The organism is Chloroflexus sp. MS-CIW-1 (assembly GCF_030444705.1).
Lineage (GTDB): Bacteria > Chloroflexota > Chloroflexia > Chloroflexales > Chloroflexaceae > Chloroflexus.
This window is the reverse complement of sequence record NZ_JAUBWR010000001.1, coordinates 2,085,344-2,546,716: the sequence shown is the minus strand read 5'-3', so window position 1 is coordinate 2,546,716 and position 461,373 is coordinate 2,085,344. Positions and strand designations below refer to the sequence as shown.

Below are 461,373 nucleotides of genomic sequence, written 5' to 3'. Positions count from 1 at the left end.
ATCATGCTGGCGCGCTATGTGTTGCAGGGGCCGGCAACGATGCTGGTTGGCACGGGCGCCGAGGAGTTTGCGGCAACGGTTGGCATTCCCCTTTGCGAGAATGCCGAGCTGATTGTGGAACGTGAACGGCGCTTGTGGCTCGAATGGAAAGAAAAGGGCGCTCTGCCACCCCCTCCTACCAGTGGTCACGATACTGTCGGCGCGATTGCCCTTGACCGCGAAGGAAATCTGGTGGCGGCTAATTCAACCGGTGGCACGCCGTTTAAGCTGCCGGGTCGGGTCGGCGATACTCCCCTGGTTGGGTGTGGATTGTACGCAACTCCTGTTGGTGCAGCAGTATGTACCGGTTGGGGCGAGTCGATCACACGAGTGGCCCTGGCGCGAAGAGTGGTTGAGCTACTTGAAGATGGTTTGCCGCCGCAGGTGGCTGCCGAGCGCGGGATTCATCTGTTAGCCGAACTAGTTGCCGGTGGTCGTGGGGGCGTTATTGTCTTGACACCGAATGGTGAGGTTGGTCTGGCGTGGAATACGTCACGAATGGCGTATGCCTACATAACCAGCCACGGTGCGGCTCAGGCTGGCGTGTAAAGGTAGAACCCGACAGGGGAGACTCCTCGCCGTGATGGGGGCACTAGAGCGTGGTAGTGCTATGCTACCACGGAATGTATGATCCATCAGGCATTAGTGGGTTGACAGATCGATAGATAGTACCCGAGGGCCGACGAGTAGAGACACGGCAGCGCCGTATCCCTACAGAATCGAACGGCATAGGTGATGATGAACCACCTGCATTGCCGATCTGTGCATCCGATACCCATCGTCTAGTAGGGGGCGTTGCGGAAACTGCCCCTCTATTGGTTTGATCCGAAACACCCTTCTGGAGTGAGCGGTAAGAAATACCAGTTTCGCTCCAGTAGGGAGACTCAGTTTCCGATTTTCGGATAGGCACTGCGAGCATGATCAATAACCCGGTTTTTTGATCACATTTGAACATCGCAAAAAGACATCTTGAGCAGTTGTATCATGGGTTTATCGAGCTGCGATTGCTCAACCATGTGCGGATTAAATCCGCAAAGTGAGCCAGATCGTCTAGTTTTGCTAGACTCGCGTACACCTCATTCCAATCCACGGTGAGATACTCGTGAACCAGGATATTCCGCAAACCTGCAATTGGTGCAAGACGCCTGGCGAATGCTGGAGATACTATCCCTAGTTCTCCCATCCGAAGAATTGCCTCATAATAGCTACTCGGTTTCTGGGCGCCTTCCAGTGCGATAATCCGGTGACAGATGTCGATACAGCATTGCGCTGCTACCTCTAAATTGCGCTCCACAATGTCGCGCAAGTATGGATCACTCATAAACTCAGTTTGTGGTCGACTGCGTAGCGGTGTCAGACGAGCCAAGCGCTCGTAGAGTTCGTCCAAGCGCCTCTCGATACCGCTGAACTCGACGCTCATTGCCTGTCCCTTTCACGATCTCCTGGCGCTGTGCTCGCAAAAAAGGGAGATAATCTCCGTAACGACTCATAACCTCTGCTTCATACTCGATTCGTTCGGCAATTGAGTGTTGGTACACGATCTTGCCTTGCGCAATGACAGCATAGGCTAATTCGATTGGTGCCTGATTAAGAATAATTACATCTATCTTCTTCCCGTCCAGTAGTTGCGAAAAGAGATATTCGAGCTGTGATATTGTTTGTATTACTGACACTCCGTGCCTGAGCAGAACCGCCAGATCAACGTCACTCAGCGGTCCGGTCTCACCGCTTACCTGCGACCCGAAGAGGTAGACAAGACGAATATCTGGTTGAGTGTGAATCATTGCTTCGATCTGCTGCTGCAAATGCTGAATATCTAGCGCTGGCATGAGCGTTTCCTTACTTCCTCACTGCACCCACTGCCTGACACCGTGCAAAAATGACAGTAAAGGAATAATACGTGGTGCAGATGGATTCGTCGGTCTGAATGTCGAAGGCGAGCACGACGTTCTTTTGGAAAGTATATCATCGTTATTGCGCATTATACATAGCGGTAAGGGGAAGATACGATGAACGAATAGGCGTGGCACTGTCACACGCTTACGGTATACGTCCCTGCGCTACCACTCCCCTACGCTGTGCACCAGCGCTCTATAGCCGCATGCCAATCAGCTTCGGCAGCCTCCCAATCACGCCAACCACCTAGTCGCGGCCAATCGGCCAAACGGTAATTGCCGGTGCGCCAGGCTGTTGTCATATTCGTGATAGCTGTTGGTCGTTCGGTTAGCAGAAAATAGACCAGCGCCCACGCTGCCGGATAATCGAACGTTCCGTATTGATCGTAACCTTCACGACGTGCCACCAGATCGGCCAACACTGGTTTCAGGGATAAGCCACAGATGGTAGCGAGGTGGCGCGGATGCGGTTGTAATTTGCTAGCGTGCTGTGATTGGATGGCAAGAACTTCGGCAAATCCTTCGTCGAACCAGCCTTTAGGTTCCTGGTGATAACCAGGACTACGCCAATGACCAGGAAAGACATAAGCGGCGGTCACTGCATGACTCGTCTCATGCCGCAGTGTTTCAGATAGTGAGTTCGCAGTCTGGCCGACACCGCGTCGATAACTGTAGAGCACGCCTTGGGCAGCATCGTAGATGCCATCGACATCGACTGTGAAAGGGGTGAAGGCTCGCATATAGTCGCGGTACGCTGCCTGTGAGGGGAAGATCAAGACCTGTAGCGGTTGTTGTTCCTCACCAGGAATAGGAGTTTCCCCGACTGTCCCAAGCAGTTGCCGCGCCAGTGTATAGGTCTGAGCGACGATGGTTAGCAGCTCTGTGCTGTCGGTGGTGTCGGCTGGGCCGGTGCGTAGCTTGACGGTTGTCGTGGCAACTTCAACCGGTAGGGCCAGTTGTTCATAAGTGGTTTTCAATGCATGCCAACGGGGTGCGGTTGCCCATTCACCGGCCAGTCTATCGGCGGCGCGGGCCAGTGCTGCGTGTGCAGTCAGCGGTGTTGGGCTGCTCTCCAGGAAGGTGAAAAGTGCTTTTCCTCGCGGATCGCCCTCATCTTGGGCGACCGCGAGTGGTGGTGCGGTAGCTATCACACCGGCTACTAGTTGCTGCCAGGGTTCGAGGGTGCCGAGTTGATCACCGCGGAGAAAGCTAAGCGCTTCGGCGGCAGCAGTGCGGACGCCGGGATCGGCACTGTGAAGGGCATCGATCAGAAACTGTCGTGATGCTGTGCTTATCAGACCGCGCTCGGCGGCGATCAGGCGGGCGCGGGCGCGAGCGGCCCGATAGCGCAGTGCTGGCGCATAGGTGTCGCTAAGCGCGATGTGAGTCAGTGCCGGTGCAGCTTGCCAGCTCGGATAGTAGATGCTGTCGAGTAACCATACAGCATCTTGTAAGAGAAAGTTATCGTACTCGCGCTCGAGCAGCTCTATCGCCACCGTCTGAGTCTGCGACGCACGAAACTGTTTCATAAGTTCTGCAGCGCGTGTTGCTCGTTGGCTCTCTGCCAGACGCCCCAAAATGCGAAGGGCATTACGACGGGTGCGAGTATCAAAGGTGCTGCTGGTGGCAATATCCAACAATCGGTCAACATCATCCAGATTGATGCGCGGTCGCAGCGCAATCGTGATTTGCTCGGTACAATCGTAATTAGCCTGTGGCAATACCGCCAGCAGATCAGCGGTATCGGCGTAGGTTGCTTGCGGACATGCCGGCGTGCGGATTGGCGGTGGCTGAGCAGGAGCAATTGCCAGCTCTAGCCGTGATCCAGGTATGACAAGGAAAATCGTTGTCAATATGATAGCAAGCCACAAGCGCATACATGATGCTCAGATAATGATCGCTCACCGATCCAGGATACAAACTTCTCGCCGATAATCGAGCGTAACCCGACGAAACCGACTCAAGAACCGGTTTCCTATGTTCGCTCGGCCCTGTCGCCCAAGGTCGCCGTGATTTGTTACCGGTACATCAACCTCGACATCAGATAGGCGAAACGGTCCCACCTGAATCTCAACCGTTGTTCCGCAGAGCACGGGTGTTGCGGCAGCGAAACCGTGTCCGGTAGTTGCATGGACCGGTCGTTCGTTGAGGTGAAGACGGGCAGCAAGATCAGGGCTAAGTGTCAGCGCACTGTTTGAACCGGTGTCTATTGTAAGCAATACATCGAGAGCTGTACCGGTATCGGGGGACATAATCTGTGCGGTTAGAGCCGGAAAGTGCTCGAAGAAGTGTAGTGGTAACGTCGCACCGTTCGCTGTCGGTGGTGATGGCGCCAGGTCGGGGTGACAGAGCCGAGCTGTTTGTTTCACATAGTCAATGGTCAGATTGAGCCGGTGAAGGACATTGTAACCCAATACCAGATCAACCGGGAACGGCGCCGATTGCAGATCGACTGCCATGAGGTAGAGGTTGCGCAGCGTCAACTCACCGAGGCGCAGCCACGGCAGAACCGTCTCGGTGAACGGTACCGCGTCGGAAGTTGCATCAGAGCCGAGGGCAAAATCACCAAGGCGCAAATCAAGCCGACGTGCCAGCGCTAAGTCGATGGCCGAAGGATCAGTACCGGTGTCAAGTAAGACGAGGAGTGGCCGCCCGCCGAGGCCGGCAGCTCGACAGCGTATCACCTGCGGCTCCCAGATCAGCGGTATCTCGGTCATTCCACTGGCCGGAAAATGGAGTTGAGTCAGATCGTCAAGCATATCGTTCTGCCGATGGATTATCGTGCGTTACTGCCCGATAGAGTTCAAGCGCACGTTTGCGCTGGGTCGCATGATCAACGATTGGCGCCGGATAGTCACGTCCGATCTGCACACCGGCTCTTATCTGCTCGGCGAGCGGCATGGTATGTGGCTCGTGAATGTAACGCGCTGGGACACGAGCCAGTTCCGGTACATAACGTCGGACATACGCACCGTCGGGATCAAACTTTTGCCCCTGACTAACCGGATTAAAGATGCGAAAGTAGGGTTGGGCATCGGTACCAGTACCGGCAGCCCACTGCCAGCCACCATTATTAGCTGCCGGATCGCCATCAAGCAGCAGGTGCATGAAGTGGCGTTCGCCCCAACGCCAATCAACGAGCAGGTCTTTGGTCAGAAAAGAGGCGACGATCATGCGAGCGCGATTGTGCATCCAGCCTTCACGTTGCAATTGCCGCATCGCTGCATCAACGATAGGGTAGCCGGTCTGACCTTGTTGCCAAGCCGCAAAGAGGGTTGGATCATTCGGCCAGGCAATGCGATCATACACCGGTTTGAAGCTCCCACGGAGTGCGTGAGGAAAGTGATAGAGCACCTGTATGTAGAAATCACGCCAGATCAGTTCACCGATCCAACTCTCTGGGCCTGGCCCTGGTGGCGCATTCAATGCTGCCGAAAGACACTGCCGTGGTGACAAGATACCCATACGCAGGTAAGGTGACAGACGTGATGTACCGGCTGCGGCGAGCCGATCACGGCCCTGAGCATAGTCGATCAGCGGGCCGCGCACAAAGTGATCAAGAGCAGCAAGCGCTACAGCTTCACCAGCCGGAAACCGCGGCAGTTCCGCTGGAGCATCTGGAAACAGTTCGGTGAGTCGAGGGATCGGTTTACTGGGCGGTAAAGGAATGGTAGCTAACCCTGACATCTCTTGCACGCGCACCGGTTCTGTTGCCAAACGTGCTCGCCAGCGCTTTGCGTATGGTGTATAGACCGTATACGGTCGACCTTCAGCCGTCACCACTTCATCCATCTCAAAGATGACCAAATCCTTGTAGCTGTGCGTGCTGTAACCGGCAGCACGTAGTGACTGCTTAATCGCACGATCCCGACGGATAGCGTATGGGGTATAATCGCGGTTCCAGGTCACACCCGTTGCACCGGTTTCGCGTAGCAGGGCGATTAGCTCAGACAACGGTTCCCCGCGCCGTACCACCAGATACAGCCCAAGTGTGCGTAGCTCGGCATCGAGCGCAGCCAGACAATCGAGGAGGAACTGAGTACGTGCCGGACTGGCAAAGCGTCCATTCAAGATTGCATCATCGAAGATAAACACCGGCACGACTGCCCCACCAGCGGCGTGTGCAGCAGCTATCAGTGCAGTGTTATCACGTAACCGTAAATCGCGCCGAAACCAATGAATTAACATACAGCTCCAATTGCAAGATATGTGCTAGCATTCTTACATTATACGGCGACTAGTTGGTATAGTCTGATGTTACCCGCTGTAATAGACGACTCATCTTTTCCAGAAGGTCTTGCGAGCGGTACGGTTTGGGGATGAAGTCAGTATACAGATCGAGCGGGAGGCTATCATCGGTTACTTGCCCGGGATTACCACTCATCAGCAAAACCGGTAGTTTGGGATAGCGTTGGCGAATTGCTGCCAGCAACTCAAGCCCGTTTATACCCGGCATCGCCAGATCAACCAGAACAATATCAATCCCAAGTGCTGTTTCGGTCAACAGAGTCAATGCACCGTGACCGTTCGCTGCCTCTATGGTTACCATACCGGCTCGTTCGAGAATGCGGTTCAGTGTCGTTCGGATTGCCGCTTCGTCATCGACAATGAGTGCAGTTCCGCGCAGAATAATAGGCATGCTTTGAGGTTTGGCGGCAGGTGATATGGCCTTGCGCGTTGCGGGTAAGTAAACGGTAAACGTTGAACCAAGCCCCGGCGTACTATTGACCTGAATGGCGCCTTGATGTCGGCGAACAATTCCCTGAACAGCAGCCAGTCCTAACCCATGGCCCTTCGGTTTCGTGCTAAAGAAAGGATCAAAAATACGTCGTTGTGTAGCTTCATCCATACCGATACCGGTATCGCATACGGTAAGGGTGACATATTCACCCGGTTGAATGGTCGGCATCAGATTCAAGCGACGGAGATCGGCAGCCGTGAGGATGACCGCACCAGTACGGACCGTGACCGTTCCACCTCGCTCTCCGATCGCTTCAATTGCATTTGTGAGCAAATTTAACACTATCTGCCGGATTTGGCTGGCTTCTACCACAACTGGCGGGAGATTGCTGTCAAGCTCGTAGTGAATGGTGATCTGACCACTACTACTCCGATTGGTTGGCAATCGCAAAATATCACTCATCTCACGCACCAGCGTTGAGAGATCGACCATCTCTAACGAGCGTTGTCCACGTCCGGCATACACCAATAATTGGTTACACAGCTCAGCCGCCCGTTGTGCCGCCTGGTCGATGGCAGTCAGATGGGGCTGCAGCTGGTGATTTGGTGGTAAATCGAGTAAAGCCAGGCCGATATGTCCGATGATGCCAGTCAGCAAATTATTGAAATCGTGAGCAATACCACCTGCCAGTAAGCCAAGACTCTCAAGTTTCTGCGTTTGGAGCATCTGACTTTCGATGCGACGTCGTTCCTGTTCGGTGTAAAAGCGTTCAATAGCGACGGCTAACACTGTTGCCACACTTTGCAAAAAGAAGATCGCGCCGGTATCAAGCGGTGCAGGTGCATACACGATAAGCGCGCCGAAGCGCCGTTCTTGCCCACGAATAAAGATCACCGCGCCGTGCAGAGGTGTCTCTGGCGCACAGCGTTCGGCCAGGACAGAGGGTAATTGGCGCCAACCAGGATGGTCAGCGGGTAAATGACGGAAGAAATCATCTGGGAACGGCTGGTCAGGTACCTGACCCCATCGCTGACGTACCGTAGCAAGACCATCGGGATCGATGTCGATCAACGCAATCCCGCTGAGATGGAGTGTCTGCGCAGTCTGACTCATTGCAGCCGAAAAGAGTGTGTCGAGATCCGTATGAGCCAATGCTTCACGAGCCAGGGTCGCCAACTGTTCCTGTTGGGCAGCCAGCTCGGCCAGTCGTTCATTCGCACGGCGGAGTGGCGTAACATCTTGAAACGCAATGACCGCGCATAACCCTTCCGGCAACTCAACGATCTCGGCGGCCAACTGCACAAAATGCGTTGTTCCATCTTGACGGCAAAAACTGAACTCCACGTCCCTGATCGTTCCCTGCTGATGCAATGTGTTGACAATGGTTGACCATTGTGCAGGTAATTGAGACCAATCGAGTTCATCGATCCGCTGCTTGATAAGCTGATCGCTGCTTAGTTCAAAAAATTCACGACAGGTCGCGTTTGCGTTCAGAATCAGGTTATCGGCGAGACGTACTATCAGCGTCGCAAACGGTGTGGAATCGAACAGGCGGGCAAGTTTTTCTTCCGAGATACGTAACCGTTGCTCAACAATTTCACGTTCGTTTAGTTCTCTTTGCGCCTCCCGAATTGATCGGGAGAAATGACTGATGACATGCGTGATAGTACGGGCCGCCAGGAGAAAGTAGAAGATGTAGGTAACGAACCAAAACAGCGCTGATGATGAAGCAGGATGGGGTGGAAGAAGATCGTCAGCATAGACAAACACTGCACTAACCGCAATAGAGAGAACTGTTATCAGCCAGGCGCCACGCTGACCAAGCAAGATACCGGAAATAATCACAACTAATGGTAAAGCGACAAAGGCTGGTGATTGCAGCCCACCACCAATGAACGCTGCGACGATCAACGTTAGCCAGAGGGCGCCGACAGCCAGGATACCCGCAGCACGTAGAGAATTGTTTTGTAACAATCGTAATGAACTAAGAAGTACAACCAGAAGTGGAACAACGATGAGCAGACGTAATGGGATCAGCGTTGGATCGATAGGTACGAGAATCGTATAGCTGAACACCATCAACAGGAGTAGCCCGATCAGCTCACGTAAAAGTTGATACCTATGCTGGTGTAGATAGTCTTTCGTTGCGGAAGGGGGATCGGGAAAAGCAGTCATGCATCTTTCTCCCTGAGAACTGATGACTATCGCGTCGCAGACTGCCCCCGATCTAGGAAGGTGAAAGAGTGGGCTATTCACCCTGATCGGGTGCGGCGCCGATGCTATGGGCTACGGTTACCCCACTTAACTGGATAATCGCTTCACGCACTTCATCAGCAGCAGTCTGCCAGGTTGCACGCAGCTTGGGATGCGCCTTCAGGTATAACGGTTCGCCAAACCGAACGGTTACGCGATAAGGACGAGGAATCACTTTTCCTTTCGGCATGACCCGATGAGTCCCTCCGACATAGGTCGGAATCACTGGTGTACCGGGAAATTCGGCAATGAGACGACCAATACCACTCCGAAATGGGCCAATTTCACCGGTTTTGCTGCGGGTACCTTCAGGAAACAGCAACAACGCATATCCTTCACGCAGAGCACGAGCCGCATGACGGAGTGGGTCTTGTCCACCACGGCGATCACGGGCTATGGGAATAGCGTTAAATAGGATACGTGAGAGAAACTGCATGATTCCACCCTGGAAGAAGTAATCTTGAGCGGCAGCGGCTACAAAGCGGGCACGTACTTCACGGGGTAGCACCGAATAAATAACCGCTGTGTCTGCATGGCTGGTATGATTGGCTGCGATGATGCATGCGCCTTCCAGGGGAACGTGCTCAATCCCTTCAACTCGTGGTCGCACGTATAGGCGCACAAACATTCTAAACAGCGTCGGCACAAAACGGGCCGCAATGTGGCGGCTGCGGTAGAGACTCATAGCCCCTTCCCTATACCTCTCGTACTCTCATCCTCTTCATCAGACGACGAGAAATGCCGGTACTAAATAAAATGCGCAGATATCACTAGATATTATACTACCCGCTATCATTCCTGGCGAGAGTATTGTTTCTGCAAATCGCAAGGGCATCTTATCCCAGGAAACGTTTGGTATTTCGTCGCTATCTTGTATCTTGCAAAATGGTAAGCCACTATGGGGCGGACTCCAGATCCGCCCCTGTTATACAGTCGCAATCATTCGCTTTGCAGGCGAGCAATCGCAGCAGCATCATACCGCAAAATCGGTTGACGAGCAGCACGTACTTCGTCGAGACGTCGCACTGGCGCTTTCGTGGGTGCGGCATGCAATACTTCGGGTGTCTCGACCGCTTCGCCGGCAATTTTACGCATTGTCGCGATAAAGCGATCGAGCGTCTGTTTACTCTCGGTCTCGGTTGGTTCGATCATCAACGCTTCTGGGACGATCAGCGGGAAGTAGATCGTCGGCGGATGGAATCCGTAATCGATCAACCGCTTGGCAATGTCGAGCGTTCGTACATCTTTAGGCGCACCGGCGATCTGGCCGCGCAGCACCACTTCGTGCATACAGATGCGATCAATCGCCTGTGGATAAATATCTTTGAGCATCACCCGTACATAGTTTGCATTGAGCACCGCAGTTTCACTGACTGCCCGCAAACCGGTGGCACCCATCGAACGGATATAAGCCCAGGCCCGTACCAACATGCCAAAGTTGCCGTGAAAGGCCTTCATCCGGCCAATGCTCTTTTCAGGGGTAAAGAACTCGTAGCGGCCATCATCCCGCTGCCGTACTCGCGGGCCGGGAAGGAAGGGGGCCAGTTCAGCAGTACAACCAACAGCGCCTGAACCAGGGCCGCCACCGCCGTGAGGAGTCGTGAAGGTTTTGTGCAGGTTATAGTGCATGAAGTCAAAACCTAGTTCGCCTGGCTTGGCGATGCCTAGAATCGCATTAAAGTTCGCACCATCGCCATACATCAACCCGCCAGCCTCGTGAACCAGACGGCAAATCTCGACAATATGCTCTTCAAACAGGCCGAGGGTATTGGGATTGGTAAGCATCATCCCGGCGGTACGCGGTGATAGTTTGGCTTTCAGATCGTCGAGATCGACGTTGCCACGTGCATCACTTTTCAGCTCAACAACCTTCAACCCAGCCATTGCCGCCGTGGCAGGGTTAGTACCGTGAGCCGAGTCAGGCACCAGGATTTCAGTACGCTGCGTATCGCCACGGTCGAGGTGGTAGGCACGAAAGACCAGAATACCGGTCAGCTCTCCCTGAGCACCAGCGGCTGGTTGTAGACTGACCGCAGCAAACCCACTGATCTCGGCAAGATAATTTTGCAATTCGTACATCAATTGCAGGGCACCCTGACTGAGTTCTTCATCTTGCAGCGGATGCGCGGCGGCGAAGCCAGGCAGCCGAGCCGCTTCTTCGTGCAGTTTGGGGTTGTATTTCATCGTGCACGAACCAAGCGGATAGAACCCAGTGTCAATCGCATAGTTGCGCTGGCTCATCCGGGTGAAATGGCGAATGACTTCTGGTTCAGTTAGTTCGGGAAAACCCGCCAGATCATCCTGGCGGAGCAGATGTTCAGGGATGGGAGCCAGTTCCACACCGACTGCTGGCAGATTGACGCCAATCTTTCCCGGCTGCGAATAGGTAAAGATTGGTGGTTCTTCGTTATTCATAGCTGTTTGCTCCATTCTCATCAGGCGTCGCTACGATTGGCGGCGACTGAACTGCATCAAGGCCGGTGGCAATGTGCAGGGCCAGTTCCACCGCATCACGCTCAAGCAAGATTATGATGCGGTACGGAAGGATGGCAAACTCGCGTACCTGATCATAGCGACGATCCGTTGTGTCGTTGTACGTAGTGCCATAGCCGACCCGCAGACCAAAATAGTCGGGATCGGCAAAATTGATCTGAAGTGTTGCGTGATCCCATCCTGGTCGCCAGGTCTGGGCGAAACCCCAACCAACCACCCCCACTAATCGCCAGTCTCGTTCACGTCGACGGACAATGAGGCGGCGCGGATGCAGATCTCCGTGGACAAGGCATGCCGGTCGGGCAGTTGTGGTGAGCCACTCGGCGAGACGGCGCATCAGCCAATCGCGCTGTTCGGTTGTCATCAGGTTCTGGTCAACTGCTGCGCTGGCCGCCAATGCAACCCGTTGCTGAAGATAGGTGATGTCGGCGCCAGGAACAGGTGATTGGGTCGTCGGGGTAGGGAGAGCATCGGGCTGTAATGGACCGTAGTATGGCGCCTGGTAGCTGTGAACCCGCGCCATGACCATTGCCAGCGCCTGACCGATGGCAAAGCGCGATTCCTCGTCGATGGCAGTGATTATCTCTGATAGGGGAGTGCCGGACAGGTAGCTTAAGGCTAATGCTGGTGGATCATCGCCAACTGCCGGGGTTTCCCCTAAAACCGAAGGCAGTGGTAGATCGATCTCAGCCTGTAACGTGCGCAGGGCGAGGGCTTCGGTCTGGAGCGCTTCACCGGCCCAGCGATCGACGCCAGCCGGCAATCGCAGCACAAACTGACGGTCACTTGCCGTAACCAGCAGGCTGCGCGTACCAAGCGGCGCAACGTCACGTATCCGCGTTCCCGGTAGGGCGCGGGAAACGATCCGTTCGATTTGGAGCAATGAAACGTCTTCGATCATACCCCTAACCATAGGCCGGCAGACCGTCAAGCGGCTGCGGCCAGTGCTGCGACGAAGCGATCTATCTCCACCGGTGTATTCATTTCGGTCACTGCTACTAGCATCGCGTTCCCCAGTTGTGGTTCATCGTTGCTCAAATCATAGCCACCGATGATACCCTGTTCACGCAATGCAGCGTTGATCTCGGCTACCGGACGAGGGCATTGCACTACAAATTCGCGGAAGAACGGCTGATCGGTAAGCACACGGTAATCAGGCAGATCGGCAATGCGGCGTGCTGCGTAATGAGCACGGTGATACGTGATCTCGGCCACCTTGCGCATACCGCGTTTCCCCATGAGCGACATATACACCGCTGAGGCCAGCGCCATCAAGCCCTGATTCGTGCAGATATTGCTGGTCGCCCGCTCGCGGCGAATATCTTGCTCACGTGCTCGCAGGGTGAGCACATAAGCCATTCGGCCATCGACATCCTTCGTGACGCCTACAATCCGACCCGCGATCTTGTGTACATATTTCTGGCGCGTGGTAAAGATACCGAGATACGGCCCGCCAAATGCCAATCCCAACCCTAGCGGCTGTCCCTCGCCGGTAGCAATATCGGCGCCAGCTTCGGCAGGGGTTTGGAACAATCCCAATGCGATGGGATCAAAATGCACGGCTAGCAGTGCTCCTCGCGCCTGTACCTGCGCTCCCAGGCCACGTAAGTCGTGCAATCTTCCCAAGAAATCGGGGTTCTGTACGATCAGTAGTGCCGTCTGCTCATCGACCTGCGCAACAGCGTCGGCGATGGTCGCGTTAGGGTTCTCATCACCGACAATCGTCACATCCAGACCTTGCAGGTAGGTGCGTAGCACGGCGCGATACTGGGGATGGACACCACGGGCAACCACAATCTTACGTCGGTTTCGTACCACGTTGAGGGCCATGATGGCCGACTCAGCCAGCGCTGTTGCGCCATCATAGTGCGAAGCGTTGGCGATTTCCATCCCGGTCAGGGCACAGATCAAACTCTGATACTCAAAGATCGCCTGCAATGTCCCCTGACTGATCTCTGGTTGGTATGGTGTGTAGGCTGTGTAATACTCGCCACGGCGCAGAATCTGGTCGACGGCGGCTGGTACAAAGTGGTTGTATGCGCCAGCGCCAAGGAAGATGCTGTAGCGACGGGTATGGGCATTTGTTTCACTCAGCCGGTTGAGTTCAGCCATCAGTTCGGGTTCTGATAATGGTGGCGGTAACTCAAGCGGTGGAAAGCGATAATCAGCCGGTACATCGGTAAAGAGGTCTTCTATCTTCTCAACACCGATTGCCCGCAACATCTCTTGACGATCAGCATCAGTGATCGGAATATAGTGAGTCATACGACATTCCATCTAGTTTCTAATGTTCGATTTCAGCAACAAATGCTGCATACTCTTCAGCATCAAGCAATTCTACACTCTCACCACTCGGACGCACGCGCAACATCCAGCCCGCACCATACGGATCGCTGTTGATCGGTGCTTGATCGCTCTCCAGGGCAGTATTCACTGCCACGACCTCACCACTGACCGGTGCATACAAATCGGAACTCGCCTTCACCGACTCAACAATACCGAAGCTCTCGCCGGCAGTGATAGTCGAGCCAACGGCTGGCAATTCGATGTACACCACGTCACCGAGTGCGTGTTGGGCGTAATCAGTAATCCCAATCACAACCTCTTCCCCCTCTTGCCGAACCCACTCATGAGTTTTTGCATACCGTAAATCGGCTGGAGTTTTGTAAGCCATGGTGAACTCCTCTAGCGCTTGTAGCGCGGCTTATAGAAAGGCATCTTGACGACACGTGCCCGTACTGGACGTTCACGGACGATAATATCAAATTCGCTTCCTTCACTGCTGAGATCAGTTGGAACGTATGCTATACCCAGGGGACGCCCCAATGTCGGCGAGGGCATACCGCTAGTAACAAAACCAACCGGCTCACCGTTTAGCCGTTGTACCTGGTAACCGGCGCGGGCGATCCCTTTCCCAACCATCTCAAACCCGACCAGACGTCGGCTTACGCCCGTCTGCTTGATAGCCTGCAACGCCTCGCGACCGATAAAATCACCTTTGTCAAGTTTGACCACCCAGCCCAGGCGTGCTTCATACGGGTTCGTCGTCTCGTCGATCTCGTGTCCATAGAGGGCAAGACAGGCTTCAAAGCGTAGACTATCACGCGCACCGAGACCACAAGCCTGTACAGCGTTTCCGCCGAGGGCCAATAGGCCATACCAGAAACGTTCAGCGTGGGTGGCTTCAAAAAAGATTTCAAAACCATCTTCACCAGTATAACCGGTACGGGCGATCAAAGCATTCTGCCCGAAGATCGTCGTCATTGCTACTCCGTGAAACGGCAGCGAGCCAATATCGGCGGTTGTTGAGTCCTCTGCTCCTGCCAACAGATGTTCAGCCTGTGGTCCCTGGAGCGCCAGCATCGCCCATCGGTCGGAACGATCTTCAATTTCCACCTCAAACCCGGTCGTATGTTGCTGGAGCCAGTCCCAGTCTTTGGTGCGATTAGCAGCATTGACCACGACCATAAACTCGTCGGGCAAGTGATAGAGAAAGACATCATCGATGATACCACCATCAGGGCGACAAAGCAGACCATAACTTGCCTGGCCAAGTGGAATTGCGTGTACATCGCAGGTAACCATTCGCTGCAAGAAGTGTTCGGCTTGTGGCCCACGTACCATAAACCGGCCCATATGACTGATGTCGAACAATCCGGCCTGGTTACGAACGGCGTGGTGTTCTTCGATGATGCCACGGTATTGTACCGGCATCTCCCAACCACCAAATTCGACCATGCGCGCACCCATAGCTATGTGCGCGTTGTAGAGCGGAGTTCGTTTCAACATACCTGTTCCCGTCGATTATGAACGGTCTTCTTCCAATCCGGTGCGCACACGGCGCAGTAGTTCACGGCAAGCTATCGCGTGGCGGGCCAACTCTTCATCGCCACCGGCTTTTGCTTCCGCTGCAAATTCCCAAAGGGCATGTTCAGCAGTTTCACTCAGCAGGACGGGGTAATCATCCAGGACTTGGGCAATCGTCTCTTCATCTTCAGCGACCAGCAGAGCTTCAATTGCTGCTTCCAGGTCAGTTTCAGATTCTGAAGCAGGAGTGTTGCGCAGCGCCGCCAGCATTGCTCGGCGTGTTTCCAACATCTGGGCGAGCCGTTCGGCATCAGCAGCCAGTGCCGCTTCAATCTCCTCTGCCAGCAACTGATCAACTTCGGGGCGCAGCAGAAGCGGATGGCGAGCAACCACCTGTTCGAGTTCGGTATCGCTGTGGGCATTCAGCAACTCTTGCAGCGCGGCTGGCGGAATCGTCGTTAATCGCTCGGCTACCTCGTAATGACTCATCCGCGCCAGGATGTCACGAGCCTGGCGTAAGCTCTGGGCAATGACTCGTTCACCCTGAGCAACCGCTACCTCGGCCAACTGGTTCAGCGTTGCTAATGCCGCCGGATCGAGCAATTCGGGGTGCTGTGCCAGCACTTGTTCGAGTTCGGTATCGGAATCGGCAGCCAGCAGGGCCTCTATTGCTGTCATCAGTGGTGAACGCTCCCCCGGTGGCAGCGGAGGTGGTGCTGAGGGCGGTTGCGGCGACCGGCGGGCGTCAAGACGGCGCAGCAGCAGCGCCAAACCACTCATATCTTGGGCAATATCGACATCGGCCAGATAGGGGCGTCGCTGTTCGGGTTCTATCGAACCAACCAGCAGGGCATGTAGATCGCGAGCCTGTTCGCGAATCTCGTAATCGCTTGAACCCGGAGCAGGTGCAAACATCACCCGTCGGGCCTGCGCATCGTGGTACAGCAGCGGTGCTCCAGCAGGACCTTGCTTGCCACAGTGGGGGCATGCAACGAGATTCAGTTCTTCCCGCCGCAGAGCAGCGGCAGCTTCTGGCTCTTCAGCAGCATCAATAATCAGCCAGACCTCGGCTTCAAAATCAGCACCACAGTGCGGACACGTCAATTGGGCCTGCTCGCGGTACGAGATGGGCATAGTGCTTTACACCTTTGCCGATCAGTTATTCCTTACCACTGTATTGTACCATCAGTCACGCTGTGGTATTGCGTGGAGAGGTGTAGCAGGAGCTAAAGATGGTCGAATACACCGTTGAAAGCGTTGTAGTCTTAACTCGCCTGTTGGGTCAACCTGTAAAGGACACGACGGCCCGTGTCAGTCGCTGATTACCACAATGGGGGCTACAGTGACGCTGCGTTCTATCCAGGTCGCGACCAGCGGGTCTCGTGCGCGCAACCTCATGGGTTAGCGAGCGGAATGCGGTAAACAGATTGGAGCGGTGCGGTACGCAGACGCCATGATACTTGCTTTCTCGCGCCAGAAGTGGTATGCAGAACACTGATCACAACTGCTCTAAATATGCTCGTAACCAGACCAGACTATCAGGATTGACATAATGGCAGACCGCCGCCCCATCATCATACGTCTCTATCAACCCGGCGTCACGTAAGACGCGCAGATGTTGCGAGATGGTTGATTGGGCATGGGGGCCATCATCGGGCATGTGAAGCAGAATCTGGTTGCCGATACAACCGGGGTGTCGGAGGATGTAGCGGAGAATCTGAATACGCGCAGGATGGCTAAGCGCCTTACAGAGCAACGCTAAGCGACGGTCATCTGGTTCAAGAGCACGTTGTTGTGCCATGGCCATCGTCGGCCTCCTTTCCGCGTGTGTTTTACTGTACGACGAAAAACGGGGTGCTGTCAAGAGGTATCTAGCGGTTTCACCTCCAATCTACCCAGCTCGTGGTGAGGGGCTTTGCGAGTGATAGTGTGCTGATGCGCCAACCGATGGGTTCCTGTCAGGCACTACGCGACAAGAGCTAGCGGTCAGCGCATCCAGGAAAGGGGGGTATTGATACCGGTGCTGGCGGTTTATACTCTTGCCGCTAACTCCACTGCTGTGCGATTGCGTCAATCACGCGCTGAATTGCCAGCCCGTCACGAAACGTTGCTGCCGGTGCAACAGCGTCACATTCTCCGGCTAACGCAGCGCGGAGCGCATGCCCAAGATAGACGGTTCCCTGTGGAAATTCACCGCTTAGCGTTGGTGGGATATCAATCGTGTGCGGCGGAGTCAGGTCTTCAAAAGAGTCGTTCTTCCCAATCGTGAGTCGACCGTTGCCAAAACGTAATGTCCCATCGCTCCCGTATAAAGTTACCGTCAGCGGTTCGTTGATCCGCACGACAACGGTCGCCGTAAGTGTAGCGACAGTACCGCGGGCAAACCGTAATGTCGCAGTTGTGTAGTCGTCGCTTGTGACGGCTCGCAAGGCGCCGGTTGTGTCTGGACGCTGGGTGATAAACGTTTGCACCAGACCCTGTGCGCTCACTACTTCATCGTTCAACATATAACGTAATAGATCGATCTGATGTGAACCAATCGCACCGAGCACGCCACCACCGGCAGAACGATCGCTCCACCAATCCCACAAGCGCTGCGGATCAGCGCGGCTGCTGGCAAAGAAGCGTACCTCTGCCGCCCGTACCTCACCGATGTCACCAGCAGCAACTCGTGCGCGTGCAGCCTGGATAGCCGGTAAAAAGCGTAGCTCGTGATCAATTAGGGCCAACTGTTCCCGATGTTGTTGTGCTGCATTCAGCATCGATTCCGCCTCTGCCGCATGAAGTGCGGTTGGTTTTTCACACAAGACATGCTTTCCGGCTGCGAGCGCCGCTTCAGCCATTTCGCGATGCAGGTACGGTGGTGTAACAATACTAACCAGTCGGACGTCATCACGTTGCAGAAGTTCGCGCCAGTTGGCTGTTGCAAATGGAACTGACAGCTCTTGGGCAATTCGTCTCGTTTTTTCAAGCTGACTACCGGCTAATGCTGTGATCGTCAGCCCAGCAGCGCGAAATGCCGGTACCTGTACTCGTGCTCCCCAGCCGGTACCGATAATGCCAATCATCACGTCCTCCGCTACAAATGGATTACCACAGAGGTTTGGGAAAGAATCTCTGCGTGCTCGGTGTGCTCCGCAGTGTGTTTTTATTTACCACCGAGAGCACAGAGGTTTGGGGAAGAATCTCTGCGTGCTCTGTGGTCTCGGTGGTGCATGTTAATATTTCGGCACCGACGGATCAACCTCATCAGCCCAGCGCAGGATACCACCGACAAGATTTTTCACCTTGCGAAACCCGACTGATTTGAGCAATTCTACTGCGCGCCCGCTGCGTGCCCCACTACGGCAATAGACGACCATTTCACGTGATGGGTCAAGCTCGTTGATCCGTTCGGGCAACTGATCAATCGGGATCAGCTTATCGGTGCCGGGAATCGAGGCAATCGCCACCTCATACGGGTTGCGTACATCGAGCAAGAAAGGCCGGTCTGGTCGTTCAAGCCATTCTGCCAGTTCGCGGGGTGTGATTTCAAACTGGTTCGACAATGTTTGCTCCTCTGGCACAATACCACAAAACTGTTCGTAATCGATGAGCGCAGTGATCGTCGGATGATCGCCGCAGACCGGGCAAGACGGGTTGCGACGCAATTTCAACTCACGGAAGCGCATGCTTAGCGCATCGTAGAGTAGCAGGCGTCCGATCAACGGCTCACCGATACCTATCAGTAATTTTATCACTTCTGTGGCCTGAATAGTGCCAATCACCCCGGGAAGAACACCCAAAACGCCACCTTCGGCGCAGCTCGGCACCAGCCCCGGTGGTGGAGGTTCAGGGTAGAGGCAGCGGTAGCACGGTCCGCCATCACGAGTTGAAAAGACGGTTGCCTGCCCTTCAAAGCGGAAAATGCTGCCGTATACGTTTGGTTTCCCGAGCAAGACACAGGCATCGTTGGTGAGATAGCGGGTTGGAAAATTGTCGGTGCCGTCAACGATCACGTCGTATGGGCGCATCAGATCAAGCGCATTTTGTGAGGTTATTCTTGTTTCATAAGTGGTGATTTCAATGTACGGGTTGAGGTCTTGCAGCCGTCGTTTGGCTGACTCGGTTTTCGCTACCCCCATCGTACTCGTGCCATGGACAATCTGACGCTGGAGATTAGAGGCATCCACAACATCGAAATCAACCAGGCCAATATGCCCGACACCGGCTGCGGCCAGGTAGAGGGCCAGCGGTGAACCGAGACCACCGGTACCGATTAACAGCACACTCCCCTGTTTGAGCCGTCGTTGTCCGGCCATCCCTACTTCGGGCATAATTAAGTGACGTGAATAGCGGGCGATCTCTTCATTTGAGAGCGTTACCTCACTCATCGCCGCCCTCCTCCAGCAATTGCCGGAATAATGCTGACGGTATCACCATCTCGCAGGGGAGTTGCTTCACCATCGAGATAGCGAATATCCTCATCACCAACGTAAAGATTTACAAAACTGCGTAGCCGTCCCTGTTCATCGAGCAAATGGCGGCCCAACGCCGGATACAGCTCGACCAGGCCACGAATAAGTCCACCCACATCGTTCGCCTCAAGGCTGACACTGGCGTTACCGCCAGTGTATTGGCGTAATGCTGTTGGAATAGTGATTGTCACTGCCATAGCTGATGCTCCTTGCCAACATCTTACTTACCGGCGGCAACAGTCAAAACGTGTACCTCTTCAGGAATGAATTGCATTCCTTCGCTTACTAACAACCACGAACGCAGCTCAGCGGCTGTACCTGCCTGAACCGACTGGATCACAAATGAGAACCCAGAACCCCCAATAGCCTGAGCACCAATCCGATCGCGTTCAGAGGGGATTGCCGCCGCATCAGGATGGGAGTGGTAGCAACCGATAATTTCGTACCCACCAGAGCGGGCTTCACGATCAACTCGTAGATAGTCACGTGGATCGAGGTAAAAACGGTCGCGTCGGGAATGGGGATCATCCGTCGCGGCTAGTTGTACCTGACCGTGCCAGCGATTCTCAAGCGTGACGACGTATAATGCAGTTTTCTGGTCGCCGTGGAGTGTTCCCACCAGCAGACCGACACATTCATCAGGGTAAGTCGACTCTGCGTGCGCAGCAATAGAAGCTGCTACTTTAGCCGGAATGATAAGGGTCATAGGTACCTGTCTCTATATCCCGAGTGCTATCTGATACGTCGCGCCTAGATACCGGCACCTTCAGCAAAGCCTGGCTCTTCCCAGAAACGTTCACTGAGATACCGGTTAGCGCTATCACAGAGAATAGTGACAATAACACCATGCTCAATCTGGCGGGCGACCTGCACTGCGGCCACCACATTAGCTGCTGCTGAAATGCCAACGAGCAGGCCTGCCCGTCGTGCCAGCCGCCGTGCCATCGCAAAGGCTTCTTCACTTCGCACCTCGATCATCGCATCGGCCTGTTCGGGGCGATAGATCGCCGGCACAAAGCGGGTTGAAGCCATATGCTTCACTCCTTCCAATGCATGGTATGGACTATCAGGCTGAACGGCAATCAAGCGAATCGCCCGATTGTACTCGCGTAATCGCTGCCCGGTGCCCATAAAAGTGCCACTGGTTCCTAGAGCGGCAACGAAGTGTGTCACCCGTCCCCCGGTCTGCTGCCAGATTTCAGGACCGGTGGTCTCGTAATGCGCACGGGGATTAGCCGGATTGCTGTACTGATCAGGGTAGAAGTAACGGTCGGGATGTTCAGCAACCAGAGCGCGGATGGTGGCGATAGCTGCATCCATACCCTCAGCCGGATCGGTCAGGATTAGCTCAGCACCGAGCGCACGCAGAATCCGGCGGCGCTCAGGGCTAGCATTTGCTGGCATTGCCAGCGTTACCCCATACCCAAGCGCTGCGCCAATAGTGGCATAAGCGATACCGGTGTTGCCACTGGTAGCATCAGCAATCCGCACCCCTGGCCGTAGGAGACCGCGCCGCTCACCATCGCGAATCATCCAGAGTGCAGGACGGTCTTTTACCGAGCCACCAAGGTTGTACCATTCCGCTTTGCCGTACAGCTCGATACCGGCCGGTAGATCGAGCACAGGATGGAGTGGGAGTAACGGTGTATGACCGATCAGATCGAGGATGTGCGTTGTCATGTGATATTGCCTTGTAAGCCTGTATCAGGCAGATTTACGATTGCCGATCAACCAGTCGTGCGGCTGCCTTGAGCGTTCTGAAAATCAGTGTAGCGCACTGTGGTCGGGCTCGAAAAATTTCCTGACCGACAATATTCAACGCTGAGACTTCATCGAGTGCCAGCAGATCGGTGATAGTCGCTCCTTGTAACCGTTCAATCAGGATCGACGCCGTCCCAATGCTGACACTACACCCCTGCCCGGTAAATTGCAGATTGGTCAACCGACCATCTGGTGCAACCTGGAGATATACGGTGATCGTATCACCACAATCGGGTACACCACCGCTATACGTTACCGCATCGGCCAATTCACCATAATGGCGAGGCTGGCGGTAATGGTCGAGCAATCGCTCGATGGCATCCTGGTGTGAAATTGGCTCAGACACAGATCGTCGTTCCTTCATACGGGGCGATGCGATCATCGCCCCATCCGCGATACGTGATCTTTCCCCTACACATTCTTCTCAATCGGCAACCCGACACTGTTGCCCCACTCTGTCCAGCTTCCGTCATAGTTGCGCACCTTCGGATAGCCGAGCAGGTAGGTCAGAACAAACCAGGTGTGGCTGCTCCGCTCACCAATCCGGCAGTACGCGATAACTTCCTTGTCGGGAGTGACACCCTGAGCAGCGTACAGCTCACGCAGTTCATCCGCACTCTTGAAGGTACTGTCTTCATTGACAGCTCTGGCCCAGGGAATGTTGACTGCCGTGGGGATATGTCCGCCGCGCAGCGTCCCTTCTTGCGGGTAGTCGGGCATGTGGGTACGCTCGCCAGTGTATTCTTGCGGGCTGCGGACATCGACCAGGACTCCCTTGCGTTGACGGACAAAATCCAGCACTTGATCGCGGAAAGCCCGAATCTGCGAGTCGTCACGCGGTGGGGCGACATAGTTTCCTTCTGGATACGAGGGTACTTCCCGCGTTAGTGGGCGCCCTTCAGCGATCCATTTGGCCCGGCCACCGTTCATAATCCGAACATCGCGATGTCCGAAGAGTTTGAACACCCAGAAGGCGTAGGTGGCCCACCAGTTGTGTTTGTCGCCGTAGAGGACAACAGTTGTGTCGTTACTGATGCCTTTGGCGCGCATCAACGCCGCAAACCGCTCTGAGTCAAGATAATCGCGAATAACCGGATCGTTGAGGTCTTGTACCCAATCGATCTTGACGGCGCCGGGAATGTGGCCGGTATCGTACAACAACAAATCTTCATCGCTCTCGACGATGCGAACCTTGGGATCGTGCAGATGGTCGGCGACCCATTGGGTCTCGACGAGCACTTCAGGATGGGCATAACCACTCATAACAATCCTCCACCTGACAAAGGTAGTTGGCGATAGACCGATGCCTGCATTGTAGCGTGTTTTGGTATATTAGTCAAGTTGTTAATCAGAAAACTCAACAAATACTCGCTCATCGCGCACAACGGTACGATAAGTGGCAACCGGTGCAAAAGCCGGTAAGGTTTTTGGCTGCCCGGTGCGCAAATCGAACAGAGAACCGTGCATCGGGCATTCTACGCACAGCGATTCGGAATCAAGCTCGCCTTCGCTCAGTGAGGCTTCGTCGTGTGAACAGAGATCGTCGAGGGCGTAGATGTCGGTCTCCGACACCCGGAAGATTGCAATCCGACGATCTCCGACCGTAAATGCCCGCCCGCTCCCTACCGGTACGTCATCGAGTGAACAGACCTCAATCAGTTGCATGGTGTACTCCTGTGCAGTTTCAAAGCAGTGACTTTCGGCAAGATATTTCTTAGCAGTATCATCAGTTTGCGCGTGGCTGAGAAATACTTCTGTTCCCCTGGGAGCGCGGGCCTCCGGCCCGCATCTTCCCCTGGGAGCACAGACCTCCGGCCCGTCTCTTCCCCTTGGAGCGCGAGCCTCCGGCCCGCATCTTCCCCTGGGAGCACAGACCTCCGGCTCGTCTCTTCCCCTGGGAGCGCGGGCCTCCGGCCCGCATTTTCCCCTGTGTGAATGAACGATGGTGCATTCTGTCAGCTACCCCACTCCCCTTCTCCCACGCTTGCAGGGGGAACCAGCACCGTCGGCAGGATGATACACGGTTTGCACAGACAGGATTGGTATTAGAGCCAGTACCGTGCATCTGCGACCATGGTGTTCGTGGACTAACGTTCTGTTCCGCCATCCGCCGCACGTTCCCCTTACCGGTCAGGCAGCGCCAGGCGCTATGCATGACGGGTTAGGTGAGCGACGTTCACCCCGCGCTGCACGTTTCCCCTTCCTCTCCCCCACGAGGAGAGGAAGAGGGCCAGGGGGAAGGGGAGAGCCGCCAGGCGTGCTCCGCAGCACGGATACCGGACACGTTGGACACCCCTTCCGTCACTGCGAGCTGCCGGCCTGCATCACCTGCCAACGGTCGATGTGGACATCCGCCTGCGCTTCTAAATTGTACATTCAGTGTCTTGCGACGGGCTACAAACAATCTGAGCGCTCCCACACCTTGGGAGCGCCCCTCGTCACCCTTCCAAGCCAGAGACTAACCTACTGACCCTTCCATCTCAAGCTGGATGAGCCGGTTCAATTCAACGGCATACTCCATTGGCAGCTCACGAGTGAACGGCTCCATGAAACCCAGCACAATCATTGAGAGTGCGTCCGACTCAGAAATGCCGCGACTCATCAGATAGAAGAGCTGTTCGGCGCCAATACGACCCACGGTCGCTTCGTGTGCCAGTGTACACCGATCCTCCTCGATCTCGATATACGGAATAGTATCCGAGGCCGAATGCTCATCGAGGATCAGTGCGTCACAGTTGACGTTAATCTTCGCACCATAAGCCCCCGGTGCCACCTTAGCTAGACCACGGTAGGTCGTCTTGCCACCATCTTTGCTCACCGATTTGTTGGTGATCCGTGATGTTGTTTCGGGGGCGAGGTGGATCATCTTTGCACCGGCATCCTGGTGTTGGCCGCGACCGGCGTAGGCAACCGAGAGCACCTCACCACGCGCCTTACGACCCATCAGGTAGACCGAAGGATACTTCATTGTCAGCTTCGAGCCGATATTGCCATCGACCCACTCCATGCTGGCCTCTTCGTAGGCCACTGCCCGCTTGGTAACCAGGTTAAAGATGTTGTTTGCCCAGTTCTGAATCGTGGTATAGCGGAACTTACCACCCTTCTTGACAATCACTTCAACCACCGCCGAGTGGAGGGAATTGGTGCTGTAGATCGGCGCGGTGCAGCCCTCGATGTAGTGAGCTTCCGCACCCTCATCGATGATGATCAGCGTCCGCTCAAACTGACCCATTCGCTCGGCGTTAATGCGGAAGTAGGCTTGCAGCGGAATATCGACCTTTACCCCTTTCGGTACATACACAAACGAGCCGCCTGACCAGACAGCAGTGTTGAGAGCGGCATACTTGTTGTCAGCAGCCGGCACAATCGTCCCAAAATACTCTTTGAAGAACTCAGGGTATTCCTTCAAAGCCGTGTCGGTATCGAGGAAAATAACCCCTTGTTTTGCCCACTCTTCGCGCAGCGAGTGGTACACTACCTCTGATTCATACTGCGCACCAACACCGGCCAGAAACTTCCGTTCGGCTTCGGGAATACCCAGCCGCTCGAAGGTGTTCTTGATCTCCGGCGGTACAGCGTCCCAATCGGTTTGTGGGCGCTCATTTGCACGCACGAAGTAGTGAATATCATCGTAATTGAGTTCGGCCAGTTCTGGGTTCGCCCACATACCGACCAGTGGTGTCGGCTTCTTGTTGAAAATCTCGAGTGCTCGCAAACGCCGCTTGAGCATCCATTCCGGCTCACCCTTCATGCCGGACAGTTCGCGGACAATCCGTTCATTCAGGCCTTTCGGTGCTTTATAGATATAGCGCTCCTCTTGGCGAAAGCCATAGCGCGAATAATCAAATTGTAGATTGATAGCTTCAGCAACCACGGTAATTCTCCCTTTCTAGTGATGCTTATATATCCTCATCCTCGTGATCCACTCCGTACAATCCGGCTTTCAATGCCTTGAGTGAAAGCAGGGCACATTTAAGCCGGGTTGGGTTGTGAGCCAGCGGAATCCCAATGAGTTCAAGCAGGTCATCTTTGCTAAATTGTTTAGCTTCCGCGACCGGCTTCCCTTTAATCGCCTCAGTCAGCAGCGATGCGCTGGCCTGACTGATTGCACAGCCGCGACCGGTAAAACGTACATCGGTGATCACATCGTCGCTAATGGCCAGTTCGAGCCGAATCTGATCGCCACAGAGTGGATTGCGCTCTTCGCGCACAACCGTCGGCGCCGGTAAATGACCGAAATTTCGCGGATGACGGGCATGGTCGAGGATTTGTTCACGATAAATGTCATCCATGTTGCTACTCCATCAGCCAAAAATTTTCCTGGCCTTATGCAAACCGGCAACCAGCCGATCAATTTCCTCTGGCAGATTGTAGAGGTAGAAACTGGCTCGTGTCGTAGCCGGAACGCCAAGAACCCGGTGTAACGGCTGTGTACAATGATGCCCGGCGCGTACTGCAACCCCTTCCTGATCGAGAATGGCTGCAACATCGTGGGGATGAACGCCTTCAAGACTGAAACTTACCGCACCACCGCGATCAGGACCGGCAGGTGGCCCATAGATGGTAAGCCCTGGCACTGTTGATAGCCGTTCGAGGGCATACGCAGTTAGCTCCTGTTCGTGCTGATGAATGGCTGCCAGTCCCACCTCTTGCAGATAATCGGCGGCTTCACCGAGCGCAATCGCCTCACCGATTGCCGGTGTACCGGCTTCAAACCGTGCCGGTATGGCGGCAAACGTGCTGTGGTCCAGTTCGACCACATCAATCATTGAACCACCACCGAGAAACGGCGGCATCGCGCTCAACAGTTCACGCCGACCCCAGAGCACCCCAATTCCGGTCGGGCCACACATCTTGTGGCCGCTAAAGGCCAGAAAATCAACACCCAGCGCCTGTACATCGACTGGCATATGCGGCACACTCTGCGCCGCATCGAGCAGGACGTGTGCCCCAACCGCTCGTGCACGGGCGACAATCGGCGCAACCGGATTAATCGTTCCAAAGACGTTTGATTGATGCGTAAAGGCAACCAGCTTTACTCGTTCATCGAGCAAACGGTCGAGATCATCGAGAACCAATCGTCCCTGACCATCGAACGGCAGGTAGATCAGTTCGGCACCGGTTCGTTGAGCCAACAACTGCCAGGGCACAATATTCGAGTGATGTTCCATCATCGTTAGCAAAATGCGGTCACCGGCCCGAATATTGGCTCCTCCCCAGGCATACGCGACCAGATTAATAGCTTCGGTCGTGTTACGCACAAAGATGACCTCGCGCTGGCTCGGCGCATTGATCAACCGTGCCAGTTTCCCGCGTGCCCGCTCGTAGGCAAACGTTGCCTCTTCACTCAGCCGGTAGACACCACGATGGACGTTGGCGTTATAGCGCCGGTAATAATCTTCCAGCGCTTCGATCACCCGTCTTGGCTTTTGTGATGAGGCTGCGCTATCGAGAAAGGCCAGCGGTTTCCCATGCATCTGCTGTTGCAAGATGGGAAACTCGCGTCGCAGCGAAAGTACATCAAATTGGGATAGAATAGCCATATCGATGACCTTACCTGCCACCGATAGGTATCGGCGTCAGTCTATGTGGCACAACACCTTGTTATCAGGGCTGCCGATCAGGGGGTGCCGCAGACCAAAAGAATGCCTGCGGCGCCGAACCGTCAAATCTTGGCCGCAATCTCGGCAGTCAGCTCTGCCCGCAGCTCTTCCAACGGGATTGTCTCAAGGGCTGGCTCGAAGAAGCCCATGACAATCATGCGCTGTGCTTCTGCACGTGGAATCCCACGTGTCTGCATATAGAAGAGCTGCTCTTCATCAATATCACCGCTGGTTGAAGCATGACCACCCTTAAGCACATCGTTGGTACTAATCATCAGACCAGGAATGCTATCATTACGCGCTTTTGGACTGAGATGTAGGGCGTGCTCTTCCAAACGGGTGCTGGTTCCCGCGGATTCGTGCTCGATCTTGATCATCCCGTCGAACACACTGTAGGCAGTATCATTCACTACCGTCTTGAACTGCATAAAGCTCTCACAGTTGTGCCCAACGTGACGCATCCATGGTGCAATCACCAGATTCTGGCTATCAGACGCAAATGTTGCCCCTAACCAATTTAGTCGGGAACCATTCCCTACCAGCGTGGTTTCAGCTTCAATATGTTGTACCTGACTACCGAGGTTTATTGACGTCCATTCCAGATTGGCATCACGCTGTAATATCGCACGCTGTCCGGCCAGGTGGTAAACCCCAGCACCCCAATGCTGGATACTGATAAACCGGACGCTGGCACCATCACCGACAAAGATCTCGGTAATCGGGCCGGCAAACGAACCGGCACGCAGGTCAGGTGAGGTAAACTCCTCGATCAGCGTCACACTCGCTTGTGGTTCGATAATGACCAGGGTGCGCGGGAAGATCGCGACTCCATCGGCGCCGAGAGTGTAAATCAGGCGCAGTGGCATCTCAATCGCCACACCCTTTGGTACGTAGAGCAGCGCACCATCTTGCCAGAGTGCAGCGCGGAGTGCGCTAAATTTATGCTTCAACGGGTCCACAGCCATATCAATATAACGTTGAATCAGCGCCTCGTGGGTATGGAGAGCGGCAGCCAGCGTTGTAAAGACGACACCCTGCGCGCTTAAAGCAGGATCCCATTGAATGGCTGTCGCGTGCGCACCATCAGAGGGTGCAATCGTCGTTGGATCGAGTTTGCTCAGGTCGGTACGTCGCCACTCTGGTGGACTCATCTGGGCAAACGTGATCCATGCCTCACGCCGACGTTCCGTGAGCCAAACCGGCTCACCGGCTGCTTGCGAACGGGCAACAACAAAATCGGCGCTGATCTCATTCAGGGTAGGCAGTGTAGTTGTCATGCACGTCTCCCTTATGCCGCACCGGTCAGCTCTTCACGGAGCCAGTCGTACCCCTTCTCTTCCAGCTCTAGCGCCAGCTCGGGGCCACCCTGGCGAACAATCCGTCCATCTATCATGACCGACACCACGTCGGGTTTGATATAATTCAGCAAGCGTTGGTAGTGAGTGATGACCAATACACCCATATCTGGGCCGGCCATCCGATTCACCCCATTCGCGACAATCCGCAGTGCATCAATGTCAAGCCCTGAGTCGGTTTCATCGAGCACGGCCAGTGATGGCTTCAACAGCATCATCTGCAAAATCTCAAGCCGCTTCTTTTCGCCACCACTAAAACCATCGTTCAGATAACGACGAGCAAAGCTCTCGTCCATTTCAAGCATATTCAGCCCTTCGCGCAACAATTTGCGGAACTCGGCTGCCGAAATAGCCGTCTCTTTCGGGTCTTTTCCCTCTTCAGCGCGGTGCGCGTTGATTGCCGAGCGCAAGAAATTTGCGACTGTCACTCCCGGAACGGCCACCGGATACTGAAATGCGAGGAATACCCCTAATCGGCTTCGCTCATCCGGTTCAAGTTCGAGCAGGTTATGACCTTTGTACCAGATTTCGCCACCGGTCACCTCATAAGCGGGATGCCCGGCAATAATGTACGACAACGTGCTTTTACCGCTGCCGTTCGGCCCCATAATGGCGTGGATCGTGCCCTGACGAACCGTCAGATTGACACCGCGTAAAATCTCTTTATCGCCGATACGGGCATAGAGGTCTTTGATAACTAGATCGTTGCTCATGGACTCCTCATCATACAGAAAACGAAACTACACGTTAGACCCTGAATCAGCGGCCGCTGGTTCCGTCATTAACGGAATATCCTGCGGACGCAGCACGAAGCGGCAGTTATGCGCGCCGGACCGAATGGTATCTTCGAGCACCAGCTTCTCGCCTAACACATACTCGATCATCCGCCGCTCCATTGAGCACACTTCTGGGTAATCGGCTGCAACATCGTAGTACGGGCATGCGAACAGGCGTAACACATCGCCTTCCGGATCAATCTCGGCCGGTACCCCGCGCTGTTCGAGTAATGCCCGCAGCTCGTTCAGCCGTGCAGCCACATCGGCACCGGCCATACGGTCGGCATACTCACTCGCCAGACGCTGACTGACCCGGTCGAGGAGTTGCTCAACTTTTCCTTCCCCTTCCAGCTCGATCAACTCGCGCAGCAATGTGCTGATTAGGCGGTCGTACTGTTTAGGAAAGGATTTCTGAGCTTTTTCAGACAGACTATACACTAACCGCGGACGCCCCGGCCCATTACGCTCACTGGAAACCTCAACCATGCCTTCAGCCTGCAAATGCACGAGATGATCGCGCACTGCGGTCGTACTAACACCGAGCAAATCGGCCAACTCTTTGACCGTGGCCCGCGCATGGCGTTGCAAGTGGCGTAAGATGATGCCGGCTGGACTGTCGGGCGAATAACGTGTGGTATCCATAGTCGCACTACTCCGAACTACTACTGTACAGTCTACCAGGATTTCAGGCTATTGTCAATAAAAAAACTAAAAACCTTTTTTATTTGTCTATCGGCGGGAGATAATGAGCCGCCAATCGGACGGCTTGTCGGTACCGTTCATCTGTTTCCATTGGTTATTTCCCGGTGCAACGTATTCTGATCGTGATCGCACGAGCTGGTTGTTCCAGGGGTGATCCGTTTAGTTTCTACCTGATACCGCTCTCGTCGAGGAAGACGACGCCCCTTCCGTAGGTTGGTTCACCAACTGCGCCTGCTCCTGCAACAGGATATTTCGGATTGGCTCTCACAAGTGACTGTTGAAAGAGTCATGCTCGGACATTTTGCAAAATTGTAATTGTGTAATTGACATTACGCGAAATTTGTCCTACACTACAAGTGTGCCCAACAAACCGGGACAAACGATAGCGATGGGTGACCGGCGCCAAGGTCACCCGCCGCTCTACAACAAACAAAGGAGTAGATAGTATGCGCTGGGAGTACAAGGTAGTGTTTGTCGAAGCATGGCAGCGTGTTTCGGTCGAGGGCAAAGAGAGCTATCCAGAGGCGGGTGAGCGGAATACCGGATTTGCCCGTCGCTTTCTCAACGGGTTAGGTGCTGAAGGCTGGGAAGTGTGTGGTGTGCAGCCAGTGATGCCAGGGCGCAGCTATATTATGCTCAAGCGACCGCTTGCCGAAGGTGCTGAACCCGACTTGTCGGTGGCGCGTCGCCCAAACCCTAACGCACCGTGATCGTGATGAGATGGTCTGATTGCTTGTAGAAGGGCGCACATAGTGCGCTCTTTTCTATGCCGTGTTGCCGATCAAGTGCATACCGCGCATGCGGTCAATCGCGTCGGGGTGCCCATGCATCGACTTGTCACCACCGTTCGATATGGGGGCATTCTGTAATACCCAGCCAGCGATAGGAACGATGGATTTTTGATCAACCCTTACCGTTCACCAAACAGCGGATCGCGACGTGGAGTTACACGAGGGCCGCGTGTGGTAAAGATACCACCCTCAGCGGCGTTGCTCCGTTCGTGCGTCAGACTCACACTAGGTGGCTGCGGGCCATCACTCTGCCCAACCGCAAGCCGTTGTAATTCGCGTTGGCGTAACTCCTCTGCCCGCTCGATCAATTCCGGTGCTTCGGCATAGTAAAACTGAAGGGCCTGACCATGCTGATCAATGCCGGTGTAGCGTAGCTCAACAAGGCTACCGGCTGGAATGCCTCCTGAAGCAAGTAAGTCGGCCAGCGGGGCTTCAATGTCTTTTAAAATACGCTGACGCAGCGGACGAGCGCCAAAACGTGAATCGAACCCTTTGTTGAGCAGATACTCTTTGGCTTCGGGGGTTACCCGTAATTGGATTGCATAGCGGATATACTGCTGGTTACATTCAGCAATCATCCGATCAAAGACCTGGCTGAGCGTGTCGGCGGAAAGGGGACGAAAGGCGATAATCTCATCAAGCCGGTTAATCCATTCCGGCTGAAACACTTTCTGTAATGCTTCAAACCCAATCTGGTAGATTTCGCGACCGGTTGCTTCAACGTCCTTGTGCGGAGTACGGAACCCGATGGTTCGCCGATCAAGAAAATCAACCATCTCTTTGGCGCCAACATTGGTGGTGAAGATAACAATGCTCTGTTGAAAGCTCACCCGACGGCCACCATTGAGCAGCAGAATCTCGCCGTCTTCCATCACTTGCAAGAGGAGATTCCACAGTTCTGGCTGACCCTTCTCAATTTCATCAAATAAGACTACACTGTTCTCTTGTTCGATGATGTCAGGGTTGAGAAGAGGTTTCTGATCACGCCCGACATAGCTTGGTGGCGCGCCGACCAGAGCACTTACTTCGTGGCCCTGACTGAAGAGCGAACAGTCAATCTTGAGAAATGCACTACCGTCCGGCCGTAGGAGTTCGGCCAGTGCACGTGCAGTTGCCGTCTTCCCGACACCGGTGGGGCCGAGAAAAAGCAGGGTAGCGCGCGGACGGCGGGCATTTCCCGCCGAAAAGCCGAACCGGGAACGGTTTAGGACGCGAATAACACTTTCAATTGCCCGTTCCTGCCCGAAAATCTGCTCACGTAGCCGTTTTTCGATCACATCGAGAGGGTTTTTGTCGCCACGAACTGCCAATTTCATTGGGTGCTCTTCGCTCATAACGCCTCCCCTTACAGCTTCCGGCGCATCAGACTGCGCCGCTACCGGTGCCGGGTGAAGCGCTGCATTGTTGCGGCGCAGTGTGGCGTAGCTCTCTCACCCGTGCAGGGCCGTTTCGGCATCCTAAACGATTATTGATGCCTCTATTGTATCACTACCTGCCGGATGATTGGTGATGATAAACAAACTGTTATCAACGCAGCCAGGCTAGCGCAGTCGTGACGACGATGATCGAATAGAAGAGGAGTGCGAGTGGGAATCCACCTAGCAAAATAATCAGCCCAATGTACGGTAGTGACCCACAGGCATAAGCCACACTCACGACGATCATCAGCATGCGCCCCCGTTTACGCCCGGTCGCCCAGTCGATCAACCGTGAAAGGGCATTGCCGGTCATTGGCCCGAGCAGGAAGGCCACAATGAAGCCGAAAAATCCTGCCCAACCAATAACAACCCCTGCCACAAAGGTCACTATCAGGGCATAGATAAGTGCGACCACTCCGGCAATTAGGAGTTGAGTTGGCCCAACCTGATAGTTTACCGGTGTGCGTTCACGCGCACATTCCGGGCAGATGTGCCCCACAGGTGTGGCGCGGGCGCATTCCGTGCAAATTGGCCGACTACAACTGGTGCAACGCAGCCCGGTTTCACGCTGTGGATGGCGGTAGCAGACCAGGCTTTCTGCGGTTGTCTCGCTTAGCGGTTGTGGCGGTTCTTCAGCGGCAATTGCCTCATCGCGCTCGCGAACCTGAACACCGGTCGGAGCGAGCAATTCGCCGGCAGCCAGCCGCTCCTCGACATAGGCGAGGGTTGCGCTGGCTTCGGGATGATCAGGATCAATCGCCAGAACACGCAATAAATACTCGCGTTTATCGCGGTACGGCCGTACTGCCGCAGCCATACCGAGCAGAGCTTCTATGTAGTTGGGGTCTAGCTCAAGCGCCTCGCGAAACCGTAACCGCGCCGTCACCGTATCACCGGCAATCAGCGCTGCTTTTCCGGCTGCGGTCAGCTCGGCGGCAGTGATTGTTGACTCAGTCATGGCGCCTCCGCAGAACGAAGAAATAGCAGGGGCCATCTTCCGGTGCTGGCGCTTCGTAAATGCGACGTAGAATCGGCTCCCACAACAGGTTAGGCGTAAATGGTGGGGCCAGCAACCAGCGCCCGGTCAAGGCACGAGTTATCAAACTCGGTGCACCGTAATAATGGCTCACATCAAACAGCTTTAACGCGGCATCGGTCAGGTACGGGCGACAGACTTCGACGGTAAAGCCGGCTCGATCAAACCGTTTGCTCCACTCGGCGCGGCTCAGGGTATTATAATGGTACGAGATGCGATTAAACCAGCGTCCATATATGTTCCCATCTAACCCCAACCGATGTAGCAACCAGGTACCTAACAAGGCATTTGGGAAACGATCTCCCACGACCGATGCGACAAAGAGGCTGCCTGGCCGCACGACTCGTGCAATTTCACGTAATGTCTGATCGAGTGGCACGACATGTTCGAGCACACAATTCGAGATCGCTGCGGCAAACGATTGATCAGGAAACGGGAGCGCCGCGCCGTTGGCAACACAGAGACCGGTATAAACGCCGCGCCGAGCCGCTTCGTGGGTGTCAGCCTTACGCGGATCAATACCGACAATCCGTTTGTTGGGTAATGCAATTTGAACGAACGTCCCATCACCCGAACCAATATCAATGATCGGTTCCGGTAGATCGGGTGCCAGTTCGGCAAAAAGACGGGCTTCTATCGACCGGATCATTGCCCGGTGGATTGGGAGTGTCAGTAAATGTGGTCGTAAATAATCGGGCATACTTTACATCGCGCTGTTCAATGTCTTCTGAGGGTATTGTACCGCGTTCATGCTCAACTGGCGACTCCGAGCTGGCGAAAGAGTCGCTCATATTCGATAACAGTGCGTTCAGTGCTGAATAATGCTGCAATGTCCGCACGCGGACGCACATAGTGCGCACGATGGGCAATGATTTCCAAAATAGCATCAGCCAGCGCCACCGCATCACCAACCGGAACCACCTTCCCCATTCCGGTCATGAGAGGTGGCTGGCGTACTCCTGGCAGATTGCTGGCGACGGTGGGGGTTCCACAAAGCATCGCTTCCACCTGCACCAGACCAAACGTTTCGGTTGAATTCAATGATGGAACGACCAGTACATCAAGGTTGGGAAAGAAGGCTGCCATCTCTTTAGGGCTAAGGATACCGAGAAACGTCCAGTGATCGCGAAATCGATCAAGCAGCGGGGCAAGTCGGCGGGCGTATTCTTCTTCACCCAAAACGTGCTCGTGTTGACCGGCAAAGAGCACTCTTGCCGTTGGGTAGACCGCTAGAATCCGTGGCAATGCCTCAAGGAGCACCTCCACTCCCTTTTCGGCTGCTAGCCGGGCGGCCATCCCAATCACCGGTCCCTGCAAGTTCCAGCGTCGGCGGAACGCTTGAATTTCCGTTTCTGGAATATCGGCCACTTCGACCGGTGGGGGAATGATGGTTACTTTGTGCTGCCATCGCCGCAGATAGGGTGAAGAGTCGGCGAAATCCTGGGTGTAGGCAACAATTCGCGTTGCTAGGGCTGCGGCGATCTGATTGGTAACGTTGACAACCCGATTCGCGATCTGGTTCAGCAGACCCGGTGGTAATTTCAAGTCGCTATGGTAGGTTAGCACAACTGGTTGTTTGAGGATACGTCCGCGCAGAGCCAGACCAGGGGCATCGAATTGCGGTAGATGCAGGCTCATTGCATCGTGCTCCAGTGCGAGCCGTGTGGCCAGCCAGCCGAAGGTGGGCATGATCACACCTTTGCTGACCCGAGCGAGGACTGGCGCCCGCATGATACGCACCCCATCAATCCATTCCAGCTTTGGTAAGCTCGGATCGTATTGAGAGGTCAGAACCGTCACATGATGACCGCGACGGACTAATCCGCGGGCCAGTCGCTCAACGTAGATGGTAAGACCACTGGTATAAGGACGGTAATAGGTCAGGGCACAGAGAATGCGCATATTTGGGTTTTGAAACAAAGAACGAGAGGTAAGAAACCTCTCGTTAGCAGAACAACCTGGAGGCGACGGCGGGAATCGAACCCGCGAATGGCGGTTTTGCAGACCGCTGCATTACCACTTTGCTACGTCGCCAGCACCCATATTTTAGCACAGCACGGCCAACCTCGCAACTGTGGTGGTGATCGATCTACCTTTCACCCATGGGGATACTTGATGGGCTGCTCGTCTCGCTCACTCTTCACTCTTCGCTACTCGCTTTGTTGCCACGGTCATGGAGGTAAGGAACGTTGCAAACTTCTCCATGGCGGAGAGCGATCGCCGCAGTTGTGGCATCTACGACCTTCACCAGATCGGTTGGCGCCAGACCGATCATGGTACCACGTTGACCGGCATTGACATAAATACGCGAATGATCCAGCGCCGACTCGTCGAGGTACGATGCCCAACGTTTTGTCGTTAACGCCAAAGCTCCAATTCCACCGATTCGTAGGCCGGTGAGTCGTTCGACCACTTCACGCGGAACCAGGTCGAGGTGTTTAACCCCGATGAGTGATGCCAGTCGTTTGAGATGAAGCTGACAATCTGCCGGGATCATTGCCAGCAGTGGGCGCGTTCCAGGACCACTGACAACCAGGGTTTTGAAGACATGCGCTGCCGGCACGTCAAGAGCTGCGGCTACTGCTACTGCATCTGGCGCGGATGGATCATATTTGTGGATGGTATAAGGAATGCTATAACGTTCGAGTAAACGCATTGAATTGAGCTTCTCGGCCATAGGTTACATTGTTTCTGTCTCGATAAGGGGAATAGTGATAAAAAAGGTTGTCCCTTGTCCTGGCTGGCTTTTCACCGCAATCAGTCCTCCCATACGATGACAAAGTTGTCTGGCAATGGCCAGTCCAATACCTACGCCGCCGGAGCGTTGGGTGAGCGGTTCTTCAAACCGCGTGAATGGCTCAAACAAGCGATCAAGCTGGGCCGCACTCATTCCAATGCCGGTATCGCTCACGCTAAGGTTCAACATTGCCGAGCCATCGGCATGCTCTTGAACAGCGACGGTCAGTTTGATTTCACCGCGATGCGTGAATTTTACGGCATTCTGCAACAGATTCAACAAAATCCGTCGCACTTTGTCGCGATCGATGATAATAATCTTGCGTGGATCAACCTTCAGGTCAACAATCAGGGAATTCTGCTGAGCCTGTGCCAGCGGAGTTATTGTGTTTTGTACCTCATCAACCAGTAAGCTAATCGGCCATCGTCCGGGCACAATTGTAACATCACCGGCTTCCAGCCTGGCCAGCTCGATCATATCATTGATCAGATGCAATAGTTGTTCGGCTGCTCCACGCATTCTGGTCAGTTGATCTTTCGCCCGCTCCGGAGATAACGTACCTTCTCGAACATCTTCATAGAGCAGCTCACAGTATCCTAGAATAGTTGTTAACGGTGTGCGCAATTCGTGACTGATATTGGTGAGAAACGCGCTCTTGGCGCGAGCCGCTGCCGAGGCTGCCGTTTGCGCTTCGAGCAGTACCCGTTCCAATTCTTTGCACTGCTGCACCTGAGCGGCTTCGTCATGATGATCTGCATGATTCGGCTGAAGTTCGGTCATGCCCGCCAGAATGAACTATCCTTCCCATTCGATGTCATCTGAATACCGAATTACTGCCTATAAGAGAGAAGGATTGCTGCGATAAAAACAAGACAAACATGTAACGCCAATGGCATATTGGCGCTGCCTGGGAATTTCAGCCGTAGTAACGGGTTGCACAAAAAATCACCGTCCAGTATGTTTGCCAGCCAGCTTTCATTATACGCTGTCAGATAGTATTTTTACAAGGGGAAAGAGAGTAAAAGTTTTGTTAATATAACATCTATTCTTTCATCAACTGTTCAAGGAAATCACGAATCAGCACACTCTGTGCTGTTGTATCGGTCAAGAACGCATCGTGTCCGGCATCGGTTGTGATCAAGTGAGTGGTGAATGATCGACCGACACTCTGGGCTGCGGCTGCCATCCGGTACGTTTCGGTTGGGGGGTAGAGCCAATCACTACTGTAAGCCAGTGCCAGGAAGCGAGCACGCGCCAGATCGAAAGCCGCTTCCAGGGAACCGTAGCGTGCGGCCAGATCCCAGCTATCCATAGCACGGGTGATCACCAGATACGAATTAGCGTCAAACCGGTCGTTAAAACGAGCTGCTTGATGTTCGAGATAGTGCTCGATGGCGAAGCATGGTCCAAGGTCGAGAATCTCACTATCAACCCGACGGCCAAAGCGCTGTTCGAGCTTTTCCTCACATAGGTAGGTGATATGCCCAAGCATACGCGCCACAGCCAAACCATCACGCGGTGGTTCGCCATCGTAGTAATCGCCGCCTCGCCAGCGGGGATCGGCCATAATGGCCCGTCGTCCAATATAATTCCAGGCGACCGTCTGTGGGCTAGAGCGGGCACTGGTCGCGAGCAAGATCGCACCGCGTACCCGTTCCGGGTACTCCACTGCCCAGGCCAGGGCTTGAAACCCTCCCATCGAGCCTCCTGCAACCGCCAGGAGGGTATCTATCCCCAACGCATCGATCAGACGTTGTTGGGCACGCACCATGTCTTCAATCGTAATAATGGGAAAGCGCGAGCCATAAGGCTTTCCATCCGCCGGGTGTGGACTCGAGGGGCCGGTTGAACCACGACAACCGCCGATCACGTTCGAGCAGATAACAAAGTAGCGATTCGTATCAAACGCACGTCCCGGCCCGATCATCGCATCCCACCAACCCGGTTTGCGGTCGGTAGGATGATGGTAACCGGCAGCGTGGGCATCACCGGACAGTGCATGCAAGATCAAAATTGCATTTGAGCGATCAGGTGCTAACTCACCGTATGTTTCGTAGGCTAACGTTAGTGGACCCAGTGTGGCGCCACTAGTCAGCTTCAGCGGGGTGGTCCAATACATGCGTTGAGTACGTACAATACCAACCCCTTCTGAGATTGGCGCATGGCTCAGTGCTTCCATCCAGATACTCCTTGCCGGACAGATCGCAGTGACACCATTGTCAGTGCGATCTGTCGCGGCCCCTATGAAGGTGTTCCGGCCAGTGCCTGATCGAGATCGGCAAGAATGTCGTCAATCGTCTCCAATCCAACCGAAAGCCGCACATAATCGTCGGTGACACCGGTTAATCGTTGCTCTTCCGGTGTTAACTGGCTATGCGTCGTTGTAGCTGGATGGATTGCGAGGCTCTTCGCATCGCCGATGTTCGCCAGATGCGAGAACAGACGAAGCCGCTCGATAAAGATACGACCGGCAGTGCGGCCTCCTTTCAGCCCAAAACCGACGATCCCACTCTGGCCGCGCGGTAAGTACTTCTGAGCAAGGGCGTAGCTCGGATGGCTGGGCAGACCAGGATAGTTGACCCACGCCACTTTGGGATGTTCGCTCAGGTAGCGAGCCACTGCCAGGGCATTTTTACTGTGCCGTTCCATCCGCAGGGGCAGGGTTTCCAAACCTTGCAAGAAGAGGAAGCTGTTGAACGGACTAAGCGCTGCGCCAATATCGCGCAAACCTTGCACGCGAGCTTTGATGATGTAGGCCAGATTGCCAAAAGCCTGAGTGTAGATCAAACCGTGATAGCTTGGATCGGGACTGGTGAATTCGGGAAACCGTCCGCTGGCAGCCCAATCGAACTTTCCGCTATCAACAATGATCCCACCGATGGCGGTACCGTGACCGCCAATATACTTAGTCGCTGAATGAATAACGATGTCAGCCCCGTGTTGAATCGGCTGCCATAGATACGGTGTCACGGTGGTTGCATCAACAATCACCGGCACACCCTGGGCATGCGCAATCGCAGCAATTCGCTCTAGGTCAAGCACATCGAGGCGCGGATTCCCCACCAGCTCGAGGAAAAAGGCTTTAGTACGACTATCAATTGCCGCCGCAAAACCGTCATAGTCACGCGCATCCACAAAGCGAGTCGTGATTCCCAATCGTGGCAGCGTATGGCGGAAGAGGTTGTACGTGCCACCGTAGAGGTCCGACGAGGCAACAATATTATCACCACTACCGGCCAAATTGAGGATCGCCAGCGTTTCGGCAGCCTGACCCGACGATAATGCTAGCGCTCCCACACCGCCCTCCAGGGCCGCCATCCGCTGCTCGAAGACATCGGTGGTTGGATTCATGATTCGGGTGTAGATGTTGCCGAACTCTTGCAGGTTGAACAGACGAGCAGCGTGATCGGTGTCCTTGAATTGATACGATGTTGTGGCGTAGATGGGTACTGCCCGCGAGCCAGTCGTTGGATCGGGAATTTGCCCGGCGTGGAGGGCAAGTGTCTCAAAACCGGTAAAGCGTGGAGCATCGGACATGACAACCTCCTCAGAATAGCTAAGCCAAATTGCAGGCAACAAAAACGCCCTCAACTTACGATGAGGGCGTGAAATCATTGCACAGGGCCATTCTTCCACGTCGCTCATCTTCCAGAACACTTCTGCCGGACTTAGCACCGTTCGTATGCGGCGACGCATACGAGGGTTGCTGCGGTTTCAACGGGCCGGTCCCTCCACCGCTCTGGATGAGTGCGTGTACGTTGTTGAGGTACAGTTATGGTGTCGCCTGCACCATACAGTATCGGTAATATAAACTATGCGACGCGGATTTGTCAAGTATCTTTGCAGCGTTTTCACTCCATCCGACAGTGATGAGCTGAGAGAGGGAGAGAGAAACTCCCAAACCGGCCGACGCAGGTGCAGAGGGGCGCAGCTTTCGCTTCCGACGGTGGCCTAGGCTGGTAGGACTTCTTGACTACGGCGCAGCAATCGGCCAATGAAACCAGGCGACGAAGAGATCACCGTGTGGACGGGCGCCAACATAGCCGCCGCCAATTGCCGCCGGGCCGTTGGGCAAGCCATACGCATTGGCGACCAGCTCGGCGCAAATGGCTAATCCGAACCCGTGCCCGCTGCTGCCGTCGCTACTGAAGGTAAACCCACCGTAAAACAGATCGCTCCATTGCAGACCGAACCGTTGCTCAAGCGCCGTGCGTTGTAGCAGATCAATGCGATTAGCAACGACAATCCGTAGTGAGGGTGTTTCACATTCAAAGATAGGGAAAATGCCAACCATTACCCGCCGGTCAGCGCTGTGGCGTGTAGCATTGTTGATCAGGTTGTAAAACACGCGATCAAGCGCCGAAAACTCAACACAACGGTCAGCAACCACACCATTATAACGGGCATCAACCGTGATACTGGCCTGACCATCGGGTAAACGGTAATCAGCGTGTTGCCACTTTTCAAGCAGCAGATCGACCCCGTGTGCACGTAACTCAATGTCGCGGGCAGTACGTACCGGATCAAGATCGGGTAAACAGTTGCGCATGATCTTCAGATGATCGCGAATCAGTAGATATATGCGCTCGATGTCATCTGGTCGTACCTGACCAAGTTCGATAAGCTGCAATTGCAGAGCTAGCGCCTGGAGCGAACCACCACGTAAGTCGTGGAGAACCTGGCCGAGATGGGCATCAGCCTGATGCAGTGAAAGATTGCGCAGTTCGTGCATCAAATCATGCCAATGCGTTTCTTGCAGTAATTGCTGCAAACGATGGAGATCAATCTGCCGTTGTTGATCAAATTCGGCAAAGATCGTGAGGAGGGTCTGATACAATTCCCGTACTGTTCTCTGTATGGTTTCAGGCAACTCGTGAATACTGGCGCTACTGCGGCTGCGCGTAAAAGGATCGTGGCGAAGGAAGGGCAGGTTACATGGCGCGAGAGCCTTGACAGTTTCATCGCTAAGTGGAAATGCGCCAGACATTTTAAACTCCTGGGTTGTGTCATCAGTACAACACTTCTTATCTCATAGTGTTGAACGGTATTATAACCGATTTTAGATGTTCACTGACAAGACATATAATTGTAAATATGTACATCCTGTCACACAGTATGTCACGTTAGTGATTATCACGAAGAAATGCGGCACAGGCTTCAGGAATACTGGGATTAATAAAAATGCCGCTCCCCAGCTCGAAACCGGCCATGTACGAGAGACGCGGTACCACAGCGAGATACCAGTGAAAATAGCCATTTTCAGGTTCTTTAGCTGGTGTTGAACGGAGCACCAGATTAAAATCAGGATCGTTCAACCGGTGGTATAGCCGAGAGAAGACTTCACGAATTGCATCGGCCAAACCATCCAGCTCTGGCTCGGTGATATGGAAGAAACTGGCTCGATGTCTGCGTGGTAAAATCCACATATGAAATGGTGAAGAAGCTGCGTAGAGGACAAAAGCAACAAACGCATCATTCTGGTAAACGATACGCTCACGCTGGGTCAGTTCATCGTCTAACATCGCGCAGAAGACACACTGACCAGTATCATCAAAAAAACGACGTGCTTCTTCAATACGATGACGAATATCGCCCGGTACAACCGGTACCGCCATAAGCTGGCTGTGCGGATGTTGGAGCGATGCCCCTGCTCGTTCACCGTGATTCTTGAAAATGACAACTTGCTCGATGCGCGGATCACTGCTCATCGCCAGACCACGGTTCAGATAGGTTGCCAGTATCAAACGTATCTCGGCGTGACTCATCAAACCAAGCGTAGTATTGTGCTGCGGATGTTCGATCAACACTTCGTGGTAGCCATAACCGCTTAACGTGCGTCGTACCCCCTCAAAGTGACGAACAACCGGCCCGTGTTCGTGCAGCGCCGGGTACTTATTACGCACAATGCGTACCTGCCATGGACCGGTAGGCGGGTAACGATCAACTTCCAAGTCGAGTTCCTCGTTCCCTATACAAAAGGGGCACTGCGGGTCGTGAGGTGGACGTTCAGCAGTCGGCGGTTGATGACGAGTCTCGGTAAAGGTATTGGGACGACGCGCACGTTCGCTGGCGATGATGACCCATTCGCGGGTTGCGATATTTTGCCGTAATTCGGACATGCAATCTGCTCCACAGCGGACTTTAGGCCGCAGCATCGCACTGTAGGATGTGATGTATTGTAGCGATGATAGGCTGTATCGGCAAGTGATACCGCGGTAACGGTGTATCACGCTATCGTTACAATACAGCAATCGACGAAAGGCAAAATGACGGTATACCAGGGCTGTTCAAAGTTCTTCTGACCATCGTTCGTTGAAAGGGGTCGATCCGATCCTTCGTACTGTGATGATAGGTCGGAAAACACCCTCTCGCTCATTCCTCATGTTATACCTTCAGGCAATTGACAGTTCGAGAGCCTGAGCCACGCGCTCGCCGACGCAAAGGCGCCTCATTCCTCACTATACCTTCAGGCAATTGACAGCCTACTCTGATACGCATACAATGAAACATCAGATGATATGATCTTTTAAAGACATCCAAACTGTCGTTTAACCAACAACCTTCATCGTTCCGCACATCCCGCGTGATGAAGGAGATTGTACGCGGGAGTATGCAGACAAACTGCTTAGGAGATGATAATGTCGATCAAGCATCAACGATTGGTCGAACAGGTCATTGACCACTTACGACAACAAATACAGACAAATGTTTATCCGGTCGGGAGCAGGTTACCACCAGAACCACAGCTCATGACCCAACTTGGTGTCGGACGTTCGACCATTCGGGAAGCGATTCGCGCCCTGGCTCACGAAGGTCTGCTTGAGGTCCGGCAAGGTGATGGTACCTATGTGCGCACCGTAACAACGACCGCACCATTGGCTGTGCGATTACGGCAAGCCAGAGTCCAGGAAGTCCACGAAGTACGACGTGCGCTTGAGCTGGAGGTAGTGGCCCTGGCTGCCGGTCGGCGTAGCGATCACGACCTGGACATGATGCGACAGTGGTTGGCAGCTCGCACGGCAGCGCTGAAAGATGGCGATGTTGCCACCGCTCTTGCCGCAGATATTGAACTGCACTGCGCTATTGCTAGAGCTACTCAAAATGAAATATTGAGCGATCTCTACCGGGTATTTGCCGTTACCTTGCGTGACGCGCTTGGCGTTCTGTGGGATGTTACGACTCCATCGAGTGATGATCATTCCCATGCTGATCTCGTTGCCGCGATAGAATCCGGTGATTCAGAACGAGCAGTAGCAGTCGCACGCCAGATTCTGGTCTACCACGAAGCAACGATCTATCGATCCATGACTCCACTGCAAAAAGGTGATCTTTCCACCACAGAGACCACGGAGATCGCAGAGACTAAAGATAATTTTATCTTTCATTGAAAATAGGGTTGTGAACATTTTTCTTCCATGCGCCCAATGGCCAAAAATGATCCTTTTATTCATAAACCTTCCACGCTCTGTGTCCTCTGTGTGCTCCGTGGTGAGTTTTTGCAGTGCACTCATCCATGAATTAAGAATAAAAGTTCTGAACGGCACGTGATCCCTTATAGCTTACATTGAAACATCAGATCATCAGATGAAATGAGAGGCACGTACAATGGAATTGCTTGATTTCGGTCTAATTTTTGGTGCAGCACTCCTCGCCGGTGCGCTCAACGCAATTGCCGGAGGCGGCAGTTTCATTTCATTTCCTGCCCTGCTTGTCGCTGGTGTGCCACCCATCATTGCAAACGCTACAAATGCATTCGCTCTCTGGCCAGGAACATTGGCCAGCACCAGGGCATATCGGCAAGAATTACAAGGTCAGCGGCGAGACATCGTACTCTTCAGTGGGCTAAGCCTGATCGGTGGTCTGATCGGCGCACTTCTCCTCCGCTACACTGATGAACGGCGTTTTACCGCTCTGATCCCCTACCTCTTGCTCTTTGCAACCCTAGTTTTTACCTTTAGTCCACAGATTACCCGCCTGGCTCAGCGGATAGTGGGCACGAGCGGAAACTATCAACGCAGGCTCGTTGCCGTTGTATATATAGCTATTGCGATTTATGGTGGTTTCTTTGGTGCAGGGCTAGGAATTCTGACTTTGGCGGCGCTCGCGTTACTCGGCTACGACAACATCCACCAGATGAATGCCTTGAAAACGTTGCAGGCATCGCTCATCAATGGCATCGCCGTTATCACGTTTGTCGTAACAGGTCTTATTGCCTGGACGCCAGCGCTCGTCATGACGGTCGGTGCAATGATCGGCGGTTACGGTGGAGCAGCGATTGCCCGTCGTATTCATGCCGGACGAATCCGTACCATAGTTGTCTGGCTAAGCATTGGCTTAACGATCTGGTTTTTTGTCCGTAGCTGATCAGGATATCTGATACTGTACTTAACTCTAGCGCAATATTTCTTCCGCAAAAAACTGACTACAATGGTGGCAGAGGACTGCAAACTGAGCGGACTTGAAGCCTGTCTTCTCTACACTAATTGAGGTCCCCATTCCTGAGGAACGCTACAGAAAAAATGGACAGACAGAGCGACTTGAAGTATACTTCGCCTCTGAAATCACACAACTCTTGCCAGGTTAGGTGAAGGTGTTGTCTTCACCTACACCTATCTGATGAGATAGAACCTGCAAGCGCTTATCTGAGAGGGGGATACGGGTTGTTTCCATTTGGCATCCACGAGATTGGATAATGTTCCTCATCAAAAGACATACTCTGAGCTTACCTCTCGCTGCTGGCCTGAGAGTAATGCTATAACATTTGGCTAAAAGCGTCTATATGCCTTATCTAGACCGCATCAAAATGTTGGGAACTATACATTTACGTATCGGTGAGACTCCTGTGACTATTCCACTTTCGCTCCTCAGGACATTTGCTCTTCGCTATCTTTCAGTCGTATTTGCTGTATTCACACTGTTCATTATCGGCTCCCCGGTACATTATAGGATACCATTCAGTATTCCGATAGAACTCTATTCGCGTGGTGTTGGAGAAACTGAGTTTGGTGGTGGCAAGACATTTCGCTGGTTCGCAACAGATTCATCCATTACTTTTTCAGGTCTAGATCGAGCATCACACATCTTAGTAATGAATCTGCATGACGGAATTTTACAGCGACAATTAACAATTAGGCTAAACGAAATAACTATTGCTCACTATGATGTACGGCCATCCTGGCAGAAAGTATATCTTTTGGTTCCAGAAACACAGATCACATCTTACATTGATACACTTGCATTGAGCATTCCTCCTCTGGATCCGGGTAAAGACACGTATTTTGGTATTGCTGTGTCCAGCTTGTCAATTCATCAAATTGACAAAGGGACTCCCTCTCTTTTTGTTATTTTGGCTTTGATCGGAATTGCACTTAGTATAGACTTCCTTGGATACCTGACGAGGCTTAATACAGCAGATCGCACCTGGGCTGTATGGTTAGGGGTATTCCTTTGCGGTTATACCCTCGCCAACTGGCGTCTGCAAACAATGGCGCTGTTCCCGATCTGGTCGAACATGACTCTGCTTGCAATCTTCATTGCCGGTCTCCTGCGAGCGTATGTGATTCGCCGGCAAATATCGTCACCCTGGTTCGCAAGGGTACTAATGCTTTCCCTCATGCTTTTCGTGCTTCACGCCACGACCCTGAATGCACCTGCTTTCGTTGACATTGATCATCGGGCCAGGGCAAATCATGTCTTACAGATCGCAGCCGGAAATGCTGCTGCTGTTCAAGCCAGATTGTCGAATCAGTACGAATGGGGTATAAGCTCTGTACCTTACTCATTGCTAAGCTACTATTTTTTTGTTCCTCTTGCAACATTCCTGCCATCAACACTGTCAATGACTACTGGATTGAAAATAGTGGTGAGTCTCATCAATGCGACCATTCCCTCCTTGCTTTACGGTCTTATGGTCAATGCTAGTTATAGTCAACGAGCAGGTTTTTTGGCAAGTGCGCTCTGCATTGGTTTACCGGTGCAACATATCTACTTCCATGATGGTAGCTACCCGACGATTATAGGTTTGTGGTTTACCGTACTGACCATTTTCGTGATTCAGGTGTTTGAACGACGGTCGGCCTGGTCGTGGATTGGATTCCTGATAGTAACTGCACTTATCGTCATTTCATTATTGATCTACGTCATGCATATTGTATTCTTACCCGTGGTGTTAGGGGTAGCTGCCCTGATCGCATATGCACACCCAGCACTGCGCCCAACAAGTTATCGATTATTCTCAGTAGTCGGCATTAGTATCATCATCGCAATCCTTCTCTATTACGGACAATTTATCCTCCCTACCGTTTCAGCAGTTATCGATCGCCTTCAAGCGAGTACGCGAGTCGGTCACGATTCGCTTCCATCGCCTCTTGTTGGTTCTTTTCTCGAACAAGTATGGGGTCACACCCGCTTACTGCCAGTTGTATTATTGCCGATAGGACTATTCCTGATGTTTCGGAAGGGAGCAACTATACATCTGGCAATGATGAGTGGTTATGTGGTACTCTTGATCATTAGCTGCCTGGTCGACACACAGTTCAGCCTGTGGAATAAGCACTGGTATTTCTGTCTGCCGGCGCTTGCGATCTTGCCAGCAATCGTCCTGGATTCTTTCGTCCAACGAGGCTTTGCCGGGCGAGTGATGACAGCAATACTCGTAGCTTTTTTAATCTGGGAAAGCACCCTGGCCTGGTTACTGCGGGCGATGATCTACGAATGGTCACTGCGAACGCTGTGAAAGTTATAACTGGAACTCAGGCTGTGCAAGTCCCTGCCGGGCGATGAATGGGTTTTCTGAAACAAACATTCTTCACCGCACTATTTTTGCGTGCTGGCGTCCATCCGTTCCGAAATCACCATTCATCGCGCAGAGAAGTTTCCGTATGCGTAGAACGGGTATTTGTCCGCAACCTGTACTGAGAAACCTAACGTGACCTTATCGCGTGGCGATGAACATTCCACAGCAGGAAGAGGACGACCGCCACACTTGTTACCTCACCAGGTCACACTCATCATCGAACAATTGAGACCAGAACCAATACCAAGCAGACCTACATGATCACCCGGCCGCAGCCGTCCTGCCTCTGCGGCTTGGGCCAGTGAGATTGGCAGAGCTGCCGGTCCGATGTTACCGAGTGTCGGAAAGTTAAGGAAGAGTTTCGCAGGCGTGATGTTTAACGCTTTCGTTACGGCCGCCATGTGGCGGGCGCCAACCTGATGCGGTGCGTAGAGCGCGATCTGGCGATCACTCCAATTGGGCAAGGTCTCTTGAGCCAGACGCCAGGTTGCCGAAGCCAATTCAACCCCAGCGTGCATCAGTGCGCTGGCATCGGTTTTCATATAATCGGCCTGGCCTAAACAGAGATGATTGTACTGAGTTGCCGCTAGCGTAACAACCCCGTTCAGGCGATGCCCACTATGCGAAAAACGTTCGTGGGTGAGCAACATAGCCGCCCCACCCGACCCCAGCGTGAGCGTGGCAAAATTGTCGCGCAGGTCTTGTTTCGTCGTTTCTGGCCGACGCAAGCGGCGAATCGTCGCCATTACCGCGTCTTGCGAACCTTCCCCGTCAACGATCAACGCATAGTCAATGGTACCGGCATCAATCATCATACCGGCAATGCTCATCCCAGTAAGAAAACCGAGACAGGCGTTGCGCACATCGTAGTTGATCGCCCTTGGTGAAAGGCACAGATTGCGGTGAACGAAGCAAGCGGTTGAGGGTTCGAGGTAGTCCTGACAAACTGAAGTATTAATCAACAGACCAATGCGTTCGCGATCAATCTCAACTCGCTGTAAAAGCTGTTCGGCTGCCATCGTGGCCACGGTGCTAGGCAAGGTTCCCTCATCCCAGAATCGCCGTTCGCGAATGCCCGATAGCGCCTCTAGCTTTCCCCTTGGAAACCGTAACCGTTCCATTGTTTCGGCAATCTGATCTTCAATCCAATCGGAGGTGATCCGATGCGGGGCTAACACATAACTGATCGCTTCAATCATGACATGCTTGAATAACACCTAAGCCTCCCTACCATTTCTCATCAGTCTTTCTTCGAATTGTTTCGCGTTTGTCGCAGTCGGCGATCCACATATCCAAAGTCACGCACGCTACACAGTGTTTGTATATACATTTATACCTCAGCTATACCTCAGCGAATTGTGCAAATGTGCGTTGTAAACCTTCTTCGATACTGATACGCGGCACGTAGCCAAAATCATGGCTGGCCGCTTCATGGCTAAACCAATGCGAATGGCTAAGTTCGTGCACCATCAGGCGCGTGAGCGGTGGTTCACCGCGTAGACGCAACGCAGTGTAAACGAACTCCAGCACGGTTGCCAGCCGGTACGCAAGAGCAGCAGAAACTTTGCCCCGTATCGGTGGGCAGCCGGCATGACTAAGGATGATCCCGATAAACTCCCAGAGATTGACCGGTCGCTCCTGACCGATAAAGTAGGCGCGTCCGCGCAGAGGCGAACGCTCACTCAGCGCTGCCGCTGCTAACACATGGGCTTCAGCTACATTTTCGACATAGCTGACATCAACCAGATTCATACCTTCACCGATTTGAAAGAGCATCCGTCTCCGTGCTCGACGGAGCAGGCGCGGGATGATGTGCGGGTCGCGTGGTCCCCAGATCAGATGGGGCCGGAGTGCAACTGTTGCGATTTCGGTTTGGCCGAGCACATACCGTTCGGCAATCGCCTTCGTTTGCGGATAAGGGGCAAGGTAACGTGTAGGATACGGCAGACGTTCATCACCGCCGTGGATGTCGTCGTCGCCGATGACAACAGACGGAGTCGAGGTGTATACCAGTTTGGGCACTCCGGCCCGGATCGCTGCTTTCACAATGCGCTGAGTCGCGCTGACATTTGCCCGGTAAAAGTCATCGTAACGCCCCCATAAACCGGCTTTCGCCGCCACGTGAAACACTGTTGTGACACCCCGCATAGCCCGCGCCAGCACTGCCGCTGCTTCAGGCAACGATAGATCGGCCTGGAAGGTTTCAACCCCCTGTGCCTGCAATTCTGGATAGGTTCCACGACCGATAACCCGGACATGATCGCCACGGGCCAGCAGATGTTCGACAATATAACGCCCGACAAAACCATTTCCACCGGTTACTAATGCGATCATAGCTCGTTATTCAGCGACGCCCAAACGACGTGCTGCCCATTGTGCTAATTGCTCACGAAAAATCTTTGCGTTATGGCGGATATCAACCGGGAACGAGGGATGGATCAGAAAGTTCTGGATTTGTGCAGTCGTATCGCTCGTTGCCGCTAGTTGACGTAATTCAGCTATCAGTCGCGAGGGCGACATCGTTACTGCGCGGTTGCGTTCAACCACGACAACCGGCATCTGAGCACCGGGTGAACCAACGCCAACCAGTGCCGAGCGGGCAACGGCCGGATGCTGGTTGAAGAAACGTTCAATCGGTTCGGTGAACAGTGTCCCACTGGCAGTGATCACACGTTGACTCTTCCGTCCGTAAAACCACAATCGCCCCTGTTCATCGAAGTAACCCAAATCTCCCATTCGATGCCAGACGTGCTCGCCATCAGTGATCTTAGCCAACGCAGTGGCTCGTGGTCGTCCGACGTAAGTGCGAGTCACCGTCGGGCCGCGCACGCAAATCTCGCCAATCACTTCTGCCGGTAAGCGTTGGACATCACGCCAATCGGCGATTGGCTCATCACTGATTGGGATGATTGCCACTTCCATACCCGGAACCGGATAGCCAATACACGTACCGGCCAGTGGTGACGGCCGCTCGGTGTGGGCCTTCAGGATGTCGCGACCACTGATCGAGCTGACCGGTAGTGCTTCAGTAGCGCCATAAGGCGTGTAGCTATCGGCTGGCGGTACCAGAATCCGGTGCAGACGCTCGTGCAGGTGGAGTGGCACCGGCGCACCAGCCATCAAGACGCGCCGTAACGACGGTAGTTGAATATCATGCGCCAGACAGTAGGTAGTCACCTTCTCCCAAATTGCCGGTGAGCCAAATGTTGAGGTCACACCCAGGTCGCGAATAAACTCAACCACTGCTGCCGGATCGCACTGTGCTGGACGGGTTGGGTCAATGGGCGGAATTGCCGACGTGACTCCTAATGCCACGTTGAACAGCGCGAACAGTGGAAAAGCCGGCATCTCGATCTCGCCTGGCGCAATTCCAAATAGGTCGCGCAAGATATGAATCTGCGCCTCAAACATACCATGCGTGTAGAGAACACCCTTCGGGACGCCGGTACTCCCACTGGTAAAGACAACCGCCGCTGGATCATCAGCCGTCGTCTCGACCAGGGGGAACGGCGTTCGCATTGGGAGATCGAGTTCGCGGAGGGCAGCCGCACCGGGGATGGCTGGCCCCACTGAAACTGCATATCTGATTGTCGCGCAGGCACGAGGAAAGATCAAACGCAGGAGATGGGCACGTGGTACCCCGATCAAGGCCTCTGGTGCGGCTTCAGCAATACATTGCGCAAGATTTCGTCGTCCCATTGCCGGATCAATCAAGATCGGTACACAACCGGCTTTCAACAGCGCAAACGTCAGCCGAATCAACGGCTCTCCCGCCGGAACCATCAGCAATACCCGCATTGCCCGCTTCAGACCGTAGGCTGTCAGCCCCCAGGCCAGCCGATCACTGGCCGCATGCAATGCGGCAAAACTCTGCCGCCGATAGATAACCTTACCCGCCCGATCTCGCCCGATCCCGCTAATGACGGCGGTCTGTTCGGGGTGTTCCTGCGCCATCCACGACAGGTAGCGGGCAACATTTGTTCCCGTTGGCGCTGAACGCAGCGCATGCTGCGCTACCGATAGCGTGTTGACCATTGGTGCCCTCTCGTCACACTACTGTTCGATACCCAGGGCGGTCAGGATGAAAGCATATTCCCAGGCAAACTCTTCAAGACGGGCGAACCGACCCGAATGACCGCTATGCCCGGCTTGCAAATTGGTGCGCAGCAGAAGCATAGTGTCGTTGGTCTTCATCGTGCGCAGTTTTGCTACCCACTTCGCCGGATCCCAGTACGGTACCTGTAAGTCGTATAGCCCGGCAGTAACTAGGATGTGAGGATACGGTCCTGATTTGAGGTTCAGGTAGGGATCGTAAGCTCGCATGACAAGATACTCGGCCTCAATTACCGGATTCCCCCATTGCTCCCACTCGGTAACTGTCAGTGGCAGATCGGGCTTGAGCATCGCAATAATCACATTCGTGAACGGAACTCCGGCGACTACGGCCTGAAACAGATCGGGACGGGCATTGACAACGGCTGCCATCAGCAGACCACCAGCACTCCGCCCATTGATCGCCAGTTGTGATGGCGAGGTGTAGCCTTCCGCAATCAAGTGTTCGGCGCAGGCGATAAAATCGCTGAACGTATTTGGCTTGTGCCGCAGCCGACCTTGTTCGTACCATTGCCGTCCCAGCTCCTGACCACCACGGACATGCGCGATCGCGACGGCAAACCCCCGATCAAGCAGACTCAGTCGCTTACTGTCGAACACCGGATCATAGCTGTAGCCATACGCCCCGTACCCGCATAACAGACAGGGGCCACCCTGACGCGGTCGATCACGGCGATAAACGATAGAAATCGGGATGTGTGCACCATCGGGTGCAGTTGCGGTCAATCGCTCACTCACATAGAGCGACGGATCGTAGCCAGAGGGAATCTCTTCTTGCTTTAGCACCTGCCACGTGCCATACCGCATGTCGTAGCTGATCACCGATGGCGGTGTTACCAGTGAGCTATACAGCAACCGAAGTTGATCGGTAGCAAATTCTACATTTTCGTCTGCCCAACAGGTATAAACCGGTTCGGGGAAGTCAATGTAGCGCGGGTGATTCCCATCTGGATCACTAATCCGAATCTGCCGCAAACCGGCCCGTCGCTCGTAGACGACCAGATAATCGGCAAAGCAATCAATGCGATCAAGCAGGGTATCGTCACGTCCTGGCAAGATTTCAACCGTGTTCGTTGGATCGCTCACCGGGGCGCGCAGAAGCCGAAAATTCTCGGCGCCGTCATTCGTTCTGATGTAGAAGTGATCGCCGTGGTGATCGACAAAGTATTCAATCTGCGGACGACGTGGATAGATCACCTGCCATTCGGCAAAAGGAGTTGCCGTTGGGAGATAATGCACTTCAGTGCCGTTGTGGCTATAACAGGTGAGCAGCAAGTACGTACCGGAGCGACTTCGCCGCAAGCTGAGATGGAAACGCTCATCGGTCTCTTCGTAGATCAAGACATCATCGGCAGGTGAGGTACCGAGCACGTGGCGATACAGGCGATACGAACGATGCGCATCATCGTACACTGTGTAAAAGAGGGTTTGATCATCGGCCCACTGCGCGTCATCAACACGTTCAATCGGGGCATCCAGCACTGTACCGCTTGCCAAATCCTTGATAAACAGGGTAAAAATGATGGAACCGGTTGTATCGAGACCATACGCCAGCCGCTGCTGATCAGGTGACGGCTCATACGGGCCAAGACGGCAAAAGGCATGCCCAGTAGCCAGGGCATTCAGGTCAAGTAAAACCTCTTCGGGACCATCATCACCGACTTTCCGGCACATCAACGGGTACTCAGCACCCTGTTCGGTGCGGGTGTAGTAGCGGTAACGACCGCGAGGAACCGGTACCGAACAATCATCTTCCTTGATACGACCACGCATCTCGTGGTAAAGCCGCTCGCGCAAAGCTGCTGTCGGTGCCATAACTGCCTCGGCATACGCATTTTCCGCTTCGAGATAGGCAATCACTGCCGGATCGTTCCGATCCTCAAGCCAGGCAAAGTCATCAACAATCTCGTCGCCGTGTAAGCGAATAATCACCGGTTTCCGCATTGCAACCGGCGGCTGAATAGTCTCACGGTACATAGATAATGCTCCTCATTCTGCCAGCAACCACTGTGCCAAGTATGCAATCATCGTATCAGAGGCGTCTTCCAATACGTAATGCCCGGCATCATCAAGGCGGGTCACATACGCGGTCGGGAAACGGGTCAACCATCCGGCCAGAAAGCGATCGTCGAAACACCAATCGCGTCCGCCCCAAAAAATGCGCACCGCTTTGTGACGAAGCACCACTAGATCGCGATCAATAGCATCAACAACCGGCCAGGTTCGGTGTCCTGGATGGAGTGGAATATCTTGCACAAAACGGGCAATTGCCACCCGATCAGCCGGCGTCTGATATGGCCAGAGATAACCGGCCCGCACTGCCGGATCTAACGGTCGTGTGACGGCCATCACTGTAGCGGCAAGGGCAAAGGCATTCACGTGCCGGATGGCCCATTCGCCGATCCACGGCAACTTCCCTACCGCAATACGCCACGGCACATACGGCGAGAGAAATGCCGCCGTATTCAGCAATACGATCCGCCGCACCAGTTCAGGATGGCGAACAGCCCATCCCATTCCGATGGCACCACCCCAATCATGAACCACCAGATCAACCGGCCCCAGGTTGAGCCAGGCCAACAGTTGTTCAAGATGACGAATATGGTTGGCGAGGCAATACGGGTAGTGTAGTGGTTTGTCTGATAACCCACAGCCAAGATGGTCAGGCGCGATCACCCGCCGTCGGTCACGGAGTGCCACAATCAGGCGTCGGTAAAAGAAAGACCAGGTTGGATTCCCATGAAGCATCACAACCGGTATTCCTGTGCCTTCGTCGACATAGCGAATAACGCCAGTACCGCCGGGTAGAGCGTACTCGCCAACCCGAAAGGGAAAAAGGGCTTGCAGCGCAGCCGGTAGAGTGAGGTGTGTCAGCATGCGTGAAATGTTCTCCGCTACACATACAACAGTCCAATCTGAGTATACACCGACTGGCAACTGTACGCACTAGCGAACAATGGATTGTCCGCCAATCCCACTGCTAGGAAGAATGCAGACATTACATCATTGCTCGTTGCAGGAACTGACTTGCTTCTTCGGTTGGCAATGGTTGACCGAGCAAATATCCCTGACCATAATCGCATCCTACCATACGCATCCGTTCAACCTGCTCAACAGTTTCCAGACCTTCGGCAACCACTTCCAGATGAAGTCCACGCGCTAAATTGACAATAGCATTCACAATCGCTTGCGAATGATGATTCTGATCGATTTGAATAATAAAGTTCCGATCAATTTTAATCTGATCGATTGGCAATTGTATCAAATAACTCAATGACGAATAACCAACCCCAAAATCATCAAGCACGATCTGGATACCATAATTGCGAAGTTGCGCTAACACTGCTGCCGCCTCTTGACTGTATTCCATCAAGGTGTTTTCGGTAAGTTCTAGTTTAATTGATTGCGGTGGTATGTTGTACTGTTCTAATACCTGCACGAGTCGCGCATAGAGATCGGGCACCATAAACTGGCGTGCCGAAAGGTTTACGTGAATTGACAGATCGTTGGCCGATAACGTTTGTCGCCATTCGGCCAGTTGCTGGCAGACAAGTTCTACGACCTGCCAACCAATCGCGGTTCCCAAACCGATCTCTTCGGCAATGTTTAGAAAAGCTGCTGGTGAGAGCAGTCCGTGCACCGGGTGTTGCCAGCGCACCAACGCCTCAAACCCGATCAATTTCCCCGAATGAATGTTAACAATTGGCTGGTAGTAGACGACAAACTCGCGCAATGTTACTGCCCGTCGCAAATCATGTTCAAGCGCCAGCCGGGCCTGCGCTGCTTCGCGCATAGCTGGTTGAAAGACAACGTAGCGTGATTTCCCAGCTGCTTTTGCCCGGTACATTGCAATATCGGCGTCACGTAATACTTCAGCAGGATCGTTATATTCTGCCGAGCCGAACACGATGCCCATACTGGCAGAGGAATGGAGGAGATGACCGCTAACCTCAAGCGGACGATCTAACTGCTGTAAGATACGCTCGGCAACGCTTACCGCCTGTTCAACGGAAGCTATATCATCAAGCAGGATAACAAACTCATCACCACCCATGCGCGCACACGTGTCAATAGCGCGCAGACACCGGTACAATCGTGTCGCAACTGCCACCAAGTATCGATCGCCAACCGGATGACCAAAACTGTCATTGATAAACTTGAAACGGTCGAGATCAAGGAAGATCACGGCAAAGTGGTAGTCAGGATGACGTTGGCTCCGTTTGATCGCCTGAGATAACCGATCACTCAAAAGCAGACGGTTTGGCAAACCGGTGAGTGCGTCGTGCAAAACTCCGTGTTGCAGGCGCAACTCCATCAATTTTCGTTCGGTCACATCGCGGTAGTTAACGATGACCCCCTCTACCGCCGGATCATCGAGCCAGTTAGACGCAGTTGCTTCGATCCAGCGCCAGCCACCACCAGCCCGAAGCACACGAAACTCGGTGATCGTCGAGGCGCCAGATTGTCGAACTAAATCAAAAAAGGTATGTTTGACCCGTTCACGATCAGCCGGATGAATAAAGGTGAAGCTAGAAACTGGTTGTGACAGAAAGCCCTCTACCTGATAGCCGAGCAGATGATGAGTCGAGGGACTGGCATAGCGAACCAACCCATGCCGATCGACAATTAAAACTGCATCACTGCTGCGTTCGATCATTGCGCGAAAGAGACGTTCGTTCCGCTGTAAGGCCTGTAAAGCCTCTTGTCGTTCGATGAATAACCGGCGCTCACGCAACGCGCGTTCGGCGATCCGCGGAAGTTCGAGAAGAGTTGCTGGCGTCTTTACCACATAATCCAATGCCCCCGCCTTAAGTGCTGCTACCGCAGTTTGTTCATCACCATGGCCGGTCATTAAAACGACCGGTAAGGGTACATCTGCATCCGTGATGATCAGCAATTCATCACTACGACCATCAGGCATGTACAAATCGCAAATAATCAGGTCGAAGGAGTGTGTTGCTAAGAGTTGTCGGGCTTCGTGGAGCGATGATGTAGCCGTGATCTGTACTGCACTGTGTTCAAATGCCCGTTGGATAAGCGCAACATGATCGAGATTGTCTTCAACTAACAAAATGTGTGGTTTCACTGCAAACTACCCGCCAATCTAAATGCAGACTCGGAAGCGTGTGCCTGGTACCTCATCATGCTCGTTTCATGCATGAAGTACCTGATTCCATTCCAGCCAGTAATCACCCAAATCGTTCATCATCCGGATAAACTGCTCAAAATCGACCGGCTTGACCAGATAACTGTTGGCATGAAACTGATACGCCAGGCGAATATCGCTCTCCATCCGCGATGTTGTCACGATTACCACCGGAAGATGCCGGAACGTAGGGTCAGTTTTGATCGCTTGCAACACCTCAAGACCGCCCAAGCGTGGGAGTTGCAAATCAAGCAACACGATATGAGGGGATGGATTAGTTTCCGGATCGGTGTATGGTGCTTGCCGTCGCAGATAATGAAGTGCCGCTTCACCATCTGCAACGTGAATAATGCGGTTAGGAATCCGATGATCGTTCAGCACACGAGTGATCAGTTCAGTGTGATCAGGGTTATCTTCCACCAGTAGAATCACGACTGGATCGATACTGCCCGACATGATTGTACTCCTTACCATAACTTACTCTGATACAGGTGGCTGTGGCAATGTGAGATAAAACGTTGCACCTTTTCCCAAGCCTTCTGATTCCACCCATATCTTACCACCGTGCGCTTCGACAATGCGGCGTGCCAGCGCCAGACCGATACCGGTGCCCTCAATCTGCATATTGAGACGCTCGAAGAGACCGAATATGCGCTGCGCGTGACGTGGTTCGATGCCGATCCCATTATCACGAACACTAACGAGAACAAAACCGGGTTGATCGGCAGGTCGGGCTTCGATCCAAATCTGCGGTGACGGCTGGTCACCCATAAATTTCGCTGCGTTATCGATCAGATTCTGAAACACTTCACGCAACCGTGTCCGATCACCGTAAATTTCCGGCAGGTTTGGTGGCAGATTGAGGTAGACATTCCGTTCGGCTAGTCGGCTACTCACACTGGCTGCTGCCTCACTGATCAATAGTCCCAGACCGATCCGGCTGGGCTGGCTGAGTTTCCTACCCGCCCGTGACAGATTGAGCAGATCTTCGAGGAGCTGGTACATACGGTCGGCAGCGGCGATGATTCGTTGCAGATCGGCAGGAATCCGCTCTAAATTACCCGCTTCCAGGTCGCGTTGAATATAACTGGCAAAGCCTTTAATCGTAATGAGTGGACTTTTGAGATCGTGCGAGACCGTGTACGCAAATTGTTCCAGTTCTGTGTTGCGCGCAGTCAGTTCATTCAGCAAACGTTCACGTTCAATTTCGGCCTTCTTTCGTTCAGTAACATCAATTCCCAGCGCCTGATACTCTATCGGTACGCCGTTATCATCTAACAGTAGACGATTGATCCAGTGTTGCCAGCCGATTGTGCCATCGGGTTGCAACACCTCATGCTCATGTTCCATGGTCGGCTGCTCAGGGGTAAGCTGACGAATATCAGCGGCAACCTGTGCCCGTCGTTCGGGGGGAATTAGCTCATAGAAATTGAAACCGATAAGTTCCTCGCGTGAACGCTGGAATGTCTGGCAGTAGCGATCATTCACAAACGTCAGTGTTCCATCGGCCAGGAAACGACAGATCAAGGCCGGCATATCTTCGACCAGACCACGGTAGTAGAGTTGGCTACGTTGCAGCTCGGTTTCAATCGTTTTCTGTGCGGTAATATCAATTTGAAGTCCGTACATGCCCTGCAACACGCCTTGTGCATCTACGACCGGCTGACCGATGCCACGCAACCAGCGGATTGTGCCATCGGGTAAGATCACCCGAAAATCAACGGTCAATTCCTGAATGTTGCTGATAGCACGGTCAACTGCTGCCCGAACAGTAGCCTGATCATCGGGATGAATACGCGCCAGCCAGGTGAGGAAAGTAAGTTTTTCGCGGGTGGGTTCGATGGCAAGCAGAGGATAATTTTCTGGCGACCAACGAATGGTTCGGGCCTGGGCATCCCACTCCCAGGCCCCGGCGCGCGCTGCCAGCAGTGCCTGCCGCAGCCATTGCTCGGCTCGTTTACGTTCGGTAGCCTCCTGACGACTCTGGCGTAGGGCAGCGGAAAGTTGCGCATCAACGATGAAAATAATGATACCGGTTAGGAGTAGGATCACCGAGATCAGAATGGTATAGACGAGCGATGTCTCTAATAACTGCGTCGTCTGTGGTAGCCAGCCAGTCAATTCGAGAAGCCATAGCCCCAACATCGTGGCGCTACTTACCAGCGCAGCACCTGATGCTCCGTAGCGACCAAATCCAATACCGGTCAGTAACACAACAAGAACGTAGTGCAGCACTGCCGAGCTACGCACACCACCGCTGAAAAGAGCTGTAACGGTAATGACGAACCAGAGGACGCCGCATACCAGACCGGTGCCTGTGTAGACCGCTCCACGGCGTACCATCCAGGCCCCTCCTGTAAACGTAATGGTCATTACTGCCGACGCCAGCAGTGGGATTGCTGGTTGGGCGTAGAGAAATGGGCTGACAATGCTAAACAGACCGGCAATAAGCGCCAGAGTGCTAAAAATCGGCCACAAGATCACTGCGCCGTACTGCTGTCGGTTGGCAAACGGAATTTTCAAGGGGAATATATGGGTAAAGAAGGCTGTGAGTAGATGATCTGAATTCATATATTCATACAATGTTTCAGTATACAGAAGATCACTATTCCGTGTTAACCATATTATATTATGATTCAATCATCGAACAGATGTCGTATACTAACAACCGGTGCTTCTTTTTACCATTAACATATCAGATTGTTATTACCAAAACCGTTTCACTTGGCTTTAAAGTGAGCTTATTTGCAACAAGATTGATACTGCTATGCGCTATCGTTTGTTCATCGTGCTACTGGCTGGACTGATCGCCTGTAGTACCACGACCTCACTGCCCACCCCATCACCAACCGCAGCAGTGGTACGTCCAACACCGGACATCCCACTGTTACCGGCGCCATTGTACGTACTCGACCGTGGACAGATTGCGCGTATCGAACGTGATGGCGCGACACGTCGCCAATTAACCCGTGAACGAATTGAATACGCCGGTATTCCGCCAATCAGTGATATGGATATTCACCCTACCGCCGGGATGGTTTACGTGGTGGGTGCGGCTGCTGGTGACCGACTGGTACGCACGGATCTTGACGGCAATAATCCCCAGATCATTTACGAGGAAGCCGGGCATCAGCTCAGTGCGGTACGCTGGTCACCTGACGGCGCGCTGATCTATCTCCGGTTTCAAAACAACCGTGAAATCCGTGATCTCCCTGACGGTCTCTATCGGATCGCGGCGAGTGGAGGGGCGCTCGAATTAGTTCTTGCCGATGATCCTGTTGATAATCCAACGAATCCGTCTCGCTCAGTACGCAGGTATTATCCATTCCTCTGGGATTCAACAGGGAACACATTGATAGTCGAGTCGTCGGCCACATTTTACGACGATTGCGAGCTGGTGTTCTGGCAAGCGCAACGCCAGGAACTGCGTCGCCCGACTCTGCCGGAGGACATGCAGAGTCTGTGTGGCGAAGCTTTTTGGCTTAGTGATGGCAATGCCGCGCTCTTCCTCATCGGCCCACCCACCGGTCCTGGTATCTGGCAGGTAGACGTGCAAACCTTGCAAGCGCAGCCACGCACCGCTGATGGTGTCCTGGCCCGAGCCCCCTTTCTCAAAGGTGATGATCTGCTCTTTGTGGCTGTAGATCGTGTCAATGACGGGTTTACCTTTACGCTCACCCGGCAGTCACCTGATGGCGCGTTAACCAGGCTGCGACCACCGTTTCGCGAAACTCCCCTCCTCATTCGCTGGGCGCCCGACGGGAGCGGCATTGCTGCGGTCGTTCAAACTGCGCGTGGTACAGCATTACGCTGGTATCCGATTGGTGATTTGCCAGCGGTCGAATTACCCCAAACAGAAAATGGAGTTTCATGGTTGATTTGGGGATCGATTCCTGATCGCAGTTGAGCGGTACCGGGTTACCAATCTTGCCTCTTCCCCAGGCGATGTCGTGTTCCTTGCCTTCCGTTTGCGGAGCAATGGTTATACTGCTGCGCCAGCCGATGGGGTTCCAGTTGTGGCACGATGCGAGTTACCGGTCTGCACATCTCGCGCCACTGATGACCGTTACCATCCTGGCAGAGCGAGTTCCAAACCCTCCCACTCATGTGTTCTTCTCGCGCACCTCTACCTCTATTCGGCCATTGCCAGCAGACGTTGCCACTGTTCGGCGGTAACCGGTACCACCGAAAGGCGCCCCTGGCGCACCAGCGCAAAATCGGCAAAAAAGGGATCGGCCTTAATCGCTTGCAACGTGACAGGGCGTGCCAACCATCGTAATGGAACAACATCCACGACCAACAGACGAGGATCACTCTGCTTGGGGTCAGGGTATGGATCGCTCACGACCTGAGCGAGACCAACTGCCTGACGCTCATCACCCGTGTGGTAGATCAATGCCTCATCACCACAACGTATGTCGCGTATGTGCTTGAGCGCCACATTGTTGGTCACTCCATCCCATACTGTGCGTCCTTCTCGCAGCAGATCGGCAAAACTGTAGACGGTTGGTTCAGTCTTGAGTAACCAATAGTTCGGCATAGCGTCCTCTACACTCGCTAGGGTCAGCTTTCGTTGCTGCCTATACATCATTCGCGAGACGATCATACCAGATTTGCTATAATATCCGGCGTGAAAGGGGGCTACGTGAACGACGACTTTGAACAGCTTGACGACTACACTATCTTGGGTATTAAGCCTGGCGCAACACCGGCTGAGATAAAACAGGCTTATCTCAAACAGATCGGAATCTATCATCCTGATCGCTTCGCAGGTGCTTCGCCTGAACAACAGGCCTATGCTGCCCGCCGTGCTCGCCGTATCAACCAGGCCTACCAGAATCTCCGCCGCCGCCGTTCAGTTTCTGTACCGGTCACGACAACGCAGCGTGATTATCAAGCTGAACTGTACGCGCAGGCGCAAGAGCATCTGTCCGCCGGTAGACGGTTACAGGCGTTAGCCACATTACGCGAATTGCAACGCATCAATCCCTGGTACCGCGATTGCGCCACGCTGATTGCAACCCTTGAGTCAGAACAGCGATCTGCGGTCGTGACCCCGCGCACCGTCTCACGGCGTACCGTGCTCGTTGCAATGGCAAGTGGTGTTGGGCTAAGTTTGCTGGGTTGGTTGGGTTGGCAGCAGTTGCAGGGCGCGACCGCGTCACAACAGTATCCGCCAGCGATGCTTCCAACGACGATCTCAGAGCCAACGACTCCGCCATCACCTACTGTTGCTCCCTCACCGACGACTCCGCCATCACCCACTGTTGCCCCTTCACCGACGGCGGTGCCATCACCTGCTGTCACACCATCACCTACTGTCGCCCCATCACCCACTGTTATCACTAGCGGCCCAGTAGTTTATCAAGCCAACTTCGGAGCCAACAGCGATTGGCCGACCACCAGTGGTAACGGCTGGAGTGTCGGTGCTGATAACGGTCGGTATCTGATCCAGGCTAACGCCGGGCTGGGCGACATCTGGGCATTTCGGACTTCACCGATTGGGAGCGATTTTGTTGTGGACGTAGAAGTGCAGGTTACCGGCGATTGGGCTGGTCTCATGCTACGATTCAACGATCCGAAACATTACCTGAGTTTTCTGATCAATCCGGTGCAGGGGCAGTATCGCTGCGACGAACGGAATGGTGATCAACGAATCGTGCTCGCCACAGGTCAGGTGGAAGTGCGAGATGCTACCCGACTCGGCGCCCGACTTGAGAACCAAGGCATAACACTCTTTGTAGACGACCAGATTGTAGAAATGTTGACCGCCTCCTCACCTCCCCCCGATCCACGGTACGGTCTCATCGTGCGCGCTGAACGCAATCCAACGACAGCGGTCTTCCGTAACCTCACCATCCGTGCCCTCAATTAAGGACGTTGTGGCAGCCACATCGCCAGCACACCGTCGCTGCGGCGAGTGGCAATGCCCCGGTTGATGTCTAGTACGTGAACGCCGTCATTAGTGCCATACGCCAATGCCCGCCCATCGCTTGACCATAGATCGAAAGAGAGCGTGTACGCATCGAAAAAGTTAATCTGGGCGAGAAACTCCTGGCTGGGAACAAACGTGTTCAGAGTTCGCGAGGAAGTGCCATTCCGACCAACCAATTGCCAGCGCAGTTGTGGTGAACCACTGCTCGAACGGCCCGCAGGGGTAAGGTAGGCAATCTGTTCCCCATTTGGTGACCAGAAAAAGGCAACAACATCGTCATCAGTCGCCGAAAGTGTCTGCACCGAACCATCGAGCGTTACCAGCTTCAACGGGCCGAAACCTTCAGGTCCGACGGTTGTATACGCAATCTCATCACTCTTTGGCGAACGACTGAAGATGATGGCTGCCATTGGTTCACGTGCCAGTACTTGTGGTTGCATTTCGCCAACCTTGACTCGGGTCAAGACGCTCTCAACCTTTTCAACCGTTGGTGGGCCTTCAATTGGCGGTTGCGCTACGTAAAAGAAACTTTCGCCATCAATACTCCAGGCAGGAACCTGAAAAAACCCGGGATCGTCAATTTCGTACAACGGTTGTTTCCGACCGAGTTGTACCGAGATGACCCGCCCGTCCTCGAAGATAGAGCCTCCGATATGTACCAACACCGACGAGCTATCAGGTTGCCAGGCCAGATACAACGAACTCGGCGAAACACTCACTAATTCAGCCTCGCGCGAGCCATCTGCTGGCACAATATGCATTCCTAACCCGCCGGTGCTACGGTTTGACAAGAACGAGAGATGCTGACCGTCAGGCGACCAGACCATATAGAGCGGTGGATTGGTTGTCGAGCGATACAATTCGGTACGTGTCCCACTACGTAAATCAATAACTTGCAGGATACTGACATTGCCCTTCCGGCTAATGTAGGCAACGCGACTTCCGTCAGGTGCCAACGCCGGATAGCGAAACAACTCTGTACTGAGATCATCGGCCAGTACCTGGGCGTTCCCCTGGCGATCAACAATTGCCAGTCGTTGTCCCGGACCAACGACCAGTAATTTCTGATCAACCGGGCGATTCGTAATGAGCAGGAAAGCCACTACGCCTGCGCTCAGACTGCCGATGAGAATCACTATGCTTAACAGCCCAATAATCGTCAATAAGATTCGGCGGGCAGCCATACATCGCTCCTTTCCGGTGAGGGGTGTATGTTAAGTAGTATAACAAGGTTTCGGTGTAAAAAGAAAAATTTTTTCACGCCGTGGACTGTTCGCTTATTCTGCCGATGCTTTGCCGCGCCTTCGGGATGATCGTCCCTGAAGCGTGATACCGGGCAAGCATTGTCCTTCTCGCTACGCCACGTAAGGACGTGTTCACCTTTCGCTCCTAGCAGCAGCGGGAGGGAATGAGAACTGCCGGCTATGTGCAGGCTAGAAGACTGCCATCCAGGAAAGAGGAGTATCGCTCTAACAACATCCCGCAAGTGTTTGGAATGGCGATCTAGTAAAGAACGCCAACAACAAAACCGTTTCTTTATGCTACAACTTGATAAATCGGTACAGTTTTTCCCAATTTTCACGCTTGTGTGCTATGATTGCGAAGAATTGATCAAGAACTTGCTCAACCACACTTACGAAATCACGATACTCTGTTTCGGTAATCTGACGAAAGCCGTGGTCCAGAATGCTCTTATTGCGCACACTCACGCGGTTTTGAATATCGGCTAGATTGACCGACTGGACGAGTGGATCTTGAAGCGCTTTTAACAACATATACCCGTTGAGTAAAGTGATAGGGTTGTATCGACCATCACGATTCGGTTGCAGACCTCGTTCACGAAAACCCAATGATCGCTCAACAGCGCGGTATTCATTCTCAAGCTGTGGTTGCCGCTGTTTGAGCCGATCAATATCAGGATGTTCAGCCAACACACCATGCGTTGCCAGGCGATGCTGGCTCATCAATTCCAGACTACGGTAGTGTAACAGTGCGGCCGTGTCATATCGTCGTTGTGCTTCACGACGCAGTGCATTGGCGTGAAGTGAGCCGAGGAGCGGTAAGATCGCATCAGCATCAGCCAAAGTAGACAAGTCCGTATTAGAATAGCGCATTGCCTGCGTCGTCCTGAGCAGACGACTGATCGCGTCACGTTGGGCTGCTAGCAGACGTTGCTGTACCCGCAGTTCGGTGATCAATGACTGAGCCAGGAGTTGAGCCATTGTCTCGGCAGCAGCCGCAAGACCGAAAGTATCCCATTGTGCGTAAGCCCGCGCTAACAGGGCTAGTTGCTCATAACCTTTATTTTCTTTTACCCGTTGGGCCAGATCGCGATAAATCCGCTCAGAGTTTACATAATCGTGAGCGTTAAACAAGCGTCTAGCTTGGGCAGCCTCCAGATCACCGAAGACTTCATACGGATCGGATGGATCGATCAGCCGTTGCGAGCCGGGCACAACCTGATTTTGTTCATAATCACTTTCGATGTAGATGGTTCCAAGACCAAGGACGTAAGCCGCCTTTGCTAGTCCTACCGTCATCGGTTTGGTACCGGCAGTGAGGTCGACCAGAATCTGGTCACGGTCGAGATCACACCACTATTCGATCACAGCGCGTAATTCGCGGTATACCTGGTTGACATCAGTATAATGGGCTATTCGCTTGATCCACGTTGGATCAGGTTCCCGATCTAGCTTTGCAGCCACCTTTTCTAAAAAATCATGGGTTTCCGGAGTAAGTAAAAACGCGACTCGCTTCGGTTGGAGTGCGCCGATCAGAAGGGCAGCCGTGTCTTCCTGACGACTACCGGCGAGGATCAACGCAACTGCCTGCCGGTTACCGACCCGCTCGCGAAATTGTTGTAACTGTGTGCTAAAATCCACGTTCATGCTCCTGTTTACAGTCAAGCCAATCGGATACTCCATCATCGTACCAAACGAATCATTTCCGGGTATGCTAAACGATTCCTTCATCTCTTGGCTTTGCGTACAATCGAACCTACAATAACAATACATCTACACACGGCTCTCCGCGAAAGGTGCATCGCTTATGCGCGAACTCTTAAGCATTATTGCCCTGTTCCCCAGCAATCCCCACTTTGCGCTTCGCAAGCTGCGGGCTTGGATCGGTCAGGAACGCGGTGCACTGGCCTGGGTATGGTTATTGCGCTTCGGTAGTCTGATCTGTCTTACGGTGTGGGTAGTGTTTCGGTCTAGAGGAAATATTGAACCATATTTCAATGGTTTCCTGATCGTAGGATTCATGTACGTCTTTCAAATTGCAACCGCAATTGGTGGAAGCTGGCGACCACAACTCTGGCAAAATCAGCGGATCAAGTTGTATCAAAATTTGATTGAAATTGTATTACTTAGTCTGGCTATTGTTCATTTTGGCTCGGCAGATGGGGTCTTATGGACATTCTATCTGATCCCAATGCTAAGCGCGATTCGCTTTTTACACAATCCATATCGAACTATTTCTATCATCTTGACAATATTAATTTCAACGTTCGCCGGTTGGCTCGTATACAAACATTCTGAATGGGGGCTATTTATTCCGCTAACCATCAATCTCCTAGGGTTGAGTATTCTTTTTGTTGCCCGCCGAACCAGTGTAAACCCTGGCGCTTTTGCCGATCAACGCTCAGAGGTCGCCCGGATTCTTGATCACTATCGCTCAGGAATCTGCATTATCGACCACGAACGACGAGTCCAGTTTGTTAATGCTGGCCTGCAACGATATTTTGGCAGATTAACGCCTGGTATAAAGTGTTACCAATACCTTGGCTGCATTGGTGAAAATTGCACTGCCTGCATGATTCCCGAACATGCCGTTCGGAACACCTTTCGCCACACGATGCTTGCACCGAGTGGGCGCAAGCACGAGTTCGAGGTAACGGTACACCCTCTCGCTGAAGATAACCATATTCTGCTGTTCCTCGACCCACCGCGTACTATTCAGCTCGAACTGTATGAACACCTCCTTGATACCATTGTTGACAACGACGAAGTGCATTTCAACAATGCCCTCAAACAACTATTGCAGTCAATCCGCGAGCAATTTTGTGCCGAAACGGCGGCTATCTTCTGGTTCAAAGAGGGCAAGCTCGAACGGGTGCTTGATAGTGGCCCTGAACTTCCCTTTGCCGAGAGCTATGAACCGGGTCAGGGGGTCACCGGACTCACGCTCATCACCACCTCCTATTTACGCTTTGGCCGTCCCGTTCGTGTCAACAATCTTGACGAGAAGCCAGAGGTGCTCCAAACCAACGTTGCCAGGTATCGTCAGGCATTACCTAGCGGAAAAGTACGCCATCTGCTGGCTGTACCTATCAACGGGCGTCGTCACGTCATTGGTGTGATCCGTCTGGTCAATCGTCTGCTTGATCCCAACTCGCATCACCTTGACCCGCACGGCTTCCATAGCGTGCACGAAATTGATCTGCGCATGATCGCCGAACGGCTGGCTCGCGCTATCGAATATCGCCAGTTGACACGTGAGAAAGAGCAGCAACTGGCCGAAACGCAGCGTTTCTACCGTATCTATGCCGCTAGTACTGCAGAGCGGAATGTTTTTGAGACGATTACTGAAGAGGCGATGGCAGCTTTTCCCGAGGCAAGTAAATGTGAAATTCGGCGTCTAAACCGCTCAAATCGAACACTGGAATATGTCTGTGCTCGGCACCGGCGGGGTTTTGACTATGGTTCCGAGCCGATTGCATTGGGAGGTATTGCTGGTCGTGCGCTGCGGGAAGAACGAATCCAGGTTGTTCCAGACACCAGTCAGGATGCTGACTTTGTTGCCGGTAAAGTCACCATTGGCGCTATGATGGTCGCCCCATTAATCGGCCAATTAGGTGTCGTCGGCACGCTTTCGCTCGATTACCCGGCCCCGCACACCTTCAGCGATGAAGAGCAACGTCGGTTTACCGCTCTGGCCATGCACGCAGCATTGGCAGCCGAAATGTTTTGGCGCAGAATGCAGAATGAGCAGCTTCGTGACTATATTCAGCGAATTAATGAAGATATTAGTCGCGGTGTTGAAAGTGTGTACAAGAATGTCTTAGCCGCACTGCGTGAGTTGATTGGTTACGATAGCGCATCGATCCAGCTTCGTTACGGCAATTATTTGAAGATTGTAGCGCATGATGGCTTTGTCGATCCAGATGCGCTTGAATTCATTTCATTTGACATTCATGATCAGCGTCTACCGAACTTTTACGTTATGCGAGACGGAATGCTGTTGATTGTTGCTGATGTTCGCCAGGATTACCCCCACTTCGAGACGGAAGCCGAACGCTATCAAAGTAAAGAGATTCGGAGTATTTTGTATATCCCTATGTTCTATCGACAGAAAATTATTGGGATGATTGCTCTCGACAGCCATGTTGTCAACTTCTATCGGTTTGGTGACGGCATTATTGGTACGCTGCTGGCAAGTGCGGCTGCGTCTGCAATTGATAATGCTCGTCTTGTTGAAGCCCAAGAGCGCCAGCAAGAAAGTTTACGCCGTTTGCTCAAGAGTAGCACCGATATTATCGGGATTAACGATGAGCAGGAACTTATTGATTCATATGCTCAACTAGGTATTCAGCTTTTTTTCTGCGAACATTGTGCGATCTTTATTACACACGCGCAGGGAGCGCAGGGAGTAGAAAAATTTGACTTCATAAGCTCATCGTTACGTCAGGAGTTTTCTGATAATTACGTTGAACTTGCCAAACGTATTTTTGCTAAAAGCGAAATTATGCGGTTGAGTGGCGAAGAACTCAGCCAGTATTGCGAAAATTATGGACTATCTGATGATGATTTTTATCATCTGTTAAGTGGTCGTAGTCGCTCACTCCTGGCCGCTTTCATGAGCGACCAGCAGCACCATACACGTGGAATAGTCTTGTTAGAGAATCATTGGGATGAAAATGGGTTCCCAGCGACCGCTGAAGAACTCCTTACGCTCTTTTGTTATCAGCTTGTTCACAGTCTCAGCGTCATCAACCTGCGCCGCAGCATTCGTGAGCAGTTAGGTATTGATGTCCATGACTTAGCAAACCTCTTGCAGGGAACAGTTATCTTTCGCATCAATAAACTTATTCGTCAATCAGAATATGGTAATATCGTTGATCAACTGAAAGAAAAACTACAATCAATCAACCGAGCGACAAAATATATCTATCAAGAACTGCACCGTGTTCAAGATGACTTACGCGGCAGAATAGACCTTGAGCAACCATTTGCTGAGGCATTAGAAGAATATATTGAACTTGTGCGAGAACGGATTGGCGACCAGGTGCAAATTCATAAGAATCTGCCAGATCACGTCAATATGCCGCCGGAGGTGTTGGCGATTCTCTTTCGTATTTGTCGGGAATCACTCGCGAATATTGCCAAACATGCTGGATTTACCAATTCGCCCGATGAGCGCATTGATATTAGCCTTAACATTGAACAAGCGAAATTTGTGCTTTGTATTGCTGATAATGGAAAAGGTCTTCCCACCGATAAGAATCTTGACCATCTCGAGAATGGATATGGTATTCACAGCATTAAAGAGTGGGCCAGGCGAATCGGCGCCAGCGCCACTATCAAGAATCGTGTTGGCGGAGGTGTTGTTGTTGAAGTACAAGGTAGCATAGTGTAGGAGTATTTATGGCTGAAACATTACGAGTGATAATTGCCGACGACATCCTTCCGTTTGTCAAAGGGCTGAAAGAGATGCTAAGCGAACTACCCGATGTCGAACTGGTCGGAGAGGCATTTACCGCCGCTGAAGCTGTGACGATGGCGCTCTCCCATCGCCCTGACGTCGTGATGATTGACGTAAGCTGGAAAGATGCCCGTACCAGTGGGTTAAGTGCTCGTCAACACCATGAAGCAGGTTTGATAGCAATTGAACGTATTAAGCGTCAGGCTCCTGAGGTGGCAATTCTGGCGATGACAGCCTACACCGAATTGGCAGAACTGGCCCGTCAACGTGGTGCCGATCTTGCGGTGCCAAAGGAGTTGCTTAACGACTTTGAACAACTTCATCAGCTTCTACGCAAAGCTGTCGATGCAGTCCGTGCTCCGCGTATACGCAAGGAATACGAAAGCCTTACCAAACGCGAACAGCAGATATTGGAAATGATGGCAAAGGGATTGACCGATCAAGAGATTGCCGGTGCCCTGGCATGGGGGATTGGGGTTATCAAGCGTGATGTCCAGACCATCTATGAAAAGCTCGATGCACGCAATAGAGCACACGCGATAGCTCGCGGTTACGATCTCGGCTTGCTGCCAAAAGGATGCAGTTTTCGCGCCGATGATACGTAATATTGTGTGGTAGGGTGGGTTTGCAACCCACCCGCATGTTGACAAATCGTGACAGAATTATCTTAGGTTGCCGCGTTTAACGAGTGACAACTGGAATAGAGACGCTAAACAGTCGTCCAACATTACCAAGGAGTGGAATGTCATTGGCGATCCCAAATGCGATGACCAGTTCGGCATCGCCGCCATTGCGTGCAGTGTCGCAGCAGAAGTGATTCACCGAAGGCCGATAGACGCATGGCTCGTGGCGACCATTCCTATCGAGATCACCTAGCAACGGAATATCGCCGGAAACACCGAACATCAGTGTAAATTCAGCATCACCACCATCACGAGCTGTATCGCAGTAGAATCGAGTTACTGCTACTCGGTAGGTGCATAGGTCATTATTGGGGAGTAGTGCAGTTGACGTATGAGGGTGAGTGAGCGTGATAGCTTCACTTGAGCTGAAAGACCAACCGAACGGTAAGATGAGCAGAAGGATTGAGACAAGAACTCGTAATTTCATGCGTATCCTTGACACCTATCGACATCCATGCGCAATCGCACACTAACGGTCATCGTTAGGAGGAGTTATATGGACATCACGGAGTGGCTTTCTTCCCGACCGTCTCCACAGCGGAGATGCGCCCCCTCCTGATTTCACTCCCGACAGTCCGTTTAGGGGGAGGAGGCAGCTCTCTTCCCGACTGCCCCCGTTGGGGTGCGCCCCCTCCTAACCTCCAACGGGGGAGGTTCCCCCACCGATGGACAGGCGCAGCGGCGTTTCGCCCGTCTATAGGAGCCATTGACCGGAAGGTATCTTCAATACAAGAATACAAGGTGTTGCCAATGAGACTGCTTCAAGAGCGACAACCGTTGCGCGTCGTGAACGTGTACACAACGTTGGTCGGTGTCTCAAACAAGACTGCGCAATCGGCGACTTTGTCAAACTCTTTGCGCTCGTAGCCTCTGACGACGGTTGTGGCAAATTATGGTATACTTCACTCCACAAACGGGAAAAGTTCCATCTTGATACCTTATATGCAGGCGTAAACGTTGACTTTCGTAACGCAATGTTTTGCGTGATACGCATTGTTGCCCGATATTGCCAGGTATCACGAACTGATAGTTAGCCTCGCTTGACAACATCCATTGCGTCCATCGTAAGGAAGCAGGGAGTGCTGCAATGGAAGCAGCTACAATTCTCGTTGTTGATGACGAGCAACCGATTGTCGATCTAGTTAGTAGCTACCTGACCAAGGAGGGTTTTGTCGTCCATCGTGCATATGATGGCCCGACAGCCTTAGCATTGGCACGCAGTGTTAAACCCGATCTGGTTATTCTTGATGTCATGCTGCCTGGCCTTGATGGCATTGAGGTCTGCCGACAGTTACACCGCGATACGTCGGTGTTTGTGTTGATGCTGACTGCCCGTGCTGATGAGATCGATAAGTTAATCGGTTTATCGGTAGGCGCCGACGATTATCTGACGAAACCGTTTAGTCCTCGTGAATTAGTTGCACGAGTGAAGGCTATTCTTCGGCGTAATCGTGTTGTGCGGGCTACTGAAATCAACCAGCGCCCAGTATTGCAGTTCGAGGGGTTGTTAATCGATCCTGAACGACGCGAAGTGGAACGTAACGGGGTGCGGGTTGATCTAACCCCCCGCGAGTTTGATTTACTCTACGCACTTGCCAGCTATCCAGGACGTGTCTTTACCCGTGAAGAGCTGCTCCAACGGGTCTGGGGTCCTGATTTTGCCGGCATTGACCGCGTGGTTGACGTTCATATTGGCACATTACGCCGAAAATTAGACGATGATCAGCATGGCACACCGCTCGTGCAGACAGTGCGTGGCGTTGGATATAAATTTGTCGGCGGTACACGATGATGAAATGGCTGCATCAGCTCCGATGGAAATTATTTGTCTCTCATTTTATCATTGTGCTGATGGCGTATGTTGTCTTACTAGCAGCAGCAAATGTTCTGACAAGCTTGGGTTGGACGAGTTTTGCCCCTTTGACGCTAGGAGCAGCAGCAGCAGAGACCGGTCAGATACATAGCGGTGTAACAAACGAAGCCGTCGCCTTACAAGAGCAATTCCAGTCGGTTGTTCAGCAGGCATTACTGATCAGTGGCTTTGCCGCGCTGACTGCTGCTGTTCTCGTGAGCCTCTTTGTTTCACGCCGAATTGTAGAACCGATTCAGACCCTCTCGAATGTGAGCCGACGATTAGCTCAGGGTCTTTACCGCGAGCGTATCTATCTTCAGGCTGATGATGAAATTGCCCAGTTGGCGCAGAGTGTGAATCAGTTGGCCGAGGCCCTTGATCAGACCGAGCGTCGGCGGTTAGCATTGTTGGCCGATGTAACCCATGAATTGCGTACACCGCTGGCAACAATCGGTGGCTACATGGAAGGCCTGGTTGATGGCGTCGTCTCAGCGAATCCGGCCACTTTTAACCTCATTTTGCGTGAAACCCGTCGTCTTCAACGCTTGATCGAAGATTTAGAACTGCTGTCGCGTGTGGAAGCCGGTCAGTTGCCGGTTGTGGCTCGTGCAATCGATTTACGTTCGGTACTGGAAGCCCAAATCGCGCAGTTTGAGCCACTCTTCAGCAGTAATCAGGTAACGTTATCACTCGATGCTCCTGAACAATTGCCGCAGGTCTGGGCCGATCCGGATCGCGTCGCACAGGTGCTGATAAATATTCTCGCCAACGCCTATCGATATACGCCAGCCGGCGGACAGGTGACGGTACAGGTCAGTACTGATGATCAGGAGGTGCGTGTAGCAGTGATCGATAGTGGCATTGGGATTGCAGCCGAACATCTCCCTCATCTGTTTGAACGTTTCTATCGGGTTGATAAATCGCGTGCCCGGAATAGTGGCGGAAGTGGCATCGGTCTGGCGATAGCCCGCCATCTGATCTATGCGCAGGGAGGTGAAATCTGGGCCGAAAGTGATGGGATCGGGAAAGGTGCTCGATTCATCTTCACGTTACCACTTGCACCACAAATGGCGACAATCCGGCTTGAGCCGATTGCGTCGGTTGATACGGTTGAGGCCTCATGAGCACGAGTCTCTGGATCGGTTTATTTCAATTATTTCTCGTTGTCGGTGGTGCGCTGGCTGTGTCGTTGTTTATCATTGACCGCCTCTTTCCGCCGATGCGTCATATCCATGGGCCACTTGATCCTGACTCCCTCCAACTGTTATCAAGGCGAACCACTACTATTCCCCCACCGCCATTACGCTGGCCGCTCGCACCGACCTGGTTACCTCACTACTGGCAGGAGAATATACGCCTCGTCGGGCCATTGCTGGTTATCTGGTTGCTCAGCGTTGTCTTGCCGGTCATTTTGGCCGTGCCGCTCAACCAGATCAGCATTTTAACCGGCTTTCCTCTTGGTTATTTCTTGAATGCGCAAGGGACACTGATCTGTTTCGTCACTCTGATCATTGTCTATAACTGGCGTATGTGGCTGCTTGATCGTCGTTATGGCCTGGAATTTCCTGAATCACCGGAGGAGCGGCAGCTACGGTGGCGTTACTCGTGGCGTTACCTTGGGTTTGTCATCGGACTTCTCCTATTACTGGCATTATTCATCGGGTTGGAAACCTGGTTTAACATTCCTTCATTCCTGATTGACTGGAGTTTCCTGGCACTGGCGATTGGTCTGTACGCTGTTATTGGCATTCGTTCGCGTGCCGACACCCTCGATGCCTACTACGTTGCCGACCGTAAAGTCCCAGCTATCCTTAATGGTCTGGCTACTGGCTCAGACTGGATGAGCGCAGCTTCGTTTATCAGTATGGCTGGTGCGCTCTATCTGTTAGGCTTTGAAGGGCTGGCCTACATTACCGGTTGGACGGGTGGTTACGTCTTGTTAGTGCTCCTACTTGCGCCATATTTGCGCAAATTCGGTCAGTATACGCTAGTGGATTTTGTCGGTGCCCGTTATCCGGGGGCGGGGGCACGGGTAATTGCCGCTATTCTGAGCATTATTATTTCTTTTACATATGTAACAGCCCAAGTGACCGGGATCGGTATCATTATGAGCCGCTTTCTCGGTCTGAACTATATGGTTGGCGTAATCGTTGGTTTGGCAGCGGTACTCCTCTGCTCGTTCCTCGGCGGAATGAAGGCTATTACCTGGACGCAAGGGGTGCAGGGGATCATTCTGGTCTTTGCTTACCTGGTACCGGTCACATGGCTGGCATTGAAATTGACCGGTGTCCCCTTTCCCCAGCTTATGTATGGTGAGGCGCTCTCCAACATCGAGCAGCTCGAACAATCGCAGGGCTTGACCAGCTATGTCGAACCGTTTAACAACTGGTCTATCTGGAATTATCTGGCACTTTCCCTGTGTTTGATGTTGGGCACCGCCGGAATGCCACACATTCTGGTACGCTTCTATACCGTACCTACGGTACAAGATAGTCGTAAAAGTGTTGCCTGGGCACTGGTGTGGATCTGTGTGCTCTATTTAACGGCCCCGGCTTATGCCGCTTTTGCGCGCTGGGAGATTCTAAACTCAGTAGTTGGGCAGCCAATTCTCGAACTGCCTGAATGGACGAAGCGTTGGGCAGATACCGGCTTGTTGATGATTGCCGATGATCCGGATCAAGGCGGTAATGGCGATGGTATTTTGCAATATCGTGAATTGCAGATCGATCAAGACCTGATCGTGTTATCAACGCCAGAAATTGCCGAGTTGCCGACAACCGTTGTCGCATTGGTGGCCGCCGGGGGCATGGCAGCCGCGCTCAGCACTGCCGATGGCCTCTTGATGGTGATCGCTTCGGCAGCAGCCCATGACATCTATCATCGTACACTGAATCCACGGGCCAGTTCACGCGAGCGTTTGTTGCTGGGACGGTTGTCGATCCTGGTTGTGGCTATTCTAGCGGCGTTGACTGCTCTGCAACGACTGGCGATTATCGTTCAGCTTGTGGCATGGGCTTTTTCTTTTGCAGCAGCTACGATTTTTCCGGTATTGGTGCTGGGTATTTTTTGGAAGCGTACCAATAGCCGGGGTGCTGTTGCCGGAATGATCTGTGGTTTCCTGGTAACTGCTGGCTACATGGCAATTACGTATTTTGCACCTGAGTGGACGGTTCTAGGTATTTCAAGCTCTGCTGCCGGTATTTTTGGCTTACCGGTCAATTTTCTGGTAACCTGGCTGGTTAGTCGGTATGGGCCACCTCCCGATCCAGAGGTGATGGCGCTAGTGGACTATGTGCGCTACCCGTGAGGTTGGTATCCCTTTCCCCGACCGAATAGCTCGAAAACACCAACGAATATCACGTACTTGCTGACAATGACACCCGACTCACGCTATTTCTTAGGGTACGTGCCGCCAGCCCACATTATGCAGACATCGTGTCATCCACAGCCTTCAAGTGATGTTGATGGGGCACCTGGGAGACCTGGAAGCGCAGGCCTCCAGCCCGCGTTGTGCGATGTGCGCCTGGAAACCATCGGTTGGCACATCAGCACACCATTCCATTATCTCCTCACTCCCCTGCAAGCGGTGTTCCAGGGCATGGAACTCGTCTCTATGATGCCGTGATATGCACGATCGGCGAGCCAGAGGGGGCTAACCATCGTTCCGTCCATGCCTTGCGGGATGCGGGCTGGAGGCCTGCATATAAGGTCGCACGGTATGGATTCCGAGCTTGTCGTGCGGGTGTAAACGGCGTTCATCGGTGAACCCGACAAAAACGGTGAACTCTGAAAACCCCGTTCGTAGTCCGATTATGTTGCGTCTTTCAAAAAGATCGATCATAATTGGAAGCATGTAATTCCACGCTGCTACTATCACGGATCTGAGTCCGTTCAATCTTTCTCAATAAGGGGCATTATTTGCGAGACGTGATCACGCCTTTGCACTGTCATGACCCGATTGTTTATCGCCCTCTAATACCAGACGGAGGCCAAAAATGACTACCACACCAAAGTTGTTGTGGGAACCACCGGCAGAGTTGCAGGCTAACTGTACGATGCGCACCTTTATGCGCTGGTTAGCGCAACGCTACGGCTTACATTTCGAAGATTATCACACACTGTACCGCTGGTCGGTTGATGAGATCGAAACATTTTGGGCGGCATTGTGGGAATATTATCAGATCAAAGCCTACACCCCGTATACGTCAGTTCTATCGAGTCGTGAGATGCCGGGTGCGCGCTGGTTTACCGGTGCTCACCTAAACTATGCTGAACACGCTTTCCGCCACGCAACGCCAGATCGACCGGCGGTGATCGTGGCCTCCGAACGGCAGGCGCCGACGCCCCTGAGCTGGGATGACTTACGTGCACAAACGGCTGCTCTTGCCCAGACTCTGCGTGACGCGGGTGTAAAGCCGGGTGATCGCGTGGTCGCCTATGTACCGAATACGCCTCACGCATTGATCGGTTGTCTGGCTACAGCCAGTCTCGGCGCAATCTGGTCGAGTTGCTCACCTGACTTCGGAAGTCCAAGTGTGATTGACCGCTTTAGTCAGATCGCTCCCAAGGTGTTGATCGCCGTTGATGGCTATCAATATGGCGGTAAGGCATTTGATCGGCGAGCTGAAGTTGCAGCGATTCAGGCTGCCTTACCAGACCTGGAACTGACAATCTTTGTTCCATATCTCGATCCGGCGGCGGATACAAGTGGCCTCCGCGGGCGAGTCATCTTGTGGGAAGAGGCAATGCGACAAGCTGCCGAGTTGCACTTTACACCCGTTGAGTTCAATTCGCCACTTTGGGTGCTCTACTCCTCGGGGACGACCGGTTTACCAAAACCCATTGTTCATAGTCAGGGTGGTATCCTGCTCGAACATATTAAATCGCTCGACCTCCACTTCGATATGCGACCGGGTGATACCTTTTTCTGGTACACCACAACCGGTTGGATGATGTGGAACTTTCTGATCGGCGGTCTCCTGGTTGGTGCCATCCCCATCCTCTACGATGGCAGCCCGGCGTATCCTGATATGGGTGTATTGTGGCGTCTGGCCGAGCAGACGCAGATGCGCTATTTCGGTACCAGTGCCGGATACATCACTGCTTTAATGAAGAGTGGCATTGAACCGGCTGCGCAGTTTGATTTGCATACCATTAAGTCAATCGGTTCAACTGGATCACCACTGCCACCGGAAGGGTTCGAGTGGGTTTACGATCACGTGAAGCGTGATGTCTGGCTAGTTTCGTACAGTGGTGGCACCGACGTGTGTAGTGGCTTTGTCGGTGGCTGTCCGCTTTTGCCGGTTTACAGTGGTGAGATACAGTGTCGCATTCTTGGCTGTCGGGCTGAAGCCTACGATACTGATGGACACAGTGTTACCGGTGTGATGGGCGAGTTAGTGATTACAGCCCCCATGCCATCAATGCCGATCTACTTCTGGAACGATCCGGATTATGCCCGCTACAAAGCCAGCTATTTTGAGCAATACCCAGGTGTCTGGCGTCACGGCGATTGGATCGTGATCAATGAGCGTGGCGGGATCATCATCTATGGGCGTTCGGACAGCACTATCAATCGCCAGGGAGTGCGGATGGGTACGAGTGAGATTTACCGTGCTGTGGAAAATATTCCAGAAGTGCTCGATAGCCTGGTGATCGATCTTGAGGGGCTGGGTGGTCGTTCGTATATGCCGCTCTTTGTGGTCTTGCGCGAGGGGGTAACACTCGATGATAATCTTCGGCAGCGGATTAAGCAGGTCATTCGTAATACCCTCTCACCACGCCACGTTCCTGATGACATCTTCCAGATTCCAGCAGTGCCATTGACACTGAGCGGTAAGAAACTTGAGGTGCCGGTGAAGAAGATTTTGATGGGGGTACCGGTTGAAAGAGCGGCTAATCCCGACTCGTTACGAAACCCTGAGTCACTCCAGTTCTTTGTCGATCTGGCCCAGAAACTGGCAGCTAGCAGCCCGAATGCTCCGTAATTGCTCACAGGATACTCCGGCGCGCACAGGTCGATTAGGGACTTGCGCGCGTCGGTGCGGTAACAACCGTTATGGCCGCGCCTCTCACTTTCCGCCAGGTGCGCGCAGCGTCGCGGGCAGGTTAGGAAGCTGCCCTTCCCGGTGCAGTGCGATGCGCGGTGCATGCACCTTTCGTTCACACCCGACATTAGTTTATGCGTAGAGTTGCTCAATCGCTGATAGTGGACAGGTACAGCACTGCTGCGCCCAGACTATCGGTAAACGACTCGCTCACAATAGGTGAGACCATCGGTGGTGATGACGGAAGGGAGCATCCCCCCAGCGGAGTAAGGTCAGTAATAAGTCTGCTCCTTCTCACTCCTCACTTTTAAATTCCGGATCAGCGTCATGGAGTATGGTATAGTACAGGAAATGGGTAACAGCCTACATTGAGTGCTGCTCGCCAGGAAGGAGTACCGCTCATGAGTGATGATCCTCGCGAAACGCTATTGCGTCGCGTTAAAGCAGATAATGTCGCTTTTGTGAATTTGCAGTTCACCGATGTCCTGGGGATCGGGAAGACGGTAACGATACCGGTTGAGGAGTTGCCGGATGCTCTCGATCACGGCGTTTGGTTTGATGGCTCTTCGATAGAGGGTTTTGCCCGACTGGTCGAGAGCGATATGTACCTCGTGCCCGACATCTCGACCTACGCAATAATTCCGTGGGATCAAGAGCATGGCTTGATTACTGCCCGCCTGATCTGCTCGGTCTATACCCCTGATGGCAAACCGTTTGCCGGTGATCCGCGCAACGTGCTTCGTCGCATGCTCGATCAGGCTGCTGCTATCGGCTACCGGTTTATGGTTGCTCCTGAACTGGAGTTCTTTCTCTTCAAGACTGATCAGAATGGTCAGATTCTTGAACCGCACGACAAAGCCGGTTATTTCGACGTATCAACCGATCTGGCAACTCATATCCGTCGTCAGATGGCCCGTACTTTACAGGCCATGGGAATTACGGTTGAGGCGGTACATCACGAAGTAGCTCCCGGACAGCACGAGATCGATTTACGCTACGCTGATGCGCTCAGTTCAGCCGATCATCTGATAACAGCGCGGGTAGCGCTGAAGGCAGTTGCCCAACGTAACGGTCTCCATGCCACATTTATGCCTAAGCCACTGGCTGGCGTGAATGGAAGCGGCATGCATGTGCATCAGAGCCTCGTGGATCGCGAAACCGGCAAGAACCTCTTTGCCGATCCAGAAGACCCTTATGGTCTTTCGCCACTGGCCCGACACTTTATCGCCGGTTTGCTGGCGCACGCACGTGGGATGTGCGTGTTGCTGGCGCCGCTGGTCAATTCATACAAACGACTGATTCCTGGTTTTGAAGCGCCAGTACATATCTCGTGGGGTCGTACTAATCGTTCTGCTCTGGTGCGCGTACCGCGTATTACAGCGGGTAGGCACCAGTCAACCCGCATTGAGCTGCGTTGCCCCGATCCGGCCTGTAATCCCTATCTGGCCTACACGGCAATGCTTGCAGCCGGACTAGACGGGATACGACGCAAATTACCACTGCGCGATGCGGCAGAAGAAGATTTGTTCCATGTCGATCCACGTGCTCGTGGTCTGGCGATGCTCCCTACCTCGCTCGGTTCGGCTCTCGATGCACTCCGCGAAGATGAGGTAATCCTCGAAGCGATTGGGCCATCGGTTGCCGAACGCTTCCTCGATGCCAAGCAGCAAGAATGGGAGAGCTACCGGGCTTACGTATCGCAGTGGGAGATTGATCGGTATCTGGCAATTTTCTAAGGTGGTGCAAGGGGCAGGTAAGAGCGTATCTGAAAATGCTCCGATGGCCCGTGCGCAGGGGCAGAACGATCCTCGCTGCATCAACACGATCAGGGTTGGGTTCACGACCCAACCCTATTGCTTGTCGTGCCTATCCGAATAACCACGGTGTCATGGAGGCAACCCATCGATAGATGGACGGGCGCAGCGCCGCTGTGCCCCTACCTGCTGCAACAGGATAGGTTGGATCGGCGCTACGTGACCATCGTCGTGTATCCCCCTGTAGGGGAGAGGCGGTGCCTCGCCCCTCCTCATGAATCTCGTGCATCGCAAGGTGAGGGGAACCAACCTCCCCCCCCCTCTCCCGCGCTGCGGGCGAGGAAGGGGGGCTAGGGGGAAGGTGAGGGGGAGCCACCTCCCCCTTCCTCGCCCCCTGCGTGGGCGAGAAAGGGACTAGGGGGAAGGTGAGGGGAACCAACCATCCCCCTTCCTCGCCCTGCGTGGGCGAGAAAGGGACTAGGGGGAAGGTGAGGGGGGGGCCAACTTCCCCCTTCCTCGCCCTGTGTGGGAGAGGAAGGGGGGCTAGGGGGAAGGTGAGGGGGGCCAACCTCCCCCCTCCTCGCCCTGTGTGGGAGAGGAAGGGGGCTAGGGGGAAGGTGAGGGGAACCAACCATCCCCCTTTCCTCGCCCTACGTGGGCGAGAAAGGGACTAGGGGGAAGGTGAGGGGAACCAACCCCCCTCCTCGCCCGCAGCGCGGGAGAGGAAGGGGGCTAGGGGGAAGGTGAGGGGGAGCCAACCCCCCCCTTCCTCGCCCTGCGTGGGCGAGAAAGGGACTAGGGGGAAGGTGAGGGGGTGCCAACCCCCCCTCCTCGCCCTGTGTGGGAGAGGAAGGGGGGCTAGGGGGAAGGTGAGGGGGAGCCAACCTCCCCCCTTCCTCGCCCTGCGTGGGCGAGAAAGGGACTAGGGGGGAAGGTGAGGGGAACCAACCATCCCCCCTTCCTCGCCCTGCGTGGGCGAGAAAGGGACTAGGGGGGAAGGTGAGGGGGGGGCCAACTTCCCCCCTTCCTCGCCCTGTGTGGGAGAGGAAGGGGGGCTAGGGGGGAAGGTGAGGGAGTCCGGATATACTCTTAAAAGACAACCAACGCTACCGCGATAAAATGAAACAGGCTGCCGAGGAGCACGAAGCCGTGCCAGATAGCGTGCATGTAACGTCGCTGTGATAACATGTAAAATGGCGTTCCGGCGGTGTAGGCCACACCACCGGCAACCAATAGCCCAATCGTTAGTGGGCTGAGGGTCTGTAACACCTGATCGGCAGCAATAACTACCAGCCATCCCAATCCGATGTAGATCAACGTCGAAAGTAAACGAAACCGACCAGTGAGAAAAAGTTTCATTACCACACCGGCTAGAGCCAAACCCCAAACCAGACCAAACAACGTCCAGCCCAGTGTACCGCGCAGGCTGATCAGGGTAAACGGAGTATACGTACCGGCGATCAGCAGAAAGATAGCACTATGATCGAAGACCTCGAGTATGGCCCGTCGGCGACGGCTACGACTGGCGTGATAAAGGGTTGAGGCTAGGTAGAGGAGGGTAAGCGTCACACAAAAGGTTGTGGCACCGGCAATCTGCCAACCATCACCACGCTGCCAGACCATGCCAAGCAAGATGGCACCGGCCAGTGCGCTGATAAGTGCGCCTAAACCATGGGTGATCACATTGATGCGTTCCTCAGCGGGTAAAAAATGTTCCGGCTGGTGATCGGGTATAGTGGTATCTGTCTTGTTTCTCATATTTTTATCAGAGCGTGATGAGACTTTCTCAGGACCTTTATGCTCCTTTATGCTGTAGTATGCGGTTTTCTTGCTGCGGCTGTCTAGTGTCTCCGGTCACGACTCGCGAATGACGTGCGTCATTCCAATTGGTGTCCATCTAAAAGTGTCACATGCCAAGATCCACGCCTCGTTTGAGCACCGATAAGCATTATAAGCCTCTCACCATTCGGCCAGCGTCGGGTTACACCTGTGGGGGAACGGCGCTACCCTACTCTTGACGTATAGCACAAGCACTCGCGCGAGAACGGTCGGCGAGATTTATCGCCCTAATAACTCATTTCCTAACAAGCCCAATAATACTTGTCCATCAGGATGCAACTCGAAGCGTGCCCGTTCAAACCATTGTACAATCACAATCGTTCCCGGTTGGGTTTCTTCCACTCGTGGCGTTGAGAGCGGAAGTCCGAACAGAGCTAGACTTTCTGCATAACTCTTACCGGGACGTCCATCAAACTCCAAACCATTGCGCTGCCAGTAACTCAAAAATGGTTCACACACCGACTGATTCGTCTCGGCAAAGTAGCGGCAACCAGAAATTGGCCCACTCTGTTCAAAGGTCATCCAGTCGCGCCCTTGCCGACGCAGAATATCATCACCGATCCGGGAAAGAAGAACATTGTACGGCGGGGCATTTTCTGGTCGCCATTCAAACCGGTGACGCTCGAAGTATTGGACGGTCACTGGCCGACCATCGCTACTGATCTCAGTAAACTCTTCGCTGATCGGAAATCCAAAGATCGGTAAGCCACCGTTCTGTTCCCAGTATACCCGAAAGCCGCCACCTAGTGTATGTCCGGTTTCAGGGAAATAGATACGGCCATCAGTTGGTGCATCAACACGCGCAAAAGGGTCGAAGCTAACCGCACTCCCGCCAACAGGTGTTCCAAGTGGACAACCGCCATAGGTTGTCGCCGTTTGGAGCGCTGTCAAAACGTTCAGGCGTCCGTACCCGTATTCGCTATCACGACCAGGTGCTCCGCGATCATCGGCGCTAATCGCCAGCACACAGCGTACATCGCTGTTGCTCAGATCGGGTCGTAACGTCATAATCAGTGCTGCGGCACCGCTCACGAACGGGCTGGCAAATGATGTACCGGTTGCCAGCGCATAGCCATTGCCCGGTATCGTAGTGGCAATATCAATGCCTGGTGCAACTAGATCAATAAAGTCGCCGGTATTAGAAAAGCCAGTCACTTCATCGCTATACCCGGTTGCCCCGACTGCCAGGGCCTCTGCGTAGGCTGCCGGATAGTTTGGGGTGTTTCCTTCAGCTCGTTCGTTACCACTCGCTGCAACAATCAGTACACCTCGTTCATTGGCATAGCGTACCGCTTCCTGGAGCGCCGGCGAAGGTGATGATCCGCCCAGACTGAGATTGATAATCCGTGCACCGTTATCGGTTGCCCAGCGAATGGCACTAATGACGCTGGAGTCGCGACAACGACCATTTCTCAAACAGGCCTTGATTGGTAAGATGACACATCCCCAGCATAGCCCAGCAATGCCTTCACCATTATCGCCGCTGGCAGCGATGATGCCAGCTACCGCAGTGCCATGACCATTATCGTCGCCGGAATTGGAACTACCGGTAATGGCATTAAATCCACCCAGGACACGACCTGCCAGCTCAGGATGATTTGCGTCAACTCCCGTATCAATAACTGCGATCACGACTGGCCCACCGGTTGTAATGTCCCACGCATCGTAAGCGGCAATCGTCCCCAATGCCCACTGCTGATCCCGTAGTGGATCGTTAGAGGTACGGCTTATGGTGCGCTCATAGTCTGGTACGGCGTAGATCACGCCGTTGAGGGATCGAATGTGGGCAAGGGCCAGTTCAGAAGGCATACCGGCAGGTAAGCGAATGAGATAGGTTTGTCCTCCGAGAGGCTCGCTGCGTTGCGCACGAATTGCCCTCGTGACCATTGTTATCGTCTGTGGATTTGCGACTTTCACAATGAGGTCAGTCGTATGGGCTGCTTGCAGCGGAGTGACCGGAATCGTTGCTACCAATACGGAGAGGAAGAGTAGACCGAACAGGGTGAGACGGATCGACATAGATGTCCTCGCGCTGGTAACCAATTTCTTCCAGTATTGTACTCGATAGTCACCGGTTCTGCACCTGCTTTCACCCAGAACAATCTCCCTCCTATGCTATAATTGAGCCGCTATGGGACAAAAAGCTGCTACAACCTCCTTGCGCGCCGGATTGCGCAAATCGATTTTGACCTCGCTCATCATCGGCCTGGCAGTTGTGATCGCGATCAGTTTGTTTAGCGATCTTCGTGCTGTCGGGAATGATCTGCTGACGTTTGATTGGGTGCTGCTCCCCCTTATTTTGATCGGCACCGTTATCAATTACTGGTTGCGCTGGCTGAAATGGGATTACTACCTCCGCTATTTGAAGCTGGATCGCGATATTGATCGATCAACCAGCGGTCTCATTTTTACTGCCGGTCTGGTGATGTCAGTAACGCCAGGAAAAATGGGTGAGGTGCTGAAATCGTTCCTGTTGCGGCAGCGCAACGGCACGCCGATCAGTCGGTCGGCGCCGATTGTATTGGCCGAACGATTAACCGATGGCATCGCAATGCTGCTGCTAATGGGGTTGGGGCTGACGCTCTACCCGCCAGCACGACCGCTTTTCGTGATACTGGTACTTTTAACGATCATTGGGATTATGATTGTGCAGCGGCAAACGCTGGCCCTCGCGATCATCAGAATGATCGCACGTCTGCCGTTGGGTCAACGACTTGCGCCACGGCTTGAGACAATCTATACCACAACGGCCCAGTTACTCCATTGGCGGATTCTGTTGATCTCGACGATGATAAGCGTTATTTCCTGGGGTTTTGAGTGTCTGGCCTTCTTTTGGGTATTAATGGGGGTTGGCAGTATACCATCGTGGTTGTTGTTGTTGCAGGCCACCTTTATTTTTGCTGCCAGTACTCTGTTTGGTCTGGTTTCGTTTCTTCCCGGTGGGTTAGGCGCATCGGAGGTAAGCAGTGTTGGTTTGTTGTTGGCACTGGTCGGTCTAAGTGCCAGTGCGGCGACGACTGCCACTATTGTGATCCGTTTTTGTACCCTCTGGTTTGGGGTCCTGCTGGGCGTAGTTGCGCTGGCATGGCTCAACCGTTATCCTGGTACACTCAGAGAACAAGAAGACCTCGCTTCGCTAAGTGACGCTTCGGAGGTGTTATGACATCGGTCTTTACTCGAATCGTGCGCGGTGAAATTCCTGCCTTCAAGCTGTACGAAGATGATTTAACCCTCTCGTTTCTTGACATTAATCCGGCAGCCCGTGGTCATGCGCTGGTGATTGCCAAACCTGAATTGCCGGGTCTCCTCGATTTGCCGCCTGAGCTGGTATCAGCAGTCGCCCTCACGACACAACGGGTTGCCAGGGCTATCGTTAACGCTCTGAAGCCCGATGGGTTCAATGTGATTCAGAATAACGGTGCGGCTGCTGGGCAAGTCGTATTTCACTATCATGTCCACATTATCCCTCGCTGGGAAGGTGACCGTTCGGTGAAGTTGTGGCGTCCGGGAACGGCCAGCATGGATGAACTACGGGCTGTGGCTGATGAGATTCTCGCTCATATACAGGAGTGATCGATGAGCGAACTCCAAACCAGGTTTCACCACAGGATACTGCCAATCCGAATGGTGCGCAACCAACCACAACTGCGCCGATTCCAGATCCGGCTACAACGAAGCCTCTCCGCCAGCGACCGGCTCGTAACAATCGGCTACGTGTTGGTATGGTGGTAGCGTTAGGCGTTCTGGTGTTAATCATCCTGGCGCTTATTATCATCGGAATTAGTGGTATTGGTCGTCCTACTGCCAGAGCAAATCGCCTCGCACCGCGTGATTTGATTTTACAAGCGTCAACAAACGTTGCCACTGCTGAATATCGAGCTGGGGTTGCTCCCACCGTAATAGAGGTTGCGCCAAGGTTTGCTGCTGCCTACGAACAACTCGGCGGTCTCCGTCGGCTTGGGTTGCCGATTAGCCCAGCGTTGTTCTTAAATGGACGTGAGGTGCAGTGGTTTGAACGCGCCAGGGTCGAACACTGGCCCGAACTGGCCGGTACGCCCTACGAGTTTCAGATCGGTCTGGTGGGGGTTGAGTATGTGGCCGGACGCACCTTTCTACGACCTGAACCCTTTGAGTCGCGTCCGGGCTTGCGTTATTTTCCCGAAACGGGTTTCGGCGTAGGTGGACTGTTTCTCCAGTTTTGGGAAGAGAATGGTGGTCTGATGTCATTCGGCTACCCGATTAGCGCCGAATTTGATGAAGTACAACCTGATGGACGTGCTTTTCGGGTACAGTATTTTGAGCGTGCTCGTTTTGAGCTACACCCTGAAGCTGCTGGCACTCCCTACGTTGTGCAACTTGGTCTACTTGGGTCGGCACTCTATTTTGGTGAACCACGGCCACAGACCGTACAACCGCGTCCTACACCGGTACCATAAGGAAGGTATGCGTAGAAACGGAGTGGATATGGCCTCAGACCAACGCGATCTGGCTATGCTTGCTGCTGTGGTACGCCAGGCCGGTGGTGAAATTGCTCAGGTTACCTATGCCTTAGCAAAGTTTCACCAACGGCTGATCGCTGATGGTCAACAACCGGCTCGAATACTGTATGTCTATCGCACGAACCGACCGGTAGACGCGACGATGGCTGCATCCGGTGACACCCCAAGGCCAGGGTTACGCCCTCGTCTACTGCTCGCGTTTCTCAGTGCTGATGCTGCCGTCAGCTTTGCCCAACGTACCGGTCTGGCGCGTTCACCACGGCTGCTTACCCTTTCACCGGCGCGGGCGCTAGCCATATTCCTTCAACAACCAGGGTTGAGCGCGCTGCACATTGCGTATGATGATCTCGCTGCTCCTGATGGTTTGCCGGTAGGCTGGCGCCTATCACGTGCCGAAGTACTGGCGATGTTTGCAATTGATTCGCGTGTTGTTTAAGCAATACCTCATACTAAGGAGGAAGGAATGGGAAGCCGCTTCGATGAGATGCGGATCTTTGCTGGGAATGGCAATCTGCCACTCGCTCGTGCGATCAGCGAACGTCTCGGTGTGCCACTAGGTGATATTACGATTGTCAAGTTTAGTAACGAAAATATCTTTGTCAAGCTCAACGAGAGTGTGCGTGAAAAGGATGTCTTTGTCATTCAATCGCTCTCCATGCCCGATCTCAGTGATCGGATTATGGAATTGTTGATTATGCTTGATGCTTGTAAGCGCGCTTCTGCCGGTCGGATCACTGCCGTGATCCCTTATTATGCTTACGGGCGAACAGACAAGAAAGATCAGCCTCGAGTACCGATTACGGCACGGTTGCTAGCCGATATGATCCAGGTTGCTGGTGCTCATCAGGTGATGACTATCGATCTGCACGCCGGTCAGATTCAGGGATTCTTCTCAATCCCAATGGATGAATTGACCGCGATGAATCTGCTGGTGCGCTATTTTGCCGATAAGGGCTGGAACGATCTCATCGTGGTTTCACCGGATGTTGGTTTTGCGAAACGTGCCCGTAATTTCGCCGAAGCACTCAATGCGCCGTTGGCAATTGCCGAGAAACGCCGATTACAGCACTTTGATCGTAAAGATGGTTCGCTCACCGTTCCCGAAATCCTCAATCTCATCGGTGATGTACGCGGGAAACGCTGCCTGATCGTTGACGATGAGATTGCCACCGGTAGTTCTATTCTCGAAGTGGTGCAACTCCTCGAAAAGGAAGGCGCCAGCGAGATTTATGCCTGCTGTGTGCATGCCGTCTTCGCCGGGAATGCGATTGAACGGCTCCGCGCCAGTTCGCTGCGGGAAGTTGTCGTGACCGATACACTCCCGATCCTGCCTGAACGTCGTTGGCCTGGTCTGACAATCCTCTCGGTCAGTACGCTGATCGCTGAAGTCATTCAGCGTATCCATAGTGGCGTGAGTGTCGATACTATCTTCCAACATCGACGCCATCCGGCGTTGAGTTAACCTGTTGTATCGCGGCCATCGTCTTGTTGTAAAGGAAGCCTGAATGGCGCGAGGTACTTGCTCGCGCCATCACCGAGGCGCCGTTCATTACCGCTCACTCAAAACCCAGTCCGCGCTCGCGGAGACTGACGTACTGCCCACGACCGATAATCAAGTGATCGAGCAGCTCTATATCGAGCAGGCGACCGGCTGCCACCAACTGTCGGGTAACCTCGATGTCGTCTATCGAAGGAGTCGCCTCGCCCGATGGATGATTATGTACCACGATAATGCCCGCACTGTTGCGCCGTACTGCCTCTTTGAAAACCTCTCCAACTCGAATAGTAGCCGAATTAAGACTGCCAATATACACTGTATTGATTTGCTGGACGCGATTTTTCGTGTCGAGCAAGACGGTACGGAGATGCTCTTGATCGAGATGACTCATTTCGACCATCAAGAGCGTTGCCACATCGGCAGGTGAGCGGATCGGGAACCGCTCATCAATCCCACTACGGGCCAGACGCCGTCCGATTTCGAGTGCCGCCTTGATGCTGGCCGCCTTACTCGTACCAATGCCATGGCGCTGACAGAGATCGTTGAAATCGAGGAGTTGTAACCCCGCCCAGCCACCGCATTCGGCAAGCAACTGGTAAGCCAGTTGCAAGACATTGGTGCCGTTGGTACCGACACGCAGCAAGATTGCTAGCAGTTCGGCATCGCTCAAGGCTCCCGCTCCCAATCGGGCCAGTCGTTCTCGTGGTTGATCATACGCGGGTAGTTCGTGCATGCGGAGTGAAATCATGTTGCCCTCACCCTACAATGTTGTTCGGTTCCATATATATAACCGTTTGTGAGGGCAAAACGATTCGGTGATTTTGCCGACAGATGATGGACAACCTTCCTACTTGCGTGCCAGGTTAGCCGCTACCAGAATTGGATCCCAGACCGGTGCGAAAGGTGGAGCATAGCTCGCATCCAACTCTGCCAATTCGTCAATGGTCCAACCAGCCTGTAATGCTGCCGCAATAGTGTCGATTCGCTTGGCCACACCTTCATGACCAACCATCTGCCCGCCCAGCAGGCGTCGGCTCGTTTCATCAAACACAAGTGAGACGGTAATTGGCTGATGTCCCGGCATGTAGTGCGCACGTGAATTTGCCGTCGCACTGATTGCTCTGGCCGCAAAACCTTCGGCCTGCGCACGTGCCAGGGACAGACCACTCATCGCTGCTTCCAGATCAAAAACCTTTACTGCTACCGTACCAACAATTCCGCCAAATCGTGCGTCACCACCGGCCAGATTCTCGCCTGCAACTCGCCCCTGTTTGTTTGCCGTTGTCCCCAGTGGCACCCAGACCGGTTTCCCCGTCACCCGATGTAAGGCTTCGGCCACGTCACCTGCCGCCCATACTTGAGGAACATTCGTACGCTGATGATCATCGACCGCTACCGCACCGGTTGTTCCAAGCGCGATACCAGCCGAACGGGCAAGCGCAACTCCTGGTCGTACACCAACGGCAAGGATGACTATTTCAGCCGGAATTGATTGCCCATCGATAAGTACTTCACGTACCCGTTCATCACCGACTATTGCCTGAACAGTCTGACCCAGACGAACATCGACTTGGTGCTGCCGTAATTCGGCCTCAACCTGAGCCGCCAGTTCATTATCGAAACTCGGTAGTACTTGCGATAGCCGCTCGATCAGCGTTAATTGTACGCCATGTGCAGCCAGCGCTTCGGCCATCTCTAAACCAATATAACCACCACCAATAATGACCCCAGTTCGGGGTTGTTGTTCATGCAGCCAGTGCTGGATCGCCCGTGCATCCTCAACGTTCCGCAATGTAAAAACACCAGGTAAATCGACGCCAGGGAGAGGGGGACGAACCGGTTGACCACCGGTGGTAAGCACTAACTCATCCCAATGGTCAACAAACTCATGTCCACCGGTCAAATCACGTACTCGTACCGTTTGCCGTTCAGTATCAATTGCCAACACTTCGTGATGAATGAGCGCTTGAATGCCCTGTCGGGCAAACTGTTCAGGTGTGCGTACAATCACATCTTCAATTCGGGCAATCTCACCCTTGATAACGTAGGGAAAACCACAAGCACCATAGCTCACAAAACCGGATCGCTCGTACACGACAATATCAAGCTCGGCATCAGTTCGTCGTGCTTTGGCTGCCGCACTCATGCCGGCTGCACCGCCACCAATGATCACCACTCGTCGTTTCATGAAGTTGCTCCATGTGCTGCTTATGCTTTCGTTGATTAAGATGAGTCAAACCTGGGCAACGTTACGTTTTTCCACCATGAAGAGGGCAAGTACTCCGACCGCCAGCAGACCAATCAGCGAGCATACCATACCGTTGTACCCGATCCGTTCTACCAGCAGTCCGGTAACGATCGGTGCTACAGTCCGAGCAACGGTGAGAATGATATTCTGAATACCACTAATAACTCCATAGTTTACCGATCCATACTCTTCAGCAATGAGTGCTGCTCGCATGATGGTTTGTGTTCCAGCACCTGCACCGAAGAGTGCGATGTATATCAGTGCGGCAAAAGGATGTGTAGAAAACATCAAAACTGTCAGCCCGATGATCTGCATCCCAAACAGACCAATCGTCACCAATCGGCGTGACCATCGTTCGCCGAAGGGGCCGAGGAACAAGCGACCGAGCAATGACATAAAACCATGCACTCCGGCGATGGCAGCGGCAAATACCAGGGTTTCGCCGCGGCTCAGGAGGTAGGGGATAAGCTGGATCGTCATGGTTACTGTCGCAAACCCACTCATTGCGAACGCAATACTCAGTAACCAAAAACGTAAGTCCCTGATTGCCACTCCCACTCGCACGGAGGGTTCAGGAAAAATCGTAAGGTCTGTTGCCGATAACACACCATCAGGTGTCAACCCTAGATCGGCTGGGCATCGTCGCAGCACCAGTGCATGGGGCGGGATGGTGAGTGCCATGATTGCCGCCAGTACCAGTAACGCTAAGCGCCAGCCTATCAGATCGACCAGCCAACCGGCCAGCGGAATGAAGATAAAGCTGGCCCAGGCCCCGAAGAAGGTTAATACTTGCAGTGCCCGACCGCGCTCGCGACGAAACCAGGTGGCAATAATTGCAAACGCCGGTTCGTACAGAACGGCAGCGCTGGCAATACCAACCCCGGCCATTACCAGGTAGAGCTGTAGCGGTGTGGTGATCTGCGACCAGAGTATGAGCAACCCGCAGCCTGCGAGTGAACCTGCCGTCATTAGTCCACGGCTACCGTAGCGATCAAGCCACCAACCAATCAATGGTGCTGCCAGCCCATTGGTCAGCAGTGTCACTGAATAACCGGTAGTTATAGTGAGTTGACCGACTCCCAGATCGGTGGTCATCGGTGAGATGAACACACTGTAGGCATAGTACAAAATGCCCCACGAAATGACTTCGGTGACCGAGACGGTCAACAGCATCACCCAGCCGTAATACAGGCGACCAGACCATAGTTGCTTTAACAACATGAGTGTGGCACCGATTGTAACTCAATTGTCGCGGAAAACGTGGTTATTGCAGACGTACAACACTGATTATCATAACCACCTGGTCCGCTACAGACCCCTGTCTCCGGTAGTTTCAGCTCCACCCGACGAGCAGCTTCCCAATCGCCACACAATGCCGCCGTTACCGAACGCACCTGTTCATAGCCGGTCAAGAGCAAAAACGTAGGTGCTCGACCGTAACTTTTCATTCCCACAATGAAGACATCTGGTTCAGGATGGTGCAATTCGGTAAAACCATGTGGTGGAACTGTACCGCAACTATGCAGATTGGGGTCGATCAGCGGGGCCAGAGCCACCGGTGCCTCAACAACGGGATCCAGCGCCAGGCGCAATTCGCGCATGATTGTCAGATCAGGCCGAAAACCGGTACAGACAATAATCTCGTCAACCGGAGGGAGGCTTCGCTCACCGTCACTGACTACCAGGCCGTCATCTGTCTGTCGCACCTGATCGGTTTGCCAGCCGGTCACCATTGTCACTCGTCCCTCTGCAATGAGTGACCGTATTTGCATTCCTAGTCGACCACGTGCGACCAGAGCATCGGCTTCGCCACCACCAAACATACGCTCAAGATTGGTGGCATCGCGTCGTACTAGCCAGATGATCTGCGTTGCCGGTTCAGTTGCACGCAGAGTTACCAGATCGAGCAAGGCATTGAACGCCGAATGACCACTGCCGGCAACCAACACCCGACGGTTGGCGTAGCGTGAGCGGAGGCGGCCTAAAATGTCAGGAATACCGTAGAAGATATGATCGGCTACTCTGCGTTCGCCAATGGCCGGAACTCCGGCTGCTCCCAGCGGATTGGGTGAAAGGTACGTGCCAGAAGCGTCGATAACTGCACGTGCCAATAAGAGCGACTCCTGACCTGCATCATCAACCAGGGTCAATTGAAACGGTACCGCCTGCCGATCACGGCCACGTTGCCGGTCATGACCACGGCGTGCAACCGCCACAACTCGCTGGCGATAACGTATGGAAGAGGCCAGCTCAGGTAGGGCAGCCAAAGGTGCAAGATAATGGGTAACGAGTTCGGCGCCGGTCGGAAATGTATCGGATGGCGGCATCTGCCAGCCAGCAGCCGACAATAAACGATGAGCTGCTGTATCAACACAATAGCGCCACGGGGTAAACATCTGCACATGGCCCCAGCGTAAGACGGCTGCACCAGCCTCAGCACCAGCTTCCAGCACCACAAATGGCTCGCTTCGTTCGGCAAGATGGGCCGCAGCGGCTAACCCGACCGGTCCGGCGCCGATGATTGCGATAGGGTATGGCATACCTGCTCCTTTCAGGATTATATTGAAGAATATCAATATACTGACAATAAAAAAACACCCTCCTCAACTCGACTCACGCCTCGCCAAGCTGATCGAAGAAAGTATGAATCATCGCCCGAACACGAGCTAGCGCCTCGCGGTGAATTGCGTAATAGATCCACTGTCCACGCCGTTCACCCTCGATCAATCCACCGTCGCGTAATAAACGCAGGTGATGAGAAACGGTCGGCTGTTTTACGGGGAGCGCTGCTTCGAGATCACAAACGCAGACGTGACCGGCATGACGTGCCAGAATAGCAAGGATGCGCAGACGTATCGGATGAGCAAGTAAGGATAAGGTCTCGGCAAGGTGGGTTACCTCACTCTCGGTCAGTGGTTCATCGATGAATGGCGTGCAGCATCCTACCCTGAGCTTCACACTATCCTGATCGGTGTTTTGTGCAACCATTTGTCCTCCCGTGATAAGCGATCCTGCCGGTGAATGTAGCAGATATATTGAAGTTTGTCAATATATGAAGTGCCACGAATAGGGAGTTTCAGATTTCTCAACTTGCCCTGAAAGAGGGGAAGAAGCGAGAAAAGAACAATGATACCAACGCTCCAGTGTAACTGTAGGGGTTGGTTCTCCCCTGGTCACCCTTACTGGGAGCGATAGTGTGTTGATGTGCCAAACAATAGTTGCCATGCGCCTGGTTAACTGCGATGCGTCATTGGGAGGTTGATTACGCGCTCAATAACCGTTTGTGAAGCCTGTTCCTCAAGCCTTCAAGGACGCTTAATATTTTCTTAACCAACGACGATCAGTCAAAGTGTTACAATAGTCAGGGTTATGCAATTGCGCTTTGCCGATTAATTGCAAGACATCTGTGACAACACATGCGGTATCTGCGCTTGCTTATCTACAGTTTTATTGTCTTATCACTCGCTGCGTGTGGTTCAATGCCCGCCGCACAACCGACGAACATCTCTTTGCCAACACCAACGCCTACACCACAGTTGACTCGGTCAACAGCAATTTCACTCCCGGCGATTGATTTCGGTCAGCTTCGTGGTGAAATTAAAATCGATGGCTCCAGTACTGTCTTTCCAATTACTGAGCAGGTCGCTGTAGCCTTTAGCCAGCTTGCCCCTGATGTAGCCGTACGCTTAGGGGTCAGTGGCACCGGTGGCGGCTTTACTCGTTTTTGTGCTGGCGAGACCGATATTTCCAATGCTTCCCGTCCGATCAAGCAGAGCGAGATGGACGCATGTGCCGCACAGGGCATCGCCTTTATCGAGCTACCAATAGCATTCGATGGATTGACGGTTGTGGTTAATCCTCAGAATGATTGGGCGCAGTGTTTGACTGTAGCCGAGCTTCAGCGTATGTGGGCGCCAGAAGCGCAGGGTACAATCACGCGCTGGAATCAGATACGCTCCGATTGGCCCGATGAACCGTTGCATCTGTACGGCGCTGGCGTTGACTCCGGAACGTATGATTATTTTACCTCGGCAATTGTTGGTGCGGAAGGTGTGAGCCGTAGCGATTACACGGCCAGCGAGGACGATTATCTTCTGGCTCAGGATGTTGCAGCAGACCGGTTAGGATTGGGATTTTTTGGTTATGCCTACTACGTTGAATATTCCCAGCAGCTACGAGCTGTGGCAATCGATAATGGAAATGACTGCGTTGCACCAACACTAGAAACGATAACAGATGGTCGTTATCAGCCACTGTCTCGGCCGCTGTTTATTTATGTGCGCGCCGATAGGGCGAGTCGGCCGCACGTGCAGGCCTTCGTCCAAATGTATCTACAAAACGGCGCCGTGTTTGCGCAACAGGCGTTGTACACGCCTTTACCTGAGGCCGTATACCAACTGGCCTTACGTCGGTTTGAACGGCGGATAACCGGTTCGGTATTTACCGGCGGATCGCAGGTTGGCCTGTCGATAGAGCAATTGTTGCAGTTAGAGGATCGTTAGCGATGCGTTTTCCGATCCGAGCTAAATTGCTAGGCGCTCTAGCCATCGACTTGATCTTGATGATGGTCCTCGGCTATTTTGCCGTTCATCAGATGGCTACGATGAACGAACGGGCTGTCTTTATTGAACGCCATACAATCCCGTCGCTCGATACGGTGGGCGATATGACAACCGCCATTAACCGTTATCGCGCTCGCCAACTGGAATTTCTCATCTACACTAACAGTGGTGATCGTAACCGTATTCTCGACCAGATGCGAGCGATAGAATCTGAGATGAGCGGTTATTTCCTGACGTATCGCTCATTGATCGGCTCTCCACGTGAACAAGAGCAATTAGATGCGGTTGAAGCGGCCTGGAGCGAGGTGGTCAAGGCGAATCACGAGCGCTTCATTCCAGCCGTTCGTCTGGTGAGTGATGGTAGCGTTCAACCATTTTATTCACGGATGAATCCGGCGTATGATGCGCTCGATCAGGCGATGGCCGGGTTAGTACAAGAGAATCAGCGGCAGGCGCGCGCATCCCTCGACGTAGTTGCTGCAAGTTATGATACAGCGCGTACATTTATTATGTTCGATACCGTCGTTGCGATTATTATTTCGGCTGCAATTGGGTTGGTTCTCTCGGCGCGTATTGCCCGTCGTCTACGACGCCTGGTGGAAGCAACAAATCGGGTTTCAGCCGGTAACTTCGTAGGTTCTATTAATGAGCAGATCCGTGACGAGATCGGCGACCTGGCGCGGGCATTTGATCAGATGCTTGCAAGCCTTCGTCACCAGCGTAGTGAACTAGAAGATCGCAACCGCGCTTTGCAAGAAAGTCTTGCCCGACAGTCTCAATTGATGGAAGAGATTGTCCGCGGCAAGCAGGCTGAAGCCGAAGCAGAACGTGCTCGTGCCGCAGCAGAAGCGGCCAGTCAGGCCAAGAGTGCTTTTCTGGCAACGATGAGCCACGAACTGCGGACACCTCTTAACGCGATCCTCGGTTATGCCCAGCTATTGCACCTCAGCAAATCGGTAACTGAACCACATGCGCAGTACCTGGAACGTATCCTGGTTTCTGGGCGACATTTACTGACACTGATCAGTGATGTTCTCGATTTTGCCAAAATTGAACAGGGTGCGCTTGAACTGGAGTACAGTCAGGTGCATATCCCAACGCTGGTTGATGAACTGGTTGCGATGACACTGCCGCTGGCGCAGCGTCATCATAACCAGGTTCAGGCATATTGTCCTGCCGAAATTGACACTATCGAGACAGATGGTCGTCGTTTACGTCAGGTTTTAATCAATTTGCTCGGCAATGCTGCCAAGTTTACCGAAAACGGAACGATCCGACTCGAAGTAACATCTGTACAGCACGGCGATGTGGCCGGTATTCAGTTCGCGGTGATCGATACCGGGATCGGTATTCCACGCGATAAACAAGACAAACTTTTTCAACCGTTCAGCCAGATCGACTCATCGGTTACCCGGCGCTATGAGGGTACTGGTCTTGGTCTGGCATTGAGCAAGCAGATTGTGCAGGCTCTTGGTGGCACTATCGCAGTGGAAAGTGATGTGGGTGTTGGATCAACATTTACCGTCTGGATCCCAACCAGGCCTGTTTCTGCGGTTAACTCCTCATCGTTGGCATCGAAACTACCTCTTGTTGGAGAACCGGCATGAGCTTCATTCTCGTCGTTGATGATAATCTGGACAATCGCAATATTATCGGTCAGATGTTAAGCTTCAGCGGTTTCAAGGTCGAACTCGCTGCCGATGCATACACCGCAATCAAACTCGCCAAACAGCATCGGCCAGCGCTGATCCTGATGGACCTGTCGATGCCTGGCCTCGATGGCTGGACAGCGACTGAATATATCAAACGTGATCCCGAACTTGCCCGGATTCCGGTAGTTGCAGTGAGTGGTCACGTGACACGAAACGATATTGAACGTGCGCGTCAGTCGGGTTGTGCCGAGTTCCTGTCTAAACCAATCGAGTATGAACATTTGATTGCGGTCGCTCGTCGGTATGTACAGTGATACCGTAACGTCGTTGTGGTATCATGGTGGTATGGAGGCTAGACTGCTCCCATTCATAACCTGTCCCTACCACCCTACGGCGACGTTAGAGGTAGCGCAAATTGATCAAATGACCGATAGTACGATCATTACCGGTCATCTGCGTTGTTCGTTCTGTGACGTGGTGTATCCAATAATAAACGGCATTCTCGATGTGATTGGGAAACGCCAACCAGCAAGTATAGCCCAGATAGTGAATGACTTACCGCCAGCAGCCTGGGCTTACGAACGAACCTGGCGACCGCTGTCACTGAGTTTGCTCACCGGGGAGTACTTCCCGCTTAACCGTGAACTCCACCTCATCACCGGTCTGGCCGGTGCCGAACGGGGTGGGCTGATGATTGATGTTGGCTGCAGCAATGGCCTGTACGCACGTGCTTTAGAACAGGTACGTCGTCAAAGCAATGCGAGTGGCTTCGTTGTCGGGGTTGATCTGAGCATGGCCATGCTCGACGAAGCACAACGGCGGGCCCGTTGTGATGGGTTATCGATAAGCTTTGTGCGGGCCAGCGCTCAATCCTTACCCTTTGCTGATGCTACTGTCGATGTGCTGGTCATGGGAGGTACGCTCAACGAAATCGGCGATATACCGGCTGCACTGACCGAATGGCGACGCCTGCTCCGTTCTGGTGGTCGAGGCGTCATGATGAGTCTGGTGCGGGCAACCACGCGACCCGGACAGATACTGCAACAGCTCCTGGCAACGGGAGGTCTCCAATTTCCAAGTCTAGCCGAACTCAATCAGTACTTTGCTGCTGCCGGTCTTCAGCTCCGCGCTCAGTGGCAGTATGGCGTTGTAGTGTTCAGTGTGCTGCAATAGAAGCGAGGGTCTTGCAACGTTGTTTTTGTCTGGTAGTGAAATGGAGAAGTGAGAGGGTATAGATTCGGTTAGGAACTGCCTCTTTCCGCATTTGACGAGATGGCGTGGTTGTGATATATTCTTCAGTGCCGCATGGTGCCTGTAGCTCAATGGCAGAGCGCCTGACTGTGGATCAGGAAGTTGTGGGTTCGAGCCCCATCAGGCACCCCACACGATTGGAAAGCCGGGGATAGACCCGGCTTTTATCGTGTTTAGGGTATGGAACGTAAAACCGTCATTTCGCTTGTCTATGGTAGAGTCGTCTTGATGGACTCTATCTCATACCTTACTCCAGAGGAGACAGGGGCTTGTGTAGTGAGTGGTTCACACGGTGGCCTCAGCTCGGCGCGTTATGCCCTTACCGTCACACTGGCTGGCGTGGTCTTCAACGATGCCGGTAAAGGGAAAGATGATGCCGGTATTACCGGGTTATACTTGCTCGATACAGTGCATATGCCCGCTATTGCCGTTGCCCACACGAGTGCTCGGATCGGAGACGCTGCCGACACCTGGGACCATGGAATTGTCAGTGCCATCAACCAGGCAGCAGCCGCACGCGGAGTACGGATAGCCATGTCGGTACAAGAAGCTGTCATGCACTTGTTGCGCCCCCCTGTATAATAGGAGTATCGCACTGTACTATGATACACATCTCTGACAAAGTTTTTACTGTATACGAGTTGCAGAGCTGCTGTTCGTGCGCTATACTCAGCAATAGTCAGGTAAATTGTACGTAGAGCTATGGCGACAGATAGGTGGAACGTGGATCTCGTTCGTGCTCATGTCTTTATCTCCGGTCGCGTACAGGGCGTTAGCTTTCGAGCGTATACGCGCGATCGAGCGCGTGAGGCGCAGGTCAAAGGATGGGTACGCAACCTGAGCGATGGTCGCGTGGAGGCAGTCTTTGAAGGACCACGACCAGCCGTTCAAAAGCTTATTAGCTGGTGCTACAGCGGCCCCAGTCAAGCGCAAGTCGAGCGAGTTGAGGTTCACTGGGAAGAACCAACCGGCAAAGAGGGCGTATTCTCCATCGTTTGGTAAAGCCCGACGTCGTAGGACGACGCATAGACCGCCTGCTAAACGCATGCGTCGGCGCCAACACACGCTCGACCCTACTTCTGCAAACTCAACAGCAACAGTTTTACGGCACGAAAGGACACCTATGGGCGTTAAACCATGGAAACTGATTACCAGCGCCCTCATCAGTATTGGCATTATCATACTGGCTATTCTCAACCGCCACTGGATCGTTGAAGCGTTCAGTCTTCTCAATGAAGCAAAGCACGGTTGGCTATTTGCGGCTTTGGTGCTGATTGCGCTTAGCTATCTGATGAGTGCGCAGGTCTTTAATGTTGTCCTCCGTTCGCTCGGTTACCGCATGAATCTCCTCCGTCTGTGGGCAACAGCCTTGACGGCCATTATTATCAGTCAGTCGGTGCCTGCCGGTGGGGTTGGAAGCTATGCGTTTCTCATAAGTAATTTTAACCGGCGTGGTATTCGGGCCGGTGAGTCGGCACTATTGGCTTCACTCGAAACCCTCAGTTATGTGATGGCAATGCTGCTAATCTTTTCGTTTAGCCTGGGCTACTTTGCATGGCGTGGGCTTGAAGCAACTGGTGCCAGTTATATTGCTGGATTCGTTGGTCTTTCCGTCATTGGTATCGCAATCTTTGTTTTGACCCGCAGTGAGCAAACATTGCACCAATGGCTTTACGGCCTACAGCAGGGAATAGGACGTCTGTTTGGCCGTCGGTGGAGCAGCACCTGGATTGATCGGATTGTCGATGACCTGTCGCGTGGTCGAAGCCTCTTGATCCATCGTCGCCGTGATGTATTCTTGCTGGTGCTGATCCAGTTGACTGCGCTTAGTGGTCACAGTCTAGCGATGCTGCTGGTCTTGCACGCCCTAGGTACCGATGTCAGCTTCGCGGTCGTCTTGTCTGCCTTTGGTGTGGCATTGGTTACATCAACGTTCAATGTACTCCCAGGCGGTGGTGGCACGGTTGAAGCTGCCTTGGTAGCCGTGTTGAGCCAGATGGGAGTAGGTCCAGCCGCAGTGCCGGCTGCTATTATTTTTCGACTTTTTAATTACTGGCTGGCTGCACCACTTGCGGCTGTCTGCTATCACTGGTTAATGCACGAACCGGTAACTCCCCTAGTGAGTAGCAAAGTACGCACCGGCTCACTGAACGCACCGTCGCATGATTAGAACGCTGCTCCCAGTGAGGCACAATTTGGTGGGGGAAATATGAATAAGGGCGTTGTCGAAAATCTACGACGGGTTGAACTGTTCAGCGGTCTGAGCGACGAGGAATTGTTGCAGATTGCTACAATCTGTAAGGTACGCCGCATCGGTGCTGAGCAAGCGGTCTTCCGCGAAGGAGATGACGGCGACGAGCTGTTTATCATTCACGAGGGCTGTGTACGGATTATGATCAATACCCGTACATCGGAGGGGAGGTTCGCGCCTTCAACGATTAATCTGCTCTACAAAGGGCAGAGTTTTGGTGAGATGGTACTGCTCGGCGGTGCTACCCGCTCGGCAACGGTTGTTTGCGTTGATCCATGTGTTTTACTGGTGATCAACGAGCGTGATTTCGCTACGTTGTGTGAACGAAACCCTCGCATTGGCTATCTGGTCATGCGCAATATGGCGGCCGATCTCGCTTACAAACTTCGCTCATCGAACTTGCTACTACGCGGGAATATCCGCTGGCAACAGGGTGAATTAGGAAAACACTGACTCGCCAGCGTTATGCCATTGGCTTGCGGAGTGATAACCAGATGCGCTGCAAGCCGTGTTGCGCAGCATAACGCCATAATGCCTGTTGGAGCATTCGACGATCAGCTTCCGCTGGTACCCGAACGGCTACGCCGCGACGATAGCGCTCGGTGGTGTAAGCAGTTGCGATACCACGTATCGTTGCGGCATGTTCAGGCAAGATACCCGCTAGACGTTGGGCATATTCTTGTGGCGTTTCCGACAGTTGCTGCTCTAGTCCGGCCAGTCGGGCCAGCCATGCCATTTCGGCGTATGCTGCGGCTGCCAGACGAAGACCCCGCAATTCATGCCTGAGCCACCACTGCCACCCAAACAATATCAAACTAATACTCAGCGGGATCGCTAGCATCACTAGGAGCCAACCGACCGGTGTTCCACCAGAACGGGCTGGTGGGTTGTTCAGCGATGATGAAGTAGCAGATCCACCGATTGCACTACTGGCAATCGAGTTATCATCAAGCTCCTCAAACCGACCCGGATCGAGGCCAGCCCCCCCGACACTACTCGCAACCCCTTCGTCTTCGGCGCCAAAGATTGGCTGTAGTGGACGCTGCGGAAGTGACGTATAACTGGCTGCCGTTGGCTCGAATCGCTCCCAGCCGATACCAGGAAAGTACACTTCTGGCCAGCTGTGAGCGACATTTTCGCGCACAATATACACCCCCTGATCAGGATCAAAATCACCGCTAGCGTAACCGCGTACCCAACGTGCCGGCACACCGATTGAACGCAACATAACAACCATTGCCGAGGCAAAATAGTCGCAGTAACCGGACCGTTGCTCGAAGAGGAACCAGTCTACCAGATCAACATTCGCTGGCGGGGGTGGAATGTCCTCGCTGTAGGTCAGCCGACGCAAATAATCTTGAATAGCGACAGCCTGATCGTATGGTGCTTCAGCATCGGCAGCGGCAATGACTCGCGCAGCCTCTGCCCGTACCCGTGCCGGCAGCGTATCGGGTAATTGCAGATAGCGTTCGCGAACCCATGTTGGGTAATCTCGACCGGCCTGACGCAGACTCTGCACATCGGCCACTGAAGCCAGGACGGTCACGGTATAGGTTGTCTCGGCCCACAATGGTGTCAACGCAGTAATGAGTGACACATCGTCATAAACCGGCGCTACTCTACCGTTTTCATCACGAACAACAAGGTGTTCAACTCGCGTCGGCAGACTCAACTGTAATGGCGCCCCTCCAAATACTATCAGGTCATCATTCCGTTCTTGTGCCAGCGTGATCGTCTGGGTAATGAGCTGCCGTGCCCGCCGCTCAGTGAGTGGTAGGGTCTCACCGGCAGCAAGCGGTGTACGTGCCTGTTCGGCAGTAGCAACACCCAATGCTGAACGAGCTAGCTCACCGGTCGTGTTCGACCAACCCGATCCATCGTACCGATCAAATGCAACTGCTCGCCAATATTCAGGACGTGACGAGCGCACCGTCATAACGAGATCGAAACCCGGTGCCCGTGAACCACCAAGAGGTGCGACTCTGGCCGTAAACGAAATGCTTCCGGCTCCGGGCGGAGCGTTGATCGTGCTGAAGGCATCTTCCCATGCGGCCCGTGCAATGCGAAACGGCGACCGCAGCATCTCCCATGTCTGTGCTGCCCGATCAGTGGGAATATCGGCAGGTAAGAGTGCAGTACACGCAATCAAGACCACACCAACGACCGTCGCTGCCCACATCGCACGCAAAGGTAACAGGTCAGGATAACTCATCTGCCGGGTTTCCCAAACCAACCGGCGCTGCATCACATGGTGATACACCAGCAATAGTAACGCGCTGGCGATCAAAACGAGAGCCTCTGTATCGGGTTTGGGCAACACATATGTGTAATTAACGAGAAATACTGCGGCGTTGGCAACAATCAGTAGCCACGGTCGCTGCTGGCGAAACACGGCCCAAACGGTTGCGTAGACCAGCCACCAGCAGAGAAAGGCTAATGCAACCACAAACAAAACGATGTCTTCACCACGACCACCACTGGCGAGCACGCGAACCCAGCCGCTGATCCGAATAATCAGTTCAACGGCGCGGTCACGCCAACTGACGAGTCGTTCATCGAGCAGTGGGCCGACCTGCTGGACGATCCAGACCCAGGCGAAAACCAGCGCTACGATATGAGCACTCCAGCTCGGTAAGCGTTGCCAGCTTACCAGCACCAACCCAACCACTAGGGCAAATGCACCTATCGACGGTAAAATCGATAACCCACCAGCCCAGCCAGATATAGCCAGACTACGGATGACAGCACCAGTCAGGAGTACAATCAAGCCGACGCCCGGCAACATCCACCAGACACGAGTGAGACTAATTAAAGTTGGCGGAGCTGGTTGGTTCATCCTACCCTAATGTCTCAGCCATTCGCGGAAACGCACGTAGCGTATTCTGCCAGAGCTGTGGTGCCAATTCTGCTAACGACAGACCGCGCAGATCGGCCAGTTTCTGCGCAATATATACCAGCCGACTCGGTTCATTCCGCTGCCCTCGATGCGGATGCGGGCTAAGGTATGGACTGTCAGTCTCAATCAACAGACGCTCTAGCGGTGCTTGTTGCACGACCTCATGAAGCGCTGCTGATTTTGGAAACGTGAGAGGTCCTGAGAATGAAAGGTAGAAACCCAGTTCCAGGCACTCCTGAGCCGCGGTCCAGTCTCCTGAGAATGAGTGCATCACGCCCGGACCACGTGCAGCATCGCGTAAGACCGCAATAGTTTCGGGCATTGCCTCACGTGAGTGAATCACAACCGGCAACCCTAGCTCAGCGGCCAGGGCTAGTTGCGCCCGAAACGCCTTCTCTTGTTCACTGGGTGGCGATTTCATCCAGTAGTAATCAAGACCAATCTCGCCAATTGCCACGACTTTTGGATGGGTAGCGAGCCTGCGAATCTGGTCGATCCAGTCTGACGGTAAATCATGCAGATGATTAGGCTGAATCCCAACGACTGCAAAAATGGCCGGATGCGCATTCGCCAGCGCTACGGCTGCATGACTCGAGGCTAAATCGTAGCCGATCTCAACCATAGCGGCGATACCGGCTTCAATAGCCCGTTCAATCACCGCTCTGCGGTCTTCATTAAACTGCTCTGAAGCAAGATGGAGATGTGTGTCAATTAAAGGTTGTGTTGATTTCATAGGCATTCCACACCATTGTAGCATACATGCCCATTTGTCGTCAGAACTATTATAACGGTAGGGAGGATTTTTAGTGTATAGGTTTCGGGTCATCTTTGATGTTAGAATGGTACGAACGAACATCACGCACCCGCTTCCAACGATTCCTGACTCATGAATTCACCTGCTCGTGCAGGTCTCCTGGTTCGAGAAAGAGAAACGCAGAAGGAACGGATTCTTTCTCGCTCTCTAGTGGGAGAGTAAGGGCGTTAGGAGAAGGTGAGGGGGTTTCCTGCTAAGAGTGCTACGTTCCACGTAAACCGGTCGGTTGGCGCGTCTCCCCATTTCCTCTCGACGTCACGGGGGAAAAGGGAAGAGTCTCTGGTCATTCAGGACCGTCCGAGAGTTCTTGTCGCGGGTTGTACGACATGGATGCCCAACATTGTTGCTCCACTCACTCTTGTGATATGTATCACAATTTTTTGAACCATTCTGAACCTTCTACATTTTTACTGACCCTTCTACATTGAATGATACCTGCAAAAAGCCGAACCTTCAGCGGTTGACAAAAAAACAGAATCGGGCTATAACAATAAGCGTGGTGCAAACGTGAGGTTTATCACAAACAGGGTGACAATACGGGTGTAACCTCGGCTAAAACAGGTAGAACAACATATCGCTTCGATAAATCATACATCTACCGGAAACCATGGTATCATTCTATTAACACCATAATCTTCACTCCTGACGAAGTCGTCACCGACGGTTAAGCTAAGAAAGCTTTAGTTCAGCGGCACCAAATGGGTGTCGTGTTGTCGTGTGGTTATTGTTTAATTCAAATGAAAGAAGGTCTGGCGCTTATGAACCTGCTTGGCCTACCCATCCTGTCACTGTTGCTCTGGCTACCGGCGCTTGGTGCCCTAGTAATTTTGTTGCAACCGCGAGGACGTTCTACGCTGCATCGCTGGACAGCAATGAGTGCAGCGTTAGCAACCCTTGTCGTTGCCGGAACCGTTATTGTCCTGTTTTATACCGGTCCTTATGGACCTGCATCCGGTGTCGTTGTTGGCCCTCCGTTGCAATTTGTCGACTCGGTGGCCTGGTTGCCTGCATTTGGTGCCAATTACTTGATAGGTGTTGATGGTATTAATCTGTGGCTGGTCGGTCTGACTGCGTTCCTGGCCCCATTTGCTGTAGCCGCAACCTGGCAACGTCAGACACGTAGCCTGCGCTTGCTGCTCGTGTTACTCCTGTTGGCAGAAACTACTTTCCTGGGGGTATTCCTCGCCCAGGATATGCTGCTCTTCTACGTCTTTTATGAACTGGCATTAATCCCGATTGTTTTCCTCGTCGGAGTGTGGGGTAGCCATGGTCGAGCTGCGGCCGCATTGAAGCTGTTCCTGTATACGTTCGGCGGATCGTTGTTAATGCTGCTGGCTATTATCGGTCTGCACCTCTTGCATCGTAATGCAGTAGCCGTCATCGATCCGACCTACACCGGTACATTTGCCCTCAACCAAATTGTGGCCGATATGCGTTCGGGCCTCTTTACGCTCGATCCGCTGGTCGCACGGCTCCTGTTCGGTGCGTTTTTCCTCGCCTTTGCCATTAAGTTGGCACTCTGGCCATTCCACACCTGGCTGCCTGATGCGTATAGCGTTGCGCCAACACCGGTAGCAATTATGCTGGCCGGGTTGATGGCGAAATTCGGTGTGTATGGCTTTATCCGCTTTAATATAACGCTTTTCCCAGAGGTTGCCTCTTGGGCAGCGCCAGGGATTGCGGTTCTGGCCGTTATCGGCATTGTGTACGGAGCGCTCATCGCCTTTACCCAGCGCGACTTGCAACGCATGATTGCGTATGCCTCGATTAGTCATATGAACTTTATCGTGTTGGGCATACTGGCTTTGAATACCATTGCGATGAATGGTGCTCTGCTCCAGATGGTATCGCACGGTATCGTCACCGCAGCACTGCTGATCATCGTCGCTGTTATCGAGGAGCGCCGCGAGAGTCGTGAACTTGGTTCATTTGGCGGTCTATGGCAGGTGACACCCATCTACGCCGGTTTTACCTTGCTTGCACTTCTGGCAATGGCCGGTCTGCCTGGTTTAAGCGGCTTTGTCGGTGAGTTTACGATGTTGCAGGGTATCTTTACCTCACCACTGCTCGGTTGGCCTTTTGCGGTGGGTGCGGTGATTGGCATAATCCTGGCAGCAGTGTATGCTCTGCGCGTATTCCGCGTAGCCTTCATGGGTGAAGTGCGTAATACGGTGAACTTTGATTTGCCAGATTTGCAACGTCGCGAACTGATAACACTGGGTGGGTTGACGCTGGTTATCATTGCCCTGGGATTGTTCCCGAATGTCTTGCTGAGTGGAACTTCCGGTTCAGTGCAAGGGCTAGTTGAAGCGATAACACCAGCCGTCCAGGCAGCAGCTCGATTCAATGGCTGGTAGAGCGAGCGAGAACGCCGCTTACGAGGGCAACTTGCTGAAAGAGCGGGTTGCCCTCGTTGTGTTTCCAGCGCTGTTCAAGGCTATTCCTGGACGGCAGCGGCAGTAGGCAGAGTGAGGCGGGCAAGGGATGGGTAGGTTCCTAACCCGTCTGTGGTGCGCGTTCTGTTGTCTCCCATACTACCTGAAGCGGCCCGGCGGCTTGCGTACCCAGGGGGGGCAGGCCCGAGGCGGGCCGAAGGCTTGCGTACCCAGGGGGGCAGGCCCGAGGCGGGCCGGAGGCCCGCGTACCCAGGGGGCAGGCCCGAGGCGGGCCGGAGGCCCGCGTACCCAGGGGAGCAGGCCCGAGGCGGGCCGGAGGCTTGCGTACCTAGGGGGGCAGGCATGAGGCAGGCCGGCGGCCCGCGTACCCAGGGGGGCAGGCCCGAGGCGGTCGGGAGGCCCGCGTACCCAGGGGGGCAGGCCCGAGGCGGTCGGGAGGCCCGCGTACCCAGGGGGGCAGGCCCGAGGCGGGCCGGAGGCCCGCGCACCCAGGGGGCAGGTGCAAGGCGGGCCGGAGGCCCGTGTACCCAGGGGAGCAGGTCCGAGGCGGGCCGGAGGCCCGCGTACCCAGGGGGCAGGCCCGAGGCGGGCCGGAGGCTTGCGTACCCAGGGGGGCAGGTGCAAGGCGGGCCGGAGGCCCGCGTACCCAGGGGGGCAGGCATGAGGCAGGCCGGAGGCCCGCGCACCCAGGGGGGCAGGCCCGAGGCGGGCCGGAGGCCCGCGCACCCAGGGGGGCAGGCCCGAGGCGGGCCGGAGGCTTGCGTACCCAGGGGAGCAGGCCCGAGGCGGGCCGGAGGCCCGCGTACCCAGGGGGGCAGGCATGAGGCAGGCCGGCGGCCCGCGTACCCAGGGGGGCAGGCATGAGGCAGGCCGGTGGCCCACGTACCCAGGGGGGCAGGCCCGAGGCGGGCCGGAGGCCCACGTACCCAGAGGGGCAGGCCCGAGGCGGGCCGAAGGCTTGCGTACCCAGGGGGGCAGGCCCGAGGCGGGCCGGCGGCCCGCGTACCCAGGGGGGCAGGCCCGAGGCGGGCCGGAGGCCCGCGTACCCAGGGGGCAGGTGCAAGGCGGGCCGGAGGCCCGCGCACCCAGGGGGCAGGTGCAAGGCGGGCCGGGGGCTTGCGTACCATTCATAGGTTCCGTTGAACGAAATGCGTGTTCAATGGTACCATGATACTCGTCGCAACAACCGCCGTTGTTCAGATAGAACCCTTATGGACGAATCAACCAATAGCCGCATGGTGGCAGCACTGCACGACTTTCAACGACTGCGCTGGCGGGCTGATATTGAACATCTCTTGGCGCGCCTACGGGGTCAGTCAGATGATTTGCTGCCGTTTGAGGAAGTTCGCCAACGAGTCCGTGCCAGTGTAGCTGGCGAACGTCAGTTGCGTGAAATTCCGCTCGACGCAATCGTAGGCAGTGTTGGCCGGTACCATGACTTCAACCGCAATTTCTTACCTCGCCGCGACGATGACTGGCAGCGTTGGTCACGAGTGATGGCTGCGGTTGAAAGCTGGCATGGCTGGCCTCCGATTGAGGTGTATCAGATCGGCGATGCTTACTTTGTGATCGACGGCAATCATCGCGTATCGGTAGCACGTCAAATGGGGATGGATCACATCCAGGCGTATGTCATCCCGCTGCAATCGCGAGTGCCGATTGATCCGTCAATGACACTAGAGGAGGTGATCATCGCTGGTGAATATGCTGGTTTTCTCGAAGCCACCCGGCTTGACACGCTGCGGCCCGGTTGTGATTTACGAGTAACTGTTGCCGGACAATATGAGAAGCTGCGTCAACAGATCGAGCATCTTCAACAACGATTGACCACAGCCGATACTGCGTCATCGTTCGTGGAAGCGGCCTGCATCTGGTACGATCAGGTGTATCGTCCGATTGCCGATCTGATTCAGGAGCGGGGGCTGTTACGCGATTTTCCGCAACGAACGACGACCGATCTCTATCTCTGGCTCTGTGATCACCGTGACGAGCTAAGCAAACGATTGAGCTGGGAAATCAGTCTGACCCAGGCTATTGATGATCTGGCAGAAGCACCTGGTCGGGCTGAACAACTCCTTGAGCGGATGATCCCCGACAACCTCGAACCAGCGACACCGGCCGGTGTCTGGCGTCGCCATCGTCGGCTTGATCCGGCATTCTGGTTGTTTCGCGAGGTGCTGGTGCCGGTGAGTAGTCAGCCTGACCAATGGCAGGTTCTCGATCAGTTATTGCAATGGGCTGAACGTGAGCCGATCCGACTACTCGGTCTCCACGTTGTGCGTAGTGCTCGTCAGCGTGATTCGGCTGCTGCTCGATCAGTCGTGCAGACGTTTATAGATCGCTGCGCTACCGCTGGTGTGCGCGGTGAGTGTGCCATCGAGGTTGGCGCCATCGGGCGGGCAATTCGCGAGCGGGCACGTCTGGTCGATCTGATCGCGGTTCAGGTAAACCATCCACCCGGTTCATCACCGCTGGCGCGTTTGGCCTCTGGCTTGCGCACAATTCTGCGTTGTTCAGTACGTCCGGTGTTAGCAGTACCCCAAACGGTTACGCAGGTCGAGCGGTTACTGTTGGCTTACGATGGTAGTCGTAAAGCTGAAGAGGCGCTCTATCTGGCGACATACCTCGCCGCACGCTGGCACCTGGCGCTCAACGTTGTCACCGTGCTCGAAGGAAACGCTAGTGCCGAACAGGTACGGTTACGCGCATTTCGTTATCTCGAACAGTATCAGATTGCTGCCGGGTATATCATCGAACGCGGTGAACCGGCTTCGGCAATCATCCACGCAGCCGCGCAGACTCGCGCCGATCTGTTGGTAATGGGCGGCTATGGCCACCGCGATCCGTTAAGCGATCTGGTTATTGGTTCGACAACTGAAGCATTGTTGCGTGCCCGTCAGTTACCGATTTTGGTCGTTTAGACGGTATGAGTATAGAAGTGAGCGTATGTCTAATGATTCTTTGCCCAGTATGGGTGATGGTTAGCACGTTGCAAAGTGCTCTGTTTTCACCTCATCCGACATAGGGACGGAGGGTAGAAGAAGAGAGGATCAAGGTACAGATAGATTCCGACCCGTCCGTAGCGCATGTGGAGGCCCGTTGCTTTCCGCTCAGATGAACGTTTATGGTACCTCTGGTTGGCTCGCCGATTATGCACGTCAGCAAAGCGGTGTTCGTTCACCTCACTTTCAATGCGGGCCAGAGGCCCGCGTACCCAGACCCGGGCGACCGCGCAGGTCAATGACATTTATGGTACCTCTGGTTGGCTCGCCGATGATGCACGTCAGCAAAGCGGTGTTCGTTCACCTCACGTTCAATGCGGGCCAGAGGTCCGCGTACCCAGACCCGAGCGACCGCGTAGGTCAATGACGTTTATGGTACCTCTGGTTGGCTCGCCGATTATGCATGTCAGCAGAGCGGTGTTCGTTCACTTCACTTTCAATGCGGGCCAGAGGTCCGCGTACCCAGACCCGGGCGACCGCGCAGGTCAATGACGTTTTAAGCGCCTGAATGGTATTCATCGTTGTATCCCTCCGTCCGGTTACAGCGCATTGGTTCTCGTAAGACCAAAAGACATCCCCCCAACACTCCCCCACATTTTCGCAAGACGCGATATAATACAGGATACCGGTACAAAAACGTTTTTCATCATCAGTGAGGAGTGCGCGGTGAGCGTGTATAATCCCAACGATGCCGATTTTGCGTTCACAATCGGGATCGAAGAAGAGTACCAGATCGTCGATCCTGAAACTCGTGAGTTACGCAGCTACATCACTCAAATCCTTGAGCCAGGTCGTACCATTTTACGCGAACAAATCAAACCAGAGATGCATCAGAGCATCGTTGAAGTAGGTACTCGTCCTTGTCGCACGATAAGCGAGGCCCGAGCCGAGATTACCCGGCTACGCAGTACAATCGCCGGCCTGGCAGCCCGTCACAACCTACGGATCGTGGCCGCAGGTACCCATCCCTTCTCATCGTGGATGCAGCAAGAGATCACACCCGATGAACGGTACCGCATGGTTGTCGGTGAAATGCAGGAGGCCGCGCTCCAACTCCTCATCTTCGGCATGCATTGCCACATTGGGATGCCCAACAACGAGGTCGCGATTGAGCTAATGAATGTCGCACGCTATATCTGTCCGCATTTATTGGCGCTCAGTACCTCTTCACCGTTCTGGATGGGACGCAATACCGGTTTCAAGTCGTACCGTAGCGTCATTTTCAGTACGTTTCCGCGTACCGGTATTCCGCCAACCTTTCATTCGGCCAGTGAATTCGAGCGTTACGTACAGTTGTTAATCAATACCGGCTGTATTGATAATGGCAAAAAGATCTGGTGGGATTTGCGTCCTCACCCCTTCTTCGGTACACTTGAGTTTCGCGTCTGCGATATTGCTACCAAAGTCGAAGAGTGTCTGGCGTTGGCCGCCACTATGCAGGCGCTCATCGTGAAGTTTTACACCCTGTTCGAGGAAAATATGACCTTCCGCGTCTATCGCCGTGCTTTGATCAACGAGAACAAGTGGCGGGCCCAACGCTGGGGGCTTGATGGTAAACTCATCGATTTCGGTAAACGGAAAGAAGTGGAGGCGAAGGCGCTGGTGTATGAGATCGTTGAACTGGTAGACGATGTTGTTGATATGCTTGGCTCACGACATGAGGTAGAATATCTGCTCAAGATTGTCGAGCATGGAACGAGCGCCGACCGCCAGTTGCGCGTGTTTGCCGAAACAAACGACCTGAAAGCTGTGGTAGACCATCTGATGACCGAGACGATGGAAGGCGTGCCGGTCATGGCATTTGATCCGGCAATCCATACTCATTGAGCAGCAGTACTAGAGAGGATTCCCTGTATGGATTTTGAATTGACACCCGAACAGCAGTTTATTCGACAGACCGTTCGTGAATTTGCCGAGAAGGAAATTGCACCGAAGGCCCGCTACGTCGATGAACACAGTGCGTTTCCGAGTGAGACTTTTGCAAAAATGGCTCAGCTCGGTCTGATGGGTTTGCCCTTCCCTGAAGAGTATGGTGGCGCCGGTGCTGATAGTGTGAGTACAGCAATTGCAATTGAAGAGGTGGCCCGCTGCTGTGGCAGTACAGCACTGGCATACGCTGCCCACATTGGCCTGGGTAGCGCGCCGATTGCGATGTTCGGCACCGAAGAACAGAAGCGTCGCTTCCTGGCGCCGGCCGCTCGAGGCGAATATCTAGCCGCTTTTGGTCTCACCGAACCACACGCCGGTTCTGACGCTGGCGCGACTCGTACTACGGCTCGCTTGGTGGGTGATGAATGGGTGATCAACGGGCAAAAAATGTGGATCACCAACGCGCCTATTGCCGGTCATATCATCGTTACCGCTGTTACCGACCCCGAACTCGGCAAGAAGGGCATCTCGTCATTCATCATTCCGCGCGGAACACCGGGACTGAGCTTCGGTAAACACGAACCGAAAATGGGTTTACGCGGCTCAATCAGTACCGCCGTGATGCTCGATAATGTGCGCGTCCCACGTGAAAACCTGCTCGGTGAGCGTGGTCGTGGTTTTATCCAATTCCTGCAAGTTCTGGATGGTGGTCGAATTGGCATCGGAGCGATGGCCATTGGTCTTGCCCAGGCTGCATACGAGGCCGCAGTGGCATACGCTCGCGAGCGCACGGCCTTCGGCAAACCGATTGGCGCTCATCAATCGGTGGCAAATATGATTGCAAATATGGCCGTTGATCTGGCAGCCGCCCGTGCTCTCGTCTATGGCGCCGCGCGCTTGAAAGACGCCGGTCGCCCCTATACCCGCGAGGCGGCTATTGCCAAGCTCTTCGCTTCTGAAGCGTCAGAGCGTATTTGTCGCGATGCCATTCAAGTATTTGGCGGCTACGGTTATAGCCAAGAGTATCCGGTTGAACGCCTCTACCGGGATACACGTCTGCTAACCATTGGTGAAGGAACGTCGGAAATCTTACGTGGGGTCATCGCTCATTCTGTTCTCGGCCTGCGCGGGTAACAGCTTGTGCTACAATAAAAGACGCACGATAGCCAGTGCTTATGAGGTCTCAGACGAGGAAGTACTATGACGCAAAGCCAGCCCGAGACCGACCGCGCCGGTCCTGCGATCAATCCGGCTGATTTGCAGGCGCTCATTGCGCAGGGACGGCAACGAGGCTTCGTCACATTCGAGGATATTCAACGGTTGATCCCTAACCCAGATGAGTCGATCGAACAGATCGACAGCATCTATGCTACACTAGCCGAGGCCGGTATCCCTGTGCAAGACGGCGATGAAGTGGTTCTGGAAGATGAGCCATCATCGCTGTCTGCAATGGATATTGATCTCGACGATGAGTTGTCAGACGCGTTGCTGAGCGATAGCGTGCGGCTCTATCTGCGCGAGATCGGGCAGGTGCCGCTGCTCACGGCTGAACAAGAAAAGCGCCTGGCGCAATTGATTGAACGGGGTCAGGAGGCGGAACGGAAATTAGCTACCCTCCCGCCCGATAGCCCTGAAGCGGCACGCTTACGGCAGGTTAAAGCGCAGGGTGATGAGGCCCGTCAGCAAATGGCGGCAGCAAATTTACGTCTGGTGGTCAGTATTGCCAAGCGTTATCGCGACCGTGGCTTGCCGCTACTCGATCTGATTCAAGAAGGAAGTCTGGGTTTGCTGCGGGCAATCGAAAAGTTTGATTACAAGAAAGGCTATAAGTTCAGTACCTACGCGACTTGGTGGATCAAACAAGCGCTTTCGCGCGCCCTGGCCGATCAATCGCGTTTGGTACGACTGCCGGTTCATCTGGGCGAGACACTCAATCGCATTCAGACAGCCCGTCGTCAACTTACCCAGACGCTCGGTCGCGAGCCAACCGATACCGAGCTGGCAAATCATCTCGGCATGAACGAGGAGAAGCTGCGTGAGTTGCGACGTACTGCGCAAGACCCGGTATCGCTGGCAACCCCAGTCGGGGAAGAGGCCGATAGCACGTTGGCCGATTTTATTCCCGATCCCCATACGCTTGATGCAGATGACGCAGCGGCAAGTGGTATGCTCCGTCAGCAGATTGCTGCCGCCCTCGATCAGCTTAGCGAGCGCGAACGACGTGTGCTGGAGCTGCGCTACGGCTTAACCGATGGTCAGCCGCGCACGCTGGAAGAGGTGGGAAAGGCATTTGGTGTGACGCGCGAGCGAGTGCGTCAGATCGAGGTCAAAGCATTGCGCAAATTGCGCCATCCACGATTAGGGAAGCTGCTGAAGGATTTCCTTGATCAAGCTTGAGGTGCTGTACGCCAGAATGTCGGCAGGGGTACGGCGCAAACGTGCCCCTTTCTGGTGATCGTAAGTAATTGTTTTGCTGCTGGGGCAAGGCAATGCCTTGCCCCTACAGTTGTTCGGTTGTACGATATGGAATGGCGACGATCCGTTACGGTGTTTCATATTTTGTAAAAAATGGCATCCATTATTCCTATTATTTCGTATAATCTTGTAACAAGCCAGAAGATTATGACTGACGAGGTTATTCCATGTCGGTAAATACCACTATCGCTACTGCTATTCTGCTTATTGTCCTTGGGGTTGGCGGTGTCTTTTCTACCGGTGCAATAACGGCTACTATTCCTGCCCTGTTTGGAATCGTTCTCCTCGGCCTGGGAGTCGCAATTGAACGCAGCGGTAACCCACGTCTCTTTGAACGACTGGCCGCGCTCGTAGCACTGCTGGGCGTCCTTGCCCCAATTGGGAATCTTGTACGCATTATTGGTCAGAATGGCCTGATTATCAACGCCGCAGTGTTCGCCAATCTTACTCTGCTCGGCATCTGCGGATTGTTCCTGGTCGTCTGGTTGTGGGAACAGATCAGCGGTGAGCGGATTAAAATTAAATAGCAGAACAGGGGTACAACAAAAGATACCCCTGTTCTGCCAGATGTGTTTAATCGCGGTGCTGCCCAACTTCAATACCGGCCAGACGTTCAAGCGCCTTAATCAACGCATGATTACCCTCATTCCCCAAACCGGCGGCTTGCAGGGTACGGTAGAGATGAAAGGCGGTAGAAGTGGTTAGCATCGGCGCCCCGACCGCATCAGCCGCCGCTAAAACCAACCGCAAGTCTTTCTGCTGAAGATCAATAGTAAAACCGGGCCGCCAATCGCGCCGAATGACCTGTGGACCGCGATTTGTGAGCATCCAGCTTCCCGCAGCACCGCCACTGACCGCTGCCAGTGTCTTTTCGAGATCAACGCCACTCGCCTGCGCAAAGACAAGCGCTTCGCTGATAGCGAGCATTGTTCCAACCACCAGAATCTGATTAACCAACTTCACCGTCTGTCCGGCGCCATGGTCGCCGACATGGGTGATGGTTTTGCCCATTGCCTGCAAAACCGGCATCGCTCGTTCGACCAGATCAGCCGGACCGCCAACCATAATACTCAACGTCCCGTGCGCAGCTCCTTCACTGCCCCCACTTACCGGCGCATCGAGAAAGCCAATGCCGCGCTCTGCAAGGCGAGCAGCAAACTGCTGTGCTCCTTGCGGGCTGATCGTGCTCATGTCAATAACCAGCGTTCCGGCCTGTGCGCCCTCTACAACACCGTGCGGCCCGAATAGCACCGCTTCAACATCAGGTGTATCACTCACACAACTGATCACAATATCACTGTGTGCCGCAAGATCGGCTGGCGAAGTCGCCAGCCGTGCTCCGGCTGCTACTAACTCATCGGCTCGCCCCAGTGTCCGATTCCAGACGGTTAGCGGAAAGCCAGCACGGAGAATATTGGCTGCCATTCCGCGCCCCATAATGCCCAGACCAATAAAACCGATCCGTTCATGCATAGTCGACTCCTCAACACTTTGTCTGAACGTCCCTGACATCGGGGAATGGTATCATAAGCCGGGATACTACGTTACACGCAGGAGGCAGCATAAGGAGTAGTTATAACAAAGAGTGTTAGCTGCCGGTAGAGGATTATGGTTTCAGCCCACCGTACAATGCACTGTACGAAAATTAACCGGTTGGCTATCATACGGCTCAGAAATACTCTTGTTCGTGGCTGTTTGGATTGCACTTTCTAGCCCTGTTTGTATCTGAAAAAGGTGTGTTTATGACTAGTGCTTTATCCGATCTGCTCATTCTCGATTTTAGTCGGGTCCTCGCCGGCCCTTACGCTACCATGGTTCTCGCCGATCTGGGTGCGCGTGTGATCAAGATCGAACAACCTGGTCTTGGTGATGAAACGCGCCAGTGGGGACCACCCTTCACCGAGGATGGACGCAGTGCGTATTTCATTGCCGTTAACCGCAACAAACAGAGTGTGACGCTCAACCTCAAGCATCCAGACGGTCAGGCCATTGCCCGCACTCTCGCCCAACGGGCCGATGTTCTGATCGAGAATTTCTTACCGGGGACAATGGCGCGGCTAGGACTGAGTTATGACGATCTGCGAATCGTCAATCCGAGACTGATCTACTGTAGCATTACCGGCTATGGTCAGTACGGTCCTGATGCGCACCGACCCGGCTACGACACCGTCATTCAGGCTGAAGGCGGATTGATGAGCATTACCGGTGATCCAGACGGTCCACCGATGAAGACTGGGGTTGCTATCGCCGATATTACAACCGGTCTCTACGCTACGACCAGTATTCTGGCCGCACTTCATTATCGAACGCTAAGTGGCGAAGGCCAATACATCGATCTCGCTCTCTTCGACGTCCAACTCAGTTGGTTGGCAAATGTCGCCTCGGCATACCTGATTTCTGGTCAACCACCACGACGGTACGGTAATGCCCATGCTACGATTGTACCTTACCAGCCCTTCGCCGCTGCCGATGGTTACATCATGATTGCCGTCGGGAATGACCGACAATTTGCCCGTTTCTGTCAGGTGCTCGACCGTCCTGAGTGGGTGACCGATGAACGGTTTGCCACGAATCCGGCTCGGGTCATCAATCGTGAACGTTTAATCGCAGCTATTGCCGAGATCATTGCCCGTGAACCGGTTGCGGTTTGGGTAGAAAAGTTGCATGCTGCTGACGTGCCGTGCGGGCCGGTCAACGACATCCCTACCGCGCTTCATAGTCGCCAGGCCCAGGCTAGAGCAATGGTACAGCAGATTGATGGCATACGGATGGTTGGCCCGGCGCCTGTCTTCAGCGCTACCCCTGCGACCATTCGCTCGGCGCCGCCTGTGCTTGGCGCTGACACAGAGGCTGTACTGGCAGAATTTGGCTATTCTGCCGAACAGATTCGTCGCTTCCGTGCAGAGGGCATTGTATAGGGGCGAGGTTCCAGACTCGCCCCTTCTTTGCACATCACCACAACGCAAACACCCGGCTCGGCCCGCCGGAGCCAGCGGCAATCTTCGGTGCACCGACCACTAATGTTGCCCCGCTGGGCGGAATAGACTCCAGATTCGCCAGATTCTCTAATCCCCAACGATTGGTTGGCAACAACGTATAGTGAACAGCAAACGTCGTTGACGGGCCATGGTCAAGGCTTAGCGTATCAACTCCAATTCCACTGATGTTACGCTCGGTAAGTAGAAAATCAATTGCATCCTTCCCAAAACCGGGAAAATGCATCACCCCACTCGAATCAGTGTTACGGAACAGCTCCACCGAATGAGCACGTGCGCCCCAACCACTGGCCATCAGTACTGCTGCATTATTGGGAATTCGACCGTACCGTCGCTCCCAGGCCCGAATATCATCCGGGGTAACCACCGTATCGGGATCACGTGCAGCGCGTTCGGTAATGTTGATCACGACCGCCGGGACGACCAGTGATCGCACCGGAATTTGATCGACGAAGAGGCCGTTGGGCGCAAAGTGCACCGGCGCATCCATATGGGTGCCCGAATGCTCCCAATAATTCAAGATGCTGCCGTAATAGCCGTCGCGGTCGTGGAAGACCACCGGTGTAATCTGAAACGGCGCCGCACCGGGGAAGAGAGGAAATTGGGTTCCTAACAAATGGGTCAGATCGGCAACATTCTGAAAACTTACCCGCGTGCTGGTGGCTGCTTCAGCCGTAAACGGCGCGGCTACGGCTGTAACCGCTGCCCCTAAGCCAAATTTGAGGAGACTGCGCCGACTGATTTCGGGTGACTGGATCGACTCGATGAAGCGCGGTGGACACATACAACCTCTCCTTTTCAGATACTTTCTGCAAATCACACCGTCAACGTATCAGCAGAAGCGAGTTTTCAATCCACCTTTTGCAACCAATACTTACCGAGAGGGGCATCGGGCAGAGAATGCGATCGCCTCTTCTGACCATCGCTCCCAGAGCTTCAAGCCTCAATCCGCTCTACCTGTCCGTGGAGTGATTGTGGTTGCAACACCGCCAGCAAGACCGGACAAAGGCGTTCGAGATCGGATTGAAGGGCTTTCATCTCGGCATCACTGACATCACCGCGATACCGGATCGTATATTGCAGATCAGTGGGTGCCACCGGCACATCAGTGCTGACGGCCAGCGCACCGCGATAATCGATCTGACCACTGACTTCAACCTGTAAATCATCGATTGCCAGTTCACGATCAGCGGCAATTGCTAGCGCAGAATGCGCAATGCAACTGGCCATTGCTGCCAGCAATAGCTCAGGCGCATTTGGACCAAGATCATAACCACCGAGGGCTGGCCCCGAATCGCTCAACACCGTATGATCGCGTATCCGCACCGGACGTAAACCTGTGCCTGCTGCAACTGTAACAGCGGCGCTCAACCTGACCGGTGTCACTTGCTGATCCCGTAACCGATCACGAAACGCAGCCAGCGCCTGCCGCTTACGGACTAAAAACTCTCGTAAACTCCAAATCGGAGCCATAGATGCCTCATCGCAGTGCTACTTGTTGAGAACCCAGGGATTGGTAATATTATGACCGAGAGCAATCTTTCTGTCAAATTAACGACTCCGTGAAGGCTATTTCCGGCTACAATGATGGTGAAACACAAGGGTGCGTAATCTTTTTGGCGCCAATCTCTTCAGACGCACCGGGGGTAAAGGAATGGTGTTCAACCTCAACATAACAATTGTTCTGCTGTGCATCGTCTGCCTTGTTGCAGGAGGCGTAGCTGTTTATCTCTGGCCACGCCGTAGCAGACCGGGCGGGGTTGCATTTTTGCTTATGTTAGCTGCCGTCATTATATGGGCTGGCGCGGATGCACTGGAATTAGCATCAGCTACGCTGGAACAGAAATTGTTCTGGCGCGTAGCCCAACAATTCGGCATCGTCTTTCTACCGCCAAGCTGGCTGTTATTTGCCTTTAGCTATCTCGACTTTCAGCCCTGGAACCGATCACGGGCACGTTGGTTGCTGTTTCTCATACCTGGTATTACCCTCGGTGTTGCACTTACCAATCCCTGGCACCGTCTCTTCTACAATGAAGTATTGTTGAGTGCCGAGATACCACCTCAACTCAGGGTGATTCCTGGATACTGGTACTGGTTTCATATCGGCTATTCATACCTGTACCTGACCAGTGGTCTGGCTCTGATCGCCGGCGCGTTTTGGCACGCTTCACCGCTCTTTCGGCGCCAGATGTTATTACTGGGCATTGGGTTCCTTTTCCCGTTTTTATCAAACTGGACATACCTCAGTCAGGTCACTTATCTTGGCGTTGATCTGACACCGATTTCGCTCCTACTTTCAGCGCCTTTCATCTTGTCTGGACTATACCGGTATCAATTCTTGAACCTAACCCCCATTGCTCGCAACCGTCTCATCGAGGTCATGTCTGATGCGATGATCGTTATCGACGAACAACAGCGCATCGTCGATCTGAATCCTGCTGCCCAACAACTCTTCGGCTCTTCAATGGCAATCAACAATCGTCTAGAAACTGCCCTCAAATGGCCATCGTTACTAAAAGCAGTTGGTTCAGCCGAGCCAGTACGGCTCGAACTCGATTATCCTCCCCACCCTGAACGGTTCTTCGACGTGATAATCAACCCTATCGAAGGGTATCAAGGGAAGTCGAGTGGTCACGTGTTGCTGTTTCGCGAGACCACTGCCCGTAAGAAAGCCGAGCAAAGCCTGCAAGAGGCTCTGCGTCGTTTTACCGATATTATCGAACAGACACCACTGGTTGCCATCCAACGTGTTGATCGTCACGGTGTGATACTAGAATGGAACCGGGTATGTGAGCAATTTTACGGCTACACGGCAGCCGAAGCTTGTGGTCAACGTTTGCAAGATTTGATCCTGACCGGTCAGGAGATAAGCGAATTTGAACATTACATCGAACAGATTTGGCAAAGCGGTCAGGCTCTTCCCCCACGAACCTGGCAAATCCGTACCAAAACCGGTGATGTGCGTTGGATGTATTCAGCGATGTTCCCACTCTTCTTTCAAGGGCAGGTCAGCGATATTGTCCGTATGGAAGTTGATATTACCGATATTCGGCGGGCAGAAGAGAGCGTCCGTCGCCAACGAGATCAACTCGCTGCCCTTCACCGACTTACCCTCGATTGGCTACACTGCCGTGAGATAGATGACCTCTTGCAGGCAATTACCGATAGCGCTTACAAGTTGCTCAAAGTGAGCTACGCCGAGTTCCTGTTAGTTGAGGATGAGCAAACGCTTGTCATCCATGCATGTACACCTCCGTCATCGGCATGGACATCACGTCGTGAAACTCCTTCTACTGCTGTCTTGTCATGGCGTGCATATCATACCCGCGAACCGGCTATCGTTCTCAATTACGCTGAGTGGCCGGAACGCTCATCTGCGTATGAGTCGTTCCATTTTGGACCAGCAATGACCATTCCGATCATCGTTGAAGATGTATGTTTGGGTGTTCTGGGTGTGGCCCGCAATCAACACAGCTCGCCCTTCACGACGGAGGAGATTCAATTTGCGATGTTGTTATGCCAACTGGCTGCACTGATCCTCGACAATTCCAAACTGTACGCTGCTGCTCAGCGTGAAATTGCCGAACGTCAACAGGCCGAGCGTGAACAGGCAAGATTGCAGGCCCAATTGCTTCAGGCACAAAAGATGGAGGCTATCGGTCAATTGGCCGGTGGGATCGCTCACGATTTCAATAATCTTCTGACCGTCATTACCGGCAATGTAGAGTTAGCTTTGTTAGAAATAACCCCCGATCACCCAATCTATCCCGAACTTGAATCGATACGACAGAGTACAGTTCGGGCCAGTGAGCTGATACGGCAACTATTGACGTTTGCCCGCCGCCAGCCAGGTCAACCGCAAGTGATCGACATCAATCGCCAGATTCGTAACACGATGAGCATGATGAAGCGTCTGATAGGCGAACACATTGATTTACAACTCGAATTGAGTGATGCAGTAGAAAAGGTAAAGATTGATCCGAACCAGTTTGAGCAGGTACTGATTAATCTGGTAGTGAATGCCCGTGATGCAATGCCAGATGGCGGTCAATTAACGATTCGCACGACCAATCAGTATATCTCTGCTGATGATATTCCGCCACTCAGTCAGGCTCAGGCTGGCCGATATGTTTTACTATCAGTATGTGATACCGGCACTGGCATCGATGAATCCATTCGCGAACATATTTTTGAACCATACTTCACGACCAAACCGATGGGTAAGGGAAGTGGGCTGGGATTAGCTATTTGTAGTGGTATTGTGACCCAGCACGGAGGTTTTTTCAACGTTGATAGTCAGCCAGGTGTTGGAAGTTGCTTTACCGTTGCCCTACCGGTAGTGTCTGCCGATAGTATAGATGTCAATACTGACGTAATTGACAGTGAGAACCCGTGTGAGAACATTGATCGTGAAACGATCTTACTGGTTGAAGATGAACCTGGAGTACGACAGATGGCAGCTCGTCTGCTCCGCGAACATGGGTATACTGTTATAGAAGCAACTAATGCGCAGGAGGCAATAGCCATTGCGCAACAACACGAAGTCCATGTGTTGATAACCGATGTCGTATTACCACACGGTGATGGGATCACACTAGCCCATCATCTTCAGGCGTCTTTCCCGCAGATACGGGTGCTCTTAATGTCAGGATACATGCAACATATCATGCCAAACGGCAACGCACCACCATTTCCGGTGTTGAGTAAACCCTTCACCCGTCATCAGCTTCTGGCCATGATTCGGCAAACCGCAAGACCGACATGCTGAGAGGTGCCCTATGGAACAGATCGGTGGAATCCTGATTGCGGTCGTCACGACCGTTCTTCTCGGACTGATCGGATTTGCCGCCTGGCGGTATTGGCGCGAGCAGGTGAACATTTCACCAGAAGATGAAGAGCATCTCCGTGAGATTGCCGAACTCAACGAACGACAGGCCCACCGGATCAGCGATCAACAATTGCGTACAATGATAGACCCGGACAAAGCATGGCAGATCATGGTGCAACGAGGTCGTAAAAATACTCGTCGTCGCTCACAATCGTAGGGGGCAACCACTTAGGTTGCCCCTGGTGCCGGCCCATCATACGTGCGCTGGCGCCTCATTTCCGGCCTCGGCTGCTGCTTTGCGCACGTTAACGAACAGCAGTAAGAGAAATCCACTAACAAAGAAGATAATCAGTGAGACAATCGCAATGCGATAGCTTGTGGTAAGCTGGTACGCTATCCCGAACAGTAGTGGTGCCAGCCAGCTTGTACCACGCTCGCCAACCTCGTATAGGCTAAAGTATTCTGCCTCCTGGCCTTTGGGTATCATCAACGAGAAGAGCGAACGGCTGATCGCCTGGCTTCCCCCCAATACGAGTGCGATTGCCGCACCCAGGGCAACGAACTGTGCTTCGTTATTAGCTGGCATAACGTAAGCATAACTGACCACCAGCGTCCAGATTACCAGACTACCTAACAGGACACGCTTTGATCCGAGCCGGGTCGCCAGTGCACCAAAGATCAACGCACCAACAAAAGCCACAAACTGCACCATCAAGATGGTGGCAATGCGGGTAGACTCCCCAATGCCGAGTTCTTCGGCGCCAAACTGAGCGGCCAGGGCAATAACAGCCTGAATACCGTCGTTGTAGAGCAGATAGGCAGCCAGAAATAGCAACGTCTGTGGATAACCGCGCATCTGGCGAAAGGTATGTGCCAACTGACGAAAACCGACTGTCAAATAGTTTTCGCCTGGCGGCAACTGGCGAACCGCACCCCGATTCTGAAGTGTCCACATCGGAATCAGGGTAAAGATCGCCCACCACATCCCTGCCGACACCAGACTGATGCGTACTGCCATCGCACTCTCTACGCCAAACGACTCGGCATTGAGGAAGAAGACCAGATTGGCAGCCAGGAGCAATCCACCACCGAGATACCCAAGGGCCCATCCTTGTGAAGAAACCGCGTCACGCCGTTCGGCACTGGCAATATCTGGCAAGAAGGCATTGTAAAAGACAATCGAGGCGCCGAAGGTGAGATTGGCAATCAGAAACAAGATTCCACCTAACAAATAGTTTGTACCCTCGAGAAAGTAGAGGCCCATTGTCGCAAACGCACCTGTATAAGCAAAGATAGCCAGCATTTGCTTACGGGCGTTGGAATAATCGGCGATAGCGCCGAGAATAGGGAGAAAAAAGACCTGTAACAAAACCGAGAGCGACACAACATAGGGGAAGAACGATCCGGCTGCCACCGGAATCCCAAAGGGGTAGACAAATCCATTCACATCAGCCGCATTGCGGGCAATTGAGGTCAGGTATGGCCCTAAGAAGACAGTTACAACTGTGGTCGAAAATGCTGAATTCGCCCAATCGTAGAAGTACCAACCGATCTGTTCCCGACGATTGTCAACTACGGATGCTACCACTGCCATGCAAGCTCCTTCACATCACTGTTGCTCCAGGTGAGCAGGCACGAACTCACTCGCCAAGAGCATCTATAAACACTTCAGTCCACCCGGCGTTGCTATTGTACCACGGTAGTAGTGAGGACAATGAGGGGAGGGTGGGTAATGTTGCCAACGGATGCTGCAATAGTGCCTGACGATTTCTGTAAGTGCGTGAGTTTCCGTCTTCGTTAGGTAGGTAAGAATTGCGCCTGACACGGTTGAACAAGGGTGTATCCTGTCTCAACCACCTCACATCGGTGTATAAACGATTACATACCTTGTTAGCGCACGCAGTATTTACTGAAAGCTGTCGATGGTCTGGTGTACGGCGTAATCTTCCAACGACTCAAAAAGTCCATAATGTAGAAAGGGTCGGGCAGGTTATCGCTTTTCTGAAAATTCGCTTCTTTGGGTGTGGGAATGATATTCCAGAGTAAATTGTGTGCCACAAAACATCACGGGAGCAAGTAGCTGGGCGAAACACTGTCTTTCTGGAGTAACTGACCGGAGTAAATGTAGGCGAAATTCTTCTTATAGACAAATTTTTAAGACAAGTGTCCTGGGAGAGAGTCTTTTGTCTGTGATTCAAAGAGTTTTTCAGCAATACTCGGAACGTTTGGGTTATTCTTCTGCAAATAATTGGTCAAATGACGCAGGCAAAACTTAGTTAGAACGCTTCGATGTCGTTGAAGGTAGAGCTGCCAGCCAGGGTGAATTTCAATAGCAGGAGCAGGAATATTCACAAATCTGTAGAGACAGGGCTGAGGGCTAGTAAATGACCAATCAGCAAGATCACGAATTCGACGGTTGCATTCCTGATCTTTGAGACCACGCAAAGCTTGATCAAAAAATGGACGAATGAAGCGGTAAGGAACATATCTTTCAAGGGAGCGGATTTTTCGTCCGATGTTGTCTTCTTGCTGGAGATGAGTGAGGACGGTCTGAATGATACAATCACGGGAACTATCGATGTCCAGGCTTGAATTCTTTATTAGGAGATCGATCAATTTTTTTAGCTGGTCATTATCACCCAATGAAAGTCTTAGGTCATTGACTACATACCAGGCGTGGGCGATCATGCGTGCCAGCAGCGAATCTATCTCGAAAACTCGCTCGTCGTTTTCATTTACACTTTCCAGTAATGCCAGAAACCAGTAAAACTTGTACGAAGTAGTAACGTGCTCGAAACTGTTTGCCAAAGCGGCAATGGGAAGTGATGGCGACGGAGTTATCGAAATCATAAGCTGATTTTTATGGTCTTATGGTTTCATTACCACTTCTGAAACAATTTCTCTGCCGTCATCCGATTGTGCTCTGGCACTTGTCCAAGAAGTGACTGTTTCGGCGAAAGCCTCATGATACGCACTTATGATGTCGTATGAAGTATTATACCACCTTGTTCGGTGATTGACCAGGAGACCTGTAAACATTTAAGTCTTTTCAACGTTCTTTTCTTATCCAATAACGATGATGAAGAAAACCAGATACGAGCTTAGGCAAGAGAAGTGAAACGAAGAAGCGAGTTCCTTTCTTTGTTCCACTTGCGAAAGACCTTGGCGATTATACTGGCTTCACCGTGTATTTCAGATATTCACCTTGTGGCTTGTTCTTCATCGAAACAACCACCTTGTTGCAGCATCTGCATTGCCAAACCCTTCAGGGTGCAGTACAGGCGTGTGATACGTTTCCTGGCGGTATACAAAACGGAAGATAGCCACCTGCCGTTCAGGAATATGTGGTACGATACCCGTATTACGGTGCGTCAATTGTGGGCACCTGCTTTGTGGTTTAGAAGGAGTTTTTTGTGAGTATGAACTGGTCGCTTCGGCATACGGTATGGATCGGATTAGTCGTGAGTCTGATGCTAACTGCCTGTAGTGCACCATCAGGCCCAACCGTTGCCGGTTCATCAACGACGAACATTCCTCCGGCGTCATCGACGCCGACCCGATCATCTTCGGCGCCGGCGGATGCGATTGCACGAGTGGGGGATGCCTTTATTTTGCGGCGTGATTTTGATCGGTTTTATCTGCCGAATAGTGATGTTAAGGCGATCCTCGATCAGATGATCGATGTTGAACTGGTTGTGCAGGCTGCTCTAGCCGAGGGCGCGACGATTGATGAGTCGGTCATTGATGGCCAGGTTGAGCAGTTGCGGCTGGCGCAGGCGGGGGGTGATGATGCCCAATTTCAAGCCTTCTTGCAAGAGAATAAGATTGCCGATGTGCAAGAGTTGCGCCGTCTCTTGGGTCGTGATCAGTTGATCGAGCAGATGTTACTGAAACACACGACGGCTACACAGGTGCGCGCTCGCCATATTTTGGTTGCCGCAGCGCCTAACGAGGCTGAGAGTCGGAAGGCAGCCGCAGAAGCTATTTTAGCCGAATTACAGGGAGGAGCCGATTTCGCGGCGCTTGCGCGTACACGTTCTGATGATCCAGGATCGGCGGCGCAAGGTGGGGATCTGGGCTGGGCACCACGTGGAGTCTATGTAGCGCCGTTTGATGAGGCGGTCTTTAGTATGGCGCCAGGTGAGTTGCGCCTTGTGCAGACTGATTTTGGCTGGCATATCATTGAAGTTATTGAAGGGCCACAGGTACGCTCGTTTGATGATCGGGCATTTCTGGAGACGCCTGCTGGCCAAGAGGCGTTTAGTACGACGTTTCTGCCGTGGGTTGCTGAGTTGCGGAAGGCGGCTGAGGCTGCAGGTAAGATCGAGATTTTGGTTGATGTGACCACGCTTGCCCAGCAGTAAGGTTCAGTGTATTGGCGGGCGATAGCGGTTACGCCATGGCGATCCGCTTCTGTGTGCTACAGCGCTTTTCGTCGTTCTTTCTTTCCCTGCTATGGTGATGACAGAGAAGGGGAGGAGCGTGATCGCGGTTTCCCAATCTGCCTCCTTCCGCTCTCTCACAGAAAGGAAGGAGGCCGGGATGAAGCAGCACTTTCTTTGAACGGTGTGAAACTCCTTGGGTTCTCACCTCATGCCTCTCCGTGCGATGGCGGTTATGATTGGTGCGCAACTCATTGGCGGTGTGCGCACGTAGCCGCGTTTCATTCTCGCCCGATGATGCGCGGGAACCGGTTTCAGGCCGCGTTCGTCATGATAGAGACAGGTATTTTGAGCAGAGGGAGTGTCTCATGCTGCGCCATCTTTGGGTGTTGTTTCTGTCATTATTGGCTGGATGCGCAACGGCTATATCGCCTACTCCAATACCATCACCCTCTTTACCTTCCGCTTCGCCAACAGTTACCGAACCTATGGCAACTCGTGTGGTACCAACGGCGGTACCAACACCTTCACCGACAATAGTGCCAACAACTGAACCAACACTCGTTGCACAACCCAACCTCATTGCTCCAGCATATCCCGCTGAGATACTGTTTTTACGTGAGAGAACGTTAGTAGCGTTTGATCTGGTTAGCGGTCGAGAGCGCACTTTGGCGTCTGAGGTGCTTGATTGGGCAGTCGATGTTAGTGGTCGACAGATTGCCGTTGTGACCGATCAAGGTATCAGTATTGTTGATCGGGCGAGCGGTGCTGTGCGTGGGTTGATCGATGGTCGCATTGCATATAGCTTGAGCTGGACTCCAGATGGCCTGGCGCTCGCGTATGCTGCTGCGTCTCAGGAACCAATCCTGCCATTCGATTGGGAACGGTGGAGTCGCTGGTGTACTGTGGCGACTGTCTATATTTTTGATGTGCCGACAGCGACTGAGCGTGCACTCGGGCCGGGATGTGATCCCAGTTTCGCATCGGATGGCCGTCGTCTGGCTTTCGCAACGCCTCCAACAGCTCAGCCGTCGTTCTTATCTTTTGTTGGCGAGCGGAACGCTATTCGTTTGATCAATCGTGCTGGTGCGAACGAGTGGATTTTTGCTATTGCCGATGGTTCGCCCGAAACGGGTCTCGTTGTCTATGCACCGGTGTGGTCGCCCAATGCGCGAGAAGTGGCGTATCAACGTTTTTTGGGTTATCAGGCCCTCGTGGACATCAACCTGACGATGATTGCCGATAGTAGTGCCGGTGGTGGTGTACCGACGCTGGCCGGAGCCGGCTGGCATCGTCCGCCAGCTTTTTCGCCTGATGGAAAACAACTGGCGCTGGTGGAGTATAACTTTAGCGATGCACGAGGCTTTACCGGCTATGATGTATGGAAGCTGTACCTGATTGAAATGCTCGGAGAACGTAGTGAGGCTTTACCAAATGGGAATCTGAGGCTGCGTGGTCAATTGACGATCAGGTTGCCGCGAGTCACGGCTGCGACCTGGGCGCCTGATGGGAGTGCATTGGCAGTGATAGTACCGTCAGCGTGGAACCCGAATGCCGATCCGAATGCTCCGCTGTATACCGATATGGGAACGGGCGAAATCTGGCAGGTGTCACCGTTGGGTGAACCACAGCGACGGTTGGTGACGGGCGTTGATTATGCCAGTCGCCTGGTCTGGGCGCCGGCGGGTCTGGTGACTGCTCAGACTATCGCCGGGGCAATTATGTTTCCTGGCGATTGGGAATTATTGCCGACAACCCAGGCAACCGATTTGGCAGCAACCTATCGAGGGCTGTTTCTCGGTCGGCGAAGCGTTACCGACCCAACTCTCCTCAGTGCTGACCGATGGGCACAAACGGTTGTCGATTGGGTAACAGTTATCGAGAGTGAAGCGCCTTATCAACTTCCTGATGGAAGTCAACTTGTAACGTTTCGTGGTCAGCGTGCTGATGGCACTTCTGTTGCCGGTGTAGCTCGCCTTTCCGGCACCGTGATTGTAATCAGTATTGCGCCGCAAGCTGAGTGGCCGGTGTATCGTGCACAGGGGATTGCGCTCGCAATGGCGGCCCGGTAGCAGAAATGACCTGCCGGAGTCGGGGCGTCCTACCGCTTTCGAGATTGCCACAGCACGCCTCAGTGTTTGTACAGTGCGCAGAGCTATCGCCAGGAGATACAAACTGCTGAAAAATGTCATTGTCCAAGGAGATTGCGTAAATCGGGAAACGTACTCGACTGACGTGGCCGAGTGATCTGTTCGACATAGGTACTGAGATCGCATATGTGCTGTATTACGCGCTGTAGTTCCTCTTCGTCTGTCAGATCGTTCAGCCGCTCTCTGTAACGATGTATCCGCGCCATCACCTGGGCTTTGCGAAGCATGCGTGCGCATTGCTCAGCCTCATGACGATACCGCACGTCGTCGGGGCGGCGGGCGAGGATCGTCAGGAGTTTGCTAGCTTCACTGCTCAGCGGCTCACCTAGCGTCGTGATCCAAGCCTGCAAACTGTCGGGGTCGGTGGGTCGTAATTCAAGCGGCGTTGCCAGATAGGCCTGCCAGATGGCCTGGTGGATCGGTTCTTCGAGCAGATCTTCTATGCCAGCACCGAAGATGTCGCCTATCGCAGTGCAGCGCTCGGCATAGCTTTCCAGGAGACGTTCAATCGCCATATCAACAGAAGGGTAACGAAGAGCCAGTGCCAGGAGATAGGCTTCAGTATCACGTCGATGTTCATCGATTGGTGGCGGTGCGGTTGGCGGTGGTGCCGGTGGCGGCGATGAAGATCGAATACCGCGATGCCGCTCGTTTCGCCGGGGCGGTTGGATTCTGGCCCGTAGCAGATCAACGATCAACTCACTACGTACACCGGTGAGTTGTTCAACGCGAGCTACGTACACGCGCTGCGCAGCACCGTCAAGTTCACTCAGCAAGGGAATAATCCGCTCGAGCGCGAGGCGCTGTTGGGCCGGATCATGCAGGTCAAGACCGGCAGTGTACGCTTCCAGATAAAAATCCATCACTGGTGTGGCATTGTCAACTAACTCTTTCCAGAGCTGTGGATCGGCAGCGATGACCTCATCGGGATCGCGCCCGGCAGGTAAGCGAATGATACGGATGGTTACATCATTTTCCAATCGGACAATCCCCTGCGCGGTGGTGACAAGCCGACCTTCACCTTCCTCTTCGGTGGTTGTGCGGATGGTTTCCAGCCCACGGAGGGTTGCTTTCTGCCCGGCAGCGTCGGCATCCAGGGCAAGGTAAACCTGATCGGTGAGCCGTTTGAGCTGGTTGATATGTGCCTTGCTCAATGCTGTACCGAGCGGTGCCACTACATTGCGAAAGCCGTATTGATGGGCAGTGATGACATCGACGTACCCTTCAACGATAATGACCCGGTTAGCAGATCGAATGGCATCACGCGCCAGGTCTAACCCATAAAGTACCTCGCTCTTTTTGAAAAGCGGTGTTTCTGGGGTATTGAGATATTTGGGCTGAGCATCACCTAATGCTCGCCCGCCAAAGCCAATCACCTCACCACGTATATTGCGGATCGGGAAGATGATACGGTTGCGAAAGCGATCATACGGCCCGCGTTCACTGGGAATTGCCAGACCTGCGGCAATAATGTCTTCAACGCTATAACCTTTCTTCTCGTGCAGATAGGTAAAGAGATGAAGCCAGTCATCGAGACTGTACCCGATTTGAAAAGCGTCAATAGCGTCGCGATTGATCCCACGTTTGGCGATGTACTCACGGCCAGGCTCACCACGGCCGAGGTTCAGAAGCACGTAGTTAAAGTAGCGTGTCGCAACACCGTTGATCTCGAGTAGACGTGCCCGACGGGCATCTTCTTGCCGTTGGATATCGTTTTTCGGTTCGAGCCGAATCCCTGCCCGCTCGGCTAGCAACTCCAAGGCGCCTTTGAAATCCAGCCCCTGTTTCCGCATCACAAAGTCAAACACCGTGCCTGATGCATGACAGCCAAAGCAGTAGAAACTCTGCGTGTCGGGGTAGACGTGAAACGCCGGGGTACGGGTGTTGGGATGGAACGGACAAAAGCCGACAAAACTACGTCCGCTGCGGCGTAGTCCAACACCCATCGAGTTGATCAGATCAACGATGTCAACATTGGCTTTAATATCGTCGATCACGCTCATAGCGCCTCTCGTTGCTACGCCCAACGTAGCGTGCGGTCGTCAGCTTTCGGCGTCACCAGGCTCTCGGCCCCTCTCACCATCGCGAGACGAAGGAAGTACCGCAACCTGATCATACGTCTGACCTGCTTCCCTTGTCGCGGGAAGGCCGCTATCTTTCGGTTCCGCCGGCATCCTTCCGTTCCCGTCAGCGGGAGGCGCAGCAGGCACCGAACGAATACGGGGCGACATGTACAGACAGAGACTACGGTGTCGCTCCCCAAGTACGCGGCACGAAGATTTGCTTGAACACTGCCAGCGCATAGCGATCAGTCATCCCTGCAATGTAATCAACGACAGCCTGCTCAATTGGTTCCCCCCGTCGCTCGACAATTGTCCGTAGTTCGATGGGAATTGCCTCCGGGTGGCTGAGAAAGTATCGATACAAGGTTTCGATGACGAATGCAACTTTCTCATTTTCCTCCGTTGCCTCCGGTCGCCAATAAACGTGTTGATAGAGAAAGTCACGCAATTTGTTGGTAGCCGCCAGGATTGGCGGACTCATTGTCAGGACAGGTGGATCGGGTGGTATTCCCTCGCCAGTAGCCCACCAGTTATGATAGATCAGATCGCTCACCATGGTTGTCAGTAGTTCGCTTGAGCTGTTGCCTAGCACGTCGGTACACTCAGGCGGTAAATCTTCCCTGCGTAGAATACCGGCGCGGATCGCGTCGTCAATGTCGTGGTTGATGTAGGCAATACTGTCGCACAACTTGATAAGCTGCCCTTCCAGGGTTTTGGCCGTCCCCCATGCCGTAGCGGTAATGTCACGACGTGCTTTTGAATGAAGATGAATCCCCTCGCGAACGGCATACGTTAGATTGAGACCGGCCCCATCTCGTTCGAGCACTTCGACAATTCGGCGTGATTGCTCGTTGTGGCGAAAGTGACCAGGACAGATACGGCTTAATGCTACTTCTCCAGCATGACCGAACGGGGCGTGACCGAGGTCGTGACCAAGCCCGATTGCTTCGGTCAGGTCTTCATTCAAGCGTAAGGCACGGGCAACGGTTCGGGCAACCTGTGTCACTTCCAACGTGTGCGTAAGTCGGGTACGGTAGTGGTCGCCAAGTGGCGCGATGAAAACTTGTGTCTTGTGTTTAAGCCGTCGGAATGACTTGGAATGTAAGATACGATCACGGTCGCGTTGGTACGCCGTGCGAATCGGGCATGGAGGTTCGAGGGTGTCGCGTACAGCATCAACACTTCTGGCAGCGTATGGTGAGAGGATTTGATCTTCGAGCGCTTCGCGCATTTCACGAACAGAAGGACGAGTCATAACTTTACTCCACCGAGCGAGTTGGCTACTGCCATTGTACTCGATCAGGGTTCTGGGCTGGACTAGGGATGGTGGAGGATACCGGAACATGCCATGCGTGTTTGACCCGGTTCCTCACCGTTTGGATCATTGTCTCTCTGTCCATCCTTATTCCAAATGTAGAAAAGGAAGGGGTAGCACTACTGGCAAGAGCGCTGGAAATCATCCCTACGACACTGTTCCGCCTTGGGAAGCAGAACGTTCCCGTAACTGCGTAGATGAAATATCGCGGCGGAAGAGGTCTTCGGGAATCGGGGTGAAGAGCTGTGCATAGGCGACCGGTAGCGTAAGATCGGCGAGGGTGTAAAATCGTCCGTCGATTTGACGACCGGCGACAAAAAAGCGACAGTTGGCGGCAGCAATGGCTGCAAACGCAGCCAGCATTGCGGCTTCGCTCCCGTAGTAGGCTGGCGTAACGAGCCGTAGAGCTGTGTCGTAGCCCATAACGAAAGCACGACCAGGGTAAAGACGAGCCTTCTGCACGAAGAGTGGTGCCGCGGCCAGAATGACGGTATGGCGCCCTGCAAATTGAGCGACGCGGCGATTGATTTCCAACAGCGATAGCTCACCTTTGTCGGCGTTACGTACCGTTAGCTCGAAATGTACCGGCTGGCCGGTCATGACGACGACGGCGCGTTGCATCCCAAGATGCCCTTCGTGCAGGGGGTTGAAACTGCCGGGTAGAATCGCACCTGGTGGTGGATCATCAATTCGCACGTCACCGGTAGGCGTAATGGTGAGCGAACCGATCCGTCCGCTTAGAAGCCCGCTCAATTCAGTAGCACTAATCATATTCCTGCTCCCACATACCCGGCAACACGCAGCGAAACGACACGTGATGCGCTATCATCACCCATACTCACGCCGTAGAGGGTATCCGCTACTTCGATCGTACCACGATTGTGGGTAATGACGATGAACTGAGTGCGGTCACTGAGGCGTCGCAACATCTCGCGGAAGCGCCCGATGTTGCTCTCATCGAGGGCTGCATCGGTTTCGTCGAGAATGCAGAATGGGCTAGGGTTAACTTTCAGAATAGCAAAGAGGAGTGCCACGGCGGTCAGTGTTCGTTCACCGCCGGAAAGCAGGGCAATGTTTTGCGGACGTTTTCCTGGTGGCCGGGCAACAATTTCGACCCCTGTAACCGACCGTCGGCCATTGTTTTCTTCGCCATCGGTCGTTTCGACCAGTTCAAGGCGTGCGCTGCCCCCTCCAAACAATTCCTGGAAAACGGTACTAAACTCGGTGGCAACGGCATGGAAGGTGTGTTGGAAGCGTTCGTTCATGGTGCTGTCAAGTTCATTAATGAGTTGATGGAGCGTTGCACTGGCCGCTCGCAGATCGGCAGCTTGGGAGGTTAGGAAGGTGTGACGGTTGGCCGCCTCTTCATACTCCTCGAGCGCCAGCGGGTTCACGACACCGAGCCGCAATATTCGAGTGCGCAGCGTCTCGATAGCTGCCGGTAGATCATCTATTGGCGGACTATCGTCGGAGGGTGGTGTCTGCGTCAGATCGATACCATCGGCTGCGGCTCGCTCGAAGAGGGTATCGAGCCGATCGGCTGCGCGTTGGGCTTCGCGAACCAGGCGACTATATTCGGCTTCGGCGGCCCGCAGATCAGCGGTGGCTTGTGCTTCGGAGGTTTCCAGTTGAGCCAGTTCGACCTCTGCTGCATGAATTTCGGCTTCGGTTGGTTCGATCTGAGCACGCACCATGTGTAGCTCGGCCAAAATTTGCTCGTGGCGCGTCAGCATTGAGCGGTAGGCCGCTTCACGTTCGGTACGTTGGGGATGGAGCGCATCGAGAGTAGATTCAAGTTCGCGGTACTGATGATCGAGGTCGGCTAAAGTACGCTGATGACCGGCGAGTAGTTCAGCGAGCATCTGCCGTCGGCTTTCGGCAGCCGATAGCTCAGCCCGCAGGTGAGCTAGCCGCTCTTGAACAGCCCGGTCGTGGTGCGACTGTTGCTCTTGCTGTTCACGCAGTGCTGCCAGATCGGTCTCGGCAGCAATCCGCTCGTTGTGCACATCGTGCCGACGTTGTTGCAGGATTGTCATTTGTTCTGCCAGGGTGTGGAGTTCCTGGGTGAGCCGCTCCTGCTGCGTTACAAGCCATTGATGTTCCTGTTCGAGTTGTCGCACACGACGTTGGGCATGTTCGACACCGTTGCGTGCCGCATCAAGTCGGCGTTGTGCTTCACGTTCAGCCTGTTCGGCGCTACGTAACCGCGAGACAGCCGCTTGCAATTCCTGATCAAGCGCCGAACGTCGTTCATCAATTGCCGACAACGTGGCCCGTGCCTGTGCTACCAATTCTGGTAATTCGCGTAATTCACGTTCACGGCGCAGTACACCACTCTCTTTCGTCGGTGCGCCACCGGTCACAGCCCCGCTACCCTGCACCTGTTCACCGGCCAGGGTGACGATAGTCCAACCTGGTGGAAGATGACGCAATTCGTTGCGCGCAGTCTCCAGATCGGCCACCACCAGAATGCGGCCGAGCAATTGTTCGACGACGACCGTATAATGGGGATCATACGTGACGAGCTCGGCTGCAACACCGATAACGTGGGGCGAGGCAGGAGGCCGACGAGTATCAGGCGGACGGCGTAGCGTATCAAGGGGTAGAAATGTTGCACGCCCGGCACCGGTACGGCGCAGTTCAGCGATGGCCTCTTCAGCATCGCGCCATTCCTCAACCACGATGTGTTGCAAGCGGGCACCGAGTGCAACCTCAATAGCTGTCTCTAGCTCAGGGGGGACACGGATAATCTGCTGAACTAACAAAAAGCCACGCCGCCGGTTTCGTTCCGCCCATTCGAGTGCTGCTCGTACACCAGCAAATGTTCCGGCATGCGAACGTGCTAGTCGACTTAAGGCTTCCAGACGTGCCTCACGTTCAGCCAATGTATGGCGACAGGCAGCCCGCTCCTCATCCACTGCAGCACGTGCCTGACGCAAACGATCAATCTCCTTTCGGGTGTGTTGAACCGTCGCGTGACTGTTTTGATACGCCTGCTCGGTGGCAGCCAGAGTCTTTTGCGCTTCTTCAAGCGCAACCTGGGCAGCAACCATTGCTTCAGAAGCCTGCTGCAAAGCCGTTTTCACGCGCTCGATCTCGGTCTGCAAGCGGCGCTGTTGTGCTGAAAGCTGATCGATCTGACTGAGCACGGTAGCTTCAGTGCGCGCAGCCTGTAATGCGCGTTCCTGCGCAGCTTTGATCTGAGAAGTGAGGATGGCCCATGCTTGTTCATCAGTTTGTTGTTTATGCTCTGCCTGCGCAAGCTGGTGACGAAGCGCCGTCAATTCTTGTTCAACTTGTGTCAACTGTGTAGCAACTCGCTCACATTCCTGGGCAGTTGTGTGTTGGTGGTCGGCCAATGTCGTTAATTGTCGTTCAATCTCTTCACTGCGCCGCGACAGCGCAGCCAGTCGTTCGTTTTCAACAGCCAGATCGCGTTGTAATGCCTCGGCTTGCTGATGAAGCTGAGCAGCTTGATGATGTAATGCGCTTAGCACTGCGCGTCGTTCACGTAAAGCAGTCCGATGCACGTGAAGCGCGGCTGTGGCTTCACTCTGCACAATACGCAGACGGGCGAGAGTATCTTCTGCCTGTTGCACCTGATGTTGGGCCTGCTGTGCCTGAGCCTGGGCTGCCTGCCATCCGGTGTAGTGCCAGCGTGTGAGCAGCTTCTGTAGTTCGGCTTGCCATTCGCGATACTGACGCGCCTGGCCGGCCTGGCGGCGCAGCGTGCGCAGCCGTGGTTCAAGATCGGCCAGCAGGTCAGATACCCGCTGTAAATTCGCCTCGCTCTCGCGTAGTCGTCGCAGAGCCTCGGCTTTACGTAACTCGAATCCGCCGATCTCGGCGGCATCTTCAAACAACCGGCGTCGTTCAGTGGGTCGTAACGTCAGCGCTGCATCAACCAAGCCCTGGTTGATAATCGTGTACGAACCACCGAGCGGTTCAACGGTGGCCAGCAGATCACGGAGCCGTACACGGGCACGGTTGATGAAATACTCATTTTCGCCGGTGCGGGTTACCCGGCGCGTGATAGTGACCTCATCGAAATCGATTGGCAACAGACGATCGCTATTGTCAATCGTCAGTGCTACTTCGGCTAGCCCGGCGGGTGGTCGTTTACCACCACCGGCAAAGAGAAGTTCGCTGGCCTGCTTACAGCGCAGCGCCACCATACTCTGTTCACCGAGTACCCAGCGCACGGCGTCAGCCAGATTCGACTTCCCACTCCCATTCGGCCCGACGATTGCCGTAATTCCCGGCTGAAACTCGAATACAGTACGGGTTGCAAATGTCTTAAAACCCTGAATTTCCAGTCGTTTGAGGTACATTGATCCCTATATCGCTTGTCAGCACTATGCACCTGAAGTTTTTCAACGTTTTAATTTTGGGTGCATCCAACGACCGATCCGCAAGAAGAACGGAGCGACGGTAACCAGCGCCCCTCTCTTCCCTGTCCTTCTTCCAACATCCACGAGCGGAAAGAGGAATGACGGTCAAGTAGGTACCTGTTTCTCATTCGCCCCTATCTCCCATCATTGTCGGGTAGGGAAAAACGTTGAAAATCCCTGCTTACACCAGCCGGATATTGTACTCTAGGCCGACAACGTGGTAAAGTAGATGCTTGATCGGCCTTCGTTGAGCGGCTATAATGAGGCGAGAATATTGCACTGATCATAAACAGATAAACGAAGGCAATCAACCGATTTATTCTGCGGGAATGTGTTCAGGTGTGATAGCAAACTCATCATACTTGATCTCGATACCTGCACAAGGCGCATCGCCGGTCCAGTCCGACGGGGCGCGATAGCGATACGTTTCATGCGCGAGCGAGTCTATCGCAACGAAGCCATTATTCTTCGTCGTACCGATTTTGCTGAGGCCGATCGTCTGCTCCTGATTGCTACTCCTGCTGGGAAGCGATGGGTTATTGCTAAAGGTACACGCAAAATGAAGAGTCGGCTGGCCGGTCACATTGAACTCTTCACACACGTGCAGATGATGCTAGCTGTCGGGCGTCATCTTGATATTGTGACCCAGAGCCAGATTGTGAGTTCCTTTCCCGTGTTGCGAAGTGATCTGACCCGTCTCGGTTGTGGCTTTTATGTTGCCGAATTGTACGACCGTCTGACGGCTGAGGCAGAAGAGAATCCCCCTCTCTTTCGGCTGCTGGTTGAAACGTTCCAATCCCTTAATCGCAGTCCAACTCCTGAACTGACCCTGCGCAGCTTTGAACTTCACCTTCTGCATATTCTCGGTTATCGGCCTCAGTTGCACTATTGTGTTGTTTGCAACGAGCTGCTCACGCCAGATGCTGATCGATATAGCCCAAGTCTGGGCGGCGTGCTCTGTCCAAACCATCGGACGGCTGATCCGCATGCTTTACCCCTGAGCGAGGCGACGTTTCGATTACTACGCTATCTTCAGGCCCAATCGGTGGCTGCCGGTGAAACGCTGCGCATTTCGTCGGCAACCCGTCAGCAAGCAGCAGACCTCTTACGGGCCAGTATACGCCATCTCCTGGAACGGGATCTCAAATCGGCAGAGTTTCTCAATCATCTGTTATCATCACAGTAGGAAACGTATGACGACTACATTGCCTGAAATAAAGGAGGGCGGGCCATGAGTTATGTGGAAAGCCTGCTCGGGCGGGGAGAGCAGATTTTGTACGTCGCCCGTCAGCACATTTTTGTGTTGATTATGAACATCTTGACCGAACTGACGCTGATTGGAATTCTGGTTGCGGCCGGGGTTGCCTCGAATCTGGCATTCCGGAACAATTCAACGGCAATGATCGGTGGTATCAGTATCAGTGATCTGATTCTGCTGATCTGTCTTGTGATCAGCATCATCGTGCTGATCAGCGGTTTTCTCGATTTTCTGCGCTGGAATTCGGAACAGATCGTTATTACAGATCGCCGTGTGTTACAAGTACGTGGTGTCTTCAATAAGCGCGTGATTGACTCGTCGTTAGAGAAGATCAATGATATTGAGCTGCGCCAGAGCATCATAGGGCGGATCTTCAATTTCGGTACTATCGAGATTTTAACCGCTTCAGGTGCTGAAGGCGCCAACGTAATGGATCGGATCGAGGCTCCGCTCGAGTTCAAACGGGCATTGCTTGAGGCGAAACATAATCTTGAACGTGGGTATGGCTATCTGGAAGCAGAAGGGTATATCCCCAGTCGCCCGGTAAGTAGCGTCACGGAAATTCAGCGTACCCTAGAGGAGCTAGCCCGGTTGCGTGATCGCGGGATTCTTTCTCCTGAAGAGTTTGAGGCTAAAAAACGTGATTTATTGAGTAGAATTTAAACAATCATTCCTGCACGCAGGCCTTTTGGATTAGTGGTCTGTGCTCAAATCAGCACAGACAGTTGATGCCGTGTCTTAAAATAGAGTAGGTGCTGAATGTTTAACGACATCGAGCAAGCGCGTACTGCAATTATCCCGCGCTTACGCCACATCCCTCGCGTTGGTCTAATCCTTGGCTCAGGGTTAGGGGCACTGGCCGACGAGATCGAAGATGCTGTTGTCATTCCTTACCGCGATATTCCCGGTTTTCACCAGCCAAAAGTGGCCGGACATCGCGGTGAACTGGCGATTGGGTTGTTGGCCGGTCAACCGGTAGCCGTGATGCGGGGGCGTTTTCATTTTTACGAAGGTTACAGTATGCAAGAGGTAACCTTCCCGGTGCGCGTCTTACATGCGATCGGTTGTGAAACGCTCATCGTGACCAACGCTGCCGGTGGGTTACGTCCAGACTGGCAGGTTGGCGATATTATGCGGATCAATGACCAGATTTTCTTGCCTGGTATGGCTGGCCATCATCCGCTCCGTGGCCCTAACGACGAACGCCTGGGACCACGTTTTCCGGCAATGGTTGGTGTGTTCGATAACGATCTGGTACCGCTGGCCCGTACTGTAGCATCTGAACTCGGTATTCCACTGCGCGAGGGCGTGTATTGTATGTTGAGTGGTCCAACTTTCGAGAGTGCAGCCGAACTGCGGATGCTCAGAGTGTGGGGCGCCGATGCGGTAGGAATGTCAACGGCGCCAGAAATTGTTGTTGCTGTCCATTGTGGAATGCGTGTGCTTGGTTTTTCACTCATTACGAATCTGGCTTTGCCCGACGCGCCACCAGCCAACCACGAAGAGGTGATGGCAGCCGGCGAAGCTGCCAAACCGAAATTCGCTGCACTCCTTTGTGGCATTCTGTCCCGTATAAGGTAGACATAACATTGACATCGATCATTCGCCGTCCCAGGGCTACCGTTAGTATAAGATAGGAAGATGTGCCATGCGCACGCTCACACCATTAACCGCAGTATCCGCGATTGATGAAACAACCCGAACGACACTGGCTGCATACTGGATCACCAGTGTGGAAGAATTTGTTGCAACAGCCCGTTCCGGTAACACAGGGTTAGGAAGTGGATTGGCGGCGCTGGCCCGTGTCTTGGGGCGGAGCGAAGATGATGTGCGGGCGATGGTGATGGCGGCGCTGGAGGTTGTACCTGACGCCAGCTCGTTCAGTGTTGATGTGGCAATGGAGCCGGTTGGCACCGGGGCTATTTTCGATGATCTTCCTGAAGTGGATGCGACTTCGTTTAGTCCGCCGGTCGGTTTGCCGCCAGAAGTGCCGCCACTATTCACGCTACCGCCGCCGGTGAGTCAGGGGCCGCGCAATACTTGCGTCGCCTTCAGTATTGCTGCCATGGTCCAGATACTCAGTAAAGACCCGACCGATCTCTCCGAACAATTTATCTACTGGATCAGCAAGGATCGTGATCGAATTCCTGGCGACGTTGGTACCAACCCATTGGTAGCTATGCGCGCTGTTGCGGAGCTAGGAGTTTGTCGAGAAGAGACGTGGCCCTACCGGCCAGAACCGGTTGATCATCAACAGCCAGGCCACGAGCGACCGAGCGATGCGGCATTTCGTGAAGCCAAACAGCGTCGCATCGCTGATGTGGAACTATTACCAGCACGTGATGTTCATCAGATAAAGGCTGCCCTGGCTGCCGGTCGCCCGGTGTTAATCGGTTTAATGATCGGCGAACATTGGACGAACAGCGGCCAGGTGCGACGAATTGGACGGGTACGACGGGCATTGCCCGGTGAGCAACGCTTGGGCGGTCACGCGATGTGTGCGCTGGGCTATCGCGATGATCTAGACGCACCCGGCGGCGGTTACTTTATTGTGCGCAATTCGTGGGGGAGCGATTGGGCGAACGAAAATCCTGATGGTCCTGGGCATTGTTATGTACCGTACCAGTTGATCTTCGAGGAAGGCATGGCGGCATTGATCGCGACCGGTTTGATCATAGAACGGCCGGCAACGGTACCATCGGCATTGGGCACATCGCCAGCCAACGATCTGGCTTTCATTCTGGCCGAAATGCAAGCTTTGCGTAGTCGACTCGATGCGCTCATTGAACGGGTGCAGATGTTGATTGGGTCATCACCCTCCGTAGTTGCACCGGCGCCAACGATAATAACTCCAGCCAAACTCGCTGAACCACCGCCAGTTGTCGGCTATCAAGGCCCGTTGATCTTGATCGCTGACGCGCAGGATGCAGAGGAACTATATCCAAACGGTATTGATGGTCGGCGAGGCGAGCCGCTTTTACGGATCGATACGATACGTGCGAGTGAACTTGCTCAGCGGAGCGAAGACTCTAAGGAGCTGCAAACGTTACATAAAACCCGCAATGACGCTGAAGAGAAACATTTTGGCGTTGTTGCTGATGTCGATCAAGAAGACCTGGCTCAGGCACGTTGGGCAGTGGTGGTTAGTGCAACTGATGATGTAAGCTTAATCGAGGCACTCTGGCCGCTGATTGAGCACCGAGCCGAACAACAGGGCATCACTTTGCCGCCCGTCGCGTTTCGTGCTGGCGAGACATGCGCCGAATGGGCAGCTCGCTATGCCGATCTCAAACAGCCATGGGAACAGCGCGCACCGGTCTTGATCCATCGCCCTGGTGAAAGGGTGAATGGCTGGTTAGCACGTCACGGGACGATAGCCGGGCCGGTTAAGCCGAGTCAGGGTGTTCCGTTCTACCTCTTAATTGCGGCGCGCCCAGGACCACTGACACCTGATGATCGATCCTTTATCAGTTTCAACTTTCAATACGAACTAGACATCTTCTGGGGAGTTGGTCGGCTCTGCTTTACCGATGAACGAGGTCAACACCGCTATGCCGATTACCGCATGTATGCGCAACGTCTGGTTGAGTATGAGCGGCGAGCGGCACGTGATTTTCGACTCCGACGTGAGATCGTCTATTTTGGTACCCGCCATGATCTTGATAAATCAACTGAACGCAGTGCCGTTGAGTTGGTAATGCCGTTGGCAGCCTGGCACGAACACGGGTTACCCCAAAAACGGGGCTTCGCCAGACGGCTTCTCCTGGCCGGTGATGCCACTCGCAGTAATCTGGAACAAGCATTGCGCGATGGGAATCAGCCACCGGCTATTTTCTTTAGTGCTACCCATGGTCTGGGCCTGCCGGCCAATGATCGGGAACTTATGATGTATCAGGGTGCACTGGTAACGCAAGACTGGAGCGGGTTTGGCGGGATTAAGCGCGAGCACTGGTTTGCGGCTGAAGATTTGCCGACCAATCTCTCGTTGGAGGGTATGGTAGCCTTACTCTTTGCCTGTTATGGCGCCGGATGTCCGCAACGCGATGAGTTCATTTTTGATCCAGAGAAAGGTCGTCCACTGATTGCCCCCTTTACCTTTGTGGCGCAACTGCCACAGCAGATGTTATTACGGGGTGCGCTTGGTGTGGTTGGACATGTTGAACGGGCATGGACATACAGCTTTAGTCTGGATGGAGCGCGTGGTCAGACGCAGAGTTTTGAAGACGTGATTGGGCGATTGGTAAGTGGTAAACGGTTGGGGAGTGCAACCGACCAGTTCAACATTATTCAGGCAGCACGTTCGTTGACGCTGTCTGAAGAGCTAGAGAACATTAAATTCGGGAAGCAACCCGAACCACATGAACTGGCAACACTCTGGATGGCGCGGAATGATGCCCGCAACTATATGCTGCTGGGTGATCCGGCAGCACGCCTGGCGGTAGATTGTGAGACGTAAGGTAGGGATGGTGGGAGAAAGGCAGAAAATGGTTCCCAATCTGTCTCAACTTCCCTGCGTGGGCGAGCTGAGCAAGCACAGCACTGCTGCGCTCCGACCGATGCACCAAGACAGGTAAGGAATGGTACTGCTTCATTCGCTAAGACCCCGTTTATGCAGTAATATATGTAGGTAAGGTCACTGTCTACTCATTAACGTGCTAGCCGTATGGATCTACGTACTCGTCTCATCTTATCACTCTCACCGCTGGTAATTGCCCTCGTTCTCTTTGGGGTGCTCGCCATTGTGACGCAACAGCGTGTCGCTCAGGCTATCAAGAAGGTCGATCAGGTGGCGAACGATCTGGTTGAAGTTGCTCAAAGCGAGTCGCTGATTCTCCTTGAACAGTACCACGTGAGCGAGATTATTGCCGGACGTCAGAGTGATCGCACAATCCTTGAAACACAGCGGGCAATGGTGCGTTCCTTTCTCGAGGAATCCATGCCACAGGAAGGTGGTAGTTTCGTTGAAATAGAGCTGGCTGCGCGCTTTAATGTGATGGTTTCTCAACACGATGCAGCGCTCGCCGTTTTGGATCGTGGTAACCGTGAACAAGCCAAGGCAATGATCAGCACCGCTGATTATCACCGCAACGTGCGTGCCATCCACAGTCTGGTCGTCGGTGCCCAGCGAGAGTATGAAGTGCAGTATCTGCAAGCGATCGACGCTCTGGAACGTATCGTTAATGAAGGTTTCTGGTATGCCGCGTTTGCTGTTGCTCTTGCAACTGTCCTTGCGATAACTATGGCGGTTACGTTAAACTGGCAGGTAGCGAAGTACGTTGATCGACTCACGACTGATGCCGAATACTTTGCCCAAACCGAAACCCATGGTCAACTTAGTCCGATTGGTTCGATCAAACAGCTCCAACGCTTGCGCGATGCGTTTCAGCGTTTGCTAGAGGCAAACCAGCAACGGCAACACCAGTTAGCAACCGCATTGCAGGCGCAACAGGCGCAACTTGCTCGCGAACGAGAATTGCAGGCAACGATCAGGGCTTTGAGCCTACCTGTGACCGCATTAGGACCGCACACGCTCTTCTTACCGCTTGTAGGTCATCTTGATGCAGAACGGAGCAAGCAACTTGAACAGACCTTATTGCAGGCTATTCAGCAGCGACGGGCACGGGCAGTTGTGATTGATGTGAATGGCATGGCAACATTCGATGAACTGATCATGCAGACCCTGATTCGGGTTGGGCAAGGCGCACGGTTACTCGGCGCCAAGGTGACGCTAGTTGGTGTACGTGCTGATCTAGCTTTACAACTTGCACAATTGCCTTCTGGCTTGTTCCAATACGCTCGCGATATTCCGGCTGCCTTGCACATCAATACGTGAAGGCAATCCTCTGTTATAATGCAGTGCGTTATCGCTTTGTGGTACGAAGGAGGCCATCATGCACATTGTTGTGTGTTTGAAGCAGGTCCCCCGCGACAATTCGGTTAAGATTCGACCGGATTTGACCATCGACGCCGAGGGGATCGAGAAGATTATCAACCTCTTCGACGAATACGCGCTCGAAGAGGGTATTCGTTGGAATGAACAGCACGGCGGTAAGGTAACGGCACTCTCTATTGGCACCTCTGACTGGGTCGAGCAGTTGCGGCGGGCGTTGGCAATGGGCGCAACTGATGCACTGTTGCTCAGCGATCCAGCATTTACTCAGCTTGATCCGATTACAGCCGCTCGTGTGGCTGCGGCTGCCGTTCGTAAGCTGGGAGATGTTGATCTGGTTATCACCGGCCGCAACAGTACCGACGATGAGAGTGGTGCTTTTGCACCTGCGCTGGCGCGCTTGCTGGGCTGGCCACAGGTAACATATGTTGGCAAGGTGTTGGAACTGCAACCCGGCGGAATGCTTAAAGTTGAACGTCATCTAGAGAGTGTGATTGAGACAGTTGCCTGTCGCCTGCCAGCAGTGATGTCGGTGATCAAAGATATTAACGAACCACGCTATCCCTCGCTCCTCAAAATCAAGCGTGTGGCAAAGGTTGAGCCACCAGTGTGGACAGCCGCCGATCTGGGGTTGAATGCCACCGACCTTACCCCAACCGCCCAACTTGTCGAGCGCGTACCACCGCCACCTCGTCCCAAGGGCGAGATCATCGACGGGCCGGACGCGGCCACCAAAGTTCGCAAGCTGGTCGATAAGCTGTTGGAGTATCAAGTGATTTAAGCGCGGAAAGGAGCAGATCATGAATGGCGTACTGGTTGTTCTAGAAGCAGTTGGCGATGATCTGGCCGCCATTTCGCGCGAGTTGCTCGGCAAGGGGCGGCAACTGGCAGATGCTTTAGGTGGTTCGCTGGCAGCACTGGCAATTGGGCCGACAAAAGCCATTGCGGCACGTGCTGGTAATTTTGGCGCCGATCAGGTCTATACGATTGATGCACCGGCACTACGTCAATACACAACCGACGGTTATGTTGCAGCAGCGATTGCAGCAGTCAAGGCGTTTCAGCCGGCGCTGATTCTTGCCGGAGCCAGCTTCCAGATGCGCGATTTTGGCGCAGCGCTGGCAACCGATCTTGGTGCTGGTCTGGTGGTCGATGCAACCAATATTCAAGTGGTTGACGGTGCTCTTCAGGTCACACGACCGTCGCATGGTGGCAATGTCATTAATACCTATCGCTTCGCCGCAGGGACGACGGTCGTGGCATTGGTGCGTAAGCAGAGCTTCCCAGAAGCTGCTGCCCAACCCGACCGTAGCGCACCAATTACCGAGCTAACGGTAGCCGAACTTACCCCACGTACTGAAGTACTGTCGGTGGCGCCCAAGGCTGGTGCAGTCAACCTGACTGACGCTGCAATTATCGTGACCGGTGGCCGGGGCTTGGGCAATAAAGAGAACTACTATCGCCTGATTCCACCATTGGCTGAGGCTCTGGGTGGTGCTTACGGTGCTTCACGAGCGATTGTTGACGATGGCTGGGTTCCCTATGAGCACCAGGTTGGTCAGACCGGAAAGACGGTCAGTCCTAAACTCTATATCGCTGCCGGTGTCAGTGGCGCGATCCAGCATCTGGCCGGAATGCGAACTAGCCGCACCATTGTGGCCATCAATAAAGACCCGGAAGCACCTATTTTCCGCATTGCGACGCTCGGTGTTGTTGGTGATGTAAACGAGATTTTGCCGCTGCTGACAGAAGAGATCAAAGCGCGTCTCAACCGGTAAGTTTTTCTGGCCGGTGAAAGCGGTGTATTGTACTGAGGACAATACACCGCTTGGCAAAAGTGCGGGTCAAGAATGAAACGGCACACATTACTGATTGTGTTCGTCGTATTGATTGTCGGTGGGGTGGGGCTGGCCCAGGCAGCTTATCGTTTATTCTTGCCCTTTGTCGAGCACCGAGCGCTCATTCCGTCTGACGACGAAGTCAGCACTCGCTTACAGGTTGCTGAAGGATACGCTGTGCGTCTCTACGCACACGGTCTTAACCGGCCTCGCCTGATGGCAATCGGCCCCGACAGTCAACTCTATGTTGCCGAGCGTGGTGCCAATCGTATTGTACGTCTATCAGATAAGAACAGTGACGGGAGATCGGATGAGACAACGGTCGTTGTAGCGAATCTGACCGGTGTTCATAGCCTGGAATGGTACGGTCAAGATTTATACGCTGCCGGCAATGCGACTGTCTGGCGATTGCACGACAGCAATGCTGATGGAGTGTTTGACCGTTCGGAAACGAGCGTGGTTGTTGACGGGTTGCCAAACGATGGTGGTCATTCAACCCGAACGGCACGTATCGGGCCTGATGGCATGCTCTACGTCGCGGTCGGTTCAAAATGCAATATTACTGTCGGTTGTAGTGAAGGCGATCCACGACGGGCTGCCATTTTACGCTACACATTAGAGGGGGATATTCCAGCCGACAACCCGTTTGTCAATGATCCCGACCTCCGTCGGCGGGCCGTCTGGGCCGAGGGATTACGGAACAGCGTTGATTTTATCTTCTTGCCCGATAGAAGACTCTGGGCAACTCATAACGGCAGTGATGGTCTTGGGAACGACCTGCCACCGGAAGAGGTCATTATTGAGGTTGAGGCTGGAAAACATTACGGCTGGCCATACTGCTATACGGCGGTGGTTGGTCCTGTTCCGAACGATGCCAGAGAAGTGCGTGACGAGCGTGTACCGCTCGATGCTACCTTCAACACGTGTGACCTGGCGACACCGGCTCGTTTCACCGATCTAGCCCATTACTCCCCTCTCGGTATTGCGCGTCTTGCCGATGGTGATATCCTGATTGCGTACCACGGCTCCTGGAATGCCGACCAGACGCACCGTGATTGTCGGGTACAGCGCATTCAGGTCAGCAATGGAATGCCGGTCAGTGCCGATCCGTTTCTAACCGGATTTCGTGATCATCCGCAACAGGAATGTGGTGGGGCTTGGGGACGACCAGCGGGAATCACTATCGCGGCAGATGGTACGATCTTTGTCTCCGACGACCATAATGGCAATATTTATCGCATTGTTTCCTTACCTGGATAGGTTGTCGTATTCGCAGAAGAAGAGGGTACCGGCAGTAATGCAAATCGGTACTGCAATCAGGTTGAAGAACGGTATACTTACCAATCCGAGGCATATCAGACCAAATCCGGCGCTGGCCGGCAGATGACGGCGAATAAAGCTCAGTTTGCCACGAAACGAAAGTCGGCGCCGTTCAAGAGGTGGATCAAAGAAGTCGAGACAAGTGATGGTCACACCGAGGGTCACACTGGCGCCAGTCGCCAGCAGGGTTCCCACGACAGGAATCAGGTTTAGCAAGAGAGCTGGGGTACCGATCAGCAGAATCAGTAGAAACTTCTTCAACTCAAACAGAAGTGCGCACAACACATCGTGCATGACGGATGCCGAAGTTGGTGGTGGCGCGGTTCTGACGACGCCGCGCAAACGTTCTTCAATCAATTCTGACAGGCGTCCATAAAAAGGAGAGCCGAGAACCACCCCGAAGCGCACCAGTATATATCCAAGCCCCAAAAAAAGGGCAATAACCAGCAGCCCTCGTACAAACCACTCGATCCATACCGGCCAGCCGACAAGAAAAGTCTCAGTTGCCTGAAAACCAGCCCACAACAAGGTGGTGTAGAGTGCCAAGCCCACAATGATATTCAGTACAATTGGCATCACAATATAACGCCAGAGCACCGGTTGCCCGACGATGAACCGTATCGCACGCAATGGATAGCTGAAACCGTCAATGAGTGAACGCATATGAGAGTGGTAACATCGTAGCAAAACAGGTTTAGGTGCTCTTGCGACGTGTAAAATCTGGGGAAGGTGTGTTGTACCACAGTATGCTCACGATGCCAGAGGCTTCTGAACGAATTCGTCTTTGCTGGTACAAGAGAAGCCAGGGCCAACAAAACATATATAGTGCAACTCGCCGGTCACCCCTTTCCCGTCAAGACGTAAGTATAGCTGCTGGACTGATCGCGGCTTCCAATCGTGGTGCAATGCGTGTCCAATCGTAATTGGCACACACAAAGGTACGCCCAGCCAGACCCAATTGTTGCGCAAATGCACGATCGGTTATCAGACGTGAGACGGCCTGAGCAAATGTAGTCGGGGTATCTGCCAGCAGCAGATGTTCGCCGTTGTGCAAACCGGCGACACCTTCAGCGCCAAAAGACGTACTGACAACGGGCGTAGCCATTGCTAACGCTTCTAACAATTTCAGCCGTGAGCCACCACCTATTCGCATCGGAATTACAACAACCGCAGCTTCCATCAGTGCCGGACGTGTATCGGCAACCTCGCCGGTTACTATGATATGCCGATCATCGTGTAGAGCGAGCACTTTCGGATGTGGGCGTCGTCCGATCAGTCGTAGCCGCAACGTAGGATGCATTTGCTTGATTAGGGGGAACACCGCATCAACAAACCACAGCACAGCATCAACATTTGGCCGATAGTCGAGCGTGCCGACAAAGACCAGATCATTGGTCGGGGGAGGTGCCTTGGTTGGAGGGGCAAAATACGTGCAGTCTACGCCGTTTGGTACGATATGGAGTTTCGCATGAGGTGCCAGTCGGCGTAGCGCCAGTTCATCTTCGGCTGAAACAACAATTACCCGATCAACAACCTGAAGAACATACCGTTCAAAGGCTGCTAGTTTCAGCCACTGAATAAGTGAATAGATACCACCGATCAACGCTTTCGGCGCCGGGAAACGGCGTAAATCGGTAAGAGCCGCACGGCGTTGGAGGAGATATTCGGCATTGAACTCATCGAGGATCGTGTATAGACCTGCCTTACGAACCTGGAGGAGGTAGGGCGCCATCTCGATACTTTCGGCCAACACCACATCAAATTGCTGATCGGTCAGCAGCTTGTGCAATGCCGTAGTATACGCCATACTCGCATTGCGCAATGCCATATCGGGTTGCGGGCTAAACACGGTGGTCAACGCACGTTGGAATAATGAACGTGGAGACGGACCGATGACGACCTGCAAGTGCATCAGGTTTTGCAACGAAGCAAGCGCCTGTGCAGCCGATTCGTCGGGGGCGAAGCTCAGCAGCGTAACGGTGTGTTGTTTGGCCAGAGCACGTAACAGATGAAACATCCGCAGTGCTCCTCCGCTGCGCGGCGGGTATGCTGGATACGGAGCCAGAACAAGAATACGCATAGCCAATTCACACCCATGCGTCAGCGAGACCGGGTTGCGGACGAGGCCAGTCAGGCGGATAGATCAGGTAAACAGTACCGTTTGAACTGGCTTGCCAGGCAGCTGCTAACTGCCTTTGAGGGTACGCCCGCAGTAATCGGTTACGTCCGGCAGGCTCGGCGATCAAAGCATGTGTCTCGGTAAAACCACGCACGATCGTGAGATGTCCAGCAGTACGATCGGGGGCATCGTCAATCTGACCGGTTTCCCAGGCTAGACTGATAACTACCGGTACGCCAGCAGCCGTCCACCGACCAATCTGCTCTAGGGTATCGAGCCGAGTCACGTAGGCGCGCAGACCAAAACGAGCAGCAAATGCAGTATTAAACGACCAGTTACCGGTTCCATCCCAGCCCGGATCGAAGATACCGGCCACCGTCAATTCGGGGAGCGTCTCGCGTTGCGCAAAAGGAGCCAAACGTGGATCGGCTAATTGTGCATACCAGTATGCCAACACCATATGAACTGCGGTTGGACTGCACCATCCCTCACCACCGGCATAGTCGTACTGACAGAGCAAGAGCGGTAACCCAATTGCCGAGAGTGCCGGTGGAGAGGCAAAACCCGCTGGTTTTGCCGTCGTTGTGACGCAGAGAGCGAGTGCAGTAAGCTCAGGCATATCTGCTCCAGGCAAGCCGCAGAGTAACACACGCACCTGCACAGCCTGAGCTGGTGTCTTCAGGAGAAGGGTATCAGTAGCAACCGAGCCAAACTCATTCGTCTGCGACGAAAAACTGCTTCGCCGCGTTCCATCGCTATCCCATGCTGCGATACGAAACCAACCGCTCCAGATGCCCTGCTGTTGTACTCGTAATTGCAACTCAATCCAGCTTGCTGGCGGCGTATCGGCAGCCCAACTCGGAATAATTGCCAACGCAGAGGGAGTCTGGAACGGTGGACTGATCATTGCAATCCGAGCAGGCACATCATCGGCAGATAATGGTGACGCTCGTTCCCACGTATCAAGTGCAGCCGTATCCCAATAATGGAAGAGATGGTGGAGCATCAAAAACTATCCTTCACTATCAAGAATCCACTCGGCAGGGCCAAGCAGCTCAAGATCGGGGTTGGCCGCGACCTCTGGCAAGAGAGCTTCACTCACCAACAACTCTTCCAGATGGAGCGTATCAGGAATACGTACCAACCGCACCGCAGCCGGATCAGGTTGCCCACACGTCTTGACAGCCATTGCTACGGCATCACGCTCGGTCGGCAGGGTAATCGGCAAGCCACCCTTACACAAACCGACCAAACCAGCGGTTAAAACATTCACATATGTCGCATGAAAATCGATCTTAGCAGCCAGACGGGCAGTCGTAATGTCGGCCAGCCCGATACCGTTTGCGTTACCGTGCGTTTCGGGGGTCAAATCAAGCACCACGATCACGTTGATCACCGGTCGGTCAGGAGGTGGTTCACCAGGGATAGGCAACCGCCCGATCACATTCGTATCCATACCGGTGCCGCTGATATTCTTACCGATCCGATCAACAACCAGCACATCAAGGCGGTCGAAGGGCAGCCGGGCCATCATCTCTTTGCTCCGGAGCAACAGCTCTGCCTCACCAGCACCACCAATTTCGTCAGGGGGAAGAGCAACAATAGCAGCAGTCTGATCACGTGCATCTTCGAGAATTGCCAGCCCGGCCAGCACACGCCCTCGCTCAACGATCATGCGCGCCATGGGCACAATCTGCTCTTTCAGACCGTACACCGCAGTGCGATGGACAATTTCGGCGCCGTGTCGCTTTCCTAAGCCAACTGCGCACATCTTTGCTAATCCACTCTCTATCGGCGCCTTAAAAGAGGTGTGGGTCTTAATCCGATTAATCACCAGCACACCATCGGCCTCGGCAGCAAACCGATCCATATAGACGGGCGTACCATCGGCAATTCGACCCAATTCAACCACGTCCATTGTAGCCCGGATCGGACAGCCAACCGTTTGCTCGGTAATCCCAAGTGAAGCAAGGAGCGCTACTTGCCCTTCGTCCGTTGCACCGCCATGACTACCCATAGCTGGTACAACGAAAGGCAGTGCCCCGTGATCACGCAGCCAACCAACTGCTGCGGCCGTAATCTGCACAATATTGGTAATCCCGCGACTACCGGCAGTCACTGCGATCTGCATCCCTGGGCGAATACGTGCCGCCAGACCCAGGCGGTCAAGTTCAGCCCGCACTGTAGCCGTGACATCGGTCAAAGGCATAGTTTGCCAGCGTTGGCGAACACGAAAAATTGGTGGCAGAGGAGTATCAGCCCGGATTTGCTCAATATTCAGCGTGATCTGCATCGGTCACCCTCACCGAGGTCATCTATATACTTCTCGCATTGTACCACAGGCTAGAGAAAGGCGAGAAAGCGTAAAGGCAAGAGAGCGATGTACTAGTAATGTGTGCAAATGAAGCCCATTGGCCTACCAAACACAACCGAAACGGCAACTTTGTAATTCCTATTCCTGGCATTTACCGACGCACTCCACGATTCGTACTTTTCTTTTCTATGAAATGATCTACCATCTGCTCAGACTCAGGATACAGTCATGAGCCATCAGTTCCATCGCCGGCACAAGACAACCGCTTTTCCCCCAGCTCACTGAAGCCATCCACCGCACATAACGATGATCCGCTTCGCAACCGAGCAACGCCAAACCGCCAACCGCATTGTCCATTTTGCACAATCTCCCCGCCAACCAGCGTAACTTTCAGGCTAGGAAAACGTTTTTATTGATGATCCCCCATATATTCAGAACTAGGAGGCGACCATGAACCGTCAGTCCCATCGTTTGCGCAAGACAACTACCCTCCCCACAACCCCACCTCCAGCCAGTCCACCTCCAGACCCATCTAACCTACCCATCCCTTCACCGGACGAACTCGATGATCAAGAAAGCCGCTCATCATCGTCTCTACCATTCTGGCATCCCAAAGCGATTTGTCACGTCATCCGTGCGTTAGTCGCTTAAAACTCAAACGCCTGATGACAATAGCACGAAAAGGCTGATAGTGATCAAGACTCTTCTTGAATGACACGCTCAACACAAACGGGGCGGCTTACTAAACCGCCCCATTTTCGCTGTGTAAAGGCATTCTGATACGTCTTGGATTTAGCACATGTCACCGGTTTCAGTGCTCTACCGTGAGCCGAAATTGTTGAAAGACGCGACTGGTGGGGGGGGGCGCATTCACGACCTCGAGTTTCAGTGCTCTACCGTGAGCCGAAATTGTTGAAAGCACGCACACCTCCCCAACCGCCCATGCTAGTAACATCGTTTCAGTGCTCTACCGTGAGCCGAAATTGTTGAAAGTCCGCCTGCGTTCCGCCCGTCGCTCGCGAAACCGAGAGTTTCAGTGCTCTACCGTGAGCCGAAATTGTTGAAAGCATATGACCTGTGTACCTCACCCCGTAGGACATGCCGTTTCAGTGCTCTACCGTGAGCCGAAATTGTTGAAAGGTGGTACCGGCATATTCCGCCCCCGCCACAACCTCAGTTTCAGTGCTCTACCGTGAGCCGAAATTGTTGAAAGGAGCGCCAACGACCGGCTCGATCAATTTGATGAGTTGTTTCAGTGCTCTACCGTGAGCCGAAATTGTTGAAAGCCAACGGCGGATTGTTGAGGCGATTGCGACAATCAACGGTTTCAGTGCTCTACCGTGAGCCGAAATTGTTGAAAGTAGACATCGCGACACAGTACGAGTTCAATGTATGATGCGTTTCAGTGCTCTACCGTGAGCCGAAATTGTTGAAAGGCAACAAGCGCTGGAGGCGATGACGGAATTAGCGAAGTTTCAGTGCTCTACCGTGAGCCGAAATTGTTGAAAGAGTTTATTCAAACTGCGATTAGTGCGCTAACTACAGGTTTCAGTGCTCTACCGTGAGCCGAAATTGTTGAAAGGAGCCGGAAGGTGCGTACCTTCCAGCAACCGAGCATCAACGTTTCAGTGCTCTACCGTGAGCCGAAATTGTTGAAAGTGGTAACGGTACGCGCCCCGGCCATCCGGCAGTACACACGTTTCAGTGCTCTACCGTGAGCCGAAATTGTTGAAAGAGCTTGACGAATCCGACGGCGGCTATTGAGTACTGCGTTTCAGTGCTCTACCGTGAGCCGAAATTGTTGAAAGCGCAACGCGGTTGTGATCCAGGCCGCGCTCGGCGTTAGTTTCAGTGCTCTACCGTGAGCCGAAATTGTTGAAAGGAAATGTGTCTTCGTTCGCCCACCGCGACCAATCCACGGTTTCAGTGCTCTACCGTGAGCCGAAATTGTTGAAAGTGTGGTATATTGGAGTTCGGTGAGGAAAAAGGAGTAAGTTTCAGTGCTCTACCGTGAGCCGAAATTGTTGAAAGGCTCGAGTTCGCTTCTCTTGAAGACGCGATCAAAGCGTTTCAGTGCTCTACCGTGAGCCGAAATTGTTGAAAGGGGATGGTACACAAGTTGGGTACATCGCAACGTATGCGTTTCAGTGCTCTACCGTGAGCCGAAATTGTTGAAAGGTTTAAATTTCGCAACGAGGATTGGGCGCGGGCGGCGGTTTCAGTGCTCTACCGTGAGCCGAAATTGTTGAAAGAAGTACAATTGCAGTCGCAACTGCTGTCCGCGCAACGCGTTTCAGTGCTCTACCGTGAGCCGAAATTGTTGAAAGGTTCGTGCAGTTTGTGGCTTCGTTCGTTGCGCAGATTGTTTCAGTGCTCTACCGTGAGCCGAAATTGTTGAAAGGGTGACATATGTTGTCACAACGCTCCCGGATCCGCTCGTTTCAGTGCTCTACCGTGAGCCGAAATTGTTGAAAGGCTTCCCTCAGCTTATGTGGGCGGTCTATCTGATCGCGTTTCAGTGCTCTACCGTGAGCCGAAATTGTTGAAAGGGGTGGTTCCGGCACGTTCGAGATCCGTGCGGGCGAATGTTTCAGTGCTCTACCGTGAGCCGAAATTGTTGAAAGGATGAGCGGGAACGTTGTCCAGACGGCGTTGAATGTGAGGTTTCAGTGCTCTACCGTGAGCCGAAATTGTTGAAAGGATGACCGCGCCCGCGACAACGATGATGCCGATGGTCGGTTTCAGTGCTCTACCGTGAGCCGAAATTGTTGAAAGGAGGAGCGTGTCGGGGGCGCTACGATCGAGGTTCGTTCGTTTCAGTGCTCTACCGTGAGCCGAAATTGTTGAAAGACGAAGAGGAAGAGGAGGAAGAAGGTGAGAAGGAAGGTTTCAGTGCTCTACCGTGAGCCGAAATTGTTGAAAGAGCAGCTCGACGCTGATGATCGAAGCGCGCTGATCGACCGTTTCAGTGCTCTACCGTGAGCCGAAATTGTTGAAAGGTCAACATCATCGCGGTCACCGTCGTCGCAATGACCGTTTCAGTGCTCTACCGTGAGCCGAAATTGTTGAAAGCCGACGGGCCGGGCTGCGAGTCGCGGGTGGGGGAGCGTTTCAGTGCTCTACCGTGAGCCGAAATTGTTGAAAGGGCGAAGGTCGTGAGCGCTTTGTGCACGCTCATGACCGAGTTTCAGTGCTCTACCGTGAGCCGAAATTGTTGAAAGGCGAGACCGCACCGGTTCGCGATGCAACTTTTGATCTAGTTTCAGTGCTCTACCGTGAGCCGAAATTGTTGAAAGTGCGAACGGACGTGCGCTCATTCGCATTCTGGTTGACGGTTTCAGTGCTCTACCGTGAGCCGAAATTGTTGAAAGAATCATACAGTGTGTTGAGAAAGAAAACCGTCTCGGGTTTCAGTGCTCTACCGTGAGCCGAAATTGTTGAAAGCCGGCTGGAGCCACATCCTCGAAAGTGAGCGGGTTCGTGTTTCAGTGCTCTACCGTGAGCCGAAATTGTTGAAAGGGCGGGATCGTCAACATCTCTCCAGTAACCCAACTCCGTTTCAGTGCTCTACCGTGAGCCGAAATTGTTGAAAGGCATCAAGCGCGTAGAGCATCTGTACGACTCGCTGGTTTCAGTGCTCTACCGTGAGCCGAAATTGTTGAAAGGGTTTCGCCGGAAGGGTTTTTGCTGTGTGAAGACGAGGTTTCAGTGCTCTACCGTGAGCCGAAATTGTTGAAAGATTTGGGAGCCGTCCGTTCGCAGTGAAGTTGAGCCGTTTCAGTGCTCTACCGTGAGCCGAAATTGTTGAAAGAAACTTACTTTGGCCGCGCCGGAACGCGGGCCGTGGTTTCAGTGCTCTACCGTGAGCCGAAATTGTTGAAAGGGTAAAATGACATTAAAACAGATTTTCCGTTACCCAGGGTTTCAGTGCTCTACCGTGAGCCGAAATTGTTGAAATTCTATACTATACCGCGTCCGCGCCAATTTGTCAAGCGTTTCAGTGCTCTACCGTGAGCCGAAATTGTTGAAAGCAATTGCGAATCTTAACGCTTCTATTAATATTAGTTCGGTTTCAGTGCTCTACCGTGAGCCGAAATTGTTGAAAGGCCCGCTTCCCGCGTGCGCGGATCGCGCAACGCGGCGGTTTCAGTGCTCTACCGTGAGCCGAAATTGTTGAAAGGATATTAAACGCGCCTCGCAGCGCCGGAAGCCCGAACGGTTTCAGTGCTCTACCGTGAGCCGAAATTGTTGAAAGGGATTTTGTCAATTTTAGAGCGTTGGCGCGCTGATCGGTTTCAGTGCTCTACCGTGAGCCGAAATTGTTGAAAGGCTGCGCTGCCAGCGCTGCCAGCGGATCGCTAGAAGAAGTTTCAGTGCTCTACCGTGAGCCGAAATTGTTGAAAGGGCGGTACGCTGGTAGCGTTCGATGCCGAGCGGCTGGCGTTTCAGTGCTCTACCGTGAGCCGAAATTGTTGAAAGGGGCATCATTCGCAATATTGAAATCGATCTATGTCTGTAGTTTCAGTGCTCTACCGTGAGCCGAAATTGTTGAAAGGGGGATGTCGTAGATGTCACCATCTCCGACACCCGCGAGTTTCAGTGCTCTACCGTGAGCCGAAATTGTTGAAAGGATTGATGTTTTCATCTATTCCCCGTCAGTCGGCACGTTTCAGTGCTCTACCGTGAGCCGAAATTGTTGAAAGGACCGCCGCGCTTGCAAGCGCGACTTGTGCCGCGCTGTTTCAGTGCTCTACCGTGAGCCGAAATTGTTGAAAGGCTAATACCTACATCTTTAGTATATCGCGCAACAGCGGTTTCAGTGCTCTACCGTGAGCCGAAATTGTTGAAAGCGCATCCCAAGCAGTCGGTATGATGTAGCCTTCAACGTTTCAGTGCTCTACCGTGAGCCGAAATTGTTGAAAGTCAATTCGCTGTGTTTGCGGCAACAGCTTGCGCAACGGTTTCAGTGCTCTACCGTGAGCCGAAATTGTTGAAAGCGACGCTTTGTCGCTGTTAAGGAGGTTATAAAATGGTTTCAGTGCTCTACCGTGAGCCGAAATTGTTGAAAGGGGTTTTGGTTGATTTTGAGACGGTGAGACGGGGACGTTTCAGTGCTCTACCGTGAGCCGAAATTGTTGAAAGCTTGCTGATCGCACTTGTCAGCAAAGCGCGGGCGTTGTTTCAGTGCTCTACCGTGAGCCGAAATTGTTGAAAGGCCCGTGACACAACAAATAAAACCCCTACACCAGCTGTTTCAGTGCTCTACCGTGAGCCGAAATTGTTGAAAGGTACACCGGTGGCAAACTCAATGAGCGTCGGAACGAGTTTCAGTGCTCTACCGTGAGCCGAAATTGTTGAAAGTCAAGCGCGCATTTCAACAGTTGCGACAGATGATGTTAGAGTTTCAGTGCTCTACCGTGAGCCGAAATTGTTGAAAGGGCGACCGCACCACTCCACGCGGTAATCGCGGGTCTCGGTTTCAGTGCTCTACCGTGAGCCGAAATTGTTGAAAGGGCGCTTGTTCCCAGACTGGCAACATTAATTTGTACGTGTTTCAGTGCTCTACCGTGAGCCGAAATTGTTGAAAGGGCGTAGCTGAGCACCTCGACAAAATCCGTTGCGCTACCGGTTTCAGTGCTCTACCGTGAGCCGAAATTGTTGAAAGGCCGTCCCCCTTTCCCTCTCCCCCCCTCACCACGAGTTTCAGTGCTCTACCGTGAGCCGAAATTGTTGAAAGGAGCACGGATGATCAAGTAGAGCGTGAAACCTGCTATTGTTTCAGTGCTCTACCGTGAGCCGAAATTGTTGAAAGGGTCTTGGATGGTGGTGGGTGTGTGTTGAGTATGAAGTTTCAGTGCTCTACCGTGAGCCGAAATTGTTGAAAGGGGGGTAGAGATGGTGTATCTCGTCGGGACGGTTGTGAGTTTCAGTGCTCTACCGTGAGCCGAAATTGTTGAAAGGCCAACCCGCTCGCGGGTTGGGGCGCGGGCTGGATCATGTTTCAGTGCTCTACCGTGAGCCGAAATTGTTGAAAGGGCGACCGGCGACACGCGACGATTGTACGAAGTATACGAGTTTCAGTGCTCTACCGTGAGCCGAAATTGTTGAAAGAAATTGATGATCTGCTGTTGGTGCGCGACGTTGGGAGTTTCAGTGCTCTACCGTGAGCCGAAATTGTTGAAAGCTTGTCGCTTGAGAAAACGAGCGTGTTCACTGAAGGCGAGTTTCAGTGCTCTACCGTGAGCCGAAATTGTTGAAAGATCCGCGTAGAGACGCGGATTATTCCCGTCAAACGAGTTTCAGTGCTCTACCGTGAGCCGAAATTGTTGAAAGGTTGATCTTCAACAGCCCGGCCAGCTCCTCAGCCGCCGTTTCAGTGCTCTACCGTGAGCCGAAATTGTTGAAAGATCCGCGTAGAGACGCGGATTATTCCCGTCAAACGAGTTTCAGTGCTCTACCGTGAGCCGAAATTGTTGAAAGGTTTTTAGACTGTTTAAGTATAAATCTGCAAGTGTTGTTTCAGTGCTCTACCGTGAGCCGAAATTGTTGAAAGGGCCCAGCCGCCGCAGCAGTGCCGAGACAAACAACATGTTTCAGTGCTCTACCGTGAGCCGAAATTGTTGAAAGGTGCGGCGGTTGGATTCGTTAACGAAACGAACAACTGTTTCAGTGCTCTACCGTGAGCCGAAATTGTTGAAAGGCGGATGGCTGAGTATCGCGATGTTGTACTGCGAAGGTTTCAGTGCTCTACCGTGAGCCGAAATTGTTGAAAGGAAAGGAGAACGAAGATGAAAACCTGGCAACTCTGGAGTTTCAGTGCTCTACCGTGAGCCGAAATTGTTGAAAGCCAGCGGGCTTTGTTCTACGACGCGCCGGTTAGTCGCGTTTCAGTGCTCTACCGTGAGCCGAAATTGTTGAAAGGAACGTTTGCGAAACGTCAATAATTCCGGCTATCGCGTTTCAGTGCTCTACCGTGAGCCGAAATTGTTGAAAGGACTTATACCAAAACCCTCACACCTTAAAAATGTGAGTTTCAGTGCTCTACCGTGAGCCGAAATTGTTGAAAGGAACTGTTGAAATGCGCGTTTGAGGTCGCGGTAGAGCGTTTCAGTGCTCTACCGTGAGCCGAAATTGTTGAAAGGCCGTACAGCGGGGTTCGCGTATTTCAATCAACATTGCGTTTCAGTGCTCTACCGTGAGCCGAAATTGTTGAAAGGGCGTCGCGGCTGAGGAGGTCGGCGTTCCGCTCGGCCAAGTTTCAGTGCTCTACCGTGAGCCGAAATTGTTGAAAGGCCCGCTTGTTTCCACAAATATCGTTCCCAGTTTTGGTTTCAGTGCTCTACCGTGAGCCGAAATTGTTGAAAGACGATCTTGACTTCCGCAGCGCGTTTATCGCACCGGAGTTTCAGTGCTCTACCGTGAGCCGAAATTGTTGAAAGGTGGCGCGATACCCGACGACGCGGTCACACCACTCCACGGTTTCAGTGCTCTACCGTGAGCCGAAATTGTTGAAAGCTCATCCCCGCCGGTGCGGGGGAGTTTGTGAAGGAGTTTCAGTGCTCTACCGTGAGCCGAAATTGTTGAAAGTGAGTGATAACGAGTTGGAATTTTGGGCGCACAGCGTTGTTTCAGTGCTCTACCGTGAGCCGAAATTGTTGAAAGGGGCGTGAGCCGGTCGGCAAAGCGACGTTTATCAAACGCGTTTCAGTGCTCTACCGTGAGCCGAAATTGTTGAAAGCCCCTTGACAAGGGTGGTTCATCGCCTGCCGCTGGAGTTTCAGTGCTCTACCGTGAGCCGAAATTGTTGAAAGGGGAAACGGATGATTAGACAAACCAAACACCCGTTCGGTTTCAGTGCTCTACCGTGAGCCGAAATTGTTGAAAGGGTTTTCGAGTACGATACGTTAACCGATGCGGCCAACGAGTTTCAGTGCTCTACCGTGAGCCGAAATTGTTGAAAGCTGTTTGGTAGCGTACAAAACCTCTTCGTTCGTTATGTTTCAGTGCTCTACCGTGAGCCGAAATTGTTGAAAGCGAGTTTGTCGAGACTGTGAATTGTAGTCGCGGTGCGGTTTCAGTGCTCTACCGTGAGCCGAAATTGTTGAAAGCACACTTTGCCGCGTACAATCAAGTGTTGCGTTGTAACGGTTTCAGTGCTCTACCGTGAGCCGAAATTGTTGAAAGTGATCAGCGCTGCGCCGAGCTGACCCGCGCCGGTGAGTTTCAGTGCTCTACCGTGAGCCGAAATTGTTGAAAGTGCACAATGTCGTTTGGGACGAGGACGAGGGCTACTTATGTTTCAGTGCTCTACCGTGAGCCGAAATTGTTGAAAGAAATCGTCGAAGACACATTAGCACAGGAGGGGTAGCAGTTTCAGTGCTCTACCGTGAGCCGAAATTGTTGAAAGGCGGCTTATCGAACTCGCATCGATCTACACAAAGCAGTTTCAGTGCTCTACCGTGAGCCGAAATTGTTGAAAGATCGTCGGTCGGCCATCACGCTCGAACACGAACGACCCCGTTTCAGTGCTCTACCGTGAGCCGAAATTGTTGAAAGGGCACTGTAAGGGAAATCGTCGAAGACACATTAGCACGTTTCAGTGCTCTACCGTGAGCCGAAATTGTTGAAAGTCATACGTCACGCCGCGATTCCCCCCATCATCACGAGTTTCAGTGCTCTACCGTGAGCCGAAATTGTTGAAAGGATTTTCATTGTCGGCACCTCTCTGATTCATGACAACGTTTCAGTGCTCTACCGTGAGCCGAAATTGTTGAAAGGTGTGGAAGATTGCCCAGAGGAACGCAAAGGCAATGATGTTTCAGTGCTCTACCGTGAGCCGAAATTGTTGAAAGGCGGTGTTGTACTGCCTAGAGGCATGGTCAATAGGTAGAGTTTCAGTGCTCTACCGTGAGCCGAAATTGTTGAAAGGGAAGGCTGGCAGTATTTAGGACTTGACGCTACACCGAGTTTCAGTGCTCTACCGTGAGCCGAAATTGTTGAAAGGGCTGTGCGTGCAGACGAGGATGACTCCTGTAGCGAGGTTTCAGTGCTCTACCGTGAGCCGAAATTGTTGAAAGGACCCGTCCGATACTGCGATCTACACCATGCTGGATGTTTCAGTGCTCTACCGTGAGCCGAAATTGTTGAAAGCGGTGACATCCCAGTGCCAGCGCGGCGACAGCATCAGTTTCAGTGCTCTACCGTGAGCCGAAATTGTTGAAAGATCATGCAACGGTTCGTCTCCATCACCGATCGCTCGCTGGTTTCAGTGCTCTACCGTGAGCCGAAATTGTTGAAAGTTCGCGTGTGTGCGAACGGGCATTGTTGTGTGTGAGGAGTTTCAGTGCTCTACCGTGAGCCGAAATTGTTGAAAGGAGAGACATTTCGCATCGTTTTGGAACGCGCGAAAAGTCGTTTCAGTGCTCTACCGTGAGCCGAAATTGTTGAAAGGGTTTACGAGTCGATTCGGATTATTCCCATCACTCGAGTTTCAGTGCTCTACCGTGAGCCGAAATTGTTGAAAGGCAGATTCAGTAAAATACGTAACACAATTTTTCATCGGTTTCAGTGCTCTACCGTGAGCCGAAATTGTTGAAAGGCGAACTACTCAGTGTTGTCTACTGTCAGCGCTGGAGTTTCAGTGCTCTACCGTGAGCCGAAATTGTTGAAAGGTTTGACAAACGTTTGTGCGATATGCTATGATAGAAGGTTTCAGTGCTCTACCGTGAGCCGAAATTGTTGAAAGTGGAACGCAGATCGCGGGATCGCGTTAGCGTTTTTCGGTTTCAGTGCTCTACCGTGAGCCGAAATTGTTGAAAGGCAGATTCAGTAAAATACGTAACACAATTTTTCATCGGTTTCAGTGCTCTACCGTGAGCCGAAATTGTTGAAAGGTCCTTCCCTCTTCATCCCCGTCGATAGATGTAGAAAGTTTCAGTGCTCTACCGTGAGCCGAAATTGTTGAAAGTTTTGCGAAAATTAGAGTCGGATTTTCGCGTTTCGCGTTTCAGTGCTCTACCGTGAGCCGAAATTGTTGAAAGAAAGCTATAAAGCGAACTTGCTAGATCGCCGACATCGGGTTTCAGTGCTCTACCGTGAGCCGAAATTGTTGAAAGGGGAACCTGGCGCGTGGGGTGTTGTTGACGGGAAATTAACGTTGTTTCAGTGCTCTACCGTGAGCCGAAATTGTTGAAAGGGAAACGTAGCAGAATATTTGAACGCGCTCGCGGTAGTTTCAGTGCTCTACCGTGAGCCGAAATTGTTGAAAGGGGTTGGGCAAATAGATGTGCGAATTGATGCTTTTACGTTTCAGTGCTCTACCGTGAGCCGAAATTGTTGAAAGGATGAATTACTGTTTTAACGTTGTCAGCGTCGGGCTGGGTTTCAGTGCTCTACCGTGAGCCGAAATTGTTGAAAGGGTTTTTCACCGTTCGCGACAGCCCAGCGCGCTGCGGTTTCAGTGCTCTACCGTGAGCCGAAATTGTTGAAAGGCCAGAATGCGACATATAGTACCTCCCTTACGCCGAGTTTCAGTGCTCTACCGTGAGCCGAAATTGTTGAAAGCACTGCCGGCGTACCTCATCCCGTGGGTGGGTGATGGTTTCAGTGCTCTACCGTGAGCCGAAATTGTTGAAAGTCTGGCAGGAGTTTTGTGTGCGCCGGGATCGTGCTCAAGTTTCAGTGCTCTACCGTGAGCCGAAATTGTTGAAAGGGGGCTTGTTGCGCATGAGGGAGGTGCGACAATGTGGTTTCAGTGCTCTACCGTGAGCCGAAATTGTTGAAAGGTTCCACGCTACGACGCGGAAGAGCACAGTGTTGAGTTGTTTCAGTGCTCTACCGTGAGCCGAAATTGTTGAAAGGCTCCTTTTTTGTATTGGGAAATAGGGTTGATTAGTGTTTCAGTGCTCTACCGTGAGCCGAAATTGTTGAAAGGAGCAATACCGAAAGCAGCGCAAACAAAACGCGCTCCGGGTTTCAGTGCTCTACCGTGAGCCGAAATTGTTGAAAGGGCAGCGTCGCGGATCGTCAGCGCGCTGCGGTCAACGGTTTCAGTGCTCTACCGTGAGCCGAAATTGTTGAAAGGATGTTGGCGCGGACGGTAAATAAACTTCAAAAAAGGTTTCAGTGCTCTACCGTGAGCCGAAATTGTTGAAAGGCGTATCTTAAACGACAATCCGACACTTTTTAATGCGTTTCAGTGCTCTACCGTGAGCCGAAATTGTTGAAAGGTTGCTGGGAAGGGTGGAAGCGGCAAGACGACCGGCAGTTTCAGTGCTCTACCGTGAGCCGAAATTGTTGAAAGGGCGGGTTGGCTGCCGCAGCAGCAACGCGAATGTATTGTTTCAGTGCTCTACCGTGAGCCGAAATTGTTGAAAGACTGCGTTTTTGCCGGTCGCGGTCGTATCATACGACTGTTTCAGTGCTCTACCGTGAGCCGAAATTGTTGAAAGCGCTGGTTGCGGTAGTGAAGGTTGTCTGGTCTAATTTGTTTCAGTGCTCTACCGTGAGCCGAAATTGTTGAAAGTACTTGAACGCACCTGATCCGCCAGCGCCGCAATGCGTTTCAGTGCTCTACCGTGAGCCGAAATTGTTGAAAGGTTGTTCCAGCAAATGGGTAATTTGCGCCAATTGCTGTTTCAGTGCTCTACCGTGAGCCGAAATTGTTGAAAGATAATCTGGATTAGCGCCCAGCCGCGCAACCAATTCGTTTCAGTGCTCTACCGTGAGCCGAAATTGTTGAAAGGAGTGGTGTGGTATAGTAGAGACACAGTACGTAATCAAGTTTCAGTGCTCTACCGTGAGCCGAAATTGTTGAAAGGTTGTGCATGATAAACGAGGCGAGGGAGGGGAAGTTGTTTCAGTGCTCTACCGTGAGCCGAAATTGTTGAAAGGCGATTGACCGCCACACTGCCCTCACGATTAAGAGTAGTTTCAGTGCTCTACCGTGAGCCGAAATTGTTGAAAGTGGCAACCCGTGCCGGTTGTGATACTATACGAGTGTAGTTTCAGTGCTCTACCGTGAGCCGAAATTGTTGAAAGTTGCGCGCAATAACAAGTTTGCGCGATAGCATCTCGTGTTTCAGTGCTCTACCGTGAGCCGAAATTGTTGAAAGGATCGCGGCAATCAACGCAGAAGCAAAGCGTCGATTGTTTCAGTGCTCTACCGTGAGCCGAAATTGTTGAAAGGTCCGGCCAGCTCCACAGCCGCCTGACGTTCGCGCCGCTGTTTCAGTGCTCTACCGTGAGCCGAAATTGTTGAAAGGGTGGCATAGTTGCTGGCGTTGCTGAACACAAGCGACATGTTTCAGTGCTCTACCGTGAGCCGAAATTGTTGAAAGATTGGCCGGCGCGGCAGCGTTTCTCGCGACGTTTGATGTTTCAGTGCTCTACCGTGAGCCGAAATTGTTGAAAGCTCTCACCAGCGCGGTGAGAGGGGTTGGGGTTGGTGTTTCAGTGCTCTACCGTGAGCCGAAATTGTTGAAAGGTCGCAGCGCTGCAGCGGGTAGGGATTAGCCGCGAGGTTTCAGTGCTCTACCGTGAGCCGAAATTGTTGAAAGCGCGGCGCTGACGCAGCAGCAGTACGCGGCTGCGCGGGTTTCAGTGCTCTACCGTGAGCCGAAATTGTTGAAAGCAACATCGATGATGTCAGTCGCGAGTACGATTAAGAGCGTTTCAGTGCTCTACCGTGAGCCGAAATTGTTGAAAGAAAGCCCCCACCTCCTTGCTGCGTATAGTCGCACCAGTTTCAGTGCTCTACCGTGAGCCGAAATTGTTGAAAGTCAGTAGCGATGAGTGTAGAATCTTTCACTCTCAACGTTTCAGTGCTCTACCGTGAGCCGAAATTGTTGAAAGGCTTTCCTTCACAAACTCCCCCGCATTGACGGGAATGGTTTCAGTGCTCTACCGTGAGCCGAAATTGTTGAAAGGTTGTCCGCGCCCGCGCGCGGTCAACGTTAACGAGAGTTTCAGTGCTCTACCGTGAGCCGAAATTGTTGAAAGAACCCAACCGAAACAATTTCCCGTTGTAGAAACGAAGTTTCAGTGCTCTACCGTGAGCCGAAATTGTTGAAAGACGCAGCGATCAAGTCCATTTCAACGCAAGAACGAAAAGTTTCAGTGCTCTACCGTGAGCCGAAATTGTTGAAAGGGCTCGCCTCTCTTTTTCGTCCCCCTCGCTGTGTTGACCCTCGTACCTCTTCCCTGACGCCTCATAAGCCTTTCTGTACATTCATTATATCGTTCTTTGAACACTGCGCAAGTGGGGGAATTGCTCCACTGTCGCAACTCGTTGTTTGCGTGAAATTGCTACCGAGTTGCGAGATGCTTTTTGATCCTTTTCTGATGCTTTAAATCTGCGATCAGGCGATCTTTGTATTCGGCATCAAAGGTCTTTATACGAGACCTTTGATGCCTGAGTTGCGAGTCGACCGTTTATACGGGCAGTTTTAGAGCCGACTCTATACAACGTCGTTGCAGAAGCGGCGGAATTCACAGTTGACGCACATTGCGCGACTGGTCGGCGGCGCCGGTAGGGCCTCGGTTTGAATGGCTTTCTGCACCGCCGCGATGGTTTCAAGGACGTTTTGACGTAGTTGCGGGCTGATCGGGACTTTTTCGGCTTTGCGTAATGGTATGTGGTAGATCCAGCCGGTTTCTACCGGTAGTCCCCAGGCGTCTTCGATCAGGAGTGCGTAGGCGCCAACTTGCAGTTTGAAGTGTGGACCAGCTTTCTGTTCGCTATCTTTGTAGTCAACAACGACAACTTTTGCTGCCGGGTCTGATCGGTTGGGTATTGCAATCGCTAGATCAAGGATGCCGCGAACGCCAAGGCGCTCTGATCGCAAATAGACGTGGAAGAAGCGCTCGCCACTTTTCAATCCATATGTGCGGAGCGAACGGCGCTCTTCCCGATCTTCCTCGGCACGGTGACTGGCAGCACCTTGACGCATGAGATCGGTCTTCGGTCGGATGGATGGCAGACAATAGGTATACCAGACAACTCTTGGACAGTATCGCCATTGCTTAATGTCACTCACTTCGATGGTGTCGAGATCAGGCATCATCATACTGTTGCTCCAGAGTTCGCCGTTCGCTCCACGTTTTAGCATCAAAGACGAACAGTAGCACGTTTGCGGTGTGGCCCTTCAGCCGCCGGGTGATTTCACCGAAGAGCGCCCGTTGATGGGCTCGGCTGAGATTACCGGCAAATGCGCTGTACTGTATCCGCTGCAAACCATAATCGAGGCAGGCATCAGCTACACGCTGCCGTGCGCGATCGTTGGGGATGTCGTAGATAACGAGACAGTGCATTGCTGACCTCCGTTACCACCCCATAATGAACGGTGTGTAGGTCTCGCGCTCGCCACGGACGAAGGTGGCGATGTGGCGGGCCTGGCATTGGAGAATGTGTCGCAGCGGCTGTCGTTTACCTTCGTATGGCTCAGTCGAATTGAGGCGCTCTAGGACTTTGGTAGCAATGCGCTCACGAGTCGGTTGGTCGAGCCGTCCATCTTCTTCGCGACCGATCTGCCAGCCACGAGTGACCTGGCCGAGGAGCGGGCGATCAACCACGGCCTGTCGGAATTCCTCGATCAGGTCGAGGACAAGGCTCGGTTTGCCCGGTCGGTCGGCATGCAACAGGCCAGCATACGGGTCTAGACCGGCTAAGACAATGGCATGTTCAATCTGTCTGTAGAGAACACCGTAGCCATAGTTTAATGCCTGATTGAATGGATCACTGGCACCTCGTGTTTCACGTCCCGGCCAGTTGAGTTCTGGCGGTATGAGTGCACCTATGGCTTGCCAGTAACGAGCTGCATAACGACCTTCGATGCCCATGAGTTCTTCACGAATGTCGTCTACGGTGTCGGCCTGTAAACGCTCGACAGCAATCTGGTAATCGGTAACTTCTGCCGCCGTTGTCATGAGCAGTTCGTACACTTCGGGCGCCTGTTCTTTGCGATTTTTCGCTGCATAACGCAGCAGGTTCGCCTGATTGCCTAGCTTCCCTAATGTGAAACTGCGCGCCAGGGCGACGCCGGTTGGGCCGTCATAAGCGCGGAGCTGGGCGCGGCGAGTGAGTACTGTACCAGTGAGACCGGCACTGTACAGGCTGGCATACGGGGTGCCATTTGTGCTGATGAAGTGAATAGGTATGCCCTCTTCACTACATGCACGTATTGCATCACTGCTGATCCCAACACCACTCCCGCAGATGATGACCTGCCGCAGATGCATGATTGGGACCTCTTTCACCGATTCGTTGTCTTTTGTGACCCGTAGACGGCCCTGATGTTTGCCAATGAAGCTGCCTCGTTCGTCAACGATGAGTTCCATGGTAGAGTCTCCTTTTGCTACGATGGCAATCAACCGACGTCACCCACAATCTTCTATTGTTAAGGTGCGGAAGCAATACACGCAGCACGCATCGGGTGCGATGCAAGATTGTGCTAATTAGCGTGCTGGCGACGAAATGTTCACACATACTCTAACGAGAGAATACGCTGGTGTCAAATCCCGGAAATGAGGGCATGCCCTCCAGTGTGTACCATCCGTCTCCCTTGACTGCGTTGCGCCCGACGTGGATCAGGCTCCCCCAGACAATCAGTTCGCGCAGGGGTTCCAGTGGGCCTGCAAAGGTGGCACTGCCGATCAGACCACCGACAGGTGTTCGTCGTTGCTGGCGTGATGAGACGCTCACAACGTCGATCCAGCGTGTTTGGTCAGTTGTGACTGTTACTTGTTCAGCGATTTCTAGCAGGCCGCGAAAATCAATGGTGAGCGGACCATCACCATACGCCCGCGAGAGATCGTCAAGGCGCCTCATCAGGCGCTGAATAAGCGGCCGTAAGGCAATGTTTTTCACCAGCCGATCCTGATCGATGAGTCGCAGTGGCGTGTGGAAGGTGAAGGTGATCTGATCGGTCGGCAACCGCGCCGCGTAATCGGCTACTGTCGTTGAATCTATCGGTAATCCAGGGAAATTAACGGTTCTCCCGGGTTGTGGGTAGAGAGTTTGCCGTGTTGCGGTGAGTGGATTGTACGCTTCGATGGCCTGGAGCGCGAAGCGTCCGCGACGACTCCCCAATTCAGGTAGCTTTATGCCGATGCCGTCCCGTTCTAGTTCGTGAACAGCCATCACGAGGTACGGAAAGAAGATCTCGGCTTTGCCAAAGAGGGCCAGTCCAAACTGAAAGGTTTCACCTGGTTGGTATCGCCGCCCGCTATCAAGCGGTGGACGAACAACGTATGGACGCGGTCGTTGTTCACTGCCTTTTTCGTCTTCGCTGCGCATCGGCGCCACCAGTGCAGCGACCGGGCAGTGTTGGTACACTATGCAGCCAGCACAGGTGATCGCCTCTTTATTGGCGCAGAATCGTTCCCATAGTGAATTGGCAATCGCTCCCCGTACCGCCGGCCCACTTTGCGCGGCCAGCATAATCGGGGTCGCGGCGGTAACGGTGAAGACGAGATGATGTACGGTAAGGGTCATAGTTAGCTCCAATCTGGATCACTGACAATATCACCAAACGAAAGGCCGTTCCGTGAGTCGTAAGGAGTTTGGGCAATCCAGATGTGCCGTTGCCCTCCCGATTCTGCTGGCTGGAGTTTGCCCTGGCTGCGTAAGATGGCAAAGCGCTGTTTGCTGATACTGACCAGATAGTCGTTCGCCTCGATGAAGTGTTCGTTCATCAGCAGATCGATGTAGACTCGTTCAAAGCATTGGGGTACCACATCGACACCATCGAACATCTTATCGAATTCCTCCTCGCGCTGGTCATCACTCTTAAATGGGCAGAGACCGTTGATGATGAGGTCAACCTGTTGCTGCATACGCTCGAATGCCTCTCGCCATTGCTGATCAAGCAGGGGATCGGCGTAGATACGGTCGAGCCACTCCTGGACGGTAGCTTCATCAATGACCTCACCATCGTGACGCTCAAGTTCGGTTAAAGTGACCCGAACAATGTGGCCAGCCTGGGTTGGATCACGGTGACGACCATATACTCCCTGACCATCGGTCGGTTGGCGGAAGACGTAAACAGGGGCGATTCCTTTCGTGCCACGCCGGTTGACTCGTCCAAATCGCTGTAAGAGTGCTTCCAGCGGCGCCGGATCGGTGTAGATAGTGTCGAGGTCAATATCGAGACTGACTTCAACGACTTGCGTAGCAACGAGTGCTAACGGCGCACGTTGGCCACTGCCATGCGCACAGCGATCCCGAATAGTCTGTTCGATCCGGTTGCGATCACCATAGGTAAACCGACTGTGGAGAAGGATAAGCTGTTCTTCTTTCAGAGCAGCCTGAGCCAGGAGATCACGAAGCATCTGCGCACGTGCGACGGTGTTCGCACACACCAACACTTGCTGACCAGCCTGGACACGGTTAGCAATCTCTTGAATGGTCTCCGGATCGATCAATTCACCATCGCGCAGGTGTAGCTTATGACGACGGAAACGGGCAAAGATGTCCGGCGTCGCCTGAACCATCGCTGGTTTACCAAGGGCATGGGTCAGTCGGTCAATGATGAGTGAGGGAAATGTTGCCGACATCACAAGGAAACGGGCGTTCAGATACTGGCGGAGATAGCGCATCAGGCCGGTGATCAGCGCTAGTCGCTCTGGTTCGTAAGCGTGAATCTCATCGAAGATAAACGCTGCTTGCGTGTAGTCGGTTAGCATGGCTTCAAAGCCGCGCAGTTGGAACAGTGCTTTGAGCAGTTGGTATGGGCTGAGAACTTTAAGAGGACGGGCGTGCAACAGGTTGAGGTTCTTCTCCCATTGTATGCGCCGTGCAATGCTCGCCGACCACTCTTCACCATCACGGAACCGGGCATAAAGAGCTTGCGCTGCCCGTCCGTGTTGGAGACCAACTGCCTGATCGCCAAAGAGATGGCGCAGACGGTCATACATCGCATTCATGCTGGCCTGGTACGGCAGAACGTAGAAGATTCGTGCGGCTGCCTGCGTTCCATCCCCCAGTGCCCAGGCCAGCGCCGCTTCGGTTTTACCACTGCCGGTTGGTGCCATAAGGAAGGTTGTACGTCCCGACTGTTTTGCACTGTCCTGTTGGTGAGGATAGACCTTCTTGCCGGTGAAAAGCGATTCCCAGGAACACCGGATCGGCGCCGGCATACTATGCAGATGGGCCGAAGCCCGATGGTCGGCAGTGGTGATCAAACCGCGCAAGAGGATACCGGGGAGACGATCAGTCTTTGCCGTGTGCGAACTGGCGAGCTGATCAACCCAACGCTGATATTCTCCCAGCCAGTGTCGTACCCGTTCGGGATTGACACGACAGGGTTGCGGAGTAATCGCGGCTACTACCTGCCCTATCCCCAATTGGTCACACCAGGGATTGGCACAGGTATCTAACCAGGTGAGCAAACCTTGCGCCGTTTGCTCTGGCAGGTCGTTGCACAGCTCAATAAGCGGGTCTTTACGCAATCCAGGCGGATACAGTTCGGCGATTTCAGCAGCATCGCGATGGTGAGACACAATCGCCGCCACCAGCCAACGCTGTTCTTCTTCACTGAAGTCGTGGGCAATTGCATCAACAAAGCCCAACGAGAGTACCTCGTGACGATGCGGCCAGGGTGGGCCACCTTTCAACCGCCGTTGAAAGCCATGCGCTGCTTTGCCAAAGTCGTGCAGAAAAGCAGCCCAGTAGAGACAGTGCCACTGCCGGTCGGGAAGCAGACTCGGGCGCAGGCGGTAGAGATCGGCTAACCGACAGAGCACATCCCAGGTATGTGCGGCCAGAGTCTCACCACCGTGCTGCTGGCTCTTTGCCAGCAAATCATCGATGTGGTCAGGCCAGGGAGAAGGCTTCATCAGATACTCCTACAAAGGTATGAAACCACAAACCCAACATCAAACCATCAACAGTCGGTGCTGTTGGATCACTCCAATAGCTTGTGGTCTGTTCGCCGAATTTCAGCATTTGTTTGGTCGTTACCCGTTCGGTGAGCATCAGATAGCGTTCAAAGCTGGGCTTCCGGCGGTTATGATAGTCTATCCAGCGCGGCATTAATGTCACAATACCGGCCGGTATTTGGGCAGCCATGCGGTATGGGAGCAGGGTGTGCTCAAAGTAGACCTGATCAGTTCGCTGAAGTTCAATAGTTTCCACTTGCGTATACGCAGCCAAATCCTGCGAACGGCCCAAGATGACCGGATAACGCGGGAAACGGAAAGCATCGATCCAGTCGGGTCGGTTGATGTAGAGCGTCAAGCGTGGGAAGAGGAGGATATGGCGCTTGAAGGGATTAATGTTCCCTTCAAGCACCTTGGGTTCGCCACCGGGTAATTTCCCTGATGCAGCCGAGAGCACGTGGATATGCTCAAGGTCGTACTCTGCACCGGCAACGGTAAAATGGTATGCAAACCTTACACCTTCTGGATCGATCCAGTCACCCAGGGCACTGCAAATGTGCCCATAGATGGTCGCGGGTGGCGGCAATGGAAAGCTCGGCTGTTCTCCCAACATAAAGTGGGGATACCGGAACGAAGTTGATATGCCTTCGAGCACGATCTTGAGCACCTTCATATCTATCTCCTAGTCCAGCCATTCAGGATGCTGATCGCAATCTTGAACGAAGGTGGTGAATGCTTCACGGGGATGGCTCAGCCGAATTTGGGGCAGGTTCTGAGCAGAGGCATGCGCATTATAATCGGCAATGAACTGCTCAAAACTGGCCCGCGCCTCGTCGAGATAACCTTTTACCCAGCCTACGTACACCGGTGAGAGGATACCGTCGGCGAAAACTCGCAATGCGTCACGCAAGGCCTCGATCTTGATCTCCGGCAATCCGACCCGATTGGCGCCAACGGTATGGTGGAAGATATGGTTTCCGCCCTTAGTGACGGCAAAGATCACCAGCGCCGGACTGACATCGGTATAGTGCAACGTCTGCTTTGCCCCACCTTCCAGTTGCGCCATGCCGGTAAAGAGGGCCTTCACCCGTGCCAGCCGCTCGGCTTTCGGCAACCGATACGATTTCTCGTTTTCGAGGTGTTCAACCCCAGGCACATCACCAATCAGGCGAACCCGTTCTTCGTCAAGATTGCGGAAACCGGTGCGATTGCGGTACGAGAAGGTGCCGCAAGCCCACAGATCAAGTGAAAACAGCCCTTTTAACGTTGTCCGGTAAAATTGATGCTCATGCGGCACCGGATTCCCCTCGTGGCGAGCCATGACACCGAAATCACTGGTCGGATTGACAGGAGCAATCGAAACCAGCGTACTAACACGGAATGGTGAGGCGCGAGTAACCGTATCCTTCACCGGTGTTGATTCTTCAAGCGAACTGATTTGCTCACGACTCCGTTTGGCAGTGTCAGCTTTGCCGGGCGCCCGCATGTACCCGAAAAGGTCATCGTCCCAATACCGGATCGGGTTGGCGTCGGTGTAGGCAATCTTCTCTTCGCGGAAAATGGGCGAAGCTTTCCACTCCGGAACCCGTTGTTCGAGCGTCATCCGAAGCCAGTAGCGAAATGCCTGCGCCGAAACGTAGGGGAAATTACCGGCTTTGGTGGAGATCACTTTCACACCTACCGTATTTTCTTCCCGTTCACCGGGATTGCCCAAATTGTTGAGGGCCGATGCTGGAGCATCAATCAGCAGTAAACCGGTCACGAATGCCATCGTTCGTTGCTCTCCTTTCTAGTCGTTTACCACAACCTCTTCCTCGGTCGGAATCGCATCCTCATTTGCAGCAATCCAATCACGTAATTGCTCGACCATGCGGATCAACACCAGATCGCGCATCAGTCGCCAGTCACTCCGTAATACCTCTTCGCCCTCCATAAAAACGGCTAAAAAACTATCGAGATCCAACAGGGTATCTGTACCACGCTTGTAACGGGTGTATTCAATGTTGGTCTTGCTAAGCAACGTTAGAAAGTCATTGCTACGTTGCGTCGTAAAGAACTGGCGGAAGAAGCGCTTGCCGCCCTGGTGACGGGTGTAATCGGCCAACTTATCGCCCAGCTCTTTCAGTATCGCTACCCGGTCATCAGTCATAAGCATTACCTCCTGTACAAAAAGTTCAACCAACGGCCAGGAAATCAGCTCAGCCTCTCGCAAAGTTGAATAGCCGTGACGTGGGTCATCAGCCGACCGCCTGAGATCAGGTTTGCGGAGAAAATAGGTCCGCACAAAACGCGCAGCCTGTTCCGGCAGCGTAAACAGGTCTTCGTAGAGATAGTTCGAGCGTGGTTCAGATGGTTCGGCGGCTTTGTTCCGTTTTCTCGTTGCCGCAACGACCTGCCAGCTCCGCTTTACCAACTCATTCCACAGTTGCCGGTAGGTTGGGGTCTGCACGGCCAGCAGAAAGCCGGTAATCTGCAATGGGAGATGGTATATTTCCAGGAACGGTGACTGACCGTTGTTAAAGTAATATGCGGTGATCGCCGGTCGGCGTTGCGAATACCGACTCTGGCGATTCAGAATATCGGTTAGTGTCTCGATCAGGAGTGTTTTCAAGCTCCGTGGCGAACCGGGTAACTTATCTTCACCAGCAGCCTGCGCTTTGGCAACATCGCTCAGATTACGTTGCAGAAATTGATTTGCAAAGCCAATTGTCAGCTGCTCATCATCACAATGCACGGCCAGCAACCCGCCACCAACCTTGGCGCAGCCAAGCGGCATCGTCTGTAGAGCCAGGATTGCCTCCGGTGCCATCGGCAAACCGGGATCACCGTTAATAAAGAAGTTGATCGCATCATCACCTTGAAGCAATGGCATTTGCGCCCGCCCTACCCGACCTGGTTGCAATTTCTGCGACAACTCAAGTCCGGCCGCCGGTAAACCGGTAAAGAGGCAGGGTTCAGTGTTGGCAATAGCAAGCGCCCACTGTCGCAAATGGCGCTCAGCCCAGTGTTGGCGCTTCTGCTGCGCTTCAGCCCGTTGCTCAGGCGATAGTCCAGGTCGGTCAGGGTTGAAGGCTGATTGGGCAAACCATGCATTACTGGTAAAGGCAACCGTTAAGAAGCTACGTAACGGCTGTCGTACATAATTCGCTTCGATGTACCTTGCGATCTTCTCCAAATCCTGTGTGTCGAGATCGGCAAACCGCTGTTTGCCAACGAAGGCCGTCATGGTAGCAAAACCAACATCAATAAATGGATGGCCGGTATAGGTTATCTTGTTCATTCTTCCGTCCTCTCATTGCGTACCTCAGGCTCGCACATGAATGCGGGAGTGTGCGAAACGCTGTGTTCGTAAGCGAGGGAGTTCCCAGCCCGTTTCTGCCGTGCTAATGCCAACAGACGGTACAGTCAACAGTAGGAAAGAGAGTAAAACCGACACCTTATTCCTTCTCCTGTGCTACATCTCACCCTCCTCTGTGCAGTGTAGCATCCTACCCTGCAACATAGTTGCAGTCTGCGCGTAATTTGCTGATGCTTGCTGCAACTCAGCGGCAACCATCTGCACTAACTCAGGTGGCGCCAGCACAAGAGCATGTGACCCATACCCCAACACCCAGCGCTTCACCTCGTCGAGCGCACCGCTCTGAAAACGCAACACCAGGCCACTGTCGGCCTGCTCCTCGATCTGCTGTGTGGGATGCCACTGCCGCTCACGAATATACGGCGCCTGGAATCGATCAAACGCAATCACAATCTCGACCGAATACATGCTCCCCTGACCAAGAAAACCGTTGCGTAAATAGGTGTTTACATCGAAGTTGGGATCACGCACAAAACGGTTTTGCCGCCGCACCTGCCAGTGCCTGATCCGGTAGAGCGCAAATTGCCGTATCTCTCCCCGCCGATGATCGAAAGCGATGACCTGAAGGTCACCACGGGCTAGAAAGAGGTGATATGGCTCAATCAGGCGCTGCGTTACCTCCTGACGACTGGCCGTGAAATAGGTGATCTCGATAGGGTGATACTCACGGATACACTCGTTGATGACCTGCACCAGGTCAGGATCAACGTGAGCCAGCGCTCCGGGTTGGAATGTCAAATGATCGAGCAATGCTTCAGGATGGACACTCATCTGGTCGGTCAAGTAGCGTCCGATCCGTTGTATAAAACTCCGAAGCGGCGCGGCAAATGAGGTACCCAGGTAGCGTCGGCTAAGCTCGGTACTGATCAAAAACGCCAGTAATTCCCCCTCGCTGACGTGCAGCACCGGCATCACCCATGTTGAATCGCGGTAGAAGTAGCCACCGTGCCGCCGACTGTAAACCAGTGGTGCGCCTATCCGATCACGCAGATACGCTAGATCGTCGTAAATGGCCCGCTCGCTCACTTCAAAACGCCGACAAAAATCGGCGACCGATGGATACGTCTTGGTCCTAATCATCTGGTCAATCGTAATGAGCCGTTCCAACCGCGACATAGGGTCTCCCTCGAGCGCCGGTTAGTAGCATACCCACGTTCTACGCTTTATTCCTGATGTGAGTTATAGCATGCAACTGCTCGAAAAATGGCAACAGCACAGATGTTTGTTGCAAAGAAACTTACCACCAACGCTGAAACAGATGTAACCTCCCTTCCTGATCTTCGGTTAGCAGCAAGCCACGTTCTTCAAGCAGCGGTAGATCACGGATCACAGTCGAACGCGGCACCCCTAACCGGTACGCTAATTCGGCTGCGGTCAATGGTTCCTCGGCCAATAGTTCGGCATACCGCTCAAGTCGTTGCTGCTTGCTCTGCTTGCTCCCAAACATTGCTACCCTCCGGTAACGTCAATCTCTAGGTGCGACGACCGGAGTGTCGCATGCCGATGTTGCCAGTACTGCAACATCACTGCAACTATCATAGCAAGATAATCGTTCACATATGTGGATAGTGATCTTAAATTTTCAAAGCATTTCAGAGAATTGGCCCGATACCTGAGACCGATGAGAGGCGGTGCTGTTTTCCAGCGCTGATGAGGATCGCTATCCGAAATCCTTGCGTCAGGTTACGACGGAAGGCTTCTATCGATAGATATGGCTCCCGCCGAACGCCGATGGGATGACCTGGCGGGCGCAATGTCGTTCACAGAGGCTTGGCGCCGCCGTGCCTCTTCACCTCCCATTATCGGCGAAGAGGAGATGGGTGCGTCGCATAGTGATGAGGCGCTTTGATCGTGGTAGACGGCAACCGTCACGGTGGCGCTACGGAGACGACGGACACCGATTGGTCGCTCTCGTCGCCGGATGGTGCGGAATGAATGGCCCCGTCGGACGATCTGCTGGATGCCGACGGGGATGACCTGCGGGTGTGACGTCATCCGCAGGGGCACGGCGCTGCCGTGTCCCTCGGTACATATACGGTGTAACAGATACTTACACCGTCAATTGGTAAGCGGTTCCGTTCACGATAACTGTATACTGGCCGGGGGTAAACGAACCTTCAAGCATAACCGATTGATCCAGCATTGGGGCAATTGCCGGACACATTTCGGCACCGCTATGTATTGCTTTAACTGTAATCGTGATTACATGACCTTCGCGCTGCTGGCTGATTCCGGTAAGCGTTGTACAGCCATCACCAAGGTAGCCGGTAATGTGGGCTTGCACCTGCAATGGATACGACTCGAGGACTACGAATTCAACTCGTTCAATCGTCACCACACCGCTACGCGGGGTGGGAGTCGAGGTTGTCATAGTGCAGGACGTTAACAGAAAGACCAATCCGACAATAAGTAATAACATGCCACGGCGTAACATCATCTTTACTCCTTACTATGCAGTGTTTGTCGGTTTTAGGACGTTCTGACATGCACGTTCGTTCCCCGATACTCTGCGTCGTCGTTGTTTTCATTTCCTGTCAACGTGGTACAATGCATCATGCTATGGAGCAACGCAGTCTGTATGATTACACTCTAACTGAATTGACCGCACTCTTGCAAAGCTGGGGCGAGCCGGCATTCCGTGCCCGTCAGCTTTACCGGCATCTGTATGTCAATTTAGTCCAACATCCAGAACAAATGACCGATCTGCCGCTCGCATTGCGCCGTCGTCTGGCCGAGATTCCACTCTCAACGTTACACCGCGAGCACGTGCAGATCGGTGACAACGGGATGACGCGCAAGGCGCTCTTCCGACTGCCGGATGGTGCAGTGGTTGAGACGGTTCTGATGGTCTACCCCGACCGCTCAACGGTCTGTGTCTCGACCCAGGCCGGTTGTGGGATGGGCTGTGTTTTTTGCGCTACCGGCCAATTGGGGTTGTTACGCAATCTCAGTAGTGGCGAGATCGTGGCGCAGGCAATTTGGGCGTCGCAAGAACTACGTGCAATGGGTATGGCTGGGCAAAGCGGGCGTGTTAGCAACCTAGTCTTCATGGGGATGGGCGAACCCTTTGCCAATTACGACCGCTGGTGGCAAGCGGTTGAGCGGCTCCATGATCCACAGGGCTTCAACCTTGGCGCCCGGAGTATGACGGTCTCTACGGTGGGATTGGTGAAGGGGATCGAGCGCCTGGCCGAAGAGCGTTTACCAATCAATCTGGCGATCTCGTTGCATGCTCCCGACGATGCGCTGCGTAGCGAACTAATGCCGATTAATCGGCGTTATCCAATTGCTGACTTGATGGCAGCAACTCGCAACTACATTGTCAAAACCCGTCGGCGTGTCTCGTTTGAATATGTGCTGCTCCAAGGAAAAAATGACCACCCGCATCAGGCGATTGCCCTCGCCCGCCTGCTCCGACGCTCGGCGCCGCGCGGCCCACTGCTGTTCCACGTCAACCTGATCCCCTGGAATCCAGTTCCCGGTACTCCTCTTGGACGATCCGAATGGGAACGAGTCACTACCTTCCAGCAGATTTTGACCGATTATGGTATTCCCTGTACGGTGCGAGTTGAACGTGGTGTAGAAATTGCTGCGGCTTGTGGTCAGTTGGCCGGGCGTCAGTTCATACCGGTCAATGCTGTTGGCAACGAATCGTGAATGATGATAACAAAGTGTGCGAGCTATCGCTAGATGTACATGAGAGACCGTATGGCGCCAATTCAAAATGTGAAAGGAATGCGCGATCATCTGCCGGCAGATATGATGCTGCGGCAATATATCGTCAATACGTTAACGCGCATTAGTGAAAATCATGGTTTTGAACCCCTACAAACGCCAATTATCGAATACGCCGAGACGCTGGAAGGCAAGTTAGGAGACGATGAAAAGCTGATTTATCGCTTCGAGGATCATGGCGGGCGGCGACTCGCGTTGCGCTACGATCAGACGGTCCCACTGGCACGAGTGACAGCTCAGTACGCCGGTCAATTATCGTTCCCGTGGCGGCGTTATGCGTATGGACCGAGTTATCGCGGCGAACGGCCAGCGCGTGGACGTTATCGCGAGTTTTATCAGTTCGATCTCGATATTGTTGGGAGTTCTTCTCCACTTGCCGACGCCGAGATCATTGCAATCCTCTGTGAAGCACTGACTGCGCTTGGTTTCCCTGGTTTCGTGACCTTGCTGAATCATCGCCAGATTATCGGCGGTATTGCCCGCGTCAGTGGACTATCAGAAGAGGCTGCGGGTGGTGTCTATCGGGCCATCGACAAATTTGATAAGATCGGCCCGGATGGGGTACGCACCGAATTGCTCAAATCGGGTATTACCCCTGCGGCTGCCGACCACATCCTGGAGCTGGTACAAATCGATGGTACACCAGATGAGGTACTGAATGCGCTGAGCCAACAACTGGCCAACGACGAGCGGGCCACAGTGGCTATTGCCAACCTGCGCGCTGTGTTGGCCGGTCTGACAGCAATGGGAGTTCCTCCTGATCAGTATCGCGTTGCCCCTCGTCTAGCGCGTGGTCTTTCGTACTACACTGGCGTTGTCTTTGAAGCAATCACACCGCACTGGCCTGAAGGTTCACTCCTCGGCGGTGGCCGTTACGACGATCTAATCGGTCTGTTCGCCGGTCGACAGATTCCGACGGTTGGGCTTGCCTTCGGCATTGACCGGCTCTACGATGTGATGCTCGAGCTAAATCTCGGCCCGCGTCCGCGCACAACTGCGCTCGCATTTGTCACGTTGTTCGGGGTCGATCAGGTTGCCGATAGTCTGGCCCTGGCAGCAGAACTACGCGCTGCCGGGATTAATACGGTCATTGCCCTTGAACCAGGGAACATCGGCAAGCAGTTCAAGGAAGCTGACCGCCGTGGGGTACGCTTTGCACTGGTGCTTGGCCCCGACGAGCTGGCGCGTGGTGAGGTTGTAGTGAAAGATCTCCAGCGCGGTGAACAACGTTCACTACCGCGTGCTGCTGCCATTAGTCTGCTTGCCGAGGCGTTGAACGAAGGGAAGTAATACCGGGCGTGTGTTCACCAAAGATGGGCGGGTTCTTATGACCCGCCCTTTTCTGTTACAGTTGAGAACCCATTCCAAAAAGCCCTTGCCGCAATCTGCCAGCATTGCCCAAACGCGATATAATGTAGATTTACTCTCTATCGGCAATAACCACTCGTTGATGGTGCGCAGAGGTATGAACAGCCAAAAGCCAATCTACGGTGTAGGCGCGGTGGTGTATCGCGTTCAGGCCGATCATACAATTGAGATTTTACTCATCCGCAAACATAAAGGTTTTTGGTCACTTCCGAAAGGAAAGATCAAGGGCAGGGAATCTGCGATTGATGCTATTGTGCGTGAAGTACGTGAAGAGACCCATGTCACTGCTGAAGTTGTTGATATGCTTGGTAGTATCGACTACATCATTCATGGGCCGCGTGGCGAACAGCGCAAAATCGTTGACTACTACTTACTCCACGCAATCAAAGGTCGTGCACGACCGATGGGTGGCCGAGAGCAGATTGTTGCCGTGGAATGGGTACCACTCGCCGAAGCGCTTGAGCGACTGCAACGCCCTCGGTTACGGGCAATTGTGCGTATAGCACAAACACTGTTTAGCCGCTAGGGTAGTCGGCTACAAACCCGGACGTACTTAAATCACCATAGTTAAAGGGTGATCAGAAACCTGGGCTGTTGATGAGACTTGACAGTGGTACGCAATGTCTTGTTTCGGGCAACGCATGCGTCCCTTCGCTGCGATAGAAACGATGGCGCCGAGTTCAGCGCCGGTGCTGCAACGCACACCTGACGCCCCTGCTCTTCCCACAGCCCCTTCCTCCCTCCGTAGAAGAAAGGAAGGGGGAAGGTGGGCTGAGAGAAAGGATGCTGGAAACCCCTCACGCAATAGTTGCACGGGCACGGTACATGCCTAAGGAAACGCTTCTGATCAGGCTCTTGAATCCAGGGAGTCCACACCGCTGTAATCTCGCACCAGAAATGCCCACACAACTCAGGATAGATGCACAAGTAATGTTTGTCCATAGCGTGCTATAATCAACATACATAGCACAGAGGTGGGAATGTATGGATGAGATTGCTGCCAACCAACTGGCACGTCGGGTTGAGGAACACCGGCAGACCTTCGCCTATCGGGTAGCCGTTAGGCTATTGCGCGCTTTTCCAGAACTCACCCATACCCTGCGCCTCGAAGAAAATTACGCTCCGGCCGAACGAATGGCGGAGGTAGCGGTACGCCCGTTCATCAATCTGGTGCACGCCATCTTATTGTTTAACACATTCGATATTGCTGAAACCGAGTTACGCTGGGCACGTGGTGTCTTACCCCGTTGGGGCGTAGCCTATGAACATACGGCCACAATGATCCGCTGGTATTTTGAAGAACTGAGCCACTTGCCCCTCTCACCAGCCGAGCGGCTGGTCGTTGCTGAACTCGAACAGTCACTGCTCAGTCTCATGGATCGAATTTACCACTCAAACGAACAACGTCCGCGTCTGGCAAACGTATAACCAACTTGTAAGAGCCTATCCATATCATCGTCTCACGGTAAGGCAGATGAGACCTAGTAGATGTACGGGCACAGCGGCGCTGTGCATGAACCGATTTTCTTCTGCGACAGGGTGTCCCGGATAGGCTCTAAAAGCCTGATCAGAAACCCAGATTTCTCATTGCCCCGTGTGGGCGCAGAAGTTGGGCAAGGAGTGGGAGAAGGTGAGGGTCTCCAGGCGTGCTCCGCAGCAATGATGCTGAACTCGGCGCCATCGTTTCTATCGCAGCGAAGGGACGCATGCCTTGCCCGCCACCGTTCACTGCACTATTCTGGCGATGTCCCATGGTCGTGCCTCATCAAAAACCCAGGTTTTTGATCACCCTCTAAAAAAACCCAGAGAAAACAAGAAGCGGGGTGTGTTGATTGCACACCCCGCACCTTCTATATGTAGGAGCCTAGGCAATATTCGTTGGTTCGTCACTCTGTAGAAGCAATAAACTACCTCGCAGCGCAATCAACTCATCGTCAGACAAGGTAGTCAACACTGGGTCGCTAGGAGAGATCGCACCATTAAGCAGCAAAAGTGCTTTAAGTGCCAATGGCCAGGTAGCATCTCCTGTCTCAGCCAATAGTGGCTGGGTACCGGGCAATGGTGGTTGTGGTAATACGTGAGGTACACGATGGGTGGCTGTCATGGGTTCTCCTCTCTGTGTGTATTGCGTGTAGTGTAGCTGGAAATCTCATGCTCGTCAAGGTTTTCAGGCCAGTGACAGGATGTTTTCAGCGTTCGCCCAGGTGTACGGGCCTCCGGCCCGCATGAGCGGTATACAGACCTGGGTGCGCGGGCCTCCGGCCCGCATATGTGGTGTACGGACCTGAGTACGCGGGCCTCCGGCCCGCATGGGCAGTATACAGACCTGGGAGCGCGGGCCTCCAGCCCGCATGGGCGGTATACAGACCTGGGTGCGCCGGCCTCCGGCCCGCATGAGCGGTATACAGACCTGAGTGCGCGGGCCTCCGGCCCGCATATGTGGTGTACGGACCTGGGTACGCGGGCCTCCGGCCCGCATAGGCGGTGTACAGACCTGGGTGCGCGGGCCTCTGGCCCGCATGAGCGGCGGACGAGTTGTGACCCACACCAACCATACGCTGACGACTTGATCGATGAGAGATACGTGGCGCGGGGAGACCGCTGGCAGAATGGGAATCAGAGCACCGCTGCGCGTACTGTGGAGAAGTCAGGGACCCGCCTCTGCTGCTCTCGTTTCTCGCTCCTCTCTCTTCGCTCCTCACTACTGCCAAGTAATTTGGGAAGTTTTATGAGGCACTATGCGAGCCAGAGTCCCGCGCACCCAGGTAGGTGGTGCATCGTTGCAGGCTCTGTATTAAGCTGTAACCACTGTTGAACTGGTTCCGTCGTATAATACAACGGCTAATGTTACTAGACGTTGGAAATGAGGGGCACCATGGCAAAAATCTTGCAACACCTGCCGGTTGGTGAAAAGATCGGTATCGCTTTCTCGGGTGGCCTTGACACGAGTGCAGCTATTCACTGGATGCGCGCAAAGGGCGCTATTCCCTACGCTTACACAGCGAACCTTGGTCAACCCGATGAACCCGATTACGAAGATATTCCACGACGTGCCTTATTGTATGGCGCAGAGGCAGCCCGCCTGATCGATTGCCGTCATCAGCTCGTTGCCGAGGGGTTGGTGGCGCTCCAATGTGGCGCATTTCATATTTCCACTGCCGGGCTACCGTATTTCAACACAACTCCTCTTGGTCGGGCAGTGACCGGCACGATGTTGGTCGCTGCCATGCGCGAAGATGGGGTCAATATCTGGGGTGATGGCAGTACCTACAAGGGGAATGACATCGAACGTTTCTACCGCTACGGTTTACTGGTCAACCCCGATCTGCGCATCTACAAACCCTGGCTTGACCAGGCATTCATCGATGAACTGGGTGGTCGGGCCGAAATGTCGGCCTACCTGAGTCGCGCCGGTCTCGATTACCGAATGCCAGCAGAAAAGGCCTATTCAACGGACTCAAATATCTTAGGCGCCACCCACGAGGCGAAAGATTTGGAGTTTCTGGATCGCAATATCACGATTGTCAATCCTATTATGGGAGTGGCATTCTGGCGGCCAGAGGTGCAGATTGAATACGAAGAGGTGCGTATCACATTTGAAGAAGGATTCCCGGTTGCAATTAATGGCATGACCTTCCCCGATCACGTGGCGCTGATGACCGAAGCAAATCGGATTGGCGGAAGGCACGGTCTTGGTATGAGTGATCAAATTGAAAATCGGATCATCGAGGCCAAAAGCCGTGGTATTTACGAAGCGCCAGGGATGGCACTGCTCTTCATCGCTTATGAACGACTGGTTACCGGTATCCACAACGAGGATACTATCGACCAGTATCGGGAATATGGTCGTAAGTTAGGTCGCTTACTGTACGCCGGGCGCTGGTTTGATCCGCAGGCTATGATGTTGCGTGAGTCGATCCAACGCTGGGTGGCTCGTCTGATTACCGGTGAAGTAACGATTGGTCTACGTCGGGGGAATGACTATTCGATACTTGATACCAGCTCACCGAACCTGACGTATGATCCGAGCCGCCTGACGATGGAGAAAGGTGAGGCCAGCTTTACGCCGCAAGATCGGATCGGTCAACTGCACATGCGCAATAACGACATTGCCGACACGCGCAAGAAACTTCTGGTTTATCTGCGCACCGGTCTTCTCGGCGAGAGCGGTGTTTTACCGCAATTAACGTCATCTACGAGCGGAACCGATCCGTCAGCCACAGAGTAGGGGGCGCTATCATACGCTAGGGACGTGTCATGCGTCCCTAGCGTTTTTCACTATTCAACGCGGCTTGCAGGGTGCTAAAAGTACGAATGCCACGCAAGTCAATACCAAGCGTGACCAGGGTCTGCGCGACTTCCGGGCGAATGCCGACCAGCGTGACGTGCGTGCCCATCAAGCGTGCTGCCTCGACGAGCTGGATCACGCCTTTGGCGACCTGGGTATCGATCACGGGGACGCCGGTCACATCAATGAGCAGTTCACGGGCGCCGGTGTGTTCAATCTGGGCCAACGCCTGCCGTTGCATATCGGCCAACCGTGCCGTATCGAGCGCACCGATGAGTGGCATCACCAGCGTGGTGGTGCGTACCGGCAGTACCGGAACGCTCAACTCGCGAATGACCTGGCGCTGTTGTTCATTTTCGGCCAGCAGGCGGGCCTGTTCAGCGGCGCGCTGTTCGAGGTCACGGAGCGCTTGCTGCAATGCTGCCGTGCGTTGAGCAACCTGCGCTTCGAGCGTGGCATTAAGTGCAGCCAGTTGGTTGGCGCTCTGGCGCGCCTCTTCCCGAAGCCGACGCGCCTCGCGCAAGGCGGCGTTGGTGACGCTTCCCCCAACGAACGTGAACAAGGCTGACCCAACTTGCAGAAACAGGGCAGCGATCTGTAATGTGCCTTCGGGTTGTTTAAAAAACAATAACTGACCGGTCGTCCACCATCCGGCTAACAGACCGGTTGTATTAAGGAACAATGCGAACCAAGTCCAGGCTGGTGGGAGGATCATTCCTGTAATGAGGATTGTGAAGACGAGAAAGAAGGGTGTTGCATAACGGGTAGGATCATCTCTCTCAGCCAGAAATAGAATGGTCATCGTCAGTGTAGTCACGGTGATGATGAAGAGCAGACCACCCGCTTGCACCCAACCGGTTCGGCAGAGAACGATCACGATAGTATAGACAAGAACTCCGGTCACATTGATCAGCAGTAGGGTGAACGCTAATTGTGGTGTCACTGCAAACACTAGTGGGATGGATAAGAGGGCCAACCCACTCATCAGGAGTGCCAGGACAATGATGATCCGACCACGTCGTTGATCGTCTTCGTTAGAGTCTGGAATGCGGAGTAGCCAGAGCTGCAATTGCTGCATGAACTTCTCCTTAACCTTTACCCCTCCTGTTCCGAAAGCGGAAAGAGGACTGCATTCTGCAAGGTTAGGACGTTGAGGGGAAGTTGAGTTCTGAGCCGCGAATGATGCGATGATGAATAAGGTTCTCTTCATTATACCCCTGGCATTGCCTCCTTCGCTTCGTCATATGTTGGGTCGTGCTGGGGTGTGTTTGCGGTTGAAAACCCGTTCTAACCGATGCTGTAGCGGTTATGATCGCTGAGCAATACTGTCGATCCGCAACAATATTTTGTCACCATAGTACAAGAATCCTATGCTTTGTCGTTAAACGCTAGTCATACCAGTACCAGCACAACAGGACTCTTTCGCCCCTCGCCAGTGGCAGCATTGTCAGCTACATTGAGGATGTGAGAACGGCTTTGCGCTCTTTGTTCATTGTAGCCAATGCGAGGCCGCTATGCGTAACAATATTCTCTCAATTCTGCTCATCTGTGTTATCGCAGCGCCGTTCACCCTCTATGCCGCACCTGCTGGTCAACCAGAACTCCCCTTACCTGAAGATGATGTTCTGATTGCTCCCGCATCAGCAAGGTTATCATTTGCGGTTGATGATGTTGAACCGCGTTTACCAAGTCAGTATCTGGCCGGAAGAGTAGCCGTACAACTTATATTGCCAGAAAGTACCGGCGCTGTTGATCCTTCGATGGAGGATTGGACTAGCGCCCAGATCGAGCAGATCGTTGCTGAGGCTCAGGCGGCACTTGATTGGTGGCGTGATCGGTTACCAGATGCCCGGCTGGAGTTTGATTTGAGTGTCCGCGTTGTGCCAACAATGTACGAGCCAATCCGCTACGATCTAGCCCAGGAAAGGCGCTGGATCGGTGATGTCCTGAGCGAATTGGGCTACGTTGGCGCAAGCCATTTCGAGCAGGCGTTCAGAATGCTCTTCGATCTCCGTGAGCAACGACACGCAGATTGGGCGACGATCTTCTTTATTGTGAATAGTGCGAGTGATGACGGCTACTTTGCCGATGGCCGCTTCGCTTACGCATATCTCCACGGGCCGTATAGTGTGATTACTTCCGATGGTGGTCCATATCAGACCCAGTGGCTACGTGCGGTGATCGCGCATGAGTTTGCACATCTCTTTGGTGCACTCGACCAGTATAGTGCTGCTCGTGTTTCGTGTGATCAGCGGAGCGGGTATCTGTTCACACCGACGACAAATAGTATGTTTAATAACTGTGGTACCAACGAACCGAGTATTATGCGCGAATTGATCTATAGCTTCACGATCGGCGCTGTTGACACGTCGGCGCGCCACCAGCTTGGCTACCGTGATAGTGATGCCGATGGTGTGATAGATGTGCTTGACACAACGCCAGTTATATCACTAACGGCGACACTTCAGGAAACAGGTCGACGGCCGGTTGTCGAATTGAATGCTCGTGATATTCCTTACCCTTCACCGGTGCAACCTGATGCGAGTATCAATCGGATAAGCGCCATTGAGTATCGAGTTGAGGGTAGTGATTGGCAACTAGCAATACCAGTTGATGGTCACTTCGACAGTCCACGTGAGATCGCACAGGTTGAGTTACCGTTGTACGATGGTGACTATGTAGTTGAGTTTCGGGCAGTTAATACGGTTGGTAATGTCTCAGCCCCAATGACCCAGACTTTTTCCATCAATGGCGTAGGGTCAAGTCCTGAATACCGTATTCCTGAACCGGCCCAGATCGACGAGGCAGGGTTAGTTATCCACTTGCAGGCGCCAGCAGATACCCAAGCGATTGAAGTGAGCTTCTGGCGTGATTTTCGTGAGGCAATTCGTGTACCTTACAGACCCGAAGTGATTCTTCCACTTAACATTGTACCGTCCTTGACGAATATACAGACGATACCGACGATCTACGTCCGTTTTATTGATAGTGCTGATCGACTATCGCTGTCATACGCGCTTCCTGTAGCAATTCCTGAACCACCACAATATGCTGTTATGCTCCCGCTAATCTTGCGTTAGTTATTCCCCCGCGTATATGTGGAAGCTTTCCTTTACTCTGAACCCGTTTTCTTCCCTAACAGCGAAAGGGTGAACTGAAGGGAGATTGGGAACCTGCGCCTCCCTTCCCTCTCTTTCCTGACCAGCAGAATGGAGGGAAACAACCGGTTGTCGTTATCAGCATGAAAAAATCGCGCCAAACTTTTACCGTTTTGGTTTCACTCACCATTTATACTAATATTGTCTTGGTCTCATCTTCATAGAGGGAGTACTGTTGTATGCGTTTTGCCCGTTATCTCAGTCTGCTGGTATGTATCGGTGTGTTCTTGAGCCTTTGGCCGATGGACGTAACGCGCACGCAATCGGCCAGCCCCTCGGTATTTGGAGCTAATACTCACATTGCAACCACTTACCCCTTTCCCGACTCATTGCACCAACCGGCTGAGGTTGTGGCGCAGAGTGGACTAGGTTGGGCACGTGAAGAGTTTCAGTGGGGACGGATCGAGCCGCGTCCAGGTCAATACGACTGGACATTTACCGATCGAGCTGTTGATGAGCTAGTAAAGCGCGGCGTCAACATTCTCGGTCTTTTTAATCCGGCTGTCGGTTGGGGCACGCCAAATCCGGCTGATGATGCCATCCCACCTGATCGAGGGAGCTTTTACCCACCAGAGCCGCAACTTTTTGCGAATTTTGTTGCGACGGTTGTGAACCGCTATAAGGATCGCATCCGTTACTGGCAGATATGGAACGAGCCAGACAATCCGGTATACTGGCGGCCAGCACCCGATCCGGCTGCCTATGCAAACCTTCTCCGTACCGTTTACCCGGCAATTAAAGCGGTTGATCCGGGTGCGGTCGTTTTAGCCGCCGGGATTGTCTCGCCCGAACCGGCGGGATCGTTTTTGCAGGCAATTGCTGATAATGGCGCCTGGAATTCGTTCGATGTCATCGCCCTCCATCCCTACACCGATCCGCTCGGCCCTGAAGCCGGATCGATTGACACAGTAGGGATCGGTGCAATTCAGACGCTGGCCGCTCGCTTAGGACCGAAACCGATCTGGGTTACAGAATTTGGCTGGGCAGATAGTCCGAGTGATCGCACGGGTGAGCGGGCGGTCGATGTTGAGACGCAAGCGAACTATCTGATTCGGGCAATGGCCCTGTTGCGGCAGGCTGGTGTCGAACGGATCATTATGTTCCGCTTCAAAGATATGCAACTGCGTAATGGTGTGCCGTTCAATGCATATGGACTATACCGTTATGGCAAAGGTCAGGAGGATTATAGTCAGCCCAAACCAGCCCTAGCAGCGTTTCGCACCTTGAACCAGTACGTTGGTGGGCGGCAGCCGCTTGGGTTGCGGCGTTTAAGTGAAGCGAGAATCGCCTTCGATTTCGAGCGGAGTATTGGCTGGCAAACGTTTCCGGCTGGAAATGGCTCAATCGCACAGAGTAGTGCTCGAGTGCGCAGTGGGGGCGGGGCAGTGGAGGTTCGTTACCGCTTTTCTACCGGCGGTAATGACTATGTAAGTTTTACCCCTCGCGAAGCAATCACGTTTCCAGCCGGAACGACCCAGATTGGGATGTGGGTGTATGGTGATGGAAGCAGTTTTGATCTGAAAGTTCAGCTTCGCGACACGCAGGGTGAGATTCTGCAATACCGCCTGGGCAAGATCGGGCCTCCGGGCTGGCAACAGCTTGTTGCTGCAATCAATGGCCCGGTTGAGCCAGGGAACCGGATTCGGTTTGTCGATGGCAAACTCGATGGTGACATCACACTTCAGGCTATTGTGATCGACGATGATCCAGATACTCGTACTGGTGAGGGTGTAGTCTATCTCGATGATCTAACCGGCTACAGTGGGCCAGAGGCATACGCTGCCCGTTTTGCTGCTGAACGTGGTGTCGTTGAGGTGATCTGGGCAGTGGATAGTGGTCGGGTGCGTGTTCCTAGCGCCGATGCCGAAGTTACCATCATCGACCGCGATGGTGGTCAGCGTCGCTTGGCCGCAGCAGGCGGGATGGTGACCCTCGATGTTGGGCCACGTCCGATCTACCTTCTCTATCAGCCGGGCAGCGAGCAGTCTGCGTCACCGCCGCCTCCACCTCCGCCACCCTCGTCCGGTAGTGGCTTTGTTCCACCCAACGGTGCCTTCGCCGACGATGCTATGCGAAATGTGTGGCAGCGCACCGATCAGCCGGTAGCCAGTGGTGCGCCGAAGTTACGTCCACGTTCGTGGATTTGGGGACCACAGCCGATCAGCGGTGCGATGCGTGAACCGTATGCCCAAAGTCCAGGCGGCAGCCGGTTGGTACAGTATTTCGATAAGAGCCGAATGGAGATCAACAACCCGAATGCCCCCCGCAATCAGTGGTATGTGACCAACGGCTTGCTTGTGGTTGAGATGCTGACCGGCCGCGTTCAGATCGGTGACGCGCAATTTGAGAATCGTACACCGGCAACTGAAGCGGTAGCTGGCGATCCAGCAGCAGTTAACCCTAATGCTCCCACTTACGCTACCTTGCGTAGTGTTGCCTTCCCGGTTAATCAAAATCGAGCTGCGGATCGTACCGGCCAGGTCGTCACTGCGTTTCTCAATCGTGACGGTAGTGTCAGTGAACGTCCTGACCTGGCCCGTTACGATATACGTATTGGCAGTTACGAAGCGACGCTTGGGCACAACATCCCGCAAGTCTTCCTCGACTATTTTGCTCAACAGGGTGTAGTGCTGGAAAATGGCCGCTACGTCAATCGTCAAATTATCGATTGGGTCTTTGTAATGGGTTTGCCGATTAGCGAACCCTACTGGGCACGAGTGCGGGTTGGCGGTGTAGAGAAAGACGTGCTGATGCAGGCCTTTGAGCGACGTGTGCTGACATATACTCCCGATAACGATCCAAATTGGCGAGTTGAGATGGGGAACGTTGGTCAGCATTACTTGCGCTGGCGGTACGGGCAGTAGTGGGTAAAGCGCTCGTGCATTGACTGAACAGCGTTCACCGCTGTCGCAGTACCACAGTGCATGTTTGCAAAACGATCAATTCCTGACGGGGCGCAGTGTCACTGCGCCCTGTAATTGTCAAGACCAGAATTCGCAATCCAGTGCCAGGTTTCCTCCGTTGTGTCATCGCAGGTAGGGTGAGTTCTCAACCCGCCCGTTGTAGTGTTATCGCCGAACATACCCACCTGTCCCTCGCATTGGCTGAGGAGGTGCCCCCATTCTGTTCCCCGTGTAAAAGGGTGAGAAAATAAGGCGCATCAGGTGCATGGTAACGCATCGGCTGGCGCATGTGCAGTCTGATAACGCTGACGAGACTTCTTGACAGAGATACGGCCTGCACGAATGTGACCAGGCTGGTATAATCGAGCAAGTACGTGCTCTATAGCGTAACTCACAACTTTTATGGTAACCCTACGAGTATTCCAACGTCAGCAGGTTGAGGCATTGACCGATCTCGATCAGATCAGTGAGCTGTTGATGCAACCGCGCACCCTGATCTGGCTCGATCTCGAACAGCCAACCGCCACCGAAGTGGCGTTACTGCACAATGAATTTGGATTTCATCCACTTGCCATCGAAGATGCAATCCAGACCCACGAACGACCGAAAATTGAGACCTATCCTGGCTACTATCTGATCATTTTTTACAGCATCGAGTACGATGCCGACAAACGGGCTTTGCATTTTCTCCCAATCACACTCTTTGTCGGGGCAAATTACCTGGTCAGCATCCGTACTGGCCCGGTTCGCCATGTACAGCAAACATTGGCGCGCTGGCAGGGTAACGGTTATGTGCCAGGTTACCAGATAAGCAGTATTCTCTATGCCCTGATTGATGGGATTGTTGATGATTATTTCGTTGTGCTCGATATGATCGGCGAACAGATTGATGATGTGGAAGATGCTATCTTCCAGCGCGGTCGTCAGGAGATTGCCGGTGAAATATTCACCTTAAAGAAGGACCTCTTGTTGTTACGACGAATCGTTGCTCCCGAACGCGATATTCTCAATGTCTTGTTGCGCCAGGAAGTGCGGATCTTTCAACCACGCGAGTTGACCTATGTGCGTGATGTTTACGATCACCTGGTGCGAATCACCGAATCGATAGATCTGTACCGTGATCTGCTTTCCAGCGCATTGGATAGCTATCTTTCGCTGCAAGGAAATCAGCTTAATCAGTTGGTGAAAGTTTTAACACTATGGTCAATTATTCTGATGGCTTGTTCGCTAGTTGCTGGTATTTACGGTATGAACTTTGTGCTGATGCCCGAACTTGAACAACCGTGGGGCTATCCATTTGCGCTTAGCTTGATGGTCGTCATTGCAGTCAGTCTGGCGATCTACTTTAAACGGAGACGCTGGTGGTAGATGATGTGGTGTTGTTCATCGACGGTCAACCGGCAGCTTCGACGGTCGTCATCGAACGAAAGGTCGTCGAGTGGTCATGTGCAGTGCCTGTCGATGCCACAGCGCAACTGGTGGTTGATGGCGTTCTTCTCGAACCATTTCTGCGTCCGGGCGAGGCGATTTGGCGTTGGCGCTGGCAGGCGCCAGCCGTAGCCGGTGAATACGAGGCTCATATCACAATTCAATCATCGACAGAGCGTACTGAATGGCGTGAAGTTGTGCGTGTTGTTCCTTCACTGCTCGACGCTCAGCGCTACACGCAGTTACTGGCCGATCTGGCTCAACTGATACCGACCCTGGTTCACGCCTTGAGGGGTGGACGCCAACCGGCCGGTGATATGGAGGCCGGACGATCAGATGTGGCAGCACTGCTGGCCTTGCTAACCGGATCGGCAACTGCACGCTTGATTGCAGCGCTAGAGCGATTAACCCGACGTCAGGCGAATCGTCGGCTTCTTCTTGATCGCCCACGTGAGCTAGGCGAGTGGCGCGAGCGCCCTGATCCATCGCGCTGGCGTATCACTCCTGATGCAATGCCGTTATCGGAAACTCGCTGGCCTGATCGCATTCAGCCACTGGTACCACGGCACGATCCATCTGAGCGATGCCTTCAGGTTGTAGCGGCGCTGCTTGATCAAGTGATCGGCGCCGCGCAATGGTTATTGCTTGCCGAACTACCGGCTGACAAACGGATGTCGTTAATCACCGTCGTTGGTCGTCTGCGGGCAATACGATCCCGCATCGTTGTCTCTGCGCCTGCATCAATGTCTCCAACTTCCTGGCAGCCGCGTACTCGCGATGAGCGAATCGTTCAGGCGTACCGCCGTCTCTTTCGGCGACGGCTGGGTGTTGGATGGGCATCTGATCTTCTTTCTATTCCAGTTCGTGAGGTGGCGCGGTTGTACGAAGTTTGGTGTACAGCACAGGTTGCACTCAGCCTCATTCAATTCCCTGGCTGGCACATTGTCGAGCAATCGCTCGTGAGTGAAGATTTTCATCTTCACATTGAACACCAATACCCGCTGTTGGTGCTGGTGAATGCTGATGGGGCGATGGTGAAACTGCGCTATCAGCCACGCTATGCCCCCGACAGTCAGCCGTTCTGTTCACTTGACGACCGGGTACGGATTCCTGACATAGCATTAGAGATAACCCCGACCCGAGCCGAACCATGCCTGATTCTGCTTGACGCCAAATACCGTCACGAAGCCGGTAAACTACCGGCAGGTGCACTTGATGAAGGGTATAGCTATCTGGCCGGTATTGGTGATTGGTCTGGTCAGCGTGTGGTAAAGGCTCTTGCGCTCCTCTTTCCTGCTGATAACGTGCCCAAAACCTATTCCAGTGGTCTGACGGTACTGCCACTCCTGCCCGGTGAGTCGGTCGTCTTCTTACACACTTGGTTAGAAGCGCAGTTGCGAGGAGTGTTAGAAGATCAGTAACCCATGTGCTGTTCGGGGTGAATGGGTATGCGCGCTACGGGAATACACAGTCGTTTCAGCATAGCACTCGCTCTATCAACAATGTCTGGCTTGTTGCTCGGTGCGGCGATGCCAACCGTTCTGGATTGGGGTCTCCTCGGCTGGGTCAGCTTCATCCCCCTTTTGCTCGGGTTACATACGCAACCGTCACGTCACTATGTCCTTTTGGCACTGCCCTGCGGCATCATCTGGTCGGCATTTACCCATCTCTGGTATCCGGCCCTGTTCGGGATGGTCGGTGGTATTTTCCTCATCCTGGCTTCTGGAACCTTCTACGCCGGCCTCATTCATACTGGTATGACGCTGCAACAGCGGTTGCCGGAACCGTTTCGTTTGCTGGGATTGCCGGTCGCCTGGTCGGCGCTGGAATTTCTCCGTTTTGTAGCCCCCGTCGTTAGCGAATGGTGGATTGAGGTATTGGCAAAAAGTCAATGGCGTTTCCCTCCAGCACTTCAGATTCTCACCATAACCGGTTTCCCTGGTCTCAGTTTTCTAATAATGCTGGTAAACGTTGCTCTGACGATGATCATACTGGAATGGTGGCAAAAGCGCTGCTGGCATCTGCCTGCCTTGATCGGGTTATTGTTCGCGCTGCTTGTGGTTGGATGGGGGGCATTCACGATACCCGATGCGGTGGCACCAGTCTTTCGTATTGCCGGGACAGTTGATCTTGTTAATCAAGACCCTGCCGTTCAGAGACTGAGCAATCTTCCCCGTGATCAAGAGGGATACTATGCCGACACTCCAGTAATGTCGCAGGCCATTTTTCGCATCAATGAAACCTTAACCCGCAGCATTGCTGATATTCAACCGGCGTTTGTGGTGTGGCCGGAGAACGAATTTGCCGATGCCGATGATCCGGCAGTTGTCGCACAGCTTGGGAGGTTGGCGCGTGAGTTAAATACGTATCTGGTGGTCGATATGGTTTGGCATGCAGAGGCCGGTATGCACGACGCGGCAGTGATGATTGGCCCTGATGGCCGAGAAGTTGGTCGGCGGGCCAAGATCAATCTCACCGGTGGCGAGCAGGCATTCGGTTTTGTCGCGGGTTCAGCCACGTTTTCCGTCTTTGCAACACCATACGGCAACGTCGGCCTGGGGGTGTGCTGGGATCGTCATCCGACCTGGATTGTTCGCGAATTAGCCCGCCATGGCGCGCAGATTGTGCTCATGCCGGTAGATGATGACTTTGCCGCTAATCCCTGGTTTCCTCGACTACATGCTGCCGATTCGGTCTTGCGAGCAGTTGAGAATCGCGTTACCTTCGCCACCGGTGCGACGAGCGGGATAGCAATGGTGATCGACCCTTACGGGCGAATAACCGCCGAGAGTGCAATCAATCAGCGTAGTGTTGTCGTCGGCGAAGCGTTTACTCTCTCAGAGCGCACCTTCTATACGTATACTGGCGACTGGTTTGGCTGGGTAATGTGTGGTAGTACGTTGATCGGATTGCTGTGGCGACGGCGGTTGCCATCGCTGGGGAGAGAGCGATGAGGCTTGCCTGATATAGGCGCCTTATCACTCCATGCTGTCAAATCAGGATCGTCTAATTCCATGGGCTGCAATTGCAGCGAGCGGATTAGAACACACCATCTGACAAGTTACTGAAAATGCATGTACTATTCGCTCCCAGAGAATTCTATCTTCTCGCCGCTTTTCCTACTGCGGGAGGAGAAACTAGATCTTACCTAGTGAGGCGTGCTAGTTCCCGCTCCCTTACCCGAGATCACGAAGAGATGTCCTCCCCCTCTTGTACCTGCCGAATCGCTTGAAAAACAATCTCATCGCGCATTGGTAGCTCATAGATGCGCGCGCCGGTCGCATCACGGATGGCGTTCGCGATAGCCGCTGCGCCGGCGGTGATCGGTGGCTCACCCACGCCTCGTGCACCAAAGGGGCCGTTGGGTGCCGGATTAGTTACGAGAACGGCCTCAATCGAGGGCACGTCGGCTGCACGGGGTAGGGTATAGTCCATCAAACTGGCTGTGAGCAATTCACCGCGCTCGTCGTAGCGCAGGGCTTCGTGTAGTGCCCAACCAATCCCTTGCACCGCACCACCGTGGATCTGTCCTTCTACCATCAGTGGGTTGAGTGGGAAGCCAACATCCTGAATAGCAACATACCGTAACGGCTGTACCCGACCGGTTTCCTGATCAACTGCCACCTGAACAATATGTGCAACAAAACCCGGTGCATTTTCGGCCGGTGCTGCCCGACCTTCACCGACAATCGGCCCTGGTCCACCCGGTTGTTCTTGGGCACGGCGGGCTACCTCGCCGATAGGTAGCGAACGCCCGGGAACGCCACGGACCAGAACCTCTCCCTCTCGGATATCCAGGTCATCAATCCGAGCTTCAAGCATATCAGCGGCGATCTCCAGCAGTTGACGACGTGCCTCGCGGGCTGCCGCAGCAACTGCCCCGGCGACGCTATACGTGATCTGACTACCGCCGCTCGGTCCGGCGAACGGTCCGCTGCGGGTATCGCCGGCGACAATTTCAACCTGTTCCGGTGGTACTCCCAAAATCTCAGCCGCTACCAACACAAAGCTACTATTGACACCCGAAATGTCTACTGATCCGACGTGAACCCGTACTATTCCATCGGTATCAACCCGACAGACCGCTGCGGCTGGCGACATTCCACACGGCCAGCCGCCAATAGCCATCCCAACACCACTCCCTGGCGTGCGGTTACGCCAGAGCGGATGTGCAGCAGCGACTTCCAATACCTTTGTAAGACCCATCGACGGCCAGGGATCGTTATTCCCCATCGGATCACCAGTGGTCGCTGCATTGCGCATTCGCAACTCGAGCGGATCAAGCCCTAAGCGATGGGCCAGCTCGTCAATGCTCGATTCGAGCGCAAACGTGACTTGTGGCGCGCCCGGCGCACGATAAGCGCCAGCCTGTGGTTTATGGGTTAGCACTTCCACAACATCAATCTGTACGTTCGGACAACGATAGTACCCACCCAGCAGCGTGCTCATGATACCGCCGAGGGTAAATGGGTACACACCATTGTCGATCACGATTTCGGCAACCAGTGCGGTAAGGATGCCTTCGCGGGTAGCCCCCAGCTTGAGCGTGATCGTGCTTGCCGGCGATGGCGTCGTAGTGAGAAAATCTTCGCTCCGATCAAGAACGATGCGTACCGGACGTCCAACAGCCATCGCCGCCGCCGCAGCCAATGGTTCGAGAATGCCGTACTTGGCGCCAAAACCGCCGCCTACCGTCATCGGTACAACGGTAACCTGACTCGGCCGCAGCCCCAACAGACGGGCAACCTCATCACGTACCCCGAATTGTCCTTGCGTACTGGTATACAACATAATCTGACGACGTAGCGGGTCAATATCGGCCACAACAGCGTGTGGTTCCAGATACCCCTGATGGACGATTGAGGTTCGGTATGTGCCTGTTACAACCACATCGGCTGCGGTTAAGGCAGTCATCGCATCACCGCGACTAAACCGCTTCCGCTCGTGTACATTTGAGACCGTATGCCCGTTCTGTTCTTCGCCACGGGCAACGGCCGCATGCGTTGCCGTAAGATCAGAATCAGCCTGCGGCGCACCTTGAGGCCAGATAACCGGTGCTGCTGGATCGAGTGCTGCTTCTACGGTGGCGACGGCAGGAAGTGGTTCGTAGTCTATCTGTAATGCAGCGACCGCATCTTCAGCCGCTGCCAGGTGTGTCGCTAACACCAGTGCAACCGGTTCACCACGATAGCGAACCACATCTCGGGCTAGTGTGGTCGTTTGCCGCGATGAAGGCTGCTGCTGTCGAACCGGCAAGTCGTGCGCGGTCAACACCGCAACCACACCGGGAATAGCTTTTGCTGCGGCGGTATCGATCCTCACAATCCGCGCATGGGCGTACATGCTCAGGGCTAGCTTTCCGTGAAGCATGCCGGGAAGGTACACATCACCGGCATAGCGCGCACGTCCGGTCACTTTTTCCATCCCATCAACCGATTTTCGTGCCTTGCCTAGGTAGCGATGCGGAGGTTGTTGAGTCATCAGTGTTACTCCTCTTTCAAGTGACTCCCTATCTATCGTACCATTTTTCATCTACCTGTGAGCAGTGAGGTAAAGAGAGAGAAGAGGCATGATGCGAGAGAGGAGTTCCCACAGCACCTGTATCAACAGAGGTCTGCAACCAGCTATCTCGCCGGTGCGTTGATCCATCCCCATCGGCGTATGGTAGGGCAACTCCCTCATCTTCCACCTGACCCAAACGGAAAGGGGAGGTGTATTCGCCAATGAACACACCTGACGACACGGTAAAGGCGACGTATGTGTCGCCCTTACCCAATGATCCCCTACACACAAGATACGCCTGATTTTTAAGGCGTAATGCTCAAGAGAAGTGTGCCACGTGCCACACCACGATCATTGATCCCAACGGTACCACTCGTTGTCAGTGCTTGAAATGGGGACAGTCGTCGATCGAGTTCTGGATCGACATCGTTACCAAGCCGCTTGCTTAGATCGCGGACAGACTTTAAGTTTACATAAATAACACCGGCGTTTGGTGACGGCATGGCCTTGAGTGCATCGGTGTAGGTAGCAACACTCGCCAGTTTCTTTTCGGCCCCAAATGCAGCCTCCATCGCCGAACGACCCACGGCAATGACCAGATCACGACCGTTAAAGCCGTAACCGATAAAGAAATCTCCCTCGGTGATTGCCTGTACCTGTGTTCGTCCAATTGAAACGTCCTCGAACGAGACCCCGATCAAGTCTTCGATGAGGGTTGTCAGCGTTCGCATCCCATCTTGAGCTGCCGACTGATCGGCTACCTGTAAAGCAAAGTAGCCACCAACCGGCAAGTCAGTGCTATCGTTAGGGAGAATGGTAATAACTCCTTCACCGTGAAACCAACGAAACAGATCACGTTCCAGGTCGATATTGAGGCTACGTTCGAGATTGCGTAAGGTGTTGGCAGTGTCGGGTGAAGCAGCCAGTTGATCGCGCAGTTGCTGACCCCAATCGGCGGGAATAGCAAAACTGATCACACCTACCGCATCACTGCTGACGTTACCGGCGCGTTCTGGTGATACCGCCGGTCGGAATGTTTTGAGGCGTTCGCGTAACTCACCACCTAAGCGCGCCTGATCCAGAACTGCCGTTGCATCGAAGCGTAATCCATCTTCGGTCACCGCCATTGTTAGCCCAACACCGTGCATAGCCTGTCCGATTGTCACAGCATCGCGTACAAACGATGCCGTGTTGCTCAGATTGAACGCATCGATAGCGGTTTGTGACACCTGTGCAATCGTGTTCCCGGCGATGTAGATCGTACCAATGCGGTCATTTGGTAAACTTTGGACGGTGGCTTGAAACGACGTATTTCGAGCCAGTGAGGTATCTGCCGGTTGCTGAATCAAGGTTGCAATTCCATCGGGCTTGTTGGCAAAGACAACCATATCGCGGGCGAGGGCAAACGCAGCAAACGCACTGTCTGGCGTATCACTCGCATAAATGGTAATGCCATTGGTTGTACTGCTGGTAAAGCGTTCACCCTTGCTCTCACGGAAGGTACGCTGTTTATCGAGAAAAGCCTGTGCTGCGCGCTGATCGCGTATACTTACAATGAGCAGGATGTTCCCTTCGCTGATCGCATCATCATTCACGGATGTTGGTGGTGTTGGGAGACCAAACGGCGAGTCCAGGTTTCCTACATTGGGATCAACAATGCGTTCAACCGGTATGCCGTATACCGCGAGGGCCATTTCAGCACCGATCCACGGCGCAATATCTTCGTTGAATGAAACCCCAAATTGCTCAGCAAGCAGATCGGATGTGGTCTGGTCGTTCTGGTAATCGAATGTTTCAGGGAAGGCACGGCGCAGGCGGTCAATGTTGGGTAAGTCGCTTAGATTGGGGGTGATCGCAGCAAAGATTTGGGTCTCGGCTGGCAGCAATTCCGGAATCCTGCTTGCACGCTGAGTAAGCAAATTAAACAGGAGAGCGCCTGCTCCAATGGCGATCAGTAATACCCCGACCGATATACCGGCAATAAGTAAGGGGAGATTACTGCGTCGTGATGACTGAGGGGTTACGGGTGGTAGCGAAAATGGATCGACCGTCATTGAATGCCTCCTCTTCGAACATGATGATCTGTGACACTATGTACGCAGGAGCGGTGTGCTAGGTTGCACGGTTGCCATCGTGATCGATGGCGAATCGTCAGGCAGCGCTCTCATTTGACATAAAAATTAAGCGAGGGTTGCCTGCCCTCGCTTTGCCAATGCGCTTGTTACCCACTCGCTGTTAAATATCTAACTCGACAACCTCGTTCGCATGGGTTTGAATAAATCGTCGTCGCGGCGGCACCAGATCACCCATTAGCATCGTGAAAGTCTCATCGGCACGGGCTGCATCTTCTAAGGTAACCTGGAGAATCACCCGATTTTGCGGGTTCATCGTCGTTTCCCAAAGCTGCTCGGCATTCATTTCACCCAAACCTTTGTAACGCTGAATCTCCACTTTTGTCCCGGGTGGCAGCTTACTCAAGTACGCATCCCGCTCGGCATCAGAATAGGTATACACCTGTTCACGGCCATGCCTGATCCGGTACAGTGGCGGCTGGGCGATAAAAAGATGTCCGTTCGTTATCAGTGGACGCATATGTCGGAAGAAGAAGGTCAGCAAGAGCGTCCGAATGTGGCTACCATCAACATCAGCATCAGTCATCAGAAAGATACGATGGTAGCGCAGCTTACTCAGGTCAAACTGATCGCCAATCGAGGTTCCGATAGCCGTAATCAACGCTCGTACTTCCGTATTCGACAGCATGCGGTCGAGCCGACTCTTTTCGACATTCAAAATCTTGCCCCGCAACGGCAGAATTGCCTGGAAACGACGGTCACGTCCCTGTTTGGCAGTGCCACCTGCGCTATCTCCCTCAACGATGTACAGCTCGCAGCGGGCCGGGTTCGGATCAGAGCAATCGGCCAGCTTTCCAGGCAATGAAAATCCTTCCATTGCACTCTTGCGAGCCGTCTCGCGCACCTTCTGCACTGCGAGCCGGGTTCGTGCAGCCGAAATAGCCTTCTCGATGATCCGGCGCGCTTCTGTGGGGTTTTCATCGAGCCAGGCACTGAACGCATCGCTAAAGACGGTAGCAACGGCACTCGCAGCTTCCGGACTCACCAACTTCTCTTTGGTTTGCGACGAAAACTGGGGGTCTTTCAGCTTAACGCTGATCACTGCCGTTAATCCCTCGCGCACATCATCGCCGGTGAGATTGCTCTCATTTTCTTTCAGTAATCCCTTCGCCCGTGCGTAATTATTGATAACGCGCGTCAGTGCGGTACGAAACCCCGACAGATGCGAACCACCGTCAACATTATTAATGTTATTGGCAAAGGTATAGACATTATCGGTGTCAAACGAGTCGGTATATTGCAATGCGATCTCCACCATCACATCGTCTACCATTCGCTCGACATAAAACGGCTGACGGTGGAGAACCGTCTTATCTTTGTTGAGGTGGCGCACATACGAAACGATCCCACCTTCAAAGTAAAAGTTAAGTTCGCGATTGGTTCGTTCATCAACGAACTTAAAGCGCAGACCCTTGTTCAGATAACTCATCTCGCGGAAGCGCTGCGCTAGCGTATCAAAATTGTAGTCGAGCGTCTGAATGATCGTGGTATCGGGCAAAAAGCGTGTGGTGGTGCCGTGGCGGTCAGTTGGTTCGAGATCAATAACATCGGTTACCGGCACGCCGGCACGATACTCCTGGTAGTAGTGACGACCATTGCGGTAGACATCAACCCGCATGTAGGCTGAAAGCGCATTTACTGCCGAGACACCAACGCCATGCAGACCAGACGAGACCTTATAGCCACCACTACCAAACTTTCCACCGGCGTGGAGTCGAGTCATAACAAGGGTGAGCGTACTGATTCCCTCTTTCGGATGGATCCCGACCGGAATCCCCGACCCATCATCGCTGACCGTCACCGAACCATCGCGGTGGATGGTCACGCTCACGCTGGTTGCCCGTCCGGCCATGACTTCATCAACCGAATTATCAACGACCTCGCGCACCATCGTGTGTAGGCCGTTAATATCGGTTGGGCCAATGTACATCCCAGGCCGCTTGCGGACAGCTTCCATGCCCTCAAGCACCTGAATCTGACTCTCATCGTAGGTTGTTGGTCGTTCACTCGTCATAGTCTGTGTACCTCGTCGTCCAACACGTTTGTGCCGCCGACTACGACAAAGCAACTGTCGCAGCGTGGGCGCGATAAAATTGCAGGCGAGCGGCACGGAGACCGCTACCGATGTAGGCGTTCCCAATAATGGCCAGCGCCAGCCAACCCGGCTGTGTTGCCAGTGCATGCCAGATTTGGGCAAATCCGACCTCGACAACGGCACAGACGGCTAGAAAGGTAGCGATTGCAAACCAGCGCTGGCGAGCAAGTTGCCAGCTTTTGCGCAGTGCCGCGACCGGTCGTTCATTGTGTAAGGTGATAATCTCTGGTGTCAGACCAAATCCTATCAGGCCAAAAATGCCCAGCAAAATCCATCCATTATAGATGAACGGTATTGTTGCAGGAATATAGAACCCGATCAACACACTTAATCCTAACAGTGGCCCAAGTACACCACCGACAATCCCGAAAAGGCCTGCCAGACGGTAGGCAACCGTCAGGCTACGTATCAGCGTAATCTTCCACGCAGGCCGTTCATTTAGCAGCATCTGGCGCAAGAGAACCATGAAACTGCTACTTAAGCTTAGTGCTATCAGATTAAGAATAACAACCGCACTAACAAATTGGGCAACCGGGAGATAGATCGGTGGCGGCAGCATAGCTGCCGGCCCTGGCGCCAGAAAAGGGATCATATTGGTAATAAGCAATAATGTCCGTGCATCTATCGCGTGGAGGGTACCGAGCCATTGGGCGACGATACCCTGCACATCATTGGGTGGCAATGCTAGCCCAATTGCACGACCGAGCCAGAGATAGACGCTCAACCCAATCGAGAAGAGCAAAATGAAAGGCTGACGGTGGATTGCAGTATAGCCGACAGCCAATGCATCAGTTACATACAACGGTTGGCGCATGCGTTTGCTCATTCGCTCGCCGCTCATCTGCTCATTATACCACATCTTCGTGATGAACGACGTGACGATACAAACATTCGTTCGATCAGGCAGCGAAAATTCGTTCAAGAAACGTTTGCAAAAGCAGATCAGAGGTGATATACTTGACTTGTGGAGTAAGGTTGCATGAACCGTGGGTATGTGCAACCGCCTGCTTGACACTCGCTGCTGTCGAGATGAGCGACAGTCTCATCAGGCCGTTCAGGGAAGCGCGATGAACCGTCTGTGAGTACCGCTAATAAGCCGCTTCCGCTGTCGATAGGCAGTGGTTTGGCGCAGCAGTCTGCGTTGTTCGGGTGGAAAGTGGGTCATACCCACTTTTCTTATTGTCAGGCGAGTTATAGCGATGAAAAGCGATTTTTACGCAGCGATTGCTCAAATTGCATCTGAGCGCGGTATTCCAAAAGAAGCCATTATTGAGGTGATGGAGAAAGCGCTGGTAAGCGCCTACCGGCGCTTGTTAGGCCCCAATCCGCCGGCCGTTGAGGTCGTTGTGAAGCTAGATCCGATCAGTGGTGTGGCACGGGTGTACGCTGAAAAACAGGTCGTCGATGAGGTCTATGATGAGCGATTTGAGATTGATCTCGAATCGGCTCGGCGCATTAAGCCCGATGCTCAAATCGGTGAAGCGGTCTTGGTCGAGACAACGCCACGCGATTTTGGTCGAATTGCTGCGCAAACGGCCAAACAAGTTGTGTTGCAAGGAATCAAAGAGATCGAGCGCAACTACATCTATAGCGAGTTTGAAGATCGCGAAGGTGAGTTGTTGACGGCCACGGTGCAGCGGAACAACGGTCCGCGCGGCAATGTCATCCTCGAATTGGGGAAGGCCGAGGCAATTATTCCACCTAAAGAGCAGGTTGCCAACGATCGATATTATCACGGGCAGCGCCTGAAGGTCTACCTGATGGAGGTTAAAAAAGATGAACGTGGTCCACGCTTGATCGCCTCACGGGCGCACAAGAATCTGATCCTCCGTCTGTTCGAGATGGAGGTGCCCGAAATTTACAACGGCGTCGTTGAGATCAAGTCCATTGCTCGCGAGCCGGGTTTGCGCACGAAGGTCGCTGTTGTTGCTCGACAAGAGGGGATTGATCCGGTCGGTTCGTGTGTTGGCATGCGTGGCATTCGCATTCAGAACATCGTGAATGAGCTGAATGGCGAGAAGATCGATGTGGTGCAATGGTCATCTGATCCACGAGAATACATTGCCAACGCCCTCTCACCGGCACAGGTGGTTGAAGTGCATCTGAACGATCACGAACACACTGCCCTGGTTATTGTGCCCGATAAGCAGTTGTCGCTCGCAATCGGTAAGGAAGGGCAGAATGTGCGTCTGGCAGCTAAGTTGACGGGCTGGAAGATCGATATCAAGAGTGCTTCCGCCTTGCTCGAAGAGGAACGGGCGGCGGCTGAGGCACGGGCCGAAGCTGAAGCTGAACAGATGGCGATTGAGGCTGAACTGGCGATGGCTCCGGTTGAAACACGGATTGTGCAACCAGACGGCACTATTCGCTATCGTGGTCATCGCTACGGCCCGCTCGGAAATGATCTGATTGGTGAAACGGTGCACGTGCGCGCTACATCGCAGATGATTTTTATTTACTACAATGATCGCCTGTTCGCTTCTTATATCTTGCAGGAAGGTGGACAGGCATCGCCCGATGAGGAGTAAGCTCATGGCGGCCAACCTCAAGACCGGTGGGCCACGTCCACGGCACGTACCACAACGGATGTGTATCGTCTGCCGACAAAGTGATGCCAAGCGAGCATTGATTCGTCTGGTGCGTCGTGCTGATGGGCGTGTTTCTATCGATCCAACTGGCAAGCAGCCCGGACGTGGTGCATATTTGTGCCACAATCCTGCCTGCTGGAGTCAGGCCTTGCGCCGCAATGCGATTGAGCGGGCGTTGAAGATTGCGGCGTTGCATCCCGAGGATCGGGCAGCAATCGAAGCAAGAGGACAGCAGTTCCTTCAGGAGAGGGAGTCAACGGTAGCCGAGTAGCCTGTCGCCCATGCACGTTAGCGATGGCTCGCTGTACGTAATAGACCATCAGCAATGTAATTGACCGATGTCGGTCTGCAACTGGCTCAATTGCTGCTATCGGCGCCGTTGACGTACCTGTACCTGAATAGTGAGGGAGATCAATCTTTCCAGGTTGCTCTCCTCAGAAAGGATGATGACGATGAGCGATAAACCACGACGTGATACAGGAAGTACGGGAACGGGTACCGGACGCAGCACCGGCCAGGCAGGCAATAATCGTGTCGCTACCGGCTCACCTAATACCAGTACCGGACGCAATCCGAATGCGTCGTCAGGTACCGGTCGTTCGGCAGGGAATCAGTCTACCGGAAGTGGCCGGCCTGCGACATCTGGTCGTAATCAAACCACGCCAGCAGCTCAGCGCAGTACACCGGCTACCGGCGCCGGAAAAACCGGTGGAGCGGCGAATGCCCGTAACACAACGACACCACCTGCTCGCGGTGCTCCAACCCCAGCGGCTGGACGCGGGAGCAACAATGCCCGTGGCCGTAATCAGAATGCACAGTCGGCCCGTGGCCGTCAACAACCTGAAGAACGTGAGCGCGATCATGTGTTGCGCCGTCCACCAACGCCAGCAACACCGCGACCGGTGGTTCGTCCTCGTGGGCCAGTAGCTTTACCACCCGTGATGACGGTACGTGAACTCTCTGAAGCCACTGGGATTGGTGCTGCCGATATTCTGAAGGCGATGCTCAAAGGAGGAATACTGGCCAATATCAACCAGCAGATCGACTACGAGACGGCGGCGCTGATCATGGCCGATTTTGGAGTTGAGACGACTGAAATTGTACCCGAACGAATGGCGGGTATTGTTGAAAACATCAAAGAAGTTTTGAAAGCGCAACCCCCCGAAGAGATGCGTCCGCGACCGCCGGTAGTGACGATTATGGGTCACGTTGACCACGGCAAGACAAAGCTGCTCGATGCGATTCGCTCGACACGGGTGGCTGAAGGTGAGGCCGGTGGCATTACACAGCATATCGGTGCGTACCAGGTTGAGGTTAATCATCGGAAGATCACCTTTCTCGATACACCAGGACACGAGGCGTTTACCGCTATGCGTGCTCGTGGCGCCCAGGTGACTGATATTGTGGTGCTGGTGGTTGCGGCTGATGATGGCGTAAAACCGCAGACCGAAGAGGCGATTGCCCACGTGAAAGCCGCCGGGGTGCCTATGATCGTAGCGATTAATAAAATTGATCTACCGACGGCTAACCCTGATCGGATCAAGCAGCAGTTGGCAAATGTTGGTGTGATTGTTGAAGAGTACGGTGGAAATGTGCCTTGCGTGCATGTTTCGGCACGCCAGAAAATCAATATCGATGGCCTGTTGGAGATGATCTTGCTGGTAGCCGATCTTGAAGACCTGCGCGCTAATCCGAATGCTCCGGCAGTCGGCACTATCATCGAAGCAAAGCTTGACAAGAGCCGTGGGCCGGTCGCAACGGTGCTGATCCAGAACGGAACCCTTCATCTTGAGGATAATGTGCTGGTCGGGTGTGTCGCCGGTAAGATTAAGTCGATGTTTAGCGATAGCGGCAAACGCCTCCGCAATGCTGAACCTTCAACACCGGTGGAAATTGTTGGCCTGGAAGGTGTACCGCAGGCCGGTGACATTTTGCAGGTGATGGACGATCTGGTCGTGGCACGTGAAATTGCCTTGCAGCGTCAGCGGCAGCAGCGAGCTGAAGCGATGGCCGCGACGGTTCGTGGCACCAGCCTCGAAGAGCTGTTTGGTAAGGTGAAACAGGGACAGGTGAAAGAACTGAACTTGATCCTGAAAGCTGATGTGCAAGGATCGCTTGATGCTATTGCACACCTGATCGAGCAGTTGAACCAGTCTCAGCAGGCGGTGCAGACCCGGATCATCCACCGTGGGGTTGGCGCTATTACCGAGGGAGATGTCAATCTTGCCCTGGCCAGTCATGCGATCATCATCGGTTTCAATGCCCGCCCCGATCCGGCCGCCCGTCGTCATGCCGAGCAGCATGGGGTTGATATTCGCTTCTACAACATCATCTATCAGTTGCAAGATGATTTGAAGAAGGCAATGGCCGGTATGCTGGCGCCAACCGTTAAAGAGGTGGTTGAAGGCTATGCCGAGGTGCGCAATACGTTCCGATTACCAACCCGCGAGGTCGTGGCCGGTGTCTATGTGACCGATGGTAAAGTGACACGCACCGGTCAGAATGTGCGCGTCTTGCGCCGTGGTGTGGTGATCCACGATGGTAAGATTTCGTCACTGAAACGCTTTAAGGACGATGTGCGTGAGGTGACGGCTGGCTATGAGTGTGGTCTGATTGTTGAAGGCTTTAACGATATTGAGATCGGTGATGCGCTGGAGTTCTATCGTCAGGAGACGGTCGCAGCGTCACTCTAAGCTCTGGTACGACTGTTGTGCGTTTAACGTTGTGCCTGTACTCTGAACGTTGCATACCCCGTCTGGGTTGGTTTGTAAACCTGCCCTGCGGGGTGTGCAACGATGTTGCGAGTCCTTGATTACCTCCTTTCTCTTCACATCAGGCGTTGACGCCTGTTTCACAGGTCATAAAGTAAAGAAAGCGAGTAACCCTATGGCAAAACAACGATTACAACAAGTTGCCGATACGATGCAACGTATTCTCGGCGAAGTGATACAGAAAGAATTGAAAGATCCGCGCGTTGGTTTTGCCACAGTGACCGGAGTCGAAGTGAGTGCCGATCTTCAGCACGCAAAGGTTCGTATTTCGGTGATGGGTTCGCCGGAAGAACGTGAGGCGACAATGGCAGTTTTACAGCGAGCACGTGGCTTTTTGCGGAAGCGAATTGCTGAAGAGATGGGATATATGCGGTTTATTCCCGAACTTCACCTCATTCAGGATACGTCGCTCGATTACACCATGCATATTGATGAAGTGTTCCGTGCAATTCAGCAAGAACGGCTGATCAATCCACCAAAGATTGATGATGAACAGCAATGACGCTCCCTTCGATCCGTATTACAAGAAGCGGATTACGTATACACTGCGCGGTCAGCAGTTTCTATTCGATGTTGGGCATACGATCTTTTCATCGTTTCAGGTCGATGAAGGTACCGATCTCCTTTTGCGTCTGATTGAACCGTCATCGCCTGATCCACAGCGGATTCTCGATCTCGGTTGTGGCTGTGGTGTGATCGGCATCTGCCTGGCCCGTCGTTTTCCGCAAGCGGAAGTGACGCTGGTTGATAAAGATCTGCTGGCAGTACGATACGCTCGCCACAATGCAGTTCTGAACGCAACATCGAATGTTACAGTCCTTGGGAGCGTTGGCCTGAGCGATGCCCCTCCTGGCCCTTACGACTTGATCGTCTCGAACATTCCGGCTAAAATCGGCGACTACGCCATCGAACACGAATTTGTTCTGGCACCATTACGTCATCTGCGACCTGGTGGGGAATACTGGTTTGTCGTCGTAAGCGGTCTCAATCATCTGATCCCTCGTCTTGGCCCGCGACATAATCTACGTCTCAAAGAGATAAAGAAGCGCGCTGGTCATTCTGTCTATCGAATTGTGCTGCCAGCCGCTCCCATTGCGACAGGAGGACTATGATTTTGACTCAGCCTCTGCAAGCGGTTGAACCGATCCGCAGCATAGTGGCCCAGGCGCAACGGATTCTTGTCTTGAGCCATGTTAACCCAGATGGTGACGCCATCGGGTCAATGCTGGCTACCGTGCATGTGTTGCGTGAACTTGGCAAAGATGTTATCGCTCTGGCTCCCTCTGCGCCAATTGATTATTGTACGGTCTTACCCGGCTTTGCCGATCTTCAGGTTTACCAGTCAGGTTCACCACTTCCGGAGTGTGATCTGATTTGGATGGTCGATGTAGCTCATCTCTCACGTGCTGGCTTGATTTATGATGAGCATGAGGCGTTCCTCCGTTCCAAACCGCTCATTATCGTCGATCACCACGCAACAAATGATGGCGGCGGTGCGGTGAGTGTCATCCAGCCACAAGCTGCTGCGTGTGCAGAGGTGTTATTTGATCTGTTCACCGCTCTCGCCTGGCCTGTTTCGCCTGCAGCGGCAACCTGTTTGTATCTGGGCATCCTTACCGATACGCAGGGATTTCAAATTCCAAGTGTAGCGCCGGCGACATTCCGCCGTGCGGCTGCGCTGCTCGAAGCAGGTGCCGATAAGCAGCGTGTGGTCGATGCCGTTTTTTTCTCGATCCCGCCTTCGACATTGCGCTTAACCGGTATGGCGATGTCGCAGTTGCAGCATGAAGATGGTATCTTCTGGACGATCGTTTCGCAAGAGATGTTACGTGCAGCACAAGCCGATGAGTCGGCAACGGATGATACAATCTCCCGTTTGCAGCGAGTGGCCGGGATGCGGGCCTGTGTGCTCTTTCGCGAACGCCCCGATGGTACGGTAAAGATTAGTCTGCGTTCGGTTCCCAGTATTGATGTCGCCGCCGTTGCTCAACGCTGGGGAGGGGGTGGTCATCGTCAGGCGGCAGGGGCAACGCTGGCGATGAGTCTCGAAGCAGCAGTAGCTGAAGTCTTACCGGTATTACGCCAGGCTGTGCAGAGCAATCTATGACGGAGTTGGTTGGATTTCTGGTTATCGATAAGCCCGCAGGTTTCACGTCGCACGATGTAGTAGCGCACATCCGGCGACTGGTCGGCAAAACGGTGAAGGTTGGTCATGCCGGCACACTCGATCCATCGGCAACAGGTGTGCTTCCGATTGCCCTTAGCAGTGCGACGCGCCTGATCGATCAGTTGGTCGATGCCAGGAAAGGGTACCTTGGTGTGGTGCGGCTGGGCGTGCAAACGACTACCGATGATCGTGAAGGTGAGCCAATGGTCACCAGACCGGTACCGGACATCACCGTCGCCGAGCTTGAGGCCGTGTTGGCCCAATTCCGTGGCACGATTGTTCAACAACCACCGGTCTTTTCGGCGCTCCACGTAGACGGACAGCGGGCATACACCTTAGCTCGGGCCGGTGCTGAGATCACGTTAGCGGCGCGACCGGTACGCATTGATCAGCTTACGCTCGTGTCGTACAATCCACCTGATCTCGTAATCGCAGTGGAATGTGGTAAAGGAGTCTACATTCGTGCGCTGGCTCGCGATATTGGAACCGCGCTGGGTTGTGGTGGACATCTCGCGGCGTTGCAGCGTACTTTCGTGGGACCATTTCGGCTCGAACAGGCCATTCCACTTGCAGAGTTGACCGATCGTGCATCGGTGATCAGACATCTCGTTCCGCCTGACATTGTATTATCAGATTGGCCTCTGCTCCAACTCAGCGCAGCGGAAGCGAGCAGAGTACGCAACGGGATGGCTATTCCGGCTGGCAACCTCGACGCAACGCGGGCGCGGGCCCACGATCCCACCGGCAAACTTATTGCATTACTCCACCGTGACGGTGCGTACTGGCGACCGGTTAAGGTATTTACCTGAGATATACGCTTATCAACCGATAGTCACCTATGGACACTACCACTCGCCTATACTACGATGACTCTTACCTGACGACATTTACTGCACAGGTGATTGCCAGTTCTGAATACAACGGACGTCCGGCAGTAGCACTTGACCGTAGCGCCTTCTACCCGGCAGGTGGTGGACAACCGGCTGATCAGGGTTGGATCGAAGCTGCCTCGGCGCCTGATCGTCGTTGGCCGGTTGTCGATGTGCAGAGTGACAATGGTGTCGTCTGGCATATTCTCTCTGCAAGTGAACCGCTCCCCGCTCTTGGTACAACTGTTACCGGTCAGATCAACTGGGCACGCCGCTTCGATCATATGCAGCAACACTGTGGGCAACATATTTTGACGGCGGCGTTTATTGCCACCTGTCAAGCAGCAACGGTTTCATTCCATCTGAGCGAGCGGAGCGTTACCATCGATCTCGATGTCACCAACCTGAATGAAGATCAGGTTCAGGCTGCCGAAGCCTGGGCCAATCAAGCTGTCTGGGCTAATCTGCCCATCTATGCTCGCTTCGTTAGCCCGACTGAGCTGACACAGATTCCACTACGCAAACCGCCGACGGTCAGTGACTCTGTGCGTGTCGTTAGCATTGGTAACATCGACCATTCGGCTTGTGGCGGAACACACCCGGCGCGCACTGGTGAGGTTGGGGCGATTGTTGTGACAGGTTGGTCACGACACCGTGGGATGACTAGGGTTGAATTTGTGTGCGGTGGCCGGGTGATCACTGCTCTGCACGAGCGCGATCGAGCGATCCGGTCTGCCGCGTCGGCTCTGAGTGTGGGATGGGCTGAATTACCGGCGGCAGTCAGTCGTCTACAAGAGACACTCCAAGGGCTACAACGCGAATTGACCCAAACTCGTCGTGAACTTGATGCGTTACGGGCTGCGCAGTGGTATGCTCAGACACCACCTGTCAATGGACGGCGCGTGGTAACAGCGACGCTGCCCGATGCTGACCTTGAACGGCTACGTACCATTGCCGGCTTCATCGCGGAACTGCCGGGTGGCATTGCCATTGTTGCCGGCGGCACCGAACGCGCTCAGGTAGTAGTGGCTTGTGCCAGTGATACTGCTGTCGATGCTCGTGAAATTCTGGCAGTAGGAATGAAAGTGCTGGGTGGACGTGGTGGTGGTCATGCCCGCATGGCACAAGGCGGGGGTGGTCAGATGTCACTCCTTGCCACCGCCATAGCGGCGATGATGGAACGGGCAGCTTTATGAATAGGAGGGGCGGGTTTCTGGCCCGCCCTACGATAGCTGGTTGTTGCTGAACTTACGTTGATCGACTAAACCCCTCACCCAGAACCTCTTCAACCTCACCGATAATCACAAATGCCGCGGGGTCAATCGTATTGACCAGGTTTTTCAATGCACCGATTTCAGTTCGAGCAACTGCGCAGAGCAGCACGGCTCGTGTGGCTCCGGTATAACCACCGATGGCTTCGAGTTGGGTGATCCCTCGTCCAAGCTGGTGCAAGACAGCCTGTCGGATCGGATCGGGTGACGAAGTAATAATCAGGGCTTGACGTGCTCCCTTCCCGGCTGCCAACACGGTATCGATTGCTCGACTCGCGGTAAATGCTACCAGAAGCGCATACATGATCTTCTCGGGGCCGTAGCTAAAGAGTGCTGCGGTAAAGACCAGCGTATCGAAACCGAGCAGACTACGTCCGGGTTGTACGCCAAAGCGCCGTTCGATCAGGCGCGCCAGAATATCACTGCCGCCGGTCGTCCCGCGTGCCCGCAAAACCAGCCCGATCCCGACTCCGTCAATGACCCCGCCGTATAGACTATAGAGAAGCGGGTCGTTAGTGATTGGCCGGGCGAATGATGCCAGAGCATCAATGGCGAGTGACATCACTGTGACGGTGTAGAAGGTTCGGATGCCAAAGACAGTCCCTCCCAAATAGCGCCAGCCCGCGATCAAGAGCGGAATGTTCAGAATCAGCACCACAATGCCAACTGGTGTACCAACAAAGGTGTTGAGCAGTTGCGCAACACCTGTGACTCCGCCGGTCACAACTTGATTGGGCACCAAAAAAAAGCGCACCGCCGTTGCGCTTAGCAAAGCACCAATGGTGAGTAGAGCATAGTCAGCGAAAACGTGCACAACCCGTCGCATATCGTTAGCTCCAGTGTCTAGAAGGTCAGATGTGTGAACGTAATGCTCTGTAATAGTATCGATTACTGGGCATGAGTTCAAGATGTAGTTTATAGCACATTAATAGGGGCGGGTTTATGTCCCGCCCCTATGCGCTGGATCGTCTCATCCCCATTATAAACCGGCGGCACGACGCAGCTCTTCCACCCGATTGGTACGCTCCCAGGGCAGATCAATATCAGTACGGCCAAAATGACCACCGGCTGCCGTCTTACGGTAAATCGGACGACGCAAGTCGAGATCGCGGATGATGGCACCTGGACGAAGATCAAACACCTCGTTCACCGCTTTCAGAATGACCTCATCTGGTACGGTAGCGGTGCCAAAGGTCTCGACGCTAAGTGACAATGGACGGGCAACGCCAATAGCGTAGCTGACTTGCAGCTCGACCCGACGGGCAAGACCGGCAGCAACAATGTTCTTTGCCACCCAGCGGCAGGCGTAGGCCGCACTACGGTCGACCTTTGATGGGTCTTTCCCGCTGAATGCACCACCACCGTGACGGGCAACCCCACCGTAAGTATCAACGATAATCTTGCGTCCGGTCAGACCACTATCACCCATTGGCCCACCGATCACAAACCGTCCGGTCGGATTAATGAATATCTTGGTTTGTGCGTCAAGCCAGTTCTCAGGAATCTCGGTCTTGATCACGTGCTCAATCAGATCGGCGCGAATTTGCTCTTGTGTCACATCCGGTGCGTGCTGACTACTGATCAGAACAGTGTCGACGCGCACCGGTTTGCCATAGCTGTACTCGACAGTAACCTGCGACTTTGCATCAGGCCGCAGATACGGCAGTGTGCCGTCTTTACGTACTCGTTCGAGACGCCGGATCAGGCGATGGGCCAGCGCGATACTGGCCGGCATGAGTTCGGGGGTTTCATCACAGGCAAATCCGAACATCATGCCTTGATCGCCAGCACCGACTGCTTCGACATCATCGTTCATTGCTCCGATCTTAGCTTCGAGCGCTTTATCGACCCCCATGGCGATGTCAGGAGATTGGCCATGGATCGCAACCATCACACCGCATGTATCTGCATCAAATCCATAGTCGGCGCTGGTGTAACCGATCTCTTTAACCGTGCGTCGGACGATCTCCTCAATTGGGATGTAACCACGTTCGTAAGTGACTTCACCTAATACCACGATCAAACCCGTCGTTGTCGCCGTCTCTACTGCAACTCGTGCCTTCGGATCGTGGCTCAGAAAGGCATCAAGAATAGCGTCACTGATCTGATCGCACATTTTGTCAGGGTGGCCTTCGCTCACACTTTCGCTGGTGAAGTAGAAGCGCGGCGAGTTCATGAAGGTGCTTGACATAGTCAACCTCTGTCATTGTCTAAAACTTGCCCAAATCGGTTCGTAAATCGTTGATACGCCGTTGGCTCCGCACCTGTGAGCATGGACAGGTGGCGTGATGATCAAACGTTTCACGCCACCTGCTACGTGAGTACTACGTACCTTCTTGCCACGAGTTGAGATACGCTTCCTGTTCAGGGGTCAGTGTATCGATGCGGATTCCCATCGCGGCCAGTTTCAGCGACGCGATCTCGCGATCCAACTCTTTTGGCAGTGCATGCACGCCAACCGGCAATTTTCCACGATTACGCAGCAGGAATTCGCTGGCCAGTGCCTGATTGGCAAAACTCATATCCATAACCGCGCTCGGATGCCCTTCGGCGCTGGCCAGATTGATTAGACGGCCTTCGCCAAGCAAGTTGATCGCTCGTCCATCGCGCAGAATGTATTGCTCGACGAACGCACGTGGCTGACGTTTCTCAACACTCATTGCCTCTAGCGCCGGGATGTTGATTTCGACATTGAAATGACCGCTATTCGCGATCACGCAGCCATCTTTCATAACAGCGAAGGCGTTGCTGTCGATCACATGTTTGTTTCCGGTTGCGGTAACGATGAAATCAGCCTGTCGCGCTGCCTCTTCCATCGGCATCACGCGGAATCCATCCATAACCGCTTCCAGGGCCTTCACCGGATCAATCTCGGTAACAATAACGTTTGCGCCCAGGCCACGTGCGCGTTCGGCGATTCCCCGTGAGCACCAACCGTAGCCGGCCACAACGAACGTCTTTCCGGCGAGCAAGATATTGGTAGCGCGGATGATGCCATCGAGCGTGCTCTGGCCCGTGCCGTAGCGATTATCAAACATGTGCTTGGTATCGCTATCGTTTACGGCGATCACCGGAAAGGGAAGAACACCCTCGCGTGCCATGGCCTTCAGCCGAATAACACCGGTCGTTGTCTCTTCAGTACTACCAACCATGTGAGGAATCAGATCAGGCCGATCTTTTAGTACACCGGTCACGAGATCGGCGCCGTCGTCCATCGTCAGTTGTGGATTGTGATCGAGTGCCGCCCGGATGTGGCGGTAGTACACGTCGTTGCTCTCGCCTTTGATCGCAAAGACCGGAATCTCTTCGTAGGCTACTAATGCGGCGGCCACGTCATCCTGTGTGCTGAGCGGATTGGATGCAACCAGGACGACATCGGCTCCGCCGGCAGCCAGGGTACGCATCAGATTGGCAGTTTCAGTGGTTACGTGCAGACAGGCGCTGATGCGCAAGCCGGCCAGGGGCCGTTCGCGCGCAAACCGTTCGCGGATCAAGCGCAGAACTGGCATCTCCTTTTCTGCCCATTCGATCCGCTTGCGACCCTGTTCGGCCAGGTTAATATCTTTGATGTCGTAGCTTACGGTCATAGCGGGTATTCTCTCCTTTTTCTAATGAACAAGCGACATTCCCACCGGCCATTCCGGCGTGATCGTCGGCTTGTGGATCACCGTATGAGATGCAGTAACAGCGCTCGTCAGTAGCGCTTCCATTGTAGCCAGGTTATCGAGTGATTCGGTTAACGGCATCGCACCGACCGAAGGAATGGGGACTGTACTGTTTGCTAGAGCAGCGAACCCTTCTGCTTCGAGGCGAAATTGATCGGCTGGCGGGATCGTCAATGTTTCTACTAATACATGCCTGCGACCACGCGCAACCGTAACCGTGGTTGCCAGATCGGGGGTCGGGTTAAACGGACGGTCAAGGTGAATCCAACCGGCATCACCGATGATCTCCACCCGCTGATTCCATGCGTTCTGGAAACTACACGTCACCACTGCACCATGATCGGCAGCAAAGCGGAGCAGGCCGCTCACACTCAGGTCAACCGTTTCACCGGCAACGAAGGCCGTAGCTTGCTGTGGGCAAACGCCAAACGCCATTCGTGCATAACTCAGCGGATAGCAACCTATATCGTACAGAGCACCGCCACCCAATTCAGCATTCAGGCGGATATTTGTGGCATCATCAAGCAGAAAGGCAAAACTCCCTCGCACCTGTTTCACTTCCCCAATAACACCATCGGCCAACAATTGTTGGACGGTGATCGTTTGGGGATGGAAGCGATACATAAATGCTTCCATCAAGAGCCGACGATTGGCCTGCGCAGCGGCTACCATTGCCAGACCATCGGCGAGGGAAGTTGCCATTGGCTTTTCGCATAAGACATGTTTACCGGCCTGCAAAGCGGCAATTGACCATTGAGCGTGCAGACTATTCGGTAGAGCGTTGTAAACAGCCTCCACTTCAGGATCGTTGAGTAATGCAGCGTAATCACCGTAGGCACGGGAAATGCCGAATTCGCTAGCGAAAGCAGCAGCACGATCAGCATCGCGTGCCGCAATGGCAACAATCTGCTCTGTTAACGAATGAGCCAGTGCGTTGGCGAAGCGACGGGCAATGCGACCGGCGCTCAAGATACCCCACCTCATGCAGCCTCCTGAAGTGACAGTGCGGCGAGTGGTAGATCGTGACCGAACGCAGTTCGGTAGCGATGAGCGAATTCTTGCAAGGTAAAACGATGCTCCTGGCAACCCCGCTCCTCAATTGCATACGCTGCACAAAGAGCCGCAATCCGTCCGGTGATTTCGAGCGGTAACTGCCGGGCCAGACCAAAGGCAATACCGGCCAAATACGCATCACCGGCGCCGGTTGGATCGCGTACTTCTTTTACCGGCGCGATTGGAATTGTGGCAGCAAGTTGACCGGCAACGTATATCTGTGATCCTTCGCTACCGCGAGTCACAACCGTGATCGGAGCCTGGGCAATCAATTCCGCTTCACTGATACCGAGGCACTTTGCCATCATCCCGAACTCGTAATCATTGCTGATCAAAAGACGTGCCCCTTTTATGCCAATCATCAGTAGATCGGCATCAAGACGCGGCGTCTGCTTTCCGGGGTCGAAGATATAGGGGACACCCATCTGCTGACACTCAAGTGCGAAGCGGCGCATTGCCTCTGGACTGGTAGGCGAGATTAACACGAGATCGTTGGCTGTCAAACCACGATGTAGAAGAGAATTGTGATGATCGTGCCCCATTGCTCCGGCATAGAACGCAACGATCTGGTTATTTGCCTGATCGGTATTAATAAAGCACGAGGAAGTAAACTCGTGCTCGACGATCATAATTCCACTGGTATCAACTCCACATGCTTCGAGCATTGCCCGGTATCCGTCAAAATCGTGACCGGCTGCTCCAACAATCAAGGGCCGTTCACCGAGCAGAGCGAGATTGTAGGCGATATTCCCGGCCACCCCACCGCGCAATTTACGCATCGAGTCTACCAGAAAACTGACTGAAATGATATGCGCTTTGTCGGTGAGCATAAAATCTTTAAAATAGCCAGGAAAATCCATAATGTAATCAAATGCAAGTGAACCGGTAACCACGATTTTCACGGTGTTTTCTCCTTGCCTGGCCTGCAATCAACAGGTTAGGCCCTATCTAAGTAGTCCTCGAATCCAGATTCTGTTGAAGTAACTGTACTGTTTCGAGACAAAGGTCTAATGCTCGCTCGGCATAATCAGGACTCATATAGCTTAAACTGCCAGTAAATGAGAGGAATGATTGCTGTTGGACCAAGGTCATCGGCAGGCCAGTAGCTGCTGCAACCCGTTGCATTGCCTGCACAACCTGATCGCACAGCCCGGCAGCCTGGACACTGTTCAGCACTCTGGGTTCAGTTGGGACGATTCCCCAAGCCAGACAGCCACCATCGGTCAAAAACTCGGCCAGCTCTGTTGCAGTGTGCAGGAGGAGATCGATTTGTTCGATCACATGAAAGCCTATCACATCCACCGGCAGGTGCAAAAGTTCTGACCAGTGTACACGACCTCTCAGAAACAGACCACAATGAACAGGGAGATCGGCGAGAAACCGACTGAGCAGATCAAGTCCCTCTTCCCAGGTCAGTGGACACAGTGGAGTCAAGAGTGCATCAAGGAAGGGTTCCTCAATCATTGCCAGCCGATGAGAGGCGTAGCCCTGCAACTGCTGGTGATGCCACCATACTCGTAAACTACAAAGTTGGAGTAACACCTCTCGCCATGCCGGTTCATAGGCCAGCGGGCGTTCTTGGTCATCGGTCAGCGCCAGACTCAGACTAACCGGACCAATCGTTTCGTACTTCAACACAAGCGGTTGCCGTTCTTCGGCATTTAAGCGGCGTAACAGCTCGTCCAACACCGTCACAGCCGGGCCGCTCAGCGCTGCAAATTGGGCCTCACTGCGCAGGTAGGCCAGACTAACCCGGTTGGCCTCACGCTCCAGAGTTTCCTGTTCGACCGTCAGCCGGTCACGTTCGACATCGATCTGAAGGCCTGGCAACCCTTGTGCTGCCAGCGCAAATGGCGTATCGGCCAATGTTCGCGGCGGTGGTAACGGACAGGCTGGCGTCTGTGGCAGGTACCGGCAAATGAACTGGGCTACCACGCCCGGATTCGTGTGGGGAAGACCACCGCGTAAGAGTGGCTGACAAGCCGGCACAAGCGAACCCAACCCACTCATTGCTTACTCTCAAGCTGACGCAGTGCAGCCACGAATGGTGGACGCACAACGCCCCGTTCAGTAATGATAGCCGTAATCAATTCGTGGGGCGTGACATCGAACGCCGGATGCGCGGCAGGGACACCATCGGGAGCAATCGCAACTCCGGCAATACGGGTTACTTCGTTGGGGTCACGCTCTTCGATAGGAATGTCGGCACCGCTGGCAGTGTTGAGATCAATGGTAGAGTAAGGGGCAGCAACGTAAAACGGAATATTATGATAACGGGCAAGAATCGCTAATCCATACGTGCCAATTTTATTTGCCACATCACCGTTAGCTGCAATCCGGTCGGCGCCAACAATCACACAGTCTATTTGACCACGCTGCATCATAAAGGCGGCCATATTGTCAGTAATCAACGTTTGGGGGATACCGGCTTGGAGCAATTCCCAGGCTGTCAGCCGTGCTCCTTGCAAGAAGGGCCGCGTCTCATCGACAAAGACGTGAATAGGGCGACCCTGCGCAAATGCCGTGCGGATTGGGGCGAGGGCTGTGCCATAACCAGCGGTAGCCAGGCCACCGGCGTTGCAATGAGTGAGAACATGTCCGCGTAGTGGAATCAGTGGTGCGCCATGATCGCCGATGGCATGGCACATTGCCAGATCCTCGGCAAAGATCGCTTCGGCCTCCGCCAGAAGCGCTGTCTTCATCATGGTGACATCTTCGTTCAACAGCGCATGAGCCTGGCGCACCATCCGGCTGGTTGCCCAGGCTAGATTAACAGCGGTTGGTCGCTGGGCATCAAGGGTGCGTTTAGCCTGTTCTAATTCGGTCAGCAACGCAGCAGGCGTATTCGCATTGCTACGCTGGGCAACCAAAGCCATCCCATAGGCAGCAGTGCAGCCGATTGCCGGTGCACCGCGTACCTGCATGCTCCGAATGGCAAAGACCACTGCATCCAGGTCGGTGCAGCGCACGACTTCAACAATGTGCGGTAATTTACGCTGATCGATCAGACAAACGGCGTTGTCTTCCCACCAGACAGTGCGGAGTTCCATAGGCGTCGTAATTAAGATGGAGCCACTCGCACGGCGAGAGGCTCCGATAAACTTCGTTCCTCTCATCTTTCGGCAATTGCCGCTGGATTTGGCACCTTCCCCGCAGGGGGTTGCCGGGCGTCATCGGGCCAGTCCCTCAGCCCATCTCGATGAGCATCTGAAGTTCGCCGACGCACTATGGCGCCGCATACGAACGTTGTGAGCGATTATATCACGAGTACCGGTTTACAGCAAATTGTGATGTTGATACGGCAGGCAGTGTTAACGGTTTCAGTGACCTGGTTTGACCTGATTGATCAGGTTACATTGCTGGAGCCGTCTCATCGCGCCGACCGCGCTTAAACCAATGACGCCATTCTCGATGTTCCCACACGACCAAAAGCTGAGCCGCATTGAAGATTGATGAGTAGGTCCCGCTGATGAGGCCGATGAGCAGCATCAAGACAAAGTTCCGGATAGTATCACCACCAAACAACAAGAGGGCAGTAAGTGTAAAGAAGGTGGTAAGCTGAGTGTTGATCGACCGTGGGAGAGTCTGCACCAGACTATGGTTGACAATATCATCGAAGGTTTCAGCCGGATGCCGATTCAGCAGGTTCTCACGAATGCGGTCGAACACAACAATGGTATCGTGTACCGAAAAGCTAAGGGTTGTTAGCAAAGCGGTCAGGAAGAGCGCATCGACCTCTAAGCCGATGGTTGCGCCTAAAACGGCAGCAATCCCAAGTACTACCAATACGTCGTGCAGCATCGCGATAATGGCACATACGCCGTAGCGGACAGGGTGCGGTGCCTTGCGGAAGGCCCAAGTCAGGTAGAGCAAGATAATTAGTGACGCGCCGAGCACGGCAATAATCGCACTGCGGGTTGATTCGGCACTGACGGTTGGTCCAACACTTTCCAGTCGTTCCCGACTAACGTTGCCAAATTCGGTAGAGAGTGCCTTCATCACGGCATCAATTTCGGTGTTGGGATCCGACTCGCTAAGTGGACGGGTGCGTACTAATGCGGCTGCTACTGCTTTCCCGTCAATTTGGGTTGGGCTGAGCTGAACCAGTGCATTCTCGAAGCCCGCTGCGGCAAACGCTGCTGCGATCCGATCAGTGCTCAAACGCTCAGGCGCGGTCTCAGGAAAACGCAATTCCCACAATGCACCACCGGCAAAGTCAATGCTTGGACGCAGGCCGATAGTAAATCGCCCGGTAGTGACTAAAGGATGCAAGAAGAGCATATATAAGCCCGGCAAGATCACCAGGATTGAAAACGTAAACCACCAATAGCGACGGCGGACAAGATGTTCCATACAGGTGTTACTCCCATTCACGATCACAGGTGAACGATGTCGTTGAATACCTACGAGACAGCCTGCGCAGTTGGTGTTGCTGAACGGCGATCCACGCCAAACCACCAGGCACGTTCATCGCTAAACAACGGCAGGAGCAGACGTAGAAATGTTCGTGAGACAACAACAGCAGTGAACAGACTGATCACAATGCCGAGACCAAGTGTAAGCGCAAAGCCTTTGATCAAACTGACACCGAAGCTGTTGCCGAACATAAACAGCACAATACTCGTGATCAAGGTTGAAACGCTTGAGTCGCGGATGGCTGGCCAGGATTCAACGAAACCTAATTCGAGCGCACTGCGAATATCACGTCCGCGGCGGTACTCTTCGCGGAGGCGGGCAAAGATCAATACGTTGGCATCAACGGCGAGTCCAATCGAGAGAATAAATCCGGCAATACCGGGCAGGGTCAGTGTGATCGGAATCAGACGGTAAATCGCGAAACTGATGATCGTGTAGATGAGCAGTGCAACCGTTGCAACGACGCCGGGTCCCCGATAGAATAAAATCATAAAGGCTGCGACCACCGCCAGACCAACAACTCCGGCTGTAATACTGGCTGCTACACTCTCTCGCCCCAGGGTCGCCGTCACCGTTCGGCTCGTCTCGATCACGAGTGGAACCGGCAGAGCACCGTACTTCAACTGATTGAAGATACGATTACGATCAGCTTCCGTACTTACTTCAATAATTCCAGAACCATCGGTTAACGCGGCGTTAATCACCGGACAACTGACAACCACATTATCAAGCACAATACACATTGGCCGCCCAACATTTGCGGCAGTAAATGAAGCTAACCGTCTTGCTGATTCGCCACGGAAGGCAAACGAGACAGCCGGTCGGCTACCAAGTGCACCACCCTGCGAAAAGGTGGGTTGTACGGCGCTGGTATCGAGATCGGCGCCATCGGTAATGCTCTGATAAATTGGGCCGAGGCTCGTTACATCGGTAACGGTATCGCTCTCGGCTAACTGGGGAGGATTCGGACTACTCGAGGTGCGCACGATAGTGCCGTCGGCCAGATATTGACCTTGCGGGTCGATAAATTCCAAGCGACCGGTACCACGTAATGTTTCAATTGCCTGTTCGGGATTGGCAACCCCCGGCAACTCGACAATGATCCGGTTGTTTCCAGCCTGCTGCACAACCGTTTCGCCGACACCGAGTGCGTTGACCCGCTGTTCGATCACACGAGCAGCAGTGGCAATCTCGTCTGCGGTTGCATCAGGATCGGCTGAGCGTAGCAACACCTGTATACCACCTTGGAGATCGAGGCCAAGACGGATGCTGACATCGCGGCCAAAGAAGATATTGTTCGGGGCAAAGTTCACGGCCAATGCCAGTCCGGTAGCACTAATAATGAGCAGAAGCGATAAAAGATTACGATTTTGCACGGTCGAGTGCTCCTCAACGTAATATCGAAAAAGCCGACCTATTATAGGTTGGTCGCAGCAGCGCGTCAAGACTTGACACCACGAGCTGCATACCACCGACGAAGATTATGCACTCTCGCACGATAACACCCGACTTAGTCACTGGATGCGCGGGTCTATGGCCCACGTTGTGGAGCGCGTGACAGGAAAGCATCGGCTGACGTGTAAGCGCACCATTGTACCTCTAGCCCCCGTTTGCGGAGGGGTAAACCCTATCCCGCCTTGCGCTAACGAGCATGATTGGCGCGCCAACAGGATTGGCAGCGCGTCGTCGGAACGGGAAGTTGAGCTTCTCTACACCTTACGGAGAGGTTGGGGACTCACCGCTTCTAACTCGTAGCGCACCGCTCTGCCCATAGGTCGTATCTTGTTGCATGCGCCCTGACGATTGCTGAATGCACCCTATGATGCCCATCGGCGTCTAACCTAGTTTGCGTTGGTGACAGGAATGTTTAGCGCCCCGCTGCCCGCAAAGCCGCATCAATGGCAGTGAACAACCGACTCGAATCAACAATCTGACCGTTCACGCTAAACGATGGTGTTGCCTGCACACCGAGGGTAGCCGCATCTTTGGCTGCGGTCAAGATTGCCTCACGGTGCGTTCCGGCCTGCATACATGCCTCAAATGTTGTCCGGTTAATGCCGATGATGCCGGCATAGCCGCTGAATGTATTAAGGGGTGAACTCAGTTGCGCCCAGAGGCTCTGATTGTTGAAAAGCTGATCGTGCATCTCCCAGAACTTGCCTTGATCACCGGCACATCGTGCTGCTTCCGCCGCTGCAACGGCGTTGGGATGGATGTTGGTGAGTGGCAATTCATGGAAGATAAACTGTACCCGACCGGTGTTAATATAATCACGTTCAAGAATTGGCGCCAGATTGCGCGAGAAATATGCACATCCTGGACACTGAAAATCCTCAAAGGCAATCACTTTTACCGCAGCGTCGGGATTGCCTTTGTAATAGAAGCCCTCTGCTGTGCGTCCGACTGGCGCCATTGGCGCTTTGACCTCATTAGAGTTGCGATTGAGAAAGATGACAAGGCCGACGACGGCAACCATCGCAACAACACCGACGGCAATGTATAGATAGAGCAAGTTGTTCTGTTTGGCAGCTTTTACGCGGCGACCGCGGGTACTCTGCACACTCATAGTTGACTCCTGAGGTAATGTCGGATAAGACTCGCGTCATTATAGCGATTGCCGCATTGTCCGTCAATCTACCCGACAAGGGTTGCCACGAATTCCAGTTCCAAGCGTACCTCGTCGGCAACCGTATCTACAGAGGGCGAATCGGGAATTGTCAGGTTGAAATCGCGGTAGAGCACCGTAGTTTTCGCCAGCCCGCTGATCTCTGTCTGACTGATCGGGGTCACGGTTACGGTAAAGGTTACCGGTCGAGTTACGTCGGTGATCGTCAAGTCACCTTCAATTGTAAATTCAAACGGTACGCCGATAGTCACCGATTCGGGCAAGCCGCTGATCAGCCGTGGTGTAAAGGTAATCAGTTCAAACTGATTGGTGCGCAAGATAGCATTCTTAATGGCGCGATTACGAAATTCGTTGTCGGTCGTCAGAGTACGGGCGTTGATTTGTATAACCCCAACCTGAGCAGCTTGCGGGTTATCAGGGTCGAGTGCAATCTGACCGGCGACCTGACTCGTAACCCCAACAACGGTCACCGGTCTACCGCGCAAAACCTCATCGATCAGGAAACGTGCTTCAGAGCGGCTCTGATCAATGGCAAAGAGTTGTAACACTGTCCCGGTTGACGTAGGTTGTCCAATTACTCCAGCGGTCTCTGCTGCAGGAGCAGGAGCGGTTGGCACAGAGGTTGTGGTTGTCGCGTTTGGCTCACCGGCAGGTATCGCAGTTGGATTCACCGTCGGTAGCACGAGTGGTACTGCCTCTAATGGCCCACTTGCCGCCTCCGGTGGACGGAAAACATAGAATAGGAGTCCGCCGATGATCAGTACTATCAGGATACCGAAAGCGAGTACAATCTGTCGCATTGTCATCATTGTCCTCTTTGCACGTAAGGCATACGAGACCCTTCCATTTATTATCATACCGGATGACCAGCGGAATTTGCGGCTTTCTCATCAAATTTTTAGTTTTCTTGTTGTGACATATAAACACTTTTTTTGCTAAAAAAGTGTTATACTGTGTCTGCAATCAAGCCTGCACGGAGGTTAGTCATGAAACGAACAATTCCATGGCAAAGAGCGAGGCGCATCGCACTCCTGGTGTTGCGGTACATCTTTGGAGCGACGTTTGCTTATGGCGCCTATCACAAAATTACCCGGCGCTGGATGACCTCATCTGTGTTGCGTGAGCATTTCGAGCAGCGTTTGTCTGAGATCGATCCAAACAGTTTTAGCGCCGCCTATCTACGTTCCTTCGCAATCCCGTTCTATCGTCCAATCGCCTGGATATTGACGATTGGGCAGGTGATCGTAGCTTTTAGTATGCTGACCGGTATTGGCGTGCGCCAAAGCGCAGCGCTGGCACTCTTTTTGCTGGTAAATATTAGTGCTGGTTCCTACTTTAATGCCAGTATGCCGCCGTATTTGATCACCGCAGTGTTATTGATACTCGATAAGGGCGAGAAGGATCGTAAGCGTGAGCAGGTTGTTCATCAGGTCTCGCAGTAGTGCGGGAAGCGGTGGATAACGGTCTGGGATTAGAGTGTCTCATACTAATCCCTGTCTGTGACAACTGGGTGTCATTCCTCCCAAATGCAAGCGTCAGCGAGCGGAACGCAATGAACGGACCTGAGCAGTACTGCCCGAGGTGCGCACGATGAGACCCGGTGCTGCTTGCCAGCGCTAGCAGGAGCACCGGTCCGAATCCTTCGGCTTCATATCACGACGGATACACCCCAGCGATGAATGGAACCGAATGGAACACAATGGCCGACCCGCCGGATGCCGACGGGATCATCCGGTGGGGCACGCCGCCGCCGCGCCCCAACACCTGTTCCCATTCCCCGGTGGGACGATGCGCGAACCGGCCTGACGCTAGCAGAGAGTACAGATGTCTTGTTGTGAGAATCGGGTGATTGATCCAACACCGCATGCAGTCCAATCGTCCTACCCGTATCGCCTTCGCTCCGGTATCGTCAGGGTCATGGATTAGGTGCTAACCGACTATCGTGTCTGCAAAAATTTAACTTCGATCATAATAGTAGTTATGCTACGATAATATAAACCGCTGGCGCGGTCGCGGCGGTTCTTGTCTTATGTGAAAAGATTATGGCTGAACCTGCTATTGTCGCCGAGTCGTTGACATATCGCTATGGCAACTTGCTCGCTGTTGATCACATCAGCTTTACAGTAGAACGCGGTGAAATCCTCGGTTTTCTAGGGCCAAATGGCGCCGGTAAGTCGACTACCGTGAAGATATTGACGGGTCAACTGCGACCGCTGAGCGGACGAGCTATCTTATTAGGCATTGATGTAGCCCGCTATCCCAAACAGGTGCATGCGCGCATCGGCGTCTGTTTTGAGCAACCGAACCTCTACGAAGAACTGAGTGGGGTTGATAATCTACGCCTCTTTGCCCGTTTGTTCAATATCCATGACATTGATATTGCCGGTCTGCTCCACCGGGTTGGTCTTGATGGCAGAGGAGATGATCTGGTTGGACACTATTCAAAGGGGATGAAACAGCGGTTAATGATTGCCCGTGCATTGGTGAATCGTCCTGATATTCTCTTTCTAGATGAACCAACCGAAGGACTGGATCCAACCTCTGCCGAAGCGATTAGACGGGTGATTTGTGAAGAGCAGGAACGTGGGGCAACAGTGTTCCTGACCACGCATGATATGTATGAGGCCGATCGGCTGTGCAATCGTGTGGCATTTATCAATAGCGGTCGAATCGTTGCTCTTGATACGCCTCACAATCTCAAGCAGCAGCATGGGAAACGTATGGTACGTGCTGAAGTGGTAGGTCCCGATGGTTCACTGCTGACCCGCGAGATTATCCTCGACCAACCTGAAACTGCGCACCAGATCGCCGATCTGTTTCAGCACGAACGGGTGGTCACATTACACAGTGAAGAAGCAACCCTTGAAGACATCTTTATTCAGCTTACCGGTCGTGCGTTAGTTTAACAAATGGTCGAAGGTGACTTGAGGGTGTGCTCCACAACTGTTGCTGAGAGGCAGAAGGTACTGTATGCACATAACTGCAATCTGGGCGTTAATGGTGAAGGATGCACGCCTTTACGCTGCCAACCGATTATTCGCACTGGTAACGGTGCTGGGTCTGGTTGCGTATATCGTTATCTATTTTCTCTTACCAGCGACGGTCGATGAGACGTTACGCCTGGGTCTTGTCATTCCCGACTCATTGTCAGCATTGTCTGAAATGCCAGACAATGACGCAGTCCAAGTCACTCGATTCACGGATGTCGAAGCGTTACGAAAGGCGGTAGCATCTGGTGAAGTAGAAGTCGGCTTTGCGTTTCCGGCTGATCTTTACGATCAACTCCGGCAGGGTACGCAACCAATCGTTGAACTCTTGCTTGCGCCAGAAGTACCGCCGGATTTTGTAAGTGTCTATGCGGCGGCAGCGCGTGAATTGAGTTTCACTCTGATCGGGCAAGAGTTACCGGTTGTGATCAAGGAAGAAATACTCGGCGTCGATATGGTTGGTGCGTCGATTGCTCCTCGTCAACGCATCTTACCTCTTTTTGCTGTACTGGTGTTGATGGTTGAGTGCCTTGGCCTGGCCAGCTTAATCGTCGCCGAAATCGAGCAGAGAACGATCCGGGCTCTTTTAGTGACACCCTTAACTGTACGCGATGTCTTTGTCGCGAAGACATTATTCGGTTCGCTGTTCGCCTTTGGGCAGGCGATACTATTGCTGGCAATCACCGGTGGATTGGTGAAAGCACCGCTGCTTAACCTTACAGCTCTGAGTATTGGATCAGTTCTGATGACCGGGATTGCCTTTCTCATTGCGACGCTTGGGCGTGATCTGATGTCGGTTATGGGATGGGGCATGCTGGCGTTGTTGATAATGGCCTTGCCAACCTTTACCGTGCTGATACCCGGCTTAGCGGCGGATTGGGTTCGGATCATTCCTACCTACTATCTGGTTGATACCCTTCATCGTTCACTCAACTTCAGTGCTGATTGGAACGATGTTAGCGGTAATCTGCTCCTGTTGACCGCTTTTGCGTTGCTTAGCCTGGCGCTCGGTATGGCAACGTTACAACGGAGGTTCGTGTGAGTCTAGGGCGAATCTGTATCTTGTTGCACCGTGAGGCGGTACAGGGGCCAAAGAATGTTATCTTCATCTTCACAATCGTCGTGCCGCTTGGCTTGAGTCTCGCTCTGGGTTTGATCTTCGGCACGTTTTTTAGCGGAAAACCGCGATTGGGGATCGTCGATCTCGGTATGTCGCGGGTTGTGCAGTTGGCTGACGCAATGCCGGGATTAATCGTTCGACGCTATACTGGTGAAGCTGATCTCCGTACTGCTGTTGCCAATGGTGCAGTAGATGTTGGTATTGTGTTACCTGCGGATTTTGATCAGCAGGTGATGCGTAATCAACGTGGCAGCATAACCGTCTACGTGTGGGGGGAGAGCTTGTTGCGAGATCGGATGTTGATTGGTATGGTCTTGATCGATTGGCTGCGTGAGGTGGCCGGTCACGAATCACCAGTGGTAGTAAAGACAACAGTACTAGGTGCAAACAGTGAATGGTCATGGCAGCAACGATTGCTCCCGCTTCTCGTGTTGATGACGGTCGTTTTTGGCGCCCTGATGCTACCGGCATCTTCACTGGTTGCCGAGAAACAGCATCGCACGCTGGCAGCCTTACTCGTTACTCCGGTTACACGAGGAGAGCTTTACGTTGCCAAAGGAATATTGGGAGTTGTCTTGAGTACAGTGATGGCTGTACTGGTGTTGATCCTCAACAGTGCCTGGAGCAATCAGATATGGTTAGTGCTGCTGGTGTTGTTGCTAGGGGCAATATTGTCAGCCGAGTTTGGTATTTTGCTTGGCGTGTTGGTCAACGACATCAATTCTCTCTTTGCAATGGTGAAAGCGTTGGGATTAATTTTGTACGCTCCAGCGCTGATTTCATTGTTCCCGATCATCCCACAATGGATCGCAGCGTTCTTTCCAACATTTTATATTGTTGATCCGGTGATTGCGATTGTGCAGCGGGGATCAACGCCGCAGGATATTGCTCCGCAGCTTGCGGTCGTGTGTGCAATGATTGTTGCACTAGCAGTCGGGTTAGGAAGCCCCTTCCTCACCCATTTTGGAAGCGCACGCGATCAGCGGTGAATGGAAGACCAGCAGGCGCATGGTACCACCTCCCGACCCTGAAGGAATGATTGGCTTGCTGAAGTCAAGTCTCAGTGTTGTACATAACTCAACATTTTTTCAGACACACTCTGAGTGCCAATCACGTATTTTCTCTGCTGCGGTGTTCCACCAACGTATCAGCGGACGGGAATGATCTGGTATCTCTTCCCAAAACAAGAGTTGGAATCCGTTTGCTTCGAGTAGTGATCTAAACACAGCGGGGGGGATCGTGGTGTAGAGGCGTCCATCAATTGCTCGTTCGCCTTCTGGCGGTGGGGTTCGGTATGACACAATGAGGCGCCCACCAGGACGCAGAATGCGGGCCAAATGAATCACCGCACGTTCCAGCTCGTTGGCAGGCAGGTGCATCAGCACCGCCACGCAAAGCACATTGTCAAAGCTAGCATCTTCTATACTGCTCAGTTCAGGAAGCGAGTCCAATCGCACATCGATACCCGGGTACGCCGTGCGTGCTTCGGCAATCATCATTGGCGACGGTTCCAGACCGATAGCCGGATAGCCATGCTGGTTGAGCCATGCAACATCACGACCACTGCCACTCCCGATGTCAACGGTTGGAGCACCAGCGTGAAAGAAGGTTTCAATCAGACGATAAACCGCCGTTGGCTGTTGACTGCGCTGAAACGCAGCATGTTGGCGGGCCAGTTGGTCGTAGCTACGGATCGTTTCGCAATCGGCCATGATTAGGATTTTTCGTGCCGAATTCAGAATTTCGGTGGCTGGTGATACTTCTCGCCAAACAGTCGATAATTCAATACCGGAAAAATAGCGTCCTGGCTCTCGATCTGTTCAAGTGCGAAAAGGTCGGTGGCACTCAACGACTCCTGGCGAGCGAGTGCTAGTATCTGATCAAAACGACCAAGGTAGCGTTGCCAGCCCAAATTGTGTATATCCTCGACCCAATCGCTCATTTCGGCCAGCAGCAATTCACGTGCTGCCTGACTAAGCACTCGTTCACGCAGCCCTTCGGCAGCCGGGTTGTGAGCTACCAATTCGGCAAAATACTGCTCGGCTTGATGCAGTAACTCCCGGTAGCGATGATGAAGCGGCGATGGCAAATCAGCGTCGCAATCACTATGCCACAGTCTGGTCTGCAGCGAAACAGTACTGGTGCCAGGCAGATGGTTCAGGATCGTCCCCGGCTGAGTTAACAAGAGACGGGTATCGGTCGCACAGCGCGTTAATACAGCCTGAAACCAGGTTGGGCCTTCAAACCAGTTGCTACTCCATAGGCGGGCATCAATTGGCACAACAATCGTGGTATCGGGTGGGAGCTGAGTGAAACGGTAGAGGAGCTGTTCGACGAAGTGATTGGCATGCTCTTGCGCACGTCGTAAAGCATCATACGGATCATACGGTTGCGGCGATCCAGATCCGTTAGCAGTGTAGCCAGTCGGATCCGCAGGATTGCGGTAGAGCGGATCACCGGGGTACCCCAGCTCAGTTGACCAGATGTGACGGGCAAGTTCGTTCTCTATCCCAATGGCGGCCAGGCGTTTTGGAATGAGCCAGCCTGGTAACTGACCTTGCCCAACACTGTCAGGATCAACAATAACATACCGCAAATCCAGGTCAAGCGCGATGTGTTCAATGCCAGCACGCCACGCATAGGCAGGAAGCCATAGCCCTTCAGGACGTTTCAGATAACGCGATATGTATAGCAAACCATGCTCAAGTTGTGCGCGCACCATGCTCTCGTGGCCCAACAGGGGTAGGATTGCATGACTGGCTGGAACACAAAGCGGGATGATGATGTCGGCGATGACCAGTTCTTGTAACCGGCCAACCAGATTACGATGATAACGATTAGTGAAACTTCGTAGGATTTGTCGATCCCAATCGAGGTAAAAACGGGCCAGATACGCCCCATGCCGGTTTCCTTCAGCTTCAAACCGCGTTAATTCGGCCTGATGGTGCGTAATTCGGCTTTCCAGCCATTGAATAAAATGTTTGTTCACGACCGGATCACGCCACTGTTCTAGTGCAACTGGTGAGCAAGCAAGGGTTATCGTTACCGGCAGGTGGTGACGTTGTAGCTCACCAATCAGATCGAGCAGTGGGATCAGCGTCTGCGCGGTAAACGTATGTAATTGTTCTTCCCCGATGGGTCGCCTGCCAGGATGGCGCAGGTACGGTACATGCACTTCGATGACAAATGCGATTGGCATCGCTTCCTCGCTTGTTTCTGAAGGACAATTCGTTATTGCGTAGGTGTGACCGTCTAAGTCGGTGTAGGCGTAGGCGAGGCGGTCGGCGTCGCTGTTTCAGTTACTGTGGGGGTGGCCGTCTCGGTCGGCGTAGGTGAGACGGTTGGCGTCGCCGTTTCGGTTGCTGTGGGAGTGGTCGTCTCAGTCGGCGTAGGTGAGGCGGTTGGCGTCGCCGTTTCCGTTGCTGTAGGGGTGACCGTCTCGGTCGGTGTGGGTGAGGCGGTTGGCGTCGCCGTTTCGGTTGCTGTGGGAGTGGCCGTCTCGGTCGGCGTAGGTGAGACGGTTGGCGTCACTGTGGCCGTCGGCGACGGTTGTGGTTTCGGTGACGGCGGTGGCGGCGGTGGTGGAGCTGTCGGCGGCACAGGCGTCGGTGATGGTGGCGGTGGCACCGACGTTGATGTTTCCGTTGGCGCCAGGGTAGGTACTGCCGTAAACGTTGCCGTCGCAGTCGGCAGTGGTGCGGCAAGGGTCGGTGATGGGCCAAGTGGAGCAGTGGCAGTTGGTGATAGGCCAGCATTAACATTGAAGCTGCGAATAAACAGGAACATCATCGCAATCACCACAACCAGGAGCAAACCACCGATAATAAAAAATGGAAGTTGCTCGGTGCGATCGGAGGGTAAAGCCGGTGATCTCACCACTGGTTCAGGGTCGTGACGCCTGGGTTGTACCGGCGGTGCAGGTGGCAGCGGCGTTCCTGGCTGATGATGAGCAGTGTTCGATACTGCCGGTTCTTTGCGTCGGCTTACCGCTTCTCCGTCTGCAGAAGCTAGCTGTGCAGGTGCAGGCTTCGCCTTGTGTGCTACTGATTGTAGCACAGGTGGCCCAAGTGGCACAGGGGCCGGTGCCGTCGGCATTGATTGGAGCGATGGTTCAACCAGTGCAGCTAGTTCAGAGGTACTGACCGGCGCAGTCCCATTTCGTTCGGCCACCTCACGTAAAGCGGCTATGAACGCCGCACCCGTCTGAAAGCGACGCTCTGGTCGTTTGGCGAGGGCACGGGTAAGTACCAGATCGAGGTCGGTCGGAAGATCGGGCACAAACGACGTGATAGGTGGCGGTGGTAGTTGCGCATGGGCAACGATCAGTTGGGGTGTAGCGCCACTAAACGGTACGCGACCGGCGATCACTTCATACGCGACCACTGCAAGCGAGTACAGGTCACTCCGCCCATCAACACGCCGGGCCTCGGCTTGTTCGGGCGAAATGTACTCTGGTGTTCCCATAAACACGCCGGTGCGCGTCAGGCGCTGTTCATCCGCCTCTGGTGTCTGCGCAATCCCAAAATCGGTCAGAACGACACGACCATTACGATCAATTAAAATATTGTGCGGTTTGACATCACGGTGAACGGCGCCAGCCTGATGGGCATAATCGAGTGCCTGAGCGATTGGTTCCAGAATAGCGATGGCATAGCCAAGACCAAGCGCACCATACTGTTCGAGAATCGAGTGCAATGGTCGGCTGGCGATGTACTCCATTGCAATATAGTGGATGCCCTGATCCTCACCAATGTCGTAAATAGTGACAATATGAGGATGACGCAAATTAGCCGCAGTGCGTGCCTCGCGTTCAAATCGCTTGATAAATTCAGTGTCGAGACTCAGTTGCGCGGCCAACACTTTCAGCGCAACGATCCGCTGAAGTTGTGTATCACGTGCCCGATACACACGGGCCATACCACCGCGACCAAGCTCCTCGATCACCTCATAACGACCGATGCGCCGTCCGCTTCCACTACTCACCCGTCTCTCCAATCACATATCATTGCCATGGTGAGTCATAATATCTGCCACAAGCGAAAATGCCATGGTATAATCAGCAAGGCCAAAGTGATTGTACCATATTGCACGCACGCATTCAAAGCATGATGGAGGCTGGTGAACGATGCAATCCGCTCCCGCCCCCCAACTGATTATTAAGCGAAGTAATGGGGAATACCGCGAGATCGTGTGGGATCGCCCGATCATTACAGTTGGACGTGATAGATCGAATGACATTATTATTGATCACCCGCTCGCTTCACGACGTCATGCCCGCTTTGAACAGACCGAGGAGGGGTTTTTTGTCCGTGATCTCGATAGCACGAATGGCACATTTCTCAATCAAGAGCGCCTGATTGGTGTTCGCAGTCTGCACAATTCTGATCAAATCTTGATCGCCGATACCGTTATTACATTTAGCGACCCGGCAGCAACGATGAAAGGAACGCTTGATCCATCGTTGTTGCGTGCAGTGCGGGCTGAAATCCGGGTCGATGAACCGACAAAATCGGTGTACATCCGCGGTGAATTACTGTCACCACCGCTAACGATGAAGGAATTTCGGTTGTTGTCCCTGCTCTATCGGCGACAAGGCGAGGTGGTAAGTAAAGAAGAGATTGCCAATCAGGTGTGGGATTACGCCATCTTTGATTACAACGCAATTGATGCGCTGGTCTATCGCTTGCGTCAGCGGATCGAACCAGACCCATCAAAACCACGGTACCTGATTACCCAACGCGGGTTTGGCTACAAACTGGTTGTGGCACCCGATCTGGACTCGAAAGCGTAAGCTGCTGAAGTGGATAAAGAGACATGACAGGTATAACACTGACTGCGCCGAAGCGCCTCCGTGGCGTGATTTCGGTGCCAGGCGATAAATCTATTTCACACCGGGCCGTGTTGTTGAATGCAATTGCAGAAGGTCACGCACGGATTACGAATTTCTTGCCCGGTGCTGATTGTCTTTCAACGGTAGCGTGTGTTCGTGCACTCGGGGTAACGGTAGAGCAACTTGCGGAACGCGAGTTGGTTGTTCATGGGGTAGGATTGGGAGGCTTGCAAGAGCCAACCGATGTGCTCGATTGTGGGAATTCAGGCACAACGCTCCGTTTGCTGGCCGGATTACTGGCGGGTCATCCGTTTTTTAGTGTCTTGACCGGTGATGCGTCGCTCCGTTCGCGTCCGCAGCGTCGGATTGTCGTGCCTTTACGCGCCATGGGCGCGCACCTTGATGGTCGGGCCGATGGTGATCGAGCACCATTGGCGATTCGCGGCGCAACGTTACGCGGTGGTCATTACGAGTTGCCCATTGCTTCGGCGCAGGTTAAATCGGCACTCCTGCTGGCTGCATTGAATGCCGAGGCTCCCCTCGTTTTGACCGGTCGGATCGATTCGCGCGATCATACCGAGCGTATGCTGGCAGCGATGGGGCTTGATATTTCTGTTTCGTCGTCACAGATCATACTGCAACCGCCATCGGCTGCGACAATGCCCGCTGCTCTCTCGCTGCGCGTTCCCGGTGATCCGTCATCGGCTGCATTCTGGTGGGTGGCAGCAGCAATCCATCCTGACGCTGAATTGGTGACACCTGGTGTCTGCCTTAATCCTACGCGAACCGGTGCGCTTGAAGTGTTGCGTGTTATGGGTGCTGATCTTGAGGTTATCAATGAACGGCTGGAAGGGAGTGAACCGGTTGGTGATGTCGTTGTCCGTTCGTCATCGCTACGTGGAACGACGATTGCTGGTGCGCTTATTCCTCGGCTGATCGATGAGATTCCGATCCTGGCCGTAGCTGCTGCCTGTGCAACCGGTGAAACGGTGATCAAAGACGCGCAAGAACTGCGGGCCAAAGAGACTGATCGCATTGCGACGGTTGCTGCCGGCTTGAGTGCGATGGGGGCGCTAGTCGAACCAACCACCGATGGAATGGTTATCAGCGGGCGGCCCGGTCAGCTCCAGGGTACAACCCTCAATAGTTACCATGACCATCGGCTGGCAATGGCCTGGGCAATCGCCGCTATGGTGGCTCGTGGTGAAACAACAGTTCTCGAACCAACGGCTGCGGCAGTAAGTTATCCGGAATTCTGGCAAACCCTGGCAACGGTACAGGAGACGGTATGAACCAGGGATTTACGTTTACCATTGAGGTTTTTACCCCAGCGCTTCTCTGTACCGGTAGCTACACACTCCCGCTCTACCGAAGAGTGAGCGATGCGCTGAACAACCGCTTGAGCCGTTTCATTACCCTGCACGATGTCAGTATTGCCCCCCTCTGGCGACCACAGCAAGCTCAGCGTGTACCACAAGCATTGATTGCCTGGGGTGATGCGCTGCTAGTGTCGGTGTTGGCCGAACCTGAACCGCCAGCCGATTATCATCCAATTGCAACGCAGCGGACAACCCAGACGGTCATGTTTTTTACCGCCGAATTCGCCGTGCGGGCCGAGATGTACAAACGGCCCGATGTGAGCCTGGAAGAGATGTTGACGGAGTTGGCCGATGACTTTATCCCACTCCGAAACGTGACGATTTTTCCGATCAATGGTGGCGCTCCGCTTCACCGCACCTTTGTCTGTCTGGCACAACGAGCCATCCAGGCACTCTACATCGCACGAACTACCACACCTGTTGAACAGCATCCAACTGAGGTTCCAGAATCATCAGCAAGCGATTCTGCGGCCAGTATTTGAGAGAGGGGATTTTCATGAAGATTTTGGTTACTGGCGGTGCTGGTTACATTGGTAGTATTACCAGTGCCGAACTTGTACGCGCTGGCCATGAAGTGATCGTCATCGATAATTTGTATCAGGGTCATCGGGCCGCTGTTCCGGCAGAGGCAGTCTTTATTGAAGCCGATCTGGCCGACCGAAGGACACTGAGCAACATCTTTGCCGCATATCCCGGTATCGATGGGATTATGCACTTCGCCTCGTATACACTGGTTGGCGAGAGTATGGAGAAACCCTTTCTGTACTTGCGCGATAATGTTGCCAACGCAGCCAATCTGCTTGAGGCTGCAATCGCCGCCGGTGTGCGCCGGTTTATTCTCTCTTCCACAGCAAATCTGTTTGATCAACCCGAACGGATTCCGATTGCTGAGAACGAACGAATTGTGCCCGGTTCGCCATACGGTGAGTCGAAGTTCTTTATCGAGCGGATGTTGCACTGGATGGCCCGTATCTATGGGATGCGTTATGCATGCTTGCGCTATTTCAATGCCTGCGGTGATACCCCAAATCGTGGTGAAGACCACGATCCTGAAACGCATCTGATCCCTATTGTGCTTCAGGTAGCACTTGGTCAGCGGCCCTATGTCACCATATTTGGTGATGACTATCCGACCCGTGATGGGACGTGTGTGCGTGATTACATCCACGTTCTTGATCTGGCGAGTGCTCACATTCTGGCCATGGAAGCGCTCGACCGGTTGGGTGAGCGTCGCTACAATTTGGGGAACGGCCAGGGCTTTACTGTGCGTGAAGTCATTGAAACGGCACGCAAGGTGACCGGTCATCCGATCCCGGCGGTAGTTGGGCCGCGCCGACCAGGTGATCCGGCTGTGTTGGTGGCCTCTTCCGAGACGATTCGCGCCGAGTTGGGCTGGCAACCGCGATTTACCGATCTTGAGTCAATTATCGCATCGGCGTGGGAGTGGCATCGTACTCATCCAAATGGCTATGACGACTAATACTCCTTCTACCCCCAGTCTGCCAAGGGTATTTGGCCATTACGAAGTTGAGCAGCAGATTGGGCGTGGCGAGTCAAGCCGGGTTTTTCGTGCCCATCACCGGCAAATCAAAGAGCACAAGGTCGCGCTGAAGGTGCTCTTGAGCCAGGAGGCGGCACGCATCAGACGCTTTGAACAAGAAGCGCGGATTGCTGCACGCCTCCGCCATCCCCATATTTCGCGCTTGCTCGATTACGGTTTCCAAAACCCGTTTCACTATGTTGTGTTTGAATACATCCCTGGTGTTTCGTTGCGCGACCGTATCAAAGGGCGCGATCAACGTCTGCCGCCTGATAAAGTGCTGATCTATTTTCGCCAGATTGCCGATGCACTCGATTATGCACATAGTCATGACTTCATTCACCGGGATTTGTCACCCGGTAACATCCTGATCGATGAGCAGGAGCATAAGGCGTATTTGATCGATTTTGGGATAGCACGCGATCCGGATCATTCGCTGACCTCAACCAACATGGTGATGGGAACTCCTGGCTTCATTGCACCAGAGTCTCTGATCTCGGCCAGCAATGCGACCCACTTATCTGATATTTTCAGTCTGGGGGTGGTGCTCTTTTTCATGCTGACCGGCGAAGAACCGTGGTATGAGACACCAACCCCACCGGTTTCACGCGAGTCTTTTGCGCGCATCCGTACCCTGGCTGAAGCTGGTGCGAAACTTCCGAGTGAGGTTGATCGCATTATTCGCGTGTTACTGGCATTTGATCGCGAACATCGCTATACCAGTGCCGGTGCGGCTGCGTCTGATCTCGAAATTGCATTAAGACGACATCTCACCCAGACGTATGTCGTAACCGGTGACCCGGTGGTGCCGGTAACGACATCCCACACTCAGCGACAAATCGCCCTGATTGAGCAAAACGAAGTAGAGCAGGTGTTGAGTGGTTCGTTATTTCGCGAGCCACTTGAGCGAGCGTTAGAGCGTGCACGCAAGCTCGATGATGTGTCCATTCGACAGTTGCTCGACCAATGGTCGAAAACAAAGCGCTTTTATCGACCCCTGCTTGGGCGAATAGCCCAGATTCACGATACGAAACATCAGAACGTCTTCTTCTTTTCGCTGCGCTTGCTTATCGAACAACGCCGTGAGGCTGGTCTCGAAGAGGAACCCGATTCCCAGCAGAAACAAATCCCTCCTCAGCGCGAACTCGCACTTTGGCAGATTGAATTACCACCACCGAAAGAGTTTCGCGAACATCCCGGTGGCCGTGTGATCGTGCCCGGTTCCGAACAGATCGTTACCTGTCCATCTTGCAAGGGGCAAGGGGTGATTATCTGTCCAACATGCCAGGGTCAGCGGCGGGTTACTGTTCCTGAACAACCTGTTGACCAGCAGCCGAAGAGCAATTCAGCAGATTCACCAGCGGTCGTGCGACAACGGGTCGTTCCCTGTTCGGCGTGCAGTGGTCGTGGTTCGTTACCCTGTAAACGCTGCGAGAGCTTCGGGCGACTGGTGCAACGCAAGGTAATGGAGTGGTCGCGGCGGGTAGTGAAGGATAGTGTCCACAACGATTTGCCTGATGTTGATGAGGCATGGTTACATCGTACCTGCAAAGCTGAACTGGTGTACAGGAACCGAGTTCAGCGCATTCCCCCCGAATGGCTTCAAATTAGCGAAGTAAAAGAGATGATCGAACTTCAGCAGAAGCAACTGGATAAGGATGGTCAGATTGTAATGGCTGAGTTGCAGATCAATTTTATTCCGCTAACGGAAATAAAACTCGATCTTGGGAAACCAGAAGAAGAGTATCGGCTGGCAATTTACGGTTTCGAGAACCTCATTCCCCCCGATTGGCGTTTTTTACATTGGGAGCGAATTGGATTTATCAGTTTGACAGTAGTACTCGCCACATTTTTGCTGATTTGCCTGGTTGTTTTGCTGGGGTAGCACGTATTTCGGTATTTCAATTCCAAAGACCATCACGGCTAGGAGTGTGGGCCAACGGCCCGCGCCCTGCGCTAGCATCCGTGGAACCCGTGTCCGTCTCAGAAGCACCTTATTGGGGGCGGGTTCCTAACCTGCCTTATCACTTGTCCCTATTTTCTATTTCCTCTCTTGTTAAACCCTGCTATTGTTACCCCTCCCCTGCCGGAACATTTTAAGTCGTGGTACCATACCTATAGCGGTATTATGGAGAAACCTGTATGCAAACTGCACAACTGGTATCAAACCTGTTAAGCGAAGCCCGTAAAACACTCGTCGGTCAGGAAGAGCCGTTAACTCTGTTGATCACTGCTCTCCTCTGTGGAGGGCATGTGTTAATCGAAGGCCCGCCGGGCACTGCCAAAACATTGATGGCCAAAACACTGGCGCAGATGATCCAGGCCGACTTTCGTCGGATTCAGTTTACACCCGATCTTATGCCATCCGACGTGGTCGGCACACAAGTGTACGATCTGAGTAATGGTCAGTTTCGTTTGCGTAAAGGACCAATCTTCACGCAGATATTGCTAGGTGACGAGATTAACCGTGCACCGGCGAAAACGCAGAGCGCTTTGCTTGAGGCGATGGAGGAACGTCAGGTTACTATCGAAGGCCAGCGCTTGCCGCTGCCAGAACCATTTTTCGTCATCGCGACCCAAAATCCGATTGAGTATGAGGGTACCTACCCATTGCCCGAAGCTCAACTTGACCGTTTTCTCTTCAAAGTGGTGATCGATTACGCATCACGTGAAGTAGAAACGGAAGTTCTGCGCCGTTACCATCTCGGTTTCGATGCGCATCAATTAACGACGAGCGGTCTTCGTGCCATTGTGACACCCGAAGCACTCACGGTATGTCGGGCGGAAATTGCTCAGGTACAGGTTGAGCAGGGCATTCTGAATTATATTGTCGCGATTGTCCAGGCGACTCGCAATAGCCCTGAATTGCTGGTCGGCGCGTCACTGCGGGCCGGAATCGCTCTCTTGCTCGCTGCAAAGACACTGGCCGCTATCTATGATCGCAATTATGTTACTCCCGACGACGTCAAGCTGTTGGCTCGTCCAGTTTTGCGGCACCGGATCATTTTACGCCCGGAAGCCGAAATCGAAGGCTTGAACGTCGATACAGCCATTGGTCGTATCCTCAATCGCGTTGAAGTACCGCGCTAGAACGAAACCTGTATGCTCGTGCGTAGTTCGCTTCGCTGGATTATTCGCCATCCGTGGCAAATGGTGCTCTGTGTGCTAGGGGTAGCGTTAGGGGTAGCTGTTGTTGTCGCAATCGATCTGGCAAATGCCAGTGCCCGTCGTGCTTTTCAACTGGCCGGTGATACCATCGCCGGTCAGGCAACACATCAGATTATCGGTGGCCCAACCGGTTTACCTGAAACAGTGTACCCAATGATCCGGCGCCAATTCCCTGCATTGGCTGCTGCACCGGTTGTCGAGGGCTATGTTAACGCACCAACCCTTGGGCCTGGTGTATACCAGCTTTTCGGAATCGATCCCTTTGCCGAGGCCCCGTTTCGGCCATACCTGGCCAGTAATGGTTCGGTCGATCTGGCTGCGCTGCTGATCAAACCGGGGGCGGCGCTGCTCGCACGTACCGTCACCGAACCGGCCAACCTGCATCCTGGCGATCAAGTGCCGATCCAGATCGGCGCCCGGCAATCGATGTTAGAGATTGTTGGTATTCTCGATCCTGCCAATGAGGTGAGTCGGCGGGCACTGGAAGGTCTGATTGTTGTGGATATTGCGAGTGCGCAGGAACTGCTAACCAATACCGGTCGTCTGAGTCGGATTGATCTGATCGTGCCGGAGACATTTGAACTCGATGTGCTGGCGGCCAGCCTGCCACCTGGTATCACTATTCAGCCTGTCACTGCTCGCACCGGGGCATTACAGCAAATGACCGATGCCTTTGAGCTGAATCTGACCGCCTTGAGTCTGCTGGCGTTGATTGTTGGTATGTTTCTGATCTACAACACTATGACCTTTAGTGTTGTCCAACGCCGTACCTTATGGGGAACGCTGCGCTGTGTGGGTGTGAGTCGTGCTCAGTTAGCCGGTCTGGTATTGACTGAGGCATTTATCATCAGTTTGCTGGGTGTGGCTGGTGGCCTGGGGCTGGGAGTTGTATTGGGAAGAGGTCTGGTCGGTTTAGTCACGCAGACGATAAACGATCTCTATTTTGTGGTTACCGTGCGTGATATACAGCTCGAACCGTTCGTGCTCTTAAAAGGGGCCGGACTTGGTGTTATCGCCACGATTCTGGCGGCGCTTATGCCAGCACTTGAGGCGATGTATACCCCACCGCGTACCGTGTTGCGCCGTTCGAGCATCGAAGATCGCATTCGGCGGGCTATTCCGCGCCTGGCTGGCGCCGGTATTGCACTCTTGGTTCTCGGTGGTGGGGTGCTAGTGATCCCTATGCCGGCCAACACGACAGGGCTTTACGCTGCATTTGGTGGTCTGTTTGCAATCGTTATCGGTGCTGCGCTTATCACACCACCCGCCCTGGTTGCGCTCATGGCCGTCATGCAACCAACCTTAGGAAGAATATCAGGTATGTTGGGGCGAATGGCGATCCGCGATGTCGTGAGCAGCCTGTCGCGCACGGCGGTGGCAGTTGCCGCCTTGATGGTTGCAGTTTCGGTGACCATTGGGGTGGGAATTATGATCGGGAGCTTCCGCCAAACTGTTATCAATTGGTTAGAGCAGAGTTTAATTGCCGACATCTACGTTTCACCACCGAGTAACGTCGCTAATCGAATCGATACCGTGCTTGACCCGGCGTTAGCGGCTGCGCTGGCGACAATGCCCGAAATTGAGTCGATTACCACCTTTCGTAGTGTGCAGATCGACCTGCCAACCGGCCCGACAACCCTGGTTGCTATCGGAGGCGCAACTGAACGTGGTCGGCGGGCGCTACGTTTCCAACAGGGTGGGGATGCTACTACATGGGAAGCCTGGGAGCGTGGCGCTGTGCTCATTTCAGAACCGTTAGCATTCCGCAGCGGTCTAGGTGTCGGTGATACGCTTACGGTACGTACCGATCGGGGACTGCGTGATCTCCCCATTGCCGGTGTCTACTACGACTACACCTCTGATCGGGGAGTGATACGGATGAACGATACTGCCTACCGCTCATTATGGGATGATCAGGCGATCTCTTCACTGGCTATTTACGTGCGCGACGGGTACGATGTCGAAGCGGTGATTGATCGGGTACGGACGATAAGTGCTGCGTATGGGACGGTGCTGGTCAATGCCAGCCGTGCTCTGCGTGAAGGGACACTGATCGTTTTTGATCGCACCTTTGCTATCACCTCTGTGCTGCAACTGCTGGCCACCATTGTCGCATTTATTGGTATCTTGAGTGCGCTGATGGCATTACAGCTCGAACGCACCCGTGAATTGGGGGTATTGCGCGCTGTTGGCTTGACCCCTGCCCAACTTTGGGGAGTCGTGCTCGGTCAGACTGGACTTATGGGACTGGCTGCCGGTCTGCTGGCAGCACCGTTAGGATTGGTGCTGGCCCTGATCCTGACGTATGTGATCAATAAGCGCTCGTTTGGTTGGACACTGGAATTAGCTGTTGATCCGGCACTTTTTGGACAGGCATTTATGGTAGCACTGATTGCTGCGGTGTTAGCAGGAGTATGGCCAGCTCTGCGCATGAGCCAGACCAGTCCGGCAGTTGCGCTGCGGGATGAATAATACTGCTGAGCGAGTATCTGAAAAACCTTTTTCCCGCCAGTCGTTTTCACCCTTCCTCTGCGTAGAAGTGGTTGGGCGGAGAGTATCTGACGCCCCCCTCACTGTCACTCTGGCCCCCTTCCGCTCCCACACGGGGCGAGGAAGGGGGGAAGTAGTGTAGCTAGTGCGAAAGCATGGTGGAACTCCTCCCGAAATGGTCGCACGGATACGGGACGTGCCCAATGAGAAAGCTGGGTTTTCGATCAGCCTCTCAGAACGTGGACACTGGGTAGGAGGATTTCCAGACAAGTTCTGACACATTGCGTTAAACGTCTCGTAAATTATGGTACGATATACGAACACGATCCGTGTGAACGTAAGGAGAACCGGCAATGAGTGATCTGCAGGCGGCTTTTGAGCGTGCGGCGCAAGAGGTGCAGCAATTACCGCGTCGTCCCGACAACGAAACCCTTTTACAACTGTATGCGCTCTACAAACAGGCGACGGTTGGTGATGTGCAGGGTAGTCGGCCAGGTGTGCTCGATATGACCGGACGGTTAAAGTACGATGCATGGGCTAAACTTAAAGGCGTAACAGCAACCGAGGCAATGAGCCGCTACATCGAACTCGTTGAGCGACTGAAGCAGTCAATTTAAAGCCTATCCGAATCATCTGTCATCCTCTCGCAACGGATGCACCTCGGCGATGGATGGAAGACGATTCACAAGGAAATGCGAGGCAACGCCTCGCCCCTACAGGTATTCACGACGATAGTCACGGAGAGCTGGTAATACCGACCGTCGTCACACCGCAGGGAGATGACGATTTCGGTCTCTCTCACCTTCCCCCTGGCCTCCTTCCTCTCCCACATGAGGAGAGGAAGGAGGAACGAGTAGCGAGGTGAACTCCGTCCGTCCCGCGCATCGCCTGGGGTTGCCTGCGCAGCAGAGAGAACGCGAAGCGGATGGAGGCAAAGGACGTTGGCTCTCAAACGCAATGTCGCAGATGCACGGTACGAGCCTCATGAGAAATTCGGGTTTTTGATCAAGCTCTGAGAAATGAAGCGATTTTCATCCTTTCTCAGCAGTGGAAAGATAAAGAGGAGATACAAAAAAAGCTGGGGGCCGATTTAGAACCAGCCCCCAGCTCTCAGCTTATTGTTCCGCTATAGATTAATAACGGCGACCAAAACCACCACGAGGAGCGTTACGTGGCTTATCTTCCGCCTCGTTTACCCTCAGATTTCGTCCACCCACCTCAAGACCGTCGGTTGCGCGGATGACAGCGGCGACGTTATTGGTTTCAATTTCAACAAAGCCAAAGCCACGCGAGCGACCGGTATCACGGTCATTAATGACCCGTGCACTCTGCACTTCACCATGCGGCTCGAAGATCGAACCCAGCTCAGCATCGCCCACATTCCACGGCAAATTCCCGACGAACAGTTTTACCAACATTGCACATACTCCACAGAAACTTGGTTTGACATACCGTCATGGCATATCAAAAACCGGCTATCACAGACCTCTCGTACTGCCGCCATCGATCTTGTTGGATCGATTGGTCGCTCCGGCGATCGACAACGTACTTGCTTCGAGCGATGAAGCATTGCCGATCGACCAAATTCACGAGAGTTCTCTGATACCGGTCTTGCAGCACACGACGTTGACTTACCTGCTTACTATAACACACCTTTCCGAAATTGCAAGTGGGATTTTGAAAGGAATTATGATTTTGAGGAAGTGGGGAGTTAGACCTCCTCACCAACCATCTGGCCTCATTCCGCTTCTGCCAGCGAGTGAAAGAGGGATTTTCACCCTGGCTATTTGCTATCTCCTGTCTTCAATCTCCTGGAAATCGGGGTATACTACATAAAGAAGTGTTTCTTTTCCTGCGGAGGTATTATGGCAAGACCCTTCATTCCTATGACGGCCAAATGGCGGCAAGAATTCATTAGACCGCGCGGCCCGGCCAACGTACCGCCAGTTGGCAGTGAGGCGCCCGATTTTACTCTACCGTATGCACAGTTCATAAGCGGGCCACCGGAGGATCGGGTTGAGTATGGCCGCACGATTACCCTCAGCGCGCTGCGAGGTCGACCGGTTGTACTCAACCTCACCCGGATTGTCAGTGACCGCTTCTTCTGACCGCACTGCGCGCCGCAACTGGATGCGTTGCGGGAGCATTATGAGCTGTTCGTCCAGCGCAATGCCCATCTGTTAGTTGTTAGCAGTACTGATCTCGAAATGACCAGTTATGTAGCCGAGGTGTTACGTGCTCCTTATCCGATTCTGAGCGACCCCGAATGGGAAGTGTTCTATCGCTATGGAATGGGATCGGCAATGGGAGTGCCCTTACCCGGTGCCTTTGTCATTGATGCCAGCGGGATCATTCGCTGGAACTGGGCAGCACCTTTATCGGTTGTCTTTACCCCACCACGCCCTGCCGAGCTAGCAGCAGTGTTGGATGCGTTGGGGGGATGACAGCGGAGGATGACGTGGGAGGGGCACGTTGCATCGTGCCCCTCCGTTTATTACCCACGAGGTGTTGTTAGATCCGTTCGTACCACGAGAACGATTTTGAGGACCGCCTTAACCGATAGGGCAACACGACATGTCGCGGCTGACGGTCATCTTTCGATAACTTTTTTGCCTGATCGTAAACGTTTACCTTCTCAAAGCTTACTTTATCATCACAATCATCTAAGACCTGGAGAGTTCCGTCAAGCGGGAAATTCATACCAGGTTGAGTGAGCGAAATAAAGTCTGGCGGTAAGACTTCCTGGTATTCGGGTGCCTGTAGCAGTTGAACAAAACCGCCCCGTTTGCCGAGATAGGTGATATTGATCAACGCGGTAGATAACCAATCACGTTGCGCTGTACCTTCCCAGCCCAACCCAATCGCAAAGGCACCAACCAGATGAACGTACTCACGATACCCGATTGTCCGTTGGAAAAAGCCTTCAAAATCAGGATCATTGGGCTGAGCGTTGCTACGGCTAGGACGGAGAACGCGCTGAAAGACGTTCGAGACAACTGCATGCGCTGCCGGTCGTAATGCTACTTCCAAGCGGGCAATATCAGGCCAGTAGCGCTGCACCGTACTTAACGGTTGGAGCCGACACAAGGCATCGAAGATCGCTACCTTGATCGCAAAAGGCGAGGGCGCCAGCAGCGTTTTCCCGCCAGAAGCAGTCGTGGCACTCGGACGCAACGAGAAGAGTGAGACAGCTTCGTATTCAGCAATTAACCACATAAGCTACTCTCCCTGCACCACTGGCAGAGTAAACGGTTCAGCTTCCTGAATAAGGCGACTCATCTGTTCGGCGAATTCACCGAGCGAAGCGAATGAAAACAGCTCAATTGCCCCTGGATGGAGTTCGTTCAGACTGCTAGCAACACGCTGAACATCGGCAACAAAATCGTCTTTCAATGGCGAGATGCAGGGCGCCGGAAGAACATTCGAGCTGACCGAGATCACACCACTGACGTCAAGAATGTGCGGATTTTGCGCCGTCCGCATCGCACCGGCAGGCTCGATGAAGGTGTAGAGCACACTCTCGAGCAAGGCGCGTAAACGCTTCTGCCGTTGTTCGGCATCAATGGCGTAGCGTTGCGAAATATCGTTGAAGCCAACCCGTGCTGCCTCAACCTGTACCACAATTGCATAGACACCCGATGATGCTGGACGATGGAAGGGAGTTTGTTTTCCGGTGATCGAACCAGACTCATCAACGCCAGCGCTACCACCTCCACGCTCACTCTCAAATTTGACATGGAAGTATGAGTCGGTCTTAACACTCCCTGGAACACCGACGACCCAACCAAACTCGACGACACTCTTGCGCGGCAACGAGCGGTTTTCGGCGGTAATCAACGCTCCTGCCATATCGGTTACCGCACAGCGCTGCAGAATGAGGTCAAGCTCAGCCGCATTACTCTTGGCCCCCTTCAGTTGGTTGAGAAACTCTTTGTCGATGTCGAGATCGTAGTTAATGCGATTGGCATTAAACAGCCGTGCACCGATTGAAAGGGGTAGGCCAGCCTGCACCGCCAATCGATGCAGGTGTTCCGACTGAATATGTTTGAACATGTCGCCGCTAATTGCATTCACGCTGTGCAGACGACCATCGGCAAAGACGTTAACCATCCGCGTTTGAATCTGATTCCCCTCACCACCCTCGTTATTCAACGAGTGGAGGTTCAAGACGGCACGAGCAGCAATTGACAGACTGAACACAGGCTTCATACTAATGTCTCCTCGGCTATACACATGTGACTATTCCTCTTCCGATTCCTCAGTGCTACCAGCATCCTGATCGTTTGCCTCGTCAGTATCACGCTCAGGCGTATAAGTTTCATCACGCTGGTACGTACTGGCATAGCCATACGCCACTAACAGACTGGCAATCATCTGCGGATCGCGATACTCATCCATTAAGGCCAGCAACTCATCAATATCCTGGATCGAAACGTCACTGCGTGCGCCGCGTGGTTGTGGATTACCCTGACGTTCCAGGCGTTCTCGCATGCGGGCATTTTCCGCATTGTAATCGTGAATAAACTCGCTCAGAGCGACAATAAACTCGTTGGGATACGCTGATTTACGCAACAGTTCCTGCCCAAGCCCATACCGTACTTCATACGACACATCGTATTTATCCTGATTACGCTTCAGGTTGCGACGATGGGCTTCAACGGTTGCCATGCGAATGGCGTAGGCCAGATTACGAAAGCCTCGTGATTTGGTGATCTCGCTCAAGGGTGGGGCAATCGAACTCATAATAACCTCCAGAGAATGAACTGTAAACTGAGGGGCGAGCTTATCGCGTTGAATAACAAAGCCAGAATACGCATCGGTAAATGCCAGTAAGGTAGCAAGTTCATTGGTGGAAAGGAAATCACGGTAGCTGCGGAGCAATTCATATTCCTCACCACGTTTTTCATCGAGATTGCGCACAATCCGCAGGTGTTCGTCAATCACTGCCTGATAGCGCGGAATATCATTCTGCGTTTGTGGTTGGATCCAAGACGGTATGCCAATGCGGGCAATGTTCATGACTGCCGCCGACTGACCGAGATTCTTGTAGTAAGCGCTATCAAGTCCATACACCAGCCTATTAACACCTTGGTGTGTGCCGAACACCTGAGCCAGTAGGCTCTGATCACGACTGACTTCGGCGTAGCTCAGGACTGCTTTCGCATAACGCAACGCCGCCAGGATGTCGAGCTGAATTGCGCCGCCGGTTCCGATCATCAAGCGCCGAAATTGCTCGCGGATACCCAGGTGATGTTCCCAGTCGAGCCGATTGGGCGCTAGGACATAGATTTTCCGATCCTTGCTATCCTTGATCAGACGGGTGAAGCCGGCCCAGCGCAATCCAACCCACTTCAGGTATTCGGTAAGCCAGAAGTTACTGAGATTGCCGGGCTTCGCAAAGATCGCTTTACTATTGGTCGTTCCCTTGCCCTGGGTTGGATTGATTAATTGAGAGGCGCTGAGCTGTTTCGAGTGTTTCAGCCCATGGCGTTTACATACCGCTGCCCAATGTTTTGCCGCATCCTCTTCTTTATTCGGAAACGCGCTGGCGTAGATCAGTACCGTTTTCAGTAGCTCTGGAAATGCGACCTGCCCCTGAAACCATTCAGCCGCCGCACTGTTAGCGGCTTGCAATGCGGCCGGATTGATTGCCCGAAAGAGTTCCCAATCGGGGTGGGGTTCGACCGGTGGTTGAAGCTGTTGCCACTGATCGCCCACACTACGTCGCCAGGCCCAATAGGTTTCGTTATCGCTTTTGGCCTGTTCGTAATCAGGAGCAACTCCTGGCATTGCCGCTACCGTTTCAACCGCAATCTGAGTACCTTTGATCAACTTTTGCTGACTCTTGCGATCAACGGTGATGAGTAAAAAAGCACCGGTAAAAAACTGACAGTGGGCAACCCATTCTTCACGCAATGGCGGATCACAGATGACAGCAAAATATGGACCACAATCCTCAATCGTAATCCGTGCTCGACCATCGGCAATCCCGTTGAATACGTAAGCTACACCAAACGCAACCAGATTATCGGCAAACGTAGCGGTACGCTTTTCCACATAATACTCACTGCGATAGATCGACGAATTCATAACCACTCCATCATTCATTCAGGGCGTCGCCTGTGCATGGCCCATTTCAGTCCCGCGCTGATCGGCTCGCCGGAGCGCACGGGCTAGTAACGAGTAGGCAATCCAACCATAACGGTCGGTCGGTTTGGTAAGCAGATCGGCAAACTGGCTCACTTGACCGGTATCTACCTGTTGCCAGAGCATATCTGGATTCGCATGACAGGTGACATCTTTGGGAAGGAATTGTAGCGTATCTTTAATAACATCTTTAGCATTATCTACCAGTTTAAACGATTGACAATCCTGTACAAAAGGCGCATGATGTCGGGCAATCGCTGTTAATGTCGCTTTCACAAGTTCCTGATGAGGAAGCGCCTTGGCCAGCATGCGTGCGACTGCTAATGCACCTTCGGCGGCATGACGTGGGCGTTGATAGTGTTGTGACACTTGTTGTTCCGCCTGCGCATGAATTGGATTCTGGCGGTCGAAGGTAGTATGGGCCAGGGCAACTTTTTGGTCAATCGGTTGCCCGATTGCCTGCTGATAAGCATGCGCCCACTGTTGCCAGCCAACTGAGAGTTTCCCGACATCGTGAAATAAGCAGGCTAGCCAGGCCGCACACAGCACACTTCCCCGCTGCCAACCAGCGACTCGTTCGAGGGCATTGGCGGCAAAATAAAGTTCGGGGAGCGCCAGTTCTCTAAAGGCTTCCAGCACTCGTTGGATGTGATCGCGGTATGGTTCGACTCGCAACCCAAAAGTGGTGCGATCAATTAAGGTGGTCGCAGGTGGCAGTGTTGATAGAAACGGCAAATGACCGACGTTGGGTAAGAAGCCTTCCTGTTCTGAGTAACCGGCCAGCGCCGGATGAACGACGATCAGTGCGGCTGCTTCCAGATCACGACCATCCCGGACATCAACCCAGCGGTAGAGAGGCCGATTATTCTCTAACCGATCACCCGCCTCACTTTCATCAAGCCGACGCACGCGCCATGGTACAGTAACCGGTCGTTGTAACCATTCTTTGACCATACTCCGCAACGAATAGAGCGGAATGTTTAGCCCAATGGCGTCATAAGGTGAAGCCAGCAACTGGTCTGGGTCGTGGTGGATCAACAGCGTTCGACTGTCAACATCGCGTACTAGCAATCGCGAAGCTCCTTCACGAAAACCGTCCAGACAACGGTGAATGTTGCTCTGTCGATTCTGCCGGTCGGCCTGGATATTCCCGATGACCTGCCGATCACGTGGTGTACTGACCGCATTCACCAACGCCTGTTCATCGGTAAAATCGAGAACCTGTCCTGGGCGTTCCTTTAGCCAGGCAAGAGCCGAATCCATCTCTTGTTTCAGCAGATCGTCATTTTTGAAAGCATAAGGGATATACTTGTCAACCGGATACACGATAACCGTGCCGGTCTCACCTGGATAGCGGGCACAGCGACCGGCCCGCTGGATCAGACTAGCCGGTGGCGCCAGTTCGGTGTGGAGGATCTCAACTGAAATATCGACCCCAACTTCAACCACCTGGGTTGCAACAATGATCAGATTGACTTGTTCACGAGGTGCGCCAATGCCAAGGTGCTTCCGCAGCCTCTCTTCAATCCGGAGCCGATCCGACGGTAAAAATTGACTGTGCAGCAAAATAATCTCGGTGCCTGCCGGTGCTTGCTGTTTCAGGTCGAGATATAGCTCACGCGCTCGCCGCACCGTGTTACAGATGACCATTGAAGCGTGGCGATGAGCAGCCAGCACTGCCGCAGCCTGTAGGGGCGTATCGGCGACCTGCCAGACGCGCTGACGGGCCGGCTTATTGCCACGGGTGTTTATTGCAGTTATCTCGTCTACGGAAAGGGTTACGATTTCAGCCGGATGGAGCAGATTAGCTAACGCCTGCAGCATATCCCCGCTGAATGTCGCCGTCATTAACATCACCGGCGCCAGACCTTTAAGCTGTTGCAGAACGTAGAGAATTGTCGGCAACGCTGCTTCTGGATCAAACAGATGAAACTCATCGAAGACCAGGTAGGCACCGGCAAATGCGCCGGCATTCACATTCGCCAGCCGATACGGCAGACTGTAGGGCATCATGAGATAGCTACTGAGAAATTGATCAACGGTACAGAAGATAAGATTCCCTTCAAAACGTCTATCAAAACGTCTATCAAAACGTCTATCGTCCGGCTGTTCACCGGTTTGAATCCGAACATCGAGCGGTTTGCCGTGACGTCGGTAATAGCTCGCGGCAAGCTGATGATATTCGGCATAAAACTGATTCGCGAGGACGCGCATCGGAGTAACGTAAACACATTTGCGCGGTGCGGTGGCTGGCCGATCAAAAAATCCTTCAATAAACGGCGCCAAAGCCGCCCGTGTTTTACCAGACCCAGTTGGCGCCTGTAAGACAACAGATGTACCGTTCAGAATGAGGTCTTTAACCCGTTGCTGGTAAGGGTATAGTTGCATCGATCTAACCTCCGAAAAAGTCACGCAAGGTGGTTGATTCGCCAGTCGTGGATGGTGCAGATGATACATGCCAACCGTACCGTTCGGCTAGTGCTCGTGATTCCCCTATCAGCGTCTCGCGGAACTCTACCGGCTCGAGCACCTCTACTGCTGCTCCCCAACCGCGCACCCAGGGCACCATCTCACGCCAGTCGGCAACCTGAGCCTGCCATTCACATCCGCCATCTTCCAAGAGGGTAATCTGTTGTGAGGGATGCCAGATAGTCTCTTTCACCCGTTGTGTAGCCTCGCCGGGTTTGAAGCGCAAGCGCACCGTAACCGGTTCATCGTCACCGAACCAAATACCCCAGGTATGGCGGAGCAGTTGTTGTTCATCGAAATCTTCGGGAATTTCAAAGGTCTCTAACGTTGTTACTACATCTTCAATCCGCTCTAATTTGAAGGGTACAATGTCACGTGCAACATCACTATAGGCAATCACATACACGCTATCACTCCAAAGCGCCGGCTCGATGAGGTACGGGCTAATCGTATGAATAAGTGGTCGGCGGGCGCGCAACGCACGGTAGGTGATACGCGCCTTCTTCTGCCTCAGCCACGCCATCGTGATCTGTTCGAGAATGCTCAACCGTTGTGGCTGTTTTTGCTGCTTGAGCACAGCAGTTGTCAGTTGCAGGAGCCGCTCAGTCATCGGCTGTTGGAGACACGCAGCCAGTTTCTCGACTGCATGGACGACATGCAGGTTAGCTACATGGGTCTGGCGCAGCATACGTCGGGCCGGTAAGTACAGGAAGAGCGCCTCGTAAGGATTAAGCCGAACCTCTGAAATTAACCGGGTTCGATCAATGCGGTAGCGACCCGGTTCTTCTTCAATGAAGGGATATTCCTGTTCTAGTGCAATGCGGTCGCGATAGGCGGTAGAGCGATCGATACCAAGTCGCTCGGCCATCTCGATGTCGCTAAAAGCCCGTTGCACATATAGCCGCTTCATCTCGTTCAAGCGCTCGGCTCGTGATAATCCGCGACCCTTGTTCATACCCACTCCTGTTTTTGAGTTATGTATGTGTTGTTGCTATCTTAGCACCTTCCGCGTTCAAAAATGGCAACAGCATGTCGGTCAAGATGTGCTTTTCTTGTGAGAGGGATGAGTACATGTTCTGCACGTGAAGTTATGTGACGAGCAACTGATTGAGCGATGTACGAGCGTTTCTGGTAATAATGTCGTACATCGTTCATGCTACAATCGAAACAACCGGAATCAGAACTAAATCCGAATGCAACCATGTCTGTGTGTTGCCAGGGCTATTTTCTGTAGGAACAATAGCTTATTGTTACTCTAACTGTGAGGTATTACATGCCAGCCTCAGATCTTCCTATAGCCGACCTCGCCCGCTGTTGTGGCCGTGAACGTCGGGCATTTAGTGAGTCTAGTGAACGATCATCACCGTGTTGCATGGAACTTTTTCGCAGAGCCTTTGCCGGGTATCAAGATGCCTGGATTCACATTACCGAAATCTTTCAGCCGATTCTCCGGCAATGGATTCAACGAGTGTGTATGAGGTTTTCCGATCTGATTGACGAGAATGATAAAACAGAAGTTACCGATAACGCCTGGCTCAAGTTGAGAAAAGGCGTTACTCGTCAAGCCGATCTCTTGCAGGGCGACGATCTAGGGAAGCTCTTGCAATACCTAAAAACGTGTGCTGAACGTGAGATGCATAGTCTTCTGCGGAAAAAGTTTAAAGAGAAAAAGCTTAAAGAGTATCTCTGGCTGGCGGATAATACAGAACTTCCTGATCGTTCAAGTAGGTCATCCGATCCCGAGAAAAGTATCGCACTTACTCAGCGGTTGAAGGAGGTACTGTCTGAGGATGAGTTGATTGTTATTAATTGTATCTGTATAGGGGGCTATCCACCACAAGAGATTCTGAATCTTTTTCCGGAACGTTTCCCTAATGTTGATCGAATCTATCAGATCAGGCAGAATGCGATCCGTCGTTTACGTAACGATCCAGTGATCCGCGACATCGCGGGACTCTCGGATCAATCTGATCATCGTCGTTCAGCGATAGAAGAAGATAAACATCGCCGCCAAAAACCGCAGGGACCTGAGTCCCTTAAAATAGAACTAGAGACAGATCCTGAAACAAGGAGAGGGCGGCTTATGGATATGGATACTCCCTGCACCCTTGATGAAGAAACATTGCTCAACTACGCAGCCGGCTTACTCTCAGCAGAGCAACGGCTAGTAGTTGAAGCTAATCCTGACTGTGTCAGGAAGGCTCAGGTCCTGGCGGCAGAAATAGCGGCGATTGAAGCAAGTCTGTACCGGTTGCACTGCCCTGATGTTGATAGCTTGCATGCCTATTATCATCGCGAACTGGAAGCGACCCAACATCTGGTTATTCACCGCCATGTCGAGACCTGCCGCTTTTGTCAGGAAGAGCTTGAACTTCTCCGCATAATGGACGAGACTCCATTGATCGAACCATCGCCCCTCACACGGGTACGACAGATTGTTGAGGCGATCTTGCAACCGGCGCTGGCCTTGCAGTTGCGAGGACAGGCGCTTATCTACGCAGCCTCTGAGGTGCTTTTGACCCTCAACACGCGACGAACCACGCAGGGTATCCCACGCTGGACGATTGTTGGCGAATTGCGAATGCCCGATGGCTCACCGCCTGATCAGCCAATCGAGCAGGTTTTGGCAATGCGCGATGATGAGGAGTCGATCACGGCAGAGCTGGAAGAGGATGGAACCTTTATCTTACGCGATCTCGCGCCGGGAACCTATCGCATAACGGTTTGTACACCTGAAAAGGAGATTGTAATCCGCTCGCTGAAGATCGGTATAGATTAGCCTATCTGAAAACATCCCGCTGTTGGTAATAGTGCTCTGCGTTAGTGGTGCTGGGATCCGGACGATGTGGTGTCGGTACTATCGCTGCGGGGGTGACGAAGAGTATCCATGTTGCGGTCGATCAATACCGTTAACCGCATCCTCTCTGCGATGGCGAAATACTACTATCGGAAGTTCCACGCTTTCACACCAGGATGCGGGCCAGCGGCCCGCGTTCCCAGGCAGACGGCCAAACGCTTCCAGGTAATAGAAAGGCTTCTGCAATGAACGTCGAACAACTCGCCGATGAACTCTTGCGCACGCCAGAGACCGAATGGCCGATGTGGTTTGCTGTCCATACTGAGGCGCTATCGCTAGCACTGATTGAAGTGCTCAAACGGCGAAGTGATGACCTGATTAAGTCGGAAACGGACTTGGCAGAGCGGATCACTCGTGCAGCCCTAAAAGTTGCCGACCAGCTCCCTGGCGATTCGGCCGCACGAGCGCTAGCCCTCTGGACACTAGGGAATTGGGCTGCATACCGCCAACCTGAAGAGGCTGTCCGTTGTTATTGCGAAGCACTGGCCATTTACGAGCGTAGCGCAGACTCCGAAGCGATAGCCCGCATTTCAAGTAATCTGATCTTCGTCTACAGCACACTTGGTCGTTTTGAGGAAGCGCTCACTTTTGCTGAACAAGCTCGCCAATTCCTTCAGCACGATCATGGGCCTGTACGATATCGAGTGATATTCTTGATGAACTATGGACTCCTGCTCTACGAGCTTGGCCGGTATCAAGAAGCCTTGACTGTCAACGCCGAGGCGAGTGCGCTGGCCCAACAGCACGGTATGCACGAGGAATGGGCTGAACTTCAGGTTAATCAAGCCTTCACCCTGGCAGCAACCGGACAATTAAACGAATGCGAACCTTTACTGCTGACGGCACGGACCACTCTGGAGCAGTTTCCATCCAAACCCTCCCTCACTATCGCTCGTATCGATTTAAATCTGGGTGACTATTACAGTATCACGGGTAATTTGGCGGAGGCTCTCCGATGTTTTCGCCGTGCCCGTAACGGATTTGTCGCCCAGGACGTGACAATGGACGAGGCTTCCGTTCTGCTCTATGAAGCCGATCTGCTTAGACGACTGGGCGCATTACGTGAAGCCCGCAACACCTATCATCGGGCATACCAGATGTTCGTCAGTGAAAAATTGGAACAATATGCTGCGCAGTCTCTTCTGGCAGGCGCCGCGGTTCGTCGGGCTTTGAACCCAGCCGATCCTGAATTGCCGACGATGTTGACGCAGGCGTATCATACGTTCACCCGATTGAATCTGCCTGTCTGGCGTAATGAAACCATTCTTGAACAGGCACAATTTGCGTTAACAACGGGCAACGTTGCGCAGGCAGAATCGCTGCTCAGCGGCGAATGGGAAGCCGATGCACCGCTCCCGCTCAATATTCGCCATCTGCTCTTGGTCGGGGAATTGCGCCAGATGCAGGGTGATTATGAGACGGCGCGTACCGTATTTACAACAGCCCTCGAACAGAGTCGTGAAATCTCACATATCTGGTTACAGCGCGAAGCATTGGTTGCACTTGGTAACAGATTGGCGGCCGATCATCCTGAACAGGCGATTCAGCATTTGGCCGAAGCAGCGCAGATCGATGACCTTATGCGCGCCGATTTGAGTGTGGCCGAACTTGTCGCTGAGTTTCAGGCCCGCCGCAACGATGCTTTACCGTTGCTGGCGCAGCTTGAACTACAAACCAAACAGGTCTACGCCGCCTTGCAGACCGTCTGGCGGTGGAAAGGAGGTACACTGATCGATCTGATTCAACGCCATGGTGGGCAAGTCCAGATCGATCCGGCGCTGGAATCCATGCATAAGCAGATTGCGAAGCTGCGGTGGGAGCTGGAGCAGAAACAACGCCATGGCGAGAGTGTAGAAAAGATTGCAGCGCTTCGCGATCAGCTCCGGAAGTTAGAAGAGGAGACATACCACGCACGGCGCGATCTCCTCAATCAACGTAATTATAGTTCATTCCCTGCCGCTCATAGTTGGCAGACGGTACAGGCACGGTTCGACGCCGATTGCCTCATCGAGTATGTCTGTTTTGGTGATGAACTGTATGCGTTTTGTGTCACTCGTGATGGCAATTGCACGGTTACCTCTTTGGGTCTTGCAAGTGACATCAGTGAATTGTTACAGCGGTTAGAACTAAAAAACGTGAGCTTCCTGCGCTTGAGTCGTGAGCAACAGCAACAGCGCGGCCAGGTGTTTACCCGAGATGTACAGGTACTTCTCAAACGACTCTATCAGGCATTGATCGCACCATTACTAGGATTACCCAGTGAAGGGAAACTCCTGATTGCTCCCTGTCCACCGTTTCATTTGGCACCGTTCGCCGCCCTTTGGGATGGTAGCAACTATCTGATCGAGCGATATACTATTGAGCAGATTCCGACCGGTTCGCTTCTTGCCATTCCGGCGCCTACCGGCCCATCAGGTCCAGCCCTCGCGATTGGTGCCTCGGCTGGAGGGGTATTGCAGGCTGTCGAGAAAGAAATAAAAGCGATTGCCGATATTTTGCCAGACTGTCAGGTCTACATCGACGATCCAGCCGCACTTGATGCTCTGCACCAGCAAACACCACCACCGCGAATTGTTCACCTCAGCGCCCATACGGTCTTCGATGATGAGCCTACGATCTTTGCTGGCTTACACCTGGCCGACCGCATCTTTACCATCGAGGAATGTTACCGTCTTAATCTGACCGGTACTGACCTGGTTACGCTCAACGGCTGCACCACGGCTTACGGAATGGAAAGTGGTGGGGCATTGATCGCGTTCCAATCGGCATTTCTTATTGCCGGTGCACGTCGTTTATTGGTCAGTCTGTGGCCGATCAACGACGAACTGGCGGCTGAGTTTATGACACGGTTTTATCGGATATTGGCCGGCGAGCCAGAGGTTACAGCCGCGCTGCGCCAGACCCAACAGGCACTCCTCCGCGAACCGGAGTGGTTGCATCCGGCAATTTGGTCGGCTTTTGGGCTGATTCGGCGGTAGGATAGCCTGGTTCAGACGTATCACCAACTTTCTCGTGTGGGAAATAGATGAATGACTTCACTGCAAAAAGGTGATCTTCTCACCACAGAGACCACGGAGATCACAGAGACTAAAGATAATTTATTGAACATAGGGTTGTGAACATTTTTCTTCCATGCGCCCAACGGTCAAAAATTATCCTTTCATTCATAAATCTTAGACGCTCTGTGTGCTCCGTGGTGAGTTTTTGTAGTGGACTCATGAATACTTAGCAGTACTTTCAGTCAAAGAAAGATGACAAATTGGAGAAGACCTACCTATGACATCACAGCCATCACGACCCTCGCCAAAAAATCCGGTGGATATGTTGCAGGATCAGATTGTACTTCTGAATCATATTTACCAAGCACAACAAGAGCAATTACTATTACTTCGTTCACTGAACGAACAATTTGCACAACTTCAGGAAGCGCTACGTCAATCCCCACAATCGATAACTCGGGTAAAGGTTGAAGATATTAATATGCGGTTTGACTCAATGGTTGTCTTTCTTTTTAAACGAACTTTCGCCCTACTGCTAGTCGGCATTGTGTTTGGGTTTATATTTTTCTGTATCTTTATGATGGTTGTAGCTACAATGCCGTCCTTCTTTCAGAGGTTTTGAAACACTACGCTTGCCCTTATTCGAGGTGATGAAGACTGCGCAAGAGCCATCCGAAAAGCTAATCCTCACTGCACGATAGATGAGACCCATCACATAAATTTCACGCCAGCTTTGCACTTCAGCAACTGCTATGGCAGGAACGCACTGAAGTCGCCGAAGCTGGCCTGATGAGATACGCTGGTAATTGATTCTGGTGTTGACGGCATCACATACGGGGCTTAGCATCGCCGTAGCCCTACCGGTGCGCCTGACGATTGACAGTAGGTCAGCCGCAGAACACTGGGAGAACAGATAGAGGCAAGCCTCCCGGTGTGCTACGAACGAGCTGAGAACCCGCCTTTGTCAATCACCGCTCTTTCCCCATACATTATCACGTTCGCTCACTGAGACGTGCTAGCATTCTGCGCATACAACCCGACGTGATACGCAGAGTCATTGTTCCGATACCGTCCTAATCTCCAACCGTATCAATGGGATCGAGGGTAAAGGAAGAACTTTTTTCTCCCCTATCGTCTACCTCGCTCCGGTACCGGTATCTGCGCATGACCATGCGACGAACCTATACGTGACGATAGCGTAGGCATAGTGCACGAATAGCATTTACGTGATGGTACAATGTGCACGGAATGAACCTGAATAGAAGTCTGGGTTTTTGATCAGGCTTTGAAAACCCTTCCCATACGAACCAAGCCACATTACGACTATCGCCAGAAGGTATGGTAGAATGCGTCTGTGCTCATTTCTACTCAAGAAAGGAATGCTATGCTGCCACTGAAAGACACTATCCCTTCACGATCATTTCCGATAGTGAACTGGGCGTTGTTGGCGGCAAATGTGGTCGTCTTTCTCTTGATGGTGGGTGATAATCGTTTGACCGAAGCATGGATTGCGGCACTTGCCCTGGTACCGGCGCGGTTCCTCGCGAATCCGACCGATCCAGCAGAGCTGATCACGATCTTTACCTCGATGTTCATGCACGGTGGCTGGTTCCATCTCTTCAGCAATATGTTGGCGCTCTACATCTTTGGCGACAACGTCGAAGACCGGATGGGCAGTCAACGGTACTTTCTGTTCTACCTGCTTTGCGGCGTTGCAGCAGCACTTGTCCATGTTATGTTTAATCCAACCTCGCCGATTCCAACCGTCGGCGCCAGCGGTGCGCTGAGCGGTGTACTAGCTGCATACCTGCTATTTTTTCCTCATTCACGGGTGATTACACTGGTACCTATTTTCTTTTTGCCATGGCTGGTGGAGGTGCCGGCCGTCGTCTATCTTGGGCTCTGGTTTCTCTCGCAACTAGCGAACGGTCTCTTCTCGATTATGGTCAACGTCCAGGCGATGGGTGGTGTGGCCTGGTGGGCACATATCGGTGGTTTTGTGGCCGGTTTAATCCTGGCGCCATTCTTCCGCCAACGACGTTATTGGCGGCGCTACTACGTTGATGAGTATTATCCCTGGTGAGTCTTTGTTGAGTTGAGGAGTAATATATGGACTTTTTCTCATTATTGTGGCTTTTTTTCATTATTTCCTCCCTGCAACCAGTGCTTCGCCAGCGTATGCTCGACGCCGCTCGCCAGCGACTGCTTGAACAGTTAGAGCGCAAACGTAAGAGCCGGGTCATTGCGCTGATCCATCGCCAGGAAACGATGAGTCTGCTCGGTTTTCCATTGGTACGGTATATCAATATCGAAGACTCAGAGGCCGTTCTGCGGGCGATTAAAATGACCGACCGCGATATTCCGATTGACCTCATTCTGCATACCCCTGGTGGCCTGGTACTCGCTGCCGAGCAGATTGCACGTGCACTGATCAGACATTCGGCGAAGGTAACTGTCTTTGTCCCACACTATGCAATGTCGGGTGGTACGCTCATTGCGCTAGCCGCCGATGAAATCGTGATGGACGAAAATGCAGTTTTGGGACCGGTTGATCCCCAGTTGGGTCAGCATCCGGCGGCCTCGATTTTGCGTGTTCTTGAACGTAAACCTCTGAGCGAGATTGATGATGAAACGTTGATGATGGCCGATATTGCTGAAAAGGCGATCCGTCAGGTTAAGCGCACGGTCTGCGAGCTGCTGAGTGACAAAATGCCGGTTGAGCGGGCTGAAGAAGTGGCTCATACGCTGGCCAGCGGTGTATGGACGCATGACTATCCGATAACGGTGAGCGAAGCGCGTGAGTTGGGTTTGCCGATCAGTACCGCGATGCCGGAAGAGATCTATCAGATAATGGCACTTTACCCACAGACTGCACAGCGGCGACCATCGGTTGAGTACATTCCGGTACCACGTTCACGGCAATTTGGTGAATAGAAGCAGGTTTCAGCGCTGCTCCCCACTTGTGGGTTGGCTTCTCGGCTGGTAGATAGCTACCTATCCTGCGGCAGTGATGGGAAAGTATGAGCGCGCACCGTGGCTATGCGTCGGGTGCGCACAGGAGCGTCCGGGGTTGGAAACCCATCCTTGCTACAGACGCCGAAGATACACAAGCCCACCAGTGCTTTGAACACAGACCGAGAATACGGTTGGAAACCCATCCTTGCTACAGACGCCGAAGATACACGATGGGCGCACACCCGTACTAACCACGCGATGAGTGCATTGGTTCGGTCGTATAAGTTGACATAATTTGATTTATCACCCACTCTCTTCACTCCTCTCCCCTTTTTTCTCTTCGGTAAGGTAATTCTATTGGTAAATTAATCTTAACCTCATTGAACGATTCCTTCAACAAGATATAATATTCTCTTAACAAATGCTCGATAGTGACGAATGGGGTGCTTTCAATGACACTCTTGCTCCGTCTTGCCGACATCAATGGCCCGTTCGTTGACCAGTCTGCGCCGGTGAGAAACTGGTCTTCGTTTCCGTTTCATCAACTCGATAGACCTGACCCGCCGTATCTTGATATAGCGCGCTTTCGTCAAGGCGTAGAGCGGGCCAGGCGTTATCTGGCATTGGTGCAAGATCAGGGTTATACCGGGATTGCAATCGATAACCTGGCGCATCTGGTAACCTTTGATCAGGCACCTCATCAGTATTACGAACCTGATAGCCCTTATCGCTTACGTGCGCTGGCGTATCGCACGGAGATCATGCCATTGCTTGTCGATGCTACTACACGGGGAATGCAGGTCTACGTGACGAGTGATATGCAATGGCTGACTTCAGAACTCCGGCAGGTCGTTGGACGACTAGCGGCTGACAATCCGTTGTTGTACGAGCTAAACCGCAATGCGCTGATTGACCTGTTTACGGCTTTACCGATGGTGTCTGGGGTGATTATCCGGATCGGCGAAACCGGTGGCGCGCATGATCATGGTGGGTATAGCGGTCATCTGCTCTATCACAGTGTGGCGACCGTTCAACGTTTGATTGACACGTTGCTGGCAGTATGTACAGCGTTTGATCGACAATTGATTGTGCGCACCTGGACGCTGGGTATTGGCGAGGTGGGTGATCTGCTCTGGTCACCAGAACGTTATACTGCTGTCTTTGCCAGCTATCACAGCCCACATCTATTCGTTTCCATCAAACACACACCGGCAGATTTCTTCCGTCTGTTACCGCCGAACCCAACGATTGGCTTGCCTGGGCCGCGACAGATTATCGAGGTACAAAACCGGCGTGAATATGAGTTGTTTGGTCTGGTTCCTGCCGGTGTGGTCGAACTGCACAGTGCAGCCATTCGCCGCGCCGAGGCTACGCGAACGTGTATTGGACTCTGGGCGTGGAACAGTACCGGCGGCTGGGGAGGAGGAAAGGCATCAATTGGTCCTGATGGCTGGAATATCTGGACAGAAGCTAGTAGTGCGTTAACCGGTATGCTAGCAAGCCATCCTGAGCATGATGGAAGAGCATTCGTTCGGAGCTGGTTTGCGCAGCGCCTAGCTCATTATCGTCCTGAATTCGGTGAAGCAGTTGCTGATGCGTATATATCATCGGAGCGTTTGCTAGAGCAAGGCTGGTATTTTGGTCATGCACCGGGTATGAAGCGAGTTAGAGGTCTTGTCCTACCGCCGCTTCTCTGGGTATGGTGGATGCGGCCAACGGCTGCGCTGCCGGTGTGGGTGTATCTCGCTGAGGTCTTACGAGATGCTCCGCCGATCCTTCAGCGGTCAGCAAGAGCAGTTCAAAATGCACAACAACTACTGGCACAAATATCTCGCCTGGCGCCGGATGATGATCCGCTGGCCCGGATGATCTGCAATAGTCTGAGCTACCTGGTCGATGCGTTGACCATTGCCTGGCGCACACGTGCATTTTTCTTGCCACTCGGTCAGATGGCGTTCAATCGGCAACGGACATCGTTGACCGATGAAGCAGCAGCGTTGCAGCAAGCTATTCGTGAGCATCAGAGGCACTGGGCTAATCAACCGGATTTTCCACCGCTCGAACTCGATGAGCTTAAGCGTTTTCTCGATCAGTGGAATCGAGCGCCACAAATCGTATTTGCGAAAGCACAGTTAGCAGCACGATTGATTCAGGTTGCGCATCAGCAGTCGCGTCGTCCATTGCCTTCAGCAGCGTTAATGAGTTTGTTATTACCTTCGCCCATCCGTCGCCACATCGTACAGACGTTTGTCCCTTGGCTCAGTCGGCGACTCGATCTGCTGCCCTCAATCTTTTTCGAGACAGGACCAGCTTTAGGCGAATGGGCAAGGTAGGATGTTGCAACGTTTTCAGTTTCTGCTTGTGACAGATTTGCTTAAGCGTCAGGTACCCACTTTCTGCAATCCTCGGCCTACCTGGGATTGCAAACTGCTCGTCCGCGTCGGTATTGCCGTGCGCGGCTAGGCTGGCATCTCTACCGTAGTAGCCAGGCATCATCGCCAACCCATAAGCGCGATGGTATCCGATTGCGTGGCAATGCAAACAAGACCGGTACGCTTCGTAGGCCACTCTGCGGCGTAAATCGATCTTCCAGGGCCAGATCACCGTACACCCCGCGCCCAAATTGCTCAAGGTAGTTCGTTGACGCACTCGGTAAGGGGCGATAGCGTTGCCCCATCTCATCTTCAACGGCAAACAGATCGGCAGGAAGTGCCCGTTCTACCGGCGCTTCATTACTCACCGCGATCAGCGCGATCAGCACATGACCACTGGCACGAATCGTTCCCAATTCACCATCGACGATCACCACATCTTCCGGTCGCAAGAGCGCAATGCGCCAGTTTTCGTAGCTGACAAATTGACCAAAGTTGCGAGTATCAGGCTCCAATAAAGGAGAGGGGACGGGTGAGGGGGTTGGCGGCAGCGGTGAAGGAGTAATGGCAGGCACAGTGACAACCGCCCCATCTGTCGGCGGAGTAGGCAATGGTCCTATTGCCGATACAGTTGGTAAAGCAACCGATGCTGTTTCCGGAACCGACACGCGCATCAACCACCACACTGCCAGCAGACCGGGTAGAATGATGAGAAGTGCGAACCACCATCGGCTTCGGTAGTGCAGAGGGGCAGGTTGAGCAACGATGACAATCGGTTCTGGCGGGTGAGATGGGGTAGCGGATACTGTTGTCGTTGCAACATCTGCTGTACGGCTCAGGGTTGGTGGTAAGGGTAGGGGTGCTGCCACAGCGTATTCGGCACGCTGTAACGCTTCAGTACGTTCCGCAACGCTCTCGGCTACTCGCGCCAAGCCAATCCAAACCCGACGGTCGGCAGGCGCCAGGTGTGATAACGCTCGAAAAATGCGGCGTGCCGTCACAAGATCACCGCGGCGCGCTGCCAACGCGCCGCGGGTCAACCACAGTTCCAGATCAATCGCTGCTTCGTCACCCACATTCACTGCAACAACCGCAGATCAAACGCGACTCAGGACCAACCAACCCTGATCGGGATTGCTGCGGGCAAAGAAGACTAAGTCAGTAGCATCGGGAGCTACATCGAATAAAATGGCAACACTCCGCACAAAACCATCGGCGGGAACCACCTCACTGTGGCTCAGGTCGGCATTCACACCGCGAATGAGGTAAGCATCCGACGCATCGAGGCGAGGTGTCCAAACCCGACCCTGAGCATCCTTCAGGACAAAGAAATCAGGTGGTAGCGGTTGGTCTTGACCGGTCGTATTGCGCACGAACACCAGCACCACTACAAAGCGACCGTTATTAGGAGTAATTCCATTCAGTGGCCCGATAATCGGTGCAGCGTAAGTTGGTTGATTAAAGTCGTAAGCCCAACCATTACTGGTCAACTCGGTACCCGGGCTAACTAGGGTCGGATTCGCCAGTGCCGGATCAGGTACAGGCGGTGGTGGTGTTGGCGTTGGCTCAGAGGGAGTCGGTTCTAGGGTTGGCTCGACCGCCGGGGTTGCCGTTGGCCCAGGCTCAGGTACCGGTGGCGTCGTCGGCGCCAGAGAGGCCTCAGTTGTAGCAGCGATTGATGTGGCTGCCTGAGCTGTCGCCTGTGTAGGGGGAACAGTCGCCGTCTGGTCGCGACGGGAGAGAAAAATAAAACCGAACCCGATACAAGCGATCAGGAGCACTGCCAGCAAAATGACGGTCAGCGGCGTCAACCCACGCTTTGCCGGTACCGTCTCAGCTTCCAAATCGTTATCACGCTGAGCTGGCGGTCCCGAGCGGCGAAAAAGATTCCCGAACAAACCACCGCGAGCCGACCGCGTGGTTTGAGTAGACTTGCTACTGCTACTACCACGCGCCCAACTGGTACTGGGGCGACTGGAGCGCGGCGGCTCGGCAGGGCGGCTAGAGCGTGATGACTCGGCAGGGCGGCTGGAGCGTGGCGGAGACGACGTAGCTGCTGCGACTTCCGGTTCTCCGGCCGGAACTTCTTCCGGGCGCGAAACAGTCGGATCGCGGCGTACCGGCCCACTATCGGCAGCCATCGCTTCAGATAAAGCATCGAGCTGGGCAAATGGATCGTCTTCATCGAAATCAGGTAGAGTTGACGCAGGCGCAGGTGACGGCTTAGCGGGTACATCAGCCTCTGGTGTCGACGGAGCAGGAGGCGGAGATAGCGGGCCGGGCTGTGGCGATTCAGCGCCTCTTGATGTTGGCATTACCCCTAATGCCTGCAACCCTTTCAACGCCATCTCATTGTTCGGATCGAGACGCAACACTTGTTCGAGCGCTGCCTGGCGCTCTTCACGATCGGCCGCGACACCAGCGAGCCAGAGCCATCCCTGTACATTGTCGGGGTGTTCACGGGTCAGCAGGCGGAAGAGCCTACGCGCTTCATCCTTCTCCCCCTTACGCACGGCTTCAATGCCAAGCTGCAAGATGCTTTCGGGATCCGCCATGACCTATCCTTCCTTTTACTTCTATCTCACAGCGATCAGGATTCTGTGGTAATCGCGCCTATTCTAGCACGGATAATAGCAACGGTCAACACGTTTTTGACAAAATAACGCACGCTTACGCGCTAGACCCCTTGTGTCAACCCCAAAAGTGCAAAGAGTTTTACGTCATGATGTGTTTTTTTAAATCCAAGTCTCCCGTGGAGTATGGCGCTGCCGTGCCCCTACCAGTTTCAATCCACGCCCCCCTCACGGGAGGCGACATATACAATAATTCCCCCGCCCTCTTCCTCGTAGTTTCAATCCACGCCCCCCTCACGGGAGGCGACGCGTATCCCGTTGGAACGGTATTGCGTATAGACGTTTCAATCCACGCCCCCCTCACGGGAGGCGACCGGCTCGATGCCGTGCACGCCCTTGCTGCATGGGAAGTTTCAATCCACGCCCCCCTCACAGGAGGCGACCAGAAGAATACTTCAAAACGTTCGTTCCCGAGCACCGTTTCAATCCACGCCCCCCTCACGGGAGGCGACCCCATCCATCGTACACACACGATTATAGCGTGAGGTTTCAATCCACGCCCCCCTCACGGGAGGCGACGCGGTACCCTGCGCAACGGCCGCACCGTCGTCGTGTTTCAATCCACGCCCCCCTCACGGGAGGCGACAGGTACACGGGGCGTATGACTCTCCCGCTCATACAGTTTCAATCCACGCCCCCCTCACGGGAGGCGACAGCAGCTTGGCCGATTCCGCAATCCACTAGACCGCGTTTCAATCCACGCCCCCCTCACGGGAGGCGACGGGCGCGGGCGACGGGGGTCCGCAAGCGGTTTGAGGTTTCAATCCACGCCCCCCTCACGGGAGGCGACGCGAGGTGTCACAACACATCATATAAATAAGAGTTTCAATCCACGCCCCCCTCACGGGAGGCGACTGGGTCAGTGGTTTCACAGACGGGAACTAAGACCGTTTCAATCCACACCCCCCTCACGGGAGGCGACCCACAACGTGAGATAATCTCACGATGTAGCGCCCGTTTCAATCCACGCCCCCCTCACGGGAGGCGACTTGAACGCATCCAGTAATGCTTTCATGTACCCGAAGTTTCAATCCACGCCCCCCTCACGGGAGGCGACACAATCGTCATCATCTGCGCGCTGTGACGCGGCAAGTTTCAATCCACGCCCCCCTCACGGGAGGCGACCGGGTGGGGCGGGATGCACGAATTCAAGTTCGGCGGTTTCAATCCACGCCCCCCTCACGGGAGGCGACTAGTTCCTATCCGCGCCGAATCGTGTTGATGAGGTTTCAATCCACGCCCCCCTCACGGGAGGCGACATATGGGTGGGCGTGTGCGGGTTGTCGAGTTTGTCGTTTCAATCCACGCCCCCCTCACGGGAGGCGACCAGTGGTGCTGCATACGCGCAGCAGCGCGCAGCAGTTTCAATCCACGCCCCCCTCACGGGAGGCGACCAACTGCAACAGCGTAGAAGCGCTGCTAGCGGTTGTTTCAATCCACGCCCCCCTCACGGGAGGCGACTATAGCGCAGCGCGGACGGAGTGCGCAGCACATCGTTTCAATCCACGCCCCCCTCACGGGAGGCGACGAGGCTTGGGCTGAAAAGAGGGGGATTGACTATGGTTTCAATCCACGCCCCCCTCACGGGAGGCGACCGCTAGAAGAGCTAGGTAACCCATATAACCCCACTAAGTTTCAATCCACGCCCCCCTCACGGGAGGCGACGTGCACGATGTCTGTGCCCCTGTCGGTCGCGCAGGTTTCAATCCACGCCCCCCTCACGGGAGGCGACTAGCGAAGCGCGGCACTTGCGAAGTCCTTGACCGGTTTCAATCCACGCCCCCCTCACGGGAGGCGACAAGTTCATCCTTGTACTCCCTTCATCCACTTTAGTTTCAATCCACGCCCCCCTCACGGGAGGCGACGACATACGCCTCCTTTACTAGTTCCGCATCATGTTGTTTCAATCCACGCCCCCCTCACGGGAGGCGACGCTGCCGCGTCGGCGAGTCGATGAGCTAGTTCCAGTTTCAATCCACGCCCCCCCTCACGGGAGGCGACAACCACTCTGTTTTGCCGGTTCCTTTCGGCGAACGTTTCAATCCACGCCCCCCTCACGGGAGGCGACCAGTGCAGGAACGGCATGCCGTACACCAGTAGGTGTTTCAATCCACGCCCCCCTCACGGGAGGCGACCCTGACAATGTACGCCAAACAGCACGAACCACGAGTTTCAATCCACGCCCCCCTCACGGGAGGCGACACGATAAGCGCCGAATCATCCTGCGACGTGATTGTTTCAATCCACGCCCCCCTCACGGGAGGCGACCAGTGCAGGAACGGCATGCCGTACACCAGTAGGTGTTTCAATCCACGCCCCCCTCACGGGAGGCGACGTCACTGACGAGTGCGTGTGAGTTGTAGCACCTGTTTCAATCCACGCCCCCCTCACGGGAGGCGACGCGCTGCATACTAGAGCACGATCTCTAAGATCGCACGTTTCAATCCACGCCCCCCTCACGGGAGGCGACCAGTGCAGCACGATCATCGCCATCGAGCGACTCGTTTCAATCCACGCCCCCCTCACGGGAGGCGACTCAGTGCAGCACGATCATCGCCATCGAGCGACTCGTTTCAATCCACGCCCCCCTCACGGGAGGCGACGCCGCGTGTTCGTAGAGTTCTACGAGTTCACGTAGGTTTCAATCCACGCCCCCCTCACGGGAGGCGACTTTTACGACCTCACCGAGGCGCGATAACCAACCGTTTCAATCCACGCCCCCCTCACGGGAGGCGACGCAATGATTGATTCACAGATTGTTCGGAGGAGGGTTTCAATCCACGCCCCCCTCACGGGAGGCGACCCAATATTCCCCTTGCGTTGCCGGTTGTCGCGGAAGTTTCAATCCACGCCCCCCTCACGGGAGGCGACCCAAAGCTTAGTTCGTATGTGCCGCCGATTCCCGTTTCAATCCACGCCCCCCTCACGGGAGGCGACCTAGGTATAGCAGCATACGCGGGCGAACTAGGTGTTTCAATCCACGCCCCCCTCACGGGAGGCGACTACTGTTTTTGACAACAACACCAACATCGTTGTGTTTCAATCCACGCCCCCCTCACGGGAGGCGACCGGGCGATGACGCCGGTCGCGGTATTTTCGATAGTTTCAATCCACGCCCCCCTCACGGGAGGCGACTGGGATTTTCAAAACACAAACGGACTTATCGAGATGTTTCAATCCACGCCCCCCTCACGGGAGGCGACCCTGGCCGGTTCTTTGCGAGTTACAAAGGTGCGCGTTTCAATCCACGCCCCCCTCACGGGAGGCGACTTGGGACCGTTTGCGGCTTCATCAACAGTTTCGCGTTTCAATCCACGCCCCCCTCACGGGAGGCGACCCATAATCCCGCGCTTGCATCAACACGTCAGGCTGTTTCAATCCACGCCCCCCTCACGGGAGGCGACCGCATCTACTTGCTTGTAGTTATCCCCGTAGACGTTTCAATCCACGCCCCCCTCACGGGAGGCGACGACGGTTCGGGATAGCCGGGATATGTGGCCGTAAAGTTTCAATCCACGCCCCCCTCACGGGAGGCGACCTATCGTTCTAAGCCAATAGGGGGCAACAATGACGTTTCAATCCACGCCCCCCTCACGGGAGGCGACACAACGATATTTGTATTGTTGTCAAAAACAGTAGTTTCAATCCACGCCCTCCTCACGGGAGGCGACTTTTACACCCTCCCCAACCGCGCTAAGCGCGTCGTTTCAATCCACGCCCCCCTCACGGGAGGCGACTATCCCAACATCGATGAGCATACCAACCCCATCAACGTTTCAATCCACGCCCCCCTCACGGGAGGCGACACTGCCGCCACCAGCGCGTTGATTGCAGCTTGAATGTTTCAATCCACGCCCCCCTCACGGGAGGCGACAGATGCTGCTCAGCACAATGCTGATGCGAGCAGCGTTTCAATCCACGCCCCCCTCACGGGAGGCGACGTGACCATGGACGTACAACGCTGATGCTATCATCCAGTTTCAATCCACGCCCCCCTCACGGGAGGCGACTCACAGTGGCACCAGGCACCGCCAAAGGATCGGGTTTCAATCCACGCCCCCCTCACGGGAGGCGACAGCATACACCGGATCGCCCACCGTGCCGCTTGTCGTTTCAATCCACGCCCCCCTCACGGGAGGCGACTTCTACTTGTCGCAGTCGCGCTTTCAAGCGTTTCGTTTCAATCCACGCCCCCCTCACGGGAGGCGACATACAAATCGCGCGCAAGTGTATTGAGTGCGCGAAGTTTCAATCCACGCCCCCCTCACGGGAGGCGACGACGCGCTCGGGCCATTCTGTTTCGCTGTCTACCCGTTTCAATCCACGCCCCCCCTCACGGGAGGCGACCGATTGGCGCGCTGACGGCGTATATTGCGGCAAACGTTTCAATCCACGCCCCCCTCACGGGAGGCGACGAGAATGGTTGCGGGCCGGTCAAATCGTTCACCCGTTTCAATCCACGCCCCCCTCACGGGAGGCGACACCAGCGGCAGCGGTCACAAGCTGCGCGAGGTACGGTTTCAATCCACGCCCCCCTCACGGGAGGCGACTTGATACAACAATCAGTAACAGCAGCGGGCTTCGGTTTCAATCCACGCCCCCCTCACGGGAGGCGACCTCCAATCGCCGCGCAGCGCTGCGGTTGCAGCGTTGTTTCAATCCACGCCCCCCTCACGGGAGGCGACACAACACTACAGCGCGCCCGCTTTACCGCGAGCGGTTTCAATCCACGCCCCCCTCACGGGAGGCGACGTCTGTTGTAGTCCTTCCGTTGTCACACCAACGTTTCAATCCACGCCCCCCTCACGGGAGGCGACATACAGCAGTTGCGCGGCAGCTTCCATCCCGATGTTTCAATCCACGCCCCCCTCACGGGAGGCGACCAGTTTTGATCTGCTCAACAACAGCTCGTTGATCTGTTTCAATCCACGCCCCCCTCACGGGAGGCGACACACTATCCGCGACCAACCAGCCGGTAGCGACGTTGGTTTCAATCCACGCCCCCCTCACGGGAGGCGACAGCACAAACAGTCTGGCGCGGGCAAATTGAGCGTTTCAATCCACGCCCCCCTCACGGGAGGCGACCGGGAGCGGTGCGAGGCTTTTGGTCAAGCCGGTCAGTTTCAATCCACGCCCCCCTCACGGGAGGCGACGCGGGAGCGGTGCGAGGCTTTTGGTCAAGCCGGTCAGTTTCAATCCACGCCCCCCTCACGGGAGGCGACTCGCGGGAACTAATCCCCCGCGACCGACTTTCACGTTTCAATCCACGCCCCCCTCACGGGAGGCGACATGAGATTGTTTGCGACACCGTCGCCGAAGACGCGTTTCAATCCACGCCCCCCTCACGGGAGGCGACCATCTATCAAGCTGTCACAACACTCTGTATAAATAAGTTTCAATCCACGCCCCCCTCACGGGAGGCGACTTAGACACACTCGAAGCGATCTACAAAACGAGAGTTTCAATCCACGCCCCCCTCACGGGAGGCGACCATCTACGGCCCTCCGGCCGGGTGGTACATCCTCGTTTCAATCCACGCCCCCCTCACGGGAGGCGACGCACATCCACTCTGTCTCATTATCGACCACGACGTTTCAATCCACGCCCCCCTCACGGGAGGCGACCCTAATCCATCAGAGTAGATCCACGTCGGTACCGGTTTCAATCCACGCCCCCCTCACGGGAGGCGACTTGAATGCGTCCAACAATGCCTTCATGTACCCGAAGTTTCAATCCACGCCCCCCTCACGGGAGGCGACCTCGCACCTCCCCTCCCGAGTCGCAACATCTCGCGTTTCAATCCACGCCCCCCTCACGGGAGGCGACTTGCTTACGGCTCCGGCTACGGCCCGGTCACGGTGTTTCAATCCACGCCCCCCTCACGGGAGGCGACGGCAAAACGTCGTTCGCAGTCTGGTTGACACTTGTTTCAATCCACGCCCCCCTCACGGGAGGCGACGAAGCAACGTAAACAACAAAACGCGCCCCGGCGGGTTTCAATCCACGCCCCCCTCACGGGAGGCGACCTCCAGCGCTTTTGCTTTTACATCATCAAACGGTTTCAATCCACGCCCCCCTCACGGGAGGCGACTGAGGAGGGTCGGATTGTCCTTTCGCCAGTTTTGGCGTTTCAATCCACGCCCCCCTCACGGGAGGCGACCTCCGTCATTGCCTCCAGTGCTTGCTGCGCGCTGTTTCAATCCACGCCCCCCTCACGGGAGGCGACTTGTTCTGCTGGTCAATCGCGATACGGGCGAGATGGTTTCAATCCACGCCCCCCTCACGGGAGGCGACTCAATCCGTCCCGACACCGCGTCGCCAACTACCCGTTTCAATCCACGCCCCCCTCACGGGAGGCGACTGCGCGGGGGGTTTGTGACGCTGCCGGAATTGCCGTTTCAATCCACGCCCCCCTCACGGGAGGCGACTACAATTTGCAACCGCGTTTGTGTCGCAGATTTGGTTTCAATCCACGCCCCCCTCACGGGAGGCGACGTTCCCCAACCCGGCTTTCGCAGCCTGGGCCAGAGGTTTCAATCCACGCCCCCCTCACGGGAGGCGACATCGTACCGCTGCAACCGCGATGATGAGGATGACGTTTCAATCCACGCCCCCCTCACGGGAGGCGACATAGTTCCCTCGAGCTTGTTCGCTCGACGAGTGAGTTTCAATCCACGCCCCCCTCACGGGAGGCGACGTTGTTGAACGCCGTTTGGACAACATTCCCGCCGTGTTTCAATCCACGCCCCCCTCACGGGAGGCGACACGGGAGTACCAGCGGGTACGGGTCATTGCTGAGGTTTCAATCCACGCCCCCCTCACGGGAGGCGACGTACGATGTCACGGAATGGCGCGGATGCACAGTTGTTTCAATCCACGCCCCCCTCACGGGAGGCGACCAAAACTATCACGAACAGTGTGGCGCGGGCAAATTGTTTCAATCCACGCCCCCCTCACGGGAGGCGACCCGGTCGCTGCTTCCAGTTGTAACTTCCAATAACGCGTTTCAATCCACGCCCCCCTCACGGGAGGCGACCCGTGACGGTAGTAGAGAGCGTCGGACTGATGTTGTTTCAATCCACGCCCCCCTCACGGGAGGCGACCAAGCCAGCCGAACATGTCACCCTCCTCTCATGCGTTTCAATCCACGCCCCCCTCACGGGAGGCGACTTGAGTCGCTTAAGGTCGTAGTACGTCCGTACCGTTTCAATCCACGCCCCCCTCACGGGAGGCGACCTTGTGTTATCTCCAACCGAGCGTTACGACATCGTTTCAATCCACGCCCCCCTCACGGGAGGCGACGGCACCATATCAGTTGCCAAGTCAACGAGCGCAGTTTCAATCCACGCCCCCCTCACGGGAGGCGACTCCAGCCGAACATCCCATGCCTCCTTCATGCAAGTTTCAATCCACGCCCCCCTCACGGGAGGCGACGAGCGAGCGTGAGTGCACATGGTTGCGCGACCGGATGTTTCAATCCACGCCCCCCTCACGGGAGGCGACGATTGACGAAAACGCTGAGTGCTTGACGAATGCAGTTTCAATCCACGCCCCCCTCACGGGAGGCGACACGTCAGGAGCGGGATTGCCCAATCCATGGCGTTGTTTCAATCCACGCCCCCCTCACGGGAGGCGACACGACCCAGACCAGTAACAAGATTGCAAGTATCCGTTTCAATCCACGCCCCCCTCACGGGAGGCGACGTTGACTACGCATACGACGGCTTCGGCGTATGCCTTAGTTTCAATCCACGCCCCCCTCACGGGAGGCGACCCGGTGGTAGCCGAGTACGATGACCGGCCACGTGTTTCAATCCACGCCCCCCTCACGGGAGGCGACTCGGGTTGAACGGTTAGTGGTGTTGGACGTAGATGTTTCAATCCACGCCCCCCTCACGGGAGGCGACCACCGCCATAGCGCCCGGTTATCTGTATCAGGCGGTTTCAATCCACGCCCCCCTCACGGGAGGCGACCCAAAAGTCTTTCAATGCCTCACCGACGCGCGAGTTTCAATCCACGCCCCCCTCACGGGAGGCGACCCTTCACAAACTTTCCCGCGTTTGCGGGTAAGATGTTTCAATCCACGCCCCCCTCACGGGAGGCGACGGGGAAATCTCACTTGTTGGCGCGGATGTTGACAGTTTCAATCCACGCCCCCCTCACGGGAGGCGACGTGCGAGACGTGTGATCTCAGCGCGCTACCAGCGGCAGGTTTCAATCCACGCCCCCCTCACGGGAGGCGACACCACGTGTTGCGCGTAGAGCAGCGCTTCGCAGTTTCAATCCACGCCCCCCTCACGGGAGGCGACCGGTACGCGCTTGAGCGGTGGAAGCACCGGTACTGGTTTCAATCCACGCCCCCCTCACGGGAGGCGACCTCAGCGATGATCCACGAGTACGCGACGCTTGAGGTTTCAATCCACGCCCCCCTCACGGGAGGCGACATCGGCGTCGCCTCCAGACCGCGACACACGGCAGGTTTCAATCCACGCCCCCCTCACGGGAGGCGACAAGATAGTACCGACCGCAACCACGCGATAGTACTGTTTCAATCCACGCCCCCCTCACGGGAGGCGACGGTGCCGCACGTCGCTCGGGCAGGTCAGTATACCGTTTCAATCCACGCCCCCCTCACGGGAGGCGACGCGACAGACCGCGCTGACCACAACCCACAACCCGGGTTTCAATCCACGCCCCCCTCACGGGAGGCGACTCGCGTCAAGATCACGGCAGACGCGAGTTGGCGGTTTCAATCCACGCCCCCCTCACGGGAGGCGACGACGGCCGTGCGCTCATCCGCGTGCTGGTGGATGTTTCAATCCACGCCCCCCTCACGGGAGGCGACCCAACGCATGCGAGCGATAGTACTTGAACACGCGGTTTCAATCCACGCCCCCCTCACGGGAGGCGACACGGTGAGTGTGAGCGAATTTTTTGGCTATATGGTTTCAATCCACGCCCCCCTCACGGGAGGCGACCTGGAAGGAGCCAAACAACCGGCGGGTTATTACCGAAGTTTCAATCCACGCCCCCCTCACGGGAGGCGACGCCGAAGGTGCACGTTGTAACCTCGACCCAGACGTTTCAATCCACGCCCCCCTCACGGGAGGCGACGATCTCGACAACAGCAGATACGAACTTCGCACCGCGTTTCAATCCACGCCCCCCTCACGGGAGGCGACCGGGCGTGGGGTGATGATGTGGGACGGCGCGCTGTTTCAATCCACGCCCCCCTCACGGGAGGCGACCGGAAACAGATTCTGACGCCTTGCGAATCAAGCGTGTTTCAATCCACGCCCCCCTCACGGGAGGCGACGATGTTGGTCACTTCGCTTCAATCTTCCTCGCGACGTTTCAATCCACGCCCCCCTCACGGGAGGCGACTCGCTCACGAGCACATGTGAGCGATAGTACTTGTTTCAATCCACGCCCCCCTCACGGGAGGCGACGCGCCGGTACCGGTGCAGACTCAACCTCTAACGGTTTCAATCCACGCCCCCCTCACGGGAGGCGACCGTATCCGCCACTGCACCCGCGCCGACCTTCCCGTTTCAATCCACGCCCCCCTCACGGGAGGCGACCCGTCACCGTCGTGGCGATGACCGGAGAGATGTTGTTTCAATCCACGCCCCCCTCACGGGAGGCGACCCTGCCGACGTTCTCGCTTGATTCGCAAGGGGTGTTTCAATCCACGCCCCCCTCACGGGAGGCGACGCGTGTGGTTGTCAGCTTGCGATAGACTTGTTGTTTCAATCCACGCCCCCCTCACGGGAGGCGACCCGTGACGGTCGTAGCGATGACCGGTGAGATGTTGTTTCAATCCACGCCCCCCTCACGGGAGGCGACCGACATCGATCAGAACGCGGAGTATCTCACAAACGTTTCAATCCACGCCCCCCTCACGGGAGGCGACATTGCGCAGAAGATCGAAGTGAAGTAAGTCAGTATGTTTCAATCCACGCCCCCCTCACGGGAGGCGACAACACAATACCCGTCTGCATGTGCAGACGGGTATGTTTCAATCCACGCCCCCCTCACGGGAGGCGACCATAGCTCGCTCGAACTTGTTCGCACGACGAATGGTTTCAATCCACGCCCCCCTCACGGGAGGCGACTGGATGAGGCCGCAGGCTATTATCGTCGCGAACTGGTTTCAATCCACGCCCCCCTCACGGGAGGCGACTAGAGGAAGACGAAGAAGAAGACGAAGAGGAGTTTCAATCCACGCCCCCCTCACGGGAGGCGACATGTCCGTCGCCAAGTTAACGAGCGCATTGATGTTTCAATCCACGCCCCCCTCACGGGAGGCGACGACCGGCGCGGGCCGTTTGCGACGCGCGACGAGGCGTTTCAATCCACGCCCCCCTCACGGGAGGCGACAACACAATACCCGTCTGCATGTGCAGACGGGTATGTTTCAATCCACGCCCCCCTCACGGGAGGCGACATAGCTCGTCACCCGCGACGTATTGTATTGATCAAGTTTCAATCCACGCCCCCCTCACGGGAGGCGACGTGGGTGCGCACGTACTACGACCTCTCGCGGCTCGTTTCAATCCACGCCCCCCTCACGGGAGGCGACTATTACGGCTATCATACGGCGGTTGACTTGTGCGTTTCAATCCACGCCCCCCTCACGGGAGGCGACGTTTGCGACGCGCGACGAGGCGAAGCGGTATGCGGTTTCAATCCACGCCCCCCTCACGGGAGGCGACGTGGACGCGGGCGCGTGCATTAACACTGATGACAGTTTCAATCCACGCCCCCCTCACGGGAGGCGACGGAGCATTCACGACATTAAACAGTACGATTAACACAGTTTCAATCCACGCCCCCCTCACGGGAGGCGACTCTCTCACTCAACCCAATCCAAGTCCAGCTCAACGTTTCAATCCACGCCCCCCTCACGGGAGGCGACCCGTCGTATGCGTAATTGACCGGGTCCCCGAAGGGTTTCAATCCACGCCCCCCTCACGGGAGGCGACACCAAGACGCGCATACAGCGCGTGTATACGTGCAGGGTTTCAATCCACGCCCCCCTCACGGGAGGCGACCCAAGCGATGCGTTGGCGTTATTTAGGAGGTTATGTTTCAATCCACGCCCCCCTCACGGGAGGCGACCTGACGCGGTTCGGATTTGACGGGATTGTCGGGTTTCAATCCACGCCCCCCTCACGGGAGGCGACCGTACAATAAACGCTCAAATCATCCCCGACTTGAGTTTCAATCCACGCCCCCCTCACGGGAGGCGACGCAGATGCTCAGCAGATGCTGCAGCATCCAGCAGCGTTTCAATCCACGCCCCCCTCACGGGAGGCGACGGTATTACGCGGGAGGTGATCGATGATGTGGCGTTTCAATCCACGCCCCCCTCACGGGAGGCGACCAACAAGCGGTTGCTGACGCTGTATTTTGACACCAGTTTCAATCCACGCCCCCCTCACGGGAGGCGACATACCGCGTCCGCGCCGGTTTGTCAAGGGCGTTGTTTCAATCCACGCCCCCCTCACGGGAGGCGACCCACTGCACCTCGCGCTCGCGCAGCAGTGCAGTGTTTCAATCCACGCCCCCCTCACGGGAGGCGACCTCTCGCCACAAGCGCAATTCATTCAGACCCCAACGTTTCAATCCACGCCCCCCTCACGGGAGGCGACCGTCCAGCGCGGTTGCGTCTACAACAATATTTGTTGTTTCAATCCACGCCCCCCTCACGGGAGGCGACTTTTAGTGATGAGATTGTTTGAGAGACTGCTGAAGTTTCAATCCACGCCCCCCTCACGGGAGGCGACGTACTCGCAACAGATATTATTGACGTTGTTGACGTTTCAATCCACGCCCCCCTCACGGGAGGCGACTTTGTAGTACGTCACAACAACGAGCAGTTTTTAGTGCGTTTCAATCCACGCCCCCCTCACGGGAGGCGACCGAAGACCGGCGTAGGTCGCAATATATCCAACAGACGTTTCAATCCACGCCCCCCTCACGGGAGGCGACGCGACAGCGAGGCGCGATCCAAAGGCAAGCGATGTTTCAATCCACGCCCCCCTCACGGGAGGCGACCGGTTGCGGCTCTGCAACGTCGCCGCGCTTCAGATGTTTCAATCCACGCCCCCCTCACGGGAGGCGACGAGAGGCGCGAGGCCTTTGGTGAGACCGGTCAGTTTCAATCCACGCCCCCCTCACGGGAGGCGACCGGGCCTGGCCGGGCTGTCACAACAGTCTGTATGTTTCAATCCACGCCCCCCTCACGGGAGGCGACCTGCGGTCGGTCGGCGCTTCGCCGCAACCACAGCGCGTTTCAATCCACGCCCCCCTCACGGGAGGCGACGTGGTTGAGTGTCACAACAGTCTGTATAACTAAAGTTTCAATCCACGCCCCCCTCACGGGAGGCGACGATCCAGCGCTCGGCCACATCCGCGAGGCTGTGTTGTTTCAATCCACGCCCCCCTCACGGGAGGCGACATGCCGCGTATGACGGTCTGGAGGTTGACGGGAACGTTTCAATCCACGCCCCCCTCACGGGAGGCGACATAACGCAGTGTTGTGACACTGCTGACAAACACAGTTTCAATCCACGCCCCCCTCACGGGAGGCGACTCAAGCGGCACTGCGGCGCATTTGGTGATGCGCGTTTCAATCCACGCCCCCCTCACGGGAGGCGACGTGCGGTGGATTACAATCGTTCCATCTTCCGTCTGGTTTCAATCCACGCCCCCCTCACGGGAGGCGACCAAAGACGGGACGCAGAACATCCAACCCGACGCGTTTCAATCCACGCCCCCCTCACGGGAGGCGACGCGCAGCTCGCGGTTTGTCAAGCGGGTAGTTTGAGGTTTCAATCCACGCCCCCCTCACGGGAGGCGACTTTACGAAAGAAACCGACTTTGGCCGGTTTCAAGGTTTCAATCCACGCCCCCCTCACGGGAGGCGACTAACAACACCGTCTGTTGGTATAAAAACGAGTGGTGTTTCAATCCACGCCCCCCTCACGGGAGGCGACACACGAAGCGGGGGGAGTTCGTCATCAATAAGTCGTTTCAATCCACGCCCCCCTCACGGGAGGCGACGTGCACTGACGGCGTATTTGGCAAGCAACGAGGGAGTTTCAATCCACGCCCCCCTCACGGGAGGCGACACGGAGAAAAAGTGGTTCACTATACCGTTCTCTGGGTTTCAATCCACGCCCCCCTCACGGGAGGCGACCTTTCACAAATTCACCGACTCGTGCGACCCAACCGTTTCAATCCACGCCCCCCTCACGGGAGGCGACTTCTACTACGGGTATCACACGGCAGTTGATCTGTGTGTTTCAATCCACGCCCCCCTCACGGGAGGCGACCGTTGGAGGCGCGGGACGGTCAGATCGGACAGATGTTTCAATCCACGCCCCCCTCACGGGAGGCGACTTGATTGTTTCGTACTTATACCCACCACTCGATGTTTCAATCCACGCCCCCCTCACGGGAGGCGACCGCACCAACCTACAAGCTGATGCTGCCAGTGTGGGTTTCAATCCACGCCCCCCTCACGGGAGGCGACCGCCGCGCTCGCAGTGTCACAACACTGTGTATATGTTTCAATCCACGCCCCCCTCACGGGAGGCGACTCGACTCTTTTGCGCAGGCAACGGTTGTAGGCGGTTTCAATCCACGCCCCCCTCACGGGAGGCGACCTGCTGAGCATCTGCTGCTGCGTAGATGCTGTTGTTTCAATCCACGCCCCCCTCACGGGAGGCGACGTGGTATAATACAAGAGCAGTAAGGTAAGTACTACGTTTCAATCCACGCCCCCCTCACGGGAGGCGACATGCCTGACGCCCGTCCCACACGCGCTCAATGGAGTTTCAATCCACGCCCCCCTCACGGGAGGCGACGAAGAAGAGGAGGAAGAGGAGGAAGACGAAGAGGTTTCAATCCACGCCCCCCTCACGGGAGGCGACCTAGACGTGGTGACGGCGTGGGGGTTAGAAGCGAGTTTCAATCCACGCCCCCCTCACGGGAGGCGACAAGGAACGGAACGAACGAATCCGGCAAGAGTGGTTAGTTTCAATCCACGCCCCCCTCACGGGAGGCGACGCGGTTTCCGGGCGCATTGACGTATTGTTGACAGTTTCAATCCACGCCCCCCTCACGGGAGGCGACATGCCGGGATTTATTACTTCATAGAGAGTGCCGGTTTCAATCCACGCCCCCCTCACGGGAGGCGACCTTACATCTCGGTGACAATCCCGATACCATGGGGCGTTTCAATCCACGCCCCCCTCACGGGAGGCGACAGGGAACTACGCTACACAGCGTATCTCATTGATGTTTCAATCCACGCCCCCCTCACGGGAGGCGACGCTGCGTGTTCGTACAGTTCCACAAGTTCTTTTAGGTTTCAATCCACGCCCCCCTCACGGGAGGCGACGTGCACGATGATCGACCCGCCCTCTCCGCGATAGTTTCAATCCACGCCCCCCTCACGGGAGGCGACTCGTGATCGTGGCCGATTCGCCTCGCCGCACGTCGTTTCAATCCACGCCCCCCTCACGGGAGGCGACCAGCAGCGTCCGCCAAGCGATGCGCCAAGCTCAGTTTCAATCCACGCCCCCCTCACGGGAGGCGACCGCAATATCTTGTGGTTAAAAATTGCACCAACCCTAGATGTTGTACTTTATCTCCCGCTCATTGGTATTCAATTTAATATGAGATATTCTCTACGTTCACATATGTAGTTGTTAATGTGCTTTCGGGAATGCGAACCTCCATGCACTTTTATGTGCACTCCAGGTTCGCAGTGATTACATGATGATTGTCCCCTCTATATCAAGAGCAGTATTGGCGCCAATGTGTTGTACCCGATGTCGCCATTCTTTCCCAAGGTAGTAGTAACGAATGCTGTCTGTTTCAGTGTCAATGATGCGTTCTAGTTGTGCTTGTAATTGCCGGAGTTGTGCTACATCAATGATACACTCAAATACAGACTTCTGCACTCGTTGCCCGTAATTCTGACATATCCTGGCAACTTTTTGTAGGCGTCGTTTGCCCATCTCTGTTTCTGTGTTTACATCGTATGTAATGAGTACTAGCATAGTCGTCCTTCTAGGTGATAACTCGGTTATATATCCGCTGTTTTGATCCATACCTCTCTCGCGGGAGGCAACCAGCGATAGCTCAGCATTCCTTTCTCGTGTCAGTTCCAGAAAAATGGCGGATATGCATCCAGATCACCTCGCAGATGCCGTGCCAGTAGCATTGCCTGTACATGCGGGATAAGACCGAACGGGATTCTTTCCTTTAAGAATGGATGCACGATGTCGTGCTTCTTCCGTTCCTGCCATGCATTGATGACGAGCTTGCGAGTATCTTCATCCATAATTACTCCTCCACTCTCTTTCGCAGTAAATCCTTTTGCTGTTATTTGCTTACGATTCACAAGGGATAAGGCTAATCTATCGGCAAAAATTGGCCGTAACTCTTCGATCAGATCAAGAGCTAGCGATGGCCGACCTGGTCGATCAGAGTGCAAAAAGCCGACATATGGGTCGAGACCGACTGTTTCTAACGCCGAGACCGCTTCGTTCGTCAGCAGCGTGTACAGGAACGAGAGAAGCGCATTTATATTGTTGCGCGGCGGACGACGTGATCGTTCCTCGAAGCGAAAATCTTCCTTCTGATGCAGAATGAGCTGGTCGAAAACGCCAAAATAGACGCTGGCAGCGTTGCCTTCGACTGCCAGCAGCGCTTCTACACTGCTGCACCGGGAAATGGATGTGAGCGCTTCCTTGAGCGCCGCCGATGCGTTCCTGACGACTTCGACATCGATCAGGAGCGTATGATCGCGCAGCGCACGTTCCAGAACTTTGCGACAGTTGTAAACTTTTCCCTGTACAAATGAGGTGGCAATCGCTGCGCGTAATTCACGATCCTCCGATATGCGGTATTGTTTTTTGCGCAACAGCACGTTGCCGCGTGTCCTGCCGCTGACCCGTGCTTGAAAGCGTCCGTTGGAATCAAGAAATGTTAACCCTATGTTGCGTTCAACACAGGCGCGCATTAAGGCTGGACTGACCCCATGATAGTTGAAACAAACAATGTTTTCCAGGTTGTGGAGAGGTAAATGGGTCGATGTATTTTTGTCTTTTCTGATAAAGATGGTTTCCCCATCGAGTGCGAGATAGGCATCGGGTGTAGTAACATAAAGCGTATTATTTAGTCGTTTCACGATGCGCCTCCTGCTTTGGTTGTTGCGTTGTTTCCATTTCTGCCTCCTGTGCGAGAAGCGACCATTACTCTTCAGGCTTGTTCGATCTGTTGGCGAATGTACGTCTTAACAGAAGAAGTTTTTTCCTGAAGATTTGGAAGACAGATAGCTGCTAGTGAGCAAGAACGACATGCCTTACTTACTTTTACGCGGGGTGTATAGCCACGCGCCATGTAGGCATGCATTTCGGTGGTTGCCTGGTAAACCAGTTGACGCAACTCTTTGGTGAACGTCACAGGCTCACGGCGGCGCGTTTCCCCGTAGTAGAGGTAGCCAAATGGAATATCGATTGCCAGCATTTCCTCAAGACATATCGCCTGCGCGCATAGTTGAGCTTCATCGACCGGATCGCGTTTGGGATGACCACGCTTGTACTCAATGGGTGTAGGCCGATAGAATCCTTCGCGTCCCGGCAATCGGATACCCTCCGTGCTGCTGGTGAACTCCACCACATCGCAAATGCCTGAAAGGCCAAGCGTGTACGACGCAACCGGAACTGAACGGGAAATGATCACATCGCGGCGCGTTTCCACAAAGAATGGATCATCGACCCGTTCGTGCAACTGTTTGCCTTCTACCGTCAGTGCATTGTCCTGCCACTGCATCTCGATGTGAATCAATGCCCACTGGCGGCGGCAGAAGAGAAAGTGCTGGATGCCGGAAAGGGGCAGTAGTTCGTCTGGTGTGTATTCGCGGGTCATAGGGTTGTTGGTTGTGTATTTTCTGATTGCAATAGCACAGGGTCTTGTGAAGTGAGCGACCTAGAGCACAGATCGCTCACTTCGCTTTTGGAGATGGTTTCATTAGCGCTACTAACTTCACGGCTAGAGTTTGATCTCTAGCGCTACACCCTTTGGCAATTCATCGTTAACCACCACTTCATAGTCGTTAAAGCTGCGTGGTGGATTGGCATAAGGTTTGCGCCTGACTTGAATAAGCTCGAACAACTTATGCGCAGGAGCATTGCCTAGATCACTCTCGTGCTTGAATACGAATAATTTGCGCGTTGCCATCTTGCCTCGTGCTGCCGACCGATCATGCTCGAACATGTTGATCAGCGCTTCCCAGAGGAGCGCCAGATCATCTTCCGAAAACCCTGTTCCTTTGGTCGGATCATTCGCCAGTTTGGCAGAAATGTACCCTTCTGCACGATACAGGGCGTAAGGAACAATATGCTTGCGCCCGATGGTGCGTTCTTTTTCGGCTTCCTCCTCACGGGTAACCGTCAGGCGGGTAATTGTGACTTCTTGCTGGACGATTGGATCAATGCTGCGCGAAAAATTTATCTGTACCGGACCGCGCACCTGACCGCAATTATCGCCGACTGTCAGCACTGCTCCAAAGGTGCGAATATCAAAGAAGTTCTTACACATCCAGGCGCGGGCTTTGTTCACATCGTGAACCGAAGCTTTTGTGCCGGGTTGAAGTCCAACGGCAAGATACGCTTCTTTATGGTTGGAATTCAGCGGAATCCCCTCTTTGATATAAATCCGATACCCTGGCTCGTCACCTTTGACCATTTCTACATAATTGCGAATTTTACGTTTCAGACAAACGTCGGTCACCAGGCCATGGCCGGTTTCCGGGTCAATGCGCGGCATATTGCCTGCATCCGGGTCGCCGTTTGGATTGCCGTTCTCCACATCGTAGAGCAGAACAAATTCGTAGCGGTTCTTGATAGTTTCAGCAGCCATGAGAGTGAGTCTCCTTTCAGTAAGTTATACGGGTAAGTATGTCAGACCTGCGTCATTTCGGTGGTTGTCGGTTCGACGTCTGTCGACCGAGTATAGAAGGCTGCACGTTGGTGGTAGTAGCCGAGCACGAAAATTCCCTGCTCGTCAAGGGTCAGGCGCGACGGAAAGGGCCTGGCGTCGAGCAGATTGAGCAGTTCCTGAATCTTTCGATCCAGATGTCCGCCATACTCAGCTTTTGCCAGATGATGCTGCGACAGACGTAAAAGAACAGGAAAGACGCTGGCTGGCGCGGCACAGGCAGAGGTGAAGTAACGATCCTTGATGGTCGCATTGACCTCCCTTCCGATTGCTTCAGTTTGCGCCTTTTCCAGCCATGCGAACAAACGCCCCAAGACATAGGCGGGATGGGTGTAGGACTCGTTAAGTGCCATAGTGAGCGCCTCCTGATAGGGATTCGGATGCTGGTGACGATACTTCCGTAGCAAATGTGCCTTGATGAAGGCAGCCCGAATGTAGGTAATCTTGCGACTTCGACCCTCCTCGTCATTATCGTGGCGAATACGGTTCATGATGGCGACGTACAGCCCTTCGGGATAAGGCGTGTCCATCAGGATGGAGCGCATGAATGCACCACCCAAAAGCGACCAGGACGACCTAAGCTCTTCCTCACGTTGCGTGACCTTCGGCGACACGCACTCAGCAAGAATACGGTATGGTGAAAGATAGTCAGGCTGATTGGCATGCTCCTTGACGATTTTCAGATCGCTGTAGTGCTGCATAATCCGTTTAGCAAACACACCGAACGGTTCCGTGAGAAAGAAGCGCACTGCCAGACGTGAGGCGTTGGGCGCCAGCCCCAGCACGTAGAAGCGCGTGCTGTCGTTCAGACCTTCACGCAGCGCCTGAAGATCAAGCGGCTTGCCCTGCTCGATCTTTTCGGCCACAGCGTGCATGGTCTGTTCAGCACTCTTGTCACGCCTGCGTGTTGTTTTAGATCCTTCATCATTTGCTGGCTGATTCTCAGGACTCAGCAGAGCATAAAACGCGCTGGCGTACCGCCTGTCGGCTGTATCCGCCCAGTACACCACGGTCGTATCGCCGAGATAGATTTTGCGATGAGGGTTCTGGTCAGATAGCAGATAGTTGAGCGCCTCAACGTAGCCAGCAGCTACGGACTGGCTGACCGGTGCATTCTCGCCCTGATCGCGCCTGTACGAAGTAAACGCATCGAGGTTGAAACTGACCAGCGCAGCACCTTTCGCCTGCGCACCACGTACCCCCTTTATATCAAGGTGCAAACGGGCAATCGGCTCGATCTCCCCTGTTACCAAACATTGCATCTTCTTGGTACTCTGCGTCGAAGTATACTCCTTTTCCCACACCTGCCGGATTTCAGGGTCATCAAGAGCATTCTTTCCGTCGACGAAGAAAATCAGGTTACCGCCTTCCAGCAACTTATCCCGATGTCGAGCGATGATAGGATCATCTTGGGCGGTTGCCGGGTCATAGGTTTGCAAAAACGTAGTGATCGCACGAGCCACCTCGCTATTCACTTTTGAGAGAATGGCGATATTGCGGTCGCGGAAGGATTCGAACCGTTTCCGGGCATAATTCGGATCTTTTGCTTCTTTCTCCGTCAGACCCAATACATACGCCGCATTATCACACAGCACATTCGCTTCAATATTCACACTACGTTTGACCTGTTGCGGCACATTCATCCGTCGCGGGCGTTCTACCGACTTCTTGCCCTGCTGAACGAGGCTAAACAACGGGATGATGCCTATCAGTTTCCCATCAGACGACAAATTAAGTGCGTAACTAACCGACACCTTGCTATAACCCGGCTCGGCAATATCCACGTCGGGATCTGCGCACAAGATGGTGTAGTAGTTGTAGAGCGCCTGCAAGATCATCGCCGCACCTCCTTGCTAAGTTCATGCACATTAATGACGCCGTCTTGCATCACGGCGTGGTAAAATATCGGCTGAATATCACGCGGGTTAGAAAAATCCAGGTCGTAGAGCATCCATCCCAGGTCGCGCGTGCCCGCCAGCGGGCTTTTAGGGATGTCATTCTTATTCTCAATGAGTGTCACTTTGGCGGGAAATTCGCGTGCTCCCAGACAAGGCGTATGGAAATGCTGCCCATTCCGCAGCCGGCGCAGGGCGATGTTGTAGTGCTTCTCCTCTGTATCTTCGGGACCTGCCTTGTTGGTCAGTTCAAAGTGCGCTTCAATCACATAATCCACGTTCTTCAAGACCATGGCCGCACGCTGCTGGCGCTTCTCTGTTGCAGCAATGTAGAGCAGCTTATTTGCGCCTTTCATGACTTCCACAGCGTTGCTTACCGATGCTTTCTCACTCACCTCATTGCGGCGAATATTGGTGAACTCAATGTCGCGCAAGACATGGATGGCGTCAATCACCCAGCGAATTGCTGGCTTCCAGTAAATTGCCTCAATAATGCCGCGTGCGGCTGAGGGAGTAATGACGTCATAACTGACACGCTCCACTTTCATTTCGGGGCGGCTAAACAGAGCGTAAGGTCCCTGTACCCGAATGGCAATACCGTATCCCATACGTCGAACCTCCTGGTCTTAAGCGTTGATTAGAAAAACAATCCGTCTCCCCCGTCGCTATCGGGAATGAGCAGACCTCTGTCGCGGTCATAATATGCCTGCACATCGTTTGGGTTAAGAACGTGATATAGATCGTTAATTGTCACAATCACCCCCTTCGAGGCAAGTCTGTCGAATTCGCTTTTGAAAATGGAAACTGTGTAAGGTTGCAGTTTTCGTAATACTGAGAACGGGTAATCGGTATTTTTTAAATCCTCAACCCAAGATAATGCTTTGTCATCGTATGGAACAATCACCGTCACATTTGGAGTTTCGATGATCCTGAAGACATCTGCTACCCGTTTGAAATTAAATCTACCGTCTTCACTGAAAAACTCCATAATCTGTTTATAGTCGAAAGCACGTTGATTGTGGAGATTATAGAGTTGCTCAAAGTATGATTTGATGGCATCCACGGATATTGGCGCTGCACTGTGGTCACGTAAGACCATACGAGCAACTTCGGCGGACTGTTGAACATACGCCGGCATGCGCCTCGCAAACTCGGAATCTGGTTCAAAAACGAATAATGTGCTTATATCGCGCTTCATTTCGCGATTAACGCGCCCCGCTGCCTGATTGATAGAATCCAGCCCTGTCAGGGCGCGATAGCCAACGGGAAAGTCCAGATCAATCCCGGCTTCCATGACAGTGGTTGCGACCACACGACAGGGTTTTCCTTTTGACAATCGATCCTTGATTTCTCCGAGTTTTGCGCGGCGATGAGCCGGACACATCAGTGTCGAAAGATGATAGTTCCCTTCGCCTTGCAAGCCAGTAAACAACCCGCTGGCATGACGGCGCGTGTTGACAATGCACAACACCTGCTCATGGTCGTTCATCTGTTTAACTAATTGTTCATCGGTAAGCGTGCCCGCATGCTTCACTTCCACTCGCTTATAGAAGTTGAACAGATCTGGCGGATTGGGAGCGAGTTCTCTGATTTCTGTGCCTTTGGGAAGGAATCGCTCCAAAGGGGGTTGTGTAGCGGTACAGAACACTGCACTTGCTCCATAGTTGGTTACCAACTCCCACACAGCCGCCATCGCCGGACGCATATATTCACGCGGCAACATTTGTGCTTCATCGAAAATAATCACACTCCTGGCAATGTTGTGCAATTTGCGGCAACGTGATGGCTGGTTGGCAAATAAAGACTCAAAAAATTGCACATTGGTTGTCACCACGATGGGAATATCCCAGTTTTCTGCCGCCAGTTTAAGTTTCTCAACCGAACTGTTCGTCCGGTCATCATCCTTGCTTTCCCAATCGAAGTTAGAGTGATGTTCAAGCACATGGTCTTCGCCAAATATATCCTTGAACACACCTGCATTCTGCTCGATTACCGTGGTGAACGGGATAACGTAGATGATGCGTCGCAAGCCATGCTCGGCGGCATGCTTGAGGGCAAATCCCATTGATGACAACGTCTTACCGCCGCCTGTTGGAACGGTTAGTTTAAAAAAGCCGGGTTTCTCCACTGCCCTTTCCAGACACGTCTTGAGTGTTTCGCTGCGCTTACGATTAATCTCGTCGGCTGGATTGTCAAATCGGCCAATATAGGCGAGAAACCGCTCAAGCAGGGCTGACATCGACGTATGAATCCCACGAGGTTTTGCGCCCTGCATGTAAGTCTCAGTTTCTTGAAAATCGGCGTCTACCAGGGAAGAGTAGACCATACGAACCAGAAAAGATAGAGAAAATCCAAGGTGTCCTTCCAGCGGACGAATGTGTATATGATTCGGGAATGGAAGATTCGTCAGATGTAACTCGCTCTTGTAAGCGTTGTAATCCGGCACCTGCTTTTTCAGGCGCGCACAAACAGTGCTGCCTTCCAGATCGGTCTCGTTGCCATAGTCAGGCAACCCTGCGTGATGTCCCAAAATGGGGTATGTCAGTAAGCGTGCAAATAGTTCATATGGTGTACCTTTGAAGAGACTCAAAAGTTCTCTGGCGCCAGCAGTCGAATGATCTACACGCGGACCACCCTCTAACCGCTTTTGAAATTCCTTGGAGTATTTTCCCAAGTCGTGGAGTAGCCCAGCGATATACGCTAGATCCGCTACATTTGCATCTTTGCCGAACTCACGCGCCATTTCCGCCGTATTGCGTAGATGATCGATGAGCGGCTGCCAGTACTCTCGGTCTTCGTTATCACGCCGATGAGCAAAGAATCGAGTGATGGGAGCGCTTCCACTGTCTACCCCATACACCTTCGCCATCTTCTTCACCTCCGCTTCCAGCGTCTTGCGTAGCCACGGTGGCGCCAGTACTTCCACATCAGCGCCCCAGCCACGGATCCAAGGCAGCATCTCTTTCGGCTCAGCGATCTTTGCCCGCCATACCAGTGATCCGTCGGGTTGTGGCTCAGTGCGCTCGGAACGGTGCCAGCGGCTTTCCTGCACTCGTCGAGCTACACGCGAGCTGAACCGCAGCGTAACTTCCACCGGATCCTTCTCTGAAGTCCAGATGCCCCACGCATCGGCCAGATAGATGCGCGGGTCAAAGTCGTCAGGTATCCGATAGGCTTCAGTGGTTAGCTCGGCACGGCGAATGCGTTCGATCTTGAAAGTACGCATCTTCTCGACGCTCCATCCCCGCCCTTCCAGAAGGCGTGCCTTCCCGATGATGTGGGTCGTTTGTCCGATAGCATACGGTTCAATGAAGTACGGACTGAGCAGGTATTCCAGCACCTCCTCGCCGGTTTCAGGTTGATGCCAGATGCGCACTTTGCGCTCATTTGCCCAGGCTTCGGTTAGGCATTCCAGGACGCTGAGATATACCGGATCATCACGTCGCGCTGCGTCATCCATCACATCTGCCGCCTGCAACACGTGCTGGCTAAGACGCGCTGCCCAGCGTTCTATCGCGTGCCCCAATTTGCGCAGCGCAGCGGCTGCATGCCGATTCTGGCGATCCATACGGGTTGCCAGCAGGCGCGCCGCCAGGTGCACCGCCAGTGCCTCATGCAGGTTCAACCGCACGTTGATCAGGTCGGCGCGTCGGTCAATTTTGAGCCGTCCATCTGGTTCTTCATAAATATGCTTAGGTGCATCAGCGAGATTGCGTAATATGGTGGATCGGTCTACACCTAGACGACGCGCTAGTTCGGCCTGCGTCAACCCTTCAGGATGAGCAAGCAGTAACTGTTCGATTTGTAGGAGTCGTTCGGCTTTGTTCGCAGCTCGTTTCATATATATGTTCCTCCAAGCGAATGATACTCAGTGGCTCTGTTGATGACCAAGTGCCACACAGGGTATCCTGCTATGTCTGGAATTGTAGGGTACAGGTGTTGCATGTAACGCAACACTTTAATGAAATCACCCGATCTTTTTAACCTCACCTGACTATGCGAATGAACATTACGTGACCAATATAGCAATACAATGTGACATGTAACGTCACATCGCTGGTAGAGCATGAGGCAACAACGTCCACACACAGTCGAGGAGTACTCTCACTTCTTTCGTCTGTACCCACTTCCCTCCTCTGACGACGACCGCAGCAATTGCCAGAGTCGCCCAGGGACTTTTCATCCATTCATCACTATGCTGTTCCGTCTGTTCAGGTCATATAAACTCGCTGAAACTTTTTACCGGGATATACGTTTAAGATCGTGATGATCTAACCTGAGCACTCATTGCAATCGTTCCTCCCCTGCTTGCGGTACAGACATCTTCTGGTTTGAATATCTAAGGAGGAACGTATGGAAGGAGTGCTCCGATCACAGCGATTACTCGGTCTGGTGCTACTGGTGCTGCTTTCGTTCACTCTCGTGCCGGCAGTCCCAACTCCAGCCCAAACCAACAATCGTTTACCCGTCTTTCGCTTGACAAAACTATCGGTCAGTGACACCACGACCCAACAATTGGGAGGAGTACTCGAAGGGATCGGACGTGGCGCCCCCACAGGGCAAGACGAGTTTCGCGGCAGGAACCGTTTCTTTCGCCTGAATGAACAGAACCGCACGGTGCTTACGCAGTATGCAGCATCCGGTGGGTTCTTTGCCTACGACATTGACGGGCTAGGACGTGAAACGCCTGCCGGGTCAGTTAATGTCGAAACGGCAAAACGGTTGGCATGTCTCTTTTTGACCAACAACAATTTTGTCGGTCGCGATGGTGTGCTGGCCGGTAACGGTCAGAGCAATTACCCGGTACGGTTACAATCTGTACCAGGAGCCTGTGACTCGACGAAGGATTTTGGTCGTCCCACGCTCATTCGGGCGGCTCAGGCAACGGCCAGCGGAGCGGGGCTGGGGCAGGTTTCCGAGTCGGTTGTTGGAGTCGTGGTTGAAGTTCCGTTCGGCTTCGTTAATGGACAAAACTTCATTAACATCGGTGGCGCTGGTGGTCACCTCTCGCTGTTGTTTACGCATACCGATACACTTATTTCGCAGCAAGTTGGTAACGATTCGCTCGATGCCAATGTACCCGGTCTGGCTGCTGTTGCGATGCCCTTTTTCGGGCGGAGCCTGAATTATCTGGGAGAAGTGCCGGTACGCGATCTCAATACTGTGCGCGATGAGGTCCAACAGATGGTAGAACGTTCATATCCCGGCGCAACCGTTGATGTTCCGGCGCCACGTCTATCGTATGTCGTTGATGATGCGGCGGTTGAACAGACGGTACTGGAACCAGAGGCAGTGTTTGAAAACATTACTGTGACGCTGCCAAATGGTGATGTGGTCGTCCTGCGCTCCTTCTCGTTGCCGCTGGCCGCAGGCGGATCGGGTGGCTTTGGCCCAACGGTCGCCATTACCACACCGGCTAATGGCAGTCTCTTTAATGCTGGTCAGCCGCTCAACCTGACCGGTAACATCAGCGATGGTACTGCCCCTTATACGTATCAGTGGCTTCTCGATGATGAGACACCGTTGAGCGGAGTAGCGACGCTGAACGCAGCCGGTTCGGTCAGTCTTTCCGCAACGCTCCCGGCCAGTGTTCGTGAAACTTCACCGACGGTTGTTACTGTCATCTTACGGGTGACCGATAATGACGGTATTCAACGCGATGCCACGATCAGCTTGATCCCCGATTTTCGCTTTTTGTACATTCCGGTCGTGACGCGCAGTGGTACCAGCACTAGTGCGCTGCCCACGATTGATCTCGCCCAAACCAGCTATACCTTCGGTGTTGAAGGTAATTGGGACTATCCGCCGGCCGGTCCAGGCGGCTCCGATTTGCCTGGGGTTATCCCCGATGTTAACGGTTTTGGCAGCGGTATGATCGGGTACGGCTACACATCGCGCTTCTTCTGGTCGAATGCCAATGCTTGGGAAAAGGATTGGCGTGATTGCAGCCTGGGCGGCGTCGATTGTACCACAGGGGTTGATCGTGCCGCCTTCGTGTACTACGCCGGGCACGGTGGGCCGGGTGGCATTGCGATGGCATCTAACAAAGATAGCACCTGGTTTGATGGGAGCAATGCCCGCTATCAGAATCTGCGCTGGGTTGGCTTTGCTTCATGCCAGACACTGCGCGTCCAGGGGTATACCGCAGGAAACGAACCGATCCGACGCTGGTTTAACGCTTTCCAGGGCGCACATATGTTGCTCGGTTTCAACAGTAATATGGCCGACATTGCGTTCGGTGGGCAATTGGTTGCCAATATGCGTATGCCGAGTTTCCCGATCGTAGGTGATCTCCCCTGGGCACAGCTCACCATTGCTCAGGCTTGGGTCAAAACGGCATTCGATATGCATGCTGGCAAACCGGCATATATATACGCACGTAGTTCAACGGTGAATCCGATTAACGATAAGTTGCCCAAGCCGGGTAGTGCATTCCCATCCCGTCCGACCCCGGTCACATCGTACCACTGGGTGTGGTGGGAGTTTTGATCGTTCCGCAATGCAATGGAGCAGGGTTGCACCGGTTGAAACCGGTGCTACGTCGCTGGTTTCGTTATTGAGCTGTTTGATGGCGACGCTGCGTGTGGGTTGCACCGGTTTTAACCGGTGCTGCGTCGCTGGTTTCTGCGCGAGCCGCCAATCCGCAATGCAATGGAACAGGGTTGCACCGGTTGAAACCGGTGCTACGCCGCTGGTTTCTGCGCGAGCCGCCAATCCGCAATGCAATGGAACAGGGTTGCACCGGTTGAAACCGGTGCTACGTCGCTGGTTTCGTTATTGAGCTGTTTGATGGCGACGCTGCGCGTGGGTTGCACCGGTTGAAACCGGTGCTGCGTCGCTGGTTTCTGCGCGAGCCGCCAATCCGCAATGCAATGGAACAGGGTTGCACCGGTTGAAACCGGTGCTGCGTCGCTGGTTTCTGCGCGAGCCGCCAATCCGCAATGCAATGGAACAGGGTTGCACCGGTTGAAACCGGTGCTGCGTCGCTGGTTTTGTCATTGAGCTGTTTGATGGCGACGCTGCGTGTGGGTTGCACCGGTTGAAACCGGTGCTGCGTCGCTGGTTTTGTCATTGAGCTGTTTGATGGCGACGCTGCGCGTGGGTTGCACCGGTTGAAACCGGTGCTACGTCGCTGGTTTTGTCATTGAGCTGTTTGATGGCGACGCTGCGTGTGGGTTGCACCGGTTAAAACCGGTGCTACGCCGCTGGTTTCGTTATTGAGCTGTTTGATGGCGACGCTGCGCGTGGGTTGCACCGGTTGAAACCGGTGCTGCGTCGCTGGTTTCTGCGCGAGCCGCCAATCCGCAATGCAATGGAACAGGGTTGCACCGGTTGAAACCGGTGCTACGTCGCTGGTTTCGTTATTGAGCTGTTTGATGGCGACGCTGCGCGTGGGTTGCACCGGTTAAAACCGGTGCTACGCCGCTGGTTTCTGCGCGAGCCGCCAATCCGCAATGCAATGGAACAGGGTTGCACCGGTTGAAACCGGTGCTACGTCGCTGGTTTCGTTATTGAGCTGTTTGATGGCGACGCTGCGCGTGGGTTGCACCGGTTTCAGTGCCGGTGCTGCGTCGCTGGTTTCTGCGCGAGCCGCCAATCCGCAATGCAATGGAACAGGGTTGCACCGGTTGAAACCGGTGCTACGCCGCTGGTTTCTGCGCGAGCCGCCAATCCGCAATGCAATGGAACAGGGTTGCACCGGTTGAAACCGGTGCTACGTCGCTGGTTTTGTCATTGAGCTGTTTGATGGCGACGCTGCGTGTGGGTTGCACCGGTTGAAACCGGTGCTGCGTCGCTGGTTTCTGCGCGAGCCGCCAATCCGCAATGCAATGGAACAGGGTTGCACCGGTTGAAACCGGTGCTGCGTCGCTGGTTTCTGCGCGAGCCGCCAATCCGCAATGCAATGGAACAGGGTTGCACCGGTTGAAACCGGTGCTACGCCGCTGGTTTCGTTATTGAGCTGTTTGATGGCGACGCTGCGCGTGGGTTGCACCGGTTGAAACCGGTGCTACGTCGCTGGTTTTGTCTATGCTCGTCTCAGGAGGAGACCGGCGGGGCCGAGGTGGGAACCCGCCCCTTCCGCTCACCTCTGTTTCTACATCTGCAAGAGAGTACGGGCTTGACACGCATTTTGATATAGGGTATCATTTTGAAGCCGCGCATGCGGAATCTTTTTTGACTTCTTAATATAGATACATGGTATCAATATGAAACAAGCACTCTCTCGCCCTTACCCACTGCCTGTTACCGTGCTATCGGGGTTTCTCGGCAGTGGCAAGACGACACTACTCAACTACGTCCTGGCTAATCGGTCTGGTCTGCGGGTTGCTGTTATCGTCAACGATATGAGCGAGGTTAATATCGACGCTCACCTCATCCGCTCTGGCGAAGCAGCTCTCAGTCGCACCGAAGAGCAATTGGTTGAACTGACCAATGGTTGTATTTGCTGTACCCTCCGTGAAGACTTGCTGGTTGAAGTTGCTCGCCTGGCTCGTGAAGGTCGCTTCGATTACTTGTTGATCGAGGCAACCGGTATCGCCGAACCGCTCCCAATTGCTGCAACCTTTACCTTCTCCGACCCCGATGGTACCTCACTGAGCGACATAGCCCGTCTTGATACGATGGTTACTGTGGTCGATGCCTTCAATTTCCCGCGTGATCTATACTCGCTCGATGAGTTGCGCGACCGCGATCTGGCTGCTGGCGAAGAAGACGACCGCACTGTCGTTGATCTGTTAATCGATCAGGTTGAGTTTGCCGACGTTATTGTTCTCAACAAAGCCGATCTGGTAAGTGAGCACGATCTGGTGCGCCTGGAAGCACTGCTGCACAAACTTAACCCAGAAGCGCGCATCCTTCGCAGTGTGTTTGGACAAGTGCCGCTTGATCAGATTCTCAATACCGGTCTCTTTAGCTTCGAGCGCGCTGCTCAAATGCCTGGATGGTTGAAGGAACTGCGCGGTGAGCATACTCCCGAAACCGAAGAATACGGTATCAGAAGCTTTGTCTTTCGGGCACGCCGACCGTTTCATCCGCAGCGCTTGTGGGAGCTTCTGCACGATGAATGGCCAGGTGTGCTGCGCTCGAAGGGTATCTTTTGGCTGGCTACCCGCATGGAACAGTGTGGTATCTGGTCGCAGGCTGGTGCATCTTGCCGGATCGAACCGGGTGGCCGATGGTGGGCGGCAGTCGCAACACAGCCGGACGATCCTGCTGAAGCGGCGGCGCTCGCTGCGATCTGGGACGACCGGTGGGGAGATCGCCGCCAGGAATTGGTCTTTATCGGCCAGGACCTTGATGAGCCTGCATTACGAGCGCGCTTAGAACGATGTTTATTGACCGATGAAGAGATGGCCCTTGGCCCAGAAGAGTGGCAGACGTTCTCTGATCCGTTTGGTCGGTGGGAGATTGTCTCAATCATAGACGATGAGTGACGATCCATGCCTTGCTCAATCAGCATTGACAGGATCGCGTGCTTACGGCTATTATCAACGGCGTGTTTCGCAAGATATAACTATCGAAAGGGTCAACTAATATGAAAGTCGCTTACATCTTCGCTACTTCAGGACACACCGCTAGCTACAAGCTCGGTAAGATGATTCTGCCGCAATTGGAAGCCGGGAATCACGGTGCACAGGTCGTTGGGATGTTTTTCTTCGACGACAACACCTATCTGCTGCGAGCCGGTGACCCAATGGGCGAACGATTGGCAAAAGTTGCTGCCGAGCAAGGCATTCTCTTGATGATGTGCGATCAATGTGCTCTGGAACGGGGGTTGGCTGTCGGTGAGCCAGGCAATTGTCGAGTAACCGGTACCGTTGCCGGAGTACAGGTTGGTTGCTTCCCCGATCTTTACGCGGCACTAGCCGGAAATCCGCCTGATCAGGTGATTACACTCTGAGCGGGTGATCTGTTCACGCGCCGTCTCGTTGCGGATGCCAGCCGATTGTTGTCACCAATCGTTACAGCCAATGGCTGCCTGGGCATCTGGCCGGTCATCTGCATTGATACCGGCCATAGCCTAGATGCCAGCCCGGGTGCCACCGTTTGCCGTTTGAGATACGTACTCATAACGAGGGAGGTTTTCGTATGTCTCGTCGCTGTGATCTAACCGGTCGTAAACCGTCTTTTGGTCATCATGTATCGTTCTCAAAACGACGTACAAAGCGACGTTGGCTTCCCAATGTTCAAGAACGACGGATTTGGGTTCCTGAAGAACAACGTTTTGTTCGCCTGAAACTCTCAGCGGCTGCGCTCCGCGAAATTGAGCGTAAGGGTTTGCTTAAGGCATTACGTGACCGGGGGCTCACGCTGCGCGATGTTGAGCGACGTTCACGCTCCTAGAATACTACTGCTATGTATCTGGACTGGTTGATCGTTGGTGGCGGCATTCATGGTGTGCATCTCGCGCTCGTTCTACGGGAACGATGCCGCGTTCCAGCCGACCGCCTGCGCATTATCGATCCGCACGAACGTCTGCTGGCACGTTGGGACACCTGTACCACTGTCTGTGGTATGCGTTTTTTGCGCTCTACCCTGGTTCATCACCTTGCCCCTGATCCATATGACCTGCTGCAATTTGCTCAACAGACAGGTGCTGGATCGCACCATTTTCATGGACGCTATCAGCGTCCATCACTGGAAATCTTTCGAGCGCATGCCCGGTCACTGATTGAACGATACCGGCTGCACGAGCACACGCTCCATGGTCGCGTCTGTGGTTTGCAACGGCGTAACCTGATCTGGCAGGTCGAAACAGATCAAGGTGTCCTCTCGACACGTAACGTCATTCTGGCGTTAAGCTGTACAGAGCAATTACGCTGGCCGCAGTGGGCGCAACTGTTACGGAACTCAGGGGCGGCGATTTATCACCTATATGAACCAGCGTTTTCGCGAGATCGGATCGGAGAGGGCCAGACGGTTGCCATTATCGGTGGTGGAATCAGTGCCGCCCATCTTGCGCTCACGCTCAGCTCTGTTGCCCAGGTTACGCTTGTGATGCGACGACCAATCCAGATCGCACCGTTCGATAGCCCGCCGGGCTGGATGGGTCCGAAAGAGCTACGTCGTTTTCACGCTGAACCCGACCTGAACCGCCGCCGAGCGCTGATTACCGCTGCTCGCTTACCGGGGACAATGCCGGTCGAACTGGCACAGAGCCTGACAACCGCTGCCCAACAACACAAACTACGTCTTTTGATCGATGAAGTACATACTGCTACTTTTGCAGACGGTGTCATCACGCTACAACTCAACCATCACCGATTGACGGTGCAAACGGTCATCCTCGCTACCGGTTTTACCGCCGAACGTCCTGGGCATCCATGGCTCGACAACGTTATCCCTGCCAACAACCTCCCTGTGGCAGCCTGCGGTTACCCCGTGATCGGCCCTGATTTGCAATGGGCGCCAGGATTGTTCGTTACCGGTCCGCTAGCCGAATTGGAAATTGGTCCGGTCGCCCGCAATATCATCGGCGCCCGCCATGTCGGAGAGCGCCTTGTGCACCGGTACGTGAGTGGGTAGAGCGTTTCAAAGTTTTTTATTGCTCTTGCCATCAGTCAGGGTGATCTGAGCATCTTCGTTACTCGGCCACTCTCACTCAGTCTGTTACTGACTGCTCTTATTGCGCTGCTCATTCCATATCTGCCGGTATTATTCAATCTGCTTACCGGCAAACAGATTCGTAGTGGACGCATCGTGTTTGGTCAGGGTGAAGAGGATTGATCGGGAAAGGGCGGGTTCACAACCCGCCCGGCCATAGTCGGCTGTGTTCGACAGAACGCTTTTACCCTAACCGGTAGTGCGTAAACCGGCAGCAATAGCATTCACCAGGTGCAACAGATCGATAAGGGTCGCTTCGGCTGCCGGATCACCAGTTGCTTGCTGGGCGCGCCATTGCGCCAGGAGTTCGATCTGGCGCCAATGAAGTGGCGCCAACCCAATCTGACGTCGGGCCAGAGTCGCTGCGACTCGCGGTCGCCGTTGTTCGATGGGCATCCCGAAAATCGCCGTCAATGCTGCCTCAGTCCGTGCAAATTCAGCATCGATTAATTCAAGGAATTGCCGCCGGATCGTTGCATCTTCTACCAACCCGGCATAGGCATGCATGATGTCGCGGTTTGCCGTCTGCAGGCTGGTACCAACATTTGCCAGCAGATAACGCAGGAGCGGCCAGCGCCACTGTTCGGCGCGCAGTCGTTCCCATGTTTCTGGGTCTTCCTGTTGTAGCGCGCTCAACGCACTCCCAACCCCGTACCATCCCGGCAAATAGAAGCGTGCCTGATTCCAGCTAAATACCCACGGGATCGCCCGTAAATCAGCCAGCGTCGCCTGACCGGTACGTCGTGCCGGTCGTGACCCGATCCGACTCTGTTCAATCACATCGATAGGCGTGGCCTGACGGAAGAAGGTGATAAAGCCATCACGCTCAATCAGGTCGCGATAGGCTACCCTGGCCTGCCGAGCCAGCCAGCCGATGACCGGTTCCAGGGGATGGGGTTCCTCCGAATGGTGCTGTTGGAGCAACGTGTGCATCGTTGTTCCGGCCAGCAGAAGCTCTAGATTATACGCAGCCGTGAGCCGATTGGCATACTTCTGCGAAATAACCTCGCCTTGCTCGGTGAGGCGTAAATCACCGCTGAGACTGCCCGACGGCAACATCGCAATAAAACGATTGGTTGGACCTGCCCCACGACTGATCGTTCCACCACGGCCATGGAAAAAGCGGATGCGCACACCGCGTTCCTGACCTACCTTCACCATTGCACGCTGGGCTTGATACAACGCCCAATAGCTGGCTAAAATCCCCCCGTCCTTATTGCTATCGCTGTAGCCGATCATGACTTGCTGTACCAACTCGCCGCCCTGGGCCTGCACAACCAGACTACGGCGGGTCACTGGGTGATCGAGGATGTCAGCGAGTATCTTGGGGCTATGCTCAAGGTCTTCAATAGTTTCAAACAAGGGTACCACCGGTAACCGGCAAACCAGACCTTCTGGCGTGGCATACGCCAGACCGGCTTCCCGTGCAAGCAAATAGACGACCAGCACATCAGTGACATCACGGGTCATGCTGACAATGAGTGGCCCCAATCCAGCCGTTCCATAGCGGGCAATGTGCGCAGCCAGTACTCGATAGCACTCGACAACGGATGCAGCCTCTTGGCCGAGCGGTGTATTGGGGTGGGCAAAGGGGCGCAGTGATGCAACCTCACGTTCGAGCAGATCACGCCGTCGCTCAGGATCGAACAGGTCATCGGAAGAGAGACCGGCAGCTTCCAACAGTTGCGCCAGAGCACGGTCGTGAAACTGACTGTTTTGCCGAATGTCCAGGGTTGCCAGATGAAAGCCAAAGGTGTCAACCAGTTGCATCAGGGGTCGAATCTCAGCTTCGGCTAGCCGCTCGGCGCCAATTGCCCGGAGATGGTCGGCAAACTCGCGCAGGTCGTTGAGCAACTCACTTGCACAGCGGTATCGATCTGGCTCGTCTATCAGGCTGGCCGCCTCAGCCGGTTCATCATCAATTGGTAATCGTGCTCGCATGAGATTAAGTGCCTGACGCCACGGCTCATTCGGATTGCGCGCAATTGCCTGTACGCCACGCCCGCCCAGACCACTTGCCATACGCCGAATCTGGTCAGTAAGGCCGGGCGGTGTGGGCACGAGCATGTCAGAAATGCTGAGGTGACTGGCTGCCTGTCGTAACCGCCGACGTAACAACCGCAATGCTTGCAGACGCATTTCACGCAAGGTTTGAGCGGTAATCTCGGCGGTTACTAACGGGTGCCCATCCCGATCCCCACCAACCCAAGAGCCAAAGCGAAGGCGCGGCCAGGTATCGCGCAGGAGAGCAGGATCGAACCCCGCTCCCTGCCAGGCATAGCGCAATTGATTATCGAGCACCGGCAATACATCAGGGAAGACGTTGACCAAATAGTGCAAGACATTACGAACTTCAGCCGGTACACCTGGTTTACTTAAAAAAACGTCGCCGGTGCGCCACAAGCGTTCGAGCAGATTCTCAATATCGGCCTTGATTTCGGCTTGCTCGGCTGGTGACCACCGTTGACTCTCGCGTCGCACTAGCAATAGATACAACTCACGGTAGTGCGCGAGCACCGTTGCCCGTTTCGCTTCAGTCGGATGAGCGGTTAACACCGGTTCGACATGAATATGAGGCAAAGCGGCTGCAATCTCTTCGGCAGTGATACCGGCAGACTGAAGTTTTTGGATCGCGTCACGCCAACGTCCCGACTCAGGCCGTATAGTTGGATCACGATCGGCGATGCGACGCTGTTGCACAGCCGCATTTTCCTCGGCGATATTGAGCAACTGGAAAGCGATGATCATCGCCTGCGCCAGCTCGCGAGTCGGAACGGAATTGTGGCGTTCAGTCCCATCAAGCCAGGGAAGTGCTTGCGCTACGTTCCCAGCACCGACATCGTGCAATACCTGCGCAAAGCAATCAAGCAAGAAGGAAAAATCTTGATCAGCCTTTTCTTGATCAAGTGGGCGCATGGGCATAGGGGTTAACCTTTCACTACGCTATCTGATTTGCAATCATACCATAAAGGGGAGAGAGTGAGAGGGTGAGAACGGATGCCGCAGAGGAGCGAGTGGAGAGGAAAGAGAAGGCGGGCCGCAATGTGGGCCGGTGCAGCAGATGAGTTGACACCGGATCGTATCATTGCGATAATCCTGATAGAGGGATCAGGCAATATATCCGAATTCACGGCATCGTCGATGTCCGCGCAGAAGGGTGACCTGTCTGCGCAGTGCTTGACTTTTGTCGAAGATACCTCTTCAGCTTCGCCTGCGGCCATCAGGTCTGATTGAGCGTTGATTGACAAGCGTAGGCTGGCTGTAAAGAACCTCTTGACAGGGTATGTGCCAGGGAGTACAATTTTAGTAGTTCGGAATTGAACAACTATGGTAGAAACGAACCTTTTAGAACAACTTACGGCGCTGGGGCTTACCGAGTATGAAGCGCGAGTCTATCTGGCATTGCTGACCGATCACCCCGCAACCGGGTATCAGATCAGCAAATTAGCCGGTATACCGCGGTCGATGGTGTACGAAGCACTAGGACGGTTAGAGGCGCGGGGGGCAGTGCTGAAATCGGTTGAAGAGAAGGCAACGCTCTATCAGCCTATTTCACCGGCGATCTTGCTCGACCGTTACGAACGGGAGGCTCGCGAGCGGGCTGCGGTGTTGCGCAATCAACTGATGCCCCTCTTTCGCCATGAAGAGAGTGATCGCCTCTGGAACTTTAGCGGTCGGAAAGAGGCATTGGCTGCGGCACGCGAGTTGATCGATAGTGCTACCCGTGAGCTGATGCTGGTGCTAACCGATGCCGATGTCGAGGCGCTTTATCAGCCGTTGGCTGCGGCGCATGAACGCGGAGTAGCGTTGGGTGTCATTCTCACCGGTGAGGCCCCCTTCTCGTTTGGGCAGGTTGTGCGCCATCCCAAGCGTGAGACCGAGTTGCACGGCATGGTAGAAACCTTAATTGTAGTTGCCGATGAACGCGAATTTCTGATCGCCTCTGGTCATCTAGCAACGACCGCAACCGTGACTACAAACCGCAATATGGTCTTAATTGCCCGTCAGTTCATCTGGATGGAACTGTTCGCGCAACGGATTTTCGCTCGCCTCGGTGATGATCTGCTCGCTCGACTCGATCCTGAAGACCGACAGGTATTGCACTCATAACCGGTCACTCACCCAGCGCCGAAGAGGAGGCATTGACATGACGACACTTTCGCAGGCTGCTCCCTGGCGACAACTGTCGCAATGGCTTCACGATGAGATTCTCGAACCGCTGTTCGTGGTGCTCACGCTGATCGGGATCGTCGTTGGTATCTGGCTGGAGGGAGCCGGTGCACCTGATTCCCTGACTCTGCTTGTTCATCTTGCGACCTATTTTTTTGGCGCATTTTACGCAGTACGGGCAATTATCGAGGCGTTACGTCACTGGTCAATTGAAGTCGATCTGCTGATGGTACTGGCGGCGTTAGGGGCTGCCTATCTGGGTGATTTTACCGAAGGCGCGATTTTACTCTTTCTCTTCTCGTTGAGTAATGTGTTGCAGGCGTATGCGCTGCGTCGTACCGAACAAGCGATCACCTCATTGATGGCACTGCGACCCGATACGGTACGGGTGCGCCGTCATGGTCACGAGCTTGATCTGGCCGTTGAGCATGTCCAGGTTGGGGATATTGTGATCCTTCGTCCAGGCGATCGGGTACCACTTGACGGCGTGATCGAACGCGGTGTAGGCACGTTTGATGAATCGGCGCTGACCGGTGAGTCGATGCCGGTGCAGAAGGGACCGGGTATGACGGTGCTGGCCGGAACGCTCAACCAGACCGGTGCGCTTGAGGTACGGGTTACGAAGCCGGCGAGCGAGAGCACACTGGCGCGGGTGATTGCAATGGTAAGTGAGGCGCAGGCGCGCAAAGCACGCACACAGAGTTTTCTTGAGCGGTTCGAGCAGCGCTATGCGATTGGAGTGATTGCAGCGGTTGCGCTCTTCATACTACTCGTTCCTCTGAGCGGAATGACATTCGCCGATACGTTCTATCGGGGGATGGTGCTCCTGACCGTTGCCTCACCGTGCGCTCTGGTTATCAGTGTACCGGCGGCGTTGCTGAGTGCAATTGCTTCAGGTGCGCGACGTGGCGTGCTCTTCAAAGGGGGCGTTCATCTAGAAGAGTTGAGTCGGGTGCGTGTGATCGCTTTCGATAAGACGGGAACGCTGACCCTTGGTAAACCGGTGGTATCCGATCTGGTTCCGATGACAGGGGTGAGCGAGTATGAATTACTTGCTACGATTGCCCGGGCCGAACAGCCCTCAGAACATCCGATTGCGCGGGCCATTTTACGTGCTGCTGAAGAGCAGTCAATCGATGTTGTTCCGCCAGAGCAATTTTCTGCGGTAACCGGTATGGGGGTGCGGGCAACGTGGGATGAGATTGAGACGTTGGTTGGCTCACCTCGCCTGTTTGAAGCGAGCAGGATCGCGGTTCCAACGGAGCTCCTTGCGCAGGCTGATGCGTTGATGAAGCAGGGCCGGGGAAGTGTGTTATTTGTGTGGCGGGGTGGCCGTTGGCTGGGGCTAGTCGCTGTGATGGATCGCGAACGGCCAGACGCTGCGCAGCAGATTGCCGCTCTGCGGGCAGCCGGTATCGAACGCATTGTCATGTTGACCGGTGATAATGCGCTGGTGGCTGAGGCAATGGCACAGCGGTTGGGGGTCGATGAGGTGTACGCCGAGTTGTTACCCGCCGACAAATTGCATCTGGTTGAGCAATTACGGCAACGCTACGGTGGTGTGGCAATGGTCGGCGATGGGGTTAATGACGCACCGGCACTGGCGGCAGCAACGGTTGGCATTGCGATGGGCGCTGCCGGTACCGATGCTGCACTGGAAACAGCCGATCTGGTCTTGATGCGAGATGATCTTGGCGCTATCGTGTATGCGTTGCGGTTGAGCCGGCAGACGCAGCGTATTGTCTGGCAGAACATTGTGTTCGCGCTGGCAGTTGTGGTGGTGTTGGTGCTGACGACATTAACTGTAGGAGTGCCGTTGCCGTTGGGGGTGGTTGGTCACGAGGGTAGTACAATTATCGTCGTGCTGAACGGGTTACGCTTACTCCTGTTTCGCTGAGTGCAGGCAGGTGTCGAGCGATTACAGGACGAACCTTCTGAGCGACATTTCCACTCTTCTTCGCGGGAGCGAAAGGGGGAGGGTGTGGTGAGGAAGAAGCTCTCCCCCTCATTAAACCTTCCTCTCTCCCACCACCCCCTTGCGGGCCGGTGGCCCGCGCACCCAGGGGGTACCGATGCCTTCCTCTTTCCGCCCCTCTCTGCGGGCCGGTGGCCCGCGCACTCAGGGTGCAGAGGCCTTCCTCTTTCCGCCCCTCTCTGCGGGCCGGTGGCCCGCGTACCCAGGGGGTACCGATGCCTTCCTCTTTCCGCCCCTCTCTGCGGGCCGGTGGCCCGCGTACCCAGGGGGTACCGATGCCTTCCTCTTTCCGCCCCTCTCTGCGGGCCGGTGACCCGCGCACCCAGGATGCAGAGGCCTTCCTCTTTCCGCCCCTCTCTGCGGGCCGGTGGCCCGCGCACCCAGGGGGTACCGATGCCTTCCTCTTTCCGCCCCTCTCTGCGGGCCGGTGGCCCGCGCACCCAGGGATTCATATTGACAAATCGGCAGCTTCGGCGTATAGTAATGTGGCCTGTTGGCAACGGTTAAGGCGTGTTTGAAGTCATCCTAAATTGTCCTTCACTCAGCAAGAGTGAGGCAGGTGTAGGTGGCAATGTATCAGGGTGTTTTTCGATCACGCTCGTAGACGCGATGAGGAACGGAACCGCTATGGATAGTAGTCATTCTCGTCAGCGGCACAGCATGGTGATGACAACCAATACACACACCGGCCTCATCGGGTCTTCGTGCCGGTTTGTATAGACGATGAGTCTACTATAGACTCCCCGGTGAGGCGTAGCTCACCGGATTGTTTTTGTGTCTGTATTGACTGTCTTCACCGCCTGTGCCGCTGCCAAGATGCACAGGCGGTGAATAGTGACCACATTCCCAACTCCACATCTCGATGAGGTTCAAGCACTGATCGCTGAACAGCGCTGGCTCGACCTGCGTGAGCAATTTTCGCGCTGGTCAGCACCAGAAATCGCCGACCTGCTGCGCGAACTTTCGACTGCCGAACGCATGCTCGTGTTTCGCGTCTTGCCCCGTACTCTGGCCGGTGAAGTCTTTTCGTATCTTGAGCACGATGATCAGTACGAGTTGCTGACCAGTCTGAGCCAGGAAGAGACCAGGCTGCTCCTTGCTAATCTTAGCCCTGATGATCGCACGCAGTTGTTCGAGGAGTTACCTGGTCAAGTTACGCAGAAGCTGCTCAACCTGCTCAGTCCACACGACTTGAAAGAGGCTCGCCAGTTGCTCGGCTATCCTGAAGAGAGTGTCGGGCGTTTGATGACCCCGGACTATGTGGCCGTTCATCCAAACTGGACGATTGCAAAGGCGCTTGAGCACATTCGGGTGCGAGAACGGGATAGCGAGACGATTGACGTTATCTATGTCACCGATGAGAAGTGGCACCTGCTCGACGCGATTGAATTGCGCCGGTTCATTCTGGCCGAACCAACTCAGACCGTGCGTAGTCTGATGGACGAGAGCTATGTGGTGTTGTCGGCGTTTGATGATCGTGAACGGGCTGTTGAAGCGTTGCGCCGCTATAGCCTGCCGGCCTTGCCGGTTGTCGATTCAGATGGGGTATTAGTGGGAATTGTAACCTTCGACGATCTGATCGATGTCGCTGAAGAAGAGGTGACTGAGGACTTTCACCGGAGCGCAGCCATTGAGCCGCTCCGTGGTAGTTATCTGGAAACACCGATCCTCGAACTGGTGCAGAAGCGGGTACCTTGGTTGGTAGCGCTCGTCTTTGTCAATGTCTTTTCGGGTGCAACCATCGCTGCGTTTGAAGAGACCATCGCTGCTGTGGTCTCACTGGTCTTTTTTCTGCCATTGCTAATCGGAAGTGCGGGGAATGCCGGTTCACCATCGGCAACGCTCACAGTACGCGCTCGGGCAACCGGCGACATAGAGTCAGGAGACTGAGACTGGTGGCGTCTGTTGGCGAAAGAATTGTTGGTCGCCTTCCTATTGGGAAGTGCAATGGCACTGGCTGTCGGTGTTTTGGGCATTATTCGTGTGGGCTGGCAGGTTGCCGGTGTTGTCTCGCTGACGATGCTGGTACTGGTCTTGATGGGAAGTCTGATCGGGATGTCACTCCCATTTCTGCTGCGACGGCTAGGGCTTGATCCGGCAACTGCAAGCGGCCCGTTGGTGACATCGCTGTCGGATATTGTCGGCGTATTGATCTATTTTTCGCTGGCAACCTGGCTACTTGGCATCGGAATGGATTAAACGATAAGCACGCCTATGTTCAAACCTCGCACATTTACGCCGGATGTCCCAGTACGACCGTTGCTGACGCGCGCTGACCTCTGGTTGTTGCTGACCATCATCGGTCTACTGGCATTGGTGGTCGGAATTGCCGAACGCGCACCGGCAACCGTACAGGGGCCGGAGATCAGTCTGTCACTCAGTGCATTACCGTTCTACGCGATTCGTTCGGTCGGGCGTATGGCAATTGCCTATGCGCTGTCGTTCTTGTTTACGATGGTCTATGGCTATATTGCGGCCTATAACGCACGTGCCGAACGAATATTGATCCCTTTGCTTGATGTCTTGCAAAGTGTCCCGATCCTCTCCTTCTTACCGGTGGTGTTGCTTGGCCTGAGTGCAATTTTACCCGAGGCGTGGGCAGTCGAATTGACAGCCATTGTCCTCATTTTTACCAGTCAGGTCTGGAATATGACCTTTGCCTGGTATCAGTCATTGACAACGATCCCGCGTGAGTTGCGCGAAGCGAGCAGCATCTTCCGCTTTTCACGCTGGCAGCGTTTTACGACGCTTGAATTTCCGTTCGGTGCGCTCGCGCTCGTCTGGAACAGTATGATGAGTTGGGCCGGTGGTTGGTTTTTCCTGATGGCAGCCGAAATCTTTACCCTTGGCGAGCGTGATTTTCGCTTACCGGGCTTGGGGGCGTTTTTACAAACGGCTGCTGATGCCGGTGATCTCAACAGCATCGCCTGGGGACTGTTGACCCTCATTGTGGTGATCGTGCTGCTTGATCAGCTCATCTGGCGACCACTGCTCGTCTGGGCCGGTCAATTTCGGATCGAGTTGGTTGAACGCGATGATGAAAACCGGTCGTGGTTGTACGATCTACTGAGCGGCTCAAAGCTGGCAGCCTGGTTTGGTCACGTGATCGGTCGTCTCAACGATACCCTGCTCGTCTGGTTTGGTCGCCGACCGGCTGCCGATCCATATCTGAGTGGCACAGAGAAATCTTCACCAATAGAATGGCTTGCGTTTGTGCTCAGCGTTGTGCTGATCGGATGGGGTGTTTTTAGCGGTGGCCAACTGTTGCTCAGGGTACCGTTAGAACAGTGGGCAATGATTGCCCTGAGTGTCGGGGCAACGATGCTGCGCGTGGTGATGGCAATGATCCTGGCATTGCTCTGGACGGTACCGGTTGGTGTGTTGATCGGCACCCGTCCCGCAGTTGCTGCCGTGTTACAACCAGTTATCCAGATTGCCGCTTCGATCCCGGCCACAGCACTCTTTCCAGTGCTTGTTCTGGTCTTCCTGACCGTTCCCGGCGGGTTGAATATCGCTGCGGTGTTGTTGATGTTGCTAGGAACACAATGGTACATTCTGTTTAACGTGATTGCTGGTGCTTCGGCTATTCCGCAAGATTTGCGCTTCACGACGGAACTTTTGCAGTTGCGCGGCTGGGAACGGTGGCAAACGCTCATCTTACCGGCTCTTTTTCCGTCGCTTGTTACCGGTCTGATTACGGCCAGTGGTGGGGCCTGGAACGCCAGTATTGTGGCGGAATACGTTGTGTTTAATCAGCAAACGTACCAGACGATCGGTATTGGAGCGCAGATTGCCGCAGCGACCGAGGCAGGCGATTTCGCCGGTTTGTTTGCTGCAACCCTCGTGATGGTTATTGTTGTCGTGGCAATTAATCGGCTCTTTTGGCGTCGGCTCTATCGTCTGGCCGAAACACGGTATCGCATGGAATAGTTCAACGGAGAGATCGTATGCAGCAGAAACAAACCAGGCCGCTGGTTGAGCTTTTAGGAGTGACGCAACGGTATGGGCGCGGTGAGCGCCAGTTCACCGCCATCCAGGATGTGAATCTGGTCATTTCTGAAGGCGAGTTCGTTGCCCTCCTCGGCCCTTCAGGATGCGGCAAGAGCACGTTGTTACGGATTATTACGGGGTTGAATCGGCCAACTGAAGGTTTGGTGCGCTACCGCGGCAAGACGCTAAACGGTGTGAATCCGTATGCAACGATTGTTTTCCAAACCTTCGCCCTCTTTCCGTGGTTGACCGTCGAGGAAAATGTTGCCGTCGCCCTCCGTGCACGAGGATTTTCCCGCGACGAAGCGCGAAAACGTGCGGTCGAGTTGATCGATCTGGTCGGGCTAGATGGCTTCGAGCAGGCGTATCCCCGTGAGCTTTCTGGTGGTATGCGCCAGAAAGTTGGGATCGCACGGGCATTAGCTGTTGATCCCGAACTGCTCTGCCTCGATGAACCATTTAGCGCGCTTGACGTGTTGAGCGCCGAGACCCTCCGCGGCGAGGTATTGGAGTTGTGGACCGGAGGGAGTCTGAAGATTCGCGCTGTCTTGATGGTCAGTCATAATATCGAAGAGGTGGTCTTCATGGCCGACCGAATTGTCGTTATGGATAAGAACCCAGGACGGATTATCGCCGAGGTACCGGTGAATCTTCCGCATCCGCGTGACCGAAAATCGGATGCATTTGCGGCGATTGTCTCACGGGTTTACGCAGTATTGGCCGGGCAGACTCAGCCGGAGGCGATTGAGTACGGTACCGAGCCAGGGCAAAATGGCCAAACTCGCTTGCTACCACCTGCATCGGTGACGGCCCTTGCCGGTTTGCTTGAGCAGGCAAATGCCACTGAATATGAACGTGATCCGATTGTGCAGTTGCAAGACGAGCTAGGGTTAGACCTCGATCAGCTTTTGCCGTTGATCGAGGCGGCTGAATTGCTCGGTTTTGCCCGCATCGAGAACGGAAATCTCATTCTCACCCCACTCGGTGAGGCGTTTGCCGAGGCGAGTATTCAAGCCCGTAAAGAAATCTTTGCTTCGCGCTTACGCCGGCTTCCCTTCTTCCGCTGGATGTTACGTATGATCGCGGCTGCCGATAATCAATCACTTCGTTGGGAAGTGTTGTTAACGGCCTTAGAGCCAGAATTTCCACCTGAAGTCGCTGAACGTCAGCTCGATATTGCGCTGGAATGGGGACGCTACGCCGAACTTTTTGCCTACGATGATGCCGAAGGTCGCTTCTTCCTGGAAACGCCGGTAGCGACGGCGTAGTGCCGGGTTGCGCGTATCCGCCGCTGGCGACGTAATCAGGGGGTCATATTCCATATACGCCCCACTTGCACGTGCAGTACCCGCCGGTCGTTCTGACGGGGGTCTTCGGCAGCCGGAATCCAGGCCGGACCGGTGAGATGAAGCAGGAGTGTGCCGCCAGGAGCGGGTGGTAATATGTTTGGATCGAGCGTAACCTGCACAGTTGTCGGTTGCTCGGTGAGCTGGAAACATCCCAACTCAACGTGAGGGGTGCTGGTCGTTGGCCAGAGCGTCTCTTCTACCTGAGCGCTGACACAGAGGGTTGCCTGCCCAAGATGAGACGGGCGGCGACCGCCAGCCGCTTCGATAAACATGGTTTGGGGCGCGGTGGGAAGTCGCCAAGGCAGCCGGATGATCGCTTCGCCGTTGCTCCAACTATATTGGTAACCACTGCTGTCCTGTTCGGGGCGATAAAAACCACTCACCTGCGCGGCAAAGGTTGTTGGAGAGAAAGGCGGAGCGATGGTACCTAGGAGCGGCTCGGCCAGGGGGTCGAGCCGATAGATGGTAAAGGGGAGCACGAGGCGTGAGACGTTCTGCGGTTTCTGATCGGTCAATTGCTCGAATTCGGCCATATCGAGCGATACGTTGTCAATCGGTGTAAGCCGAAAGCCGGGTAAGGCCAGATTACCGCCACTCGCACTGAGCATCAGATACACAGTGCGACCGTTGGCTTGCCAGCGCTTTACCTGTTCGGCCAGCAAAACGGCATATGGTGCGGTCGCCACGCTTTTCACGGTGAACGCATTGATGCCGTGCACGAAGCGGAGTGGCGTTGCCAGCAAGTCGGGCACATCACGCGCATCGCTGTAGACCGGTGCGCCACCGCGTAAGAGCACGATGTCGCGTTCGGGTGTGAAATGATCGGCAACGGCAGCTACCTGTTGCAGCGCTCCGGCGTATTCAGTATGGGCAAAGTAGTAACGTCCCGTCCACCCCAGAAACAGTATCAGCAACCCGGCTAGCCCGGCTGCCAACCCCTGCCGCCAGCGACGAGCAGTAGGCCGCAGACGCCAGGCGCCGGCCAGGGCTGCCAGTGCATACGCGGCACTCAGGGCGAAGATCGGATACACAATGGGAACAAAGCGGCGCAGAATATAGATGTAGGTCTGCTCCGAGGTACCGTAAGTCTGTCGCAAGTAAAAGAAACTGCCCAGGAAGCCAACAGTAAGCATGAGCCAACTGGCCGCATTCAGATCACGCCGCCACCAGAGGGCAAAGCCGATGGCAGCCAGCACAACTCCGAGCGGTGAGAGGTACCAGCCGACACGCACCAGACCGGCCAGCGGGATCAGTTCTTTGGGCTGTACCGGAGCGGGTTCGCTGGTGAACGTGCTGGGGTCGGCCATCAGGCGTTGCCACCAGGTCATGGTGCTGTATTCCCGGTAGTACAGCACCAGCGGCAGCCGGATCGGTGCCCCCACGTATCCCTGAATCCGCAGCCAATTGAGAGTCTGGTTTGAAAATGGCCCTTGCCATGGCCCGCGCGTGGCAGCCAATTCAGCTCGCAGGGTCGTTGTAGCGGCCAGGTCAGGTACTGCCTCCCAGGTACGTCCTTGCAAAACAACTCCAGCCTGCAAGCGGGCTTCCGTCGCTGTCATCACCCCCCGCCGCACATCGCCAGCCACCAGTTCTGGATCACGGGTTAGCGGATCATTCCAGCCACCACGAGTATTAAAGAGCAGGTCGGCATCGATGATCTGGGGCCGCACGAAATACGCCCATCCACTGAGTAGCAGGAGGCCGATAGCAATAGCCCGCTGCCAGCCTAACCGATGAGCGACAACCCAGTTTTCAAGCGGCAGAGTCCAGCGTCGAGCGCGGATCACCAGCATTGCTACCAGCACTATTCCCAGCAATGCCAGTTCGATCCAAATCCGCCAGGGATCGTCAAGCGAACTGAATTTCGAGTTGAAGTAGGAATCACGTACCGCCGGCGTGAGGAACGGCAGCGCAATCAATGAAGTCAGAGCGAAGTCTTGAAAGCGGGCAAAGCCGGTGTCGAAAAAATAGGCGCGGGCGATAAAGATGATGTGCAGCGTTGCGTGTATCAGCATGCCTGCCATGCCTAGTGCGAGGGCCGTCTGCTCACGCTGCCAGCGTCGGCTAAGCCAGCAATACGCCAGGTAGAGTACCGCTGGCGCCAGTAAGAAGAAGTCAATGCGGGTGAGCGCAACCTGACCGAAGGCAATTCCGGCCAGCGCTGCGTAGGTGATCCGTGCTGGAGCCGGAAGCGTGCGGTCATTGCCTTTCGCAAACAGATACAATCCGCCCCAGGTCAGGCATTGGGCTGTCGTCTCAGCAGTTGAGTAGCGGGCAAACCAGACTTGTACTGCGTTCAGGCCGAGCAATACCATGCCAAGCCAGCCCACCCACGGCCCGGCCAGACGACGACCGATCATGCCGACACTCCACACGCCGAGGGTGCCGAGCAGACCGGTGGCAAACAGTCCGAACAATGGGCCACCAGCAGCGGTCAGCAAGCCGATCCAGGCCGGAAAGAGGTGAAAGCCCTGGGGGACGATGCGGCCTTGCGCCAGATCACCTTCGTTGATAAGAAACCCGGCGGCACGCAATCGGGTGGCGATGTAGCGATCACGTGCCTGCCCGATCATCAGATTACTGATCGCCTGCGCTGCCGCTTCCCGAATCGTCGGCTCTGCCGACTGAACCGCCTGTCCCAATTCGGCAACTACCGCATCAGATTGCACAATACTGCCGGTGCGGGCCATGGCAAAGCCGGTTACGGCATAGACGCCTGCGTCACGTACTCCCAGGATAACTTCAAAGGGACGGGCAACCAGGAGGGTGAGGATAAGCAACGTTGGCAGCCAGATCAGCGCGGTACGGGTCGGCAAGAGCACCTTTGCGCGACGAGTGTGGCGCCATCCCCACCAGAAAAGTACACCACTAACGATGAGGGTTAGCCCCAGATGTAACCAGAGCGAAAAGATCCCCAGACTTCCCAACGTTAGGGCCAGCCAGCCGCTCCAGAGCGCGCTGATCAGACAACGTTCAAAATGGCATTCAAGGCCATCATCACAGCCAAACGCAGGTACGGCAGTGGTTAACGCCCACCCTGGGGCATAGATAAACAACGGTAAAAGCAGAATCCCGACAATGATCTGTTCCATATACGATATCCGGCAATCGGCGCCGGGCGCGATTATAGCACACTGTCGGAGATCTGCGGCGAGTGTTCACAGGCTATGACCGCCAAGCTACTGCCACAAAATTGCCAGGATCACGGCAATCACACAGCCAATACCGAGCAGAAACGTTATCTGGGCCACTCGCAGCAATGTGGCTTTCCGCCCTTGTAACTGACGATACACCCGCGCCATATCGGTCACATTATCGTGTTGATAGGTCATCCGTCGCGGTACCAGCACCAGCATAGCGGCAATCAGCGAGGCAAAAAAGACACAGACTCCAGCACTCCCAACCCAGCGCACGACACCGTTTTGCAGGTATGCTGGCTGATCGTTCAACGCCAGCACGGCAAACAGGACACCGTACAACCCGCTTACCAACTGAATAATCGTTTGCGCGCCGGTTTCCAGCCGGTCAACATTCCCGCGCTCCTGAGCGGCAAACCATTCGCGCAACTCACGCTCTTCAGATGTCTCGGGGCCTGCGATCCGCATCCTGTCCCTCACTTCTTGACCACAATCCGCATCCGCTCGTCACAGTACCGATTTTTGCAACGGACACTAAAGATGATTTCTTCATCCGTCTCTTCAGCGCGGTAAATAACCCGTTGACCACGCTGCAACAACTCATCGCGGGTCCAGATATTGAGGTGTTTGCATTTCGGGCATTCGTAGCGCACGCTGTCGTTCATGACACTTCTCCTGATCGCCCCCTCCCAACTTCCCCTGCTGGACCTTACTCCATCACCTGCCGCATCAGACCGCGATATGGCTCAGCGAGCGCATCGAGGTCAACCGGCGCACCGGCTAGCCACCCGGCCAGTGTGCGCAACGTTGCTGCTGCTGCCAGCCATGGTGAACCGGCAGCTTCACCCGCAGCGGCCAGGTCTGCGGCCTGTTCTAACACTACGGCCAGCGCCTTGCGTTCAGCATCGGCATCTGCCCGACCCAACAGCGCCGCCGCGCCGATCAGGAGCGGTGCAACCTGAAGTAGCACCTGCGCCTCGGCGCGCTGCGTCGGTGGCAATTGCTCAAGCAATGCTGCCAGCGCCGTTGTCGCTTCCTCAATCTGGGCGGAACCCTCAACCCCCTGCGTCGGCGCCGCTGCCTGGCGACGCATCGCTTCCATCCGCTGAATAATCTCAGCCACCTTTGCCGCATCAGGCTGCGCTCCCATTGCCTGAAGCAGGCGCAGGCTCTCGCGGGCATTGCACAGCGCCTGATCGTGTTCGCCGCGCATAAACTGAACCTGTGCCATCATGACCAGGGTGGCGCTCTTGCCTTGAACATCGCCCAGGCTCTCATCCAGGGCAAGGGACTGCTGGTAGAGGGCGAGGGCGCCGTCGAGGTCGCCGCGGGTGACCAGCACGTGCGCCATATTATGGAGGATGGCGCTCTTGCCTTGAACATCGCCCAGGCTCTCATCCAGGGCAAGGGACTGCTGGTAGAGGGCGAGGGCGCCGTCGAGGTCGCCGCGGGTGACCAGCACGTGCGCCATCGCGTGGAGGGTGGCGCTCTTGCCTTGAACATCGCCCAGGCGTTCCGTGATGGCAAGGGACTGCTGGTAGAGGGCGAGGGCGCCGTCGAGGTCGCTGCGGGTGACCAGCACCCCAGCCATTTCGTGGAGGGTGGCGCTCTTGCCTTGAACATCGCCCAGGCGTTCCTTGATGGCAAGGGACTGCTGGTAGAGGGCGAGGGCGCCGTCGAGGTCGCCGCGGGTGACCAGCACGTGCGCCATCGCGTGGAGGGTGGCGCTCTTGCCTTGAACATCGCCCAGGCGTTCCGTGATGGCAAGGGACTGCTGGTAGAGGGCGAGGGCGCCGTCGAGGTCGCTGCGGGTGACCAGCACCCCAGCCATTTCGTGGAGGGTGGCGCTCTTGCCTTGAACATCGCCCAGGCGTTCCTTGATGGCAAGGGACTGCTGGTAGAGGGCGAGGGCGCCGTCGAGGTCGCCGCGGGTGACCAGCACGTTCGCCATTTGGTGGAGGGTGGCGCTCTTGCCTTGAACATCGCCCAGGCGTTCCGTGATGGCAAGGGACTGCTGGTAGAGGGCGAGGGCGCCGTCGAGGTCGCCGCGGGTGACCAGCACCCCAGCCATTTGATGGAGGGTGGCGCTCTTGCCTTGAACATCGCCCAGGCGTTCCTTGATGGCAAGGGACTGCTGGTAGAGGGCGAGGGCGCCGTCGAGGTCGCCGCGGGTGACCAGCACGTTCGCCATTTGGTGGAGGGTGGCGCTCTTGCCTTGAACATCGCCCAGGCGTTCCTTGATGGCAAGGGACTGCTGGTAGAGGGCGAGGGCGCCGTCGAGGTCGCCGCGGGTGACCAGCACCCCAGCCATTTGATGGAGGGTGGCGCTCTTGCCTTGAACATCGCCCAGGCGTTCCTTGATGGCAAGGGACTGCTGGTAGAGGGCGAGGGCGCCGTCGAGGTCGCCGCGGGTGACCAGCACGTTCGCCATTTGATGGAGGGTGGCGCTCTTGCCTTGAACATCGCCCAGGCTCTCATCCAGGGCAAGGGACTGCTGGTAGAGGGCGAGGGCGCCGTCGAGGTCGCCGCGGGTGACCAGTAGGTCGGCTTGCTGGTGGTAGACGCGACTCAGCAGCGCTTCGTCGTTTTGTTCCTGGGCGAATTGGTTCGCCTGTTCAATCAGTCGCCAGGCCGTAGCCGGATCACCCAGGCGGTTGAGTACCCACGTTGCCCGCCAGAGCGCCCAGCCCCGTTCTGCTATCGGCAGTGCGGCCAGCGCCTCGGCAATGTCGGGCAGCAGCGACTGCATCTGCTGCGCCAGTTCGGCACTGGCATTGATGCCGTGTTGAGAATCGTAGGCTTGATCGACCAGTGCCGCCGCCCACCGTCCGTAGCGAATACGAGCAGCGCTGAGATCATGAGCCTGAGCGTCCCTGCGGAGGACTGTGGCAATGACCGGTTGGATCGCGTAGGTGAGGGCGCGGTTATGTTCCTGGTCGTAGCCATGACCCAGCAGGAGCGAGGTCTGTTGCAGAGTTTCCAGTTGGCGGTGGGCCGGTTCGACCAGCCACTGTGATCCCTCTGTCATCCCCCACACTACCGCAGCGTGGAGCGGGGTAATCTTGGGATTGGCGATGATGGTAAGGCAGCGCAGTGCTTCTTGCAGCTTAGGGGGCAGCGCTGCCAGCGATAGGCGGACGCTTATCTCAACCGAGGTCTGCTGGTAGACCGGCGCTGCCGGATCCCTGGCTTCAGCCAACGCCTGATCCAACTGCTCTAGAAAGGCGTTCTCGGCATCTTGCCCGCGATCCCAGCGTCTGATCGTCAGCACCATGGCCAACGGGTGGTGATCAAGGGCATCAGCGAGTTGCCTGAGAAACGTCTCGCTGGGCGTGCGTTTGCTGATCCAGCGCCGCATCAGTTCAACACTGGCTTCCGGGTTCAGACCGGCCAACTGCTGCCCCGCCTCTATCGGTGGGAAGCACACTTCGCCAGGCAGTCCCACTGGCGACTGACGGGTGGTAAAGAGCATCCATGCGCCGCTGTCGGCCAGCTTGCGTACCAGGCGCTGGATGGCAACTGCCTCGTCGCGCTGTTCAGGCGCAAAGGGCGCAACGTCATCGGTAACGGTTTCTAGCCCTAGCCGCCAGAGCACTGTCTCGTAGTTGTCCCAGATCACCAGCATGCGGCGGCGTGAGCGGATTGTGGTTATCAGCAGGTCTTCCTGTTCCTGCTCATCAGCAGACCAGGACTTTTCATCCTTCACGTCGATACCAAGCGCCATTGCCAGTTGGCGACGCACGGTCGCGGCAGCGAGGGTGGCGTGCTCGCCAGGGAGAACCAGGCTCAGGGCAACGATGCCGTCGTCGAAGAAGAAGCGCAAGCGATGGGCCAGCGCTGCTGCCAGCGCTGTTTTGCCGATCCCGCCGGTGCCACGAATGGTCACAATCCGTTTCTGGTCGTGAACGAAGAGCCGGGCCAGCTCGTACAATTCTTGCTGGCGGCCGACAAAGGCGCCGGTTGCGTAATCGGGGGCGTTCAGGGCGCTGATTGCGGGGCGCGGCGGTTCAATGGGCGGCGGGGGCTGGTGCTGGTTCCCAACAGGCGGTTTAGGCCATTGGTAGCCCCGCGCCAGGTAGAGTACCGGTACAGACCACGCCAGCGGCTCATTACGCCGATGACTCTGAAGCTGGAGGCGCGCCCGATAGAGGGCTTGCGCCGGATGGAGACCGGTAGCCAGAAACCGATAGAAGGTGCGAGCGACCGGTGCTGCCGCTTCGTCAAATACTAGGTACTGATTCCCCAGCACCACCGGAATCCCATGTTGCACCAGGGTTAGCGCCAGATTCGCCCCTGGCTCGATACTATCGGCAGTACGGCAGGCATTGAGAAAGGCCAGCATCACCATCCCGCGCAGATGGTTCGCCAGATCAGATGCCGTCTGCGGATCGAGCTTCCCGGCGCCGTCGTCAAAATACAGTACTGGCGTTCCATTGACAACTGCACCGTGACCGGCAAAGTGAAGAAGGAGCGGCTCGGTCGCTGCCAGCTCATCAATCAGCGCCGAGCGGGTGGGGGCAATCTGCTGCCAACGCAGGTGCAATCGCTGCTTCTGGAAATCGTCACGCAGCAGATCGAGTTCATGCTCTACCGGCAGGGGCGCCATGAGCTGCCAATCACACTGTCTTCCCTGCTCGTCGTACACCTCTTTCAGCAAGGGATTGCTCGCTACCACTACCAGCCGCCATGGCTGATCAGATAGCGGCGGTGCAGGAAGGAGTGCGTTTGGTACCTCTACTTCGCGTACCAGCAGGTAGCGCGTGATAAGAAACTCATTTCCATTGTGCAGAAACTCCCAGGGAATCGCCGCCAGTTCAGCGTCGGTCGTGTGCAGGGCGATCATGCTCTCGAGCTGTGGCGCAGACGGCAACTCGGTCAGCATCCGCTTCAGGTTATCGCCGCCGAGGGCGGCCAGTAATCGTTGACCGTATGCAACCGGGTCGCTCGCCTGTTGGTGTGGTCTGACGAACGGGTGATCAAGGCGCAGTGCTGCTGGGTCAAAGGAGGCAATGTGCTCTCCGGCCACGTATACCTCAGCGCGGTTGTCGTCGGTGCGATGTAGGGTTATGGTTAGCGGCATAAACGGCCCCTGGATGAGCGAACATTAGCGTGATGTGTTCATTATAGCGAGCGTTACGCTGAACGGCAAGGGCAGGCGGGCTACCCCCCGCTTGCGGTATCACCCCCCCCGCTTGCGGTATCACCCCCCTTCCCCCCGCAAGCGGGGGGATTGGGGGGGGGGTAGCCCACACACGAGCGCGTATAATGACCTTACATTTGGCAACGAACGCATCGCTGCGCTGGGAGAAGCAACGGGTAATTGACCGCAACGCCGTCGGCTACCAACCCATTGTCGCTACTGCAGCCAGGACGCTCGGGTCATCAAATCTCCACGGGGAGAGGAAGGGGGCCAGGGGGAAGGTGAGGGCCGCCAGGCGCGCTTCGCAGCACTGGTGCTGAAACCATAATGAAAAGTCTACGGCCGTGGCGCAATATTCGTCACCACCCCCATCACATAGCTGACCAACACCGGATCGCCAGCCTGCGGATTGGGATAGACACTCTCAGCACCAATCCGAGCGCGGATGGGTTGTGTCTCACCAGTATGATGAAAAGTCACGTCGTAGAAAATCGTGCCGTGAATGTCAATACGCTGTACTTCAAGTAGTCTTGCTTCACGAGTGCCCGATATAATCATAGTTACTTCCTCACCGCAATGGTGCTCTCTGTTTCCGTTGTAAACCGCTCGCTGCCAATAGCTGTGTGTGCAGCAACCCAACCAGAATAGCGGCAGATTGTTCTGTCTTTCAACTGCTGGTTAGCCTCATTACTCTGTCTGCAGGGCGGCATTGGTTTGCGTCTGTCCTCTCAAGCCCTGCGCAAAACGCCGGATAAACGCGGCAACCTGGCGTGGGCGCTGTTGCTGTGGCATATGACCGCAGCCGGGTAAGATCAGCACTTGCACATTGGGCAGATTGCTACAGAAAAAATCACGTGATTCTGGGGGTAAAAATCGATCGGATTCACCCCAAATCAGGGCTGTCGGGACTGATACCGCCCGCAAATCCTCTGGGTAGAGCATATCCCGCTCGTCGATTGTAGCGATGAACTGGGTAACTGGATCGCGTTGGAAAATTGAACGTAATCCATGCTCGGCCAGGTAGAGGGGCAAGGGCGGTCGGCCATACATCTGACGCAGCGCCGTGCGCACAGTGCGACTATCGGCCAGGCTGACGGTTTGCAGGAATGGTTCCCACGACTCGCGTCCGCGCAAGATCGCACCACCCGGCGCAAGCAGCACCAGACCTGTCACCAGCTCTGGCGATTCGAGCGCAACCCGAATCGCTATCCAGCCACCCATCGAATTACCGACCAACAACACCGATTTGCCGATCACGTCGCGGATCATCGCTTGTACGAACGCCACCTGCTGCGTGATAGTGGCGTAACGCTGACCTGGCGGAAAGCCACTTAAGCCGAAACCGGCCAGATCGAGGGCGTAAACCGGCCCGATCTCCGTCAAATGCGGCATCACAAACGACCAGGTCTGAGCACGGTCGGCGATCCCGTGCAATAACAACACCGGCAGATCACCACTACCGCGGGCCGGCATGACGTAGTAGTGGGCACGAATCCCGGCTAACTGTCGCTCGTGGCTGGTGGCCCCCAGACGCAACAATGCTCGATGACTCAAACCATAGATCAGCGGCACTGAAGCAACTGATAATGGCGTAAAGAAGCGGCCTAACATACCCTACTCCTCATCAGCATAGACACACGAAACGCCGGCGCCTGCGGTGCATATCAGCGGTTGTAGTTTTCGTCCGGTACGGATCGCGTAACCGTCAATCATCGCAGCAACAAATGCGTCTACCGCATCGGCAGCAACCAGCGACACAGTACTGCCACCGAAGCCGCCGCCCGTCATTCGGCTGCCAAAACAACCCGGAGCAGCCAGCGCCAGTTCGACAAGTATATCGAGTTCGGCGATACTGACCCGATAATCGTCACGGAGACTGATGTGGGAGGTGATCATCAATTGGCCCATCTTGGTCAGATCGCCAGCGGCAAGCGCATCGGCAGCGGCCAAGGTACGTTCATTCTCGCTCACCACGTGGCGAGCCAGTGGCAGGAGATCAGGTGGTAGCAGGTTTCCATACACTGCCAAATCGGCTGAACGCACATCGCGTAAGGCCTGAATCTTGCCCAGCGCCGGTCTGAGCAAGCGTACTGCCTCCTCGCAGCCGGCGCGCCGCTGGTTGTACTCCGATCCGGCCAGCCGGTGCCGCACGCCACTGTCACACACGACGACACAAGCCTGCGCCGGGATGGGAATCGGACGGTAGCTCAGATCACGACAGTCGATGAGCAGGGCGTGACCGGCTTCACCCAGCGCGGCAACCAATTGATCCATAATGCCACACTTGACCCCAACAAACGTATGTTCAGCTCCCTGCGCAACGAGCGCCAGCTCTTCACCCAGCAGGTTGATGTTATTCAGAAGCTGAAACGTATACCCGACTGCCACTTCCAACGCTGCCGACGATGAAAGACCACTCCCCGACGGCAGATCACTATCGATCATAAGATCGGCGCCCTGCAAGGGCAGATCACGTGCCTGCAACCCCTTCACAACGCCGCGAATGTAATTCACCCACTGCCGACGCTCATCGCGCACAACCTGGTCGAGGTCAAACTGATCTTCCTCGCGAAACTTTATACTGAAAACCCGCACCACTCGATCCGGCCGTGGTCGGGCCGCTACGTAGGTAGCCCGATCCAGCGCCATCGGGAGCACAAACCCATCGTTATAGTCGGTGTGTTCACCGATCAGGTTAACACGACCAGGTGCACGGGCAATACGAGTCGGTGGTTGACCGAAATACTGTTCAAATGCACTGTAGAGCTTCGCAACATCGTACATCGCAATTACTCCATCGGGATTAGTACCGGTGCGTCAGAGAGATTGTGTCTGCATCCTAGAGCCTGATCAAAAACGTTTCATTGGGCACGTACCTTGCCCGTGTGCCTATGATGGGATGGGTTGCCAACATTCTTCCTCGCCAGCCTCTCACGTTCCCCCTTCCTCTCCCCATGGAGGAGCGGAAGGTGATTGGGGGAAGGTGAGGGACACCAAGCATGCGCCGCAGCACCGGCACTGGAAACCGTTAAAACCCTGTTCCAGCGCGTCATAGCATTTACCGTTGGCTACTATATCACTTTTTTGCCCAGAGGGAGATGACAGGTTCGTGATAAACCGTGTTCTTTCCTTCCCCATCGCACTAATCCGCTACCGGCCAAACTCTGATGGCGCTCAGTCCGACATCGATCAACCATTGACCATCAGGACTAAAGTGAAGCTGGTGTAAACGGATAGGGCTGCCGCTCAGAATGTGTCGCCGCTGGCCGTCTGTCAACCGACGGACAGCAATGGTCTGTCGCGGAGGGCCTGGCTCGAACCACGAGAAGCTATCAGATGGCGGCAAACGATCAGGGGTCGCCAGCCAGCGCCCATCAGGACTCACAGCTACGTGCATGCTGGAAAGGAAGAACTCTTCTGGTGCGGGACAATCTCGGACTGGATCGGGAAACGTAAGCTCGTATACGAGATTCCAGGTTGAGGTATCGTAAGAGCGGATCGTCTTCCCGCCTAAAATCAGGCGCGACCCGTCTGGCGAAAAAGCAATGCTACCGGTTGGATGAGGCTGAATTTTCTGCTCGACTCCGCGCTGAGCGACATCGATCAGCCAGACGCCACGCGGGACGGCGCCGGCAACCAGATACCCTCCATCAGGACTAAAAGCTACTGTCTGGATCACACTCGCCTCGTTGTCATCGATCCGGATTGTATCAACTTGAAGTCGGGACTCGACATGCCAGAGCTGCACTTCCGGCCCGCGACTGTGGTGCGCCTCGCTTACCGCTAAGAGCAATCCGTCTGGCGAAAAGGCCAGACTCATCGGATAGATGGAACGATCCGATGGCCAGCAATCCAGGGTTGCGATCCGCTCATCACGCTCAAGATCGTAGAGTACAACCTGTCCCTGCCGACCGAGCGCGATCAACGTGCGATTGGGATGAACGGCAAGATAGCCACCTGTCGGGATGATTTTGAGAATCTGGTTGTTGGGCACATGCCGGATGGTGGTCTGATCACTACCGGCAACCACCAGTTGATCATTACCTGAGAAAGCGGCTGAACGGATGTCGCCAATCTCCCACACGGCTATCGGTTGTGTTTCTCCTCTGAACCAGAACATCGCTCCCCCAACCAGAACACTTATGAGCACCAATCCCAGCCCAATGACACCCAACAACCAGCGTATTCGTCGCATACGTTCCCCTTGACGCAAATGAGTGTTCTTACGAAAGGGATTGAGCTAGCCACCGGTAACGTGACCCATAACCAGAAACGCGATGACATCGGCTACCCGTGCCCGCCAGGCCGCTTCATTGTGGGCAGCACCGGGAAACCTACGGGTCAGCCAGTCGTGTCCGAAGCGGTAACCGGCCCGTATCAAATGTTGATCCATGCGCTGCTGAAACGGTTCATACTCGGCATCTAAACCAACTGTGCCATAATCAAAGTAGAAGCGATGCCGCCCCGGTGGCGGTAAGAGTGCTGCCAGCTCATCAACCAGGATGTTGCCACCCGCCGGCCAGTGGGTTGAGAGGCATCCGGCGCCGGCAAACAGGTCAGGATAGCGACAGACACCGTACAGTGAGATCAAACCACCCATGCTTGATCCCATCAAAAAGGTGTTCGCGGCATCGGGAAGGGTTCGATAGTGGGTGTCGATAAAAGGCTTCACCTCTTCTACCAGAAAAGCCAGGTAGGAATCGGAGACAGGCTCGCCACCCATCCGCTCAACAATCTGCGTCCACCCTCGCGTTGCCCGCAGTGCAGCAAAAGGTTGCTGTGGTGCATACTCGCGCCAACGTTGGTCGGTGCACCAGATGCCCACAACAATCGCTCCCGACCAATGATGCTCAACCCGCAACTGCTCGATAGCCCGATCAACTGCCCACACCTCACCATCGGCGCGCAAAGCAGGATCAAACAGGTTTTGCCCGTCGTGCATATAGATCACCGGCAACGGTTGATCTTCCATTCCTGCCGGTATCCAGACATTGATTGGCCGTGACACGACATAACCACTCGCAACATGATGGCGATGTATTGGCATAATTGCTTATCCTTCGTCCGTATCCATCTCGATCACCAGAACAGGAATGTTTTTCCTTGCCAGGGTGTCAACTGATAAGTTAACACACCATCGGCCCGTGTCCCAATCCACAGAACGTTCGATTGATCAATCGCCAACGCCAGTGGTTCGGCGCCGGTAAACCCAGAATTGCGCGGCAGATAGTGATGCCACGTTTGTCCGTCGTAGCGCAGCAAAAAACCTCCGGTCGTTAGTGGACGAGCAGCGCCGACCCATAGCTCACCGGAGGCCGCCTCAAGCAAGGTGGTGATGGTCTGCGCCGGTAACTGACGATTGGCAGTGGTGAGCCATTCCCAGTGTACCCCGTTCCAGCGAGCCAGGCCATTGCCCAGGGTTGCTGCCCATACGTTTCCACGCTGATCGACCAGAATCGCTGCAACACCAGCACTGGCAAAGCCATCATCCCGCGCAAAATGTTGCCAGGTGTCGCTGGCCGGTATGTAGCGGCTCACCACACCGATGCCGCCAAACCAGACTGCACCCTTCGGATCAATAGCAATGGCGATCACCATCCCACCCTGTGCAGCCTGTGGCAACGGCTGCCACTGCCCATCGTTCCTCCGTACAGCTCCACCAGCATTCGTTCCAATCCAGATTGTTCCATCTGGCCCGCCTGCAACGGTACGTACCAATACCTCAGCGTGCAGTGGTAGGGGTGGGGTCTGCCATTCCCAGTTATTGTTCTCGCGTACCAGCGCCAACCCGCGATCACTTGCGACCCACAAACCGGCGGAAGTTTCGGTCAGCGCGTACACGTGGCCGAGCGGGAGATGATACCAGCGCGGTGGGTCTTCGCTAACAACCGGCGCCTGCCAGATCGTCACCCCGGCCTCGCCCCCAAGGGCAACCCGACCATCACGCAACGGCTGAATGGCGTAGATAGCGCCTGACGGTAAGCCGCCATGACCCGCCGAGATTGAGCGCCAGCCGATGCTGCCGATAGAGACTGTGACCAGGGCAGTAGCGTAGACAGTGGCAATGAAACCGATAAACAAACTTAACATAATCAATGCTGCACGTGGTGGACGAAGCGCCATCAGCGTACTCCAACCCCAATAATCGTTGAGATCGTGCAGCCATGTGACGAGGCGCATAATAACCGGCGCTGCCAGCCTGACCATTGGCACCACCAGGGTCAACGCGTACTGCGGCCACTTTGTCGGCCAGGCGAGCAACAGAAGTACGCCGCCCACCAACCAGACGACTAGATACCGGCGTTGGGGATCGCGCCATGCAGCAGGAAGCGCTATCAATGCCAGTAGTGTCAGCCATGGATCAAGGCCTGGTCCAAAGAATACTTCTGGATGCCAGCCAACAGCCGGAGCCGTTGCCAGCCAGACAATCGGTTGATACCACGGATAGTTGGCCGCCTGCACTTCGTGCCCCTGGGTGTACGTCATCCAGAAGCCGGCCATGGCTGCCAGCCGTTCCAGTGGGTGGTGCCAAAGGGTTGGATTCGCAATCACGAACGTCAGGGTAGCGACACCTGCCAACCCCGGCAAACGACGCCATTGGCCTCGTTCGACAAGCAGGAATACCATTGCAGGTGCAGCGACCAGCGCATAATTCATCTTGGCTGCCGTTGCCAATCCCCAGGCCACTGCGCCGGCGTACCACCATAACCGCTGCCGGGTGGCCTCGTCCCGTCCGGCGTATTCCCAGGCGCTCACCGCAGCAATGGAAAGTGTCAGCGGCCAGGCCTCCAGATAGGCCTGCGCAGTATATTTAATCGTCAACGTGTGGAAGGCGAGTAAACCAGCGGCCAGCGGCCCGGCGGTATATGCGAGCAATGCGACAGCAGCAGTGCCGAGAAGAGCTGCGATCAGGCGGGCCGCATAGAGCACCGTGGTTTGATTTGCCGCATCACCGAGCAACAGCGCACCACCAGCGTAGATCAACTTATGCAACGCCGGATGTTGCCGGTTGCCAGGGTAATCGATCACACCAACCCAATCACCCTGACGGATCAAACGCGCATAATCGAGTGCTGCCCCAACGTAGACCGGCTCATCAAAATCAACCGGTAGTGTCAGTGTAGCCCACAATCTGAGCAACGCGGCCAGTACAATTACAGCGAGTAACCAGCCGCGCAATGGAACTGGCTTCACGTCGGCTCATCCCTTTACGCCGCCAACCGTTAATCCCGATACCAGGAAACGCTGGAGCGACAGGAAGACAATAATGGTCGGTAGAATGATCAGCAAGCCACCGGCGGCGAAATTCCCCCATGGGACACTCTGGCTATTAGCCAGGCTGAACAAACCAGGTACGACCAGCTTCATGCTATCCGGTGCTGGCACCAACACCGACGCAAAAATGAAATCGCCCCAACCGGCGAGAAAACCGAGCAGTGCCGTGACTGCCAATGCCGGTCGCGCCAGAGGCAAGGCAATTAAGATAAACGATTGAATTGGGCCACAACCATCGATCATTGCCGCTTCTTCCAGCTCAATCGGAATGGTATCGAAGTAGCCCTTCATATTCCAGGTGCTAAAGACCAGCGTTCCGGTCGTATAGGCCAGGATCAACCCTTCGTGTTTACCGTACAGACCCAACGCTGTCAGCAACTGCGCAACCGCCACCAGGCTCAACACACCGGGGAACGTCTGAATTGCCAGGAGTAAGATCAGTGCAAACTCACGCCCGTAAAACTTAAACCGGGAAAAGGCAAATGCTGCCGAGGTGGTAATCACCAGTGAGGCTACCGTTGTCACTCCGGCCACATAGATGCTATTCCGCAACCACGTCAGGAGTGGCCGGTCAAAAATCATCGTCCGGTAGTTCTCAAACGTCCATTCGGTCGGTATAAACATACCGAGCAGGTTGAGCGTATAGAGCCGATCACCGGTACGTCCCGAAGCAAGGAAGGCAAACCATAACGGATAGAGTGCAAACAGTGCACCTAGCACAAGAATAGTATACTGCAAGATCAGTACCAGTCGTGAAGGTTTACGGATCATGACTCGTAGGCCCCTTTCGTGATGCGTGTCAGCCGCAGACTGTAGAGCGTCACCGTGAAGAGGAAGATGAAAAGGATCACCGCAAAGGCCGTTGCGTTACCGTAGTTTTGGGTTTGAAAGATTTGCTTATACGCATACACAATCACGAATTCAGTTGCACCAGGACGACCAACTTCATTGACCGGGCCGCCCTGCGTAATTGCCCAGACCGTGCCAAACATCTGAAATGCTGTGATCGAGGTCAGTACTGTTGCCGGTAAAACAGCCGGCCGAATCAAAGGTAAGGTAATGCGGGTGAGCTGCTGCCACCACGATGCACCGTCAAGTTCAGCCGCTTCATACACATCACGGGGTACCGCCTGAAGTGCACCCAGGATGACGATCATAAAGAACGGATACGAGAACCAGGTATCGACCAGCACCACAATCGCAAACGCACTGACCGGATCACGCAGCCACGACGGACCATTGATCCCAAAGAGGGCGAGCACCTGATTGATCGTACCCTGTTCGCGGAAGAAGAATTGCCAGATCAACGCCATCAAAATCGCCAGTGACGAAGCAGCCCAGGGTACGAAAAGCAACACCCGAAACAAGGTACGGCCGGGCAGATAATCACTATTTAAGATGAGCGCAAAGGTAAGGCCCAGCACAAAACTAAAGGGCACACGGGCAATCACGAAGAGCAGAGTCCGGAAGACCACCACCACGAAATCGCCGCTGCGCATCAGCGTCTCATACGCATTGGCTACATTGATCACGGCTGCCAGAATAAAACCTAGTACCAATGCGCCGAGCCAGACCACCGACGGAGCGACCGGCGGTTCGAGCATCTGACTCAAGCGACGATTGATGAAGGAGGCGGCGATCAGCGGCACAAAACAGAGGAAAATAGCTACCATCGCCCCCAACGCTTCCGGCGTAAAGAGATTGCCGATCAGATTGGCATAGTTTGCAAAGATTGGGTCTTGTAGCCGGTACGGTTGCCCCAATCCAACCGGTGCACTGGTACGAAACTGCGGCCAACACAGGGGATCGAGGATACCGGTGAGGAACACCTCACAATCGGGATTAGGGCGAAAACGATTACGATTGGTAAAGGAGGTGTAAACGCTTAACAAAATGGGGTAGATATTGAACAGTAAAATACCAACAATGGTGGGGCCGGTGAAGAGAAGAACGGTAAGAATTTTGCGGCGCTTAGACCAAGACACCATGGGCATACCTCACTGGAAGCAGCCGGATAGCCATCCGTTGGCTACCGGGCGCCTGACCGGCGCGACAGGTAGTGTGCGTGAGCCGGACTGTACGTCCGGCTCACCGTATTCAGCGATGTTAACGACCAGAGCGAAACAAGCTGCGTTGCTCGCCTCAATACCGCTACTTCATCTGCTTGATCGCATCTTCAATCGCCTTCTGGGCTGCTGCCAGGGCTTCAGCCGGAGTCTGCGCACCGGTCCAGATTGCAACGCTCGCCTCACCGACCGGGCCCCACTGCGCTGAGGCGTAGGGGGTATTTGCCATCGGTACACCCTGGTTGAGCGCCGCACCGAAACCGGCCAGGGTCGGTAGAGCTGCTACCTCTGGATTCTTCAAGGCTGCTGTAGCAGCCGGCACCGTCTTGTTCGTTAACGCCAGCTTCGCCTGCACCTCAGCACTGGTGAAATACTTCATAATATCCAGTGCGACCTCGGCGTTGCCACGCTCGACCGCATTGCGGGTCAACATCAGCGTCTTAATACCGACAAACGGCTTGCCCAGCGGCAGAATCCCGTAGTCAACACCATCCTGCTCAATACCGGCGATAGCCCACGGGCCGGTCCACCACATCGCAGCTTTGCCCTCGGCTAACGCTGCCTTGCAGATGTCGTAGCTCTGCTCGCTGAACGAGACCTTGCTCATCTCGGCCAGCCACTCACCACCCTTGATCATCTCGGGGGTGTTGACGTACACCTTTCCTTCATCATCAACATAGCTCGGTACGCCGTAGCCAAAGTAGATCGGTGCAACGTGATAGGCATCATTACCGCCGAAGCCCTGATTGCAAACGAGCGTCTTGTCAGGGTTGGCCGCACGGAAATCTTTGGCCATCTGCAACAACTCGTCAAGGCTGGTCGGCAGCTTCATATTGCCAATGACTGCCTTGTTGTAGATCAGGGCAATACCTTCTTGGGTCTCTGGCAATGCCCAAATCTTACCCTGCCAGACAACACCGTTCACAGCCGCCGGCTCGTAGGTGCTGCGCAAGAAATCTTCGGTGATCCCGTAGTCGTTGAGCGCGACAATATTACCGACCAACGCCTGCTGACCGATCTGGTCGTTGGCCCAGCCGATAATGTCGGGACCCTCACCAGCCGGAATGGCAACGTTCAGCGCATTGCTGACATCTTCAGGCTTCGAGAGGTCAATCTTGACGTTGGGGTGCGAGGCTTCGTAATCGCGGAACGCTTGCTCAATTGCCGTCAGATAAGCACCATCCCACTGGTGCCAGATACGGATGGTAACCTGTTGCGCAGCAGGAGCGGTAGTCGGTTGCGCAGCGGGAGCAGTGGTCGGCTGCTCAGCCGGAGCAGCAGTTGGTTGGGTAGTCTGTTGATTCGAGCCACATGCCGCTAGCATCATGGCTGCGGTGAGGAACAGAGCAATTAATGCACGCTTCATTGCACTCACGGTTGTACTCCTTAGACTGTGTCTACCATGACAACAGTATGACAACGAGAATCTGACATCACGAACAAAAAACCGTCAATCTACCTGCTTCCTTGTTGGGTTCATCTGCTGTGAACGCACCACCTCCTTTTCTAAACTCAGCCGGTGAACGTCGCGAGCAGCAAGAAATAACATGTCACCATGGGAGAGAAGGGATTGTCGCTATTTAGCGAATAGCAACAGAGCATCTGGGAGGGTCTCTTTCTTGCTACTCCGTGCGGTAATAGTTGTGTTCGGCATTGTTTTACTTACAACCTTTTCAATCACAACTATACATCATCCCTGACGTGCTGTCAAGTGGATGCTTTGAAATTATACCGCAAAATGACCGAAACACAGGCGATATGTAGGGGTGTAGCATCTCATCTTTCACCTTCCATCTCTACTGAACAGGTCTGGTTGCCAAATCTTCACCTACTTCCCTCCTTCTACATGCGGAATCTTTACGAATTGAGACAATATATCTATAATGACGTATCATATAATGTGATGTAATTCGGGCGACAAACTGCAAGGAGATCGGCTATGCGCTTCGTGTTTTTATGTATTGAATCGAACAATGCTCCTGCGTTGCGGCAGGCAGCAGCGAGCATCGAGCGCGAATACGGGCTACGGCTGGCGATTGACTATTTCACGCCACCCGATATGCACACCACCGCCGATTGGGAACGACTGGCTCACGCCGTGGCCCGAGCCGATTTTGTCTTTGGCTCGATGCTCTTCGGCGAGGAGTATGTGCGTCCATTGAGCGACATTCTTGCTTCGGCGTCATGTCCGGTCTGTATGATTATGAGTAGTCCGTCGCTGATCCGCCAGACCCGGATCGGGAAGTTTGATCTGCGTCCCAAGCCAGAGTCGCAACCGAGTGCCTTTCGCCAGTGGCTTAGTCAGTTTCAGCCAAAGCACGGCCATGGCGAGATTCAACGCCAGATGTCGCTAGTGCGTGGCCTGAGCAAGATGCTGAAGTTTTTACCCGGTAAAGCACGCGATATTCATACATATGTCACTGCCCATCAGTTCTGGGCAGCCAGTTCGCCGGAAAATCTGCGTCGTTTGTTGCTGATGTTCATCGAGCGGTATGTGCCAGGGTATAAGGGTAAGCTGCCGGTACTCGATCCGCAAGCTATCCCTGATTCAGGTATCTTTCACCCGGCAGCGCCGGAACCTTTTGCCGATTTGGCGACGTATCGGGCCTGGCGACGTAAGCAACGACAGGCATTTCCTAACGGTACGGTTGGGCTATTGACAATGCGACCCTTCGCGCTGTCGGGGAATCGCGCTCATCTCGACGCATTGATCCGTGCGCTCGAAGCCCGTGGGATCGAGGTACGAGCAGCATATAGCCCGACCCTTGACATGCGGCCTACAGTGGAGCAATTCTTTACCAATGCAGCACAGCGTCGTGGGCGAGCATCTTCAGCCGATGTTGATCTGCTGGTCAATACAACCGGCTTTGCGCTGGTTGGTGGGCCGGCCAGTACCGATCCTGAACAGGCTAGCGCTGTACTTGACCAGCTCGATACGCCGATACTTGATCTCTTCCCACTCGTTTTTCAACGGATCGAACAGTGGCAGGCCGATGATCGAGGAATCGCGCCTTTCCAACTCGCTTTGAATGTGTCACTGCCCGAACTTGACGGTGCAACCGATCCGCTAGTGATCGGTGGTATGCAGCGCGATCAGGAAACGATAACGCCATTACCGGCTGAAATTGAGCTGGCTGCCGAGCGCATTGCAGCCCGTGTTGCGCTACGTCGTACACCGCCTGCCGAACGCAGGATTGCGATCACGCTGTTTAATTTCCCGCCCAACCTGGGCAATGCCGGCACTGCTGCCTATCTCGATGTCTTTACCAGTGTATTTCGGTTGATGCAGGCGTTGTACGCAGCCGGATATACTGTCGAATTACCGGCAAGTGCCGATGATCTGCGCCGTCTGGTTGTGGAGGGAAATGCGTTGCTCTACGGCACGAGCGGGAATGTCGCCGATTCGTTACCGGTCGAAGCGTACCGTCGGCTCTTCCCAGATTATGTTGATATTGAACCATACTGGGGGCCAGCGCCTGGCGAGTTGCTTAATGACGGGAAACGGCTGCATATTCTGGGGCGACAGTTTGGGAATGTGTTTGTGGGTTTACAACCGAGTTTTGGCTACGAACGTGACCCAATTCGTCTGCTGATGAGCAAGGATGCCGCGCCGCATCACGGTTTTGCTGCGTACTATGTCTGGTTACGCCACGTTTTCAAGGCCCACGCAGTGTTACATTTCGGCACGCACGGCGCACTCGAATTTATGCCCGGCAAACAGGCTGGGTTAAGCGCCCGTTGCTGGCCGCTACGCCTGCTCGGTGGCTTACCCAACTTTTACTACTATTGCGTCAATAACCCAAGTGAAGGCAGTATTGCTCGCCGCCGCGGGATGGCGACGTTGATCAGCTATCTGGTGCCGCCAGTTCAGCAAGCCGGTCTGTACAAAGGCCTGCGTGCGCTCAAAGACAGCATTGACCGCTATCATGCACAGCCCGATCCGACACTGCTGGCCGATCTGCGTGCTCAGGCTGAAGCGCTCAATCTGAATGTCGCAGGCGAGGGCGATGCGTATGTTGCGGCGTTAGGCCATGAACTGCTACAGGTAGAACAGCGGATGATCCCGGTTGGTCTGCATGTCCTTGGTGAGCCACCTCAAGCTGCCGAACAGATTGACACTCTCACCCTGATCGCGATGTTCGCTCGCGTGCCGCGTGGCCCCGATCAGACACCGCTGGATCCGTTGCCAGTGATTGTCGGGCGAGCATTGGGGGTTGACTACGCTGCACTTACCGTTCGGTTGCGCGATGATCCAACAGCGCAGCAGCATTACCGTCAGATCGAGGAGATTTGCCGTGCCGCTATCACAGCCCTGGTTGAGGCTGGTTCTGGGCGGGCCGCCGACCAGGCTTTACAGCGCTATGTCAATATCCAGCCCGATCTCCTCACGCCGTTGTGGAACTATTTACTTGACATTCAGCGCCGCATGACAACCGAACGTGAAGTGAGCAGTCTCTTACGGGCACTCAATGGCGGCTATGTTCTCCCTTCGCCAGGCAGTGACGTAGTACGGAATCCGGCGGTCGTCCCGACCGGTCGAAACATCCATGCGTTTGATCCCTTCCACATTCCGACCCCGGCGGCTGCCTCGGCTGGTATGGCTGTTGCCGACGAGCTGCTCGAGCGAATCCGTGCCGAGCAGGGTACGTATCCAGAAACGGTGGCCATGGTACTGTGGGGCACCGACAACATTAAGACGGAGGGCGAGGGGATTGCACAGGCTCTGGCGCTGATCGGCGCCAGAGCAGTTGCTGACGAACTGGGACGAATTACGACGGTCGAGTTGATTCCGCTTGCTGAATTGGGTCGGCCTCGGATCGATGTTGTGCTGACGGTCAGTGGTATCTTCCGCGATCTCTTTGCGGCTCAGGCGGTGCTGCTTGATCGGGCGATCCGCATGGCGGCTACGGCTGATGAACCGCCGACCCAGAACTTCGTGCGTGCCCACGCGCTGGCCCAGGCCAGCGAATTGGGTTTGAGCGTGGAAGCGGCTGCGACCCGTGTCTTCTCTAACGCTTCTGGAAGCTACGGTGCGAATGTCAACCATCTGGTCGAGAGCAGTACCTGGGAAGAGGATACGCAACTGGCTGAGGCGTTTATCACCCGCAAGAGTTTTGCACTCCAGCCAGGTGGTGAATGGCGTGAAGCGCGAGCGCTCATGGAGCGGGTACTGGCTACGGTCAGTGTGACGTTCCAGAACATCGATAGTGTGGAAAACGGAATTAGCGACATTGATCATTACTACGAATATCTCGGTGGTCTGACCAAGAGCGTAGAGAAGGTGCGCGGCGAGCGCCCGACGGCGTTGATGGGTGAGGTGGCCGAGCTGGTGGCACCAGGTGCAAGTCGAGTACGTTCATTGGAACAAGTTGTACGATTGGAAAGCCGAGCCAAACTACTCAACCCGAAATGGTACGAAGGGATGCTCAAGCATGGCTACGAGGGTGTCCACGAGATCGAAATTCGGGTCAGTAACACCTACGGCTGGAGTGCCACGGCCCAGGCAGTCGAAGGCTGGATTTACCAGGGCGTTGCTGAGACGTATCTGCTCGATCCGGTGATGCGTGAACGGTTGGCGAACCTCAACCCCCATGCCACTGCCGGGATTGCCGGGCGATTGCTAGAAGCCCATGAACGTGGCTTCTGGCAGGCCGATGAAGAGACGCTCGCGCAGTTGCGCGAGATTTATGCCGATCTCGAAGATCGGTTGGAAGGTGTACGCTGATCGGTACCTGATACGTCGGAGGGGCACAGCGACGCTGTGCCCCTACTACTGACAATGATTCCCCGTCACCGCACCGGTCGGGACGGAGGAAACCTATCGCACACGAACCCGCGGCCCGTATCCCCAGGCTGCTTAGCCTTGCTTATCTTCGGCCAGCAACTGTCGCAGCACATATTGCAAGATACCGCCATGGCGGTAGTATTCGATCTCTTGCGGTGTGTCAATGCGCACACGAGTCTGGAACTCGCGCACTGTTCCATCGTCGGCGGTCGCACGTACCGTCAGCACGCGACCCTGAGCGAAGCCACTGGCGATTGCATCGGCCAGACCAATCACGTCGTACACCTCATGACCGGTCAGACCGAGACTGGCCGCATTTTCTCCCGGCATAAATTGCAACGGCACAATCCCCATACCCACCAGATTCGAGCGATGGATGCGCTCGAAACTCTCGGCGATCACTGCCTTGACGCCCTGGAGGTAGGGGCCTTTCGCAGCCCAGTCACGTGACGAACCATTGCCGTATTCTTTCCCGGCAATCACGATCAGCGGTGTACCGTCGGCCTGATAGCGCATCGCTGCATCGTAGATGGTCATTACTTCGCCGGTGGGCAGGTAGGTTGTAAAGCCGCCCTCCGTACCCGGCGCCAGTTTATTGCGCAGCCGCACATTGGCGAATGTGCCGCGCACCATGACCTCGTGGTTGCCACGACGGGCGCCGTAGCTGTTGAAATCGGCGGGTGCAACGCCGTGCTCGATCAAGTACTTGCCAGCAGGTGAGTTGACTTTGATGCTTCCGGCCGGGCTGATATGGTCGGTCGTGATACTATCACCCAGAAAGGCCAGCACCCGTGCCCCGTGAATCTCGGCAACCCGCTCAGGCGGCGTTGGACTCATCCGGTCGAAGTAGGGGGGACGGCGCACATACGTACTCTGCGGATCCCAGGCAAAACGATCACCTGCCGGTACTGGAATGTTTTCCCACCGTTCATCGCCAACAAACACGCTGGCATACGAACGGCGGTACATATCCGACTGGATCGCCGTTTCGATCGTCTGCTGCACTTCGGCTTGCGACGGCCAGATGTCGCGCAGGTAGACGGGTTTGCCGTCTTTTCCGATCCCAAGCGGTTCTTTATCCAGATCGATATCGATTCGACCGGCAATGGCGTAAGCTACAACCAGGGGCGGCGACATCAGGTAGTTCGCTTTTACATCTTGCTGCACACGACCCTCGAAGTTACGGTTGCCCGAAAGTACAGAGACTGCTACCAGACCAGCCTGTTCAATCGTCTGGCTGATCTCAGGTGCCAGTGGCCCAGAGTTGCCGATACAGGTGGTGCAGCCGTAGCCAACAACGTGGAAGCGGAGAGCTTCGAGGTAGGGCAGCAGGCCAGCGTTCGTCAGATACTCGGTAACAACCTTTGAGCCAGGAGCGAGTGAGGTCTTCACCCACGGCTTCACTGTCAAACCGGCTTCGACAGCTTTTTTGGCAAGGAGACCGGCTGCAACCATCACCGACGGGTTAGAAGTGTTGGTGCAAGATGTGATGGCGGCGATAACAACCGAACCGTGGTGGAGTTTGTAATCGGTACTGGGGACTGCAACCGCTGTTGCCGCAAAATCAGCCGCCGAGAGCGCCGTATCGGGCTGTGATGGGTTAATGATCGATGGTACGGCCAGGTGGAAGGTACGATTGACATCATACAGCGGCACCCGACCCTCAGGTCGCTTCGGACCGGCCACGCTTGGTTCGACTGTGCCCAGATCAAGTTCAAGAATGGTCGAGTACTCGGCTTCCGGCGTATGCTCATCGTGGAAGAGACCCTGCTCTTTGAAGTAGGCCTCGACCAGCGCAACCCGCTCTTCGCTGCGCCCAGAGAAGCGCAGATAGCGCAGCGTCTCTTCATCAATCGGGAAGATACCACAGGTTGCACCATACTCTGGCGCCATATTCGCAATTGTAGCGCGGTCAGCCAGCGGCAGATTCGCCAGACCAGGGCCGAAGAACTCAACAAACTTCCCAACCACCCCTAGCTTACGCAGCATCTGGGTCACGGTTAGCACTAGATCGGTGGCAGTCGCCCCCTCGCGGAGGCGTCCGGTCAGTTTGAAGCCAACCACCTGTGGGATCAACATCGAGAGTGGCTGACCGAGCATGGCAGCCTCAGCTTCGATACCACCGACCCCCCAGCCGAGCACGCCCAGACCGTTGATCATCGTCGTGTGAGAGTCGGTACCGACCAGCGTGTCGGGGTAGGCCTGCACCGGCCCGCTCGCCCGTGGATTTTCGTCGCTGGTAAATACCACACGAGCCAGGTATTCCAGATTGACCTGATGAACGATACCGTTGCCGGGCGGCACAACCTTAAAATTATCGAACGCAGTTTGCCCCCAGCGCAAGAAGGCGTAGCGTTCGACGTTGCGCTGAAATTCGAGGTCTTTGTTGATCAATAGTGCAGCTTCTGAGCCATACGCATCAACCTGCACCGAGTGGTCGATCACCAGCTCAACCGGTTGTAACGGATTGATCCGACGTGGATCGCCACCCAACGCGGCCATTGCATCACGCATTGCCGCTAAATCAACCACGCACGGCACGCCGGTGAAGTCTTGCAGAATCACCCGCGCCGGCATAAATGCAACTTCGCGCTCGGGTTCGGCCTGGGACTGCCAGTTGGCCAGTGCCAGAATGTCATCGGCGGTGACGGTACGCCCATCTTCGTGACGGAGGAGGTTTTCGAGCAGAATACGCAACGAATAGGGTAGACGAGCAAGATTGACGCCGTGGGCAGTCAGCGCGTCAAGTCGGTAGATTTCGTAGGTGCGGTCGCCGACTGTGAGGGTCGAGCGGGCGCCAAAACTGTTGGTCATTGTTCTTCTCCTTCGGTTGTAACCGTGCAACGGAAGGTCATTCCATCTTGTGGTAAAGCGATTATAGCACGAACTATCAGATTGTTGTGATGCGTCGCACTAATCTGCCGGTGATAACAATAATATATCACTGTTATAGATTCGCTGAAATGTTTTGCTGGGATGGTTAGGGGTCCCGCGCACCCCGGGCAACGCCACCGGAGGCAGGCCGGAGGCCCGCGTACCCTGGGGAATACTACCGGATGCGGGCCGGAGGCCCGCGTACCCTGGGGAATACTACCGGATACGGGCCGGAGGCCCGCGTACCCTGGGGAATACTACCGGATGCGGGCCGGAGGCCCGCGTACCCTGGGGAATACTACCGGATGCTGGCCGGAGGCCCGCGTACCCGGGGCAACGCTACCGGATGCGGGCTGGAGGCCCGCGTACCCGGGGCAACGCTACCGGATGCGGGCCGGAGGCCCGCGTACCCAGGGGAATACTACCGGATGCGGGCCGGAGGCCCGCGTACCCTGGTAGATGACCTATCAGGAGTGATGCTCAACGTTCCCTTGGCAGTGGTTATCCCCCCACCTCCCCCTTCCTCTCCCAAATGGGAGAGGAAGGGGGCTAGGGGGAAGGTGAGGTACTTAACTTATGCTTCGCTCTGTCATTTTGACAGTCTACGTACAATTCCTTATTATTGAAGTATCTATCATCTCTACGCCTGGTTGCGTAGGCCTTTTTGTTCCCCTTGTCAGTGAACAATATCAGCGATTATTTCACCTTTTTTGAGTCTGTATGTTGTGGAGCTAAACGATGCATCACGAGATTTCGCTGCTGGCAAATCTGGCAATTGCGTTAGTCGTAGCGTTTGTCGGTGGCCTGCTGGCACGGCAAATCGGCCTGCCAACGATTGTAGGCTATTTGCTAGCCGGAATGGCAATCGGCCCATTTACGCCGGGGTTTGTCGGTGATGTTGAAGATATTCGCCAACTTGCTGAGATTGGTGTGATCTTTTTGATGTTTGGAGTAGGGTTACATTTTTCGCTAAAAGATTTATGGGATGTGCGTCAGGTAGCACTGCCGGGTGCAATGTTACAAATGGCGATTGCGACCGGCCTGGGATTTGCACTCAGCCAGCTTTGGGGGTGGGCGCCGTTGTCTGGGTTGATGTTGGGCCTGTCAATTTCCATTGCCAGTACAGTGGTGCTGTTACGCGGGTTGATGGATAACGGTCTGTTAAGTACCACCGCCGGCCGGATCGCAGTGGGTTGGCTGGTAATGGAAGATTTGGCAACGGTGCTTATTCTGGTGATGCTACCCATCTTGTTTGGTGGACACAACGAGCAATCGTTGTGGTCGGCTATCCTGTCATTACTGAAGGTTGCTCTCTTTGTCACGGTGGTGTTGTTTATCGGCAGACGACTCTTACCGAAGTTACTTGACGTAATTGTTGCAACTCGTTCACGTGAGTTGTTTATTCTGGCTGCGGTGGCGATTGCCCTCGGTACAGCCTTTGGCGCCGCAGCGTTTTTTGATGTGTCGCTGGCGTTAGGGGCGTTCCTGGCCGGTGTGGTGTTGAATGAAACGCAGTTCAGCCATCAGATCGGTGATGATGTGTTGCCGTTCCGTGAGACATTTGCCGTTATCTTTTTTGTTTCGGTAGGAATGATCGTCAATCCGGTTTACCTCTGGGCAAATGCAGGTCAAGTGTTGGCGCTTACTGCCTTAATTGTGCTTGGCAAGTCCTTTTTCACACAGTTGTTGGGGTTCGTTCTGCCGGCTAGTGGCCGTACCATGCTGATCGTGGCAGCCGGTCTTAGTCAGATCGGCGAGTTTTCGTTTATCCTTGGTCAAGCTGGCGTGACGCTTGGTCTGCTAACCACCGAACAATATTCGCTGATTCTGGCCGGATCACTGCTCTCGATCATGGTCAATCCGTTGATGTTTCGCTCGATAAAAACTGTTGAGCGCGTGATGCAGCGAATGTCACCACGGCTCTGGGAACGTTTTGATCAACATCCGCTCCAACCTGCCGATCTTGAGTTGCCCCGCGAAGGTCACGTGGTGGTGGTTGGCTATGGTCGGGTAGGACAGCACATTGTCAATGTCTTAGAGCGGTTAGGGGTTCCGCGGCTGGTGATCGAGATCGATTCTGGTCGGGCAGCGGAGTTTAATGCCCGTGGTATACCAACGCTCTTCGGTGATGCTGCCAATTCTGATGTGTTAATTCACGCTGGGTTGGAACGGGCACGAGCGCTGGTTGTGACCCTGCCGGATGAGACGGCGACAGAAATGGTGGTGGCTGCTGCGCGTAAGATCGCGCCCAACTTACCGATTATCGCCCGTGCAGCAACCACGAAAGGCGTCGGGCGTCTCTTGCATCTCGGTGCGCACGATGTCATTCACCCAGAGCTAGAGGGTGGCCTGGAGGTGATGCGGCACACGCTGCTTTGTCTGGGGTATCCGGCGACACAGGTGCAGGGCTATACCGATGCAGTACGCCGTGATGAATATGATACCACGGTGTCATCTGATGCTGAACATCAGGCGCTCGATCAGATGGTACGCGCTGCCCGTGGGATCGAGATTGCCTGGCGTTTGGTGAGTGAACAGAGTCCGATTGTGGGGCAAACGTTGGCCGAAGCCAATATCCGTGCCCGTACCGGCGCTTCGGTGATCGCATTGATCCGGAATCAGCAGTTGATCGCTAACCCAAAGTCGAGTACAGTTTTCCAGGCTGGTGATCTACTAGGTTTGATCGGTGATCGCGAGCAGATTGCAGCCGCCGAGCAGTTGTTATCCGGTACACCAGCAGCAGAGCTGGTTCCGGCCACGTCATAACATACGTGAGCGTGTGCCGGAAAGGATTGAGTTCTCAACCCGCCCAGTTAGAATAGGTTTTCCCCGTAGGGGCGGGTGTTCAACCCGCCCAGTTAGAATAGGTTTTCCCCGTAGGGGCGGGTGTTCAACCCGCCCAGTTAGAATAGGTTTTCCCCGTCGGGGCGGGTGTTCAACCCGCCCAGTTAGAATGGGTTTTCCCCGTCGGGGCGGGTGTTCAACCTGCCCATTGGGATAGGTTTTCAACCCGCCCAGTTAGAATAGGTTTTCCCCGTCGGGGCGGGTGTTCAACCCGCCCATTGGGACAGGTTCTCAACCCGCCCAGTTAGAATAGGTTTTCCCCGTCGGGGCGGGTGTTCAACCCGCCCAGTTAGGATGGGTTTTCCCCGTCGGGGCGGGTGTTCAACCCGCCCATTGGGACAGGTTTTCAACCCGCCCAGTTAGAATAGGTTTTCCCCGTCGGGGCGGGTGTTCAACCTGCCCAGTTAGAATAGGTTTTCCCCGTCGGGGCGGGTGTTCAACCTGCCCAGTTAGAATAGGTTTTCCCCGTCGGGGCGGGTGTTCAACCCGCCCAGTTAGAATGGGTTTTCCCCGTAGGGGCGGGTGTTCAACCTGCCCAGTTAGAATGGGTTTTCCCCGTCGGGGCGGGTGTTCAACCTGCCCAGTTAGAATGGGTTTTCCCCGTCGGGGCGGGTGTTCAACCTGCCCAGTTAGAATAGGTTTTCCCCGTCGGGGCGGGTGTTCAACCTGCCCAGTTAGAATAGGTTTTCCCCGTAGGGGCGGGTTTTCAACCCGCCCAGTTAGGATGGGTTTTCCCCGTCGGGGCGGGTGTTCAACCTGCCCATTGGGATAGGTTTTCAACCCACCCATTGGGATAGGTTTTCCCCGTCGGGGCGGGTGTTCAACCCGCCCAGTTAGGATAGGTTTTCCCCGTCGGGACGGGTGTTCAACCCGCCCAGTTAGGATAGGTTTTCCCCGTCGGGGCGGGTGTTCAACCCGCCCAGTTGCGGCGTAAACGACCCTACGCCTTCTCTTCATACACCAGTTCAACTGTACCGGTGCGGGACTGCTCGACGAAGAGTAAGAGTTCGTTGTGCGCGTTTAACCACGAGATCGGCAGTTTGTACTCCTCTTGCGGACCGATTTGCCAAAAGCGACCACAGTTTTGGCCGTTGAGCCAGATGCAGCCTTTGTCGAGCGTACCGGGACGTAATGCCAGGCGTTGTATGGTCGAAGGCAGATCTGCGCGAGCAAAAACTGCCTGTACGAAAGCCGGACCGGTTGGCGGCGCCGGTTGCTCGCTGACAGTGACTCCTGCGCGAAAGCTCCACTGTGCCGGTAGTGGCCGGTCGTCATCGTAACTGATCAACGTGGCCCGCCATGGTGCCCCGGCGTAGTTGAGGATTTGCAACGCCAGGGTGTTGATTCCCGGTTGCAGCAGATGCGTAATGTCGGCGCTGATGAATCCGCCACTGCGATGCCGACTGAACCGCTCAACCGCAATCCCGTTGACGAAGAAGGCACCTGAGTTGCGATCACCGGTGATGTGGACGCGATAGCGCTTACCGGCTAGAATCTCAATAGGACGAATGAGCCAGACCATCGGCCCGGTCCAGGCAAACCGTCCGAGGTGAACGGCTGTCGCATCTGGACGAGCTACCCAGGGTTTGATGTTGGCAACCGCTTCACCAGCGAATTGCACCTCTTGCCAGTAGGCTGCCCAACCGTCGGAAATGTCGATCTGGTTGCCGTCAAGATAGAGAGGCGCGAGTAGCCCTTTCCGTTCCCCCAGACCTAGGCCGTAGTTGAAGCGGCCCAGATTATCAACCAGCAGTCGTAGATCATGACGACCCGCAGGAAGGCTTAGTGGTAGCGTGTAGCGGGGGCCGTTTGGATGCAGGCCTAGCACGCCGACAAACTCGCCGTTGATCAGTACCAGGGCGCGGTCGCTCAGCTCAGGTGCAGCCAGGGTCGTATTCAGTGGCGTCGCCAGCTCAAGCTCGGCCCGGTACCAGCCATAGCCGTAAGGGCAGCCGAGCTGTTCGAGCGGCGCCGGGGCGGGGATCGGCTGCCAACCGGTATCATCGGTTGCTTCCACAACAGCAAACGTGCGTGTAGGGAGTATGGTCCGCCGTAATGGTTGCGGCGGTGGGAGCGGTTGACTACCGTAGCGCTCGGCCAGTGTCTGTGGCAACAACTCGATTAGAAAGGCATGATCTTCCCATGCGACCTCAATCCGTCGCCCTTCGGCAGTAATCCAGTAATCGATCTGCAAGGTCTGTTCACGCACCTGCACGCGGGCAGTGAGACCAGCATCGGCAGCGTTGATGCCTACCGGCGGCTCAGGCAAGTGGAGGATCAGTTTGCCCTGTTCACCTTCACGACCGTAGATCACGAGGGTGCCCTGATCGGGCCAGTATCCGAGAATACGTCCGGTATGAGCAACGACGCTAATTCCACTCTCGCCAAGTGGCAGGTTGGCGAAGATTGGCCGTATACTGGTCGGTTCAACTTCGACACTCAGATGATCACCGCTGGGTAGAAAGACTTCATAGGTGACGGCTTCGAGGCTGGGATTGCTCAGGAACGTCGCGCAGACGTCGCGCCAGGCAGGTGGTGCGTCTGGTGAAGCACGGACAGTACGGTATGGCTGTACACCGCCCTCACTACGACCAGCGATAGTCGGTGGAGCGATGATTGTTATGCCACCGGGGACAGCATCGGCCAGCACAGCAGAAAGTTCGGCCCCGAAACAGCTCAGAAAAAGGTGATGACGACGGGCAACCAGGGCCTTGGCCGTCAGCCGACCATACTCATCAACCGGTGCATCGTAGTCATAGCTGGTTGTCATGTGGATCAGATCGCCGCCGACGGTGCGTCCACCCCAAAAGCCAAAGTTGGTTCCGCCGGCCCACATCCAATGGCTAAACCCAGCGCAACCGACTGCGGTCAGTTGGTGAAGCGTCATATCGAGCTTAGCCGCTGTTTTTCGGTTCTGACGTGCCCCGCCCCAATTGTCGAACCAACCACTCCACAATTCCGAAACAATCATCGGGTTGTCAGGCCAGAGCTGGCGGGTCTGTACCAGCTTCTCGGCAATGCCACTCCAACCGTTGCGAAACTCTGGATTGTTCGGCATTGCGCCCATACAGGTGTATTGCGGCACTTCAATGCCTCGTTCGAGCGCAGCCTGAGCCAGAGTCTGCTGATGACCATCGGCGCCATACACTCCCGACGCCCAGTGCTCATTCTCGATCTGGCAGAGAATAATCGGCCCGCCACGGGTGTGTTGGCGCGGCACGAGGATCGGCATCAGCACATCGAACCAACGCAAGACCGCATCGCGGAAGGCCGGATCATCGGTGCGCAGATGCAGATGACCACTTGCGGTCAGCCAGGCCGGTAAACCGCCGTTTTCCCACTCGGCGCAGATGTACGGGCCGGGACGCACAATCACCTTCAATCCCAGCTCGTGGCAGAGATCGAGGAACGCACCCAGATCGGCTTCATCACTAAAATCGAATTCGCCGGGTTGCGGCTCGTGTCGATTCCAGGGAATGACCGTATCAATTGTGTTGAGACCTGCCCAGCGCGCCTGTTCGAGCAACGGTCGCCATTCAGCGCACGGCCAGCGCATATAGTGAATACAGCCGGCGAGAAGATACCATGGTCGGCCATCAAGTTCGATGCCGTGACGGGTGACGCGAACAGTACGATTCATGTTAGCCCTCCACCCGCTCAAACAACGGTAGACGCTCGAGCGGCGCCGGTACGTTAGCTAATCGCACCGGACCCTGATGGATAACGCCGCTCCAGTAGTCACGCCAGACACCATCTGGCAGATACACATCGCGCTGTCGCCGACCAGGCTGCACGACCGGCGCAACCAGGTAGCGCGCTCCAAGGAGAAACTGGTCATCACAGGAGAGCGCATCGCGATCTGACGGAGCATGCCAGAAGAGCGGACGAACTAATGGTATACCATCACGCAGATTCTCCTCGATGAGCGTTGCCAGGTACGGCGCCAGATGAACGTGGAGTTGGGCGTATTGGCGGCAGATCGCATCAACCTCGCTCCCGTACTGCCACGGCGGGATGCTAAACTGCATAGTGGGCAACAGCGCGCACAACTGCGTCCAACGAACCATCAACTCGCCATTGGGCACTTCACCCTGGTAGGCATTACCGCCAATCATATCCGGCAACACGAACGGGAAACCGCAGATGCTCAGGGTCAACGCTTGGGTGAGCACACTGTGCAGACCGTTATCGATGCCCCAGCGACTCCATTTGTCCCATTCACGGAAGAGGAGACCGCGCCGCTGGCTACGCCAACCGACCCGTACCTCGGCATAAGCAAAGTGATCGGCGACAAACTCGGTATAGCGGTCGGCATACCGACGACGCGGCTCACGCACATAACAGATGGCGTCAGGTGGGATGAAATTGGCTTCCCCAGCATCAAACTTGAAGCCATCAACGCCGGTTTCAGCCTGCAACGAGCGCAATTCACTCAGCCACCAGGCCACCGCTTCTGGATTGGTAAGATCGAGCACACCACCGTAGCCTTGCCACCAGCGCACCAGGTACGGTGAATTATTAGCAGGATGGCGGATCAGATAGCCGCGTCGGGCCGCGACCGCAAAGGCCGGATCACGCGGATCAAAAAAGACCGGTGTCCACAGCGTCACCTTGAAACCGGCAGCGTGCAATTCATCAACCATGCCGCGTGGATCGGGAAACTTCTGCGGATCGAACACATACGCCCCATAACCACGCTGCCAGCGATCATCAATCTCGAGCACCGAGTAGGGATAGCCACGCGCCACGATTTGGGTGGCGAAATCTATCACATCGCGCTGAGTTACCGCCATTTTGTACTGCGCCCAAGTCGTCCAGATCGGTCGCGCAAATAGCTCGAGCGGTGGGGCCGCAGTCGGTCGCCCCAGTAGTGGCAAAGCAGACGCAAACGCTGCCGGGGCATGCGCTGCCAGAATGACATGACCGACCAGTTCTGGGCCGGGGGCGGCATAGCGTTCGTCGAAGCCCAAGGTGGGCGGTGGCGCAGCTTCGCGGGCCGTGATGCGTAGCAAACCATCACCATCACGATTCATCATCACTGCCAGCTCACCCTCACCCTCTTCGAGCAGCAAGGCGGCGCCAGCGGCATTCAGCCAGAACGGAGTCACGATATTGAGCGTCCCGTCTCGTCCATGGTCTGTTGGCTCGAACGGGTCCGAGAGCACCGTTCCACTGTCGAGCGGCCAATGCTGAATCACTCGTTCACCCATGCCGTACCATGGCCGGCCTGGATCAAGCTGCCACTCTACCCGCAGAGCGGGCAAGCGGGGCGGTCCAGACCAGCTCAGCCGAAAGCCAGTAGGTGTACTCTCAATCACCAGGCGAAACACGATGTCTGGGTGGGCAGTTGCATAGTGAATGCGGGCCTGACGTTCACTCACATCAACGTTTGTCACCCCAATAACCGGAATATCGGCGCCATAGGCTTGGGCAACCACCCCCCTACAGATCAACACCGGACGTCCCTCATACGTAAACATCACCTGGCCGTGCGCATCAAAGGTTGCGCTCCCAGATGGACTGTGGATCGTGTGCTGCATGACCATCTGCTATCAAGAAAGTGCGCAAAGGTGCGCACGGTTCTCTTCCTGCCCCGACGTGTCTTGATGACCACCGTCGTCTCTGACAGGCGTGACTTTCCCGGCTGCGGCGGGGACGGTCCCCGCAGCGCCGCCATTACTGGTCGGACTCGCCACGGGTAGGGCAGTTTCGGTTGCCAGCCGTTTCAGGTTCCGCGCCGCATTGAGGTCACGGTCATGGTGCGCGCCACATTGCGCACACACCCATTTTCGATCGCTCAACGTCAGCGCCTCGTTTTTCCAGCCACACATGGAGCACAGTCGGCTCCTTGGATACCAGCGATCAGCAATACCCAACCGCGTTCCGTAGCGTTTCGCCTTGTATTCCAACTGCGAGCGCAACATCCCAAAACCCACGTCAGAGATGGCGCGAGCGAGCTTCTCGTTCGCGAGCATCCCCTTGACGTTTACATCCTCGATCACTACCGCTTGGTTTTCGCAGCAGAGTCGAGTCGTGAGCTTGTGGGTGAAATCCGCTCGGAGATTGGCAAGGCGGGCATGCAGCCTTGCCAATGTCGCAGCGGACGTTCGCCGGTTGTTCGATACCGGTAGGCGCGTTCCTTTGGGCAGGCGGGCACGGCGTTCACATCCTGCTGCCTTCTTGGCGGCTTCCAGCTTGCGGCTGAGGCGCCGACTACGGATTTTCAGGCGGCGCAGCGCTGCGTTGAGCGGCCTGGGCGCCTCAACGACTTCACCGCTGGAGATCGTTGCGGCAGCCTTGATGCCCAGGTCGACGCCGTTGACCTCGTGCGACGTGCGACGCCGATAGCATTGCGCATCGGGCACTTCGACCTGTATTGCCACAAACCAACGATCCGCCGTGCGCGAGACCGTCGCGCCCAGTATCTTTCCTTTGAAGCGCAGTTCCTCGTTCATGGCGACGTCGCCGATCTTGGGTAGGCGGATCGTCTTGCCGTCCAGACGGAACTTGTCGTTGGCAACATACAAGCTGTCGCGGCAGCGCCCCTTTTTCTTGAAGCGCGGTGCGTGCGCCTCTTTGCCAGCCTTGAGGTCAGCGAAGAACCGTTCCCAGGCTTTGGCGAGATGGGCAAACGGCTGGGCGTGTGCGTCCCGGTGAATGTCTCGCAACCAAGGCCGTCCGTTTTCGTCGAGCCACTGTGGGTCGGTGTATTTGATGGCGTTGAACTGCTTTTTGAGCGCCATTGCGTTCGGCTTGCCGCCTGCTGCGTATTGTTTGTTCCATTCATTGAGCGCCCAGTTCCAGACGCGCCGGGCCGTGCCGCAGGCACGCTTGAAGTAATCCACCTGCTCAGGAGTCGGACAAAGAGCGATCTTGTGGGTTCGTTGCATGGTTGGGCCTTTTTGACGCCATGTGCATCCTGTTTCAGCGCTGCATCCACCTGCTTTCGATCGTTCCTCACACCGTATCGCCGAGACGAACAACCGTGCACGATGGTCATCACGTCGTGCACCATTTCCGGTTCGGGAGACAGCCGTTCCTGGGTGAGCACCAGCACTGCGCAGCCATGGGTTTTGGCGTCATGTTCGAACCACGCAACGCCGAACCGGGTGAGGCGGTCCCGGTGCGCGAGGATCAGCATCGTGACGTCCCGTCACCCGATCTCGTCCATACGGGCCAGAAACCGCTTGCGCGTGACGTTCAACCCGCCGCCCACTTCCTCGATACACTCGACCCCCGCCAATCCCTTCGCCACCACGACCTCTTCCAGCACGTTGCGCTGATTCGCCAGGTCCGGCTGCTGTGCTGCACTCGATACCCGACAGGAGGCGACCAGCGTGGGTGGCGCATGGTTCGCCTGCCGCAAACCGATGAACTCACGGATCTGCGTCTCAGGGGAGAGACGGCGGTTGCTGTCCGTTCGGGCCACCGGAATCAGCCTTCCTTCGCGTTCCCAACGCTGCAACGTCTTGACCGAGACACCAAGGAGTGTTGCGGCTTTCCCTGTGCGCATGGTGTTTTCCGTGAGCACCATGCTACACTATCGCGTACTAGAAGTCAAGCTAGAGTCCGGCTCCGTACTCGATCAGAACCCGCTCTGATGATACCAGAATCTGCAGCGGAGTGAAACGAGCATAGCGGGGTAGAAATGAGAGGGAAGATGGAGTAGGTAGAGTCCGGCGCTGCCGGCTACTACTCATCGCGGCTGAGATGGTTTGTGAACTGACTGAAATCAACAGCCAGAATCCACTTACGCGCCGAGGGTGTGAACAGCGCACGCGATGGATCAAGCGGTACGCACCACCTGCTCCACCCAGCCAAACGCTGCCAGCAGATCGCCGCCTAGCGTCGGATACGTGCGCAGCAACGAGCTATCAACCACAAACAGTGTCGTCAGCTCATTAACAGTTTGCGCCTGCGCCCATGCGCTGACCAGCAGCGCCATGGCGTCATCAATCTGACCGGCGCGGATCAACGCCTGCGCCAGGGCGCGCAGGGCCTTGGCGCGCTTTCCGGTATCGGCAATCGCCTCGGCGCTCTGCCGGGCGGCGGCGAAGGTCTGTCGGGCTGCTACGTCATCGCCCGCTGCCGCCAGCGCCTGCGCCAGGGCGCGCAGGGCCTCGGCGCGTAGATAAGGGGAGTCAATCGCTGCGGCGGTCTGCCGGGCGGCGGCGAAGGTCTGTTGGGCATCCGCCCACTGCCCCGCGTGCGCCAGCGCCTGCGCCAGGGCGCGCAGGGCCTCGGCGCGTAGATAAGGGGTCAATCGCTGCGGCGGTCTGCCGGGCGGCGGCGAAGGTCTGTTGGGCATCCGCCCACTGCCCCGCGTGCGCCAGCGCCTGCGCCAGGGCGCGCAGGGCCTCGGCGCGCTTTCCGGTATCGGCAATCGCATCGGCGGTCTGCCGGGCATCCGCCCACTGCCCCGCGTGCGCCAGCGCCTGCGCCAGGGCGCGCAGGGCCTCGGCGCGCCAAGAGGGGTCGGCAATCGCCGCGGCGCTCTGCCGGGCGGCGGCGAAGGTCTGTTGGGCATCCGCCCACTGCCCCGCGTGCGCCAGCGCCTGCGCCAGCTCGCCCAGGGCCACGGCGCGCTTTTCGGGGTCGGCAATCGCATCGGCAGTCTGCCGGGCGGCGGCGAAGGTCTGTCGGGCTGCGGCGTCATCGCCCGCTGCCGCCAGCGCCTGCGCCAGCTCGCCCAGGGCCACGGCGCGCTTTTCGGGGTCGGCAATCGCATCGGCAGTCTGCCGGGCGTCCTCCCACTGCCCCGCGCGCGCCAGCGCCCGCGCCAGGGCGCGCAGGGCCACGGCGCGCCAAGAGGGGTCGGCAATCGCATCGGCGCTCTGCCGGGCGGCGGCGAAGGTCTGTTGGGCATCCGCCCACTGCCCCGCGTGCGCCAGCGCCTGCGCCAGGGCGCGCAGGGCCTCGGCGCGCTTTCCGGTATTGGCAATCGCATCGGCGGTCTGCCGGGCATCCGCCCACTGCCCCGCGTGCGCCAGCGCCTGCGCCAGGGCGCGCAGGGCCTCGGCGCGCTTTCCGGTATCGGCAATCGCATCGGCAGTCTGCCGGGCGTCCGTCCACTGCCCCGCTGCCGCCAGCGCCTGCGCCAGGGCGCGCAGGGCCTCGGCGCGCCAAGAGGGGTCGGCAATCGCCTTGGCGCTCTGCCGGGCGGCGGCGAAGGTCTGTCGGGCTGCTACGTCATCACCCGCTGCCGCCAGCGCCTGCGCCAGCTCGCCCAGGGCCACGGCGCGCTTTTCGGGGTCGGCAATCGCATCGGCAGTCTGCCGGGCGTCCTCCCACTGCCCCGCGTGCGCCAGCGCCCGCGCCAGGGCGCGCAGGGCCACGGCGCGCCAAGAGGGGTCGGCAATCGCATCGGCGCTCTGCCGGGCGTCCACCCACTGCCCCGCTGCCGCCAGCGCCTGCGCCAGCTCGCCCAGGGCCCAGGCGCGCCAAGAGGGGTCGGCAATCGCATCGGCGCTCTGCCGGGCGTCCACCCACTGCCCCGCTGCCGCCAGCGCCTGCGCCAGCTTACCCAGGGCCCAGGCGCGCTCGTCAGGGTCGGCAATCGCCTCGGCGCTCTGCCGGGCGGCGGCGAAGGTCTGTTGGGCTGCGGCGTCATCGCCCGCTGCCGCCAGCGCCTGCGCCAGCTCGCGCAGGGCCCAGGCGCGCTCGTCAGGGTCGGCAATCGCCTCGGCGCTCTGCCGGGCGGCGGCGAAGGTCTGTCGGGCTGCTACGTCATCACCCGCTGCCGCCAGCGCCTGCGCCAGCTTACCTAGGGCCCAGGCGCGCTCGTCAGGGTCGGCAATCGCATCGGCAGTCTGCCGGGCGTCCACCCACTGCCCCGCGTGCGCCAGCGCCTGCGCCAGCTTACCTAGGGCCCAGGCGCGCTCGTCAGGGTCGGCAATCGCATCGGCAGTCTGCTGGGCGTCCGTCCACTGCCCCGCTGCCGCCAGCGCCTGCGCCAGCTTACCTAGGGCCCAGGCGTACTCGTCAGGGTCGGCAATCGCCTCGACGCTCTGCCGGGCGTCCACCCACTGCCCCGCTGCCGCCAGCGCCTGCGCCAGCTTACCCAGGGCCCAGGCGCGCTCGTCAGGGTCGGCAATCGCCTCGGCGCTCTGCCGGGCGGCGGCGAAGGTCTGTTGGGCTGCGGCGTCATCGCCCGCTGCCGCCAGCGCCTGCGCCAGCTCGCGCAGAACCCAGGCGCTCTCGTCAGGGTCGGCAATCGCCTCGGCGCTCTGCCGGGCGGCGGTGAAGGTCTGTTGGGCTGCGGCGTCATCGCCCGCTGCCGCCAGCGCCTGCGCCAGCTCGCCCAGGGCCTCGGCGCGCTCGCGGGGGTCGGCAATCGCCTCAGTGGCGGCGCGGGCGCGACGGAGCGCCGCCAGGCCGCCGGCAGCGTCGCGTTCTAGCAACGCCCGCCCCACTGCGGTCAGCACTGTTGCCCGTTTTCGCGGATCGCTTAGCAACTCGGCCCGATCACGCGCTTCGGTGCCCTGCCCCAACGCTACCAGCGCGGTGAACAGTTCCGTCGGCCACCGGTCAACGCTGCTCGTCAGGCTGACCCGCAGCAGGCTGTAGCGCCAGACCCGCGCCAGCCATACTGCAATCTGCTGCCGGTTGCGATTCGACGCATCTGCCATTGCCTGCCGCACCCGGTCAAGGTCGGCAATGTACGCCCGCAGGCTGGGGTCGGCACGCCGCTTCGCTGCGCCGTACTCGTCATCGTCCAGCAGTTTCCAGACGTCGTCATATTGCTGCGCAGCTACCAGGTGTGTGACCAGGTGGGTTTGCCCGTAGATGCGCCGTTCCTGTTCGGCAAGATCGGTTGTTGGTTGCCAGAGATGTGCCAGATCACGACTGCACCACACTGCGATCTGGGCATGCCTAGGGATCAGTTCGTCAGCGGCGAACGTATGCGTGCGCAGGTAGTCGATCAGTTTCAGGTGGATCAAGCCGTACCTCGGTTGTCCCTGTACATCGCGCACACCGAGCAGGCCCCCCAGGCGCTCAATCGCGGTTTGGATACGATCCTGAGAGACGTTAAGAATCTCGCGCAGCGCATTGCGGCTGAGCGGTTCCTGGGCCACCAGCAAGATACCCAGCAGGGGACGCAGCACCCTTTCCCACAGGTTCCAGTCGAGCTTCAACCGTTCCAGCGTTGGCGTGAACAGGTCGCGTGGGTTGACAATTACCCGTTGGAGCAGCGCGGCGATGTCGGTGTCCGGTGTCTGGCGTATCTCCTGCACAAGGTAGGCCAGGTCGAAGGCATTACCGTGCAGCGCATGGTAGAGTTCCGATTGCTCATGCGCGCTGAGCGTCACGCCGCGATCACGCAGCAGCTCGCCAAAGTCGGCTTCGCTCAGTGGTGGCAGGCAATATTCGCAGTGCGGGGTGCGTAGTTTGAGCGGCGTCAGTGTGTCGTCAGGACGGGTACCGATCACCAATACTACGTTGGATGGGAGCTGTTCGGGCAGGAAGCTCAGATCGCGCTGTCCGATCCTCTGATCGGGTTCAATCTGGTCTAGCCCGTCAATCACCAGCGTCAACGGACGTTCGGCGGCGAGATTGCTCAGCAGCGTCTCAAAACTGTTGCGCAATGCCACCACATTGTCGCCGTCGGGCAGGTAGGTCGGCGCATCGTCCTCGCGCTCGGCCAGGGTCAGCAGTTCGGCGATCAGATGGCCGAGCAGCGCAGCCTGTTCCGAAGGCCCAGGAGTGAAGCGGATGAAGTAGGCGGGGGTTGGTTCAGGCTCGCGGTGTTTGATCAGTTTGGCCAGGATGCTGCTCTTGCCCTGGCCAGCGACGCCGGTCACCAGCAAATAGCCACCGCTGGCACGCAGCTTTTCGATTTCATCCGACAGTTGCGCTAATTCTTCCACTCTGCCGACGAAGCCGTGCAGCAGCTCGTTGCGGCGAGCACTGCTGTGCGGTGACTGCCAGCGTTTGAGTCGCTGTTGCGCCTCGGCGCGCCGTTGCTCAGCCTGCTGCTTCTCCCGTGCCACTCGCCGGGCTTCGCGGTGATCGGCAAGCACCCAGTGACAATCGCCTCTGTACTCGGCGAAGGGATGGAAATGTGCGGAGTGTTGCTTTTTCACCGCATCGATCAACACCGGCACGGTGAGCATCCCATCAGCGGAACAGTCTTTATCGCGCAGACACGCCACCACTCTCTGCGTCAACCACCCGCCACGGTCATCTTCATAGGCTTTCTCGCCCGGTACAGTTGCCGCTAGATACGCCCGCAGGCGTCCGGTTGGAACGTTGACGCCGCGAAAGTGCTGTTCAATCGCATCGCCGATAGATCGCCGCTCGGCAGCCTGTGCGACATTACCGGCGAAGCAGCAATCGAGCACCAGCACCACACTGCGCGGCTTATCCCAGGCGAGCAACTGAGTGTACCACCAGTCGAGGGAGAGGTAGTAGTTAGGGTCGCTGGTAGCAGTCTCGCTCTCGTAATCGGCACTGACCAGGAAGGTCGTACCATCGGGGTGTCCAGCCACCGGAATCCAGGCCCCGTGACCAGAAAAGGCGATGAAGAGATCACTCTCACCATTAGCCTGCCGTCGCAATCCGGCGACAGCCTTGCGGATGGCAGCCGTCGTCGCTTCTGATCCGATCAGCGATTGCACCTGGAAGCCGCAGTCATGCAGTGCGCTCGCCAGATCATTCGCATCACGTTCAGCGCTGCGGAGAGCGGTGAAAGTCAAATCGCGTTCTGGCCGGTTGACTCCAATGACGAGAGCGCGTTTGGTCATACGTAGACGGTAGTTGGTGATATACGCTTCAGGCCAGCAAATTGCTGATATTGTACCTGAATCGCAGCAGTATATCAACCTATTTCCAGGGTAGGGTTGGCGGGGATGGTGCACCGACCTGAACTTCAATCCTCAAAGAGGCTGGTTCAATCGGGTCAGGTAATGTTTCACTCAACAACTGTTCCAGTAGCGCTTGATCGCTGTCGGGTGGGAGTACACGTGCATGGTCACTATAAGACACAACTACAACGACCGGTGGTGAACCGGCGGAGCGGTCAGTTTCACGCTTGAGCTTTCGTACCTCGTTCAAGAGTTGGGCAACGGTTAGCGCTAGTGTTGCGAGCGGAAGCAGTGGCTGTGCGGCCTGGGCAGTTTCGACCAGCCACTGATACAGGCTACCTCCTCGCGCCCCATCGTAGACTGGCGTGATATGCTGGTTTTGTCGCATCAGGTTTGACACTATCTGTCGTCCGATAGCGTCTACCACTGCTGGACTGGCTCCGTTTTGCGGTGATGGCTGAAACGCGAGTTCGATGGTTATGTTCGACATGCTGTCCTCCGTGCTACCGGTATGTTACTCCACGCATCCGCCAGATTGATCGTATCATATGAATTGCGCTCCCAATGCCGCCCAGTATAAGAGCCACTCCAACTAACCAGAGTTCACTACCGGCAGGTGGGAGGGTCGCTCCGCGCACGGCGCCCATCACGACCTGAATATCGCTCCGCGGTGCATTGCCTGTAATGACCGGAATAAGATTGGCGGTCGTAAACAGTGTGCGTCCACCTGACAGAATACGCCCTTGCAGCGTGTAGACACGACCGGCATCGATCACTGACGGATCGTAGCGAAGGTTAAAGCGAAACGGAGGTTGGGCGCCACCGGTTGCGAATGTCTGCTCGACGATAACCCGTCCGCCGGTCCCGGCAGGCGTGACTTCGGCAATTTGTAGCACAACCAGCGCATCAGCCGGCAGAAGTACCCGCTCGCGATAGGTCACAATGCCGGTCAGGCTGGCTGATGGTTGGGCAGTAGTTGATGCGGGTGTACTCCACAGCACCCACCCAAGTACCACGACCAGAGCAGTAAGCTGCCAACACTTCATCATACGGCGCCCCACGCTGTAACGTTCGCATGCGAAGCTGGTATATAGGTGCATTATAAACGAAGGAAGCTTGGCGCGGTTCTCCCCCCTAACCTGGGGCTTTGCAGAGTTCTGCTTTCGGTCACCGTCGATGACCGGACGATACACCAGCGGAGCGACACCGACGACCACCTGGGTGCGCGGACCGCCGGTCCGCAGGGTGTGAGGGGGGTGGCAGGACGGCATCGACCGGCGCAGTAGGACGCCATCGGAGGCGAGTTTCAAACCCAACCCTCCCGACTACTGCGCGCCAGGCCAGGCACGCGCTTGTCCCAGATACAGGCTGAGGTCGCCGCGTGGATGCACCAGACCGGCATCGGCGCTGATGACTGTGCCCGCGAGCTGGCACGCTTCCAGGAGGGCCAGCACCCGCTCCCGTTCTCCGGCGGGCATCGTGCGCACCGCAATCCTGCTTACCCCCCAGTCCCCCCCCCGCAAGCGGGGGGGTGCATGGCCGCACGCAGCACGATGGCGAGTAGGCTGAAGAGTGGATAGTGGCGGACGCTGTGACTACGCAGGTCGGGGATCGTCGTGAGCGCATGGACAACATTCATCTGGGGGGAGTGGCACACTGGCGGGTGCGGGCCGGAGGCCCGCACTCCCAGGTATCGGCGTGGGGGTATTGCTATTGGCAGGTACGTGATGTTCGTCGGTGTCTCTGCCATTGTTGCGTAATTCGGTCAGCGAAGATAACCCGAAGCTGAAAACATTGAAAAGCCCTACTTTGTCTGTATACCGCTTGACAATCATCAGATCGGGTGATATACTCTGCTTAATCGTTTAACCGCTTAATCGTTTAACTACGGAGACTAGGGCCGTGGCTACGATCAAAGATGTTGCCCGCCGTGCACAAGTCTCAACCGCAACCGTCTCGTATGTCCTGAACGGCACCGGTGTGGTGAGCGAAGCAACCCGTGCCCGTGTCCTTGCGGCTGTTGCCGAGCTGGGCTATCAACCGAACCATAGTGCCCGCGCCCTCCGCACCCGTTCGCATACCATCGGCGTGGTTGCCCCTGGCATTGCCGGACGCCTGGCTGATCCAGGAACCGCCGAAATGCTGGCTGGGGTCAGTGAAGCAGCAACTGCTGCCGGGTATTGTCTGTTGATCGCTGCCCCGACGGCTACCGAATCGGAAGAGGAGCTGGCGCTGCGTCTCGTGCGCAGCGGGCGGGTTGACGGTCTGATCATCGTTGATCTTCGTCGCGACGATGAGCGGCCATCACTGCTGACGGAAGCGGGGGTACCGGTGATTGCAATTGGTTCACCAACATCGGGTGTCGCTTGTCCGGTTGTCGGCTTCGATCTGCGTAACGGCGCCGAGCAGGCCATCCATCACCTTACCCGCTTGGGTCATCGCCGCATTGCCCTGATCAACTTTACTTCTCATCTTTCCATCAGCGAACCGTTCTATAGCGGTTACGTTCATGCTCTCCATGCCGCAGGGCTGCGTCGTGATGCGGCATTGGTTATCGAAGCCGGGAGTAGTGAGACCGATGGGGTTGCGGCGATGCAGGAGTTGCTGACACTGCGTCATCCGCCGACCGCAGTGCTGGCCGCTTCCGATACCCTTGCTTTCGGTGCAATGCACGCTATTCGCGACGCCGGTCTGACCGTCGGCGTGCATGTCTCAGTTGTTGGTTGTGACGATCTCCCGCTGGCGGCCCATACCTATCCTCCGCTTACAACGCTGCGCGCCCCACGGCGCGAACTTGGTATGACCGTAGCTCGCCATCTGATCGCGCAGATCGAACGGCGCCAGGTGCCGACAGTCACTCTACTCCCGTTGCGTCTGATGATCCGTCACTCGACCGCTGCCCCCTCACCGATGAGCGGTTGAGCATATATTTTTGGAAAAGGAGAAATCGCATGGCCTCGATTAAGTTCGATCACGTCTGGAAGCGCTTCGGCGACGTAACCGTCCTCAAGAATCTCGATCTCGACATTGCCGACGGTGAGTTTCTGGTGCTGGTTGGCCCATCAGGATGCGGTAAGTCAACCGCTCTCCGCTGCCTAGCCGGCCTAGAAGAGATTACCGAAGGTCGCATCTTCATCGGCGACCGTGATGTGACCGATGTGCCCCCCAAAGACCGCGACATTGCGATGGTCTTCCAGTCGTATGCACTTTACCCCCACATGAGCGTCTACGACAACATGGCGTTTGGTCTCAAACTGCGCCGTGTGCCCAAAGCCGAAATTGACCGGCGTGTCAAAGAAGCGGCGGAAATGCTCAGCATCGGCCACTTGCTCGACCGTAAGCCCAAGGCACTCTCCGGTGGTCAGCGCCAGCGTGTGGCGTTGGGACGGGCTATCGTGCGCGATCCCGCCGTCTTCTTGATGGACGAACCGCTCTCGAACCTTGATGCCAAGCTGCGTGTGCAGACCCGCGCCGAGATCAGCAAACTTCACCAGCGCCTCAAAACGACGTTCATCTATGTAACTCACGACCAGACCGAGGCCATGACGATGGGGTCGCGCATTGCGGTGATGCGTGACGGTATCTTGCAGCAGATTGACACGCCTCAGAACCTTTACGACCATCCGGCGAACATGTTCGTAGCCGGCTTTATCGGTAGCCCGGCGATGAACTTCTTTGAGGCGCGTCTTGAGCGGACTGATGGCGGTGTCAGTGTTGTTGTAGGGAAAGAGTTTGTGCTGCCGGTACCATCCAGCAAGCTCGATCACGTGAGCAGCCACGTTGGGAAGACCGTCTATTTCGGCATTCGCCCTGAAGACCTGCACGATGCCCACTTCGTACCGCGTGGCGTTGATGAGCGGGCGAAAGTCCGTGCCGCCGTCAACGTCGTCGAGCCAATGGGATCAGAAATCTACGCCTACGTTGAAAACAGCGGCAAAGAGTTTATCGGTCGTTTCGATCCACGCTCGAGCGCCCGCACCGGCCATACGATAGAAGTGGTATTCGATATGGAGAAGATGCACATCTTCGACCGCGAGACGGAAAAAGCGTTGACATAATCCCTTCTTCTTCTACGGTGCGTGCTCTGTTGGACGAGTATGGCGGTACTCCGACAGATGTACCCTGACGAGCGGGATGACGCTGCTGTGCGCCGATGATCATCGCCCCAGAATGTCATTGGCGCGCAGGCACCGTAGAGGCACAGCAGCACTGCGCCCTTCCGGGACAACTGTTGCCATTCAACGATAGGTGGACGCTCGTGAACCGATCCTACCTTCTCCTGCAACAAGATATTTTGGACATGCTCTAAATGAAGAGAAGAGGCAGGATTGCTCTTGCCTCTTCTCTTCACGCTCTCGTTCTCCTCTCGCTACACCAGCCCCATTGTCTCTGGGAAGCCAAGCATCAGGTTCATATTCTGTACTGCCTGCCCAGCAGCGCCCTTACGCAGATTGTCGACCACCGCAACCAGAATGGCTCGACCTGGTTCGACCATCTGATGACCGATGACCAGATGGTTCGTATACTGCACATGACGCAGCTCAGGGAGACGACCCGTCGGCAATACGTGAATGAACGGCTCGTGACGATAGGTGTCGGCAAACACTGCCGCCAACGTCGCATCGTCTACGTCGGGTTTTAGATTGACATAAATCGTCGAAAGAATGCCACGGAAAACCGGCAGTAAATGCGGTGCAAAGATAATGTGCAAACCGGTCTCCTGCTCCATCTCGGCCAGATGCCGATGCACGCGCCCAACATTGTAGGCACTAAACGTCTCGTGTGTCTCGCCGAAATGTGTCTTCAGCGCCAGCGAGCGACCAGCGCCGGAAACCCCCGACTTACTATCGACAATAACTGTCGAATCGGCGAGTAGCTCGGCGCGTACCAACGGCGCCAACGGTAGAATGACGGTCAACGGGTAACAACCGGTATTGGCAACCAACCGCGCCTGCCGAATCCGCTCACGGTGTAACTCTGGCAACCCGTACACCGCCTGGGCAAGCAACTCTGGCGCCGGATGTTCCTTCCCACGCCGTGCCGCGTAGACCTGCGGATCGCTGATGCGGAACGTGTCTGAAAAGTCGACGACCTTTGCACCTGCCGCAAGGGCACGTTGAACGATTGGAATCAACTCAGGGGTATTATGGGGAAGACAGGTAAAGACGAGATCAACCGTTGCCGGATCGACCTCATCGACCGCTGCCAGCCGCAGATCACTGATGATCGGGAACACCTCGCTCAGAAGCTGCCCAGCCGCCGAGCGGGCGGTTGCAAAGCCGATCTCAACCCCTGGATGGCGGGAGAGCACGTTGATCAGCTCGATCCCGGTATAACCAGTCGCGCCATAAATACCAACACGGGCCATTGGTACACTCCTCCTTAGCCGACAAACCAGCACACTGGCTGTATTGTACCGTACTCTCTACCACGTGCGGTCAGGCGCAACCGCGATCACGGCAGGGTGAATCTGGCCGAGCCGACGTAAAAACCGGATCAAGCGCGTAAACATACCGTTTCTCCTCTTCCCGACGACCGTACACCTGTGCGTGACCCTTCCCTTCGGCGCATCACTTGTACGATGGGAAGTCGTCAACCGCACACGCTGCTTCACGCAGCCGCAAGCCGGTACTACCCGGCGGATGGACGGTCATCATGTATGCTGATGCGCCATTCATAGCATAGCATAGCTGTATACAAGGGGCATCAGACAAAAGGTAGAGAAGTGTTAACGGTGAGAGAGGGTTGCATCATGCATCCGCGATACCTCTTCGGCCATTCGCCAATCGACAAGGTCTACCCTGCTCAATCCTCGTTCGGCTCTCCTCCATCCACCACGACATCCAGCGCATACTGCAATAACACTGCACGCGGAATAACCGTTAGCGCAGCTTCATGCGTGGCAGCCAGAATAATCGGCGGCGCGACACCGGCCTCGTAAGCCTCTAACCAGCGCAGTGCACAGAGACACCAGCGGTCACCTGGTTTCAAACCAGGGAAGCGGTATTCAGGTCGCGGTGTAATCAGGTCATTCCCGCGTGAGCGGCTAAAATCGAGAAATTCGGCAGTTACCTGCGCACAAACAACGTGCAATCCGGTATCAAGTGGTCCGGTATCACAACATCCCGTCCGAAAAAAGCCGGTGAGTGGCCGCATACTACACGGCGCCAGCGGTCCTCCTAACACGTTGCGGGCTGGTGATGGGTTGTCGTTTTGTGTTGACATAATAATTCCTTTTTCCTCCGTCTATCGGGATGCATCGGTCGGGGTGTCGTAGTGTGGGCGTTTGTCCACCATGATCATACCAGATGTGGGCGCAAACGTAGGGTGCAGCGCCGCTGCGTCTGAACAACATCATGATCGATCAGCGGTTACTGAGCTTCCCAATCAGCAGAAATTCAGTGAAACATAAGAGATGCTATGTTTCACTATACCGGTACGCGACAAATAACGCTGGTCAGATGGTATTGATACGTTCAACCTCTCAGTTTCCTCAACAGATCACAAGCCTGTTGGGTTAACCTTTTGAAAAAGCTTGTTGTAGTGCTCTTTCCAGTGTACAGTTTCCTAAAGCGATCACGAGCCTGTCGCGTCTGCGGGTGGTCGGGGCCGAGCGTGCGTTCGCAAATCGCCAGTGCCCGTTCCAAAAGCGGGCGCGCCGCCGCGTACTCGCCCTGCTGATACAACAGCTCCGCCAGATTGTTTAGGCTGGTGGCCGTGTCTGGATGGTCGGGGCCGAGCGTGCGTTCGCAAATCGCCAGTACCCGTTCCAAAAGCGGGCGCGCCGCCGCGTACTCGCCCTGCTCAGACAACAGCCCCGCCAGATTGTCTAGGCTGGTGGCCGTGTCTGGATGGTCGGGGCCGAGCGTGCGTTCGCAAATCGCCAGTACCCGTTCCAAAAGCGGGCGCGCCGCCGCGTACTCGCCCTGCTGATACAACAGCAACGCCAGATTGTTTAGGCTGGTGGCCGTGTCTGGGTGGTCGGGGCCGAGCGTGCGTTCGCGGATCGCCAGTGCCCGTTCCAAAAGCGGGCGCGCCGCCGCGTACTCGCCCTGCTTAGACAACAGCCCCGCCAGACTGTTTAGGCTGGCGGCCGTGTCTGGGTGGTCGGGGCCGAGCGTGCGTTCGCAAATCGCCAGTGCCCGTTCGTAAAGCGGGCGCGCCGCCGCGTACTCGCCCTGCTGATACAACAGCAACGCCAGATTGTTTAGGCTGGTGGCCGTGTCTGGGTGGTCGGGGCCGAGCGTGCGTTCGAAAATCGCCAGTGCCCGTTCCAAAAGCGGGCGCGCCGCCGCGTACTCGCCCTGCTGATACAACAGCCCCGCCAGACTGTTTAGGCTGGTGGCCGTGGCTGGGTGGTCGGGGCCGAGCGTGCGTTCGGAAATCGCCAGTGCCCGTTCCAAAAGCGGGCGCGCCGCGCGTACTCGCCCTGCTCAGACAACAGCCCCGCCAGATTGTTTAGGCTGGTGGCCGTGTCTGGGTGGTCGGGGCCGAGCGTGCGTTCGGAAATCGCCAGTGCCCGTTCCAAAAGCGGGCGCGCCGCCGCGTACTCGCCCTGCTGATACAACAGCAACGCCAGACTGTTTAGGCTGGTGGCCGTGGCTGGGTGGTCGGGGCCGAGCGTGCGTTCGGAAATCGCCAGTGCCCGTTCCAAAAGCGGGCGCGCCGCCGCGTACTCGCCCTGCTCAGACAACAGCCCCGCCAGATTGTTTAGGCTGGTGGCCGTGTTTGGATGGTCGGGGCCGAGCGTGCGTTCGGAAATCGCCAGTGTTCGTTCCAAAAGCGGGCGCGCCGCCGCGTACTCGCCCTGCTGATACAACAGCAACGCCAGACTGTTTAGGCTGGTGGCCGTGTCTGGGTGGTCGGGGCCGAGCGTGCGTTCGCGGATCGCCAGTGCCCGTTCGTAAAGCGGGCGCGCGCCGCGTACTCGCCCTGCTGATACAACAGCAACGCCAGACTGTTTAGGCTGGTGGCCGTGGCTGGGTGGTCGGGGCCGAGCGTGCGTTCGGAAATCGCCAGTGTTCGTTCCAAAAGCGGGCGCGCCGCCGCGTACTCGCCCTGCTGATACAACAGCAACGCCAGACTGTTTAGGCTGGTGGCCGTGTTTGGATGGTCGGGGCCGAGCGTGCGTTCGGAAATCGCCAGTGTTCGTTCCAAAAGCGGGCGCGCCGCCGCGTACTCGCCCTGCTGATACAACAGCAACGCCAGACTGTTTAGGCTGGTGGCCGTGTCTGGGTGGTCGGGGCCGAGCGTGCGTTCGCGGATCGCCAGTGCCCGTTCCAAAAGCGGACGCGCCGCCGCGTACTCGCCCTGCTTAGACAACAGCCCCGCCAGATTGTTTAGGCTGGTGGCCGTGGCTGGGTGGTCGGGGCCGAGCGTGCGTTCGGAAATCGCCAGTGCCCGTTCGTAAAGCGGGCGCGCCGCCGCGTACTCGCCCTGCTGATACAACAGCAACGCCAGATTGTTTAGGCTGGTGGCCGTGTCTGGGTGGTCGGGGCCGAGCGTGCGTTCGGAAATCGCCAGTGCCCGTTCCAAAAGCGGGCGCGCCGCCGCGTACTCGCCGAGCCGTTGAAGAATTGCTTCCGTCGCGGATAGCAAGCGGGCGGCCACCTGATCGCTCAGGCGTGTCTCGTGCTGACACACCGCGACATAGTGCGGACGGTAAGGGATACTTGCCAGCGGTGTGCGCTCGAAGGCGTCCTGCAGATGATCACTGACCTTTAGCATCGCTACGACCGTTGCCGCTAGCGTTTCCTCTGGCGCCGGATCACACCCTCGCACAAAGGCCGCTGTCAACCGGTGAAGTTGTACCTCGCGTTGGTCGATCAATCCAACCGCACGCAATCGGCGTAGCATCGGATCGACCGCCGCCTGATCGTTGGTATCGCTACCGACGATGGCAATCAGCAACGGGAATGGTACCGGCTCTGGCGCCAGCCAGGCCAGACGGTGCAGCAGGGTCAACGCTGCCGCATCGCGGGTCTGGTCTAGTCGTTGGTAGCTTAAAGCGAGAGCAGCAGCGACACCGTGACGGTAAGCCGTTGGTGAGCCACTCTCGGCTGCCTGTTCGTCACCAAGTGAAGGATGGGCAAGGATCGTTTGCTTCAGCCGCTGATCATACGCATCGAGTGACAGATTGGGTGAATCTTCCAGGTAGGCGCCGGCTAACGCCAGGGCCAGCGGGAGATCACCTAGCAGTTCACAGATTGTATCAGCCGTTTGCCGCTGCGCATCGTCGGCCAGGAGTGCTGCAATCGTGGTTTGGCGGGCTTTGGCCCGTGGCCCCAACAGGATCAGATAGCTATCGCTACGTTCGGTCGGGCGGAGTGGCAGTAGATGAACGTCATCTGTTGCCCGCCAATCACTCCGCCGACTGGTGACGAGCACCTGCGTACCGCCGGTCGTTGGTCGCCATTGTTGCAGCAACGTCCGCTCTTCCAGATTATCGAAGATGAGCAGACGACGGATCGGTTCTTGCCAGGCCCGTTGTACGGCGCGTACCTGATCCTCCAGGCTCAAACCGTTCCAGCCCGGCAGGTTCAACCCATCCACACCACCGCAGGCAGCGATCTGCGCCGCTACCTGGTCAGGGGTGCTCATATCCAGCCAAAAGACACCACCTGGGAAGTGATCACGCAGACGATGGGCACATTCACTGGCCAGTTGACTCTTACCCACACCGGCCATACCGGTGATCACAACCGTAACCGCTTCCGCGCCACACAAGGTTTGTTCAAGCTCGGCAAGTTCACGCTCACGTCCGCAGAAAAGCGGGTTGCGCCGATAGGGAACTTTAAATGGGGCAACCGTCAGTGGCGTGGGGTGTGTTGGCTCCCATATCTGACCATCGCGCCAGCGGTTGAAGAGCGTCACCCGCCACCAGTCCGCACGCTGTTGCTGAGCGGCAGCCAGCCGTGCGCGTTGCAACGCACGGTCAATCCGTCCTTCCTGGCGGAGATCGTGAAACAGGTTGTCAAGAATGATCGCTGCCGTGTCCATGGTCAGTGCGCCGTAAGCGGCAACCACTGCCGGCACACCCGCACGGGCTAGGCGCGGACCTAAAGCACCCCAGCTATGGTCATCCATCCCTGCCCCGGCGCAACTGACCAGCACGACCAGCCGTGGGCCATCTGCACCGCGACTACGCAGAAGCGCGGCCAGGTCATCGCCAGAGCGACGGGCAGTGTTCCCTTGGTCGTCGATCAAATACAGCCATGGCTGACTGTCCACCAGTCTGCCGTGCGCCACCAGGATCAAAATGTCGTAGCCGCTGCTCAGCTCAGTGGTAAGGCGCTGCCAGGTTGCCGGAATTACCGTCACGCCCGAACCGCCCCACGCTGCCTGTACCATACCTTCGTATGCCGAGCGGTCAATCGGCGCCAGCTTCCACCGTTCGGCATCGTTGGGGTCGGCAATCGCCAGCAAGACACGCTGCTCGCCTGCTGCTCGGCGTGATGGTAATGACGGTGGTGAAACATCGTCTACCGGCACATATCGGCTCAACCAGAGCTGCCCGTCGCTACCGAGCGGTTGATGACTTACCGGATCGACGAGCAGCTCCCAGCGTATGGCTTGCAGGTGTTCGGGCAGAATCAGATGTAAACGCAGCGCAGCGCTGGAATCACGATTGAGCGCCGCCGCTCGCAATTCGCGGTAGGTAGCGATCGCTTGCGGATCGGCGAAGAGGGCGTCGCGCAATGCTGCACCATACGCCAGCGGGTTGCTTCCCAATAACGAACGCAGACGCGCTTCATCAAACAAGCCGCAACGGAAGGTGGCCTGTGGCGGCCGATAGATTTGCTCATTGAGCAGTTCCATACGAACAGCAAGGCCGTGCTGGTCGGTCGGAACAAGTTCAAGGATCAGCGTTGATGGCAGCATTGTCTTACGCTCCGGCTACAGGGGGAAGCACTATTTGCGTCAATCTCTGAACCGCAACTGTTTGACAATGTACCACAGCGCTACTACTGAAAGCACGATACCGCCGAAACCAACGTATGTGATGTCAGTAGGGGCAATGCTTATGAGAACGGCTATGGCCAGGTTCAGGATAGCCAGAACCAGCGCCATGACCAGCGCCCAGCGCTTCTCTTGCCAGAGACCGACGGCACATACCAACAGCAAGACCGCGAAGATCAGCGAGGGTATCCCGAAGACGATAATCGCGACCTGTGCGGCCAGCCCTTCCATCCCGCGACCTGAAATATTCGTCAGGCCAAAGAACAACATAAGAAGACTGAAGACAGCCCACAGTGCTCCGTATACACCAACGATGATCGGGAAGAGTCGACGATTTTGAGATTGGGGATACATAGAGGACCCTCGTTGCTCGTTAGGTGACTTCGAGGGCATATTATACATTATCTACCGATACAATGACAAGCATGAGTGGGGGGATACCTGGGAGCGCGGGCCTCCGGCCCGCATCCGCCCCGGCGTAGACGGAACCGGCGCACGGTCTTCCACCTCCTCCGCCTCTGCACGCCAGCGGCCCGCGCACCCAGAGCAACCGCGTGTGGATACTTAGGAGCGCGGGCCTCCGGCCCGCATCCGACCTCAACTGAACAATCGCCCCCATTCCCCCTACACAACGGGCTATTGCCGCGCAGCCCGCGTTGGAGTTCGCCCTCCCTGGCGAATATAACGAGAGCGTTGAAAAGCCCTATGGGAAAAGTGTAATTTTTAGTAGCTTGATGACTTTCATCTTCGCCGTGCGAGAGCAATCCCCGCACAAATACACATCCCACCGCAAGGGGTGGGATGCCTAGTGCGGAGCGGGCGACGCGACTCGAACGCGCGACCATCTGCTTGGAAGGCAGATGCTCTACCACCTGAGCTACGCCCGCACAACTTATTGCGCCATTACTGTAGCACAATCTGACCAGATTCGCAAGTCAGTAAGGAACGACGACCGGCGCTTTTCAACATCTTCCTCCCCAGGGTAAGAAGGGGAAGGTGAGGGCTGCCCTCACCCCCAGCCCTCTCCCGCGCTGCGGGAGAGGGGTGATTGACAGCCGCAGGATCGCCCCTGTTCCGTTCATCCCCCCTTCTCCGCCCCTGGTGGGAGAGGAAGGGGGCTGGGGGACGGTGAGGGCTGCCCTCACCCCCAGCCCCTCTCCCGCGCTGCGGGAGAGGGGTGATTGACAGCCGCAGGATCGCCCCTGTTCCGTTCATCCCCCCTTCTCCGCCCCTGGTGGGAGAGGAAGGGGGCTGGGGGGAAGGTGAGGGAGACCAGCCGAATTATGTCACCTCACTCGATGACATCTGCCGTCGTTCGAGCGCGAAGAGCAAAATTGCCACATCTGCCGGGTTGATCCCGGCCAGCCGCCCGGCCTGGCCCAACGTTGCCGGACGAAAACGCATCAAGACCTGCCGCGCTTCGTTACGTAAACCTGGCAACGAAGCATAATCAAAATCGGGAGGAATACGCCGGTGCTCCATCTTCTGCATGCGCGCTATCTCGCGCTCTTGGCGGGCAATATAGCCGCTGTACTTACAGGCAATTTCTACCTGTTCTACAACTGCCGCCGCCAGTTCTGGTAAATCAGGCACTACGTTCCGTAGTTGGCTATAATGGGCATCGGGCCGGGCCAACACCTCGGCCACGGTTGCGGGCTGGTTTAGTGGCTTCAACCCCTGCTCTTCCAGAGCGGTATTCACCGCCGCCGAAGGAAAGATACGGCGCTCACGCACCTGGTGTAAGGCCTGCTCGATCTGCCGCCGACGTTCCTCAACCACTGCGGCCCGATCACCATCAACTAGCCCCAACTTGTACGCCAACGGTGTCAACCGTAGATCGGCGTTATCGCCACGCAAGAGCAAACGGTACTCGGCCCGTGAGGTAAACATCCGGTATGGCTCACGAATCTCTTTGGTGGTCAGATCATCGATTAAAACACCGATGTACGCCTCAGCCCGACCCAGAATGAACGGTGGCTTGCCCTGCACATAATGCGCGGCGTTGATTCCCGCCATCAGCCCCTGCGCTGCTGCCTCTTCGTAGCCGGTGGTTCCGTTGATCTGACCGGCGAAGAACAACCCTCGCATACGGCGCGTCTGCATATCGGCGGTAATCTCACCGGTTGCTACAGCGTCATACTCAATTGCATACCCAATGCGCATCAGCTCTACGTTGCGCAGCGCAGGAATCGAGCGCAGCATTGCCCACTGCACATCTTCGGGCAACGAGGTATTGCACCCCTGCACATAAACCTCGGCAGTCGTCCAACCCTCCGGTTCTAGAAACAGACTATGGCGTTCTTTATCGGCGAAACGCACAATTTTATCTTCAATACTCGGACAATAGCGTGGGCCAACACCCTCAATGATCCCGCTAAAGAGCGGCGCCCGATGCAGGTTTTCCCGAATGATCGCGTGAAATGCGGGGGTGGTATGAATCTGGTAACACGGGAGCTGTGGCCGCCAGCCATCGAGCTGCGGGTGCGGATAGACCGGCGCCGGTGGGCCGTGGTATTCAGGCGGTGGAATAGACTCACCGAGTTCGGGGTAGTAGTGCCCGAACGCCAACGGCGTTGTACTTCCCGGTTGCAATTCGGTCAGCGAGAAGTCAATGGTTGCAGCCGCCAGGCGAGGCGGCGTACCAGTTTTGAGCCGTACCAGCGGAAAACCGAGCGCGGCTAAATCCTGACTCAGCGTCATTGCTGGCGCTTCACCTGCCCGCCCGGCGCCCCACATCGCCTCGCCGGTAATAGCCCGTCCACGCAAGAACGTACCGGTGGTTAGAATGACTGCTGGCGCCGTATACTGCCAGCCGGTATGGGTCGTGATCGTAAAGCATTGGGTGTCAGCGTTTGGCGGCGCAATGTGCTCAACCATTGCCTGCCGCAGATCGAGATTGGGCACCCGTTCAAGGGTCTCTTTCATCAGCCGGGCGTACAGGCGTTTATCACACTGCGCTCGTAATGACTGCACCGCAGGTCCTTTGCTCTCATTGAGCAGCCGAATCTGTATCGCACTGCGGTCGGTAATACGAGCCATTAGACCACCCAGCGCATCAATCTCGCGCACCAGATGGCCCTTCGCCGGCCCGCCGATACTCGGATTACACGACATATGGGCCAGCTTGTCGAGGTCTATGGTCAACAACAGCGTCCGGCATCCCAGCCGGGCCGCCGCATGGGCTGCCTCACAACCGGCATGACCGGCGCCAACCACAATCACATCATAACGTGTCTGCATATCTCTGAACATGGTATAATGACGCATCGTGCAACAAAGGTCTCTGCTAAGTATGTTATCTATAATATTATACGTATGCGCACCATTCTTATTATAGACGATGACGTTGCCTTTACGGCGAAACTGAAAGAACAGTTAACCGAAGCTGGCTATCGCGTTTTGACCAGTAACTTCATCGCGCCAGGTGAGAGTCTCTGCGTTCGGGAACATCCAGATCTCGTCTTGCTTGAAGGACAAACCGAACGCGGCGCCGGTTGGGACGCATTACCGCGCCTATCCGCACTCCAACCGGTCATCATTCTAAGCAGCATCGGCCTGGAGGAGCAGGTGATGAAAGCCTTTGCCAACGGAGCTGCCGATTATGTCACCAAACCCTACCGTACCGGCGAACTGCTGGCGCGAATCCAGGCGCGCATGCTCCCAGAGGCGCCGGTGATGACCCCATCATCACCGCCGACAGCCAGTGCCGCCGCTGTCGCACCGCCAATCACCTCGGGCAAGCGGCGTCCTGCTGAAGAGGAGAGCGAGTCGGTCTTTATGAGTGAAGCGGAGGAGATGGCCTTACTCCGCAGCACCGAAGGAGCGAGCGAAATCCGCCAACTGAGCGAGAGCGAAGAACGGGCCAGCTTTGGCCGTCGGTTACGCGCCGAACGGCAACGCCGACATCTCACCCTCGTTCAAGTAGAGAATGAGATCAAAGTTCGCATGTACTATCTGCAAGCCATCGAAGACGAACAATGGTCTCTGCTACCACGTGGCCCGGCTGCTCTGCGCATGATGCGCGCCTACGCCAACTTCTTTGGCATCGACTCATCTGCTGCCGAAGCTGAATACCGTTCGCGCTACCAGGTAGAAGAGAAACCGCAGCCGTTTTCGTTCATTGTCGGCAATGTCAACACGAGGGTCAGACAGGCCACTTCTGCCCGCTGGCTGATCGTGCTGCTGGCAATTGTGCTGGCACTCGCGGTTGCAAGTGGGGCCGTGTATCTCTTTGACCCCACCTTCTTTAGCCGGATTGTGGGCGGATAAGCCGCCACACAATCCCTGCATCGTAATAGGGGCTGGTGAATCCTGCCCCTACCGTACCCAGATGTCAGCTCTTCTGCCAGGGTACATCGCCAAGCCCGGCCCGGGCATTCGCAACACGAGCAGCCACAAACAGAAAATCCGACAACCGGTTAAGGTAGGTCAGAATCTCGGCCCGCACCGATTCCTCGGCCGCCAGCGTCACCGTGACCCGTTCCGCTCGTCGACAAACAGTACGGGCCAGATGCAGATGGGCCGCCATGAGCGTCCCACCGGGCAAGATAAACTGCTTAAGGGGTGTCAATTCAGCCTCCATCGCATCAATCTGCGCTTCGAGGAAGGCGGTCATTTCTTCGGTGACCCGTGGAATATGCGGCGACTCATCTGGTGAAGCGAGATCGGCTCCAAGCACAAAGAGCTGATTTTGCACCACTGCGAGCACAGCATCGAGCGCCGGATCAGAACTACTGGCGCGCGCCACACCGATTGCCGCATTGCATTCATCAACGGTTCCATACGCCTGCACTCGCAGATCATCTTTCCGAACCCGCTGCCCGCCGAACAAACCGGTTTCGCCATTATCTCCCGTGCGAGTATAAATTTTCATGCCGTGGTTCACCTTTCACAGACCTTGAGGTAATGTGTGATGTACGATTCTGTTCTATTGCCTTGCAACATCTTTGCTTGGTTCATTTCGTAGTATACACCACCACTCGTATCTTTTCTGGCATGCCTGGGAGATAATGTGTTCAAACACAATGATGTCGCTCACTACGTTTCTGCTACTCCCAATATCAGCACCGGTATATCTATATCAGTAACGCCGCGCTGTTCCAAATCCCACACAAACTGCTCGAAATACGACACGCCTGTTGACATCTCTTCTGCAAAGCATTGGATCGGCACAATCTCAATCCCTACGTTGATTACTTCCAGCTTATGGAAAATAGTCATTGTGGCACAAACGTTGTAGACCATAAAAGCATACTTGCAGCATAGCGTTCCACAGAAGCCAAGAGCAAGTTCAGACATCCCAGATGTCCTTTTTTCGTGGTCACGAAACCATCAGATTGTGGCAACCAAAGATTTGCCTGCGATCTTGCCAAAATCACCGCTTACCGGTTATCCTGAAAACCGGAATGTAGAACATCTGTGGAGCAGAACCGTGATTGAACGACAAACCCTGACCCGCTATGCCTGGCTGTCTATTGGCACTGCAGCAGCCACTATCTGCCTAAAACTCAGCGCCTGGTGGCTTACCGGATCGATCGGTATGTTGGCCGATGCGATGGAGTCACTGACAAATCTAGTTACAGCAGGGATGGCGCTTCTCGTGTTAACGATTGCTGCCCGCCCCGCTGATGAGGATCATGCCTACGGTCACGGCAAGGCTGAATACTTTGCCGGTGCCCTGGAAGGCATTCTTATCATGTTGGCTGCGGCCGGTATTGGCTGGACGGCTGTGCAGCGCCTGTTTACTCCCCAACCACTCGAACAAACGGTTGCCGGTTTGCTTGTTGCTGGGGTGGCGACCGCAATCAACGGAGTTGTCGCATTCATCCTCTTACGAGCCGGGCGGCGCTACGATTCGCTCACGCTTGAAGCTGACGGTCAACACTTGCTGACCGATGTCTGGACATCGCTGGGTGTTGTGGTCGGGATTGGGCTGGTTGCGCTGACCGGCTGGTATGTTCTCGATCCGGTGATCGCATTGGTGGTAGCGCTGCATATTACCGTTACCGGTATTCGGCTGGTACGGCGCGCCGTAGCGGGTCTGATGGATACAGCATTGCCAGCAGAAGAACTGACTGCCATTCACAATGCACTTGCCAATCTGAATGATCACGGATGTGATTATCACGCGCTCCGTACTCGTCAATCAGGAGCACGGCGCTTTATCTCGTTCCATTTGCTGGTGCCCGACACCTGGAGTATTCAGCAGGCTCACGCAATGGCCGAGCAGGTGGAGGCTGCTGTACGGGCGGCTGTTCCCAACAGCACGGTCTTCACCCACCTTGAACCACGAAACGATCCGACGGCATTGGCCGATGTGACGTTGGATCGACACGATCCTGCGACGGATGCCGAACCGACCCTCGCCGAAAGTCACTCATCATCTCCCTTTTAACCTTTTCGATATATGGGAGTCATCAGCACTTCTCTCTCCTCACCGACGAGGGATTCGATCACGCTTTCAAAATAACTTCACTGCAAAAAGGTGATCTTCTCACCACAGAGACCACGGAGATCACGGAGACTAAAGATAATGTTATCTTTCATTGAATATAGGGTTGTGAATTTTTTCTTACATGCACCCAATGGCCAAAAATTATCCTTTTACTCATAAATCTTAGATGCTCTGCGCTCTGTGTGCTCCATGGTGAGTTTTTGCAGTGGACTCAAAATACAAATAACGAGAATAGAAATATCAGTGTGCCGCTGAGGAGCAGGATAATCAATAAAACGGCAATCACCCCTCCTAGCACGACTCCAGCACTCAGCCCGCGTTGCGGACGAAGTGGCTCACCGGCCAGAAACTGACGTACAGCCTGTACCAACTGGCGCGAGATGTCGGTTTCGGTCGCCGGTTCAACACCAATCCACATCCAATTCTGGTCGGCGAGTGGGACGAGCAATTTGTACGCCGGGGAACGGGTAAGCTGCGAGAGATCATCGGATGGTCGCCACGCACCGACAATCATGTCGGCAGTCGCCAGTTGCTGTGCGTCATCGGTACCCGGCTCTTGTCTGGCAATAGCCAGCTTCAATTCTGGAAATTGCTGCTGCAATGCCGTCATAATCTGCTGCGCCAGTGCTTCCTCGGCAAAGATCACAGCCCGCTTCTGCGCCTGGCGCGCTCGTTCAGCCGCTTCGCGTAACCGATTGTCGGTTCGCAACGCAAGGCTGTGGGTCGCCAGTACACCACCGGCAATCAGACTGTATGCGATGGCCTGGGCAAGATCGGCAACCAGGTCACCGGCAAACGTTTGACCAAGGGCAATGCTGATCAATCGGAAGAGAATGTACATCAGCGCGATGAGGATGGTTAACGAGGCGACAAACAAAAAACCAAAGAGATAGATTCGGCGGGTAAGCGAGCTACGTTCCAGCAACCCTATCTCACCGCCGAGGGCAGCCATCTGTTGCACTCGACGCCAACACCATCCCCAGACCACAATACCAACGATGATCATAGCGCTGAACCACGCCAGCGGTTCACGCAGATCGCTCACGACACCGGCACCCGCAAGACTGCGAATGAGGACGCTGAGCAGTCCGCCCAGGCCGGCGACCATAGCCAGTTGACCGACCGCTGCCACCAGATACCACGCCACACGACGAATACCGGCCTGTCGTGGCGCCTCGGAAACGAGAGTTGCGTCAGTCTGCAAGATATGGCCGTGGTAGAGCGCAATCAGCGTCGCGACGATAACCGGCGCTAACCCATCGATCAGTTGACCAAAGACCGGTAGACCGAGGGCCTGGCGGAAGAGACTGGCCAGGATTATCGTAGCATTCGTGACGGCTACCATGCTGGCGATCACGATCACCAGGTAGAGGTACACTTTGCGTAAGACCGACTGCTGTTCTATTTCATCGGCGCCGACGAAGAGTTGCTGGAGAAGCATCCAGTGCCCGACCCAGACCCCTAGACCGACAATGGTACCGACACTCGCATCGACGAGCCGTGACAGAGAAGATACACTGCTTGCGCCAAGCACCTGGATGAGACCGACAGCACCACCGGCATAGACGATCAAGCCGACACCTGCCGCAACGAACAAGTAGAGGCGGCGAAGAAAGGCGCTCGCATCTGGCAAGAACACCAGCCGGGCATCGTTACGAGCGACCAGACCATGATAGGTGAAGAGGACTCCCAGGGTACATGAGGCAATGGTGCCATACCAGAATTGGGCCATCGGATCGGCTGGAGGCCGATTGACGAGCAAGCGCAGCAGAACGCTCAACAGGTCGGTGACACTCCCGATCAGCGGCAACAGAAACGCCGTCAAATGACCGTACAGGTACAGTTGACGGATCCCCGAAGCACGCTCATCAGGATAACGGTCAGCCAATCGCTCTGCCCACCACCAATGGCCTAACCAGAGCGGTAAACAGACGATCAAAGCAGCCAATTGCAGTGCCGTTGTCTCAATGAGTTGCCCGCTGGTGACAAAAACACCGTAGAGCAGCCAGATGAATGACCAGGTAAAGCCCTGCAAGCCGATTGTAGCGCTGACAAACAGGTACCACCGTCTGACCACCATCATCGGCAGCCCCCTTCCTGCTCCCAACACCAGCTCCACGTTCGCCAATTCGTATTGCTCACCAACTGCCAGATGCCATCACGTCGCTGAAGTCCAACGGTAAATACATACGTGGCGGTATTGCTACCAAACAGTCCACTCCGATAGACAGTCGTTTCGCGCACGTCCACAGTTGCCCAATCACCGTCGATCCGCGAACTGATCACCGTAAAACTGACGTCTTCGTTGGAAAAATTCGCTGGTGGCAGTTGGGAACGCATCTCTTGCACATTGCGCGGGTACCCCGGCAGCGTTGGTGAGAGGAAGCTATAAGCGCGCTCATAATCTCCCTGCTGAACAGCCAACAGATAATTGAATACCACATCAGCCGGTTCATTACCGGTACGGTACGCTGGCGTGGCACGATTCAGCACGATCACCACCGCAATGATGATCAACAGCACCGATCCCACCACGATCCCGATCAGAAAGCGATCACTCGCCGGGAGACGCATCGTATGTACCCTTTCTGTTCACCGCTTCTCCATATCTGAACGTACACCGTATGCGACGCTGCCAGAGACAAGAACGTTCCCCTCACTGGTGATCGCGGTAGCGACGTCGCAAGCGCCGACCATACCTACCGAGCAACCAATACCCCTTTGTTACCAGCCAATCGGCGATAGTATGAGCAGCGCTACCGGTGCAGAAGCCTATCACAAATGCCCCAACCTCATCTGGCCTGGTTTTGATCAGCGTGTATATCTGCTCAACAAACTCGCGGTGAAACGCCGGCGGTATTAAACCGATCTGACTCATCCCCAAACTCATCACGAAGAGCAGGCCGTAGACTACGATGACAAAATAGCCGAGTCGGAGAAGTGGGGAAATAATCAAACTATGGCTCCAGAACGACCGGTGCGGGATGAACCACATATAGGGTCGCCAGATCCAGAAAAAGATCCCCCAGCGATTATCAATGGTCGAGTCGATGTCGAGATCGGGTGAAAACATAATACCCGATAGCAGATGTGCGCTGCCCAGCCAGAAACTGCATGCTAGTGCTGTTGATGGGCCGAGTTGAGTGTACTCAAGGGCGGCGTAATAGGTGATGGGCGTCATGATGGCCCCACTGATAATGGTAATAGTATCATGCGTTCGTGCAGATGGCATAACCAACCTGTAACGATGTATCTGTCGAGCTTTCTCTCTACTTCCCCGAGATTGCCGACCAGCGACCCATGTCATGCAGAAGGTGGAGTATGTGGCCGGAAATCTTCAGTTGGTGCATCAACTCTCGGCTGCGGTAGTTGTTCACTTCTGTTATAATAGCACGTGTGTTCGCGCCATGGCGGAGGTTTGTATGGACATGCCACCTCTCACCGAACTTCCCGGTCAACCACCGGGACCAAGGCTTGCTTTTGCCCATGATCGGCAGAGTATCGCTGAGATTGCCGAAACCCTGGCCGCGCTGGCGAATGCCCATGGTGGTGCTGTCGTCGTGAGTGGTGGGCGTGGCACACATCTGGCTGCGCTCCGTGATCCCGCCGCAGCAACTGAGTTGATCCTGGCAGCAGCCCTTTCGTGTACGCCGCCGTTAATCATCCCACTTCCCCAACTGGTTGTCTACCACGAGATACCGGTGCTGGTCGTGGAGGTACCGGCTGGACTTCCCTACGTGTATGCCGTCAATGGGCGGTACCTGCGTCGTGAAGGGGCAAGCAATCAACCACTTTCCCCAGCAGCACTGCACCGGCTGTTTAGCGAGCGCGCCGACCTCGGCTGGGAACGTCAGATTCCACCCGGTGCTTCCTTAAAAGAATTGGACGATGAGCTGGTGAGAGCTTACGCTCGGCGGGTAGGGCCACCTGCCGGTGATGATCCGCTAGCACTCTTAACCAGACGTGGCTGTCTGATCGACAACATTCCGACCAATGCTGGCCTCCTGCTCTTCGGGCGCGATGTCGCTGCTCGCTTTCCCCAGGCTGAGCTAACCCTGGTACGGTACCATGGTCGCGAACCGGCAGACATCTTCGAGCGAACAGATATTTGTGCTCCGCTTCCAGAGGCTATTCGGCGCGCTGAACGTTGGTTGAACGACCATATGCGTAAGGGTTCGCGCATGGTGGGGCTGGAGCGGGAAGACTGGACCCAATTCCCGCCTGGAGCCGTTCGTGAAGCCTTGGTCAATGCAGTGGCACACCGTGACTACAGCAGCCGGGGGGAAGGGATTCGGATTACGATGTTCAGTGATCGGCTTGAAGTCTACTCGCCGGGTCGCTTACCCGGTCATGTTACGCTCGAGAATCTTCGCGCCGAACGATTTTCGCGCAATCCGGCTATCGTGCAGGTGCTGGCCGATCTCGGTTTGGTTGAACGGCTCGGCTATGGGATCGACCGGATGCTTCGTCAGTTGGCGGCAGCCGGCTTGCCGCCGGCCACCTTCCGCGAAACAGCAGCCGGCTTTCTGGTCGTGTTGCCGGGTCAACCAATGGCCGAAGCGGTGCCCGGCGGGGTCGATACCAGCGCCTGGCGTCGGATGGGCTTGAACGACCGCCAGATCGCCGCCTTACTGTTTGTAGTAGAACAGCAACGAATTACCAACCGTGATCTGCAAGAGATGCACCCCGATGTCAGTGCCGAGACGATTCGGCGTGATCTGTCCGATCTGGTCAATCGCGGTCTCTTACTCAAAGTAGGTGATAAGCGAGCAACCTATTACATCCTCAAATGAAGAACATCATCGTTGTGCTTCATCAACCGCGTGATCCACGCAATATCGGCGCCGTCGTGCGGGCAATGCTCAATACCGGCGTTCACCACCTGCGTCTGGTTGATCCATGCCCGTTCGAGCCAGAGGTGATTACCGCTGTAGCTCATCGCCCTGAACCGGTACTGGCGAACCTGGCGGTATATCCCGATCTGCAACAGGCCATCGCCGATATACAACATCTTGTCGGTACCACCGACCGACCGCACCCCAATTTGCCGTGGCGCACCGATACTCGGCAATGGGCGGGTGAGATTCGTCAACGTGCAACTAGGTTCGGCCCGGTCGCTATCCTTTTTGGCAGCGAAGGCAATGGCCTGAGTCGACGTGAACTCAGCCTGTGCCACGAGATCATCGGCATCCCGATGGCGCCGGAATACCCTGTCTTAAACCTTGCTCAAGCCGTCTTGATCACACTCTACGAGTTGCAACAGGCAAGCCCTCCCTCTCCACCATCACCGGGAACAGCCGAACCTCCGGCGTCACTGGCTGCACTCGATACGCTTGCAAGCATCCTTGACGAACTGATCACGGCAACCAATTTTGTGAAAAGCGGAAACGGCTATGCGTTACGTCACCGCCTGCGCGCCATTATGACCCGTGCTGCACTGAGCGAACGTGATGCCGCCATCCTGACCGCTCTGCTGCGTGAGGCGGTGCGGCGGGTAAGAGAACGTTAAAGAAACTTCGCGAAACGATTATTCGCTACCAGCCTCGGCTGCTCTTCTCAATGCTAAAAATACTTCCTTGAGCGATTGACTCACCGCACTATCGGGTTCGCTTAATACCAGTTCCTGGTAAGCGTTGAGAAACTCAATGCGAGACCTGTGGAAAAAGTGTAAGAAATATCTCAGAGAACCTATACAGTCCAGTACAACAACTTCCGTTCCACCAGTTTCCTCATAACACTGTGATGCACGGGACCTGACATCATCACTAATAGCTTCAGTGGTTATAAAGATATAATTATGTATTCGGTGATTAGCAGATTGAACCTTTTGAACTGCGCGGTCAATATCATCGATAGTAACACGTTTCATTTTCATTTCATACACCGTCACAACATGATCATCGCTTTCGAGGCAGACCTCAATATCACCGAGAGAACCCGTTTGTTTATCAGCAGCAGTATGCCTGTGTAGCGGTGACATACGTTCTTCCAAGTTTTCTGCCAACGGATTTATACGCAGCGGCAACAATGAGAACCGGAAGTCTGCTTGCATTTTTACAGCGGAGATGCTGTTCGATTAAGTTAATAATCTCTTCTGACGATAATGGCAATGTTTCTTCTGCTGAAAGCCCAGTAAGTAAGATTCTGATTCTTCCCTCTTTCTCTTCACGAATAATCAATAATATACGAACTATTTCTGTTAGCAAATCTTCAGCCGATACCCTCTTTTGATAGACATCGTCCAGCAACTGAAGAGTCGCCTTGTATATCTGGCGAGGTCTACCAATCAATTCCAAGTCTAATGTGAGTGGTCTGTTCAAATTACGGAAGGCAGGAGTAAGAAAAGCAGTCGTTGGATTGAGCGGTAAGCGATGGTCGTGAACAAAACGGGTAATGTATTTTTCGTCATAAGAGCGACCCGAAAAAGCATCATTGTCACCAATCTCGGTATACGGCTTGCGTGGATCAACATCTGGACGATCTATTGTAGCCACCATACAGGCCATCAAGAGTCTCGCGCAGGCTCGATTACTCATCTGTCGGCATACATACTCGACTCGCTCGCGAATATCAGTATTTCCAATGAAGGATTGGGTAATGTTTTCCGAAGCTCGTTTAAGAACGTTGGAAAGAATATCATCAGGTTTATCCATTGCTCTCACCTAAAAGAGGGTCTTTTGACGAGTCTTCGCCGGATCATAATTGGTCCATAATACCTCTACTCGTGAGTCTTTGGTCGAATGGATCGTTCTAGGAGGAGCGATGTTCTTGTACCACCTGGAAGAAGGATACAAATCGTTCATTAACTCACAATCATACCCCGAAATAGCGACGAGTCCTTGAACGGCATTCAGTACAAGCGCCAGTTCATGGTGCTCGGCATCGGTCATTTCATACGCATACGCATTATTATCGCCTCGCGTTTCGTGAACGTATGGTGGATCGCAATAAAAAAGGGTATCTGGTGAATCATACAAGCGAATAACATCAATTGCCGGCCGATTCTCGATCTGAACGCGCAACAAACGGATTGCAATCTCTGGTAAATCTTCCACTGCGCCGAGCCAGCGTGATACAACTCCAGCCATTCCCGCCCTGCTCGTGTTCTTACAATGCGCCCATCGCCCGAGTGTTGCTGACTGGGCTAAACCGGTGCGTACTTGCCGGGCACGCACGTAGAACCGCCGTGCACGTTCAACCGAATCGAGGCCAGGATCGATTTCACAAGCGATAGCAAATTCTTCGCGTGAACATGGAGCCGGACTCTAGTTTGACTTATAGTACGCGATAGTGTATAACGGTGCTCATGGAAAACACCATGAGCACCGGTAAAGCCGCAAAACTCCTTGGTGTCTCGGTCAAGACGTTGCAGCGTTGGGAACGCGAAGGAAGGCTGATTCCGGTGGCCCGAACGGACAGCAACCGCCGTCTCTCCCCTGAGACGCAGATCCGTGAGTTCATCGGTTTGCGGCAGGCGAACCATGCGCCAACCAAGCTGGTCGCCTCCTGTCGGGTATCGCGTGCGGCACAGAAGCCGGACCTGGCGAATCAGCGCAACGTGCTGGAAGAGGTCGTGGTGGCGAAGGGATTGGCGGGGGTCGAGTGTATCGAGGAAGTGGGCGGCGGGTTGAACGTCACGCGCAAGCGGTTTCTGGCCCGTATGGACGAGATCGGGCGACGGAAAGTAAAGATGCTGATCCTCGCGCACCGGGACCGCCTCACCCGTTTCGGCGTTGAGTGGTTCTGAACATGACGCCAAAACCCATGGCTGCGCAGTGCTGGTGCTCACCCAGGAACGACTGTCTCCCGACCAGGAAATGGTGCACGACGTGATGACCATCGTGCACGGTTGTTCGTCTCGGCGATACGGTGTGAGGAACTATCGAAAGAAGTTGGATGCAGCGCTGAAACAGGATGCACATGGCGTCAAACAGGCCCAACCATGCAACTAACCCACACGATCGCTCGTTGCCCGACTCCTGAGCAGGTGGATTACTTCAAGCGCGCCTGCGGCACGGCGCGGCGTGTCTGGAACTGGGCGCTCAATGAGTGGAACAGGCAATACGCAGCAGGCGGCAGGCCAAACGCCATGGCGCTCAAAAACAGTTCAACGCCATCACGGACACCGACCCGCAGTGGCTCGATGAGAGCGGCCGGCCTTGGGTGCAAGACATGCACCGGGACGCACACGCCCAGCCGTTCAGGAATCTTGCCAACGCATGGGAACGGTTCTTCGCCGACCTCAGGGAGGGCAAAGAAGCGCACGAACCACGGCTCAAGAAAAAGGGCCGTTGCCGCGACAGCTTGTATGTGGCCAACGACAAGTTCACTCTGATGGGCAAGACGATCCGTCTGCCCAGGATCGGCGACGTCGCCATGACCGAGGAACTGCGCTTCGCGGGCAAGATGTTGGGCGCGACGGTCTCGCGCACGGCGGATCGTTGGTTTGTGGCAATACAGGTCGAGGTGCCTGATGCGCAATGCTATCGGCGTCGCACGTCGCACGAGGTCAACGGCCTCGACCTGGGCATCAAGGCTGCCGCAACGATCTCCAGCGGTGACGTCGTTGAGGCGCCCAAGCCGCTCAACGCAGCGCTGCGTCGTCTAAAAATCCGTAGCCGACGTCTCAGCCGCAAGCTGCAAGCCGCCAAGAAGGCAGCAGGATTTGAACGCCGTGCCCGCCTGCCCAAAGGAACGCGCCTGCCGGTATCGAACAACCGGCGAACGTCCGCTGCGACATTGGCAAGGCTGCATGCCCGCCTTGCCAATCTCCGAGCGGATTTCACCCACAAGCTCACGACTCGACTCTGCCGCGAAAACCAAGTGTTCGTGATCGAGGATGTAAACGTCAAGGGGATGCTCGCGAACGAGAAGCTCGCTCGCGCCATCTCTGACGTGGGCTTTGGGATGTTGCGCTCGCAGTTGGAATACAAGGCGAAACGCTACGGAACGCGGTTGGGTATTGCTGATCGCTGGTATCCAAGTAGCCGACTGTGCTCCATCTGTGGCTGGAAGAACGAGGCGCTGACGTTGAGCGATCGAACATGGGTGTGTGCGCAATGTGGCGCGCACCATGACCGTGACCTCAATGCGGCGCGGAACCTGAAACGGCTGGCAACCGAAACTGCCCTACCCGTGGCGAGTCCGACCAGTAATGGCGGCGCTGCGGCGGGGACCGTCCCCGCCGCAGCCGGGAAAGTCACGCTTGTCAGAGACGACGGTGGTCATCAAGACACGTCGGGGCAGGAAGAGAACCGTGCGCACCTTTGCGCACTTTCTTGATAGCAGTAAGTCCAATCGCTCGAATAAGACGGTCAGGATCGTCTCGTAACACCCGAAAGAAATTAGTTACCTCGCCATCAATGTCGTTATATGTCTCTACCGGTGATGGATCGCGGTTAAGTAGCACCGCAGCCGAACCACCAAATGGCTCACAGTAGTGATGACAAGGGGGGAGCAGTGGTAAGAGCCAGTCAAGGTGCGAATACTTCCCACCATACCAACCAAATGCGATCATCCGCTTCTTATCTCGCTTCACAAGTGGAGAGGGAGCGCCGTTCCGTTTCACGTTGAACCCCTTATGTTTCGCTAAAGCACAAAGAAGACGCGAGTGTGGCCTTATGAATGCTGTATCCAATCAGATGATACTAGCATAAATTGGGAAGCAGATGAAATTTTCGCTTGCAGTAGTTCAAGAATCTGCTTGAGTTCGACTCTGGCCTCTGCTTGTAATCCTAAACAGGCCGCAATTCCACGAGCATCAGTACTCAACCGTGAACGCATTGTGATCGGCAATGACTCATCAGTTGTTTTCCTCATCTGATACACGTGAAGATGCATCGAATCACCAATAACGGCCGGATCATTGAGATGGGTAAAGCAGAGTTGTACACCTTTCCATGGCGATCTCAAGATACTGTTGTGAAATGTCAATACCAACAGATCTACGGTCAAGGATGTATGCCGCGTAGAGTGTTGTTCCTGTCCCACAAAACGGATCGAGCACGATGCCCTCCGGCGGGCACGTCGCTAAGATCGGTATCCGGCACAGATCAATTGGATAAGGGGCAACATGGCTATTCCGTCGTTGGGTATCTTCCGGGAGAATATCCCACACATCCGTCGGTTTGCAGCCATTTGGATGGTAACGGAGAACGTAAAACCCTTTCTCGTGTAGCTCTTTTGCCCGCCCAGAGACGTGTATACTGTCTGAGTGCGTTGTCCGTTGTTGCCCACGAAGAATCATCCGGAAATCGGAAATCTGACCAGCAGCAACCTCTGCTAGTATCTTGTCAAGTGATTCACAGGCAGCGCGTTTTTCTTCCTCTGACAGTGCAGTTGATAGTTCTATCTGACGTCGATAACGTATTCCGGAAACACCTGTTGCTGAAACAACCGATCCATTCACGACTTTTGCAGAGCGTGGATGCGACCGGACTGCATCAGCATTATAGTAGTATCCTTTCGGCTGTTTGACAAAGTGGAAGACCATCTCGTATCTATTTGCAAGACGATCTGTAGTACTATCCATACCGCTCTTCACCTTATTCCATACCACCGCATTACGGAGAATCCAGCCGTGATGATCGATGAGCTCCAATGCAATCCGCCATGGAATGCCGAGTAAGTTCTTGCGATAGTAGCTATCACCGATGTTAAGCCAGAATGACCCGGCGGGTTTGAGAACTCGTTTCACTTCAAAAAAGATTTGGACAAGATGACGAATGTAATCACGGAAATCTTTTTCGCCTCCGATACCACCATTCTCATACTCACGCTTTCTCCAATATGGAGGTGATGTCATAACACAATCAATGCTCGAATCAGGAATCTCTTGGAGAACCTGATACGCATCTCCCAGCAGGAGAAGAGGATATCGTTGATCTTGTTTGCGGTACTGTTCAAACACGAAACCGTACTGACGAGTAACGATTGTGTTCATTGTCTGCAATCTCTGGCATCGAGTACGATAGCTACAATGATAACAACGTGCAGGAAAGGTGTTGGTTATTATACCACCGATACATCCCCCCCAAAAAGCCTGCCACCGAAACGTGATACAATGCATACAGGAAGTTTACAACTCTCCCTTAGCTGGCGAACTGCTCAGGGAGGGGCAGGATATATTATTGTAGTAGTATGACAAATCCTCTCATCGGGGTGCGGGTAACAACCGCTACCTTGCGCGAAGTCGCTCGGATGGAAGCCGCGGCAGAGATTGCGCGGCAACGTGCTCGTGCCCTGGGCCGACCGGTGCTGGTCAGTGTCACAACGCGGGTTGGGCTACGCGATCCGTTAGCACTGTTTGCGCGTGGTGCCGGAGTGACGCATAACCGATTCTTCTGGAGTACGCCGGCGGCTGATGTCGAACTGACCGGTCTCGGCGCGGCGTGGAGTTTTACGCCAGCACCATCGGGAAACCGCTTTGCCGCCAGTGCAGCAGCATGGCGACAATTGGTATCAGAGGCAGTCATTGATGTTGATCCCAATCTGCCGGTGCCGGGGCCGCTGGCGGTAGCCGGTTTTCGTTTTGATCCTGACCAGCCTCCGAGTGAGTTGTGGCGCGACTATCCGCTGGGGTTGCTCGTTGTGCCGCGCTTGCTGATTGTACGCCACGGTGATGTAACGACGCTGACGGTGAGTGGCATGGTTGATGAGCGCAGTTCGACGCTGGCACTAGGTGCAGCCGCTGCCCGCCGTCTCCAGGCCTTGATCGGTTTGCCGTTCCGTCCACAGCGGTTGCCGACCGATGTACAAGTTGATGTGTCGCTCGATCCAGAAGAGTGGAAGGCAATTGTTGCCGATGCCATCACCGATCTGCGCGCCGGTCGGTTAGAGAAAGTGGTGCTGGCTCGCGCCGTTCGCTTGCGCAGTAGCGAACCGTTTGATACAGCCGCCACGCTTGACATGTTGCGTAAGCATTACCCGCACACCTTTGTCTTTGCGGTTGCTCGTGGTGGTCGTACCTTTCTCGGTGCCTCACCAGAGCGATTAGTGGCGTTGCGTAACGGTGCGGTTACCGCTTCTGCTCTGGCCGGTTCGGCGCCACGTGGCAAGACACCAGAAGCAGATCACGCCTTCGCTGAGGCCTTGTTGCAGAGTACGAAAGACCGTACCGAACATGCCTTTGTGGTACAGATGATCTGTTCGGCTCTGACCGAGTATTGTGACCAAGTGTGTGCACCAGAATCGCCCACAGTGATGCAGGTACGCAATGTCCAGCATCTGTTTACCCCTATCACTGCCCACATCCGTCCTGGCTACGACATCTTTGATCTGGTCGGTCGCTTGCACCCAACTCCGGCAGTAGGCGGGAAACCAGGACCGGCGGCACTGGCATGGATTCGCGAACGTGAACGGCTTGATCGCGGCTGGTACGCAGCACCGGTTGGTTGGGTTGATGCTCGTGGTGATGGTGAGTTTGCTGTTGCACTTCGTTCAGCACTGATCGGGCGACATGAGGCAACGCTCTTTGCCGGTTGTGGGATCGTAGCTGCTTCTGAACCCGAACGGGAATTAACCGAAACTCGCATCAAGCTGCGGGCCATGTTAGAAGCCCTGGGTGCAAGTGAAGAGATGATCGGCTAAGTGAGGTAGACATGGAGGCAACAGCGCATGTCGAGGCGCTAACCCACTGGGTGGTTGAAATTGCGCAAAGTCTGGCAGCCCATGGGGTGAAGGATGTCGTTGTGTGCCCTGGTTCGCGCAGCACGCCACTAGCGTTAGCCGTGGCTCGTCATCCGGTGTTACGGGTCTGGATGCATCTCGACGAGCGCTCGGCCGGCTTTTTCGCCCTAGGCTTAGCACGTGCTCGTCATCGCCCCGCCGCTGTTCTTTGCACCTCTGGCACCGCCGTTGCCAACCTCTTGCCCGCCGTCGTTGAAGCACATCTTGCCCGCGTCCCATTACTCCTACTGACCGCCGACCGCCCACCTGAACTGCGTGACAACGGTGCGCCGCAGACAATCGATCAGATCGGCATTTTTGGTCGTAATGTGCGCTGGTTTTTTGATCTCCCTGTTCCGCAGATGACGTTCTTGCCGTTTCTACGTGCCACGCTGGGGCGAGCTATTGGATCAACCCTGAGTGCTCCGGCTGGGCCGGTGCATCTCAATCTGCCTTTCCGCGAACCGCTCGTGCCTGATCGTTCGCTGATGGCAACGCTACTGACTCAGACACCGTCATCGGTGCAGGTAACTCCGGCGCGGCGGATGCTGGGTGGCGCTGAATTGGCAACGCTGGCGAGCAGTCTGGTTGAGTGTCGGCGCGGTCTGATCATCGCCGGTCCAGATTGCCCTGCCGACCTCGGCCCATTGCTGACGATCCTGGCCCATCGGCTACGCTTTCCTGTTCTGGCCGACCCGCTGTCAGGGGTACGCTACGGTTCGCATACCGATGATTACATCCTTGGTACTTACGATGCCTTTTTGCGTGATGAGCGTTTCGTTGTCCAATACGCGCCAGAAGTTGTGTTACGCTTTGGTGCGATGCCAACCAGTAAACCACTCTTGCTCTATTTGCAGCACCATCATCAAGCGCGCCAGATAGTGATCGACGGTGGCGCCGGCTGGCGTGAGCCAACCAGCCTAGCTCGCGAACATCTTCAGGTGGATGAACACTGGTTCTGTCTGGCGCTGGCCGATGCTTTGGCGTCATCGCAACGCGAGGGGCCGACGCTCTGGCTGCGGGCATGGCAAACTGCCGAGCAAACGGCACGCACAACGATACAAGCCCATTTGCTAGCCCAGGAGACGATCAGTGAACCGGGGTTGTTTGCACGTCTCGGCGCCTGGCTGCCCGATGGGGCTACGCTTTTTGTCGGCAATTCAATGCCGGTACGCGATTGCGATACGTTTCTCGCCCCTCGCTCAACACCGTTGCACGTTATCGGTAATCGCGGGGCAAACGGGATCGATGGTCTGGTTTCCACGGCACTCGGTCTTGCCGCAGGTGACGCCACGCCCCTGGTGATGGCGCTAGGTGATCTCTCGCTGATCCACGATACCAATGGCTTGATCGCCGCTCGTCTCCACCGACTCAATGCAACTATCTTGCTCATCAACAACGACGGCGGTGGTATCTTCTCGTTTCTACCCCAGGCTAGTGAAACCGATCAATTTGAACTCCTCTTTGGTACACCCCATGGCACCGATTTTGCGCCACTGGCGGCGCTACACGGCGCACAGTATACCCTCGCCTCCGATTGGGCAACAGTGCATGCCGCATTACAGACCGGTTTCGCCGGAGGATTGCATCTAATCGAAATTCGGACTCGGCGCGATCAAAATGTGCTCGATCACCGCACGATCTGGCCACTGGTCAGTGTGGCTTTAGAGCGCGTTGGTGTGATACAACCCACCTGATATGCACGTATCAAAGGATACACCCATGACGAACATCACGCTTAGTACAAATGCCGAAATTATTGCGCAAGAGAGTCGGTACACGACCGGACTATACCCCAAACGGCCATTGGCAATTGTGCGTGGCGTAGGTGCTCATCTCTACGACGCCGAGGGTCGGAAGTACATCGATTGTGTCGGCGGTCAAGGGGCTGCTAACCTCGGTCACGGCCATCCGGCTATTGTAGCGGCAATTCGTGAACAGGCTGAACGTTTAATCAGTTGCCCTGAAATCTTTCCCAACGATGTACGGGCGGCATACCTGAGTGAGCTGGCGGCAGCACTGCCGTTCCCTGCTCGTATCTTCCTCTGCAACAGCGGTGCCGAAGCGGTGGAAGCTGCGCTCAAGTTTGCCCGTCTGTTAACCGGTCGTCCCGGCATTGTGGCGACAATGCGTGGATTTCACGGGCGTACAATGGGTGCCCTGAGCGCCACCTGGGAGAGCAAATACCGTGAGCCGTTTTTACCGCTCGTACCCGAATTTAGCCATGTGCCCTATGGCAATCTTGAGGCATTACAATCGGTAGTTGGCCCACAAACTGCGGCAGTGATCATCGAGCCGGTACAAGGCGAAGGGGGCGTTCGTCCGGCACCACCCGGCTATCTCGAACAGGCTGCTGCGATCTGTGCTGCCAATGGCTCACTGCTTCTTATCGATGAAGTCCAGACTGGCTTTGGTCGTACCGGCAAGCTCTTTGCGATTGAACATAGTGGTGTGACGCCCGACATCCTCATTCTCGCCAAGAGTATTGCTGCCGGTGTACCGATGGGCGCAGTAGCAATTCACGAACGGCACGGTACGTTGCCGCCAGGAACCCACGGCTCAACCTTCGGTGGCAATCCACTAGCGTGCGCTGCGGCACGGGCTGCGCTTCAAGTTTATCAGACTGAACGTATTCCTGAACAGGCAGCACAAAAAGGAGCCTGGTTGATGCAGGCGCTGCGCGATCTGCGCTTGCCGGAAGTGCGCGAAGTACGCGGATTAGGCTTGCTGGTTGGTCTTGAGCTGAAGAGCCGGGTCCAACCGGTTATTACGTCCTTGATCGACTATGGTGTGCTGGCGTTGCCCGCTGGCCCTAATGTCTTGCGGTTGCTACCGCCGTTGGTGATTGAACAGACCGATCTTGAGCGGGTTGTAGCGGCCATTGCGACCGTTCTACGTGGCGAGGAGCATTAGGAGCGCGAATGGATCACCAGCGCGAACACGACGAACGACGAACATGGCGAGTGCCACTGATGCCACTGACCAACCCAAGCCCGGCGGCGTGATATTCAAGCACAATCTGTTATAATGACCGGCAAACGAGCAAAGGAGCCAGGTATGACGGTCAAGTATACGCGCTGGTTGCGTAGCTATGTTGGTCACCAACGAATCTTACAGGTACGTGCAAGCGGCTTTGTTCGCAATGAAGCCGGTCACATCCTACTCTGCCGCCGGGCCGATGTCATGCTCTGGGATGTACCAGGAGGAACGATTAACCTCGACGAATCACCGGCCCGTGGCCTGGTTCGCGAAGTGTACGAAGAGACCGGCCTGATCTTAAAACCAGAAAAGCTCATCGGCGTCTACAGCGGCCCTGATTTCGCCTGGAGCTATCCCAACGGCGATCAATCCCAGATTCTGGCGATCTTCTTTGCTGCCCGCATCGTCGGCGGTGAACTCCAACAAGTCGGTGATGAAAATGTCAACGTAAAATTTTTCGATCCCGATCACTTGCCGCCGTTACTCAACCGCACCCGCCGCATGCTAGCCGATGCGTTTGCCAATCGTGTAGAAGCACATTTTGATTTTTGACAACCGTGCCGAGGCGGGTATGGGCAAGTCCTAACACCGAACAGACATCAAACCACATTACCCGCCGAGCATTTCACCTCCCCCGTGCGTAGTAGAGCGGTGCGACCTGACGCACCAATCCCTTCAACTCCAACAGTGCCAGTGCCGCAGCCGTCGCTGCTGCCGACTGACCGGCAGCGCGACCGATTACGTCAATATGCTGCGGTTCTGCCGAAACTGCACCGTAGATCGCCTCCTCTTCAGGCGTTAGCGCTATGTCGAGTGGCGCGTCGTGCAAAGGAGTCTGCTGATCAAGGTTGAGCACCGCCAGCACATCATCGGCACTGGTAATGATCGCCGCGCCATCACGGATCAGGCGATGCGGCCCGGCACTGAGCGGGCTAAAGATCGACCCCGGCACTGCCATGACCTCACGTCCCTGATCGAGGGCAAATTGTACCGTTATAAGTGCACCACTGCTTTCGCCTGCCTCAACTACCACCGTTCCCAGACTCAACCCGGCAATAATGCGGTTACGTGGCGGAAAATTGAGTGGCGCCGGTGGGGTGCCAAGCGGATAATCACTCAAAAGCGCACCGGATGTTTTGATCCGCTCGGCCAGCGCCCGATTTCGCTCTGGATAGACCCGATCAATGCCGCTGGCCAACACGGCAATAGTGCGACCACCGGCTTCGAGCGCCGCAGTGTGGGCAATCGTATCGATCCCTAATGCCAACCCACTCACGATCGTCATCCCGGCAGATGCTAGATCGCGTGCTAGCCGTCGTGCTACTTCACGGCCATAATGACTGGGATGGCGCGTTCCGACAATCGCAACTGCTCGCTGATCGGCAGGCGTAAGCGTGCCGCTCAGATAGAGCAACGGTGGCGGCGCCGGAATCATCCGCAAGAGTGGTGGGTAACGCGGATCGGCAATCGCTATCGGTGTCACCCCGGCTGCACGGAGACGTTCCAGTTCGCCATCAAGATCGATCCGCTGGCGAACCTCACGTAATCCGGCCATACTCCGTGCATCAAGACCGGACGCGATCATCATCGTTTCATCGGCATGCCAGGCAGCCGCTACCGATCCACACCGTTCGATCAAGCGCGCTAAGCGCAGTGGTCCAATCCCTGGGACGAGGTTGAAACCAATGTAGTAGCGTACAACATCTTCCATATTTCCATCCGTTCTTATGCGAGCGTGACTGAGCACCTCCCCAGAACCGCTCCCCCTGGTACTACCCACCACATACGATACGAAAGGGAGGGATAGATGCTCTATATAAAGAAACCGTTTATCAGCCGCAAAAGATACGCAAATTGTGGCATCATGGAGAAAAGTGTTTACCGAAACAGGGAGAACGCTATGCCACGTGCAATCTGGAACGGAGCCGTCATCGCCGAGAGCGATGCAACCATTGTGGTTGAGGGAAATCATTACTTTCCGCCCGATTCGGTCAAGCGTGAATACCTGCGCGACAGCCAGACACATACCGTCTGTCCGTGGAAGGGTACTGCCAGCTACTACGACGTGGTAGTAGATGGGCAGGTTAATCGTGATGCAGCCTGGTATTATCCAACCCCGAAAGCGGCAGCCAGCCAGATTGCTGGCTACATTGCCTTTTGGCGCGGCGTTCGGATCGAGCCAACGTGAGATTATTGACTAGATGACGTGTAGATGCACCGATTGGTGGGTTTAGGTAGGGGCGCGGCAGTACCGTGCCCACGCTGCCCACTGCACAGCGCTGCTATCAGGTGCATGCCGTGACCATCATCATCCCCGCATCGATGATGGATTATGCGGATAGGCTCTTAACAGGAGCGAGTTTTCAATCTGCTCAGATAGTACACTGATGTGCCGGTCGCCAGCAGAATGTCGCATCCGCACGTTGCCTGTAAGTATCTTTATGTCAACCGCGAGATTTAAACCATGCCTCGAGTGCCTGACTCAGAGGCCGGTCGTTCAGGCGTACTCGGCTCAACTGACGTTGAACTGTCAGATCAGGGATGTTGAGCACCCGCAGTCTGCCGGCAATCAACTCCGATTGAATAGTCACCCGCGAAACCATACTCAGACCCAAACCGGCACTTACTGCCTGCTTGATGGCTTCAGTGCTGCCCAGTTCCATAACCGGTCGCACTGTAATCCCGCGCGATGCCAGGGCCTGCTCCATCACTTCGCGGGTGCCTGAACCGGGTTCACGGAAAACAAATGGCGCATCCTGCAGATCGGTACAACTGATGGTCACCCGTCGCGCAAGAGGATGATCGGGAGAGGCAATAACGACCAGCTCGTCACTCCGCCAGGGCATAATATCTAAATGCTCGTCAGGGGCTACCGGCCCTTCGACATAGGCGACATCAATCCGATATGCAAGCAGATGTTCCATGACTTGCTGTGTGTTGCCGATGTCGAGAAAGAGTTCGATGCCCGGATAACGGCGGTGATAATGACCGAGCAGCGGCGGTAGAAGATAGATGCCAATCGTACTACTGGCACCGATTGCCAGTCGTCCCCGCTGAAGCCCACGTAGCTCGTTCAGAGCCTCAATCGCCAATCGTTCATGCATGAAAATGCGCCGGGCATGATCGCCCAGAATGGTACCGGCTACAGTTGGCGCTACCCCCCGTGAACGCCGTTCGAGCAAGACTGTTCCCAGTTGCCGCTCGAGTTCTTGCACTGCACGAGATACAGCCGACTGGCTCATGGTTAGTACCTCGGCTGCCCGTGTAAAACTACCCTGCTCGAGCACGGCAACGTAGATCCGCAACAGATGCAGGTTGAGCGTCACACTTCCTCCTAACAACCTCTTGCAGACGAGTGTGATCACGTGACCGAGACAACAGCGATGGTGCCGTCGCGCTCCATGCTGTTTACAGACAGGTATCGCTGCTTAGGCTTTCGGCGTAACTGCTTTATTGTACCGTAAAATAGACGGTGTCGGGGTGTGGTTGTTGCGTGTCGTGAATGGACAAGGCGCAGAACCGATTCCCGTGCGGAATCCTCCAACAATCTATGCACAGCTTCGATACTATTTATCGAAAATATCTGCTTGTTCGATAACTTTCTTTTTGCTAAGATACCTGATAGGCATAAGTATTATTCCATAGCCAGAAAGAGCTGGCCATGACAAATTACGGCTTCCTCATCGATCAGCGGAAGTGTATCGGGTGCCACGCATGCAGCACTGCCTGCAAGTCGGAAAATGAAGTTCCGCTTGGGGTCTATCGCACGTGGGTGAAATACGTTGAAACCGGTACCTTCCCTCACACCCGTCGTCATTTTCAGGTGACGCGCTGCAATCACTGTGCCAATCCGCCCTGTGTCCGCATTTGTCCGGTTACCGCCATGTACCAGCGCACCGACGGGATCGTGGAGTTCGATCCGAAGGTGTGTATCGGCTGCAAAGCCTGTTTGCAGGCCTGTCCCTACGACGCGATTTACATCGATCCAGAATCGCACAATGCAGCGAAATGCCATTTCTGCGCCCATCGCATCGATCAGGGGCTGAAACCGGCTTGCGAGATTGTCTGTCCTGAACAGGCGATTATCTCTGGCGATCTCGATGATCCCAACAGTCTTATCAGCCAGTTGATCGCTCGTGAGCCGATAGCAGTGCGCAAGCCTGAACAGGGAACGGCGCCGAAGTTGTTCTACATTGATGCCGATCAGACAACACTGACGCCAACGGCGCCGACGGTTGCGTCAACGTTTATGTGGGCCGATGTAGTGAGTGAGCAACTGGTTGGCCATCACAACGGCAATGGTCATCGTCAACCGGTGCGCGAGGTGATCCCGCTCACCGCCGCCTCCGGCGCAAAGATACGTCCACCGCGCGAGCAGGGACTGGGAATCGGTCAGAGTGCCTTAATGCTCGGAGGGCGAGTCGCCGGTCATATGGTGCAAACCGGCTATAACGCGCAACACAAGATACCTTGGCATTGGCCGGTGCCAGCTTATCTGGTCACGAAAGGGATCGGGAGTGGTATCTTCATGGTCGTGGCTGCCGCTGTTGGTTTGGGGCTGGCTCCACTAGCTGCACCATTTCTGGCGATCACGCTCTTTGTCAGTCTACTCTTTATCGGTATCACCACTGGCTTGCTGGTCTTCGATCTGGAACGGCCACACATGTTCTTTACCATTCTCACCCGACCCCAATGGCGAAGTTGGTTGACCCGTGGCGCCTTTATCTTGATCGCTTTCTCTGCTGTGGCTGGCATCTGGTTCCTATCTGAAGCTGGTGCTGCACTGAATATGTGGCCAGAAACCGCCATTTCAGCATTCCGCCCTGCTCTGGCCTGGATCGGCATCCCATTGGCGGTGTTGGCTGCTATCTATACGGCATTTCTCTTCGCCCAGGCCGAGGGGCGCGATCTCTGGCAGAGTCCGCTCTTACCGGCCCATCTTTTGGTGCAGGCACTGATGGTTGGAAGTGGCACCCTGCTGTTGCTTGCGCCCTTCGTTGCGATGCCAGCAGCGTTGTTCGAACTGTTCGGCTGGACGTTTGCGGGTAGTCTGTTGCTCGATCTCTTCATGCTCTTGCTCGGCGAGTTCGGTATTCCGCACGCCAGTGAGGTAGCTGCCCGCGCCGCCCACGACATCAGCCACGGTCGCTTCCGCCGCCATTTCTGGCAAGGGGCTATTCTTCTTGGTCATGTTGTACCGGCAGTATTGATCGGTTTGGCCGTACTGACACCGGCCCTTGCCGCTCCGCTGCTGGCTATCGCCGGTTTGACCGCTATTGCCGGGTTGTACGCCTTTGAATACGCTTTCGTCATGGCGCCGCAACACGTGCCAAACAGTTAGAAAGGTGTGGTCATGACGACATCATTGCTCAATCGGTTGTTAGGAACTTTCAGTCAGCGCTCGCAATCGCGGGTTGAGCCGCTGACCCCGCCAGTGCAGGCCTATGTGAAGAGCACAGCACCTGCTGCAACACCAATCAGCAGCCAGGAACTGCGCGATTATCCACCGGTGGAACGGTGGAATGATTGGACAGAGTACGACCCAAAGGAATGGCCACGAAAAGTTGCTCGTCGTTACACGTTGGTGCCAACCGTCTGTTTCAATTGCGAGAGCGCTTGTGGTCTCCTGGCGTATGTTGATGTCGAAACGCTCAAGATCAAGAAATTCGAGGGTAATCCGCTGCATCCGGGCAGTCGTGGTCGCAACTGTGCCAAAGGCCCGGCAACCCTCAATCAGGTCTACGACCCTGACCGTATCTTGTACCCGCTAAAGCGCGCCGGGAAGCGCGGTGAAGGAAAATGGGTGCGTGTTTCCTGGGATGAAGCGCTTAACGAGATTGCCGGTCGGATCCGCAAGGCGATTATCGAACAGCGACAGACAGAGATTATTTATCACGTGGGCCGCCCCGGTCACGATGGCTTTATGGAATGGGTATTACCGGCTTGGGGCGTCGATGCGCACAATTCCCATACCAATGTCTGTTCGTCTGGTGCCCGTTGTGGGCAGGCTATGTGGATGGGCCTTGATCGACCATCGCCTGATCATGCCAATGCTCGTGTCATTCTGCTGATCAGTTCTCATCTCGAAACCGGCCATTATTTTAACCCACACGCACAGCGGATTATGGAAGGTAAAATGGCTGGCGCCAAGTTAATTGTGCTCGATACCCGTCTCTCCAACACGGCCTCACTCGCCGACGAATGGCTCTCACCGTGGCCGGGCAGCGAGACGGCTATCCTCCTGGCGATTGCCAATTACCTGATCCGCACCGGTCAGTACAATCGCGATTTTGTCCGCCGTTGGGTGAACTGGGCTGATTATCTCCGCGCTGAGCACCCCGACCTACCGGTCAGTTTCGAGCATTTTGAAATGAAGTTGCAAGAGCTTTACGCGCAGTATACGTTTGAATTTGCCGCGCAAGAGAGTGGGGTGAGCGCTGAGCAGATCGAGCGGGTGGCAAAGATCATTGCGCGCTGTGAAGGGAAACTGGCGACCCATAGCTGGCGCAGCGCTACGAGCGCCAACCTGGGTGGCTGGATGGTTGCCCGTTGTCTCTGGTTCCTTAATGTCCTGACCGGTTCAATCGGCGTTGAAGGCGGTACGTCAGCCAATGTCTGGGATAAATGGATTCCTCGCCACCCCAACATGGCGCCACACCCCAAAGTCTGGAACGAGCTAACATGGCCGCAGGAGTATCCACTCAACTTCTACGAAATGAGTATCTTGCTGCCCCATTTCCTCAAGGAGGGACGCGGTAAGGTGGATACCTACTTCACCCGTGTCTACAACCCCATTTGGACCAACCCCGACGGCATGAGCTGGCTGGAAGTGCTGACCGATGAGAGTAAAATCGGTTTACACGTCCACCTCTCGCCGACGTGGAGCGAAACGGGTTGGTTTGCCGATTACATCTTGCCGATGGGAGTTGGCGCCGAGCGACACGATATGATGAGCCAGGAAACTCACGCCGGTTGCTGGATTGCCTTCCGTCAACCGGTACTCCGTGAGGCTATGCGTCGGTTGGGGAAGCCGGTGAAAGATACCCGTGACGCGAATCCTGGTGAAGTCTGGGAAGAAGTTGAGTTTTGGATCGAGTTGTCATGGCGGATTGACCCCGATGGAAAGCTGGGCATTCGTAAAACCTTCGAGAGTCCGTACCGCCCCGGCCAGAAGATTACGGTTGATGAACTCTACGGCTGGATGTTCGAGAACCACGTTCCCGGTCTGCCGGAGGCAGCCGCGAAAGAGGGCCTGACTCCACTTGAGTATATGCGCCGCTACGGTGCGTTTGAGATTCGGAAAGGAGTGCAACCTACGTTCGATAAGCCGCTCAGCTCCGCTGAGCTGGCCGATGCGACCATCGATCCAGATACCGGGATTGTCTACACCAAAGCCCCGGCACCGCCATCGTCGAACATCACACCACTACCATATTTCGAGCCTGATCCCGAACGGGGCCGACCGATTGGTATCAAGCTAGAGGATGGTTCCATTGTGGCTGGTTTCCCAACACCCTCGCGTCGACTTGAGTTCTATTCAACCACGCTGCGCGATTGGGGATGGCCGGAATATGCGATCCCGACTTACATCCATAGCCACGTCCATCCGAGTAAGATTGATCGCAGCAAGAACGAGGCAGTACTCCTATCGACATTCCGCCTGCCCACCTTGATCCACACGCGCAGCGGGAATGCGAAATGGCTGTACGAAATCAGCCACAAAAATCCGGTTTGGATTCATACCAGTGATGCTGAACGGCTCGGTTTACGCACCGGCGATCTGATCAAGGTCATTACCGAGATCGGCTACTTCGTTGATCGGGTTTGGGTGACGGAAGGCATTCGCCCTGGCGTGATCGCCTGTTCGCACCATCTGGGGCGATGGCGATTACAGGAAGACGGTGGAGGTCGGCTGTCTACTGCGCTGGTTGAACTCAAGCAAGAGGGGCAAGGAGAATGGCGCATGCGCCAGATTCACGGCATCCGCCCATACGAGAGTGATGATCCCGATACCGCTCGCATCTGGTGGGAAGATGCCGGTGTGCATCAAAACCTGACCTTCGCCGTTCATCCTGATCCGGTCAGTGGCATGCACTGCTGGCATCAGAAGGTACGGCTTGAGCCGGCCGGCCCGAATGACCGCTACGGTGATATTTATGTCGATACCAAACGGGCGCATGAAGTTTACCGCGAATGGCTGGCAATGACTCGCCCGGCTTCAAAGGTGTCGCCCAACGGTATGCGGCGTCCGCACTGGCTCCTGCGCCCCTTCCGTCCGGCCCGTGAAGCGTATTTCTTACCGGGGAAGGGAAAGAAGTCGTGAACGACTATACAACCCTGGTAGCTCGTCAGAACCTGGCCGATATGCTTGGTCGATTACTACTCGCGCCGCCTTCGCCTGCTTTATGGGAGGAGGCGGCAGCACTAGCTCATCTGGCTGCAGTAACCGATGATCGGCCAGAAGCGCTGGCGGTTGCCTACGAGTACGTTTTCGGACGTAATGTCTACCCCTACGAGTCGCTGTACCGCGACGAGGAGCTTATGCTCAACACGGCAACCGCCGAGCAGGTTGCTGTTACCTACAATGCCTGTGGGTTCTTGCCAACGCAAAACGTGGGCGCGCCCGATCATCTCGGCTTGGAGTTCATCTTTCTGGCGCGGCTGATCGCCACCGAAGCAACCGCATTGGCCGACGGGAACCTAGACCACTACCATTGGGCACGGCAACAGATGGCCGGTTTTCTTATTGACCATCTTGCGGTCTGGGTACCTGTTTGGGCGCGGGCCGTGCAACGTATTCCGGCCCATCCGTTCTACCAGACCCTGGCAAGGCTCACCGTTGAATTCATCGGTAGCGAACTCGAGCGGCTCTCTCCGTCGGTACCCACCCTCCCGGCATACATCCCATTACAATCGGCGACAGCTCCGGCAGACGTCGATGAACTTGGTGCGCTCGTTCGCCACCTGATCACACCGGTGCGAGCGGGGTTCTTCCTCAGCCGCGCCGATTGTACGATACTTGCCCGTCAGTTGGGCTTTTCGGTTCCTATCGGTGATCGCTTCACGATGGTGCGAACCCTCTTCGAGACGGCAGGGCAGTTTGAGCAGGTGCTCGATCTGGTTACTGCGCTTGAAAATATTATGTCAAATGAAATACAAGAACTGCACCGTCTGATCGCTACTCAATCGGCCTGGCAGCCGTTACTGCAACCGTGGTTGCAACGGCTTACGCAGAGCATCCACATCGTTCGTACCGGTTTGGAATCACAACAGCCAGGGTAGGGCATGGAAGGGGCACGGCGGCGTTGGGAACCACCCGTGCCCATCGTATTGTAGAGGTGGTATGCGCCCCGCCCCGTCGCCATTGGCAGGCGTATTGGTACGTCGCCTTGTTCGGACGCACCGTGATCGTGGCAGGCAGCGGCCAGCACAAGGGGTGTAACGGTTGCCGCCTGACCGGTAGCGAAGGGGGGAATGCACGGAAGCGGTCAGTTCCCAACTGTCGGCAGCATAGGCAGCTTCCTATGTTGACGATGGTCTGCGGCCACTCCCCTGTGCTTGACGATCAGGCCGGTCGGTGCAGGGGTAGAGACTGGGTGATATGTAGCGGGAACAGTGTGGCACACCACAACAGGCAGCGTATCACCGATCAGGCATCATCCAGCGACGCTGCAACTCGATCAGCACACCCTGCTCATCCAAACGGGTAAGGGCACGATTGATCTCGTGCTCAAGCTGAAACGCTGCTGCTGGCATCGCCAACACATACGGCTCATAACTCAGGGCCGTGGCAATACGGAGATCGCCAGCGGCTACGGCACCTAATGCGGAAACATTATCGAGAATCACCGCATCGATCACGCTGGATCGTAGCGCATCAACCAGAGGACCGACCTCATCGGCGGTATAACGAACCACCGACGCCGTCGAAGCAAACCGGCGAACCAGGGCATCGCCCTCACTCCCCAACACAACACCGATTGCGCGATCACGAAGATCGTCGAGACCGGTAATCGTACTCTCGGCAGGAGTTACTAACATCAACCCACCATCGAAATATGGACGCGAAAATCGGGCGCGGTACCCCTGTTCCGGCGCATATGGCAATGCTGAGGCGATCAGGTCGGCCTGGCGACTGGTCAATTGATCGTACAGCGCATCGAATCCACTTCGCACGAACATCACCTCTACCCCCAACTCGCTTGCCAGCGCCTGCACCAGGTCGATGTCGAAGCCAACCAGCTTATCGTTACGCTCTTCGACAAATGGCCGATACCCGACATCAACGGCGACCCGCAAGATACCCTGCTCGCGTATGCTGGCGTAAACCGGATCAATAGCCGCTGTGCCGCTCTGTATACTCAATGCCAACCAACCGTAAGCCAGCAAAATGACCACTGCCAGAGCATCGATCCATCGTCGCCAGCGCACCACTCGCATTTCCTTAGAGCTTTCTCATTTTTTTGCCTTGACCGAATATCTTTCCGTCGGTATACTTCATTATACAGTAGTTATAAAAGTCCCCTTATACTCGTTGGTGCTGTCCTGATTTAGTTCAGTTATCCTGAAAAACGGGAGTCGTGCATGGCAATCGAGCCTTACCGCCCAACCCCTGACCAAAACCCTGCCAACCGCGAGCAAGAGCTGGAAAAGAAGATCGCCAAACTCTTCGAGCGCTGGAATTGGAAACTTTTCCGGTTTTTGCGAGCAATGCTGTTTTTGGCCATCGGTGTCTGGCTGGCAGTGAATCTGTTACCGGGAATATTCAATGTCATCATCACCGGTGAAATCGGTAACATTATTCTACAAATCATCCCGGTAGCCGTCTATCTATTCTTCTTCATTGGCTTTCAATTCTGGCTCATGTACTTTTTCATGGCCCGCACCCGCATTTACTGGGTAAAACCCGGTGAGACTGGGGTGAGTTTTAAGGATTATCGTGGTAATCCAGAAGTCCTGGAAGCTGCCCGCCGGGTGGTAACCCTGCTCAAGGGGGCCAAAGAGTTTAAACAGATGGGTGGCGAAGTTACTCGTGGCATTCTACTGGTTGGCCCGCCCGGTACTGGGAAAAGCTACTTGGCACAAGCTATTTCTACTGAAGCTGGCGTGCCGTTTGGTTACCTCAGCGCCCCATCGCTGCTCTCGGCATGGATGGGCATGGGCAACATTAAGGTGATGAACCTGTACCGCAAAGCTCGCCGTCTGGCACGTGAGTACGGTGCGTGCATCCTCTTCATAGACGAAATTGATGCTATCGGAATGGCCCGTAGTCCAAACCTCATGGGCGCGGGAGCAGCCGGCGCCGGAATGAACAACCGCGAAAACGTGGTCATGGGGGTCGGCGGTATGATGGGTGGTGGTAGCAGCCTGCTCAACGAATTGTTGCTCCAGATGGATCCACCACCACAGGAGCAAACCTGGTGGGGGAAGCTCCTCCGCCTGGTTGGGCTGCGTCGTGGTAAAGCGGAGATGCCTCCCGTGTTGACGATGGCGGCCACCAACCTTGCCGAAACCCTCGATGCTGCGCTCCTCCGCCCTGGTCGTTTCGACCGCAAGATAGCGGTAGAACCACCCGATGCCGACGGCCGCCGTGAGGTGATTGAATATTACCTGAGCAAGGTCAAGCATGAGCCAATGCCAATTGATCGCATGGTTGCCGATACAATAGGCTATACACCCGTGGCGATCAAGTACGTCATCAACGAAGCGACAATCCACGCGCACTTCGATGGGCGGTCGGCAATTAACTACTGGGATTTCACCCAGGCTCGCGAGATTCACGAGTGGGGCTTGAAGCAACCGATCCGTAGTATGTCGTATGAAGAGCGGCGTCGTATCGCTTACCACGAGGCAGGTCATGCTTATGCAGCCGTGAAACTGCTCAAGAAAGAGCGGCTGACCAAAGTGACCATCGTGCGGCACGGGAATGCACTCGGTTTCGCAGCCTGGAAACCCGAAGAGGAGATTCATACCCGCACCCGCGAAGAGCTGCTTGATCGAATCAAGATTGCGCTGGCTAGCCGAGCAGCCGAGGAACTCTTCCTTGGCACGCAAATGAGCGGCGTTACCAGCGATCTCCAGAGTGCTACCGGTATCGCTGCCATGATGGTCGGCGCCTACGGTATGGATAACAGCTTCTTCTCATATCTCCTGTTTGGAATGCAGGGACTGTCGGCGCCTGATGTCAAACCGCGCGTCGAGGCGATTTTGCAAGAGCAGTACCGGATCGTGAAGCAAATGCTCGAGCAGAACCGCATGGCCGTGATCGCTATCGCTGAAGCGTTGATCCTGCGCAATGAGCTGACTGACATTGATGTAAAGGAGATACTGGCGCGAGTTGAAGCTGAACACCCATATCTGCCACCAAATGAGAAGCCTGAACGACCAGCCTTCGGTTTCGCTGCCGCGCTGACCCGTTCGCAAACCACGCTGGTTCGCCGTCGTCGTGAGGCGGTTGCACTGCCAACGCCGAATCGACCGAAGCCGGAGATCACTATTATTGATGCCCAACGTCGAGATGATCCGGCAGGTGAACAGTCGTCGGCACCTGACTCGGGCAACTGAGAGCCTATCCGTGATACCCTGACGCAGAAGAAGACGGGCGCAGCGGCGCTGCGCCCGTCCATCTATCAGATTTTATCTGCCGTACCGTGAGACGATTATTTGGATAGGCTCTTAGAGCGCGTCTGAAAAAATGTTGAGTTATGTACAACACTGAGACTTGACTTCAGCAAGCCAATCATTCCGTCAATCCTTGGTCAGCAAGGGAATATTCAGAGACACGCTCAGGGAATTGAAGCAGAGCCTGATGCCGCACCGCTGCATCTCCGGCCCCGTCTCCCATATCGATACCCCGTCCTAATGCCTGAAATCGCTCTCCCCCCTTTTTAACCCATTGTCTGGGGATCGTCCTGATCCTGCATACGTGCCTCATCGCCGTTGTTGCCAATCTCTAAGGTTGGTAGGATATGATGTTCGTCTGTTCTGTTCGTTCAGATCATCACGTATCCATCAAAACCCTCAACCAGATACATTTCAGACACTCTCTTGGTGTCACCGCCGTACACCTCTACTCTTCCTCGCAACCGTTGAGACGGGTTCCCACCTACCTGCATACTGTTGGCGCATACTCATGCCCATCTTCGCCGCCGTTGAAGTGGGTTCCTCATTCCATCCACATACCGTCGCTAACCACCCCTCTCAGTCTCCAAAACTTATCTACCCCTGGCCTGGCGGCGTTGAAAGAGGCGCTTCCCCCTGGTTGAACGATGTTGGGAGGAGTCACCTCATCCCTAGTGGAAGTTGCGTCACATCGATGTCAAGCTATCGAGTATAATCCGTAGTATATTTGACATGACAGCAACAAAGACGAGGAACAACAACGTATGACCGAGACCACAATAACAACTCAGGAACTCCTACGCCAACGTTACGGAAACGATATTCCGCCATCAATTATCAGCAGTCCGGTTATCGACCTGTTACTGAGCCACCGCTCGGTACGTTCATACAGCAACGAGCCGCTCCCAGAAGGGACGCTTGAAACCATGATTGCCGCTGCGCAGTCGGCTGCTACTTCTTCAAACTTGCAAACCTGGAGTGTGGTAGCAGTCACCGATCCCGACCGGAAACATCGGTTGGCGACCCTGGCGGGCGATCAAAACCAGATTCGACGTGCCCCTCTCTTTCTTGTCTGGTTAGCCGATTTAGCCCGCATTGCTCAGGCGGCAGCAGACCGTCACATGCCGCACGAAGGTCTTGACTACCTCGAAATGTGGTTAGTTGGGGTCATCGATGCAGCACTCGCCGCCCAAAATGCCGTCGTTGCCGCTGAATCGCTCGGTCTTGGCACTGTCTACATCGGTGCTATTCGCAATCACCCACTCGAAGTAGCCGCCGAGTTACAGCTTCCTCCACTGGTGATGCCTGTGTTCGGGATGTGCGTTGGCCGCCCCAACCCCGCTCGACCGGCGGCCATCAAGCCGCGCCTTCCGCAGGATGCCGTTCTTCACCGTGAAGTATACCGGCCTGAACAGATTCCACCAGCAGTAGAGCGTTACAATGAGACAATGAAAGCATTCTACGCCGCTCAACAGATGAACGTTGAAGGCGATTGGGTCGATCACTCGGCTCGCCGTGTAGCCGGACCACATACGTTATCGGGTCGCGATGTGCTGCGCGAGGTCCTTCACCGCCTTGGTTTTCGGTTGAAATAAGACAACATTTCGCACGATCATTTCGCTCTCCCGCCTGGTAGTGAAGAACCTGGCGGGAGATATGTTATACTTTAACATGTAGTTTTATGCAGCTTTATGTAGATTACGATGATGGACGACAAGGAAGCACCAACCTATCTCTCGTTATCGGCAGCCAGTCGGTTACTCGGCGTCCACGCCTCGACGCTCCGGCGCTGGGCGGATGAAGGTGCGGTACCGGTGTACATTACGCCGGGCGGTCATCGTCGTTTTGCGCGTGCCGACATTTTAGCGCTGGCATCACGCCGACCATTGCCGACCCAGTCGATCAGTAGCGTTCTCGCCAGCAAAGCGCTGGCGCAAACACGCACTGAACTAGCGCATTCGCCCTCAGTGCCGGCATGGATGGCAACGATGAGTGAACAGGAACGGCTGGCATGGCGGCGAGTCGGTCAGCAACTGATGGGAATTATTTTGCGGTACGTAAGTACCCATGACGAGCAAAGTCCACTCTTGGAAGAAGCACGCGCAGTCGGCCAGAGCTATGCTCGTCTGGCACGTAACGCTGGTCTCTCGTTGAGCGATGCCATCGCCGCCGCGCTGTTTTTCCGCGACTCGCTGGTTGAAGCGACGATGGACCTTCCCGAAGAAGCGCATGTACGACCGTCAGAGAGTGCTCGCCTGCTGCGCCGAATCAGTCGGGTTGCCAACGAGGTACAACTGGCAGTCGTTAATGGATACGAAACGGAGGAGTAAGCTGTGAAGACCGACACCGATCAACGTCTGAACGTACCTCGCACGCTCAAGTTGGGCACCTTTCACATCGGTTCATCATTTATCGATCTGTTGACCTCAGGAGTGCTCAATCGCGTATTGATTACGGATTTGGCGCTATCTGCAACGCCAGTCGCACTCCTTTCGGCCTTGCGGTATCTATTGGCGCCGCTGAGTATATGGGCGGGTTATCGTTCTGACCTCCGTCCTCCCGGTACGTTGCGTCGCTTACCTTTCATCTGGGGCGGTCGGTTGCCGATGCTTCTGTCGCTGCCACTGCTACCGATTGTAACCGCGTTATTGGCGGCTGATCCCGCATCAGTAGCAGGTTGGACGTTAGCGCTATTCGCCTTTCTTATCTATGGTGTCGGTACTCTTATTTCCGGCAGTACGTACCTCAGTCTGGTGCGTGATAGCGCACCACCGGCCCGCCGTGGACAAGCTCTGGCTATTGTGCAGGTCTTCCTGGTAATCAGTTTTCCGGTTGCCGGTGTGGTCTATGGTGGGCTGATGCCGGTCTACGACCAGGAGAGCTTCTGGCGCCTGGTGTTGATTGGCATGGCGATTGCCTTTGGCTTTATTGCCTTTGCTCTCTGGGGTGCTGAAAAACCGGCTAGCGTACCTGCCGGTGTTGATCCAACTCCACCTGAGCCATTCCTGCCCCTCTTACGCCAGATGTGGTCTGATGTGCGCGCACGCCGCTTTTTCCTCTTTCTGGCTCTGGGCGCCGTCAGTGCCTTTGCCCAGGATGCAGTCCTCGAACCGTTTGGCGGTGATGTGTTTGGGCTGGATAACGGCCAGACCACGCGCTTCAATGCCTATTGGGGCATTGGTGTCGTGATCAGTCTGTTGGCAACTGTCTATTTCACCCGCCATCGCGCTGCACACGAGCAGACCGGCGTAACCAAGATTGGATTGGCGCTGACTGCGTTGCCGCTCTTTCTCCTGGGCGTTCTGGCAGTCACGGAATGGCAAGCCCTTCTAATCCCGGTGCTGGTGATGTTTGGCCTGGGCTTTGGTATTTACACCGTAGGGGCGGTTTCGCTCTTAGCCGCAATGACCACCGAACGCCATGCGGCAGCCTACCTCGGCCTCTGGTCGATGACCCAACTCCTTTTCCGCGGTCTGGGGATTTTTGCCGGTGGTGCGGTACGCGATGTTGCACTCGGCATCAGCGGGTCGTATGCCATTGCCTACGCCAGTGTGTTTCTGCTAGAGGCGATTGGCCTGATCGCCTGTATCGCGATCTTGCAACAGGTTGATGTCCCTGGCTTTGCCCGTGGTGAAGCAAAACCACTCGGTGCCACTGTTACATTAGCGGCTGCAGATGGTTGACGCCACAGCCTGATGCGGGTATGAAGAACGACAACCTATCGCGCTGCTCGTCCTCACTCAGCGTTGAGTGAGGACGAGACGGCGAACCGCCATTATTTTATTTTGCGCCGGAACCTTATGCAAGTACTCAAACACTGGTCAATCGTATTCGTTCTCCTGATCGTCGGTTGTGGCAGTGTTGCGCCACCAGTACCAACTCGTTCAGCGGTAGAACTCCGTCAGACCCAACTCGCCCTCCAGGGTCTACCGACAGTGCCGCCAGCACCCGATGAATTACGCCGACCAACGGTAACACCTTCACCACCTATTGATCTGATCGAGATCCTCAATCTGACCGCTGATGATCCGCGGGCGTTGGGTGATCCGAACGCTCCGGTGTTAATGATCGAATTCACCGACTACGAATGCCCGTTCTGTGCCCGCTTTGTCAGTGAAACCCTGCCACGCCTGATCCGTGAATTCGTCGAGACCGGCCTGGTCAGGCTGGTGGTGCGCGACTTTCCGCTGACATCGATCCACCCTTCGGCAGTACTGGCGGCCAGTGTTGCCCACTGCGCGGCGGCGCAGAACCAGTTCTGGCCGATGTACGAGCTGCTCTTCCAGAGCCACGGTGTCGAATGGGGTGGCGTCCCGCGTCGTGACCGGGCAGCTTTGATCGAGCTGGCCGGTAACCTGGGGATCGCTACCGATCAATTGACTGCCTGCCTCGACGATCCAACGACTGAAGCGACGATTAGCGCCGAGATCGAGGCAGCAACGCGGCTGGGCATCAATTCGACCCCTAACTTCATTATCAATGGTCAAATCGTGCGGGGCGCTTTGCCGTTTGAGAACTTTGCCGGCCTGATCCGGCAACTGCTTAGACAGTAGCGTCTGCGAAAGGTAGGGCTTTTCAACAGGTTTTTCCTGGCTGGCAAATAAAGGAGAAGGATAGGTTTTCGATGACAATGGTCATCATGCAGGCCATTCAGTAAGGCGCGACGCCACCATTGCCCCTGATGACGCCAGGTGACGATCACCTCCGGGGCGGCGATGATGACTAGGGTGACAATCATCGCCCCGTCCATCCCATCGATACGGTCAATTGTAGGCATTCGGGTGGACAGATCGTACCGACGGTGGCGATCCGATCTCCATTATCGGCGCCGTACCCCATCAGTGACAATGGCAGTGACATCGGCGTGACCCCATTACAGCAGTTCGGAAGAGAGCGAACTTAGTGGTGAGCCGTAATCGAGTGAAGCCGTTCTGAATCTTGGTTCTATCACAATGCTTCTGAATCGGCTCTATCGGAGATATTAGTATTTAATCACGCTCTGACAACCACTAACCACTCTGTGGTATCATACACAGTGCTGAGAACCTGTTTTCCTGCTCGCGGAATGTTCTTGTAATAAAGGAGTGTAGACAGCTATGCCACGGCTAAGTGATGCTGAAATTGCCGAACAGTTGGCGCAGCGCCCTGATTGGAGTCTTGAGAACAACGAGATTGTTCGTACTTTCCGCCTGGCGAACTTCCCCGCCGCGATTGCCTTCGTGACCCACGTTGCATTTCTGGCCGAAGCAGCCGGTCATCATCCCGATATTGATATTCGTTATAATCGAGTGCGGTTGGCGCTGACCACGCACGATGCGGGTGGATTGACCGAAAAAGACTTTGCGTTGGCGGCTGCGATTGATGAGATCATGGGCTAATGCCACTCGTAAACACGACAACCGGTGATCTGTTTGTGATGCGGCGTGGTTCGTCCGGGCTGCCGCTCATCTTTATTCACGGCGCCGGTGGCAGTAGTCGGCATTGGGGACGATTGCTTACCCTATTGCCGTCGACCATCCAGATGATCGCGGTTGATTTACCCGGCCATGGACGATCACCGGCGAGCGAGTCCATTTCGATTGCCGACTATGCTCTGCACGTGATTTCGCTGCACCAGGCTCTCGGCTTACCACCGGCACTTGTCGTCGGTCATTCAATGGGTGGCGCCATCGCATTGCAGATCGCGTTGACCGCGCCGCACATAGTGGCCGGGCTGGGATTGGTGAGCACCGCAGCCCGTTTACGTGTCGCTCCGGCGCTACTCACCGGGCTGGCCGGTGATCTCGCGGCGCGCCGTGAAGCGATCACAACGCTGGTCAACTGGTTATTCAGCCCAACAGCAAGCCCCGACCTGATCACCGATGCCCTGGCCGAATATACCGCGCTCGATCCGGCACTCTTACTGGCCGATCTCCGCGCCTGTGACGGTTTTGATCTCCGTTCACGACTGGCCGAAATTCGTTGTCCGGCACTGGTGATCACCGGAACTGATGATCGACTGACGCCGCCAAAACTCGGCGCCGAGCTGGCGGCTGGGCTTGGTGTTCCCCACCAGCTCCTGACCGATGTTGGTCATATGCCGATGTTGGAAGCACCTGACCGCCTGTCCGATCAGCTTTTACACCTGCTGCTTGCCTGCAATAAGTAGCTCACGTAGAATGAAAAGAGCGGTCAAAAGAAGGACAATTTTATATCTACCGAGGAGGCGATCATGGAATTCCAGCTTACCGAAGATCAACTGATGCTGCGCGACATGGTGCGTCAGTTTGTCGAAAAAGAGGCCAAACCAACCGTCGCCGAGCGAGACGAACACGCTCGCTGGCCGACCGAGCTGGTACGTAAGATGGGTGAACTCGGTCTGATGGGAGTTGCTGTCAGCGAGGAGTATGGCGGCGCTGGGATGGATTATGTCTCGTATGCGATCGTGATCGAGGAATTATCACGGGTCGATCCCTCGCTGGGCGTGATCGCCTCGGTGAATAACTCGCTAGTCTGCTACGGGATCGAGAAGTTCGGCACTGAAGAGCAAAAGCGTGAGTTGTTGACACCTCTTGCCAGTGGTCGGATGCTTGGTGCGTTCTCGCTCAGCGAGCCAGGCGCTGGGTCGGATGCTGCCGCTCAGCGCACCACTGCCGTGCGTGATGGCGATTACTATATCATCAACGGTGTGAAAAATTGGGTCACCAACGGCGATCACGCCGATACCATCATTCTGATGGCAATGACCGATCCGAGCAAAGGGACCAAAGGAATCACCGCCTTCCTGGTTGACACCCACGCTCCCGGCTGTCGTGTCGTCAAGGTTGAAAACAAACTGGGCATTCGCAGCGCTCATAGCTGCCAGATGGCGTATGACAATTACCGTCTACCGGCGTGGCGCCGTCTTGGTGAAGAGGGTCAGGGCTTCAAAATCGCGATGACCATCCTCAACGCCGGACGAATCGGGATTGCCGCACAAGCGGTCGGGATTGCGCAGGGAGCCTTCGAGGCGGCTCTGGAATACAGCAAGGTGCGTGAACAATTCGGCAAACCGATTCACGAATTCCAAGCAGTTGGCTTTACGCTCGCCGATATGGCAACCCGCATTAAGGCTGCGCGGCTGCTCACCTACGAAGCTGCCTGGCGTAAAGATCAGGGCCTTGACTTTATCAAAGATGCTTCAATGGCGAAACTCTTTGCCTCAGAGACAGCAATGTGGGTCGCCACAAAGGCCGTGCAACTCCACGGATCGAATGGCTATTCAAAGGAATATCCGGTAGAACGCTTCTTCCGTGATGCCAAGATTACGGAGATTTATGAGGGAACGAGTGAGATTCAGCGCCTGGTGATCAGCCGTGAACTGGTGCGCTGATCAAACAGACGGCGGCGCTGCGTCGCTCTTATAGAAGCTATGCGTCTGATTTTTGTGCGACACGGCGAGACACCGTGGAATCGAACACTGCAATATCAGGGCCAGGCGCCAATCCCGCTCAATGAGCGCGGCCGTGAACAGGCACGTCGGGCAGGACAGCGCCTGGCTCGCAGTGGGGCGGTGGCACTCTACAGTAGCGATCTGCCTCGCGCATGGGAAACTGCCGAGATTATTGGTGAGTATGTTCATCTCCACCCGATTGCAATGCCCGATCTGCGCGAGATTGATGTCGGGTTGTGGCAAGGGCTAACGCCAACAGAGCTGTATCAGCGGTTTCCCGAGCATATGCGCGAGTACGACCGTGACCCAGCGCATACCGTTCGCCTCGGCGGTGAAAGTTATGCCCAACTCCAGGCAAGAGTTCTGCGGGCTTTCACGCAGATCGAGGCGGCCCACCGGACAGGTGAAACGATTATCGTGGTCTCGCACGGTGGCTCAATTCGGGCGTTATTCTGTCATATTATCGGTCTTGATCTGGTAAACTTCGGTAAATTATGGCTCGACAACGGTTCGTTGAGCGAAATCGTCCGCGGGCGAAGTGGCTGGCGGCTATTACGGATGAACGATGTCGCCCACCTTGAAGACCTGGTGGTAGAAGGCGGCGAGTAGACGTATGAGCGGACGAACGACTGCTGTTGAACATGATTTGCTGTCGGCAAACATTCGGGCGCTGGGTGATATTCTTGGTCGGGTAATTACCGGACAGCACGGCGAAACAACGCTGAACCTTGTTGAACAGGTGCGCCGTATGGCGAAGGAATTGCGTAACGCTCCTACGCAAACCGATCCCAATGCCCTGCCGCGCCTGATCGCTGACCTCAGCCTCTCGCAGTTACAAAGTCTGGTTAAGGCATTTACCCTCTATTTCGGTTTGGTCAATCTGGCCGAAGGGGTTGAACGTTTACGGGCACTGCGTGCTCGCGATGTGCGCCATGCCCCTGCGCCGCGTGCTGAGAGCATCGCCGACGCTATCCATCTGCTAAAGCAACATGGAGTACCGGCAGCAGCAATCCAGGAATGGCTGGATCATGCACTGATCATGCCGGTACTCACCGCACACCCTACCGAATCGCGACGGCGAACGATTTTGATCAAGCTGCGCCGCATCTTCGATAGGCTGATCGATCTGACATTCGGGGAGCGGCTGGTTTTACCGGCTGACCGTCAGGCCGCTATCACGGCCATCGAACGCGAAATCGTTGGTCTCTGGCAGAGTGATGATGTTCGGAACCGGCGACCCTCAGTGCTCGATGAGGTCGAGAACGGTCTGTTTTATTTTCAGACGGTGCTCTGGGACCTGTTGCCACTCCTTTACCGTGAGACTGCCGAGGCGCTTACTGCCGCGTACCCCGACCATCAGTGGCATCTGCCGCCTTTCCTCCGCTTCGGAAGCTGGATGGGTGGTGACCGCGATGGCAATCCCTTTGTGACGCCAGAAGTCACGGTCGAGACGGTGCGTCTGATGCGGAGCGCAATGCTGCGTTACCTGATTGGATGCCTTGATCGCCTGATTACCGATCTCAGTCAGTCGGTACAGCAGGTGAAGGTTGATACTGCGATCATCGACCGGATTGCCGAGTACCGTGAACTGATGCCTGACGCGGCGGCAACGCTCAACCCACATTACCGCTGCGAACCGTACCGTCAGTTATGTCACTTCATTCAAGCCCGCTTGCAGAAAACACTGCACTACACCTTACACCATACCCCTCGTTGGGGTGCCGATCCGCAGCCCCCGCGCATGCGCGACATCTACTACCATAGTCGTGAACTGTTAGCCGATCTCGATCTGATCGATGCCAGTCTGCGCAACAATGGCGGCGCCTTAATTGCCGATGGCCTGCTCCGCGATGTCCGCACAAACGTAGCCGCCTTTCGTCTGCACACCGCCACCCTCGACGTGCGCCAGCACGCGAGTCGGCATACCACTGCGCTGAGTGAAATCCTGGCTGCCGCTGGTGTCGTGAGTAACTATGAAGCTCTCGATGAGTCTGAACGAGTGGCAGTACTGAGTGTCGAAATTCGGCGACCCCGCCCGCTCACCCCTAGCCGCCTCAGCCACCTTAGCCCGGCAACGGCAGAGACGGTGGAAACATTTCGCGTTATGTCGGCGATCAGCGAACAGCTCGATCCCGAGATTTTTCAGACCTACATCATCTCAACCACCAGCCAAGTCAGTGATCTGCTGGCCGTCTTGCTCTTCTGCCGTGATGCCGGCCTGTATCAGCCCGGCCAATACAGTCAGTTGAATATCGTGCCACTGTTCGAGACCGGTGACGACTTACAACGGGCACCACTCTTGCTCGACGAATTACTGCAATTGCCGGTGTACCGTGAACATCTGGCACTCCGCGATAATCTGCAAGAGGTGATGCTCGGCTATTCTGACAGCAACAAAGAGGGTGGCTTTGTCGCTGCGAACTGGGCACTCTACCGGGCGCAGGTTGCCTTGACAGCCGTCACCGACCGGCACGGTGTCCGTTTACGACTATTCCACGGTCGGGGTGGTGCCGTTGGGCGCGGTGGTGGCCCGGCTGGGCAGGCGATTCTGGCCCAACCGCCGGGTACGCTTCACGGTCAGATTAAAGTGACCGATCAGGGTGAGATGATTTCAGATCGCTATCTCGATCCGCGCACTGCTCATCGCCATCTCGAACAGGTGGTGAATGCCGTGCTCCGCGCCGGTTTCCCCGGCATGGCTCGCCACCCCGAACCAGAGTGGGTTGCCGCAATGGAGCGTATGGCCGAAACGGCGCGGACTGTCTATCGAAGTCTAGTCTACGAAGACCCTGATTTTCTGATCTATTTTCGCAACGCAACTCCGGTTGCTGAATTCAACCGCTTACGGATCGGATCACGTCCGGTCTCGCGGCGTAAGAGTGACCGGATCGAAGACTTGCGCGCCATTCCGTGGGTGTTTAGCTGGATGCAAAGCCGACACACGTTGCCCGGCTGGTTTGGGCTGGGGAGTGCGCTGGAAGAGTTTGCCGAAGCCGATCCCAATTATCTACATCTGCTGCGCACGATGTACCGCCACTGGCCGTTTTTTACCACGTTGCTCGACAACGCGCAGATGATTATGTTAAAAGCCGACATGAACATCGCTCGCGCCTACGCTGGTTTGGTACCGGATCAACAGCTTGCCGCACGCATCTTCCAGCAAATTGAGAACGAATTCCGGCGCACTGAACGGATGATTTGCCAGATCACCGAACAGAACGATCTCTTAGCACATCAACCTGTTCTGCAACGTGCGATTCGGCAGCGCAATCCGTACATTGATCCACTAAGTTTCATTCAGATCGAGTTGCTGAAACGTTTACGGGCTGCGCCACCCGAAGAACAGGTTGAACTGGAAACAGTGCTTCTGATGTCGATTAACGGCATCGCAGCCGGCTTGAAAAATACAGGCTGATGCAAACCAAACGACTCGATACATCACCCGCAGCAATTGCACTGGCCGCTACGCTCATCCGTCGCGGTGAATTGGTCGCCTTCCCGACCGAAACCGTCTATGGACTGGGAGGTCACGCGCTTGACGAGCAAGCGGTGCAGGCGATCTTCACCGCTAAGGGCCGTCCGGCCAGCGATCCGCTGATCGTTCATTTGGCCGATCGTCGTGATCTGCCGCACGTTGCTGCCAGCATCCCGCCACTGGCGGCGCAACTGGCGGCTACCTTCTGGCCCGGCCCGCTCACGCTCATTGTCCCGCGGCATCCACAGGTTCCGCTCGCGGTCACTGCCGGGCGCGAGACAGTAGCAGTGCGTGTACCTGCCCATCCGGTCGCGCAAGCACTCTTGCAGGCCGCCGAGGTACCGGTCGCCGCGCCGAGTGCGAACCGCTTTGGTCACACCAGTCCAACCACCGCCGATCACGTTCTAGCCGACCTCAATGGACGGATCGCTGCCGTGATCGATGGCGGCCCGACCCCAATCGGGATCGAATCGACAGTTCTTGACTGTACCACCACCCCCCCTACCCTGTTGCGTCCTGGCGGAGTGAGCCTTGAAACATTAACAGCATTGATTGGCCCGATCGAGGTTCATCGTTCGTTCAAGACTGATACCGAGGAGACGCAGGGTCTGGTCTCACCTGGACTGCTTGAGCGTCACTACGCTCCCGATCACGAACTGTGGCTCTTTAGTGGCCGACCAGAGGTCGCACGAGCGCACCTGCGAGCCGAGGCTGAACAAGCACTTGCCAGCGGCATGCGCATCGGATTACTCTTGCCCGAGGAAGACCTGGCGCTCATGCGTGATCTACCGGCAGAGGTCGAATCGCTCGGCCCAACCGCCGATCCAGAGGCAATGGCGCGACGGCTCTACGCCGCCTTGCGCGCACTCGACGAGCGCAAACCCGATCGCATGTTTGCCCGTGATTTCGACGATACCGGCCTGGGTCGCGCCCTCCGCGACCGACTACGTCGGGCAGCGACGCGGGTCATCGTGATTGACGGAGAAGAAAGAACAGCATAAAATACGAAATCATGTTCTTCATTTGTGTTGGATTGAAAGACTTATGAACGAAAGCACGAAGCTCATTTTAGGTGATTGTCGAGAGGTATTGAAAGAGATACCAGACAATTCAGTTGATCTTATCTTTACCTCACCACCTTACGCTGATCGCCGTAAAAACACATACGGGGGGATTCATCCTGATGAATATGTGGAATGGTTCCTCCCGATCGGTCAAGAACTCTTACGAGTCCTCAAACCTGATGGGACGTTCATTCTCAACATCAAGGAAAAAGCGGAAAATGGTGAACGCCACACGTATGTTATTGAGTTGATTCTTGCGCTGCGCAAACAGGGATAGTTGTGGACGGAGGAGTTCATTTGGCACAAAAAGAACTGCTACCCTGGAAAATGGCCGAATCGGTTTCGTGACGCCTGGGAACGGTTGCTTCAGTTCAACAAAACGAGACGCTTCAAGATGTTTCAAGAAGCGGTTATGATACCAATGGGGCAATGGGCCGATAAACGACTCAAGAATCTCAGTCAAACCGATCAGGTTCGTGATAATTCAAGAGTAGGAAGCGGCTTCGGAAAGCGAGTAGCAAACTGGCTGGATCGGCAGATGGTATATCCAACGAATGTGCTCCATTTAGCAACCGAAACGAAAAACCGTCGCCACAGCGCTGTCTTTCCAGAGGCGCTCCCTGAGTGGTTTATCAAACTCTTCACTCAGGAAGGTGATATGATCCTCGATCCGTTTATGGGTTCTGGGACAACCATTAAAGTTGCCCGTCGGATGAACCGTCGTGCGATCGGCATCGAGATTCTTCCTGAGTATTTTGCATTGGCGGAAGAGGAAATTGCCCGAGAAGCGCCAAGACTTTTATGAATGATGCAAACCTGATCGAAAAAGTAAGGCAGTATGTATATGCACACATCGGAACGTTTCACGAGTCCAGATTAAACAGCTTGCGCAATCTAGAGCTAAAGCAGTTATTGAAACGTAAAAATCCGTATCTGTTCCGAGCAAAAAAATATTCTCGTTGCTTCTGATCTGATTCGATCACTTCTCGATGCTCATCTCTCTTCACAAGAAGAAACCATGTTTGGTGAGTTTCTTGAAGGTTTAGCGATTTACATTTGCCAGGAAACGTTTAAAGGGAAGAAATCTGTTCGTCCAAGCGTTGACCTGGAGTTTCAAAAAGGACAGGAATATTATCTGGTCTCTGTAAAGTCCGGGCCAAATTGGGGAAATGCCGATCAAATTCGCAAGATGCGAGAGAACTTTCAGGCTGCAATGGAGGAAATCGGGCGATCAAAGCCCGAACTTCGGGTCTTTGCAATCAACGGTTGCTGTTATGGTCAAGATAACGGGGACAAAGGAGGCTATCAGAAGCTCTGTGGTCAGGCATTCTGGTCATTTATTTCAGACGGTGTTGACGAACTATACACACAAATTATCGAACCACTAGGGTTTGAGGCAAGAGAGCGGAATGAAGCATTTCAACGAGCCTATTCTGCAATTATCAATACATTTTCCCAACAATTTATTACAGAATTTTGTGAAAACGGCGAAATCAATGGGGAAACATTGATCAGGTTTAACTCAGCTCGTTTGTCCGTTAAAGAACGTAAACAGCGATATTCTTAAAGAGATAAATGTTGTTGTCAGGAAAGGAGCTATTCAACAATGTCATTCTCAGAAGTCATGTTGATCATTACGTTTATACTCTTACTTGTTGTTCTCTACAAGGTTTTTAAGCAGGATAGTCTACAGCCAAAAGACGTAGAGCATGCTATCTCACGAGCATGGAGTCAATCAGGAATTAAACTTGCAATCATTAAAACCGGAATTCTCGCATACCGGCTCTCGGAGAAAGCAGAACAGATACGCAGCGATGTGAGAACCCTAGCGGAGCAGTTTGAGGCTCTGAGAAGTTCGTGGGAAACTCTATCTACACATGTACGAAATATGAGTAATAAGATGCAAGAAGTAGACCGTGTATACAAACGACTTAGTAATGATTTTGAACGTATCAAGCAAGACGTAGGATAGGTAATAGGGACACGGCACTGCCGTGTCCCTACTCACGAAACCGGTAGCGACGGGTTGCCAACCTTCCCGTTCGCAAATGGCGTACCGCTCGCTCGCATGCTGTTGCTGGCAGCGCTGGTGAGTCTGGTCGCTTGCGCCTTGTACGTTCGGCTCCGCGGCTTTCTGGATTGAACAGCCAACTCGATGCCGTTGCGCCACAATCGGAGATCGATCAATTCACCGGCTAGCTCACGCGCCGCAGCCAGCCCGATGGCATACCCCTTTTCGGGCGTACTCAAATCGAGGGTTGCAATAGAGGTCACATCCGGCTGGATGAGGAGGTCTGGCGGATGCTGTTGCAGACGGAGTTCGGTCGCCTCGGCCATCAGCAGGCTGAGCGCCCGTTGTGCAACGGCAAACTGTTTTGGCGCAAACATGAAGCGGGCAAACAGACTGTCGTTCTCTTCAGACTGGAGCGAAAATCCGGCCTGCGCATCGCGCAGGTCGACGGCAATCACCCGCTGCGCACCCAATTCATAGGCGACATCAACCGGTAAATTGTTGAGAATACCACCATCGGCGAGCAGCATATCGCCGTAGGGTACCGGTGGGAAGAGCGCCGGTAAGGCAGTCGTTGCTAGCAACGCCGGAACTAACGGCCCTTCGCGCAAAACGACCATCTCACCACTGACCAGATCGGTCGCTACGACAGCGCACGGAATGCTGAGGTCGGCAAACGTGCGCTGACCGAGAAGACGGTACAACATCTCTTCGCGCCGACGCTGACCGATGATGCCGGTACCGCTCGGATCAGGCGTGGCGATCCGGCGCAGGGCACTCTGGCGAAAGACATCTTGGATTGCAGGCAGATCAAAGCCTGCTGCATAGAGAACTGCCACCGCGCCACCAGCCGAGGTACCGACGATGAGATCAATGGGAATATCCAGGTCACGAATGACCTGCAAGACACCGATGTGCGCGGCACCTTTCCCACCACCCCCACTGAGCGCCAGCCCCAACCGCCGTTCTGCCGATGGTACAGCAGGTTGATGAATACGTTCTCGGATATGTTTGATCCAGCTTATGATGCTCATAATTCCAATTATACGTTACCTGTCTATATCAGACAGCGACTTGCGACCGATTTAGTGACTATCCGGAATACCCTGTCTTAGAAGAAGATTCGGTTGAGGCGCAGCGGCGCTGCGCCCGTACATCTGTTAGATTTTAGATTTTATCCGCCGTACCGTGAGACGATTATTCGGATATGCTTTTAGCGGTGAAACCTCTTACCAATCCCCAAACCCTTATCTTCTCCCACTAGCGGAGCGGAATCGGTTCCTTCCACTCCCCGTTTCTTCTATCTTCTCGTTCCGCTTCACAACCGATGATTTCATGGTATACTCCTCGTATCACGAACGACATGCTCGCGTCTTGTTTGCGCCTATGTCTTTTCCTCACGGCTATGCTCTAATTGTTGGTGTTGGTCATTACCGCTTTGCGCCTTATCTGAACGTACCGTGTACTGTGAACGATGCCGAAGCGGTAGCGATGCTATTGCATGATCCCCATTTTTGCGGTTATCCCCCTGCCAACGTGACGCTCCTCACCGGCGAGCAGGCTACTCGCGACGAAGTACTGACGGCGCTTGACACTCTCGCCAAGCGCACCACGCCCACCGACACGATTCTGCTCTTCTACAGTGGCCACGGTGAGTACAGCGCCGATGGTGCCTATGTGCTGACCACTCACGACACCCGCTTTGACAACGGTGGTAAGGTTGTAGCCGGTACTGCTGTTAGTCAGACCGACCTGATCACCGCGCTGCGGGCAATTCCGGCTCAACGGGTGCTGGTGCTGATCAACGCCTGCCACGCCGGTGAACTCTCGCCGACCCTCGGCGCCGGTCAACCGGCGGTCGTCGGGCAGCCATTTCCGCAGCAAACGGCTGACGCTCTGCTCACCACCGGCAGCGGGCGGATCATTATCACCGCCTGCCGTGAAGACCAGGTAGCGTACATCGGTTCCGGTCCGCTCACGATTTTCGCCCAAGCATTGACCAACGGACTGCGTGGGCAGGGGGTGAGTGGACGTGCCGGGTTCATCAGCGCCTTTGACCTCTACACCTACCTCTATTTCGCCGTGCGCGAGGCGGTGGAACGGCAGGTACCGCTAGCCTTGCGACAGCGCTACACCATGACTCAGGAGCCGGAGCTAACGGTGCTGAAGGGAGTGGGGCCGTTTGCGGTCGCCCTATTCCGCGGCGCAACCCAGCTCGGCGATTTTCCCGCTGACCATACCCCACCGCCGGAGACGGCGATACGCACGGTTGAGCCATCACGCAGCCGTTGGGCGTTCCAGCAGATCGTTAGCGAGCGGGCGGTAGTTGCCGATTCGGTCAACGACAGCACGATCATTACCGGCGATGGTAATACCGTCGTGCAGGGTGATGTTATCAATACCGGTCATATCAGCGGCAGCGGGATTGCGATTGGGCGCGGGGCGCAGGCGCATGTGCAGGGGATACCATCCGCCGCGTCGGTAGCCGCGCTTTTCGTGCCGGTTGAGAAGACTATCCGGCAGCGCCCTGACGATCCGACGGTGACGAAGGATGAATTGCTGGCGACGGTCAGATGGATCGCCGACGAGGTAGCGCAGGGCGCTCAGGCGAATGAACAGCGCCTGATCCGGTTGCTGCACGCACTGGCTACCACTGCGCCCGACATCTTCGCGCCGGTGGTGACGATCCTGCAAACACAGTCTATTTGTGCAGCGGCAGTACGGGCAGCACTCCAGGTGCAGCGTGATGGAAATTGAGCAGATGTGCAGAATGATCGACATCCTGGGTGCGCGGGCGTCCCCGCCCGCATTACGTAAACCGACATTCATGGCGGTCACCGCGTGGCACACGTGCGGCAGGAGCGCCCTACTCAAGCCGTAGACCGCCATAAATGGCGGTCACCGCGTGGAACACGTGTGGCAGGAGCGCCCTGCTCAAGCCGTAGACCGCCATTTATGGCGGTCAGGAAAGGCTTGCGGAAAGTGAGCATGATAGCAGTTCCCACAGCGGTTGAACCAATGGGACAGAGTTGAACGCTCCCAGCGTCGCGCTCCCGACACACTGACCGCAATGAATTGCGGTCTACGCTGTCTAAATGTAAAAGCGCTGTCGTACACCGGCTTGGCAAACGGGCGACACACTGACCGCAATGAATTGCGGTCTACGCTTTGCCGAAAACGGCTCAAGCCGTAGACCGCCATTTATGGCGGTCACCGCGTGGCACACGTGCGGCAGGAGCGCCCTACTCAAGCCGTAGACCGACATTCATGTCGGTCTCAGCTACGTAGACCGCCATTTATGGCGGTCAGGAAAGGCTTACGGAAAGTGAGCATGATAGCAGTTCCCGTAGAAGTTGAACCAATGGGACAGAGTTGAACGCTCCCAGCGTCGCGCTCCCGACACCGCGACCGCAATACATTGCGGTCTACGCTGTCTAAATGTAAAAGCGCTGTCGTACACCGGCTTGGCAAACGGGCGACACACTGACCGCAATGAATTGCGGTCTACGCGGTGCCGAAAACGGCTCAATCCGTAGACCGACATTCATGTCGGTCTCAGCTACGTAGACTGCCATTTATGGCGGTCAGGAAAGGCTTACGGAAAGTGAGCATGATAGCAGTTCCCGTAGAAGTTGAACCAATGGGACAGAGTTGAACGCTCCCAGCGTCGCGCTCCCGACACACTGACCGCAATGAATTGCGGTCTACGCTGTCTAAATGTAAAAGCGCTATCGTACACCGGCTTGGCAAACGGGCGACACACTGACCGCAATGAATTGCGGTCTACGCGGTGCCGAAAACGGCTCAATCCGTAGACCGCCATTTATGGCGGTCACCGCGTGGCACACGTGCGGCAGGAGCGCCCTACTCAAGCCGTAGACCGCCATTCATGTCGGTCTCAGCTACGTAGACCGCCATTTATGGCGGTCAGGAAAGGCTTATGGAAAATTGAGAACTATAGCAGTTCCCGTAGAAGTTGAACCAATGGGACAGAGTTACACGCTCCCAGCGTCGCGCTTCCGACACCGCGACCGCAATGAATTGCGGTCTACGCTGTCTAAATGTAAAAGCGCTGTCGTACACCGGCTTGGCAAACGGGCGACACACTGACCGCACTAAATTGCGGTCTACGCGGTGCCGAAAACGGCTCAAGCCGTAGACCGCCATTTATGGCGGTCACCGCGTGGCACACGTGCGGCAGGAGCGCCCTACTCAAGCCGTAGACCGACATGAATGTCGGTCTCAGCTACGTAGACCGCCATTTATGGCGGTCAGGAAAGGCTTATGGAAAATTGAGAACTATAGCAGTTCCCGTAGAAGTTGAACCAATGGGACAGAGTTGAACGCTCCCAGCGTCGCGCTCCCGACACCGCGACCGCAATGAATTGCGGTCTACGCTGTCTAAATGTAAAAGCGCTGTCGTACACCGGCTTGGCAAACGGGCGACACACTGACCGCACTAAATTGCGGTCTACGCTTTGCCGAAAACGGCTCAAGCCGTAGACCGCCATTTATGGCGGTCACCGCGTGGCACACGTGCGGCAGGAGCGCCCTACTCAAGCCGTAGACCGACATTCATATCGGTCTCAGCTACGTAGACCGCCATTTATGGCGGTCAGGAAAGGCTTATGGAAAATTGAGAACTATAGCAGTTCCCGTAGAAGTTGAACCAACGGGACAGAGTTACACGCTCCCAGCGTCGCACTCCTGACACCGCGACCGCAATACATTGCGGTCTACGCTGTCTAAATGTAAAAGCGCTGTCGTACACCGGCTTGGCAAACGGGCGACACACTGACCGCAATACATCGCGGTCTACGCGGTGCCGAAAACGGCTCAAGCCGTAGACCGCCATTCATGTCGGTCTCAGCTACACGGGCGACACACTGACCGCAATGAATTGCGGTCTACGCTGTCTAAATGTAAAAGCGCTGTCGTACACCGGCTTGGCAAACGGGCGACACACTGACCGCAATACATTGCGGTCTACGCGGTGCCGAAAACGGCTCAATCTGTAGACCGACATTCATGTCGGTCTCAGCTACACGGGCGACACACTGACCGCAATGAATTGCGGTCTACGCTGTCTAAATGTAAAAGCGCTGTCGTACACCGGCTTGGCAAACGGGCGACACACTGACCGCAATGAATTGCGGTCTACGCGGTGCCGAAAACGGCTCAGTCCGTAGACCGCCATTTATGGCGGTCAGGAAAGGCTTATGGAAAATTGAGAACTATAGCAGTTCCCACAGCGGTTGAACCAACGGGACAGAGTTACACGCTCCCAGCGTCGCGCTCCTGACACCGTGACCGCAATACATTGCGGTCTACGCTGTCTAAATGTAAAAGCGCTGTCGTACACCGGCTTGGCAAACGGGCGACACACTGACCGCAATGAATTGCGGTCTACACGGTGCCGAAAACGGCTCAAGCCGTAGACCGACATTTATGGCGGTCACCGCGTGGCACACGTGCGGCAGGAGCGCCCTACTCAAGCCGTAGACCGACATTTATGTCGGTCTCAGCTACGTAGACCGCCATTCATGGCAGTCAGGGAAGGCTTGCGGAAAGTGAGCATGATAGCAGTTCCCACAGCGGTTGAACCAACGGGACAGAGTTACACGCTCCCAGCGTCGCGCTCCCGACACCGTGACCGCAATGAATTGCGGTCTACGCTGTCTAAATGTAAAAGCGCTGTCGTACACCGGCTTGGCAAACGGGCGACACACTGACCGCAATAAATTGCGGTCTACGCGGTGCCGAAAACGGCTCAAGCCGTAGACCGCCATTTATGGCGGTCACCGCGTGGCACACGTGCGGCAGGAGCGCCCTACTCAAGCCGTAGACCGACATTTATAGCGGTCACCGCGTGGCACACGTGCGGCAGGAGCGCCCTGCTCAAGCCGTAGACCGCCATTTATGGCGGTCAGGGAAGGCTTACGGAAAGTGAGCATGATAGCAGTTCCCACAGCGGTTGAACCAATGGGACAGAGTTACACGCTCCCAGCATCGCGCTCCCGACACCGTGACCGTAATGAATTGCGGTCTACGCTGTCTAAATGTAAAAGCGCTGTCGTACACCGGCTTGGCAAACGGGCGACACACTGACCGCAATAAATTGCGGTCTACGCGGTGCCGAAAACGGCTCAATCCGTAGACCGCCATTTATGGCGGTCAGGAAAGGCTTATGGAAAATTGAGAACTATAGCAGTTCCCACAGCGGTTGAACCAATGGGACAGAGTTACACGCTCCCAGCGTCGCGCTCCCGACACACTGACCGCAATGAATTGCGGTCTACGCTGTCTAAATGTAAAAGCGCTGTCGTACACCGGCTTGGCAAACGGGCGACACACTGACCGCAATACATTGCGGTCTACGCGGTGCCGAAAACGGCTCAAGCCGTAGACCGCCATTTATGGCGGTCACCGCGTGGCACACGTGCGGCAGGAGCGCCCTACTCAAGCCGTAGACCGACATTCATGTCGGTCTCAGCTACGTAGACCGCCATTTATGGCGGTCAGGAAAGGCGTATGGAAAATTGAGAACTATAGCAGTTCCCACAGCGGTTGAACCAACGGGACAGAGTTACACGCTCCCAGCGTCGCGCTCCCGACACACTGACCGCAATCAATTGCGGTCTACGCTGTCTAAATGTAAAAGCGCTGTCGTACACCGGCTTGTCAAACGGGCGACACACTGACCGCAATACATCGCGGTCTACGCGGTGCCGAAAACGGCTCAAGCCGTAGACCGCCATTTATGGCGGTCACCGCGTGGCACACGTGCGGCAGGAGCGCCCTACTCAAGCCGTAGACCGACATTCATGTCGGTCTCAGCTACGTAGACCGCCATTTATGGCGGTCAGGAAAGGCGTATGGAAAATTGAGAACTATAGCAGTTCCCGTAGAAGTTGAACCAATGGGACAGAGTTGAACGCTCCCAGCGTCGCGCTCCTGACACCGCGACCGCAATACATTGCGGTCTACGCTGTCTAAATGTAAAAGCGCTGTCGTACACCGGCTTGGCAAACGGGCGACACACTGACCGCAATACATTGCGGTCTACGCGGTGCCGAAAACGGCTCAAGCCGTAGACCGCCATTTATGGCGGTCACCGCGTGGCACACGTGCGGCAGGAGCGCCCTACTCAAACCGTAGACCGACATTCATGTCGGTCTCAGCTACGTAGACCGCCATTTATGGCGGTCAGGAGAGGCTTATGGAAAATTGAGAACTATAGCAGTTCCCACAGCGGTTGAACCAACGGGACAGAGTTACACGCTCCCAGCGTCGCGCTCCCGACACCGCGACCGCAATGAATTGCGGTCTACGCTGTCTAAATGTAAAAGCGCTGTCGTACACCGGCTTGGCAAACGGGCGACACACTGACCGCAATGAATTGCGGTCTACGCTTTGCCGAAAACGGCTCAAGCCGTAGACCGACATTCATGTCGGTCTCAGCTACACGGGCGACACGGTGACCGCAATAAATTGCGGTCTACGCTTTGCCGAAAACGGCTCAAGCCGTAGACCGCCATAAATGGCGGTCACCGCGTGGCACACGTGCGGCAGGAGCGCCCTGCTCAAGCCGTAGACCGACATTCATGGCGGTCTCAGCTACGTAGACCGCCATTTATGGCGGTCAGGAAAGGCGTATGGAAAATTGAGAACTATAGCAGTTCCCGTAGAAGTTGAACCAATGGGACGGGGTTACACGCTCCCAGCGTCGCACTCCCGACACGGTGACCGCAATACATTGCGGTCTACGCTGTCTAAATGTAAAAGCGCTGTCGTACACCGGCTTGGCAAACGGGCGACACACTGACCGCAATGAATTGCGGTCTACGCTTTGCCGAAAACGGGCGGAATAATTATAATCACTCAAAAAACCATTAGCCCGCACGTGCGGATTCACGTCCGACGACGGACGATTGATGAGAATTGCTACATTTCTTCAAAGACTATAACGCGAGCAGGGGGAGGGCGATGGAGACGGGAGATTCGATCTCTACCGGCGATGTGAAGGGTCAGACGATTGCTAAATGGTAGCAGTGCATAGCAGGGCTAACGTAGCCATACATAGGAGCATAGCTTATGAACACGCAGCCCCCTCACAACCAGCCACGTGGTGACCGTTCGGTGCAGGCTAACGGCAATATCGCACAGAGCCTGCTTATCACCGGCGACCACAACATCGCTGTCTTCCAGACCATCCTGCAACCGCTACCGGTATCGGCGCGTGGCGCAGTGCAACGTTTGCTCACCTACTACACCGATAACGTGTTTGGCGGCCGCGATGCCGAGCTGGCCGCGCTCGATGGTGTATTGCGTGGCGAACAGCTCTACACCCTGCTGGTGGCTCCAACCGGACGAGGTAAAACGGCGCTGCTTGTGCATTGGGTTAACCGTCTCCTTGGGCGAGGCGAATGGCGAGTGATCTTTGTGCCGATCAGCATCCGTTTTGGCACGGCCGACGAACAGATGGCGCTCGAAATGCTGGCGGCCGGTCTGGCTGACCTGCACAACGATACAGCCCAGTTCCAGCGCTCTGACCGTTCACCGTTTAGCCTGCGAGCAATGATCGGCGATTACCTGCATCGCCCGTTGCCGACGGGGGTACGCTGCCTTCTCGTGCTCGATGGGATTGACGAAGCGGTAGGCTGGAAAGTTGGTCCGCTCTGCGTGGTACCGCCCAACAGCCCGCTGAAGATCGTTGCCGCCGCCCGCCAGCGCGCCGACCGTGGGTATGAAGACTGGCGCGAACATTTGGGCTGGCAGCCGCACCGCACCCGCGCTTTCCCCCTTGACAATCTCGACCGCGCCGCGCTGATTGCGCTGCTCAAAGCGCAGGACGAGCGCCTGGCCGCCCTGGCTGACGATCCCGCATTCGTTGCTCAGTTCGAGCGCGTCAGTGAGGGCGACCCACTGACCTGCAACCTGCTGATCAAAGCCCTGCTTGGGAATACTCTGTCTCCGACCGACCTGAGCCGACGTCCGCCCGGTCTGGAAGCCTTCCTCCGCGACTGGGTCGAAACCCTGCGCAGAATGCGCCAGGAGAGTGCTGCAATCCGCGAGCTACTGGCGCTCTGCGCCGTCGCGTATGGACCGCTGACCAGCGACGATCTATCAGCACTGGCGCCGACGGTGTTTAGCGACCAGAGCGCGATTGTTGATGCGGTACGTAGCGATGAGGTTGCCCGCTTCATCATCACCGTCGGCGAGCACAGCTACGTCTTCAGCCACCAACGCCTGCGCGAAGTCTTCCTCGAACAGATTTACCCGCCCACAGAGCGTGAACGGTTGCACCGGCGGATGGTAGACTACGGTAACGCCTGGTGGGCCGACCGTCATCAGCCGCTTTCCGAATACCTGCGCCGCTTCTGGCTGCTGCACTGCGCCGAGGTGGGCGAATGGGAGCGGATCCGTGAGGTGGTCAGTGCGATCGTGCCGACGAGGGACGGGAGTGGCGTTGAACAACCCTGGCAGACGGCGCGCTATGCCGCCGAGGGCAGCAACAGCGGCTATCTGGGCGACCTGGAGCGGCTCTGGACGCGGGCCGAGCAGCAGGGCGATCTGGGGCTGGCGCTGCGCTGCGCGCTGATTGCAGCCAGCCTGCGCAGCCAGAGCGGGAAACTGAGTCCGGAATTGCTGGTTGGGCTGGTGCAGGTCGGCACGCCGGCGGGCACATGGAGCGCAGCCGCGGCGCTGGAGCATATTGCGCTGATGCCTGACAGCGAGCGCCAGGCTAATAGTCTACAGGCGCTGCTGGTGGCGGGTATCGCTTTGCCCTGGGCGCGGGCGCTTGAGGTGGCGCTGGCGATTGCGGATAAGGAGGCGCGGGCCACAGCGCTGGCGGCGCTCGCCCCCCACCTGCCCCCGCACCTGCTCGCCGAGGCCCTCGCCGCCGCTCGGACAATCCGCGATACCGATGACCAGGTCGCAGCGCTGGCCGCGCTCGCCCCCCACCTGCCCGCCGAGCAGCAGCCCGCCGTCTACGCCGAGGCCCTCGCCGCCGCTCGGACAATTGCCGACGAGTACTGGCGATCTCGGGCGCTGGCCGCGCTCGCCCCCCACCTGCCCGCCGAGCAGCAGCCCACCGTCTACGCCGAGGCCCTCGCCGCCGCTCGGACAATTGCCGACGAGTACTGGCGATCTCGGGCGCTGGCCGCGCTCGCCCCCCACCTGCCCACGCACCTGCTCGCCGAGGCCCTCGCCGCCGCTCGGACAATTGCCGACGAGTACCGGCGATCTGAGGCGCTGGCGGCGCTCGCCCCCCACCTGCCCCCACACCTGCTCGCCGACGCCCTCGCCGCCGCACGGGCGATTGAGTGGGATTTTTCTCGCGCCAGAGCGCTGGCCGCGCTCGCCCCCCACCTGCCCACGCACCTGTTCGCCGACGCCCTCGCCGCCGCTCGGACAATTGCCGACGAGTACTGGCGATCTGAGGCGCTGGCGGCGCTCGCCCCCCACCTGGCAGCAACCCCTGCGCTCGATGAACAGTTTGTGCCAACGCTGCGCACCCTTGCGCAACGGGGGCGCCCGGCGTTGCTCGGTGATCTGCGAGCGCTACAGCCGTGGCTGGCGGCGCTGGCTAAGCGGCGACGGCAATCCACAATGTTAGCGGCGCTGGCGACGGCGATCAGCGAGACTGGGCGGTGCTGGCCGTAACGCTCTATACCACTCCTAGTTCAGCGGTTGCACTCAGCGCAGTGACGCCATCCGGCCCCTGCGCCTCTAGCTCAACCCGCCCATCGCCGATCCGCGCGAGCAGGCGGAACGGCGCCAGATCAAATAGCGGGGCCTGGCTGCGAAAGCTGAAACCGGTGATCGGGCGGCTGATGTGGTGGCGGGCCAGCTCCATGAGCAGTACTGCAACCAGCGGGCCATGCACGACCAGGCCAGGGTAGCCCTCTTCCTGTTGGGCATAGGGCCGGTCGTAGTGAATGCGATGGGCGTTGAAGGTGAGGGCCGAAAACCGGAATAATAACCGGGTATCAGGAATGACCGTGCGGCTGATGGCATCGGGAACTGGTGCGAGTTCGCTAACTGTCGGCGCCGGTAGCGGTGGTCCCGGCTCGCGGTAAACGATGTCTTGCTCCTCTTCGATACAGAGGGTATCGTGCTGATAAATCTGGTAGCCAACCGTTACAAAGGCCAAGGGGCCGCTGCGTCCACTCTTCTGGGTAATGTTGCGGATCACTCCCTCGCGGCGCGCCGGCTGGCCAATGAGCAGGGGGTGGTGAAAACGTATGCGGGCGCCGGCAAACATGCGTCGTGGGTAGGGGATCGGTGGAATAAAACCACCGCGCTGGGGGTGACCATCACTGCTAAGCTGGGATTGCGGCGCCCGCGGTAAAAAGTAAAACCAGTGCCAGAGAGGCGGCAGAGGACTGCCGACGGTTGGTGGCCCAGATGGCGGTTCGAGCGTAGCGGCGGCAGCCAGTGCCTGCGCCAGACATATCTCATCTTCTACCAGCTCGGTACGCCCGATCCACGCCATCCAGTCTGCGCTGCTCATGGTCGATTGACCTCCTTTACACCAAATATTGATACGTTTGATCAGTGGAATGAGTATATTATACCATCTGAATACGCTACTTATCGGCAAGGAGAGGCAAGTATTTACTTATATTAACTCACAGTTAACTCTTACAAACCGGTAATTGCATAGATTTTGCTTTTGTGCTATGTTATAAACACGCAGTTTTGATTTCATATCTTGGGCTAAAGACAGGCGGCCATGGCGGCCTTATTGTAGCCAGGGCGGCGTAATGGGCTTTTTGCTGTTTACAATGCTGTGAGGAGAGGGAAAAACGATGCCAAAAGGTTCACGCCTGAACAGATCAGCCGATCAGACCACTGAAACACCAACCGAAGACAGTACCACCCTTACCACACCACAACCCGATTCAGGCGATGCGCAGGCCGCTAGCGATCATCCGTCAGCGGTGCACGATCCGCAACCGCTACCGATACCCGGTCAAGAGCGTTTGCCGCTCAGTGGGATTCGGGTGATCGATGTTGGCAATTTCCTGGCCGGCCCGTATGCGGCATCAATTCTGGCCGAGTTCGGCGCTGAAGTACTCAAGGTTGAACACCCGATTGGTGGCGATCCAATGCGCCGTTTCGGCACCGCCACCGCCCGCCACGATGCTACGCTGGCCTGGCTGAGTGAAGCACGCAATCGGAAGTCGGTGACAATTGATCTGCGGCAGAAAGAAGGCGTCGCGCTCTTTCTCAAACTGGTGGCGAAATCAGACATTCTGATCGAGAACTTTCGCCCCGGTACGATGGAAGAGTGGGGCTTGAGCTGGCCGGTGTTACAGGCGACGAACCCTGGCCTGGTGATGCTCCGTGTGTCGGGGTATGGTCAGACGGGTCCGTACCGCCGTCGCTCAGGCTTCGCGCATATCGCCCATGCCTTTAGCGGTCTCTCGTACCTAGCCGGGTTCCCCGGCGAAACGCCTGTGTTGCCGGGTACCGCCCCGCTGGGTGACTACATCGCCAGTCTGTTTGGCGCGATTGGGATTCTGATTGCCCTCCGTCACCGTGAGAAGACCGGCCGGGGGCAGTTGATCGATGTTGGTATCTACGAGGCGGTGTTCCGCATCCTCGATGAAATTGCCCCAGCGTATGGCCTGTTTGGTAAAATCCGCGAGCGCGAAGGCGCCGGTAGCTTCATCGCCGTTCCCCATGGCCATTTCCGCACCAAAGACGGGAAGTGGGTTGCTATTGCCTGCACGACCGATAAGATGTTTGAACGGCTGGCAGAGGCGATGGAACGACCAGAGCTGGCCGCACCGGAGATGTACGGCGATCAACGGAAGCGCCTGGCCGCCCGTGACATCGTGAACCAGATCACTATCGAATGGGTTGGTTCACTGACCCGTGATGAAGTGATGCGGCGCTGTCTTGAAAAAGAGGTGCCGGTTGGCCCGTTGAACAGTGTTGCCGATATGTTCAACGATGAGCATTTCCAGGCCCGTGGCAACTTTGCCCGTATCGAAGCCGAAGGTATCGGTGAGGTCGTCGTGCCGAATGTGATTCCGACCCTATCCGAGACGCCGGGTCGAATTACCAACCTCGGCCCACCGTTGGGCAATGCCACTTACGAAGTGCTACGTGAGCTGCTCGATATTTCGGCGGAAGAGATCAAGCAATTGCGCAGTCGCAAGATCATTTAACGCGGCGTCGGTAGCTGACCTGGTGGTGGGGAAGGTGCGGAGCCTGGTCACACCTTACAGCGTGCAAAAATTTCTTGCCGAGAGAGGGGCGGGTTCCCAACCGCCCCCGATAAACAGATGAGGTTACCCTGACACTGAGGTGAAACGAATGGCTGAAACGACGACAACATTACCCCTGGCCGGAATCAGGGTTATTGATGCGGCAACGGTGATCGCTGCACCGTTTTGCGCCACACTGCTCGGTGAGTTTGGCGCCGATGTCTTGAAGGTTGAACATCCAATCGGCGGCGACGCCCTGCGTCGCTTCGGTACCCCCACTTCCCGCGGCGATACGTTGACCTGGCTGAGCGAGTCGCGCAACAAGCGCTCGGTGACGCTTAATCTCCAACATCCCGAAGGGGCGCGGGTGTTCAAAGAACTGGTTGCCCAGGCTGATGTGCTCTGTGAAAACTTCCGTCCGGGTACACTTGAAAAGTGGGGCTTGGGCTGGGAAGTCTTGCACAAGATCAATCCGCGGCTGATCATGCTCCGCGTGACCGGCTATGGTCAAACTGGCCCGTACCGTGATCGCCCCGGCTTTGCCCGTATTGCCCACGCCGTCGGTGGTATTGCGTATCTGGCCGGCATGCCCAGAGGCACGCCGGTAACACCGGGTTCAACCACCCTCGCCGACTACATGACCGGCCTTTACGGCTGTATCGGTGTCTTGCTGGCCTTGCGCTACCGTGAACAGACCGGCTGCGGTCAGTATGTTGATGCTGCGCTATACGAGTCGGTCTTCCGCTGTAGTGACGAGCTGGTGCCGGCTTACGGCATGTACCGCAAAGTGCGCGAGCGCCACGGATCGCACTACAATGAGTTCGCCTGTCCGCACGGCCACTTCCAGACGAAAGACGGCAAGTGGGTCGCAATTTCGTGTGCGACCGACAAGCTCTTTGCGCGCCTGGCGAATGCAATGGGGCGCCCGGAACTGGCGTCATCGAGTGTCTACGGCGACCAGAAGGTACGTCTGGCACACGCCAGTGATGTAAACGAGATTGTTCGTGACTGGTGTAGCTCGCTGACTCGCGCTGAAGTGCTTGAGCGATGCTACGCAACGGCCACGCCAGCCGCGCCGCTCAACGACATTGCCGACTTTTTCGGTGATCGCCACGTTCACGCCCGGCGCAATCTGGTTGCGATTGATGCCGAAGATATTGGTGAAACGCTGATCATGCCGAACGTCGTACCGAAGCTCTCTGAGACGCCCGGTAGTATTCGCTCGCTCGGCCCGAAACTCGGCGAACACACGGAAGAGGTGCTCAAGGAATGGCTGGGGATGAGCGAGGCGGAGATCGGTGAGTTGCGGGCGAAGCGGGTTATTTGAGGAAGTGCGCGAACGAGCGACCCAGCCGGGTACACGCGCAGCCGACGTACCCGGCTGCGCACGAATCTACCCTCGTCCTTGCGACTATGTCGCAAAGGTATTCGTATGACGATAACAGCGTGCTGTGATGAGGAAAACCAATGAACGGTATTCTGCACGGTTTGCGGGTCGTTGAAGGTTCGGCCTTCGTCGCGGCCCCGCTCGGCGGCATGACCCTGGCACAACTAGGGGCCGATGTTATTCGCTTCGATCCGATTGGTGGTGGACTGGATTACAAACGATGGCCGGTCACGCTCGACGGTAAACATAGCCTGTTTTGGGCTGGGCTTAATAAAGGCAAACGATCAATCGCAATTGACATCCGCCATCCGCGAGGGCAAGAATTGCTCACGCAGCTTATCTGTGCACCCGGCGAGAATGCCGGTCTGTTCATCACCAACTTTCCGGCCCGTGGCTGGCTCAGCTACGACCATCTCAAACAGCACCGTTCCGATCTCATTATGGTCAACCTGGTTGGGCGACGGGACGGTGGTTCGGAAGTAGATTACACAGTCAATCCGCAGCTCGGCCTGCCCTTCATGACCGGCCCGGTCACTTCACCCGATGTAGTGAATCACGTCTTGCCGGCCTGGGACATTGTGACCGGCCAGATGATCGCGCTCGGGCTGCTGGCTGCCGAACGTCACCGGCGCTTAACCGGTGAGGGGCAACTGGTCAAAATTGCACTCAAAGATGTCGGTCTGGCGATGATCGGTCACCTGGGTATGATCGCCGAGGTCATGATCAACGATACCGACCGTCCCAAGCAGGGGAACTACCTCTACGGTGCATTTGGGCGCGATTTCGAGACCCTCGACGGGAAGCGGGTGATGGTAGTTGGTCTGACTAGTTCGCAATGGAAAGCCCTGGGCAAGGCCACCGGTTTGACGGCCGCGTTTCAGGCGCTGGGCGAACGGCTCGGCCTCAACATGGACGAGGAAGGAGACCGCTTCCGAGCACGGCACGAGATCGCGGCCCTGCTCGAACCCTGGTTCCACGCCCGTACTCTTGCGGAAGTACGCCGCATATTCGAGCAGCATCAAGTGACTTGGGCGCCGTACCGCACGGTACGCGAAGCGATTGCCCAAGACCCCGATTGTTCAACCGACAACCCCATGTTTGCGATGGTTGAACAGCCCGGTATCGGTCGCTATCTGATGCCAGCCTCACCGCTCGATTTCAGTCAGGCGCCACGCCTACCCGCTCAACCTGCGCCACGCCTGGGAGAGCATACTGATGAGATTTTACTAGAGGTGCTCGGCCTGAGTGAAAGCGAAGTAGGCCGGTTGCACGATGAAGGCATCGTGGCCGGGCCAGAGGGACGGTAACTACTACTTCATCTACTAGCGCAACGATAAGATAATACTATGAATGAGGAGGAAATATGCACAAATTACCCCGTAACTTCTACAATCCACTCGCCATCGGTGCCCCGCAACCTATTCGAGAATTGCCGGTACGCCCCGAACGGGTCGTTCATTTCTTTCCGCCCCACGTGGAAAAGATTCGCGCCCGCATCCCCGAAGTCGCCAAACAGGTTGACGTTCTCTGCGGCAATCTTGAAGATGCCATTCCGGTAGACGCTAAAGAAGCAGCCCGTGCCGGTTTCATCGAGGTCGTTCGCAATACCGATTTTGGCGACACCGCGCTCTGGGTACGGGTGAATGCACTCAACAGCCCATGGGTGCTCGACGACATCACCGAAATCGTCGCTGCGGTAGGAAATAAACTCGACGTGATCATGATCCCGAAAGTTGAAGGCCCGTGGGATATTCACTTTGTCGATCAATTTTTGGCCTTACTCGAAGCCAAATACCACATCCAGAAACCGATCCTGATCCATGCTCTGCTCGAAACCGCCCAGGGTATGGTCAATCTGGAGGCGATTGCGGGCGCTAGCCCCCGCATGCACGGTTTCAGCCTCGGCCCGGCCGATCTGGCCGCTTCGCGCGGTATGAAAACCACCCGCGTCGGTGGTGGACACCCATTCTACGGCGTTCTCGCCGACCCCCAAGAAGGCCAGACCGAACGGCCGTTCTACCAGCAAGACCTGTGGCACTACACCATTGCCCGCATGGTTGATGTCGCCGTCTCGCATGGCCTGCGCGCCTTCTACGGCCCGTTTGGTGACATCAAAGACGAAGCAGCCTGCGAAGCCCAGTTCCGCAACGCTTTCCTGCTCGGCTGTACCGGCGCATGGTCACTGGCGCCCAACCAGATTCCGATTGCCAAGCGCGTCTTCAGCCCTGATGTGAATGAAGTATTGTTTGCCAAACGGATTCTCGAAGCGATGCCCGACGGTTCAGGGGTGGCGATGATCGACGGCAAGATGCAAGATGACGCAACCTGGAAGCAAGCCAAAGTCATTGTCGATCTGGCCCGCATGATTGCGAAAAAAGACCCCGAACTGGCGAAGGCATACGGCTTCTAGTGCTGCGCTTGCGCAAAAGGAGATAAGGGATGAGTGTCAAGACCAATCCCGGTAACTTCTTCGAGGATTTTCGCGTCGGGCAAACAATTGTGCATGCGACACCACGTACCGTCACCGAGGGTGATGTGGCACTCTACACATCGCTCTACGGTTCCCGCTTTGCACTGACCTCATCAACCCCGTTTGCCCAGGCGCTTGGCTTAGAGCGAGCACCACTCGACAGTCTGCTCGTTTTCCATATCGTGTTTGGCAAGACTGTCCCCGATATTTCACTCAACGCCATTGCCAATCTCGGCTACGCCGGAGGTCGCTTTGGGGCCATCGTCTATCCCGGCGACACCCTTTCGACCACCTCAACCGTCATTGGTCTCCGCCAAAACAAAGACGGCAAAACCGGCGTGGTGTATGTGCATTCGGTTGGGACTAATCAGCGTGGTGAGATGGTGCTCGAATACACTCGCTGGGTGATGGTACGCAAGCGCGACCTCAACGCACCGGCGCCTGAACCGGTTGTACCGACGCTTCCCGATTCGGTGCCGGTTGATCAATTGGCCGTACCTTACCAGGTATCACCTGCTACGTACAATCTGGATCATGCCGGCAGCACCTACCTGTGGGAAGACTACGAGGTTGGGGAGAAGATCGATCACGTCGATGGCGTGACGATTGAAGAAGCCGAACATATGCAGGCCACCCGGCTCTACCAGAATACAGCGCGGGTTCACTTCAATCTCCACGTTGAACGCGAAGGGCGGTTCGGACGTCGGATCGTTTATGGCGGGCACATCATCAGTCTAGCCCGCTCGCTCTCGTTCAACGGTCTGGCCAACGCGCTGAGTATTGCCGCCATTAACAGCGGTCGCCATACCAACCCCAGTTTCGCCGGTGATACCATCTACGCCTGGTCGGAAATCCTCGCCAAAATGGAAATTCCAGGGCGAACGGATATTGGTGCGCTGCGGATACGCACCGTCGCCACCAAGGATCGCCCGTGTCACGATTTCCCATACCGGGATGCGGACGGCAACTACGATCCGGCAGTCGTGCTCGATTTCGATTATACGGTGCTGATGCCACGACGGGGATGAGTTAGGATGTGGGGTGGATCGGCAGAAATGCTCACGCCGGCGGCACGCGGATTAAGCGTACCTTTTCCTGGGAGCGCGGGCCTCTGGCCCGCATCCGGCGCTAGCAGCCGTGAACCTCACGCTTGTCTTAGGCGGACGCCATTAGGGCGAGGTTGGAACCTGTCCCTCACCTTGCCCCCTTCCACTCCCACACGGTGAGTAGAAGGGGGAATTTGCTCTCGCAGTGATAAAAACTGCTGCTTTCCTGGGAGCGCGGGCCTCTGGCCCGCATCCGGCGCTGGCAGCCGTGAACCTCACGCTTGTCTTAGGCGGACGCCATTAGGGCGAGGTTGGAACCAGTCCCTCACCTTGCCCCCTTCCGCTCCCACACGGTGAGCAGAAGGGGGAATTTGCTCTCGCAGTGATGAAAACTGCTGCTTTCCTGGGAGCGCGGGCCTCTGGCCCGCATCCGGCGCTAGCAGCCGTGAACCCCGCGCTTGGCTTTGGAGAACGCCATTAGGGCGAGGTTGGAACCTGTCCCTCACCTTGCCCCCTTCCGCTCCCACACGGTGAGTAGAAGGGGGAACATGGGGTGTGAGGGTTGGAATCTGATCCTACCGATACGGCGACGAATATCGTCGGTGCACCGGGAGAGAATAAGGGGTAAAATGCAACCCAGGAACTAGGAACCTTATAGGGTGAACAAACCTCTACACTCTCTGTCATTTCGGTAGTCATATGTGGTACTTACGCCCACGATGCAGCGGTGGAGCCGGGGTTATTCAGACGGCAACCGGCCTGCGGCTCATCCGACCACCCGGCCCGGCCGACCGGTATCGGAATGCTCAGCTCGACGATTTCGGGCGACGACCAGGTCCTGCCCGTGCACTATGGCCGCCGTTCACCCTACGCCTTCGTGCTCGCGCATCGCATCCGGTTACACAACTGATCGGCACTGCCGGCTTTGGTCTGTGGAGCTACCCATGGGCCTGGCCGCCCCGCATGCCGCAAGCCATCTGGTTCTTCTTCGGCGCAGCGCCTCACGACATGCCGCTGGCGATGGGCATCCCCGGTCACGGTTGGAAAGCAGCAATCATCGACACCGGCCGCCCGGCAGCCCTTACGTGGCTACCCCTTGCCCCGCTCATCGTACCGCTCCTCAACCTACCCCCGATCTACCGTCGGCTCTGGCCCTCTATCCAACACGCCGCCGGTATCGCCGAAGCAATCGTACCTCAAGACATCGCGCAGTGGCACGACTACGAGATTCGCTGGGGGGTGAGCGAAAGTGAATTACTGGTTGACGGTCAGCCTATTCTGCGTGCTCCATCACCGCGTGGCCCGCTCAGCCTGGTCATCTGGATCGATAACCAGTATGCAATCGTGCGTCCAACCTGCCGCCTCGGCTGGGGAGTACGCGCGTGTACTGAGGCGCAATGGCTTGAGGTAGTATTATGAGTTTGCCTGGGAACGCAGTCATCCGGCCCTCGTCGTGAAGTGTATGAACTGGACTCATAGGTTGGCGCATCAGCACACCATCCTCTTCAGGCACTACACGCCCCTCACGCAGAGGAGGGTAAAACCTGGCCTGCCCAATGCCGTGAATTGCACGAACGATGAGAGAACAAGGGCCTGGACACCGGGCACTGTCACAACCGTTTACCATCCCACTCCCAATGACGCAGCTCATCTAACCAGCGATGGCTGGTCAAATCCATCTGTACGGGTGTCAGGCTTGCATAGCCATCACTGATCGCAGCAATATCGGTACCATCTTCGTAATGATCTTCCGGTTCAGCGCCGTCGATCCAGTAATACGGTCGGCCCCGTGGATCGTAGCGCACGACCAGCGCATCGCGGTAGACCCGACGCCCCAGACGACCAACCTTTATCCCGCGCAACTCGGTTGGGGCGACGGGCGGAATGTTCAGATTCAACAGAATCTCTGCCGGCAGGCCACGCTCACGGATCAGCGTTACCAGATGTCGCACTGCCATTTGCGCCGCCCCGAAATCCCACTTTCCATCTTTAGGGCGCACCTGTGATACGGCCAGTCCCGGAATCCCGAAGACAAGCGCTTCCATTGCCGCCGCCACTGTCCCCGAATAGAGCAGATCGGTACCCAAGTTTGCCCCCAGATTGATTCCCGACACGACCAGATCGGGCTTTCGGTCGAGAAGCCCCATCACGGCCAGGGCCACACAATCGGCCGGTGTACCATCACAAATCAGCGCTGGTAAACCATCACTTAAAGTACCTTCCCAGGCCCGTAAAGGATCGAATAGCTTCCGGTAATGACCGGCAGCGCTCCAGTTACGATCAGGGGCAACCACCACCACTTCACCAATCTCGCTGAGCACTGCCCGCAGTGCCACCAAGCCCGGACTCTGGTAGCCATCGTCATTCGTGACCAAAATATACATATTACTCCTTCGGCAACTCAATATCGGTCAGACGCACCGTTTTACGGCCCTGAAACTTGATCGTCTTCTGCCCTTCGCTCGACATTTGACCCTGTTGTTCAAGGTTGGCAATCTCTTGCTGCATCGTGGCAGCCAGTTCCACTTCACCCTGATTGAGCAAGCGGGTCACTGCACTCTTCAATTTCTGGGTCGCCCCACTGACATCGCCGGCAGCCAGGTCTTGCAAAGCACGGGTTTGCAACTTAAACGCACTGACCTTCTCAACGATGTTCATCACGTTGGGGGTAACCTGTTGCAACTGCGTCGGATCGGCGGTGAAGGTAAGCATAATGTCAATTTTGGTCTTTTCCCCGACCAGACGGAGCGGCGGCACATCGTAGCTGATCTCTGCCTGACCAATACGATATGTGCCGATTGGACGCGGATCAACGATCAGTTCGATAAGCAGAGCACGCACCTGCCCGCTCTCCAGTTCGCCGAGATTGACACTGACGGCACGATTATCCAGAGGCTGATAACCGAGATTATCGATGAGTGGCGTGACCTGCCAGACGGCTCGCGGCGTTACCCCCTGTACCAGGCGTAGCGTGAGCACACTGTTCTGAATCGTCGTCTGCTGGGCACGCTGCACAGTATGCTGAAAATAGTTCACAATTGAGGAAGGTTGAGCGATATAATCGGCTACACCCCGCGAACGATTCGCCATCTCGATCAGCAAGTCTTCATTCCAATCTTTGCCGATACCCAGCGCGGTGATGGGGATGCCCAGCCGACCTGCATCTTCGGCGCGTAACAGACATTCCTTCTCGTGCTCGGTCTGACCATCGGTCAGCAGAATCAGACGGCGGACACCATGCGGTACTTTCTGCAACTCTTGCAATCCCTTTTCAAGTGCGGGGGCAATACGTGTTCCACCGGCATCACGGATGCGATGCACCAGATCGAGAATGGTCGTCCGATTACGTACCGGTTGGGCCGGAACCAACACTTCGGTTCGATGATCGAAAATGACGATCGACAGCGTATCCTGCTCGTCAAGCTGCTCGATTGCGCGTATCACCGCCTGACGAAGACGCTCGATCTTCTCACCTTTCATCGAACCGCTACGGTCGAGCACAAAACAGACATTCACCGGCATTCGTACCTGCACCAACTGTGCTGCCGGTTGCGCTTCTAGTAACACGTATGCGACCTGGGGTGTAGTCGTAGCAGCGAGAAAGGGGCGCGCTAGGGCTGCCTGTAGCGTAACTTCTCCAGCCATAATCAACTCCTCAGCTTAACGCGATCGCGATACAGCGGTAATCTTCGACGTATGCGACGATGCGCCGCTGGCAACGGTTGCAACTGAGTACATTGTAGCGCACAACGTGCAAATGAGCTATGGCTGTGTGTGTCTGATCGTTCGCTACACCCCTGCTTGAGCGATGAAAAATGACGAGGGACGGTATACCATCCCCCTTCTGCTTACACGTATCGCGAGCCGTTTAACGCCAGAAACGAAACCCTTGCCCATCGAACAAATGACTGAGCAGCAGACGGTCGATCAACGGATCACGTTGCAGCAGTAATTCAACCTCAGATCGACAATATGGGCACGATGTCAGATGATGAGCAATAGCATCCTGTTGCGAAGGAGCAAGCAAACCCTGACAATAGTCAATCAACTGATCGGTCGTCGGACAAAGCGCGCGGTACAGTCTACGCCGCAGCGCACGTTGTATACTCCGCAGCGTCATCAGGCGCTGAGCACAAAGATCACAATGATGAAGATGTTGAGCAATCTCCTCATCGAGTTCACCATCTACCGCAGCTATCAACTCAAGACCAGAAAGATGGTTTGCGCCGTCCTTGAACTGTTTTTCCTCCATAATCGGCGCGCCTCCACAATCATACGCGGATCAATTGGTAACTAGGCTCTCCTATTTGAAAGAAACGTAAACGGGGACGTTTTTCACGTCCCCGGAGCTACTATTTCGTCAAGTCGTTTACGCCTGTCGAACCAAGTCTTGGAGATGGTGATTGCGACTAAGTCGATTCAAAACATTTCGTTTAACATTGTAGACATCGTACACACTGTCAAAGAGCATACGATAGCGTTCAAAGATTGCTCGTGGTGTAAGACCTAACACAAACGAACCGTAGACCACCACCCGTTCGCTCTCGGAGTGCAACTGGCTATCGATATACCGCCAGAACTCCTGTCGGTCAACCCGTTGCATGGCCTCCTCATCGGGGGCCGTCTTTGCGATCTGTTGTGTATTAATCTTCTCTTCGGGCATCATTTCCGCCCACGACTGAGCACGAACCGAATCAATAACAACACTTGAAGCACAGAGCTGCAAATACTGCAACAACGAAGCCAGATTTGGAAAGGCAGCAAACCGCTCTGGTGTCACCGCTCGCCAAAACTTCACGAAAGCGCCGATCACAAAATACTCGCTGCTTTCACCGCTATTAACAAATGCACTGCACCGCCGAATCCACCCTTCTACCAGAGGGCTATAATGCTGAAAGAGATAATTCCAGGCTATCTCATCACGTTCCACTAAAGCACGACGAAACAGCTCGTAGCTATACCGCGAGTCGTGAGATTGCCCGCGGTAGAACCGGTCACTTTCGATTGCACAGCGTTGGGCCAGCTCTGTCACATCCATGGCCTTGATGTCGTGTTCGCTGCCAAGCGCCGTCTCGATAAGCGGATGAACGGCTGCAGAAAACTCTGCCGATTGGCGAGCGGTTGTCATGGTCGATGTAATCATAACGTTCCTCGCTTCATCTTGATGATCAGGTGCGCTGTCGATACCGTTCCCCGTGCCGGGGAAGAGTGATACGCAGCCGACCAATCGCTCAGATACATCTTCTGCGCTGCATTGTAGAAAGTTATGGAGCCGGCGAGAAGAGTCTTAGATGAGCAAGAGATGACAAATAGGGGCTTTATCGATGGTCGCTCTGGTAAAGAAAACAACCGTATGGAGACCCATCTATCGTTGTTTTAGGATGGAGAATAAAACACAATACCGGGAGAGCAATGCAGGCAGACGCCACAATGGAACTTCTGGAGGGGTGAAGTAGTGCTTCACCCCTCCAGAACCCTGTTACCCAAAAATCTGTTGCCTTTACTGACGCAGACGGGCCGCTGCCTGTTCCGGTGTCAGATCGCGCTGCGGCTGGCCTAACATTTCGTAGCCAACCATAAATTTACGCACCGTCGCCGAACGCAACAAAGGTGGGTAAAAATGGGCATGCAGATGCCAGCCTGGATGGGGTAAGCCGTCGGTCGGGCGCTGGTGAAAACCCATACTGTAGGGAAAGGGAACGTTAAACAGCCGATCATAACGACCGGTCAGCTCGCGCAGGATGTCGGCTAGCCCATCACGACCCTGATCGTCCAAATCACCGATGGCCCCGGCGTGAACCCGTGGTAGCACCAGTGTCTCAAATGGCCAGATTGCCCAGAAGGGAACCAGTGCTACCCACGTCTCATTTGCACATACAATCCGCTCACCCAGCGTCAGCTCCAGCTTCAGATAATCACAGAGCATGCACCGCTGATGCTCCTGCCAGTATCCAGTTTGGGTTGACAGCTCTTTACGCATCTCGTTGGGCAACTGTTCGTTGGCCCAGATTTGACCGTGCGGGTGAGGGTTAGAAGCGCCCATCATTGCCCCGCGATTCTCGAAAATGAGCACCGACTGCACCCAATCAATAGCGGCCAGTTCATTGTACTGCTCGACCCAGATTTCAACCACGCGCCGCACCTCAGTCTGTGTCATCTGCGCCAGTGTCAGATCGTGACGCGGCGAAAAACAGACGACCTGACAGATGCCACGCTCAGCTTCAGCGTGGAGTAGCACCGGCCCGGTTTCGTTGACGGATGGAACCCGAATACTGACCCGATCTAACGGAATATCAGGCAGCAGTGCGGCAAAATCGTTCTCGAATACAAAGGTTTCAGTATACAACGGATTTTGAACACCGTTGGCCCGTACATTTCCCGGACACAGATAACAATGTGGGTCATACGTCGGTAACTCGGTAGGTGGCAGTTGCTCAACCTGCCCTAACCACGGACGTTGGGTACGATGCGGCGAAACCAACACCCACTCGCCAGTCAGCCGGTTTAAACGGCGGTGGGGTCGGCTGAAAAGTTCGTGGTGTTCCATGCGTACATCTCGCTTCCCTTAGCGCCCGGCCAGGCCAGAGGTTGCAATTCCTTCAATAAAATAGCGCTGGGCAAAGAGGAAGACAATCAGCGTTGGCAGCACGGCCAGGGTCGAACCGGCCATAATCAGATCAACGCGCGCAGCGTAGAGTGCCTGAAGATCAACCAGGCCCTGCGTCACCACTTTTCGCGCTGGGCTACTAATAATGATCAGCGGCCAGAGAAAGCTATTCCAGGCATAGAGAAAGGCAAATGTTGCCAGCGTCGCAATAGCAGGCCGAGCCAGCGGTAAAAAGATACGAAACAGAATGCCCCAATGCGACGCTCCATCAATCAATGCGGCATCTTCTAAATCTCTTGGTACGCTCATAAAGAACTGTCGCAGTAGGAACGTACCGTAGGCCGTAAACAACCAAGGAATGATAAGTGCTTCCAGGCGATCAACCCATCCGAATACTAGCATCAGACGGTACATCGGTACGATCAGCACTGCAAACGGTACCATCAGTGTTGCCAGATACGCCCCGAACAGCCATTCACGACCGGGGAACTCTAGCCGGGCAAAGGCATAACCGGCCAAAACTGATGTCAAGACCCACCCCAACACGACCAGGACGGTAACAATGATGGTGTTGATCAACTGGGTGCCCAACGGCACAATACTCAACACTTCCAGATAATTCGACCAGCGCACCTCGCTCGGCCACAGCGTCGGTGGCACCTGCACAACCTCAGCCGAAGGCTTGAGCGATGACAGGAACATATAAATGAACGGAAAGACCATGATGAAGCCAGTAATACTCAGCACTAAATAGGCTAGCAATCGCTCCCACGGTCGGCGCAAGATTGTACTCGCCATGCTCTGCCTCGCTTATTCGTAGTGAACCCATCGCCGCGACAGCCGGAACTGAATTAGGGTCAACAGCAAAATAATCACGAACAACAACCAGGCCAGTGCCGAAGCGTACCCCATGCGGCCACCGATAAATGCCTCTCGCCAGAGTAATGGCACAATCGTCAACATCGAATCCGCCGGGCCAATGGTATTTGAACGGGTCAAGCCAAGGGCGACCGGTACATCGAATACCTGCAAACAATTGATCAGCGTTGTTACCAGTACAAAGAATGTGGTCGGCGAGAGCATCGGTACGGTAATAAAGAGAAACTGTTGCCAGCGGCTGGCGCCATCAAGACTGGCTGCTTCGTAGAGTTGCGGCGGCACACCCTGCAACCCGGCCAGAAAAATGACCATATTGTAGCCGATGGTCTTCCACGAAAAGACCAAGATCACGCTGATCAAGCCCCATTCCGGGCTGGTTAACCACGGGATCGGTTCCAAACCGAACAGCCGAATTACATAATTCACAAAGCCGAAATCAATGTTGAGCAGATAGCGCCAGAGCAGAGTAACCCCAACGACCGAAGCAACCACCGGAATGAAGAACACCGCACGAAAGAAGGTACGACCGACAATTCTTTCATTGAGGATGACAGCCAGTATCAGGGCCGGTACCGTCGAGACAACCAACGTCACCACGGAAAACGCCGCGGTATTCCACATGGCCCGGTAAAAGGTCGGATCGGAAAGGGCGCGCTGGTAGTTGTTGAACCCGATAAGGTTCGGTTCACCAAAGAGACGTGCATCGGTAAAACTCAAATAGAAAGAGATCGTGAGTGGCACAAGAAAAAAGATCAGCACACCTAGAATCGTCGGCAGCAACATACCGAACGCATCAATCCACAACCGCACACGTCGGCTGAGATGGCGACGTGCGGGAGTTGCAGACAGTGCTGCCGGCGCCTGTTTGGTCATGGATCACCTCCGGGGAATAGAGCAATAGACCCAATGCAGGAGAGGGTACCGATTCACGCATCGATGATCTGATGATCTGGCGAGCGATGCACGCCCACCGCTCGCCGCAGTGCGATGATCTATTTGAACGTACTGGCCGCCCGCTCGCAGGCCTGCTGACCAAATTGCTCAGGCGTGATCTGGCCTGCAATCATCTGATCCCAAAGGCTCTGAACAATACCACTGAAATCGGCCCAACTACCGTCCCAGACAGGCGCCTCGAGGGCAGCGTAGGAAATGCCATCGAGGAACGCCTGGTTGTTGGCCGGTGGCGTCGAAGCGAGGAAGGCATCAACAGCAGCCTTATCGCTGCGCGGCGGGATATTTGTACCTAGCGCAGCAACCTTCGCCGTTGCCTCGGCACTGGTTAGAACCTTCAGCACCTCCCAGGCGGCCTGCGTATTCGCCGTCTTCGCATTGACCAGGTACGGCCCCCAGAAGAGCCAGGTGCTCTTGACCTTACCCTCAGGCATCACTGCCACGTCCCAGTTGAACTTAGCATTGGTGCGCACGCCAGGGGTAAACCAGCGACCGTTGAAGTACATCGCGACCTTCCCGGCATTGAACAGTGCCTCACCATCAGCATCACCGGCGGGCAACAACTTCTCGTCGTACAGGAGACGAACCATCTTAGCGCCCTCGATAGATTCTGGTGTATTCAAAGCACAGCCACGTCGGTCGGGCGTAAACGGACTCCCACCGGCTGCATTGATGAAATAACCCCACGCCGGTCCCCACCAGTTGCCAAAGCCGAGACCATACTGCTGATTGGCCGGATCGGTGAGCTTTCGTGCTGCCTCGAGCATGGTGTTCCAATTCCAGTTGCCTTCGGCTGCCAGCTCTTTTGGTGTCTTCAGACCTGCCGCCTTAAACAAGTCTTCGTTGTAATAGACAACCATCGTCGAGATGTCACGTGGCAAGCCGTAAATCTTGCCATCGCGGGTCAGTTGCTCGATGACGTTTGGATAGAAGTTGCTCAACTGGAAACTGCTATCGGCATCGATCAGTGGTTTGAGATCGAGTATCTGACCGGTATTAACAAAATCTGCTAGCTCAACACCACCAATCCAAAAGATGTCAGGTGCATTACCGGCAGCCAGCTCGGTCTTCAACTTCTCGAAGTAACCCTGATTAGGCGCCGGATCATAGACCGCCGTAATCCCCTTGTCCTTGAGTTTCTCGTTCACCAGAGCATTTAACTCTTCATAGACGCGCTGTTCAGCAGCATCACCAGGGCGAGTACGCCAGCGAATGGTCACCGTTTGTTGCTGACCACCGGTACTGCCACTGCTGCCGCCAGTGCCACCGGTTGTTGGCTGACCGCCGCCACATGCGGCTAGTAATGTGGCTAACAAAGCCATCAGCGCAATCCACGACAGGGTGTGTTTCCGTAGCATCGTTGCTGTTCCTTTCTCAGCAAATAACCCCCAACCATCTACCACACGTGCCCGACCACTGCTCGCTGTCATAGACAGACGTGGCGTGCCATCCCTATACGCAACGTCGCACGTGGCAGACCGACATGTGGTAGGCGACATTATATTGTTGTTACGCGAACTATGCAAGTTCATAGTGCCAGCGTCGTTCCGCGAGCCGCTAAAGTTGGAGACGACAGACTTGCGGGCCGTACCTGTCGTGAGCGGATGTCTGATAAATTTTATGTCAAGTACAATCTTCGCTGACCGAACAATCCACCAGCGGAGTGCCACCGACGAACATCCCGCACCTGGTGCCAATGACTCCCAACCCGTGCGATCCCCTGGGTGCGCGGGCCAGAGACCTGCGTCGTGCGCTGCGAGGCTTATGCCCCATCCTCCCATCCAGGCTCCTCCGCGAGTGAAAGTTGGTGGGAAGTGACCCTTCTGGTCGTTGCCATGCCATCCCAACTCGCTTCACGCTCCTCATTACGCCCTCTGTGGGAGCAAGGTGAGGTATGTCAGGTGTGCTCTCAGGCAACAGGAGTCTGAAAACGTTGAAAACCCCTCTTTGCACAACGAACCAGCACAACCCTCTTTGCTACCACAGATAATGCAAAACGCGGTACAATGTGTCATATGAGGCTTGGGCACACATCCGACAATTTTTGTAACGAGGAGTGCAGTATGCAACCAGAGTGGAGCGGTGATCCCGAAGTCAAACCAGTATTGCTCGCTGTTACGTTGACCGGAGCAATTGCATTTCTGCTCATGGTCTGGCTGTTTGCTTTCTACTGGTGACGCCATCACCACAATTGCGCCTTCCTCCTGAGTTGGAGGCAGGCGCAATCTATTCTTGCTAAATCGAAATTTACTGGTACAATAATTGACAAGTCTAGGATACGGACTATGCCAGAAATCAGTAACTGCGACTCACCACAGATTGAAGCCTACCGCCTCTTCCTGAAACTCCACCGTCGCTTTCAGGAGTTAAATCGGGAAGAGTTTCGCCCTTACGATCTTTCGACGCCGCAGTATGCTATCCTGTTCTACGCTACAGAAGAGGGAGTACCGCTCAGTTATATCTGTAATGAGATGCTGGCCGACAACTCGAATCTGACCCGACTGGTTGACCGCTTAGAACGTCGTGGTCTGGTGCGGCGAGCCACCGATCCGCGCGACCGCCGGGTCACACTCGTTCAACTCACTCCGGCAGGTAAGGCACTGATTGATGAACTACGTCCCCGCCATCGCCGTCTGGTTGAGCAGCGTCTGAGTTATTTATCGGCTGAAGAACTGGCGGCCTTTCATCAGGCAATGCAGCATCTGTACGAAGCGTTGCTCACGCATCAGGATCACGAAGACACCGACTGATTATGCGATCAATTCAAGCCCGTGCGACAATGCGCCGTTCGGCGATGTTTCGCGCACTTCGTCACCGCAATTATCGCCTATTTTTCTATGGGCAACTGATTTCGCTGACCGGCACATGGATGCAAAGCGTAGCACAGGGCTGGCTTGTCCTGCGATTGACCGATTCACCTTTTCTCCTTGGATTGGTGGCGGCAGCCAATTCGTTGCCGGTACTGTTGTTCTCCCTCTTTGCCGGTACAATTGCTGATCGCTTTCCCAAACGTCGGATTTTGCTGATTACCCAATCTACTGCAATGCTGCTGGCGGCTACGCTGGCCGGCCTAACCCTCAATGGTATCGTGCATATTACCCATGTTCTGATCCTTGCGCTTTTGTTAGGTATCGTTAATGCGTTTGATGCGCCGGCCCGTCAGGCATTTACCGTCGAGATGGTGGGCCGCGAAGATTTGTTAAATGCGATTGCGCTGAACTCTTCCATCTTCAACGGTGCACGTACTATCGGACCAGCGGTAGCGGGTATCGTCGTTGCCTGGATTGGGGAAGGGCCGGCTTTTTTGTTCAATGCACTTAGTTTTGGCGCGGTGTTGACCAGTCTATCTCTGATGCACCTCGACACTCAGCGATTACCTGCTGCCCGCCACGGCAATACCGTGCGCGCGGGGCTACACTACATTATCCATGAACCCAATGTTCGCGCCCTCTTACTGCGCGCCGGTGCAGTAAGTTTTTTCTATTTCGTCCATATTCCGCTCTTACCGGTCTTTGCACGCGATGTTTTGCACATCGGTGCTGCCGGTTTGGGCTGGTTATCGGCCTCTAGTGGATGTGGTTCACTGTGTGCCGCACTTATCCTTGCCCAGCTCGGCGATCATGCACCACGCGGGAAACTTTTAACCGTTGCAGCCCTACTGTACGCCCCTCTCCTGATCAGTTTTACTCAAACCCGAATTGTACCGCTGGCACTCCTGCTGATTGGACTGTGCGGTTGGGCAGGTGTTACCACGATGGCGCTCACCAATACCCTGATTCAATTGATCGTGCCCGACGATCTGCGCGGACGGGTAATGAGTGTATTTACCCTGTCACTGATGGGGATGAGTCCGTTGGGTGGGATGCTGGTCGGCAGTGTTGCTGAGCTGGTCGGTAATGTGCCGATGGTCGTCGCCGGTAGTGCCTTCATCGGATGGCTCTTGGTGTTGAGTGTAGAATGGCACGCGCCACAATTACGTCAATTGTAACCGCACCTGCGCAGGCTATGGTTGCCGTTCAATGATTTCAGCAAATCGTTCAAGCGGTTGCAAGCCGATCAGCCGAATCTCGCCTATCTCGAAAACCGGTTGCACGCGAATACCACGCTGTCGCTGCTCGGCGTCGAGATTTTCTGCCAATTGCTGGGTAGCTCCCCCTTCCAAACACGTGGTAAACGTCGTGACAGTAAGGCCTAATTCAGCCGCGTACCTGCTCATTAGGTTCGGTAAATCGGCGTCGCGAGTTGTCGCCACCTCACTCTGCCGTGCAAAGAGTAATTCGTGCATCGGCCAGAAAGCATCTTGTTCCCCGGCACAAAATGCCGCCGCAGTGGTCACAAGCGAAGCAACGCCGTGGTTGAGTACCGGACGGAAGATGTACAAAATCTTGCCGGTAACGACGTAACGTTCAATCAATACTGGTTCGACCGTCAACACGTGACGGCGGCACGCCGTTCAGAGAAAGTCTGAATAATCGATCAGGGTGAGCGGCGCTGCCGGATCGCCGAGGGTGAATGCACCATTCGCATCACGGCCAACCAGTGCTCCCCGATAGGTTACGGCTAGCATTGGTGTTGGAGTTGCGGCTACTGCAACGGGAGAAGTTGGCGTGATCGTTGAAGCGGTCGTACTGGTTGGTTCAACAATGATCGCTGGTGACGTAGAAGGAGTTGCAGTGGGTAACGACGACGGCGATTCGGTCGTCGGTACTGATGAAGTGCAGGCCGCCAGAATTAGCAGGATAAATAACCAAAAGAATGAACGTATCAAACAAACCTCCTCATCTAGGTGTGCGGGCCTCTGGCCCGCGTTGTACGATCTGCGAGTGGAACCTATCGTTTCCCCAGGCCCCCCGCAAACACGCTAGCCGGGTGCGCGGGCCTCTGGCCCGCGTTGTACGATCTGCGGTTGGAACCCATCGTTTCCCCAGGCCCCCCGCAAACACGCTGCGCTGGGTGCGCGGGCCTCCGGCCCGCGTTGTACGATCTGCGGTTGGAACCCATCGTTTCCCCAGGCCCCCACTCACTCCTAGCACCTATCTCCTCTCCTACGGCGCCGGTACGCAGGATGGTCGGTCCGTCAACCATGGGGCAAAAGTGATATTACTGCCCACGGCATCGCCAGTCCCCTGCGGATTAACATCAGGTTCATACGGACCAGAAGCGTGCCCCCACCAGTTATTGCGCATATCAAGCGCAATCTCACTAGCAGCCCCGCGACCGATCCCATACGTAAGGTACGTTGGTCGAATCACCGGCGTGTGGCCTTCAAACAGATTTTGCTCGATCCGCAATGGCATCAGGAATCCACCTTCGGGCCTGACCTGTACGGTTTCACTACGCAGGCTTAAACCCAAATCACCCCCGATCAGGGCATTGCAGATCAAGGTACCCTGTAACATACCGTTCGTCGTGAGCTGTATATTCACACTACCATCGCGGAAGAGGTTCCCTTCTATTGTGAGATTAAGGGTTTCGCGTGCATTCTGATTCGCGATCCGCACCATTGGCGCACCAGCACTGAGACGATTACCGCCAATTCGGTTCCCGACGAGCGTTACGCTGTTGCCACGGCTGTACGCCGCCTCAAATGCAGCTCCAAATGGCACATCATTACCGGCAATTTCGCTCTGCGCTAGTTCGAGCCGCGAATCGACCACCAGGACTCCACCACCGTTATCGGTAATCCTGCTAAAACGCACTACCAGCCCGCCTTCTTCACTCACCAGTACGGTTCCACCCAGGCCACCACCACGAATGTCGGTATGCTCAAGCGCAATAAAACCGCCAGGACGGCCATAGATACCACTCCAGCGGGCGCCGGTAGCACCAATAAAACGCACCGGACGGCCAGGTTGGCCGAGAGCAATCAACCGACCACCATCAACATAAATCGAGACTCCCGGCGCCAGACGTACCTCTACGCCTGGTTCAATGATCAACTCGCTGCCGGGCGGCAGTTGTACATCTCGGTTGAGCACGATTGGCCCCTGATCACTCGTCCAGCGCGTGCTGCCACGCAATACCAGCGCCGGTACCGGTGTTGGCAGGGGTGTCGAAGTCGGCAACGGAGTCGCGGTTGGCGGCGGCGGATTGGTTGGGCTGTCATCAATGATGAGATCGGCGCTCGTTGGGGTGGGGGGCGGTGGGAGTGTTGGCGGTGGTGGCGCAGTTGGCAGTGGCGGGATGGTTGGTGGAGGCAGAGTTGCGGTTGGAATAATCGTTGGCAGTGTCGGTGGCGTGCCTTCTGGTACCGGATACGCCGGGACAGCGGTTTCGGTCTGCGTAGCCTCGGCCCGCACAGTTGCAGCCAGCGCAGTCGTTTCCAGCACGACACTGGTCTGGGTTAGAGCCAGGTCTACTGTTGGCGTCGTTGCCACCGGGTAGGCGGGAGGTGTTGGCACCACGCCTCCGGCCGGCGTTGTTGCTTCGGGATATGCAGCGCCCTGCGTCGGTGGACGAGCTAACGGAGAACCCGTCGGTGGCGGCACATTTACGTTGCTGCCAGGCGAAAAGAAAAAGGTGAGAGCAACTCCTAAGCCGAGCAATGTAAGTGCACCGATCAACAACCACGTATCACGGCTCAGACGGGGATTTGGCGCTGATGGTTCAGTCTCGGACACGAATCAGCCTCCACTCTCATTCAAATGCCTTTCGTGTATCTTATCACATGACGCACGATGACGCTCAACCATACGCCGATCAGCCCTCAAACAACCAACCATGCCAGCTCTGTCAACATCTCAATTGAGGTTAATCCACCGTGCAAACCACGATACTCGAATAACCGACCAGGGGGATATTCCCAAATAATCGCTTCACCGGGCGCAGGTAGAATGACCAGCTCACCCAACCGTGACGCTAGCCGCTCGCCAGGCTTTGGCCCAAAATAGCCGGCTGCCATCAACTCAGCGCCGGTCACAACCGTTGCACGTTCACCGAGCAGGCGCTGCAAGTTTATCTGAACCTCACCAACAACTGCTGGTTGTACATGGAGCACCGTCACCCGCGGCGAACCGGAAGGAGGTAAAGGCCGCCGATCTCCCCCCTGACGGAAAAAGCGTTCTAGGTCAGGCCATAGACGGTTAAGAACAATTACTTGCAGCGGATCAACCGCAACCTGCCCATGATCAGCAGTGACGAACAGCACTGCCGGTTTTGGAGCTGACTTTAACACCGGCAAAAGATGCTGCTCAAGCTGATCAAGAGTGGTCACAATTTCGGCATTAACCTGGGCAGATTCAGGACCGTACCGGTGCATCGCAACATCAACAGCATCGATGTATACGTGATAGAAGGTTGGATTCACCTGACGCTCAAACAACGTGTGCAAACGTCCCGCTGCATCAGCAATATGCTGAAACGGTACAACTAATGCACCACGGCACAAGGTACGGGTATACACCGAATGGGCAAGCGTCGTTGGCAACAGCACAACACTATCAACTGCTGCCGTTTTTAACTGGCGGTAGAAGCTCGCCGCAGGGTAGACTTCGCTCGGATCGACACCATACGCAACCAGACCATCGGCCTGGCGCTCGAAGTAGGGCGAGAAGAGTAACGAACCAATGACCGCCTGAAGATGAGGGTCAAAGATATGCCATTCATAAATCCCGCTCTGATCGGCTGCCAGACCGGTATGCAGCAAGGTCACGTGCACCGCAGTGGAAGAAGGAAATGCAGTTGTCAATTGGCAAATCTGCCCCTCAGTAAGGAAGCGGCGCAAAAAGGGGAGTCGTTCGAGATAGCGATGAAAGAAATACCAGCCAAGCGAATCGATCATCAGCAGCACCACCGTCGCCGGTCGTGATGGGAGCGCGTGAGCAATAGGTAGTGGTGGCAGGTCGGCAGCAGCTCCGGTCAGCAGATACGCCATAGTCGATGGAATCTGGGCAAATCCATACGAATTGTACAACGGAACAACCCGATCAGAACCCTGAAATGCAGCGGCTATCGCAGCAGTTGACTCTTCGAGCAGCATAGGAAACTCCTGATAGAAGACGGGTACATAGATACTGTAGCACAACAGAAAGAGAAGTGAGAGCGTCTGAAAAAATCCGCACGCTTATGAACAGATGGAAGGCTGTCGGATTACGTTCGATACGGTTCACTTACAGAGCAGCACCAACAGCCATTACCTCGCTGCCGATGACTCCGCACCCACGCAGTCGTCCAGATACACGAGCTGCCCGCCTTCGTGGTATGGTGAGCAAGGGGAAGACATTGGCTCGCGGATGAGCACATCATCGGGGACGGGTTTGAAACCCGCCCCTACCGTGCGTTGCCGGATACTATCGGCCTCCCCACAAAGAGTGTGGCCGCAGACCACGGTTGGAACAGAAAGCTGCCACTGCTACGCACGTTGCGGTGCGCGTTTCGCGTTCCCTCTCATCTCTTCGCACCTCTGATCGAGAGCTATAGGTTCCCTGGGTGCGCGGGCCGCTGGCTCGCGTCGGCCAGGAATGCTGGAGACGGACATTTCAGCGGGAGGGTTGAGAACCCGCCCCGACAAGGAAGGGACAGACGTTATCGGCGAGACAAACAGTGGTGGGCAGCGCACAGTCAGAACGGAAAGCCGTGCGCCTCTACACGCACTACGGGATATGGAGAGAAACCCGCATCTTCTTCACGCTGCTACGCACGTTTCGCGTTCCCTCTCATCTCTTCGCACCTCTGCTCGGGAGGGTGAAAACGTTGAAAAGCTCTATCTGGTACAGACGTATCTGGAACACAGATAGCGAATGTGATATAATAGAAAAAACGTTCTACCAATCTACATCATCTTTTGACGCGGGTATGCTCGCCTCTAAACAAAGGTATCTATCACATGAACGGCATGCTGTACCGCCGAAAAATTCTTCTAGCATTCATAGACATCTTTGGTGGCACAATCGACAAGCTGTATCTGCAAAAAATGCTCTTCTTGCTTGGTCAGCACCAGGAAAAACCGGTCTATGAATTTATTCCCTACCACTACGGCAGCTATTCATTCACTGTACAGTGGGACATCAATGCGTTGTGTGACAGAGCGTTGTTACAGGAAGATGAGTATACGATCACCCTTTTGGAAAAACGGGATTACCTGCAAGGTCTTCATCCTCGTGATGCCCAGACTATGCATGCACTGTGGTCGAAATACCGAAAGACATCGAGAAATGAGTTGTTGCAAGAGCTGTATGAGCAGTATCCATACTACGCCACTCGCAGCAAACTGCTCAACGAAGTTTTGGGAAAGGAAGCTCAACAACGAGTAGAACAGTTCAGGCATGTGGAACAGCGTACCGTATTATTTACCGTTGGCTATGAAGGGCGCTCGCTTGAGCATTATCTCAATATCTTGATCAGAAATGGTATCAACCTGTTGGTAGATGTTCGGAACAATCCGGCGAGCATGAAACCGGGATTTAGTAAGCGTCAGTTAGAACGAATATGCAAACTTGTTGACATTGAATACCGCCACTTTCCAGAAGTCGGTATTGCCCCTGAATTGCGGAAAGGCTTAAGGGCACAAGACGATTACGACGATCTATTTGCTGCATATCGACGCACGATATTGCCGACCACACTCCCAACGCAGCGCGAAATCTTGAACCTGCTCCAGCAATACAGGCGGATTGCCCTTACATGCTTTGAAGCTGAGAGCCAACGCTGTCACCGTCGTCATCTGGCCGAGGCTATCAGCAAGTTACCAGGTTTTACTTACGATGTCATACACCTCTGAAGGTATCGTCATGCGAACGAAGGTGCTGATCACCGTTAAGACGTATCCCACCATCTCGGTCAAATACGATGAACTGGTCTGTACAGCCGGATTTCGTGAGGATGGTTCATGGGTAAGGATTTATCCAATTCCTTTTCGTAAAAAAACCTACGACGAACGGTACAAAAAGTATGACTGGATCACCATTGATTTGGAAAGAAACGAACGAGATTTTCGTCCAGAGAGCTATCGACCAGTACCCGGATCAAAAATAGAAGTTGTCGGCCATATCGATACGAAGCGTTTTTGGGAGGAGCGTAAGCGTATCTGTCTGAAAAAGGTCTACGACAACCTTGCTGAGCTGATTGCAGAGGCAAAGAATCCGCAGATTCGTACATCACTGGCTACTTTCAAACCTACAGAGATCCTTGATTTCTATGCCGAACCAACTGACAGAGAGTGGGATATGAAAAAAGTTGCGCAAATTCAGGCAAGCAGACAACAATTAAGACTATTCTCTGATGAAGAAGAAGACTTGGAGAAAGAATTTGAGATAGTACGGAAGCTTCCCTACACTTTCAAATATCGATTTAGAGATAGTGACGGAAAAGAAAGCAATTTGATGATAGAAGATTGGGAGACGGGACAACTTTTCTGGAATTGTCTGCTGAGACATGAAGGAGACGAACGAAAGGCGATTGAAGATGTTCGTCGAAAGTATTTCGATGATTTTGCTAAGACAAAAGACCTATACTTCTTCTTAGGGACGACGCTACAATATCATCAAAGGGCACCCAACCCATTTATCATCATCGGTACATTTCACCCGCCGAAGGATGAACAGTTGAGAATGTTCTGATAGGTTTAGTCACACCGCCAGCCATAATCATCGCTACGGCGCCGGTACTGCAATCGTGATCAGACGATGCGTAAGTTCAACCGTTCCATCAACGATGACCCGGTCGCCAATACACGATACAAGAGTCAATCGCTCATCACCCGTGGGCAGAATGTATTGCACTTGATCGGGAGTCACGCGCTCTTTGCGAGCCACGACGTAGCGAAACGTTGTCCCATCAGCACTGTAGAGGAATATCTCACTCCCAACAGTCAGGCGATCAATGTTGGCAAAGGGAGCTGGAATCTGAGGAGCTTTGCGAAAGCGCAGCACATGCCCCCACAACACGATATTCTCACCCTGCCCCGGCTTGGCGCTGTAGATGTACCAGCCGACGTCGTGATCGGGAACAACCGGCACATTGTTCGCATCAAGCCCTACCGGTATCAGGGTTCGGTCGAGTTTTATTTCTGGAATAACCAGCCGAACAGGTGTACGGTCGCCTACCGGTGATGGGGTTGCCAGAGGTGTTGCAGTTGCCGACAGCACGGGTGTGGAAGTAGGTGGTGCCGTCGGTGTAACCAAAGGTGTTGGGGTGCTTGTTGGTGGTGACACCGGTGTTGGCGATGGGGTAAACGTAGGCGTAATCGGTGTTGGCGTGATGATCGTGGCGGTTGGAGTATACGCTTTTGGCGAGAAGATCATTGGTGATGGTCTGGTAAGATCGGCGCCTGCGGTCGTTTCGCTACACGCACTCAAGATTAGGCAGCCGGTTAGCACTATCAGTAGCATTCGCATTGTGTTGACCTCGGTACTGTCAGGATACCCCTCTTTAGCCTACCACAAGTTTCCTTCCCGATAGCCCGGGCTGATCGGTTATACTGAGAACAGTGATCGGAAAAGGGCGCAATAGTTGACCTTTTCCCTACAGCGAGAGTCAGGAAAGGCTGCAAGCTATTGCAAAAAAGTTGTTTACCAACACGACTAGATGACACTAGTTAGATTTTCGCGTGATACTACATACTCCATTGGACAAGAACCATGTCAGTTAGGAATGAGAGAAATATGCGCACATTGACGGTATATCATCTTGGTCGTATCGCATATACTGCGGCATGGGATATTCAGCGCCAATTAGCCCACAAGCGTTCGCGCGGTCAGATTGGTGATGCGCTGCTGGTGCTTGAACATCCACCGACAATTACCCTAGGCAACAAGGCACGTCCTGAGCATGTGCTTGCCTCACCTGCCGAGTTAGCCGCACGCGGTGTGGTGGTCGTTCAGAGTGATCGAGGTGGGGAAGTGACCTATCATGCGCCGGGACAACTGGTTGCTTACCCGATCTTCAAACTCTCGCAGCACGGCAGTGATGTTGGCCGCTATGTGCGTGGGTTGGAAGAGAGTGTGATTCGGGTGTTAGCCGACTACGGTCTGATTGGCGAGCGTATCGCGGGCTTAACCGGGGTTTGGGTGCGAAACGGTGCGGCGAAAATCTGTGCCATTGGTGTGAAGCTTAGTGCAAGTGGCGTGACGACCCATGGCCTGGCGCTCAACATTGATCCAGACCTCAGTGGCTTTGAGTTGATCGTTCCCTGTGGGATCATGGATCGCGGTGTAACGTCACTGGCTAACGAACTCGGTATCGTACCATCCTTTGCCGAGGTTACTGAACGACTTATTGCAAGGATGTGCGAGGTGTTTGAACTGGTGCCACGTGAAGAGGTGTTGTTAATGGCATAGCTTGTTTTTCGAGGGTTGACATTTTATATCGAATATCTACTTTTATCTTATCTTTTTAGAGTTTGTATTTACTTCTATTTAGTGAAGACAAAAAATCTCTTTCTTCTCACCGGATTTTGCATTCCCGAATAATGACACCTTTCTTACCATTCATGATACAATAGCAACACACTGGCAATAAAAGATTTGTGCACAACAAACCTTTTCAGCCCAGAGCACTGGCATGTAGTTTCACTATTTGTATCGATTCGGAGGTATGTATGTCGAAAGATACGGTACAGGAGATAGTGGATGAACTTGGATTTGGAGTTATCCCGAATATCTTTGCCCATGCTCAAAGCACCGATATACAGACAGCACTCTGGAAAGCCTTCCGTCATGTGGTGCTGCGTGGAGTGTTGCCGCGTACAGTGAAAGAGATGATGGGAGTTATCAGTTCACAGTCTCGTGGATCACGATACGCTGCCGAAATTCATCTGCATGCTTTGATGGTTCAGGGGTTGGAAGCGAGTTTGCTCGATTCGTTACGTCGTGGCGAAATCTTACCGACACTACCCACTCGTGTTCAGGCATTACTCCGTTTTGCTCAGGCTGCAACTGCTTCACCTGATACACATCTTCTGGAGGAACTGCGTGAGTCAGGTCTGAGCGATATTGAAGTGCAAGAGGCAGTCGCAGTCGTAGGGGTATTTGCGTTCATTAATACCTGGACGGATTTGCTGAACATTCCGGTCGATAAGGTATGAGTCTTGAGACGCTGTTAGTACGGTTGCTGCTCTTACACGAAACAGCAACCGGTTATACGAATCTGCCGGTTTCTGGTGTCCTCGACCACGCTCAACGCTATGTAGGCTGGATATTCGAGCTTGGGAAGCTCAGGGTGCTTGATCCTGACTCTGCCCAGGGACTTCCCAGCCGTGGTCGGATTGCCGGGGGATATGGCGCTTACTTTTTCGGCCCTCCTTATCCAATGTATCTTCTCCTTGAAATACCCAATATCGATGATCCAACAGAACTGCGACTAGCAGCTCTCTTCTGTGATTATTTACTTTCGGCTCTGTATGCCGCAGGACATCGCGAAGAACTTGAGCGACAGGCTCGATACGATTGGCTAACCGGTTTAGGGAATCGACGTGCGCTTGAGCGGCGATTGGCGGATAGTCTTCCGACAGGATGGGGATTAGCATTCCTTGATCTCGATAATCTCAAAATAGTGAATGATAGTCAGGGTCATCTTGCGGGCGATCGATTACTACAGTATTTTGCCGATTCCCTCCGGCAGTCAGGGTTCGAGGCGTACCGTTTAGGAGGTGATGAGTTTGCAGTGTTGTTGACTAAACAGCAGTTGGAAAAGCTCTACCGAGCTATTGCCGGTTTTCAGGTTAGCTATGGCTTGGCTTGGGCCGAAGAGGGTGATGGTATGGTGTTGGTAACATTGGCTGATGAACGCATGTATGAGCAGAAGCGTCGAAAGAAAGCTCTTCACTGAGTTTTTCGCAATCTGCGGTACAATATGTATGCCAATCGAATCGTTATCTGATCGTGTGACCTGATCGACGATCACTGGAAGGCGAGAACGCCAATGGCAGAACTTATCCCACTTAGTGATGTAGGTGTGGCGCAATCTACACCGACTGCAACCAACCGACCACGTCGCCCTGAATGGCTGAAGGCGCGGGCGCCGGGTGGTGTCAACTATCACGATGTGTTACGCCTGATGCGCGAGAAGAATCTGCACACCGTTTGTGAAGAAGCCCGCTGTCCAAATATTGGCGAATGCTGGAATCATCGCACTGCGACGTTCCTTTTGCTTGGCGATATTTGTACCCGTGGTTGCCGGTACTGTGCAATCGGCAAAGGGAAGCCGAAACCAATTGATGAACAAGAACCTGAACGGGTGGCCGAATCGGTTGCCCATCTAAAGCTGAAGTTTGCCGTGCTGACCTCGGTCAATCGTGATGATGTGCCCGATGGTGGTGCGCATATCTTTGCCCGCACTATTGAACTGATCCGACAGAAAGTGCCCGATTGCAAGGTTGAAGTACTCATTCCCGATTTTGATGGGAATTGGGATGCACTGGCAACAGTTTTAGCAGCCGAGCCGGATGTGCTTAACCATAACATCGAGACGGTGCCACGTCTGTTTCGACGGTTCCGACCTCGGGCAAAGTTCGAGCAGAGTATCGAGTTGTTGGCCCGTGCCAGGGCTGCGCGACCGCATTTGGTGACCAAGAGTGGTATGATGGTGGGCGCTGGCGAGACGAATGAGGAAGTCTTTGAGGTGATTGATCGCTTGCGTGAGGTCGATGTGAATGTGCTGACGATAGGCCAATATCTAGCCCCTGATGCAAGCTACTGGCCAGTCCATCGCTACGTCACGCCTAATGAATTTGCCGAGTTTCGTCGCTACGCTCTGGCACGAGGCTTTACCCACGTTGAGAGTGGCCCACTGGTACGATCAAGCTACAATGCTCACCTCCACGTCGGTGCGGCTCAACACTAAGCGTTTCCAAGAGCGCAGGGTTCATCGGTCATCTGCGCTCTTGCCTATCATTTCAATGCGGTCGTATGATTGGACGATGCAGCGATTGGTGGATCGCTGCTCTAAAAAGAAAGGGTTATACGGTGAGCGAACAGGTATACGATCTGGTAATCCTTGGCTCAGGACCGGGCGGATACGTTGCAGCCATTCGGGCCGCCCAGCTTGGGATGAAGACGGCTATTATTGAAGTTAATGCGCTCGGTGGCGTTTGTCTCAACATTGGATGTATTCCCACCAAAGCGTTGCTGCACAGCGCCGATCTGCTGGAAGAAGTGAAAGAGGCGAAGCGTTTTGGCATTAATGTAGAGCACGTCACCTTCGAGCTGACCGGTGCGATGAAGCATAAGGATACAGTCGTCAAGCAGAGTACTGACGGTGTTGCGTTTTTGATGAAGAAGAATAAAATCGAGGTTGTTGCCGGTCGTGGTCGCCTGATCGGACGAGGTCAAGTACACGTGCAATTGAACGAGGGTGGTGAGCGCGTGCTGGCGGCCAAACATATCATCGTCGCCACCGGTGGTCGGCCTCGTCCCTTCCCCGACATTCCTTTCGATGGCGAGCGAGTGCTCTCCTCAACCGATATGCTGAATCTGAAGACGGTTCCGGCCAGCCTGTTGGCTATTGGCGCTGGTGCGATTGGAGTTGAATTTGCGTCGATGTTTCGTTCCTTCGGGAGCGAGGTGACGATTGTTGAAGCGCTCCCGCGGATTGTGCCTAACGAAGATGAAGAGGTAAGCGCTGAATTGACCAAGGCATTCCAGCGGCGTGGGATCAAGACCCTGGCCGGTGCAAAAGTCGAAGGGGTTGATGTTGGCGGTGATAAGGTGGTTGTTACTGTGGTGGATAACACCGGTAAACCGCAACAAATCGCTGTCGAGAAGCTGCTGGTCTCGATTGGCATTGCGCCAAACACTGAGAACATCGGCCTGGAAGAGGTCGGTATCAAAGTGAACAGTCGTGGTTTTATCGAGACTGATGGCTTCTTGCGCACCAGCGCCGAGGGGATTTACGCAATTGGCGATTGTACAGCCAATACCCCATGGCTGGCCCACAAGGCCAGTGCTGAAGGCATTCTGGCCGCTGAACATATCGCCGGTCATCATGTCACCCCAATTGATTACGGTAAAATCGCTGCCTGTACCTATTGCAATCCCGAAATTGCCAGCGTTGGCCTTACCGAAGCCAAAGCACGTGAGCGCGGCTATCAGGTAAAGGTGGGTAAATTCCCCTTCTCGGCCAATGGTAAGGCGCGGGTCATTGGTCAGACCCGTTTCGGCTTTATCAAACTGGTGGCCGATGCCCAGTACGATGAGATTTTGGGCGTTCACATGATCGGCCCACGGGTGACCGAGATGATTGCCGAAGGTGGTATTGCCCTCAGCCACGAGGCTACCGGCGAGAGCATGATGCAAACGATCCATGCCCATCCGACGCTCTACGAGGCTATTGGTGAAGCTGCCCATGCGCTGGTGCATGGATCACCGATACATCTCTGAGCATCTCCAGAATGGTGTGAGGAACGGTGGCGGGCAACGCATAAGTCTCTTCGACGCGATGGAACCAGGTGGCACCGGGTTTAGCGCTAGTGCTGCAGAGCACGCCTGGCAGTCCTCACCTTCCCCCCTAGCCTCCTTCCTCTCCCCGTGTAGGAGAGGAAGGGGGAACAGAGCATGGCTGGCGCGAAAGCATATCGTTACCCCCTTGTGCAATGGTCGCACGGGTACAGTACGTGCCCAATGAGAAATCTGGGTTTTTGATCAGGCTCTGATAGGAATGGCGATCCTTTCCTGATTATCACCCATCATACGGAGCGGATTCTAGACCCGCTCTGTATGATGGATCGATTCGGTGTACCAGCGGCTTCGGCTGCTCCTGCTCAAGATATATCGGTGATCTGCCCAAGGTGATCGCGACGGAAGATCAAGGTCTCTGCTATGCGTCGATACCTTCCTCTCTTTGCAATACTGGTTTTTCTCGGTGGCTGTGCCGGTCGTTCGTTCATCCCTGAGCCGGTGCTAGCTCCCCCCGATGCAGCGGCGCAGGTGCAATACCTGCTCCCACCGACATTTGCTGATGACTATGAGGTGTTGCCAGAACCGACCCCTTTTGCCGATGCGAAGGGTTTTTTAGTTGCCCTGCGTCCACGTGGTGGGACGGCGACGATCACTATTGCTGGTGGTTCAGCAGCTCGTGGGATATGGGAGCAGTATCAACCGAGCGCGGGCAGTGATCGGGTGAAGCAGACGTTGTTACGAGGCGTGCGTGGCATTGCTATCTTTGATCCAGACCTGATTACTATGGCCTGGGTGGCTGAGGGAGTGCCGTATTTTGTCTCGGTCACGACGGCTGATGATAAGACGGTGCAAATCTTTATTAACGCACTGGCCGTGTATGATAAGAGTACGTGGCAACAGCGGGTACTTCAGTAGATATGCAACACCGCTGGGCAGTTTAGGAAGTAGATTCTCGGAGTGATCTGCGACCAACCCTCTGTTGGCTCTACGATACGCACATCGGTACATTGCAGGGGCGGGTTCCTAAGCCGCCCCCATTGCCTGAACCGCAGTCGTTTGCATCAGTTCCCACAAAGCCGCTACATCAGCATGTTCGGTTGGCTCGGCGCCGATACTGATGCGCACCATCCAGCGTCCATCGAGCATCGCCGGGGTTACGTATGCGGCACCGCTAGCATTAATCATCCCTACCCAGCGCAACGTATGACGATCAAGATCATCACCACTAAGGCCAGGCGGTTCGTGACGGACGCAAACTGTTTGTAATGGTACCGGGGCTAATCTGCGCCAATGCGGCGTAGTATCGATCTGTTCTGCCAACCAGCGGGCATTGGCGAGGTCACGACGTAAACGAGCGCGTAACCCCTCGGCACCTTCACAACGCAAGAGAAAGTAGAGTTTCAAAGCGCGGAAGCGTCTTCCTAGTGGAATGCCCCAATCACGATAGTTCGTCACTGCACCATCAGCACTGGTTTGCAGGTAGCTCGGATTCGTCGACATAACCCTGATCAGGTGTTGTGGATCGCGCACGTAGTAGAGCGAGCAATCAAATGCGGCACCCAACCACTTATGCGGATTGAGAACCAGACTATCAGCGTACTCGATGCCCTGCCACAAATGCCGACATTCGGGGAGTATCATCGCTGAACCGGCCATAGCAGCATCGACATGGAGCCAGATTCCCTCACGCTGACACAGTTCGCCAATCGGTTCAAGGGGATCACAGGCTGTTGTGGCAGTGGCGCCGATGCTGGCAACAACCGCACAGGGTACACGTCCGGCAGCACGGTCGGCGGCAATCGCCGCTTCAAGCGCATCAACGCGCAGTTCAAATTGATTATCGACCGGCAACAGGCGCAGGTTTTCGCGCCCAAAGCCAGCCAGGAGGGCAGCTTTTTCCACCGAGCTATGGCTCTGCGTTGAAGTGTAGACGACCAGCGGCTGGGGAAGAGCTTGCAGGCCACCGCGCACCTGACTATGGTCGCTGGTGCGTTCACGGGCACACAAGAGCGCAACCAGCGTGCTGGTACTGGCCGTATCCTGAATTACCCCACGCCAGGCCTCGCTCAGACCGAGCAACTGCCGCATCCAGTCAGTTGTCAGTTCTTCCAGCTCGGTCAAAGGAGGACTGGCCTGCCAGTTGAGTCCTAACTGACCGAGTCCACCGCTGAGCATATCACCGAGCAGCGAAGCCAGGCTGGCATTGGCCGGAAAGTACCCAAAAAAGCGTGGATGCTGCCAGTTAGAAAGACCGGGAATAATCAACCGTTCAACATCGGCAAGGATGGACTCTGGCGGTTCGGGATGTTCAGGGGGATTCGCCGGTAACTGGCTGCGTAGCTCACCGGGACGCAACTGTGACCAGACCGGTCGGCTGGCGATGGTCCTCCGATAATCGGCGATCATATCGACAATTTGATACCCGAGACGCCGGAATTCATCAGGGTGCATAGTGTACTCCTCAGAACTGTGTAGTGAGTTTACTGAATTGTACCGCATCACAGCCAGGAGACATACAAAACGCGAATCCGTGCAGGTTTGCGCGAGGCAATGCGGAGTGTGCCCAAAGACCACGGTGCTCGTATGCTAACATCACGTGAACGCCGTGAGAGAAGAAGAGTCTTTGTCTGTCAGGCATGATCTTGGCGCGTGAGACCGGCTAAAAGTAAAACAGCCGCCGAAACTGGCGGCTGTCTTATTGGCTCCCCAACCTGGATTCGAACCAGGAACCCGCTGATTAACAGTCAGCTGCTCTACCGTTGAGCTATTGGGGATTGATTTCGCCTGAGAGTATAGCACAAGTTGCCAAAACGTGCAAGTGGCTCAATGGGTGTAGCGCCCAACGACCCTCACCTATCCCCTTGCCCTTTCAACAAAGGGGAAGAAGAAAAGGGAACAGCACTGCCTCTCCGATCCGATTCGCCCCCTTTTTCGCCCCCTTTCGGCGGTCGAAACGGGGAGCTACGCACCTCCGCAGATGAGTTGTGAACCCGCCTTTCCTCGCTCTTCGCTGTTCGCCAGACACTCTCTCGTATCTTTGACGTGAAGGAAAAAACATATTACACTTCAAACAACTTTCCTGGTGCTTTCAACCTGCCACTTGCTGTTCTACAATGTCGTTGCTTAACGAGAAAGGAGAGGGGACATGATGTCGCCACGCGAATTTATCATGCCGTCACAGATGGTGATTGGCTCAGGTGCTGTTGAACAGGTTGGTACGCAATGCGCGAAGCGGGGCTGGCAGAAGGCATTAATCGTTACCGATCAAATTATGCAAAAGCTCGGTGTGGTTGGTCAGGTCGAGCAGAATCTAGCCAACCACGGCATTAGCAGCGTGGTCTATGCTGGTGTCAATACTGAGCCGGTTGTTGAATATGTACAAGAGGGGTTAGCGGCGTATCGTGAGGGTGGTTGTGATTTCGTCGTCGCCGTGGGTGGTGGCAGTCCAATCGATACGGCGAAAGCCATTGCCGTTCTCGTCACCAATCCCGGCTCAATCGAACAATACAAGGGTATCGGTAAAATTCCTGCGCCTGGCGTTCCGGTTGTTGCCATTCCCACGACTGCCGGTACTGGGAGTGAAGCTACGATCTACACTGTAATCACCGATCAGAAGACCGATGTTAAAATGCTGATCGGTAGCCCTTATCTGATGCCTACGATTGCGATTGTTGACCCCATGCTAACCATCTCGTCACCACCGAGTGTGACTGCGGCAACTGGTGTTGATGCGCTAGTGCATGCGATTGAAGCATACGTTTCGGTCAAACGTCAGCCAATGACCGATGTCTTATGTCTGTCGGCCATTGAACTGATCGCCGGTAATATTCGTCAAGCCTGGGCAAACGGCAACAACATCGAGGCTCGCGAGAAGATGATGTTAGGCGCGACTCAGGCCGGAATTGCGTTTAGCAACTCATCGGTCGCTCTCGTTCACGGAATGTCGCGTCCGATTGGCGCCTACTTCCACATCGCGCATGGAGTTTCTAATGCGGCACTGCTGGCTGTAGTCACAGAATTCAGCCTGGTCGGCGATCCAAAGCGCTACGCCGACATTGCCCGTGCCATGGGTGAACCAATAGAGGGTCTGTCGTTGATGGAAGCGGCTGATCGAGCGGTCGTTGCTATTCGCCGTCTGGTGCGCGACATTAAAATCCCCTCGCTCCGTCAGTTGGGTGTTGAACGTGAACGGCTGATGGAACTGGCTCCAGCGATGGCCGATGCTGCTATCGATAGCGGTAGTCCGGCGAATAATCCACGCAAGCCTACCAAACAAGAGATTATTGAGTTGTATGCAAAGGCATACGACGAAGGCGATCGGATGGCGTAGGGGCCGGTGAATGAAGTGCATTGAGCCATAACAAAGGGCGTGAGGGTTGATCGTATCACCCTCACGCCCTTGACCAATCGTGATACTGGTTGCAGATCAGTTACGCCACTTTCGGCAAATGATCGTCGTTCCCTCACCCTCTTTCGACTTAATATCAAACTCGTCCATCAAGCGTTTTGCACCGGGCAGCCCCATACCCATACCGCGTGATGTGCTATACCCATCTTGCATCACCAAATCGATATTCGGAATACCAGGCCCCTGATCTTCACAAATAATCTCGATCCCCTTTCGCGAACCCTTCTCAATATCACGCACCGTAACGTTACCGGTACCCGCATAGAGAAAGATATTTCGGGCCAGCTCGCTCACGGCGGTCGCGATGCGTGCCTGATCTATTGGTCCAAAACCGAGCGCCTTGGCCATATCGCGAGCCATGGTGCGCGCGATGACAATATCAAGGTCACTTCGGATGACAGCAGTCTTACTCTGCGCCATCGTCGCTCTCCTCACTGGTCATCCGCTGCATCATAGCCAGCCCCTTTTCGAGATTGAGGGCCGTGAGCACACGCGGTAGTTCAAGTCCTAATTCAACCAATGTAATTGCGACTGCCGGTTGCAGACCGGTCAGCACAACTCGTGCACCCATCAATCCGGCCATCGCGGCAATGTCGGCAATCAGTCGACCGATAAAGCTATCAACAACATCGAGAGCTGTTAAATCGATGATCACACCTTTTGCTCGGGTGTCATGAATCTTTTGCAATAAGTCATCTTTAAATTGTACCGCCGAGGCATCGTGTAATGCCACCTGGATCGAAGCGATCAGAATGTCGCCAATTTTCAATATCGGAATGCGCAGATTATCCAAGATGCCGCTCCTCTACCTCTTCAGTGAGCATTTGCCTCAAAGCTATATTATCACACAACTGCCAGTACTCCGGCAACGACAAAACTGGCCAGGAGTGGAACACTCAGGTTATCAGTTCCGTGGGGCGAGACTCCTTCGGCAATTGTTGCGGCCAAAGCAGCTATGAGACTTGCAATCAGGGCTGCATTAAAGCCTATCGGTACGCTTTGTGGACTAAGCGCCGATCCTGGCGTCAATAACAAGGTGAGCAGCATCGCCACGAAGCTGGCAGCGAACATAGCTGCCGATCCTTCAAACGAGCGTCGCCCTCGACCAATCTGGTAGTGGTGCCGTCCCCAACGTTTGCCAACGATAGCCGCCAGGGCATCGCCCCAGGTCATCGCCATTGTTCCGGCTGCGGCAATATATCCGCGATCATCAGGGGAATTGGTGCGCCAGAAGATCAGAAATAATAATGTGATTGACAGGGCGAAGTAAACAGTTCCAGGCGTACTGTCGGGCGCATCTACCGATTCCAGGAGCCGGAAACGGTAGAATATAAAATTAAGCACAATAAAGGTGGCGAAGGGAATAATCCCAATCGTCCAGTTTTCAAATAACGCCAGAACACCGAATACCCACATCCCGGCACCAATGTGGACGAATTTACGGGTGAAATCTTGTGGATAGCCTCGCCAACGGCGAATGACTTCAGCAATGATGAGGAGCCCAAATGCGTATCCGAACGAGGTCACCAGTCCGATGAGATCACGTGTACTCATAGTGATGCCGGGCGCTAATGATGGCGAAACTCGCCTTCTATTCTATTCATGTACTGTCAAGTCGTCAATTGACGCCCGATCATAGTGGTGAACATTTAATGACAAATTGCTATGCCTGTCGTTTAGAACACGGAAGGCTATGGCACAAGGTGGGGTACGGCACGCGGAGGGAGACTGGGAGTCATACCTTCTCGACCACAGGCGAAGACCATCACTGAAATCGCAGCCGTTTTTGCAGTCTTCTCCTCATCGTTTCGGTCTGAAATGTCTCTCGATCAATGATGCATTTTATTATACAGGCAGTTACCCAAACGCGCTCATCGTATGACACACAAGAGCACTTTCCAACGGTCTTTCCCTACTTTCTCTCCCCAGGCGGAAGCGGAAGGGAGCTAGGGAAATTGAGGCGGAGGCACGCCCCGCTGCACGGGCAACGAAAACACTGAAAACCTCTACGACCATGCTCACGCTTTGTCGCAACCCTCAGCTATGGTACACTATCAAAGCAACAGCATACAAGACAGAGTGATCTATGCTGGCAATCATTATTGTATCCTGGAATGTACGCGACCTGCTTCGTCGTTGTCTCACTGCTGTGCAATCGTCGCTCGCGGAGGGTAACCTGACCGCTGAGATCATCGTGGTTGACAATGATAGCCGCGATGGAACGGTAGAGATGCTCAGGAAGGAATTTCCTGCCGTGCAGCTTATTGAAGCGGGGGCCAACCTCGGCTTTACTACCGGCAATAATCTTGCCCTGCGTACCCTGCTTGAACGACCAGACGGTGGTCCGGAGTTTATCCTCTTGCTCAACCCAGACACTGAACCGCAAGCGGATGCGATTCCCCAACTGGTTACTTTTTTGCAAGAGCATCCGGCAGCCATTGCGGTTGGACCCCGTTTACGTTACAGTGATGGCAGTCAACAATCATCACGCCGCCGCTTCCCGACACCGCTGACCATGATCTGGGAAAGTACCCCCTGGGAACGGCTCTGGCCGCATAACCCATGGGCACGTGCGTACCACTGTCTTGACCGCTCTCCCGATCGGGTGCAACGAGTAGGCTGGCTGGTTGGAGCGGCGTTGCTGGTACGAACAGCAGCCATTCGGAAAGCCGGTCTCCTCGATGAACGCTTCTTTATGTACAGTGAGGAACTGGAGTGGCAGTGGCGTTTACAGTGGGGCAGTCCGGTTGCTCCCCCACCTAACCGCTCCCGACGTGAGCATGTTGATGTATGCAGTCAAATCTGGTATCTGCCGACAGCGGTTGTGGTGCACCACGAAGGCAAAAGCAGTGAACAGGTTCCACTTACTCGCCACCGCTACTTTCAGCAGAGTCGTCTGCTCTTGGCCCGAATCTGGTATGGCTGGCTCACGGCAGCCCTGTTACGCCGCCTGATCTGTCTGGGGTATCAATATGAATTGATCATAGAGGCAATGAAATTAGTGATTGGTCACCGCCCTGAACTCCGCCGACAACGAATTGTACTATACCAACAAGTGTTGTACACACTACAGAATGATCGATAATAGCCGCCGATTCTCGATATGTATTACGCCGCACTGAACGATAATTGGCAGATTCGTCCGCTGAGTGAATTTTCACATGGCATTTACCCGCGCAACGATGACGGTTGGTTACCGGCCATCGTACCGGCACACTGGCAGCAACTGCCCGGCCTGGAAACACACAGTGGTAAAGTTGTCTACCGTTGCCGTTTTCCCTATTCAAAACCAGCCGATTCTATCCCCGATGAACGGTACTGGTTGCGGATCAACGGTGTATTCTACTACCGACACACCTACTTCAATGGTGTTGATTTGGGTGCTCACGAGGGTTACTTCGAGCCAACCGAACACGACATTACTGCGCTGTTACGAACTCACAATACGCTCATTATTGAAATCGATTGCCCGGATGAACACAACAAAGTTGGGAAGCGGATGATCACCGGTGTCTTCTCTCACTGGGATTGCTTCGATCCGCAGGCGAATCCGGGGGGAATCTGGTTGCCGGTTGAACTCCACCGTAGTGGGCCGGTCAGGCTCCATCACGCCCGTTTACGTACCGAGCACTGCGATGCCCACCTCGCCCAGTTGCGCTTCGCCCTCGATCTAGATGCTACTCAGGCCACGCCGATCCAGATTGAGATCAGCTTTGCCCCACTCACCTTTCACGGTGAAACCCAAATCTTTACCCTGCAACGCCGACTGCGCAGCGGCACGCAGACGGTGGCCGGTCTGCTGAAGCTCCGTGAGCCGCGCCGATGGTGGACACACGATCTCGGTCAGCCCGATCTCTATCAGGTAACTGTGCGCATCTGGCTCAATGGTATCTTGAGTGATGAGCAGTCATTTGCGTATGGTGTGCGCACATTCGAGTTGCGAGACTGGATTCCTCACCTCAACGGTGAACGCTTTTTAGTAAAGGGCAATAATTACCCTCCAGGAGATATGCGCATAGCCACGATGAACCGCGAACGGGCTGAGCGAGATCTGGCCCTAGCCCGTGATTGCCACATGAATATGCTGCGGGTGCATGCCCATATCGATCATCCTGCGTTTTACGATGCTGCCGATGCCGCCGGCATATTGCTCTGGCAAGACTTTCCTCTGCAGTGGCTGTACCGCCCAGAAGTGCTGCCGGCGGCCCGCCATCAGGCACGGGCAATGGTCCGTCTCCTCGGCAACCATCCCAGCATCGCAATCTGGTGTATGCACAACGAAGCCATTCATCTCGAAGATACCGCCGATGAATCATTGGCGGCACGTCTGCGTACCTACCAGTCGGCCTTCATTTTTAGCTGGAACCGGGATGTAATGGATGTGCAGTTGAAAAAGATTGTCGAAGAAGAAGACCCTACCCGCCCGGTCGTTCGTTCATCAGGTGAGCCAGACGTACCCTACGTGCGTACCGGTACCGATGCCCATGCCTACTTCGGCTGGTACCGCACCTATGGCACCCTGGCCGATGGAGAAGCTGTTCGAGCGCGTTTTCCCAGCAACTTACGCTTTGTCACCGAATTCGGTGCTCAGAGCTTTCCCAACCTTGAAAGTAGTCTTCGGTTTATGCCCGATCCCCTTGACGAAGCTGCTATCAAGCGCCTGGTTGAACGGCATGGCCTACAGGCCGACATTATGTCGGCCTGGTATCCGTGGCGTCAGGCGAAATCGCTGGCCGAGGTGATCGAGTTATCACAAAATTATCAGGCTGAACTTAACCGGTTCTACATTGATCGGTTACGTTACCACAAATATCGCCCAACAGGTGGTATTATTGCCTTTCTGTTCGTCGATCCGTATCCCGCGGTCTTGTGGAGCGTGATCGACTATTGGCGCGTCCCGAAACGCTCGTACTATGCTTTGCGTGACTGTTTCCGACCTCAGTATGTCTTTACCCTCATTGAACCACGCACATTCACAATCGGTGAAGCTATCGATCTGCCAATCTATGCGGTCAACGATGCCCGTGAGCCGCTTGTTGGCGCCCGACTAACCATCAGATTGTGCGATCCAACCGACAGCGAACTGGCAACTGTTATCCGCTATCTCGATCTGCCCGCCGATTCGCTGGCGACAGAGATCGATCGGCTGCGCCTAACTCCGATTCGTGCTGGCGATTACACCATTGAGTTACGCCTGAGTGGGGCCGGGCCAGAGTTTATCAACCGCTATCGGTTGACGGTGGTAGCAACGGGCGAGATGAAAACCCAGTGATCGCGCCCTATTCCCAGCCAGGTGCGCAGGTCAATTCCTGTTGGCACACCGATGACCGGTATTACCGCGTGTCAGGGGGTGGGTTCCACAACCGCACCGATAGAGTGTGGAACCCGAAGCCAAGAACGTTGCTCCGGCAATTGGTTTCGCCGCTACATATCTGTGCTATAATGATTACGCAGTGCGTCATACCACCATTTATGTACGTAGGAGGCGAACAATGACGATCGCAAGCGAGCGCGGTATCGATCTCTTTCGTTTCGATGAACTACTCACCCCGCGCGAGCGTGCACTCCGTGATAAAGTGCGCGCATTCTGTAACGAGCATGTTGTACCGATCATCAACGACTATTGGGAGCGAGCTGAGTTTCCTTTTGAACTCATCCCGCGCATTGCCGAATTGGGCATTGTAGGCGGCACAATTAAAGGGTACGGGTGTCCAGGGTTTTCGAGTGTTGAAGTAGGGATCATCGCCGCCGAGCTGGCGCGTGGTGATGGCAGTGTTGGTACCTTTGTGGGTGTAACCAGTGGACTGGCCATGGGAGCCATTGCTGCCTGTGGTTCAGAAGAGCAGAAACAGCGCTGGCTACCGGCTATGGCCCGTCTCGAGAAGATCGGGGCATTTGCCCTGACAGAACCTTATGTCGGTTCTGATGCGGCCCACATCCGCACCACCGCCCGCCGTGTGAGCGGAGGATACCTGCTCAATGGCGCCAAACGCTGGATTGGCAACGCCACCTTTGCCGACGTGATTGTCGTCTGGGCACAAGATGAAGAGACCGGACGTGTCGGTGGTTTCCTGGTCGAAAAGGGCACGCCAGGGTATCGGGCGACAAAGATCGAGGGCAAGATCGCCAAACGTTCGGTGATCAATGCGGATATTACGCTTGAAAATGTCTTTGTGCCGGAAGAGAATCGATTACCGTTTGCGCGCTCGTTCCGCGATACGGCCAACATTCTGAAGAATACCCGCTACGGTGTGGCCTGGGAAGCCGTCGGCCATGCGCAGGCAGCTTACGAACTAGCGCTTGAATACACTCTCCAACGCGAGCAGTTTGGGCGTCCCATTGCCGGCTTTCAGCTAGTACAGCAGAAACTGGTACACATGCTCGGCGATCTGACAGCCATTCAATTGATGGCGTGGCGGCTGAGCAAGCTACGTGACGAAGACGAAACGCAGGTGACGGAGGGAATGGCCTCACTCGCCAAGCAATATTGTGCAGCGAAGGCACGCCAGATTGTGGCCCTGGGGCGTGAAGTGCTCGGCGGAAATGGTATTTTGCTTGACCGCCACATTGCCCGCCATTTTGCCGATATTGAAGCTGTTTATACGTATGAAGGTACCAACGAAATCAACACTTTAGTCGTTGGCCGTGAGATTACCGGAATTGCGGCGTTCGTGTAGCGTTTCGTCCCCTGGGAGCGCGGGCCTCCGGCCCGCCTCCGCACCTCGCCTGGGAGTGCGGGCTAACGTCCCTGTACTGATGATTGTGGATGGACCCGATTTGGAACCATAACTCACTGCGTGATCCCCACACCCGGCATCCAGTACCTTCTTTTCCTTTTGCAGCAAGTTCAACATATGCTCTACAATCTGTTATACTACTCTCACGGCAAGAATAGCGTATGGGGTTGTCATGAAGTCGCGGAGCGCAACGAACCAGGTCTGTTTTCTCCCCGCCCGTTGGTGCGGTTTACGTCTGACCACCCGTGGTTTTATGGCGGCTTGACCGCCAGTATTCCAGATTCCCCCTCTCTGCGTTGGTATACGGAACGGATTCCTCTTTGTATCACGAAGGATACGAAACGTGAGTATTGATATTTGAGGTGGTACGATGCCTGAACATATTCTGGTTGCCGTAGCCTGGCCGTATGCAAACGGCCCACGCCACATCGGACACGTTGCCGGTTTTGGTGTACCAGCCGATATTTTTGCCCGTTACCACCGATTACGGGGCAATCGGGTCCTGATGGTTTCAGGAACTGATGAGCACGGTACGCCAATTACGTTGGTGGCCGATAAAGAAGGGACAACCCCCCAGGCCATTGCCGATCGCTACAACAAAATTATCGGCGATGACCTCTACAATCTCGGGTTGAGCTACGACACCTTCACCCGCACAACCACGTCCAATCATTATGCAGTGACCCAAGACATCTTTCGCACCCTGTACGAGCGTGGCTACATTGTTCGCCAAGAGACGTTAGGTGCATTTTCGGCGACGACCGGGCGAACCCTACCCGACCGCTACATCGAAGGTACGTGTCCGATCTGTGGCTATGATGAAGCACGTGGTGATCAGTGCGATCAGTGTGGTAGCCAACTCGATCCCACCGATCTGATCAATCCTCGCTCGAAAGTTGATGGGCAACCGCCGGTTTTTAAACCAACAGAGCACTTCTTCCTTGACCTGCCGGCCTTCGCCGAGCAGTTGCACCGCTGGATAGAACAGCAGGGACATTGGCGGCCCAATGTGCGTAATTTTTCGCTCAATTTTCTCAAAGATTTGAAACCGCGGGCGATCACTCGCGATCTCGAATGGGGTGTGCCTATCCCGCTGCCGGAATACGCCAACCGTGACGACAAAAAGATTTATGTCTGGTTCGATGCGGTTATCGGCTATCTATCGGCCAGCATCGAATGGGCACACAACAGTGGTCAACCAGATGCCTGGCGTGAGTGGTGGCAGAATCCTGATGCCCGCCATTTCTATTTTATGGGAAAAGATAATATCGTTTTCCACACCGTAATCTGGCCTGCAATGCTCCTTGGCTACGGTGCCGGTGGGTATTACGGCACAACGACAGATGAGCGTTTTGCCGGTGTTCCGCTGCAACTACCCTACAACGTTGTTTCGAGCGAATTTCTGACCATGGAAGGGAAGAAATTCTCAAGTTCGCGCGGGATTGTGATATACGTGAACGATTTTCTCAGTCGGTACGATGCCGATGCCTTGCGCTATTTCCTGACCATCGCCGGGCCGGAGAATCAAGACACCGATTTTACCTGGGCCGAATTTGTGCGCCGGAACAACGATGAACTGGTTGCAACGTGGGGGAATCTGGTCAATCGCACGCTGACCAATGTCTACAAAAACTTTGGGAGTGTTCCGCAACCTGGCCCCCTGACCGTGGCCGACGAACAGATATTGGCCGAAGTGACCGGTGGAATCGACACCGTTGGCGACCTGCTGGCGACGGCAAGATTTAAAGCGGCCTTGAGCGAAGCAATGCGCCTAGCATCACAGGTCAATATCTACCTGAGCGAACAGGAACCGTGGAAGGTCATCAAGAGTGATCGCGACCGTGCAGCAACTATCTGGTATGTGGCCTTACGCTGTGTTGACACGCTCAAGATTATCTTTACCCCCTTCCTACCCTTTTCCAGCCAGCGGTTGCACGAGTATTTAGGCTACGATGGGTATATCGCCGGTCCTCTCTATTTCCGTGATATAACTGAAGCCGATGGTCGTACCCACCGCGTACTGACCGGCGACTACGAGCAGTGGGTTGGTCGTTGGGAAGCTTCGGCGTTACCGGTAGGACAGATGTTACGTCAACCACAGCCATTGTTCAAAAAGCTCGACGAATCGGTTGTGGAAGAGGAATTGGCGCGGATGCAGAGTCGGGCGTTGCGATGAGGGAGACAAACGGGCGGATTTGGACAAGGAGAGCGGCGGGTTCCAAACCCGCCTGCTACGCTTTTCAGAATAATCACACGACACCAACCAGAGGCCCACGCTCTCAGGCAATCTCGCGAAGCCGAGGTATGCCGGGAGGGTAGATGACAATCATCGTTCACGGCTTTTCGTTTGCAGGCATAAAACCTGAAAACTTCAAAAAGCTATACGTAAGCGGTATCATGATCATGATACTTGACTCGAACATCCTCGCGCAGTTCACAAAATCCTCGCAACTACAGAGGTCTTGCACGCATCGTGTCTGCCTGATAAGTGTCGTGCTTTTGCTCGTATTAAGCATCGGAAACGTATCGGCTGACTCATCAGGACAGAAGATCATCGCCGCATTTTTTAGCGAAACTCACAACTGGATCGCACCACCATTCTACAG

General features: G+C 54.8%; 326 protein-coding genes, 4 tRNA genes, 10 pseudogenes, 4 CRISPR repeat arrays and 2 riboswitches (1 of these 346 running past the window's edge). Of the genes and pseudogenes, 155 read left to right on the top strand and 185 right to left on the bottom strand.

Annotated elements, in window-relative coordinates:
- Positions 1 to 588 carry the 3' portion of an isoaspartyl peptidase/L-asparaginase family protein gene (locus QTO31_RS10065; RefSeq protein ID WP_301428972.1) on the top strand. It extends 306 nt beyond the left edge of the window, so 588 of the gene's 894 nt are visible here — the last part of the coding sequence; its start codon lies off the left edge, out of view; it ends in the stop codon at positions 586 to 588.
- Between the two features lie 433 nt (positions 589 to 1,021).
- On the opposite strand, the gene hepT is transcribed toward QTO31_RS10065, so the two are convergent.
- The 28 genes from hepT to QTO31_RS09925 form a co-directional block, all read right to left on the bottom strand.
- Positions 1,022 to 1,459, bottom strand: a complete 438-nt coding sequence (gene hepT, locus QTO31_RS10060) for a type VII toxin-antitoxin system HepT family RNase toxin (protein ID WP_035419056.1) — start codon at positions 1,457 to 1,459, stop codon at positions 1,022 to 1,024.
- Positions 1,365 to 1,868: a type VII toxin-antitoxin system MntA family adenylyltransferase antitoxin gene (gene mntA, locus QTO31_RS10055; protein ID WP_236631142.1), complete on the bottom strand. Its 504-nt coding sequence runs from the start codon at positions 1,866 to 1,868 to the stop codon at positions 1,365 to 1,367. The genes hepT and mntA overlap by 95 nt, the downstream gene beginning before the upstream one ends.
- A gap of 242 nt (positions 1,869 to 2,110) precedes the next feature.
- The gene (locus tag QTO31_RS10050; protein WP_301428971.1) at positions 2,111 to 3,811 is read right to left on the bottom strand and encodes a collagenase; all 1,701 of its coding nucleotides are present in this window, start codon (positions 3,809 to 3,811) and stop codon (positions 2,111 to 2,113) included.
- 24 nt (positions 3,812 to 3,835) lie between these two features.
- The gene (locus QTO31_RS10045) at positions 3,836 to 4,693 is read right to left on the bottom strand and encodes a retropepsin-like aspartic protease (protein WP_301428970.1); all 858 of its coding nucleotides are present in this window, start codon (positions 4,691 to 4,693) and stop codon (positions 3,836 to 3,838) included.
- Positions 4,686 to 6,122, bottom strand: coding sequence for a cryptochrome/photolyase family protein (locus QTO31_RS10040; RefSeq protein ID WP_301428969.1), 1,437 nt, complete (start codon positions 6,120 to 6,122; stop codon positions 4,686 to 4,688). The genes QTO31_RS10045 and QTO31_RS10040 overlap by 8 nt, the downstream gene beginning before the upstream one ends.
- A gap of 49 nt (positions 6,123 to 6,171) precedes the next feature.
- A complete protein-coding gene (locus QTO31_RS10035; protein ID WP_301428968.1) occupies positions 6,172 to 8,790 on the bottom strand; it encodes an ATP-binding protein in 2,619 nt (872 codons plus the stop codon).
- Between the two features lie 73 nt (positions 8,791 to 8,863).
- On the bottom strand, positions 8,864 to 9,553 hold the full coding sequence (locus QTO31_RS10030) for a lysophospholipid acyltransferase family protein (RefSeq protein WP_031458786.1): 690 nt from the start codon (positions 9,551 to 9,553) through the stop codon (positions 8,864 to 8,866).
- Between the two features lie 254 nt (positions 9,554 to 9,807).
- Entirely contained in the window at positions 9,808 to 11,283 is a 1,476-nt protein-coding gene (gcvPB, locus tag QTO31_RS10025) for an aminomethyl-transferring glycine dehydrogenase subunit GcvPB (protein WP_301428967.1), read from the bottom strand.
- Positions 11,276 to 12,262: a phosphotransferase family protein gene (locus QTO31_RS10020; RefSeq protein ID WP_301428966.1), complete on the bottom strand. Its 987-nt coding sequence runs from the start codon at positions 12,260 to 12,262 to the stop codon at positions 11,276 to 11,278. The genes gcvPB and QTO31_RS10020 overlap by 8 nt, the downstream gene beginning before the upstream one ends.
- Before the next feature lie 26 nt (positions 12,263 to 12,288).
- Complete coding sequence (gcvPA, locus tag QTO31_RS10015; protein WP_031458783.1) at positions 12,289 to 13,626, bottom strand: aminomethyl-transferring glycine dehydrogenase subunit GcvPA; 1,338 nt, start codon at positions 13,624 to 13,626, stop codon at positions 12,289 to 12,291.
- 19 nt (positions 13,627 to 13,645) lie between these two features.
- A complete protein-coding gene (gene gcvH, locus QTO31_RS10010; RefSeq protein WP_031458782.1) occupies positions 13,646 to 14,035 on the bottom strand; it encodes a glycine cleavage system protein GcvH in 390 nt (129 codons plus the stop codon).
- 11 nt (positions 14,036 to 14,046) lie between these two features.
- Positions 14,047 to 15,150 carry a glycine cleavage system aminomethyltransferase GcvT gene (gene gcvT / locus QTO31_RS10005; RefSeq protein WP_301428965.1) on the bottom strand — a complete coding sequence of 368 codons (1,104 nt, stop codon included), beginning with the start codon at positions 15,148 to 15,150 and terminating at the stop codon, positions 14,047 to 14,049.
- 15 nt (positions 15,151 to 15,165) lie between these two features.
- Positions 15,166 to 16,302, bottom strand: coding sequence for a CpXC domain-containing protein (locus tag QTO31_RS10000; protein ID WP_301428964.1), 1,137 nt, complete (start codon positions 16,300 to 16,302; stop codon positions 15,166 to 15,168).
- A 364-nt stretch (positions 16,303 to 16,666) separates the two neighbouring features.
- Positions 16,667 to 16,975, bottom strand: a complete 309-nt coding sequence (locus tag QTO31_RS09995; RefSeq protein ID WP_031458779.1) for an ArsR/SmtB family transcription factor — start codon at positions 16,973 to 16,975, stop codon at positions 16,667 to 16,669.
- A 238-nt stretch (positions 16,976 to 17,213) separates the two neighbouring features.
- Entirely contained in the window at positions 17,214 to 18,236 is a 1,023-nt protein-coding gene (locus tag QTO31_RS09990) for a Gfo/Idh/MocA family protein (protein WP_301428963.1), read from the bottom strand.
- 150 nt (positions 18,237 to 18,386) lie between these two features.
- Positions 18,387 to 19,541, bottom strand: coding sequence for a molybdopterin-synthase adenylyltransferase MoeB (gene moeB, locus QTO31_RS09985; RefSeq protein ID WP_301428962.1), 1,155 nt, complete (start codon positions 19,539 to 19,541; stop codon positions 18,387 to 18,389).
- Positions 19,538 to 19,822 carry a MoaD/ThiS family protein gene (locus tag QTO31_RS09980; protein ID WP_031461346.1) on the bottom strand — a complete coding sequence of 95 codons (285 nt, stop codon included), beginning with the start codon at positions 19,820 to 19,822 and terminating at the stop codon, positions 19,538 to 19,540. The genes moeB and QTO31_RS09980 overlap by 4 nt, the downstream gene beginning before the upstream one ends.
- Positions 19,823 to 19,845: 23 nt before the next feature.
- A complete protein-coding gene (locus QTO31_RS09975; protein ID WP_031461345.1) occupies positions 19,846 to 20,331 on the bottom strand; it encodes a M67 family metallopeptidase in 486 nt (161 codons plus the stop codon).
- A 44-nt stretch (positions 20,332 to 20,375) separates the two neighbouring features.
- Complete coding sequence (locus QTO31_RS09970; protein WP_031461344.1) at positions 20,376 to 21,305, bottom strand: PLP-dependent cysteine synthase family protein; 930 nt, start codon at positions 21,303 to 21,305, stop codon at positions 20,376 to 20,378.
- Positions 21,306 to 21,339: 34 nt separating this feature from the next.
- A complete protein-coding gene (locus tag QTO31_RS09965) occupies positions 21,340 to 21,732 on the bottom strand; it encodes an iron-sulfur cluster assembly scaffold protein (protein ID WP_031461343.1) in 393 nt (130 codons plus the stop codon).
- 65 nt (positions 21,733 to 21,797) lie between these two features.
- Positions 21,798 to 22,649: a sulfurtransferase gene (locus tag QTO31_RS09960; protein ID WP_301428961.1), complete on the bottom strand. Its 852-nt coding sequence runs from the start codon at positions 22,647 to 22,649 to the stop codon at positions 21,798 to 21,800.
- Between the two features lie 81 nt (positions 22,650 to 22,730).
- A complete protein-coding gene (locus QTO31_RS09955; RefSeq protein ID WP_031461341.1) occupies positions 22,731 to 23,051 on the bottom strand; it encodes a non-heme iron oxygenase ferredoxin subunit in 321 nt (106 codons plus the stop codon).
- A 793-nt stretch (positions 23,052 to 23,844) separates the two neighbouring features.
- Entirely contained in the window at positions 23,845 to 25,260 is a 1,416-nt protein-coding gene (sufB, locus tag QTO31_RS09950) for a Fe-S cluster assembly protein SufB (protein ID WP_301428960.1), read from the bottom strand.
- Positions 25,261 to 25,285: 25 nt separating this feature from the next.
- On the bottom strand, positions 25,286 to 25,678 hold the full coding sequence (gene sufU, locus QTO31_RS09945; protein WP_301428959.1) for a Fe-S cluster assembly sulfur transfer protein SufU: 393 nt from the start codon (positions 25,676 to 25,678) through the stop codon (positions 25,286 to 25,288).
- Positions 25,679 to 25,690: 12 nt separating this feature from the next.
- A complete protein-coding gene (locus QTO31_RS09940) occupies positions 25,691 to 26,929 on the bottom strand; it encodes a cysteine desulfurase (RefSeq protein ID WP_031459273.1) in 1,239 nt (412 codons plus the stop codon).
- 122 nt (positions 26,930 to 27,051) lie between these two features.
- Entirely contained in the window at positions 27,052 to 28,266 is a 1,215-nt protein-coding gene (gene sufD / locus QTO31_RS09935) for a Fe-S cluster assembly protein SufD (protein ID WP_301428958.1), read from the bottom strand.
- 11 nt (positions 28,267 to 28,277) lie between these two features.
- A complete protein-coding gene (gene sufC / locus QTO31_RS09930; RefSeq protein ID WP_031459271.1) occupies positions 28,278 to 29,057 on the bottom strand; it encodes a Fe-S cluster assembly ATPase SufC in 780 nt (259 codons plus the stop codon).
- 27 nt (positions 29,058 to 29,084) lie between these two features.
- On the bottom strand, positions 29,085 to 29,762 hold the full coding sequence (locus QTO31_RS09925) for a helix-turn-helix transcriptional regulator (RefSeq protein WP_031459270.1): 678 nt from the start codon (positions 29,760 to 29,762) through the stop codon (positions 29,085 to 29,087).
- Between the two features lie 506 nt (positions 29,763 to 30,268).
- Between QTO31_RS09925 and QTO31_RS09920 the strand changes: the two genes are divergently transcribed.
- Complete coding sequence (locus tag QTO31_RS09920; RefSeq protein ID WP_031459269.1) at positions 30,269 to 30,532, top strand: hypothetical protein; 264 nt, start codon at positions 30,269 to 30,271, stop codon at positions 30,530 to 30,532.
- Positions 30,533 to 30,732: 200 nt separating this feature from the next.
- On the opposite strand, the gene QTO31_RS09915 is transcribed toward QTO31_RS09920, so the two are convergent.
- The 11 genes from QTO31_RS09915 to galT all read right to left on the bottom strand — a co-directional run bounded on the left by QTO31_RS09915 (position 30,733) and on the right by galT (position 41,923).
- Positions 30,733 to 31,947 (bottom strand): AAA family ATPase, encoded by a 1,215-nt coding sequence (locus QTO31_RS09915; RefSeq protein ID WP_301428957.1) that lies wholly within the window; start codon positions 31,945 to 31,947, stop codon positions 30,733 to 30,735.
- Positions 31,948 to 32,140: 193 nt separating this feature from the next.
- Complete coding sequence (locus QTO31_RS09910; protein ID WP_028459705.1) at positions 32,141 to 32,989, bottom strand: hypothetical protein; 849 nt, start codon at positions 32,987 to 32,989, stop codon at positions 32,141 to 32,143.
- Positions 32,982 to 33,767, bottom strand: coding sequence for a class I SAM-dependent methyltransferase (locus tag QTO31_RS09905; RefSeq protein WP_301428956.1), 786 nt, complete (start codon positions 33,765 to 33,767; stop codon positions 32,982 to 32,984). Before QTO31_RS09905 ends, QTO31_RS09910 begins: the two co-directional genes overlap by 8 nt.
- A gap of 53 nt (positions 33,768 to 33,820) precedes the next feature.
- Positions 33,821 to 34,969: a glycosyltransferase family 4 protein gene (locus QTO31_RS09900; protein WP_031459265.1), complete on the bottom strand. Its 1,149-nt coding sequence runs from the start codon at positions 34,967 to 34,969 to the stop codon at positions 33,821 to 33,823.
- A gap of 57 nt (positions 34,970 to 35,026) precedes the next feature.
- Positions 35,027 to 35,101: transfer RNA gene (locus QTO31_RS09895), tRNA-Cys, on the bottom strand.
- Positions 35,102 to 35,207: 106 nt separating this feature from the next.
- Positions 35,208 to 35,744 (bottom strand): aminoacyl-tRNA deacylase, encoded by a 537-nt coding sequence (locus QTO31_RS09890; RefSeq protein ID WP_301428955.1) that lies wholly within the window; start codon positions 35,742 to 35,744, stop codon positions 35,208 to 35,210.
- Positions 35,745 to 35,747: 3 nt separating this feature from the next.
- Positions 35,748 to 36,584 carry a sensor histidine kinase gene (locus tag QTO31_RS09885; RefSeq protein ID WP_301428954.1) on the bottom strand — a complete coding sequence of 279 codons (837 nt, stop codon included), beginning with the start codon at positions 36,582 to 36,584 and terminating at the stop codon, positions 35,748 to 35,750.
- A gap of 262 nt (positions 36,585 to 36,846) precedes the next feature.
- Entirely contained in the window at positions 36,847 to 37,983 is a 1,137-nt protein-coding gene (locus tag QTO31_RS09880) for a homoserine O-acetyltransferase MetX (RefSeq protein ID WP_301428953.1), read from the bottom strand.
- A 62-nt stretch (positions 37,984 to 38,045) separates the two neighbouring features.
- Positions 38,046 to 39,341 (bottom strand): homocysteine synthase, encoded by a 1,296-nt coding sequence (locus tag QTO31_RS09875; RefSeq protein WP_031459261.1) that lies wholly within the window; start codon positions 39,339 to 39,341, stop codon positions 38,046 to 38,048.
- A 101-nt stretch (positions 39,342 to 39,442) separates the two neighbouring features.
- Positions 39,443 to 39,554: riboswitch (SAM riboswitch) on the bottom strand.
- 223 nt (positions 39,555 to 39,777) lie between these two features.
- Positions 39,778 to 40,791, bottom strand: a complete 1,014-nt coding sequence (locus tag QTO31_RS09870) for a HAMP domain-containing histidine kinase (protein ID WP_031459260.1) — start codon at positions 40,789 to 40,791, stop codon at positions 39,778 to 39,780.
- Positions 40,792 to 40,927: 136 nt separating this feature from the next.
- A complete protein-coding gene (gene galT / locus QTO31_RS09865) occupies positions 40,928 to 41,923 on the bottom strand; it encodes a galactose-1-phosphate uridylyltransferase (protein ID WP_031459259.1) in 996 nt (331 codons plus the stop codon).
- A gap of 519 nt (positions 41,924 to 42,442) precedes the next feature.
- Between galT and QTO31_RS09860 the strand changes: the two genes are divergently transcribed.
- The 3 genes from QTO31_RS09860 to QTO31_RS09850 all read left to right on the top strand — a co-directional run bounded on the left by QTO31_RS09860 (position 42,443) and on the right by QTO31_RS09850 (position 46,539).
- On the top strand, positions 42,443 to 43,192 hold the full coding sequence (locus tag QTO31_RS09860) for a FadR/GntR family transcriptional regulator (RefSeq protein ID WP_301428952.1): 750 nt from the start codon (positions 42,443 to 42,445) through the stop codon (positions 43,190 to 43,192).
- 217 nt (positions 43,193 to 43,409) lie between these two features.
- A complete protein-coding gene (locus QTO31_RS09855) occupies positions 43,410 to 44,168 on the top strand; it encodes a sulfite exporter TauE/SafE family protein (RefSeq protein WP_031459257.1) in 759 nt (252 codons plus the stop codon).
- Positions 44,169 to 44,646: 478 nt separating this feature from the next.
- Positions 44,647 to 46,539, top strand: a complete 1,893-nt coding sequence (locus QTO31_RS09850) for a hypothetical protein (RefSeq protein WP_301428951.1) — start codon at positions 44,647 to 44,649, stop codon at positions 46,537 to 46,539.
- A gap of 257 nt (positions 46,540 to 46,796) precedes the next feature.
- Here QTO31_RS09850 and QTO31_RS09845 read toward each other — a convergent pair whose 3' ends face one another.
- From QTO31_RS09845 to QTO31_RS09810, 8 genes are all read right to left on the bottom strand, one after another.
- Positions 46,797 to 47,816 carry a 3-oxoacyl-ACP synthase III gene (locus QTO31_RS09845; RefSeq protein ID WP_031459255.1) on the bottom strand — a complete coding sequence of 340 codons (1,020 nt, stop codon included), beginning with the start codon at positions 47,814 to 47,816 and terminating at the stop codon, positions 46,797 to 46,799.
- 124 nt (positions 47,817 to 47,940) lie between these two features.
- Complete coding sequence (locus tag QTO31_RS09840) at positions 47,941 to 48,933, bottom strand: NAD-dependent epimerase/dehydratase family protein (RefSeq protein WP_301428950.1); 993 nt, start codon at positions 48,931 to 48,933, stop codon at positions 47,941 to 47,943.
- 6 nt (positions 48,934 to 48,939) lie between these two features.
- Positions 48,940 to 50,634 (bottom strand): fatty acid CoA ligase family protein, encoded by a 1,695-nt coding sequence (locus tag QTO31_RS09835; protein WP_301428949.1) that lies wholly within the window; start codon positions 50,632 to 50,634, stop codon positions 48,940 to 48,942.
- Positions 50,635 to 50,652: 18 nt separating this feature from the next.
- The gene (locus tag QTO31_RS09830) at positions 50,653 to 52,689 is read right to left on the bottom strand and encodes a S9 family peptidase (protein WP_031459252.1); all 2,037 of its coding nucleotides are present in this window, start codon (positions 52,687 to 52,689) and stop codon (positions 50,653 to 50,655) included.
- A gap of 12 nt (positions 52,690 to 52,701) precedes the next feature.
- Positions 52,702 to 53,589: an alpha/beta fold hydrolase gene (locus QTO31_RS09825; protein WP_301428948.1), complete on the bottom strand. Its 888-nt coding sequence runs from the start codon at positions 53,587 to 53,589 to the stop codon at positions 52,702 to 52,704.
- A gap of 121 nt (positions 53,590 to 53,710) precedes the next feature.
- Positions 53,711 to 55,798 (bottom strand): putative bifunctional diguanylate cyclase/phosphodiesterase, encoded by a 2,088-nt coding sequence (locus QTO31_RS09820; protein ID WP_301428947.1) that lies wholly within the window; start codon positions 55,796 to 55,798, stop codon positions 53,711 to 53,713.
- Between the two features lie 66 nt (positions 55,799 to 55,864).
- On the bottom strand, positions 55,865 to 56,314 hold the full coding sequence (locus QTO31_RS09815) for a response regulator (protein WP_031459250.1): 450 nt from the start codon (positions 56,312 to 56,314) through the stop codon (positions 55,865 to 55,867).
- 21 nt (positions 56,315 to 56,335) lie between these two features.
- Complete coding sequence (locus tag QTO31_RS09810; protein ID WP_301428946.1) at positions 56,336 to 58,429, bottom strand: sensor histidine kinase; 2,094 nt, start codon at positions 58,427 to 58,429, stop codon at positions 56,336 to 56,338.
- Positions 58,430 to 58,625: 196 nt separating this feature from the next.
- Here QTO31_RS09810 and QTO31_RS09805 point away from each other — a divergent pair, with 196 nt between their 5' ends.
- On the top strand, positions 58,626 to 59,765 hold the full coding sequence (locus QTO31_RS09805; RefSeq protein WP_301428945.1) for a hypothetical protein: 1,140 nt from the start codon (positions 58,626 to 58,628) through the stop codon (positions 59,763 to 59,765).
- 225 nt (positions 59,766 to 59,990) lie between these two features.
- Here QTO31_RS09805 and QTO31_RS09800 read toward each other — a convergent pair whose 3' ends face one another.
- Entirely contained in the window at positions 59,991 to 60,398 is a 408-nt protein-coding gene (locus QTO31_RS09800) for an EVE domain-containing protein (protein ID WP_031459247.1), read from the bottom strand.
- Between the two features lie 105 nt (positions 60,399 to 60,503).
- Here QTO31_RS09800 and QTO31_RS09795 point away from each other — a divergent pair, with 105 nt between their 5' ends.
- Positions 60,504 to 61,733 carry a J domain-containing protein gene (locus QTO31_RS09795; protein WP_031459246.1) on the top strand — a complete coding sequence of 410 codons (1,230 nt, stop codon included), beginning with the start codon at positions 60,504 to 60,506 and terminating at the stop codon, positions 61,731 to 61,733.
- Here QTO31_RS09795 and QTO31_RS09790 read toward each other — a convergent pair.
- From QTO31_RS09790 to QTO31_RS19415, 3 genes and pseudogenes are all read right to left on the bottom strand, one after another.
- The gene (locus QTO31_RS09790; RefSeq protein WP_301428944.1) at positions 61,730 to 62,977 is read right to left on the bottom strand and encodes a hypothetical protein; all 1,248 of its coding nucleotides are present in this window, start codon (positions 62,975 to 62,977) and stop codon (positions 61,730 to 61,732) included. The genes QTO31_RS09795 and QTO31_RS09790 overlap by 4 nt on opposite strands.
- Positions 62,978 to 63,334: 357 nt before the next feature.
- Positions 63,335 to 64,372 (bottom strand): annotated as a pseudogene (locus QTO31_RS09785) (TIGR02710 family CRISPR-associated CARF protein); the annotation flags it as partial.
- A gap of 18 nt (positions 64,373 to 64,390) precedes the next feature.
- A complete protein-coding gene (locus QTO31_RS19415) occupies positions 64,391 to 64,675 on the bottom strand; it encodes a hypothetical protein (RefSeq protein ID WP_411278394.1) in 285 nt (94 codons plus the stop codon).
- Between the two features lie 166 nt (positions 64,676 to 64,841).
- Here QTO31_RS19415 and QTO31_RS09780 point away from each other — a divergent pair, with 166 nt between their 5' ends.
- Complete coding sequence (locus QTO31_RS09780) at positions 64,842 to 68,429, top strand: GAF domain-containing protein (protein WP_301428943.1); 3,588 nt, start codon at positions 64,842 to 64,844, stop codon at positions 68,427 to 68,429.
- Positions 68,430 to 68,437: 8 nt separating this feature from the next.
- On the top strand, positions 68,438 to 69,100 hold the full coding sequence (locus QTO31_RS09775; protein ID WP_031461165.1) for a LuxR C-terminal-related transcriptional regulator: 663 nt from the start codon (positions 68,438 to 68,440) through the stop codon (positions 69,098 to 69,100).
- A gap of 76 nt (positions 69,101 to 69,176) precedes the next feature.
- Here the strand turns inward: QTO31_RS09775 and QTO31_RS09770 are convergent, their stop codons facing one another.
- Entirely contained in the window at positions 69,177 to 69,605 is a 429-nt protein-coding gene (locus QTO31_RS09770) for a hypothetical protein (RefSeq protein WP_301428942.1), read from the bottom strand.
- Between the two features lie 660 nt (positions 69,606 to 70,265).
- Between QTO31_RS09770 and QTO31_RS09765 the strand changes: the two genes are divergently transcribed.
- The 5 genes from QTO31_RS09765 (at position 70,266) to glnA (ending at position 78,813) form a co-directional block, all read left to right on the top strand.
- Positions 70,266 to 70,970: a response regulator transcription factor gene (locus QTO31_RS09765; protein ID WP_031461118.1), complete on the top strand. Its 705-nt coding sequence runs from the start codon at positions 70,266 to 70,268 to the stop codon at positions 70,968 to 70,970.
- Entirely contained in the window at positions 70,967 to 72,154 is a 1,188-nt protein-coding gene (locus QTO31_RS09760) for a sensor histidine kinase (protein WP_301428941.1), read from the top strand. Before QTO31_RS09765 ends, QTO31_RS09760 begins: the two co-directional genes overlap by 4 nt.
- Positions 72,151 to 74,337 (top strand): VC_2705 family sodium/solute symporter, encoded by a 2,187-nt coding sequence (locus QTO31_RS09755; protein ID WP_301428940.1) that lies wholly within the window; start codon positions 72,151 to 72,153, stop codon positions 74,335 to 74,337. Before QTO31_RS09760 ends, QTO31_RS09755 begins: the two co-directional genes overlap by 4 nt.
- A gap of 688 nt (positions 74,338 to 75,025) precedes the next feature.
- On the top strand, positions 75,026 to 77,017 hold the full coding sequence (locus tag QTO31_RS09750) for an acetoacetate--CoA ligase (protein ID WP_301428939.1): 1,992 nt from the start codon (positions 75,026 to 75,028) through the stop codon (positions 77,015 to 77,017).
- 461 nt (positions 77,018 to 77,478) lie between these two features.
- The gene (gene glnA, locus QTO31_RS09745) at positions 77,479 to 78,813 is read left to right on the top strand and encodes a type I glutamate--ammonia ligase (protein ID WP_031461114.1); all 1,335 of its coding nucleotides are present in this window, start codon (positions 77,479 to 77,481) and stop codon (positions 78,811 to 78,813) included.
- 1,107 nt (positions 78,814 to 79,920) lie between these two features.
- On the opposite strand, the gene trhA is transcribed toward glnA, so the two are convergent.
- Positions 79,921 to 80,589, bottom strand: coding sequence for a PAQR family membrane homeostasis protein TrhA (gene trhA / locus QTO31_RS09740; protein WP_301428938.1), 669 nt, complete (start codon positions 80,587 to 80,589; stop codon positions 79,921 to 79,923).
- 300 nt (positions 80,590 to 80,889) lie between these two features.
- Entirely contained in the window at positions 80,890 to 82,689 is a 1,800-nt protein-coding gene (locus QTO31_RS09735) for a S8 family peptidase (RefSeq protein WP_301428937.1), read from the bottom strand.
- Between the two features lie 112 nt (positions 82,690 to 82,801).
- Between QTO31_RS09735 and QTO31_RS09730 the strand changes: the two genes are divergently transcribed.
- The 5 genes from QTO31_RS09730 to QTO31_RS09710 are packed head-to-tail and all read left to right on the top strand — an operon-like array spanning position 82,802 to position 86,631.
- Positions 82,802 to 83,833 (top strand): lysylphosphatidylglycerol synthase transmembrane domain-containing protein, encoded by a 1,032-nt coding sequence (locus tag QTO31_RS09730; protein WP_301428936.1) that lies wholly within the window; start codon positions 82,802 to 82,804, stop codon positions 83,831 to 83,833.
- Complete coding sequence (locus QTO31_RS09725) at positions 83,830 to 84,243, top strand: HIT family protein (RefSeq protein WP_031461102.1); 414 nt, start codon at positions 83,830 to 83,832, stop codon at positions 84,241 to 84,243. The genes QTO31_RS09730 and QTO31_RS09725 overlap by 4 nt, the downstream gene beginning before the upstream one ends.
- Positions 84,240 to 85,106, top strand: a complete 867-nt coding sequence (locus tag QTO31_RS09720) for a hypothetical protein (protein WP_301428935.1) — start codon at positions 84,240 to 84,242, stop codon at positions 85,104 to 85,106. Before QTO31_RS09725 ends, QTO31_RS09720 begins: the two co-directional genes overlap by 4 nt.
- 28 nt (positions 85,107 to 85,134) lie before the next feature.
- The gene (locus QTO31_RS09715) at positions 85,135 to 85,605 is read left to right on the top strand and encodes a hypothetical protein (protein WP_031461100.1); all 471 of its coding nucleotides are present in this window, start codon (positions 85,135 to 85,137) and stop codon (positions 85,603 to 85,605) included.
- A 27-nt stretch (positions 85,606 to 85,632) separates the two neighbouring features.
- Positions 85,633 to 86,631, top strand: coding sequence for a ribose-phosphate diphosphokinase (locus tag QTO31_RS09710; RefSeq protein ID WP_031461099.1), 999 nt, complete (start codon positions 85,633 to 85,635; stop codon positions 86,629 to 86,631).
- A 94-nt stretch (positions 86,632 to 86,725) separates the two neighbouring features.
- Here the strand turns inward: QTO31_RS09710 and radC are convergent, their stop codons facing one another.
- From radC to QTO31_RS09685, 5 genes are all read right to left on the bottom strand, one after another.
- The gene (radC, locus tag QTO31_RS09705; protein ID WP_031461098.1) at positions 86,726 to 87,415 is read right to left on the bottom strand and encodes a RadC family protein; all 690 of its coding nucleotides are present in this window, start codon (positions 87,413 to 87,415) and stop codon (positions 86,726 to 86,728) included.
- A 99-nt stretch (positions 87,416 to 87,514) separates the two neighbouring features.
- Positions 87,515 to 88,855 carry an FAD-dependent oxidoreductase gene (locus tag QTO31_RS09700; RefSeq protein WP_301428934.1) on the bottom strand — a complete coding sequence of 447 codons (1,341 nt, stop codon included), beginning with the start codon at positions 88,853 to 88,855 and terminating at the stop codon, positions 87,515 to 87,517.
- A gap of 45 nt (positions 88,856 to 88,900) precedes the next feature.
- On the bottom strand, positions 88,901 to 90,136 hold the full coding sequence (locus QTO31_RS09695) for an MFS transporter (protein ID WP_051871203.1): 1,236 nt from the start codon (positions 90,134 to 90,136) through the stop codon (positions 88,901 to 88,903).
- On the bottom strand, positions 90,127 to 91,455 hold the full coding sequence (locus tag QTO31_RS09690; RefSeq protein WP_301428933.1) for an FAD-dependent oxidoreductase: 1,329 nt from the start codon (positions 91,453 to 91,455) through the stop codon (positions 90,127 to 90,129). The genes QTO31_RS09695 and QTO31_RS09690 overlap by 10 nt, the downstream gene beginning before the upstream one ends.
- Before the next feature lie 73 nt (positions 91,456 to 91,528).
- Positions 91,529 to 91,903 carry an ArsR/SmtB family transcription factor gene (locus QTO31_RS09685; protein WP_035419660.1) on the bottom strand — a complete coding sequence of 125 codons (375 nt, stop codon included), beginning with the start codon at positions 91,901 to 91,903 and terminating at the stop codon, positions 91,529 to 91,531.
- 428 nt (positions 91,904 to 92,331) lie between these two features.
- Here QTO31_RS09685 and QTO31_RS09680 point away from each other — a divergent pair, with 428 nt between their 5' ends.
- From QTO31_RS09680 to QTO31_RS09640, 9 genes are all read left to right on the top strand, one after another.
- Positions 92,332 to 93,417: a PstS family phosphate ABC transporter substrate-binding protein gene (locus tag QTO31_RS09680; RefSeq protein WP_301428932.1), complete on the top strand. Its 1,086-nt coding sequence runs from the start codon at positions 92,332 to 92,334 to the stop codon at positions 93,415 to 93,417.
- 2 nt (positions 93,418 to 93,419) lie between these two features.
- Positions 93,420 to 95,084 carry an ATP-binding protein gene (locus QTO31_RS09675; protein ID WP_301428931.1) on the top strand — a complete coding sequence of 555 codons (1,665 nt, stop codon included), beginning with the start codon at positions 93,420 to 93,422 and terminating at the stop codon, positions 95,082 to 95,084.
- Complete coding sequence (locus tag QTO31_RS09670; RefSeq protein WP_031460667.1) at positions 95,081 to 95,443, top strand: response regulator; 363 nt, start codon at positions 95,081 to 95,083, stop codon at positions 95,441 to 95,443. Before QTO31_RS09675 ends, QTO31_RS09670 begins: the two co-directional genes overlap by 4 nt.
- Positions 95,444 to 95,474: 31 nt before the next feature.
- Positions 95,475 to 96,302 (top strand): methyltransferase domain-containing protein, encoded by an 828-nt coding sequence (locus QTO31_RS09665; protein WP_301428930.1) that lies wholly within the window; start codon positions 95,475 to 95,477, stop codon positions 96,300 to 96,302.
- Positions 96,303 to 96,437: 135 nt separating this feature from the next.
- Positions 96,438 to 96,512 (top strand) — tRNA-His (locus tag QTO31_RS09660).
- Positions 96,513 to 96,560: 48 nt separating this feature from the next.
- The gene (locus tag QTO31_RS09655; RefSeq protein ID WP_301428929.1) at positions 96,561 to 96,962 is read left to right on the top strand and encodes a hypothetical protein; all 402 of its coding nucleotides are present in this window, start codon (positions 96,561 to 96,563) and stop codon (positions 96,960 to 96,962) included.
- Positions 96,963 to 97,103: 141 nt separating this feature from the next.
- Entirely contained in the window at positions 97,104 to 97,382 is a 279-nt protein-coding gene (locus QTO31_RS09650; RefSeq protein ID WP_081910054.1) for an acylphosphatase, read from the top strand.
- A 121-nt stretch (positions 97,383 to 97,503) separates the two neighbouring features.
- Positions 97,504 to 98,550, top strand: a complete 1,047-nt coding sequence (locus tag QTO31_RS09645) for a YbhN family protein (protein WP_301428928.1) — start codon at positions 97,504 to 97,506, stop codon at positions 98,548 to 98,550.
- A gap of 39 nt (positions 98,551 to 98,589) precedes the next feature.
- Positions 98,590 to 99,084: a cyclic nucleotide-binding domain-containing protein gene (locus QTO31_RS09640; protein ID WP_031460672.1), complete on the top strand. Its 495-nt coding sequence runs from the start codon at positions 98,590 to 98,592 to the stop codon at positions 99,082 to 99,084.
- Between the two features lie 10 nt (positions 99,085 to 99,094).
- On the opposite strand, the gene QTO31_RS09635 is transcribed toward QTO31_RS09640, so the two are convergent.
- The gene (locus QTO31_RS09635; RefSeq protein WP_301428927.1) at positions 99,095 to 101,467 is read right to left on the bottom strand and encodes a DUF3488 and DUF4129 domain-containing transglutaminase family protein; all 2,373 of its coding nucleotides are present in this window, start codon (positions 101,465 to 101,467) and stop codon (positions 99,095 to 99,097) included.
- Position 101,468: 1 nt separating this feature from the next.
- Positions 101,469 to 102,260, bottom strand: coding sequence for a TatD family hydrolase (locus tag QTO31_RS09630; protein WP_031460674.1), 792 nt, complete (start codon positions 102,258 to 102,260; stop codon positions 101,469 to 101,471).
- Between the two features lie 839 nt (positions 102,261 to 103,099).
- On the opposite strand from QTO31_RS09630, the gene QTO31_RS09625 reads away from it, so the two are divergent.
- The 6 genes from QTO31_RS09625 (at position 103,100) to QTO31_RS09600 (ending at position 112,610) form a co-directional block, all read left to right on the top strand.
- Complete coding sequence (locus QTO31_RS09625; protein WP_031460675.1) at positions 103,100 to 104,698, top strand: NuoM family protein; 1,599 nt, start codon at positions 103,100 to 103,102, stop codon at positions 104,696 to 104,698.
- A gap of 1,250 nt (positions 104,699 to 105,948) precedes the next feature.
- Entirely contained in the window at positions 105,949 to 107,658 is a 1,710-nt protein-coding gene (locus tag QTO31_RS09620) for a universal stress protein (protein ID WP_301428926.1), read from the top strand.
- 747 nt (positions 107,659 to 108,405) lie between these two features.
- Positions 108,406 to 109,566 (top strand): carboxylate-amine ligase, encoded by a 1,161-nt coding sequence (locus QTO31_RS09615; protein WP_301428925.1) that lies wholly within the window; start codon positions 108,406 to 108,408, stop codon positions 109,564 to 109,566.
- Positions 109,567 to 109,593: 27 nt separating this feature from the next.
- The gene (locus QTO31_RS09610; protein WP_031459938.1) at positions 109,594 to 110,742 is read left to right on the top strand and encodes an acyl-CoA dehydrogenase; all 1,149 of its coding nucleotides are present in this window, start codon (positions 109,594 to 109,596) and stop codon (positions 110,740 to 110,742) included.
- A gap of 66 nt (positions 110,743 to 110,808) precedes the next feature.
- Positions 110,809 to 112,005, top strand: a complete 1,197-nt coding sequence (gene rpoD, locus QTO31_RS09605; protein ID WP_301428924.1) for an RNA polymerase sigma factor RpoD — start codon at positions 110,809 to 110,811, stop codon at positions 112,003 to 112,005.
- A gap of 245 nt (positions 112,006 to 112,250) precedes the next feature.
- Positions 112,251 to 112,610 carry a hypothetical protein gene (locus QTO31_RS09600; RefSeq protein ID WP_031459940.1) on the top strand — a complete coding sequence of 120 codons (360 nt, stop codon included), beginning with the start codon at positions 112,251 to 112,253 and terminating at the stop codon, positions 112,608 to 112,610.
- 46 nt (positions 112,611 to 112,656) lie between these two features.
- On the opposite strand, the gene QTO31_RS09595 is transcribed toward QTO31_RS09600, so the two are convergent.
- A complete protein-coding gene (locus QTO31_RS09595) occupies positions 112,657 to 113,556 on the bottom strand; it encodes an NAD(P)-dependent oxidoreductase (RefSeq protein WP_301428923.1) in 900 nt (299 codons plus the stop codon).
- 269 nt (positions 113,557 to 113,825) lie between these two features.
- Here QTO31_RS09595 and QTO31_RS09590 point away from each other — a divergent pair, with 269 nt between their 5' ends.
- Positions 113,826 to 115,001 (top strand): CaiB/BaiF CoA transferase family protein, encoded by a 1,176-nt coding sequence (locus QTO31_RS09590; protein ID WP_301428922.1) that lies wholly within the window; start codon positions 113,826 to 113,828, stop codon positions 114,999 to 115,001.
- A gap of 34 nt (positions 115,002 to 115,035) precedes the next feature.
- Here the strand turns inward: QTO31_RS09590 and QTO31_RS09585 are convergent, their stop codons facing one another.
- Both QTO31_RS09585 and QTO31_RS09580 read right to left on the bottom strand, forming a co-directional pair.
- The gene (locus tag QTO31_RS09585) at positions 115,036 to 115,863 is read right to left on the bottom strand and encodes a cyclase family protein (RefSeq protein WP_301428921.1); all 828 of its coding nucleotides are present in this window, start codon (positions 115,861 to 115,863) and stop codon (positions 115,036 to 115,038) included.
- 152 nt (positions 115,864 to 116,015) lie between these two features.
- The gene (locus QTO31_RS09580; RefSeq protein ID WP_301428920.1) at positions 116,016 to 116,552 is read right to left on the bottom strand and encodes an OsmC family protein; all 537 of its coding nucleotides are present in this window, start codon (positions 116,550 to 116,552) and stop codon (positions 116,016 to 116,018) included.
- Positions 116,553 to 116,733: 181 nt separating this feature from the next.
- On the opposite strand from QTO31_RS09580, the gene QTO31_RS09575 reads away from it, so the two are divergent.
- Both QTO31_RS09575 and QTO31_RS09570 read left to right on the top strand, forming a co-directional pair.
- A complete protein-coding gene (locus QTO31_RS09575; RefSeq protein WP_301429457.1) occupies positions 116,734 to 119,847 on the top strand; it encodes a histidine kinase N-terminal 7TM domain-containing protein in 3,114 nt (1,037 codons plus the stop codon).
- Between the two features lie 10 nt (positions 119,848 to 119,857).
- Positions 119,858 to 120,124: a hypothetical protein gene (locus tag QTO31_RS09570; protein WP_301428919.1), complete on the top strand. Its 267-nt coding sequence runs from the start codon at positions 119,858 to 119,860 to the stop codon at positions 120,122 to 120,124.
- Between the two features lie 36 nt (positions 120,125 to 120,160).
- Here QTO31_RS09570 and QTO31_RS09565 read toward each other — a convergent pair whose 3' ends face one another.
- Complete coding sequence (locus QTO31_RS09565) at positions 120,161 to 121,501, bottom strand: MFS transporter (RefSeq protein WP_301428918.1); 1,341 nt, start codon at positions 121,499 to 121,501, stop codon at positions 120,161 to 120,163.
- Positions 121,502 to 122,061: 560 nt separating this feature from the next.
- Entirely contained in the window at positions 122,062 to 122,757 is a 696-nt protein-coding gene (locus QTO31_RS09560) for a hypothetical protein (protein WP_301428917.1), read from the bottom strand.
- A gap of 569 nt (positions 122,758 to 123,326) precedes the next feature.
- Here QTO31_RS09560 and QTO31_RS09555 point away from each other — a divergent pair.
- Complete coding sequence (locus QTO31_RS09555; protein ID WP_301428916.1) at positions 123,327 to 124,271, top strand: peptidylprolyl isomerase; 945 nt, start codon at positions 123,327 to 123,329, stop codon at positions 124,269 to 124,271.
- A gap of 386 nt (positions 124,272 to 124,657) precedes the next feature.
- Entirely contained in the window at positions 124,658 to 126,361 is a 1,704-nt protein-coding gene (locus QTO31_RS09550) for a TolB family protein (protein WP_301428915.1), read from the top strand.
- A 116-nt stretch (positions 126,362 to 126,477) separates the two neighbouring features.
- Here QTO31_RS09550 and dnaG read toward each other — a convergent pair whose 3' ends face one another.
- The 4 genes from dnaG to smc all read right to left on the bottom strand — a co-directional run bounded on the left by dnaG (position 126,478) and on the right by smc (position 134,148).
- The gene (dnaG, locus tag QTO31_RS09545) at positions 126,478 to 128,442 is read right to left on the bottom strand and encodes a DNA primase (RefSeq protein WP_301428914.1); all 1,965 of its coding nucleotides are present in this window, start codon (positions 128,440 to 128,442) and stop codon (positions 126,478 to 126,480) included.
- Between the two features lie 241 nt (positions 128,443 to 128,683).
- Entirely contained in the window at positions 128,684 to 129,757 is a 1,074-nt protein-coding gene (locus tag QTO31_RS09540) for a deoxyguanosinetriphosphate triphosphohydrolase (RefSeq protein ID WP_301428913.1), read from the bottom strand.
- Positions 129,758 to 129,964: 207 nt separating this feature from the next.
- Positions 129,965 to 130,588: a hypothetical protein gene (locus tag QTO31_RS09535; protein WP_301428912.1), complete on the bottom strand. Its 624-nt coding sequence runs from the start codon at positions 130,586 to 130,588 to the stop codon at positions 129,965 to 129,967.
- The gene (smc, locus tag QTO31_RS09530) at positions 130,585 to 134,148 is read right to left on the bottom strand and encodes a chromosome segregation protein SMC (RefSeq protein WP_301428911.1); all 3,564 of its coding nucleotides are present in this window, start codon (positions 134,146 to 134,148) and stop codon (positions 130,585 to 130,587) included. The genes QTO31_RS09535 and smc overlap by 4 nt, the downstream gene beginning before the upstream one ends.
- Positions 134,149 to 134,638: 490 nt before the next feature.
- Here smc and recO point away from each other — a divergent pair, with 490 nt between their 5' ends.
- From recO to QTO31_RS09490, 8 genes are all read left to right on the top strand, one after another.
- On the top strand, positions 134,639 to 135,394 hold the full coding sequence (gene recO / locus QTO31_RS09525; RefSeq protein ID WP_301428910.1) for a DNA repair protein RecO: 756 nt from the start codon (positions 134,639 to 134,641) through the stop codon (positions 135,392 to 135,394).
- Positions 135,395 to 135,439: 45 nt separating this feature from the next.
- Positions 135,440 to 136,129 carry a PH domain-containing protein gene (locus tag QTO31_RS09520; protein ID WP_301428909.1) on the top strand — a complete coding sequence of 230 codons (690 nt, stop codon included), beginning with the start codon at positions 135,440 to 135,442 and terminating at the stop codon, positions 136,127 to 136,129.
- A 96-nt stretch (positions 136,130 to 136,225) separates the two neighbouring features.
- Entirely contained in the window at positions 136,226 to 137,047 is an 822-nt protein-coding gene (locus tag QTO31_RS09515; protein ID WP_301428908.1) for a purine-nucleoside phosphorylase, read from the top strand.
- A 67-nt stretch (positions 137,048 to 137,114) separates the two neighbouring features.
- On the top strand, positions 137,115 to 139,922 hold the full coding sequence (locus QTO31_RS09510) for a C1 family peptidase (protein WP_301428907.1): 2,808 nt from the start codon (positions 137,115 to 137,117) through the stop codon (positions 139,920 to 139,922).
- Positions 139,923 to 140,129: 207 nt separating this feature from the next.
- A complete protein-coding gene (locus QTO31_RS09505) occupies positions 140,130 to 141,299 on the top strand; it encodes an STAS domain-containing protein (protein ID WP_301428906.1) in 1,170 nt (389 codons plus the stop codon).
- A gap of 58 nt (positions 141,300 to 141,357) precedes the next feature.
- Positions 141,358 to 142,137, top strand: a complete 780-nt coding sequence (locus QTO31_RS09500; protein WP_301428905.1) for an electron transfer flavoprotein subunit beta/FixA family protein — start codon at positions 141,358 to 141,360, stop codon at positions 142,135 to 142,137.
- Between the two features lie 19 nt (positions 142,138 to 142,156).
- Positions 142,157 to 143,134: an electron transfer flavoprotein subunit alpha/FixB family protein gene (locus QTO31_RS09495; RefSeq protein WP_301428904.1), complete on the top strand. Its 978-nt coding sequence runs from the start codon at positions 142,157 to 142,159 to the stop codon at positions 143,132 to 143,134.
- Between the two features lie 72 nt (positions 143,135 to 143,206).
- Complete coding sequence (locus QTO31_RS09490) at positions 143,207 to 144,454, top strand: PQQ-dependent sugar dehydrogenase (RefSeq protein WP_301428903.1); 1,248 nt, start codon at positions 143,207 to 143,209, stop codon at positions 144,452 to 144,454.
- On the opposite strand, the gene QTO31_RS09485 is transcribed toward QTO31_RS09490, so the two are convergent.
- From QTO31_RS09485 to QTO31_RS09470, 4 genes are all read right to left on the bottom strand, one after another.
- Entirely contained in the window at positions 144,443 to 145,177 is a 735-nt protein-coding gene (locus QTO31_RS09485) for an EI24 domain-containing protein (RefSeq protein ID WP_301428902.1), read from the bottom strand. The two genes, QTO31_RS09490 and QTO31_RS09485, sit on opposite strands and share 12 nt — an antisense overlap.
- Before the next feature lie 190 nt (positions 145,178 to 145,367).
- Positions 145,368 to 146,594 carry a glycosyltransferase gene (locus QTO31_RS09480; RefSeq protein ID WP_301428901.1) on the bottom strand — a complete coding sequence of 409 codons (1,227 nt, stop codon included), beginning with the start codon at positions 146,592 to 146,594 and terminating at the stop codon, positions 145,368 to 145,370.
- 7 nt (positions 146,595 to 146,601) lie between these two features.
- Positions 146,602 to 147,639 (bottom strand): C39 family peptidase, encoded by a 1,038-nt coding sequence (locus QTO31_RS09475; protein WP_301428900.1) that lies wholly within the window; start codon positions 147,637 to 147,639, stop codon positions 146,602 to 146,604.
- A 6-nt stretch (positions 147,640 to 147,645) separates the two neighbouring features.
- Positions 147,646 to 148,926, bottom strand: a complete 1,281-nt coding sequence (locus QTO31_RS09470) for a lactate racemase domain-containing protein (protein ID WP_301428899.1) — start codon at positions 148,924 to 148,926, stop codon at positions 147,646 to 147,648.
- Positions 148,927 to 149,397: 471 nt separating this feature from the next.
- On the opposite strand from QTO31_RS09470, the gene QTO31_RS09465 reads away from it, so the two are divergent.
- Positions 149,398 to 149,598, top strand: a complete 201-nt coding sequence (locus QTO31_RS09465) for a hypothetical protein (protein WP_301428898.1) — start codon at positions 149,398 to 149,400, stop codon at positions 149,596 to 149,598.
- A gap of 157 nt (positions 149,599 to 149,755) precedes the next feature.
- A CRISPR array of direct repeats spans positions 149,756 to 162,094; the repeat unit is 37 nt; unit sequence GTTTCAGTGCTCTACCGTGAGCCGAAATTGTTGAAAG.
- 310 nt (positions 162,095 to 162,404) lie between these two features.
- Here QTO31_RS09465 and cas4 (QTO31_RS09460) read toward each other — a convergent pair.
- The 11 genes from cas4 (QTO31_RS09460) to QTO31_RS09410 all read right to left on the bottom strand — a co-directional run bounded on the left by cas4 (QTO31_RS09460) (position 162,405) and on the right by QTO31_RS09410 (position 173,618).
- Positions 162,405 to 163,013 carry a CRISPR-associated protein Cas4 gene (gene cas4, locus QTO31_RS09460; protein ID WP_031460732.1) on the bottom strand — a complete coding sequence of 203 codons (609 nt, stop codon included), beginning with the start codon at positions 163,011 to 163,013 and terminating at the stop codon, positions 162,405 to 162,407.
- A complete protein-coding gene (gene cas2, locus QTO31_RS09455) occupies positions 163,000 to 163,257 on the bottom strand; it encodes a CRISPR-associated endonuclease Cas2 (protein ID WP_031460733.1) in 258 nt (85 codons plus the stop codon). Before cas2 (QTO31_RS09455) ends, cas4 (QTO31_RS09460) begins: the two co-directional genes overlap by 14 nt.
- Positions 163,258 to 163,269: 12 nt before the next feature.
- A complete protein-coding gene (gene cas1, locus QTO31_RS09450) occupies positions 163,270 to 164,283 on the bottom strand; it encodes a CRISPR-associated endonuclease Cas1 (protein ID WP_031460734.1) in 1,014 nt (337 codons plus the stop codon).
- A gap of 151 nt (positions 164,284 to 164,434) precedes the next feature.
- Positions 164,435 to 165,439 carry a CRISPR system precrRNA processing endoribonuclease RAMP protein Cas6 gene (cas6, locus tag QTO31_RS09445; protein WP_301428897.1) on the bottom strand — a complete coding sequence of 335 codons (1,005 nt, stop codon included), beginning with the start codon at positions 165,437 to 165,439 and terminating at the stop codon, positions 164,435 to 164,437.
- Positions 165,440 to 165,441: 2 nt separating this feature from the next.
- Positions 165,442 to 167,781: a CRISPR-associated helicase Cas3' gene (cas3, locus tag QTO31_RS09440; protein ID WP_301428896.1), complete on the bottom strand. Its 2,340-nt coding sequence runs from the start codon at positions 167,779 to 167,781 to the stop codon at positions 165,442 to 165,444.
- Positions 167,759 to 168,496, bottom strand: a complete 738-nt coding sequence (gene cas5, locus QTO31_RS09435) for a CRISPR-associated protein Cas5 (protein ID WP_301428895.1) — start codon at positions 168,494 to 168,496, stop codon at positions 167,759 to 167,761. Before cas5 ends, cas3 (QTO31_RS09440) begins: the two co-directional genes overlap by 23 nt.
- 9 nt (positions 168,497 to 168,505) lie before the next feature.
- Complete coding sequence (gene cas7i, locus QTO31_RS09430) at positions 168,506 to 169,594, bottom strand: type I-B CRISPR-associated protein Cas7/Cst2/DevR (protein ID WP_301428894.1); 1,089 nt, start codon at positions 169,592 to 169,594, stop codon at positions 168,506 to 168,508.
- Between the two features lie 18 nt (positions 169,595 to 169,612).
- The gene (locus QTO31_RS09425) at positions 169,613 to 171,103 is read right to left on the bottom strand and encodes a type I-B CRISPR-associated protein Cas8b1/Cst1 (protein WP_301428893.1); all 1,491 of its coding nucleotides are present in this window, start codon (positions 171,101 to 171,103) and stop codon (positions 169,613 to 169,615) included.
- Positions 171,104 to 171,277: 174 nt separating this feature from the next.
- Positions 171,278 to 172,297 (bottom strand): helix-turn-helix transcriptional regulator, encoded by a 1,020-nt coding sequence (locus QTO31_RS09420; protein WP_301428892.1) that lies wholly within the window; start codon positions 172,295 to 172,297, stop codon positions 171,278 to 171,280.
- A 121-nt stretch (positions 172,298 to 172,418) separates the two neighbouring features.
- The gene (locus tag QTO31_RS09415) at positions 172,419 to 172,628 is read right to left on the bottom strand and encodes an HTH domain-containing protein (protein WP_031460741.1); all 210 of its coding nucleotides are present in this window, start codon (positions 172,626 to 172,628) and stop codon (positions 172,419 to 172,421) included.
- 603 nt (positions 172,629 to 173,231) lie between these two features.
- Positions 173,232 to 173,618, bottom strand: coding sequence for a hypothetical protein (locus QTO31_RS09410; protein ID WP_301428891.1), 387 nt, complete (start codon positions 173,616 to 173,618; stop codon positions 173,232 to 173,234).
- 110 nt (positions 173,619 to 173,728) lie between these two features.
- Between QTO31_RS09410 and rlmN the strand changes: the two genes are divergently transcribed.
- The 4 genes from rlmN (at position 173,729) to QTO31_RS09390 (ending at position 177,712) form a co-directional block, all read left to right on the top strand.
- The gene (gene rlmN, locus QTO31_RS09405) at positions 173,729 to 174,838 is read left to right on the top strand and encodes a 23S rRNA (adenine(2503)-C(2))-methyltransferase RlmN (RefSeq protein ID WP_301428890.1); all 1,110 of its coding nucleotides are present in this window, start codon (positions 173,729 to 173,731) and stop codon (positions 174,836 to 174,838) included.
- 51 nt (positions 174,839 to 174,889) lie between these two features.
- Positions 174,890 to 176,206 carry a histidine--tRNA ligase gene (gene hisS / locus QTO31_RS09400; protein ID WP_301428889.1) on the top strand — a complete coding sequence of 439 codons (1,317 nt, stop codon included), beginning with the start codon at positions 174,890 to 174,892 and terminating at the stop codon, positions 176,204 to 176,206.
- Between the two features lie 175 nt (positions 176,207 to 176,381).
- Positions 176,382 to 176,810: an NUDIX hydrolase gene (locus tag QTO31_RS09395; protein WP_301428888.1), complete on the top strand. Its 429-nt coding sequence runs from the start codon at positions 176,382 to 176,384 to the stop codon at positions 176,808 to 176,810.
- A gap of 458 nt (positions 176,811 to 177,268) precedes the next feature.
- Positions 177,269 to 177,712 carry a hypothetical protein gene (locus tag QTO31_RS09390; RefSeq protein WP_031458699.1) on the top strand — a complete coding sequence of 148 codons (444 nt, stop codon included), beginning with the start codon at positions 177,269 to 177,271 and terminating at the stop codon, positions 177,710 to 177,712.
- Positions 177,713 to 178,148: 436 nt separating this feature from the next.
- On the opposite strand, the gene QTO31_RS09385 is transcribed toward QTO31_RS09390, so the two are convergent.
- Positions 178,149 to 178,388 (bottom strand): hypothetical protein, encoded by a 240-nt coding sequence (locus QTO31_RS09385; RefSeq protein WP_301428887.1) that lies wholly within the window; start codon positions 178,386 to 178,388, stop codon positions 178,149 to 178,151.
- A 771-nt stretch (positions 178,389 to 179,159) separates the two neighbouring features.
- Here QTO31_RS09385 and argG point away from each other — a divergent pair.
- Positions 179,160 to 180,512: an argininosuccinate synthase gene (gene argG, locus QTO31_RS09380; protein WP_301428886.1), complete on the top strand. Its 1,353-nt coding sequence runs from the start codon at positions 179,160 to 179,162 to the stop codon at positions 180,510 to 180,512.
- A 37-nt stretch (positions 180,513 to 180,549) separates the two neighbouring features.
- Here argG and QTO31_RS09375 read toward each other — a convergent pair whose 3' ends face one another.
- Complete coding sequence (locus QTO31_RS09375) at positions 180,550 to 181,650, bottom strand: STAS domain-containing protein (protein ID WP_301428885.1); 1,101 nt, start codon at positions 181,648 to 181,650, stop codon at positions 180,550 to 180,552.
- 436 nt (positions 181,651 to 182,086) lie between these two features.
- Here QTO31_RS09375 and QTO31_RS09370 point away from each other — a divergent pair, with 436 nt between their 5' ends.
- The 5 genes from QTO31_RS09370 (at position 182,087) to QTO31_RS09350 (ending at position 191,015) form a co-directional block, all read left to right on the top strand.
- Positions 182,087 to 183,652, top strand: coding sequence for a hypothetical protein (locus QTO31_RS09370; protein ID WP_301428884.1), 1,566 nt, complete (start codon positions 182,087 to 182,089; stop codon positions 183,650 to 183,652).
- Between the two features lie 257 nt (positions 183,653 to 183,909).
- Complete coding sequence (locus tag QTO31_RS09365) at positions 183,910 to 186,594, top strand: flagellar filament outer layer protein FlaA (RefSeq protein ID WP_301428883.1); 2,685 nt, start codon at positions 183,910 to 183,912, stop codon at positions 186,592 to 186,594.
- Between the two features lie 441 nt (positions 186,595 to 187,035).
- The gene (gene corA, locus QTO31_RS09360; RefSeq protein WP_301428882.1) at positions 187,036 to 188,001 is read left to right on the top strand and encodes a magnesium/cobalt transporter CorA; all 966 of its coding nucleotides are present in this window, start codon (positions 187,036 to 187,038) and stop codon (positions 187,999 to 188,001) included.
- Positions 187,995 to 189,482 (top strand): nuclease domain-containing protein, encoded by a 1,488-nt coding sequence (locus QTO31_RS09355; protein WP_301428881.1) that lies wholly within the window; start codon positions 187,995 to 187,997, stop codon positions 189,480 to 189,482. Before corA ends, QTO31_RS09355 begins: the two co-directional genes overlap by 7 nt.
- A gap of 27 nt (positions 189,483 to 189,509) precedes the next feature.
- Positions 189,510 to 191,015, top strand: a complete 1,506-nt coding sequence (locus QTO31_RS09350) for an apolipoprotein N-acyltransferase (protein ID WP_301428880.1) — start codon at positions 189,510 to 189,512, stop codon at positions 191,013 to 191,015.
- A gap of 232 nt (positions 191,016 to 191,247) precedes the next feature.
- On the opposite strand, the gene QTO31_RS09345 is transcribed toward QTO31_RS09350, so the two are convergent.
- The 4 genes from QTO31_RS09345 to QTO31_RS09330 form a co-directional block, all read right to left on the bottom strand.
- Entirely contained in the window at positions 191,248 to 193,542 is a 2,295-nt protein-coding gene (locus QTO31_RS09345; RefSeq protein WP_301428879.1) for a xanthine dehydrogenase family protein molybdopterin-binding subunit, read from the bottom strand.
- A 326-nt stretch (positions 193,543 to 193,868) separates the two neighbouring features.
- Positions 193,869 to 195,617, bottom strand: a complete 1,749-nt coding sequence (locus QTO31_RS09340; protein ID WP_301428878.1) for a DUF3352 domain-containing protein — start codon at positions 195,615 to 195,617, stop codon at positions 193,869 to 193,871.
- 181 nt (positions 195,618 to 195,798) lie between these two features.
- Positions 195,799 to 197,709: a DNA topoisomerase (ATP-hydrolyzing) subunit B gene (gene gyrB, locus QTO31_RS09335; protein ID WP_031458711.1), complete on the bottom strand. Its 1,911-nt coding sequence runs from the start codon at positions 197,707 to 197,709 to the stop codon at positions 195,799 to 195,801.
- A gap of 40 nt (positions 197,710 to 197,749) precedes the next feature.
- A complete protein-coding gene (locus QTO31_RS09330) occupies positions 197,750 to 198,604 on the bottom strand; it encodes a hypothetical protein (RefSeq protein ID WP_301428877.1) in 855 nt (284 codons plus the stop codon).
- A gap of 385 nt (positions 198,605 to 198,989) precedes the next feature.
- On the opposite strand from QTO31_RS09330, the gene nusA reads away from it, so the two are divergent.
- The 8 genes from nusA (at position 198,990) to QTO31_RS09290 (ending at position 207,381) form a co-directional block, all read left to right on the top strand.
- Positions 198,990 to 200,318 (top strand): transcription termination factor NusA, encoded by a 1,329-nt coding sequence (nusA, locus tag QTO31_RS09325; RefSeq protein WP_031458713.1) that lies wholly within the window; start codon positions 198,990 to 198,992, stop codon positions 200,316 to 200,318.
- Positions 200,319 to 200,322: 4 nt separating this feature from the next.
- Positions 200,323 to 200,649: an RNase P modulator RnpM gene (gene rnpM / locus QTO31_RS09320; RefSeq protein ID WP_031458714.1), complete on the top strand. Its 327-nt coding sequence runs from the start codon at positions 200,323 to 200,325 to the stop codon at positions 200,647 to 200,649.
- A 181-nt stretch (positions 200,650 to 200,830) separates the two neighbouring features.
- On the top strand, positions 200,831 to 203,071 hold the full coding sequence (gene infB / locus QTO31_RS09315; RefSeq protein ID WP_301428876.1) for a translation initiation factor IF-2: 2,241 nt from the start codon (positions 200,831 to 200,833) through the stop codon (positions 203,069 to 203,071).
- 193 nt (positions 203,072 to 203,264) lie between these two features.
- Positions 203,265 to 203,651: a 30S ribosome-binding factor RbfA gene (rbfA, locus tag QTO31_RS09310; protein ID WP_031458716.1), complete on the top strand. Its 387-nt coding sequence runs from the start codon at positions 203,265 to 203,267 to the stop codon at positions 203,649 to 203,651.
- The gene (locus QTO31_RS09305; RefSeq protein WP_301428875.1) at positions 203,638 to 204,261 is read left to right on the top strand and encodes a class I SAM-dependent methyltransferase; all 624 of its coding nucleotides are present in this window, start codon (positions 203,638 to 203,640) and stop codon (positions 204,259 to 204,261) included. Before rbfA ends, QTO31_RS09305 begins: the two co-directional genes overlap by 14 nt.
- Positions 204,258 to 205,256, top strand: a complete 999-nt coding sequence (locus QTO31_RS09300) for a DHH family phosphoesterase (protein WP_031458718.1) — start codon at positions 204,258 to 204,260, stop codon at positions 205,254 to 205,256. The genes QTO31_RS09305 and QTO31_RS09300 overlap by 4 nt, the downstream gene beginning before the upstream one ends.
- Positions 205,253 to 206,125, top strand: a complete 873-nt coding sequence (gene truB / locus QTO31_RS09295; protein WP_301428874.1) for a tRNA pseudouridine(55) synthase TruB — start codon at positions 205,253 to 205,255, stop codon at positions 206,123 to 206,125. Before QTO31_RS09300 ends, truB begins: the two co-directional genes overlap by 4 nt.
- Positions 206,126 to 206,154: 29 nt before the next feature.
- A complete protein-coding gene (locus QTO31_RS09290; RefSeq protein WP_301428873.1) occupies positions 206,155 to 207,381 on the top strand; it encodes an alanyl-tRNA editing protein in 1,227 nt (408 codons plus the stop codon).
- A 52-nt stretch (positions 207,382 to 207,433) separates the two neighbouring features.
- Here QTO31_RS09290 and QTO31_RS09285 read toward each other — a convergent pair whose 3' ends face one another.
- From QTO31_RS09285 to mtnA, 7 genes are all read right to left on the bottom strand, one after another.
- Positions 207,434 to 208,282, bottom strand: coding sequence for a YitT family protein (locus QTO31_RS09285; protein WP_031458721.1), 849 nt, complete (start codon positions 208,280 to 208,282; stop codon positions 207,434 to 207,436).
- A 153-nt stretch (positions 208,283 to 208,435) separates the two neighbouring features.
- Positions 208,436 to 209,647 (bottom strand): methionine adenosyltransferase, encoded by a 1,212-nt coding sequence (gene metK, locus QTO31_RS09280; protein ID WP_031458722.1) that lies wholly within the window; start codon positions 209,645 to 209,647, stop codon positions 208,436 to 208,438.
- 133 nt (positions 209,648 to 209,780) lie between these two features.
- Entirely contained in the window at positions 209,781 to 211,043 is a 1,263-nt protein-coding gene (gene ahcY / locus QTO31_RS09275; protein WP_301428872.1) for an adenosylhomocysteinase, read from the bottom strand.
- A gap of 21 nt (positions 211,044 to 211,064) precedes the next feature.
- Positions 211,065 to 212,105, bottom strand: a complete 1,041-nt coding sequence (locus tag QTO31_RS09270; protein WP_301428871.1) for a Gfo/Idh/MocA family protein — start codon at positions 212,103 to 212,105, stop codon at positions 211,065 to 211,067.
- Positions 212,102 to 213,076 carry a carbohydrate kinase family protein gene (locus tag QTO31_RS09265; RefSeq protein ID WP_031458725.1) on the bottom strand — a complete coding sequence of 325 codons (975 nt, stop codon included), beginning with the start codon at positions 213,074 to 213,076 and terminating at the stop codon, positions 212,102 to 212,104. Before QTO31_RS09265 ends, QTO31_RS09270 begins: the two co-directional genes overlap by 4 nt.
- Before the next feature lie 46 nt (positions 213,077 to 213,122).
- Complete coding sequence (locus QTO31_RS09260) at positions 213,123 to 214,184, bottom strand: hypothetical protein (RefSeq protein WP_301428870.1); 1,062 nt, start codon at positions 214,182 to 214,184, stop codon at positions 213,123 to 213,125.
- Complete coding sequence (gene mtnA / locus QTO31_RS09255; RefSeq protein ID WP_301428869.1) at positions 214,181 to 215,224, bottom strand: S-methyl-5-thioribose-1-phosphate isomerase; 1,044 nt, start codon at positions 215,222 to 215,224, stop codon at positions 214,181 to 214,183. The genes QTO31_RS09260 and mtnA overlap by 4 nt, the downstream gene beginning before the upstream one ends.
- A gap of 59 nt (positions 215,225 to 215,283) precedes the next feature.
- A riboswitch (SAM riboswitch) is annotated at positions 215,284 to 215,380 on the bottom strand.
- A 42-nt stretch (positions 215,381 to 215,422) separates the two neighbouring features.
- Here mtnA and QTO31_RS09250 point away from each other — a divergent pair.
- Positions 215,423 to 215,566 (top strand): hypothetical protein, encoded by a 144-nt coding sequence (locus QTO31_RS09250; protein WP_301428868.1) that lies wholly within the window; start codon positions 215,423 to 215,425, stop codon positions 215,564 to 215,566.
- On the opposite strand, the gene secF is transcribed toward QTO31_RS09250, so the two are convergent.
- The 4 genes from secF to QTO31_RS09230 all read right to left on the bottom strand — a co-directional run bounded on the left by secF (position 215,526) and on the right by QTO31_RS09230 (position 220,025).
- Complete coding sequence (secF, locus tag QTO31_RS09245) at positions 215,526 to 216,527, bottom strand: protein translocase subunit SecF (RefSeq protein ID WP_301428867.1); 1,002 nt, start codon at positions 216,525 to 216,527, stop codon at positions 215,526 to 215,528. The two genes, QTO31_RS09250 and secF, sit on opposite strands and share 41 nt — an antisense overlap.
- A gap of 50 nt (positions 216,528 to 216,577) precedes the next feature.
- A complete protein-coding gene (secD, locus tag QTO31_RS09240; RefSeq protein ID WP_301428866.1) occupies positions 216,578 to 217,966 on the bottom strand; it encodes a protein translocase subunit SecD in 1,389 nt (462 codons plus the stop codon).
- A gap of 491 nt (positions 217,967 to 218,457) precedes the next feature.
- Positions 218,458 to 219,156 (bottom strand): DsbA family protein, encoded by a 699-nt coding sequence (locus tag QTO31_RS09235; protein ID WP_031458730.1) that lies wholly within the window; start codon positions 219,154 to 219,156, stop codon positions 218,458 to 218,460.
- A gap of 68 nt (positions 219,157 to 219,224) precedes the next feature.
- Positions 219,225 to 220,025, bottom strand: a complete 801-nt coding sequence (locus QTO31_RS09230) for a YceI family protein (protein WP_301428865.1) — start codon at positions 220,023 to 220,025, stop codon at positions 219,225 to 219,227.
- A 177-nt stretch (positions 220,026 to 220,202) separates the two neighbouring features.
- Between QTO31_RS09230 and QTO31_RS09225 the strand changes: the two genes are divergently transcribed.
- From QTO31_RS09225 to QTO31_RS09210, 4 genes are all read left to right on the top strand, one after another.
- Entirely contained in the window at positions 220,203 to 220,658 is a 456-nt protein-coding gene (locus QTO31_RS09225) for a DoxX family membrane protein (RefSeq protein WP_301428864.1), read from the top strand.
- Positions 220,659 to 221,258: 600 nt separating this feature from the next.
- On the top strand, positions 221,259 to 222,122 hold the full coding sequence (locus tag QTO31_RS09220) for an ATP-binding cassette domain-containing protein (RefSeq protein WP_301428863.1): 864 nt from the start codon (positions 221,259 to 221,261) through the stop codon (positions 222,120 to 222,122).
- Positions 222,123 to 222,186: 64 nt separating this feature from the next.
- Positions 222,187 to 223,245, top strand: coding sequence for an ABC transporter permease (locus tag QTO31_RS09215; RefSeq protein WP_301428862.1), 1,059 nt, complete (start codon positions 222,187 to 222,189; stop codon positions 223,243 to 223,245).
- Positions 223,242 to 224,312, top strand: a complete 1,071-nt coding sequence (locus QTO31_RS09210) for an ABC transporter permease (protein ID WP_301428861.1) — start codon at positions 223,242 to 223,244, stop codon at positions 224,310 to 224,312. The genes QTO31_RS09215 and QTO31_RS09210 overlap by 4 nt, the downstream gene beginning before the upstream one ends.
- Before the next feature lie 99 nt (positions 224,313 to 224,411).
- Here QTO31_RS09210 and QTO31_RS09205 read toward each other — a convergent pair whose 3' ends face one another.
- The 3 genes from QTO31_RS09205 to QTO31_RS09195 are packed head-to-tail and all read right to left on the bottom strand — an operon-like array spanning position 224,412 to position 228,306.
- Entirely contained in the window at positions 224,412 to 225,035 is a 624-nt protein-coding gene (locus QTO31_RS09205; protein WP_301428860.1) for a class I SAM-dependent methyltransferase, read from the bottom strand.
- Positions 225,036 to 225,058: 23 nt separating this feature from the next.
- Entirely contained in the window at positions 225,059 to 226,522 is a 1,464-nt protein-coding gene (locus tag QTO31_RS09200) for a 1,4-alpha-glucan branching protein domain-containing protein (protein WP_031461442.1), read from the bottom strand.
- Between the two features lie 53 nt (positions 226,523 to 226,575).
- Positions 226,576 to 228,306, bottom strand: coding sequence for a serine/threonine-protein kinase (locus tag QTO31_RS09195; RefSeq protein ID WP_301428859.1), 1,731 nt, complete (start codon positions 228,304 to 228,306; stop codon positions 226,576 to 226,578).
- A 142-nt stretch (positions 228,307 to 228,448) separates the two neighbouring features.
- Between QTO31_RS09195 and QTO31_RS09190 the strand changes: the two genes are divergently transcribed.
- From QTO31_RS09190 to QTO31_RS09155, 8 genes are all read left to right on the top strand, one after another.
- Positions 228,449 to 229,114, top strand: coding sequence for a winged helix-turn-helix domain-containing protein (locus tag QTO31_RS09190; RefSeq protein ID WP_301428858.1), 666 nt, complete (start codon positions 228,449 to 228,451; stop codon positions 229,112 to 229,114).
- Between the two features lie 23 nt (positions 229,115 to 229,137).
- Positions 229,138 to 230,445, top strand: a complete 1,308-nt coding sequence (aroA, locus tag QTO31_RS09185) for a 3-phosphoshikimate 1-carboxyvinyltransferase (protein WP_301428857.1) — start codon at positions 229,138 to 229,140, stop codon at positions 230,443 to 230,445.
- Positions 230,442 to 231,014, top strand: a complete 573-nt coding sequence (locus QTO31_RS09180; RefSeq protein WP_301428856.1) for a hypothetical protein — start codon at positions 230,442 to 230,444, stop codon at positions 231,012 to 231,014. The genes aroA and QTO31_RS09180 overlap by 4 nt, the downstream gene beginning before the upstream one ends.
- A gap of 14 nt (positions 231,015 to 231,028) precedes the next feature.
- Complete coding sequence (gene galE / locus QTO31_RS09175; RefSeq protein ID WP_031460419.1) at positions 231,029 to 232,012, top strand: UDP-glucose 4-epimerase GalE; 984 nt, start codon at positions 231,029 to 231,031, stop codon at positions 232,010 to 232,012.
- Entirely contained in the window at positions 232,002 to 233,957 is a 1,956-nt protein-coding gene (locus tag QTO31_RS09170; RefSeq protein WP_301428855.1) for a protein kinase domain-containing protein, read from the top strand. Before galE ends, QTO31_RS09170 begins: the two co-directional genes overlap by 11 nt.
- A 257-nt stretch (positions 233,958 to 234,214) precedes the next feature.
- Positions 234,215 to 235,162: an AAA family ATPase gene (locus tag QTO31_RS09165; protein ID WP_301428854.1), complete on the top strand. Its 948-nt coding sequence runs from the start codon at positions 234,215 to 234,217 to the stop codon at positions 235,160 to 235,162.
- A 12-nt stretch (positions 235,163 to 235,174) separates the two neighbouring features.
- Complete coding sequence (locus tag QTO31_RS09160; protein ID WP_301428853.1) at positions 235,175 to 237,712, top strand: ABC transporter permease; 2,538 nt, start codon at positions 235,175 to 235,177, stop codon at positions 237,710 to 237,712.
- 371 nt (positions 237,713 to 238,083) lie between these two features.
- Positions 238,084 to 238,347 (top strand): acyl-CoA-binding protein, encoded by a 264-nt coding sequence (locus QTO31_RS09155; RefSeq protein WP_031460423.1) that lies wholly within the window; start codon positions 238,084 to 238,086, stop codon positions 238,345 to 238,347.
- Positions 238,348 to 238,863: 516 nt separating this feature from the next.
- Here the strand turns inward: QTO31_RS09155 and QTO31_RS09150 are convergent.
- Positions 238,864 to 239,148, bottom strand: coding sequence for an RNA recognition motif domain-containing protein (locus tag QTO31_RS09150; RefSeq protein ID WP_012255974.1), 285 nt, complete (start codon positions 239,146 to 239,148; stop codon positions 238,864 to 238,866).
- Between the two features lie 447 nt (positions 239,149 to 239,595).
- Between QTO31_RS09150 and QTO31_RS09145 the strand changes: the two genes are divergently transcribed.
- The gene (locus tag QTO31_RS09145; protein WP_301428852.1) at positions 239,596 to 240,174 is read left to right on the top strand and encodes a peroxiredoxin family protein; all 579 of its coding nucleotides are present in this window, start codon (positions 239,596 to 239,598) and stop codon (positions 240,172 to 240,174) included.
- Positions 240,175 to 240,241: 67 nt separating this feature from the next.
- Here the strand turns inward: QTO31_RS09145 and QTO31_RS09140 are convergent, their stop codons facing one another.
- Genes QTO31_RS09140 through QTO31_RS09120 form a run of 5 tightly spaced genes read right to left on the bottom strand, consistent with a single transcriptional unit; the run spans position 240,242 to position 247,301 of the window.
- On the bottom strand, positions 240,242 to 240,946 hold the full coding sequence (locus tag QTO31_RS09140; RefSeq protein WP_301428851.1) for a hypothetical protein: 705 nt from the start codon (positions 240,944 to 240,946) through the stop codon (positions 240,242 to 240,244).
- Between the two features lie 3 nt (positions 240,947 to 240,949).
- The gene (locus QTO31_RS09135) at positions 240,950 to 241,939 is read right to left on the bottom strand and encodes a DevR family CRISPR-associated autoregulator (RefSeq protein WP_301428850.1); all 990 of its coding nucleotides are present in this window, start codon (positions 241,937 to 241,939) and stop codon (positions 240,950 to 240,952) included.
- A gap of 30 nt (positions 241,940 to 241,969) precedes the next feature.
- Complete coding sequence (locus QTO31_RS09130; RefSeq protein ID WP_301428849.1) at positions 241,970 to 243,820, bottom strand: hypothetical protein; 1,851 nt, start codon at positions 243,818 to 243,820, stop codon at positions 241,970 to 241,972.
- An 18-nt stretch (positions 243,821 to 243,838) separates the two neighbouring features.
- Positions 243,839 to 246,265 (bottom strand): CRISPR-associated helicase Cas3', encoded by a 2,427-nt coding sequence (gene cas3, locus QTO31_RS09125; protein ID WP_301428848.1) that lies wholly within the window; start codon positions 246,263 to 246,265, stop codon positions 243,839 to 243,841.
- A 4-nt stretch (positions 246,266 to 246,269) separates the two neighbouring features.
- Complete coding sequence (locus QTO31_RS09120; RefSeq protein WP_031460428.1) at positions 246,270 to 247,301, bottom strand: helix-turn-helix transcriptional regulator; 1,032 nt, start codon at positions 247,299 to 247,301, stop codon at positions 246,270 to 246,272.
- A gap of 318 nt (positions 247,302 to 247,619) precedes the next feature.
- On the opposite strand from QTO31_RS09120, the gene QTO31_RS09115 reads away from it, so the two are divergent.
- The 6 genes from QTO31_RS09115 (at position 247,620) to QTO31_RS09090 (ending at position 257,490) form a co-directional block, all read left to right on the top strand.
- Positions 247,620 to 249,125 (top strand): carboxypeptidase-like regulatory domain-containing protein, encoded by a 1,506-nt coding sequence (locus QTO31_RS09115; protein ID WP_301428847.1) that lies wholly within the window; start codon positions 247,620 to 247,622, stop codon positions 249,123 to 249,125.
- 263 nt (positions 249,126 to 249,388) lie between these two features.
- Positions 249,389 to 252,181, top strand: a complete 2,793-nt coding sequence (locus tag QTO31_RS09110; protein WP_031460799.1) for a CHAT domain-containing tetratricopeptide repeat protein — start codon at positions 249,389 to 249,391, stop codon at positions 252,179 to 252,181.
- 298 nt (positions 252,182 to 252,479) lie between these two features.
- Entirely contained in the window at positions 252,480 to 252,824 is a 345-nt protein-coding gene (locus tag QTO31_RS09105; protein WP_301428846.1) for a hypothetical protein, read from the top strand.
- Positions 252,825 to 253,586: 762 nt separating this feature from the next.
- Positions 253,587 to 254,285, top strand: a complete 699-nt coding sequence (locus QTO31_RS09100; protein WP_301428845.1) for a rhomboid family intramembrane serine protease — start codon at positions 253,587 to 253,589, stop codon at positions 254,283 to 254,285.
- A gap of 26 nt (positions 254,286 to 254,311) precedes the next feature.
- Complete coding sequence (locus QTO31_RS09095) at positions 254,312 to 255,136, top strand: SDH family Clp fold serine proteinase (RefSeq protein WP_031460802.1); 825 nt, start codon at positions 254,312 to 254,314, stop codon at positions 255,134 to 255,136.
- 473 nt (positions 255,137 to 255,609) lie between these two features.
- The gene (locus tag QTO31_RS09090) at positions 255,610 to 257,490 is read left to right on the top strand and encodes a hypothetical protein (protein ID WP_301428844.1); all 1,881 of its coding nucleotides are present in this window, start codon (positions 255,610 to 255,612) and stop codon (positions 257,488 to 257,490) included.
- A gap of 140 nt (positions 257,491 to 257,630) precedes the next feature.
- Here the strand turns inward: QTO31_RS09090 and QTO31_RS09085 are convergent, their stop codons facing one another.
- The 9 genes from QTO31_RS09085 to cas3 (QTO31_RS09045) all read right to left on the bottom strand — a co-directional run bounded on the left by QTO31_RS09085 (position 257,631) and on the right by cas3 (QTO31_RS09045) (position 283,845).
- Entirely contained in the window at positions 257,631 to 258,605 is a 975-nt protein-coding gene (locus QTO31_RS09085; RefSeq protein ID WP_301428843.1) for a tetratricopeptide repeat protein, read from the bottom strand.
- 21 nt (positions 258,606 to 258,626) lie between these two features.
- Entirely contained in the window at positions 258,627 to 260,084 is a 1,458-nt protein-coding gene (locus QTO31_RS09080) for a tetratricopeptide repeat protein (RefSeq protein WP_301428842.1), read from the bottom strand.
- Between the two features lie 227 nt (positions 260,085 to 260,311).
- Positions 260,312 to 262,095: a CRISPR direct-repeat array (repeat unit 33 nt; unit sequence GTTTCAATCCACGCCCCCCTCACGGGAGGCGAC).
- Positions 262,096 to 262,196: 101 nt separating this feature from the next.
- Positions 262,197 to 264,440: direct repeats of the CRISPR family, unit length 33 nt; unit sequence GTTTCAATCCACGCCCCCCTCACGGGAGGCGAC.
- A 103-nt stretch (positions 264,441 to 264,543) separates the two neighbouring features.
- Positions 264,544 to 274,772: a CRISPR direct-repeat array (repeat unit 33 nt; unit sequence GTTTCAATCCACGCCCCCCTCACGGGAGGCGAC).
- Positions 274,773 to 274,946: 174 nt separating this feature from the next.
- A complete protein-coding gene (gene cas2, locus QTO31_RS09075; RefSeq protein WP_028459995.1) occupies positions 274,947 to 275,237 on the bottom strand; it encodes a CRISPR-associated endonuclease Cas2 in 291 nt (96 codons plus the stop codon).
- A 101-nt stretch (positions 275,238 to 275,338) separates the two neighbouring features.
- Positions 275,339 to 276,370 carry a type I-C CRISPR-associated endonuclease Cas1c gene (gene cas1c / locus QTO31_RS09070; RefSeq protein ID WP_301428841.1) on the bottom strand — a complete coding sequence of 344 codons (1,032 nt, stop codon included), beginning with the start codon at positions 276,368 to 276,370 and terminating at the stop codon, positions 275,339 to 275,341.
- A gap of 71 nt (positions 276,371 to 276,441) precedes the next feature.
- Positions 276,442 to 277,110, bottom strand: a complete 669-nt coding sequence (gene cas4 / locus QTO31_RS09065; protein WP_301428840.1) for a CRISPR-associated protein Cas4 — start codon at positions 277,108 to 277,110, stop codon at positions 276,442 to 276,444.
- A 123-nt stretch (positions 277,111 to 277,233) separates the two neighbouring features.
- On the bottom strand, positions 277,234 to 278,103 hold the full coding sequence (gene cas7c / locus QTO31_RS09060) for a type I-C CRISPR-associated protein Cas7/Csd2 (protein WP_301428839.1): 870 nt from the start codon (positions 278,101 to 278,103) through the stop codon (positions 277,234 to 277,236).
- Positions 278,104 to 278,144: 41 nt separating this feature from the next.
- Positions 278,145 to 280,019, bottom strand: a complete 1,875-nt coding sequence (cas8c, locus tag QTO31_RS09055; RefSeq protein ID WP_301428838.1) for a type I-C CRISPR-associated protein Cas8c/Csd1 — start codon at positions 280,017 to 280,019, stop codon at positions 278,145 to 278,147.
- On the bottom strand, positions 280,016 to 280,684 hold the full coding sequence (gene cas5c, locus QTO31_RS09050) for a type I-C CRISPR-associated protein Cas5c (protein ID WP_301428837.1): 669 nt from the start codon (positions 280,682 to 280,684) through the stop codon (positions 280,016 to 280,018). Before cas5c ends, cas8c begins: the two co-directional genes overlap by 4 nt.
- A gap of 29 nt (positions 280,685 to 280,713) precedes the next feature.
- Positions 280,714 to 283,845, bottom strand: coding sequence for a CRISPR-associated helicase Cas3' (gene cas3 / locus QTO31_RS09045; protein WP_411278393.1), 3,132 nt, complete (start codon positions 283,843 to 283,845; stop codon positions 280,714 to 280,716).
- A 584-nt stretch (positions 283,846 to 284,429) separates the two neighbouring features.
- Here cas3 (QTO31_RS09045) and QTO31_RS09040 point away from each other — a divergent pair.
- Entirely contained in the window at positions 284,430 to 286,565 is a 2,136-nt protein-coding gene (locus QTO31_RS09040) for a DUF6345 domain-containing protein (protein ID WP_301428835.1), read from the top strand.
- Positions 286,566 to 286,657: 92 nt separating this feature from the next.
- A complete protein-coding gene (locus tag QTO31_RS19410; protein ID WP_411278392.1) occupies positions 286,658 to 286,825 on the top strand; it encodes a hypothetical protein in 168 nt (55 codons plus the stop codon).
- Between the two features lie 392 nt (positions 286,826 to 287,217).
- Here the strand turns inward: QTO31_RS19410 and QTO31_RS19405 are convergent, their stop codons facing one another.
- Positions 287,218 to 287,478 carry a hypothetical protein gene (locus QTO31_RS19405; protein ID WP_411278391.1) on the bottom strand — a complete coding sequence of 87 codons (261 nt, stop codon included), beginning with the start codon at positions 287,476 to 287,478 and terminating at the stop codon, positions 287,218 to 287,220.
- A 121-nt stretch (positions 287,479 to 287,599) separates the two neighbouring features.
- Between QTO31_RS19405 and QTO31_RS19400 the strand changes: the two genes are divergently transcribed.
- From QTO31_RS19400 to QTO31_RS09020, 6 genes are all read left to right on the top strand, one after another.
- Positions 287,600 to 287,782 (top strand): hypothetical protein, encoded by a 183-nt coding sequence (locus QTO31_RS19400; protein WP_411278390.1) that lies wholly within the window; start codon positions 287,600 to 287,602, stop codon positions 287,780 to 287,782.
- Positions 287,783 to 287,835: 53 nt separating this feature from the next.
- Positions 287,836 to 288,003, top strand: a complete 168-nt coding sequence (locus tag QTO31_RS19395; protein WP_411278389.1) for a hypothetical protein — start codon at positions 287,836 to 287,838, stop codon at positions 288,001 to 288,003.
- A 280-nt stretch (positions 288,004 to 288,283) separates the two neighbouring features.
- Positions 288,284 to 289,510: a zinc metallochaperone GTPase ZigA gene (gene zigA / locus QTO31_RS09035; protein ID WP_301428834.1), complete on the top strand. Its 1,227-nt coding sequence runs from the start codon at positions 288,284 to 288,286 to the stop codon at positions 289,508 to 289,510.
- A gap of 101 nt (positions 289,511 to 289,611) precedes the next feature.
- Positions 289,612 to 289,977 carry a SaoD/DsrE family protein gene (locus QTO31_RS09030; protein WP_301428833.1) on the top strand — a complete coding sequence of 122 codons (366 nt, stop codon included), beginning with the start codon at positions 289,612 to 289,614 and terminating at the stop codon, positions 289,975 to 289,977.
- A gap of 188 nt (positions 289,978 to 290,165) precedes the next feature.
- The gene (gene rpmB, locus QTO31_RS09025) at positions 290,166 to 290,420 is read left to right on the top strand and encodes a 50S ribosomal protein L28 (protein ID WP_028459980.1); all 255 of its coding nucleotides are present in this window, start codon (positions 290,166 to 290,168) and stop codon (positions 290,418 to 290,420) included.
- A 12-nt stretch (positions 290,421 to 290,432) separates the two neighbouring features.
- On the top strand, positions 290,433 to 291,602 hold the full coding sequence (locus QTO31_RS09020; RefSeq protein ID WP_301428832.1) for an FAD/NAD(P)-binding protein: 1,170 nt from the start codon (positions 290,433 to 290,435) through the stop codon (positions 291,600 to 291,602).
- 267 nt (positions 291,603 to 291,869) lie between these two features.
- On the opposite strand, the gene QTO31_RS09015 is transcribed toward QTO31_RS09020, so the two are convergent.
- Positions 291,870 to 294,596 (bottom strand): phosphoenolpyruvate carboxylase, encoded by a 2,727-nt coding sequence (locus QTO31_RS09015; RefSeq protein ID WP_367620638.1) that lies wholly within the window; start codon positions 294,594 to 294,596, stop codon positions 291,870 to 291,872.
- 411 nt (positions 294,597 to 295,007) lie between these two features.
- Here QTO31_RS09015 and QTO31_RS09010 point away from each other — a divergent pair, with 411 nt between their 5' ends.
- The 5 genes and pseudogenes from QTO31_RS09010 (at position 295,008) to QTO31_RS08985 (ending at position 303,083) form a co-directional block, all read left to right on the top strand.
- Positions 295,008 to 295,790, top strand: coding sequence for a TrmB family transcriptional regulator (locus tag QTO31_RS09010; protein ID WP_031461057.1), 783 nt, complete (start codon positions 295,008 to 295,010; stop codon positions 295,788 to 295,790).
- Positions 295,791 to 295,827: 37 nt separating this feature from the next.
- On the top strand, positions 295,828 to 297,747 hold the full coding sequence (locus QTO31_RS09005) for a heavy metal translocating P-type ATPase (RefSeq protein WP_301428830.1): 1,920 nt from the start codon (positions 295,828 to 295,830) through the stop codon (positions 297,745 to 297,747).
- Positions 297,748 to 298,659: 912 nt separating this feature from the next.
- Positions 298,660 to 300,024 (top strand): annotated as a pseudogene (mgtE, locus tag QTO31_RS09000) (magnesium transporter).
- A 15-nt stretch (positions 300,025 to 300,039) separates the two neighbouring features.
- Positions 300,040 to 301,755, top strand: coding sequence for an ABC transporter permease (locus tag QTO31_RS08990; protein WP_301428828.1), 1,716 nt, complete (start codon positions 300,040 to 300,042; stop codon positions 301,753 to 301,755).
- A 17-nt stretch (positions 301,756 to 301,772) separates the two neighbouring features.
- Entirely contained in the window at positions 301,773 to 303,083 is a 1,311-nt protein-coding gene (locus tag QTO31_RS08985; RefSeq protein WP_301428827.1) for a nitrate/sulfonate/bicarbonate ABC transporter ATP-binding protein, read from the top strand.
- A 35-nt stretch (positions 303,084 to 303,118) separates the two neighbouring features.
- Here QTO31_RS08985 and QTO31_RS08980 read toward each other — a convergent pair whose 3' ends face one another.
- From QTO31_RS08980 to QTO31_RS08920, 13 genes are all read right to left on the bottom strand, one after another.
- Positions 303,119 to 306,256, bottom strand: coding sequence for a hypothetical protein (locus tag QTO31_RS08980; protein WP_301428826.1), 3,138 nt, complete (start codon positions 306,254 to 306,256; stop codon positions 303,119 to 303,121).
- 87 nt (positions 306,257 to 306,343) lie between these two features.
- Positions 306,344 to 306,769 carry a hypothetical protein gene (locus QTO31_RS08975; RefSeq protein WP_031461122.1) on the bottom strand — a complete coding sequence of 142 codons (426 nt, stop codon included), beginning with the start codon at positions 306,767 to 306,769 and terminating at the stop codon, positions 306,344 to 306,346.
- A gap of 8 nt (positions 306,770 to 306,777) precedes the next feature.
- Positions 306,778 to 306,966, bottom strand: a complete 189-nt coding sequence (locus QTO31_RS08970; RefSeq protein WP_031461123.1) for a hypothetical protein — start codon at positions 306,964 to 306,966, stop codon at positions 306,778 to 306,780.
- A 44-nt stretch (positions 306,967 to 307,010) separates the two neighbouring features.
- A complete protein-coding gene (locus QTO31_RS08965) occupies positions 307,011 to 311,381 on the bottom strand; it encodes a tetratricopeptide repeat protein (RefSeq protein WP_301428825.1) in 4,371 nt (1,456 codons plus the stop codon).
- A 396-nt stretch (positions 311,382 to 311,777) separates the two neighbouring features.
- Positions 311,778 to 311,999, bottom strand: coding sequence for a hypothetical protein (locus tag QTO31_RS08960; protein ID WP_301428824.1), 222 nt, complete (start codon positions 311,997 to 311,999; stop codon positions 311,778 to 311,780).
- Positions 312,000 to 312,128: 129 nt separating this feature from the next.
- Positions 312,129 to 313,052 carry an alpha/beta fold hydrolase gene (locus QTO31_RS08955; RefSeq protein WP_301428823.1) on the bottom strand — a complete coding sequence of 308 codons (924 nt, stop codon included), beginning with the start codon at positions 313,050 to 313,052 and terminating at the stop codon, positions 312,129 to 312,131.
- 3 nt (positions 313,053 to 313,055) lie between these two features.
- Positions 313,056 to 314,225 carry a galactokinase gene (gene galK / locus QTO31_RS08950; protein ID WP_031460434.1) on the bottom strand — a complete coding sequence of 390 codons (1,170 nt, stop codon included), beginning with the start codon at positions 314,223 to 314,225 and terminating at the stop codon, positions 313,056 to 313,058.
- A 358-nt stretch (positions 314,226 to 314,583) separates the two neighbouring features.
- Positions 314,584 to 315,636, bottom strand: coding sequence for a WD40 repeat domain-containing protein (locus QTO31_RS08945; protein WP_301428822.1), 1,053 nt, complete (start codon positions 315,634 to 315,636; stop codon positions 314,584 to 314,586).
- A gap of 45 nt (positions 315,637 to 315,681) precedes the next feature.
- Positions 315,682 to 316,488: an alpha/beta hydrolase gene (locus QTO31_RS08940; RefSeq protein WP_301428821.1), complete on the bottom strand. Its 807-nt coding sequence runs from the start codon at positions 316,486 to 316,488 to the stop codon at positions 315,682 to 315,684.
- Between the two features lie 32 nt (positions 316,489 to 316,520).
- Entirely contained in the window at positions 316,521 to 318,635 is a 2,115-nt protein-coding gene (locus QTO31_RS08935) for a transcriptional regulator (protein ID WP_301428820.1), read from the bottom strand.
- Positions 318,636 to 318,641: 6 nt separating this feature from the next.
- On the bottom strand, positions 318,642 to 319,487 hold the full coding sequence (locus QTO31_RS08930) for a sugar ABC transporter permease (protein ID WP_301428819.1): 846 nt from the start codon (positions 319,485 to 319,487) through the stop codon (positions 318,642 to 318,644).
- Positions 319,484 to 320,704 carry a carbohydrate ABC transporter permease gene (locus QTO31_RS08925; RefSeq protein ID WP_301428818.1) on the bottom strand — a complete coding sequence of 407 codons (1,221 nt, stop codon included), beginning with the start codon at positions 320,702 to 320,704 and terminating at the stop codon, positions 319,484 to 319,486. The genes QTO31_RS08930 and QTO31_RS08925 overlap by 4 nt, the downstream gene beginning before the upstream one ends.
- A 163-nt stretch (positions 320,705 to 320,867) precedes the next feature.
- Complete coding sequence (locus QTO31_RS08920) at positions 320,868 to 322,148, bottom strand: extracellular solute-binding protein (RefSeq protein ID WP_301429455.1); 1,281 nt, start codon at positions 322,146 to 322,148, stop codon at positions 320,868 to 320,870.
- Positions 322,149 to 322,715: 567 nt separating this feature from the next.
- Between QTO31_RS08920 and QTO31_RS08915 the strand changes: the two are divergent.
- Positions 322,716 to 326,507, top strand: a pseudogene (locus QTO31_RS08915) (magnesium chelatase subunit H); the annotation flags it as partial.
- 132 nt (positions 326,508 to 326,639) lie between these two features.
- On the opposite strand, the gene acnA reads toward QTO31_RS08915, so the two are convergent.
- A complete protein-coding gene (acnA, locus tag QTO31_RS08910; RefSeq protein ID WP_301428817.1) occupies positions 326,640 to 329,381 on the bottom strand; it encodes an aconitate hydratase AcnA in 2,742 nt (913 codons plus the stop codon).
- Positions 329,382 to 330,179: 798 nt separating this feature from the next.
- Here acnA and QTO31_RS08905 point away from each other — a divergent pair.
- Positions 330,180 to 332,207, top strand: a complete 2,028-nt coding sequence (locus tag QTO31_RS08905; RefSeq protein ID WP_301428816.1) for a cation:proton antiporter — start codon at positions 330,180 to 330,182, stop codon at positions 332,205 to 332,207.
- A 1,018-nt stretch (positions 332,208 to 333,225) separates the two neighbouring features.
- Here the strand turns inward: QTO31_RS08905 and QTO31_RS08900 are convergent.
- From QTO31_RS08900 to QTO31_RS08870, 7 genes and pseudogenes are all read right to left on the bottom strand, one after another.
- Positions 333,226 to 335,925 carry a beta-galactosidase gene (locus QTO31_RS08900; RefSeq protein ID WP_301428815.1) on the bottom strand — a complete coding sequence of 900 codons (2,700 nt, stop codon included), beginning with the start codon at positions 335,923 to 335,925 and terminating at the stop codon, positions 333,226 to 333,228.
- A gap of 1 nt (position 335,926) precedes the next feature.
- Positions 335,927 to 337,825: a glycoside hydrolase family 31 protein gene (locus QTO31_RS08895; RefSeq protein WP_301428814.1), complete on the bottom strand. Its 1,899-nt coding sequence runs from the start codon at positions 337,823 to 337,825 to the stop codon at positions 335,927 to 335,929.
- A 12-nt stretch (positions 337,826 to 337,837) separates the two neighbouring features.
- Entirely contained in the window at positions 337,838 to 339,175 is a 1,338-nt protein-coding gene (locus tag QTO31_RS08890) for an RNA-guided endonuclease InsQ/TnpB family protein (RefSeq protein ID WP_301428813.1), read from the bottom strand.
- A gap of 14 nt (positions 339,176 to 339,189) precedes the next feature.
- Positions 339,190 to 339,819, bottom strand: a pseudogene (locus QTO31_RS19285) (IS607 family transposase); the annotation flags it as partial.
- A 607-nt stretch (positions 339,820 to 340,426) separates the two neighbouring features.
- A complete protein-coding gene (locus tag QTO31_RS08880; protein ID WP_301428811.1) occupies positions 340,427 to 345,028 on the bottom strand; it encodes a caspase family protein in 4,602 nt (1,533 codons plus the stop codon).
- Between the two features lie 79 nt (positions 345,029 to 345,107).
- Positions 345,108 to 345,578: a hypothetical protein gene (locus tag QTO31_RS08875; RefSeq protein WP_301428810.1), complete on the bottom strand. Its 471-nt coding sequence runs from the start codon at positions 345,576 to 345,578 to the stop codon at positions 345,108 to 345,110.
- 13 nt (positions 345,579 to 345,591) lie between these two features.
- Positions 345,592 to 346,137, bottom strand: a complete 546-nt coding sequence (locus QTO31_RS08870) for a YbaY family lipoprotein (protein WP_301428809.1) — start codon at positions 346,135 to 346,137, stop codon at positions 345,592 to 345,594.
- An 853-nt stretch (positions 346,138 to 346,990) separates the two neighbouring features.
- Between QTO31_RS08870 and QTO31_RS08865 the strand changes: the two genes are divergently transcribed.
- Both QTO31_RS08865 and QTO31_RS08860 read left to right on the top strand, forming a co-directional pair.
- Positions 346,991 to 348,010: a LacI family DNA-binding transcriptional regulator gene (locus tag QTO31_RS08865; RefSeq protein WP_301428808.1), complete on the top strand. Its 1,020-nt coding sequence runs from the start codon at positions 346,991 to 346,993 to the stop codon at positions 348,008 to 348,010.
- A gap of 29 nt (positions 348,011 to 348,039) precedes the next feature.
- On the top strand, positions 348,040 to 349,146 hold the full coding sequence (locus tag QTO31_RS08860; protein WP_301428807.1) for an ABC transporter ATP-binding protein: 1,107 nt from the start codon (positions 348,040 to 348,042) through the stop codon (positions 349,144 to 349,146).
- Positions 349,147 to 349,457: 311 nt separating this feature from the next.
- On the opposite strand, the gene argC is transcribed toward QTO31_RS08860, so the two are convergent.
- From argC to QTO31_RS08820, 9 genes and pseudogenes are all read right to left on the bottom strand, one after another.
- Positions 349,458 to 350,456 carry an N-acetyl-gamma-glutamyl-phosphate reductase gene (gene argC / locus QTO31_RS08855; protein WP_031460604.1) on the bottom strand — a complete coding sequence of 333 codons (999 nt, stop codon included), beginning with the start codon at positions 350,454 to 350,456 and terminating at the stop codon, positions 349,458 to 349,460.
- Positions 350,457 to 350,893: 437 nt separating this feature from the next.
- A complete protein-coding gene (locus QTO31_RS08850; protein WP_031460603.1) occupies positions 350,894 to 351,313 on the bottom strand; it encodes a DUF2237 family protein in 420 nt (139 codons plus the stop codon).
- A 251-nt stretch (positions 351,314 to 351,564) separates the two neighbouring features.
- Positions 351,565 to 352,491, bottom strand: coding sequence for a tetratricopeptide repeat protein (locus QTO31_RS08845; protein ID WP_301428806.1), 927 nt, complete (start codon positions 352,489 to 352,491; stop codon positions 351,565 to 351,567).
- A 74-nt stretch (positions 352,492 to 352,565) separates the two neighbouring features.
- A pseudogene (locus tag QTO31_RS19280) lies at positions 352,566 to 352,649 on the bottom strand (tetratricopeptide repeat protein); the annotation flags it as partial.
- Positions 352,650 to 353,008: pseudogene (locus QTO31_RS08840) on the bottom strand (tetratricopeptide repeat protein); the annotation flags it as partial.
- On the bottom strand, positions 352,925 to 355,906 hold the full coding sequence (locus tag QTO31_RS08835; protein WP_301429453.1) for a tetratricopeptide repeat protein: 2,982 nt from the start codon (positions 355,904 to 355,906) through the stop codon (positions 352,925 to 352,927). The pseudogene QTO31_RS08840 and the gene QTO31_RS08835, both read right to left, overlap by 84 nt.
- A gap of 102 nt (positions 355,907 to 356,008) precedes the next feature.
- Positions 356,009 to 356,401: a hypothetical protein gene (locus tag QTO31_RS08830; RefSeq protein WP_301428805.1), complete on the bottom strand. Its 393-nt coding sequence runs from the start codon at positions 356,399 to 356,401 to the stop codon at positions 356,009 to 356,011.
- A 460-nt stretch (positions 356,402 to 356,861) separates the two neighbouring features.
- A tRNA-Gly gene (locus QTO31_RS08825) sits at positions 356,862 to 356,934 on the bottom strand.
- 394 nt (positions 356,935 to 357,328) lie between these two features.
- The gene (locus QTO31_RS08820) at positions 357,329 to 359,287 is read right to left on the bottom strand and encodes a tRNA uridine-5-carboxymethylaminomethyl modification enzyme MnmG/GidA (RefSeq protein ID WP_301428804.1); all 1,959 of its coding nucleotides are present in this window, start codon (positions 359,285 to 359,287) and stop codon (positions 357,329 to 357,331) included.
- A 75-nt stretch (positions 359,288 to 359,362) separates the two neighbouring features.
- On the opposite strand from QTO31_RS08820, the gene QTO31_RS08815 reads away from it, so the two are divergent.
- A complete protein-coding gene (locus tag QTO31_RS08815) occupies positions 359,363 to 360,316 on the top strand; it encodes a response regulator (RefSeq protein WP_301428803.1) in 954 nt (317 codons plus the stop codon).
- Between the two features lie 64 nt (positions 360,317 to 360,380).
- On the opposite strand, the gene QTO31_RS08810 is transcribed toward QTO31_RS08815, so the two are convergent.
- Together QTO31_RS08810 and QTO31_RS08805 are read right to left on the bottom strand one after the other, a co-directional pair.
- Positions 360,381 to 360,920, bottom strand: a complete 540-nt coding sequence (locus QTO31_RS08810; protein WP_301428802.1) for a cob(I)yrinic acid a,c-diamide adenosyltransferase — start codon at positions 360,918 to 360,920, stop codon at positions 360,381 to 360,383.
- A 164-nt stretch (positions 360,921 to 361,084) separates the two neighbouring features.
- Entirely contained in the window at positions 361,085 to 361,345 is a 261-nt protein-coding gene (locus QTO31_RS08805) for a BglII/BstYI family type II restriction endonuclease (RefSeq protein WP_031458741.1), read from the bottom strand.
- A gap of 133 nt (positions 361,346 to 361,478) precedes the next feature.
- Here QTO31_RS08805 and QTO31_RS08800 point away from each other — a divergent pair, with 133 nt between their 5' ends.
- Positions 361,479 to 362,441, top strand: a complete 963-nt coding sequence (locus tag QTO31_RS08800; protein ID WP_301428801.1) for a cation diffusion facilitator family transporter — start codon at positions 361,479 to 361,481, stop codon at positions 362,439 to 362,441.
- Positions 362,442 to 362,712: 271 nt separating this feature from the next.
- Here QTO31_RS08800 and QTO31_RS08795 read toward each other — a convergent pair whose 3' ends face one another.
- The 3 genes from QTO31_RS08795 to QTO31_RS08785 all read right to left on the bottom strand — a co-directional run bounded on the left by QTO31_RS08795 (position 362,713) and on the right by QTO31_RS08785 (position 365,733).
- On the bottom strand, positions 362,713 to 364,584 hold the full coding sequence (locus tag QTO31_RS08795) for a DUF5671 domain-containing protein (RefSeq protein ID WP_031458743.1): 1,872 nt from the start codon (positions 364,582 to 364,584) through the stop codon (positions 362,713 to 362,715).
- Positions 364,581 to 365,075, bottom strand: coding sequence for a hypothetical protein (locus QTO31_RS08790; protein ID WP_301428800.1), 495 nt, complete (start codon positions 365,073 to 365,075; stop codon positions 364,581 to 364,583). The genes QTO31_RS08795 and QTO31_RS08790 overlap by 4 nt, the downstream gene beginning before the upstream one ends.
- Positions 365,076 to 365,157: 82 nt before the next feature.
- Positions 365,158 to 365,733, bottom strand: coding sequence for a metal-binding protein (locus tag QTO31_RS08785; protein WP_031458745.1), 576 nt, complete (start codon positions 365,731 to 365,733; stop codon positions 365,158 to 365,160).
- A gap of 190 nt (positions 365,734 to 365,923) precedes the next feature.
- Between QTO31_RS08785 and QTO31_RS08780 the strand changes: the two genes are divergently transcribed.
- The gene (locus QTO31_RS08780) at positions 365,924 to 367,294 is read left to right on the top strand and encodes an ATP-binding protein (RefSeq protein WP_301428799.1); all 1,371 of its coding nucleotides are present in this window, start codon (positions 365,924 to 365,926) and stop codon (positions 367,292 to 367,294) included.
- Positions 367,291 to 368,010 carry an RNA methyltransferase gene (locus QTO31_RS08775; RefSeq protein WP_301428798.1) on the top strand — a complete coding sequence of 240 codons (720 nt, stop codon included), beginning with the start codon at positions 367,291 to 367,293 and terminating at the stop codon, positions 368,008 to 368,010. The genes QTO31_RS08780 and QTO31_RS08775 overlap by 4 nt, the downstream gene beginning before the upstream one ends.
- Before the next feature lie 18 nt (positions 368,011 to 368,028).
- Here the strand turns inward: QTO31_RS08775 and QTO31_RS08770 are convergent, their stop codons facing one another.
- The 3 genes and pseudogenes from QTO31_RS08770 to QTO31_RS08760 form a co-directional block, all read right to left on the bottom strand.
- The gene (locus tag QTO31_RS08770; protein ID WP_301428797.1) at positions 368,029 to 368,481 is read right to left on the bottom strand and encodes a hypothetical protein; all 453 of its coding nucleotides are present in this window, start codon (positions 368,479 to 368,481) and stop codon (positions 368,029 to 368,031) included.
- The gene (locus QTO31_RS08765) at positions 368,450 to 369,154 is read right to left on the bottom strand and encodes a hypothetical protein (protein WP_301428796.1); all 705 of its coding nucleotides are present in this window, start codon (positions 369,152 to 369,154) and stop codon (positions 368,450 to 368,452) included. The genes QTO31_RS08770 and QTO31_RS08765 overlap by 32 nt, the downstream gene beginning before the upstream one ends.
- A 9-nt stretch (positions 369,155 to 369,163) precedes the next feature.
- Positions 369,164 to 369,757, bottom strand: a pseudogene (locus tag QTO31_RS08760) (DNA adenine methylase); the annotation flags it as partial.
- A 50-nt stretch (positions 369,758 to 369,807) separates the two neighbouring features.
- Here QTO31_RS08760 and QTO31_RS08755 point away from each other — a divergent pair.
- The 3 genes and pseudogenes from QTO31_RS08755 to QTO31_RS08750 all read left to right on the top strand — a co-directional run bounded on the left by QTO31_RS08755 (position 369,808) and on the right by QTO31_RS08750 (position 371,783).
- A complete protein-coding gene (locus QTO31_RS08755) occupies positions 369,808 to 370,248 on the top strand; it encodes an IS607 family transposase (protein WP_301428794.1) in 441 nt (146 codons plus the stop codon).
- 195 nt (positions 370,249 to 370,443) lie between these two features.
- Positions 370,444 to 370,518 (top strand): annotated as a pseudogene (locus QTO31_RS19275) (hypothetical protein); the annotation flags it as partial.
- Between the two features lie 32 nt (positions 370,519 to 370,550).
- Entirely contained in the window at positions 370,551 to 371,783 is a 1,233-nt protein-coding gene (locus tag QTO31_RS08750; RefSeq protein WP_301428793.1) for an RNA-guided endonuclease InsQ/TnpB family protein, read from the top strand.
- Here QTO31_RS08750 and QTO31_RS19270 read toward each other — a convergent pair.
- Together QTO31_RS19270 and QTO31_RS08740 are read right to left on the bottom strand one after the other, a co-directional pair.
- Positions 371,776 to 372,018 (bottom strand): annotated as a pseudogene (locus QTO31_RS19270) (DNA adenine methylase); the annotation flags it as partial. The gene QTO31_RS08750 and the pseudogene QTO31_RS19270 sit on opposite strands and share 8 nt — an antisense overlap.
- Before the next feature lie 345 nt (positions 372,019 to 372,363).
- Positions 372,364 to 373,443: a DNA-methyltransferase gene (locus tag QTO31_RS08740; RefSeq protein WP_301428791.1), complete on the bottom strand. Its 1,080-nt coding sequence runs from the start codon at positions 373,441 to 373,443 to the stop codon at positions 372,364 to 372,366.
- 197 nt (positions 373,444 to 373,640) lie between these two features.
- Here QTO31_RS08740 and QTO31_RS08735 point away from each other — a divergent pair, with 197 nt between their 5' ends.
- From QTO31_RS08735 to QTO31_RS08720, 4 genes are all read left to right on the top strand, one after another.
- Positions 373,641 to 375,089 carry an isochorismate synthase MenF gene (locus QTO31_RS08735; RefSeq protein WP_301428790.1) on the top strand — a complete coding sequence of 483 codons (1,449 nt, stop codon included), beginning with the start codon at positions 373,641 to 373,643 and terminating at the stop codon, positions 375,087 to 375,089.
- A gap of 11 nt (positions 375,090 to 375,100) precedes the next feature.
- Positions 375,101 to 376,864: a 2-succinyl-5-enolpyruvyl-6-hydroxy-3-cyclohexene-1-carboxylic-acid synthase gene (menD, locus tag QTO31_RS08730; RefSeq protein WP_301428789.1), complete on the top strand. Its 1,764-nt coding sequence runs from the start codon at positions 375,101 to 375,103 to the stop codon at positions 376,862 to 376,864.
- A gap of 25 nt (positions 376,865 to 376,889) precedes the next feature.
- Complete coding sequence (locus QTO31_RS08725) at positions 376,890 to 378,080, top strand: aspartate aminotransferase family protein (RefSeq protein ID WP_301428788.1); 1,191 nt, start codon at positions 376,890 to 376,892, stop codon at positions 378,078 to 378,080.
- A gap of 144 nt (positions 378,081 to 378,224) precedes the next feature.
- Complete coding sequence (locus QTO31_RS08720; RefSeq protein WP_031458752.1) at positions 378,225 to 378,698, top strand: NUDIX domain-containing protein; 474 nt, start codon at positions 378,225 to 378,227, stop codon at positions 378,696 to 378,698.
- 73 nt (positions 378,699 to 378,771) lie between these two features.
- Here QTO31_RS08720 and dprA read toward each other — a convergent pair whose 3' ends face one another.
- The gene (gene dprA, locus QTO31_RS08715; RefSeq protein ID WP_301428787.1) at positions 378,772 to 379,857 is read right to left on the bottom strand and encodes a DNA-processing protein DprA; all 1,086 of its coding nucleotides are present in this window, start codon (positions 379,855 to 379,857) and stop codon (positions 378,772 to 378,774) included.
- Between the two features lie 189 nt (positions 379,858 to 380,046).
- Between dprA and QTO31_RS08710 the strand changes: the two genes are divergently transcribed.
- Complete coding sequence (locus QTO31_RS08710) at positions 380,047 to 380,334, top strand: DUF427 domain-containing protein (RefSeq protein ID WP_031458754.1); 288 nt, start codon at positions 380,047 to 380,049, stop codon at positions 380,332 to 380,334.
- A 256-nt stretch (positions 380,335 to 380,590) separates the two neighbouring features.
- On the opposite strand, the gene QTO31_RS08705 is transcribed toward QTO31_RS08710, so the two are convergent.
- Positions 380,591 to 381,472, bottom strand: a complete 882-nt coding sequence (locus tag QTO31_RS08705; RefSeq protein WP_301428786.1) for a LysR family transcriptional regulator — start codon at positions 381,470 to 381,472, stop codon at positions 380,591 to 380,593.
- Positions 381,473 to 381,807: 335 nt separating this feature from the next.
- On the opposite strand from QTO31_RS08705, the gene QTO31_RS08700 reads away from it, so the two are divergent.
- The 3 genes from QTO31_RS08700 to QTO31_RS08690 are packed head-to-tail and all read left to right on the top strand — an operon-like array spanning position 381,808 to position 387,428.
- A complete protein-coding gene (locus QTO31_RS08700) occupies positions 381,808 to 383,487 on the top strand; it encodes a 4Fe-4S dicluster domain-containing protein (RefSeq protein WP_301428785.1) in 1,680 nt (559 codons plus the stop codon).
- Between the two features lie 12 nt (positions 383,488 to 383,499).
- Entirely contained in the window at positions 383,500 to 386,469 is a 2,970-nt protein-coding gene (locus QTO31_RS08695; RefSeq protein WP_301428784.1) for a molybdopterin-dependent oxidoreductase, read from the top strand.
- On the top strand, positions 386,466 to 387,428 hold the full coding sequence (locus tag QTO31_RS08690; RefSeq protein WP_301428783.1) for a molecular chaperone: 963 nt from the start codon (positions 386,466 to 386,468) through the stop codon (positions 387,426 to 387,428). The genes QTO31_RS08695 and QTO31_RS08690 overlap by 4 nt, the downstream gene beginning before the upstream one ends.
- Positions 387,429 to 387,788: 360 nt before the next feature.
- Here the strand turns inward: QTO31_RS08690 and QTO31_RS08685 are convergent, their stop codons facing one another.
- Complete coding sequence (locus QTO31_RS08685; protein WP_411278388.1) at positions 387,789 to 388,577, bottom strand: ABC transporter substrate-binding protein; 789 nt, start codon at positions 388,575 to 388,577, stop codon at positions 387,789 to 387,791.
- 153 nt (positions 388,578 to 388,730) lie between these two features.
- On the opposite strand from QTO31_RS08685, the gene QTO31_RS08680 reads away from it, so the two are divergent.
- From QTO31_RS08680 to QTO31_RS08660, 5 genes are all read left to right on the top strand, one after another.
- Complete coding sequence (locus QTO31_RS08680; RefSeq protein WP_301428781.1) at positions 388,731 to 390,710, top strand: AAA family ATPase; 1,980 nt, start codon at positions 388,731 to 388,733, stop codon at positions 390,708 to 390,710.
- Between the two features lie 821 nt (positions 390,711 to 391,531).
- Positions 391,532 to 392,362, top strand: coding sequence for an NADPH-dependent oxidoreductase (locus tag QTO31_RS08675; protein WP_031458761.1), 831 nt, complete (start codon positions 391,532 to 391,534; stop codon positions 392,360 to 392,362).
- Positions 392,363 to 392,470: 108 nt separating this feature from the next.
- Positions 392,471 to 393,097 (top strand): MerR family transcriptional regulator, encoded by a 627-nt coding sequence (locus tag QTO31_RS08670; protein ID WP_236631141.1) that lies wholly within the window; start codon positions 392,471 to 392,473, stop codon positions 393,095 to 393,097.
- A gap of 3 nt (positions 393,098 to 393,100) precedes the next feature.
- Entirely contained in the window at positions 393,101 to 394,450 is a 1,350-nt protein-coding gene (locus QTO31_RS08665) for a BCD family MFS transporter (protein ID WP_301428780.1), read from the top strand.
- Positions 394,451 to 394,567: 117 nt separating this feature from the next.
- Positions 394,568 to 395,320 (top strand): DsbA family protein, encoded by a 753-nt coding sequence (locus QTO31_RS08660; RefSeq protein WP_301428779.1) that lies wholly within the window; start codon positions 394,568 to 394,570, stop codon positions 395,318 to 395,320.
- A 181-nt stretch (positions 395,321 to 395,501) separates the two neighbouring features.
- Here QTO31_RS08660 and QTO31_RS08655 read toward each other — a convergent pair whose 3' ends face one another.
- Positions 395,502 to 395,627 (bottom strand): hypothetical protein, encoded by a 126-nt coding sequence (locus QTO31_RS08655; protein ID WP_301428778.1) that lies wholly within the window; start codon positions 395,625 to 395,627, stop codon positions 395,502 to 395,504.
- A 236-nt stretch (positions 395,628 to 395,863) separates the two neighbouring features.
- On the opposite strand from QTO31_RS08655, the gene QTO31_RS08650 reads away from it, so the two are divergent.
- The 9 genes and pseudogenes from QTO31_RS08650 to QTO31_RS08615 all read left to right on the top strand — a co-directional run bounded on the left by QTO31_RS08650 (position 395,864) and on the right by QTO31_RS08615 (position 404,284).
- Positions 395,864 to 396,145: a 4a-hydroxytetrahydrobiopterin dehydratase gene (locus QTO31_RS08650; protein ID WP_031458765.1), complete on the top strand. Its 282-nt coding sequence runs from the start codon at positions 395,864 to 395,866 to the stop codon at positions 396,143 to 396,145.
- Positions 396,145 to 396,915: an alpha/beta fold hydrolase gene (locus QTO31_RS08645; protein ID WP_301428777.1), complete on the top strand. Its 771-nt coding sequence runs from the start codon at positions 396,145 to 396,147 to the stop codon at positions 396,913 to 396,915. The genes QTO31_RS08650 and QTO31_RS08645 overlap by 1 nt, the downstream gene beginning before the upstream one ends.
- Positions 396,916 to 396,978: 63 nt before the next feature.
- Positions 396,979 to 398,118, top strand: coding sequence for an acyl-CoA dehydrogenase (locus tag QTO31_RS08640; RefSeq protein ID WP_031458767.1), 1,140 nt, complete (start codon positions 396,979 to 396,981; stop codon positions 398,116 to 398,118).
- A 39-nt stretch (positions 398,119 to 398,157) separates the two neighbouring features.
- Positions 398,158 to 398,787, top strand: coding sequence for a histidine phosphatase family protein (locus QTO31_RS08635; protein WP_301428776.1), 630 nt, complete (start codon positions 398,158 to 398,160; stop codon positions 398,785 to 398,787).
- A gap of 4 nt (positions 398,788 to 398,791) precedes the next feature.
- Positions 398,792 to 401,593: a phosphoenolpyruvate carboxylase gene (gene ppc, locus QTO31_RS08630; RefSeq protein WP_301428775.1), complete on the top strand. Its 2,802-nt coding sequence runs from the start codon at positions 398,792 to 398,794 to the stop codon at positions 401,591 to 401,593.
- Positions 401,593 to 402,654 carry an L-threonylcarbamoyladenylate synthase gene (locus tag QTO31_RS08625; protein WP_301428774.1) on the top strand — a complete coding sequence of 354 codons (1,062 nt, stop codon included), beginning with the start codon at positions 401,593 to 401,595 and terminating at the stop codon, positions 402,652 to 402,654. Before ppc ends, QTO31_RS08625 begins: the two co-directional genes overlap by 1 nt.
- A gap of 43 nt (positions 402,655 to 402,697) precedes the next feature.
- Positions 402,698 to 403,522, top strand: a pseudogene (locus QTO31_RS08620) (DNA-methyltransferase).
- Positions 403,519 to 403,686: a PmeII family type II restriction endonuclease gene (locus tag QTO31_RS19265; RefSeq protein ID WP_367620619.1), complete on the top strand. Its 168-nt coding sequence runs from the start codon at positions 403,519 to 403,521 to the stop codon at positions 403,684 to 403,686. The pseudogene QTO31_RS08620 and the gene QTO31_RS19265 overlap by 4 nt, the downstream one beginning before the upstream one ends.
- The gene (locus QTO31_RS08615; RefSeq protein ID WP_367620637.1) at positions 403,643 to 404,284 is read left to right on the top strand and encodes a PmeII family type II restriction endonuclease; all 642 of its coding nucleotides are present in this window, start codon (positions 403,643 to 403,645) and stop codon (positions 404,282 to 404,284) included. Before QTO31_RS19265 ends, QTO31_RS08615 begins: the two co-directional genes overlap by 44 nt.
- Before the next feature lie 437 nt (positions 404,285 to 404,721).
- On the opposite strand, the gene QTO31_RS08610 is transcribed toward QTO31_RS08615, so the two are convergent.
- Positions 404,722 to 405,762 carry a patatin-like phospholipase family protein gene (locus tag QTO31_RS08610; RefSeq protein WP_301428773.1) on the bottom strand — a complete coding sequence of 347 codons (1,041 nt, stop codon included), beginning with the start codon at positions 405,760 to 405,762 and terminating at the stop codon, positions 404,722 to 404,724.
- Positions 405,763 to 406,114: 352 nt separating this feature from the next.
- Here QTO31_RS08610 and QTO31_RS08605 point away from each other — a divergent pair, with 352 nt between their 5' ends.
- Positions 406,115 to 407,485 carry a caspase family protein gene (locus QTO31_RS08605; RefSeq protein WP_301428772.1) on the top strand — a complete coding sequence of 457 codons (1,371 nt, stop codon included), beginning with the start codon at positions 406,115 to 406,117 and terminating at the stop codon, positions 407,483 to 407,485.
- Positions 407,486 to 412,822: 5,337 nt separating this feature from the next.
- Positions 412,823 to 415,396: a hypothetical protein gene (locus QTO31_RS08600; protein ID WP_301428771.1), complete on the top strand. Its 2,574-nt coding sequence runs from the start codon at positions 412,823 to 412,825 to the stop codon at positions 415,394 to 415,396.
- Positions 415,397 to 415,400: 4 nt separating this feature from the next.
- On the opposite strand, the gene QTO31_RS08595 is transcribed toward QTO31_RS08600, so the two are convergent.
- Positions 415,401 to 416,246, bottom strand: coding sequence for an acyl-CoA dehydrogenase (locus tag QTO31_RS08595; RefSeq protein ID WP_301428770.1), 846 nt, complete (start codon positions 416,244 to 416,246; stop codon positions 415,401 to 415,403).
- A gap of 298 nt (positions 416,247 to 416,544) precedes the next feature.
- On the opposite strand from QTO31_RS08595, the gene QTO31_RS08590 reads away from it, so the two are divergent.
- The 6 genes from QTO31_RS08590 (at position 416,545) to QTO31_RS08565 (ending at position 424,273) form a co-directional block, all read left to right on the top strand.
- Entirely contained in the window at positions 416,545 to 417,912 is a 1,368-nt protein-coding gene (locus QTO31_RS08590; protein WP_301428769.1) for a CaiB/BaiF CoA transferase family protein, read from the top strand.
- A gap of 148 nt (positions 417,913 to 418,060) precedes the next feature.
- Complete coding sequence (locus tag QTO31_RS08585) at positions 418,061 to 419,278, top strand: CaiB/BaiF CoA transferase family protein (RefSeq protein WP_301428768.1); 1,218 nt, start codon at positions 418,061 to 418,063, stop codon at positions 419,276 to 419,278.
- A 140-nt stretch (positions 419,279 to 419,418) separates the two neighbouring features.
- Entirely contained in the window at positions 419,419 to 420,645 is a 1,227-nt protein-coding gene (locus QTO31_RS08580) for a 2-methylfumaryl-CoA isomerase (RefSeq protein ID WP_301428767.1), read from the top strand.
- A gap of 56 nt (positions 420,646 to 420,701) precedes the next feature.
- Positions 420,702 to 421,748, top strand: a complete 1,047-nt coding sequence (locus QTO31_RS08575) for an HpcH/HpaI aldolase/citrate lyase family protein (RefSeq protein ID WP_031461162.1) — start codon at positions 420,702 to 420,704, stop codon at positions 421,746 to 421,748.
- 29 nt (positions 421,749 to 421,777) lie between these two features.
- Positions 421,778 to 422,836, top strand: a complete 1,059-nt coding sequence (locus QTO31_RS08570) for a MaoC family dehydratase (RefSeq protein ID WP_301428766.1) — start codon at positions 421,778 to 421,780, stop codon at positions 422,834 to 422,836.
- A gap of 717 nt (positions 422,837 to 423,553) precedes the next feature.
- Positions 423,554 to 424,273, top strand: coding sequence for a hypothetical protein (locus QTO31_RS08565; protein WP_301428765.1), 720 nt, complete (start codon positions 423,554 to 423,556; stop codon positions 424,271 to 424,273).
- A 191-nt stretch (positions 424,274 to 424,464) separates the two neighbouring features.
- On the opposite strand, the gene surE is transcribed toward QTO31_RS08565, so the two are convergent.
- From surE to QTO31_RS08525, 8 genes are all read right to left on the bottom strand, one after another.
- Positions 424,465 to 425,238: a 5'/3'-nucleotidase SurE gene (surE, locus tag QTO31_RS08560; RefSeq protein ID WP_301428764.1), complete on the bottom strand. Its 774-nt coding sequence runs from the start codon at positions 425,236 to 425,238 to the stop codon at positions 424,465 to 424,467.
- Position 425,239: 1 nt separating this feature from the next.
- A complete protein-coding gene (locus QTO31_RS08555) occupies positions 425,240 to 426,499 on the bottom strand; it encodes a vWA domain-containing protein (RefSeq protein WP_301428763.1) in 1,260 nt (419 codons plus the stop codon).
- Positions 426,500 to 426,722: 223 nt separating this feature from the next.
- Positions 426,723 to 427,106 (bottom strand): hypothetical protein, encoded by a 384-nt coding sequence (locus tag QTO31_RS08550; protein ID WP_301428762.1) that lies wholly within the window; start codon positions 427,104 to 427,106, stop codon positions 426,723 to 426,725.
- A 117-nt stretch (positions 427,107 to 427,223) separates the two neighbouring features.
- The gene (locus QTO31_RS08545; protein WP_031461003.1) at positions 427,224 to 427,997 is read right to left on the bottom strand and encodes an RNA polymerase sigma factor; all 774 of its coding nucleotides are present in this window, start codon (positions 427,995 to 427,997) and stop codon (positions 427,224 to 427,226) included.
- 357 nt (positions 427,998 to 428,354) lie between these two features.
- The gene (locus QTO31_RS08540; RefSeq protein WP_301428761.1) at positions 428,355 to 429,401 is read right to left on the bottom strand and encodes a UDP-glucose--hexose-1-phosphate uridylyltransferase; all 1,047 of its coding nucleotides are present in this window, start codon (positions 429,399 to 429,401) and stop codon (positions 428,355 to 428,357) included.
- A gap of 18 nt (positions 429,402 to 429,419) precedes the next feature.
- A complete protein-coding gene (locus QTO31_RS08535) occupies positions 429,420 to 430,259 on the bottom strand; it encodes a carbohydrate ABC transporter permease (protein WP_301428760.1) in 840 nt (279 codons plus the stop codon).
- Positions 430,260 to 430,271: 12 nt separating this feature from the next.
- Complete coding sequence (locus tag QTO31_RS08530; RefSeq protein ID WP_301428759.1) at positions 430,272 to 431,213, bottom strand: carbohydrate ABC transporter permease; 942 nt, start codon at positions 431,211 to 431,213, stop codon at positions 430,272 to 430,274.
- Between the two features lie 119 nt (positions 431,214 to 431,332).
- On the bottom strand, positions 431,333 to 432,649 hold the full coding sequence (locus tag QTO31_RS08525) for an ABC transporter substrate-binding protein (protein WP_301428758.1): 1,317 nt from the start codon (positions 432,647 to 432,649) through the stop codon (positions 431,333 to 431,335).
- A 927-nt stretch (positions 432,650 to 433,576) separates the two neighbouring features.
- On the opposite strand from QTO31_RS08525, the gene QTO31_RS08520 reads away from it, so the two are divergent.
- Both QTO31_RS08520 and QTO31_RS08515 read left to right on the top strand, forming a co-directional pair.
- Positions 433,577 to 434,041, top strand: a complete 465-nt coding sequence (locus tag QTO31_RS08520; protein ID WP_031461008.1) for a MarR family winged helix-turn-helix transcriptional regulator — start codon at positions 433,577 to 433,579, stop codon at positions 434,039 to 434,041.
- A gap of 2 nt (positions 434,042 to 434,043) precedes the next feature.
- Positions 434,044 to 435,279 (top strand): MFS transporter, encoded by a 1,236-nt coding sequence (locus QTO31_RS08515; RefSeq protein ID WP_301428757.1) that lies wholly within the window; start codon positions 434,044 to 434,046, stop codon positions 435,277 to 435,279.
- 15 nt (positions 435,280 to 435,294) lie between these two features.
- Here QTO31_RS08515 and QTO31_RS08510 read toward each other — a convergent pair whose 3' ends face one another.
- The 3 genes from QTO31_RS08510 to QTO31_RS08500 form a co-directional block, all read right to left on the bottom strand.
- The gene (locus tag QTO31_RS08510) at positions 435,295 to 436,059 is read right to left on the bottom strand and encodes an Rcas_1661 family thioredoxin-like (seleno)lipoprotein (protein WP_301428756.1); all 765 of its coding nucleotides are present in this window, start codon (positions 436,057 to 436,059) and stop codon (positions 435,295 to 435,297) included.
- 277 nt (positions 436,060 to 436,336) lie between these two features.
- Positions 436,337 to 437,911, bottom strand: a complete 1,575-nt coding sequence (locus tag QTO31_RS08505) for a hypothetical protein (RefSeq protein ID WP_301428755.1) — start codon at positions 437,909 to 437,911, stop codon at positions 436,337 to 436,339.
- A gap of 86 nt (positions 437,912 to 437,997) precedes the next feature.
- On the bottom strand, positions 437,998 to 439,269 hold the full coding sequence (locus tag QTO31_RS08500) for an alkaline phosphatase family protein (protein WP_301428754.1): 1,272 nt from the start codon (positions 439,267 to 439,269) through the stop codon (positions 437,998 to 438,000).
- Positions 439,270 to 440,115: 846 nt separating this feature from the next.
- Between QTO31_RS08500 and QTO31_RS08495 the strand changes: the two genes are divergently transcribed.
- Positions 440,116 to 441,009 (top strand): DUF488 domain-containing protein, encoded by an 894-nt coding sequence (locus QTO31_RS08495; protein WP_301428753.1) that lies wholly within the window; start codon positions 440,116 to 440,118, stop codon positions 441,007 to 441,009.
- Between the two features lie 10 nt (positions 441,010 to 441,019).
- Entirely contained in the window at positions 441,020 to 441,847 is an 828-nt protein-coding gene (locus QTO31_RS08490; RefSeq protein WP_301428752.1) for a hypothetical protein, read from the top strand.
- Between the two features lie 33 nt (positions 441,848 to 441,880).
- On the opposite strand, the gene QTO31_RS08485 is transcribed toward QTO31_RS08490, so the two are convergent.
- The gene (locus QTO31_RS08485) at positions 441,881 to 442,624 is read right to left on the bottom strand and encodes a class F sortase (RefSeq protein ID WP_031458650.1); all 744 of its coding nucleotides are present in this window, start codon (positions 442,622 to 442,624) and stop codon (positions 441,881 to 441,883) included.
- 267 nt (positions 442,625 to 442,891) lie between these two features.
- Here QTO31_RS08485 and lipB point away from each other — a divergent pair, with 267 nt between their 5' ends.
- From lipB to QTO31_RS08455, 6 genes are all read left to right on the top strand, one after another.
- Positions 442,892 to 443,566: a lipoyl(octanoyl) transferase LipB gene (gene lipB, locus QTO31_RS08480; protein WP_031458649.1), complete on the top strand. Its 675-nt coding sequence runs from the start codon at positions 442,892 to 442,894 to the stop codon at positions 443,564 to 443,566.
- Positions 443,567 to 443,826: 260 nt separating this feature from the next.
- On the top strand, positions 443,827 to 444,312 hold the full coding sequence (locus QTO31_RS08475) for a carboxymuconolactone decarboxylase family protein (RefSeq protein ID WP_301428751.1): 486 nt from the start codon (positions 443,827 to 443,829) through the stop codon (positions 444,310 to 444,312).
- Complete coding sequence (locus QTO31_RS08470; protein WP_301428750.1) at positions 444,309 to 445,055, top strand: GGDEF domain-containing protein; 747 nt, start codon at positions 444,309 to 444,311, stop codon at positions 445,053 to 445,055. The genes QTO31_RS08475 and QTO31_RS08470 overlap by 4 nt, the downstream gene beginning before the upstream one ends.
- 93 nt (positions 445,056 to 445,148) lie before the next feature.
- Positions 445,149 to 446,069, top strand: coding sequence for a lipoyl synthase (lipA, locus tag QTO31_RS08465; RefSeq protein WP_301428749.1), 921 nt, complete (start codon positions 445,149 to 445,151; stop codon positions 446,067 to 446,069).
- Between the two features lie 122 nt (positions 446,070 to 446,191).
- The gene (lpdA, locus tag QTO31_RS08460; protein ID WP_301428748.1) at positions 446,192 to 447,604 is read left to right on the top strand and encodes a dihydrolipoyl dehydrogenase; all 1,413 of its coding nucleotides are present in this window, start codon (positions 446,192 to 446,194) and stop codon (positions 447,602 to 447,604) included.
- Between the two features lie 438 nt (positions 447,605 to 448,042).
- Positions 448,043 to 448,537 (top strand): hypothetical protein, encoded by a 495-nt coding sequence (locus tag QTO31_RS08455; RefSeq protein ID WP_301428747.1) that lies wholly within the window; start codon positions 448,043 to 448,045, stop codon positions 448,535 to 448,537.
- A 108-nt stretch (positions 448,538 to 448,645) separates the two neighbouring features.
- Here the strand turns inward: QTO31_RS08455 and QTO31_RS08450 are convergent, their stop codons facing one another.
- Both QTO31_RS08450 and QTO31_RS08445 read right to left on the bottom strand, forming a co-directional pair.
- On the bottom strand, positions 448,646 to 450,073 hold the full coding sequence (locus tag QTO31_RS08450; RefSeq protein ID WP_301428746.1) for a pyridoxal phosphate-dependent decarboxylase family protein: 1,428 nt from the start codon (positions 450,071 to 450,073) through the stop codon (positions 448,646 to 448,648).
- A gap of 248 nt (positions 450,074 to 450,321) precedes the next feature.
- Positions 450,322 to 450,396 (bottom strand) — tRNA-Asn (locus QTO31_RS08445).
- Positions 450,397 to 450,767: 371 nt separating this feature from the next.
- On the opposite strand from QTO31_RS08445, the gene QTO31_RS08440 reads away from it, so the two are divergent.
- Positions 450,768 to 451,952 carry an iron-containing alcohol dehydrogenase gene (locus QTO31_RS08440; protein WP_301428745.1) on the top strand — a complete coding sequence of 395 codons (1,185 nt, stop codon included), beginning with the start codon at positions 450,768 to 450,770 and terminating at the stop codon, positions 451,950 to 451,952.
- Positions 451,953 to 452,048: 96 nt separating this feature from the next.
- Here QTO31_RS08440 and QTO31_RS08435 read toward each other — a convergent pair whose 3' ends face one another.
- Genes QTO31_RS08435 through QTO31_RS08425 form a run of 3 tightly spaced genes read right to left on the bottom strand, consistent with a single transcriptional unit; the run spans position 452,049 to position 453,584 of the window.
- Positions 452,049 to 452,450, bottom strand: coding sequence for an anti-sigma regulatory factor (locus QTO31_RS08435; RefSeq protein ID WP_028459873.1), 402 nt, complete (start codon positions 452,448 to 452,450; stop codon positions 452,049 to 452,051).
- Positions 452,437 to 452,823 (bottom strand): STAS domain-containing protein, encoded by a 387-nt coding sequence (locus QTO31_RS08430; RefSeq protein ID WP_028459872.1) that lies wholly within the window; start codon positions 452,821 to 452,823, stop codon positions 452,437 to 452,439. The genes QTO31_RS08435 and QTO31_RS08430 overlap by 14 nt, the downstream gene beginning before the upstream one ends.
- A 50-nt stretch (positions 452,824 to 452,873) precedes the next feature.
- Positions 452,874 to 453,584 (bottom strand): diacylglycerol/polyprenol kinase family protein, encoded by a 711-nt coding sequence (locus QTO31_RS08425; protein WP_301428744.1) that lies wholly within the window; start codon positions 453,582 to 453,584, stop codon positions 452,874 to 452,876.
- 532 nt (positions 453,585 to 454,116) lie between these two features.
- Here QTO31_RS08425 and QTO31_RS08420 point away from each other — a divergent pair.
- From QTO31_RS08420 to metG, 4 genes are all read left to right on the top strand, one after another.
- Complete coding sequence (locus QTO31_RS08420) at positions 454,117 to 455,115, top strand: glycosyltransferase family 2 protein (RefSeq protein ID WP_301428743.1); 999 nt, start codon at positions 454,117 to 454,119, stop codon at positions 455,113 to 455,115.
- An 18-nt stretch (positions 455,116 to 455,133) separates the two neighbouring features.
- The gene (locus QTO31_RS08415; protein ID WP_301428742.1) at positions 455,134 to 457,302 is read left to right on the top strand and encodes a glycoside hydrolase family 2 TIM barrel-domain containing protein; all 2,169 of its coding nucleotides are present in this window, start codon (positions 455,134 to 455,136) and stop codon (positions 457,300 to 457,302) included.
- Positions 457,303 to 457,522: 220 nt separating this feature from the next.
- Positions 457,523 to 458,707 (top strand): acyl-CoA dehydrogenase family protein, encoded by a 1,185-nt coding sequence (locus QTO31_RS08410; protein ID WP_301428741.1) that lies wholly within the window; start codon positions 457,523 to 457,525, stop codon positions 458,705 to 458,707.
- 430 nt (positions 458,708 to 459,137) lie between these two features.
- A complete protein-coding gene (metG, locus tag QTO31_RS08405; RefSeq protein WP_301428740.1) occupies positions 459,138 to 460,943 on the top strand; it encodes a methionine--tRNA ligase in 1,806 nt (601 codons plus the stop codon).
- Positions 460,944 to 461,373: the final 430 nt, after the last annotated feature.

What these genes read in the sequence shown, in the direction of transcription:
- QTO31_RS08920 (WP_301429455.1), bottom strand. Translation starts at nt 322,148, where the DNA reads ATGAAGCGTGCATTAATTGCTCTGTTCCTCACCGCAGCCATGATGCTA.
- cas4 (WP_031460732.1), bottom strand. Translation starts at nt 163,013, where the DNA reads ATGATGATGCCTGATCTCGACACCATCGAAGTGAGTGACATTAAGCAA.
- QTO31_RS08670 (WP_236631141.1), top strand. Translation starts at nt 392,471, where the DNA reads ATGATGGACGACAAGGAAGCACCAACCTATCTCTCGTTATCGGCAGCC.
- QTO31_RS19265 (WP_367620619.1), top strand. Translation starts at nt 403,519, where the DNA reads ATGAATGATGCAAACCTGATCGAAAAAGTAAGGCAGTATGTATATGCA.
- QTO31_RS10040 (WP_301428969.1), bottom strand. Translation starts at nt 6,122, where the DNA reads ATGTTAATTCATTGGTTTCGGCGCGATTTACGGTTACGTGATAACACT.
- QTO31_RS09365 (WP_301428883.1), top strand. Translation starts at nt 183,910, where the DNA reads ATGCGTTTTGCCCGTTATCTCAGTCTGCTGGTATGTATCGGTGTGTTC.
- QTO31_RS08955 (WP_301428823.1), bottom strand. Translation starts at nt 313,052, where the DNA reads ATGTTAGGCCGCTTCTTTACGCCATTATCAGTTGCTTCAGTGCCGCTG.
- QTO31_RS09200 (WP_031461442.1), bottom strand. Translation starts at nt 226,522, where the DNA reads ATGCCAATCGCATTTGTCATCGAAGTGCATGTACCGTACCTGCGCCAT.
- QTO31_RS08440 (WP_301428745.1), top strand. Translation starts at nt 450,768, where the DNA reads ATGATGTCGCCACGCGAATTTATCATGCCGTCACAGATGGTGATTGGC.
- dprA (WP_301428787.1), bottom strand. Translation starts at nt 379,857, where the DNA reads ATGGAAGATGTTGTACGCTACTACATTGGTTTCAACCTCGTCCCAGGG.
- QTO31_RS09350 (WP_301428880.1), top strand. Translation starts at nt 189,510, where the DNA reads ATGCGCGCTACGGGAATACACAGTCGTTTCAGCATAGCACTCGCTCTA.
- QTO31_RS08655 (WP_301428778.1), bottom strand. Translation starts at nt 395,627, where the DNA reads ATGTCACTGCCATTGTCACTGATGGGGTACGGCGCCGATAATGGAGAT.
- QTO31_RS10030 (WP_031458786.1), bottom strand. Translation starts at nt 9,553, where the DNA reads ATGAGTCTCTACCGCAGCCGCCACATTGCGGCCCGTTTTGTGCCGACG.
- QTO31_RS09220 (WP_301428863.1), top strand. Translation starts at nt 221,259, where the DNA reads ATGGCTGAACCTGCTATTGTCGCCGAGTCGTTGACATATCGCTATGGC.
- QTO31_RS10000 (WP_301428964.1), bottom strand. Translation starts at nt 16,302, where the DNA reads ATGCCCATCTCGTACCGCGAGCAGGCCCAATTGACGTGTCCGCACTGT.
- QTO31_RS09905 (WP_301428956.1), bottom strand. Translation starts at nt 33,767, where the DNA reads ATGCCCGATTATTTACGACCACATTTACTGACACTCCCAATCCACCGG.
- QTO31_RS08870 (WP_301428809.1), bottom strand. Translation starts at nt 346,137, where the DNA reads ATGATGAAGTGTTGGCAGCTTACTGCTCTGGTCGTGGTACTTGGGTGG.
- QTO31_RS08650 (WP_031458765.1), top strand. Translation starts at nt 395,864, where the DNA reads ATGCCACGGCTAAGTGATGCTGAAATTGCCGAACAGTTGGCGCAGCGC.
- QTO31_RS08500 (WP_301428754.1), bottom strand. Translation starts at nt 439,269, where the DNA reads ATGCTGCTCGAAGAGTCAACTGCTGCGATAGCCGCTGCATTTCAGGGT.
- QTO31_RS08960 (WP_301428824.1), bottom strand. Translation starts at nt 311,999, where the DNA reads ATGATTATATCGGGCACTCGTGAAGCAAGACTACTTGAAGTACAGCGT.
- QTO31_RS09285 (WP_031458721.1), bottom strand. Translation starts at nt 208,282, where the DNA reads ATGCGACGGGTTGTGCACGTTTTCGCTGACTATGCTCTACTCACCATT.
- QTO31_RS08990 (WP_301428828.1), top strand. Translation starts at nt 300,040, where the DNA reads ATGTTCAAACCTCGCACATTTACGCCGGATGTCCCAGTACGACCGTTG.
- QTO31_RS08940 (WP_301428821.1), bottom strand. Translation starts at nt 316,488, where the DNA reads ATGCCAATACATCGCCATCATGTTGCGAGTGGTTATGTCGTGTCACGG.
- QTO31_RS10035 (WP_301428968.1), bottom strand. Translation starts at nt 8,790, where the DNA reads ATGACTGCTTTTCCCGATCCCCCTTCCGCAACGAAAGACTATCTACAC.
- QTO31_RS09635 (WP_301428927.1), bottom strand. Translation starts at nt 101,467, where the DNA reads ATGAACCAACCAGCTCCGCCAACTTTAATTAGTCTCACTCGTGTCTGG.
- QTO31_RS08570 (WP_301428766.1), top strand. Translation starts at nt 421,778, where the DNA reads ATGAGTGTCAAGACCAATCCCGGTAACTTCTTCGAGGATTTTCGCGTC.
- QTO31_RS08965 (WP_301428825.1), bottom strand. Translation starts at nt 311,381, where the DNA reads ATGCCGCTAACCATAACCCTACATCGCACCGACGACAACCGCGCTGAG.
- QTO31_RS09120 (WP_031460428.1), bottom strand. Translation starts at nt 247,301, where the DNA reads ATGAACAAGGGTCGCGGATTATCACGAGCCGAGCGCTTGAACGAGATG.
- QTO31_RS08735 (WP_301428790.1), top strand. Translation starts at nt 373,641, where the DNA reads ATGACAAATCCTCTCATCGGGGTGCGGGTAACAACCGCTACCTTGCGC.
- QTO31_RS08530 (WP_301428759.1), bottom strand. Translation starts at nt 431,213, where the DNA reads ATGACCAAACAGGCGCCGGCAGCACTGTCTGCAACTCCCGCACGTCGC.
- QTO31_RS09975 (WP_031461345.1), bottom strand. Translation starts at nt 20,331, where the DNA reads ATGACCCTTATCATTCCGGCTAAAGTAGCAGCTTCTATTGCTGCGCAC.
- glnA (WP_031461114.1), top strand. Translation starts at nt 77,479, where the DNA reads ATGAGTGATGATCCTCGCGAAACGCTATTGCGTCGCGTTAAAGCAGAT.
- QTO31_RS09570 (WP_301428919.1), top strand. Translation starts at nt 119,858, where the DNA reads ATGGAACAGATCGGTGGAATCCTGATTGCGGTCGTCACGACCGTTCTT.
- cas7i (WP_301428894.1), bottom strand. Translation starts at nt 169,594, where the DNA reads ATGGCATTCGTGACCGGTTTACTGCTGATTGATGCTCCAGCATCGGCC.
- QTO31_RS09470 (WP_301428899.1), bottom strand. Translation starts at nt 148,926, where the DNA reads ATGCAGATCACGCTGAATATTGAGCAAATCCGGGCTGATACTCCTCTG.
- QTO31_RS09155 (WP_031460423.1), top strand. Translation starts at nt 238,084, where the DNA reads ATGAGTGATCTGCAGGCGGCTTTTGAGCGTGCGGCGCAAGAGGTGCAG.
- QTO31_RS09160 (WP_301428853.1), top strand. Translation starts at nt 235,175, where the DNA reads ATGCTCGTGCGTAGTTCGCTTCGCTGGATTATTCGCCATCCGTGGCAA.
- QTO31_RS09270 (WP_301428871.1), bottom strand. Translation starts at nt 212,105, where the DNA reads ATGAGGTGGGGTATCTTGAGCGCCGGTCGCATTGCCCGTCGCTTCGCC.
- QTO31_RS09920 (WP_031459269.1), top strand. Translation starts at nt 30,269, where the DNA reads ATGCGCTGGGAGTACAAGGTAGTGTTTGTCGAAGCATGGCAGCGTGTT.
- QTO31_RS08770 (WP_301428797.1), bottom strand. Translation starts at nt 368,481, where the DNA reads ATGTCACCGCTACACAGGCATACTGCTGCTGATAAACAAACGGGTTCT.
- acnA (WP_301428817.1), bottom strand. Translation starts at nt 329,381, where the DNA reads ATGACCAACAGTTTTGGCGCCCGCTCGACCCTCACAGTCGGCGACCGC.
- QTO31_RS08975 (WP_031461122.1), bottom strand. Translation starts at nt 306,769, where the DNA reads ATGCGGATCGCAGGCCCCGAGACATCTGAAGAGCGTGAGTTGCGCGAA.
- QTO31_RS09235 (WP_031458730.1), bottom strand. Translation starts at nt 219,156, where the DNA reads ATGAGTGTGCAGAGTACCCGCGGTCGCCGCGTAAAAGCTGCCAAACAG.
- hisS (WP_301428889.1), top strand. Translation starts at nt 174,890, where the DNA reads ATGGCGCCAATTCAAAATGTGAAAGGAATGCGCGATCATCTGCCGGCA.
- QTO31_RS09100 (WP_301428845.1), top strand. Translation starts at nt 253,587, where the DNA reads ATGCTGCCACTGAAAGACACTATCCCTTCACGATCATTTCCGATAGTG.
- QTO31_RS09485 (WP_301428902.1), bottom strand. Translation starts at nt 145,177, where the DNA reads ATGCGTTCACTCATTGACGGTTTCAGCTATCCATTGCGTGCGATACGG.
- QTO31_RS09495 (WP_301428904.1), top strand. Translation starts at nt 142,157, where the DNA reads ATGAATGGCGTACTGGTTGTTCTAGAAGCAGTTGGCGATGATCTGGCC.
- sufD (WP_301428958.1), bottom strand. Translation starts at nt 28,266, where the DNA reads ATGACAACTACACTGCCTACCCTGAATGAGATCAGCGCCGATTTTGTT.
- QTO31_RS09810 (WP_301428946.1), bottom strand. Translation starts at nt 58,429, where the DNA reads ATGAATTCAGATCATCTACTCACAGCCTTCTTTACCCATATATTCCCC.
- QTO31_RS08900 (WP_301428815.1), bottom strand. Translation starts at nt 335,925, where the DNA reads ATGAATCGTACTGTTCGCGTCACCCGTCACGGCATCGAACTTGATGGC.
- QTO31_RS09645 (WP_301428928.1), top strand. Translation starts at nt 97,504, where the DNA reads ATGGGCGTTAAACCATGGAAACTGATTACCAGCGCCCTCATCAGTATT.
- ahcY (WP_301428872.1), bottom strand. Translation starts at nt 211,043, where the DNA reads ATGACCGTAAGCTACGACATCAAAGATATTAACCTGGCCGAACAGGGT.
- QTO31_RS08850 (WP_031460603.1), bottom strand. Translation starts at nt 351,313, where the DNA reads ATGTCAACACAAAACGACAACCCATCACCAGCCCGCAACGTGTTAGGA.
- QTO31_RS08970 (WP_031461123.1), bottom strand. Translation starts at nt 306,966, where the DNA reads ATGAACGACAGCGTGCGCTACGAATGCCCGAAATGCAAACACCTCAAT.
- QTO31_RS08830 (WP_301428805.1), bottom strand. Translation starts at nt 356,401, where the DNA reads ATGTATCCCCAATCTCAAAATCGTCGACTCTTCCCGATCATCGTTGGT.
- cas5c (WP_301428837.1), bottom strand. Translation starts at nt 280,684, where the DNA reads ATGGGATACGGTATTGCCATTCGGGTACAGGGACCTTACGCTCTGTTT.
- galT (WP_031459259.1), bottom strand. Translation starts at nt 41,923, where the DNA reads ATGTCCGAATTACGGCAAAATATCGCAACCCGCGAATGGGTCATCATC.
- QTO31_RS09420 (WP_301428892.1), bottom strand. Translation starts at nt 172,297, where the DNA reads ATGTCGCGGTTGGAACGGCTCATTACGATTGACCAGATGATTAGGACC.
- cas8c (WP_301428838.1), bottom strand. Translation starts at nt 280,019, where the DNA reads ATGATCTTGCAGGCGCTCTACAACTACTACACCATCTTGTGCGCAGAT.
- QTO31_RS09015 (WP_367620638.1), bottom strand. Translation starts at nt 294,596, where the DNA reads ATGCGCCCACTTGATCAAGAAAAGGCTGATCAAGATTTTTCCTTCTTG.
- QTO31_RS09955 (WP_031461341.1), bottom strand. Translation starts at nt 23,051, where the DNA reads ATGCAACTGATTGAGGTCTGTTCACTCGATGACGTACCGGTAGGGAGC.
- rbfA (WP_031458716.1), top strand. Translation starts at nt 203,265, where the DNA reads ATGGCAAAACAACGATTACAACAAGTTGCCGATACGATGCAACGTATT.
- recO (WP_301428910.1), top strand. Translation starts at nt 134,639, where the DNA reads ATGCGCGAGCGAGTCTATCGCAACGAAGCCATTATTCTTCGTCGTACC.
- gcvPB (WP_301428967.1), bottom strand. Translation starts at nt 11,283, where the DNA reads ATGAATAACGAAGAACCACCAATCTTTACCTATTCGCAGCCGGGAAAG.
- QTO31_RS09680 (WP_301428932.1), top strand. Translation starts at nt 92,332, where the DNA reads ATGCGGTATCTGCGCTTGCTTATCTACAGTTTTATTGTCTTATCACTC.
- QTO31_RS08890 (WP_301428813.1), bottom strand. Translation starts at nt 339,175, where the DNA reads ATGCAACGAACCCACAAGATCGCTCTTTGTCCGACTCCTGAGCAGGTG.
- QTO31_RS08700 (WP_301428785.1), top strand. Translation starts at nt 381,808, where the DNA reads ATGACAAATTACGGCTTCCTCATCGATCAGCGGAAGTGTATCGGGTGC.
- QTO31_RS09830 (WP_031459252.1), bottom strand. Translation starts at nt 52,689, where the DNA reads ATGTACCGTGAGACTATTCAGCCGCCGGTTGCAATGCGGAAACCGGTG.
- QTO31_RS09860 (WP_301428952.1), top strand. Translation starts at nt 42,443, where the DNA reads ATGTCGATCAAGCATCAACGATTGGTCGAACAGGTCATTGACCACTTA.
- QTO31_RS09825 (WP_301428948.1), bottom strand. Translation starts at nt 53,589, where the DNA reads ATGCTGACACACCTCACTCTACCGGCTGCGCTGCAAGCCCTTTTTCCC.
- QTO31_RS09150 (WP_012255974.1), bottom strand. Translation starts at nt 239,148, where the DNA reads ATGTTGGTAAAACTGTTCGTCGGGAATTTGCCGTGGAATGTGGGCGAT.
- QTO31_RS09205 (WP_301428860.1), bottom strand. Translation starts at nt 225,035, where the DNA reads ATGGCCGATTGCGAAACGATCCGTAGCTACGACCAACTGGCCCGCCAA.
- QTO31_RS09980 (WP_031461346.1), bottom strand. Translation starts at nt 19,822, where the DNA reads ATGGCAGTGACAATCACTATTCCAACAGCATTACGCCAATACACTGGC.
- QTO31_RS09560 (WP_301428917.1), bottom strand. Translation starts at nt 122,757, where the DNA reads ATGATTTCGATAACTCCGTCGCCATCACTTCCCATTGCCGCTTTGGCA.
- QTO31_RS09095 (WP_031460802.1), top strand. Translation starts at nt 254,312, where the DNA reads ATGGACTTTTTCTCATTATTGTGGCTTTTTTTCATTATTTCCTCCCTG.
- QTO31_RS09960 (WP_301428961.1), bottom strand. Translation starts at nt 22,649, where the DNA reads ATGAGTGGTTATGCCCATCCTGAAGTGCTCGTCGAGACCCAATGGGTC.
- QTO31_RS09915 (WP_301428957.1), bottom strand. Translation starts at nt 31,947, where the DNA reads ATGAGCGAAGAGCACCCAATGAAATTGGCAGTTCGTGGCGACAAAAAC.
- QTO31_RS08415 (WP_301428742.1), top strand. Translation starts at nt 455,134, where the DNA reads ATGTATTACGCCGCACTGAACGATAATTGGCAGATTCGTCCGCTGAGT.
- QTO31_RS08565 (WP_301428765.1), top strand. Translation starts at nt 423,554, where the DNA reads ATGTGGTACTTACGCCCACGATGCAGCGGTGGAGCCGGGGTTATTCAG.
- QTO31_RS09670 (WP_031460667.1), top strand. Translation starts at nt 95,081, where the DNA reads ATGAGCTTCATTCTCGTCGTTGATGATAATCTGGACAATCGCAATATT.
- QTO31_RS09010 (WP_031461057.1), top strand. Translation starts at nt 295,008, where the DNA reads ATGGTAGAAACGAACCTTTTAGAACAACTTACGGCGCTGGGGCTTACC.
- QTO31_RS08435 (WP_028459873.1), bottom strand. Translation starts at nt 452,450, where the DNA reads ATGGCGCAGAGTAAGACTGCTGTCATCCGAAGTGACCTTGATATTGTC.
- QTO31_RS08495 (WP_301428753.1), top strand. Translation starts at nt 440,116, where the DNA reads ATGAACGGCATGCTGTACCGCCGAAAAATTCTTCTAGCATTCATAGAC.
- QTO31_RS08660 (WP_301428779.1), top strand. Translation starts at nt 394,568, where the DNA reads ATGCAAGTACTCAAACACTGGTCAATCGTATTCGTTCTCCTGATCGTC.
- QTO31_RS08485 (WP_031458650.1), bottom strand. Translation starts at nt 442,624, where the DNA reads ATGCGAATGCTACTGATAGTGCTAACCGGCTGCCTAATCTTGAGTGCG.
- QTO31_RS08775 (WP_301428798.1), top strand. Translation starts at nt 367,291, where the DNA reads ATGAAGAACATCATCGTTGTGCTTCATCAACCGCGTGATCCACGCAAT.
- QTO31_RS09390 (WP_031458699.1), top strand. Translation starts at nt 177,269, where the DNA reads ATGGATGAGATTGCTGCCAACCAACTGGCACGTCGGGTTGAGGAACAC.
- gcvT (WP_301428965.1), bottom strand. Translation starts at nt 15,150, where the DNA reads ATGTTGAAACGAACTCCGCTCTACAACGCGCACATAGCTATGGGTGCG.
- trhA (WP_301428938.1), bottom strand. Translation starts at nt 80,589, where the DNA reads ATGAGAAACAAGACAGATACCACTATACCCGATCACCAGCCGGAACAT.
- QTO31_RS09940 (WP_031459273.1), bottom strand. Translation starts at nt 26,929, where the DNA reads ATGGCTATTCTATCCCAATTTGATGTACTTTCGCTGCGACGCGAGTTT.
- QTO31_RS08550 (WP_301428762.1), bottom strand. Translation starts at nt 427,106, where the DNA reads ATGGAGGAAAAACAGTTCAAGGACGGCGCAAACCATCTTTCTGGTCTT.
- QTO31_RS09655 (WP_301428929.1), top strand. Translation starts at nt 96,561, where the DNA reads ATGGAACGTAAAACCGTCATTTCGCTTGTCTATGGTAGAGTCGTCTTG.
- gcvPA (WP_031458783.1), bottom strand. Translation starts at nt 13,626, where the DNA reads ATGACTCACTATATTCCGATCACTGATGCTGATCGTCAAGAGATGTTG.
- QTO31_RS09395 (WP_301428888.1), top strand. Translation starts at nt 176,382, where the DNA reads ATGAACAGCCAAAAGCCAATCTACGGTGTAGGCGCGGTGGTGTATCGC.
- QTO31_RS09750 (WP_301428939.1), top strand. Translation starts at nt 75,026, where the DNA reads ATGACTACCACACCAAAGTTGTTGTGGGAACCACCGGCAGAGTTGCAG.
- mntA (WP_236631142.1), bottom strand. Translation starts at nt 1,868, where the DNA reads ATGCCAGCGCTAGATATTCAGCATTTGCAGCAGCAGATCGAAGCAATG.
- QTO31_RS09005 (WP_301428830.1), top strand. Translation starts at nt 295,828, where the DNA reads ATGACGACACTTTCGCAGGCTGCTCCCTGGCGACAACTGTCGCAATGG.
- QTO31_RS09165 (WP_301428854.1), top strand. Translation starts at nt 234,215, where the DNA reads ATGCAAACTGCACAACTGGTATCAAACCTGTTAAGCGAAGCCCGTAAA.
- QTO31_RS09330 (WP_301428877.1), bottom strand. Translation starts at nt 198,604, where the DNA reads ATGCGCCAACCGTTGTATGTAACTGATGCATTGGCTGTCGGCTATACT.
- menD (WP_301428789.1), top strand. Translation starts at nt 375,101, where the DNA reads ATGGAGGCAACAGCGCATGTCGAGGCGCTAACCCACTGGGTGGTTGAA.
- QTO31_RS09835 (WP_301428949.1), bottom strand. Translation starts at nt 50,634, where the DNA reads ATGGTCAACACGCTATCGGTAGCGCAGCATGCGCTGCGTTCAGCGCCA.
- QTO31_RS09815 (WP_031459250.1), bottom strand. Translation starts at nt 56,314, where the DNA reads ATGTCGGGCAGTATCGATCCAGTCGTGATTCTACTGGTGGAAGATAAC.
- QTO31_RS09305 (WP_301428875.1), top strand. Translation starts at nt 203,638, where the DNA reads ATGAACAGCAATGACGCTCCCTTCGATCCGTATTACAAGAAGCGGATT.
- QTO31_RS08490 (WP_301428752.1), top strand. Translation starts at nt 441,020, where the DNA reads ATGCGAACGAAGGTGCTGATCACCGTTAAGACGTATCCCACCATCTCG.
- QTO31_RS08645 (WP_301428777.1), top strand. Translation starts at nt 396,145, where the DNA reads ATGCCACTCGTAAACACGACAACCGGTGATCTGTTTGTGATGCGGCGT.
- QTO31_RS08535 (WP_301428760.1), bottom strand. Translation starts at nt 430,259, where the DNA reads ATGGCGAGTACAATCTTGCGCCGACCGTGGGAGCGATTGCTAGCCTAT.
- QTO31_RS08835 (WP_301429453.1), bottom strand. Translation starts at nt 355,906, where the DNA reads ATGGAACTGCTCAATGAGCAAATCTATCGGCCGCCACAGGCCACCTTC.
- QTO31_RS09610 (WP_031459938.1), top strand. Translation starts at nt 109,594, where the DNA reads ATGGATTTTGAATTGACACCCGAACAGCAGTTTATTCGACAGACCGTT.
- QTO31_RS09770 (WP_301428942.1), bottom strand. Translation starts at nt 69,605, where the DNA reads ATGAAATTACGAGTTCTTGTCTCAATCCTTCTGCTCATCTTACCGTTC.
- QTO31_RS09080 (WP_301428842.1), bottom strand. Translation starts at nt 260,084, where the DNA reads ATGGCGGATCCCGAAAGCATCTTGCAGCTTGGCATTGAAGCCGTGCGT.
- QTO31_RS09890 (WP_301428955.1), bottom strand. Translation starts at nt 35,744, where the DNA reads ATGGCCGAGAAGCTCAATTCAATGCGTTTACTCGAACGTTATAGCATT.
- surE (WP_301428764.1), bottom strand. Translation starts at nt 425,238, where the DNA reads ATGTATATTTTGGTCACGAATGACGATGGCTACCAGAGTCCGGGCTTG.
- QTO31_RS09375 (WP_301428885.1), bottom strand. Translation starts at nt 181,650, where the DNA reads ATGCAGCAATTGCAGCTCTGGCTACTCCGCATTCCAGACTCTAACGAA.
- QTO31_RS09110 (WP_031460799.1), top strand. Translation starts at nt 249,389, where the DNA reads ATGAACGTCGAACAACTCGCCGATGAACTCTTGCGCACGCCAGAGACC.
- QTO31_RS09910 (WP_028459705.1), bottom strand. Translation starts at nt 32,989, where the DNA reads ATGACTGAGTCAACAATCACTGCCGCCGAGCTGACCGCAGCCGGAAAA.
- QTO31_RS09620 (WP_301428926.1), top strand. Translation starts at nt 105,949, where the DNA reads ATGGACGAATCAACCAATAGCCGCATGGTGGCAGCACTGCACGACTTT.
- QTO31_RS09700 (WP_301428934.1), bottom strand. Translation starts at nt 88,855, where the DNA reads ATGAAACGACGAGTGGTGATCATTGGTGGCGGTGCAGCCGGCATGAGT.
- cas1 (WP_031460734.1), bottom strand. Translation starts at nt 164,283, where the DNA reads ATGGAACTCATCGTTGACGAACGAGGCAGCTTCATTGGCAAACATCAG.
- QTO31_RS08575 (WP_031461162.1), top strand. Translation starts at nt 420,702, where the DNA reads ATGCACAAATTACCCCGTAACTTCTACAATCCACTCGCCATCGGTGCC.
- lipB (WP_031458649.1), top strand. Translation starts at nt 442,892, where the DNA reads ATGCGCACATTGACGGTATATCATCTTGGTCGTATCGCATATACTGCG.
- QTO31_RS09500 (WP_301428905.1), top strand. Translation starts at nt 141,358, where the DNA reads ATGCACATTGTTGTGTGTTTGAAGCAGGTCCCCCGCGACAATTCGGTT.
- QTO31_RS19400 (WP_411278390.1), top strand. Translation starts at nt 287,600, where the DNA reads ATGGCGACGCTGCGCGTGGGTTGCACCGGTTTCAGTGCCGGTGCTGCG.
- QTO31_RS08600 (WP_301428771.1), top strand. Translation starts at nt 412,823, where the DNA reads ATGAACACGCAGCCCCCTCACAACCAGCCACGTGGTGACCGTTCGGTG.
- cas3 (WP_301428896.1), bottom strand. Translation starts at nt 167,781, where the DNA reads ATGAAGCCTTCTCCCTGGCCTGACCACATCGATGATTTGCTGGCAAAG.
- moeB (WP_301428962.1), bottom strand. Translation starts at nt 19,541, where the DNA reads ATGAGTGAGGTAACGCTCTCAAATGAAGAGATCGCCCGCTATTCACGT.
- QTO31_RS09290 (WP_301428873.1), top strand. Translation starts at nt 206,155, where the DNA reads ATGGACACTACCACTCGCCTATACTACGATGACTCTTACCTGACGACA.
- QTO31_RS09550 (WP_301428915.1), top strand. Translation starts at nt 124,658, where the DNA reads ATGCTGCGCCATCTTTGGGTGTTGTTTCTGTCATTATTGGCTGGATGC.
- QTO31_RS09695 (WP_051871203.1), bottom strand. Translation starts at nt 90,136, where the DNA reads ATGTTGTTAAAGCAACTATGGTCTGGTCGCCTGTATTACGGCTGGGTG.
- gyrB (WP_031458711.1), bottom strand. Translation starts at nt 197,709, where the DNA reads ATGACGAGTGAACGACCAACAACCTACGATGAGAGTCAGATTCAGGTG.
- cas2 (WP_028459995.1), bottom strand. Translation starts at nt 275,237, where the DNA reads ATGCTAGTACTCATTACATACGATGTAAACACAGAAACAGAGATGGGC.
- QTO31_RS09775 (WP_031461165.1), top strand. Translation starts at nt 68,438, where the DNA reads ATGGCTGAAACATTACGAGTGATAATTGCCGACGACATCCTTCCGTTT.
- QTO31_RS09115 (WP_301428847.1), top strand. Translation starts at nt 247,620, where the DNA reads ATGCCAGCCTCAGATCTTCCTATAGCCGACCTCGCCCGCTGTTGTGGC.
- QTO31_RS10045 (WP_301428970.1), bottom strand. Translation starts at nt 4,693, where the DNA reads ATGCTTGACGATCTGACTCAACTCCATTTTCCGGCCAGTGGAATGACC.
- QTO31_RS09780 (WP_301428943.1), top strand. Translation starts at nt 64,842, where the DNA reads ATGCGCGAACTCTTAAGCATTATTGCCCTGTTCCCCAGCAATCCCCAC.
- QTO31_RS08985 (WP_301428827.1), top strand. Translation starts at nt 301,773, where the DNA reads ATGCAGCAGAAACAAACCAGGCCGCTGGTTGAGCTTTTAGGAGTGACG.
- QTO31_RS09425 (WP_301428893.1), bottom strand. Translation starts at nt 171,103, where the DNA reads ATGAACAAGATAACCTATACCGGCCATCCATTTATTGATGTTGGTTTT.
- gcvH (WP_031458782.1), bottom strand. Translation starts at nt 14,035, where the DNA reads ATGGCTTACAAAACTCCAGCCGATTTACGGTATGCAAAAACTCATGAG.
- QTO31_RS09040 (WP_301428835.1), top strand. Translation starts at nt 284,430, where the DNA reads ATGGAAGGAGTGCTCCGATCACAGCGATTACTCGGTCTGGTGCTACTG.
- argG (WP_301428886.1), top strand. Translation starts at nt 179,160, where the DNA reads ATGGCAAAAATCTTGCAACACCTGCCGGTTGGTGAAAAGATCGGTATC.
- rnpM (WP_031458714.1), top strand. Translation starts at nt 200,323, where the DNA reads ATGGCGGCCAACCTCAAGACCGGTGGGCCACGTCCACGGCACGTACCA.
- nusA (WP_031458713.1), top strand. Translation starts at nt 198,990, where the DNA reads ATGAAAAGCGATTTTTACGCAGCGATTGCTCAAATTGCATCTGAGCGC.
- rpoD (WP_301428924.1), top strand. Translation starts at nt 110,809, where the DNA reads ATGACGCAAAGCCAGCCCGAGACCGACCGCGCCGGTCCTGCGATCAAT.
- QTO31_RS09105 (WP_301428846.1), top strand. Translation starts at nt 252,480, where the DNA reads ATGACATCACAGCCATCACGACCCTCGCCAAAAAATCCGGTGGATATG.
- QTO31_RS08720 (WP_031458752.1), top strand. Translation starts at nt 378,225, where the DNA reads ATGACGGTCAAGTATACGCGCTGGTTGCGTAGCTATGTTGGTCACCAA.
- QTO31_RS08540 (WP_301428761.1), bottom strand. Translation starts at nt 429,401, where the DNA reads ATGGAACACCACGAACTTTTCAGCCGACCCCACCGCCGTTTAAACCGG.
- smc (WP_301428911.1), bottom strand. Translation starts at nt 134,148, where the DNA reads ATGTACCTCAAACGACTGGAAATTCAGGGTTTTAAGACATTTGCAACC.
- QTO31_RS09800 (WP_031459247.1), bottom strand. Translation starts at nt 60,398, where the DNA reads ATGCCGAACTATTGGTTACTCAAGACTGAACCAACCGTCTACAGTTTT.
- QTO31_RS08895 (WP_301428814.1), bottom strand. Translation starts at nt 337,825, where the DNA reads ATGCAGCACACGATCCACAGTCCATCTGGGAGCGCAACCTTTGATGCG.
- QTO31_RS09665 (WP_301428930.1), top strand. Translation starts at nt 95,475, where the DNA reads ATGGAGGCTAGACTGCTCCCATTCATAACCTGTCCCTACCACCCTACG.
- QTO31_RS08680 (WP_301428781.1), top strand. Translation starts at nt 388,731, where the DNA reads ATGGCAATCGAGCCTTACCGCCCAACCCCTGACCAAAACCCTGCCAAC.
- QTO31_RS08755 (WP_301428794.1), top strand. Translation starts at nt 369,808, where the DNA reads ATGGAAAACACCATGAGCACCGGTAAAGCCGCAAAACTCCTTGGTGTC.
- QTO31_RS09385 (WP_301428887.1), bottom strand. Translation starts at nt 178,388, where the DNA reads ATGACAGCCACCCATCGTGTACCTCACGTATTACCACAACCACCATTG.
- QTO31_RS09370 (WP_301428884.1), top strand. Translation starts at nt 182,087, where the DNA reads ATGCGTAACAATATTCTCTCAATTCTGCTCATCTGTGTTATCGCAGCG.
- QTO31_RS09565 (WP_301428918.1), bottom strand. Translation starts at nt 121,501, where the DNA reads ATGGCAGTGGTAGCATCCGTAGTTGACAATCGTCGGGAACAGATCGGT.
- QTO31_RS09030 (WP_301428833.1), top strand. Translation starts at nt 289,612, where the DNA reads ATGAAAGTCGCTTACATCTTCGCTACTTCAGGACACACCGCTAGCTAC.
- QTO31_RS08640 (WP_031458767.1), top strand. Translation starts at nt 396,979, where the DNA reads ATGGAATTCCAGCTTACCGAAGATCAACTGATGCTGCGCGACATGGTG.
- QTO31_RS08795 (WP_031458743.1), bottom strand. Translation starts at nt 364,584, where the DNA reads ATGATGGTGGTCAGACGGTGGTACCTGTTTGTCAGCGCTACAATCGGC.
- dnaG (WP_301428914.1), bottom strand. Translation starts at nt 128,442, where the DNA reads ATGAGCGTGATCGACGATATTAAAGCCAATGTTGACATCGTTGATCTG.
- QTO31_RS09465 (WP_301428898.1), top strand. Translation starts at nt 149,398, where the DNA reads ATGAACCGTCAGTCCCATCGTTTGCGCAAGACAACTACCCTCCCCACA.
- cas4 (WP_301428840.1), bottom strand. Translation starts at nt 277,110, where the DNA reads ATGACCCGCGAATACACACCAGACGAACTACTGCCCCTTTCCGGCATC.
- QTO31_RS09475 (WP_301428900.1), bottom strand. Translation starts at nt 147,639, where the DNA reads ATGCTCCACCATCTCTTCCATTATTGGGATACGGCTGCACTTGATACG.
- QTO31_RS08470 (WP_301428750.1), top strand. Translation starts at nt 444,309, where the DNA reads ATGAGTCTTGAGACGCTGTTAGTACGGTTGCTGCTCTTACACGAAACA.
- QTO31_RS08450 (WP_301428746.1), bottom strand. Translation starts at nt 450,073, where the DNA reads ATGCACCCTGATGAATTCCGGCGTCTCGGGTATCAAATTGTCGATATG.
- QTO31_RS08780 (WP_301428799.1), top strand. Translation starts at nt 365,924, where the DNA reads ATGGACATGCCACCTCTCACCGAACTTCCCGGTCAACCACCGGGACCA.
- QTO31_RS08880 (WP_301428811.1), bottom strand. Translation starts at nt 345,028, where the DNA reads ATGACCAAACGCGCTCTCGTCATTGGAGTCAACCGGCCAGAACGCGAT.
- QTO31_RS09580 (WP_301428920.1), bottom strand. Translation starts at nt 116,552, where the DNA reads ATGGCTCCGATTTGGAGTTTACGAGAGTTTTTAGTCCGTAAGCGGCAG.
- QTO31_RS08875 (WP_301428810.1), bottom strand. Translation starts at nt 345,578, where the DNA reads ATGTCGAACATAACCATCGAACTCGCGTTTCAGCCATCACCGCAAAAC.
- secF (WP_301428867.1), bottom strand. Translation starts at nt 216,527, where the DNA reads ATGGAACATCTTGTCCGCCGTCGCTATTGGTGGTTTACGTTTTCAATC.
- QTO31_RS09575 (WP_301429457.1), top strand. Translation starts at nt 116,734, where the DNA reads ATGGTGTTCAACCTCAACATAACAATTGTTCTGCTGTGCATCGTCTGC.
- QTO31_RS08815 (WP_301428803.1), top strand. Translation starts at nt 359,363, where the DNA reads ATGCGCACCATTCTTATTATAGACGATGACGTTGCCTTTACGGCGAAA.
- QTO31_RS08515 (WP_301428757.1), top strand. Translation starts at nt 434,044, where the DNA reads ATGCGATCAATTCAAGCCCGTGCGACAATGCGCCGTTCGGCGATGTTT.
- QTO31_RS09970 (WP_031461344.1), bottom strand. Translation starts at nt 21,305, where the DNA reads ATGACAACGCACATCCTCGATCTGATCGGTCATACACCGTTACTCCCA.
- cas5 (WP_301428895.1), bottom strand. Translation starts at nt 168,496, where the DNA reads ATGAAGGTGCTCAAGATCGTGCTCGAAGGCATATCAACTTCGTTCCGG.
- QTO31_RS09600 (WP_031459940.1), top strand. Translation starts at nt 112,251, where the DNA reads ATGTCGGTAAATACCACTATCGCTACTGCTATTCTGCTTATTGTCCTT.
- QTO31_RS09595 (WP_301428923.1), bottom strand. Translation starts at nt 113,556, where the DNA reads ATGCATGAACGGATCGGTTTTATTGGTCTGGGCATTATGGGGCGCGGA.
- QTO31_RS09900 (WP_031459265.1), bottom strand. Translation starts at nt 34,969, where the DNA reads ATGCGCATTCTCTGTGCCCTGACCTATTACCGTCCTTATACCAGTGGT.
- QTO31_RS09190 (WP_301428858.1), top strand. Translation starts at nt 228,449, where the DNA reads ATGCAATCCGCTCCCGCCCCCCAACTGATTATTAAGCGAAGTAATGGG.
- QTO31_RS08410 (WP_301428741.1), top strand. Translation starts at nt 457,523, where the DNA reads ATGACGATCGCAAGCGAGCGCGGTATCGATCTCTTTCGTTTCGATGAA.
- QTO31_RS09675 (WP_301428931.1), top strand. Translation starts at nt 93,420, where the DNA reads ATGCGTTTTCCGATCCGAGCTAAATTGCTAGGCGCTCTAGCCATCGAC.
- QTO31_RS09840 (WP_301428950.1), bottom strand. Translation starts at nt 48,933, where the DNA reads ATGATCGCATTAGTAACCGGTGGAAATGGTTTTGTCGGGCGTTATATT.
- radC (WP_031461098.1), bottom strand. Translation starts at nt 87,415, where the DNA reads ATGATTTCACTCCGCATGCACGAACTACCCGCGTATGATCAACCACGA.
- QTO31_RS08590 (WP_301428769.1), top strand. Translation starts at nt 416,545, where the DNA reads ATGCCAAAAGGTTCACGCCTGAACAGATCAGCCGATCAGACCACTGAA.
- galK (WP_031460434.1), bottom strand. Translation starts at nt 314,225, where the DNA reads ATGTACGATGTTGCGAAGCTCTACAGTGCATTTGAACAGTATTTCGGT.
- QTO31_RS08525 (WP_301428758.1), bottom strand. Translation starts at nt 432,649, where the DNA reads ATGCTACGGAAACACACCCTGTCGTGGATTGCGCTGATGGCTTTGTTA.
- QTO31_RS09415 (WP_031460741.1), bottom strand. Translation starts at nt 172,628, where the DNA reads ATGTTTGGGAGCAAGCAGAGCAAGCAGCAACGACTTGAGCGGTATGCC.
- QTO31_RS08475 (WP_301428751.1), top strand. Translation starts at nt 443,827, where the DNA reads ATGTCGAAAGATACGGTACAGGAGATAGTGGATGAACTTGGATTTGGA.
- argC (WP_031460604.1), bottom strand. Translation starts at nt 350,456, where the DNA reads ATGGCCCGTGTTGGTATTTATGGCGCGACTGGTTATACCGGGATCGAG.
- QTO31_RS08545 (WP_031461003.1), bottom strand. Translation starts at nt 427,997, where the DNA reads ATGATTACATCGACCATGACAACCGCTCGCCAATCGGCAGAGTTTTCT.
- lipA (WP_301428749.1), top strand. Translation starts at nt 445,149, where the DNA reads ATGGCAGAACTTATCCCACTTAGTGATGTAGGTGTGGCGCAATCTACA.
- QTO31_RS09345 (WP_301428879.1), bottom strand. Translation starts at nt 193,542, where the DNA reads ATGACTCAACAACCTCCGCATCGCTACCTAGGCAAGGCACGAAAATCG.
- ppc (WP_301428775.1), top strand. Translation starts at nt 398,792, where the DNA reads ATGAGCGGACGAACGACTGCTGTTGAACATGATTTGCTGTCGGCAAAC.
- QTO31_RS09735 (WP_301428937.1), bottom strand. Translation starts at nt 82,689, where the DNA reads ATGTCGATCCGTCTCACCCTGTTCGGTCTACTCTTCCTCTCCGTATTG.
- QTO31_RS08610 (WP_301428773.1), bottom strand. Translation starts at nt 405,762, where the DNA reads ATGAGCATCATAAGCTGGATCAAACATATCCGAGAACGTATTCATCAA.
- QTO31_RS08605 (WP_301428772.1), top strand. Translation starts at nt 406,115, where the DNA reads ATGTCTTTTCCTCACGGCTATGCTCTAATTGTTGGTGTTGGTCATTAC.
- QTO31_RS08820 (WP_301428804.1), bottom strand. Translation starts at nt 359,287, where the DNA reads ATGCAGACACGTTATGATGTGATTGTGGTTGGCGCCGGTCATGCCGGT.
- aroA (WP_301428857.1), top strand. Translation starts at nt 229,138, where the DNA reads ATGACAGGTATAACACTGACTGCGCCGAAGCGCCTCCGTGGCGTGATT.
- QTO31_RS09215 (WP_301428862.1), top strand. Translation starts at nt 222,187, where the DNA reads ATGCACATAACTGCAATCTGGGCGTTAATGGTGAAGGATGCACGCCTT.
- metG (WP_301428740.1), top strand. Translation starts at nt 459,138, where the DNA reads ATGCCTGAACATATTCTGGTTGCCGTAGCCTGGCCGTATGCAAACGGC.
- QTO31_RS09755 (WP_301428940.1), top strand. Translation starts at nt 72,151, where the DNA reads ATGAGCACGAGTCTCTGGATCGGTTTATTTCAATTATTTCTCGTTGTC.
- QTO31_RS09230 (WP_301428865.1), bottom strand. Translation starts at nt 220,025, where the DNA reads ATGATGACAATGCGACAGATTGTACTCGCTTTCGGTATCCTGATAGTA.
- infB (WP_301428876.1), top strand. Translation starts at nt 200,831, where the DNA reads ATGAGCGATAAACCACGACGTGATACAGGAAGTACGGGAACGGGTACC.
- QTO31_RS09020 (WP_301428832.1), top strand. Translation starts at nt 290,433, where the DNA reads ATGTATCTGGACTGGTTGATCGTTGGTGGCGGCATTCATGGTGTGCAT.
- QTO31_RS09685 (WP_035419660.1), bottom strand. Translation starts at nt 91,903, where the DNA reads ATGGTTGCACAAAACACCGATCAGGATAGTGTGAAGCTCAGGGTAGGA.
- QTO31_RS08595 (WP_301428770.1), bottom strand. Translation starts at nt 416,246, where the DNA reads ATGAGCAGCGCAGACTGGATGGCGTGGATCGGGCGTACCGAGCTGGTA.
- QTO31_RS09555 (WP_301428916.1), top strand. Translation starts at nt 123,327, where the DNA reads ATGAACTGGTCGCTTCGGCATACGGTATGGATCGGATTAGTCGTGAGT.
- QTO31_RS08420 (WP_301428743.1), top strand. Translation starts at nt 454,117, where the DNA reads ATGCTGGCAATCATTATTGTATCCTGGAATGTACGCGACCTGCTTCGT.
- QTO31_RS09410 (WP_301428891.1), bottom strand. Translation starts at nt 173,618, where the DNA reads ATGATGTTACGCCGTGGCATGTTATTACTTATTGTCGGATTGGTCTTT.
- QTO31_RS09480 (WP_301428901.1), bottom strand. Translation starts at nt 146,594, where the DNA reads ATGCGTATTCTTGTTCTGGCTCCGTATCCAGCATACCCGCCGCGCAGC.
- QTO31_RS09805 (WP_301428945.1), top strand. Translation starts at nt 58,626, where the DNA reads ATGCGCTATCGTTTGTTCATCGTGCTACTGGCTGGACTGATCGCCTGT.
- QTO31_RS08740 (WP_301428791.1), bottom strand. Translation starts at nt 373,443, where the DNA reads ATGAACACAATCGTTACTCGTCAGTACGGTTTCGTGTTTGAACAGTAC.
- QTO31_RS09135 (WP_301428850.1), bottom strand. Translation starts at nt 241,939, where the DNA reads ATGAAGCCTGTGTTCAGTCTGTCAATTGCTGCTCGTGCCGTCTTGAAC.
- QTO31_RS09300 (WP_031458718.1), top strand. Translation starts at nt 204,258, where the DNA reads ATGATTTTGACTCAGCCTCTGCAAGCGGTTGAACCGATCCGCAGCATA.
- QTO31_RS08520 (WP_031461008.1), top strand. Translation starts at nt 433,577, where the DNA reads ATGCCAGAAATCAGTAACTGCGACTCACCACAGATTGAAGCCTACCGC.
- QTO31_RS09490 (WP_301428903.1), top strand. Translation starts at nt 143,207, where the DNA reads ATGAAACGGCACACATTACTGATTGTGTTCGTCGTATTGATTGTCGGT.
- hepT (WP_035419056.1), bottom strand. Translation starts at nt 1,459, where the DNA reads ATGAGCGTCGAGTTCAGCGGTATCGAGAGGCGCTTGGACGAACTCTAC.
- QTO31_RS08455 (WP_301428747.1), top strand. Translation starts at nt 448,043, where the DNA reads ATGCGTCGATACCTTCCTCTCTTTGCAATACTGGTTTTTCTCGGTGGC.
- sufU (WP_301428959.1), bottom strand. Translation starts at nt 25,678, where the DNA reads ATGGATGACATTTATCGTGAACAAATCCTCGACCATGCCCGTCATCCG.
- QTO31_RS09585 (WP_301428921.1), bottom strand. Translation starts at nt 115,863, where the DNA reads ATGTGTCCACCGCGCTTCATCGAGTCGATCCAGTCACCCGAAATCAGT.
- QTO31_RS09885 (WP_301428954.1), bottom strand. Translation starts at nt 36,584, where the DNA reads ATGACCGAACTTCAGCCGAATCATGCAGATCATCATGACGAAGCCGCT.
- QTO31_RS09765 (WP_031461118.1), top strand. Translation starts at nt 70,266, where the DNA reads ATGGAAGCAGCTACAATTCTCGTTGTTGATGACGAGCAACCGATTGTC.
- QTO31_RS09260 (WP_301428870.1), bottom strand. Translation starts at nt 214,184, where the DNA reads ATGAGTGGGTTGGGTTCGCTTGTGCCGGCTTGTCAGCCACTCTTACGC.
- QTO31_RS09535 (WP_301428912.1), bottom strand. Translation starts at nt 130,588, where the DNA reads ATGATTAGTGCTACTGAATTGAGCGGGCTTCTAAGCGGACGGATCGGT.
- QTO31_RS08785 (WP_031458745.1), bottom strand. Translation starts at nt 365,733, where the DNA reads ATGCCATCTGCACGAACGCATGATACTATTACCATTATCAGTGGGGCC.
- QTO31_RS09505 (WP_301428906.1), top strand. Translation starts at nt 140,130, where the DNA reads ATGGATCTACGTACTCGTCTCATCTTATCACTCTCACCGCTGGTAATT.
- QTO31_RS09625 (WP_031460675.1), top strand. Translation starts at nt 103,100, where the DNA reads ATGAACCTGCTTGGCCTACCCATCCTGTCACTGTTGCTCTGGCTACCG.
- corA (WP_301428882.1), top strand. Translation starts at nt 187,036, where the DNA reads ATGGTAACCCTACGAGTATTCCAACGTCAGCAGGTTGAGGCATTGACC.
- QTO31_RS09515 (WP_301428908.1), top strand. Translation starts at nt 136,226, where the DNA reads ATGTTTAACGACATCGAGCAAGCGCGTACTGCAATTATCCCGCGCTTA.
- QTO31_RS09710 (WP_031461099.1), top strand. Translation starts at nt 85,633, where the DNA reads ATGGGAAGCCGCTTCGATGAGATGCGGATCTTTGCTGGGAATGGCAAT.
- mtnA (WP_301428869.1), bottom strand. Translation starts at nt 215,224, where the DNA reads ATGGAACTCCGCACTGTCTGGTGGGAAGACAACGCCGTTTGTCTGATC.
- QTO31_RS09130 (WP_301428849.1), bottom strand. Translation starts at nt 243,820, where the DNA reads ATGAATTCGTCGATCTATCGCAGTGAGTATTATGTGGAAAAGCGTACC.
- rlmN (WP_301428890.1), top strand. Translation starts at nt 173,729, where the DNA reads ATGCATCATGCTATGGAGCAACGCAGTCTGTATGATTACACTCTAACT.
- QTO31_RS09990 (WP_301428963.1), bottom strand. Translation starts at nt 18,236, where the DNA reads ATGATTGGCATTATCGGTACCGGCTGGGGAGCACGAGTACAGGTACCG.
- QTO31_RS08585 (WP_301428768.1), top strand. Translation starts at nt 418,061, where the DNA reads ATGGCTGAAACGACGACAACATTACCCCTGGCCGGAATCAGGGTTATT.
- QTO31_RS08810 (WP_301428802.1), bottom strand. Translation starts at nt 360,920, where the DNA reads ATGAAAATTTATACTCGCACGGGAGATAATGGCGAAACCGGTTTGTTC.
- QTO31_RS09520 (WP_301428909.1), top strand. Translation starts at nt 135,440, where the DNA reads ATGAGTTATGTGGAAAGCCTGCTCGGGCGGGGAGAGCAGATTTTGTAC.
- galE (WP_031460419.1), top strand. Translation starts at nt 231,029, where the DNA reads ATGAAGATTTTGGTTACTGGCGGTGCTGGTTACATTGGTAGTATTACC.
- sufC (WP_031459271.1), bottom strand. Translation starts at nt 29,057, where the DNA reads ATGAGCAACGATCTAGTTATCAAAGACCTCTATGCCCGTATCGGCGAT.
- QTO31_RS08790 (WP_301428800.1), bottom strand. Translation starts at nt 365,075, where the DNA reads ATGCGTCTCCCGGCGAGTGATCGCTTTCTGATCGGGATCGTGGTGGGA.
- QTO31_RS09690 (WP_301428933.1), bottom strand. Translation starts at nt 91,455, where the DNA reads ATGCCATACCCTATCGCAATCATCGGCGCCGGACCGGTCGGGTTAGCC.
- QTO31_RS09170 (WP_301428855.1), top strand. Translation starts at nt 232,002, where the DNA reads ATGACGACTAATACTCCTTCTACCCCCAGTCTGCCAAGGGTATTTGGC.
- QTO31_RS08580 (WP_301428767.1), top strand. Translation starts at nt 419,419, where the DNA reads ATGAACGGTATTCTGCACGGTTTGCGGGTCGTTGAAGGTTCGGCCTTC.
- QTO31_RS08625 (WP_301428774.1), top strand. Translation starts at nt 401,593, where the DNA reads ATGCAAACCAAACGACTCGATACATCACCCGCAGCAATTGCACTGGCC.
- QTO31_RS08765 (WP_301428796.1), bottom strand. Translation starts at nt 369,154, where the DNA reads ATGGATAAACCTGATGATATTCTTTCCAACGTTCTTAAACGAGCTTCG.
- cas7c (WP_301428839.1), bottom strand. Translation starts at nt 278,103, where the DNA reads ATGGCTGCTGAAACTATCAAGAACCGCTACGAATTTGTTCTGCTCTAC.
- QTO31_RS09180 (WP_301428856.1), top strand. Translation starts at nt 230,442, where the DNA reads ATGAACCAGGGATTTACGTTTACCATTGAGGTTTTTACCCCAGCGCTT.
- QTO31_RS09715 (WP_031461100.1), top strand. Translation starts at nt 85,135, where the DNA reads ATGGCCTCAGACCAACGCGATCTGGCTATGCTTGCTGCTGTGGTACGC.
- QTO31_RS09090 (WP_301428844.1), top strand. Translation starts at nt 255,610, where the DNA reads ATGACACTCTTGCTCCGTCTTGCCGACATCAATGGCCCGTTCGTTGAC.
- QTO31_RS09995 (WP_031458779.1), bottom strand. Translation starts at nt 16,975, where the DNA reads ATGGCCATGGCACAACAACGTGCTCTTGAACCAGATGACCGTCGCTTA.
- QTO31_RS08635 (WP_301428776.1), top strand. Translation starts at nt 398,158, where the DNA reads ATGCGTCTGATTTTTGTGCGACACGGCGAGACACCGTGGAATCGAACA.
- QTO31_RS09540 (WP_301428913.1), bottom strand. Translation starts at nt 129,757, where the DNA reads ATGACTCGTCCTTCTGTTCGTGAAATGCGCGAAGCGCTCGAAGATCAA.
- QTO31_RS08425 (WP_301428744.1), bottom strand. Translation starts at nt 453,584, where the DNA reads ATGAGTACACGTGATCTCATCGGACTGGTGACCTCGTTCGGATACGCA.
- QTO31_RS09790 (WP_301428944.1), bottom strand. Translation starts at nt 62,977, where the DNA reads ATGGCTGCCCGCCGAATCTTATTGACGATTATTGGGCTGTTAAGCATA.
- QTO31_RS09925 (WP_031459270.1), bottom strand. Translation starts at nt 29,762, where the DNA reads ATGGATACCACACGTTATTCGCCCGACAGTCCAGCCGGCATCATCTTA.
- QTO31_RS09640 (WP_031460672.1), top strand. Translation starts at nt 98,590, where the DNA reads ATGAATAAGGGCGTTGTCGAAAATCTACGACGGGTTGAACTGTTCAGC.
- QTO31_RS09140 (WP_301428851.1), bottom strand. Translation starts at nt 240,946, where the DNA reads ATGTGGTTAATTGCTGAATACGAAGCTGTCTCACTCTTCTCGTTGCGT.
- QTO31_RS08675 (WP_031458761.1), top strand. Translation starts at nt 391,532, where the DNA reads ATGACCGAGACCACAATAACAACTCAGGAACTCCTACGCCAACGTTAC.
- QTO31_RS10020 (WP_301428966.1), bottom strand. Translation starts at nt 12,262, where the DNA reads ATGATCGAAGACGTTTCATTGCTCCAAATCGAACGGATCGTTTCCCGC.
- QTO31_RS08695 (WP_301428784.1), top strand. Translation starts at nt 383,500, where the DNA reads ATGACGACATCATTGCTCAATCGGTTGTTAGGAACTTTCAGTCAGCGC.
- rpmB (WP_028459980.1), top strand. Translation starts at nt 290,166, where the DNA reads ATGTCTCGTCGCTGTGATCTAACCGGTCGTAAACCGTCTTTTGGTCAT.
- QTO31_RS10050 (WP_301428971.1), bottom strand. Translation starts at nt 3,811, where the DNA reads ATGCGCTTGTGGCTTGCTATCATATTGACAACGATTTTCCTTGTCATA.
- cas3 (WP_301428848.1), bottom strand. Translation starts at nt 246,265, where the DNA reads ATGCAACTATACCCTTACCAGCAACGGGTTAAAGACCTCATTCTGAAC.
- QTO31_RS09590 (WP_301428922.1), top strand. Translation starts at nt 113,826, where the DNA reads ATGACTAGTGCTTTATCCGATCTGCTCATTCTCGATTTTAGTCGGGTC.
- QTO31_RS09340 (WP_301428878.1), bottom strand. Translation starts at nt 195,617, where the DNA reads ATGACGGTCGATCCATTTTCGCTACCACCCGTAACCCCTCAGTCATCA.
- QTO31_RS08555 (WP_301428763.1), bottom strand. Translation starts at nt 426,499, where the DNA reads ATGGCTGGAGAAGTTACGCTACAGGCAGCCCTAGCGCGCCCCTTTCTC.
- QTO31_RS08945 (WP_301428822.1), bottom strand. Translation starts at nt 315,636, where the DNA reads ATGCGACGAATACGCTGGTTGTTGGGTGTCATTGGGCTGGGATTGGTG.
- QTO31_RS09725 (WP_031461102.1), top strand. Translation starts at nt 83,830, where the DNA reads ATGACATCGGTCTTTACTCGAATCGTGCGCGGTGAAATTCCTGCCTTC.
- QTO31_RS09870 (WP_031459260.1), bottom strand. Translation starts at nt 40,791, where the DNA reads ATGTCTGGCGCATTTCCACTTAGCGATGAAACTGTCAAGGCTCTCGCG.
- metK (WP_031458722.1), bottom strand. Translation starts at nt 209,647, where the DNA reads ATGTCAAGCACCTTCATGAACTCGCCGCGCTTCTACTTCACCAGCGAA.
- QTO31_RS08905 (WP_301428816.1), top strand. Translation starts at nt 330,180, where the DNA reads ATGCATCACGAGATTTCGCTGCTGGCAAATCTGGCAATTGCGTTAGTC.
- QTO31_RS08860 (WP_301428807.1), top strand. Translation starts at nt 348,040, where the DNA reads ATGGCCTCGATTAAGTTCGATCACGTCTGGAAGCGCTTCGGCGACGTA.
- QTO31_RS09875 (WP_031459261.1), bottom strand. Translation starts at nt 39,341, where the DNA reads ATGTCCGATGCTCCACGCTTTACCGGTTTTGAGACACTTGCCCTCCAC.
- zigA (WP_301428834.1), top strand. Translation starts at nt 288,284, where the DNA reads ATGAAACAAGCACTCTCTCGCCCTTACCCACTGCCTGTTACCGTGCTA.
- QTO31_RS09760 (WP_301428941.1), top strand. Translation starts at nt 70,967, where the DNA reads ATGATGAAATGGCTGCATCAGCTCCGATGGAAATTATTTGTCTCTCAT.
- QTO31_RS09510 (WP_301428907.1), top strand. Translation starts at nt 137,115, where the DNA reads ATGCGCACGCTCACACCATTAACCGCAGTATCCGCGATTGATGAAACA.
- QTO31_RS08805 (WP_031458741.1), bottom strand. Translation starts at nt 361,345, where the DNA reads ATGTCTGAACTTGCTCTTGGCTTCTGTGGAACGCTATGCTGCAAGTAT.
- QTO31_RS09630 (WP_031460674.1), bottom strand. Translation starts at nt 102,260, where the DNA reads ATGAAATCAACACAACCTTTAATTGACACACATCTCCATCTTGCTTCA.
- QTO31_RS08925 (WP_301428818.1), bottom strand. Translation starts at nt 320,704, where the DNA reads ATGGTGTCTTGGTCTAAGCGCCGCAAAATTCTTACCGTTCTTCTCTTC.
- cas2 (WP_031460733.1), bottom strand. Translation starts at nt 163,257, where the DNA reads ATGCACTGTCTCGTTATCTACGACATCCCCAACGATCGCGCACGGCAG.
- QTO31_RS09730 (WP_301428936.1), top strand. Translation starts at nt 82,802, where the DNA reads ATGGGACAAAAAGCTGCTACAACCTCCTTGCGCGCCGGATTGCGCAAA.
- QTO31_RS09880 (WP_301428953.1), bottom strand. Translation starts at nt 37,983, where the DNA reads ATGGAAGCACTGAGCCATGCGCCAATCTCAGAAGGGGTTGGTATTGTA.
- QTO31_RS09225 (WP_301428864.1), top strand. Translation starts at nt 220,203, where the DNA reads ATGAAACGAACAATTCCATGGCAAAGAGCGAGGCGCATCGCACTCCTG.
- QTO31_RS08710 (WP_031458754.1), top strand. Translation starts at nt 380,047, where the DNA reads ATGCCACGTGCAATCTGGAACGGAGCCGTCATCGCCGAGAGCGATGCA.
- QTO31_RS08980 (WP_301428826.1), bottom strand. Translation starts at nt 306,256, where the DNA reads ATGGAACAGATCATTGTCGGGATTCTGCTTTTACCGTTGTTTATCTAT.
- QTO31_RS09855 (WP_031459257.1), top strand. Translation starts at nt 43,410, where the DNA reads ATGGAATTGCTTGATTTCGGTCTAATTTTTGGTGCAGCACTCCTCGCC.
- QTO31_RS08725 (WP_301428788.1), top strand. Translation starts at nt 376,890, where the DNA reads ATGACGAACATCACGCTTAGTACAAATGCCGAAATTATTGCGCAAGAG.
- truB (WP_301428874.1), top strand. Translation starts at nt 205,253, where the DNA reads ATGACGGAGTTGGTTGGATTTCTGGTTATCGATAAGCCCGCAGGTTTC.
- QTO31_RS08930 (WP_301428819.1), bottom strand. Translation starts at nt 319,487, where the DNA reads ATGATCCGTAAACCTTCACGACTGGTACTGATCTTGCAGTATACTATT.
- cas6 (WP_301428897.1), bottom strand. Translation starts at nt 165,439, where the DNA reads ATGACCCTTACCGTACATCATCTCGTCTTCACCGTTACCGCCGCGACC.